Genomic DNA, 456,851 nt, shown 5'->3' on the forward strand with positions numbered 1-456,851 from the left:
GAGGAACTCGCGGGTGCGCTCCTGGCGCGGGTTCTCCAGCACCTGCGCGGGCGTGCCGCGCTCGTGCACCCGGCCCTCGTACAGGAAGCAGACCTCGTCAGCGACCTCGCGCGCGAAGGACATCTCGTCGGTGGCCACGAGCATGGTCAGCCCGGTCCGCTTGAGGTCGTCGAGGAGCGAGAGGACCTCGAGGTCCGGGTCCACCTCGTCGAGCAGCATGATGGCGGGCCGGGCGACCAGCGCGCGGGCGATCGCGACGCGCTGCCGCTGGCCGCCGGACAGCTCGTCGGGGAGCGCCTGCGCCGTGGCGGACAGGCCGACTCGTTCGAGCACGGCCAGCGCGTCGGCCCGCGCCTGCTCGGGCGTGGTCGTGGGCACCAGCCGCCGCGCGAGCGTCACGTTGTCGATCACGCGCAGGTGCGGGACCAGGTCGTCCGCGGAGACCACCGTGCCGATCCGGGCCCGGACCGCGTCGGCGTCCAGCCCCGGGTCGGTGATGTCCTGCCCCTCCAGCTTGATCACGCCGTCGTCGATGTCCTCGAGCCGGTCGATGCACCGCAGGAGGGTCGACCGGCCCGAGCCGGGGGCGCCGATGAGCACGACGACCTTGTGGGCGTAGACGTCGAGGGAGAGGTTGTCGAGCACGACGTGATCGCCGAACGCCTTGCGGACCCCGCGCACCGACAGCAGCGGGGCCTCGAGCGTCGGCGGGCGCTGCAGGCTCGGGTCCTTCAGACGTCCAGGGCTCATCGCGCGGCGTGCTCCGGGGTCTCGGGGTGGCGTGGGGGTCAGGATACGAGGGAACCGGCGCCCGACCGCGAGCGTTCCACCGGTGCACAGAAGCCACGAGAGAGAGCAACCATGGGTCACCGGCACCACAACGGCTTGAAGACGGCAGCACTGTTCGGCGTGATGTGGGCCGTCCTTCTCGGCATCGGCTGGTTGCTCGGCCGCGGCACGCCCAAGTACCTCCTGCTGTTCACGGTCCTCGGGCTCGTCATGACCGCGTTCAGCTACTGGAACTCGGACAAGATCGCGATCCGCGCGATGCGCGCCCGACCCGTGAGCGAGATCGAGCAGCCGGCGATGTACCGGATCGTGCGCGAGCTCTCCACCGCCGCCCGTCAGCCGATGCCGCGTCTCTACATCTCGCCGACGGCCGCACCCAACGCCTTCGCCACCGGCCGCAACCCGAAGAACGCCGCGGTCTGCTGCACCGAGGGCATCCTGCAGATCCTCGACGAGCGCGAGCTGCGCGGTGTCCTCGGCCACGAGCTCATGCACGTCTACAACCGCGACATCCTCACGTCGTCGGTGGCCGCCGCCGTGGCCGGCGTGATCACCTCGCTCGCGCAGTTCGCGCTCTTCTTCGGCGGTGGCAGCGATCGCGACCGTGGCGGGAACCCGATCGCCGGCCTGCTCCTCGCGCTCCTCGCGCCGATCGCCGCGATGATGGTCCAGCTCGCCATCACGCGCACCCGCGAGTTCGACGCCGACGAGGACGGCGCCCGGCTCACCGGTGACCCGCTCGCGCTCGCGTCCGCGCTGCGCAAGCTCGAGCAGGGCACCAAGGCGCGCCCCTTGCCGCAGGACCGCGAGCTGGTCGACGTGTCGCACCTGATGATCGCGAACCCGTTCCGCGGCGCCGGGATGGCGAAGCTGTTCTCGACGCACCCTCCCATGGCGGACCGCATCGCCCGCCTCGAGGCGCAGGTCGGCCCCCAGGACGGCATCTCCCGCTACTGAGCAGCCGTCGCGACGGCGGCGTCAGGCCACCACCGTGGCGGAGCGCTCGCTAGCGGAGGTGGAAGACGTGGACCACGTGTGGTGCGTCGGCGAGCGTGTGCGGCGCGAAGGCGTGGTAGGCCCAGACGTGCACCCACGCGTTGCCGGTCCGTAGCGTCAGGACGGTCTTGAACACTCCTGGCGCGAAGTAGGTCAGCAGCAGGAAGGCCAGCGACAGGAAGGCGTTGCCGGCGGTGTCGAAGACCGTCCACGCGTCCCAGACGTGCAGGGCCGTGTAGATCAGACCACCGAGGATCGCGGTCGTCACGGCCGAACCGGTCAGCCGCAGCAGGCGCGGCACCAGGATCGCGTAGATGAAGATCATGGCGGGCAGGACGGCCCCGGCGAGGTACAGCACGAAGGTCAGTGGCAGGCCGAGGAGGAGCTGGCCGGCGCTGAGCTCGACGATGCCCAGGTCGAGAGTGGCGACCTGGACCAGTGTCTCCACGGCCAGGACCACCGCGATGAGCCGGACGTCCGCGCGGCGGTCCCCGGAGCGGAGGTTGAGCGCCTCAGCCGAGTAGCGCCGGCGGAAGAACCACAGGGGAACGACCGCGTAGACGACCAGGTTGTAGGTCGCCCAGGCCACGGACTCGGCGGGACTGACGTGGTCGTGGGTGCCGTAGAGCGAGCCGGCCAGGTGCAGCCCGAACGGGTGCCATCCGGCGAGGCGAGCCAGCACGAAGCCGAGCCCGAGCCCGGCAGCGCCGTACAGCAGCAGCAGGACCGTCTCGCGGGCGCAGTCCGAGCGTCGCGGGGCCCGTCCGGCGACGTCGACCGCCCGCCCTCGGGTGAGCCAGCAGACCAGCGCGGTGAGCATGAGCACCTCGGCCAGTGCCAGGTTGGCGTCCACCAGGCGGCCGACGGCGGTGCGGGACGCGGCGGCCGGCCAGTCGAACGGGAGCACGTCGCGCGCGACGGCCAGCACCAGCGCGTTGACGGCGAGCCAGCACACGGCGGTGATGCGCACGCTGCGTCGACGCAGCAGTGAGGCGAGGACGCCGACGGGGCGCGCGTGATCGAGAAGAGTCATGGCCCTGCCTTCGGTTTTTGTGACACGACTGTGCTACTAAGGAACGTAGCACGGCCGTGCTATAAAACGTCAATGCCGAGAGTTGTCGACCCAGCGCAGCGCCGCCAGGATCTGGCCGCCGCGGTCCTGCGGGTGATCCGCCGGGACGGGCTCGAGCACGCCTCCGTCCGGAACGTCGCGCAGGAGGCCGGCCTGTCGATGGGGTCGCTGCGGCACTACTTCACGTCCCAGTCGGAGCTGATGGCGTTCGCGTTCGAGACCGTCATCGAGCGCATCCAGGCGCGGCTCGGCGACCTCACCGGCGAGCGGGATCCCCGGCGCCGGGCGGAGACGATCCTGGTGGAGCTCCTGCCGCTCGATGCCGACCGCCGGGCCGAGAACGAGGTCTGGCTCGCCTTCACCGCCCGCGCCGCGGTGGATCCGACCCTGCGAGCCCTGCGCGACGAGGGCTACGACGCGCTCCGGGACGGCTGCCGGGCGATCGTGGCCGAGCTGTCCGAGGCGGGTCTGGCGCCGACCGACGTGCCGGCCGAGACCGAGCGGCTGCACGCCCTGCTCGACGGACTCGCCGTCCACGCCGCCATGCGCCCGGACCTGCACACCGCCGAGTCCCTGGCCGCCGCCATCTCCCGGCACCTCGACGCCCTCGCCGTGGAGCGGTCCAGAGGGGATTGACGAGGATCGGGGCGGTGACCGTCGGGATGCGCCGCGGGATCCGGGCGTCGGCCGGCGGCGGTCGGATGCCCGCGGTGTGCGCGTCGGGGGTGTGCGCCACCGGGCCCGGACGCGCAGTCGTCGCGGTCCGGCCCCGGCGGGCCGCCAGGGTCAGCGGTAGTTGGTGAACTGCAGGTCGGCGTCGACGTCGGCGCCCTTGAGCAGCGCGATCACGGCCTGCAGGTCGTCGCGGCTCTTGCCGGTCACGCGCAGCTCGTCGCCCTGGATCTGGGTCTTGATGCCCTTGGGGCCCTCGTCGCGGATGATCTTGGCCACCTTCTTGGCGGTCTCGCTGCTGAGGCCCTCCTTGATGAGCGCCTCGAGGCGGTACTCCTTGCCGGACGGCTTGGGCTCGGGGCCGTCGTCGCCACCGGTGTCCAGGGACTTCAGCGAGATGCCGCGCCGGATCAGCTTGGTCTGGAACACGTCGAGGACGGCGAGCACCCGCTCGGACGAGTTGGCGATCATCAGGATCTTCTCGCCGCTCCACGCGATCGACGCGCCCACGCCCTTGAAGTCGTACCGCTGGGCGATCTCCTTCGAGGCCTGGTTGAGGGCGTTGTCCACCTCCTGGCGGTCGACCTTGCTGACGACGTCGAACGAGGCTTCGCTCGCCATGGTTTCTCCTCCTGCTGCCCGCGATGACTCAGGCTGGTCGCTCGGGGGTCGGCGCCTGTTTCGCTAGCACCGCCCGGGTGTTGCTATCCTTCCACCCGCACGCTGCACGCGCGTTCGCCCCTGGGGCGTCCTCTCGTTCGGCAGGCATCCCCGGCGGGTTACCCGAGTGGCCAAAGGGGGCTGACTGTAAATCAGCTGGCAACGCCTACGGGGGTTCGAATCCCTCACCCGCCACGTTGTGACCACGACCCCGGACCCTGCGGTCCGGGGTCGTGTCATGTCCGGGCAGCGCGGGCGCGCACGTCGCCGGGTCGGACGCCGAGCGCGGCGAGGAGCGCCGCTGCCGGGTCCGGCTCGTCGCGCGTGAGGAGTGCGAGGAGCAGGTGCCGCGGGGTGACGCGGCGGGACTTCTCCGTGGCGGCCAGCGTGTAGGCCAGCGGCAGGACCGCACGGAACCCCGAGGTGGGCTGCCTGGCGCTGCGGCGGCTGATCGGGACCGCTGCTCCGAGGTCGGGGCTCGTCAGGCCGATCGCGGCGAGAGCTGCTCGGTCCAGTGAACGGAGCTCGGACCGCGCGGTCTGCAGGTCGATGCCCACCAGCTCGGCGGTCGCCGGGTCGTGCAGCAGGCCGAGCAGCAGGTGGTCGGTGCCGACGCGCCGGTCTCCGCGGAGGGCGGCCTCGTCGTCCCCGGCGGCGACGGCGGCACGGGCGGCGGGTGAGAGACGATCGAGCACGAGAACCTACTTTCCGTACTTGGCGTGCACCGACTGCCGGGCCACCCCGAGGGCGTCGCCGATCTGCTCCCAGGACCAGCCCTGCTCCCGCGCGAGCGCGACCTGCTGGGCCTCCACCTGCTCGGCGAGACGCCGCAGGGCACCGACCGCCCGCAGCCCGACGGCGGGGTCGGTGGTGCGGAGCTGCGCGGAGAGGTCGTCGGCCATGGCGTCAGTCTGGATTGACAAACCCTCACGTGTCAATCCAGACTGACACAAGATGTCAGGCCAGACTGACGACGGGAGCGGGTCGATGGTGGTGCAGGTCGAGGGTCTTCGTATGCGCTACGGGTCCGTGGACGTGCTCGACGACGTGTCCTTCCACGTCGGCCACGGCCAGGTGGTGGCGCTGCTCGGTCCGAACGGAGCAGGCAAGACCACGACCATCGAGATCCTCGAAGGCTTCCGGAGGTGCTCGGCCGGCCGCGTGGCGGTGCTCGGCGTCGATCCCGCGCACGGGACCGAGCAGTGGCGTGCCCGTGTCGGCGTCGTCCTGCAGTCGTGGCGCGACCACGGCAGGTGGCGGGTGCGGGAGCTCCTGGCACACCTGGGGTCGTACTACGCCGCGTACTCGACGCCGGACGTCCCACGGCCCTGGGACGCGGACGCGCTGGTCGCGGCCGTCGGGCTCACCGACCAGGCGAACCAGGAGGTCCGACGCCTGTCCGGTGGCCAGCGTCGTCGGCTCGACGTCGCGGTCGGCGCCGTCGGGCGGCCCGAGCTGCTCTTCCTCGACGAGCCCACGGCCGGTCTCGATCCGGAGGCCCGACGGGAGTTCCACGACCTGGTGCGCGGGCTCGTGCAGGACCACGGGACGACCGTCCTGCTCACCACCCACGACCTCGCGGAGGCCGAGACCCTGGCGGACCGCATCCTCGTGCTGGACGGCGGCCGCATCGTGGCCGACGGTACCGCGGCGGACCTGGCGCACCGCTTCGCCGGCGACGACGAGGTGCGCTGGACGATCGGCGGCGAACGGTTCGTGCGGTCGACGCCGCGCTCCACCGCCTTCGCGCGCGCCCTCTTCGCCGTGCACGGCGAGGACGTCGCCGACCTGGAGATCCGGCGCGCGTCGCTCGAGGACTCGTACCTGGCGCTGGTGCGGCGGGCCGAGTCGGGGCAGCGGGTGGCGTCGTGAGGTCGGGCCTGCGGCCCGGGCTGCAGCAGGGGCTCATCGAGCTGCGGCAGTCGGTCACCGGCACGGACCTCGTCGGTCACCTGCTGTGGCCCGTCGTGACGCTGGTCGCCCTCGTGCTGCTCCAGCACCGGGACCGCCCTGCCGGTCTGACGCTGGGCGCGTTCGCCCTGCCCGGCGTCGTGGGGATGTTCGTCGCCCTCGGCATGCTGCTGGACGTGCAGTACCTCAGCGCCGACCGCGAGGACGGCACGGTGCTCCGCGCCAGGGCGATCCCCGGCGGGATCACCGGCTACCTCGTCGGGAAGCTGGTCACCGTCTCCGGGACCGTCGGGCTGTACGTCGCCGTCGTCGTGGCCGGGGGAGCGCTGCTGATCGACGGCGTCGACCTCCGGACCGTCGACTGGGTGACGTTCACGTGGGTGCTCCTGCTCGGTCTCGTCGCGACGCAGTCGATCGGCCTCGTGCTCGGCGCGCTCGTGCGGAGCCCGCGCGGCGCCGGTTACGTGTCGCTGCCGGTCGTGGGGCTCATCGCGATCTCGGGGGTGTTCGTCCCCGTCACCGCACTCGCGGCCGGGTGGCAGGCGGTGGCCCAGGTGTTCCCTGTGTACTGGCTCGGTCTCGGGATGCGCGCGGCCTTCCTCCCGGACGCGGCGGCCGTCGCGGAGATCGGCGGGTCGTGGCGCCCCCTGGAGACGGCAGCGGTGCTCGGGGCGTGGGCGGTCGTCGGTGTCGTCGTGGCACCGGCCGTGCTGCGCCGGATGGCCCGCAAGGAGTCGGGGTCGAGCGTCGCCGCCCGGCGGGACCGGGCACTGCAGCGCGTCGCCTAGGGCTGTGGGCGAGGGCTGGCAGGGTGGGCGCGTGCCCCAGACCACCCACGACACCACCCGTGACTCAGCACTCGCCGTGCTGCGCCGACTGGTCGGCAACCCGGCCGCCGAGTTCCACGACGGCCAGTTCGAGGCCATCGAGACGCTCGTCGACGACCACCGCCGCGCCCTCGTCGTGCAGCGCACCGGCTGGGGGAAGTCGGCGGTCTACTTCGTCGCGACGATGCTGCTGCGCGAGCGCGGCGCCGGACCGACCGTGCTGGTCTCGCCGTTGCTGGCCCTCATGCGCGACCAGGTCGCCGCCGCCGAGCGCGCCGGGGTGCGCGCCGTGGCGATCAACTCGACCAACGCCCACGAGTGGGACGAGCTGCTGCAGCGGCTGGCGGCCGACGACGTCGACGTGCTGCTCGTCTCGCCGGAGCGGCTGAACAACCCCGCGTTCCGGGAGAACCAGCTGCCCACCCTCGTGCGGCGCCTCGGCATGCTGGTGGTCGACGAGGCGCACTGCATCAGCGACTGGGGCCACGACTTCCGCCCGGACTACCGGCGCCTGCGCGATCTCATCGCGACCATGCCCGCGGGTGTGCCGGTGCTGGCGACGACGGCCACGGCGAACAGCCGTGTGGTGGCGGACGTCGCGGACCAGCTGGGCACGGGTGACGCGGAGGGTGCCCTGACGATCCGCGGGCCTCTCGCGCGGGCCTCGCTGCGCCTCGGGGTGCTGCGGCTGCCGAGCGCCCGGGCCCGGTTGGGCTGGTTGCTCAGCCACCTCGGCGACCTCCCGGGCTCCGGAATCATCTACACGCTCACCGTGGCAGCCGCCCAGGACACCGCACGGCTGCTGCGGGAGGCAGGGCACGACGTGCGCGCGTACACGGGCCAGACCGACCCGTCGGAGCGCGAGGAGTCCGAGGCCGCGCTGAAGGGCAACACCGTCAAAGCACTCGTCGCGACGAGCGCGCTCGGCATGGGGTTCGACAAGCCGGACCTCGGCTTCGTGCTGCACCTGGGCGCGCCCTCGTCGCCCGTGTCCTACTACCAGCAGGTGGGTCGTGCCGGCCGCGCGACGGCGAGCGCCGACGTGCTGCTGCTGCCGGGCCCGGAGGACCGGGACATCTGGCAGTACTTCGCCACGGCCTCCATGCCCGACGAGGACCGCGCGCAGCGGGTGATCGCGGAGCTGTCGGAGCGGCCGCTGTCGACGCCGGCGCTCGAGGCCCGCGTCGACGTCCGCCGCACCCCGCTGGAGCTCCTGCTGAAGGTGCTCGACGTCGACGGTGCCGTCCGGCGGGTGCAGGGCGGCTGGGTGGCCACCGGGCAGTCGTGGACCTACGACGCGGAGCGGTACGCGCGGATCGCCGCCGCCCGCCAGGCCGAGCAGGAGCACATGCTCGAGTACGAGCGGACCGACGGGTGCCGGATGGAGTTCCTGCAGCGCAGCCTCGACGACGAGACGGCGACCCCGTGCGGGCGCTGCGACTCGTGCGCGGGCGCCTGGTACCCGACCGACATCGTCGAGGACGCGGCCGCCTCCGCCGAGCGCTCCCTGGACCGCGTCGGGGTCCCCGTGGAGCCGAGGGCGCAGTGGCCGGTCGGCGCGGACCGCCTCGGTCTGCCGGTGCGCGGCAAGATCGGCGAGGGGGAGCGGGCAGCCGAGGGTCGCGCGCTCGCCCGGCTGACGGACCTCGGCTGGGGGACCGCGCTGCGAGAGGTCTTCGCGGCCGGTGCTGCCGATGCGCCGATCACGCCGGCGATGCTTGCAGGCTGCGTGCGGGTGCTTGCCCAGTGGGGCTGGGACGAGCGGCCGACGGCGGTCGTCGCGCTGCCGTCGCGGCACCGCCCGCTGCTCGTCGACTCCCTCGCCCGGGGGCTCGCCGAGATCGGTCGGCTGCCGTACGCGGGGGCCCTGGCGCTTCGTGACGGCGGTCCGACCGGGGGACCGGGCGGCAACAGCGCGTTCCGTCTCGCGGGCGTCTGGGGGCGTCTCGACGCGTCCGGGCTGGCGATCCCGGGCGGGCCGGTGCTGCTCGTCGACGACCTCGTCGACAGCCGCTGGACGATGACCGTCGCCGCCCGCGAGGTGCGGCTGGCTGGAGCCTCGGCCGTGCTGCCGTTCGCCCTGGCGCTGCGGGGCTGAGTCAGCCGGTTGGCACGCTCGTCGTGAGGCCGACCCCCGCATCCGCGAGCCGAGCCACCGCGCGCAGCGTGGTGGGGGCCGCCACAGCGGCGGTCAGGTCGAGCAGCACGGTGGCCCCGAAGCCCGCCGCCCGCGCGTCCGACGCGGTCGCGGCGACACAGTGGTCGGTGGCCAGACCGACGACGTCGACGTCGGTGACGCCCGCCGCGGTCAGCACGTCGGCGAGCGGCGCGCCGTCCGCCCCGACCACCTGACCCTCGAAACCGGAGTAGTCCTGGCGTCCCTGCCCCTTGCGGACGTGCACGGTGCTCGCGGGCAGCAGCAGGTCGGGGTGGTACTCGGCCCCGGGCGTCCCGGCGACGCAGTGCACCGGCCAGGTGGACACGTAGTCGGGCTCGGCACCGACGGCGAAGTGGCCGTCGTTGGTGTCCGGGAGCGGCGCGTGCCAGTCCCGGGTCGCCACGACGACGGCGTACCGGTCGGACTGCTGCTCGAGGTACCCCGTCACTGCGCGCGCGACTGCGTTCCCGCCGGTGACGGCGAGCGCGCCGCCCTCGCAGAAGTCGTTCTGCACGTCGACGACGATCAGTGCCCGGGTGCCCGCTGTGCTCACGCACCCATCATGCGCCCGTGGTCAGGAAGTCGTGCCGCAGGTGTAGGTGCCCTGGGTCAGGGAGATCGTGTTGCCGTCGTACAGCGTGTCGAACGTGCCGGCGTCCTGCGCCGTCTCGAACGCGACCCCGACGCCCAGGGGATCGGCGAAGCCGGTCAGGCCCGCCAGCAGCTCCTCGGCGCCGGTCTGGCAGGAGGGGTCCCACGGGAGGGTCTGGTACCCCAGGGCGGCGAGCGAGTCGATCGTGGGCTGCAGCGAGGTGGTGTCCCCCTCGCCGGTCTCCACGACCTCCGTCCAGACGACGAAGAACGGCTCGGTCGTCGTCGCGGCGTCGATCGCCGTGGGCCACGCCGGGGCGGCCGCGGCGACCTCCGTCTGCGGGGCGGCTTCGTCGTCGCTCCCCCCTGTGCAGGCGGCGGTGCTGAGCAGGGCGGCGGAGAGCGTGAGGGCAGCGACGATGCTGCGACGGGGCTGGCGCATGGCCGGGATCGTGGCACGCGAAGAGCGGCGCCGACCATGAGATGAAACGTTTAGGCAGCCGGTCGCCGGACCGTCCGCCGGAGCCGATTTCGCGAGCACCCCGCAGCCCGTGTAACCTTGCTCGCGCTGCCCCGATAGCTCAGTCGGCAGAGCGTCTCCATGGTAAGGAGAAGGTCAAGGGTTCGATTCCCTTTCGGGGCTCTGTGGTGTGTTCGAAGGAAGTGCCGTGATTCCGCGGCACGGACCATGGGCACATCGACATGGCGGGGTAGCTCAGGTGGTTAGAGCACACGGCTCATAATCGTGGTGTCGCGGGTTCGAGTCCCGCTCCCGCTACTTCCAGTGACACAACAGCGCGTCGGCCGGCGCGCAATGACGAGATCGCATGCATCCCGTACCGGGTGCGAGAGGTGGCAAGACCATGGCCAGCAAGAGCTCGGACGTCCGTCCGAAGATCACGCTCGCGTGCACGGAGTGCAAGGAGCGGAACTACATCACCAAGAAGAACCGTCGGAACGACCCCGACCGTCTCGAGATGAAGAAGTTCTGCCCTCGCGACAACCGTCACACCCTGCACCGCGAGACCCGCTGACCTCCGACCGATGCCGGTCGACGTCGGTTACGCGGGTCGTCAGTACCCGCCGACCGCTGCCTACGAGGTAGGCCGCCAGAAGCTGCAGGAGTTCGCCGACGCGGTCGGCGCCTCGCACGAAGCCCACACGGATCCGTCGGTGGCGCGCACGCTCGGGTATCCCGACGTCATCGCGCCGCCGACGTTCGCCGTCGTGGTGGCGCAGCAGGCTGAGGCCCAGCTGTTCGAGGACCCCGCTGCGGGGATCGACTTCAGCCGCGTCGTGCACGCGGACGAGCGGTTCACGCACCACCGTCCCATCCACGCGGGCGACCGCCTGGTCACGGTGCTCCACGTCGACTCGATCACCGTGCGGGCCGGGCTGGCCATGATCACCACACGCGCCGAGATCGGGTCGGAGGACGGCGAGCCGGTGTGCACCGTCGTCTCCACGCTCGCCGTGCGCCCGGAGGAGTCATGACGAACGAGCTGGCCGTCGGCGACGAGGTCGCCCGCCGCGAGATCACCGTCGACCGGGCCCGCCTCGTCCGCTATGCCGGTGCGAGCGGGGACTTCAACCCCATCCACTGGAACGACCGAGTCGCCACGGCGGTCGGCCTGCCGGGCGTCATCGCGCACGGCATGTGGACCATGGGTGCAGCGTCGAGCGTCGTCGCCGACTGGATCGGGGACCCCGGTGCGGTGCTCGACTACCAGGTGCGGTTCACGCGTCCCGTCCCCGTGCCTGACCCGGGTGCAGCGACGATCGAGGTGACCGCCGTCGTCGGCGCCCTCGACCCCGAGGCGGGGACGGCGCGCATCGACCTCACGGTCGCCGTGGACGGCGTCCGGGTGCTCGGCAAGGCGCAGGCGCTGGTCCGCCTCAGCTGAGGTCGGGAGCCGGGCCGGTCGTCGTCCCGATCCGCAGGGTCACCGGCAGCTCCCGCGTGGAGGGCCCCGCCCCGGACAGGAAGTCCTCGACGGCGTGCCCGACGGCGGCGCCCTTCTCGGCGAGCGGCTGCACCACGGTCGTGAGCACGTCCGGCGCGAGCCAGGGCAGGTCCAGGCCGTCGAACCCGCTGACGGACACGTCCTCCGGCACCCGCAGCCCGAGCTCGCGCGCCGCGAGGACGACGCCGGAGGCGAGCAGGTCGGACTGGCACGCGACGGCGGTCGGGCGGTCCGGCGAGGACAGCAGCGCGGTGCCGGCGGTGCGGCCGTGCTCGACCAAGGACGCCGGCGTCTCCCAGATCGCCACCGGGGTCACGCCCGCGTCGGTCACGCCGGCCAGGCGCCGTCGGGTGATCTCCCAGTCGAGGTGGTCCATCTGGTCGGGCGGGACGAGGCCCTCACCGCGGCAGCGGTCGAACGGGAGCGTCACGGACGCGATCCTGGTGTGGCCGAGCGCCAGCAGGTGCTCCGTCGCCTGGCGCATCCCGCCGCGGTCGTCGATGCCGACCGACGCCACGTCGGGGGCGTGCTGGCCCTCCACGAGCACCGTCGGGGTGCCACGTCGGCGCAGCGCACCGAGCATCGGGTCGTCGGCGGTGCCGCCCCACATGATGACCGCGACGTCCATCGCAGCGGTCTCCAGGAGCGGGTCCACCGCCGGCCCGCTGGGGTCGCTCGACCCGGGGATGAGCAGGACGCCGAGGTCCAGCGGGCCGAGGGTGCTCACCAGGCCGTCGAGCACCTGGATCGAGACGGGGTCACGGAACGACCGGCGCAGCGAGTCCCCGACGACGACGCCGACGATCCCGGACCGGCCGCGGCGCAGCTGGCGACCGAGCGGGTTGGGCCCGGAGTAGTCGAGTGCGGCGGCGGCGTCGAGCACCCGCTGACGGGTCGCCGCTGCGATCGGGCCGGCGCCGGAGAAGGCGAGCGAGGCGGTCGACACGGAGACGTGCGCGGCGGCGGCGACGTCGGCCAGGGTGGGGCGTTGCGGCGACAGGGTCGGACCTCCGGTTCGGCATCGCGTGACCGAGGCGCGCGACGCGCGGACAGCGCGCGCAAGATTGACGCAACGGCCAGCGTACCCGCAGAATGGGCGCGTCCCTCAAATCGATTCGATATCAGTGACGGCGCCCGATCGAATCGATTCGAAGTGAAGCCAGAACGATGGAGCAATCCCGTGCGCCACCCCACCTCCTCCGTGAGTCGAGCCCGCTGGCTCCTCATGGGCCTCTTCGCCCTCGCCGGCATCACCTTCTCCAGCTGGCTCGCCCGCATCCCCGCGGTCCGCGACCTGCTCGACCTGTCCACGTCCGAGCTGGGCCTGATGCTGCTCGTCGGCTCCGTGGGCGCCCTGCTCACGGTCACCGTCTCGGGCGTCGTCGTGCAGCGCTTCGGCAGTCGTGTCGGGATCATCGCGTCGACGGGTGTGCTCGCGGTCGCGCTCGTGCTCATGGGTGTGGGCCCGACGGTCGGCTCGGTCGCCCTGCTCGGTGTCGGCATCTTCCTCAACGGCGTCGCGATCGCCCTCGGCAACGTGCCGCTCAACGTGGAGTCGGCCCGCATCGAGCGCGCGATGGGCCGCACCGTCATCCCGCAGTTCCACGCGGCGTTCTCGATCGGGGCCGTCCTGGGGTCGGCGATCGGCGCGACGGCCGCGCACCTCGGCATCTCCGTGGCCGCCCAGTTCACGGCGGTCGCCGTCCTGGCGGTCGTCTGGCGGCTGGCGTCCCTGCGTGGGCTGGTCCTGCCGGACGCGCCGATGCGCCGGCCCCGGACGCCCGGTCGTGCGCTCACCGGCGACGTGACCGTCGGCCGACGCCGCCGCATCGCCACCGCCCTCGACTCGTGGCGCGAGCCCCGCACGCTGCTGATCGGCGTCGTCGTCATGGCGGCCGCCCTGTCGGAGGGGTCCGCCAACGACTGGCTGTCGCTCGCCGTCGTCGACGGGTTCGACCAGTCCGAAGCCGTCGGTGGCGCCATGCTCGGGGTGTTCGTCGGCGCGATGACCCTCGTCCGGCTGCTGGGCACCCGCCTGATCGACCGGTTCGGCCGCGTGGACGTGCTGCGCGTCTCGGGCACCGTCTCGGTCGTGGGGCTGCTGCTGTTCGGGTTCGCGCCGACTTTCGCGCTGGCCGGGATCGGCGTCGTGCTCTGGGGCTTCGGCGCTGCGCTGGCCGTGCCGGTGGGCATCGCGGCGGCGTCCGACGACCCGATGCGCGCCGCCGGCCGCGTGGCGGTCGTGTCGTCGTTCGCCTCCGTGGCCTCGATCGCCGCGCCGCCGCTGCTCGGGATCGCCGCCGCCTCGACAGGCGCGCGGCACGCCCTGGCGCTCATCGCGGTGGCGATGGTGGCCAGCGTCCTGCTGGCCGGGCGGGTCGCGCCGGAGAGGCCGTCGATCGAGGAGGCGCCCGAGCGTCATGACGACGACGAGCCAGGATCTGACCTGATCTTCCCCCGGCACGCCGTCCACGTGGCTGCGCGTCCCCGTCCCATCCGACGCCGCCGCTCCGTCGCGCGTGCCCTGACCACGAGACGGACGACATCATGAGCACCGGAGGGCCGATGACGACGCCAGCGGGACACGACGACGAGCTGACCACCCCGAGCGCGCCCGCACGCGTCTCCCGCGCGGTCGAACGGGCGTCGATCGCCGTGTTCGTCGTCTTCTTCCTCAACGGGTTCAACTTCGCCACCTGGGCCGCCCGCCTGCCCGCCATCCGGGACGGTCTCGACTTCTCGCCCGCGCAGATGGGGCTCCTGCTGCTGGTCGGCTCCGTCGGGTCGCTCGTGGCGCTGCCGCTGTCCGGGATGGTGGTCGAACGGCTCGGCGCCCGCCGCACGGTCCTGGCGTTCGCGTGCCTGAACGCGAGCGGTCTGGTCATCGCGTCCGTCGGCGTCGCACTGGGAGAGGTTCTCGTCGTCGGGTTCGGTCTGGTCCTGTTCGGCGTGGGCACCGGGGTCTGGGACGCGTCGATGAACGTCGAGGGCGCGGTCGTGGAGCAGCACGTCGGCCGCACCGTGATGCCGCGCTATCACGCAGGGTTCTCGTTCGGCACGGTGGCGGCGGCCGGGATCGCTGCCGTCGCCGCCGCCCTGCACGTGCCGGTCGTCGTGCACGTCCCCGTCGCCGTGATCCTCTCCGTGGTCTGCGTCGCGTTCGCGGTCCGGGCCTTCCTGCCGATCGTCGACGAGCCCGAGGTGCAGCACGGCGCCGAGCGCTCCCCGACGGGTGCCCGGGGCGCGCTCGCGGCCTGGCTCGAGCCGCGCACGTTGCTCATCGGGCTGGTCGTCCTCGCCGCGGCGCTCACGGAGGGGTCCGCGAACGACTGGGTCAGCCTCGCGGTCGTCGACGGCTTCGACGTGCAGGACGCCGTGGGTGCGGTCGCGTTCGGGATCTTCGTCGCGGCCATGACCGCGATGCGCTGGTTCGGCACCACGCTCCTCGACCGGTACGGCAGGGTCGCGGTCCTGCGCCTGTGCGCCGCCCTGTCGCTCGTAGGTCTGCTGGTCTTCGGCCTCGCCGGACCGCTGTGGCTCGCCGTGGTCGGCATCGTGGCGTGGGGAGCGGGTGCTGCCCTCGGGTTCCCGGTGGGCATGAGCGCCGCCGCCGACGACCCGCTGCGCGCCGCCGCCCGGGTGAGCGTCGTGTCGACCATCGGCTACAGCGCGTTCCTGGCGGGTCCGCCGCTGCTCGGGCTGCTCGCCCAGCACGTCGGCTACCGGCACGCCCTGCTCGTCATCATCATCCCGATCGTGCTCGGGCTGCTCGTGGTCAACGCCGCCGCACCGCTGAAGAAGACGGCCCAGGGTTAGCCTGAGCGCGTGCAGACAGAGCTGAGCGCGGCAGACTGTTCGCCGGCGACCGTCCCCCCGGCCATCAGCTGGCCGGCCCGGTCGGGCCCCTCGTCCACTCTCGCGGACCTCACGACGCTGCGCGTCGGCGGGGCGCCGCGTCGGTACGTGGAGACGACGACCGAGGCCGAGCTCATCGACGCGGTCCGCGCAGCCGACGCCGACGCCGAGCCGCTGCTGGTGCTCGGGGGCGGCTCGAACGTCCTGGCCGCCGACGCGGGGTTCGACGGAGTCGTCGTGCGCGACGTGCGCAGCGGCATCGAGGTGCCCGACGCGTCCGCGTGCGCCGGTGCCACCCTCGTGGTCCCCGCCGGGACGCCGTGGGACGACGTGGTCCGGTACGCGGTGGAGCAGGAGCTCACCGGGATCGAGACGCTGTCCGGCATCCCGGGCTCCACGGGCGCGACGCCGGTGCAGAACGTCGGCGCGTACGGCCAGGAGGTGTCGCAGAGCATCGCGACCGTCCGCGTCTGGGACCGCGGTCGCGGCAAGGTCCGCACGCTCCCGCTGGTCACGCTCGCCTTCGGGTACCGCACGTCGCTGCTCAAGCGGTCGATGCGGGAGGCGGACCCGACCGACCTGCAGTCGCCCTGGTCGCCGACCCCGCGCTACGTGGTGCTCGACGTGACGTTCCAGCTGCGGCCGGGCAGCCTGTCCCGCCCGATCGTCTACGCGGAGCTGGCCCGCACGCTCGGCATCGAGGTCGGCCAGCGCGCCCCCCTGGCGGACGTCCGCGACACGGTGCTCGCCCTGCGTGCCCGCAAGGGCATGGTGCTCGACCCGCCCGACCACGACACCTGGAGCGCCGGCTCGTTCTTCACCAACCCGATCCTCGCAGCCGACGACGTGGCCGCCCTGCCGGAGGACGCCCCCCGCTTCCCGACGGACGACGGCCGCGTGAAGACCAGCGCGGCCTGGCTCATCGAGCGGTCCGGGTTCACCCGCGGCTTCGGGTCGCCCGGACCAGCGTCCCTCTCGACCAAGCACACGCTCGCCCTCACCAACCGCGGGGGAGCGAAGGCCGAGGACCTGCTCGCCCTCGCGCGTCAGGTGCGCGACGGCGTCCGGTCGTCCTTCGGGGTGGAGCTGGAGCCTGAGCCGGTGCTGGTGGGCGTCACGCTCTGACGCCCGAGCAGTGCACCGTGCACCAGCACGAGCGCCTCGTCGTCCGACAGCCCGGCTGCGCGCACGGCAGTCACGTACGTCTCGGCGGCGCGCCGCGCGATGTCGGTCGGGACGGACGCGCCCTCGGCGATGACCGTCCCCGCGCGGCGGCGGGTCTCGACGACCCCCTCGGCCTCGAGCTCCCGGAACGCGCGCGCGACCGTCCCCGCCGCGAGGCCGAGGTCTGTCGCCAGGGCACGGATGGTCGGCAGCCGGTCGCCCGCGACGAGACGCCCGGCCGCGACGTGGGCGACGACCTGCGCGCGGATCTGCTCGAACGCAGGCACGCCGGAGGTGAGGTCGACCTCGAGCCCGGCGGTCATGAGGCGTGCGGCTGCGCCGCGGCCCCGACGACGGGCAGCTGGGACTCGGCCGCACCGACCGGCCTGACCGCTGACGTGGCGCCGACGACGGCGGACGCCACCGCCACCGTGATCGCGACGACCACCCCCGCGGCGGCGACGGCCTCCACCGTCGGGTTGCCCAGGTCGACACCGTTGACCGAGCCACCCTGGGCGTTGCGCAGCGCAAGGCTCGCGACCCCCAGGCAGCCGGCGAGCGTCCAGCCGAGGACGAGCTGCACGCCGCCGAGGACCCGCCTCGCGGAGAGGCGGCGCAGGGCCGTGTCGTCGTCGGCGGACGTGTCGCTCACCGCGGGCCGGCGCGCCACCAGCAGCAGGACGAGGACGCAGCCGACCAGCAGGACCGCGACCGCGAGGACGAGCCAGCGTCCGTAGAACCAGCCGGGGAACGGACCCGCCGCGCTCGTCACGAGGGGGCCGTGGCGCCACGGCAGAGCGCGCCCGTCGTCGGTGGCCACCGTGGCGCAGAGTGCGAGGAGCGCGAGGAGCGCCACCGACCAGCCGAGGACCAGGGCGCCGAGCCCGGTCGGCGTGATGTCGGGCAGCCCTCGACGGGCCAGCGCTGCACGGCGGACGGTCCCCGTCGGCCGTGGCCAGGTGAGCTCACCGAGGGCGTGCACGGCCAGGAACGCCGCGCCGCCGGCTGCGGGGAGCAGACCCACGGAGAGACCGACGGTCAGTCCCGACAACCCCGGGACCACCACGACCGCGACCAGCACCGGTGCGGCCACGAGGGCGGTCCAGGCGCTCGCGGAGACGCGACCGGCATGCCGTGCGGCGGCGAGCCAGGCCTCGGACGGGCTGACCGGCCCGACCGTGCGCGTCGGTCGCAGCACCGCGCCGATCGCCACCACCACCGCCACGAACGCGAGGAGGACCAGGCCGGACATCGCGGCTCCTTTGTGTCAATCAATCAATGTATTGACACAATGCCGGACGCGCGGACGTGTCGTCAAGGGGCCAGCCATGCGTCCACGCCCGCGAGCAGCCGTGCGCGCACGTCGTCAGCCGCGCGGCTGGCCCGGATGGACGCCCGCGCCAGCTCCGCGAGCTCGGCGTCGGAGAACCCGTGCACGTCGCGCGCGATCGCGTACTGGTCCACCAGCCGGGAGTGGAACAGGAGAGGGTCGTCGGCGCCGAGCGCGACCGTCGCCCCGGACTCGACCAGGGCCCGCAGCGGCACGTCGTCCGCCGACGCGTACACCCCGAGCGAGACGTTCGACGCCGGGCACACCTCCAGCGCGACGCCCTCGTCGATCACCCGATCCAGCACCCGGGGATCCTCGGCCGACCGCACCCCGTGCCCGAGCCGGTCAGGGCGCAGGTGACCCACCACGTCCTCGACGTGCGCCGGTCCGAGCAGCTCACCGCCGTGCGGCACCGAGGCCAGGCCGGCCCTCCGGGCGATCGCGAACGCGGGTGCGAACTCCGCGGTCTCGCCCCGTCGCTCGTCGTTGGAGAGCCCGAAGCCCACCACCTGACCGGGGCCGTCACCGGCGTGGTGCGCTGCCAGCCGGGCGAGCGTGCGTGCCTCCAGCGGGTGCCGCATCCGTGACGCGGCGACGATCACGCCCACGTCCACCCCCGTGTCCTGAGACGCCAGCCGGGCCGCGTCCAGCACGATCTCCAGCGCGGGCGTCACGCCGCCGACGAACGGTGCGTACGACGTCGGATCCACCTGGATCTCCAGCCGCCCCGAACCCTCCGCGGCATCGTCCTGGGCCGCCTCCGCGACGATCCGGCGCATGTTCGCCTCGCTACGCACGCACGCCCGCGCGGCGTCGTACAGCCGCTGGAACCGGAACCACCCGCGCTCGTCGGCGGGGACGTGCAGCGGGTCGGCGTCGAGGAGCGCGGACGGGAGCCGGATGCCGTGGGTCGTCGCCAGGTCCGCCAGCGTGGAGACGCGCATGGACCCGGTGAAGTGCAGGTGCAGGTGGGCCTTGGGGAGCAGAGCCAGATCGCGGCTCACGGAGCCGTCACAGGGTTGCCGTCGTCGTGGCGGTCGCATCGATCAGCCGGTACCCGACACCGCGCACGGTGTCGAAGTGCTCGGCGCCGACTTTCCGGCGCAGGTACCGCACATAGACGTCGACGACGTTCGAGCCCGGGTCGAAGTCGAAGCCCCAGACCTCCGACAGCAGGCGCTCGCGGGTGAGGACGTCGCCCGGATGACGCAGGAACGTCTCCGCCAGGGCGAACTCCCGTGCCGACAGGTCGACCTCCTGGTTGCCGACCTTCATCCGACGCGTCCGCAGGTCCAGCTGAAGAGCGCCGTGCTTGAGCACCGACGTCTCGCCCGTCGGCGCACCCTGCGTCCGCAGCCGCAGGCGCACCCGGGCCAGCAGCTCCTCGAAGCGGAACGGCTTGGCCATGTAGTCGTCGGCGCCGGACTCCAGGCCGGTGACGGTGTCCGTGACGGACGACCGCGCGGTCAGGACGATCACGGGGACGGTCTCGCCGGCCGCGCGCAGCCGGCGCAGGACCTCGAAGCCGTCGATGTCGGCGAGCCCGAGGTCGAGGATGAGCAGGTCGACGTCGCCCGTCTGCACCCGGGTGAGGGCCTCTTCGCCGGAGGTCACGGCGCTCGTCTCGAAGCCGGAGGCACGCAGGCCCTTGGCGACGAACGCGGCGATGCGTTCCTCGTCCTCCGCGATGAGGATGTGCGTCATAGGTACTCCACCATCTCGGTGACGGGCTCGGGTTCGCCGTCCACGAGGTCGACGGCCGGCAGGTCCAGGACGAAGACCACGCCGGAGCCGACGTTAGCCGGTGGATGCTCCACGAACACACGTCCGTGGTGGGCGTGCGCGATGGCGGCGACGATGGGCAGCCCCAGGCCGGCCCCGTGCGAGATGCGGTCGGCCTGTCCGCGGTGGAACCTCTCGAAGATGCGATCGGCCTCGTCAGGGGGCACGCCGGGCCCTTCGTCGCGAACCCACAGGAGCAGCCGGTCACCCGCCACCTCGCTGCCGAGCCGCACGGTGGATCCCGGCGCTGAGTAGCGGTGGGCGTTCGCGACGAGCTGCAACCACGCCTGGGTGATCCGCTGGGCGTCCAGCAGCACGTCCACGTCCGCCCGTGCGGCGACCACCCAGTGCCGGTCCCCGAGGCCCCGCGCCTTGTCGTGCACGTCGTCCGTCAGCCGCCCGACGTCGGTGGGTGCCAGCCGCACGAAGTCCGGGCGGTCCGCGGTCGCGAGCGTCATGAGGTCGTCGACCAGCCGCTGCATCCGGTCCAGCTCGTCCAGGGCGAGCGCCTGCGTCGCGCGGACGTCGTCGGGGTCGTCCGCATCCACCAGCTCGAGGTGCCCGCGCACGATCGTCAGCGGCGTCCGCAGCTCGTGACCGACGTCGTCGAGGAGCTCGCGCTGCGACCCGAACGCGCGCTCGAGCCGGTCGAGCATCGCGTTCACCGTGCGGGCCAGGTTGGACAGGTCGTCCTTGCCGGTCACCGTGATGCGTTCCGAGAGGTCGGACTCCGTGATGCGACGGGTGGTGTCCCGCAGGAGCCGGATGGGTCGAAGAAGACGCCCGACGACGAACCACGCCACCACGGCGATGACTGCGAGGGCGGCTAGCCCGACCGCGGAGTAGGTGAGAAACGTGCTGCGCAGACTGGACATCTCAGCCGACCGGTCGAACGCGACGACGAACAACCCGGAGCCGGGGTCCCCGGCGAGCATGACGGGGACGGCGATCAGGCGGTACTGCGTGGTGGATGTCTGGACCGTCCGGGGGAGCGACGGAGCGTCAGGGGGGATCGCGGCCAGCACGGTGGCGAGCTCGGGGTCCTCCTCCAGGCGCACCGACCTCGTCTCCGCGGCTGGGCTCCACTTCAGCTCGCCGTCGAGCAGCGTGACGGCGCCCTCGTTCTTGCCGGGCACCCGGGCGCGGATGCCCTCCCAGAGCACGTCGTTCACGCTGGTGAACGGCAGGCCCGTGGTGGGATTCTCCTTGGCCTCGACGTTGCGCAGCGCGGCGACGGCTCGGGCCAGGGAGTTGTCGATGCGCTCGTCGGTCTCGGCGGCCTGCAGGGCGAACGCGGTCCCGCCCGCGATCATCACCGTGAGCCCGGAGAGCACGATCACGGCGGTCAGGAGCCGCGCGCGGACCGTCAGGTGCGCCCGCTGGTAGACGGGGACACCCTCTGACATCGGCGCGGGGGTGTCGGCGGGGGCGCCGGCCCGAGCGCTGCGTGGCATGCAGGCAAGTATGTCCGCCGCACCTGAGCGTGCGCAGGTGTCTCAGTCCAACGGCCGCATGAAGGACCACAGGTGCCCCTCGAGGTCGTGTGCGCTGTAGACGCGGTACCCGTAGCCCTGGTCCACCGGCGGCTGCCGGACCTCGACGCCGGCCTCGAGCGACCTCTGGTGGTGCGCGTCGACGTCGTCCACCATCACGGCGACCGAGGCGGTGCCCGCACCGACCGTGCTGGGCGAGGCCAGCCGGTACGAGTCCTGCTCCGGGTGCAACCAGATCACGCCGTCGCCGGCGTGGACCTCGCCGTGCACCGCCCGACCCTCGCCGTCACGCACGAGCACGCCGGGCAGGAGGCCGAAGTGCGCGACCAGCCAGGCGTGCGCGCGCCCGATGTCCGCGTAGACGAGCAGCATGATGCGCTGCTGCGCCGGGGGATCCAGCGTGGTCATCTCCTCGAGCACCGCCACGAGGTCGGTGCCGCCCGCGGCGAGCGCGCCGGCGACGCGGGACCGCAACCGAGCCGTCGCGTCGAGGCGTGCGTCGAGCGCGGCCAGATGGGCCTCCATGGCCGACGTGAGGTCCCACGCGGGGTCGTCGAGCGCGCGCTGGACCTCGGCGAGGGTCATGCCCAGCCGGCGCAGCAGGCTGACGCGGTAGAGGCGAGCCTCGTCGTCGTCGTCGTAGATGCGGTGGCCGGCGGGGCTCCGACCCGACGGGGTCAGCAACCCGATCTGCTCGTAGTAGTGCAGCGTCCGGACGGTCAGCCCGGTCGCCTCCGCCAGCTCGCCCACCCGACGTCCTGTCTCCATGCGACTGACGCTAGGACCTGACGCCGCGTCAGGGGCAAGAGCCTCGCTCAGCCGTCGTCCCGCCGCTGCCACCGGAACGTGCGGACCCCGACGACCAGCGCGGCGACCGCCCACACGAGCAGGACGACGGCGGTCGCCCCGTGCTGCCAGGATCCGCTGACCTCCCACGACTCGGCGCTCGGCGGCAGGAAGACCGAGCGCATGCCCTGCGCCATCCACTTCAGCGGGAAGACCGACGCCACCTGCTGCATCCAGGTGGGCAGGTCGTTGAACACGAAGAACACGCCGGAGATGAACTGCAGGACGAGGACGATGGGCGTCACCACGGCGCTCGCGGACTTCCCCGAGCGAGGCACCGACGAGAACGCGACGCCGCAGAGCGTCCCCGCCGCTGTCCCGAGCACGAACACCCACGCGAACGTGGTCCAGGCGGTCGCGCTCGTCGGCAGGTCGACGCCGAAGACCAGGGCCGCCGCCGCCAGCAGCAGCGCGGTCTGGACCACGGAGGTCACGAGCACCGAGCCGATCTTGCCCAGGAAGAACGCGGCCGACGGCAGCGGGGTGCCGCGCAACCGCTTGAGGCCGCCCTCGTCGCGCTCGACGGCGATCGAGATCGCCAGGTGCTGGAAGCTCGACAGCATGATGCCCGTCGCCAGCATCCCGGGCAGGAAGTACTGCGCGAACGGGATGCCCGGCGGAGGACCGACCGTGGCGCCGTCCTGCCCGAACACCGTCGCGAAGATGGCGAGCATGATGATCGGGTACGCGAAGATGAAGACGACCGCGTCGCGCTCGCGGAAGAAGGCCCGCACCTCGTAGCCGGTCCGGGCGACTCCGAGGCGCAGCACGCCGGGCAACCGGGTCCGGGTGTTCACCTCGCTCACGAGGCAGCCCCGTCGATGAGGCTCAGGTAGACGTCCTCGAGCGTGGGCCGCAGCACCTGCAGCCCGGGGACCTCGCCGCCCAGCGTGGCGGTCAGCTCGACCACCGTCTGCGTCGGGGTGTCCGTGCGGACCTCGTGCGTCCGGCCGTCCTGCGTCCAGCGCACCACGGCCTGCCGCGCGGTCCGGCCTCCGAGGTCCGCCGGCGGCCCCTCCGCGACGACGTGACCGTCCCGCACGACCACCACCCTGTCCGCGAGGCGCTCGGCCTCCTCCAGGTAGTGGGTCGTCAGCAGGATGGTCGTGCCGTCGGCCGCGAGCGACTCGACCAGGTCCCAGAACGAGCGTCGGGCCTGCGGGTCGAACCCGGTGGTCGGCTCGTCGAGGAACAGCAGCTCAGGCCGCCCGACGATGCCGAGGGCCACGTCGAGCCGTCGCCGCTGCCCACCGGACAGCTGCCGCGCGCGCGTCCTGACCTTGTCCTGCAGGCCCACGGACGCGATCACCTCGTCGGGGTCGCGGGGGTCCGGGAAGAACCGGGCGAAGTGGCGGACCAGCTCGGCGACCGTCGCTTCGGCGAGGTCGCTGTTGCTCTGCAGCACGATGCCGAGGCGCGAGCGCCAGGCCCGGTCGCCGTCCTGCGGGTCCCGTCCGAGCACCCGCACGTCGCCGCCGTCCCGCGACCGGTAGCCCTCGAGGATCTCCACGGTCGTCGTCTTCCCCGCACCGTTGGGCCCGAGGATCGCGACGACCTCGCCGTGCGCCACGTGCAGGTCCAGACCGTCGACAGCCCGCTTCTCGCCGTAGACCTTCCGGAGCCCGGTCACCTCGACGGCGTGCGGCACGACCGCTACTCGGCCTCGGCCAGCAGCGACTGGATCCGGGTGACGCCCTCGACAAGGTCGGCGTCGCTCAGCGCGTACGACAGCCGTAGGTAGCCGCTCGGCCCGAACGCCTCGCCCGGCACCACCGCGACCTCGGCCTGCTCGAGGATCAGCGTGGCCAGCTCCGCCGACGTCCGCGGGGTCACGCCGCGGATCGTGCGGCCCAGCACACCCTCGACGGAGGGGTAGACGTAGAACGCCCCCTCGGGCGCGGGGATCTGCACGCCGTCGATCTGCGACAGCATCTCGACGATCGTGCGCCGCCGACGGTCGAACGCGGTCCGCATCTCCTCGACGGCCGCGAGGTCGCCCGTGAGCGCGGTGATCGCGGCCCGCTGCGACACGTTCGCGACGTTCGACGTGAGGTGCGACTGCAGGTTCGTGGCCGCGGTGATGACGTCGGCGGGGCCGATCATCCAGCCGACCCGCCACCCCGTCATCGCGTAGGTCTTGGCGACGCCGTTGACGACGATCGTCGTGTCCGCCAGCTCCGGCACCGCGCGCACGATGGGCGTGAACACGGCGTCGTCGTAGGTGAGGTGCTCGTAGATCTCGTCGGTGATGACCCAGATGCCGTGCTCCAAGGCCCAGCGCCCGATCGCGGCCGTCTGCTCGGGGGAGTACACCGCTCCGGTCGGGTTGGACGGGGAGCAGAACAGCAGGACCTTGGTCCGCGGCGTGCGCGCGGCCTCGAGCTGCTCGACCGTCACCAGGTAGCCCTGGTCCACCCCGGCGAACACCTCGACCGGCACACCGCCGGCCAACCGGATCGCCTCGGGGTAGGTGGTCCAGTACGGCGCCGGCAGCAGCACCTCGTCTCCCGGGTCCACGATCGCCGCGAACGACTGGTAGACCGCCTGCTTGCCCCCGTTGGTGACCAGCACGCTCGACGGCTTCACCTCGTACCCGGAGTCGCGCAGGGTCTTCGCCGCGATCGCCTCCCGCAGCGCCGGCAGTCCCGCTGCGGGCGTGTAGCGGTGGTTGACGGGGTCCTTCGCCGCGGCGACCGCGGAGTCGACGATGTATCCGGGTGTCGGGAAGTCGGGCTCCCCGGCGCCGAAGCCGATCACCGGGCGGCCTGCGGCCTTCAGCGCCTTGGCCTTGGCGTCGACCGCGAGCGTCGCGGACTCGGCGATCGCGGCCAGTCGGGCGGACACACGGGGACGGGGGGAGGTCTGCTCGCTCACGTGGCCCATAGTGGCAGAGGTCACGTGGGCGGGTACCAGCCCATATCGGTGGATGACACGGGTGCCCGCCGGACACCCGGCGACCGCTCGGAGACGGTTGGGAGACGGTTCGGTGACGGTTCGACCCACGCGCCCTCGTCGCGTACAGTGGACCCCCGGCGGTTGACGTCCGCCATGATGAGCCGTGCCCCGGAGGTCTCCGGGAACCGCGCGGACCCCCTGCGGGTGGTGTCCGTCGGTGTGCGCCCGCACACGGACCGTCGTGGAGGCCCAGGCCGCCGTAGGGCAGTGGCGCAATTGGTAGCGCAGCGGTCTCCAAAACCGCAGGTTGCAGGTTCGAGTCCTGTCTGCCCTGCGCACGCGTCTGGTCCTCCGGGTTCGCCCGGTGGTCCAGGAGAAGCGAGCAGGACCGCCGGTCGGTCCGGCGCGACGCGTCGGCCCGTCCGAACGTCAGGTTCCCCTTGGAGCCTGACCACCACGAGACGTAGGGGTCAGACGTGAGCGAAACAGCACCGGCTGCGGCGTCCGACGCCGAGGGTTCGGCGGCACGCCCGTCCGCGCCCAAGGCCGCCCGCAAGGGCGACTCTCGCGGCGGGCTGTTCGCGCGCATCGCGCTCTTCGTCCGCCAGGTCGTCGCAGAGCTGAAGAAGGTCGTCCGGCCCACGCGGTCGGAGCTGATCACCTACACCAGCGTCGTGCTCGTGTTCGTCGCGGTGGTCATGGCCTTCGTCACCGTGGTCGACCTGGGCATCGGCAAGCTCACGTTCTGGGTCTTCGGAGGCTGACGGCGCCTCGGGGCCGCACGCCCCGACAGCCAGGTCGTCGCCCCACCCGGGTCGAGCACCCACCGCCCCGGCACGCCGGGGCGCACACGCAGGAGAAAGCAGGTTCGCACGTGTCGCAGGAGTCGCAGGAGCCCACCACGGGCGCCGAGGCGGAGCTCGAGGACGCCATCGCGTCGGTCGAGGCCGTCGAGTCGTCGGCTGTCGAGGACGCCTCAGCCGAGGATGTCAGCGCCGACGCCACCGAGAGCGACGAGCCGGCCGACGAGGGTGCTGAGCCTGCCGCCGACGAGGCAGAGTCTGACGAGGCCGAGGCTGACGAGGTCGATCCCGAGGACGAGGCCGAGGACGAGCCCGACGTCGAGGAGGACCCGGTCGCCGCGTTCAAGGCGCAGCTCCGGAGCCAGCTCGGTGACTGGTACGTCATCCACTCCTACGCGGGCTACGAGAACCGCGTGAAGGCGAACCTCGAGAACCGTCGCCAGAGCCTGAACATGGAGGACTTCATCTACGCGGTGGAGGTCCCCATGGAAGAGGTCGTGGAGATCAAGAACGCGCAGCGCAAGGTCGTCAAGCGCGTCCGGATCCCCGGCTACGTCCTGGTCCGCATGGACCTCACCGACGAGTCGTGGGGCGCCGTCCGGCACACGCCGGGCGTCACCGGCTTCGTCGGCCACACGCACCAGCCCGTGCCGCTGACGCTCGACGAGGTCTTCTCGATGCTCGCTCCGTCGCTGGAGCCCAAGCAGCCGACCACGGCCGCCGGCGCCGCGAAGGCCGCCTCGCAGATCAAGGTCGACTTCACGGTCGGCGAGTCGGTCACCGTCACCGACGGCCCGTTCGACACGCTGCCCGCCACGATCTCCGAGATCAACGCCGAGAACCAGAAGCTCAAGGTCCTCGTCTCCATCTTCGGCCGGGAGACCCCGGTCGAGCTGTCCTTCAGCCAGGTCGCCAAGATCTGACTGACGCTTCCCCGCGTCTGCGGGGTGAGCACTGCAACCGGGTCATCGCCCACGGCGTCGGCCCACGACACGAACGGAAGTAGCAATGCCCCCGAAGAAGAAGGTCACCGGCCTGATCAAGCTCCAGATCAAGGCCGGCGCGGCCACTCCTGCGCCGCCGATCGGTCCGGCGCTGGGTCAGCACGGCGTCAACATCATGGAGTTCTGCAAGGCGTACAACGCGGCCACCGAGGCGCAGCGCGGCAACGTCATCCCCGTCGAGATCACGGTGTACGAGGACCGCTCGTTCACCTTCATCACGAAGACGCCGCCGGCCGCTGAGCTCATCAAGAAGGCCGCCGGTGTGGCCAAGGGCTCCCCGACGCCGCACACCGTGAAGGTCGCCACGCTCACCAAGGCGCAGGTCAGCGAGATCGCGAGCACCAAGCTCGAGGACCTCAACGCGAACGACCTCGCCGCGGCCGAGAAGATCATCGCCGGCACGGCCCGCTCGATGGGCATCAAGGTCGAGGGCTGAGCGGAGCGAACGCGTAGGTAGGGCGAGCGAAGCGAGTCCTGCCGGAGTGTGAGCGCAGGTCAGCCCGAGAAGCAAGAGCAGCGGGCTGACCAGCCAGCAACATCCGGCGAGCCGATCCCGGCTCGCCGAGAACTGTGGAAGGGCCTGAACGGCCCGACTGACCACGACAGGAGAACAAGCACATGGCTAAGCACAGCAAGGCGTACCGCGCCGCGGTCGAGAAGATCGAGGAGGGGCACCTCTACACCCCCCTCGAAGCTGTCCGGCTCGCGCAGGAGACGTCCACCACCAAGTACGACGCGACCGTCGAGGTGGCCTTCCGCCTCGGTGTCGACCCGCGCAAGGCGGACCAGATGGTCCGTGGCACGGTCAACCTGCCCCACGGCACCGGCAAGACCGCCCGCGTCATCGTCTTCGCGACGGGCGAGCGTGCCGAGCAGGCCCGTGCGGCCGGCGCCGACGAGGTCGGTGGCGACGAGCTGATCGACAAGGTCGCAGCCGGGTACACCGACTTCGACTCCGCTGTCGCGACGCCCGACCTCATGGGCAAGGTCGGTCGACTGGGCAAGGTCCTGGGGCCGCGCGGTCTCATGCCGAACCCGAAGACCGGCACCGTGACGATGGACGTGGCCAAGGCCGTGTCCGACATCAAGGGCGGCAAGATCGAGTTCCGCGTGGACCGTCACGCGAACCTGCACTTCATCATCGGCAAGACCTCGTTCAGCGACACCGCGCTGGTGGAGAACTACGCCGCCGCGCTCGACGAGATCCTGCGTCTGAAGCCGTCCGCCTCGAAGGGTCGCTACATCGCGAAGGCGACGTTCTCGACGACGAACGGCCCCGGCATCCTCGTCGACCAGAACAAGACGCGGAACCTGCTCGAGGACGACGCCGCCTGACGGTAGCCCTCCTGCAGGACGAAGGCCCGGTCCCCCCTGCGGACCGGGCCTTCGTCGTTCGTTCGATCAGATCACCAGGGGAACCATTCGGTGACGCACCTGCTCCCCGCGCTCTTGCACTCCAGGCGCAGCAGGCCGCCGGCCTCGAGCTCGACGCGGAAACACCCGACCTCGTCCGTCTCCACCGTCGTCACCACGCCCTCCGGGGCGTGCACGGTGATCTGGCCGGGTCGCGGCGGGATGAGCTGACCGTCGATGGCGTCCGGCTGGACCTCCACCTCGACGCCGAGATCGTCGCCCTGGAAGACCAGGGTCCGTGCGGCGCCACCGGTCCGGTCGCGCACGCCGACCACGTCGCCCGTGATCCGGGAGTCGTGCACGAGCGAGAGCAGGATGAAGTCCAGCTGGTCGTCGTCCGCCACCATCCGACGATGCGTGCGGAAGGCGATCGCCGCGCCGGCGAGCACGCGGTCGTAGAGGGGTCCTTCGATCAGCGCGTCGGCCAGCTCTGCGGCCAGCGCATCGTCGTCGGACCAGTTGACCGCGGGGTACATGCCCCCGTCGGTTCCGTTCGCGCCGTCACTCGAGTGCCAGGACACTGTGACCCTCCTCCCCGAATGCGGCGACGTTCGCCGCGACGTAGTTGCGTATCGCGGCTGTCTGCCGCAGCCGCGCCAGGATTCGGCCCCGGGTGGGACCGATCGAACCGACCGGGATGTCCAGCCGTCGTGCGATGTCCGCGTAGGGCAGCGGAGGGTCGTCCACCAGCAGCATGAGGAGCTCGCGCTGGTGGTCGCTGAGCTCCTCCAGGCTCTCTCGCAGGACACGCTGCCGCTCGATGCGGTCGATGTCCTCGTCGAGATCGACGACCAGCTGGCCGTCGAGCTTGCCCGCCTGCGGGTCCACGGGGATCGATCGACGGTTGCGCGTGGTGACACGGATGCACTCGTGGTGCGCCGTGGTGGCGATCCAGCCGGGCAGCGCCTTGGGCTCGCGGAGCTTGTCGAGGTTCTCGAGCAGGTTGAGCCAGACGGTCTGCGCGACGTCCTCGGCCAGGTCGGGGGTGAGGCGGAACTGCCGGACGCGGGCGAGGACGGCAGGTGCGTAGCGACGGACGATCTCGTTCCAGGCCTGCTCGTCGCCCCCGAGGGCTCCGGTGACGAGCGCGGTCGTCCCCCACGTCCGGTACGAGTCGAGGTCAGGTTCTGTCTCCATGACGCAATCCCTCCCAAATCCGCGCATTCTTCCCTCCCTCATCATGTCGCTCCACGGGGTCTTTGTCCGGAGGATTACCCGCTTCGTCTGGAGGCTCACACGCCGGGGAGGATGTTCAGCGCCTGGCCGAAGTCGGGCACCGCGCGACCCCGCACCATGAGCCAGCTGAGCGCCTCGCGGGGGCCGAGCCCGTGCTCGTGCATCACTCGGGCGATGGCACCGGCGACCTGAGGGGCGGCGAACGAGGTACCGCTCCAGTGGGCGAAGGAGTTCGGGCCGAAGGTGTCGGGCTCGCCCGTGAACTCGTACGACTCGGTGCCCTCGACGAAGGTGGACAGGATGCCCTCGCCGATGGTCGAGCAGTCGACCCAGAAGCCGCGACTCGACCAGGGCGTGGGGCGCAGGTCGCTCGACACGGCGGCGACCGAGACGACACGACGGAACGCCGCGGGCCACACCGGTGCGGTGTCGCCGTAGTTGCCGGCGGCCGCGACCACGACGACCTCGGCACCGTGGACCCGTTCGAACTCGCTGATCCAGTCGAGGGCGGCGGCGATCGCCAGGGACGGCTGGTCATGACGCGTCTGGCACCCGAGGGAGAGGTTGAGCACCTGGGCGCCGGCCTTCACCGCCCGGACCATGGCGCAGGCGACGTCGAGCTCGCTGCCCGCGCCCCCACCCTTCAGCGCGCGGTACACGGCGATGTCGGCCGACGGCGCCACCTGCGCGACGATGCCGCTGACGAACGTCCCGTGGCCGTCCGAGAAGTCGAGGAACCCGTCGTGCGGGTCGACGTCGAGCAGGTCGACGTTGGCGTCGTTGCCGTGGGTGGTGGGGTCGTCCCGGTGGTGCCGCTCGACGGACTCTAGCCAGCCGTCGGTCCGCGGGGCACCGGCGATGCCGGTATCGATGACAGCGACCCGTGCCACGGCGCCCGTGCCGGCGTCCACGACGGGATACTCCGCCCAGGGCGCGAGGCTCTCGGCGGGCGCTGGTCCACCCAGGCTGCGGGACTTGATGACCGGGGAGCAGGGCGTGATGTGGGTGAGCGAGGCGGCGAACCCGCGGCTCCGCAGCTCGGTGGCGACGTCGTCGAGCTCTTGCGCGGTCCGTTCCTCGGACGTGACGAGCCGGACGAGACGGCTCTCGAGGTCGGGACACCCGAGCTCGGCCTCGCTCAGCCCCTGACGCTCCAGGTAGCCACGAGCACCCGGGTCGGCCCAGGTCTGCTCCGTCACGAGGATCTCGTCGGCGACGAGCAGCACGTCGAGCCCGCGAGCGTCGGCGACCGTGTCGAGCCGCCGGCCCCGTCGTTCCTGGTAGCGGCTGCTGACAGCGCGGACGAGCTGACGTTGCGACACGGGGTTGGTGCGGTTGGTCGAGAGCTCCTCGATCTGCCGCTGGACGCGTCGCCGCACCCGGGCACCGGGTTGGGGCGCCGCCTCGTCGGGCGCGTAGTCGCTGCCGAAGGGCAGGCCAGGCTGTCCGTCGTCGCCGGGGTTCGTCACGTTTCAGTCCCTTTCGTCCGCCTAGAATCCGCAGGTGTGTACCCGCGGCCCTCGAGCGCCCAGTCCTCGAGCGTCGACCGGTCTCCAGTGTTAGAGCAGCCGGCCGCGCTCGTGATACATGCACGGGCACTTTTCGATGTGGTGAGCACGGACCCCCGCCGAGGCGAGCCGGATGCTCTCGCCGCAGTTGCCCTGGCTCGGAGGATGGCAGATCCCGAGGCGCTCGCGTGGAGTCTTCGTGCTCTGGCGTGGGCGCGCCGGTCGGCGTGGGACCACGCGACGGCCGAGCGGCTCCTCGGCGAGGCGCTGCGCGTGAGCAGGCGGCACGGCCTGGGCATGCTCGAGGCACACCTCCTGATGACCCGCCAGGCGGTCCGGCAGGAGATGGGGCGGGTCACATCCGCCCGCCGCGACCTCGATGCGGCGCTCGTCGCCGTCGAGGGAGCGTCCGACGGCACGGGCGGCGACCGACGCGGGGTCCTCCTGCACATCCGGGCGCAGCGGGCGACCTTCGACCACAACGCCGGCCTCCTCGACCGTGCGGAGTCGCAGTACCGCGGCCTGGTCGACCTTCCCGGCCTCACCGACACCGACCGCTACAAGCTGCTCAACAACCTCGCCCTCATCGTCGCCGAGCGCGGCGGTCACACGGAGGCGATCCGTCGGTCGGACCAGGCGGTCGCGGTGGCGGGCAAGCTCGGACCCGCCGCGGCCGCGCCGGCCATCCAGAGCCGCGCCTGGATCGCCGTCCAGTCAGGTCAGCTGGCACGCGGCCTGCGCGACTTCGAGGCCGCCGCACAGATCTACGCGGACGCCGGCCTCCCCCTGGGGGAGTACTACGCGGAGTACGCCGACACCATGGCGGACCTCCGTCTGCTGCCCGAGGCGCGCGCTGCGGCAGTGCGTGCCGTCGACGAGTTCGGCGCCGCGAACGTCCCGTTCATGGGGGCCGAGGCCCAGCTCCGCCTCGCGCAGATCTGCCTGCTGGAGGGCGACCTCGACACCGCTCGGGAGACCGCTGACGAGGCGGCGACCGTCCTCGAGCGGCAGCGCCGCACGGGGTGGCGCGACCGCGCGCGCCTCATCGGTGTCGAGGCGCAGCTGTCTGCCGGACCTGTCGGCGCAGCGGAGCTGGATGTCGTCCGTCGCGCCGCCGCACGTCTGGAGCGTGCGGGCAGCCGGACGGGGGCGGTCCACGCGCACCTCGTCGCGGGTCGGGTGGCCGCGGAGTCCGGCCGGGACTCCGTGGCCGTGCGCGAGTTCGCCCGCGCCAGCAGCCTCGCGCCGAGCGGACCCGTCCTCGTGCGGATCCGGGGCCGGGTGGCCGAGGCCTTGGGTGCTCGGATCAGAGGCGACTCGAGGGCGACGATGTCGGCGTGCCGGTCCGGGCTGCGGGATCTCGCGGTCCACCGGTCGAGCCTGCCCACGATGGAGCTGCGAGCCCTGGCGTCGGGCCACGGCGCCGAGCTGGGGGAGATCGGTCTGGGCGTGGCGTTGCAGGGCGGCTCGCCCGCGCGCGTCCTCGCCTGGATGGAGCGGACGAGGGCCGCCGCGCTCCTGACCCGCCTGCCGGTGCTCGACGACGACCTCGGCCGGCTCCGACCTCGGGACGAGCCGGGCGGCACGGCCCCGGCAGGCGAGCCGCGCGCACCGACGAGGGCGGGATCCCTCGCGACGGGAGGCACGGCGCCGCTCGACCGCTCGTCGGCGTGGATGGTGGCCGTCACGGTCCGGCGGCCCGGCGCGAGATCGGTGCCCACCCTGGGGCGGATCCGTGAGGCCCTCGCCGGGCGCGTTCTCGTCGAGTACGGACGTCTCGACGGCCGGCTGGTGGCCGTCGTCGTCGAACCGCACGGCGCACGTGTCGTCGAGCTCGCGCACGAGCTGGACGTGAGCGCCGAGCTGCGCTCGCTCTTCTTCGCCCTGCGGCGACTCGCCAACCCCCACAGCCCGGCGACGGCGGCCGCCGCGCGCGCGAGCGCGGACATCCGGGTCGCGCGCCTGCGCCGGATGGTCGTGGAGCCGCTCGCGCTGAACCCGACCGACGAGCTCGTCGTCGTCCCGGTCGGCCGCCTGCACGGGATCCCGTGGTCGGCTCTGCACGACGGTCCGTTGGCGCTCGCCCCGTCGGCGACGTTCTGGATGCGCACGCTCGAGACCGGGCCGACCGGCGGCGGACGGACGGTCCTGGTCGCAGGCCCCGGCCTGGCGGGCGCCCAGGAGGAGGTCGACGCGCTGCGCGCCGTGCACCCCGACGCGCAGGTCGTGGCGTCGCAGCAGAGCTTTGCCGCGCCGGTCGCGGCACTCCTGGCCGACGCGGACCTCGGACACCTCGCGTGCCATGGCTCGTTGCGCGCCGACAACCCCATGTTCTCCTCGCTCGAGCTGGCGGACGGCCCCGTGACGGTCCAGGAGCTGCACACGGCCGGCGTCGCGCCACGCCGCCTGGTCCTGGCGTCGTGCCACGCCGGTGCGGACGTCGCCTACGCCGGGGGAGAGGTGCTCGGGTTCGTCAGCGCGATGCTCGCCCAGGGCACGGCGGGTGTCGTCGCCAGCGTCGCGGCGATCCCCGACGTGGAGGCGGTCGACCTCATGGTCGCCCTGCACCGGGGGCTGGCGGCCGGTGACACCATGGCGCGCGCGCTGCACACCGCTCGTGGGCTGATCGATCGGGAGACGCCGGGCGGGTACGTCAACTGGTGCACGTTCAGCGCGCACGGTGCCGCCTGAGGCCGGATTTGGTCGCCCTCCGAGCGTGCCGTACTCTGGGAGGACCCAAAGACCGCCGGTCGTCGACCGTGTCGTGCGCACGCAGTGCTCACGCCCGATCGCCCGAAGTCCCGCAGCAGCGGAGGCCAGCGCAGGTGAGTGTTCCCGGATGGTTCGGCTTGCGCCGACCTGCCTGACGAGCCCCGCGCCTGCGCGGGGCTCTTTCGTTTGTGGGGCGTGACGACCGGTGGCACCACCATCGGAAGGATTGCCATGGCGAGGCCGGACAAGGCAGCCGCTGTCGCAGAGCTCACGGACCTGTTCCGTGACTCCAACGCGGCCGTGCTGACCGAGTACCGCGGGCTCACCGTTGCTCAGCTCAAGAAGCTGCGCAAGGCGCTCAGCGGCAACGCAACGTACTCCGTGGTGAAGAACACGCTGACCGCGATCGCGGCCAAGGATGCCGGCCTCGAGGGCCTCGACGACGCGCTCACGGGCCCGTCGGCGATCGCCTTCGTCTCCGGTGACCCGGTCGAGGCGGCCAAGGGACTGCGTGACTTCGCCAAGGCGAACCCCGCACTGGTCATCAAGGGTGGTGTCCTCGACGGACGCGCCCTGACCGCTGCGGATGTCACCAAGCTCGCGGACCTCGAGTCCCGCGAGGTTCTGCTGGCCAAGGCTGCCGGCGTGTTCAAGGCCTCGCTGTTCCAGGCGGCCTACTTGTTCACCGCCCCCGCTGCTCAGGCTGCACGCACCGTCGACGCTCTCCGGCTCAAGCTGGAGGAGTCGACCGAGGTCGCTGCCTGAGCCACCCGGCTCCAGGCAATCAGTACCCCCGTCAGAAGTCAGCCCAGTCGGCCGCACCGGCCGCCGGGCATCGATCGGAAGGAACCGCCATCATGGCGAAGCTCACCACCACCGAGCTCATCGACGCGTTCAAGGAGCTCTCCCTCATCGAGCTCTCCGAGTTCGTGAAGGCGTTCGAGGAGACCTTCGAGGTCACCGCTGCTGCTCCGGTCGCCGTCGCGGCCGCCCCCGGCGCCGGCGGCGGCGCTGCCGAGGTCGAGGCCGAGGAGGAGAAGGACTCGTTCGACGTCGTTCTCGAGGCTGCCGGCGACAAGAAGATCCAGGTCATCAAGGAGGTGCGCGTCCTGACGTCCCTCGGTCTGAAGGAGGCCAAGGACGTCGTCGACGCCGCCCCCAAGGCCGTCCTGGAGGGCGTCACCAAGGAGGCCGCCGAGAAGGCCAAGGCGACCCTCGAGGCCGCTGGCGCCACCGTCACCCTCAAGTGATCACCGCCTCCGTGCGGACCGGTCAGCCGGTCGTACGGAGGTAGATCGCAGCTCGCGCACGAGGCCCGCCCCCCGACAGGGAGGCGGGCCTCGTCGCGTCGTCGCCCCGGTCCGGATGGGGGATGGACTTTTCGCGGTGCCGCCGCGTGTGCCACCATGTGCGCGGCGCCAACGTCGTCGCCGTGCGGGCGGAGCCGCCCGTTCGTACCGGACGCCTCATGGTCCGTCGCCCGACTTGTCGGGTAGCGCCAGGAGGTGTCGATGCCGGGTGGACTTTGACCCTGCGGCCGAGTATGCTAGCGCTTTGCGCTGGCCTGTGCCCGCGATCCCGTATAACCCGAGCCCACCTTCGTCGTCAATACACGACGTCGTGGGGCTCGCCGGCCGGGGGATCGCGCCTAGCCAGGACCAGTGCAGCGTGCACTCGATCCGCTGGGAAGGACCCCTCTTTTGGCTGCCTCGCGCACCCCTTCTGCTCCGACCGCCGACGCCATCGCGAACCGCACCGCCTCTCGCCGTATCTCCTTCGCCAAGATCCACGAGCCCCTCGAGGTCCCGGACCTGCTCGGTCTGCAGACGGAGAGCTTCGACTGGCTGCTCGGCAACGAGAAGTGGCAGGCCCGTGTGGCCACGGCCCTCGAGGCCGGTCGGCAGGACGTTCCCGAGACCGCTGGTCTCGAGGAGATCTTCGAGGAGATCTCGCCTATCGAGGACTTCGGCGGATCCATGTCGCTGTCGTTCCGCGAGCACCGCTTCGAGCCGCCGAAGTACACGGCCGAGGAGTGCAAGGAGAAGGACTTCACCTTCGCCGCGCCGCTGTTCGTCACGGCGGAGTTCGTCAACTACACCACCGGTGAGATCAAGAGCCAGACGGTCTTCATGGGTGACTTCCCGCTCATGACCGAGCGCGGCACGTTCATCATCAACGGCACGGAGCGCGTCGTCGTGTCGCAGCTCGTCCGTTCGCCCGGCGTGTACTTCGAGCGCACCGCCGACAAGACGTCCGACAAGGACGTCCTGACGGCCAAGGTGATCCCGAGCCGCGGTGCCTGGCTCGAGTTCGAGATCGACAAGCGCGACAACGTCGGCGTCCGCGTCGACCGCAAGCGCAAGCAGAACGCCACGGTGCTGCTCAAGGCGCTCGGCATGACGGACGCGGAGATCCGCGAGGAGTTCGCCAACTACCCCGCCGTCATCGACACCCTGGACAAGGACCACGTCCAGACGCAGGACGAGGCGCTGCTCGACCTCTACCGCAAGATCCGCCCGGGCGAGCCGCCCACGGTCGAGGCCGGCCGTGCGCTCATCGAGAACTTCTACTTCAACCCGAAGCGCTACGACCTCGCGAAGGTCGGCCGCTACAAGCTGAACAAGAAGCTCGGCCTGGACGTCCCGCTCGCGGACTCGGTGCTCTCGCGTGACGACGTCGTCGCCACGATCAAGTACCTCGCGTCGCTGCACATCGACCTGCCGACCCTGCCGGGCACGCGTGCCGGCGAGGCCGTCGACATCCGCGTCGAGCCCGACGACATCGACCACTTCGGCAACCGTCGCATCCGCGCGGTCGGCGAGCTCATCCAGAACCAGGTCCGCACGGGCCTGTCGCGGATGGAGCGCGTCGTGCGCGAGCGCATGACGACGCAGGACGTCGAGGCGATCACGCCGCAGACCCTGATCAACATCCGCCCCGTGGTGGCGTCGATCAAGGAGTTCTTCGGCACGTCGCAGCTGTCGCAGTTCATGGATCAGAACAACCCGCTCGCGGGGCTGACGCACAAGCGTCGCCTGTCCGCGCTCGGCCCGGGTGGTCTGTCCCGCGACCGCGCCGGCATGGAGGTCCGTGACGTCCACCCGTCGCACTACGGCCGCATGTGCCCGATCGAGACCCCGGAAGGCCCGAACATCGGCCTCATCGGCTCGCTCGCCACGTACGGGCGGATCAACCCGTTCGGCTTCGTCGAGACCCCGTACCGCAAGGTCATCAAGGGCAAGGTCTCCGACGAGGTCCACTACCTGACCGCCGACGACGAGGACCGCCACGTCATCGCGCAGGCCAACGCGCCGCTCAAGGCGAACGGTGCCTTCGAGGAGGACCGCGTCCTGGTCCGCGTCAAGGGTGGCGAGATCGAGTACGTCGCCGGCGAGGCCGTCGACTACATGGACGTCTCCCCGCGCCAGATGGTGTCGGTGGCCACGGCCCTGATCCCGTTCCTCGAGCACGACGACGCCAATCGTGCCCTCATGGGCGCCAACATGCAGCGCCAGGCCGTCCCGCTGGTCCGTTCCGAGGCCCCGCTCGTGGGTACCGGCATGGAGCGTCGCGCGGCCATCGACGCGGGCGACGTCATCGTCGCGACGAAGCCGGGTGTCGTCACCGAGGTGTCGGCGGACCTGATCGTCGTCGCCAACGACGACGCCACCACGACGACGTACCGCGTCGCCAAGTTCCGTCGCTCGAACCAGGGCACCTCGTACAACCAGCGCGTGCTGGTCGACACCGGCGCGCGCGTCGAGGTCAACTCGGTGCTCGCCGACGGCCCGGCCACGGACGAGGGCGAGCTCGCGCTCGGCCGCAACCTGCTGGTCGCGTTCATGTCGTGGGAGGGCCACAACTACGAGGACGCGATCATCCTGTCGCAGCGCCTCGTGCAGGACGACGTGCTGTCCTCGATCCACATCGAGGAGCACGAGGTCGACGCGCGTGACACCAAGCTCGGCCCGGAGGAGATCACCCGGGACATCCCGAACGTCTCCGAGGAGGTCCTCGCGGACCTGGACGAGCGCGGCATCATCCGCATCGGTGCCGAGGTCGGCGCCGGCGACATCCTCGTCGGCAAGGTCACGCCCAAGGGCGAGACCGAGCTGACCCCGGAGGAGCGGCTGCTCCGCGCGATCTTCGGTGAGAAGGCGCGCGAGGTCCGCGACACGTCGCTCAAGGTCCCGCACGGCGAGTCCGGCACGGTCATCGAGGTCCGCACGTTCAGCCGTGAGGACGGCGACGAGCTGCCCGCCGGCGTGAACGAGCTGGTCCGCGTGTACATCGCGCAGCGCCGCAAGATCACGGACGGCGACAAGCTCGCCGGCCGCCACGGCAACAAGGGCGTCATCTCCAAGATCCTCCCGGTCGAGGACATGCCGTTCCTCGCCGACGGGACCGCGGTCGACGTCGTCCTCAACCCGCTCGGTGTGCCCGGCCGCATGAACGTCGGCCAGGTCCTCGAGACGCACCTCGGCTGGGTGGCCAAGCAGGGCTGGGACATCCAGCTCGCCGAGGGTGACGTGTCCTGGCGGGACGACGTCCCGGCCATCGCCGCGTCGTCGCCGGCCGGCAACCCGGTCGCGACGCCCGTGTTCGACGGTGTCCCGGAGACGACCCTCACCGGTCTGCTCTCGGCCACGCTGCCGAACCGTGACGGCGAGCGCACCGTGGGTGGCGACGGCAAGGCGCGCCTGTTCGACGGGCGTTCCGGCGAGCCGTTCCCGGACCCGGTCGCGGTCGGCTACATGTACATCCTCAAGCTGCACCACCTCGTCGACGACAAGATCCACGCACGCTCCACGGGTCCGTACTCGATGATCACGCAGCAGCCGCTGGGTGGTAAGGCGCAGTTCGGTGGCCAGCGGTTCGGCGAGATGGAGGTCTGGGCCCTCGAGGCGTACGGCGCTGCCTACACGCTGCAGGAGCTCCTCACCATCAAGTCGGACGACGTCCCCGGACGCGTCAAGGTGTACGAGGCGATCGTCAAGGGGGAGAACATCCCCGACTCGGGCATCCCGGAGTCCTTCAAGGTCCTCCTCAAGGAGATGCAGTCGCTCTGCCTGAACGTGGAGGTGCTCTCCTCGGACGGCGTCTCCATCGACATGAAGGAGAACGACGACGAGGTCTACCGCGCAGCGGAGGAGCTCGGCATCGACCTGTCCCGGCGTCCGAACGCCAGCAGCATCGAAGAGATCTGACGTCGAGCCTGCCGCCCTTCCGTGAAGGGTGGGCGGCGGGCCCGCACCTTTAGCAACATTTCCGTTCAGCCGGGTCGCCCCGGCAAGCGAAGGAAGTAGGACCCCCCTTGCTCGACGTCAACGTCTTCGACGAGCTGCGTATCGGCCTTGCCTCGGCCGACGACATCCGTGCCTGGTCGCACGGTGAGGTGAAGAAGCCCGAGACCATCAACTACCGGACCCTGAAGCCGGAGAAGGATGGCCTGTTCTGCGAGAAGATCTTCGGTCCCACCCGGGACTGGGAGTGCTACTGCGGCAAGTACAAGCGCGTGCGCTTCAAGGGCATCATCTGCGAGCGCTGCGGCGTCGAGGTGACCCGCTCCAAGGTCCGTCGTGAGCGCATGGGCCACATCGAGCTGGCCGCGCCCGTCACGCACATCTGGTTCTTCAAGGGTGTGCCCTCGCGGCTCGGCTACCTGCTCGACCTCGCCCCGAAGGACCTCGAGAAGGTCATCTACTTCGCGGCCTACATGATCACGTGGGTCGACGTCGACGGCCGGCACGAGGACCTCCCCAACCTCCAGAACGGGATCGACCTGGAGAAGAAGGAGATCTCGGACCGCCGCGACAACGACATCAACACCCGCGCCACCAAGCTCGAGGCCGACCTGGCCGAGCTCGAGGCCGAGGGTGCCAAGGCCGACGCCCGCCGCAAGGTGCGCGACTCGGCCGAGCGCGAGATGGCTCAGCTGCGCAAGCGTGCCGACCTCGAGCTCGACCGCCTCGACGCGGTCTGGGACCGGTTCAAGAACCTCAAGGTCGCGGACCTCGAGGGCGACGAGATGCTGTACCGCCAGCTCCAGGACCGGTACGGCAACTACTTCGAGGGCTCGATGGGCGCCGCGGCGATCCAGAAGCGTCTCGAGGCGTTCGACCTCGAGGCCGAGTCCGACTCGCTGCGCGAGATCATCAAGACCGGCAAGGGCCAGCGCAAGACGCGTGCCCTGAAGCGGCTCAAGGTCGTCAACGCGTTCCTCACGACAACCAACTCGCCCACCGGCATGGTGCTGGACGCCGTCCCGGTCATCCCGCCGGACCTGCGCCCGATGGTCCAGCTCGACGGTGGCCGGTTCGCCACCTCGGACCTGAACGACCTGTACCGCCGCGTGATCAACCGGAACAACCGCCTCAAGCGGCTGCTCGACCTGGGCGCGCCCGAGATCATCGTCAACAACGAGAAGCGGATGCTCCAGGAGGCCGTCGACTCGCTGTTCGACAACGGCCGCCGCGGCCGTCCGGTGACCGGTCCGGGCAACCGCCCGCTCAAGTCGATCTCGGACATGCTCAAGGGCAAGCAGGGTCGTTTCCGTCAGAACCTGCTCGGCAAGCGCGTCGACTACTCGGGCCGTTCGGTCATCGTCGTCGGCCCGCAGCTCAAGCTCCACCAGTGCGGCCTGCCCAAGCAGATGGCGCTCGAGCTGTTCAAGCCGTTCGTGATGAAGCGCCTCGTGGACCTCAACCACGCGCAGAACATCAAGTCGGCCAAGCGCATGGTCGAGCGCGCCCGTCCCGTCGTCTGGGACGTGCTCGAGGAGGTCATCACGGAGCACCCGGTGCTGCTCAACCGCGCACCCACGCTGCACCGTCTGGGCATCCAGGCGTTCGAGCCCCAGCTGGTCGAGGGCAAGGCGATCCACCTGCACCCGCTCGTCTGCGCCGCGTTCAACGCGGACTTCGACGGTGACCAGATGGCCGTCCACCTGCCCCTGAGCGCCGAGGCGCAGGCCGAGGCCCGCATCCTCATGCTCTCGAGCAACAACATCCTCAAGCCGTCGGACGGTCGTCCGGTGACCATGCCCTCGCAGGACATGATCATCGGTCTGTACCACCTGACGAACGACAAGGACGAGGCGCTCGGTGCCGGCCGGTCCTTCAGCACGGTCTCCGAGGCTGTCATGGCGTTCGACCAGGGTTCCCTGGACCTGAACGCCGTGGTGAACATCCGCTTCGACGACCTCGTGCTGACCGAGGAGGACGCGCCCGAGGGCTGGACCGAGGGTGACACGCTCATCTTCGAGACGACCCTGGGCCGTGCGCTGTTCAACGAGCTGCTGCCCGTGGACTACCCGTACGAGAACGGCGTCGTCGACAAGAAGCGCCTCTCGGTCATCGTCAACGACCTGGCCGAGCGGTACCCCAAGGTCGAGGTCGCTGCCTCGCTGGACGCGCTCAAGGAGGCCGGCTTCCGCTGGGCCACCCGCTCGGGCGTCACGATCTCCATCTCGGACGTCGCGACCCCGGCGGCCAAGGCGGCCATCCTCGAGGAGCACGAGGGACGCGCGGCGAAGGTGCAGGGCCAGTACGAGAAGGGCCTGATCACCGACGACGAGCGTCGCCAGGAGCTCATCGAGATCTGGACGCAGGCCACCGACAAGGTCGCCAAGGCGATGCAGGAGAACTTCCCGCGTCAGAACACCGTCTACAAGATGGTCGGCTCCGGTGCCCGTGGTAACTGGATGCAGGTCCGTCAGATCGCCGGTATGCGTGGCCTCGTGGCCAACCCGAAGGGCGAGATCATCCCTCGCCCGATCAAGTCGAACTACCGCGAGGGGCTGTCGGTCCTCGAGTACTTCATCGCGACGCACGGTGCCCGCAAGGGTCTGGCGGACACCGCACTGCGGACCGCCGACTCGGGCTACCTGACCCGTCGTCTGGTGGACGTCTCGCAGGACGTCATCGTCCGTGAGGACGACTGCGGCACCGAGCGTGGTCTGACGATGCCCATCGGCGTTCCCGGCTCTGACGGTGCCCTGCGTCGTCACGACAAGGTCGAGACGAGCGTCTACTCGCGCACGCTGGCGACGGACGTCGCGATCGACGGCGAGGTCATCGGTCACGCCGGTGACGACGTCGGCGACGTGCTGCTCGACCGTCTCCTCGAGGCGGGCGTCACCGAGATGAAGATCCGCTCGGTGCTCACCTGCGAGTCCCGCGTCGGCACCTGCGCGCGCTGCTACGGCCGTTCGCTGGCCACCGGCAAGCTCGTCGACATCGGCGAGGCCGTCGGCATCATCGCGGCCCAGTCGATCGGTGAGCCCGGCACGCAGCTGACGATGCGTACCTTCCACACCGGTGGTGTGGCGTCGGCTGACGACATCACGCAGGGCCTGCCGCGTGTCCAGGAGCTCTTCGAGGCCCGCACCCCCAAGGGTGAGGCGCCCATCGCAGAGTTCTCGGGCCGCATCGCGGTCGAGGAGGGTGACCGTTCGCGTCGCCTCGTCCTCACGCCGGACGACGGCTCGGAGGAGATCGCCTACCCGATCACCAAGCGTTCGCGCCTGCTGATCTCGGACGGCGACCACGTCTCCGTCGGCACCCAGCTGGTCCAGGGTGCGGTCGACCCGAAGAAGGTCCTGCGCATCCTCGGGCCGCGTGCGACGCAGAAGCACCTGGTCGACGAGGTGCAGGTCGTCTACTCGTCGCAGGGTGTGGACATCCACGACAAGCACATCGAGGTCATCGTGCGGCAGATGCTGCGCCGCGTGACGGTCCTCGACTCCGGCACCACCGACCTGCTGCCCGGCGAGCTCGCCGAGCGTGGGCGCTTCGAGGACGCGAACCGCGCTGCGGTGTCCGAGGGCGGTCAGCCGGCGTCGGGTCGTCCGGAGCTCATGGGCATCACGAAGGCGTCGCTCGCGACGGACTCGTGGCTGTCGGCGGCCTCCTTCCAGGAGACCACCCGGGTGCTCACCGAGGCCGCGATGTCGGGTCGTTCCGACCCGCTGCTCGGCCTCAAGGAGAACGTCATCCTCGGCAAGCTCATCCCGGCCGGGACGGGCCTGCCCCGCTACGGCAACATCGCGGTCGAGCCCACCGAGGAGGCGAAGGCCGAGCTGTACCCGACCTTCGGCTACGACGAGATCGACTTCCCCGCCCTGGGCCTCGGCTCCGGCGAGGCGATCCCGCTCGAGGACATCGACTTCGGCGACTACCGCTAGTCGAGACGCACGACCGAAGGGCTCACCGGTTCACCGGTGGGCCCTTCGGCACGTCCGGGGATGGGTCCGCCGTGGGCCCTGGGGCTCTGCCCAGGGCTGTTGTCGTACGTGACGCTCGGGGTATGCCGCAGCCGACGTGGGACGTGAGGTCCGAGCGGGGGGCCGCCACCCTCGAGCACCTGGGCGTGGTGGTGGTCGCCGTGCTCCTGGTCGGTGCGCTGCTGGCGACCGGTTTCACGACACGGGTCGGTGTGCAGCTGGCGTGCGAGCTGCGCTCGATCGTGACCCAGGCGGGCACCTGCGGCGGCGACGAGGTGCCGACCACCTACGACGCCGACGGCGACGGGGTCGGCACCCAGCCGACGCGCATCGACGACGGTGGCACGTCGGAGTCGGGCGGCGACGCCACGACGTACGACGACGCGCTGCCCAGCACCGAGACGGTCGACCAGGACGCGGTCGACGACGCGCTCGACGACATCCGCGACGCGCTCGACGGCGGCTTCTTCGGGGTGCGCGGCGGGGACCTCGACGACGCGATGGACGCGCTCGACGGACTGAACGGCGCGGAGATCGACACCCTGATCCGTTCGATGTCCGACGACGAGCTGCGGCACTGGATCAACGAGCTCGAGGACGGCTGGATCGGTGGCGGCTGGGACCGCGAGCAGCGGCGCGAGCTGTGGGAGCTGATCGTCGGCAAGGCGAGCAAGGCGACGCTGGACAGGCTCTCCGGCCTCACGGACGAGATCCAGCCGTCGTTCGACGACGTGGGCGGCGACGGCGCGCGCGACGACCCCGAGAGCGTCGCCAACACCGCGGAGTACGACGAGGTGAACCACCAGCTGGTCGTCGGCGGGATCCGGCCGATGGACATCGCGCAGGGCGCGATCGGCGACTGCTGGTACATGGCCTCGCTCATGGCCGTCGTCCAGGCGGACCCTAGCGTGATCGAGGACGCGATCACCCGCAACGCCAACGGCACGTACACCGTGCGGCTCTACGACGACGGSGAGCCGGTCGACATCACCGTCACGCCGGACATGGTGGTCCGGGAGGACAACCCGGCCTTCTCGTACCAGTCGCCGCAGAAGCTTGCCGACGGTTCGCAGGGGTACGAGCTGTGGCCGCTCGTGATGGAGAAGGCGCTCGCGCTGCTCTGGGGCGACTACGCGGCGATCGAGGGCGACTCCCCGGGACTCGGCCTCGAGGTGGTGACGGGGGAGTCCAGCACGTCGTCGTCGCTCGACGACGCACCCAGCGTGTCGGAGCTCGACTCCCTGCTGGACGGTGGGGGAGCGGTGACGCTCGCCTCGCTCGGGGAGGGCGACGACCTGCCTGACACCTACGGGAACGCGTCCGGCGGGGGTCTGGTGACGGGGCACGCGTACTACGTGAAGTCCGTCAACGCGACGAAGGGCACCGTGACGGTGGTCAACCCGTGGGGCTCGGACTATGCGCCGATCACCCTGTCGTACGCTGAGTTCCAGGACAGCTTCAGCACGATCTACACGAACGGGGTGCGACCGTGACCGGCGCTGCCAGGCATACAGGGTTCGTGGCCGTCCTGGTTGCGGCAGTGCTCACGCTCGCCGGGTGCGGGGGCTCCGACAACGCGGGGGATGCGGTGGAGCACCCCGAGGGCTCGAGGGCGCTGGTGCTGAACCAGCCGACAGCGGTCGGCGACTACCGGGTGGTCGCGTCGAACGTGACCGCGGACGAGGCCGGCATCGACGTGGTCAGCGACGGTCCGGCCGAGGGCGGCACGGTGGCGCTGGGCGACGAGGCCACCATCGGAGGCTTCACGTTCACGCTGGTGGACATCGAGCTGGACGAGAAGGACTCGGCGCCGGGCGGCAGCCGGACGACGGTCTGGATCCTCCCGGCCGACTGAGGCCATGGCGGGACCGGTCGTGCTCCCTCCGCCTTGTCGCGTGCGACCTCAGCCGCGTCGCGTGCGACCGTCGCCGCTTTGACGCCCCTCCGGGTGGCGGGTAACGTAGGACACCGTGCCCGCGCCGTCGGGCTCTCGCGCATGCACTCGGTGGACGCCTGTGTTCCGGACCTCAGTTCGGGATGGCGGGTCCGGGCGCATCGGGTGGTTTCCCCCACCGCGCCGTCTCTCCGTCAAGGCAACCTTGCGGACTGCGGTGCGGAGGACCGGGGCGACACGCCCGGGTGCGGGGGTCGGTGCGGGACGTACGACCTGCGGGGTAGTCGCGCGACGGGCGACGAACCTCGACCATGCCGGCCGTCCAGGGTGACGGGTGCCGGTCGACCAGAGATTCATCCAACAGACGGAGACGTAGTGCCTACGATCCAGCAGCTGGTCCGCAAGGGCCGGCAGGCGAAGACGAACAAGTCGAAGACGCCTGCCCTCAAGGGCTCCCCCCAGCGACGCGGTGTGTGCACCCGCGTCTACACCACGACCCCGAAGAAGCCGAACTCCGCGCTCCGCAAGGTCGCCCGCGTTCGCCTCTCGAGCCAGGTCGAGGTCACCGCGTACATCCCCGGTGTCGGTCACAACCTGCAGGAGCACTCGATCGTGCTCGTGCGTGGTGGCCGTGTGAAGGACCTCCCGGGTGTCCGGTACAAGATCGTCCGAGGTGCCCTCGACACGCAGGGCGTCAAGAACCGTAAGCAGGCGCGCAGCCGCTACGGCGCGAAGAAGGTGGGCTGATGCCTCGCAAGGGTCCGGCCCCGAAGCGGCCGCTCGTCATCGACCCCGTCTACGGGTCCCCGGTCGTCACGCAGCTGATCAACAAGGTCCTGCTCGACGGCAAGAAGTCCGTCGCGGAGCACATCGTCTACGGCGCCCTCGAGGGTGTCCGTGAGAAGACGCAGGGCGACCCGGTCGTCGTGCTCAAGCGCGCGCTGGACAACGTCCGCCCGTCGCTCGAGGTGCGTTCGCGCCGCGTCGGTGGCGCCACGTACCAGGTGCCCGTCGAGGTGCGCCCGGTCCGTCAGACGACCCTCGCGCTGCGCTGGCTCACCGATTACTCGCGCGCACGCCGCGAGAAGACGATGACCGAGCGCCTCATGAACGAGATCCTCGACGCGTCCAACGGCCTCGGTGCCGCGGTGAAGCGTCGCGAGGACATGCACAAGATGGCCGAGTCCAACAAGGCCTTCGCGCACTACCGCTGGTAATCCCGGCACCCACGGGCGCTGCGCCGCCGGTCCGATCCTCGGGCCGGACCGGTGGCGCCACCCAAGCCAACCGACAAGGGGCAACTCACGTGGCACTGGATGTGCTGACGGACCTCACGAAGGTCCGCAACATCGGCATCATGGCTCACATCGATGCCGGCAAGACGACGACCACCGAGCGGATCCTGTTCTACACCGGGGTCAACTACAAGATCGGTGAGACGCACGACGGCGCGTCGACGATGGACTGGATGGAGCAGGAGCAGGAGCGCGGCATCACGATCACGTCCGCCGCGACGACCTGCTACTGGCACGACAACCAGATCAACATCATCGACACCCCCGGCCACGTGGACTTCACGGTCGAGGTCGAGCGCTCGCTGCGCGTCCTCGACGGTGCCGTCGCCGTCTTCGACGGCAAGGAGGGCGTGGAGCCCCAGTCGGAGACCGTCTGGCGTCAGGCCGACAAGTACGACGTCCCGCGCATCTGCTTCGTCAACAAGATGGACAAGCTCGGCGCGGACTTCTACTTCACGGTCGACACGATCGTGAACCGCCTCAAGGCCAAGCCGCTGGTCATCCAGCTGCCCATCGGCTCCGAGAACGACTTCATCGGCGTCGTGGACCTGGTCACCATGCGTGCCCTCGTGTGGCGCGGCGAGACCGCGCTGGGCGAGAAGTACGAGGTCGAGGACATCCCGGCCGACCTGGTGGAGAAGGCGGACCAGTACCGCGCCGAGCTCCTCGAGGCCGTCGCCGAGACCGACGACGAGCTGCTGGAGAAGTTCCTCGGTGGCGAGGAGCTGACGGTCGCCGAGATCAAGGCCGGCATCCGCAAGCTCACCGTCAAGTCCGAGGCCTACCCGGTCCTCTGCGGCTCGGCGTTCAAGAACAAGGGCGTCCAGCCCATGCTCGACGCCGTCATCGACTACCTGCCGACGCCCCTGGACGTCCCGGCGGTCGAGGGCCACGACATGAAGGACCCCGAGCTCGTCGTCGAGCGTCACCCCGACTCGACGGAGCCGTTCTCGGCCCTCGCGTTCAAGGTCGCCTCGCACCCGTTCTTCGGCAAGCTCACCTACGTCCGGGTGTACTCGGGCAAGGTGGCGCAGGGCGCCCAGGTGCTCAACTCGACCAAGAACAAGAAGGAGCGCATCGGGAAGCTCTTCCAGATGCACTCCAACAAGGAGAACCCGGTCGAGGACGCCACGGCCGGTCACATCTACGCGTTCATCGGCCTCAAGGACGTCACCACGGGCGACACCCTGTGCGACCCGGCCTCGCCGGTCGTGCTCGAGTCCATGACGTTCCCCGAGCCGGTCATCGACGTCGCCATCGAGCCGAAGACGAAGGGTGACCAGGAGAAGCTCTCCGTGGCCATCCAGAAGCTGGCCGAGGAGGACCCGACCTTCCGCGTCAAGCACGACGAGGAGACCGGCCAGACCGTCATCGGCGGCATGGGCGAGCTCCACCTCGACATCCTCGTGGACCGCATGCGTCGCGAGTTCAAGGTCGAGGCCAACGTCGGCAAGCCGCAGGTCGCGTACCGCGAGACGATCCGTCGCTCGGTCGAGAAGATCGACTACGTGCACAAGAAGCAGACCGGTGGCTCGGGCCAGTACGCGAAGGTCCAGATGACCTTCGAGCCGCTGGACCCCGCCGAGGGCGAGCTGTACGAGTTCTCGAACAAGGTCACCGGTGGCCGCATCCCGCGCGAGTACATCCCGTCGGTCGACGCCGGCATCCAGAGCGCGATGCAGCTCGGCGTCCTCGCGGGCTTCCCGCTGGTGGGCGTCAAGGCGATCCTGCTCGACGGTGCCGCGCACGACGTCGACTCCTCGGAGATGGCGTTCAAGATCGCGGGCTCGATGATCCTCAAGGAAGCGGTCCGCAAGGCCGACCCGGTTCTGCTGGAGCCGGTCATGGCCGTCGAGGTCCGTACTCCTGAGGAGTACATGGGTGACGTCATCGGCGACATCAACTCGCGCCGCGGCATGATCCAGTCCATGGAGGACGCGACGGGCGTGAAGGTCATCCGCGCCCAGGTTCCTCTCTCCGAGATGTTCGGGTACGTCGGTGACCTGCGGTCGAAGACCCAGGGTCGCGCGGTGTACTCGATGCAGTTCGACAGCTACGCCGAGGTTCCTCGGAACGTTGCCGAGGAAATCATCAAGAAGACCCGGGGCGAGTAGTCCCACAGGTCGAACCCTGTAGTTCCATCACACAAACCGACCCGTAGGACGCCGCGTCGAACGGCTACCGTCCGGTAGCCGCAGAACGTCGGCCAATCTCTACCAAGTCCTGAGGAGGACACCCAGTGGGCAAGGCGAAGTTCGAGCGGACGAAGCCGCACGTCAACATCGGCACCATCGGCCACGTCGACCACGGTAAGACGACGCTGACCGCGGCCATCTCGAAGGTGCTGCACGACAAGTACCCCGACCTGAACCCCTTCACGCCTTTCGACGAGATCGACAAGGCCCCTGAGGAGAAGCAGCGCGGTATCACCATCAACATCGCGCACGTGGAGTACCAGACGGAGAAGCGTCACTACGCTCACGTCGACGCTCCGGGTCACGCGGACTACATCAAGAACATGATCACGGGTGCGGCGCAGATGGACGGCGCCATCCTCGTGGTCGCGGCGACCGACGGCCCGATGGCCCAGACGCGTGAGCACGTCCTGCTCGCCCGTCAGGTCGGCGTGCCCTACCTGCTCGTCGCGCTGAACAAGACCGACATGGTCGACGACGAGGAGATCCTGGAGCTCGTCGAGGTCGAGGTGCGCGAGCTCCTCTCGGCCCAGGGCTTCGACGGCGACGACGTCCCCGTCGTGCGCGTCTCCGGCCTGAAGGCGCTCGAGGGCGACCCGATCTGGGTCAAGTCCGTCGAGGACCTGCTCGAGGCCGTCGACGAGTCCGTCCCGGACCCGGTGCGCGACATCGACAAGCCCTTCCTCATGCCGATCGAGGACGTCTTCACGATCACCGGTCGTGGCACCGTCGTCACCGGTCGCGTGGAGCGCGGCAAGCTCAAGGTGAACGAGGAGGTGGAGATCGTCGGCATCAAGGAGAAGGCGATCAAGACCACCGTCACCGGCGTCGAGATGTTCCGCAAGCTGCTCGACTACGCCGAGGCCGGCGAGAACGTCGGTCTGCTCCTGCGTGGCACGAAGCGCGAGGAGGTCGAGCGCGGCCAGGTCGTCGTCAAGCCCGGCTCGATCACGCCGCACACCGAGTTCGAGGGCCAGGTCTACATCCTGGCCAAGGACGAGGGCGGCCGTCACAACCCGTTCTACGGGAACTACCGCCCCCAGTTCTACTTCCGCACCACCGACGTCACCGGCGTCATCACGCTGCCTGAGGGCACCGAGATGGTCATGCCCGGCGACAACACCGAGATCCACGTGAACCTCATCCAGCCCATCGCGATGGAAGAGGGCCTCGGCTTCGCCATCCGCGAGGGTGGCCGCACCGTCGGCTCGGGCAAGGTCATCAAGATCATCAAGTGATGCTCGCCCCTCGGGGCAGCTGATCTGAACGGAAGGGCCCGGCGGCTTCGGCTGCCGGGCCCTTCCGTCGTCTGCTCGCTCGTCGACCGCGTCGGATCAGCCGGAGTCCGGGTAGCCCGCGCGACCGTCCCCGTCCAGGTCCGTGCACAGGCCGTACTCCTCGCCGGGCAGCTGGGTGACGCAGTCCGCGTAGCCCTCGAGGTAGCGGAGCTCGCCGTCGGCCGTCGCATCCGTGCAGTCGGGGGAGCCGTCCGCCGGGTCGCACGGCTCGCCGGGCACGGGGAGCCGAGACGCGGTGGGATTCGGAGCCGTCGACTCGAGGACCGTCGCGCTCGGTTCCGGTGCTGTCGATGTCGACGGTGGCGAGCTCGGCGTGGGTGTCGCGGTGGGGTCGGGCGCCGGAGTGGAGGGGCACCCGGCCAGCAGGAGGGTGGCCGCGACGACGCCGATCACGCGGGCGGGTCTCAGGTGCATGGCGCCACCGTAGCGGTGCGCGACGGTGGCCTCGCCAGGCGACTGTGCGGGAGATCACGCGCTTCTCCCGCTCAGGTGTGACGGAGGCGATTGGAGTTCCACCGCGCACTCTGGCACACTGTTCAGGTTGCCTAGTTGAGGGCGGCGCGTTCGCGCGCGCAGCACACGACAGGGCTCACACACGTGGACGGCGTCTGGACCCCGGGATCACCCGGTGGTTGACGCCCGACAACAACCACCGATCTCGTGCCTGAGAGGGTACGCAGCGCAACGGTGTGTCGCGCCAAGCGACACGCCCGAGTGCGGGGGTCGGACGGGCCGGTTCCAAACAGAGGGAAGTAGAAGCGCCATGGCGGGACAGAAGATCCGCATCAGGCTCAAGTCCTACGACCACGAAGTCATCGACAGCTCGGCGCGCAAGATCGTCGACACGGTGACTCGCGCTGGTGCGTCGGTCGTGGGTCCGGTGCCGCTGCCGACGGAGAAGAACGTGTTCTGCGTCATCCGGTCGCCCCACAAGTACAAGGACAGCCGCGAGCACTTCGAGATGCGTACTCACAAGCGGCTCATCGACATCATCGATCCCACGCCGAAGGCCGTCGACTCGCTCATGCGTCTCGACCTGCCTGCGGACGTGAACATCGAGATCAAGCTCTGACGCTGGGAAGGAACTGATTTCTATGGTTACCCAGCAGAACGAGCGCGCAGTCACGGCCCTGCTCGGCACGAAGCTCGGCATGACCCAGGTGTGGGACGACAACGGTCGTCTCGTCCCGGTCACCGTCGTCGCTGTCGGCACGAACGTCGTGACCCAGGTGCGCTCCGCCGATGCTGACGGCTACGCCGCGGTCCAGCTGGCCCACGGCCAGATCGACCCGCGCAAGGTCACCAAGCCGCTGAAGGGCCACTTCGAGAAGGCCGGGGTCACCCCCCGCCGGCACGTGGCCGAGATCCGTACGCCGAACGCCTCCGAGTTCACGCTCGGCCAGGAGCTCACGGCCGCCCTCTTCGAGGCCGGCTCGCTCGTGGACGTCATCGGCACCACCAAGGGCAAGGGCACCGCCGGTGTCATGAAGCGTCACGGCTTCCACGGCGTCGGCGCCTCGCACGGTGCGCACCGCAACCACCGCAAGCCCGGCTCGATCGGTGGCGCTTCGACGCCGTCGCGCGTGTTCAAGGGCATCAAGATGGCCGGTCGCATGGGCGTGGACCGCCAGACCACCCAGAACCTGACCGTGCACGCGGTCGACGTCGAGAGGGGCCTGCTCCTCGTCAAGGGTGCCGTTCCCGGCCCCAAGGGTGGCGTCGTGGTCGTGCGTTCCGCTGTGAAGGGGGCGTGACCATGAGTGACACGCTGACTGTCGACGTGGTCGACTCCCAGGGCAAGAAGACCGGCTCTGCCGATCTGCCCGCGGACGTCTTCGACGTGCAGACCAACATCCCGCTGATCCACCAGGTCGTCGTCGCGCAGCTCGCGGCGGCTCGCCAGGGCACCCACGACACGAAGAGCCGTGGCGAGGTCCGTGGTGGTGGGCGCAAGCCGTACAAGCAGAAGGGCACCGGCCGCGCCCGTCAGGGTTCGACGCGTGCTCCGCAGTTCGCCGGTGGTGGCGTCGTCCACGGCCCCACCCCGCGCGACTACTCGCAGCGCACCCCCAAGAAGATGAAGGCCGCGGCGCTCCGCGGTGCTCTCTCGGACCGCGCTCGTGCCGGCCGCGTGCACGTCGTCTCGGGCTTCGCCCCGGGCACGGCGCCGTCGACCAGGTCCGCGCTCGCCGTGCTCGACAACCTCTCCGGACGCAAGCACGTCCTGGTGGTCGTCGAGCGTCAGGACGAGATCACGTGGAAGTCGCTGCGGAACGTCGAGCGGGTGCACCTGCTGGTCGCTGACCAGCTCAACACCTACGACGTCCTGATCTCGGACGACGTCGTGTTCACGCAGGGCGCGCTCGACGCGTTCCTGGCCGGCCCCGTCAAGGGTGCCGCAGCCGTGGCAGATGTCGTCGAGTCTTCCGCGTCCGAGGAGGAGACCAAGTGACCGACATCGGCAAGAACCCGCGCGACATCCTGCTCGCGCCGGTCGTCTCCGAGAAGAGCTACGGCCTGCTCGACGAGGGGAAGTACACCTTCCTCGTCGACCCGCGGGCGAACAAGACCGAGATCAAGATTGCCGTCGAGCAGGTCTTCGGCGTCAAGGTCGACTCGGTCAACACCGCGAACCGTCAGGGCAAGGCCCGTCGGACCCGTTTCGGCATCGGCCGCCGCAAGGACACGAAGCGTGCGATCGTCACCCTCCGCGAGGGAACGATCGACATCTTCGGTGGTCCGGTCGGCTGAGCGAAGGACTGAGAACTCATGGGAATCCGCAAGTACAAGCCGACCACGCCGGGCCGTCGTGGCTCCAGCGTCGCCGACTTCGTCGAGATCACGCGCTCCACTCCGGAGAAGTCGCTCGTCCGTCCCCTCCACAAGACGGGCGGCCGTAACTCCACGGGTCGCATCACCACGCGCCACCAGGGTGGCGGTCACAAGCGTGCGTACCGCGTCATCGACTTCCGTCGCCATGACAAGGACGGCGTGCCGGCCAAGGTCGCTCACATCGAGTACGACCCCAACCGCACCGCCCGCATCGCGCTCCTGCACTACGCGGACGGCGAGAAGCGCTACATCATCGCGCCGAACAAGCTGTCGCAGGGTGACCGCATCGAGAACGGCCCCGGCGCCGACATCAAGCCCGGCAACAACCTGCCGCTACGCAACATCCCGACCGGTACGGTCATCCACGCCATCGAGCTGCGGCCCGGTGGCGGTGCGAAGATCGCCCGCTCGGCTGGCGCGTCCGTGCAGCTCGTCGCCAAGGACGGCCCCTACGCCCAGCTGCGCATGCCGTCCGGTGAGATCCGCAACGTCGACCTGCGCTGCCGCGCGACGGTCGGCGAGGTGGGCAACGCCGAGCAGTCGAACATCAACTGGGGCAAGGCCGGCCGCATGCGCTGGAAGGGCAAGCGCCCGACCGTCCGTGGTGTCGCCATGAACCCGATCGACCACCCGCACGGTGGTGGCGAGGGCAAGACGTCCGGTGGACGTCACCCCGTCAGCCCGTGGGGCCAGGCCGAGGGCCGTACCCGCCGTCCGAACAAGCCGAGCGACAAGCTCATCGTGCGCCGTCGGCGCACCGGCAAGAACAAGCGCTGATAGGAGCCTGAGATGCCACGTAGCCTGAAGAAGGGCCCGTTCGTCGACGGTCACCTGCAGAAGAAGGTCGACGTCCAGAACACCGCCGGCACGAAGAACGTCATCAAGACGTGGTCGCGCCGTTCGGTCATCACGCCGGACTTCCTCGGCCACACGTTCGCTGTGCACGACGGACGCAAGCACACCCCGGTGTTCGTGACGGAGTCGATGGTCGGGCACAAGCTCGGCGAGTTCGCTCCGACGCGGACGTTCCGCGGCCACGAGAAGGACGACCGGAAGGGTCGTCGCCGCTGACCCCCGGGTCAGCCAGGCGACGCCCTCACCGGCAGAGACAAGAAGGCAGGACAGCAATGGAAGCCAAGGCGAAGGCGCGGTTCGTCCGCGTCACGCCCCAGAAGGCCCGGCGCGTCGTGGACCTCATCCGTGGCAAGCAGGCCGGCGAGGCTGTGGCGGTGCTGAAGTTCGCACCGCAGGCCGCGGGGGAGACGGTGCTCAAGGTTGTGGAGAGCGCGATCGCCAACGCTCGGGAGACCGCCAAGCGGTCGAACGAGCGTCTGGACGAGGCGGACCTCTACATCTCCGAGGTGTTCGTCGACGAGGGTCCGACGCTCAAGCGGTTCCGTCCGCGGGCACAGGGTCGGGCCAGCCAGATCCTCAAGCGGACGAGCCACATCACCGTGGTCGTCGCTGAGCGTGAGACGAAGGGACGGGCCCGATAGTGGGACAGAAAGTCAACCCGCTCGGGTACCGCCTGGGCATCACCACCGACCACCGCTCGCGCTGGTTCGCCGACTCGACGAAGCCGGGTCAGCGCTACCGCGACTACGTGGGCGAGGACGTCAAGATCCGCAAGCTCATGGCTACGGGCCTCGAGCGTGCCGGCATCGCCAAGGTCGAGATCGAGCGCACGCGTGACCGCGTCCGCGTCGACATCCACACCGCCCGCCCGGGCATCGTCATCGGGCGTCGTGGCGCGGAGGCCGACCGCATCCGCGGCGAGCTCGAGAAGCTCACGGGCAAGCAGGTCCAGCTGAACATCCTCGAGGTCAAGAACGCCGAGATCGAGGCTCAGCTGGTCGCCCAGGGCATCGCCGAGCAACTGGCGAGCCGCGTCTCGTTCCGCCGCGCCATGCGCAAGGGCATCCAGTCGGCCCAGCGTGCCGGTGCCAAGGGCATCCGCGTGCAGGTCTCCGGCCGCCTCGGTGGCGCGGAGATGAGCCGCACGGAGTTCTACCGCGAGGGCCGCGTGCCCCTGCACACGCTCCGCGCGAACATCGACTATGGCTTCTTCGAGGCTCGCACCACCTTCGGGCGCATCGGCGTCAAGGTGTGGGTCTACAAGGGCGACATGACCGAGAAGGAGTTTGCTCGCGAGCAGGCGACCCAGGCCCCGCGCCCGGCTCGTGGCCCGCGGACGGACCGTGGCGGCGAGCGCAACGACCGTGGCCCCCGGGCCGGCGCTCCTCGTCGCGAGCGCACCGACGCTCCTGAGGCAGCAACCGAGGCCGCCTCCGCTCCGGCGGAGACCCCGGCCCCTGACAGCGGAACGGAGGCCTGAGCCGTGCTTATCCCGCGCAGGCTGAAGCACCGCAAGCAGCACCACCCGGGGCGCTCCGGCGCCGCGACCGGTGGTACCGCGATCTCCTTCGGTGAGTACGGCATCCAGGCTCTCGAGCCCGCCTACGTCACCAACCGGCAGATCGAGGCTGCTCGTATCGCCATGACCCGCCACATCAAGCGTGGAGGGAAGGTCTGGATCAACATCTACCCGGACCGCCCCCTCACGAAGAAGCCTGCCGAGACCCGCATGGGTTCCGGCAAGGGTTCGCCCGAGTGGTGGATCGCCAACGTCAAGCCCGGTCGAGTTCTCTTCGAGCTCGCCGGCGTCCCGGAGCCCCTGGCTCGCGAGGCCATGCGCCGCGCGCAGCACAAGCTCCCGATGAAGACACGTTTTGTGGTTCGCGAGGGTGGTAACTGATGACTATCGGCACCAAGGACCTGGCTCCCAGCGAGCTGGACACCTTCGACGACGAGAAGCTTGTCGCCGAGCTGAAGAAGTCCAAGGAGGAGCTGTTCAACCTCCGCTTCCAGTCGGCGACCGGTCAGCTCGAGAGCCACGGGCGTCTCAAGGCCGTTCGCCGCGACATCGCGCGGATCTACACGATCCTGCGTGAGCGCGAGCTCGGCATCCGTACCGCCCCGAGCGCGAGCGAGTGAGACTGATGGCAGACGAGAAGAACGAGAAGACGACCGCTGTCGCCGAGAAGCGTGGCGACCGCAAGACGCGCCGCGGCTACGTGGTCAGCGACAAGATGGAGAAGACCGTCGTGGTCGAGGTCGAGGACCGGGTCAAGCACCCGCTCTACGGCAAGGTCATCCGGCGGACGAGCAAGGTCAAGGCGCACGACGAGCTGGGCTCGGCGGGCGTGGGCGACCTCGTGGTCATCATGGAGACCCGGCCGCTGAGCGCCACCAAGCGGTGGCGCCTGGTCGAGGTCGTCGAGAAGGCTAAGTAAGCCTCAGCAAGCCAGCAGCACCAGCACGACCCCCAGTTGCCCACGGGCGCCGGGTGGAGTTCGACAGGACGACACCCGGCGCGACGTGTGCATCACGGCAACTATCCGTTCGGCCAGGCTCGAGCCGTTCAGGCCCGAGAACCCGCCAGACGACAGGAGTAGGTAATGATCCAGCAGGAGTCGCGACTTCGTGTCGCCGACAACACTGGTGCCAAGGAGATCCTTTGCATCCGTGTGCTCGGCGGCTCCGGCCGTCGCTATGCAGGCATCGGTGACGTCATCGTCGCCACCGTCAAGGACGCCATCCCCGGCGGCAACGTCAAGAAGGGCGACGTCGTCAAGGCTGTCATCGTGCGCACCCGCAAGGAGCGCCGCCGTCCGGACGGTTCGTACATCAAGTTCGACGAGAACGCCGCCGTGATCCTCAAGAACGACGGGGAACCCCGTGGCACGCGCATCTTCGGCCCGGTGGGCCGCGAGCTGCGCGACAAGAAGTTCATGAAGATCATCTCGCTGGCTCCGGAGGTGCTCTGACCATGGCGAAGATCAAGAAGGGCGACCTCGTGGTCGTCATCTCCGGCCGCGACAAGGGACAGCAGGGCCGTGTGCTCGAGGTCCTCGTCGAGTCGCAGCGCCTCGTCGTGGAGGGTGTCCAGCGCGTCACCAAGCACGTCAAGGCCGGCCAGACGCAGCGCGGCACGCGCACCGGCGGCATCGAGACCATCGAGGCGCCCATCCACATCAGCAACGTGATGCTCGTGGACCCGGAGACCAAGAAGGGCACCCGGGTCGGCTACCGCACCGAGCAGGTCGAGCGCGACGGCCGTACCCGCACCGTCCGGGTCCGCGTCGCCAAGCGCTCCGGTAAGGACATCTGATGACCGAGACGACTCTCACGGCTCCGGCGCTCCCGCGTCTGAAGTCCAAGTACAACGACGAGATCCGCAACGCTCTCTTCGAGCAGTTCTCGCACGAGAACATCAACCAGGTCGCGCGCCTGGTGAAGGTCGTCGTGAACATGGGCGTCGGCGAGGCCGCCAAGGACTCCAAGCTCATCGAGGGCGCGATCCGCGACCTGACCCAGATCACGGGTCAGAAGCCGCAGGTCACCAAGGCTCGCAAGTCGATCGCGCAGTTCAAGCTGCGTGAGGGAATGCCCATCGGCGCCCACGTCACCCTCCGTGGTGACCGTGCCTGGGAGTTCCTGGACCGCCTGCTCTCCACCGCGCTGCCGCGCATCCGTGACTTCCGTGGCCTCTCGCCGCAGCAGTTCGACGGTCACGGCAACTACACGTTCGGCCTCGTGGAGCAGTCCGTGTTCCACGAGATCGACCAGGACAAGATCGACCGCGTCCGCGGGATGGACATCACGGTCGTCACCACGGCTGACACCGACGACGAGGGTCGCGCTTTCCTCAAGCTCCTCGGCTTCCCGTTCAAGGAGATCTGACCATGGCGAAGACCGCCCTCAAGAACAAGGCTGCTGCCAAGCCGAAGTTCGCGGTGCGTGGCTACACGCGCTGCCAGCGTTGCGGCCGGCCCCACTCGGTGTACCGCAAGTTCGGCCTGTGCCGGATCTGCGTGCGCGAGATGGCCCACCGCGGCGAGCTTCCCGGCGTCACCAAGAGCAGCTGGTAATCCCAGAACAACCCAGCAACACGAACGTCGGTAGGTCCCGCTCTTTCGAGGGCGGGATACCCCGGCGAGGAAGGGCACAAGCCCCATGACCATGACCGACCCCATCGCAGACCTGCTCACGCGGCTGCGTAACGCGAACTCGGCTCACCACGACACCGTGCTGATCCCGTTCTCGAAGCTGAAGTCGCACATCGCGGAGATCCTCCAGGCGGAGGGCTACATCACGGGCTGGAAGGTTGAGGACGCCGTCGTCGGCAAGAACCTCATCATCGAGCTCAAGTACGGCCCCAACCGCGAGCGTGCGCTCGCCGGCGTCAAGCGCGTGTCCAAGCCGGGCCTGCGCGTGTACGCCAAGTCGACCAACCTGCCCAAGGTGCTCGGCGGCCTCGGCGTGGCGATCCTGTCCACGTCCTCCGGTCTCCTCACCGACAAGCAGGCCGCCAAGAAGGGCGTGGGTGGGGAAGTCCTCGCCTACGTCTGGTAAGTCCGAGACGGAAAGGAGCTAGCCATGTCCCGAATCGGCAGAGTCCCCGTCCCGGTCCCCACCGGCGTGGATGTCGACATCAACGGTGCGGTCGTGACGGTCAAGGGCCCCAAGGGCACCCTGACGCACACGATCCCCGCACCCATCGAGGTGGCGCGCGACGAGGCAGGTGCCCTCGTGGTGACCCGCCCCGACGACGAGCGCGCCTCGCGCTCGCTGCACGGCCTCACCCGCACGCTGCTGGCGAACCTCGTCATCGGCGTGACGGAGGGCTACGTCAAGAAGCTCGAGATCGTCGGTACTGGTTACCGCGTGGCGGCGAAGGGTGCGGACCTCGAGTTCGCGCTCGGGTTCAGCCACTCGGTCACGGTCAACCCGCCGGAGGGCATCACCTTCGTCGTCGAAGCCCCCACGCGTTTCTCGGTGCAAGGCATCGACAAGCAGCAGGTGGGCGAGGTCGCCGCAAACATCCGCAAGATCCGCAAGCCTGAGCCGTACAAGGGCAAGGGCGTGCGGTACGCGGGCGAGAACGTGCGCCGCAAGGTCGGAAAGGCCGGTAAGTAGCCATGGCTCTCAAGATCCTCGGCAAGGGCAAGCGTGTTGCCCGCCAGCGTCGTCACCTCCGCCTTCGCAAGAAGGTTTCCGGCTCGGCTGCGCGTCCCCGTCTCGTCGTGACCCGGTCCGCCCGGCACATCACGGCGCAGGTCGTGGACGACGGCATCGGCCAGACTCTCGTGTCCGCGTCGACCCTCGAGGCCGACCTGCGTGGCTCGAACGACGACAAGACTGCCAAGGCCCGCAAGGTCGGCGAGCTCATCGCCGAGCGTGCGAAGGCTGCCGGCCTTGACGCTGTGGTCTTCGACCGCGGCGGCAACAAGTACCACGGCCGTGTCGCCGCGGTGGCTGACGGCGCCCGTGAGGGTGGGCTGAAGCTGTGACGACCACGACCTTCCGAACGAAGAAGAGGACTCACTGATGGCTGCTCCTCAGCGCAGCAACACCGGGGCGCCCGCGGGCGGCACCGGCGGAGGCGGCGACCGTCGTGACGGCGGTCGTGGCCGTGACGGTGGCGGCGGCCGTGGCCGCGACGCCGCAGAGAAGAGCGCGTTCCTCGAGCGCGTCGTGACGATCAACCGCGTGGCCAAGGTCGTCAAGGGCGGCCGGCGCTTCAGCTTCACCGCGCTCGTCGTGGTCGGCGACGGCGATGGCACCGTGGGTGTCGGCTACGGGAAGGCCAAGGAGGTGCCCGCGGCGATCGCCAAGGGTGTCGAGGAGGCCAAGAAGAACTTCTTCAAGGTCCCCCGCATCCAGGGCACCATCCCGCACCCCATCCAGGGTGAGGCCGCTGCCGGCGTCGTCTTCCTGCGTCCGGCCTCGCCGGGTACCGGTGTGATCGCCGGTGGTCCGGTGCGCGCCGTGCTCGAGTGCGCCGGTATCCACGACGTCCTGAGCAAGTCGCTCGGCTCGTCCAACGCGATCAACATCGTGCACGCCACGGTCGCGGCCCTGCGTGGCCTCGAGCGTCCCGAGGCCGTGGCCGCGCGCCGTGGTCTCCCGGTCGAGCACGTCGTCCCGGCTGCCCTCCTCCGTGCCCAGGCTGCCGGCCTGGCCGCAGCGGCGGGCTCGAAGGCAGGTGCCTGATGGCTCGACTCAAGGTGACCCAGACGCGTTCTGGCATCGGCGGTAAGCAGAACCAGCGCGACACCCTGCGCACCCTCGGCCTCAAGCGGATCGGCGACGTCGTCGTCAAGGAGGACCGCCCTGAGATCCGCGGCATGGTCAAGACGGTGACGCACCTTGTCGCGGTCGAAGAGGTGGAGTGACCATGGCTGACGAGAACGAGAAGGGCACCGACGAGGTGACGGCCCCGAAGAAGGCCGCCGCCAAGAAGGTTCCCGCGAAGAAGGCTGCCGACGCGGAGTCCGCTCCGAAGGCGACCAAGGCGAAGTCGGAGAAGGCTGCCGACAAGGCCGAGGCGAAGACCGAGGCTGCACCGAAGGCGAAGGCCGCCAAGGCCGAGTCCAAGGCGGCGCCGAAGAAGTCGGTCTCCGCCGCGGCGGCGAAGGCGGCCGAGGCCGCTGCGCAGCCCGGCAACGGCGGCACGCTCAAGGTGCACCACCTCCGTCCGGCCCCGGGCGCCAAGACCGCCAAGACCCGCGTGGGTCGTGGCGAGGCGTCCAAGGGCAAGACGGCCGGTCGTGGCACCAAGGGCACCAAGGCCCGCTACCAGGTGCCGACGCGCTTCGAGGGTGGGCAGATGCCTCTGCACATGCGCCTCCCGAAGCTGCGCGGCTTCAAGAACCCGTTCCGCGTCGAGTACCAGGTGGTCAACCTGGACAAGCTCTCGGCGCTGTACCCGAACGGTGGCGACGTGACTGTCGCCGACCTCGTGGCGAAGGGCGCTGTCCGCAAGGGCGAGCCCGTCAAGGTGCTCGGTACCGGTGAGCTCACGGTCAAGGTCTCTGTCGCGGTCGACGCCTACTCGGCGTCCGCGAAGGACGCGATCGTGGCTGCCGGCGGAAGCGTCGCGCAGGACTGATCGAAGGACGGGACCGGTGGGGACGTAGTTACCCACCGGTCCCGTTCCGTATGTCAGCGGGCATCAGTTAGGGTGCCCCGGTGCTCGCGACTCGTCGCGGGCTGCACGGCCGGAATGGCCCGGTCGTACGAGATGCCGCTCCGGCGGCCCAGGAGGACCAGGTGCTAGGCGCATTCGTGCGGGCGTTCCGAACGCCCGACCTGCGGCGCAAGCTGCTCTTCACCATCGGGATCATGGTGCTCTTCCGTGTCGGCTCGTTCCTGCCGACCCCTGGGGTCTCCTACCCGAACGTGCAGACGTGTATCGAGCAGTCGCAGGGCAACGACCTGCTCGGGCTGGTGAACCTGTTCAGCGGCGGAGCGCTGCTGCAGCTCTCGGTGTTCGCGCTCGGGATCATGCCGTACATCACGGCGAGCATCATCGTGCAGCTGCTCCGGGTGGTCATCCCTCGCTTCGAGGAGCTGCACAGGGAGGGCCAGTCCGGCACCGCGAAGCTCACGCAGTACACGCGGTACCTGACGATCGGCCTCGCGGTCCTGCAGTCGACGACGATCATCACGGTCGCGCGCAGCGGTCAGCTGTTCAGCGGGTGCACGGTCGACGTCATCCCGAACGACTCGTGGCAGACGCTGCTGCTCATGGTGATCACCATGACGGCCGGTACCGGCCTGATCATGTGGCTCGGCGAGCTGATCACCGAGCGCGGCGTCGGCAACGGCATGTCGTTGCTCATCTTCACGTCGATCGCGGCCAGCTTCCCGGGCGCCATGTGGTCGATCGCCGGTGGCGACAACGGCGTCTCGAAGTTCATCGTGGTCATGGCGATCGTCGTCCTGGTCATCGCCCTGGTGGTGTTCGTCGAGCAGTCGCAGCGGCGCGTGCCTGTCCAGTACGCGAAGCGCATGGTCGGCCGTCGCATGTACGGCGGATCGAGCACCTACATCCCGATCAAGATCAACATGGCCGGCGTCATCCCGGTGATCTTCGCGTCATCGCTGCTCGCCGTGCCCGGCCTGCTCGCCCAGTTCGGCGACCCGGCCGCGGGCTGGGTCCAGTGGGTCACGCGCTACCTGGCATCGCCGAGCGCGCCGCTGCACCTGGCCATCTACGTCGTCCTGATCATCTTCTTCTGCTACTTCTACACGGCGATCACGTTCAACCCGGACGAGGTCGCGGACAACATGAAGAAGTACGGCGGGTTCATCCCCGGCATCCGTGCCGGGCGGCCGACCGCCGAGTACCTCGACTACGTCATCTCGCGGATCACCGCGCCCGGTTCGGTGTACCTGGCGATCGTCGCGCTCATCCCGACGATCGCGTTCATCGTGCTCGGCGTCGGGGCGAACATCCCGTTCGGTGGGGCATCGATCCTCATCGTCGTCGGGGTCGGGCTCGAGACCGTGAAGCAGATCGAGTCCCAGCTGCAGCAGCGGCACTACGAAGGGTTCTTGCGTTGAGCACCCGCCTCGTCCTGCTAGGCCCGCCGGGGGCGGGCAAGGGCACCCAGGCCGCGCGGCTCGCCGAGCGGTTCGGCGTGCCGACCATCTCCACCGGTGACCTGTTCCGCGCCAACATCAAGGGCGGCACGCCGCTCGGGCGCACGGTGCAGGAGTACACCTCTCGCGGGGCCCTGGTGCCGGACTCCGTCACCAACGACATGGTGCGCGACCGGCTCGCGCAGGACGACGTCGCGGAGGGGTTCCTGCTCGACGGGTACCCGCGCAACGTCGCACAGGTGGGGGAGCTCGACGCGATCCTTGCCGACGCCGGCCTGACGCTCGACCTCGCGGTGGAGATCACGGCGGACTCGGACATCGTGGCCGAGCGGCTGCTGAAGCGTGCCGAGATCGAGGGCCGCGAGGACGACACCGAGGCCGTCGTCCGGCACCGGCTCGACGTCTATGCCGAGGAGACGGCACCGATCGCGCGGGTGTACTCCGAGCGTGGCCTGCTCGTCCAGGTGGACGGGATCGGGGACGTCGACGCGGTCACCGAGCGTCTGGTGGCGGCGATCGGCGCGACGACCGGGCGCTGACGGTGTTCGGGCGCGAACGGATCGAGTACAAGAGCCCGGACCAGGTGCTGCTCATGCGGCGCGCAGGTCTGGTGGTCGCCGAGGCGCTCGCCGCGGTCCGTGAGCGTGCGACGCCCGGCGTCACCACTGCACAGCTCGACGCGGTCGCGGCGGAGGTCATCGCAGACAACAACGCGACGGCGTCCTTCCTGGGCTACCTCGGGTACCCGGCCACGCTCTGCGTGTCGGTCAACGACGAGGTCGTGCACGGGATCCCGGGTGCCCGGGTGCTCGAGCCCGGTGACGTGGTGTCGATCGACTGCGGCGCGATCGTCGACGGATGGCACGGTGACTCCGCGATCACGGTCGTCCTCGACGGCGCCACGTCGGATGACATCGACCTGGCGGCCACCACCGAGCGGGCCATGTGGGCCGGCATCGCGGCGCTGGCGGGGGCCGAGCGCCTCGGGGCGGTGGGGGAGGCGGTGGAGGACGTCGTCGATGCCGCCGCGTCTGCCGGCCTGAACGGCGGCGCCCGGTACGGGCTCGTCGAGGAGTACGTCGGCCACGGGATCGGCACCTCGATGCACCAGCCGCCGGACGTCCCGAACTTCCGCAGCCGAGATCGCGGTCCGCGGGTCCGACCGGGCCTGTGCGTCGCGGTCGAGCCCATGGTGGTCCGTGGGCAGCGGTTCACGCAGATCCTGGACGACGACTGGACGGTCGTCACGTCCGACGGCTCCCGTGCGTCGCACTGGGAGCACACGGTCGCCGTCCTGGAGGACGGCATCTGGGTGCTCACGGCCGCGGACGGTGGCGCGCAGGAGCTCGGCGCGCGTGGCGTGACGGTCGCCCCGCTCGGCTGAAGGTCCCAGGCGTCCGCACGTGCGGCGCGAGATCCGCCGTGTGCTCGGTTGTCCACAATTCGCCCCTGAGCGGCCGAAACGCACGCGCGACGACCGGTTTGTCGGATACGGTCCTGCCGTGGCGGTGAACTCTCCGCCACGGGTGCTCCCGGGGCCCGCTCGGTCGTCTGATCGGTGCGGTGAGGGGTGTGAGCGCCCGACTCCCGGCAGGCGCGTGGTCAGCGCGCGCCTGCACTCGACGTGATGGGTGACCCATGCAGCGCAGCGTTCTCTCCTCCCTGACCTCCTCCCGTCCTCGTCGGAGCGGCCGCGTGCTCGGCGTCGTCGCCGTGTCCTCGGCCCTCCTCCTCTCGCTCGGTGCGGGCGCGGCCCACGCCACCGGCGGCGGCGACGGCGAGCAGACGCCGCAGCCGTCCCTGTCGGCGAAGCAGGAGACCACCGCCGCGTACGTGTACCGCAAGAAGGACCTCGGCAAGGATGCGGCGTGGAGGAACTCGACCCAGCAGTACCTCGCCGCTACATGGCCGGGCGGGTCCTGGCGCGACGACCTCACCCTCGCGGAGATCCAGGCGGCTCTGCCTGCTGGCGTGACGCTCTGCGGCGAGGGGTGGGGAATCCAGCAGGACAAGGCCTATGGCGACGAGACGGTCTTCACCGAGAGCGCTGCACCGCTCTACCCGGACAACTTCATCGGCTGGTGGGACGAGGAGACCCAGGCAGGCGCGATCTTCGATGCCGAGCACTGGGAGCTGTCGGAGGTGGTAACGCAGACCGTCCCGGAGTGCGGCTCGACGTCGACCCCGACGCCGTCGCAGTCCGTGCCTGCGTCCACGCCGAGCGAGACGTCCACGGCGACACCAACCCCGGTCGCCCAGGTCGCTGACGACCCGGCCCCGGCCTCGACTCCGACGCCGACTGCGGTGGTTCTCGCCCTCACGCCGACCCCCAGTGCGACGGTCTACTCGCAGGTCCTGGCAACCGGCGACACGGGGGGAGCGGCGCTGGCCGCCACCGGCTCGTCGCCGCTGCCGGACATCCTCGCGGGCGGGATCCTCGTGCTCTCGGGTGCCGCCCTGCTCCTGGCGCGGCGCCTCCGCAGCAGCTGATCGAACGTCGGAGGGCCGCCGTCGCACGTGACGGCGGCCCACCGCGCGTCCCCGTGCACCCAGGTCGCAGACGGGCGAGTGAGGTGTGGCGGACCGCACGCGGCACGGGACGGCGGCGGTTTCGTCCCTCGGGCCGGATGGCGTAAGGTTGTCCGTTGGGTGTGCGCCCGGTTCTCGTGGCGCGCTGTGCCCACCGAGATTCCCAGCAGGATCCCACCACGCTGACCCGTCCACTCCTGGGCGGGCCGGCCGATGTGGGCTGATCCATCAGAACCGACAGTTAGCGGAGGATATGGCGAAGAAGGACGGTGTCATCGAGATCGAGGGCAGCGTCGTGGAGGCTCTGCCGAACGCGATGTTTCGCGTGGAGCTCACCAACGGCCACAAGGTACTCGCCCACATCTCGGGCAAGATGCGACAGCACTACATCCGGATCCTCCCCGAGGACCGGGTGGTGGTCGAGCTGAGCCCGTACGACCTGTCCCGTGGCCGGATCGTCTACCGCTACAAGTAACAGCCACTCGATCACGCCGTCAGCCTTTTCAGGGGCGCAACGGCGGCGGAGGAACACGCGATGAAGGTCAAGCCCAGCGTCAAGAAGATCTGCGACAAGTGCAAGGTGATCCGCCGGCACGGTCGCGTCCAGGTGATCTGCGAGAACCTGCGCCACAAGCAGCGCCAGGGCTGATGCCCTGACGCCGGTCCGTCGGACCAGCAGCTCGACCAGCACCACCGGTCCTCCGCGGAGGACCAGCAAGCGCACAGCCACTCCGGCGTTCACCCGCCGGTGCACCCTCGGTCGGAGGCCGGGGCCCGCAGCACGCGGGAGGGCAGTGCGGCAGACCTCCGAAGCAGTTCAGGAGCCACCAGGCACATGGCACGTCTTATCGGCGTCGACCTCCCCCGCGAGAAGCGGCTCGAGATCGCGCTCACCTACATCTACGGGGTCGGCCGTACCCGCGCCCAGGCAACTCTGGCCGCGACCGGCATCAGCCCGGACCTGCGCGTGAAGGACCTCGGCGACGCCGAGCTCGTCGCGCTGCGTGACTTCCTCGAGACGAGCTACAAGCTCGAGGGTGACCTTCGTCGTGAGGTCGCTGCGGACATCCGCCGCAAGGTCGAGATCGGCTGCTACGAGGGCCTGCGCCACCGCCGTGGCCTTCCGGTGCGCGGCCAGCGCACCAAGACCAACGCGCGTACCCGCAAGGGTCCGAAGCGCACCGTCGCCGGCAAGAAGAAGGCCGGGCGCAAGTAGCCCTCCGCCCCGGGCGCCTCGCGCCAGGGCAAGCCGATCAGACCTCGAGAGAAGAAGAGAATGCCTCCCAAGACCCGTTCCGCCGTGCGCAAGCCGCGCCGCAAGGAGAAGAAGAACGTCTCCCACGGCCAGGCGCACATCAAGAGCACCTTCAACAACACGATCATCTCCATCACCGACACGACCGGCGCCGTCATCGCGTCGGCCTCGTCGGGCCAGGTGGGCTTCAAGGGCTCGCGCAAGTCGACCCCCTTCGCGGCGCAGCTCGCCGCCGAGGCGGCCGCTCGTCGCGCCCAGGAGCACGGCATGAAGAAGGTCGACGTCTTCGTCAAGGGCCCCGGCTCCGGCCGTGAGACCGCGATCCGGTCGCTGCAGGCGACCGGCCTCGAGGTCGGCTCGATCCAGGACGTGACGCCCCAGGCGCACAACGGCTGCCGTCCGCCGAAGCGCCGGCGCGTCTGACCGTCGGTTCTCCACCGGGTCGGTGCGCGACCGCACGTCGCGCACCGACCCGGACATCCTTACGTCGACCAGGTGGACCGAGACCAGGCCGGCCCGTAGTACTGCGCAGCGTCATATGGCGGACGCCCGCTGAGAGGAAACACACCGTGCTGATTGCACAGCGCCCCACCCTGACCGAAGAGGTCATCTCGGAGAACCGGTCGCGGTTCTCCATCGAGCCCCTGGAGCCGGGTTTCGGCTACACGCTCGGCAACTCGCTCCGCCGGACGCTGCTGTCCTCCATCCCCGGTGCCGCCGTCACGTCCATCCGGATCGACGGCGTGCTGCACGAGTTCTCCACCGTGCCGGGCGTCAAGGAGGACGTCACCGAGATCATCCTCAACATCAAGCAGCTTGTCGTCTCCTCGGAGAACGACGAGCCCGTCGTGATGTACCTGCGCAAGCAGGGTGCCGGTGAGGTCAGCGCTGCAGACATCGTGCCGCCGGCCGGTGTCGAGGTGCACAACCCTGACCTGCACCTCGCCACGCTCAACGACAAGGGGAAGCTCGAGATCGAGCTGACCGTCGAGCGTGGTCGTGGGTACGTGTCGGCGAACCAGAACAAGTCGTTCGACACCGAGATCGGCCGTATCCCGGTCGACTCGATCTACTCGCCGGTCCTCAAGGTGACCTACAAGGTCGAGGCGACGCGTGTCGAGCAGCGCACGGACTTCGACAAGCTGGTCGTCGACGTCGAGACCAAGTCGGCGATCGGCCCGCGTGACGCGCTGGCGTCTGCCGGCAAGACCCTCGTCGAGCTCTTCGGCCTGGCGCGCGAGCTGAACATCGAGGCCGAGGGCATCGAGATCGGCCCGTCGCCGACCGACGCTGCGCTCGCCGCGGACCTCGCTCTGCCGATCGAGGACCTGCAGCTCACGATCCGCTCCTACAACTGCCTCAAGCGCGAGGGCATCCACTCCGTGGGTGAGCTCGTCGCTCGCTCCGAGGCGGACCTCCTGGACATCCGCAACTTCGGTGCGAAGTCCATCACCGAGGTCAAGGAGAAGCTCGCCGAGCTCGGTCTGACGCTCAAGGACAGCCCGCTCGACTTCGACCCGTCCGCCACCGCCTACTACGGCGACGACGAGGGCGACTTCGTCGAGGACGAGCAGTACTGACGCCGGGGACGTAGACGGTCGGCCTGACAGCCGGCCGTCCACAGCCCATCACTGGAACTCAAGGAGTAAAGACCATGCCTACGCCCACCAAGGGTCCCCGGCTCGGTGGCGGACCGGCGCACGAGCGGCTGATCCTCGCGAACCTCGCGACGTCGCTGTTCGAGCACAAGCGCATCACGACGACCGAGACGAAGGCCAAGCGCCTGCGTCCGCTCGCCGAGCGCCTCATCACGTTCGCCAAGCGTGGTGACCTGCACGCCCGCCGCCGCGTGATGACCGTCGTCAAGGACAAGTCCGTCGTCCACGTGCTGTTCACCGAGATCGCCCCGGCTGTCGCCGAGCGTCAGGGTGGCTACACGCGCATCACCAAGATCGGTCCGCGCAAGGGCGACAACGCCCCGATGGCCGTCATCGAGCTCGTGCTCGAGCCGCTCTCCCCGAAGCAGGCCGTCGTGAAGGAGGCCACCAAGGCCGCCTCGAAGGCCGCGCCGAAGGCGAAGAAGGCCGAGGACAAGCCCGTCGAGGACGCCGTCGTCGAGGACGCCCCGGTCGAGGACGCGGCTGTCGAGGACGCCCCCGTCGAGAGCAAGGATGACGCCGACAAGGCGTGATCTGACAGGTACGTCGAGAAGGCCCGGGACCGACTGGTCCCGGGCCTTCCGTCGTCCCCGGGACAGAGGGACGACCAGAGCGGCAGTCGAGCCTAGAGTCGGACGCATGAGCCTTCCGGTGGTGCTGGTGCACGGGTTGCGGACCTCCCGCACCATGTGGCGGGCGCAGCTGGAGGCGCTGGAACGAGTGGGTCGACGCGCCGTCGCGGTGGACCTGCCGGGCCACGGGACCCGGATCGGCGAGCCGTTCACCCTGGACTCGGCGGTCGACACCGTCGCGGAGGCCGTCGACGGCGTGGGCGGACCGGCGTTCGTCGTCGGGCTCTCGCTCGGTGGCTACGTAGCGATCCGGCACGCGGCGCGCCATCCCGACCAGGTCTCCGGGGTGCTGGCGGCGGCCTGCTCGACGCGGCCGCACCGGGTGCTGGTCGCAGGGTGGTCGTTCGGTGCGCAGGGGATCGCGCGGCTGCCGGACCGCGGTGCGCGCCTGAACCAGTTCTTCGTCGACCTGGCCCTGCCCGCGCCCGCTGCGGCGGACGTCGGTGCCGGGGGGTTCGCGCTCGATGCCACGAACGAGGTCCTGCGGGAGATGGCGGTGGCGACGCCCCTGACCGACCTGGCGCGGATCGAGGCTCCGGTGTGGTTGGTGAACGGCGCGTTCGACCACTTCCGTGGTGAGGAGCGCCGGTTCCTGGCCGCGTGCCGGGACGGGCGGCTGGTGGTGGTGCCGCGCGCGACGCACCTGGTGAGCCTGGTGCAGCCGGCACGGTTCACGCGCGTGCTGCTCGAGGCGCTGGACGAGGTCGAGTCGCGCGCGGCGGTCGCCACCGGGACGTGAGGTACGGCGTGGCCGGGGTGACCCGTCACCTGTCCAGGGACCACGCCCTGACGCCGCCGACGATGCCGGCCTGGTTCGGGACGACGACGACGTCGTCGCCGAGCCGTGCGAGCGTGGTCGCGGTGACCTGACGGGCGTTCCCGCCACCGAGGTACAGCCGGTCCCAGACGAACACCGGCCGGAAGCCGTCCACGACACGGCGGACCCGTCGGGACCAGAGCGCGTCACCGAGCCGTGCGCGCTCAACCTGCCCGATGTACGCGTCGTAGGTGGTGCCCCAGCGCACGGGGGCGTGCGAGAGCTCGAGGTGGGGCGCGAGGACGCCACCGTCGAACAGCGCCGTGCCGAGCCCTGTCCCGAGGGTGAGCACCAGCTCGACGCCGGTCCCCGAGATCACGCCGGCGCCGTGCACCTCGGCGTCGTTCAGGACGAGGGTGGGCAGCCCGAGGCGGGCCTCGACGGCTGCGCGGATGTCGCAGCCCGCCCAGGCGGCAACGAGCGCGGGGTCGATCGCGGTCCGGGGCCCGGAGCGAGTCACGTAGTGGGGGGTCGCGACGACGACGCCGTGCCGGATCATCCCGGGCATCCCCACGGTCACGCGGTCGGCGGGAGGGAGGTCGGCGGCGATCTCCGCGATCGTGGTGACGAGGCGTTCGGGCGGCAGCGGGTAGGGCGTCGGAACCCGGACCGCGGGGGCGTGGAGGGTGCCGGCTGCGTCGAGGACCGACGCCTTGATGCCGCCGCCGCCGCAGTCGACGGCGAGCGTGAACGGGTCGGAGCCGGTAGCGGGCACAGGCCCACGGTAGGCGGTGCCCGACGTGCGGACCGGGATGTGGCGGGTGCGGCCGCGCGGAGACGTGGCGTCGGCCGACTACCGTGTGGACCCGTGAGCGAGAGCATGGACGGCGGGCCCACGGGTGTGCCGACGCAGGAGCCCGCCGTGCGGCTGCGGCTGGATCTGGCCTACGACGGCACCGGTTTCGCCGGCTGGGCGATCCAGCCCGGCCTCAGGACCGTCCAGGGGGTGCTGGAGGCGGCCCTGGGCACCGTCCTGCGCACCGACGGGCCACCGCGCGTGACGGTGGCCGGGCGCACGGACTCCGGCGTCCACGCGCGCGGGCAGGTGGCGCACGTCGACATCTCCACCGGTCTCATCGAGAAGAGCAGCGGCCGTTCGTCGCGCCCGGTGGACGAGGTGCTGCTCACCCGGCTCGGGGGCATCCTGCCGGCGGACCTCGTCGTGCACTCCCTCACGCGGGCGGCCGAGGGCTTCGACGCCCGGTTCTCCGCCCTGCGCCGCCGCTACACGTACCGGATCTGTGACGACGCCGCCCGTCGCGACCCGCTCTCCCGCACGCACGTCCTGTGGCACCGTCGAGGGCTCGACGTCGATGCGATGGCGTCCGCGGCGCGGCCTCTGGTGGGGCGCCACGACTTCGCGTCCTACTGCAAGCCACGCCCGGGTGCGACGACGATCCGCACGCTGGAGGCGTTCGCGTGGTCCCGCCCGGTCGACGGTCCCGACGCCGGCCTGGTGGTCGCGACCGTGCAAGCGGACGCGTTCTGCCACTCGATGGTGCGCTCGCTCGTCGGTGCGAGCCTGGCCGTGGGGGAGGGCCGGCGAGGCTCGGGCTGGCCGGCGGAGCTCCTCGCCGCCCGTCGCCGTGGTGAGGGCGTGCACGTCGTCGCCGCCCACGGGCTCACGCTCGAGGAGGTGGGCTACCCGCCCGACGAGGAGCTGGCTGCGCGAGCGGTGCAGACGCGCGCGCGACGCGCGGCCGAGGACCTCCAGCACGCGGCCGGCTGCTGCGGCTGACGACGCCCAGTCAGACCTCGTCGACGTCGTCGCGGTAGCGGCGGTCGTCGACGTACTCCTCCTCGATGAGGTGCACGGCTGCCTCCTCGGCGCTCGCGGCACCCCCGGAGAAGCCCGCGTCGATGGCGAACCCGTCGGTGCCGCCGGCCTCGACGGCGCCGTCGTCCTCCACCAGGCGACCGGCACGGGACTCGTCGCGCTCGGGGCGTGGCCGCGCCTCCCAGACCTCGGGCTCCTCCTGGCCGATCCGTTGGTCGATCGTCTCGCGGTGAGCCTCTTCCCAGGCCGTCTCGCCGTAGTGGTTAGGGCGCGGCCGGTCCGGGACGGTGTAGCCCTCGTCGAGGAGGTCGTCGACGCCGCGGTCGATCAGGGTGTCCTCGCTGGGCAGCTGGTCGGTGTCGCCCTCGCCGCCGAGCTCGGGGTCGGCGCTGGTGCCAGGAGTCTCGCTCATGCCTCCGACCCTCGCACCGTGCGGGTCCCGGCGCCAGGGGAGTGGGTGACGCCACGGGAATCCGGTGTCCCGGGAGGTCGGCGGCCAGAGACACTGGGCGCATGGGCCACCTCGACATCGGCGGCATCGGGTACTTCCTGCCCGACGGACGTCCCCTCCTCGACGACGTGTCGTTCCGCGTCGGTGACGGTGCGCGCGTCGCGCTCGTCGGGCCCAACGGCGCCGGCAAGACGACGCTGCTGAGGATCGTCGCCGGGGACGAGGCACCGCACGCCGGGTCCGTCGGGCGCAGCGGTGGGCTGGGGATCATGCGGCAGGACATCGGTCGCATCGACGACGACCGGTCGATCCGGGACCTGCTGGCGTCGCTGGCGTCACCGGCCGTCCGGGACGCCGCTGTCGAGCTCGCCGGCGCAGAGCTGGCGATCATGGAGGTCGACGACGAGCCGGCGCAGATGCGGTACGCGCAGGCGCTCGTCGACTGGGCGGACGTCGGTGGGTACGAGGCGGAGGCGGGCTGGGACCGCGTCACGGACGCCGTGCTGTCCGTCCCGTTCGACGCCGCCCAGCACCGCGAGGTGCGCACGTTGTCCGGCGGCGAGCAGAAGCGGCTCGTCCTGGAGGCGCTGCTGCGCGGACCCGACGAGGTGCTGCTGCTCGACGAGCCCGACAACGCCCTGGACGTCCCGACCAAGCGATGGCTCGAGGACAAGCTGCGGGCGTCGAACAAGACGGTGCTCTTCGTGAGCCACGACCGCGAGATGCTCGCCCGGGTGGCGACGCAGGTGGCGACCCTCGAGCCCGGTATCAACGGCGCGGCGGTCTGGGTGCACGGCGGCGGGTTCGCGACGTACCACCAGGCGCGCGAGGACCGGCGCTCGCGGCTGGAGGAGCTGCTGCGGCGCTGGGAGGAGGAGCACGCGAAGCTCAAGGAGCTGGTGCTGACCCTCAAGACGAAGGCGGCGTTCAACGACGGGCTCGCGTCGCGGTACTCCGCCGCGCAGACCCGGCTGCGCAAGTTCGAGGAGGCGGGTCCGCCGACGCTGCTCGCGCGTGAGCAGAACGTCAAAGTGCGGCTGCGCGGCGGTCGGACCGCCAAGCGTGCGGTCGTCGCCACCGGCCTGGAGCTCACCGGCCTCATGAAGCCGTTCGACCTCGAGGTCTGGTTCGGCGAGCGCGTCGCGGTGCTGGGATCCAACGGGTCCGGCAAGTCGCACTTCCTGCGGCTCCTGGCGGCCGGAGGCAGCGATCCGGGGCCCGAGCACGAGCCCGCCGACGACATCCCGGTGGCGCCCGTGCAGCACACCGGCAGGGTCGTCCTCGGTCCTCGGGTGCGGCCGGGCTGGTTCGCCCAGAACCACGGACACCCCGAGCTCGTCGGCCGGACGCTGCTGGAGATCCTGCACCGTGGCGAGGGGCACCGCGCAGGGCTCGGCCGGGAGCAGGCCAGCAAGGCGCTCGACCGGTACGAGCTGGTCGCCGCGGCAGAGCAGCGGTACGAGACGCTCTCCGGGGGTCAGCAGGCGCGTCTGCAGATCCTCCTGCTCGAGCTCGGGGGCGCGACGCTGCTGCTGCTCGACGAGCCGACCGACAACCTCGACCTGCACTCGGCGGAAGCGCTCGAGACTGGGTTGGCCGCGTTCGAGGGCACGGTGCTGGCGGTCACGCACGACCGCTGGTTCACCCGCACCTTCGACCGGTACCTGGTGTTCGGAGCGGACGGGGAGGTCGTCGAGACCCCGGAGCCGGTCTGGGACGCCGGGCGCGTCGACCGCGTGCGCTGATCCTCAGACCAGCAGCAGGACGGCGAGCGTCGCCATCACCACCGCGATGACGACGTCGAGCACCTGCCAGGCGCGCGGACGGGCGAACACCGGGCGGAGGCGGGCGGCGCCGAACCCGAGCGCGCTGAACCACGCGATGCTCGCGGCGACCGCCCCGGCGCCGAACGCCCACGCTCCCGGGTCGTGCTGATGGGCCAGCGAGCCCAGCAGCACCACCGTGTCCAGGTAGACGTGCGGGTTGAGGAACGTCAGGGCCAGGCAGGTGGTGACCACCGCGCCCAACGCCGCCGGCCCGTCGGCAGCCGGGTCGAGGCGTTCCGGGCGCCGGGCGCGCAGCGCGGCACCCACGGCCAGCGCCAGCAGGAACGCGGCGCCCGCGTACTTCGTCACGGTGAGCACGACGGGGTGCTCCGTGACGAGCGCGCCGAGCCCGGCGATCCCGGCGGCGACGAGGAGAGCGTCGGCGGCCGCGCAGATCGCCACCACCGGCAGCACGTGCTCGCCTCGGATCCCCTGACGCAGCACGAAGGCGTTCTGGGCCCCGATCGCGATGATGAGGCCCAGGGCGCTGAGGAAGCCCGTGAGGGCGATGGCTGGCACAGGCACGACGCTAGGCCGCGCGTACGCCGAAGACCAGTTCATGATTCTCTAGAACCATTAGGATCATTCATGTGGCCTTCGATGTGGATCAGCTGAGCGCCCTCGCGGCCGTCGTGCACGAGGGCAGCTTCGACGCAGCCGCGCAGCGTCTGCACGTCACCCCGTCGGCGGTCAGCCAGCGCATCAAGGCGCTCGAGCAGCAGGTGGGACGCGTGCTCGTGCTCCGGACGCGCCCCTGCCGCCCGACCGACGACGGCGAGGTGCTGGTCCGGCTGGCGGGCCAGATGGAGCTGCTCGGCCGGGACGCGATGGCGCAGCTGGTGCCCGCTCCGGGCGGGTCGCGGGCCGCACCGTCCACGCGCCGGCTGCCCGTCGCCGTGAACGACGACTCGATGTCGACGTGGTTCCCCGCGGCGGTCGCGGACCTCCCGCCGGACGTCCTGCTGGACCTGCGGCGCGAGGACCAGGAGCTGTCCGCCGACCTGCTGCGGGACGGCACGGTGATGGCGGCGGTGACCGCCGACCCCCGTGCCGTGCAGGGCTGCCGGGTCCGACGCCTGGGCGCGATGCGCTACCTGGCCGTCGCGGCACCTGCCCGTCGGGATCGCTGGTTCGCCGACGGGCTGGGTGCCGAGGTCTTCGCCGCGGCACCGCTGCTGGCCTTCAACAGGGAGGACGGCCTGCAGGAACGCTTCGTGGCGTCCGTCGTGGGGCGCCGCACGGTGACTCCGCACGTCCACTACGTGCCGTCGCAGTCCGCGTTCGTCGGGCTCGTCGAGGCGGGGCTCGGGTGGGGGATGGTGCCGGAGGTCGCGGCGGCCGAGCGGATCGCGGCGGGAGCGCTGGTCGAGATCCGGGCCGGGCGCCACCTCGACGTGCCGCTGTACTGGCAGCACTGGGCGCTGCGCACCCCGACCCTCGACGACCTCACGGAGCGCGTGGTGCGAGCCGCGTCGGCAGCTCTGCGGCCCGTCCGTCGGCACGGGCCGCCCTCCGCGGGGTGAGCGCGACTTCCGCGTTTTGACCCCTCGGTCCAGCGCCAGGTAATCTAGTGACTCGTTGTGCGTCCCCGTTCCGGCGGCTGCAAGTGCCCTCTCAGCACTCAGCACCGAGCCAGAACGGCAGGGCCGGTGCGTTCCCGCTCGCCGCCTGGATGCCGACGAGAGCATTCATCGGCGGACCCGCACCCTGTGGAGTCCCGCCGCGACAAGATTCGCAACGAAACGAAGGCTGACGACCGTGCGCACGTACACCCCGAAGCCCGGCGACGTCGAGCGGACCTGGCACATCATCGACGCGAACGATGTCGTCCTGGGTCGCCTGGCCACACATGTGGCCACGTTGCTGCGCGGCAAGCACAAGGCAACCTTTGCTCCCCACGTCGACGGCGGTGACTTCGTCATCGTCATCAACGCGAGCAAGGTGGCACTGACCGGCAACAAGCGCGAGAACAAGCTCGCGTACCGCCACTCCGGATACCCGGGTGGCCTGCGCGCCGTGGCCTACTCCGACCTCCTGGAGAAGCACCCCGAGCGCGCGATCGAGAAGGCTGTCCGCGGCATGCTCCCCAAGAGCTCGCTCGCGCGTCAGCAGCTCACCAAGCTCAAGGTCTACGCCGGTGCGGAGCACCCGCACGCGGCGCAGCAGCCGAAGCCCTTCGAGATCACCCAGGTCTCTCAGCAGGCGTGAGCCGGCTGAGTACAGAGAACAAGGACGCGAGGACACCAGTGGCAGAGACCACGGTCGACATCGACCTCGAGGGCGATGACACCCCCACCAGCTACACCTCCGAGACGGTGGCCCCGACGGGCCGCGGTCAGAGCATCACGGCACCCGCGAACGCCCTGGGCCGTCGCAAGGAGGCCATCGCGCGCGTGCGCCTGGTCCCCGGCACCGGTCAGTGGAAGGTCAACGGGCGGACGCTCGAGGACTACTTCCCGAACAAGGTGCACCAGCAGCTCGTGAACTCCCCGTTCAAGCTGGTCGACGTCGAGGGTCGTTTCGACGTCGTCGCCCGCATCACCGGCGGTGGCGTGAGCGGCCAGGCGGGCGCGCTGCGCCTGGGCATCGCCCGTGCGCTGAACTCGATCGACGAGGAGCACAACCGCCCGGCCCTGAAGAAGGCCGGCTTCCTGACCCGCGACGCCCGCGTCGTGGAGCGCAAGAAGGCCGGTCTCAAGAAGGCCCGCAAGGCTCCGCAGTACTCGAAGCGCTGATCGACGCCCTTCGGCCCGATGGCCCTGCCGGTCTCACGACCAGCGGGGCCATCGGCATCTCTGCAACCATCGACAACGCGCGAGACGTGGACGGCGCCGATCGTGGCGCCCCCCGCGACGACGAAGGAGTCTGACCATGGGCCGACTGTTCGGTACCGACGGCGTGCGCGGGCTCGCCAACCGCGACGTGACCGCCGAGCTGGCGCTCGACCTCTCGGTCGCCGCGGCGCACGTCCTCGGCTCGCTCGGCCAGTTCGAGGGGCACCGGCCGCGCGCGATCGTCGGGCGTGACAGCCGCGCGTCAGGGGAGTTCCTCGCCGCGGCCGTAGCCGCAGGCCTGGCCTCGGCAGGCGTCGACGTCAACAACGTGGGCGTGCTGCCGACGCCCGCGGTGGCCTACCTGACCGCCGAGCTCGGCGTCGACATCGGGGTGGTGCTCTCCGCGTCGCACAACCCGATGCCCGACAACGGCATCAAGTTCCTGGCGCGCGGCGGGCACAAGCTCGACGACGAGCTGGAGGCCGCCATCGAGGCGCGCATGGGCGAGGACTGGGAACGTCCGCTCGGCGGAGACGTCGGTCGCATCCGCGTCGACACAGGACGGGCGGGCGAGCAGTACGTCGAGCACCTCGTCGGCACCATCGACGTGCCGCTGTCGGGGCTGCGCATCGCGGTCGACTGCGCGAACGGTGCCGCGAGCGACGTCGGTCCCGCGACGCTGCGGGCGGCCGGCGCCGACGTCGTCGTCATCAACGCCTCGCCCGACGGGCGCAACATCAACGAGAAGTGCGGCTCGACCCACCCCGAGCAGCTGCAGGCCGCCGTCGTGGCCTCGGAGGCGGACCTCGGGGTCGCCTTCGACGGGGACGCCGACCGGTGCCTCGCCGTCGACGCCTCGGGTGTCCTCGTGGACGGCGACCAGATCATGGGGATCCTCGCGATCGCGATGCGCGACCGCGGCGACCTCGTCGCCGACACCCTGGTCACCACCGTCATGAGCAACCTCGGCCTGAAGATCGCGATGACCGAGGCCGGGATCGAGACGATCGAGACCGCGGTCGGTGACCGATACGTGCTCGAGGCGATGCGTTCCGGGGGGTACTCCCTCGGAGGCGAGCAGTCCGGGCACATCATCATGGCGGCGCACGCGACCACCGGCGACGGGGTCCTCACCGCGCTGCAGCTGGCCGCGCGCCTGGCCGCGACCGGGTCGACGATGGCCGACCTCGCAGGCGTTGTCCGTCGGCTGCCGCAGACCCTCGTCAACGTGCCGGGCGTCGACAAGCGCCGTGCGGCGTCGGACGAGTCGCTGCAGGACGCGGTGCGGTCGGCGGAGTCCGGCCTGGGCCGCACCGGACGGGTGCTCCTGCGGTCGTCGGGCACCGAGGACCTGGTCCGGGTCATGGTGGAGGCGGGGACGCAGGCGGAGGCGGACCGGGTGGCTCACGAGCTGGCCGACGTCGTCCTGCACCGGCTGGCGCTGTAGTGCCGTCCGGGCCCCAGTGGGACCAGGCGCTGCGTGACGTGGCGCTCTGGATCATCGAGGCCGGCACGCGCTCTGCTGACGGTGTCGCGCCCATCGTCCAGGCGGGGCACCCGGCACTTCGAGCCGTGGCGACTCCGTACGAGGGCCAGCTGTCGGACGAGGAGCTGGCGGCGCTCCTCGACGTGATGCACCGGACGATGCTGGCCGCTCCGGGCGTCGGGCTGGCCGCGCCGCAGCTGGGGCTCCCGGTGGCGCTCGCGGTGCTCGAGGACCCGGGTACCGCCTCCGACGAGCACGCGCAGGTCCGGGAGCGTGAGCCGCTGCCGTACCGGGTGCTCGTGAACCCCCGGTACACCCCGGTCGGCGACGAGCGGGTCGGCTTCTACGAGGGGTGCCTCAGCGTCGTCGGCTACCAGGCCGTCGTCCCGCGCGCGCGTCACGTGCACCTGACGGCCACGGACGAACGGGGGGACGTCGTCGACGAGATCGTGGGCGGCTGGTCCGCGCGGATCGTCCAGCACGAGACCGACCACCTCGCCGGGACCCTGTACCTGGACCGCGCCGAGCTGCGCTCGCTCGCGGCGACCGACGAGCTGGGCGGGCGGTGGGCGGCGGAGCCGAAGCCGGCTGCTGCAGCCCGCGCGCTCGGCTTCTCGCTGGACTGAGGGAGCCCCCGTCGGGGGAGCCGGGGTCCGACCCTGGGATGATTCGGGGCGGCACCAGGGATGAACCGGGGGTCACCCCTATGTCATCCGGGCGGTACCGCGACTTACCGTGGAGCCATGACACCGGCCGGATCGCCGTCGGTGCACGACGCAGGAGCTGATGTCACGTGCTGGAGGGGTGGGCCCTGGCCCTCGTAGGTTCCCCGTGGATCTTCGTCGTGCTCTACACGTTCGCCACCATCGACGGTTTCTTCCCGCCGATCCCCAGCGAGTCGATCGTCATCGCGGTGTCCGCTGTCGCCATGGCCGAGGGCTCGCCCAACCTCGCGCTGATCATGCTCGTCGCCGCCGCAGGCGCGTGGACCGGGGACCAGATCGCGTACCAGATCGGCACCAAGGTGAAGGTGCGCGAGCTGCGCGTCCTGCGGTCGCCGAGGGGGCAGGCGGCCGTCGACTGGGCGGAGACCGCGCTGGCGAACCGTGGGGCGGCGTTCATCATCGCCGCCCGCTACATCCCGATCGGGCGCGTCGCGGTGAACATGACCGCGGGCGCGGTGGGCTACAGCCGGCGCCGCTTCATGGGGCTCACCGCGATCGCAGCCGTCACCTGGGCCTGCTACTCGGCGCTCATCGGGATCGGTGCCGGTGCCTGGCTCCACGACCACACGCTCGTCGCGGTCGCGGTCGGCGTCGTCGGTGGGCTGGCGATCGGGCTGGTCATCGACTGGGTGCTGCGCAAGCTCACTCACCACCGCCCGGCCCGTGCGGACAGCGCACCGGCGCTGCTGGCCGACGAGCCGGACAGCCCCCCGGCACTGCCGACTGCTCCGGTCACAGGACGCTCACGATCCGACCCCGCTGCCTAACGATCCGGTATCACTGCGTCATTTCGCCCATGACTGTGCTTACTCTCTGACCGTGTCGACGTCGGCGTCGGCGCTCCCGTGCCTGATCACACCCCCGGGGGTGTCCGCGGGCATGGGCGGAGGCAGACAGGGGGCGAGATGGACGCGCGCGCGAGGTGGGCCGTCTGCCTCGCGCTGCCTGCGGCACTCCTGCTGGGCCTCGCCGCGTGCAGCGCCCCCGGTGAGCGGGCGCAGGACACCCCCACCGCAGTCGTCGTCGGCGCCGCCGACTGCCTCTCGTCGCAGGTCCTCGCAGATCTGGGCCTCGTGGCGGCCGGTGCGCCCAGTGGAGCTGGCTCCCCACACGCGGACGCCCCCGAGGCGGGCCGCGTGCCGGACGGCTTCCTGCCCGTCAGCGTGGTCGTGTGCGCCCCGGGGGGCACCCTGCAGGACTCGTCCGGGACGTGGGTGGCGCTGACGGCGAGCCGACGGGAGGGCGACCTGGACCCGCTCGTCGCGGCGCTGCGCCGGCCGTCCGCACCGCGCGGCGGGACGTGCAGCACCGCTGCCGTCGAGGCGCCGTCCCTCTGGCTCGTCGACGCCCTCGGTCGTGCGGTCCGTCCGGTGTGGCCGACGGACCGCTGCGGCTCCCCGCAGCAGGCGGTGTCGACCGCTCTGGACGCCCTCGAGGAGACGGACAGCGAGCAGTACCCGGTCCGGCTCGTGGTCCCGGCCGAGCCGACGGCGCAGCGCTGAGCGCCCTGAGCACTACAGCTTGCGCAGCCGGACCCTTTCCACCGCGTGGTCGCTGTCCTTGGTCAGCACGAGGGTGGCCCGGCTGCGGGTGGGCAGGATGTTCTGCACCAGGTTGGGCTCGTTGATCGAGTCCCAGATCCGTTCGGCTCGCTCCACCGCCTCGTCGTCGGTGAGCGCGGCGTACCGGTGGAAGTACGACTCGGGCCGTGCGAACGCGGTCTGCCGCAGCGCGAGGAAGCGGTCGACGTACCAGCGGCGGACGTCGCTCGTGCGAGCGTCGACGTAGATCGAGAAGTCGAAGAAGTCGCTCACCGCCAGGTTCGACGTGCCCTCGGCGGTCGGCCGGGCGGGCTGGAGCACGTTGAGGCCCTCGACGATGAGCACGTCGGGGCGATTCACCACGATCTCGCGGCCCGGGAGGATGTCGTAGGTCAGGTGGTCGTACACGGGGACCCTGACCTCCGGGCGCCCTGCTTTCACCTTGGACACGAAGCGGAGCAGGGACCGGCGGTCGTACGACTCGGGGAAGCCCTTGCGGTCCATCAGCCCGCGGCGCTCGAGCTCGGCGTTGGGGTAGAGGAAGCCGTCGGTGGTGATCAGCTGGACCCGGGGCGTCGCGGGCCACCGCGCCAGCAGCTCGCGCAGGAGCCGCGCGGTGGTCGACTTGCCGACGGCGACGGAGCCTGCGACGCCGATCACGAACGGGGTACCGCCGACGTCCTCGCGCAGGAACGTGCTCGACGCGGCGTGCAGCCCGCGGGTCGCCTCGATGTGCAGGTCGAGCAGCCGGGAGATCGGGCGGTAGATGGCGTCGACCTCGGCCAGGTCGATCGGGTCCCCGAGGCCCGCGAGGCGCTCGACGTCGGCGTCGGTGAGCGGGAGCGGGGTCGACGCGGAGAGGCGGGTCCAGGCGGCGCGGTCGAGGTCGACGTAGGGCGACGCCGGCGTGATCGCGCTGGGCCGAGGCGCCTGCACGTCCGACGTCGGCGCGGGGTCGGCGGTGGTGGGAGCGCCGAACCCGACGAGGACCGCGCGCACCCCGGCGTCGAACTCCCGGCGGGCGGCAGGTCCGGCGGAGCCGCTCAGGTCGGGCTGCAGGATCTCGGTCATGACCCACCCGTGGACCTGCGACCAGATGCTGCGGGCGATCGTCTCGGTGTCCCCGGTCAGCTCGCCTCGGTCGACGGCGTCCTGCGTCCGCGCGATGTGGTCGTCGAGAGAGAGCCCCCCTCGCTGCGCCGCGGCGTCGGTGGCATCGCCGGCCGTGATGCTGGGCGCGAACATCACCGTGTACTCCAGCGGGTGGGCGAGGGCCCAGTCCCGGTACGCGTGGGCGCCGCGGAGCAGCCTGTCGATGCCGTGCAGCGTGTCGGTCGGTGCCAACGCCTCGTCGAGCCCGGCGAACGCCTCCATGATCGCCGCGTCGACGAGGGCGGACTTGCTGCCGAAGTGGGTGTACACCCCGATGGTCGAGCAGCCCGCCAGCGCGGCGACCCGGCGCACGGTGAGCGCCGCCGGCCCCTCGGTGCCGAGGATCTTGACGGTCTCGGCCAGGATCCGGTCGCGCAGGTGCGGCGTTGACGTCGCTGTGGTCACATCACTACGTTATGGCCATAACAACGTTATTCTGCGTCGGGGATCTGCCGGCGCGGGCGATGCACGGGGAGGCGACATGGCGCGCAGGGTCCGGGACGAGCGACGACGCGGTGGCCGAGGTGCGCCGGCGGGGATCGCGGCCGTGGCCGTGACCGTGGCCGTCGTGCTGGCGGGATGCTCGACCGGCAGCGCCGCGTCGGACCCGCCGGAGTCGGCGCACCCCGGCCTGGTCCTGACCAGCCCCGACCTCGACGACACGGGTGCGCTCCCCGCCTGGGCGTCGGGGGTGTACGGGACCACCTGCGCCGGGGAGAACCGGTCGCCGGCACTCGCCTGGGACGGGGTACCCGACGGGACGCGGTCGTTCGTCGTGACGTTCACCGATCCCGCGCACCCGAGCTATGTGCACTGGGTCGTCACCGGCATCGACCCGTCCGCGACGGGGCTGGAGCCTGCTGACGCCGGGATGGTCGACGGCGGGATCGTCGGGGACAGCTTCCGTGGCAGCGGGACCTACTCCGGACCGTGCGTCGAGGGAAACTCCTACGTCTACACGGTGTTCGCGCTCGACGACGAGGTCACCGGCACGGCGCGGACCACGCTGGGCGATGCGCACGCGCTCATGGAGGGGCACATCCTGGACCAGGCGGAGCTCGTGGTGAAGCCGGCGGCGCCGTGAGGGGGGTCCGTGGGCGCCGTCTACACTCGCCGTCATGTGTGGAATCGTCGGCTACGTCGGTAGCCAGGTAGCCAGCGACCGCCCCCTGGACGTGGTGATGGAGGGACTGCGACGCCTCGAGTACCGGGGATACGACTCGGCGGGCGTCGCGCTCGTCAGTCCCACCGGGACCCTGGCGACCGCGAAGAAGGCCGGCAAGCTGGCGAACCTCGTCGAGGAGCTGGACCTGCATCCGCTGCCGGAGTCGACGGCGGCCATCGGGCACACGCGGTGGGCCACCCACGGCGGGCCGACGGACGTGAACGCGCACCCGCACGTCGCCGGCAAGCTCGCCGTGATCCACAACGGCATCGTCGAGAACTTCGCCATCCTCAAGGCGGGCCTCGAGGCCGACGGCGTCCGATTCACGTCCCAGACCGACACCGAGGTCGCTGCGCAGCTCATCGCGCGCGCCTACGAGACGACCGGAGACCTGACGGCCGCGATGGCGGCGGTCGCGCGAACGCTGCACGGCACGTTCACGCTGCTGGCCGTCCACGAGGACGCCCCCGACGTCGTCGTCGGCGCGCGGCACGACTCGCCGCTCGTCGTCGGCATCGGCGACGGCGAGAACTTCCTGGGGTCGGACGTCGCGGCGTTCATCTCGCACACACGCGAGGCGCTCGAGCTGGGCCAGGACCAGGTGGTGACCATCACCCCCGACTCCGTCACCGTCACGGACTTCGACGGCCGTCCCGCGCAGGCGCGTCGCTACTCGGTCGACTGGGACGCCGCGGCGGCCGAGAAGGGCGGCTACGCGTCCTTCATGGACAAGGAGATCCACGACCAGCCGCACGCCGTCGCCGACACGTTGCTCGGCCGGACCGACGCCCACGGTCGGCTCGTGCTCGACGAGATCCGGATCGACGAGTCCGTGCTGCGGTCGGTCGACAAGATCATCGTCGTCGCCTGCGGCACCGCCGCGTACGCCGGCCACGTCGCCAAGTACGCGATCGAGCACTGGTGCCGGATCCCCGTCGAAGTCGAGCTGGCCCACGAGTTCCGCTACCGCGACCCGGTGGTCAACGAGCGCACGCTCGTCGTGGCGGTGTCCCAGTCGGGCGAGACGATGGACACGCTCATGGCCGTCCGGCACGCGCGGGAGCAGGGTGCCAAGGTGCTCGCCCTGGTGAACACCCACGGCTCGACCATCCCGCGCGAGGCCGACGCTGTGCTCTACACGCACGCCGGGCCCGAGATCGCCGTGGCGTCCACCAAGGCGTTCCTCGCCCAGATCACCGCCGCGTACCTGCTCGGCCTGTACCTCGCGCAGCTGCGCGGCAACAAGTACGCCGACGAGGTCTCCGCGATCCTCTCCGAGCTGCGCGCCATGCCGGACAAGATCCAGCAGGTGCTCGACCGTGCCGACCGGGTCCGCGAGACGGCGCGGTCCATGGTGGACACGAAGTCCGTGCTGTTCCTCGGCCGGCACGTCGGGTTTCCCGTGGCCATGGAGGGCGCGCTCAAGCTCAAGGAGCTCGCCTACATCCACGCCGAGGGGTTCGCCGCGGGGGAGCTGAAGCACGGCCCGATCGCGCTCATCGAAGAGGGGCAGGCGGTGTTCGTCATCGTGCCGTCGCCGCGTGGACGCGACTCGCTGCACTCGAAGGTCGTCTCCAACATCCAGGAGATCCGCGCCCGTGGTGCGCGCACCATGGTGATCGCGGAGGACGGCGACGTGGACGTGCTGCCGTACGCCGACGAGGTGTTCTACGTGCCGCAGTCGCCCACGCTGCTGGCCCCGCTGCTGGCCGTGGTCCCGCTCCAGATCTTCGCGTGCGAGCTGGCGACCGCCAAGGGTCTGGACGTCGACCAGCCGCGCAACCTGGCGAAGTCGGTCACGGTCGAGTGATCGTCGGCGTCGGGATCGACGTCGTCGACGTCGCGCGCTTCGTCGACACCCTGCACCGGGTGCCGGCGCTGCGGACGCGGCTGTTCACGCCCGAGGAACGGGAGATGCCCGAGACCTCCTTGGCCGCGCGGTTCGCGGCCAAGGAGGCCATCGCCAAGGCGCTCGGTGCGCCTGCGGGGATGAGCTGGCAGGACGCGACCGTGCGCCGCGTCGCCGGTGCGCAGCCGGTGGTCGAAGTCGTCGGCACCGTCGCCGCCGCAGCAGCCGCGGCCGGCGTCGACCGCTTCCACCTGTCCATCTCCCACGACGCCGGCATCGCGTCCGCCGTCGTGATCGCCGAACGCGACTGAGCGTCAGCGCAGTGCTGGGATGACCTGGCTCTCGAACAGCTCGATGCCGGAGCGGTCGTAGGCCGCCTCCGCGAAGTACGTGATCGCGTAGGTCATGCCGAGCTTCTGCAGCTCCTGCAGTCGCTCGACGATCTGCTCGGGCGTGCCCACCAGGGTGCCGTTGCGGAAGTCCTCCGCGACCTGCGGTGCCTTGTCGGGGATGGTGGTGCTCAGGTGCTCCTCGACCCACGCGATGCGGTCGTCGACCTCAGCTTCCGTGGACCCGATGACGACGTTGTAGTTGGACGACCGCGTGATCTCCTCGAACGGGCGCCCGATGTCCTCGCAGTGCCCGCGCAAGATCGCCGACTTGTGCGTGAACGCGTCGGGGGCGCCCGCGAAGTTGGTGTAAGCGGCGTGCTCGGCCGCGATCCGCAGGGTCTTCTTCTCGCCTCCGCCGGCGATCCACAGCGGCGGTCCGTCCACCTGCAGGGGCAGCGGGGACAGCTGCGCGCCGTCGACCTGGTAGTGCTCGCCGGCCAGGGTCGCGGAGCCGTTGGTCCACATCTGCTTGAAGATCTGCACACCCTCGTCCAGCATCGCGATCCGCTGGCCCGCGGACGGGAAGCCGTAGCCGTACGCACGCCACTCGTGCTCGTACCAGCCGGCGCCGATGCCCATCTCGACGCGGCCGCCCGAGATGATGTCCGCCGTCGTCGCGACCTTGGCCAGGTACGCCGGGTTCCGGTAGGCCATGCAGGTGCACATCTGGCCGAGGCGGACGCGGCTGGTGCTCGCGGCGAACGCGTTGATGAGGCTCCAGGCCTCGTGCGTCGCCTCGCCGTTGGGCTCGGGCGTGGCGTGGAAGTGGTCGTAGACCCAGATCGAGTCGTAGGCGTCGCCCTGGTCGGCGTGGGTGGCGAGGCTGCTCATGGTCTGCCAGTGGTCACGCGGCTCGATGCCGGTGAGGTCCTGCCGCCAGCCCTGGGGGATGAAGAGTCCGAAGCGCATGCGGGGCACGTTACCTGCGCGGGCGCCGGCTCGCGTCCGGTGGTCGAATCGATGCAATCCGACATTCGCGCTCGCGCCCGCGTGCGAATGCGCTCTCACCCGTCAGGATGAGGAACGTGCTGCAGACCTGGACCTCCGCGCAGGTGCGGGCGGCGGAAGAGCCGCTGCTGGCTCTCGGCGTCCCGCTGATGGAACGGGCCGCGTTCGCGCTGCACGTGCGCACGGCCGCGGTGCTGCGCGAGCGGCGCGGCGCGGTCGCCGGTGCGCGGGTGGTCGTCCTCGCGGGACCGGGCAACAACGGCGGCGACGCCCTGTTCGCCGGTGCGCTGCTGGCCCGCCGCGGGGTGGATGTCCACGCCGTGCTGACCGCGTCACGCGTCCACGAGGGTGGGCTGGGCGCGCTGGTGCAGGCCGGGGGTCGGGTGGTGCGGGTCGACGGGCCCGTCGACGACGCTGCCGCGCTCGCGGCCGGCGCGGACCTGGTGCTGGACGGGCTGCTCGGCATCGGCGCGGACGGGTCGGGCGTGCGCGGTGCGGCGGGCGCGCTCGTCGAGGCGCTCCTGGCCCTCCCGGAGGATGGTCGTCCGTACGTCGTCGCGGTCGACGTGCCGTCCGGTCTGGGGGTCGACGACGGACGGCGGGACGGGACCGTGCTCGACGCCGACCTGACGGTGACGTTCGGAGCCCGCAAGCCCGGGCTCCTGCTCCCGCCTGGATCACGCGCGGCCGGTCGCGTCGAGCTCGTCGACCTCGGCCTGGACCTGACCGGCCCACCTGCCGTGGCGCGGCTCGAGCCGGCGGACGTCGCCGACCTGTGGCCGGTGCCCGCCTCCGACGCGCACAAGTACACGCGGGGCGTCGTCGGCGTCGTGGCGGGCTCCCGGGCGTACCAGGGGGCCGCGCTGCTCACGACGAGCGCGGCCGTGCTGACCGGCGTCGGGATGGTCCGGTACCTCGGTGACGTCGCAGACATGGTGGTGGCGGCCCACCCTGAGGTCGTGGTGGGCCACGGGCGTGTCCAGGCCTGGGTGTTCGGACCGGGGGTCTCCCCGGACGACGCCGGGCAGCGGCGGCGCATCGAGTACGCGTTCGAGCACGTGCTGGAGCGTGGCGAGGCAGCCGTCGTCGACGCCGGTGCGCTCGAGCTGCTGCCCGCGCACGTCGGCCCGCACGCGGTGCTCACGCCCCACGCGGGCGAGCTGGCCCGGGTCCTGGTGCAGCGCGGCGAGGACGTCGACCGGGCCGCGGTCGAGGCGCAGCCGCTGCTTTGGGCCCGCCGTGCGCACGAGCTGACCGGCGCGACCGTGCTGCTCAAGGGCCCTGTGACGGTCGTCGCGGGTGCTCAGGGCGCGGCCTACGCGCAGGCCGACGCACCGGCGTGGCTCTCGACCGCCGGGGCGGGTGACGTGCTGGCCGGCCTCTTGGGCGCGCTGCTGGCCGGCCGCATCGACGCGGTCAACGAGGACCCGTCCTTCGCCGCTGCGCTCGCGGCCGCGGCGGCGCTGGTGCACGGGCGCGCGGCTCACCGGGCCAACCCGGGTGGCCCGATCGCGGCGCGCGCGGTCGCGGAGGCGCTGCCGGGCACGATCGCGGAGCTGCTCCGCGCGTGACGCTGACCCCTGACCTCGTCGCACGGGTCGACGCGCTGCTCGCGAGCGGGCCGAGGCGCATCCTGGGCATCGTCGGCGCGCCAGGGGCCGGGAAGTCGACGGTCGCCGCGCAGGTGGTCGCGGCCGTCGGGCCGACCGCGGTCGTCGTGCCGATGGACGGGTTCCACCTCGCGCAGACCGAGCTGGAGCGGATCGGGCGGGCCGACCGCAAGGGCGCGCCCGACACGTTCGACGCCGACGGGTTCGTCGCGCTGCTGACCCGCCTGCGCAGTCCGGCGCGGACGGTCTACGCGCCCGAGTACCGCCGCGACCTGCGCAATCCCGTCGCGGGCGCCATCGCGGTGCCGTCCGAGGTCCGCCTGGTCGTCGTCGAGGGGAACTACCTGCTGCTCGACCAGGACGGCTTCGGTCCGGTGGCCGGCCTGCTGGACGAGTCGTGGTTCCTCGCGCCCGACGACGAGCTGCGGCTGGCCCGGCTGGTCGCCCGGCACGAGGCGTTCGGCAAGTCGAGCGAGGCGGCGCGCGCGTGGTCCCACGGTCCCGACGAACGCAACGCCCGGCGGGTCGCGGCGACGGCCGCCCGCGCGGACGTCGTCGTCCCGGTCGCGTGACGACCGGTGCGAGACTGGGCGCCGTGAGCTCGTACCCCGCACGTGCCGTCGTCGACCTCGCGGCCGTCCGTTCCAACATCCGGTCGCTGGCCGCCCACGCACCGACCGCCCAGGTGATGGCCGTCGTGAAAGCCGACGGCTACGGCCACGGCCTCCTGCCCACCGCAGCCGCCGCCGTCGCCGGGGGTGCGACGTGGCTCGGTGCCGCGCAGGTCGACGAGGCGCTCGCCCTGCGGCGTGGCGGGATCACCGGCGCCCGCGTGCTCACCTGGCTGTTCGCACCCGGCGCGCCGCTGCGCGAGGCCGTCGAGGCCGACGTGGATGTCTCCGTCTCCGCGCGGTGGGCGCTCGACGAGCTCGCCGCAGCCGCCCGCGCGGCCGGTCGTCCCGCTCGCGCGCATCTCAAGGTCGACACCGGGCTCGGCCGCAACGGGCTGACCCCGGCCGACCTCGCCGGGATCCTGCCGGAGGTCCTGCGGCTGCGGGCGGAGGGGGCCGTCGAGGTGGTCGGGCTGTGGAGCCACCTGGCGTTCGCCGACGAGCCCGAGCACCCGACCGTCAAGCACCAGGGCGAGGTGTTCGCGGACGCGCTGCGCACGGTCGAGGGTGCCGGGGTCGGGCTGGAGGTGCGGCACCTGGCCAACTCCGCCGCGACGCTGACCACCCCGGCAGTGCACTACGACCTCGTGCGGCCCGGGATCGCGGTCTACGGCTTGTCGCCCGTCCCGCAGCTGGGCGGGCACGACGACTACGGGCTCGTGCCCGCGATGACGCTGGAGGCCGAGCTGGCGAACGTCAAGGCGGTGCCCGGCGGGCACGGTGTCTCCTACGCGCACCAGTACGTCACCACGCACGACACCGTGCTCGGGTTGGTGCCCTTGGGCTACGCCGACGGGATCCCGCGACACGCGTCGGGCACGCAGGAGCAGCCCGGCGGACCCGTGCGCGTGGGCGGCCGCACGCTCGGCGTGGCCGGTCGCGTCTGCATGGACCAGGTCGTCATCGATCTGGGGCCGGACGCCACCGAGCGGGCGGGAGACCGCGTCGAGCTGTTCGGCACCGGCCGCGACGGCGGACCGACCGCGCAGGACTGGGCGGTCGCCGCCGGCACGATCTCCTACGAGATCGTCACGCGGATCGGTGCCCGGGTGCCTCGCGTGCACGTCGACAGCGAGGAGGTGTCGTGAGCATCACCGCGAGCGTCACGGTGACGCTTCCCGACGCCGACGCCACACGGTCGTACGGCCGCGCGCTCGCAGAGGTCCTGCGGGCGGGCGACCTCGTCGTGCTCACCGGAGACCTGGGCGCGGGCAAGACCACGCTGACGCAGGGCATCGGCGCCGGTCTGCAGGTACGCGGGCAGGTGGCGTCGCCGACGTTCATCATCGCGCGCGAGCACCCGCCCGTCGCGCGCGCCGACGGCACCCGCGGGCCGACGCTCGTGCACGTCGACGCCTACCGGCTGGGCTCGCTCGACGAGGTGGACGCGCTCGACCTCGACGCGAGCCTGGACGAGGCCGTGACCGTGGTCGAGTGGGGCGAGGGGTGGGTCGAGTCGCTCGCGCAGGACCGTCTCGAGGTCACGCTGCAGCGACCTCGCGGGGGAGAGCTGGCCGATGACGACTTGGACGACGCTGCCGCGGGGGAGCGCGTGGTGACCGTGCGGGCCGTCGGTGCACGCTGGGCGGACGTCGCGCTGCCCGACGCCGACCCGGTGGCAGGCTGAGCACGTGCCCGTCCTCGCGCTCGACACGTCCGCCGCCGTCGCGGTGGCCCTCACCGACGACGCCGGGGCCCTGCTGGCCGAGCGCTCGGACCCGCAGCAACGGCACCACGCGGAGCTGCTGACCCCGATGATCGCGGCGGTCCTGGCCGACGCCGGCGTGGACCGGCGTGAGCTGACGTCCGTCGTGGTCGGGACGGGTCCGGCCCCGTTCACCGGGCTGCGGGTCGGGCTCGTCACCGCCCGCACTCTCGCGCTGGCGCTCGGCATCCGGGCACTCGGCGTCCCGAGCCTCGACGCCGTGGCGATGCGGGCGTCCCGCGCCCTGCCGTTCGGCACCGACGTCCTCGTCGCCACGGACGCCCGGCGGCGCGAGGTCTACTGGGCGCTCTACCGACTGGCGGAAGCGGGGCGGATCGAGGTGCTCGCAGGTCCGGAGGTCGGGGCGGCAGCGGACGTGGCCGCCGATCCGCGGACCGCCGGCGCCGTGGCGATCGGACGAGGAGCGCTCTTGTACACCGACGTCCTTGCCCCGCGTAAGGGACCCGGCGTCGATTTCCTGGACCTGGAAGCGACCGGTCTCCTGGACCCGGACCCCGCCGAGCTGGCGCGGCTTGCCCTGGACCGCATCGCGGCCGGTCAGGCGCTCGGCACGGAGCCGCTGTACCTGCGTCGGCCCGACGCGGTGCCGCAGGCAGCGCGCAAGCGCGTGCTCGGATGACCGGTTCCGACGTCGTCGTCCGCGCCCTATGCCCGGCGGACCTGCCCGCTCTGGAACGCATGGAGATCGAGCTCTTCGGTGCGGCCGCCTGGTCACCCGAGAGCCTCGCCGCGGAGATCGGCGGACCAGGGCGCTGGTACGTGGGTGCGGCCGTCGGCGGTGACCTGGTCGGGTACGCGGGCCTGTGGTTCGACGGGTTCGACGCGCAGATCATGACCATCGGCACGGACGAGCGGTTCCAGGGGCGGGGACTCGGCCGGCGGATGCTGGAGAACCTGCTGGACCGCGCCCGCACGCTCGGTGCCGCCGTCGTGCTCCTCGAGGTCCGGGTGGACAACGACCCCGCGATCCATCTCTACGAGAGCGTCGGATTCGAACGGCTCGGCATGCGCCGGGCGTACTACCAACCGGGCAACATCGATGCGTGGACCATGCGGCTGGACCTGCGTGGTGCGGGGGAGCCGGCATGACGAGGGACGCGGTCATCGTGGACGTCGAGCAGCTGCGCGCCGCACTGGAGAGCTCTGAGCCGCCCCTCCTCCTCGACGTGCGCTGGGCGCTCGGGCAGACGGACGGTCACGCCCGCTACCTCGACGCTCACCTGCCCGGCGCCGTGTTCGTGGACCTCGACACCGAGCTCGCCGGGCCGGCCTCCCCGCAGGAGGGCCGCCACCCGCTGCCCGACCTCGCCGCGTTCGAGGCCGCCGCGCGCCGGTGGGGCGTCTCGGGCGAGCGGCCGGTCGTGGCCTACGACGCGGTCGGCGGGACGTCCGCCGCTCGCGTGTGGTGGCTGCTGCGCTGGGCCGGCGTGCGCGAGGTGCGGCTGCTCGACGGCGGGCTCGCGGCGTGGACGGACGCCGGGTTGCCGCTCGAGGCAGGATCCGTGACGCCGGAGCCGGGGGACGTGGTGCTGGTGCCGGGGGCGCTGCCGACGATCGACGCGGACCAGGCGGCAGCCTGGGACGGCTCGCTGCTCGACGCCCGTGCCGCCGAGCGGTACGCCGGTGACGTCGAGCCGGTCGACCCCCGCGCCGGCCACATCCCCGGAGCGCGCTCCGCGCCGACGACGGGGAACAACGATGCGGCCGGCACCTTCTTGTCCGACGCGGCCCTGCGCGAGCGGTTCGCGTCCGTCGAGGGACCGGTCGCGGTGTACTGCGGCTCGGGGGTGACGGCCGCGCACGAGGTCGCCGCGCTGGCGTCGATCGGCATCGACGCGGCGCTGTACCCGGGCTCCTGGTCGCAGTGGTCGAACGATCCCGCGCGCCCGGTGGAGACCGGGAAGGCCGCGACCCCGGTCTAGGGGATCGCGGCCTCCGGAGCCTCGGTCAGATGGTCAGCGACGCCTGCGGGTAGGCGAGGCGCTCGGCGCGAGGACGGTGCGTGCCGGCACCCTCGACGTGGCCGACGTTGACGACGAGGATCGACTTCCAGCCGTTGTCGGCGAAGAACTCCTCGTCGATGCCCTGGGCGTCCATGCCGCCCATCGGCCCGGCGGCCAGGCCCGCGGCACGCAGGCCGACGATCAGGTAGCCGGCCTGGATGAGGGCGTTGGTGCGGGCCATCGACTCGCGCTGCTCGGGCTGGCCCGCGAGTGCGTCGGCGAGCGCCGTCATGTGCGGCGCGAGCGTCGGGATGTGCGTGTGGAAGCCGGTGTCGGCGGCCAGGACCAGCGAGACCGGGGCGGCCAGGACGCGGTCGCGGTTGCCCTCGCTCATGTGGGCGGCGAGGCGCGCACGAGCCTCGGCCGTGCGGACGACGAGGAGGCGCAGCGGGATCGTGTTGAGGGCGGTCGGGCCCCACTTGACCAGGTCGTAGACCGCAGCGATCTGCTCGTCGCTGACCTCGTCGGGGGTGAACGCGGCGGCGGTGCGCGCCTCGCGGAACAGGAGGTCGGCGACGTCGTCGCCGACGGCCAGGCCCGAGGTCGGGAAGTCGAGGCCGTCCAGGACTGTGGTGTCGGTGGTCATGAAATGATTGAAGCATCAATTACCCGCGACTGTTCCGTATGGCGGGGTGGCGGTGGTCACAGCGGCGCCCCACTTATCCTGTGGGCATGGCAGACCCCCTCGTCCTCGGGATCGAGACCTCGTGCGACGAGACCGGTGTCGCCCTCGTGCGCGGCTTCGACCTGTTGGTCGACGCCGTCGCCAGCTCGGTCGACGAGCACGCGCGCTTCGGCGGGATCATCCCGGAGATCGCGTCGCGTGCGCACCTCGAAGCCATGGTGCCGACCATCGAGCGCGCTCTGGCCACCGCCGACGTCTCGCTCGGGGCGGTCGACGCCATCGCGGTCACGGCCGGCCCCGGCCTCGTCGGCCCTCTGACCGTCGGCGCCTCCGCCGCCAAGGCGCTCGCGCTCGCCCTCGACAAGCCGCTGTACGGCGTCAACCACGTCATCGGCCACGCGGTCGTCGACGAGCTGGTCGACGGCGCGTTCCCCGAGCGGGTCATGGCCCTCGTCGTCTCCGGCGGCCACTCGTCCCTGCTGCTGCTCGACGACACCGTGCGCGTGACCGAGCTCGGGTCGACGCTCGACGACGCCGCCGGGGAGGCGTTCGACAAGGTCGGCCGGCTGCTGGGGCTGCCGTACCCGGGCGGGCCGCACATCGACCGGCTGGCGCGCGAGGGCAACCCGGGCGCGATCCGCTTCCCGCGCGGGCTGACCGCCGCGAAGGACCAGGCCGCGCACGCCGCCGACTTCTCGTTCTCCGGGCTCAAGACCGCCGTCGCCCGCTGGGTCGAGGCGCGGCAGGACTCCGGTCAGGAGATGCCGCTGCCCGACGTCGCCGCCTCGTTCGCCGAGGCTGTCGCCGACGTCCTGACGGCCAAGACGATCGCCGCCTGCCGCGCGCACGGCGTCGACACCCTGGTGGTGGGCGGCGGGTTCTCCGCGAACTCCCAGCTGCGGGACATGGCTGCCAAGCGGTGCGCGGAAGCCGGCATCACGCTGCGCATCCCGCCGATCCGCTACTGCACGGACAACGGCGCCATGATCGCGGCGCTCGGATCGGCCGTCGTGCGCCGTGGGCTGCCGCCGTCGTCCCTGGACCTGCCGGTCGACTCGTCGATGCCGCTGACGCACGTGCTGGTCTGACTCGTCAGGCGTGCACGGGTTCGGGCGTGCGTGCCCACACCCGCCAGACGCGGGCGCCGAGCAGGAACGGCACGGTGAACACGCACGCGTAGAACACCAGCACCTGCCAGGTGATCGTCGAGCTGACGGAGATCGCGTCGTCGTCGTTGGTGAACGTGGTGGTCGCACCGAGGAACTCCCGTTCCACCGTCCCGCCGCCGAGCTGTCCGAGCGTGTCGAGCGTGCCGATGGCGTACGCCGCGCCGAGGTACACGACGGCCCCGACCATGAGCGCGCCCCAGACCGCACCAGTGGTCCAGCGCGGGACCGGGCGGCCGAGACCGCTGAGGTAGCCGTGGGCGAGCGCGTGCGGGTGCCCGAGGTCGGCGACGGCCTGTCGCATGCCGACCTCGCCCGCCGTGGCCGTCAGCTCAGTCCGCAGCTCGCGCACGATCGACTTGTACTTCGGGAAGTCCTGCATGGCCCAGCTGAACCGCAGCAGGTACCGCTCGCGGACCAGGGTGTCGCGCAACGAGGTGCTCATGAGGACTCCTTCGTGGTGGCGCGGGCGAGCATGCTCTCGACGGTCGCAGCCAGCTGCTCCCACGCGCGCGCGGTGCTCCAGAGCTGCTGCGCGCCGGTCTCGGTGGGGAGGTAGTACTTGCGGGCGGGTCCCGCGGAGGAGGCGACGAGGCGCGACGAGATCTGCCCGTCACGCTCGAGTCGGTTCAGGACCGGGTAGAGGGTCCCTGCGCTCAGGTCGTCGAGCCCGCCCTCGTGCAGGCGGGTGACCAGCTCGTACCCGTAGGACTCGCGCTCGGTCAGCAGGGCGAGCACGAGCATCGGGAGCACTCCTTTGAGGAGCTGCGGGTCGCGAGGCTCGTCCATGCGTCGAGGTTATGCCCGCTAGTTGGTATTGACAAGTAGCGGGCCACGCAGAAATCGTCGCGGTGCGCGAAGACCTAGAGCGGGCGGCCGGCCTTGAGCTCGGCGACGAGCGACCGGACCACCGCGTCCAGCTCACCCGCATGGCGCCGGGCGACCGCGCGCTGCCGCTGGTACGACGCACCGCGGCGCAGGATCTGCCGCACCTGGTCGAGCTCCGTGGCGCAGCCCAGCCGTTCCGCGACGGGCGCCAGCTCCACCAGCCACCGGCCGACGGAGTCGGTCACCAGCTCCTCGTCACCGGCCGCGTTCGTGATGAGGATCGCGTCCATGCCGTACCGCGCGGAGCGCCACTTGTTCTCCTGCGCGAACCACGTCGGCAGCGTCGGCAGCGTCTCGCCGCGGTCGAGCATCGAGGAGAAGTGCTCGACGAAGCAGTGGGTCAGGGCGGAGATCGCCCCGACCTCGAGCAGGTTCGAGGCGCCGTCGGCGATCCGCATCTCCAGGGTCCCGAACCGCGGCGACGGGCGGACGTCCCAGCGGATCTCGTCGAACTGGTCGATGACGCCCGTGTGCATCATGTCGCCGACGTACTGCTCGAGCTGGGACCAGTCCTCGAAAGCGAAGGGCAGGCCGGCCGTCGGGAGCTGCTGGAAGAGCAGCGCCCGGTTCGAGGCGTAGCCGGTGTCCTTGCCGCCCCAGAACGGGGACGACGCCGACAGGGACAAGATGTGCCCGAAGACCGTGAGCATCGCCCGGGCCAGGGGGAGCACCTTGGCGCGGTCCTCGATGCCGACGTGCACGTGCACCCCGTAGATCAGCATCTGCCGGCCCCACCACTGGGTCCGGTCGATGAGCGTGGCGTACCGCTGCTTGTCGGTGACCTTCTGCTGCGCCCAGTTGGCGAAGGGGTGGGTCGCGCCACCCATGAGCTGGATGCGCAGCGGCGTTGCCACCGACTCGACCTCGTCGAGCGCCCGCTGCAGGTCGGCCGTCGCCTCGGCGATCGTGTGGCACTTGCCCGACCGGATCTCGACGGTGTTGAGCAGCAGCTCCTGGGTGATCAGGGGGTGGTCCCCGCCCGCGGCGGGCCGGACGGCAGCGAGGATCGCCTCGGCAGCCTGCCGCAGGTCCCCGGAGTCGGAGTCGACGAGCGCGACCTCCCACTCGATGCCGACGGAGGACCGCTCCGAGTGCCCGAAGGGGACCGTGACCGGCGCGGCCATCAGACCGGCTCCACCACGAGAACCTGCTGGCTGCCTGCCACGCGGGTGAGGATGATCGTGGCCTTCGTGCTGCCCCGCAGGTCGAGCTGGCGTCGGAGCTGCTCCGGGACGACCGCGGTGCCTCGCTTCTTGATCGTCAGCGTGCCTACGTCACGTCCTCGCAGGTACGTGCGGAGCCTTTTCAGGCCGAACGGCATCGAGTCGAGCACCCGGTAGGCCGTCGCGGTGGGGACCGGCGTGAGGGCGTCGGACGTCACGTACGCGATCGTGGCGTCCAGCAGGCGGCCGTGCACCTGCGCGGCGGTCTCGCCCACCAGGCCGGCCCGGATCACGGCCCCGTCCGGCTCGTACAGGTAGCCACCGAGGGCGCCTGTCGCCGGCCGTTCCTCCGACGTCTGCTGCACGACGTGCGCCTCGCCGTCGCGCAGCACGAGCGCCGAGCGTCCGGGCCCCTCCGGCGCGAGCGGGCCGAACCAAAGGCCGACCTCGACGACATCGCCGCCGACCGAGACCCACTGGGCGTGCGCGTCGCCGGGCAGGGCCGTGTGCGGGATCCCAGGCCCCAGCTTCAGGCCGAGGGCGGGCACCCGGTCGCGCACAGCGAGCACGGCGTCGAGCGACGGCTCGTAGGCGGCGGGGTCGAAGACGCGGCTCCCCGACGACGTCCGGCGGGCCGGGTCCGCGTAGACGCCGTCGATGCCCTCGGCCTCGAGGTCGAGCGCGAGCCCGTCGCCGTGGCGCACCTCGGCGTCGGGGAAGTGCCGCAGGTTCACGGTCGCGATCGCAGCCGTGGCCTCGTCGACGTCGGTCGCGAGCACCCGGAGGCCGATTCCGGCGAAGGCCATCGCGTCCGCCCCGATCCCGCTGGTGAGGTCGGCGACCCGGGTGCTGCCCGCGTCGCGGAAACGGCGGGCGTGGTGCGCCGCGACGCTGAGCCGGGTGGCCTGCTCGAGTCCCGCTGCCGTGAAGAGCATGCCGTCCGCGAACGTCCCGAACTTCCCGGCAGCCTTCGCGCGCAGCCGCGACTGCGTCAGGGCGGCGGCCACCAGGGCCGGGTCGATCCCCTCGTCGCGCATCCGCTCCGACAGGGCGAGGGTGCGGCTCTCGTCGTACGGCGGCAGCGCCGACAGCAGGGCCCAGCCCGCAGGGCTGAGCAGCTGGGCGATGCCGTCACGGTCCATGCCGCGATCCTCGCACGCAGCGACTCGTCCCGACCGCTCGTTGGCACTCGCCTTGACCGAGTGCTAACCGGTTCCTAGAGTGATGGCTGGCACTCTCCCGGTGAGTGTGCCAGCTGCGCTCCAGGCCACGGCACCCGCGACGACGTGGTCTGACAGCGCGCACGAACCTCAGAGAACTACTCACATGCGAAGGGGAGGTCCGCTGTGTCGGTCTCCATCAAGCCCCTCGAGGACCGGATCGTCGTCAAGACGATCGAGGCAGAGGCGACGACCTCGTTCGGTCTCGTCATCCCGGACAGCGCCAAGGAGAAGCCCCAGGAGGGCGAGGTCCAGGCGGTCGGACCCGGCCGTGTCGACGACAACGGCAACCGGATCCCGCTCGACGTCGCCGTCGGCGACAAGGTGATCTACTCCAAGTACGGCGGCACCGAGGTCAAGTACGACGGCGAGGAGTACCTCATCCTCTCGGCGCGCGACATCCTCGCGATCGTCGTCAAGTGAGCTGAGGGGCGCTAGCGCCCCGCTCGACCGGAAGGCCCCCACGGCAGCTGCCGTGGGGGCCTTCCGGGGTCTCGGGCCCGGACAGACCACGGCCCCCTCCCCGATCGTGCCGACGGTGAGGGGGCCGAGAGTGCGGGTCAGCCCGTGCGGACGGCGCGGCCACGCTGCGCGAGGACGGCGGCCCGCTCGTCCTCGGAGAGTCCGCCCCAGACGCCGTACGGCTCGCGGACGGCCAGCGACTGCTGGAGGCACTCCTTGATCACCGGGCAGGTCGCGCAGATGGCCTTGGCGGCCTCGGCGCGGCGGCGGCGAGCGGATCCGCGCTCGCCCTCGGGGTGGAAGAACAGGTCCTGGTCCGCGTCGCGGCAGGCACCGTCGAACTGCCATTCCCACAGGTCCATCACCGGTCCGGGAAGGCGCGAGATCTCGGCCATCAGTTCCTCCTCAGTCGATCCGCCACGGGCCGCGGGAGGCGGCTGTGCCGGGAAGTCGTGAACACGGACGTCCGGTGAGGTCCACCGGTGGATGACGCGTTGGAGAGGACGTTACAACCGCGCCAGAAGTTGTTCAAGACCGTGTCACACGTTCGTGTGATGGCGCGATTGCCAATGTCGCCGCAGGTCGGCGTGTCGGCAGCGACACGCGTACATCGGGCCGAATCGCGCCGGCCTGGCAGAATCGCGCCATGGTGACGCGCGACGACGACGAACCGGCGGCGACGCCGACGCCCGCGCTCGCCGTCGCCGCCGTCGCCCGTCGCCTCGGTGTCGCTCCCGCGACGCTGCGCACCTGGGACCGCAGGTACGGCCTCGGACCGTCCGAGCACTCCGCGGGCGCGCACCGCCGCTACTCGGCCACCGACGTGGAACGGCTGCTGATCATGCGCCGGCTCACGCTCGACGGCGTGGCGCCGTCGGAGTCCGCGCGGATCGCGCTCGCGTCCGACGTCGTCGCCGGACCCGCCGTGAGCACCATGGACGCGGCGCCCACGACGCCGACCGCGGTGGTCGACGCGGCTCTCGCAGGGGACGTGGCGCGGTGCGCCCGTCTGCTCACGCTCGACGAGAGCCCGGACGTCGTGCTCTGGTGGACGAGTCTCGTCGAGCCTGTCCTCGCCGCCCTCGCCCGGCGCACGGTCGTCGATCCGCCCGGGGTCGACGCGACACACGCGGTCCACGCCGGCGTGCTCGCCGCCCTGCGGAGCCGGCCCGTGACCCTCGGTGTCGGACGTCGACCGGTCGTCCTGGTGCTGGTCGCCGCGCGCGAGGCCCGGCCGCTCGTCGCGCACGTCCTCGCCGGCGCGCTGGCGGCGCAGGGCGTCGACGCACGCATCGTCGGAGGGCCCGTGGGCCCGCACCATGCGGTCGAGCTCACCGCCATGACCCGGGCGCGGGCCGTGGTCACGCTCGGGGAGCGCATCGACGCCGACCTGGAGGTGGTGGACCGGCTGGCGAGCGAGCAGCCGGACCTCCCGCAGTTCGTCATGGTGCCCGACCGGGCCGCGGGAGCGGTCCCGCTCGGCCGCTCCGTCCACCGGGCACGGACGTTCACGGGGCTGCTGCACGAGGTGCTCGCCGTGGCGACTGCGAGCGCGGACGGGTGATCTTGCCGGCGAGCGGGGGAGACATACCACTCACGGGGGGCACAGGTGGACGAAGCCCCGCTCGTGGCGAGCAAGGTTCACCGTTCCGGCTAACTTCGGCGTGATCCTCGGCCGATAGGACTCAGGTGTGGCCCGCTCGGGCCCGAGAGGGGAAACAACATGGCGGGAGTCGTGGTCTGTCACGGCTCGGCGGTCGTTCGAGAGCGACTCGTCGTGACCTCCATCGGGGTGCCCGCGCTCGGTCCGGTGCGGGCGGCGTCGTCGGTGGACGAGCTGTTGAGCCTCGCGCGGCGGACGCCGCCGACGGTGGTGCTGCTGGATGCGCACCTGCCCGCGCCCGGTGCGATCGAGGCGATCCGTCGCCTGCGCGCGGTCGCGCCGTCGGCAGCGATCGTGCTGCTCGCGCTGCCCGACGACACGGTGGCGCTCGACCGGGCACTCGCCCTCGGGGCGCGCGGCTTCCTCGCGCCCGACGTCGGCCGCGCCGAGCTATCCGCGGTGGCCGCCCACGTGATGGCCAGCCCCGTGCTCCCGGCACACCCCCCGTTGCGTCCGTCGATGGACGTGCCCAGCCAGGGCAGCTTCCGGTCCGGGGACCTCCGGGCGCCGTCGAACGGCAACCCCGCGGTCCCCGCTCCGGACGCGAACGGTGCCCCGGTCGGGGTGCCGACCACGGGCGCCATCCCGGGCGTCCCGCTGACCAAGCGCGAGATCGAGGTCCTCACCGGCATGAGCCACGGGCGGTCGAACGCCCAGATCGGTGCCGAGCTCTACCTGTCCGAGGACACGGTCAAGACCCATGCGCGCCGGCTCTTCCGCAAGCTCGGTGCCAACGACCGCGCTCAGGCGGTCGCCATCGGGCTGCGCCGGGGCCTGATCCAGTAGGGACTTCACCACGCGTGCGCCCGCGTATCCTTGCCGGATGACGGAGCACTCGCCTGCCGACCCGTTCGCCCGCATCGGGCTCACCTACGACGACGTGCTCCTCCTGCCGGGGGAGACAGACGTCATCCCGAGCGAGGTGGACACCTCCTCGCGCCTGACGCGCGAGATCACCGTGCGCGTCCCGCTGCTGTCCGCGGCGATGGACACCGTGACCGAGTCCCGCATGGCCATCGCCATGGCACGTCAGGGCGGTGTCGGGATCCTGCACCGCAACCTCTCCATCGAGGACCAGGCCCACCAGGTCGACCTGGTCAAGCGCTCCGAGTCCGGGATGATCACCGACCCGGTCACGGTGTCGCCGGACGCGACGCTCGCGGAGCTGGACCACCTGTGCGGCATCTACCGCGTGTCCGGCCTGCCGGTCATCGCGGAGAACGGGCTGCTGCTCGGCATCATCACCAACCGCGACCTGCGCTTCGTGCCTCCCGGCGACTTCGAGACGCGCCGCGTCCGCGACATCATGACGCCGATGCCGCTGGTCACCGCGCCTGTCGGCATCGCGCGCGACGACGCCGCGGCGCTGCTGGCCAAGCACAAGATCGAGAAGCTGCCGCTCGTCGACGAGGCGGGGATCCTGCGCGGCCTCATCACGGTCAAGGACTTCGTGAAGTCCGAGCAGTACCCGGACGCGACGAAGGACGGCGAGGGGCGGCTCGTCGTCGGCGCCGCCATCGGCTTCTTCGGGGACGCCTGGGAGCGGGCTTCCGCGCTGGTGGAGGCCGGTGTCGACGCACTCGTCGTCGACACGGCCAACGGCCACGCGCGACTGATGCTCGACATGGTCCGCAAGCTCAAGTCCGACCCGTCGACCCGCCATGTCCAGGTCATCGGCGGCAACGTCGCGACGACCCCTGGCGCGCAGGCGCTCGTCGACGCGGGGGTCGACGCCGTCAAGGTGGGTGTCGGACCGGGCTCCATCTGCACCACCCGCGTCGTCGCCGGGGTCGGCGTCCCGCAGGTCACCGCCATCTACGACGCCGCCCGCGCGTGCAAGCCGGCCGGGGTCCCGGTCATCGGTGACGGTGGTCTGCAGTACTCCGGGGACATCGCCAAGGCCCTGGTCGCCGGCGCCGACACCGTGATGCTCGGCTCGCTGCTGGCCGGCTGCGACGAGTCACCCGGCGAGCTCGTGTTCGTCAACGGCAAGCAGTTCAAGCACTACCGCGGGATGGGATCGCTCGGCGCGATGGCGTCCCGCGGCCGGATCTCGTACTCGAAGGACCGGTACTTCCAGGCCGACGTCTCCTCCGACGAGAAGATCGTCCCCGAGGGCATCGAGGGTCAGGTGCCGTACCGCGGGCCGCTGTCCGCCGTCGCGCACCAGCTGATCGGTGGGCTGCACCAGTCGATGTTCTACGTCGGGGCGCACACCATCCCGCAGCTGCAGGACCGCGGGAAGTTCATCCGGATCACGGCGGCAGGGCTCAAGGAGTCCCACCCGCACGACATCCAGATGACCGTCGAGGCGCCCAACTACACCGGCCGCTGAGCCGTCGGTGACGGAGCCGGCGGACTTCTACACCGGGCTCGTCGCCGACCTGTACTCGCCGCTGCGGTCGTTCACCGCCGACCCGGCGCGGTACGCGTCGTTCATAGCCTCGTCCGGAGAGCCCGCGCTCGAGCTCGGCTGCGGGGACGGCGACCCGCTGCTCGACCTGCGCGCACTCGGGCTCGACGTCGACGGCGTGGACTCCTCGGCGGACATGCTCGACCGGCTCCGCGCATCCGCTGCGGCCCGCGGGCTGTCCGCCACCGTCTACCAGCAGCGCATCGAGGACCTCGACCTGCCCCGGCGGTACCGCTCGATCTTCCTGGCCGGGGCCACGTTCAACCTGCTCGCCACCGATGAGATCGCCGTGCGCGCGCTGCGGGCGATCCACGCGCACCTCACCGGCGACGGGACCGCGCTGGTCCCGCTGTTCGTCCCCGCCCCCACGTCCGCCGACCAGCTCGGCGAGTTCCGGTCGGTGGTGACCGACGACGCGACGATCCGCGTGGGCGTGATCGACGAGGACTGGGACGCCGCGACCCGGACGCGCCGGACCCTGCTGCGATACGAGCGCGAGACGGCGGCCGGAGTCGAGCTCGTGGACCGCGTCTGGCTGCTGCACTGGCACACGCCGGCGGGCTTCCGGGCGCTCGCCCGCGAGGCGGGTCTGGCCGTGCTGGCTGTCACCGACGACGACGGTGCTCCGGTCGGCGACGACGCGCAGGAGTTCACGTTCCGGCTCGGCCGTGACCTCTCAGGGCAGTAGCGGCAGCGTTCCGACCATCCTGTCCACGCGGTTCCGCGGTCCGGCGCCGTCGCCATCTCGGCCAGGTGCCCGTCAATACTGTGCTGGCACGATGGCCGGGCTCGCCGCGCACCTGGCGGACGAGGACTCCTAGTCGCGGAACGTCTCGATCTGGGCCCCGAGCTCGACCAGGCGGTCCTGGAGCTGCTCGTAGCCACGGGCGATGATGTCGACGTCGCGCAGCACCGAGGTGCCCTTGGCGGCGAGCATCGCGAGCAGGATGACGACCGCGGGACGCAGGGCGGGCGGGCACGAGACCTCGGCGCCCGACCAGTGCGTCGGGCCGCTGACCTGGAGGCGGTGGGCGTCGAGGAGCCGGACGTCTGCGCCGAGCCGCGTGAGGTCGGTGAGGTGGATGGCGCGGCCCTCGTAGACCCAGTCGTGGATCAGCGTGGAGCCCTCGGCGCACGCGGTGATCGCCACGAAGAACGGCAGGTTGTCGATGTTCAGCCCGGGGAACGGCATCGGGTGGATCTTGTCGATCGGTGCGCGCAGGTCGCTCGGGTGGACGGTCACATCGACCAGGCGGGTGCGACCGTTGGCGGCGGAGTACTCGCCGGAGAGCGTGTAGCGCAGGCCCATCTCCGCGAGGGTCGCCAGCTCGATCTCCATGAACTCGATCGGCACGCGGCCGACGGTGATCTCGGAGCCGGTGACGATCCCGGCGGTGAGCAGGCTCATCGCCTCCACCGGGTCCTCGGACACGGCGTACTCGACGTCCGCGTCGATGGTCGCCAGGCCGTGCACGCGCAGGGTCGTGGTGCCGATGCCGTCGATCCGCACCCCGAGCAGCTCGAGGTAGAAGCACAGGTCCTGGACCATGTAGTTCGGGCTCGCGTTGCGGATGGTCGTGATGCCCTCACGGCCGGCGGCGGCCATGATGACGTTCTCCGTCACCGTGTCGCCCCGCTCGGTGAGGACGATCGAGAGGTCCTGTGCGCCGCCCCGGGTGACGAGGCCGTGGTAGTCGCCGGCGGTCGCGGTGACGTCCAGGCCGAAGGGTCGCAGGCCGATCAGGTGCGGCTCGACCGTCCGCGTGCCGAGGTCGCACCCGCCCGCGTACGGGAGCCGGAACTCGTCCTCGAGCCCGAGCAGCGGCCCCAGGAACATGATGATCGACCGGGTGCGGCGGGCGGCGTCGACGTCGATGGCGGCCAGGTCGAGGTGCAGCGGGGCGACGATCTCGAGGTCCCGGCCGTCCGTCGACCAGGTGGCGCGGACGCCGACGGACCGCAGCACCTCGACGATCCGGTCCACCTCGACGATGCGGGCGACGTTCCTCAGCCGGGTGGTGCCACGGTTGAGGAGCGACGCGCACAGCAGGGCGACGGCGCCGTTCTTGCTGGTGTTGACGTCGATCCGGCCGCTCAGCGTCTGGCCGCCCTGCACGCGCAGGTGGGTGCGCTGGGGGCCGCCGAGCGTGACGATGGGGGAGTCGAGCGCGGCACCGATGCGGGTGAGCATCTCGAGGCTGACGTTCTGGGCGCCCTGCTCGATGCGGTGGATCGCCGACTGGCTGGTGGCGAGGCGCTCCGCCAGCTGGGCCTGCGTGAGGCCCCGGTGCTGGCGCGCCGAGCGGACGAGGGAGCCGACGTGCGCGAGCGGGTCCTGGATGACCGGGAACGATCCGGTGCTCGTCGGGACCGGGGTGATGGTCGTCGTCATGGCGACGACGTTAACTCATCGATGAGATATTGCCACTCCGGAGCGTGTCGTCGAATCGATCAGATCCTCGCTCTGGCCGTCCGTCGAACTCAGAGGCGATATGACGAGCGTCTCACCACAGCGTGCCGACGGGCTCGCGCGTGGGCCAGACGTCCGACGCCCCGGGTCCGTCGAAGCCCTGCTCGGCGCGCCACGCGTTGAAGCTCTCGGCCCACGCCTGGTGCGCTGTCGACTGGTACTCGTGCAGCGTGTCCAGGTCGAGCGTGGCGAGGTGCGGGAACCGTCCGACGATCCGCTCGAGCACATCGAGCGTCGCGACGACGTCGACGTCGGCCGTGTGCAGGTTCCCGGACTCGACCACCTGGTAGTACCCGCACAGGTCGACGAGCTTGCGCTTGCCCTGACGCAGCCGGTCCTCCGCGCGGTCGAGCACGAGCGGGTCGATGACAGGGCGGGCGTCGCTGCACAGGCGGTCGGGCAGGGTCTTGAGGCGGTGCCGTCGCAGCTCCGCGTCGAGCAGGCACAGGTCGAACGACGCGTTGTAGGCGACGACCGGCACGCCGTCGCGCAGGGCCTCGGCCAGGTCGGTGGCGATCTCCTCCAGCGCCTCGCGCGGCGGGCGGCCGTGCTCGCGGGCGTGCTCGGTGCTCACGCCGTGGATGGCGGCCGCCGCTTCCGGGATGGGGACGCCGGGGTTGATCAGCCAGCTACGGACGTGGGTGCCGGACGCGTCGCGGCGGACGAGGGCTGCGGTGACGATGCGGTCGTGGTCGACGTCGACACCCGTGGTCTCGGTGTCGAAGCCGAGCAGCGGCCCGTCCGTCCAGCTCATCTCGTGGTGCTCCTTCTGTGCTCGTGCTGCCACCAGGCTCGCACCGGGTTCTGACATTGCCGCGGAGGATGCTCCGCGTGCCGCGGGATCGGGGACCGGGGCCGCACCCCGGTAGCCTTGCCCGGTGAGCAACGAGATCGAGATCGGCCGCGGCAAGCGCGGACGCCGGGCCTACTCCTTCGACGACGTCGCGGTCGTCCCGTCACGGCGGACCCGTGACCCCGAGGAGGTCTCGGTCGGCTGGCAGATCGACGCCTACCACTTCGACCTGCCGATCATCGCGGCCCCCATGGACTCGGTGATGAGCCCCGCCACGGCGGTCGCTCTCGGCAAGGCCGGCGGGCTCGGTGTCCTCGACCTCGAGGGGCTGTGGACGCGGTACGAGGACCCGACGCCCCTGCTCGCGGAGATCGCGACGTTCGACAGCGCGCGTGCCACCGCGCGGATGCAGGAGATCTACGCGGCACCGATCCAGCCCGAGCTGATCACCGCGCGTCTCAAGGAGGTCCGCGCCGCCGGCGTGACCGTGGCGGGCGCCCTGTCGCCGCAGCGCACCAACGAGTTCTGGCGCACCGTGGTCGACGCCGGGGTCGACCTCTTCGTGATCCGCGGCACCACGGTCTCGGCGGAGCACGTGTCCGGCCGCGTGGAGCCGTTGAACCTCAAGCGGTTCATCTACGAGCTCGACGTCCCGGTCATCGTCGGCGGCGCGTCGACGTACACGGCAGCGCTGCACCTCATGCGCACCGGGGCTGCGGGCGTCCTCGTCGGCTTCGGCGGTGGTGCGGCGCACACGACGCGGCTGTCGCTGGGCATCCACGCGCCGATGGCGTCGGCCGTGGCCGACGTGGCCGCCGCGCGCAGGGACTACCTCGACGAGTCCGGCGGCCGGTACGTGCACGTCATCGCCGACGGTGGCGTGGGCCGCTCGGGCGACCTGGTCAAGGCGGTCGCGTGCGGTGCGGACGCGGTCATGCTCGGTGCGGCGCTGGCCCGCGCGACCGAGGCGCCCGGCCGCGGCTGGCACTGGGGGCCCGAGGCGCACCACCCGCAGCTGCCGCGCGGGGAGCGGGTCGAGGTCGGCACCGCCGGGTCGCTGGAGCAGATCCTGTTCGGCCCGGGACACACCGCCGACGGCACGCTCAACCTCATCGGCGCGCTCCGTCGCGCGATGGCGACGACTGGCTACTCGGACCTCAAGGAGTTCCAGCGGGTCGAGGTCGTGGTGAGTCCGTACCAGCCGTACTGACCAGATCGCGACGACGCCCAGGGGCGCCCAAGACGGGCGCACCCGGGCGTCTTTGCATGTCCGGACCAGATCGCCGGGTGCGTGTGACCAGCGAATGTGCCCGTATCAACATTTGAATGTCTCCGAATGTGTCCGTATGTCTTGACATAGGCATGAGATCGGGCGCACCCTGGACGAAGTGGACGCCGGAGTCAGACCGGCGCGCAGGGACGACGGAGTCGATGTGTACGCACCCGAGCGGCACCAGCAGATCCTCGCCACGGCACGCGCCGATGGCCGGGTCGACGTGAACCGGCTGGCCGAGGACCTCGACGTCACCCCCGAGACCATCCGCCGCGACCTCACGGTGCTCGAGCGCCACGGGCTGGTCCGCCGGGTGCACGGTGGCGCGATCCCCGTCGAGCGGCTCGGGTTCGAGCCCGGCGTCGCGGACCGGGAGACCAGGTTCGCGGGTGAGAAGGAGCGGGTGGCCAAGGCCGCGCTCGAGGAGCTCCCCGACGGCGGCGCCGTGATCCTCGATGCCGGCACCACCACCGTCCGCCTCGCCGAGCTCCTCCCGTCGGACCGCGAGCTCACGGTCGTCACCCACGCCCTGCCCGTCGCGATGGTGCTGGCGATGCGGCCGAACATCACGCTGCACCTCGTCGGCGGCACGGTGCGTGGCCGGACGCTCGCCGCCGTCGGCTCGTGGGCAGAGCGCGAGCTGGCCGACATCCACGCCGACGTCGCGTTCCTCGGCACCAACGGGCTGAGCGTCGAGCACGGGCTGACCACCCCGGACCTCGCGGAGGCTGCGGTCAAGCGGGCGCTCGTCGCCAACGCCCGGCGCACCGTCGTCCTCACGGACCACTCGAAGATCGGCCGCGTCGAGTTCGCGCACGTCGTGCCGCTGTCGCTGGTGGACACGATCATCACGGACAGCGGAGTGGAGCCGGAGCTCGTCGAGGAGCTCGAGGCCGCCGGCCCGCGGGTGGTGACCGCATGATCATCACGCTGACCCCGAACCCGAGCCTGGACAGGGCGCTGGAGGTGGACCGGCTGCGAGTGGGCGAGGTCAACCGCGCCCACGGCGGCCACCTGCACCCCGGCGGCAAGGGCATCAACGTCTCCCGCGTGCTGGTCCGCCACGGCGTCCCGACCCTCGCGGTGCTGCCGACCGGTGGTGCCGACGGCGCTCGCCTGGTCGAGATGCTGGCCGACATCGACGTGCCGACCCTCGGGGTCCCGCTCATCGACCACACCCGCAGCAACCTCACCCTCGTGGAGGGCTCGGGAGTCACCACCAAGATCAACGCCCCGGGGCCGAGGCTGACTCCCGACGAGGTCGAGGCGCTGCTCGCCGCGCTCGAGTCGCAGCTGGCGACGCAGCCCGGTGCGCTGGTGTGCGCAGGCAGCCTGCCGCTCGGTGCACCGGAGACGTTCTTCGTCCAGGTGGCCGGCCTGGCGGCCCGCTTCCGGGTGCCCTTCGTCCTCGACACCTCCGGCGTCCCGCTGACCCGGGCCGTGCGGCAGGGGGGACTCACTCTGGTGAAGCCCAACGACGAGGAGCTCGCCGAGCTCGTCGGCCGCGAGCTGACGACCGTGGGCGACGTCGTCGACGCGGCCCGTGAGGTCATCGCGGCCTGCACCCGGGCCGTGCTGGTGAGCCTCGGCGCGCACGGCGCACTGCTCGTCCTGGCCGACGGCGTCTGGTGGGCCGGCGGTCCCGCGCTCGTGCCGCTGTCCACCGTCGGCGCGGGCGACTCGACGCTCGCCGGCTTCCTGATCGCCCACGGGTCACCTGCCGACCGCCTGCGCACGGCGGTCGCCTTCGGCCGGGCGGCCGTCCTGCTACCCGGCACCGCCGTCCCCGGCCCCCCCGACATCGACCTGGACGCCGTCCGGGTCGTGGAGAACCCCGATCCCCGACTCGCCCTCAAGGAGCTGTGACGTGAGCACCCCCCTGATCACCCCGGACCTGGTCGCCGTCGACCTGGTCGCCACGGACCGCGACGACGCGACCCGCCAGCTGATCGACCTGCTGTACGCGGCAGGCCGCGTCACCGACGCCGACGGCTTCCACGCCGACGTGCGTGCCCGCGAGGCCCAGATGGCCACCGGCATGCCGGGCGGGATCGGGCTCCCGCACGCCCGGTCCAGCCACGTCACCGTCCCGAGCCTCGCGGTCGGCAAGGTGCCGGCGGGCGTCGACTTCGGCGCTCCCGACGGTCCCGCGACCCTGGTCTTCCTCATCGCCGCACCCGACGCGGGTGACGGCGACCACCTCAAGATCCTCGCGGCGCTCGCCCGCCGCCTCGTCCACGAGTCCTTCCGCACGTCCCTGAAGGAGGCCCCCGACGCGGCCACCGTCGCGGAGATCGTCACCCGAGAGGTGGTCCCCTCATGAAGCTCGTCGCCGTCTCGTCCTGCCCCACAGGCATCGCGCACACCTACATGGCCGCCGAGGCCCTCGAGCAGGCCGGCAAGGCCGCCGGGCACGAGGTCCACGTCGAGACGCAGGGCGCCGCCGGCTCCACGCCGCTGGATCCCGCGATCATCGCCGCGGCGGACGGCGTCATCTACGCCGCGGACCTCGAGGTCAAGGACAAGGAGCGCTTCGCCGGCAAGCCGTTCATCGACGTCGGCGTGAAGAAGGCCGTGCACGACGCCCCGGGCGTCATCGCCGCGGCAGTCGCCGCGGTCGAGGCGGGAGTCCCCGCCGGTGGTCCGGCTGCGCCCGCGGCAGCCCCGGTGACGAAGGTCGACCGGAACGCCGGCGTCGGCACCAAGATCCGGCAGTGGCTCATGACGGGTGTCTCGTACATGATCCCGTTCGTCGCCGCGGGCGGGATCCTCATCGCCCTGGGGTTCATGGTCGCCCAGTTCGCCGGTGGCAGCGAGGGTGTCGTCGCCGTCACGAGCATCCCGGTCTCGCACCTGCTGAACGACTTCGTGGTGACCAGCGGCATGGACTGGGCGGCGCTGCTCTTCCAGACCGGCGTGGTCGCCTTCGGGTTCCTGGTCCCGGTGCTGTCCGGGTTCATCGCCTACGCGATCGCCGACCGGCCCGGCCTGGTGCCCGGCTTCGTCGGTGGCGCGATCTCGGTCGCCGTCGGCGCCGGCTTCCTCGGTGGCCTGGTCACCGGCTTCATGGCCGGGTTCCTGGCCCTGTGGATCAGCCGCTGGAAGGTGCCCAAGGGCGTCCGTGGCGTGATGCCGGTGGTCGTCATCCCGCTGCTGTCCACGTTCGCCGTCGGGCTCGTGATGTTCCTCATCATCGGGCAGCCGATCGCGAGCCTCATGACGGGCCTGAGCGACTGGCTGAACAGCCTGTCCGGCGCCAACCTCGTGCTCCTCGGCGCCCTGCTCGGCGCGATGATGGGCTTCGACCTCGGTGGGCCGATCAACAAGGTGGCCTACACGTTCGCGGTCACCGGTCTGGCGACCGAGGGGCTCGCCACCGACGCCGTCCAGTACCAGATCATGGCCGCGGTCATGGCCGCCGGCATGGTCGCCCCGCTGGCCATGGCGCTGGCGTCGACCGTCCGCAAGAAGCTGTTCACGCACGCCGAGCAGGAGAACGGCAAGGCCGCCTGGCTGCTGGGCCTCTCGTTCATCTCCGAGGGCGCGATCCCGTTCGCGGCCGCCGACCCGTGGCGCGTCATCGTGTCCTCGCTGGTGGGTTCGAGCGTCACCGGTGCCCTCGTCATGGCCGTCGGCTCCGGCCAGCGCGCGCCGCACGGTGGCATCTGGGTGCTGCCGCTCATCTCGAACCCGCTCGGGTTCCTCATGGCCGTCGCGGTCGGCTTGGTGATCACCGCCGGACTCGTGGTCGTCCTCAAGGGCGCCAAGCCCAACGAGATCGTCAAGGCCGAGCAGGCCGCCGACGCCCAGGCGCTCGTCGCCACCGCTGCCTGATCCCGCACCCGTCCGGCGTCGATGCCGGACCCTTGAACGGAGAACCGTCATGCCCCAGCGCACCGTCGCCGTCGCGTCCCGCGTCGGCCTGCACGCCCGCCCCGCGATGCTGTTCACGCAGGCTGTCGCCGAGACCGGGCTGCCCGTCACCATCGCCCGCCCCGGCGGGGAGCCGGTGGACGCCGGCAGCATCCTGTTCGTCATGTCGCTGGGCGTCCCCAGCGGCGAGGAGGTCACCCTGACCGCCGAGGGCGAGGGGGCCGACGCCGCGCTCGACGGGCTGGTCGACCTCCTGGCGACAGACCTGGACGCGGAGGAAGCGTCATGAGCTCGGCAACGCTGCACCAGGTGCTGCAGGGCGTCGGGGTCGGTCGACGAGCCGTCGTCGGACCGGTCGCGCAGGTCCGGCCGGCGCCGCACGTCGCCGCGGACGCCCCGCTGCTGGTCGACGGGGTCGCCGCGGACATCCCGACCGCGCACGCCGCCGTCGAGCAGGCGTTCGCCGACGTGGCCGCCGGGCTGCGCGAGCAGTCGAGCCGGTCCACGGGCACAGTGAAGGACGTCCTGGCGGCCACCGCGCAGATGGCCGACGACCGCGCGCTGCGCAGCCAGGTGCTGACCCGCATCGACGCGGGCGAGCCGGTGGTCAGCGCGATCGACGGCATCGTGGAGATGTTCGCGACGATGTTCGAGCAGGCCGGCGGTTACCTCGCGGAACGCGTCACCGACCTGCGGTCCGTGCGCGACCGCGTGGTGGCAGCCGCGATGGGGCTGCCTGCGCCGGGCGTGCCGTCGCTGGACCGACCGTCCGTGATCGTCGCCAAGGACCTCGCGCCCGCGGACACGGCCGCGCTCGACCTGGCCAACGTCCTCGCGATCGTCACGGAGCTCGGCGGCCCCACGGGCCACACCGCGATCATCGCCGGCCAGCTGGGACTGCCCTGCATCGTGCGGGTCGCCGGTGCCACGTCGCTCGCGGACGGCGCGGACGTCGCCGTCGATGCTGCCGACGGCACCGTCACGGTCGACCCGGACGCCGCCCAGCGCGCCGAGCTGGAGCGGCGCGCGGTACTTGAGAAGACATTGGCGTCGGACACGGCCGCCGGGGCCACCGCAGACGGCCGCGCGGTCGCGCTGCTGGCCAACATCGGTACCGCCGAGGACGCCGCACGCGTCGCCGGCGGCGGGGTCGAGGGCGTCGGTCTGTTCCGGACCGAGGTGCTGTTCCTGGAGAGCACGACGGCGCCGACGCAGGAGGCGCAGACCGCCGCCTACGCGCGGGTGCTGCGCTCGTTCGGTGACCGCAAGGTCGTCGTCCGCACGCTCGACGCCGGCGCGGACAAGCCGCTGGCGTTCGCGACGCAGCCCGACGAGGAGAACCCGGCCCTGGGTGTGCGCGGCTACCGCTTGGTGCGCACCCATCCCGAGCTCCTGGACACCCAGCTCAGGGCCCTCGCGCACGCGCAGGCCGAGACGGGGACCACGCCCTGGGTCATGGCGCCCATGATCGCCACCGCGGCCGAGGCACGCGCGTTCGCCACCCGGGCGCGTGCGGCGGGAGTCGCGACCGTCGGCGTGATGATCGAGGTGCCCGCGGCCGCCCTGCGCGCGCAGGAGATCCTCGCCGAGGTGGACTTCGTCTCCCTGGGCACCAACGACCTCGCGCAGTACACGATGGCCACCGACCGCCTGCGCGGTGAGCTGGCCGACCTGCTCGACCCGTGGCAGCCGGCCGTCCTCGACCTGGTGGACGCGACCGCCCGTGCGGGCGAGCGGGCGCGCAAGCCCGTCGGCGTCTGCGGGGAGTCCGCGTCCGACCCGGTGCTCGCGCTGGTGCTGGTCGGGCTCGGCGTGACCAGCCTGTCCATGTCCGCCGGGGCCGTCCCCGCCGTCCGGTACGCGCTGCGGAACCACACCAGCGCCGAGTGCGCCACGATGGCGGCCGCCGCGCTCGCGGCACCGTCGGCAGCCGAGGGGCGCGCGGCCGTGGTGGGACTGCTCCATGCGGAGGTGCGGGAGACGTTGGGCGTGTAGCGGCCGGGTTCTCGCGGGGCCGCGCGTACTCTCGCCGGTATGGCGCACGACCCGGGACACATCGAGCTTCACGACCCTGAGACCGACCCGCTCGCGACGTACGTGCTCGAGCCGGACGACATCCGGCCGCTGCTGCGGCGGGTGGTCTCCTCGCCCGGCGCAGGAGCGTTCACGTCGCACGCCCCGTTCACCGGCAGCCCCATCGCCGCCATCCCGCTGTCCACGCCGGACGACGTCGTCCGTGCCGCGAAGAACGCCCGGGCCGCGCAGCGGCTCTGGGCGGCCCGACCGTTGCGCGTCCGGACCGCGGTGCTGTCCCGCGTGCACGACCTGGTGCTCGAGCGCCAGAGCGAGGTGCTCGACCTCATCCAGCTGGAGTCCGGCAAGGCGCGGGTCTCGGCGTTCGAGGAGGTCAGTGACATCGCCCTGGTCGCCCGGCACTACGCCGCGCGCGCCGGCCGGTACCTCGCGCCCCGCCGGGTACCGGGACTGCTCCCCGGGCTGACCAGCGTGCGCGTGCTGCGGCACCCGGTGGGCGTCGTCGGGATCGTCGCACCCTGGAACTTCCCGTTGACGCTGACGCTCGGCGACGTGCTGCCCGCGCTCGTCGCGGGCAACGCCGTCGTCCTGCGGCCCGACCCGCAGACGGCGCTCACCTCGCTGTGGGCCGCGGAGCTGCTGGAGGAGGCCGGGCTTCCCGACGGGCTCCTGCAGGTGGTCGTCGGCGACGGGCCGACCGTCGGGGCGGCCGTCGTCGAGAACGTCGACCACGTGAGCTTCACCGGGTCGACCCGCACGGGCCGGGTCGTCGCCGCGCACGCGGGGGAGCGGCTGGTGCCGGCGACCCTGGAGCTCGGCGGCAAGAACCCGATGTACGTCGCGGAGGACGTGGACGTCGAGGTCGCCGCCGAAGGGGCCGTGCGCGCGTGCTTCGTCGGCGCCGGGCAGGTCTGCGTGAGCATCGAGCGGATCTACGTGCACGAGGACGTGGCCGACGAGTTCACGGCGGCCTTCGTCCGACGGACCCGCGAGGTGCGGCTCGGGTCGGGGCTCGACTACCGCTCGGACATGGGCTCGCTGACGTCGGCGGCGCAGCTGGCCACCGTCGTCGAGCACGTCGAGGATGCCGTCGGGCACGGCGCGACGGTGCTCACCGGAGCCGTCCACCGCGCCGACCTCGGGCCGTGGTTCTACGAGCCGACCATCCTGACGGACGTACCGGACGAGGCCCGGCTGGCGCGCGAGGAGACGTTCGGGCCGGTCGTGAGCATCTATCGGGTCGCCTCTGACGACGAGGCGGTCGCGGCGATGAACGACAGCGACCTCGGCCTGAACGCGAGCATCTGGACCGCGGACACCCGTCGTGGCGCCGCGATCGCCGCGCGGGTCCGGGTCGGGACCGTCAACGTCAACGAGGGCTACGTCGCCACCTGGGGGTCGGTCGGTGCACCGCAGGGTGGCGTCGGTGCGTCGGGCATCGGCAGCAGGCACGGCCGTGAAGGCCTCTGGGCGACCACCCGCGTGCAGACTGTCGGGGTCCAGCACGGCGCGCACGGCGTCCTCGGCGGCCCGGGGGTGGGCCTCCATCGCATGTTCGACCTGGGCACGGACACCTGGCCCCGCGTCTTCACGGAGGTCCTGCGCACGATGAAGAAGCTCCACCTGTCGTAGCGCCCGCCGCTGACGCTGGCGGGTTCAGCCGTCAGGCGTGGCCCGTGGCCGCCGGGGCCGGGTCCGACTCGTCGCTCGTGCCCTCGAAGCCGGCGGCCTCGATCGTCGAGAGCGCCTGCCGGGCGATCGCCAGCTCCTCGTTCGTCGGGACGACCATCACGAGGGTGCTGGTCCAGTCCGGGGAGATGACCGTCGGCTCCTTCTTGCGGCCCGCGTTGCGTGCGGGGTCGACGGCGATGCCCAGCGGCTCCAGCCCCTCGAGCGCGCGGGCACGGACGATGTCGTCGTTCTCCCCGACCCCCGCCGTGAACGTGATGACGTCCACCCGGCCGAGAACCGCGGCGTAGGCGCCGACGTACTTGCGCAACCGGTGGAGGTACACGTCGAGCGCGAGCACCGCTCCCTCGTCGCCCGCGTCGACCAGCTTGTGCAGCTCGCGAAAGTCGTTCTCGCCCGCCAGGCCCTTGAGCCCGGAGCGGCGGTTGAGCAGGTCGTCCACCTCGTCGACCGAGAGCCCCGCGTTGCGCTGCAGGTGGATGAGCACGGCGGGATCGAGGTCGCCGGACCGGGTGCCCATGACCAGGCCCTCGAGCGGGGTCATGCCCATCGACGTCTCGACGGCGACGCCGCCGCGGACCGCCGACGCGGACGCCCCGTTCCCCAGGTGCAGCACGATCTGGTTGAGGTCCTCGGGCCGACGGCCGAGCACGCGCGCGACCTTGCCGGACACGTACTGGTGCGACGTCCCGTGGAACCCGTACCGGCGCACCCCGTGCTCGCGCGCGACCTCACGGTCGATCGCGTACGTGGCGGCCGCCTCGGGCAGCGTGCGGAAGAAGGCGGTGTCGAACACGACGACGTGGGGCACGTCCGGCAGCAGCTCGCGGGCCACCTGGATGCCGGTGAGGTTGGGCGGGTTGTGCAACGGCGCCAACGGGGAGAGGGCGTCGATCTGGGCGACGACCTCGTCGTCGACGACGACCGGGGAGTCGAAGACCGCCCCGCCGTGCACGACGCGGTGGCCGACCGCGACCACGTGAGCGCGAGCGAGGTCCGGACCGACCTCGTCGAACAGCGCGAGCACCGCCCGCAGGCCGGCGCCGTGGTCGGGTACCGGGTCCGTGCGCTCGGTCGTGCTGCCGGCATAGGTGTGCCGGACGGAGCCCTGGTCCTCGCCGATCCGCTCGACGATGCCGGAGGCGATCGCGTCGCCGCCCACGGGGTCGACCAGCTGGTACTTGATCGACGACGAGCCCGAGTTCACGACCAGCACGGAACCGGGGTGGGACGGTGCGGTCACGGTCATGAGTGGTCCTCTGCTTGCGCCTGGATGGCCGTGATCGCCACGGTGTTGACGATGTCCTGCACCAGGGCGCCGCGCGACAGGTCGTTGACCGGCTTGCGCAGACCCTGCAGGACGGGGCCGATGGCGACGGCGCCCGCCGAGCGCTGCACCGCCTTGTACGTGTTGTTGCCGGTGTTCAGGTCGGGGAACACGAAGACCGTCGCCCGCCCGGCCACCGCCGAGTCCGGCATCTTCGTCTTGGCCACGGAGGCGTCGACGGCGGCGTCGTACTGGATCGGCCCCTCGACCGACAGGTCCGGCCGGCGCTCGCGGACCAGCGCGGTCGCCGTGCGGACCTTCTCCACGTCCGCGCCCGAGCCCGACTCGCCCGTGGAGTAGGACAGCATCGCGATCCGCGGCTCGATGCCGAACTGCGCCGCGGTGCCCGCCGACGAGATCGCGATGTCCGCCAGCTGTTCCGCGGTCGGGTCCGGGATGACGGCGCAGTCGGCGTAGACGAGCACCCGGTCCTCCAGGCACATGAGGAACGCGCTCGACACGCTGGAGACGCCCGGGCTGGTCTTGATGATCTCGAACGACGGCTTGATGGTGTGGGCCGTGGTGTGCGCAGCCCCGGAGACCATGCCGTCGGCCAGCCCCAGCTGGACCATCATCGTGCCGAAGTACGACACCGAGGAGACGATCTCTCGCGCCCGGTCCACGGTCATGCCCTTGTGCTTGCGCATCTCGGTGTACTCGACCGCGAACCGCTCGAGCAGCTCGCCGTCCCGCGGGTCGATGATCGCCGCGGCGTCGAGGTCGAGGCCCAGCTCCGTGGCCCGAGCGCGGATCGCGGACTCGTCGCCGAGGATCGTGATGTCCGCGACGCCGCGCTGCAGCAGGGTCGACGCGGCGCGCAGGATCCGGTCGTCGCCACCTTCGGGGAGCACCACGTGCTGGCGGTCGGCGCGGGCCCGGTCCAGCAGCGCGAACTCGAACATCAGCGGGGTGACCACCTCGGGGCGCTCCACGTCCAGCGCGGCCAGGAGGGCCGCACCGTCCACGTGCTGCTCGAACAGCGACAGGGCCGTGTCGACCTTGCGCTGCGAGTCGGCCGTCAGGCGCCCGTGCGTGTCCCCGACCGCGCTGGCCGACCGGAAGGTCCCCAGCTCCGTGGACAGGATCGGCAGCCGGCTCCCGAGCCCGTTCACCATGCGCGCGATCTGCGGCGCCGGGCGGAAGCCGCCGTTGAGGATGATCCCCGCGAGCGACGGGAACCCGTCGGCCTGGTGCGCCATCAGGAGGCCGAGCAGCACGTCCGACCGGTCGCCCGGCGTGATGACGACCGACCCGTCCGTGAGCTTGCCCAGCAGGTGCTCGATGGACATGGCGCCGACGATGACGTCGAGCACCTCGCGCGACAGCAGCGACTCGTCGCCCGCGATCAGGGTCCCGCGCACCGCCTCGGACAGCTGCCGGACGGTCGGGGCGGTGAGCAGCGGGTTCTCCGGCACTGCCCACGACGGCAGCCCGGTGCCGCCGCGCAGGGCGTCGCGGACGCTGCTGACAGACCCGGGGGCGCAGCGGTTGGCGACGACGGAGACCACCTGGGCGTGGTTGGCATGCATCTCGGTGACCACCACGTCGGCGACCTGGGCGATGACGGCCGGCTTGCGGTGGCTGCCGTTGATCACGAGCACCACGGGCGCGCCGAGGTTCGCGGCGATGCGGGCGTTGTAGGCGAGCTCCGTCGGGCCGGCGACGTCCGTGTAGTCGGTGCCGACCACGACGACGGCGTCGCACCGTCGCTCGACGTCGTGGTACCGGGACACGATCTGCGCGAGCGCCGCCTCGGGGTCGTGCAGCACCTGCTCGTACGTCACCCCGACGCACTCGTCGTAGGTGAGGTCGACACCGTCGTGGTGGAGCAGGAGCTCGAGCACGTAGTCGCGGACCTCCGTGGACCGGGCCACCGGGCGGAACACCCCGACCCGTTGGACGGTGCGGGCCAGCAGGTCGACCAGGCCGAGCGCGACCATGGACTTGCCGGAGTCCCCCTCAGGGGAGGTGACGTAGATGCTGCGGGCCACGATGGGCGTCTCCGATGCGGTGGTTCGGGTGTGGAGCAGACCGTGGGGCGGGCAGCGGCGCCCGCCCCACGGACGTGGGGGTGTTGCTACTCGTTGTCACCGCCGGTCGACAGCGTCGCGGCGACCTGGCCCTCGTCGGCGGCGTCGGCCGCGTCGGGCCAGACCCACTCCTTGACCTCGGGCGGGTCGTCGCCGAACGCACGGGTGTACTCGCGGGCACGCAGGCGCTCGTCCACCATCTTCTGCCGCAGGTTGGCCTGCGAGCTGCCGAGGGACGGCACGTTGTCGATGACGTCGATGACCAGGTGGAACCGGTCGAGGTGGTTGAGCATGACCATGTCGAACGGCGTCGTGGTCGTGCCCTCCTCCTTGTAGCCGCGCACGTGGATGTTGTTGTGGCCGTGGCGGCGGTAGGTGAGCCGGTGGATGAGCCACGGGTACCCGTGGTACGCGAAGATCACCGGTCGGTCGGCGGTGAACAGACCGTCGAACTGCGCGTCCGACAGCCCGTGCGGGTGCTCTCGCGCGTCCTGGAGGCGCATGAGGTCGACCACGTTGATGACGCGGACCTTCAGCTCGGGCAGCTCGCGGCGCAGGATGTCCGCCGCCGCCAGCACCTCGAGCGTCGGCACGTCACCGGCGCAGCCGAGGACGACGTCCGGCTTCTCGCCGGGCACCTCTGAGCCCGCCCAGTCCCAGATGCCCAGACCGCGCGTGCAGTGCGCGATCGCCTGGTCCATGGTCAGGAAGTTGGGCGCCGGCTGCTTGCCCGCGACGACCACGTTGACGTACTGCCGGCTGCGCAGGCAGTGGTCGTACGTCGAGAGCAGGGTGTTGGCGTCCGGCGGCAGGTAGACGCGGACGACCTCGGCCTTCTTGTTGACCACGTGGTCGATGAACCCCGGGTCCTGGTGGCTGAAGCCGTTGTGGTCCTGACGCCAGACGTGGCTGGACAGCAGGTAGTTGAGGCTCGCGATCGGGCGGCGCCACGGGATGTCGTTCGTGACCTTCAGCCACTTGGCGTGCTGGTTGAACATCGAGTCGATGATGTGGATGAACGCCTCGTAGCAGTTGAACAGGCCGTGCCGGCCGGTCAGCAGGTAGCCCTCGAGCCAGCCCTGGCACTGGTGCTCGCTGAGCATCTCGAGCACGCGCCCGGCACGCGCCAGGTGCTCGTCGACGTCGGCTCCGAAGAACTCGGCGTTCCACTGCTTGTCGGTGGTCTGGAACACCGACTGCAGCCGGTTCGACGCCGTCTCGTCCGGCCCGAAGATCCGGAAGTTGTGGGGGTTGAGGCGGATGACGTCCGTGAGCCAGTCGCCCAGCACGCGCGGCGCCTCACTCATGGAGCCGCCGGGCACCGGCACGTCGACCGCGTACTCGCGGAAGTCCGGCAGGCGCAGGTCCTTGAGCAGCAGCCCGCCGTTGGCGTGCGGGTTGTCGCTCATCCGCAGGTGGCCGGTCGGCGCGAGCGAGCGGATGTCGTCGTGCAGCCGGCCCTCGTCGTCGAACAGCTCGTTCACCTTGTAGGACTCGAGCCACTGTCGCAGCACGTCCAGGTGCTCGGGCGTGTCCCGGGCGTTGGCCAGCGGCACCTGGTGGGCCCGCCAGGACCCGGTGGTCTTCTTGCCGTCGATGTAGTCGGGCCCGGTCCAGCCCTTGGGCGTGCGGAAGACGATCATGGGCCACTGCGGGCGCTGCTCGTTGCCGGCGTGCGCACTGCGCTTGATCTCCGCGATCTCGTCGAGCACCTCGTCCAGCAGCGTCGCAAACCTGCGGTGGATGTCCTCGTGCGACTCGTCGTCGAAGCCCGCGACGAACATGTGCGGCTTGTGCCCGTAGCCCACCATGAGCGACTCGAGCTCGTGGTCGGGGATGCGCGCCAGCACGGTCGGGTTCGCGATCTTGTACCCGTTGAGGTGCAGGATCGGCAGCACGACACCGTCGTTCTCGACGTTGACGAACTTGTTCGAGTGCCAGCTGGTGGCCAGCGGACCGGTCTCCGCCTCGCCGTCGCCGATGACGGTCGCGACGAGCAGGTCGGGGTTGTCGAACGCGGCTCCGTAGGCGTGGCTCAGCGCATAGCCCAGCTCGCCGCCCTCGTGGATCGAGCCCGGCGTCTCGGGTGCGACGTGGCTGGGGATGCCACCCGGGAACGAGAACTGCCGGAACAGGCGGTGGATGCCCTCGGTGTCCTCGGTGATGTCCGAGTAGTACTCCGAGTACGTGCCGTCGAGATAGGCGCTCGCGACGAGACCCGGGCCGCCGTGTCCCGGACCCGTGACATAGATGGTCGACTGCTCGCGCTCCGCGATCGCGCGGTTCAGGTGCGCGTACAGGAAGTTCAGGCCCGGGGTGGTGCCCCAGTGGCCGAGGAGTCGCGGCTTGACGTGGTCACGCGTGAGCGGCTCTCGCAGGAGCGGGTTGTCCAGGAGGTAGATCTGCCCCACCGAGAGGTAGTTCGCGGCTCGCCACCACTGGTCGATGCGCGTCACCGTCTCGGCGTCGACCACCGCCCCGCTCCCGGTCTGCCACGTGTTGCGTGCCGACGTCGTCGTGCTCATGCGCGCGCTCCCCAGTCGTGATTCCGGCTTGCCACCGGCGCGGTGTCAGCCTTCCTTCAGGCACGCGGAACTGACGAGGGCCCTTGGTCCTGTGTCGGGTGTGCGCGTGCCCACTTGTCATACAACCGCACTCCGCGCATCGGCGCAGTAGGTGTGGGCGAACGCACGCCGAACGTCCGGTGGCGGTCGGGCCAGGTCGCCGCGCAGGTCAGCGGGGTTCTGCCCCGGATCGGAGGGCTCGGCCGGTTCCTGCCGCGCTCGTGCTGCGAGGTACCGTGAGGCGTGACCGAGCAGAACCCCGCAGCCGCCGTGCGCGGTCGTGGGCGCGACGGTGGCTCCCGTGTCGACGAGCGCGCGGACGCTCCGGTTGCCGCGGTCCCGGGCACGGGTGCCGACGGTGGTGCCGGCGCGGACAGCCCGGCCGCGGTGGCCCCCGCGTGGGAGCAGGCGGAACGGCGCCCGCCGACGACGATGCTCCGCGCGGCGGTGCGACCTCGCATGATCGTCCTCCTCGTCCTGCTGCTCGCCGCCGCCGCACTGTGCGCCAGGCTCGGCGCGTGGCAGCTGGACCGCGCGCAGGTGCACGGCGCCGCCGCGGCGGAACGTCTCACGGCCGAGCTCGTCGCGGCACCGGCCGTCCCGCTGGACGACGCGCTGGTCCCGCAGACCACGTTCACCGGCGACCTCGTCGGGCGCAAGGTGGCCGTGACCGGGACGTACGACGCCGACGGCCAGCTGCTGGTCAGCGGCCGCGCGCACGACGGGACCACCGGGCTGCTCGTCCTGACGCCGCTGACCACGACCGACGGTTCCGTGCTTCCCGTCGTCCGCGGCTGGGTCGCGACGCCCGCCGACGCCGACGCACCCCCGGCCGGGGCCGTGGACGTGACGGGCTACCTGCAGGCGTCCGAGCAGGCGGGCACCGGGGTGGCCGACGGGCAGACCGACGCGATCAGCTCCGCCGAGCTGCTCAACTCCTGGGGCGGACCCATCTACACCGGCTACCTCGTGGTCGCGTCGTCGGACCCGGCGCAGAGCGACTCCGTAGTGTTGCTCGGCCCGCCGACCAAGCCCGGCGCGGGGCTCAACATCCAGAACCTGGCCTACGCCGCCCAGTGGTGGATCTTTGGCGCCTTCGCGGTGCTGCTCTGGCTCCGCCTGGTCCGCGACGAGGCGAGGGGTTCCGGACCGGAGGCCGCCGACCTCAGCCCAGCGGAGGGCGACGCCGCAGCTCCTTGACCGCCCGGCGCTTCTGCTCGCCCTGCACCCGGCGCACCTGGGACCCCCGGCTCGGCCGGGTGGCGCGGCGCGTCGGACCCGGGGGAGCGAGGGCGTCGTCGAGCAGCGCGTGCGCACGGGTGAGCGCGGCCTCGCGGTTGCGCAGCTGAGACCGGTACTCCTGGGCGCTCAGGGTGAGCAGCGAACCACGCAGTCGCCCCGCCAACCGCGCCATGACCCGGTCCTGCTGGGTCGGGCTGGTCCAGGGGACCCGCGCGAGGTCGACCGTGAGCTCGACCCGGGAGTCGGTCGTGTTGACCGACTGACCACCCGGACCGCTGGAGCGCGAGAAGCGCCACGCGAGGGCGTCGTCGGGAACGACGACACCCCCGCGCAGGACGAGCGGTCCGGTCACTCGCGGATCGTACGCGCGCGCCGCGCGGCGAATGTCAGCGTCGCGCCGAGCAGCAGCGCGAGCGCGGAAGCCAGAGCGGTGGCGCCCACATCATCAAGACCGGTCACCGCGAGCTGGGCGCCGCCGCCCGGGAGGACCACGTTCGTGACCTGCACCGCACTGACGGCGCTGCCGCGGCCCACGGTGAACGCGAAGCCGCCGTGCTGGGGGGTCGCGGCGGTGCCACCGGTGACCGCCCACGTCGGCGCCGTCCAGGTGCCGCCGACCGGGTTCGTGGGCCGGACCTCGACCAGCTCGACGACGCTGTCGGGGGCGACGTCGATCGGGCCCAGGACGGTGCCGTCGGAGGCGACGACGAGGTCCGGCGACTGCCGCACGTCGTCCACCCACCACTGGAAGGTGAACGTGGCCGGTGCGCCGAGACCGGCGTCGTCCACGGACTTGGCGATGCTGAATCGGCCCTGCCCGACGAGCGTGTCTGAGAGGGTGATCTCCACGTCCGCGTCCTCCTCGACGACGAACGCGACCTGCGCGCCCGGCTGCGTCGGGGGGATCGTCGTCGTCCCCGTGACGGTCCAGACCGGTGTCTGCCAGACACCGCCCGGCACCGTTGCCGGTGTGGCTTCCCCGAGCTCGACCACCGTGCCGGACGGGACGGCGGCCGGGCCGAGCACGGTGCCGTCCGTCTCGACCGACAGGTCAGGCAGCTGCCGGACCCCGTCGACCCAGTACTGCACGAAGACGTTGACGGGCAGGGCGTCGAACGCGCCGTCCACGACCAGGGTTTTGCTCAGCTGGACCGAGCCGACCGTCGTCGCGTCGTCCGGGATGCATCCCGCGAACGCGTAGTGGTGAATCTCGCCGGAGCCGCCCGCCTTGGTCAGCGTCGATGCGATCACCTGGCCCTCGACCGGGCTCGCGTTCTGCAAAGTGAGGTCGGCCCGTGGTGCCAGGATCGTCCCGGTGATCCGGTCCTGGCTCGTCAGCGTGAGGGGGCCGGTCTCGTCGTAGCTCCAGAGAACCCACGGGGCGAACAGGTTGTTCGTGCCGGAGTCGTTCGCGCCGTTGAACCGCGGGATGCTGAACTCGGTGCCCCCCGACAACCGGATCACCAGCCCGGTGGTGGAGGACGGCAGGGCGCCCGTGAAGTTCAGCGCGGTCACGCCGTCGAACTGCTCGGGCTCCACCGAGAGCACGTTGAGGTCGCCGGCGACGAGCTCGAGCTTCTTCTCCGGCGCGTCCCCGGTGAGCGTCACCGCCGAGACCCCCTCGTTCGCTCCCGGCAGGTCGGAGACGGCGTCCGCGATGGCGTCGAGCGTCGGGAAACCGCTGGTGAGCGGTGCGACGACGAGCGGTCCGATGTGCTGGGGCACCCACTGGGGGAGCTCGTCGGCGGTCGTCGGAGGGCTGGGCGGCACGACACGCGCCTGGCCCGCGCCGTCGACCTCGAGGTCGGCAGGAATGAACACCTCCTGGCCCTTCAATTGGCTCGTCGTCCATGTCTGGGTCCCGGCCAGCATCTCGCCCTGCGGCGAGCCCGTTTGGTCAGCCCCCGAGCCCACCTGGAGGATGCCCTGCGACCCGGCCAAGTTGTACGCGCCAGCCGAGACCCGCACCGGCAGCGTGGTGCCATCGAGGATCGGGAGCGTGTAGCCCGGTGGCGTCTGTCCAGTTGAGTGCCGCACGTCGAACGTGTTCTTCCAGGACAGCGAGCCGCCGACCGCCATGGTGCCCTCGATCTCGGAGCCGGCCACCGAGGCGTCGCCCTCGACGAGGACCGTGAAGCCGCGGGTCGGGTCGTTGGTGGCACCGCAGACGCTGATCGCTGCTGCCGGCGCCGCTGCGCCGACGGTGAGGGCTGCGGCGACGGCGGGCACCAGGAGTGCCCCGACGCCGACGGCGGCGACGAGCGTGCGGGAGTGGCTTCGGGCAGTAGGCACGCGAGATCCCTTCCAGTGGTGAGAGATCTCTCATGAGCAACCTAACCGATTCGGGCGAATCGGCCGTGGCGGGTCATTCGAACGCGAGTGTGACCCGCCAGGGCGCCGTCCTCAGACCGCGTCGTGCTGCCACGAGTGCCACAGCGCGGCGTAGTCGCCGCCGGCCGCGACCAGCTCGTCGTGCGCGCCGATCTCCACGATGCGGCCGCCGTCGACCACGGCCACCCGGTCCGCGTCGTGCGCGGTGTGCAGGCGGTGGGCGATGGCCACCACGGTCCGACCCGAGAGCACGGCCGACAGCGAGCGCTCGAGGTGCCGGGCCGCCCGTGGGTCGAGCAGGGACGTGGCCTCGTCGAGCACCAGCGTGTGCGGGTCGAGCAGGACCAGCCGGGCCAGCGCGATCTGCTGGGCCTGCGCCGGCGTGAGCGCGGCACCGCCCGAGCCGACCTCGGTCTCCAGCCCGTCGGGCAGCGCCTGCACCCACTCCCAGGCGTCGACGGCCCGCAGCGCGCGCTCGAGCGCGGCCGCGTCGGCGTCCACCTGGGCAAGGCGCAGGTTGTCGGCCACCGAGCCGACGAACACGTGGTGCTCCTGGGTGACCAGGGCGACGTGCCCGCGCAGGTCCTCCAGCGGCAGGTCGATCAGGGGCACGCCACCGACCGTGACCGTGCCGTCGGTGGGCGGGTGGATGCCGGCGAGCATGCGCCCGAGCGTCGACTTGCCCGCACCGGACGGTCCGACCACGGCCAGGCGCTCGCCCGCCGCCAGGTCGAGGTCGATCCCGTGCAGGACGTTGTGGCCCTCGCGGTACGCGTAGGTCAGGCCACGGGAGGCGATGTCCTCGTCGACCGGCGTACCCGCGCGCGCCTCGCGGTCGGGTTCGACCAGCTGGACCCCCACGATGCGCGCGAGCGAGGTCGCCGCCACCTGGATCTCGTCGACCCAGAAGATCAGCTCCCACACGGGACCGGTGATCTGGTACGTGTACAGCACGATCGTGGTGACCGCTCCGACCGTGACGTAGCCCTCCGACGCGAGGTAGCCGCCCCACAGCAGGACGGCCGCGGGTGCCAGCACGAACGCCGCGTCGATGCCCGGGAACAGGATCGTGCGCAGGCGCAGCGTCACCTTCTCGGCCTCGAACGCCTCGCGCAGGTCGGCATCCACACGGCCCATACGGCGCCGCCCGAGCCGCAGGGCGTCGACCGTGCGGGCGCCCTCGACGGACTCGGTGATGGTGCCGTTCAGCACCGCGTACGCGGCCGACTCGCGCTGGTAGGCCGGCGTGGCGCGCTTGAGGTACCAGCGCACGACCAGCAGCAGAGTGGGCACGCCGACGAACATCGCGATCGAGACCACCGGCGAGAGCACGAGGCACGCGACGATCGTCAGCGTGATGGTGACGGCGGCGACGATCACCCGCGGGACACCGAAGCGCACCGCGTGCTGGAGCTTGTTGACGTCGTTCGTCGTGCGCGCCACGAGGTCACCGGTGCCGGCCCGCTCGACGACGGACAGTGGTAGGGCCGTGACCTTCTCGATGAACTCCTCGCGCAGCTGGGCGAACACCTCCTCGCCGAACACCATCGACGCCCGCTGCGCGAACCGGATGAGCACGGTCTGCGCGAGCACGGCGACCACGCCCACGGCGATCAGCGTGTTGATGTACGTCGCCGTGGTGCCGCCCGTGACGGCGTCGACGAGCATGCCCAGCAGCCACGGCCCCGCCAGGCCCGCGGTCGCGGCCAGCGTGTGCAGGGCCGCGATGAGGACCAGCGGGCGGCGGTGCTTGCGGAAGAGCACGCCCGTGTAGGCCCGGACCGTCGCGCTGTCGGCGATGGGGAGCTTCATGACTGTCCTCCTCTGCTCTCTCCGGCCGACTGTCCGGCCATCAGCTCCTGGTGGAGCCGCTCGTCCTCCGCCAGCTCCTCGACCGAGCGGAGCTCCAGCGACTCCTCGTCCATCTGCCGTCCGACCACCGCCCGGTACGCGCGCGCGATCTCAAGGTCGTCGGCGCCGTGCGTCAGCAGGTCGTCGTGGCTGCCCCGGGCGCGGACGGCACCGTCCTGCACGAACGCGACCTCGTCCACGTGGTCCAGCACGAGCGGGCTGGCGGTGACCACGAGCGTGGTGCGGCCCCGCCGGACATCCACCAGACGCGCGGCGATCCGGGCCTCGGTGTGGGCGTCGACCGCGCTGGTCGGCTCCACCAGCACGAGGATCTCCGGGTCGATGAGCAGCGCACGGGCGAGGGCGACGCGCTGGCGCTGACCACCGGACAGCGAGCGGCCCTTCTCGGGCAGCTCGCCGGCGAGGCCGTCGGCCACCGAGTCGAGGACGTCCTGCGCGTCGGCCGTGTCCATCACCCGCAGCAGGTCGTCCTGCGTGGCCGAGCCGCGCACGTCGAGCTCGTCGGCCAGCAGGCCGGAGAAGAGGTGCGGGGTGGCCTCCGCGACGACGATGCGCTCCCGCACGAGCTCCTTGTCGAGCTCGGACAGCAGCACGCCACCGAGGCGCACGGGGGTGTCCTGCTCCGCCGCGTCGTCGAACCGGCCGAGCCGTGTGGCGATGCGCGCGGACTCGTCGGGGTTGGCGCTGACCAGCGCGACCACCCGGCCGGGCTCCAGGTGCAGCCCGCTGACCTCGTCGACCAGCGGCACGTGCGGCTCCGGCGCGGTGGCCGTGCCGGGCGTCGCGCCGGTCGCCGGGACGACCTGCAGGACCTTGACCACCTTGGTCGCACCGATGTGGGCGCGCGTCGCCGCCTGGAGCATCTGCGTCGCGTTCTGGACCGGCCAGGACAGGAACGCCGCGAAGCCGTACGTCGACACCAGCTGGCCGGGCGTGATGGTGCCCGCCAGCGCCATGTGGGCGCCGAACCAGATGAGCGTGACGACGAACGCGCCGGGCAGCAGGACCTGGAGAGCGTCCAGGACCGACTGCGTCCTGGCCACCTCCACGCCGCGGCGCCGCGTCTCCTGCGACTGCGCGCGGTACCGGTCGGTGAAGACCTCCTCGCCGCCGATGCCGCGCAGGATGCGCAGGCCGGAGACCGTGTCCGAACCCAGCGTGGTGAGTCGCCCGGACGCCTCGCGCTGCGCCACCTGGCGGCGCGAGAGTGGCTTGACCAGCAGGCCGAGGATGGCGGCGACCGTCGGCAGGCCCAGGACAACGACGAGCCCGAGCGGGACGGACACCCGGAGCATCAGCACCGCGACGATGGCGTAGGCCACGAGGCTGCCGAGGAAGTGGCTGGCGAGCGCGAAGACCTCACCGATGCGCAGCGCGTCGTTGGCCACGGCCGAGACGACCTCACCCGTCGGCAGCTCCTTGGTGATGGTGTGGCCCGACCGGGCGACGGTCCGGCCGACCAGCTGCGAGGACGTGAACGCCGCCCGCAACCAGTTGTTCACGTCGTACCGGTGGCCGATGGCCGAGGCCGTGATGATCACCGCGCCGAGCGCGAGCAGCGTCGCGCACGCACGCCAGAGGTCCGGACCGAAGCCGCTGGCCAGGCCGTCGTCGATCGCGCGGCCCACGACGAACGGGGTGAACGCCTGGGCCGCGAACTGCAGGACGCCGAGCCCGACGGCAGTCAGGAGGATGCCCCACTGCCGGCCGGCCAGCCACCAGAGCAGCGCCGTGGGCCCGCTCAGGGGCGGGGTGCCGGGGTCGTCGAGGGGGAGAGAACGCACGAGGAGCAACGTTACGGGGCGGTACCGACACAGCCCGAACCCTTTATGTCGTCACCCGGTGGGGTCGGCCGCCCACCCCGTGGTGCGGGTGAACCTGGGTCGGGCGCCTGGGCCCCTGAGCTCAGTCCCGGTGGGCCCGTGTACCCGCACGCCCGGTGCCACGGACCCGCCGTCCTGGCCCCGGCGGCGACGACGATGGACGGGTGCCTCACGACCCGCCGGCGACACCACCCGGACCACCGCGCGAGACCACGCCCCCGGGGCGCAGGTCCCAGCGCTCGAAGCTGCCCTGTGGCGCCTCCACCACGGCAACTACCCCGCGACGCGGCGCGGTGACCGCCCAGGGGCGGAGCACGAGGGTGTCGACGACGCCCCCCGCGGAGTCGAGCAGGGCGACGTCGAGGCTCACCCGCATGCCGATGCCGTGCACCGAGGACTCGGGCTCGAGCCAGAGTGCCTCAGGCAGCTCGCGGCGGCCCAGAAGACCCCGGAAACGGGCACGCCAGGTGTCCGCGACCTCGACGGTCGCCACCGGTGATCCGTTCACCAGCAAGAGTGATCTGGACCGAAGTGCACTCATCGTCCGCCTATCATGTGCGTGGTCTGCCGCCCCCGGCGCCTCGTCCGGTGCGGGGCGGGGACCATCGTCGCAGGGACGCGCAGGCCACGAAGTCCTGCCTCGCGGGTCGAAAGTCTCGCCAGGTCCGCGATGTTCTTCGGGTTGGTCAGAGTCAGCAGGTTCGGCAGGTACGGCACGTCTGCCATGGACCGCGCACAGGGGGAGCTCACGCCGGATGCCAGCGATCGCCATCACAGCGCTCCTCGACGTCGGGGCGGACGCTCCCGACACCGGAGCATCGCGCATCACGGTCGTCGCACCGACCGACCTGGCCGGTGTGAACAGCACGACCCTGGGCGACGCGACGCACGTGCTCGTGATCGGCGAGCGCCGCCACGAGACACTGGTGCGACGGTACGCCGCCGCGCTCGCGGACCGCGGACCGACGGTCGCGTGGCGGACGTTGCCGCACGGTCCCGGCGCGATCCTGGTGCTCGCCAACCAGGCGGCGTCCATCGGCCTCGACGCCGGCCAGTCCGTGGCGTTCCTGGACGCCCTGGCGGGCCTGACGTGGAGCGGCGCCTGGACGCCGTCCGTCGCCAACCTCACGGACCCCGCACCGTCGCTCGGTGAGCACCTGCGGTCGTTGACGCCCGGCGGGAAGGGCTTCGTCGTCACCCTGTCGGGCCCGAACCCCTCGGTGGACGCGGTCGGCAAGGCGACAGTCCCCGAGCCGGGACCGGACCGCGGCACCCTGTACTGCGCGAACCCCGACCTGCTCCCGCCGGCTGCGCGCGAGCAGCTGCTCGCCGCGAGCCGCTGCTCGACCGTCGTCGAGGTGCCCCTCATGCGGGTCGACGTCGTCGGTCGTCTCGGCACCGACCGTGCCGTGGAGGCCGTCGCCCTGCCTGGCGGCGGTGGGGTGCAGCTGCCCGCCGCCCGTGGCACCTGCCCCACCTGTGCCACCACCGTCTTCACCGACTTCTGCCCGTTCTGCCATGTGCGGCGGACGGATCCGTCCGACTTCCGAGGAGCCCTTGCGTGAACCCCCGCCAGCGACGCGGAGTGCTGTTCATCCTCCTGTCCGTCCTCATCGCCGTCGTGGTCTTCTTCCTCGTGGCCTCGTACGTGGGCAACGTCTCGAGCAAGGTGGGCTCCGTGGTGACGGTCTACCGGGCCGCCGACGACCTCCCCGCGTTCACCACGCTCGACGAGTCGTCGATCGTCGCCGACGAGGTGCCCGAACGGTGGCTCTCGACCTCGGCCCGCGTGACGCAGGGCGATCTTCTGGGCCGCAAGGTGGGTGTCAACCTCGAGGAGGGCACGATGATCACCACGGACGTCCTCGTCCCGCCGTCGGACCTCAGCCCGACGGAGCGGGAGATCGCGATCAACGTCGACGAGGTCACCGGGATCGCGGACCGCATCGTGCCCGGGGACCACGTCGACATCTACGCGGTGTTCGCGGACGTGCCGGGACTGCCCAAGCAGGTACGCGTGCTGGTGGAGGACGTCCGGGTGGTGTCCGTCCGCGGGAGCCAGGTGCTGGTGGACGAGGACAGCGCCACGGGTCAGGCGTCCGTCGTCCCCGTGACGCTCGCGCTCGAGCCCAACGACGCGCTCGCGGTCACGTACGCCTCCGCGTTCGCGGACGAGGTCCGGCTCGTGGGCCTGCCGGCCGGTTCGGGTGAGGACCGCACGGGCGAGGAGGACGAGTTCGACGCCACGCAGCTGGGCGGGGTCGCCGTCCCGGAAGGGGAGCAGGGCTGATGGCAGGCACCGTCGTCATCGGGTGCGCGGACCAGTCGCTCGCCTACGAGCTGCGGTCCCAGCTGGCCGAGGCCGCCGACATCGAGGTCGTGGGAGTCGCCGAGACGACGACCGAGATGGCGAACCTCGTGCTGGACCGCGAGCCGAACCTGGTTCTCGTCCACGACCTGCTCGGGCCCGAACCCGTGCACCAGGTCATCCGGGACCTCGGGTTGCGCCGGCCCGCGAGCGTGGCGATCGTCGTGACGAGCGACGGCGACCCCGAGTCGCTGGCCTCCGCGATGGATGCCGGCGCCCGTGGCGTTCTCGCGTACCCGCTGTCGTTCGCCGACGTGCAGCAGCGCGTCAACACCGCGCTCGACTGGTCGCGGCACATGGAGAGCCTGCTGATCAGCGCCTCCAGCGACGGCGGGAGCGCCCGCGGTCGCGCGACCGTCGTGGCGGTGACCGGGACCAAGGGCGGCGTGGGCACCACGACCCTGGTCACGCACCTCGCGTGGGACGTCCGCCGCGAGCTGCCCGACCACAAGGTGCTCGTCGTCGACCTCGACCTGGAGAAGGGCGACGTCTCCAGCCTCATCGAGGCGCGCGCACGGACCTCGGTCGCCGACCTGGCGAAGGTGGCGCAGGACCTGTCGGTCCGCACCGTCGCCGACGCGGTCTTCGAGCACGAGTCCGGGATCCACCTGCTCCTGCCGCCCGACGACGTGCGCGACGTCGAGTGGGTCACCCCGGCCGCGATCCGCCAGATCGTCGGGCTCCTTCGCCAGCAGTACGACCTGGTGCTGATCGACGTCGGTGCCCACGTCACGCCGGTGCAGGCGGCCGTCGTGGAGATCTCCGACGAGGTGGTCTCGGTCGTCACGCCGGACCTGGTGAGCATCCGGGCACTGCGCCGCACCCTGGGCTGGTGGGAGTCGCTGCAGGTGCGCAAGCCCGACGGCGTGCACGTCCTGATCAACAAGGCGTCCCGGACCGACGAGGTGCAGCCGGAGACGGTCAAGCGACTGTCGCCCGGCCCCGTGCTCGCCACCGTCCTGCCGGACATGGGCCACAAGCTCGAGACCGCCATGAACTCCCGCGCCCCCGAGATGGTCACCGACCCCGCCTGGTGGCGTGCACTGCGCGCGTTCGGTCGCGAGGTCGGCGTCGTGCGCCGACCCACCACAACGTCCGATCCCGCGTCGACCGATGCCGCAGCGCGGCCACGCCGGTCGGGCGGGCGTCGCCAGAAGGCGGCGGCGTCCGACGAGACCGGATCGGTGGCCGTGGAGCTGGTTGCCCTGCTGCCGGCGATCCTGATCGTCTGCGCGGTGCTCTGGCAGCTGGGGCTGACCGGCCTCACCTACGTCTGGACCGGCTACGGTGCCGCGGCCGCGGCACGGTCCGTCGCCCTCAAGGAGTCGCCGGCGCAGGTGCGCGCTGCCGCGCTCGACGCGTTCCCGGGCAGCATGCGGGCCAACGTCGACGTGGACGTCGCGTCACCGCGGCAGTCGTCCGTCGACGTCAGCGTGCGCATCCCCGTGGTGATGCCGGGTGTGCTGAACACCCCGTGGACCGCGACGATCAGCAGAGACGTGGTGATGGAGCCATGATCCGACGAGCACGAGCACGCGTCCTTCGGGACGACGACCGCGGGTCGTCGGCGATCGAGGTGCTCGGCATCATGCCGGTCGTCGTCGTCGTGATCCTCGCGCTCCTGCAGGTGGGTGCCGCGGCCGTCACCACGCTCGCCACCAACCAGGCGGTGCGCGACGGTGCCCGGGCCATGAGCCTGGGCCGCTCGGTCCCGGCGGCCGTCGACGCCTCGCTCCCCGGCAACATGCGCGCGAGCCAGATCACGTACCCCGCGGACGGTGTGCGGATCGAGGTGCCGGTGCTCCGGATCGGCATCTTCCCCAGCTTCACGGTGGTCCGCGAGGCCGCCATGCCACGGACGGCGCCCTGATGCGCGCGGGCTTCGGTGAGTGGGCGCACCGCACGGATCCGCTCCCGGCAACCCCGGAACCCGCCCTGGGCGCGCTCGCGCCGACGCGCAGCGACCTGGACGAAGGGCTCGTCTCCACCTTCAAGCGCAAGCTGCTCGACGAGGTCGACCTGCACGAGCTGGGCCGGCTGGACCCGGGCCAGCGGCGCATCCGGCTCGAGCGCGTGGTGGCGCACCTGGTGTCCACCGAGGGCGTCATCCTCACGACGCGGGAGCGCAACGCGCTCATCCGCCGGGTCGTCGACGAGTCGATCGGCCTCGGTGTCCTCGAGCCCTTGCTGGCCGACGAGACCGTCTCCGAGATCATGATCAACGGCCCGGACACCATCTACGTCGAGCGGTTCGGCCAGGTCGAGCGGGTGTCGGCGTCGTTCGCGTCCGAGGAACAGCTCCGCCAGACGATCGACCGGATCGTGTCCACCGTGAACCGCCGGGTCGACGAGTCCAGCCCCATGGTCGACGCGCGGCTCCCGGCCGACGAGCGGATGCCGCGCGGTGCCCGTGTGCACGTTGTCCTGCCACCGCTGGTGCTCAACGGGCCCACGGTGACCATCCGACTGTTCCCGAAGTCCTACGGGCTCGACGAGCTGCTCAACCGTGGGAGCCTCGACGAGCCGACCGCGGAGCTCCTCGCCGCATGCGTCCGGGCACGGCTGAACATCATCGTGTCCGGCGGCACGTCCTCGGGCAAGACGACGATGCTCAACGCGCTCTCCGCGTTCATCCAGGGCCGGCAGCGCATCATCACCATCGAGGACGCCGCCGAGCTGTCCCTGGTCCAGGACCACGTGGTCCGGCTCGAGACCCGCCCGGCGAACGTGGAGGGCCACGGCCAGGTCACCATCCGCGACCTGGTCCGCAACGCCCTGCGCATGCGCCCGGACCGGATCATCGTCGGTGAGGTGCGCGGCGGTGAGGCGCTCGACATGCTCCAGGCCATGAACACCGGCCACGAGGGCTCGCTGGCCACGGTGCACGCGAACACCACCGTCGACGCGCTGATCCGGCTGGAGACGCTCGCGTCGATGAGCGACGTCGAGGTGCCGTTCCACGCCCTGCGCGACCAGGTGAACAACGCCGTCGACCTCGTCATCCAGCTGCTCCGCGGCTCGGACGGCACCCGCCGCGTGGTCGAGGTGGGGTGGGTGTCCTCCCGGCACCGCGAGGACTTCGCGGTGCAGCCGCTCATGCGGTGGGACCCCGAGATCCCCAACGCGTCCGGTCCGCCCGGTCGGTTCGTGCGCTATCCCATCCCGCAGCCGATCCTCGACAAGCTGCGCATCGCTGGAGAGCCGATCGGGCTGTCCGCCGTGCCGCTGACAGTCGCGCCCGGCCCCGGCACCGCGCCCGCGGCGTCCGCTGAGCCCGCTGGGCCCGCCGCCTCGGGCCGACGGGCGGCGCCATGATCATCCTCGTCATCCTGCTCGGCGTCCTGGCCGCGGCGATCTTCTTCGTGATCGGTGCGGGCCACCTCGGTGGCGCGATGGCACGGCGCCGGTCCCTCGTGGCCGGTGTCATCTCCGACGAGCTCGGCGAGCAGACGCGCTTCCTGCAGTGGGACCGGGCGTTCCGGCGCACCGGACCCGGCCGGTGGGTCGAGAGCCAGCTGCTGCTGGCAGGCGAGGAGCGGCGCGCCCCGCTGCTCGTCGCACTGATCGCGGTCGGCGGTGGCCTGGCCATCGGCTGGGTGCTCGCGGTGGGCCTCGCGCCCATCTTCGGGCTGCTGGGCATCGCCGCGGTCGTCGTCGGTGTCAAGGCCTACCTCGCCCGGGCCAAGGACAGGCGCAACGAGCAGTTCATCGCCCAGATGCCCGAGCTCGCGCGGGTCCTGTCCAACGCGACGAGTGCGGGGCTCTCGATCGCGTCGGCCGTCAGCATCGCCGCGAGCGAGCTGTCCGAGCCCGCCGGCCCGGAGCTGGCGCGGGTGGCGTCCCGCATGCGCTTCGGCGACAGCCTGGACACGGCCATGAAGGGTCTCGAGAACCGTCTCCCGTCGCGCGAGGTCACCGTGCTCATCTCGACGCTCCTGGTCAGCGCCCGCAGCGGTGGTTCGCTGGTCAGCGCGCTGCGCGACATCGCGGACACGCTCGAGGCGCGCCGTGAGACCCGCCGTGAGGTACGCACCACGCTCGCGCAGTCGACGTCCACCGGCTACCTCGTGATCGGGATGGGGTTCGCGCTGCTGTTCGTGCTCAACCTCATCCAGCCGGGGACGGTGCAGGCGATGACCGACTCGTGGATCGGTCGCGCCGCCCTGGTCGTCGGCTCGTCGCTGTTCGTCGGCGGCTTCCTGCTGATCCGCCGCATGACGAGGTACGACGGATGAGCGCGTGGCTCGGTCTGGCCGTGGGCATCGCCGCGGCTGCTGCCGCCGTGCTGTTCATGGTCGGCTACCGCCAGATGCGGTCGGACGCCATGGACACCCTGGCGGTCGACGACCTGAACCTCCTGCGGGGGCAGCAGCGGCGGCGTGCGGAGGGCGAGCTCCCGCTGAGCAAGCTCGCGCGCACCCAGGTGCCCCGGTTGCGCCGGCTCCTCGGGCCGGCACGCCTGGCGCGGTTGCAGCGGATGATCGACGAAGCCGGGCGACCCGACGGGCTCACCGTCGACGGGTACCTGACCCGCACGGCGTGGTGGGCGATGCTCACCCTGCCGGTGGCGTTCGTCATGCTCCTCGCCGGCAACCTGCTGCTCGCGGTGCTGGCGCTCGTCGTCCCGGTGCTCCTGCCGCTGTCCGCCGTCGCGGGTGCGCAACGACGGCGACGGGAGCAGATCGACAAGGACCTGCCCGACTTCCTCGACGTCCTCGCGGTCACGGTCATGGCCGGCGTGAACTTCCGTGCCGCCCTCGCCCGGGTCGCGGAGCGGTTCGCGGGCCCGCTGGGGGAGGAGATCACGCTGACCCTGCACCAGATCGCCAACGGCGCGTCGGTGCGTCAGGCGTTCCAGGACCTGCGCAGACGCAGCTCGTCGGAGGCGGTGGCGCAGTTCGTCTCCGCGCTCCTGCAGTCCCAGGAGCTGGGTGCCCCGCTGGCGGAGTCGCTCAAGCAGATCGCCGAGGACATGCGCCGGGAGAGCGGTCAGCGGCAGCGCCGGGCCGCCGCACGGACGGCGCCGCGGGTGACCCTCGTGACCTCGCTGGTCCTGGTGCCCGGTGCGCTGATCTTCATCGTCGTCGGGCTGTTCCTGGGTGCCGACGTCGACTTCACCTCCCTGTTCGGATGAGCGAGCCGGTGCAGCGCGACTTCACGCAGCGCGTCGTGGCCGTCGCGCTCCTCGTGCGTCTGCTGGCCATCACGGTGGCGCTCTTCGGCATGATCGGCCAGCCGATCACCGGCACGATGCTGGCCAGCGTGCTGGTGCTGTCGGCGACGAGCTTCTCGTTCCTGATGTACCCGAGCGCCGCGCGCTTCGTCATGCATCACCCGCTCGCGGTGGTGGCCGACCTGCTGCTCACGCTCGTGGTGCTCGCCGTGCTCGGGGTGGAGAGCCCGCTGGTCCTGGCGACGTTCTCGACGGCGCTCATCATGGGCATCCTGTTCGAGCGCCGGGTCGCCGTCCTCGGAGCGACGGCCCTGGTCGCCGGGTACCTGCTCGTGCACCAGCTCCAGCCCACGCCCACGAGCGGGTTCATGATCAACTTGGGCATCCCCGCTCTCTACGTCGGGCTGGTGGCCATCGGCTCGGTGGTGCGACACGCGCACGAGCGTGAGGTGGCGGCCGCCCGCGAGCTGGTCGACGCGCACCGGGCCGTCGCGTCCGCCGACGAGCGGGCTCGGCTGGCGCGTGAGATGCACGACTCGCTGGGCAAGACGCTGCACGGCATCGCCCTGGCGGCGGAGGCGCTCCCCGTCTGGGTCGAGCGTGACCCCGCGACGGCGGTCCGGTACGCGAACGGGCTGGCTGCAGCCGCCAACCAGGCTGCGGCAGAGGCCCGCTCGCTCCTGGTGCGGCTGCGGGCGGACGAGCCCGACCGGCCGTTGGCGCAGGTGCTTGCCGAGCAGTGCCGGACGTGGGGCGACGCGACGGGGATCGAGTGCGTCTTCGAGACGCACGGCGCGGTCGACCTGTCGACGGACGCCCGCTACGAGGCGCTCGCGATCGTGTCGGAGGCCCTGGAGAACGTGATGCGCCACGCGGAGGCCGACCGCGTGAGCGTGTCGCTGGCGGGCGCAGCCGGGGGCACGGTCCGGATCGAGGTCGTCGACGACGGCCGCGGGTTCGTCGTGCCCGACGGCGGTGTCAGCCCGCCGAACCACTTCGGCCTGACCGGGATGCACGAGCGCGCGGTGCAGGCGGGCGCCGACCTCTCGGTGACCTCCCGACCCGGTCGGGGTACCCGTGTGGTCCTCGACCTCGACCCGACGAAGGAGTCCTCAGGTGTCCGGTGAAGGCTCGACGGTCGCAGGGGTGGCGGCCGACCATCCCGCCCTGACCCAGGTCACGGTGGTCATCGTGGACGACAACGCGGTGATCCGGATGGGGTTGCGGAGCCTCGTCGAGGCGTCGGACCGCATCCGGGTGGTCGGGGAGGCCGGCGACGGCGAAGAGGCCGTGCGCGTGGTGCGTGCCATGCAGCCGGACGTGGTGCTCCTCGACGTGCGGATGCCGCGGCGTGACGGCGTCCAGGTGGCCGCCGAGGTGCGGCAGTGGTGCAAGATCCTCATGCTCACCTACTCCGACGCGCCCGAGATCGTGCGCGCCGCGGTGGACGCGGGCGCGAGCGGGTACCTGGTGCACGGCCAGTTCGCGTCGCACGAGCTCGAGCGCTCGATCCTCGCCGTGGCCGAGGGGTCGTTCCTGCTCTCGCCGACGGCGGCGCAGGCGCTGCGCGAGACCTGGATCGTCCCGGCGGCGCCCGCGGCTCCGTCGCGCCCGGACGTGGGCCTCTCCGAGCGCCAGCGCGAGGTGATGGAGCTCATCGCGGCGGGCCGGACCAACCCGGAGATCGCGGCCGCGTGCTACCTGTCGGAGAAGACGGTGAAGAACCACGTCAACCACATCTTCGCGCGACTCGGTGTCCGGACGCGTGCGGAGGCGGTCTCGGTGTGGCTCGGTGGGGCCTGATGCCTGGGTCCGGCCGGTGACAGATGGGCCCGAGGTTGGGCCCACGGACCCGCCGGTGACGTCCGGAGCGTCCGTAATGTTTCAGGTGTCAGCAAGGGGCTCGGGAGACCGGGACCGCAGAGAAAGCATCCGACCGGTGTCCCCGGGCGGCACACGTGGAGGAGCACACTCATGACCCGCATGTTCGTCAACACCAAGATCCGCCTCGCCAAGGCCGTCGAGGCTCGTGAGGCCGGTCAGGGCACGCTGGAGTACCTCGGCATCGTCGTCGTGGTCGTCCTCCTCGTCGGCGCCCTCATCACCGCCTTCACGGCCTTCGACCTGGGCGGCAAGATCACGGAGCAGCTCGACAAGATCGTCCCCTGACAACCCCGTACGCAGGCAGGAGCGACGGCCCTTCGCGGGCCGTCGCTTCTCCACGTGCACGGCGGTGTCGGTTCCGTCGTGCGTCTGAAGGCCTCGGTCGGCACGTCTACGCTGACCCGATGACCACGAGGGAGACACACACGTGAGACGCGCACTCGCTACGGCCGTCGCGGCCGTCGTGCTCGTTCTGTCGGCGGTGACCGCGGACGCCGCAGGGCGCGAGCCGGTGCCCACGGGCACGGTCGAGGTGGACGGTCAGGAGGTCCCGGTCGAGGGCAGCTTCACCTACCACTACCGGAACGACGACTCCGAGCCGGAGGTCCGCGGACTGATCCACGGCGTGCGGCGCGTCGACGGTGGCACCGTCCTGTACTACTCGATCGGCTGGAACGGCAGCGGCAAGTTCACCGGCTCGCTCGCCGCGAAGGTGCCGGAGAGCCCGTACGCACGTCTGCACGTGACCGACCTCTTCCTCGTCGACACCGCGGGCCTGAACTCGTACGCACCCCTCGCCAGCGAGGAGGACACCTTCACGACCTACGCGACCGACCTCGACTCCGCCTCGGGCGAGCTGCGCGTCGGCTGGGCCGTCTTCCCGGAGCTCCCGGAGGACGTCACCGAGGTCCAGGTGCAGATGCCGTACGGCACCTCGGCCGGCGCCGTGCCCGTGCAGGACGGTGCGCTCGAGCCTGTCGGCAAGGAGAAGGCTCCGTACGTGGGCGAGGGCTGGCCGCAGCTCCCGGCCGCCGCGGACCTCGCCTCGGCCGACCCTGCTGCGTTCACGTTCCCGCTCCTGCGCCGTTCCGGTGACGTGGAGGGAACCGCGAAGGTCGAGGAGTCCGTGGAGGCCGTGGCTGTGACGCTGGACGCCAACGTGCTGTTCGCGTCGGGCTCGGCAGAGCTGACACCCGAGGCCAGCAGCGCCCTGGCGACGGTGGCGGCGGACATCGCCGCGCGCGGCACCGGCGAGGTCGTCGTGACCGGCCACACGGACGCCGACGGCTCCGACGCGTTCAACCAGACACTCTCCGAGCAGCGCGCCGCAGCGGTGCTGGCGGCCCTGCAACCCGCGGCGGGATCGAGCGTGACCTTCGTGTCGGTCGGCAGGGGCGAGGCCGAGCCGGTGGGGGACAACTCGACGGACGAGGGCAAGCAGGCCAACCGCCGCGTGACCGTGGTCTACGGCGTCAAGGGGGACTCATGAAGGGGCTCGTGCGCACCGGCGTGGCCGGCGCCGTGGCGTTGCTGACCGCCGTCGTCCTGACGGGCTGCACCGGGGACGACGACCCGTCGCCCACCGGCAGCGGCTCGGCGACCGGCGGGGGGAGCGAGTCGTCCGCGCCGTCCATGACGCGTGCGGAGCTGGAGTCGGCCGTCTTCGACGGTGAGTCCGGTGGCGGCGAGGTCCTCGGCTCGGTGGAGGGTGCCGTGCCGGACCAGGCCTCCCCGCGGCCGGCGCGGATCGACGTGACCGCCGTCCTGGCCGACGAGACCAGCACGACGGTGTGGTTCACGCTGGTCAACACCGAGGACACGGACCCGCTGCTCCAGCTCTCGGCGTTCAACGCGCAGCGTCCGCTCGCCAACGACATCCGGGACATCGCCCTGGTCGACCCGGGCGCCAAGGTGCGCTACCAGCCGTGGGTCGGCCAGCTGGTGGGTGAGGACTCCAGCATCTGCACGTGCTCCAACGCACCGCTGGGGATGTCGGACGTCGGACAGCTCCTCTCGGGCGCCTTCCCGCCGATCGACCCCTCGACCTCGACCGTCACGTTCGAGGTTCCCGGGTTCGCACCGATCGAGGACCTCCCGGTGACGCGATCGTGAGGTCATGGCACCGGCGGGTCGCTGCGCGCGTGCGCGCGGTGGCTCGCGGGGACGACGGGCTCGCCGCGACGGCGATCATCCTCACCGTCGTGGTGGGCGTCCTCGCCCTCCTGTTCGTCTACGTCATCCCGCTCCTGGCCGCCACGGACAAGGTCGGCCAGACGCAGACCGCGGCCGACGCGGCTGCGTTAGCAGGCGCAGTCGGGGCGCGCGACCGCGCGGTCGACGAGATCGACGACGCGGTCTGGGACCTGCGGATCGCCGCGCTGTTCGGAACCCGCGAGACGTGGCGGTTCTCCGGTGCAGCTGCCGGTGGCAGTGGCCGCCTCGGGGCGGAGCAGTACGCGGCGCGCAACGACGCGTCGGTGGAGTCGTACCACCACGACGCGGCGCGGGACCGGGTGGCGGTCGACGTCCGCCTGGACGCGCGCGGCCCCGAGAACCGCATCGTGCGGTCGAGCGGAACCGCCCAGGTCGGCGTCGAGCTGGCCAGCTGCGAGATCGTCGCCGAGCGGACGATCATCGGCTACACCCAGCCCCCGCCACCGACCCCCACCCCGACGCCGACCCCGACGCCCAGCACGACGCCCAGCCCGACCCCCACGCCGCCGCCGTTCGTCCCGCAGCCGATCTACAGCGCATGGGAGTACCGCATCTCGTGTGCCGGCGAGCACGGGTTCTCCGACTCGGACTCGCGCATCGACCAGCTGGTCGATCGCGCCGCGGCACGGTTGGGCGACCTGGAGCCCATCCTCGTGCGGTGACCTGGGGCTCGACTGGGCCCGTGGGCCCACACGCAGGACGTGAACGGAGCCGTGGGACCCGGCAGACCATGCGGCGAACCGACCTACGGTGGAAGAGCTCGGCTGAGCATCACCATGCAGCGAAGGGTTGATCGAGTGATCTTGACACGCGCGCTCCGGCGCCGCGGCCTCCGGCTCGACGACCGCGGTGCGGGGTCGCTCGAGTACCTCGGCGTGGTCGCTGTGGTCGCCGTCCTCGTCGGCGCGCTCGTGCTGGGCTTCGTCAACAGCCACTACGGCGAGAACCTGTCCGCGCAGCTGTGCAAGCTCACCTCCGCTGTCGGCGGCGGTTCGTGCCCGGCGCCCCCGATGGAGCGCTCGCCGGAGGACTACATCCCGCCGGACGAGTGCGTGGTGTCGTCGACCGGTGAGGAGTCGAACACCGGCGTGACGGTGGTCGTCGACGTCCAGAGTGGTGAGACGTGGGTCATCGAGAAGCTGGGTGACGGCACCTATCGGCTGACCCGGGCCCGGTCGGGCGGTGTGGGCATCGGCGTCGGCGTCGGGTTCGACTTCTCGGCGACCGTCGACGACCAGACCTACGGGGTGGGTGCGACCGCGAAGGCCAACGTGGCGCTCGTCGCCGGGGGCGGCGAGTCGTACATCGCGACGTCCGAAGAGCAGGCCCGCAACATCCTGGACCACAAGCGCAACGACGAGACCAAGGACTCCCTCGTCGGCGACGACAACATCGTGCGGGACGGCGTCGACTGGTTCAACGACAAGCTCGGCGGCAGCAACAAGTACGAGCAGCTCGAGGCCGACGAGTGGTTCGTCGAGGCCGGTGTCGAGGGCAACGCCTCTGCCGGGGCGTCGACGCCGCTCGGCACGGCTGGTGCCGAGGCGGCGATCGAGGCGTACCTCGGCCGGACCCACCGGGCGGACGGCACGACGACGGATTACCTGCGCGCGGAGATGTCGATCGGCGGAGGCCTGCAGGGCCGGGGCCCGAACGCCCAGGGCTACGACACGTTCATGCAGCTCACGGCGGAGGGTTCCGCCGGCGCGGTGGTCGAGGTCGACCGCGACGAGAACGGGAACCCGACGACCTTCCGGATCAAGAGCGTGCTGATGGGCAACGCGACCGGCGACAGCTCGTACACCGGCCCTGTCGAGGACGACCCCGAGTACACCGAGCGGACGATCGACATCCCGCTCGACACCGAGGCAGCTCGCCAGACGGCTGCGCGGGTGCTCCAGGCGGCCGGCATCCCGTACTACCCGGGCATCACCGACTCGGTCGATATCCCGCAGATCGTCGGGGACAAGCTCGACCCGTCGTCGCTCGGACGCGAGCTCGGTGAGCTCGCCGCGGCGCGGGGGCACATCTCAGAGCAGACGTACACGCTGGGTACCAGCGAGGCGGGGTTCAACGCCGAGGGTGAGCTGGGAGTCCAGCTGGGCCTGTCGCACAGCTCCGTGACCAGCAGCCGGTCCACGTCGGACTACAAGTACTGGGACGGGACCGCGATGGTGGACCGTGCCGGCTGCGTGGTGTGACAACCTTCTCGCGGCACACCAGCTCGCGTTCCCACCCTTCTCGGAGGTCTTCCTTGCGTCCCCACCAGCTCATCGCCGTCCGGGTGGCTGTGCTCGTCGGGGCGTTCGCCCTGCTCGCGGGCTGCACGTCGTCGTCGGGCGACGAGACTGACAGCGTGCTGACCCCGAGCGCTGCCCCGTCCGGCTGGACCGCCCAGGAGCTCGCCGGCGTGCAGCTGGCGACACCCACGGACTGGGAGCCCTACGAGACGGACCCGCCCGAGGGCGGCGGTGACGACGTCACGGCGGCGGGGATGAAGATGCCGCTCGGACCCGACGGCGCCGGAGGCTCGGTGTACGTGGTCACCTCGGGCACCCCCACCCGGGACGCCAAGGCGTCGAGCGCGAACAGCCGGACGGTCGGCGAGGCCACCCTCGGAGCACAGGACGTCGTCGAGGAAGAGCTGACCTGGCCGGGGGCGGACGCGGCGGCCTACCTGAAGTACGAGGCGGACCTGCCGATGCCCTCGGGGGACGACGTGCGGTTCCGGTACGAGACCCTCACCCTGGACCTGCCCGACGGCAGCCAGGCCATCGTGACCGTGGTGGGTCCTGTGTCGCGGTACGAGGAGACCGGCCAGCACGACGTGCTGGCGAGCGTCACGGTCGGTGAGTGACCCCGTGGGCATCTTCTCGGGGACGAACATCCGGCGCACCGCCCGGATGTTCGGGACGGCCGCGTTGTTCGCGGCACCGCTCTTCGCCCTGCTCGGGATCGCCGGCCTCCTCGGTCTCGGCTCCTTCGGCGGGACCGCGCCGGTCGAGATCCTCCACTCGGCACCTGCCGGATCGCCGGTCGAGCTGTCGAACAGCGTCCACGGGGACACCGTCTGGGGCCAGCCGGACGTCGACCTCGCGGCGGTGACCTGCGAGGCGTCGAGCACGGACGGATCGAGGACCGTCGACCTGCAGATCGGTCCGGTGGAGGGGAGCCCGTCGGAGGTAGTCGACGCGCAGGGTGCGACGTGGACCTGGCTGTCGGCCACCGACTCCCTCGACGCGGTCTCGCGTGTCACCTGCTCCGGCGGCGGGCTGGAGACGGTCGGCACCTCGGTCGACCCCGGGGACGGGAAGCGAGGCACCCCGGGCGCGCCGTTCCTCGTGTTCGCGGCGTTCCTGCTCGTCCTCGGTCTTGTCCTGCGACGCGTGACGGCGCCGCAGAGTCGCTGAGGTTCCGAGCCGGCGATCAGGCAGACGACTGGTAACCCAGCGGATCACGGTGCGTCGCGGACCTCGTGGCGACGAGCACGGCGCCCATGCCGACGCCCGTCCAGAGCACGAGGTCGACCGCCGCGGAGGCCACACCGACGGGCACGAACGTCTGCGCGACGAACGCGCGTCCCAGCCACGATAGTGGGTTGAGCAGGTAGCCCAGCACCAGGCCCACCACCGCCGAGCGGCGCAGGACGGTGCGGTCGACGTCGAGCAGGCGCCGACGCACGGCGATGGCGGGCGCCAGCAGCAGGACGAGGACGACGAGCACGACCCGCACGGTCACGCCCGCCCCGACGGAGAGCGTGGTGCTGCCGACCCACAGCGCGAGCAGCCCGGCGACGAAGCCGCCGATCGCGGTCGCGAGCGCGATCTGCGCGGTGAGCGCCAGGCGCATGCTCGGGTGTCCCTTCCTCGATCATCCGCCGGCGCGGCGGCTCGCCCAGGAGGGTATCCCGACCGCGGGGCCCACCCGGCCTGGGCCTCGAGACCCAGCCGTGGGTCCACGGAGGAACCGTGGGGCCCGGAGGTGGAGGTCCGCCGCGCTCCTAGCGTCGCAGCATGGACCAGATCGATCTCCGGGCAGCGACCGTCGGCTTCGTCGTGGGCGTGCTGGGCTGCCGTGCGGTGGCGGTGCTGGTCGGGCTGAGCGGGCCGCGCCCGGCGCTCGTCCTCGCGGTCACGCAGCTGGGGCTGCTGATCCTCGTCGGCGTCCTGGTGGCAGCGCTGCAGCGGCGTCGCTTCGGCCTGTGGAACCGCACGGCTGCACTGCGCACGACGCTCACCGCCGGAGGGGCGGGACTGGTGGTCACGCTGGTCCTGCAGGCCGCGACGGTGGCCGCGCAGGGCGGACGAGGGGTGATGCCGGCGACGATCCTGGTCGAGGCCGTGGTGTGGCTCGGGGGACCGGCTCTGGGTGGTGTGCTGGTGCGGCCGGCGGACGCGCGGGCGCGTGTGGCCGGCGTCGCGTCGTGAGCGCCGTGTGCCGCACCCGTATGCCCCGCGGCGACCGTGGCGGGAGCAGCGCCGAGCTGCTCGGGGTCGTGGTGGTGGCGGCGCTGCTCGTCGTCGGGGTGGTCGCGGGCGTCTCGAGCTACCCGGACCGGCTGGCGGCCGAGCTGTGCAGGCTCGTCGCCGCGACGAGCGGGGGCGACGCGGCGTCGTGCGGTGCGGTGACGGCCGAGCAGCCCACCGACGACGACTACGTGCCACCCGCGTGCATGTTCCACGAGGAGAGCGAGCAGTACTCCGCCGCGGTCAAGGTCTGGTTCTTCGAGCTCGGCCAGGACTCCGGGTTCGTCGTGCAGGAGTTCGCCGACGGGACCGTCCGGGCCACCGTCACCGACGGCGTCGGCATCGGGGCAGGCGGCTCCGTGACCTCCAGCACGTTCGACCTGGGCAAGCTCGGGGGCGGCGACAACGCGGGGCTCGACGTCGACCTCGGCGGGGGCGTCACCTTCTCCTACGGCGACACGTGGGCGTTCGACTCGCCCGAGCAGTGGGGCGAGATGAAGGAGCAGCTCGACGACTACCTGCTGCAGCAGGAGGTGCTCGAGCACGAGGGTGGCGTCTGGGCGGCCAAGTCCATGGGGTGGAAGGACCCGCCCAAGTCCCCCGAGGTGTCGTTCGCCAAGACCGAGCTCGAGCTGTCGCTGGACGCGGCCTTCGGGCTGAGGGACCCGACCGGCGCGACGGACGCGGCCGGTGATGCGGAGTTCTTCGACCCGAACCTCGGCGTGACCCTGTCGGCGAGCGCGGGCGCTGCGGTCGTCGTCGAGACCAACCATGCGACCGGCGAGCAGAGCTGGACGTACGAGGTCTCCGGTGCGGGGGCGGTCGGTGCGGACGTCGTCGTCGGCCACGGGGAGGCGGCAGGCACGATCGAGGGAGCGTTCACCGTGACGCGCAACGAGGACGGCAAGGTCACGGAGGTCGTGTTCCAGTCGGCGCGGGAGGGCGGCGTCTCGGGCGGTCTCGGCAACGACTCGTTCGAGCAGGGGTCCGGCAGCGTCGACCACAGCGAGTCGGACGAGCTCGTGACGACCACCCGGCTCGCGGTCGACGACGCGAACCGCGACCTCGTCGACACGTGGCTCGCGAACCGCAACGACGCGGGTGTCGCGGTGTCGCTGCCGTTCGCCGCGATGGTCCCCGCGAGCCCGTCGGACGACCCGTTCCTCGACCTGCTGTACCGCAGCGCCACCACGAGCCAGATCGTCTACCACAACGTCAAGGACTCCTGGGAGTTCGAGGCGGCGATCAAGAAGGGCTGGCAGTTCGGGTTCGGCATCTCGGGGGAGAGCGCCACCGCCGACGCGGTGGACGCCGACTACCTCGGCGCCCCGCGAGGAGACGGCGTGCGTCCGTTCCTGACCGACGAGACGTGCCGATGAGCCCGCGACAGCGCCGTCACGGGCTCCGCGTCGTGGACCTGCTGTGGGCCTGGGCGGCTGCGCTGGCCGGGTTCCTCGTCGGGGAGTACGGGTCGGGCGTGCTGCTGGTCCTGCGGGCCGACGCCGCCGGGCCGGACGCGGTGCTGGGGCTGCTCTGGCTCCCGTGGCTCGCCGCGCCGGTGCTGGCCGGGCTGCTGGGCGCGGCGGTGCTGCCCGTCGCGCGCGTGACCGCGTGGTGGCAGTGGCTCGTCGCGACCGTCCCCGTGCCGATCGGCGCCGCGGTCGTGACGACGACCGTGGTGGCCGTGACCGGATCGACCGCCGCCGGCCTCCTGCTCTCGGCCGTGGTGCAGGTGCTGCTGTGCGCGGCCGTCGCGGCGGGGGTGGGAGCATGGCGGTCCGCGCGGTACGGCGGCTTCCCCGCGCACCCCATGACCTATCTGACCCCCGACTCGGAGGACCAACGAGCATGACCTCGTCTCACCGCAGCCGCGTGACCGCCCTCGCGCTGGCACTGTGCGTCGCCCTGGCGGGGTGCTCCGGCGGGTCCGGAACGGCCGAGGGCTGGACCCGCGTGCAGGACGGGTGGTTGCAGGTGGACGTGCCCGACGGGTGGTCCGACGGGGGTGAGCTGGACGAGCCGTGGACGCTCAGCCGCCACGACGGCGACGAAGCGACCCTGGAGCTCGCCGGCGCCCCCACGCTGGGCTACTACCGCGCGGCCGAGGGTCGCGGGATCCTCCTCGCGTCGATGCAGGTGGGTGGCTACCCCGACTTCGCGGTGGTCGACCAGTCCGACCCGGTCGACTCCACGGACCTGGAGCTGACGCGCACCGACTTCACGTACGCGGCGCAGGACGGCGGTGACCCTCTCGAGGGTGTCCTGTGGGTCGGTTCCGACCCCCGCACGGAGAAGGCCGTGGCCGTCCAGCTCACCGGCCCGGACCTGCCGGCGGACGTCGTGGAACAGGTGCAGGAGAGCATCGCGGTGCTCGACACCGACGCCACCGCCGGTCCGTGACACCGACGCGCGTCCGGGGCGGTGCACGGCGACCTCCGAGCGCCGACTACCCTTGCGGCGTGACGCAGACCCCTGACCCGGCCGCCACCGTCCACCGTCCCGTGCTGGTCGTGGACTTCGGCGCGCAGTACGCGCAGCTGATCGCCCGACGGGTCCGCGAGGCCAACGTGTACTCCGAGATCGTGCCGCACACGGCGTCCGTCGCGGACCTGCTGGCCAAGGACCCGGCCGCGATCATCCTCTCCGGAGGACCGTCGTCGGTCTACGCCACGGGTGCCCCCTTCGTCGACCCGGCGCTGTTCGAGGCCGGCGTCCCCGTGCTCGGCATCTGCTACGGGTTCCAGGCCATGGCCGCGGCGCTCGGCGGGACGGTCGCGCAGACTGGCCAGCGTGAGTACGGCGGCACGGCGGTCGAGGTCACGTCCGCCGGGACCGTCCTGTCGGGCAGCCCGGCCTCCCAGACCGTGTGGATGAGCCACGGGGACGCGGTGCACGCGGCGCCCGAGGGTTTCGAGGTGCTCGCGACGTCGTCCGGCAGCCCGGTCGCGGCGTTCGAGGACCGCGACCGTCGCCTGTTCGGCGTGCAGTGGCACCCCGAGGTCAAGCACTCGCCGCTGGGGCAGAAGGCACTGGAGAACTTCCTCTACGAGGGCGCCGGACTGACCCCCGACTGGAACGCGGGCAACGTCGTCGCGGAGCAGGTCGAGAAGATCCGCGCGCAGGTGGGCTCGGCGCGGGTGATCTGCGGACTGTCCGGCGGGGTGGACTCCTCGGTGGCCGCCGCCCTGGTCCAGAAGGCCGTCGGGAGCCAGCTGACCTGCGTGTTCGTCGATCACGGACTGCTGCGGTCGGGCGAGGCCGAGCAGGTCGAGAAGGACTTCGTCGCCGCGACGGGCGTGCAGCTCAAGGTGGTCGACGCGCGCGAGCGGTTCCTGCGGGCGCTCGCCGGGCACACCGACCCCGAGACCAAGCGCAAGATCATCGGCCGCGAGTTCATCCGGGTGTTCGAGGACGCGGCGCGCGAGGTGATCGAGGAGGCCGGCGAGGGCGAGGACGTCAGGTTCCTCGTGCAGGGCACCCTGTACCCGGACGTCGTGGAGTCCGGTGGCGGCGAGGGCGCGGCCAACATCAAGTCGCACCACAACGTGGGCGGGCTGCCGGACGACCTGCAGTTCGAGCTGGTCGAGCCGCTGCGCACCCTGTTCAAGGACGAGGTGCGCGCGGTCGGTCTGGAGCTGGGTGTCCCCGAGGGCATCGTGTGGCGCCAGCCGTTCCCCGGCCCGGGCCTCGGCATCCGGATCATCGGCGAGGTCACGGCGGAGCGGCTCGACATCCTGCGTGCCGCCGACGTGATCGCCCGCGAGGAGCTGACGCGCGCCGGCCTGGACCGCGACATCTGGCAGTGCCCGGTGGTGCTGCTCGCCGACGTCCGGTCGGTGGGCGTGCAGGGCGACGGGCGGACGTACGGCCACCCGGTCGTGCTGCGGCCGGTGTCGTCCGAGGACGCGATGACCGCGGACTGGACGCGGCTGCCGTACGACGTGCTGGCCGTCATCTCGACTCGGATCACCAACGAGGTGCCCGACGTCAACCGGGTGGTCCTCGACGTCACCAGCAAGCCGCCGGGCACGATCGAGTGGGAGTGAGATGACGGGGAACAACACCGTGAGCGAGTCCGCGACCTCCGTCGACCCGTGGGTGCGCAAGGCCCGGGGCGCGACGCTGCGCTACCGCGTGATGGCGTGGATCACCGGGACGCTGCTCCTGCTGCTGTGCGTCGAGCTGGTGCTCAAGTACGTGTTCCACGCGGGCGGTGTCGACGCGGCGGGCACGCCGAACCCCGTCATCGGCGCCTGGATCGCGTACGCGCACGGCTGGATCTACGTGGTCTACCTGGTCACCGTGTTCGACCTCTGGTCGAAGATGCGCTGGCGGCTCGGACGGCTGGCGACCATGGCCGCGGCCGGCGTGGTGCCCGTCATGTCGTTCGTCCTGGAGCGCACGGTGCACACCCAAGCGCTCGCGCGCATCGAGGCTGCCGGTGGCGCACGCGCGTGACCTGCACCGGATCATGAAGGAGCGTCCGGCTCGCGTCGATACGGTGGGCCCGTGCTGATCGTCCACGTCTCCGACTGCTACGCGCCGCGTACCGGCGGGATCGAGTCGCAGGTGGGCGACCTCGCCGCGCGGCAGGCCGCCGCCGGGCACGAGGTGCACGTGCTGACCGCGACCCTCGGCGTCGGGGGCGAGCGCGGGGGAGTCGTCGACCTGGAGCACGGGGTCCATGTCCACCGGCTCGGGGCGCGGATCCCGTTCGACCTGCCGGTGAACCCCGTCGGTCCGCGACTGGTGCGGTCGGCGTTCGCCGACCTGCGGCCCGACGTCGTCCACGTGCACGCCGGGGTGCTCTCACCGTTCGCGTACGACGGCGCCAGGATCGCCCTCGACGTCGGCCTGCCGACCGCGATCACCTGGCACTGCATGCTCGACGGCGTCGTCGGCACCCTGCGCACGCTCGTGAGCCGCACCCACTGGCGGCGCACTCCGGCGGCGCTCAGCGCCGTGAGCCACGCCGCGGCCGCGCGCGTGCGCGAGGTGTTCGGCGCCGACGTGTCGGTGATGCCCAACGGGATCGACGTCGATCTGTGGGCGCCGACGGCGCGCTCCGCGGGGCGGGGCCGTCCCGGTGAGCGTGGCCCGCTGCGGCTGGTCTCGACGATGCGGCTGGCGCCCCGCAAGCGTGCCGTGCCCCTGGTCGAGCTCGTCGGTCAGGCCGCCCGGCGCCTGCCCCCGGACCGGCTGCGGCTGTCGATCATCGGCTCCGGACCCGCCGAGGGCAGGGTCAGGTCCGCCGTGGCCGGTCAGGGTCTGCAGCACGTGGTGGAGCTCCGCGGCCGGCTGACCCGACCGCAGGTGCGGGCCGCCTACACGGAGTCCGACGTGTTCCTCGCCCCCGCCGAGCTGGAGGCGTTCGGCATCGCCGCCCTCGAGGCCCGCACGGCGGGGCTCGCCATCGTCGCCCGGCGCGGCACCGGCATCGCCGAGTTCGTCGAGGACGGCGTCGACGGACTGCTGGTGTCCGACGACGCGGAGATGACGGAGGCGGTCGTGCACCTGGCGCGCGACGGCCGGCTGCTCGACGGGATGCTCGCGCACAACCGGGTGGTGCGTCCTGCGTTCGGCTGGGACGACGTGCTGAGTGCCGCCGAGGCGGAGTACAGCCGTGCTCGGGACCTCGCACACGTCTGAGGAATGCCCGGCGATTCGCGGTATTCGTCCAGGTGAAATGTCACTACAGTCGAACCGTTGGACAATTATTTGTCATGGGTCGCACGCGACCTACCGGGTCCATGGGGTTCGGACCCGTCCGTTGGGGTTCGGAAGGGGAGACATGACGACGACCACGACCACCGGGAGCTCGAAGACGGTCCGCACACTGGGGCTGTTGACGATCATCGCCGGGATCATCTTCATCATTGCTGGTGGTGTGACCTGGGGAGCCGTGGCCAGCAACCTCGCCGCGGAGAAGATCACCGTCTCCGAGGACGCCCAGGCGTTCGGCGGGCAGCTCGTCGACACGCCGTGGGAAGCCTGGTTCCAGGCCGACATCATCAATACCCACGCTCTGGAGTCCTCCGGAGGAAAGACCTATGCCGAGCTCGACCGGGAAGACCCGGTTCGGGCGACGATGATGGATGCGTCATTCCTGCGGGCATCGCTGTTCACCTCGGTCGTCGCCTTCGGGGTGGCCGCGCTGGTGGTGGGGCTCGGGATCATCTTCATCCTGGTCGGCTGGGCCCTGCGCAAGATCGGCACCGCGTTGGCGTACGACACCGCGACGGGCACGAGGGGGACGTCCGCCTACCCGGACCCGATCCCGACCACGCGGCCGACTGCGACGCCTGCCGCCACGCCGCCGACGACTCCGCCGCCGGCTCCGACGGGTCCCAAGGCCTGACCACCACGACGTCCGAGCACGAGCCGGCCGGAAGGCCCCTCGTGCTCGGACGTTCGTGCGTCGTCGCTCAGCGACGTGCGGCGCGCGCTCCGCTGACGATCGATCCGACCAGCAGCGCCGTGCCGGCGACCGCGAGGAGGACGATCATCGCGAGCTGCAGGTCGATCGCGAAACCGGCGGCCCAGGCGAGCAGACCGACGCCGATCGCGGCGATGACCAGACCCCAGACGACGGTGCCCACGCGCAGCCGGCGGCGAGGCGGGTCGACCGGTGCCGGCTCCACCGGTGCCGGCTCCACCGGTGCCGGCTCCACGACGGTGGTCTGGGCGACCCCGTCCGCGGGCACCTGGTCCGGCCGGTCGGTCGGTGCATAGAGCGCACCGATGGGGGAGGTGTAGACCGCGGGTTCGTCCTGCGACGACCAGGCTGTCGTTCTCGGGTACGGGCGGGTCTCGTCGGTGAGGGGTAGCGCTCGCGTCTCGTCCGGCGCGCTCCCCTCCGTCATGTCGACGGCTGGTGTGGTCGTGCCGGCGGGCGGGAGGGCCACGGTGTCGTCGTCGGCGATCACGGTGTCGTCGTCGTCGGCGCCCGTGGTGGGTTCCTGGTCGGTGACCGGCAGGGCGAGCGTCTCGTCGGCGTCGCGCGGGGTCTTGTCGGTGGGCATCAGTTCTCCTCGATGATCGAGACGTCGCCGGCGCCGATCTGGACCTGCAGCGCGAGCTGGGGTCCGTCGTCGTCGATCGCGCCGGCCGTGAAGGTGCGCGGGTTCAGGCCGACGCCGTCCACGCTCTTGCTCTCTCCGTCGACGTCCCAGCGCACGGTGCCGGCGCCGGCGTCGACGTCGGCGGAGATGCTGGCCTCGCTGGGGACGACGACGGTGAGGTCGCCGGCCGCGAGCGAGAGGGGGACCACGAGGGTCTCGGTGGTCATCGGCACCTCGCTGAGGTCGATCGTGACGTCACCGAACCCGATCGAGTAGCCGTTGGCCGCCTCGGAACGGTCGGTCACGTAGACGACACCGTCAGCCGAGAAGTCGTGCTGCGAGTCGCCGTTCCAGACCCAGCTGGCGTTCTGCACGGCGCCGAGCGGCACCGCGACGAGGATGCCGACGACGGCGAGACCGCCGAGGCCGCCGCTGGTCCGGCCGCGCAGGCCGGAGACGATGATGCCTAGGCCGCAGAGCACGATGCCGACGCCGAGCGCGGTCAGGCCGACGGGTCCGGTGAAGTCACCCTGCCGCTCCGCGACGAGCAGGACCGCGAGGCTGAGGAGGCTCAGCGCGACGACGACGCCGACGGTGGCGACCCCGGGGCCTGGCGTGCGCGGCCGCGGCGGGGTGACCGGCCGCGGTGGCTGCACGGGGCGCGGTGCGGGAGCCGGCGGGGTGGGTGTGTACGAGGCGGACCACGCGGGTGCGGCGGGCGGAACGGGCTCGGCGGGTGAGGCGTCGTCGACGGGTGACGCGTCGTCGACAGGCGGTGCCGAGGAGCTGACGGGCGCCGGCGGGTACGTCGCCGCGGGGTAGCTCGCCGGGGGGACGTACGGCCCGTACGCGCCGGTCGGCGGTCGCTGCCTCGAGGGCTGCTGGTTGGAGACGACGACGATGAGCGTCACGAGGCCGGCGATGAACGCCACCCAGAGGAGACCCTGGACCCAGCCGGGAGGGCCCCAGAAGAAGAACCAGCTGTCACCACGGCCGAAGCCGACGATGACGAAGGCCAGCGCCCCGAGCAGGGCGATGTCGAACCGGCCGAGGATCATCTCCTCGAGGTGGATGCGGCCGTCCCGTCGCTCGGGCAGGAGCGCCCAGGCGACGCCGTAGGCGACGAGCCCGAGCCCGCCGAGCAGGAGCGTCGCGAACAGGATGCCGCGGACCAGGAGCGGATCGATGCCGAACCGGTCACCGAGCCCGCCGCTGACCCCACCGATCCAGCGGTCGTCGGACCGCGTGATGCCGAGGCGGCGGACACCGGCGAAGAAGCTGTTCGGCGCGTTCCCCGGTGCTGGGGTCGGGTCCGGCGGAAGGCCGCCCGGCGCCGGGTCGGGTCCGGCAGCGCCGGTGGGAGTCGTCGTGTCCATGTCTCGATCCTGACGGTCGCGACGAGCGCGCGGCATCGGGTGGACCCCTGAGCGCACCCTGAACCTGGCGGGCAGCGCCCCTGAACGGACCCCGGACCCGACCCCGGAACGGCTCGGGGCGTGTGACGATCGGACCGTGCACCCTGCCCCGACCGTCGTCGCGCCCCGCCGGCTGCCGCTGCGCCGCCCGGCGCGCGGGAGGCTCTTCGGTGGTGTCGCCGTGGGGCTCGCCGCGCACCTCGACGTGCCGGTCGGGTTGGTGCGGCTGGGGTTCGTCGTGCTCACCCCCGTCGCGGGCATCGGCGTCCTGCTGTACGTGTTCTGGTGGCTGGCGATCCCGGCCGGTGACCCCGCTGACGCGGCGCAGCAGGTGCGACCGAGCGCGCTGACGCGGCTCGCGCGGCGGCAGGCGATCATCGAGCCGGGCCGACGCATCCCCGTGACGGACATCGCCATCGGCGGGGTCCTCGTCGTGGCGGCCGCCCTGCTGATCGCGGTGCGGTCGGGCGCGGACGTGCAGGCGGACTGGCTGCTGCCCGCGGTGATCGTGCTGGCGGGCCTCTGGCTCGCGTGGAGCCAGCTGGACGCGGTGCAGCGCGGTCGCCTCAAGGACCGGGCGGGCGGGCGGACGCCGGTCAGCCTGCTGCGCGTCGCCGGGGGGATCCTGCTGGCCGGCGTCGGGGTCCTGCTGTTCGTCGGGATGGCTTCCGGGGAGGGTGTCGAGGCCGGGACCCTCGCGCAGTCGATCATCGCGGCGGTCATCATGCTCGGCGGTGTGGCCCTCGTGCTGACCCCGTGGTGGCTGCGGCTCGTGCGGGAGCTCGGCGACGAGCGTGCCGCTCGTGCGCGGGAGTCGGAGCGTGCGGACATCGCTGCCCACCTGCACGACTCCGTGCTGCAGACCCTCGCCCTCATCCGGTCGAGGGCCGACGACTCCGCGGAGGTCGCCCGCATGGCGCGCGCCCAGGAGCGTGAGCTGCGCGAGTGGCTCTACGACGACCGTCCCGCGCCGGGCACCTCGGTCGCCGCGGCGCTGCGGGGGATCGTCGCCGAGGTCGAGGACTCGCGGTCCGGCCCCACGGGCGACCCGGTGGCCATCGAGTCGGTCGTGGTCGGTGACTGCGCGCCGGACGCCGACACGGAGGCGCTGCTGCAAGCCACGCGCGAGGCGCTGGTCAATGCCGTGGTGCACGGCCGCCCGCCCGTGTCGCTGTACCTGGAGGTCGGGTCGTCGGAGGCCGAGGTCTTCGTGCGGGACCATGGCGACGGGTTCGACCTCGACGAGGTGGGCACCGACCGGTTCGGGGTGCGCGAGTCGATCATCGGACGCGTCCGGCGCCGTGGTGGCACGGCGAAGGTGACCAGCAGCGCCGAGCGCGGGACCGAGGTCCACCTGGTGGTGCCGATCCGAGCGACGGACGAACAAGGAGTGCAGGCATGAGCGAATCTGGGGCTGGACACGTTGACGTGGTGCTCGTCGATGACCACCACATGTTCCGGACCGGCGTGAAGGCGTCCCTCGACGCGGGTGTCCGCGTGGTCGGTGAGGCCGACACGGTCGACGACGCGATCCGCCTGGTGCGCGAGCTGAAGCCGCCGGTGGTGCTGCTCGACGTGCACCTGCCCGGTGGCGACGGCGGCGGCGGTGCGGAGGTCATCAAGGCCTGCACGGACCTGCTGGGGGAGACCCGGTTCCTCGCGCTGTCGGTCTCGGACGCGTCCGAGGACGTGGTCGCCGTCATCCGCGCGGGCGCCCGCGGGTACGTCACGAAGGCGATCGACGGCACCGACCTGTCCGACGCCGTGCGACGCGTGGCCGGCGGCGACGCGGTCTTCTCGCCTCGGCTGGCGGGGTTCGTGCTCGACGCGTTCGGCGCGGCCGCGGGGGACGTCGCCATCGGCGATGACGAGCTGGACCGCCTCTCCGCGCGGGAGCGGGAGGTCATGCGGCTGATCGCGCGCGGATACTCCTACCGCGAGGTGGCCTCCGAGCTGTTCATCTCGATCAAGACGGTCGAGACCCACGTCTCGGCGGTGCTCCGCAAGCTCCAGCTGTCCAGCCGGCACGAGCTGACCCGCTGGGCCGCGGCGCGCCGACTTCTCTAGCCCTAGGCTCCAGCGGGTGAAGCAACGCGTCGCCGCCTACGCCGTGATCGTCGAGTCCGGGCGGGTGCTGCTCCCGCACTGGGTCGAGGGTGGGCGGTCGGGGTGGACGCTGCCGGGCGGTGGCATCGACCTGGGCGAGGACCCTGCGGACGCCGCCGTGCGAGAGGTCCTCGAGGAGACCGGCTACCACGTGGAGCTCGACGACCTGCTCGGCGTCGACTCGATCGTCGTGCCGGCCGCCATGCGCCTCGACCCGGACGACGGCGCGCTGCACGGGCTGCGGATCGTCTACCGCGCGCACGTCGTCGGCGGCGAGCTGCGCGACGAGGTCGACGGCAGCACCGACACGGCGGCGTGGTTCGACATCGCCGACGTTGCCGGACTGGACCGCGTCGAGCTGGTGGACATCGCCCTGCGGATGGCGGGGTACTAGACAGACCCGTTCTGGGCCTGCGGGTACGGCCCGAGCGTGGCGAGCCGACGACCCCTGGTGACATCCCGCTCGTCAGCGAGCGCCTCCCCTCAATCGACGATCGTGTGTCCTGTGGCCAGCAACACACCGCGCGGTCGGTGTGCCGCTCGGCGACGGTGTGGACGACCTGGCCGCAGGCGACCGCGTGGTCATGACGTTCCTGCCCCGCTGCGGCGGCTGCCCGGAGTGCGCGACCGACGGACTCCTGCCGTGTCGGGTGGGCAGCGCGGCGACCGGCCTCGGTCTGCTCGTCGGTGACCACCGACGACTCTCCCGGGACGGCGAGCCCGTCCACCACCACCTCGGCGTCTCCGAGTTCGCCAGCCACGCGGTGGTCAACCGGACCTCCGTCGTCCGCGTGGACGCCGACGTCCCGCCCGAGGTCGCGGCGCTGCTCGGCTGCGCGGTGCTCACGGGAGGGGTCGCGGTGGTCAACGCCGGCCGTCCGCGGGAGGGTGACACGGTGATGGTCGTCGGGCTCGGGGGTGGGGGCATGGCCGCCCTGCTCGTGGCCGGCGGCACGACGGTGACCGTGGGCCTTCCGGCGCCGGACGCCCGCGCGTCCGTGAGCCCGCTGATGCTCACGGCCGAGGCACGGACCGTCGTCGGCAGCTACCTCGGGTCCGCCGTCCCGGCCCGCGACATCCCGCTCCACGTCGACCTGCGGCGCTCCGGGCGGCTGCCGCTCGAACGCCTGGTCTCCTCGCGCATCGCCCTGCACGACCTCGACGTCGCCATGGACCGCCTCGCGGCCGGTGGCGAGCTCCGCCAGCTGATCGTTCTCGACGAAAGGAATGCCCCCCGATGACAGAGACCAGAACTGCCCTCGTGACCGGAGCCGCTCGTGGCATCGGCGCCGCGACCGCCGTCCGGCTGGCCGCCGACGGCTACCGCGTCGCCGTCCTCGACCTGCGTGAGCAGGACTGCGCGGACACGGTCGATGCCATCCGTGCGGCCGGCGGTGACGCGCTCGCGCTCGGTGCCGACGTGGGCGACACCGACGCCGCCGCCGCGGCCGTCGCGCGTGTCGTCGACGAGCTCGGCGCGCCCACGGTGCTGGTCAACAACGCCGGGATCCTGCGCGACAACCTGCTGTTCAAGATGACCGAGGACGACTGGGACTCGATCATGTCGGTGCACCTGCGCGGGGCGTTCCTCATGAGCCGCGCGGTGCAGAAGCACCAGGTCGCGGCCGGGTGGGGCCGGATCGTGAACCTGTCGAGCACGTCGGCGCTGGGCAACCGCGGCCAGGCGAACTATGCGACTGCCAAGGCCGGGATCCAGGGATTCACCAAGACGCTGGCGCTCGAGCTCGGCCGGTACGGCATCACGACCAACGCGGTGGCGCCCGGGTTCATCGGGACCGACATGATCCGGCAGACGGCCGAGCGCATGCACCTCACGTACGAGCAGTTCGTCGAGGCCGCGGCCAAGGAGATCCCCGTGGGACGCATCGGTGTGCCCGAGGACATCGCGAACGCGGTGTCGTTCTTCTGCTCGGAGGCGGCGAGCTTCGTCAACGGGCAGGTCCTCTACGTGGCGGGCGGCCCGAAGGCATGATCGCGGTCTCGACGCCCGGCGGCCTGGTGGACGTGATCGGGCAGTCGGACACGGCCGACGAGTGGCTCGCCGTCGACCAGGCTCGCATCGACGCGTTCGCCGACGCGACCGACGACCACCAGTGGATCCACGTCGATCCGGTGCGGGCGGCACAGGGACCGTTCGGCGCGACCGTCGCGCACGGGTATCTCACGCTCGCCCTGGTCCCGGCACTGACCGACGGCCTCGTCGAGGTCGGCGGGACCGGCCTGGTGGTCAACTACGGGCTCGACAAGGTCCGGTTCCTGCAGCCGGTGACGGCGGGATCGCGCATCTGGGCCACGTCGACGGTGACCTCCGCCGAGCTGACGGCACAGGGCGTCCGCGCGACCTTCACGATCACGGTGGAGATCGAGGGCGCGAGCAAGCCGGCCCTGGTCGCGGAGACGGTCGTCCTGTACTTCGCGGCGTGACACCGCGACGCCCGAGGGAGCACCTGCTCCCTCGGGCGTCGCGTCGCGGTGTCAGGAGACGCGCTCCACCATCGCCATGCCCTGGCCGCCGCCGACGCACATGGTCTCCAGACCGAAGGTCGCGTCACGCACCGCCAGGCCGTGCAGCAGCGTGGTGGTCAGCCGGGCGCCCGTGCTCCCGAACGGGTGGCCGACCGCGATCGCGCCGCCGAGCACGTTCAGCTTCTCGAGATCGATCCCCAGCGCGCGCGCCGACGGCAGGACCTGCGCCGCGAACGCCTCGTTGAGCTCGACCAGGTCGATCTCGTCGATGGTCAGCCCCGCACGCGCCAGGGCCATCCGCGAGGCGTCGACCGGTCTGAGGCCCATGATCTCAGGCGACAGACCGCTGACCCGGTGGAGACGATCCGCGGACGAGCACCTGCCCGGGACCGGGCGCCGGCTCCGCCACGTCGGCGAGCGTCAGCACGTCGTCCGGCTCGCCGTACCGCACCACCTGCCACGCGCGCACCGGCTCAGGCCGTGATCGCGACGAGGAAGAGGTCGGTCAGCTGCTTCGCGAGGAGCACCTTGTCCTCGGGGCCCTCGGGGGAGTACCAGTTCGACAGGTAGTGGACGTCGGAGAAGAAGTGCGCGACGAGCACCGCGCGGGGGATGTCCGTCCGGTACAGACCCTCCTGCTGTCCGCGCTCGATGAGGCCGGCGAACACGTCGTGATACTGCCGACGGCGGCGCGTGACCTCCTTCTGGCGCGGCTCGGAGAGCATGTGCACGCTGCGGAAGAAGACGGTCCCCTCGGGCAGGAAGTCGATCGAGGTCTCGATGACGTCGACGCACACGTCGTGCAGCGTCTGGGCGGTCGGGGCGCCGCGGCCGACGATGTCCTCGAGGTGGTTCGTCTGGAGCGTGAGCATCCGCTCGTAGACCGAGAAGAGGAGATCGTCCTTCGACTCGAAGTAGTGGTACATCGCGCCCTTGGTGACGCCGGCCGCCTCGACGATCTGCTGCACCGAGGTGTTGGCGTACCCCTGGGTGGAGAAGAGGTCGACGGCGGCCCGCGTGATGTCGTCGACGACGCTGGAGGTTGCCATGGGGTGCCTCTCTCGTGCTGTTCCTGCTTCTGACGTCTTCTAGCCGACGGCGACGGCACTGGCGCCGCCGTCGATGGTGAGCGTATGACCGGTGATCCATGCGGCGTCGTCGGACAGCAGGAACGCGACCGGTCCGGCGACGTCCTCGGGCTCGCCGATGCGTCCGAGCGGGTAGACCGATGCGAGGGCGGCCTCGCGGTCGCCCTCGTAGAGCGCCTGCGCGAGCCGGGTGCGGACCACCGCGGACGCGACCGCGTTGACGCGGATGCCCGGGCCAGCTCGAGCCGCTAGACGACATAGTTTTCTGACTCAGCGTCAGATACCGATAGGCTCGCGCGCATGGATCTCGTTTACAACCTGCTCGTCGTCCTCCACCTGCTCGGCTGGGCCATCGTGCTCGGCGGCACCCTGGTCAACCTGCGCACCCCCAAGATCGCCACGGGGGTGCTGCACGGCATCCTCACCGCGCTGATCACCGGCATCCTGATCGTCGGCATCGCGTCCGCGGGCCTGGCGGGCCACGACCCGAACACCACCAAGATCGCGGTCAAGCTCGTCGTCGCACTCGTGGTGGCCACGCTCGTGATCCTGGGGGTGCGCAAGCCGTCGCGCGTGACCACCGGCTACCTCGGCGCCATCGCGGGCCTCACCGCGCTGAACGTCGCGATCGCGGTCCTCTGGCGCTGAGGTTACTGTCCACCCCGTGAACTCCGTCGGTGACCTCCTGGTCGGGCTCGTCGTGCTGGTCGGGCTGTTCGGCGTCGTCGTCCAGGTGCTCCCCGGCGGGCTGCTCGTCGCCGGGGCGATCATCGTCTGGGGCGTCGTCACCGGGGGCGCCGCGGGGTGGACGGTCGTCGCGATCACCGTCGTCGTCACCGTTCTCGCGACGATCGGCAAGTACCTGCTGGCCGGACGCCACCTCAAGCGCGCGGGGGTGCCGTCCTCCACCCTGATCTGGGGCGGGATCGCGGGCATCGTCGGGTTCTTCGCGATCCCCGTGGTCGGTCTGTTCGTCGGCTTCGTGCTCGGGATCTACCTCGCCGAGTGGCTGCGCTCACGCGAGCCGCGAGCCGCCTGGCGGGCCACCGTGGCGGCGTTGCAGGCCACCGGCCTGACCATCCTCGTGGAGCTCGCCGCGGCACTGGTGTCCACCGGTGCCTGGCTGACGGCGCTGGCTCTCACGTGACCGCTGACCGTAAGCGAGATCCACAGGCAGCACCTCCTGTCAGTCGCGGCGCCTATCCTTGAGGGGCCATGACGTCGCTCTTCGAGAACCTCGCCCTGCCCATCCCGGGCGCCTCCGCAGACCCCTCGGGCGAGGCGGCTGCGGCCCGTCGGCGCGCCGAGGCCGAGCGCCTCCTCGTCGGCCTCAACCCCCAGCAGCGCGAGGCTGTCCTGCACCAGGGCGGCCCTCTGCTGATCGTCGCGGGCGCCGGTTCGGGCAAGACGCGGGTGCTGACCAACCGCATCGCGTACCTGCTGGCCACCGGCCGGGCACGTGCCGGTGAGGTCATCGCGATCACGTTCACCAACAAGGCCGCCGCGGAGATGCGCGAGCGCGTCGAGGGTCTTGTCGGACCGGCCGCCGGCCGCATGTGGGTGTCCACGTTCCACTCCGCGTGCGTGCGGATCCTGCGTCGTGAGGCGGCGACCCTGGGCCTGCGGTCCAGCTTCTCCATCTACGACGCCGCGGACTCGCAGCGCCTGCTCACCCTCGTCGCGCGAGAGCTGGACCTCGACCCCAAGCGGTATCCCGCCAAGGCGCTGTCGAACAAGATCTCGTCGCTCAAGGACGAGCTGGTGGACCCCGAGACGTTCGCGGCGACCTCCGGCGGCGGCGCGGCCAACGACTTCGACACCGCGCTCGCACAGGTCTACACGCGCTACCAGGCCCGGCTGAAGCAGGCGCACGCTCTCGACTTCGACGACCTGATCATGACCACGGTCCACCTCCTGCGGGCGTTCCCGGCCGTCGCGGAGCACTACCGGCGGCGGTTCCGGCACGTGCTGGTCGACGAGTACCAGGACACCAACCACGCGCAGTACGCGCTGGTGCGCGAGCTGGTGGGCTCCTCGCGGGGCATCGTCGACGACTCGACGGACATGGAGCTGCCGCGCGGCGAGCTCACGGTCGTCGGTGACGCGGACCAGTCGATCTACGCGTTCCGGGGTGCGTCCATCCGGAACATCCTCGAGTTCGAGGTGGACTACCCGGACGCGCGGACCATCCTGCTGGAGCAGAACTACCGGTCGACGCAGACCATCCTCTCGGCCGCCAACGCGGTGATCAGCCGCAACCCGGGCCGGGAGAACAAGCGCCTCTGGACCGACTCCGGCGCGGGTGCCCAGATCGTCGCGTACGTCGCGGACTCCGAGCACGAGGAGGCCCGGTTCGTCGCGGAGGAGATCGACCGGCTGGGCGACTCCGACGGTGTCCGGCCCGGCGACGTCGCCGTGTTCTACCGCGCCAACGCGCAGTCCCGGGCGTTGGAAGAGGTGCTCATCCGCGTCGGGCTGCCCTACAAGGTGGTCGGCGGCACGCGGTTCTACGAGCGCAAGGAGATCAAGGACGCGGTCGCGTACCTGCGCGCCCTGGACAACCCCGACGACGACGTCAGCGTGCGCCGCATCCTCAACGTGCCCAAGCGCGGGCTGGGGGACCGGTCGGAGGCGATGGTCGCGTCGTTCGCCGAGCGCGAGCGCATCTCGTTCGGCGCGGCCCTCGACCTTCTCGACGAGGTGCCGGGCCTGGGAACGCGCGCGATCACGGGTCTGACCGCCTTCGCGACGATGATGAACGACCTGCGCACGCTGGCCACCTCCGCGGGGCCGGCCGAGGTGCTCGGCGCCGTGCTCGACCGGTCGGGCTACCTCGCCGAGCTGCGGGCCAGCGACGACCCGCAGGACGCGTCCCGGGTGGAGAACCTGGCCGAGCTGCACGCGGTCGCCTCCGAGTTCGAGCAGAGCGACCCCGAGGGCGTCCTTGCCGACTTCCTCGAGCGCGTGTCGCTCGTCGCGGACTCCGACCAGATCCCGGACGACGACGGTGGGGACGACGACGGTGATGCGCGCCCGGATCCCGGCGTCGTCACCCTGATGACCCTGCACACCGCCAAGGGCCTCGAGTTCCCGGTCGTGTTCCTCACGGGCATGGAGGACGGCACCTTCCCCCACCTGCGGTCCTTGTCGGACTCGCAGCAGCTGGAGGAGGAGCGACGCCTCGCCTATGTCGGCCTGACGCGAGCACGCGAGCGTCTGTACATCTCACGCGCTGCGGTCCGGACGGCCTGGGGCGTGCCCAACGAGTTCCCGCCCAGCCGGTTCCTCGACGACCTGCCGGACGAGCTCATCGACTGGCGCCGCCGGGAGTCCTCCACCTCCCAGCTGCGCGGCGGCTGGGGCTCGGGCTACGGCTCGGGCGGCGGTGGCTACCGAGCATCCTCGGCGCCGCGCACCGACCGCGAGGCGCGACCGGTGCTGCCGTCCACCGGAGCGACCTTCGGCTCCGCCAAGCCGCGGCCCGACTCCGCCATCCCGCAGCTGTCGGTGGGCGACCGCGTCACGCACGACTCGTACGGGCTCGGCACGGTCGTCGCGCTCGAAGGAGCCGGTCCCAACGCGGTAGCGAAGGTCGACTTCGGCACCGACGGCGTCAAGCGGCTGCTGCTGCGCTTCTCCCCGGTCACCAAGCTCTGACGCGTGCCGTGGGGCGCGGCTGTGTCGGGCGCTGGTCGGGCACGACCGGGCCCGGCGTCGGCGTGCACCCGGACACCCACGCGCGAGTTCGCGGGACGGTCGACAGCGTCCAGGCGGTCACCGTCAGCCCACCGGCACGTCCGCCCACACGGCGGTGACGGCGTCGCGCACGGCTGCCGGGCCGGCGCCGACCGCGGCGAGCGCCCGGTAGGCGGTGGTGTCGTCCAGGCGGACGGCTGCCAGGAGCAGGTGGCCGCTGTCGATCCGGCGGTGCTTGAAGCGGATCGCCTCGCGCAGGGAGATCTCGAGCAGCTTCTTGGCCGCGGCGTCGAACGGGAGGTGGCCCTTCGTGGGTGCCGACCCGCTCACCGCGTCGAGGGCACCCGGACCGAACGATGCCTCCACCTGCGCCCGGACCGCCTCCAGATCGACCCCGATCCCCGCCAGCGCATCGGCGTCGATCGAGTGCGCGGGCAGTGCGCGGACGGCGGCCAGCAGGGTGGCGTGGCTGACGCCCAACCGACCCAGCGCCTGCGCGGCGACCGTGTCCGGCGCACGGACGGCACCGAGCAGCACGTGCTCCGGCCCGATCCGGTCCACACCCAGCGTGCGCGCCTCGTCCTGGGCCTGGACCACGGCCTCGCGGGCGTCCTTGGCGAATCTCTCGAACATCAGCCGAACCTCTTTCCGTACTTCTTGTGGACCGCCTGCCGGGAGACCCCCAGGGCGTCGGCGACCTGTTGCCAGGACCATCCGCGCCGACGGGCGCGCTCGACGTGCAGGGCTTCGAGCCGGTCGGCCAGAACCCGCAGCGACCGGACGGCCCGCAGGCCCTCGGCAGGCTCGGCCGCACTGGCTGCCGCGGTCATGAGCTCATCGGACATGCCGTCAACCTACGTTGACGTCGACAGCCTTGTCAACCCACATTGACAACGCTACGTCCGCTCGCGCGGCCCGGAACCCCCCGGAGTGCGGAGGCAGCAGGTTGCCGGGCGCGGACGTCCGCACTCGTGCGCGTTTCGGACCCGACGGAGTGCGGACGTGCCGTTGCGGCAACGCGTTCGAGCGCCAGAACGACCGGATGTGCAGACGTCCCGTGGTGGGGGCCGTGCAGGTCGCGCCTCGGTCGGCGGACGCGGGCGTCAGAGGTGGGGGATGACCTGGGGGTGGGCGAGGTCGCGGTTGTCGATGACGACCGTGGCGCGGGACGCCGGGCGGCAGGTCGACAGGTAGAGGCGCTGGCCCTCGACGTAGCGGGCGTTCGCCGGGTGGGTCGGGTCCGGTGAGCAGCCGTCGCGGACGGCCATGCGGGCGAACGTCTCCGCGAAGTCGACGTCGAGGTACACCGAGAAGTCCCACCAGCCGGCCAGCTCGTCGCGGTGAAGGAAGATGCCGTCGACGACGACCACCGTGCTGTCCGTGCCGTGCTCGCGCGGCAGGTCGAGCGCCGCGTCGGTGGCGACGTCGCGGACGGCGCGGCGGAACCGGCGGGACCCTCCGGGCGCAAAGGGCTCCAGGACGTGGGTGCGCAGCGCGTCGTAGTCGTAGGAGTCGGCCCAGAAGCCCTCGGGGGAGTGCCGCCCACGGCGGTAGCGCTCGTCACGCGGGCGGTGGAACCCGTCGACGCTGATCCGCACGACGGCACGCCCATCGCGCAGCAGCTCGGCGGCGAGCTCGTCGGCGAACGTGGTCTTGCCCGCGCCGTCCATGCCGTCGACCGCGACGAGGACCGGGCGCCCGAGTGCTCGGGGGTCCGCGATCCGGCTCGCCACCTCGCGCAGCATTGCGAGGCGCGCGACCGACGCCGTGGGCGCCGTGTCCGGGGGCGCGCTCACCGGCCGGGACCGTCGACGCCGGAGCGTTGCAGTGCAGTCACGACCGCATCCGGATCCATGCCGGGAACGTAGCGGATCGGGGCGTTTCGGGGGAGGGGTTGCGAAGAGTGTGTGGACGAGCCGGCGTCATGGACGCCACATCTCTCGATGTGAAGATATCTGTGCGCGGCCGCTACCATCGACCGGGGCGTTTCGGCCGCACAGAGGCCGTCGAATGCCGGTGATGAGAGGACCCAATCCAGGTGGACCTGTTCGAGTACCAGGCACGTGACATCTTCGAGAAGCACGGCGTTCCCGTGCTCGGCGGCGTCGTCGCCACCACCCCGGAGGAGGCCCGCGCCGGCGCGGAACAGCTCCTCGGCGGTCAGCCGGGCGTCGTTGTCGTCAAGGCGCAGGTCAAGGTCGGGGGCCGCGGCAAGGCCGGCGGCGTCAAGCTGGCCCGGTCCGCGGACGACGCGGCCGAGAAGGCCACCGAGATCCTCGGCATGGACATCAAGGGCCACACGGTCCACCGCGTGATGATCGCCGCGGGCGCCAAGATCGCGACCGAGTTCTACTTCTCCCTCCTGCTGGACCGCGCGGAGCGCCGCTACCTGGCCATGTGCTCGGTCGAGGGCGGCATGGACATCGAGCAGCTCGCGGTGGAGCGTCCCGACGCCCTCGCCAAGGTCGCGGTCGACCCGCGCACCGGCATCGACCAGGCGAAGGCCGACGAGATCGTCGCCGCCGCCGGCTTCACGCCGGACATCGCCCCCAAGGTGGCCGCGGTCCTGCAGACCCTGTGGACCGTCTACCGCAGCGAGGACGCCACGCTCGTCGAGGTGAACCCGCTGGTCCTCACCGAGGACGGCGAGATCGTCGCGCTCGACGGCAAGGTCACGCTCGACGAGAACGCGGGCTTCCGCCACCCGGAGCACGCCGAGCTCGAGGACACCGCCGCGGCGGACCCGCTCGAGGCCAAGGCCAAGGAGGCGGACCTCAACTACGTCAAGCTCGACGGCGAGGTCGGCATCATCGGCAACGGCGCCGGGCTCGTGATGAGCACCCTCGACGTCGTCGCGTACGCCGGTGAGGCGCACGGCGGGGTCAAGCCTGCCAACTTCCTCGACATCGGCGGCGGTGCGAGCGCCGAGATCATGGCGGCCGGCCTGCACATCATCCTGACGGACCCGCAGGTCAAGTCGGTCTTCGTCAACGTCTTCGGCGGCATCACGGCGTGCGACGCCGTCGCCAACGGCATCGTCGCGGCGCTCGAGATCCTCGGCGACGAGGAGAACAAGCCGCTCGTCGTGCGCCTGGACGGCAACAACGTGCTCGAGGGCCGTCGCATCCTCGCCGAGGCCGGTCACCCGCTGGTCACCATCGCGGACACGATGGACGGCGGCGCCGACAAGGCGGCCGAGCTCGCCCACGCCGCCGCCTGAGACCGCTGACCGCAACAGTCGTAGAGAGAAGCAGATACCACCATGGCGATCTTCCTGACCGAGGCATCCAAGGTCATCGTCCAGGGCATGACGGGTTCCGAGGGCCAGAAGCACACGACCCGCATGCTCGCGTCCGGCACGTCCGTCGTCGGCGGGGTGAACCCGCGCAAGGCAGGGACCTCGGTGGCGTTCGGTGATACGGACGTCCCCGTCTTCGGCTCCGTCTCCGAGGCGATGGACGCCACGGGCGCGGACGTCTCCGTCGTGTTCGTTCCGCCGGCCCACACCAAGGCCGCGGTCGTCGAGGCGATCGAGGCAGGCATCCCGCTCGTCGTCATCATCACCGAGGGCGTCCCCGTGGCCGACACCGCCGAGTTCTTCGCGCTCGCGCTGGAGAAGAACGTGCGGCTCATCGGCCCCAACTGCCCCGGCCTGATCAGCCCCGGGAAGTCCAACGTGGGCATCATCCCGGCGGACATCACCGGCCCCGGCCGCGTCGGCCTGGTCTCGAAGTCGGGCACGCTGACCTACCAGATGATGTACGAGCTGCGGGACTTCGGGTTCTCCACGGCCATCGGCATCGGCGGCGACCCGATCATCGGCACCACGCACATCGACGCCCTCGCGGCGTTCGAGGCGGACCCCGAGACCGAGGTCATCGTGATGATCGGTGAGATCGGTGGCGACGCCGAGGAGCGTGCCGCCGCCTACATCGCCGAGCACGTCACCAAGCCCGTCGTCGGCTACGTCGCCGGGTTCACGGCGCCGGAGGGCAAGACGATGGGCCACGCCGGCGCCATCGTCTCGGGCTCGTCGGGCACCGCGCAGGCCAAGAAGGAGGCTCTCGAGGCTGCGGGTGTCAAGGTCGGCAAGACGCCGTCCGAGACGGCCGAGCTCGCGCGCCAGCTGTTGAGCTGATCTCCTCGTCCGTCGGCCCCGGTGAGCCGAGCTTACCGGGGTCGACGTGTCTGACCGGTCGGCCGACGCGCCGCGGCGGGTTCGTCGCTCCGGCGAGCGCGGCAGCGACCATGGCACCGTGAGCGCCACCGGCCCCCGTACGGGAGGCACCCCCGTCGTCGACCGTCGCCGTCGCCGCACGCTCGTCGACGAGTACACCTCCAACTTCTTCACGAGCGCGATCGACGGTGCGCCACGCTGGGTGGCGGGGGTCCTGTCCGCACTGCAGGCAGCGCTGCTCTCGTTCCTCGTCCTGGCGCTCCCGGCCGTCGCGGCCTACGTCGCGACGTCGGCGGACCCGTCGAACAGCGGTGTCGGCTGGTTCCGCTCGGTCGGGGTGGGATCGTCCCTCTGGCTGCTCGGGCACGGGGTCCCGGCGCACGTCGGTCCGGTCGTGGTGACGCTGGTACCGCTCGGGGTGACGCTGCTCGCGCTCTTCGTCTGCTACGCCTCGGCGCGGAGGTCAGGTGTGGCGACGTGGCAGGCCTACGCGGCGGGTGTCGGCGCGTACACGCTGGTCACCGTCCTGCTCGCGCTGGTCACCGGCACCGTGGGCGTGGACCTGGCGCGCGCGTTCGCCGGCGGTGCGGCGGTCTCCGCGATCGGTCTCGGCGCCGGATTGCTCGCGCGCCTCGAGGCCCCGTCGTTGCGCGCGCTCACCCGACCCGTGTGGTCCCGCTGCCCGGTGTCCGTCCGGACCGGCGCCGCCGGCGGGCTGCTCGGGTCGGCCTCGCTGGTGCTCGTCGCCGCGTTGGTGACCGCGCTGTGGGTCCTGGCGGGCCGGGCCACCATCGGGGACGTCATCCGCGGGCTCGGGCTCGACGCCGTCGGTGGGGTGGTGCTGGCGGTCGCGGAGCTGGCCTACCTGCCAAACCTGGTCGTGTGGGCGCTCGCGTGGCTGACGGGCGCAGGCTTCGCCGTGGGCGAGGGGACGCACTTCGCGCCCGACGACGTGGTCGGTGGTGCGCTGCCCGCCGTGCCGATGCTCGGGGCACTCCCGTCCTCCGACGTCGTGGGACCGGCGACGAACCTGGTCCCGCTCGTGCTCGTGGGGGTCGGCGCCTTCGTCGGGCTGTACGTCCACCGGCGACTGGTGCCGCAGCGGTGGTGGGACACGGCGCTCGCGTGCGGCACAGCCGCTGCCGGCGTCGTCGTCGTCGTCACGCTCCTGGTCACGCTCGCGAGCGGCGGGATCGGCCCGGACCGGCTGGCGGAGGTCGGCGCGCAGGGCGGTGTCGTCGGGCTGCTGGCAGGTGCAGGAACGCTCGTCGGGGCGCTGATCGTGGCACTGCCCGCCGACGCGTTGCTGCGCGCGGAGATCGCCCGAGCCGTCCGAGCGATGGTGCGGCGCGAGCCGTCCTGACGTGCCTCAGGATCCGGTGCTGCGCTCCTCGAGCGAGGTGCGCAGGTCGTCGAGGTCCTTCTCGAACTGCGTCTCGCAGGCGCTCTTCGCCCCGACCGTCAGCGCACCCTCGAGGCACTCCTGCTTGTCCTGCTGCGCCGGCCACAGCGCCAGCTGCACGCTGAGGAGCAGTGTCCAGGAGAGGGCGATGACCAGTCCGACGGAGAGCAGGGGCACGAGCCCTCGCGACCGGGCGCGGACGGCGACCACCACCGCGCGGACACAGACGACGACCGCGCTGAGCGCGAACAGGAGCGCGGCAGCCTGCCAGGGCAGCGGCAGGGTGGCCACGAGCACCGACGCGAGCACGAGCACGGCGAACAACCGCGTGAGCCCTGTGGCGCGTGCCGTGCCCTCAGGGTCGGCCGGCGGCTGGTCTGCGACGACGGGAGCCCGCGACGGCTCGCCGGCAGGCGGCCAGACGGGGGCATCCTGAGGCTGCGGGGCGTCCGTCCGGGCGTCGTCCGGCGTGCCGGGACGGTGCTCGGGGGGCGCGTACGGGTTGCTCACCCGAGCATTCTCGCCCACGGACGGTGGATGCCGGACGGGCCGTCCGCACCGGCCGGCCCGCCGGTAGGGTCGGCGCGTGACGCACGAGACGCCCCGCCCCGCCCCGGCCACTCGCGACTCGGGACGGCTGGTGGTCCTCGTCTCGGGCACCGGCTCGAACCTGGCGGCGCTGCTGGCTGCGCACGACGATCCCGCCTACGGGGCGCGCGTCGTGGCGGTGGTCGCCGATCGCGACAACATCCGGGCGCTCGACATCGCGCGGGAGGCGGGCATCCCGACGGCCGTCGTCTCGATCAAGGACTTCGACGACCGTGCCGCGTGGGACGCCGCCATCGCGGAGACCGTGGCGGTGTTCTCGCCCGACCTGATCGTGCTCGCCGGGTTCATGAAGCTGTTCGGCGCCACGTTCCTCGGACGCTTCGGCGGCCGGATCGTGAACACCCACCCGGCCTTGCTGCCGTCGTTCCCCGGTGCGCACGGGGTACGGGACGCCCTCGCCTATGGCGTGAAGGTCACGGGGTGCACGGTGATGGTGGTCGACGAGGGCATCGACACCGGGCCGATCCTGGCGCAGGCCGCGGTCGCCGTGGAGCCGGACGACGACGAGTCCACGCTGCACGAGCGGATCAAGGCTGTCGAGCGCACGCTGCTCGTCGAGTGGGTCGGACGCATCGCACGCGGCGGGCTTCGCGTCGAGGGCAGGCACGCGATCGTCGGCTGACACGCCGGTCGCCTCGGCTAGACTCGGCACCGGTCGTGACTGGCGCAGGTGGGTGCAACCACCGGGGAGCGGCCGCAGTGCCCCGCCACGCACCGCCCGCCTGGGTGCATGGGTCCGCCTCAGCCGACCCTGCATCAGGAGCCGCCGCGCATGTCCTCCACCGAGAACCAGCGACCCATCCGTCGCGCCCTCGTCAGCGTCTACGACAAGACCGGCCTGACCGACCTGGCCGCCGCCCTGCACGCCGCCGGCGTCGAGATCGTCTCCACGGGCTCGACCGCCTCCACCATCGCCGCCACGGGCGTCCCCGTGACCCGTGTCGAGGAGCTCACGGGCTTCCCGGAGTGCCTCGACGGGCGCGTCAAGACTCTGCACCCGCGGGTGCACGCAGGCGTGCTGGCCGACACCCGGCTCCCGGAGCACCTCGCGCAGCTGGACGAGCTGGGCATCGCCCCGTTCGAGCTGGTCGTCGTCAACCTCTACCCGTTCACCGCGACCGTCGCGTCCGGTGCCGGGCCCGACGAGTGCGTCGAGCAGATCGACATCGGCGGCCCGTCGATGGTCCGCGCCGCGGCGAAGAACCACCCGAGCGTGGCCGTCGTCGTCGACCCCGCGCGGTACGACGAGGTCGTGGCCGCCGTCGGAGCAGGCGGCTTCACGCTCGCCGCACGCCGGCTGCTCGCGGCCGACGCGTTCGCGCACACCGCCGCGTACGACGCCGCCGTGGCCAGCTGGTTCGCCGCCGACTACGCGCCCGACGAGGAGGCCGCCGACTCCGGGTTCCCGGCGTTCACGGGGACCACGTGGGTGCGCGGCGAGGTGCTGCGCTACGGCGAGAACCCGCACCAGCAGGCGGCGCTCTACCTGACGCCCGACGGCGCGGCCGGACGAGGGCTGGCCGGGGCGCAGCAGCTGCACGGCAAGGCGATGAGCTACAACAACTACGTCGACGCCGACGCCGCCTGGCGTGCCGCGCACGACCACACCGACCCGGCCGTCGCGATCATCAAGCACGCCAACCCGTGCGGCATCGCCGTGGGCGCGGACGTGGCCGACGCCCACGCGAAGGCGCACGCGTGCGACCCGGTGTCCGCCTTCGGCGGCGTCATCGCGACCAACCGCACCCTCACGGCCGCCGCCGCGGAGCAGATCGCGCCGGTGTTCACCGAGGTCGTCGTCGCCCCCGGCTTCGAGCCCGAGGCGCTCGAGATCCTCGCGCGCAAGAAGAACATCCGGCTCCTGCAGGTGACGCCCGTCGACGGCGTGCGCACCGAGCGGCGTGCCGTCACCGGCGGTCTGCTCGTGCAGGAGCTCGACCAGGTGGACGCCCCCGGCGACGACCCGGCGGCCTGGACCCTGGCGGCCGGTGCGGCGGCCGACGACGCCACGCTCGCCGACCTCACGTTCGCCTGGCGGGCCGTGCGCGCGGTGAAGTCGAACGCGATCCTGCTCGCCGACGCGGGCGCGTCCGTGGGCGTCGGCATGGGGCAGGTCAACCGGGTGGACTCGTGCCGGCTCGCGGTCGAGCGCGCCAACACCGGTGACGCCGAGCGCGCGCGGGGGGCCGTCGCCGCCTCCGACGCGTTCTTCCCGTTCGCCGACGGCGCCCAGGTGCTCATCGACGCGGGCGTGCGCGCCATCGTGCAGCCGGGCGGCTCCGTCCGCGACGAGGAGGTCATCGCCGCGGCGCAGGCCGCCGGCGTGACGCTCTACCTGACGGGCACCCGGCACTTCGCGCACTGAGCGCTAGACGAGGGAGGCCTCCCGCAGGGGCCGCCCCGGGTCGACTGCCAGCGTGCGGTCGAGCCGGGGCAGGCCCGGGGCGGTGAACAGCCTGCGCGCGGCGCCGACGTCGCGCGGGCGGTCGACGGTGAGAATCGCACCGACCTCGTCGGAGCCCCGTCGGAACCACAGGGCGGCCCAGCCTCCGCCACCGGCCGGGTCCCCGCGCAGGACGACCTCGTCGGCGGTTCGCGGACCGCCGAACAGTGCCAGCTCGTGGCCCAGCTGCGTGGAGAACACGTACGGCGCGACGTCGGTGACGGCGTCGGTCGGGGCGCCCAGCAGGTCGGCGACGAGCGCCGCCGGACCCCGCAGCGCGCCGTCCCAGTGCCCGCCGGGCACCCAGCCGTGCCGCGCGGAGCGGCGCAGCGCGACGTCGCCCACCGCTCGGACGCTGCGCGGCGCACCGACCACCCGGTGGTGCTCGTCGACCCGGAGCGAGCCGTCCGGCTCGCGGGGGAGCGCACGAGCCAGCCAGTCGGTGCTCGGGCGCGCGCCCACCGCCGCGAGCACGATGTCGGCGGCGATCAGCTTGCCGTCCGCGAGGCTCACGCCGTTGCTGCCGACCTCGACCACGTGCTCGCCGGTCAGCAGCCGGACACCCGCCGCGGCATACCACGGGCCGGTCAGCTCCCCGACGGTCGGGCCCAGCGCGGTGACGAGCGGGGCACCGTTCGCCTCTACCACGACGACGTCCACCCCGGCTGCGGAAGCCACGCCGGCCACCTCCGCGCCGATCCACCCCGCGCCGATCACGACGAGCCGCGCGCCCGGCACGAGCGCCGCCCGGAGCCGCTCGGCGTCGGCGGCGGTGTGCAGGGTCAGGGCCGCCTCCCAGCCCGGCGGCCGGACGGCGTGCGCGCCGCTGGCCACGACGAGCGAGTCGGCGCTCAGTGGGCCGTCGTCGGTGAGCACCTCCGGTCGCGCCCCCGACGGCGAGAGCCCGCGCGCCGGGGTGTGCAGGTGCACCTCGTCCGCGAGGCTGAGCAGATCGGCGCCGATCTCGTCGGCCAGCCACGTCGGCCGGGGACGGTCCAGGAGGTGTTTGGACAGCGGCGGGCGGTCGTACGGCGCGATGCCCTCGGCGCCGAGCACCACGACGCGCCCGTCGTACCCTCGCTCACGCAGCGCTGCGACCGTCTGGGTACCCGCAAGACCTGCACCGACGACGAGCACGTCACCAGGTGGTCGGGTGTCGGCGTGATCACTGTGGTCGTCGTGGGTCCGGGCGGTCACCTCGCAACGGTAGTCTCCCGTGGGGAGGCACGAGCGAGATGGTGAAGGAGCGCATGAGCGGGGCAGCCGGGGTACGCCGCGCCGCTGGCGCTCACCCGCACACCCCCGAACCCCGCCCGCCGGCCCCCCTGCCGGACGGGCCGGCCCCCGACCTGCCGCCCTCGACGGACCCGATCCCGGTCGAGCAGGCCCCCTTGGACCCTCGCGCCATCGCGCGTGCGTCGCTCGACGCCGCACGGAACGTGTCGCTGTGGTGGACCAGCTCCGGCATCGTCGTCGCCACCGTCGTGGCGCTCGCCGTCGGCACCCGGGCGGGCGCGTTCGTGCTCGCGGGTGTCGCGCTCGTGGGCGCCGTGGTGCGCGCCGTGCTGCCGTCGCCGGGTCCGGTGGCGGTCACGGTGCGGGCCAAGGCCCTCGACGTCGCCGTCCTCGTCCTGCTCGGCGCGGGCGTGGCGACGCTCGCCTTCATCCTGCCGCGCTGATCGCACGCACGGACGCCCGGGACCGCGAGGGTCCCGGGCGTCCGGTCGTGCGGGGTCAGGTGGGCGTCAGCGCTCCGTCACCACGAGGACGTCGTCCGTCGTGACGTACGCGTCGTCCTCCTCGAGCAGGTTGTCCTCGACGGGCTCCGCGGCGAACGCGCGGTAGATCAGGCCGGCCAGGGCGGCACCGACCAGCGGGGCGACCCAGAACAGCCAGAGCTGGCTGAGGGCCCAGCTGTCGGAGAAGATCGCCGAGGCCGTCGAGCGCGCCGGGTTCAGTGAGGCGTTCGTCACGGGGATCGCGACGAGGATGAGGACCGAGAGCGCCAGGCCGATGGCGAACGGCGCCTGGACGTTCGCGGACCGGCGGTCCGTCGCGCCGAGGATGATGCCGACGAACACGGCGGTCACGACGATCTCGACCAGCAGCGCGATGACCAGCGAGAACTCGACCTGGCCCTGCGATGCCACTGCCAGCGGCGAGTGCTCGGCGTAGCCGTTGGACACGCTGCTGAAGAAGCTCTTCGAGGAGGCATCGCCACCCTGGGCGAGCAGGCCCGGCAGGGTCGACGGGATCGTGATGAACAGGATCGCGGCGGCGAGGATGCCGCCGACGAGCTGCGCGAGCCAGTAGGGCAGGACGTCCTTCCAGGCCGTCCGGCCACCGATGGCGGCACCCAGCGTGACGGCCGGGTTGAAGTGACCGCCCGAGACGTGGCCGACGGCGATGATGCCCGCAAGGACCGCGATACCGAAGCCGAGTGCGACACCGAGGGTGCCACCGAGGCCGCTGACCGTGGAGTACAGCGCGATGCCGAGGCCGACGAGCACCAGGGCGAACGTGCCGAAGGCCTCGGCGCCGAGGCGGGCGACCAGGCTCGGCCCTGTCACGACGACGGTGCCGGCGGGGACGACGTACGAGTCGAGCTCCTCGACGACGACATCCTCGTCGGGGGCGGCGATCGGCTCGGAGGGGGTCGCCGTGGCGTCGGCTGCGGCAGCCGCCGTCGCCTCCTCGGGGACGGGGGAGCCGCCAGCGGTGGTCTCGTCGGGCTCCGTGGAGCCTGCGGCCTTGTCGGGGTTGTCCTGTGACATGTCGATCCTGTCGTGAGTAACCGTCGATGGAAGGGCGGTGCGCGCGGAGCCTGCCACGTCCGACTGTGTGGCGACGCGATGAGCAGCGTCCCGCCCCTGGTGGGTGCCAGCATGCCAGTCCTGCTGGCATGGGTCACGGTGCGCGCCGAGGGGCGGACGGGCAGCAGGGCGGTAGTCCCCACACCACGATCTCTCGACGTCGAGTAATCTTGTCCGCGGACCCGCGCCGGCAGACGCTCTCTCGTGCCGTGCCCCCATCCGTCCCCAGCACAGGAGATTCCCGCATGGCGAAGATCAAGGTTGTCGGCCCGGTCGTCGAGCTCGACGGCGACGAGATGACGCGCATCATCTGGCAGTTCATCAAGGACCGCCTGATCCACCCGTACCTCGACATCGACCTGCGGTACTACGACCTGTCGATCCAGCACCGCGACGCCACCGACGACCAGGTGACGATCGACGCCGCGAACGCCATCAAGGAGCACGGCGTCGGCGTCAAGTGCGCGACGATCACGCCCGACGAGGCGCGCGTCGAGGAGTTCGGCCTGAAGAAGATGTGGGTCTCGCCCAACGGCACCATCCGCAACATCCTCGGCGGCGTCGTGTTCCGTGAGCCGATCATCATCAGCAACATCCCGCGTCTGGTGCCGGGCTGGAACAAGCCGATCATCATCGGCCGTCACGCCCACGGCGACCAGTACAAGGCGACCAACTTCAAGGTCCCCGGCGCCGGCACGCTCACGCTGACGTACACCCCCGCGGACGGCTCCGAGCCGATCAACCAGACGGTCGTCACGTACCCCGACGGCGGCGGCGTGGCCATGGGCATGTACAACTTCAACGACTCGATCCGGGACTTCGCGCGCGCCTCGTTCGCCTACGGCCTGCAGCGCGGCTACCCGGTGTACCTGTCGACCAAGAACACGATCCTCAAGGCCTACGACGGCGCGTTCAAGGACATCTTCCAGGAGGTCTTCGACGCCGAGTACGCCGCGGACTTCGCTGCTGCCGGCCTCACCTACGAGCACCGCCTCATCGACGACATGGTCGCCGCGGCCATGAAGTGGGAGGGCGGCTACGTCTGGGCCTGCAAGAACTACGACGGTGACGTGCAGTCCGACACCGTGGCCCAGGGCTTCGGCTCGCTCGGTCTCATGACGTCCGTGCTCATGACGCCCGACGGCAAGACGGTCGAGGCCGAGGCGGCCCACGGCACCGTCACGCGCCACTACCGCCAGCACCAGGCCGGCAAGCCGACGTCGACCAACCCGATCGCGTCGATCTATGCGTGGACCGGTGGCCTGAAGCACCGCGGCAAGCTGGACAACACCCCCGAGGTCACGCAGTTCGCGGAGACGCTCGAGCAGGTCGTCATCGAGACGGTCGAGTCGGGCGCCATGACCAAGGACCTCGCGGCCCTCGTCGGCCCCGACCAGGCGTGGCAGACCACCGAGGAGTTCCTCGCGACCCTCGACGCCAACCTGGCGGCCAAGCTCGCCTGATCAGGTCGAACAGACGGCGTCCACCCCACCAGGGTGGGCGCCGTCAGTCGTCTGCGGGGTAGCGTGAGTGACGCCGTCGTCGCCGATCGAAGGAGCCCGTTCGTGGCCAGCTCGCCCGTCACCGTGACCGTCACCGGAGCTGCCGGGCAGATCGGCTACGCGCTGCTCTTCCGCATCGCGTCCGGCCAGCTGCTCGGCGCCGACACCCCCGTCCGCCTCCGCCTGCTGGAGATCCCCCAGGCCGTCAAGGCCGCGGAGGGCACCGCGATGGAGCTCGACGACTGTGCGTTCACCACGCTGGACAGCGTCGAGATCTACGACGACGCGACCGCTGCGTTCGACGGTGTCAACGTCGCGCTGCTGGTCGGCGCGCGCCCGCGTACGGCGGGGATGGAGCGCGGCGACCTGCTCTCGGCCAACGGCGGCATCTTCAAGCCGCAGGGCGCGGCGATCAACGCGGGCGCGGCCGACGACGTCCGGGTGCTCGTCGTCGGCAACCCCGCCAACACCAACGCGTTCATCGCCGCGTCGCACGCACCTGACGTCCCGCGCGAGCGATTCACGGCGATGACCCGCCTGGACCACAACCGCGCGGTCTCGCAGCTGGCGGCCAAGACCGGTTCGAAGGTCGCGGACATCGCGCGCCTGACGATCTGGGGCAACCACTCCGCGACGCAGTACCCCGACCTGTCGCACGCCACGGTCGGTGGGCGTCCCGCGCTCGAGGTCGTGGGCGACGACGCGTGGGTGCGCGACACGTTCATCCCGACCGTCGCCAAGCGGGGCGCGGCGATCATCGAGGCTCGCGGGGCGTCCTCGGCGGCGTCCGCGGCGAACGCGGCCATCGACCACGTCTACTCGTGGGTGCACGGAACGCCGGCGGGCGACTGGACCTCGGCCGGCATCGTCTCGGACGGGTCGTACGGGGTGCCCGAGGGGCTCATCTCCTCGTTCCCGGTGACCTCCGACGGCGGCAGCTGGCAGATCGTGCAGGGGCTCGACGTCGACGAGTTCTCGCGCGGCCGGATCGACGCGTCCGTCGCGGAGCTGGTCGAGGAGCGCGACGCCGTGCAGGCGCTGGGCCTGCTCTGAGCCGCCTGGTCTGAGGTGTGGGCCGAGGAGGTTCGCGTCCCGCGTCCGGGCACGGGGGTCGGGGCGTTCCTCGGCTGGGTGCTGCTCGGAGCCGGCATCGGGGCGGGCTTCGGGCTCGGGATCCTGGCCGGGCTGTTCGTCGCGCTGGCGCTGGTGCTCGTCGGCGGTGTGCTGGTCGTCCGGCAGGGCCTACGACCGGCTCAGCTCGGCGTCGTCACAGGCCTGGGCGCCCTGCCGCTGGCGCTCGCGTGGCTCAACCGGCGCGGTCCGGGCCAGTACTGTCCCGGCGGTGTGACCGGTGCGTCCGAGTGCGTCGCGCAGGCCAACCCCTGGCCGTTCGTGCTGGTCGGCGCGGCGCTGATGGTCGTCGGCATCGTGGCGTTCCGGCGGCTGCGCCGGCCCCCCGGCCCGCTGATCGAGCCTCGGACATGAGGGTCGCGATCCGCGTGCGGCCGGGGAGCTCGCGCACGGTGGTGGGCGGCACCCACGCCGACCGGCTCGTCGTCGCGGTGAGCGCGCGGGCGGTCGACGGGGCTGCGACCCAGGCGGCGCTCGACGCGCTCGCGCGCGCGCTGGGACTGCGGCCACGGCAGGTCCGGCTCGTGTCCGGCGCGACGAGCCGGGACAAGCTGGTGGAGGTCGATGCCGACGAGGCGGAGGTCGCTGCACGACTCGCCGCTCTCCGAAGCGCGTAGGGGCCGTCGCACACGGCGGCGGCTCTCAGCACGGTAGCCCGCCGCGCAGCGTCCGAACTCTCCGGGACGGACCCATTCGTCCGGAACAGTTGCTGCAAGTTGCTGCAAGCGGATACGGTCGGCCATACCTGTCCCGCACATCGACGTGCGGGGAGACGAAGGAGTCGCCATGTCGCCCGCCGACGCCCCCGTCCGTCCCCTCTCTCGCGGCCTCGCTGCGCTGACCGCCGTCGCGGTCGCCGGCGTCGGGCTCGTCGCCGCCGTCGGAACCCCCGCCGCTGCCGCCGACCGCACGGTCGCGCTGGTCGGATCTCTGCAGGGCGAGCTCGGCTGCCCTGACGACTGGCAGCCCGGGTGCGCCGAGACCGAGCTCGCCCCGACCGGCACCGCGGGGGTGTATGCCGCCGACTTCACGGTCCCCGCGGGCAGCTACGAGTACAAGGTCGCCATCAACGACAGCTGGGACGAGGCCTATGGCAAGAACGGCGGCGACGCGAACATCCCGCTCGTCGTCGCCGGCCCGTCGAGCCTGCGGTTCACCTACGACGACACCACGCACCGCATCGCGCTGACCCCGCTGGACCTGGGCGCGGGGTACACGCCGGCCGACGACGCCCTCGTCGCGACCCCCGTGCGCGACCCCGGTGCGGACGAGCAGTTCTACTTCGTCATGACCGACCGGTTCGCCGACGGCGACGACGCCAACGACGCCGGTGGGCTCACGGGAGACCGGCTGGTCACGGGCTTCGACCCCACGGACAAGGGCTTCTACGAGGGCGGTGACCTGGCCGGCCTGCACGACAAGCTCGACTACATCGAGGGCCTCGGGACGACGGCGATCTGGCTGACCCCGTCGTTCAAGAACCGACCTGTGCAGGGCACTGGCGCCGACGCGTCGGCCGGGTACCACGGCTACTGGATCACCGACTTCACGCAGATCGACCCGCACCTGGGCACCAACGCCGAGCTCGAGGCGCTCATCGCCGACGCGCACTCGCGCGGGATCGACGTCTACTTCGACATCATCACCAACCACACGGCCGACGTCATCGACTACGCCGAGGGCCAGTACGGCTACGTCGACAAGGCAACGGATCCGTACACGGACGCCGCCGGCACGGTGTTCGACCCGGACACCTACGCGGGCACGGACACCTTCCCGACGATGGACGCCGCGACGAGCTTCCCGTACACGCCGGTCATCGACGCGCAGGACGCGGACGTCAAGGTCCCGGGCTGGCTGAACGACCCGACGCTCTACCACAACCGCGGGAACTCGACCTACAGCGGAGAGTCGACGACCTACGGCGACTTCTCCGGTCTGGACGACCTCATGACCGAGAACCCGGCGGTCGTGGACGGGTTCGTGGACGTCTACAACCAGTGGGTCGACCTGGGCGTCGACGGCTTCCGCATCGACACCGCCAAGCACGTGAACTTCGAGTTCTGGCAGAAGTTCACGACGGCAGTGCGCGACCACGCCGCCTCGGTCGGCAACGACGACTTCTTCATGTTCGGCGAGGTCTACGACGCCGACCCGGTCAAGCTGGCGCCGTACCTGCGCGACAGCGACATGAACGCGGTCCTCGACTTCACGTTCCAGTCGGCGGCCAGCAACTACGCCAAGGGCTTCTCGGCTGGCGGGCTCAAGGCGCTCTACTCCGGTGACGACCGGTACACGACGCCGACGACGAACGCGCAGGCCCTGCCCACGTTCCTCGGCAACCACGACATGGGTCGTATCGGGTACTTCGTCAAGGACGGGACCGACCCGGAGCAGCGCTCCGAGCTGGCGCACTCGCTCATGTACCTGACGCGCGGCCAGCCGGTCGTGTACTACGGCGACGAGCAGGGGTTCGCCGGCGTCGGCGCCGGGAACGACAAGGACGCCCGCCAGTCGCTGTTCGCCACCCAGGTGTCCGAGTACGCGAACCAGACCTTGCTCGACGGCACGGTCGCGGGTTCGGTCGACCGGTACGACACCGACTCCGCGCTGTACGACCACATCGCCGAGCTCGCCGCGCTCCGCAGCGCGCACCCGGCGCTCCGGACCGGCGCACAGATCGAGCGGTACGCCGACGGCGCGGTCTACGCGTTCAGCCGGGTCGACGAGCAGGAGAAGGTCGAGCACCTCGTCGCGACGAACAACGGCACCGCCCCGACGACCGTCACCATCGACACCCTGACGCCGGGCGCGACGTTCGCGCCGCTGTACGGGACGTCGACGAGCGTGACGGCCGCCGCCGACGGGACCGTCTCCGTGACGATCCCCGCCCTGAGCGCCGTCGTGCTCAAGGCTGGGAGCACGGTCGGCGCACCTGCCGCGCCGGGGGACATCACGCTCACCGCCCCGACGCCGGGTGCAGGCCTGACCGGCGACGTCGCGATCAGCGCGGACGTCGCCGACGACGTGTGGAGCCAGACGTCGTTCAGCTACCGCGTCGTCGGCGACGACGAGTGGACCTCGCTGGGCACCGCGGAGACGACGTCACCCCGCGTGTTCCACACGGTCTCCGGGCTGCCCGATGGTGCGGTCGTCGAGTATCGCGCGGTCACCGTCGACGCAGCGGGCCAGAAGTCCGCCGCCTCGACGTACGCCGGAGTCGGCGGAGCCGTCGACGGGGTCGTGGACCCGGGTCCGGATCCCGGCGAGGACCTGGTCGTCACCGTGCCCGGAAGCCACAACGCGGAGATGGGCTGCCCGGGCGACTGGCAGCCGGACTGCGAGCAGGCTCGCCTCACCAAGCGCGCCGACGGCGTCTACTCGGGCACGTTCACGCTGCCCGTCGGCAGCTACGAGTACAAGGTCGCGATCGGCGGCTCGTGGGACGAGAACTACGGCGCCGGCGGCGTCGCGGGTGGGGCGAACGTGGCGTACAGCGTGGCCACGGCCGGTCCGGTGACGTTCTACTACGACGCCGCGACCCACTACTTCACGTCCACCGCGCAAGGCCCGATCCTCACGGTCCCCGGGTCGCACAACAGCGAGCTCGGCTGCGCCGGCGACTGGATGCCGGACTGCCTCGCGAGCTGGCTCCAGGACCTCGACGGTGACGGTACGTACACGTTCACCGCGCCGGACCTGCCGGAGGGTGCCTACGAGGTCAAGGTGGCGCACAACCTCGGCTGGGCCGAGAACTACGGCGCCGGCGGTGTGGCGAACGGGTCGAACATCCCGTTCTCCGCGCCCGGCGGCAAGCCCGTGACGTTCTCCTACGTCCTGGCCACGCACGTCCTGACCATCGAGGTCACGGACCCGCCGCTGCCCGGCACGGGCGAACAGAGCGCGCACTGGATCGACGCGGGCACGATCGCCTGGCCGGCTGCGTGGGCTCCGGACCCGGCAGCCTCCACCTTCGCGCTGTACGGCTCGCCGACCGGTGGGCTGTCCACGGCGGACCTCGGCGACGGTGAGCCCATCACGCTCACGTACGACCCCGCCGGTCTCACCGCGGCTCAGCTCGAGCGCTTCCCGGCGCTCGAGGGCTACCTCGCTCTGAGTGTGCCCGACGGGACGCCGACCGCCGAACTGCTGCGCGGTGCGCTCCTGGTCACCCAGGCGGCGGCCGACGGCACCTTCCAGGCGGCGACCGGGGTCCAGGTTCCGGGTGTCCTCGACGATCTGTACGCGGCGAGGGCCGGCACGCGGACCCTCGGCGCCACGTGGAAGAAGGGTGCCCCGTCGCTGGCGCTCTGGGCTCCGACCGCACAGGACGTCGATCTGCTGGTGTGGACCGGGAGCTCGACCACCGAGCAGCGTGTGGCGGCCACGCGCCAGTCCGACGGCTCCTGGACGGTAGACGGCACCAAGTCCTGGGCCGGCGCCAGGTACCTCTGGGAGGTCACGGTGTACGCGCCGACGACCGACAAGATCGAGGTCAACCGGGTCACGGACCCGTACTCGGTGGCGCTCACCCTGAACTCGACGCACTCCGTGCTGGTGGACCTGGCCGACAAGGCATTCCGCCCGCGCGAGTGGGAGAAGGCGAAGCAGCCGGTGGTGCGGCCCGTGGACCAGACGATCTACGAGCTGCACGTGCGGGACTTCTCCATCAGCGACATGTCGGTGCCGGCCGCCGAGCGCGGCACGTACCTCGCGTTCGCCCGCAACGGCAACGGCCGCGCTCACCTGCGTGAGCTCGAGCAGGCGGGGCTGACCACGGTCCACCTGCTGCCCACGTTCGACATCGCGTCCATCCAGGAGGACAAGGCCCTTCAGGAGACGCCGGACTGCGACCTCGCGTCGTACGCGCCGGACTCCGACCAGCAGCAGGCCTGCGTGATGGCCGTGGCCGACGCGGACGGCTTCAACTGGGGCTACGACCCGCTGCACTGGTCGACGCCCGAGGGGTCGTACGCGGTGGACGCCGACGGCGGAGCGCGCGTCGCCGAGTTCCGCACGATGGTCGGCGCGCTGCACGCGGACGGCCTGCAGGTGGTCCTCGACCAGGTGTTCAACCACACCACGGCCAGCGGCCAGTCCCCGCAGTCCGTGCTGGACCGCGTGGTGCCCGGCTACTACCAGCGGCTCAACGCGATCGGCAACGTCGAGACCTCGACCTGCTGCCAGAACATCGCCACGGAGCACGCGATGGCGGAGAAGGCGATGGTCGACTCGGTGGTGACGTGGGCCCGCGACTACAAGGTCGACGGCTTCCGGTTCGACCTCATGGGACACCACTCGGTCCAGAACATGGAGGCGGTGCGGTCCGCCCTCGACGCGCTGACGCCGAAGAAGGACGGCGTCGACGGAAAGAAGGTCTACCTGTACGGCGAGGGCTGGAACTTCGGCGAGGTGGCCGACAACCGGCTCTTCACCCAGGCGACCCAGGGACAGCTGGGCGGGACGGGGATCGGGACGTTCTCCGACCGGCTGCGCGACGCGGTCCGTGGCGGGGGACCGTTCGACGAGAACCCGCGCATCCAGGGCTTCGGTTCGGGTGGCGGCACCGACTCCAATGGTGACCCGATCAACGGTTCGGACGCGGACCAGCTGGCCCGCGCGGCGCACGACGCCGACCTGGTGCGCCTCGGGATGGCCGGCAACCTGCGCGACTTCTCGTTCCTCACCAGCGCGGGCACGGTCCAGACGGGGGAGGAGCTCGACTACAACGGCCAGCCGGCCGGGTACGCCGACTCCCCGGAGGAGGTCATCACCTACGTCGACGCCCACGACAACGAGACGCTGTGGGACGCGCTCACGTACAAGCTGCCCACGGACACCCCGATGGCGGACCGCGTGCGCATGAACACGGTCTCGCTGGCGACGACGGCCCTGGCCCAGACCCCGTCGTTCTGGCACGCGGGCGCCGACCTGCTGCGCAGCAAGTCGCTCGACCGCAACAGCTACAACTCGGGCGACTGGTTCAACCTGCTCGACCTGTCCGGCCAGGACAACGGCTTCGGCCGCGGTCTGCCCCCGGCGCCCGACAACGAGGTCAAGTGGCCGTTCCAGCAGCCGCTGCTGGCCGACCCGGCGCTCAAGCCGACCCCGGCGGACATCGCCACCGCGTCGGCGGCCGCGGACGACCTGCTGAGGCTGCGGTTCTCGACGCCGCTGTTCCGGCTCGGCTCGGCCGACCTGATCGAGCAGAAGGTCACGTTCCCGGGCTCCGGCCCGGACGCGGACCCGGGCGTCGTCGTCATGGCGATCGACGACGAGCCCGGGTGGAGCACGACGACACGGTCGTGGTCCACGGACGTGGACAAGAAGCTGGACGGTCTCTTGGTCGTGGTCAACGCCTCCGACGAGGCGACCACGCAGACCGTCACCTCGCTGGCCGGCCACGCGCTGTCCCTGTCGTCGGTCCAGGCGAAGGGGAGCGATCCGGTGGTCAAGGGCACGACCTGGGACAAGGCCACCGGCACGGTGACGGTCCCGCCGCGGACCGTGGCGGTGCTGGTCGAGAACCACGGTGGTGGAGGCCACGCGCACAGCTGGTGGGACTCGGTCCGCAGCTGGTGGGGCGCTGACCGCGGCTGACGCTCTGCGACGGGCCCGCGACCTCGGTCGCGGGCCCGTCGTTCTCCCCGGAACTGGACGGCGATAGATTCGCGCTGCGAAGCCAAACTGCCCGAAAACCTGTGATTGCTGCAGAGCGCGCTCTCACATCGTGATGAATCTGTGACCACCGCGCCGTTCGCAGACGTTTGACTTCGAGACTCGAAGAGAAGAAAGTGAGCACCGCAGCGAACTCCGACACCGGAGGTCGCAGCCGGGACACCGGCCGGTGCAGCGCAGTCGCTGCCCGCGGCCGACGAACCCGAGCTCGACAGGTCCGATCACCGGACCTCTCAACGATGAGAAGGAGCACAGCAATGCGACGGATCACCATCGCGGCCATGGGTGCGGTCCTCGCACTCGGCCTGGCCGCGTGCTCGGGCAGCGGCGCCGGCGGCGACGACTCCACGGAAGCCGCTGCGGCGGACCCGGCAGACCTCACCGTCGGCGTCGCGATGCCGACGCAGACCTCCGAGCGCTGGATCGCCGACGGCGACGCGGTCGAGAAGGGTCTCACGGAGGCCGGCTACAAGGTCGACCTGCAGTTCGCCGGCGACGACATCCCGACCCAGCAGCAGCAGATCGACCAGATGATCACCAAGGGCGCCGACCTGCTGATCATCGCCTCGATCGACGGCACCGCGCTGGCCACCCAGCTCCAGGCCGCCGCCGACGCGAACATCCCGGTCATCGCCTACGACCGCCTGATCCGCGACAGCGAGAACGTCGACTTCTACGTCACGTTCGACAACTACAACGTCGGCGTCCAGCAGGCGACGGCGCTGCTCGTCGGGCTCGGCCTGCTCAACGCCGACGGCTCGGCGGGCGACGCCACCGGCCCGTTCAACATCGAGCTGTTCGCCGGCTCGCTGGACGACAACAACGCGCACTTCTTCTACAAGGGCGCCATGGACACCCTGCAGGAGTACATCGACGCCGGCACGCTCGTCGTGAAGTCGGGCCAGACCGACATCGAGCAGGTCGCCACGCTGCGCTGGCTGCAGGAGACCGCGCAGAAGCGCATGGAGGACCTGCTCACGTCGGCCTACTCCGACGGCAGCAAGGTGCAGGGCGTCCTGTCCCCGTACGACGGTCTGTCCCGCGGCATCATCACGGCGCTGCAGAACGCCGGCTACGGCCCCACGATCGCCGACGGCATGCCGATCGTCACCGGCCAGGACGCGGAGATCGCGTCGGTCAAGCTCATCAACGACGACGTGCAGTCCTCGACGATCTTCAAGGACACCCGCAAGCTCGCCGAGCAGGCCGTCGTCTCGGCCCAGTCGTTCCTCGCCGGTGAGGAGCCGGAGGCCAACGACACCGAGACGTACGACAACGGCGTCAAGGTCGTCCCGTCCTACCTCCTCGAGTCGGACATCGTCTACAAGGACAACATCCAGTCGCTCCTGATCGACTCGGGCTACTGGACCGAGGACCAGGTCGCCAGCGGCCAGGCCTGACCCGTACCGTCCTGACCCACGGCCGGCCGGCACCCACGCGGTGCCGGTCGGCCCGGGTCGCCTCCCAGCGAGCGGTGCCGACGGCGGCACCCAGCACGACGAAGGACGGTGGAAGCCCATGGCCAACTCCCTTCTCGAGATGCAAGCCATCACGAAGACCTTCCCGGGCGTCAAGGCGCTGCAGGACGTGTCGATGTCGGTCGAGCGTGGCGAGATCCACGCGATCTGCGGTGAGAACGGCGCCGGCAAGTCGACGCTGATGAAGGTGCTGTCGGGTGTGTACCCGCACGGCAGCTACGACGGCTCGATCCTCTTCGAAGGTGAAGAGGTCCAGTTCGGGTCGATCAACGACTCCGAGGCCAAGGGCATCGTGATCATCCACCAGGAGCTCGCGCTGGTGCCCTTCCTCTCCATCGCGGAGAACATCTTCCTCGGCAACGAGCGTTCGCACCGCGGCCTCATCGACTGGAACGTCGCCAACTCCGAGGCAGCAGCACTCCTCGCGCGCGTCGGGCTGAACGAGCTGCCGGTCACCCCGGTCGGTCAGCTGGGCGTCGGCAAGCAGCAGCTCGTCGAGATCGCCAAGGCGCTGTCCAAAGAGGTCAAGCTGCTGATCCTCGACGAGCCGACGGCAGCGCTCAACGACAACGACTCCGAGCACCTGCTGGGCCTCCTTCGCCAGCTCCAGGCGCAGGGCATCACGTGCATCATGATCTCCCACAAGCTCAACGAGATCGCCGAGATCGCCGACACCACGACGATCATCCGCGACGGCCGCACGGTCGAGACGCTCGACATGGTGGCCGACGAGGTCACGCAGGAGCGCATCATCCGCGGGATGGTCGGCCGTGACCTGGGGCACCGGTTCCCGCCGCACGAGTCGCACATCGGCGAGGAGGTGCTGCGGATCGAGGACTGGACCGTGCACCACCCCACCGACCCGGACCGGATCGTCGTCGACGGCGCGAACCTCACGGTGCGCGCGGGCGAGATCGTCGGACTGGCCGGACTCATGGGCGCCGGGCGCACCGAGCTCGCGATGTCGGTGTTCGGCCGCTCCTACGGCAGCCGCATCGTCGGCAAGGTCTTCCTGCACGGCAAGGAGATCCGGGTCGCGACGGTGTCCGAGGCCATCTCCCACGGCATCGCGTACGCCACGGAGGACCGCAAGACCTACGGTCTCAACCTCATCGAGGACATCCGCACCAACATCTCCGCCGCGAACCTGTCGAAGGTGTCGCGGGGTGGCTGGGTGAACAGCAACGAGGAGATCAAGGTCGCCGAGGGCTTCCGCCAGAGCATGAACATCAAGGCACCCACGGTGCTGGCGCTGACGGGGAAGCTCTCCGGCGGGAACCAGCAGAAGGTCGTGCTGAGCAAGTGGCTCTACACCGACCCCCAGGTGCTGATCCTCGACGAGCCCACACGTGGCATCGACGTCGGCGCCAAGTACGAGATCTACACCCTGATCAACCGTCTCGCCGAGGAGGGCAAGGCCGTCCTGGTCATCTCTTCGGAGCTGCCCGAGCTGCTCGGCATCTGCAACCGGATCTACACGCTCTCGGCCGGCCGGATCACCGGATCGCTGCCGCGGGAGCAGGCGACCCAGGAGAACTTGATGGAGCTCATGACCAAGGAAAAGGACCAGGTTCGATGACCGCCATGGCAGGCCTGAAGGACCTCTTCACGAGCAACCTGCGCCAGAGCGGGATCTACATCGCGTTCGTCGCGATCGTGGGTCTGTTCACCATCCTCACGGACGGTGTGCTGCTCAGCCCGGGCAACGTCACCAACATCGTCCTGCAGTACTCCTACATCCTGATCCTCGCGATCGGCATGGTCATCGTGATCATCGGTGGTCACATCGACCTGTCCGTCGGGTCGGTGGTCGCGCTCACGGGTGCTGTCTCGGCGGTCGTCGTCATCCAGCGGGGCTTGCCCTGGTGGGTCGGGGTGCTCGCGGGACTCGCCGTCGGGTTGCTGGTCGGCATGTGGCAGGGCTTCTGGGTCGCGTACGTCGGCATCCCGGCGTTCATCGTGACCCTGGCCGGCATGCTGCTCTTCCGCGGCATGACCCTGCAGGTGCTCGGCAACATCTCCCTGTCGCCGTTCCCGGCGGAGTACCAGAAGATCGCCGGCGGCTTCCTGAACGGCTTCCTGGGTGGTGAGGGCATCGACGTGTTCACCCTGGTCATCGGGGCGATCGCGGTCCTCGGCTACGCGTTCAGCCAGTACCGGGCGCGGCTCGGCCGGATCAAGTACCAGCAGGTCGTCGAGTCGATGCCGATCTTCATCACCAAGCTCGTGCTGGTCGGTCTCGTCGGCATGGCCTTCACCTACCAGCTGGCCCGCAGCCGTGGTCTGCCGATCGTCCTGATCATCCTCGGCGTCCTGGTCATCGTGTACCAGATCGTCACCACGAAGACGGTCTTCGGCCGCCACGTCTACGCGATCGGTGGCAACCTGTCCGCCGCGCAGCTGTCCGGCGTGAAGGTCAAGCGCGTCAACTTCTGGATCTTCGTCAACATGGGCATGCTCGCCGCCGTGGCCGGTGTCGTCTACTCGTCGCGGTCCAACGGAGCCCAGCCCAGCGCCGGTGAGATGTTCGAGCTCGACGCCATCGCTGCCTGCTTCATCGGTGGTGCGTCGACCACCGGCGGCGTCGGTCGGGTGACCGGCGCGATGGTCGGTGGCCTGATCATGGCTGTCATGAGCAACGGCATGCAGCTCATGGGCATCGACCAGTCCGTGCAGCAGATGGTCAAGGGACTCGTCCTGCTGCTGGCCGTCGCGTTCGACATCTACAACAAGCGTCGCGCAGGCTCGGCGCGCTGATAATCGCTCATCTGACCTGCACGGACGAGGCCCGCAGCTATGCTCACGGGCGTGAGAGGGCGGGTCGCGATGTCAGGCTCGCAGTCCTCGCTCCGTGAGGCCAACCGGGCACTGATCGTCGAGACGGTCCACCGGCACGGCGGGCTCACGCAGGTCGAGCTCGCCGGGTCGACGGGCCTCTCGGCGGCGACGGTCTCCACGATCGTCAAGGAGCTGCTCGCCGCCGGGGTGGTCGACACCCGGAACACCACCCGGAGCGGGCGTCGTGCCCAGATGGTCACGATCGCCCACCGGGTGGGGCTCGCCGTCGGGATCCACATCGGCCCCCGGCACCTGCGGATCGCGCTCGGCGACGTCACGAACGAGGTCGTCGCCGAGCAGACCCTCCCGCTGCCGCACGAGCACCGCCTCGACACGAGCCTGGACCGTGCGGCGCTGCTCGTGGCGGACCTGCTCGAGCGCGTGGGATCGACTCTCGACGAGGTCGTCGGGATCGGCATCGGCCTGCCGGCGCCCGTCGACAGCGCCACCGGCATGGTCTCCGTCCGGGGCATCATGCGCGGCTGGGACGAGGTCCACGTCGGTCACGTCCTGTCGAAGAGGCTGGGCTGCGCGGTGTTCGTCGACAACGACGCGAACCTCGGAGCGCTCGCCGAGGGCACGCACGGGGCGTCCCGCGCGTTCCGCGACTCCGTCTACGTGCGCGCGTCCCACGGGACCGGTGCCGGCATCGTGATCGGCGGTCAGGTGCACCGGGGGTTCGCCGGGACCGCCGGAGAGATCGGGCACGTGCAGGTGGACCCGCAGGGCGACATCTGCCGGTGCGGCAGCCGGGGGTGCCTCGACACGGTCGTCGGCGGTCCGGCGCTGCTGGAACCGCTGCGGTCCAGCCACGGCACCCTGGCGCTGCGCGACGTGATCCAGCAGGCGATCGACGGCGACCCGGGGTGTGCGCGGGTCATCGCGGACGCCGGCTCGACCATCGGCGAGGTGGTCTCCGGCCTGGCGATCGCGGTCAACCCGCAGTGCATCGTGGTCGGCGGAGAGCTCGCCGAGACGGGCGAGCTCCTGCTGGGCCCCCTGCGTGAGGCGATCAGGCAGCGTGTGCTGCTCAACCAGATCGCGCCGCTCGAGGTGGTCCCGGCCGAGCTCGGTCAGCGCGCGGAGGTCATCGGCGCCCTGGAGCTCGTCCTGCGGTCCACGGACTTCGTGGTCCGGTCCGACGAGCTGGCGCGCTCGACGGGCGAAGAGCTGCGCGGGTGAAGAGAAGGTGGCGCATTGACGCAAGCACTGGGCGGGGTTTCACTGCACGTACATGCCCAACGAGGAGCAGGTGAGGTCATGAGCGAGAGCCCTCGCGTCCCGCTGCTGTCCCTGCGGCAGATCAGCCTGCGGTTCGGCGCGGTCGAAGCCCTCGTCGGCGTCGACCTGGACGTGTACGCCCACCAGGTGGTGGCGCTCGTCGGCGACAACGGGGCCGGCAAGTCGACGCTCGCCAAGGTGATCTCCGGGGTGCTCGCACCCGACTCCGGCCTGATCGAGATCGACGGCGTCGAGCAGACGATCCCGTCGCCGTCCGCGGCGCACGCCCTCGGCATCGCGACGGTGTTCCAGGACCTCGCCCTGTGCGGCAACCTCGACGTGACGTCGAACATCTTCCTCGGCCGCGAGCTCACCGGCGGTGCGCTGCTCGACGACGGTCGCATGGAGCAGATGGCCCGAGGGATCCTGCGCGACCTGACCTTGCGGATCCCGTCCGTGCGCACCCCGCTGTCCGAGCTGTCCGCGGGGCAGCGGCAGGCCGTCGCGATCGCCCGCACCCTGATCGGCTCCCCGCGCCTCGTCGTCCTGGACGAGCCCACGGCCGCGCTGTCCGTCGCCCAGACCGCCGAGGTGCTCACCTACATCGAGCGGCTGCGCGACCTGGGCCACGGAGTGATCCTCATCAGCCACAACATGAACGACGTCCGCGCGGTCTCGGACCGCATCGTGGTCCTGCGTCACGGTCGCAACAACGGCTCCTTCGACGCCGACACGGCCAGCTACGAGTCCATCCTCGCGGCGATCACCGGCGCGACCACCCAGGACAACGAGATGCTCCGCCGGATGGCCGCGCTGCGCTGAGCGTCGTATCAACCGCGCGAGCAGGGCACCCCGTTGAGCACGAAGTCCGTCGGAGCCGTGTTGGTGCCCGTGTGCGAGCCGTTGAGGCCGAACTGGAACGAGCCGGCGGCCGGGATCGAGCTGTTCCACTCCACATTCTTCGCCGAGACCAGCGACCCGGTCTGGGTGGTGGCCGAGCTCCACGCCTGCGTCACTGTCTGACCCGACGGGAACGTCCACGTCAGCGTCCAGCCGGTCAGCGCGACCTTGGACGTGACGGTGATGCTCGCCGTGAAGCCGGTGTTCCACTGGTTCGCGGAGTACGCGACGGTGCAGCCCGCCCCGGGGGCCGGAGTCGTGGGCGGGGGGGTGCTCGGTGCCGGCGTCGTGGGTGCCGGTGTGGTCGGCGCCGGAGTGGTGGGCGGCGGCGTCGTCGTCGAGTCCAGGCCGAAGAAGTGGATCGCGGCGGCCGCGTCGACGGGCAGGTTGTGGCCGACCCCCTGGAAGGTGATCGCCTCGACGGGTGGCCGGTCGCCCGTCGCGCCGTAGCGCGTCCGGGTCTGGTTGGCAGCCGGGGAGTCGGTCGACGCCGGCGTCTCGCTGACACCGAGCACGTTGGTCCACTGCTTGATCGCCTCGCCGTGGTTCACGTAGCTGAGCGTCGTGTCCTGCGACCCGTGCCACAGCTGCACCCGCGGCCGCGCGCCGGTGTAGCCCGGGTAGGCGGCTCGCGCGAGGTCACCCCACTGCTGACCGGTGCGCACCAGGCGACCCCCCGAGCAGTCGCTGTTCCAGGGCGCCTGCGTGCCGGTGCCCGGCGGGGGAGAGGTGGTCGAGAAGCACGTGGCCGGGACGCCCGCGAACGCCGAGCCCGCGGCGAACACGTCGGGGTACGTGGCCAGCAGGACCTCGGTCATCATCGCGCCCGACGACACCCCCGTGACGAACACCCGGCTGGTGTCGGTCGTGTACTGCTGCTGCACGTGCCGGACCATCGACACGATGCTGGTGGGGTCGCTGGCGCCGCCGTGGACCAGCGACTCCGACGAGCTCACGTCGAAGCAGCTCCCGCTCCGGTTGGCCTGCGGGTAGATGACGATGTAGCCGTGCCGCGTGGCCAGCTCGTCGAACTGACTACCGTCGTAGATGGCCTGCGCCGACCCGGTGCACCAGTGCACGACGACGAGGACAGCGGGCTTCGCCGGCAGCGAGTCCGGCACGAACAGGCTCATGCCGAGCTGGCCGGGGTTGCTGCCGAAGCTGGGGACGCTGACCAGGGAGGCGGCCTGCGCGGCGGGCGCGGTGGCCAGAGCAGCGGCGGCGAGACCGACGACGCCGAGGGCGAGGGTGGTGGCGGCCGCGACGACGCGACGCAGGGACGGCTTCATCCCCGGAGCGTGCCCGACCGACGTCCCCGCAGGTCAGCCGACGAACCGTTTCAGCGGAAGACGATCGTCCGGTGCCCGTCGAGCAGGACCCGGTGCTCCGCGTGCCAGCGCACGGCCCGCGCGAGCGCCCGGCGCTCGACGTCCTGGCCGAGCGCGACCAAGTCCTCCACGTGGCGGGAGTGGTCGACGCGCTCGACGTCCTGCTCGATGATCGGGCCCTCGTCGAGGTCGCCCGTCACGTAGTGCGCGGTGGCGCCGATGAGCTTGACCCCGCGGTCGTGCGCCTGCGCGTAGGGGCGGGCCCCCTTGAACGACGGCAGGAACGAGTGGTGGATGTTGATGACCCGGCCCGCCAGGGCGCGGCACAGGTCGTCGGACAGGATCTGCATGTACCGGGCCAGCACGACGAGCTCGACGTCCAGCTCCTCGACCAGCTCCAGCAGTCGCGCCTCGGCCTGCGCCTTGGTGGCCGACGTCACCGGCACGTGGTGGAACGGGATGCCGTAGAACTCGGCGAGCGGAGCCAGCGCGGTGTGGTTGGACACCACGGCGACGAGCTCGATCGGCAGGTTCTCGGACCGCTGCCGGAACGCGAGGTCGTTCAGGCAGTGCGCGGCGGTCGAGCCCATGACCAGCGTCCGGACCGGCCGGCCGACCACGTCGAGCGACCAGTCCATCGCGAACGTCCGCGCCACCGGGGCGAACGCCGTCTCCAGCTCGTCCCGCGGCGTCGACGCCGTGACCTGCACCCGCATGAAGAACAACCCCGACAACGGGTCCCCGAACTGCTGCGACTCGGTGATGTTCCCGCCGTGCTCGGCCAGCAGCCCCGCGACCGCGTGGACGATTCCCGGGCGGTCGGGGCAGGACAGCGTCAGGACCAGGTGGGTGGGATCGAGCGAGACGGAGGACACGAGGTCCGAGAGTAGTGGTCGCGCTCATCGGCTGACACGATGGGCCGCATGACGCAGCCTGACCTCGACATCCGTTCGGTGACCATCGACGACGCAGGCGAGCTGCTGACGTTGCGCCGCGCCGCGTTCGTCACCGAGGCCCAGCAGTACGGGGACCCGCACATCCCGCCGCTCACGCAGACCCTGGAGGAGCTCCAGGAAGACCTGCAGGCGGACGGCGTCATCACGCTCGGCGGCTGGTACGGGCACCGCCTCGTCGGCTCGATCCGGATGCTCATCGAGGGCCCGAAGGCCACGCTCGGACGCTTCGCCGTGGCCCCCGACCTGCAGGGCCAGGGCTTCGGGACGCAGCTGCTCATGGCGATCCTGCCGCACCTGCCCGAGGGCATCGAGGAGGTCTGGGTGTTCACCGGACGCGACTCGGTCCACAACCTCGCGCTCTACGCCAAGCACGGCTACGAGCACCAGCACGACCAGACCGCCGGTGACCTCACGTACGCGTACCTGCGCAAGATCCTGGGGGACGGCGAGCCGACCGCCTGACGTCGCCGTCGCCGTGCGACCAGCCGCCGTCGAACCGCCCACCGGCTGACGGCTCCCCGTGCGGCGTTCGGCTTGCTACCCTGTCCCGGTCGCGACTGGCGCAGCAGGTGGGTCACCACCGGGGAGCGACGCAGCAGCAGACCAACGGGTCGGACGCCTGGGCCCCCGGTCACCACACACGAGTGTGCGGGTGCCGGACGCGCGCGTACACGCTGACTGCCGACAGGAGTGCTTCATGAGCGCCGACCAGATCCCTCTGATGGATCAGAACATCTCCCAGCTGGACCCGGAGATCGCCGCCGTCCTCGACGGTGAGCTCGCCCGCCAGCAGGGCACGCTCGAGATGATCGCGAGCGAGAACTTCGTACCCCGCGCGGTCCTGCAGGCGCAGGGCTCCGTGCTGACCAACAAGTACGCCGAGGGCTACCCGGGCCGCCGCTACTACGGCGGCTGCGAGCAGGTGGACATCGCGGAGACCATCGCGATCACCCGCGCCAAGGAGCTGTTCGGGGCCGAGCACGCCAACGTCCAGCCGCACTCGGGCGCCACGGCCAACGCCGCCGTGCTGCACGCCCTGATCAGCGCGGGCGACAAGATCCTCGGCCTCGAGCTGGCCCACGGTGGCCACCTGACGCACGGCATGAAGATCAACTTCTCGGGCAAGCTCTACCAGGTCGGCGCCTACGGCGTGGACCCCCAGACGTTCCTGGTGGACATGGACGTCGTGCGCGAGAAGGCGCTCGAGCAGCGTCCCGACGTCATCATCGGCGGCTGGTCCGCCTACCCGCGCCAGCTCGACTTCGCGGCCTTCCGGTCCATCGCCGACGAGGTCGGAGCCAAGCTCTGGGTCGACATGGCGCACTTCGCCGGCCTGGTGGCCGCGGGTCTGCACCCGAGCCCCGTGCCGCACTCGGACGTCGTGTCCTCCACGGTGCACAAGACGATCGGCGGCCCGCGCTCCGGCTTCATCCTGAGCCGCGAGGAGTACGCCAAGAAGATCGACTCGGCCGTCTTCCCGGGCCAGCAGGGTGGCCCGCTCATGCACGTGATCGCCGCCAAGGCCGTCGCGTTCAAGGTGGCCGCCACGCAGGAGTTCAAGGACCGTCAGCAGCGCACCCTCGACGGTGCGCGCCTCATCGCCGAGCGCCTGTCCGCTCCGGACGTCGCCGCGGCCGGTGTCTCCGTCCTCACGGGCGGCACCGACGTGCACCTGGTCCTGGTGGACCTGCGGCACTCCGACCTCGACGGACAGCAGGCCGAGGACCTCCTGCACTCGGCGGGCATCACGGTGAACCGCAACGCGGTGCCGTTCGACCCGCGCCCCCCGCGCGTCACCTCCGGTCTGCGCATCGGCACACCGGCGCTGGCCACGCGTGGCTTCGGCGACGTCGAGTTCACCGAGGTGGCGGACATCATCGCGACCGCGCTGATCAACGGTGCGGCCACGGACGTCGCGGCGCTGCGGGCCAGGGTGCTCAAGCTCACCGACGGCTTCCCGCTGTACTCCGACCTGCAGCAGTACTGATGACGGCTCAGCTCCTCGACGGGACCGCCACTGCGGCCCGGATCAAGGCCGAGCTGACCGAGCGGGTCGCGGCGCTCGCGGTCCGGGGCATCCGCCCCGGGCTGGGCACGCTGCTCGTCGGCGACGACCCCGGCTCGCGCTGGTACGTGGCCGGCAAGCACAAGGACTGCGCCGAGGTGGGCATCGCCTCGATCCGTGAGGACCTGCCGGCCACGGCCACGCAGGACGAGATCGAGGCGGCCGTCCAGAGGCTCAACGAGGACCCGGAGTGCACCGGGTTCATCGTGCAGCTGCCGTTGCCCAAGGGCATCGACACGAACCGGGTCCTGGAGCTGGTCGACCCGGACAAGGACGCCGACGGGCTGCACCCGACCAACCTCGGGCGCCTGGTCCTGCGGGTCAACGAGCCGGTCACCTCGCCGCTGCCGTGCACCCCGCGGGGCATCATCGACCTGCTGCTGCGGCACGACATCGACCTGCGCGGTGCGGACGTCGTGATCGTCGGTCGCGGGGTCACCGTCGGCCGCTCCATCGGGCTGCTGCTCACCCGCCGGGAGATCAACGCGACCGTGACGCTCACGCACACGGGGACGGAGGACCTCGCGGAGCACACCCGCAACGCCGACGTCGTCATCGCGGCTGCGGGCGTGCCGGGGATCATCACGGCGGACATCATCAAGCCGGGCGCGGTCGTCATCGACGTCGGCGTCTCGCGGTCCACCGATCCGGAGACCGGCAAGAGCCGCGTCGTCGGCGACGTGGACCCCGGTGTGCACGAGGTCGCCTCGTGGGTGTCGCCCAACCCCGGCGGCGTCGGGCCGATGACCCGCGCGATGCTGCTCAGCAACGTGGTGGACACCGCGGAGCGCCTGCTCGGCTGACAACCTCCTGCGGTCGGGGCCAGGCTGTCTCCAGGGACGGCCGCCCCGGCCGTCGGGAGTGAGGAGCAGTCATGGGCATCGTCCGTCCGCACCTCTGGTTCGACGACCAGGCCGCGTCGGCCGCGCGGTTCTACGCCGACGTCATCCCGAACACCGTGATCCACTCCGTCACGACAGCACCACCGGGCACGCCGGGCGTCCCCGAGGGCTCCGAGTTCATCGTCGAGCTGACGATCGACGGCCTCCGGGCCACGTTCCTCAACGGCGGCCCGGCCCTCACGCTTGACGAGGCCTTCTCGTTCGTCCTGGACTGCCAGGACCAGGCGGAGGTCGACCACTACTGGGAGACGCTCACCGCCGACGGCGGACGACCGAGCCAGTGCGGCTGGCTCATCGACAAGTTCGGCGTCTCCTGGCAGGTGGTCCCCGTCCAGCTGGAGGACGTGATGTCCCGCCCCGACGCCGACGGGGTCGCGCGCGCCATGGCGGCGATGCTGACGATGGGCAAGCTCGACGTCGCTGCCCTCGAGGCGGCGTACCGCGGCGACTGATCGGGAACAGGTCGAAGCTGGTCGGACCTGTCGGTGGCATCGGGTTGGATGGTCCGGTGCTGACCATCGCGAGCGTGAACGTCAACGGGATCCGGGCTGCCTACAAGCGGGGCATGGGTACCTGGTTGGAGGCCCGGAAGCCGGACGTCGTGCTGCTGCAGGAGGTGCGCGCGTCGGACGAGATCCTGGCCGACCACCTGCCGGCAGGGGAGTGGCACCTCGCGCACGAGGCCAGCGAGTCCAAGGGTCGCGCGGGCGTCGCGATCGCGAGCAGGTTGCCGATGACGGCCGTCCGAATCGGGCTGAAGACGGGCGTGACCGGTGACTCCGGTCGCTGGGTCGAGGCCGACCTGGAGCTCCCGGCGCACGAGGGCGCTCCCGCGCGGAGCATCACCGTCGTGTCCACCTACCTGCACTCCGCCACGGCCGGTACGCCGTCGATGGACGAGAAGTACGCCTTCCTCGACCATGTCACGGGCCGGTTGGCGGACATCGGGGAACAGGGCGGGTACGCGGTCGTCGCCGGGGACGTGAACATCGCGCACCGCGAGGTGGACATCAAGAACTGGAAGGGCAACGTGAAGTCCGCCGGCTTCCTCCCGCGCGAGCGCGCCTACCTGGACCGCTGGTTCGACGACCTGGGCTGGCACGACCTCGGCCGCGAGCTGGGCGGCGACGGGCCGGGACCGTTCACGTGGTGGTCGTGGCGCGGGAAGGCGTTCGACAACGACGCCGGCTGGCGCATCGACTACCAGCTGGCCACGCCGGACCTCGGCGACGCCGCCGTCCGCGCGACGGTGGACCGTGCGGCGACCTATGCCGAGCGGTTCTCGGACCACGCCCCCGTGGTGGTCGAGTACGACCTCTGACGCTCGCAGCTGCGCTCGGTCCGGCGCGTCAGGCGGCAGGTGCCGGCTCCTCGGCCACGGGGGCGCCCGGCAGGTCGCGCATCCGGAGCAGGGGCGAGACGACGACAGGGACCGCGGCGAGCGCCATGACGCCGACGGACACCCAGAGAGTCGGCAGCACGCCGAGGTGGGTCCCGAGCCAGCCGCCGAGCAGCCCGCCGATCGGCATCGAGCCCCACACGATGAACCGCACCGACGCGTTCATGCGCCCGAGCAGCGGGGGAGGGCACACCCTCTGCCGGAAGCTCACCTGCGCCACGTTGTAGACGATGACGGCGAAGCCGAAGGCTGCGCCGCCCACGATGAGCACGGCGGGTGCAGGCAGGTCGCTGAGGGACGCGAGCGGCGTCAGTGCGGCTGCCGGCGCCATCACCAGCGCGGACAGCGGGATGACGCGGCCCTCGCCGATCCGCTGGGCGAGCCGGCCCGCGACGACCGCCCCCAGCAGCCCGCCGACGGCGGAGGCGGAGAGGATGGCGCCGTAGGCGGCGGTGTCCAGGTCGAGCGTCCGCAGCACGTAGATGACGAGCACGGCGCCGCTGATCGCACCCGCGAAGTTGCCCAGCGAGGTGCACGCGACGATCCGGCGCAGGTAGGGCTCGTGCACGACGAACCGCAGACCCTCGGCGATCTCGACGCGCAGAGGGCGGCGCGTGTCGCGGTGCGGTGGTGTCTCCACCTGCCGGATCCGGCTGACTGCGAACGCCGAGACGAGGTACGTGACCACCGTGACGGCGATCAGCGCGGGCGCGGCGATGACCCGCAGCAGCAGACCGCCGAGCGCGGGAGCCGCGACCTGGGCCACGGACGCCGTCGCCTGCAGCTTCGAGTTGCCCTCGACGAGGTGGTCGAGCCCGACGAGGCCGGGGATGTAGCTCTGGTGCGAGACGTCGAAGAAGACGGTGGCGGCGCTGATGACCAGCGCGGCGACCACGAGCAGCGGGATGGACGCGTGGCCGGTGGCAGCGGTCACCACCACGGTGGCCAAGACGGCTGCGCGGACCAGGTCCGCGACGATGAGCACGCGACGCTTGCGCATCCGGTCCACCCAGGCGCCTGCGGGAAGCCCGATGAGCAGGAACGCCGCGAACTCGGCGGCGGTGAGGACCCCCATCTCCCACTCGGTGGCGGCGAGCTGCTGGACCGCGAAGATCGGCAGCGCGAGGACTGTGAGCTGGGCGCCCAGCTGACCGAGGGCGTCGCCCGTCCAGAGCCGACGGAAGTCCGGGTGGTGGATCAGCGACCGGCCGGCGGTGGTGGTGTCGGAGGTGCTCACGGGGCCAGCATCAGACAACTGATTGGGAAATGTCAATCACTGTGCGAGGATCGGGCCATGACCGAGCCCGCCGCCCGCGACACGGCCGACATCGACGCCGACGCACGCGCCCTTGCGAGCACCATCCGCCTCCGCATCCTGCGACTGTGCCTGGACGAGGCCCTCACCAACCGCGAGATCGCCGAGCGGCTCGACCGCAACCCCGCCACCGTCCTGCACCACGTGCGCACCCTCGTCGACCGCGGTTTCCTCGCGGCGCTGCCTACCCGGCGGGGGACGCGCGGGTCACGCGAGGTGCCGTACCGCGCCACCGGCAAGTCGTGGCGGACCCCCGGTGGTCCCGGCATGAGCCGCATCCTGATCGACACGTTCCTCGAGGAGGTCGCCCTCGTCGACCCGCAGGACGTGCTCACCACGCGCCTGGGGTTGCGGCTCGACGCCGCCGGGCTCGAGGAGCTCGCGCGGCGGATCGGCGCCGTTCTCGACGACTTCGCCCAGCGGCCGCCCACCGCGGACGGCACGCCGTACTCCGTCTTCTGGGCGCTGCACGAGGACGTGACGCGTCAGACGCCTCCGCGCGGCGCCGTGAGCGACGGGTAGGGCCCGCCGAGCAGGCTGATCAGCCCGCCTCGCCCGGTCGACGCCGGGCGCCCGGCCCTCCGCGGGCGCCCGGCGGCGTCGTCACGCGCTCGCTCGTGCAGGTACGAGGGTAGGCAGGGGGCTCCCCGTCACACATCCACCGCTGGGTGCACAACCTTTTCGGCATGTCATACGTCAGTACCGGATAGCGTCGATCACCTTGACGCGGACGGCGAACGTGGCCGGGATCAGCCCTGCCAGAGCGCCGACCGCCACGGCGGCTGCCATCCCGACCAGGGCGGCGCTGAACGGGAACGGTGGCATGTCCTGGATCCCTCCACCGAACACGCGCTCGACGGGGATGTTCTTGATGATCGCGACGGCCAGCACCACGCCGACGAGTCCGGCCACCACCGTCGCCACCACCGACTCGAGGAGCACCCCGAAGAACACGCGTCCCGAGGTCGCGCCGAACGACCGGCGGATCCCGATCTCGCGGATCCGGTAGCGCACGGTGACGAGGGCGATGTTGACCAGACCCAGCCCGCCCAGGAGCAGCGCGAACCCCCCGACCCCGATGCCGACCCACGTCGTCGCCTTGTCGAGCCCGCCGTCGTCGAACGCGTTGTCCATGACCTCGACCTGCCAGCCGGGGGCGTCGGCCTGCAGGTCGCGCGCGATGCTCTCGCCGATCGCGGCCGATCGGTCGGCGGGCACCCACAGGAACATCGTGGGCACCTGCACGGGCATCATCGGGTCGGCCGTCGTCGGCCCCGAGCCGCCGGACTGCGCCCCGGAACCGTCCGGGCCGATCCAGCGGTGGAACTGCTCGTACAGGACGTATGCCGACGGCTCGGCGCCGGGCCAGTCGTCGTGCAGGACGCCGATGACCGACGCGGTGACCGGCGACCGGTCGCCCAGCGCCACGATCGGGCGCGACGACAGGTCGGTGAGCCCGTACGCGTGCAGGAACGCCTCGTTGACGACGAGGGTCGGTGCCAGCGCCGACTCGTCGGCGTCGGTGAACCAGCGGCCCTGCTCGGGCACGATGCGGTTGATGGTGCCCAGGTCGGCGTCCACCGCCTGCACCTGTGTCGCGCGGGTGCCGTCCGGGAACCGCACGAGCGCCTGAGTCCATTCGTTGCGGCTGGCGTAGGTGATGTCGTAGCGCTCGAGCGTCCGCTCGAACGCCTCGTCCCACCCGGCCGGCGCCGCGGCACCGGCGTCTCTCGGCCACGCGTTGACGTTCAGCGTGACGCTGCGGCCCGACTGGCGCTCGGTCTGCTCCGTGAACGCCTGGTTGAGCATGGACACGAGCGCGGTGACCCCGGTGATGGCGGTGACGGCGCAGGCCACGCCGATCAACGCGAGCAGGACGCGGAGCTTGTGGATCCGCAGCTCACCCCAGGCCTCGACGATGGCGCCGACGACGCCGGTCATGCGTGGAGCTCCGAGTCGTCGACGGAGACCAGGGCGTCGGGCAGGCGCCGCTCGGTGTGGGACGAGCGGTCCGCGACGAGGGGCACGTCGCCCACCCACTCGGACGACGTGTCCAGGCTGATCGGCACCAGGACCCCCTCGGCGAGCCGGAATTGGCGCTCGGCGCGGGACGCGACCGCGAGGTCGTGCGTGATCGTCACCAGGGCGGCACCGGTCTGCGACGCGATCTCGTCGAGCAGGTCCATGACCTCCCCGCCGGTGTCGACGTCCAGGGCACCGGTCGGCTCGTCGGCGAGGATCACGCGGGGTCCGCGCACCAGCGCGCGGGCGATCGCGACGCGCTGCTGCTCCCCGCCGGACAGCTTGTCGGGCATGGTGTCCACGCGGTCGCCCAGCCCGACCCGCTCGAGCATCTCCGCAGCCAGCCGTGTGCGGGACCAGAACTGCCGGCCGCGCGCGTAGAGCAGGGGAGCGCAGACGTTCTCGAGGGCGGTGCGGCCGGGGAGCAGGTTGAACTGCTGGAACACGAACCCGAAGTCCCGGCCTCGGCGTCGCGTGCGGTCGCCGTTGGACAGCTTCCCGATGGGCACGCCCTCCAGCAGGTACTGCCCGGACGTCGGCGCATCGAGCAGCCCGAGGATGTTGAGCAGCGTCGACTTGCCGGTGCCGGACCGGCCGACGATCGCGACGTGCTCGCCGGCGTCGACCGCGACGGTCACGCCCTGCAGGATGTGCAGCAGCCGGTCGTCGGGCAGCCGGACCGACCGGGTGACGTCGGTGAGCTCGAGGAGGCTCATCCGCCGCAGACCGCCGGGTCGTAGGTGACGCTGCAGTCCACCGGCTGGCCGGTGCCGCCCGGCACGGGGATGAACTCGAGGATGGTGTCGCCGACCGCGAGGCCCTCGGTCACCTGCACGTTCTTCCCGTCGGTCAGCCCGAGGATGATCGCGCGCTTCTCGCTGCTGCCGTCGCCAGCGACCACCCAGACGTTGCCGGCTTGGACCGTGCCCTGCACCGCGGTGATCGGCACGACCACGGCGTCGGCCGCGGTGCCGTTGGTGATCTCGATCGTCGCGCCGAGACCCGGGAACGCCGTGATGCCTGCGGGGATCGCGCAGGTGACGGTGCCCGACGAGCTCGGGGTGACCTCGGTCGCCTCGTCGCTGCCCGTGGTCGGCGCCGCGCCGACCCGCAGGCCCGTGCACTCGAACGGCGCCGGACCGCCCGTGAGCGTGACGCTCGCCTGCGTCGGTGCGCCCACGAGCCGGTACTGCTGGTCGGGCGTGAGGGTCCCGGCGACCGACAACGTGCCGGGGGCGACCTTGCCCACCTCGTCGCCGACGGAGACCACCTGGTCCTTCAGCGTGGGCAGCGTCAGCGTGCCGGCGACCGGGGCGGTGACCGTCTCGAGCGTGACCTTGGGCCTGCGCTCCGTGGTGGTCTGCTCGCCGGTCTCCGGGTCGGTCCGGACGACGGGGTCCTGCGGCGTCTCCTGCCGGATCTCGAGGACCGGCGTGCCGGCGGCGACCGCTGCCCCGTCGGCGGCCAGCAGCTTGGAGACGGTGCCGGCCAGCGTGGCTCGCACGACGACCGCCGGGTCCGGGGTCACCGACGCCTGCACCGTGACCGCGTTGGTCACGGTCGCGGTGGCCACCTCGACGGTGGGCTCGACGATGGCACCGGTCGGCTGTAGCGAGGTGTCGACGGTGCTGACGTCGGCCCCCGCGAAGGCGATCTTCACCAGGGCGGCCGCGATGACCGCCCACAGGATCAGACGGATGGTCGGGAAGATGATCCTGCGGGTGACCCCCACGGTCGCGCTCCTCTGGGGTGGTTGGGACGGCTGCGACGGAACGTACCGAGGGCACCGTGACCAGGGGATCCGTCGTGGGGATGACATGGTCGGCCGTGCGTTTCGTTACCGTGCGGCAGACACTACTGCGCGATACGTATTAGCGGTCAAGAACCGTGGCGTGTCGGAATGAAGGCGGGGGTCCGACGCGAGCTCGTCGCGCCGGACCCCCGCGGTCCGTGCTGTGGTGGTGCCCGTCGGGTCAGGCGGCCGGACTGGCCGCCGTCGCCACCAGGAACGCCGGAGCCCGCAGGCCCTGGTTCGCGAACGCGTCGGCGACCGCCTGCGCCACCCGGTCCACCTCGTCCGCTGCGACCAGTGCGATCGCCGACCCGCCGAACCCGCCGCCGGTCATCCGCGCCCCCACCGCGCCGGCCGCGCTGGCGGTGTCCACCACGAGGTCCAGCTCGAGGCACGACACCTCGTAGTCGTCGCGCAGCGAGGCGTGCGACGAGTTCATCAGCGTCCCGACGAGGGCAGGCTCCCCGGCATCGAGCAGCGCGACGAACCAGGTCACGCGGTCGATCTCGTTGACCACGTGCCGGACGCGTCGCACCTGGACCTCGTCGTCGAGCTTGCCCAGGGCCCACTCCAGCCCGCGGGGGTCGTCGGAGACCTCACGCAGCGTCCCCACTCCGAGCCGCGCGGCCGCCGCCTCGCAGGTGGCCCGGCGCGCGGCGTACTGCCCGTCGACCAGTGCGTGCTCGGCGCGGGTGTCGACCACCAGCAGCGCCAGCTCGTGCGCCGCGAGGTCGAACGGGACGTGCCGGACGGAGCCGTCGAGGCAGTCGAGCAGGAGCGCGTGACCGTCCTGCGACCGCAGCGACGCCGCCTGGTCCATGCCGCCGGTGGGTGCCCCGGCGATCTCGTTCTCGGCGCGCACGCACAACGAGGCCAGGGTGGCGCGGCCGTCGTCGGAGGCTGCCAGACCCAGCCCGAACACCGCGTCGAGCGCGACGGCCGTCGCCGCCTCCAACGCCGCGGACGACGACAGCCCGGCGCCGTACGGCACGCACGAGTCGATCGCGACGTCGAACCCGGACACGGCGTGACCGGCCTGCCGCAGCGCCCACGCGACGCCGACGACATACGCGACCCAGCCGTTGACCGTCCCCGCCGCCACCTCGGCGAGATCGACGGTCCGCAGACCGTTCGGCTCCTGCGCGCTGACGAGCCGCACGAGGTCATCGTCGCGACGGCGCAGCGCCGCCCAGGTGCGGTGGGGGAGCGCGATGGGCAGGCACAGACCGCCGTTGTAGTCGGTGTGCTCACCGATGAGGTTCACGCGGCCGGGTGCCGACCAGGTGCCGTCGGGCTCGGCCTCGAACCGGCCCGCGAAGAGAGCGCGGATGCGGTCCTCGCCCTCCTGCGGGGTCCAGAGGTCCAGCCAGGTCACGTCGGCGGTCATGCCAGCTCCTGCAGTCGGGTCGCGATGCGCTCGGGGGTGGTGTCGCTGATCCAGGCCCCCATGCCGGACTCCACGCCGGCGAGGTACTTGAGCTTGCCCGGTGCACGCAGCACCGAGAACAGCTGGAGGTGCAGGCGGGAGACGTCCCTGCCCTGGCGGGTCGGGGCCTGGTGCCAGCCGGAGATGTACGGCAGGGGGATCGTCTCGCCGTCGGGGCCGACGAAGAACCGGTCCAGCCGCTGCAGCAGCGCCAGGTAGACGGTCGACAGGTCGTCGCGCTCCGCGTCGGTGAGAGCCGGCAGGTCGGGGACGTCGCGTCGGGGGGCCAGGTGCACCTCGACGGGCCAGCGCGCCGCGAACGGCACGTACGCCACCCAGTGCTCGGACTCCAGGACGATCCGTTCCCCGTGCGCCAGCTCGGCGTCCAGGACGTCCCGGCCCAGCAGGCGACCGGTCCGCTCGTGGTGCGCGCGGGCCTCGGTGAGCATCGCGGTCGTCCTCGGGGTGACGTACGGGAACGCGTAGATCTGTCCGTGCGGGTGGTGCAGTGTGACGCCGATCTCCTTGCCGCGGTTCTCGAACACGAACACCTGCTCGATGCCGGGCAGCGCGCTGAGCGCCTCCGTCCGCTGCGTCCAGGCCTCCACGATCGTCCGCATCCGGCGCGGTGTCACCGTGCTCAGCGACGCGGTCGAGTCGGCCGAGAAGCAGATGACCTCGCAGCGCCCGGCGGCGGGCCGGACGGTCCAGAGGGGTTCGCCATCGCGCTGCACCGGCGCGTCCGGGATCCCCGGGACAGCGAGCAGAGACGGGAAGCGGTTCTCGAAGACGACGACGTCGTAGTCCTCGGCGGGGATCTCGCCGTCCTGGTACACCGCGCCGGGCTTGGCGGGGGCCAGCGGGTTGGCGTCGGCCGGCGGCAGGAACGTGCGGTTCATCCGGTGGGCGGCCATCGGGATCCACTCGCCGGTGAGCGGGTCGCGGCGCAGCTCCGGACCGGTGACGGGCTGCGGGACCCCGTCCGCGTCGGGCACCGGTGCGAACCTGTCCACGAGAGGGCGCGCGTCGGTCAGGGTGCGGGTCGCGCCGCCTGAGACGTACGGCTCGGAGTCGTCGAAGTAGATCAGCTCCCGACCGTCAGCCAAGGTGGTCGGAGTGATTCTGACGGGTGCTGTCACGGAGTGGCTCCTGAGGTGGTGACCAGGCGGAGGGCCGCTCCGGTCAGGTGTCGTCGTGCGTCGGCGGGCAGGGCGTCGTCGGTGAGAAGGGTGTCGACGTCGTCGAGGGGGGCGATCCGGGCCAGGCCGACGACCCCCCACTTGGTGTGGTCGGCGAGCACCGTGGTCGCAGCGGCGCAGGCCATGAGGGCGCGGTCGGTGGCAGCCTCGGCGAGGTTGGGCGTGGTCAGGCCGCTCGCGTCGAGGCCGTGCACGCCGAGAAAGGTGCGGTCGACGCGCAGGCTCGCCAGCGTGGCGTCTGCGACGGGGCCGACGAGCGCGTCGGACGGTGTGCGGACCCCACCGGTGAGGATGACCTCGACGTCGGCCGCGCCGTGCAGGGCGTCGGCGATGCGCAGGCCGTTGGTCACCACCGTGAGGTTCGCGATGTCAGCACCGGCGAGCAGCTCCGCCAGCAGGTACGTGGTCGTTCCTGCGGACAGGGCGATCGCCTGGCCGGGCTCGATGGTGGCGAGCGCGGACCGGGCGATCGCCGCCTTCTCGGGGCCCGCCCAGGAACGCTTCGCCTCGAAGCCCGGCTCGTCGGTGGGCCGGCCGAGGGCGTCGGGAGCGACCGCGCCGCCGTGCACGCGGCGGACCAGCCCGGCCCGGGCGAGCTCGGCGATGTCGCGCCGGACGGTCATGTCCGAGACGTCGAGGCTCTCGACGAGGTCGGCGACGCGTGCGGCCCCGTCGGCACGCACGGCAGCCAGGATCCGGTCCTGACGCTGGGAGGCGAGCACCCGAACACTCTCGCACGCAATCCAACAAACTTCAACATGCAGGTGCCGACGAGGTCCACGTACGCACAGGTTCCACCCCCCCGGGAGTGCGGACGTCCGCAGATTCGGTCGCCGGGACGCTCGATCGTGCGGACGTTGCGGAAGGTGATGGGCTGCGTCCGCGGGTTCGGTTTCTGAGGCGCTCGATCGTGCGGACGTTGCGGGTGCCGGGCGGCAGCTGCGTCAGCGGCCCGCCGGGGTCAGGCCCAGGGAGCGACCCGCGAGACCGCGGCGACGGGCCGTCAGGGAGCGCGCCACGCCCACGAGTGCCTGCGCGGCGGGGGAGTCCGGGGCGCTCAGCACGACGGGGGTGCCCGCGTCGCCCGCCTCGCGCAGGCGTACGTCCAGCGGCACCTGCCCGAGCAGCGGGACGTCACCGCCGGTGATCCGTGTGAGGTTGTCGGCGACCCTCTGCCCGCCGCCGGTGCCGAAGACGTCGAGCCGCGACCCGTCGGGCTGCTCGAGCCACGACATGTTCTCCACGACGCCCACCACGTGCTGCCGGGTCTGCACGGCGACGGACCCCGCCCGCTCGGCCACCTCGGCCGCCGCGACCTGCGGGGTCGTGACGACGACGATCTCGGAGCTCGGCAGCAGCTGCGCCACCGAGATGGCGATGTCTCCGGTGCCGGGCGGAAGGTCGAGCAGGAGCACGTCGAGGTCGCCCCAGAACACGTCCGCGAGGAACTGCTGCAGCGCGCGGTGCAGCATCGGTCCCCGCCAGACGACCGGCTGCCCGGGCGGGACGAACATGCCGATCGAGACGACCAGGACGCCGAACGCCTCGGGCGGCAGCAGCATGTCGTCGACCCGCGTCGGCTGCCGCGTGACCCCGAGCATCCGCGGGATCGAGAAGCCGTAGATGTCAGCGTCGACGATGCCCACCTTCAGCCCGTCGGCGGCCATCGCGACCGCCAGGTTGGCCGTGACGGACGACTTGCCGACGCCGCCCTTGCCGGACGCGATCGCGAACACCTTGGTGAGCGAGCCCGGCTGCGCGAACGGGATGACCGGCTCGGAGGCCGTGCCCCGCAGCAGCGTCCGCAGCGCCGCACGCTGCTCGGCCGACATCACGCCGAACACGACGGAGACGTCGTCGATCCCCTCGACGGTCGCCGCGGCCGCGCTGACGTCGCGGGTGAGGGTGTCCTTGAGGGGGCAACCGGGAGTGGTCAGGTCGATGCCGACCGTCGCCCGGGATCCGACGACCTCGACGGAGCGGACCATGCCGAGGTCGGTGATCGGACGCTTGATCTCGGGGTCGAGGACGTGCGTCAGCGCGTCGCGGATGGCATCGAGGAGCGGGTCGGTGGGGTCCGGCATGGAGCCCATCGTAGGTCGGTCGGAGTGAGTCCCGCGGTCAGCCCCGCGCCTGCCGGTCCGCGCCGCCGCGGGTGCGGTCGCTCTTCCTCTCGGAGCGCTCGCCCTCGTGCTCCTTGTCCCCGTCGCGGTCCGCGGTGAGGTCCTCGAGCATGTTGCGCAGCTCGGAGCGGACGAAGTCGCGGGTGGCCACCTCGGACAGCGCGATGCGCAGCGCCGCCATCTCGCGGGCCAGGAACTCGGTGTCCGCGAGGTTGCGCTCGGAGCGCTGCCGGTCCTGCTCGGCCTGCACGCGGTCGCGGTCGGTCTGCCGGTTCTGCGCGAGCAGGATCAAGGGCGCGGCGTACGAGGCCTGGAGCGAGAGCATGAGCGTGAGCGCCGTGAACCCGTTCGCGGCCTGGTCGAACCGCATGCCCTCGGGGGCCCAGATGTTCCAGGCGATCCAGACCAGGCAGAACAACGTCAGGTAGATGATGAAGCGCGGGGTCCCCAGGAACCGCGCGATGCTCTCGGAGATCTTCCCGGACGCGTCCTCGTCGAGCTGCGGCCGACGGATGAACCGGCGCCGCGTCTCCAGCGGCGTGTCCAGGCGGTCAGCCACGGCTCACCCCCGGGCGCGTGATGCCGAGGACGCTCGTGTCCGGGAAGTTGCCCTCGTCGTCGGTCTCCCGCCAGTCCTCGGGCAGGAGGTGGTCCAGGACGTCGTCGACGGAGACCACGCCGAGCAGGCGCTTCTCGGCGTCGACCACCGGCAGGGCCAGCAGGTTGTAGGTGGCCAGGTTCCGGGTCACCGACAGCAGCGGGGCGTCGACGGGGATGGACTCGATGTCTGTGTCGACGATCGAACCGATGGCCTCGTGCGGGGGCTCGCGCAGCAACCGCTGCAGGTGCACGACGCCGATGAACCGACCGGTCGGCGTCTCCAGCGGCGGGCGCGCGACGAACACCATCGACGCCAGCGCGGGCGTGAGGTCCTGACGGCGCACGTGCGCCAGCGCGGCCGCGATGGGGGTCTCCGGACCGAGGATCACCGGCTCGGTGGTCATCAGACCGCCCGCGGTGTTGTCCTCATAGGCGAGCAGCCGGCGGACGTCCTTCGCCTCGTCGGGCTCCATGAGCTCGAGCAGCTCGGCGGCCTGGTCGTCGGGCAGCTCGCCCAGCAGGTCGGCGGCGTCGTCGGGCTGCATGGCCTCGAGCACGTCGGCCGCGCGGGTCATGGCCAGGCCCTGCAGGATGCCCACCTGGTCGTCCTCGGGCAGCTCCTCGAGCACGTCGGCCAGCCGCTCGTTGTCGAGTGCGCTGGCCACCTCCAGCCGTCGGGTGAGGCCGAGGTCGTGCAGCACGTCGGCGAGGTCGGCCGGCTTGAGGTCCTCGTACTGCGCGAGGAGCAGCTCCGCACCCTGGGCGGCGCTCGCCTGCCCGAGCCCGGTCACCTCGTCGACGGCCACCAGCAGCGTCTCGCCCCGACGACGCAGGAGACCCGAGCGCCCACCCGGCATGCGGCGGACGAAGACCTTGGAGATCACCCAGTCACCGTTGCGCTGCAGCTCGATGGCGACGTCCTCGATGGACGCCTGCCCGGAGCCGTCGACGAACTCGACGGTGCGGTCCAGCAGCTCGCCCACCGCGAGCGTCTCGAAGGCGCGCTGCTCGAACCGGCGCATGTTCACCAGGCCGGTCGAGATGACCTGCCCGGAGTCGATCGCGGTGACGCGGGTGAGCGGGAGGAACACGCGCCGACGCGCGGCCACCTCGACGACGAGGCCGACGGCCCGGGGCAGCCCTTTGGGGCGCACCAGCACGACGACGTCACGCACCCGTCCCACCTGGTCTCCGAGGGGGTCGAACACGTTGGTCCCGGCAAGGCGCGCGACGAACACCCTGGTCCCGACGCTGCTCACGTCGGTCAGCCTAGACCGGGCACGGGCAGTCGGCCGTCGCGCCACCGCGTACGACGCGCGTTGTTCCACCGCTAGTCACCGGGCTGTCGGGTCTGGCGATCCCCTCAGGGCTGGGGGAGGATCGCGGCATGTCGTTCTCCGGTAACGCCCGACCCCCGCGCACCCCGACCCCGCCGCAGGGCGAGACGGTCGCCTCCTACTCCACCTACCTCGAGGCGCAGAAGGCCGTCGACCACCTCGCGGACAACGCGTTCGCGGTGCAGCTGGTGACGATCGTCGGCACCGACCTGAAGATGGTCGAACGCGTCACCGGACGCCTCTCCTACCCGCGCGTCGCGCTCGGCGGGTTCCTGTCCGGAGCGTGGTTCGGCCTCTTCGTCGGGCTCCTGCTCAGCCTCTTCAGCGCGCCGGGCGCGCAGAGCCCGCTGGTGCCGGCGATCTTCATCGGTGGCGCCTTCGGACTGCTGTTCGCGATCCTCACGTACTCGTTCTCCCGCGGGAAGCGGGACTTCACGTCGACGAGCCAGATCGTCGCGTCGTCCTACGCGGTGCTGTGCCGGCAGGAGCAGGCGCACAAGGCGCGCGAGCTCCTGCGCGAGATCGGTGGCGTCCAGTCCGGCTGGCCCGCGCGTCCGCCGGCGCCGATCACCACCACCAGCCCGTCGGATCCGTCGGGTGCGTACCCGCCGGCTGGGGGGTCCCAGCCGTGGGGGTCTCCGACCGTGCCGCCGGTCGCGCCGCCCGGACCACCCGCTCCGCCGACCGGACCGCCCTCCGACCGACCCGGTCAGCCCGGGCCGACGTCCGCGCCTCCGACCGGGCCACCGACCGCGCCCTGAGCCGCTCGCCGACCGTGGGCGCCGGCTCGACCTGCGGGGCGTCGGGGCCCGCGCTGCGCACCTCGCGCAGCGTGGCGGCCTTCCAGAACAGCAGTGCGAGGTTCGGTTCCATGTCTGCCTCCTGTGTCGGGATGTCCCTTCACACGAGGTGACGCCGACCGGCGGCCCCGATCGACACCTCAGCCGCGGAGAAGTCCCGCCATCCACGCCTCGACGGCGTCGGGGTGCCGGGGCAGCGCGGCCGAGAGGTTCTCGTTGCCGTCGGCGGTGACCAGCACGTCGTCCTCGATGCGCACCCCGATGCCGCGATACTCCGCCGGGACCAGCAGGTCGTCCGACTTGAAGTACAGGCCCGGCTCGATGGTGAAGACCATGCCGGGCTCGAGGACCCCGTCGAGGTAGAGCTCCGCGCGTGCCTGCGCGCAGTCGTGCACGTCGAGTCCGAGGTGGTGGCTGGTGCCGTGCACCATCCACCGCCGGTGGTGCTGGTTCTCCTGCAGCAGTGCCTCCTCGGCGGTGACCGGCAGCAGCCCCCACTCCTCGAGCCGCGCCGCGATGACCTTCATGGCGGCCTCGTGGACGTCCCGGAACCGGGCGCCGGGCACGGCGGCCGCGAACCCGGCGTCCGCGGCGTCGAGCACCGCCTGGTAGATGCGGCGCTGGACCTCGGTGAACGTCCCGTCGATCGGCAGCGTCCGGGTGATGTCGGCCGTGTACAGCGAGTCGACCTCGACGCCGGCGTCCACGAGCACCAGCTCGCCCGGGGTCACCCGGCCGTCGTTGTCGATCCAGTGCAGCGTCGTGGCGTGCTCGCCGGACGCGGCGATCGTCTCGTACCCGACGGCGTTGCCCTCCTGGCGGGCGTGGCCGATGAACGTGCCCTCGATGACCCGCTCGCCGCGGCGGTGCGCGACGGCCTGGGGGAGTGCGCGGACGATCTTCTCGAAGCCGTCGATGGTGGTGTCCACGGCGAGGCGCATCTGCTCGATCTCGTGGGTGTCCTTGACCAGCCGGAGCTCCGAGAGAGCCTCGGCCAGCTTCTCGTCCCTCTTCCCGGCCTCCTCGGTGGCGCGGATCTCCTCGACCAGGTCCTCGATCGCCTCGTCCACGTCGGGGACGACCCGCACCTGCACGCCGTCCACGCCGACGTCCTTGGCCACCCCGTCGCGCAGGTCGTCGAGGTGCGCGGTGCTGATGCCCGTGAGCGCCTCGAGATCCTCCAGCGTCGGACGCGCGCCCACCCAGAACTCGCCGTAACGGGCGTCCGAGAAGAACTCGACCGTGTCCCGGCCCGCGAGCGGCCGGATGTAGAGCACCGCGTGATGACCGCTGCCGTCGTCGCCGGTGCCGTCCTCGACGGGGTGCAGGACCAGCACCGCGTCCGGCTCCTGCTCGGACCCCAGGCCGGTGAGGTGCGCGAACGCGGAGTGCGGGCGGAAGCGGTAGTCGGTGTCGTTGGACCGCGGCTTGAACGTGCCGGCGGGGATGACGAGCCGTTCGCCCGGGAACTGCGCCGACAGCGCCGAACGTCGCGCGGCGGTGTGGTCGGCGGCCGGGCTGCGCTCGAGGGGCGTCGACGCACGCGCGCCCCACCCGGACGTGATGAACCGCACGAACTCCGCCGAGCCGGGCCGCTGGGAACGGTTGCTGCCGCGGTCGGCGAGCGGCTGCTCGGTGGCGGTCTCCGGCGTCAGGTCCTCACTCATGGCGCCATCCTCGCACCAGCCTGGGCCGAGGTCGGTGACGGGTGCAGCTAGCGTGAGCGCGTGCGCATCGACCTCCACACCCACTCGACGGCGTCGGACGGGACCGATGCGCCCGCGCAGGTGGTGGCGGACGCGGCGGCCGCCGGGCTTGACGTCGTCGCCCTCACCGACCACGACACGACGTCGGGTTGGCCCGAAGCAGCAGCGGCAGCGCGGGACCATGGCATCGCCCTGGTGCGGGGGACCGAGGTCTCGGCCCGGGCCCACGGGATCAGCATCCACCTGCTGTCCTACCTCCAGGACCCGACGCACCCGGCGCTGACGGTCGAGCTGGACCGGACGCGCGACGCGCGCCTCCACCGGGCCCGGGCGATCGTCGAGCTGCTCGCCGTCGACGTGCCGATCACCTGGGACGACGTGCTGGAGCACTCCCGCGACGCGATCGTCGTCGGTCGCCCGCACATCGCCGACGCCCTGGTCGCCCGCGGCGTCGTGCCCGACCGGGACGCCGCGTTCACGCACCTGCTCTCCGCCGCCGGGCCGTACCACGTGCCCCACTACGCCCCCGACGGCCCGGACGCCGTGCGCGCGATCCGTGCGGCCGGTGGTGTCCCCGTCTTCGCCCACCCCGGCGCCGACGCCCGCGGCCGGATCGTGCCCGACCGAGTCTTCGACCGCCTCGCCGAGGCCGGCCTGGGCGGGATCGAGGTGGACCACCGCGACCACTCGCCCGCGCAGCGCGAGCGGCTGACCGCGATCGCCGACCGGCTCGGGCTGCTCGTGACCGGTTCGAGCGACTACCACGGTGCCGGCAAGGCCAACCGGCTCGGGGAGAACCTGACCGCGCCCGAGGTGCTCGCGGCGATCGAGGACCAGGGGACCTCGCCGGTGGTCAGGCCGTGAGCGAGGTCTTCGACGCGTACCTGTTCGCGTCCGTCTTCATCACGCTGTTCGTGATCATGGACCCGCCCGGGGTCGTGCCGATCTTCCTCGGGCTGACGGGTGCGATGACCCGCCAGCAGCGCAACCGGGCCGCGCGCCAGGCGGTGATCGTCGCACTCGGCGTCATCGTGGCCTTCGCGCTGTTCGGGCAGTCGCTGCTGGACTACATGCACATCACGCTGCCCGCGCTGCAGGCGTCCGGCGGGCTGCTCCTGCTGCTCATCGCCATGGAGCTGCTGACCGGCAAGATGGAGGAGCCGCAGCCATCGGGGAACGGGAAGGTCAACGTCGCCCTCGTGCCGCTGGGCACGCCCCTGCTGGCCGGCCCCGGCGCCATCGTCGCCACCATGGTGTTCGTCCAGCAGTCCGACAAGACCGCCGCCGACTGGGTCGCCATCGCGCTCGGCGTCGTCGCCGTGCACGTGGCGCTCTACCTGGCGATGCGGTTCGCCAACGTCATCCACCGCGTCCTGGGCGACTCCGGCACCATCCTGGTCACCCGGATCGCGGGGCTCCTGCTCGCCGCCATCGCGGTCCAGCTCGTGGCCGACGCGGTGGAGGCGTTCATCAAGGCGGCATAGCGAGAGGGTGCGTGCTCCTGCTCGGGAGCACGCACCCTCTCGGCTGTCTGTCTGTCAGGACTCGGTGGCCGACGCCTGCGGGGCGCCTCCGCCCTCGGCGGCCTGACCGCTGCGCGTGCGACGACGGCTGCGGCTCCGGCGGGTGGCGCTGGTGGACGCGCCGTCGGTGCTCTGCTCGGTGGCCGGACCGTTCGCCGGCGACTCCGCGGACGGCGTCGTGTTCTCGGCACCGGCCTCGCCGCGACCCCGGCCGCGGCCGCCACGGCGGCGGCGGGTGCCACCCTCGCGGGGCTCGCCGGACTCGTCGGCGGGACGCTCGGACTGCGGTGCGGAGGCCTGCGGCGCGGTGGTGTGCGGCGCTGACGCGGTACGAGTGTCGGTGGAGCGGGAGTCGCTGCGACGCGAGTCGCTGCCGCGACGCGAGTCGCCACCGCGCCCGCCCCGGATCTGGTCGGAGTGCGAGCCGCCGGCCGGACGCCCGCCACTGCCGCCGCCACGCTTGCCGGTCTCGCCCAGGTCCTCGAGCTTCTCCGCGCCCAGGCCCTCGCGCGTCTGCTGCGACTTCGGCAGGCGGCCCTTGGTGCCCTCGGGGATGTCGAGGTCCTCGTACACGTGCGCCGAGCTGGAGTACGACTCGATCGGCTCCGGGATGCCCAGTCCGAGCGCCTTGTCGATCAGGCCCCAGCGGGGGATGTCGTCCCAGTCGACGAACGTGACCGCGGTGCCCTTGGCGCCCGCGCGGCCCGTGCGGCCGGTGCGGTGCAGGTAGGTCTTCTCGTCCTCGGGGCACTGGTAGTTGATGACGTGTGTGACGGCCTCGACGTCGATGCCGCGGGCGGCGACGTCGGTGGCGACCAGGACGTCGACCTTGCCGTGCCGGAACGCGCGGAGCGCCTGCTCGCGGGCGCCCTGGCCGAGGTCGCCGTGCAGCGCGCCGGCCGCGAAGCCGCGCTCGACCAGGTCGTCGGCCACCTTGGCGGCGGTGCGCTTGGTGCGCGCGAAGACGATGGTCAGGCCGCGACCGCGGGCCTGCAGGATGCGGGCCAGCATCTCGACCTTGTCGAGGGCGTGCGCGCGGTAGACGACCTGCTTGATGTTCTTGACGGTCTGGCCGTCGTCGTCCGGGTCCGCGGCGCGGATGTGCGTCGGCTGGGTCATGTAGCGGCGGGCCATCGCGACGACGGCGCCCGGCATGGTGGCTGAGAACAGCATCGTGTGGCGGCTCGCGGGGGTCGCTGCCAGCAGGGTCTCGACGTCCGGCAGGAAGCCGAGGTCGAGCATCTCGTCGGCCTCGTCGAGCACGACCGCCTTCACGTGCGAGAGGTCGAGGTGCTTCTGCTTGAGCAGGTCGATCATACGGCCGGGGGTGCCGACGACCACGTCGACGCCGCTGTTCAGCGCGGCGATCTGCGGCTCGTACGCGCGGCCGCCGTAGACCTGGAGCACGCGGACCTTGCGGCGGGAGCTGGCGGTCGCCAGGTCGCCGGCCACCTGGACGGCGAGCTCGCGCGTGGGCACGACGACGAGGGCCTGCGGCTTGCCGGCGTGGGGCAGCTGCTCATAGCCCTCCTCGCCGGGGGCGACCACGCGGTGCAGCAGCGGGACGCCGAAGCCGAGGGTCTTGCCGGTACCCGTCTTGGCCTGACCGATGATGTCGTGGCCGGACAGGGCGACCGGCAGGGTCATCGCCTGGATGGGGAACGGGTGCGTGATGCCGGCGTCGGCCAGCGCCTGGACGATCTCCGGGCGGACGTCGAAGTCCGCGAAGGAGGCCTCGACGGCCTGCACGGAGGACCAGGTGTTCTTCAGGGGGTGCGTCATGGGCTCGGCCAGAGCAGAGACCTGCTCCGGCGTCTCGTCGGTGGTGGTCACGAGGACTCTTCACTGCGAAGGGTGGTGGGCCGCGCGCTGCCGGGGCCGACGGGTGTCGGAGCGTCCCGGGCGACAGCGGAGTTCACCACGCGGGTTGGCCGGCAGCCGATCGTGCAAGTCGACTCGCGCGCGTCGTCCGGACGGGTCCGGGGCTGCGCGAGAATGGGTCTGATCGTCGAACGAGCTGGGATTTCGAGACGACCGGGCAACCGAATTACCTGCACAGTCTATCTGACGCCTCCGGCAGGCCGGTCGCCGCCGTGCCGGGGCTACGATCCTCGGATGACGACGACGCCCGCACGCACCGGTCCGGCGACCTCTCCGGAGACCGTCCCGGCGGCGGATTCGCCAGAGCTCGCGGACACGATCGAGCTCCTCGGCCTCGTCGCGCAGCTCGAGCACGTGGCGTTCGCCCGCCTGGCCGCCGACTCCGCGCTGGCTCCCACCATCGAGCAGCGCCTCGAGCTGAGCCGGTTCGCGTCGGCCGCGGTCGAGCGTCGGGACCGGGTGCTGGCCCGCATCATCGAGATCGGCGGCGACCCCGTCGCGGCCGTGCGCCAGTACGACGACGTGCTCGACGACTTCGACGCCCGCACGCAGCCCAGCTCGTGGTGGGAGCGCCTGCTCAAGGCCTACGTCGGGTACGGCGTCGCCGACGACTTCTGCCGCCTCGCCGCCGAGGGCCTCGACGCGGACTCGCGCGCGGTGGTGCTCGAGGTCCTCGACGACGCCTCCCACGCGGAGCTGGCCGTCGCGGAGCTGGATGCCGCGGGGTCCGCGGACGGCGTGCTCACCGCCCGCCTCGCGCTCTGGGGTCGGCGGCTGGTGGGTGAGGCGCTCGGCGTGGTGCAGCGGCTGCTGGTGCAGCGTCCCGCCCTGGTGCGGCTCGTTGCGATCGGTTCCGCGAACCAGGGCACGAGCAAGGACACCGCACCGGCGAACGCTCCCACCAAGCTCTTCGGCGAGCTGACCGCCCAGCACACGCGCCGCATGAGCCGCCTCGGCCTCACGGCCTGACCGCACCCGCAGACACCAGAGAGCCCCGCACGAGTACTGCGTGCGGGGCTCTCTGTACGACCGGTCAGATGTTGCCGAAGCCGACGCGGCCCTTCGACTCGGAGCCGATCTCGACGTAGCCGAGGCTCGCGGTCGGCACGATGATCCGACGCCCACGCACGTCGACCAGCTCCAGAGCCGGCCGTCCGCTCAGGGCGGCGGCCACGGCGGCAGCGACCTCGTCCGGCGTCTGGTCGGACTCGAGGCTGATCTCCCGAGGCAGGTTCTGCACGCCGATGGTGATCTCCACCGTCATCTCCTTCACGTCCTCACTCCCCGCTGTGGTTCTCGGGGGTCGTCCCGGGCCTGCCGCGGCCGGTGGGCCGTGGCACGTCGTCCGATCCTAGGCGTCCTCGTACTCGAAGTCGGGCCGGATCAACGCGGACACCCCGCCCCACGCCAGCTGGGTCACCAGCTCGACGGTGCGCTCGGGCCCGGCGTCGGACGGCTGACGCAGGCGGTGCGTCGCTGCGCCCTGCGCCATGGCGATCAGCGAGACCGCGAGCATCGCCGCATCGTCGAGCGGCAGCGCTGTGACCTGCGACAGGACGACGGAGATGCGCCGGGCGGCCTCGGAGGAGGCGTGCTCGACCCGCGCGCGCACGTCGGCGTCGTGCGTGACATCGGACTCGAACAGCAGCGCGGAGGATTCTCCTGCGCCCTCGACGAACATGATGTACGCCTCGACGATCGCAGCGATGACGTCGCGACCGTCACCCCGGCGCACCGGCCCTTGCTCGATCCCCGACACCGCCGTATCGACGGCGACCAGCAGGTCGGCGCCGTTCTGGTCGACCACGGCGAGGTAGAGGTCGAGCTTCGAGGGGAAGTGGCGGTAGAGGACGGGCTTGCTGACCTCGGCCCGCTCGGCGATGTCGTCCATGGAGACGTGGTGGAAGCCCTCGGAGGAGAAGAGCTCCTGAGCGATGCGCAGCACCTGGGCACGGCGCTCGTCGCGAGCCATCCGCGGGCTGCGTGCCCGCGGGGTCGAGGCGTCTGTCCCGTCCGTCATCCCGCGATGGTAGCGACGGGATGTGTCGGGGATGCGACGATGACCAGGTGACGACCTGGGAACCGCTCCGGACGGACCAGGGACCGACGCGTGCGTCCCTGCGGCCGTCGGTCCCTCGTCGTCGACGCCGAGCGCGTGCTCTCCCGGTGGTCGTGGCTACCCTCGGGCTCACCCTGGGCGCCGGCAGTGCGCTCTGGGCCGCGGATGCGCCACAGACCGCGGCGCTGGTGGATGCGGCGCTCGGACCCGTGTCCCCGGCTCCGGCGCCCGCCGAGATCGTCGACCGGGCCGGCTCGCAGAGCCGGGCGTCCGCCGGGCGGGACACGCCCGCGCCGGAGCCGGTGGAGGTGCCGGTCGGGATGCTGCCCACGGAGCCGCCCCCCGGGATCGTCGCCCTGCCCCCAGGTCTGACCGCCCAGGACGTGGCCGCGGGGTTGCTCTCGCCCGACGTGCTCGAGGCCGGTGCGGGCACGTTCAGCGTCGTCCCCGGTGCCGACCCGGGGCCCGGCACGGGCGCGGTCCGCACCGTGCGGGTGGAGGTGGAGGACGGGCTCCTCGTGGACGGGCCGGCCTTCGCAGCGACCGTGATGGCGACCCTCAACGACCCGCGCGGCTGGGGCGCCGACGGGTCGCTGTCGTTCGCGCGGACCGACGGCGACGCGGAGCTGCGCGTGATCCTGGCCTCCCCGACGACGGTCGACGTCCTGTGCGCACCCCTGGACACCGAGGGCGAGGTGTCGTGCGGGACGAACGGTCGCGCCGTCCTGAACCTGCGCCGGTGGGTGCTGGCGACCGACGAGTACGCCGCGGACAAGGTGGCGTACCGGCAGTACCTGGTCAACCACGAGGTCGGGCACCTGCTCGGGCACCGGCACGAGGGATGCCCTGGGGCAGGTCAACGGGCGCCGCTGATGCAGCAGCAGAGCTACAGAGCGGCGCCCTGCACGCCGAACCCCTGGCCGTTCCCGTAACGGTCTTTCCGGTGCGCGCGGGTCGTGCGCTCGGGTGTCGGTGGCTCGTGATGGGATCGGCGCGTGACCGGCTCCCCGCATGCCCTGCGCCTCGTGCGCCCGGCGTTCGCGGACGTCCCCGAGCACGGTGCCGGCGCCCTGGTGGAGCTCGACCCCGAGCAGGCTGCGGCCGTCACCGCGACGGACCCCGCGGTGCTCGTGCTGGGTGCCCCGGGGACCGGCAAGACCACCGTCGCGCTCGAGACGGTCGTCGCCGCGGTGGAGGGGGGACTGTCCCCGGAGGACGTGCTGGTCCTCTCGTCGGGTCGTCGTGCCGCGGCGGACCTGCGGGACCGGGTGTCCGCGCGGCTGCGGCGGACGTCGGGTCGGCCCCTCGTGCAGACAGCCGCGGCGGCGGCGTTCTCGGTGCTCCGGACGCGCGCGTCCCTGCTGGGCGACCCGGTCCCCACTCTGGTCTCCGGCGCCGAGCAGGACCTGCTCCTCGGTGACCTGCTCGCCGGGCACGCCGCCGGTGAGGGGGTGCCGCTCGCGTGGCCGCCGGAGGTCCGGCCCGACGTGCTCGGCCTGCGCCCCTTCCGCGACGAGCTGCGCGACCTGCTGATGCGCGCGGCCGAGCGCGGTCTGTCCCCGGTGGACCTCGCCACGCTCGCCGGCTCGCACCGCCGGCCGGTCTGGGCCAGCGCGGCGAGGCTGTACGAGGAGTACCTCGACGTCGTGCAGCTGCGTGCCGGCACGCCGGACCTGGGTGCCCGGCTGGACCCGGCGGTCGTCGTCGACGAGGCCGCCCAGGCGCTGCTGACGTGGGAGGACGAGGTCCCCGGTGCGGTGCGCCCGCGCTGGCGGCTCGTCGTCGTCGACGACCACCAGGAGAGCACCTCGGCCACCGCCCGGCTGCTGCGGGTGCTCGCCGACGACGGGGCCCGGGTGCTCCTGCTGGCGGACCCGGACGCGGCCGTGCAGACGTTCCGGGGGGCCACGCCGTCGCTGGTCGGTCGGGCAGGCCTGCGGGGGCCGGGGCCCGGCGAGCTCGGTGCGCGCACGATCGTGCTGCGGACGGCGTGGCGGCACGACGCCGGGCTTCGGGCGGTGGTCGGGCGGATCGCGGAGCGCGTCGGAGCGGTCGGCGCCGTGCAGCACCGGCGCGCCGGGGCGGCACGGCGGGGAGACGGGGACGTGCGGGTCGCCGTGCTGCCGAGCACCGCGCAGGAGGCGGCGTTCGTGGCGCACGCGCTGCGCAGCGCGCACGTCGAGCGCGGGGTGCCGTGGTCGCAGATGGCCGTCGTCGCGCGGTCCGGCGCCCAGGTGACCGCGCTGCGTCGCGCCCTGACGGGCGCCTCGGTCCCGGTGAGCGTGCTCGGCAGCGACGTGCCGCTGCGTGAGGAGCCGGCGGCGCGGCCGCTGCTGGACGCCATGCGTGTGTGCGTCGGCGCCGCGGCCCTCGATGCCTCGACCGCGGCACGGTTGGCGTGCTCGCCGCTCGGCGGCCTCGACACGGTCGGCCTGCGCCGGGTCCGCCGCGCGCTGCGCGCCCAGGAGCTGGCCGAGGGCGGGGGCCGCACCAGCGACGCCCTGCTGGTCGAGGCGCTGGGTTCCGACGAGCCGTCGCTCCTGCCGGGCGCCGCACGACCCGTCGCGCGGCTGGCCCGGGTCCTGGCGGCGGGTCGCTGGGCGGCGGCGGTCGTGGGTGCCGACGCGCAGACTGTCCTGTGGGCGCTGTGGAGCGCAGCGGAGCAGGCCGAGCCGTGGCGTCGGTCCGCGCTCGCCGGGGGTGCAGCGGGGGAGCGGGCCGACCGTGACCTCGACGCGGTCCTCGCGCTGTTCCGCGCCGCCGAGACGTTCGTGGACCGCATGCCGCGCTCGACGCCAGGCGCGTTCGTCGACTGGCTCCAGGCGCAGGACCTCCCGTCGGACTCCCTGGCGGCACGCGCCCGCCGCGCGTCCGTGCAGGTGCTGACGCCGGCCGGTGCCGCGGGTCGGGAGTGGGACCTGGTCGTCGTCGCCGGGGTGCAGGAGGGCGCGTGGCCGGACCTGCGGCTGCGCGACTCGCTCCTGGGTGCGCAGGCCCTGGTCGACCTCGTCGCCGAGCGCGCGGTGCCCGGAACCGCCGACGACGCAGAGACAGCGGCGGCTGCGCGGGACGCGGTCCTGGCGGACGAGCTCCGGTCGTTCGTCGTGGCGTGCTCGCGTGCCCGCCGCACCCTGCTGGTGACGGCGGTGGACGACGCCGACCAGCAACCGTCCCCGTTCCTCGAGCTCGTGGACCCGTCCGACGACGAGGGCGAGTCGCGGCGCACCAGCGTGCCCGCGCCCCTGGACCTGCGGGGGCTCGTCGCGCTGCTGCGGGCGCACCTCGAGCAGGCAGCGGTCGACGGGGTCGAACCGGACCCGGCGGCAGCGCGCACGCTCGCGCGCCTGGCGGCGGCTGACGTCACCGGCGCGGACCCGACGCAGTGGTACGGGCTGGCCGAACCGTCCAGCGAGGCACCTCTGTGGGATGCGGACACCCGCGTGCCGGTCTCGCCGTCGAAGGTCGAGACGGCGCAGCGGTGCGCGTTGCGGTGGGCGCTGGAGGCGGCCGGCGGCACGTCGTCGGCCAGCGGCGGGCAGAGCCTCGGCACGCTGCTGCACGCGATCGCGCAGGAGCACCCGCAGGGCACGGAGGCCGAGCTGTCCGCGGCGCTCGACCGGCGATGGGGCGAGCTGGGGCTGGGGGGCGGGTGGCCCGCGCTCGCCACCCGACGCAAGGCGGACGCGATGGTGCACCGCCTCGCCGTGTACCTGCGGTCAGCCGGCGAGCCGCTCCTCGTCGAGGGGGCGTTCGCCGTCGATACCGAACGCGCGTCGCTGCGCGGGTCGGTCGACCGCATCGAGCTGGTCGAGGATGCGGTCACCGGCCCGGTCGTGCGTGTGGTCGACCTCAAGACGGGCGCCAGCCCGCCCAGCGTGAGCAAGGCCGCCGAGAACCCGCAGCTGGGCGCCTACCAGCTCSCCGTCGACGCCGGCGCGTTCGACGGGCTCCCCGACGGGACGACGAGCGGCGGCGCACAGCTCGTGTTCCTGGGCACGGGCGCGACCGCGGTGACGCGCTCCCAGGAGCCGCTCGGACCGGAGGTCGACGGCCCCAGCTGGGCGCGGACCATGGTCGACCAGGTGGCCGACAAGATGGCTGCGTCCACGTTCCAGGCGACCGCCAACGACCTGTGCGACCGCTGCCCGGTGCGGCGCTCGTGCCCGGTCCGCGGCGAGGGCGGACAGGTGGTCGCGTGACGGGCGACCGGACCTTGTCCGCGGCACAGATCGCTGCCCTCGTCGGGCAGCCGCCGCCGACCCCAGAGCAGCGCCTCGTGATCGAGGCGCCGCTCGGGCCGTCGCTCGTGGTGGCCGGTGCCGGGTCGGGCAAGACGGAGACCATGGCCGCGCGGGTGGTCTGGCTGCTGGCCAACGGCATCGTCGAACCGGACCAGGTGCTCGGTCTGACGTTCACGCGCAAGGCGGCCGGCGAGCTGGCGGAGCGGGTGCGCAAGCGCCTGCGCACCCTCGCGCGGGCGGCCGCAGCCGACGGCATCGAGCTCGGTGGGACCGTCGACGCCGGACGCACGGACGGCCTGGCCGGCCTCGCGCGCCCGACCATCTCGACCTACAACTCCTACGCGGCGTCCCTGGTGTCCGACCACGCACTACGGCTCGGCCTCGACCCGTCCGCGCGACTGCTCGGCGAGGCCGCGCAGTGGCAGCTGGCCTCCGAGGTCGTCGAGGCGTGGAGCGACGACCTCGACACCGACGCCGCGACCTCCACGGTGATCGAGGCGGTGCTCGCCCTGTCGGGTGCGCTGGACGAGCACCTGCTCGACGCGGCCCAGGCCCGGTCCGGGATCGAGGCGATCCTCGACGGGCTCGCCGCGACGCCACCGGGCACGCCGCCGCGCGAGCCGTACGCCGAGGTCAGGAAGCTGATGCGGTCCCTGGGGGAGCGGGTCCGCGTCCTCGAGCTCGTCGCCGAGTACCGCACCCGCAAGCGCGCCGCCGACGCGATCGACTTCGGCGACCAGGTCGCCCTCGCGGCCCGCCTCGCGCTCGACGTCCCCGAGGTCGGTGCCGGTGAGCGGCACCGGTTCCGGGTGGTGCTGCTCGACGAGTACCAGGACACCTCCTACGCCCAGCTCACGCTGCTCGGCGCGCTGTTCGGTGGCGGGCACCCGGTGACCGCCGTGGGAGACCCCCACCAGTCGATCTACGGGTGGCGGGGGGCGAGCGCGGGCGGTCTGGAGGGGTTCCCCACGTCCTTCCCGCAGGTCCACGACGACGGCAGCCGCTCGCCGGCCGACGTGCACCAGCTGTCGACCTCGTGGCGCAACGACCGCTTGATCCTCGCGGCGGCCAACCACGTCGCGGCACCGCTGCGTGCGTCCGCGACCCGGGTGGCGGTGCCGGTCCTCGCTGCCCGGCCCGGTGCCGACGAGGGTCGTGTGCACGCCCACGTCGCGGAGACCGTCGAGGACGAGGCTCGCGCGGTCGCGCAGTTCGTCCGCGACCGGTGGCAGCCCGCCGGCCCGGGCCGCGACCGTGTCACCGCCGCGGTCCTGTGCCGGAAGCGGTCGCAGTTCGAGCCCCTGCGCCGAGCCCTGCGGGACGCGGGGCTGCCGGTCGAGGTGGTCGGACTCGGCGGGTTGCTCTCCGCGCCCGAGGTGGTCGACCTCGTGGCCCTGCTGCAGACCGCGCACGACCCGTCACGTGGAGACGCGCTCATGCGTCTGCTCACCGGCGCCCGCACGCGGCTCGGGGCGTCGGACCTGCACGCGCTCGCGGCCTGGTCCGGCGAGCTGGCAGCACGTCACGGCGGTGGCACACGGACGCGGGGTCATGCCGTGCCGCTCGAGTCGGGTGCCGACGTGGTCGTGGAGGCCGACGCGGTCGACGAGCGCAGCATCGTGGACGCCCTCGATGCGATCACGGAGCTCCCGGCTGACGGGTGGACGAGCCACGGCGGGCGGACCCTCAGTGCGGTCGGCCGTGCGCGGCTGGCGGACCTCGCGATGACGCTGCGGGCGCTGCGCGCGCACAGCTACCTCTCCGTGCCCGAGCTCGTCGGCGAGGCGGAGCGGTTGCTCGGGCTCGACATCGAGGTCGCAGCGCGCGCGCGGACGTCGCCGGGCCGAGCGCGCGCGCAGCTGGACGCGTTCCGGGACGTGGCCGTCGAGTTCGCCCGCTCCTCCGACCACCCGAACCTCGGCGGCTTCCTCGCCTGGCTCGAGGCGGCCGACACCCGCGAGAACGGCCTGGACATGCCCGTCTCCGAGCCTGATCCCGACGCGGTGCAGCTCATCACGGTGCACGCGGCCAAGGGCCTCGAGTGGGACGTCGTCGCGGTCGCCGGCCTGGTCGACGGCGGTCTGCCCGCCACGGCGACGCAGGGCAAGGACGGACCGAAGGACTCGGCGTGGCTGACCGGGCTCGGTTCGCTGCCGTACCCGCTGCGAGGCGACCGCCACGACCTGCCCGTGTTCCCGTACTCCGGCGCGGAGGACCCCAAGGAGCTGGAGGAGCGGCGCAAGCAGTTCGTGCTCGAGGCGGGTGACCACCAGGTCGCCGAGGAACGCCGGCTCGCCTATGTCGCGCTGACTCGTGCCCGCTCCGACCTTCTCCTCACCGCGGCGTGGTGGGGTGATGGCACCCGCGTGCGGAAGGTCTCCGTGTTCCTCACCGAGCTCGCCGAGGCAGGGCTCGTCGAGACGGGTGGCTGGGACGAGGTGCCCGACGGGAGCGGCTCCAACCCTCGGGCCTCGCTGGTGCTCACGGCGACCTGGCCCGCGGACCCGTTCGGCGCCGAGGTCGGGCCGAGCCGCCGCACGCACGTCGAGGACGCGGCCGCCCGCGTGCGCGAGGCGATGGCGGCACACGACGAGCAACGGGCGACGGTCGCCTCCATCGACCACGTCGACCCCTCGGACACCGAGGACTCCCGCTCGGAGCGGGCGGCCGCGCACCCGTGGGAGGTGCTCGCCGACCGGCTGCTGGCCGAGCGCGAGCGGGTGCGGACACCGTCCGGCGAGGTGGAGCTCCCCGCACACCTGTCGGCATCCGCGCTGGTCAGGCTGGAAGGCGACCCCGAGGAGTTCGCGCAGCACCTGCGCCGACCGGTACCGGCCGAACCGTCCCCGCAGGCCCGCCGGGGCACGCGATTCCATGCGTGGGTGGAGGGCTGGTACGGCAGCGCCTCCCTGGTCGACGTCGATGCACTGCCGGGTGCCGACGACGACTCGGCGACCCTCGACCTGGACGAGCAGGCGCTCCGCGACGCATTCCTGGCGACGGAGTGGGCGAACAGGTCGCCCGTCGCGGTCGAGGTGGACATCGAGATCTCCGTCGACGGCTACGTTCTGCGCTCCCGCATCGACGCGGTGTTCCCCGACCCGTCGCGCGGACCCGCGGCCGTGGGCGAGCAGCCGGCCGTGATCGTCGTCGACTGGAAGACGGGTGCACCGCCGAAGGACGAGGCCACGCGGGCGTCGCGTGAGCTCCAGCTTGCCGTCTACCGGCTCGCGTGGTCGCGCTGGACAGGCACTCCGCTGGACCGGGTCCGCGCGGCGTTCTGCTACGTCGGTGTCGGCGCGACCGTGTTCCCGGACCGGCTGCTCGACGAGGTCGAGATCACCGAGCTGCTCCGCTCGGCGACGCGAGAGCAGGGTCCGCAGGGCGCTGGTGCCGTCGAACCGCGGCCCAACCGGCGCGGCTCGAGGACGAACACGCCCACCCGCCAGCGACGGGGGTGGGAAGGGACGAACCAGGTGCCGCCGCGACGGTCGACGCAGCCCGCTGCACCCACGCTCTTCGACGGCGACTGAGCCGACGCGGCGACGGGCAGGTGTGTGCGGAGACCCGTCCCGGGTCGGAGCCCGCCGTCAGTCCAGGAGCCGACTCCGCAGGCGAGCGAGCTCGTCGGCGGACATGCCGTGCGCGCTCAGGTAACCGGCGACGTCGAGCTCGGCCAGGAGCGCGCGCAGGTGGCCGGTCACCTCGGCCAACCGTGCATCGAGCTCGTCGTCGGTGCGTCCGGTCTCGTCGCCGAGACCGGCCCGCGCGTAGTCGTTCATCGCGATGACCGCGGACGCGTAGTCCTCGACGATCGCGTCGTGCGGCACGCCGACGAGCGACAGGAGGAGTGCCGTGACGAGGCCGGTCCGGTCCCGACCGGCCGAGCAGTGGATGACGACCGCACCGTCCGGCGCGTGCGCGACGGCGCGGAGGGCGTCGACGATCAGCTCCGGCCAGGCCTCGAGGTTCGCCTGGTAGTACTCCGGCGAGTCGAGCACGTCGCCCCACCGGGCCATGAAGTCGCGGTCCTCCCAGACCTCGACGGGGCGGTGGTGCCGCGTGACGCCCGTCGGCAGCGGCAGCGGCTCGATCTCGTGCGGGTTGCGCAGGTCGACGATCGTCCGCACCCCCGCGTCGACCAGCTCCGTCCAGCCCTGCTCGTCGAGGCCGTCCAGCCGCGGGGTCCGGAAGATGCGCCCGGGCCGGGTGGCAGCCGTGCCTGTGGGCAGGCCACCGAGGTCGCGCGCGTTGTGCAGACCGCCCCAGCGGACGGAGCGGTCCGTCACGCCATCAGTGATTCGACCTCGTCACGCGTGTGGGCGTCGAGGTCCTCGAGCATGGCGACGGCGTCGTCGATGATCTCGGCATCCTGGGTGCGCACGCCGTAGAGCAGCCACCGGGCGAGCGCGAGCTCGCCGGCGAGGAGCGCGCGGTCGGCCAGGTGCGGGTCCGTGAGCTCGGTCCGGCGCAGCTGGTACGCCTCCATGATCGAGTCGGTGCTGTCCGGGTGGGCCACGACCAGGAGCCAGGCCAGGTCGTCGGCGGGGTCGGCGACGCACGCATCCCCCCAGTGCAGGATGCCGGTGACCTTGTCGCCGCGAACCAGGACCCGCTCGCTGGTGAGGTCGCCGTGGATGACGGTCGGCCGGAAGCGCCAGAGGGCGACGTCCTCGAGCCGGTCCTCCCAGCGTCGCAGCAGCGTGGGCGGGACCTTCCCGGTGCGCGCCGCCTCGTCGACCTCGGCCTGGCGGCGCTTGCGGTACTCCCCGGCGTCGTACGCGGGCAGGCCGGCGTTCTCGACGAGGCTGGTCGGGAGCTCGTGCACCGCGGCGAGCGCCCGACCCAGGTCGGCGGCGAGGCCAGGTCCGGGGGCGAGGCGGTCCAGCCGAAGCGGCTCGCCGGGGATCTCGCTGTGCACCGCCGCGCGCCCACCCTCGGGCAGGTGCGCGAACCCGACGGGCGCGGGGACGGCGAACGGGAGCGTGCCGCGCTCGACCTCGGCCGCGAGCATGCCCAGGAGCACGATCTCGGCTTCGAGCGCCGCGCCCGCCGCGGCGTGCTGCGGTGCGCGAACGACCCAGCGGTTGCGGTGGGCGTCGATCACGACCGCCGTGTCGAAGTCGGACCCGTGCTGAGCGGGCCGCCGGACGTCGAAGGCGTCGAGACCCGGCACGGCGACGGTCGCCAGCGCGGCCAGGGCGAGAGGGGATCGAACCACCCGCCCAGGATAGGCAGGCTGTGGACCTGTCCCGGTCGAGCCGCTCGGCGTGTCTTCGTCCGGTTGCTCCCGACCCGCTCGACCGTGCGCACCTCTGCGCACGGCTGCGCACGGCCGAGCGACACCGGGCGGCGCCGCGTACGGTGACCGGCGTGATCGTTCCGGATGACCTGCCGCTGTCCCGCTCCGGCGTCGACCGCGCCGCGCTGTTGCGTCTCGAGGACGGGTTCGTCGCTTCGGCGCTGGCCGACGACTCCACCCGCGTGCTGCTCGTGTGCGACGGCGCGGTGGTGACGACCGGACGGTCGCGTGTCGCGCTGCTCAGGCCGTCGCAGGTGCCGGCGCTCGCGACGGACGACGACGGCTGGCTCCTGCTCGGTCGCGGCGAGGCGGGCGAGACGTACCTGGCACGCCGGGTACCGGACCGCCGGCCGGCGCCCCGGGTCGGGGAGGCGTCCGACATCCTGGTGCACGCGGCGCCGGCCAGTGCCGGACCCGCGCCCGTGCCCGCGCTTCCCGACGGGCTGGGGTGGACACCCCTGCGCGACATCGGCGCCGACCTGACCGCGCACGAGGCGGGTCTGGCCACGACGGCCGTCGCGCTCGACGCCTGGCACGCCCGGCACCCGCGCTGCCCCCGCTGCGGCGGGAGGACGCGGGTCGCGCAGGCCGGCTGGACCCGGGTGTGCGTCGACGACGGCTCGGAGCACTACCCGCGCACCGACCCCGCGGTGATCATGGCCGTGGTCGACGACGACGACCGGATCCTGCTCGGGCACGCCGCGCACTGGGCGGCCGGCCGATGGTCGACGCTCGCGGGCTTCGTGGAGGCGGGTGAGTCGCTCGAGAACGCCGTCCGCCGCGAGGTGGCCGAGGAGAGCGGGGTGGTCGTCGGCGACGTCTCCTACCGCGGGAGCCAGCCGTGGCCGTTCCCGGCGTCCTTGATGATCGGCTTCCGGGCGCGCGCGCGGTCCACGGACGTCACCCTCGACGGCGTCGAGCTGGCCGAGGCGCGATGGTTCTCCCGCGACGAGCTGGCCGACGCGATGCGGACGGGCAACGTCATCCCGCCGGGGCGGGCGTCGATCGCGCGGGCGCTCGTGGAGGAGTGGTTCGGCGGTCCGCTCAGCTGAGCCGGTCGCGGACCTGCGCGAGCGACGGGTTCGTCGCCGCAGAGCCGTCGGGGAACACGACCGTGGGCACGGTCTGGTTGCCGCCGTTGAGGGACTCGACCAGCGACGCCGCGTCGGCGTGCTCCTCGATGTTGACCTCGGTGTAGCCGATCCCTGCCGAGTCGAGCTGTGTCTTCAGCCGGCGGCAGTAGCCGCACCACGTCGTGGAGTACATCGTGATGGTGCCGGCGTCGGGCAGGGTCTGCGTGGTCATCGGTTCCTCGTGGTCGGGTCGGTGTCGGGCGAGGTCGTCGCCCGGGGACACTAACGCCGGTGCGCCCCGGGATCATCCCCTGTCGCACGGACGGGTGACGGTCCCCGGTGTGCACAAAGGCGGCGACCGGGTGTCGGCAGGTGCTGAGAGACTGTGCCCGATGTCCGCCGAAGCCCTCCTGGACGCCCTCGACCCCGAGCAGCGTGCCGTTGCCACCACCCTCCGGGGACCCGTGCGCGTGCTCGCCGGTGCGGGGACGGGCAAGACGCGCGCGATCACCCACCGCATCGCGTACGGCATCCAGGTGGGGGCCTACCGCCCGGCCAACGTGCTGGCCGTGACGTTCACCGCCCGAGCAGCGGGGGAGATGCGCACACGCCTACGGCTGCTCGGCGCGTCCGGCGTCCAGGCGCGCACGTTCCACGCGGCCGCGCTGCGCCAGCTCGGGTTCTTCTGGCCCAAGGTCGTGGGCGGTCCGCCGCCGCGGATCCTCGAGCAGAAGGTCAAGCTCGTCGCGCACGCGGCTGCGCTGGTCGGTCTCGAGACGGATCGGGAGAGCGTGCGGGACCTGGCGTCCGAGATCGAGTGGGCCAAGGTCAGCCTGGTCACCGCGGACGACTACGCGAAGGCCGCCGCCGCGACGGACCGACCCGGCCCGGCTGGCATCGACCCGCAGTCCGTGGCACGCCTGATGGCGGCCTACGAGTCGGCCAAGGACCAGCAGGGCGTCATCGACTTCGAGGACGTGCTGCTCCTGCTCGCGGCCATGCTCGCCGAGCGGCGGGACGTCGCCGAGTCGATCCGGGAGCAGTACCAGCACTTCGTCGTCGACGAGTACCAGGACGTCAGTCCGCTCCAGCAGTACCTGCTCGACCAGTGGCTGGGCGGCCGGCAGGAGCTGTGCGTCGTCGGCGACCCGAGCCAGACCATCTACTCGTTCGCCGGCGCGTCCTCCCACCACCTCACGTCGTTCACCAGGACGTACCCGCGCGCGACCACGGTGGAGCTGGTCCGGGACTACCGCTCGACCCCGCAGGTGGTGTCCCTGGCCAACCACGTGATGCACGCGTCGCGCAAGGCCGGCGGACCGGCCCCGCTGGAGCTGCGCGCGCAACGGCCGGACGGACCGGACGTCTCCTACGTGACCTTTCCCGACGACGACGCCGAGGCCGCCGGCGTCACCGACGCGATCGCGACCCTGGTCCGCGGGGGCGTGGCGGCAGCCGACATCGCGGTGCTCTTCCGCACCAACGTGCAGTCCGAGGCGTTCGAGGCGGCACTGGCCGACCGGGGGATCGCGTACCAGGTGCGCGGGAACGCGCGCTTCTTCGCCCGCGCGGACGTGCGCAAGGCGATGGTCCTGCTGCGCGGCGGGGCTCGCGCGGCGGACCCGGGGACACCGATGCCGGAGTCCGTCCGGGACATTCTGCGCAGCGCGGGCTGGACCGACGCGCCGCCGGAGGGCAGGGGAGCGAGCCGCGAGCGCTGGGATGCGCTGCAAGCCCTCGTCTCGCTCGCCGACGCCCTCGCCGCAGCACCCGCGACGGGCGACGGGCCGCCCACCGTCTCCGACCTCGTCGCGGAGCTCGACGAGCGCGCCGCGGCGCAGCATGCGCCGACCGTCGAGGGCGTGACCCTCGCGTCGCTGCACGCCGCCAAGGGCCTCGAGTGGGACGCGGTGTTCCTCGTCGGTCTGTCCGACGGCCTCCTGCCGACCGTCCAGGCCCAGACGGATGCGGCCGTGGCTGAGGAACGGCGCCTGCTCTACGTCGGGATCACACGTGCCCGCGAGCACCTGCAGCTGTCGTACTCCCGAGCGCGCCACCCCCGGGCGCGCGCGAGCCGCGGGGTGTCCCGGTTCCTCACGGACCTGTGGCCCGACGAGCGCCGCCGGCCGGGTGTCCCGCGACGCGATCTCGACGCCCGTCAGCAGGCGGTGGTCGACGGCCTGACCGCGTGGCGGGACGCGCACGCGCGCGAGCTGCGTCGCCAACCCGCGTCCATCCTGACCAGCGCGACGATCCGCGCCATCGCGGAGCGGTGCCCGAGCACCCTCGAGGAGCTGGGCCGGATCCGCGGCGTGGGTCCGATGACGCTCGCGGACGTCGGCGAGGACGTGCTGGCAATGGTCCGAGCCACGGTTCGCGAGCCTGCTCATTGAGCCCCACGGGCCTTGGCAGAAATTCGTCGAGGATTCTTCGTTAATTCGGTTGTCCGCCTCGCGAGCCCGGTCCTAGTCTGTTCGACGTCCTTGTTGAGGGATCGCGCCGGAAGGCGAAGGTCCGACCGGAGGGGGGTGGGTGCATTGACGAAGAACACGATGATCGAGACGCCGAGCGCGTACGCGTTCCTGCCGCGATCTGTCGCGCCCATCACGTTCCGGTTCCAGGGGATCGCTCTGCCCATCGGCGGCGGTGCCTGGAAGGCCACCGGCGGGTCGAAGCGTCGCATCGCGACAGATCCCCGCACGCACCTGACCCGGACTCCCATGATCTGACCTCACATCGAGGCACAGGCCGCGGAGTCCGAACTCGGACCCGCGGCCTTTCTGTTCTCCCGATGAGTCGGGTGAACGGGTTGGCAGTCGGTCCGGCACCGACGCAACACGCTCACCGCAAGGACATCAGGAGGCCATCGTGCGGCTCACGACGCTGCTCGACACGGTGAACCAGGGCGGATCCGGCCAGTGGCCCGTCACCGACAGCACTTCGACGACCCACGACCACCAGACGTTCGACCAGCTTGTCGCCGACTTCATCCCGTGCCGGTCCAACGACCCCGAGCTCTGGTTCGCCGAGCGGACCGCCGAGGTCGAGCAGGCCAAGGCCCTGTGCCGTGAGTGCCCGCTGATGGAGGGGTGCCTGGCCGGCGCCATCGAACGCGCCGAGCCGTGGGGCGTGTGGGGTGGCGAGGTGTTCGTCGGCGGTGTGGTGGTCGCGACCAAGCGTGGTCGTGGTCGCCCCCGGAAGAACGCAGCTCCGGCCTGACAGGCGTGACCCGACGGCCGGGACTCATCCCTGCGCGCTGACCAGCGACGCCGGGAGGGCGGTGCACCCGCACTCGGGGTGCACCGCCCACGTGCGTCTGCGGGGCACGGCATCCGGCAGGGCCACCTCGAACGTGGCTCCCGGTGCGAGACCGGTGGCGCGGTCCAGGTGCGAGAGCACCGCCGCGGTGCCGAGGCCGGCGCAGACCGCGGCGACCGGACCGGCCTCGTCCGCAACCCCGCCGGCGTGCAGCTGCGCGACGATCGTGGGCCACGACGCATCCACGTCCGCGCGGTGCAGATCGAGGCAGCGCAGGCACGGCCCTGCGCCGGGCACGACGAACGGTCCGACGACCGTGTCCGCCTCGCGGACGACGACGCCGAGGTGGGCGATGCCACCGGCGACGAGGCCCGGTCCTCGTCCCGGGTCCGCCACATCGTCCTCGACGAGAACCACGACGTCCGGTGTCCGGTCCGTCGCGGTGGACACGTGCGGTGCGACATCCCTCAGCAGCCGAGCCGCCACGTGCTCGCGCACCGACCCCACGTCGGCCCACCGGTACCCGCACACGCCGACGTCCGTCGAGCGGACAGCCCGTCCGTCGTCCACGAGCAGGGTGCCGACCCCCGCTGCCGCGAGCCCGACGGCGATGCCGAGCCCCGTCGGTCCGAGCCCGAGGACCGCGACCACCCGGTCCGCGCGCGCACGGACGACTCCGGCGCCGTCCCCGTCGGCACCCAGGAGGGACCACACTGCGGCATCGACGGCCGCGGGCCCGCGCAGGACCGCGCGGGCCGGCCCGTCGGACGTGAGGCGCGCCCCGACCAGCGCATCGACGAGCGCGCGGACCCTGTCCGGGTCGACGTCCCGGCCCGCAGCCAGCTGTGCGACCTCGGTCAGGTCGGTGCGCGGGTCTAGGGACTGGAGCAGGTCCGCCTCGGCGGGGGTGAGGTCGGGGAGGCGGACGGCCCAGCGCGGGTCGGTGCCCACCTGGACCTCCGTGGCGGTGCGGCGCAGCACCCGCAGCCCGGCACGCAGTCGCATGGAGCTCCCTTCAGGACGAGGGCGTCACTGTGGCAGCGCGGGCTGGTGCCTCGTGGCCGTCATCCACAGCCCCGGGCATGCCGAAGGGCACCGTCCGGACGGACGATGCCCTCGGGCGACGCGGTAGAGCTCAGGCCTTGCCGAGGATGCGGTTGAGCTTCGTGCCGCAGACCGGACAGACGGCCTTGGCCATTCTCCGACCAGATTCGGAGACGACGACGTCACCCTCTGCCTGACGCTTCTCCTTGCACTTCACGCAGTAGAACTCGCCTGCATATGTCTCAGCCATGGTGCCTCCCTCGGTGTCCTGCACCGGACCGGGAAACCGCCGGCCGGCGGCCGGGCGTGGTGGTGCTGCCACGCCCGCGCGACTGTCACAGTAGTAGCCGAGGCTCCCACAGCCCGCGGAATCGTGCAGGACTCGCCGTGCGCCGACCCGTGAACAGGGGCTCAATGGCGTTGCGCGCTAGCGTTCTTCCGTGCAGCCCACGCAGGACCTGTCGCAGGTCGAGATCCGCCGCTCACGCAAGCGCGTGCGCACGGTGACGGCCTGGCGCGAGGGCGAACGCACGATCGTGGCCATCCCCGCGCGGTTCACCCGGGCGCAGGAGCACGAGTGGGTGCGCCGCATGCTGGTCCGTCTCGCGGCGCAGGAGCGGCGTCGGCGACCGTCGGACGACGAGCTGATGTCCCGGGCCACGGAGCTGTCCGCCAAGTACCTCGGCGGGCGGGCGCGGCCGGCGACGGTGCGGTGGTCCACCAACCAGGGGCGGCGGTGGGGGTCGTGCACGCCGTCCGACAGCACCATCCGGATCTCCGACCGCGTGCGCGGCATGCCGCGCTGGGTGCTCGACTACGTGCTGCTGCACGAGCTGGCGCACCTGCTCCATGCCGGGCACGGACCGGAGTTCTGGGCGGAGCTCGACGCCTATCCGCGTACCCTGCGGGCGCGGGGGTTCCTCGAGGGGTATGCCTACGCCGCCGAGCGGGGCGCTCCGAAGCCGTCCGACGGGACGGACGACGACGAACAGACGGACGACGAGCGGACGGACGAGGTCGACGACGGGACGCCGGAACCGGACGACATCCTGGCTGACGAGGTGGACGTCGACGAGTTCGGGTCGGACGTCGGCGACGGAGAGCTCGGTCCGCTCGGTCAGCTCGAGCTGGAGCTCGACGGGCTGGGCTCCGAGCGCCAGAGCTGACGAGCGTCAGCTCACCGCGCGGGCGAGGCGCCGATCAGGCCTTCGGGTCGGTGTTCGGGTCCTCGCCCAGGATCTCCGCCAGGGCCCGGTCCACCTCGGCGGCGTCGTCGACCGCGGTCGCCCGACGTGACGCGTAGCCGGCCGGGTCGTCGAGGTCCTCGGTGCTGGGCAGCAGGTCGGGGTGGTCCCACACGGCATCGCGTGCCGTCGCCCCGTTGTCGCGGGTGATCTGCGCCCACAGCGCCGCCGCGTCGCGCAGGCGGCGCGGCCGCAGCTCGAGACCGACGAGGTTGGCGAACGTCTGCTCGGCGGGCCCCCCGGCGGCCCGGCGGCGGCGGATCATCTCGCGCAGCGCCATCGTGTGCGGCAGGTGGGGGAGCGCGGCCGTGGCCGTGACCTCGTCGACCCAGCCCTCGACGAGGGCCAGCGCCGTCTCCAGCCGCTCGAGCGCCGCCTTCTGCGCCGCCGTGGTGTGCGGTGCGAAGACGCCGCCCGACAATGCCTGCTGGAGTGCCGCGGTGTCGGTGACGTCGATCGAGCGCACGGCCTCCTCGAGCTGGTCGGCGTCGATGGTGATGCCGCGTGCGTAGGCCTCCACCGTGGCGAGCAGGTGGGCGCGCAGCCACGGCACGTGCGTGAACAGGCGGGTGGCCGCGGCCTCGCGCAGGGCGAGGAAGAGCCGGACCTCGTCCGCCGGCGCGTCGAGCCCGTCGGCGAACGCGTCGACGTTGGCGGCCACGAGCGCCGGGGTGGGTCGATCGAGGAGCGGGAGACCGATGTCGGTGGTGCCGAAGACCTCGTGCGCGAGTGTTCCGGCCGCCTGGCCCACCTGCATGCCGAAGACGGCGGACCCGAGCTGGCGCAGGAGCTGGCCGGGCTCGATCCCGCCGGGCAGCGCCAAGCCCTCCGGCGAGCCCTCGGGCAGGGCGCCGCCCAGCGCCCCGACGAGCGCGACCGAGAGCGAGGACGCCACCGGCTCGGTGAGCGTGCGCCACGTCGGCAGGGTCGCCTCGACCCACTCCGCTCGGCTCCAGGCCCGCGGGCTGCCCGTCGACGGCGGCAGGTCCGTAGCTGCGTCCAGCCAGAGCTCGGCGACGGCGAGGGCGTCGAGCACCTGGCGCGTCTGTGCCGTCGACAGGGACGGGTCTCCTCCGGCGGCTGCCTGCTGCCGGGCGAGGTCGTGCGCCATCTGCCAGTTGACCGGGTCGTCCCCGGACGCGGCCAGCAGGGCCTGGATCTGCGCGAACACCTGCTGCAGTGCCGCAGGGTCGTCGGGGAGCCCGGATGCGGCCGCCATCGCGCCGGGATCGAAGCCGCGCTCCTGCAGCTCACGGATCGCCTCGTCGGCGCCGTCGCCCAGCATCGCGCGCATCACCTGTTCCCAGGCGGGCACGCCACCATCGGCTCCCGGGACAGCGGAGTTGTCGGGGCTCACGTGGACCTCCTGCGACGATAGGGCCGGCTGCGAACCACGGTAACCGCGCAGCACAGGAACGAGGGATGGTGGGCGAGCAGATTCGCTCAGGGCGCAGCACCCGACGTGATGACGACCTGTCGACGGGGCCGGCCGACGCGGCGCGACCCGACGAGCCGGCCGACGAGGTGATCATCGTCGGCCGCGGACCCATCGCGTCCGCCGTCGCCGCCGCATGGGGCGAGAACGTGCGGACGGTCGACGAGCTCCCGGTCGACAGCCCGCAGGACGCGCTGGTCGGTGCCACGGTCGTGGTGCTCGTCGCGCACGCGGGCGATCTGGTCGGCTCGCCGGCCAAGAGCCGTCGAGAACGAGAGGCGGCCGTCGTCGCGCACACGCAACGAGTCGTGGGCGCCGCGCGAGCGGTCGGTGCCCGGCACGTGGTGGCGATCGGGTCCGCTGTCGTGCACGGCGCGTGGGCCGACCGTCCCGTCATCCACGACGTCGACCCGCTCCCGCGCGCGGACGAGGCGGCCCGCGACGGGCTGGTCGGTGACCTCCTGGCCGCCGAGGCCGTGCTCGAGCGCGCTCGGCGACGCAAGGCCCCGCTCGTCACGGTGCTGCGTCCGGCGGCGGTGGTCGGGGTCGGGATCGACACCTTCGTCACGCGGCACTTCGAGGCGCCACGCCTGCTGACGGTGCGCGGCGCGGTCCGGCAGTGGCAGTTCCTGCACGTCGAGGACCTCGCCGCCGCAGCGCAGTTCGCCGTGGCGCACCGGTTGGCCGGAGTCCTCACCGTCGGGGCGGACGACGTGCTCGAGCCGGCCGACGTCGAGGCGGCGGCCGGGATGAGGCGGGTCGAGCTGGCCGCGGCGACCGCGTTCGGCACCGCCGAGCGGCTGCACCGCGTGGGGGTGCTGCCGGCTCCTGCGTCCGAGCTCGCGTTCGTCGTCTATCCGTGGACCGTCGCGACCGACCGGCTGCGCGAGGCGGGCTGGGCCCCGCGCTGGTCGAGTGCGGCGTGCCTGGACGTGCTGCTCGAGGGCGTCCAGGGCCGCGTCGCCGTGGCCGGGCGACGCGTCGGCACCCGGGACGCGGCGGCGCTCGGCGCGGCAGGGGCGGCGGTGGCTCTCATCGGCACCGCGGCCGTGTGGCGCCAGGCGCGGGCCCGGCGGCGGCCGTGAACGGCGAGTGCCCCGAGACGGGTGCCTGGACGGCTGCCGGGACGGGGGATGATGTGGGCGTGCTCGACCAGCCCACCTCACCGTCCGACGTCGACGACGACCAGGGTGAGCCCGACCGCATCAGCCCTCGGTCGCTCACCCTCTCCGTGGGGATGATGGTCACCGCACTGCTTCTCGCGGTCCTCGTGGTGATGCCCGTGCCGTACGCCATCAGCAGCCCGGGGCCCACCCGTGACGTGCTGGGCGAGCACGACGGCACCCCGCTCATCCAGATCTCCGGCGCGGAGACGTTCGACTCGACCGGCGAGCTGCGACTGACCACCGTGTCGGGCACCGGCGGTCCCGGGTACCCGTCGAGCGTCGTGGGAGTCCTGCAGGGCTGGTTGTCGCAGTGGTCGGTGGTCCAGCCGGTCGAGCTGCTCTACCCGCCGGACCGGACGCAGGACGAGATCGACGAGTCGAACACCGCCGAGATGGTCTCCTCGCAGGAGAACGCGACTGTCGCAGCGCTCACCGAGCTGGGCTACGACGTCCCGGCGTCGCTCGTCGTCGCCGGCACGGTCGAGGGCTCCGACGCGGAGGGCAAGGTCGAGGAGGGAGACGTCATCGTCGCTCTCGACGGCACCGCGGTGCCCGACTACCAAGGCCTCATCGGGATGCTGGGCGAGGTCGAGGCCGGGGACACCGTGACGCTCACGGTGCGTCGGCACGGTGAGCCGGTCGACATCCCGATCGTGACGACAGCGAAGGACGACGGTGGCGCGCAGATCGGGGTGTTCATCGACCCGGCGTTCGACATGCCGGTGGACGTGACCGTCAGCATCGACGACATCGGAGGTCCCAGCGCGGGGACCATGTTCGCGCTCGGCATCGTCGACAAGATGACGCCGGAGGACGAGGCGAACGGCAAGGACATCGCCGGGACCGGCACGATGGACGTCACCGGCGAGGTCGGCCCCATCGGCGGCATCCGCCAGAAGCTCGCCGGCGCGACGCGCGACGGGGCGACGTGGTTCCTGGCCCCGGCCGCGAACTGCGACGAGGTCGTCGACCACGTGCCGGACGGTCTGCGCGTGGTCCGCATCGAGACCCTGCACGAGGCCCGCGAGGCGATCACGGCGATCGGTGCCGGCACGGCCGACGACCTGCCGACCTGCACGAGCTAGCGGCGAGCTACTCGAGGGTCGACCGCACCGCGGCGACGAGCCCGGGCACCAGGTCCGGTCCCTGGCCGACCTGCTCGGCGGTGTCGTTCGCGCGGCTGCGCACCGTGCACCAGGACGGGCCGTCGCGCAGCGCACCGACGACGAGCCTCACGTCCTGACGCTCGGGGTGGCCGAGCAGGTACTCCAGCGCGGCGTCGGTGTCCTGCGGCATCGACTCCTCAGCGGCGGGCGGGAGCACCACCCGTTCGACGGTGACCGCCATCCCGTCCACCGTCGACGGCCACGACAGCCCGGCGAGCAGCGTCTCGAGGTCCGGAGCGCCGGGCAGCTCCTCCTGCTCGACCGACGTGAGGTGCCACGGCTGCGACCGGGCGGACGTCAGGACGGACGGGTCGAGCTGGGCGGCGAGCCCGGGCTCGGTGCGCAGCATGTCCTGTGTCCGGACCAGCGCGAACACCCGCACCGGACCGTCCCACCCGGCCTGGGCGACGTGATGCTCGATCTCGCGGACGGAGTCGGCCAGCGCAGCGAGCGCTGCTGGTTCCAGGTTTGGTTCACTCACAGGCTCATCGTCCCATTCCTGTGGGAACCTGTGCCTCGACCGGCACGTTCTCCCGTGCGAGTGGCGTGCGCCCTGCGCTCGTCGCCGGCACGGTCGCGACGCGCCGACCTGTGCTCACCTGTTGCCGACGACGAGGACTGCCACGCCGTGACTTTCGGAAGCCCGCCGCCCCGCCCGAGCCCGGCGCGTCCGCGCCGACGCGGAGCGCTCGCCCCCACGCTCGTCGTCCTCGGGGTGCTCGTCGTCGTCGTGCTGATCCTGGCCCAGGTGTGGACCGAGGTCCTCTGGTTCCAGCAGCTCGGGTTCGGCAACGTGATCCGCACCGAGTGGGGCACCCGCGCGATCTTGTTCGTGCTCGGCTTCCTCGTGATGGGCGGCGCCGTCTACTGGAGCCTCAACTTCGGGTACCGCTCGCGTCCCGTGTACGCGCCGTCCACGCAGGAGCAGGCGAACCTCGACCAGTACCGCGAGGCCATCGAGCCCCTGCGCCGGCTGGTCATGATCGTCGGACCGGCCGTCCTCGGACTCTTCGCCGGTGCGGCGGCCTCCCAGCAGTGGCAGACGATCCAGCTGTGGATGCACGGGGGATCGGTCGGGAAGACCGACCCCCAGTACGGCATCGACCTGGGCTTCTACCTGTTCACGCTGCCCGGCCTGCGGTTCGTGGTCTCGTTCCTCATGGCGGTTGTCGTGCTGTCCGGGATCGGCGCCCTGGCCACCCAGTACCTCTACGGGGGTCTGCGGGTGGGCGGTCAGCGTGGCGGAGCCCCTCGGACCACGAAGGCCGCGCGCGTCCAGCTGTCGGTGATCGCGGCCGTGCTCATGCTGCTCATCGCCGCGAGCTACTGGCTGGACCGGTTCTCCATCCTCACCAAGACGGGCCGCAAGTTCGCCGGCGCCTCGTTCACCGACGTCCACGCCGTCATCCCGTCGAAGGCGATCCTGGCGGGCATCGCGATCTTCGTCGCGGTCATGTTCATCGTCACCGCGATCCGTGGCAACTGGCGGCTTCCCGCCATCGGCGTCGGTCTGATGGTGGTGGCGGCCGTGGCCGTGGGCGGCGTCTACCCGGCCGTGGTCCAGCGCTTCCAGGTGCAGCCCAACCAGCAGGACGCCGAGGCGGACTACATCCAGCGCAACATCGGCGCCACCCTCGACGCGTACGACCTCGAGGACGTCGAGAAGACCGACTACAACGCCGAGGTCACGGCGGAGGCGGGAGCTCTGCGCTCCGACGCCGACACCACCGCCTCCATCCGTCTCCTCGATCCGCAGATCGTCAGCCCGTCGTTCAAGCAGCTCGAGCAGATCCGCGCGTTCTACGACTTCCCCGACTCGCTGTCCGTCGACCGGTACGAGGTCGACGGCGTGAGCCGCGACACCGTGATCGCGGTGCGCGAGCTCTCGCTCGAGGGCCTGGACGCGCAGCAGCGCAACTGGACCAACGACGCCACCGTCTACACCCACGGGTTCGGCGTCGTCGCGGCGTACGGAAACACGACCGCCGGCCGCGGAGCACCCAACTTCTGGGAGGGCGGCATCCCGTCGACGGGGGAGATGGGCGAGTACGAGCCGCGCATCTACTTCAGCCCGAAGGCCCCGCTCTACTCGATCGTCGGAGCCCCCGAAGGCACCCGGGCGTGGGAGCTGGACTACCCGGCCGACGACTCGGAGGGCGCGGTCAACAGCACGTTCCCGACGCAGGACGTCTCCGCGGGCCCGTCGATCGGCAACCCGCTGACCAAGCTCCTCTACGCGCTGAAGTTCGGCTCCGAGCAGATCCTCTTCTCGGATCGCGTGACCAGCGACTCGCAGATCCTCTACGAGCGTGACCCCCGCGACCGCGTCCAGAAGGTCGCCCCGTACCTCACGCTCGACGGCCGTGCGTACCCCGCGGTGGTCGACGGTCGCGTCAAGTGGATCGTCGACGGCTACACGACGTCGGACCAGTACCCCTACTCCGAGCCGAAGTCGCTCGACGACGCCACGACGGACTCGTTGACCGAGTCCTCCGAGACCATCCAGGCGCTCCAGCCGAAGACCGCGAACTACATCCGCAACTCGGTGAAGGCCACGGTCGACGCCTACGACGGCTCGGTCACGCTGTACGCCTGGGACGCCGAGGACCCGATCCTCAAGGCGTGGGACTCGGTGTTCCCGTCGACGATCGAGCCGCTGTCCTCCATCAAGGGCAGCCTCATGAGCCACCTGCGCTACCCCGAGGACCTGTTCAAGGTGCAGCGCAGCCTGCTCGCCCGGTACCACGTGACCGATGCCGGCCAGTTCTTCTCCGGCAACGACTTCTGGGCCAACCCGAACGACCCGACCAGCAGCGTCGCCGTCCCGCAGCCGCCGTACTACCTGACGCTGCGGATGCCCGACCAGGACGAGGCCAGCTTCTCGCTGATGTCGTCGTTCATCCCGACGGGTACCAACGCCCGCAACGTGCTGACCGGGTACCTGGCGGTCGACGCAGAGGCCGGCAACGAGGACGGGAAGCCGTCCGAGGACTACGGCAAGATGCGCCTGCTCGAGCTGCCACGCGACTCGACCGTGCCCGGACCCGGTCAGGTGAACAACAACTTCGTCGCCGACCCGGACGTGTCCAACGAGCTCAACATCCTCGGCCGCGGCGACTCGCAGGTGGTCCGCGGCAACCTGCTGACCCTGCCCATGGGCGGCGGTCTGCTGTACGTGCAGCCGGTGTACGTGCAGGCCCGCTCCGGGACCACGTTCCCGCTGCTGCAACGCGTGCTCGTGGCGTTCGGTGACGACATCGGGTTCGCGGACACCCTCGACGGTGCCCTGGACCAGGTGTTCGGCGGGGACTCGGGCGCAGACGCCGGCGACGCCGGGACCGATCCCGACGCGGGCACACCTCCGACGGACGAGCCGACCGACGGGGCGACGGACGCACCGACCGCGGAACCGACCGAGGCACCCACCGAGCCCGGGACCGACACCGGCACGGACGCGACCGCCCGCGCCGACCTCGACCGCGCGCTGCAGCAGGCCAAGGAAGCCATCGCCGACAGCCAGTCCGCCCTGGCACGCAACGACTTCGCCGCCTACGGCGAGGCGCAGCAGCGGCTCGACCAGGCCGTCCAGGCTGCACTCGAGGCAGAGGCCCGGCTCGGCGAATGACCTGGTCCCGGCCGGTGGTGGTGACGTACACCACCACCGGCCGGGGTCCGGGGATTTGGTCCCCCCTGAGGGGTGAGGTAGGTTGTAACCACCGACGCGGGGTGGAGCAGCTCGGTAGCTCGCTGGGCTCATAACCCAGAGGTCGCAGGTTCAAATCCTGCCCCCGCTACACAGAAGACGAAGGCCCGGACCGGATGGTCCGGGCCTTCGTCGTGTGAGCGATCGACCGACGGCGGGGACCCATCCGCGTCCGATCACGCGTTCCCCGGTCGGCTCACCCGTCGTCGTCCGGGGGTGCCGGGGCGCCCTCGCGTTCATCGCGCTCGGCCCAGGCCAGCAGCGGCGCCAGGTCGAACACCGCGTCGTCGATGCCGGCATGCAGGTCGCCGAGCTCGGCAAAGCGGGCGGGGACCGTGTGCAGGGTGCAGTCGCGGGGGTCGACGTCGTCGATCTCGTCCCAGCGCAGCGGCGTCGACACGGTGGCTTCGGGGGTCCCGCGCACCGAGTAGGCCGAGGCGATCGTGTGGTCGCGGGCGTTCTGGTTGTAGTCGACGAACACGAGCGAGGGGTCGCGGTCGCGCCGCCACCACGCGGTGGTGACATCGTCGGGCGCCCGACGCTCCACCTCGCGCGCGAACGCGAGCGCCGCGCGTCGCACGTCGGCGAAGCCGTGGTCGGGACGGATGCGGACGTACACGTGCAGGCCGGAGCCGCCGGAGGTCTTGGGCCAGCCGACGGCGCCCAGCTCGTCCAGGACCTCGTGCGCGACGTGCGCCACGCGCCGCACCCGGTCGAAGGGGCAGTCCGGCATCGGGTCCAGGTCGATGCGCCACTCGTCGGGTCGTTCGGTGTCGGCCCGGCGACTGTTCCACGGATGGAACTCGACGGTCGACATCTGCACCGCCCAGATCACGTGGGCCAGCTCGGTGACGCACAGCTCATCGGCGGTGCGGCCGTAGCGCGGGAAGTAGAGCTCCACCGTCTCCATCCACGGCGGAGCCCCACGCGGCAACCGCTTCTGGTGCACCTTCTCTCCGGCGACGCCCGTCGGGTAGCGGTGCAGCATGCAGGGGCGCTCCCGCAGCGCACGCACGATCCCGTCACCCACGGCGAGGTAGTAGCTCGCTAGGTCGAGCTTGGTCGCCCCGCTGGCGGGGAAGTAGATGCGGTCGGGGTTGGAGAGCCGCACGGTGCGGGACCCGACCTCGAGCTCGACGGCGGGTGAGTGGTCCGGGGCCATACCTCATTCAAGCGCGCTGGGTGCCTCCGGGCCGAAGGGCGGCGTGCTGCGCCACGCGTGAGGCCGATCAAGCGTCGGCGGGACGGACCGCTCGCGCGATCCGCCCCGCCGTTCGGGGAACTCCTACGTCACGACCACTGGTCGATCAACGCGTGCGCCGTGTACCGCAGTCGTCGATCGGCCTCGTCGGAGATCCGGCTCCCGGGCGGCGGCGACTCCAGCCGGTCGACGAACCGCTCGAGCTGCTGGACGACCGCGTCGGTCAGGCCCAGGTCCGCGAGCTGCTGAGCCGTGCGCAGGTGCACGTCGAGCACCGAGAGTCCTGGTCCGGACACGTCGCCGGACGCCAGGAAGGAGTCCAGCTCCGCGCGCAGGTCGGCGAGGGTCGCCTTGGCGGCCTCGACCCGCACATCGTGCAGCATCACGGTGTTGTTGGTGGTGGTGCCGCTGCCGGCATAGTCGTAGGACGAGCTCCCGGTGTTGTTGATGCGGAACCCGAAGCCACCGGCGGCGTTGTAACGCAGGTCCCCGGTGTCATCGGTCCACGAGATGTCGACCTCGTTGGTGAGGCCCTGCGCGATCTGCAGAGGGGTCCTCGCCGACTCCGTCGAGGCCTTCACCCGGAGGGTGGCGCCGGTGACCGACACGTTGATCGTGCTCTTCGGCATGGCCGCGGCCGTCCGCACCGGTTCGGTCAGCGGGGTCTGGGTGTCGCCGTCGTACTCGTAGAGCGTCCACATCGTCGCGTTGGAGCCGCCGGCGGCGGTGCGCTCCACCCGCAGCCCGTACCCCGTGCGGGCCGCCGCGTCGTACTTGACGTAGATGTCCATGAACTGACCGTTGCCACCGAACCCCTGCCCCTCGACCTTGCTCGTCGAGTAGTCCAGGTCGAGCGACATGTCGCGGTAGCCGCTGTCCTGGCCGAAGACCATCCTGGTACCCGACGTGCGGGAGTTGTTCTGCAGGCCCCAGATCCTGTCCGTGCCGTTGGTGCCGATGCCCCATCCCCACGGCACGGCCGTCCCGGTGACGCGGTCGAAGAACCACCGACCCGTGGTGGTGGCATGGTCCTCGTCGGTGATGTGCACGTTCTTGAAGTCGGTGGACAAGGACGTCGTCGTGACGTCGGCCGCGGTGACCGCACGTGTGGTGCGCACGGTCACGGGCGAGCCGGCGGCGCTGAACTCGTACTTCGGGGTGATCACGGCGCGCAGGTAGTGCCCGACGTCGTACTTGTCGAGCGGGTAGGCCGTGAAGGGGTCGTCGACGAAGTAGCCGTCAGCGTCGTTGCGCATCGTGCCGATGTGCACGCCGTCGGTGGTGTCGGGGCCGGTCTCGCGGTACCAGTCGATGACGGAGGTGTCCTGGTACCCGAGCTGGTCCAGCGTGTAGGCGAGCGACGCCAGGTTCTCGCTGACGGTGATGGAGGTTGCGGACACGACGGGCGCGTCGACCGGGACCGGGCGGATGCGCAGCGTCGCACCGGCCGAGATCCCGCTCGGGAGGGTCGCTGTCGCGATGGTCTCGATGATCGCGCCGGTGTTGTTCGGCTTCGCGGTGAGCGTGAGGCCGCCCGTCGTGGCATCGACGGTGCCGTCCAGGAGGCCTGCGTCGTAGTCCCAGACGACGTCTCCTAGGTCGACGGAGTCGATCGGAGCCGGAGCAGGGGTCAGGACGGCCCTGTTCGTGTCGCCCGTCTGGGCGGAGTACATCGTCTTCCCCGTGGCACCGACGACGAACCGGTACGGCAGGTTCGCGTAGGGCTCCCACTGGGCGTCGTACTGCCCCTTGGGGTCCCACCCGTCGTCACCCTTGAGCAGGTTGTACACGTTGTACTCGTCGCCGACCTTGAAGGCGTCCAGGGCGCCGCCGGCCAAGGAGACCGAGGTCTGCGGCTCGGACGGGCTGATGACGAGCGGTGCACCGGCGTCACCGATCGTGTTGTTCGACACGAAGTGCCGAGCATCCTCACGCACCACGTTCTCCCACTCGACGGACTCGACCCGGCCGGTGAACCGGGTGTCGACGACGGCGAAGAGGGCGTTCGCCTGCGGTCCGATCGCGTTGGACTGCTTGGCCAGGTAGAGGTCCGTACTGGTCATCTGCGGCATGCCGACCATCGTGCTGCCGAGCAGGACGGTGATGCCGCCGTTGTTGGCACCGCTGAACGACGGGTGGTTGCCGAAGAGGTGGAAGGTGCAGTTCTCGTAGACGATGGTGTCGCCGGAGAAGATCGAGTCGTCGGTCAGCTGGAAGAAGCTGTCCAGGAAGTACGCGCGGACGGGTTGCAGGGTGTACATCATGTTGAGGTACCCGACGAACCGCATGTTCTCGAAGTACAGCCGGTCCGGCGCCCCGGTGCCGTGGGCACGCGTCAGCACCTCGGCATGGTTCTTGGAGTCGAGACGCTTCACGATGCTCTGCGACGGGTCGCGCGGGTAGACCAGATCCTCCTGCGCGTAGTTCGCGATGGTGATGTTCTCGCTGTGGAACCCGGAGGAGATGCCGAGGGTGTACCAGCTCCCGTTCGCGCCCAGGCCGGTCTCGCCGCCTTCTCCGCGGTTGCCGGCGATGATCGTGTCCGTCGCGTCCTGCGTCAGTCCGAGGAACGAGGCGTCCTCGCCCAGGATGCTGAGGCCGATGTTCGGACCCGCGATGACGCCTCCTTCCCGGTACGTGCGGTCGGTCCAGTACACGCCGGGCGCCACGTACACCGTCGTGCCCGCGGGCAGGGTGAGCACGCGCTCGTCGTCGGAGAGTGTTCCCAGGGTCTGGAGCGTGGACGCGACGTAGGGGCTCTCCAGCTCTTCTGGGGAGGCGTAGGCGTTCAGGAGGCGATGCGTCTCGTCGACCTGGACCCACTTGGCGTGCAGCGTCATGGAGTCCTGTGCGGTGCCGTTGAGGAAGTCCCACATGTGGCCGGTGGCGGCTGCGTCGGTGTACCAGCCCACGAACACCGACCCGTCTCTGGTGGGCCGCTCCGGGACCTGGAGCGTGGCGCCGGGCTGCACGTGCTGAGGGTCGACCGGTGTGCCGCCGTCGGACTCGAAGGTCACCACCACCTCACTGTCGGCGGCGGCACTGGTTTCTGTGACGGCGGAGGTGGCCGCCGGCGTGGCGGCTGCCGCCGGGGCCGCGACGCCGAACAGGGACAGGCCGACGGCCAGCGCGAGCGTGACGTGCAGGGTCGATCCGTGCCGCATCTGCGCACTCCTTTTTCGCTGTGGAACTGGTGGTGGACATGTGGCAGCACGTCGGCGCAGCGCCGACTCACAAGGGCCGACGCCGGCTGGCGCCGGCCCTTGTGCCGCGAACCTTCAGCCGTTGACGGTGGAGGTCTGCGACCAGTCACCCGCGCCGGCAGAGTTGAGGGCTCTCACCCTGAATGCGTACGACGCGTCCTCGTCGCCGGTGACCTGGGCAAGGATGCTGCGCAGGTTGGCGAACTGATCCAGATCCTGCGTGACGAACGTCTGTGGTCTGGCGCTCGCGGACACCGTGGCGATGGTCTGCCACTGCCCGTTCCCACCGTCCCACTGGATCTCGTACGACTCCGCCAGGGGGTCGTCGGCAACCCAGTCGACGGTGAACGTGCCCTCGTAGACGACGACCTTCGGCTCGGGGATGAACGAGCCGCCTACGGACAGCACCTGGCCATTGACGACCACGCTGGCGATCGAGGGCGCCATCGGGACCGCATGCGGTGCAGGAGCATGCATCGCGCCGGCGTAGGACTCGATCTCCGCCCGCAGCTCTGCCACCAGCGCCGCGTTCGTGGTGCGCCAGACACCGCCGGAGCTCGGTCGGAAGGACCAGTCCAGCTGGGCGGGCGGATTGGTCGTCATGTTCGGGTTCGTCGTCGTCGATCCCTCGGCCACCGTCACCCCGATGTCGAGCTTCGGGTCGAAGTTGCGCTCCGACGCCTCGTCCAGGACGTTCGGCTCGAGGCCGAGCGCCGCCTGCCTCAGTGACTGCAGATCCCTGGTGGTGAGGCCCGGCATGTAGTCCGACGGACTCCTCATCTGGTCGATGTTCGCGGGGAAGTCACCGTGCGTGGCGACCTCCCGCGTCACGATGAATCCAGGTGCGTCACCGAAGAAGTGGTTGAACCCCGCGTTGGCTGTGGGCGACTCGTCGGGGCCCGCAACGTAGTCGATCGCCTGGTGACCTCGGGCGTGACCCTGCCGGCTCCGGAGGAACGGGAAGTTCACGTTGTCGAAGATGTTGCCTTCCGCCCAGATCGTGGCGTTGTGTGCGGCTCCGATGCCGTACCCGGTGTGGCGGTCGAGGAGAACGTCGTGGTACGGATGCCCCTGAATGTTGTCGTAAAGGTTGTTGAACGCGTGGACCCTCCCGTTGCGAACACGAGGAGTCCTTTCATCGGTGCCCTGGAACCAGTTGTGGTGCAAGGTGCCGTAGTGGGCACTGATGGAGCCGGTGCCACCGCCGACCAGCATCACTTTGCTGCTCCCGGCGTAGTGGTTGTAGGCCACCGTGTAGTTTCGCGCGTTGTTGACGATATCCGTAGCCCCGTCGCCCTTTGCCTGGTCGGGGTCGGTGTTCGGGATGTTGAGGAACTTGTTCTGTCCGTAGCCGAACGTGTTGTTGTGCACCCACACGTTGGACGCCCTAACACCGGTGCCACCGCCATGGACCTCGACCGCGTCGTCGAAGAACTGGTCGAACGTCAGATTCTTGAGCTCCACGTTGTGCGCGCCGCCCGTCGAGATTCCCCAGCCGTAGATCACCGCATCGGGACCGACGCCCTCGAGGGTCACGTTGCCGTTCCCCGCACCGATAGTGAGCTTGCGGTTGTTGTTGAACGCCCCTGGGGGTACCTGGGCACCCGCCACGTCGGGGGTGGCGGCGACACGGTCGAACGCGCCGACCGTGCCGAGGAACCGGACGATCAGTGGAGTCCGCTGGTTTGCAGAACCCTCCCTGCCTGTGGCGAACAGATCGGCCGGCATGGTGGAGCTCATGTCCTCGTGCGTCACGTACACGATCTTGGCGGCGGGATCCACGCGGCCGTCGGGCAGGTAGCCGCCGACTGCACCGTCGAGCGCGAACTCGTGAGTGCCTTCAAAGCTGTTGACGTTCGACGGGACGAAAGCAGCGCCTTCTCGAGGGAATGCGCGAGTCTCCAGGTCCTTGAAGGTATGGACGACGGTCGACCCGTCGGCGCTGCGGATCTGGATCTCATACCGGCCCCGGGGCAGACCCGGTACGTCCGCCCGCCATGTGCCACGGTGATCGTCGACCTCGCGAACCAGTGGACTGTCGACTTCCTCCCAGTCGGCGAGCCAGCCCGCGAGGGGCGTGCCGTCCCGCCAGTCGTAGGCGCCCGTCGTCCTGACGTAAGCCCGGTACCCGTCGTCACCTGGATTCTCCGTCCAGGTGGCGAACGCGGACTCGAACCAGGTGCCGCTCTGCTTGGCGCCGTCGGCCGGCAATGCATTCGCCCCCGACGCGAGCGACACCACAACGGTGATCGCCAGCAAGAATGCGGCCAGGGCGTTGGTCCTCTTTGTCGTCGTCACTATCAGCCCTTCGTGCTGGGGGCAGGCTCCGCTTCATTGCGGTGACCTCATCGTCACGCAATGGACCCATGTGCCAAAGCAGCGTCGCGGTGGCACACGGTGGGACACGCCTTCACAATGGTCGGAAAGCGCTTTCGCAGAAACTAGCGCGACGCCCAGCCAGAGTCAAGGTCTACTTTGACCCCACCTACAGATCGCCCGGCGAGCCGCGCAATGAGCTCAGGAGTAGCCGCCCCGTTTGCCTCGACGTCGGACGGCGGGTTCCAGGTGCACGGCTGCAACGAGCTGTCGACACCAGGGACCTGCGGGCAGAAGAAGGATCGTCCCGATCCGGGCCAGACCATGGCCGTGCAGGTGGACGACGAGCCGCTCGTCGAGGAGCAGTGCCGCGCGAGCGAACTCGGTGTCGTCGCCCCGGACGGAGCAGCCGGTCGTGCCGAGTCGCGCTCCGTCGGTCCGCCGAGGTCCCGCGGCCCAGGCGCTACGCGGCCGTCGCGTCGTCGACGAGCGGGTATCCGGCGCGGCGCACGTGGTCACGGGCGTGCGCGACGGCGGCGGGGAGGTCGTCGAACAGGTGCTCGTGGTGGCGCAGCGCGTCGAGCACGCCGACGGTGCGGAACAGCTCGACGTGCCCGTCGCGCACGCCCTTGATGAGCACGGTGACGTGGCGGGCCTCGAGCTGTTGCACGATCTCGCTGAGCACGTGCGCGCCGGTGGCGTCGACGAGCTCGAGCTGTGACATGCGCAGGATGACGACGGTCACCCCGTCGAGCCCCGTGACCTCGTCGAGCACCCGGTCGGCGGCGGCGAAGAAGAGGGGACCGTCGATGCGGATGATGGCGATCTGCTCGTCGCCGCGCTCGGGAACGCCCGGCACCGGCTCGCGTGCGACGCCCGCCGCGCGTGCGAGGCCGCGCAGGGCGAACGCGCCCGCGACGACGACGCCGATGCCGACGGCGACGATGAGGTCGACCGAGACGGTGACGACGGCCGTGACGACGAACGCGGCGGCGTCGGCGCGGGTCGAGCGCAGGATCGACCGGGCCGTCGCGACGTGCACCATGCGCACGGCCGTCACCATCAGCACGCCGGAGAGCGCGGCCAGGGGGATGTGGGCGACCGGGCCGGCGACGACGAGGACCACGGCGAGCAGGACGAGGGCGTGCGCCACCGCCGAGACCCGGGTCCGCGCGCCGGAGCGGACGTTGACCGCCGTGCGGGCGATCGCCCCGGTGGCCGGCATGCCGCCGAACAGTCCCGCGGCGAGCGATGCCAGACCTTGGCCGAGCAGCTCGCGGTCGGGGTCGTACGCGCCGGTGTCGGTCAGGGATGCGGCGACCCGTGCGGACAGCAGCGACTCGATGGCCGCCAGCGCTGCGATGGTGAGCGCCGCGGGCAGGAGCACCTGCATGGTCGCCGGGTCCAGCTGCGGGATCGACGGGGCGGGCAACGTGTGCGGCAGGGCGCCGATCGTCGCGAGCGGGGCGTGCAGGGCCTGCGCCGCGAGGGTCGCGAGGACGATGCCGACGAGCGATCCGGGGATCCCCGGGCGCCACCGGGGGAGCAGCAGCATGCAGGTGGCCACGATCCCCACGGTGGCGAGCGACCACACGAGCGTGGCGGGATCGGCGTGCACCAACGAGGAGAGCGTGGACGCGACGATGGAGGTGTGCGGTCCCGACTGCCCTCCGGCGCCGGTCAGGGCGGGGACCTGCTGCAGGAAGATGATGACGGCGATCCCGAGCGTGAAGCCCTCGATGACGGGCCACGGGATGAACGACACGGCCCGGCCCAGCCGGGCGATCCCCGCGACGACGACCATCACCCCGGCGAGGAGCGTCACGAGCGCGATGGCCCCGACCCCGTGCGTCGCGACGATCGGCGCCAGGACGACGACCATCGCGCCGGTCGGTCCGGAGACCTGGACGTGCGAGCCGCCGAACACGGCGGCGACCACTCCGGCGACGATCGCGGTGATGAGCCCGGCTTCGGCGCCGGCGCCGGACGCGATGCCGAAACCGAGCGCCAACGGGAGCGCGACGATGCCGACGGTGAGGCCCGCGAGCAGGTCGGTGCGCCACGAGCGCGGCAGCTCGGCGTAGTCGGAGCGGCCCGGGAGCAGGCGCCGGACGTCCGCCCACAGACCCGTCATCGAGACAGTGCGGGCAGGCCCGCGACGTCGTCGAGCCTGGCGCCGTCGGTGGTCACGATGTCCACGAGCAGTCGACGGGCGACCGCGAGCAGCTCGGCGACCTCGGGGTGCGCGAGTCGGTAGTGGACGTGGCTCGCGCGCCGGTCGGACTCGACGAGGCGGTGGCGGCGCAGGACGGCCAGGTGCTGGGACAGGTGGGACGGCTCGAGGCCGGTCTGCGCCTGGAGCTCGGCGACGGTGTGCTCCGCGCCGTCGGCGAGCAGCTCGAGAAGGCGGATCCGCAGCGGGTGCGACAGACCCTTGAACAGGCCCGCCTTGACCTCGTAGAGGGGGCGCTGACTGCGGGAGTACGGCTGACTGTGCGGCATGATGAAATCATCATATCGCGTCGCTGCACGCTTGCCGACGACCATGGGCTCACCGCCGCGCTGAGCCCGCCACCGGTCCGAGTGCGTCTGGCGTGCCCAGGACCTGGCGCTCGGCCCGGGCGACGAAGGGTGACGTCATGGCCCGGACGAGCGCACCGTAGCCGAGGCGGAAGCGGAGCTCGTCGCCGACCGTGATCGGGTGGTCGCCGACGTCGAGGACCAGGTGGTCGCTGCTCATCCCGAGCACGACCATCCCCGGCGGCGGGAGGAGGCCGTCGAGATCGACGTCCTGGCGGCCGAGGGCCACGATCGCCTGGCGACGGGATCCCCCGCCGACGCGGGCCGGCGGTTCGCCGTAGGCGGCCTGCGCCTGGTCTCCCCAGGGACGGGCGGGCTTGTCGGCGATCTCGATGACCTCGCCGACCAGCGCGAAGGCTTTCGTGCTCAGGCCGTCGATCGGCGCGCGACGGAGGGGCTCGGTGCCGAGCAGGATCGCCTCGCCGAGGCGCAGCTCGTTGGTGCGATCGAGCCGGGTCGTCGTCAGTGCCCAGTCCAGGTTGGCGGAGTTGCCGCTGGAGACGACGTCGAGAGCGAGGCGGTGGTGCGCCTCGGTCCGGTCGACGAGCCGGTGCAGCACGCCCATGTTCGCGTCATCGGGCACGACCCCGTTCTGGCACGCCAGGTTGGCGCCCAGGCCGCGCAGCCGGAGCGACGGCGACTCCAGCACGACCTGGACCGCTGCCGCCACGTCGTCGACGGCGATGCCTTCGCGCAGGTCGCCGAGCTCGACCATCAGGATCACGTCGTGGCGGAGCCCTGCGTGCGTCGCGGCTGCGTCGAGGGCGGCGATGACGGCGGGTTCGGTGTTGAGGCTGGCGGTCGCGGTGCGGACCACGTGTGCCGCCTGGCTGAGCATGGGTGAGCGGATCAGGGTGCGCGGCACCGCTCCGTCTACGTCGGTCAGGCGAGCAAGGTTCTCGACCCGGGAGTCACCCAGGCCGACGGCTCCGCCGCGGAGCATCGCGGCAGCGACCCCGGGCGAGCCGAGGGTCGCTTTGGTGACCCCGAGGACCCGGACGTCGCGCGCGGCCAACCGGTCCACCAGGACGCGGGTGTTGTGCTCGACCAGATCGAGGTCGATCTCGATCCGTGGGGCGCTCACCCACGGATCGACGTGTGGGGTGCTGCCTTCGGTGCGAGATCGGGGAACGCGCGCAGGACCATGTCGACCAGGTCCTGGCCGGGCCGGGTCAGCGGGTCGGTGACGGGGAGGCCGAGGTCCTCCCGGTGGTCGTCGATGGACTGGTCGAGCTCGGCAGCGGTCATCGACTCGTGGTTGATGGTCACACCGATCACCCGGGTGTCGGCGAACGCCTCGATCAGCGCGATCTCGCTGGCCACGGTCGGCATCGGCATCATCGGGAAGTCCCCGAGCACCTGGCGCTTCGGGGCGTGCTGCACGATCACGCCCTGGGGGCGGCTGCCGCGGAGGATGTGTCCCGACGTCAGGTAGGCCGGGTGGCTGAGCGAGCCCTGCCCCTCGACGACGATCACGTCGGGGTCCTCGCCCTCGAACGCGGCGACGACCTGGTGCTCGACCTCGCCGGAGCAGAACTGCGGGACGAGGGCGTCCAGGGCGACGCCGTACTTGCCGCCCTGGATCAGGGTCGTCTGGCCGGTTCCGACCATGACGGCCTTGATCCCCTGAGCGTTCAGGGCCTGGACCAGCAGCGTCGCCGTGGTCCGCTTGCCGATGGCGCCGTCGGTACCCAGCACCGCGATCCGGGGGCAGGTCACGTCGAAGATCCGACCGGAGAACAGGTGCAGGTCCCGCGTGTCCTTCGGGCGGCGCACGTCGGTGATGGTCACCCCGGCGAGCAGGGCGGCGGCGACGAACTCGGCGTCGTCGTTGAGGAACTCGTGCAGGCCGTTGATGACGTGCATGCCGCGGGCGATGCCGTCGAGCAGCACGATCCGCTGCGCTTCGGACAACAGTCCGTCGGCCGGTGCGAGGCCGCAGATCAGGTAGTCAGGGACCGGGCCGGCGTGGGCGACGGCCTCGCTCAGCGTGGCGACGATGGGGATGCCGTTCGGGGTCCCGTCGAGGAACGTCCCGGCGTCTGCGCCCGCGCACCTGCTGTCGATGACGCTGAGGATCTCGTACTTCTCCGAGTGCCGGACCAGACCGTTGCCGGTCTTGCCGTCCTGCTCCCCGAACTGGCCTTCGCAGTAGACGACCGCGGTCGTGCCGACCGGGAGGGCGAAGGGCTCGGCCGGAACGGCCTCGGCGAGCTCCTGCCAGGCGTGCAGCGGCGACGAGCTGTTGGTGAGCGCAGACATGTGGTCCCTCTGAGAAGGCTCAGAGGAGGCGACGGGATCGTGGCCGGGCGATGAGCCCAACGGTCAACGAGTGGTCTGCACTGAGTGCCGGCAAGGTTGCCGACAGCCCGAGGGTAGCCGCTCGTCACCGACACACGTGCATCGCGGCCGGCGAACGCCGCCTGTGCTTCGATCGACGCACGCCCGAGGACGCCGCCCGCCCTCACCTCAGACGAAGGATGCATCGCGATGACAGAGACGCTCGTCCTCCCGTTCGGGGCTGCCCCCGTGCCGTCGAGCGACGCTGATGTCGAACGTCGGGTCACGCCTCTGCTGGCGTCGCGCAGCCAAGCGTCCGAGGTCTCGGCGGTGTCCGTGCCGCGGCTGAGATCGACGGTGCCGACATCGCGTCCCTCCGGCGTCGACGCCACCGGTGTCACGGTTCACGACCTCGGGCCGGGGAGCTTCTCCAGCCGCACGACGATGGCCTTCGACACCGGGGTGTTGCTGCCGAGGGCGGTGCTGGCCAGCGGGATCAGCACGTTCGCCTCGGGGAAGTACGCGGCGGCGCAGCCTCGTGAGGTCGGGTAGAGCACGACGCGGTAGTCGCGGAGCGACCGGTCGGGTTCGCCGGGCCACTCGCTGTGGATGTCGACGCGGTCGTTGTCCGCGAGGCCCAGCTCGAGGAGGTCGTCCGGGTTCACGAAGACGACGTCACGCCCCCCGCGGATGCCCCGGTAGCGGTCGTTGAGGCTGTACATCGTGGTGTTGAACTGGTCGTGGGAGCGGATGGTCTGCAGGATGAGCCGGCCGGGCGGGCACTCGACGGGGACGAGCTGGTTGACCGTGAGCATGGCCTTGCCGGTCGCCGTCGGGAAGGTCCGGGAGTCCCGCGGGCCGTTGGGCAGGACGAAACCTCCGGAGCGACGGACCTGTCGGTTGAAGTCGCCGAACCCGGGCACGACGCGGGAGATCGCGTCGCGGATGGTGTCGTAGTCGCGCTCGAAGCCGGCCCAGTCGATGGGACCGTCGTCGCCGAAGACCGCGCGCGCGAGCCGCGTGACGATGGAGACCTCCGACAGGAGCATGTCCGAGACGGGTGGCAGGGGTCCGTGGGTCGCGTGGACCGCGCAGACGGAGTCCTCCACGGAGACGAACTGCGGACCGGTCTCCTGGAGGTCGACGTCGGTGCGCCCGAGCGTCGGCAGGATGAGCGCTTCGGCACCGGTGACCACGTGCGAGCGGTTGAGCTTGGTGGACACCTGCACGGTCAGGTCGGTCCCGCGCATCGCGGCCTCGGCCGCCGCGGTGTCGGATATGGCCGCGACGAGGTTGCCGCCGAGCGCGAACCAGACCTTGATCTCGCCCCGCTGCATCGCCTGGATCGACTGCACGGAGTCGAGACCGTGCCTGCGCGGCGGTTCGAACGAGAACTCGGCGCCCAGGGCGTCGAGGAAGCTGTCGGGCATCCGCTCCCAGATGCCCATGGTGCGGTCGCCCTGCACGTTGCTGTGCCCGCGGATCGGGGAGGCGCCGGCGCCGGGCTTGCCGATGTTCCCGCGGAGCAGGAGGAGGTTGATGATCTCCTTGATGGTGTCGACGCCTTTGCGGTGCTGCGTCAGGCCCATGGCCCACGTGATGATCACGCGGTCGGCGGCGAGGTAGCGGTCGGCCAGCTGGTCCATCTCCTCGACGCTCAGGCCGGTGGCCGTGAGCACCTCGTGCTCGTCGAGCGTGGCGAGGTGGGACCGGAGCTCGTCGAGACCTAGCGTGTGCTCCGCGAGGAACTCGTGGTCGAGCACGGTCCCCGGGTGACGGTCCTCCGCCTCCAGGACGCGCCGCGAGATCCACTGCAGCAGGGCCATGTCGCCGCCGCTGCGGATCTGCAGGAACTGGTCGGCCAGGTCGCTCCCGCGGCCGAGGATCCCGCGGACGGTCTGCGGGTTCTTGTAGCGGCGCAGCGCTGCCTCCGGCAGCGGGTTGACAGAGACGATCGTGGCGCCGTGCCGCTTGGCGTCCTCGAGCGCGGTCAGCATGCGGGGGTGGTTCGTGCCCGGGTTCTGCCCCATGACGATGATCAGGTCGGACGCCGCGAAGTCGTCGTAGGCGATGGTCGACTTCCCGATGCCGACGGTGGCGAGCATCGCGGTGCCCGTCGACTCGTGGCACATGTTGGAGCAGTCGGGCAGGTTGTTGGTGCCGAAGGCGCGCACGAACAGCTGGTAGACGAACGCCGTCTCGTTGGCCGTGCGGCCGCTGGTGTAGAACGCGGCCTGGTCCGGCGACTCGAGCCCGCGCAGCGTGTCCGCGATCAGCTGGAACGCGTCGACCCAGCTGATGGGGACGTAGTGGTCGCTGCCGGCGGCCTTGTGGACCGGCTCGACGAGCCTGCCCTGCTGGCCCAGCCAGTACTCGGACCTCTGCAGCAGGTCCGTGAGGGAGTGCTCCGCCCAGAACGTCGTCGGGACCGTCGCCGTGGTGGCCTCCCACGCGACCGCGCGGGCGCCGTTCTCGCAGAACTCGACCCGCCCGCGGTGGGCCGGGTCCGGCCACGCGCAGCTCATGCAGTCGAAGCCGTCCTTCTGGTTCACCTTGGTGAGCAGCTTCAGCGCACGGCTCGGGCCGAGTCCGTCGAGCACGTAGCCCATGGCACTGACGACGGAGGGAAGCCCGACGGCCCACGCCTCGGGTGGACGGACGGTCAGGCGAGGGTCGCGAGCCATCAGGCGTGCACCCGCGCCTGCACGCTGACGCGCTCCGGCTTGGAGTACACGACCATCGACGACCCCCGCAGGAAGCCGACGAGCGTGATCCCGGACTCGTCCGCGAGGTCGACGGCCAGGGACGACGGCGCGGAGACGGCGGCGAGGACGGGGATGCCCGCCATGAGCGCCTTCTGGGTGAGCTCGAACGACGCGCGACCGGAGACCATGAGCACGGTGCCGCGCAGCGGCAGGCGGCCGTTGGTCAGCGCCCACCCGACGACCTTGTCGACGGCGTTGTGGCGACCGACGTCCTCGCGCAGCACGAGGAGCTCACCCGTCGCGCCGTCGAACAGTCCGGCGGCGTGCAGCCCGCCTGTCCGGTCGAACACCTCCTGGCGCTCACGGAGCAGGTCGGGGAAGGTCGCCAGGAGGTCGGCGGGCAGGACGAGACCGTCGTCGTCGACCGTCCAGTGCGAGTGCGTACGAACGGCGTCGATGCTGGACTTGCCACAGAGTCCGCACGACGACGTCGTGTAGAAGGAGCGCTCGAGGGACGGGTCCGGTGCGGGGACGTCCTGGGCGAGCGTGACGTCGAGGACGTTGTAGGTGTTCACGCCCTCGTCGGTCGCGCCGGCGCAGTACCGCGCCGCGACGACGTGCCCGGTGGCCGTGACGACGCCTTCCGACACGAGGAATCCCCCAGCCAGCTCCACGTCGTGGCCCGGAGTCCTCATGGTGACGGCGAGCGAGCGTCCGTCGACGCGGATCTCGAGGGGCTCCTCGGCGGCGAGGACGTCCTCGGCCCGGCGAGCGCCGCCGTCGAGGTCGATCCGCGTCACCCGTCGACGGACCGCGATTCTCTGCATGCCCCACTATCGCGCGTCGCCAGGCTCGCCGGGGGAGGGTCGCCGCGTCGCCGGCACAGCCGGAGGGCGGTGTCAGGAGTCCAGCGCGACGTCTCTGCTGGCGAACTCCACCACGGCGGCGGCGGTCCCCTCGGCGGCGGTGTGCTGGACGAGGTGGCGATGACCCGGGATCTCGACGAGCGACCCGTCCGCGGCGACGGCGGTCAGCTCGTCGCACCACCCCCGTCGGGCGATGGGGTCGTCGGTGCCGCGGATCACGAGGGTCGGCGCGACGACGTCCCGCAGGCGCTCGTCGGTCCGGTACGCCAGCAGCGGCGTCAGCTCGGTGAAGTACCAGCGCGGACCGCACCGCACGTAGTCCCTGAACGTCAGCGCGTTGCCCGACGGCGGCTCCTTGAGCGCGTCGCGTGCCAGGTCGAGGACCTGGAGGTGGGGTCGTGCGCGGCGGGGGTCGATGGCGGGGCCGATGAGCACCAGGCGCGCGACGAGCGCGGGTCGTCGTGCGGCGAGCTCCGTCACGAACTGGGCGCCCATGGAGTGGCCGACGAGCACCGCGGCGGACACGCCGAGAGCGTCGAGCGCGCCGCCGAGCGCCGCTGCGCCGTCGGCGATGGACATGCGCTCCGAGGGTCGCCTCGTGCCGCCGAACCCGGGCAGGTCGACGGAGTGCACCGTGCCCGACTGCGCCAGCGCGCCGTGCAGCCGCGCGAGGTATCGGTGGGACATCCCGATGCCGTGCACGAGGACGAACACGGGCTCACCGGGCGCGCGGTACGAGCTCTGAACCGTGAGCTCGTACCCTCCGACGTCGACGGTCCGGGTGACGCTCGTGGGCTGGGCGTTCGTCGCGGGGTGGGTCATCGGTCTCCGGTCGCCGAGGGCAGCCCGGTCGAGGGGCCGCCTCAGTATGCGGGCGAGAGGGCGCCGCAGCCTGCCGTCACCTCCTCCAGCCGTTGCTCGACCAGGGCGAGGGCGACGCGTGAGGATGGTCCACATGACCGCCTACTGGATCAACACGTTCCGCTCGATCAGTGACCACGAGCGAGTCGAGCGGTATGCCGAGCTGGCTGCTCCGGTGATGCGGGCGGCAGGTGGCCGGTTCCTCGCCCGTGGCCTTCCAGCCACCGCGTTCGAGTCGGGACTTGTCGAGAGAACCACGCTCATCGAGTTCGACAGCGTGTCGGATGCGGAGGCGGCGTACCTCAGTCCCGCTTATCAGCAGGCGCTCGAGGTGCTCGGCGACGCGGCGGTCCGCGACATCCGCATCATCGAGGGCACCACGTGACGCGTCCCGCCGAATGACCCCGTGCGCAGCGACACCAGAGTCACTCCGGTGCGCGGCCACCGCGGGTGGACGTCTGGGGTCGACGCGTCCCGGGTTCCGGCGGAGGCTGGGTCGGTGCCCAACCGCCTCGCGTCCGCGACGAGTCCGTACCTGCTCCAGCACGCCGACAACCCGGTCGACTGGGTCGAGTGGGGTGACGCGGCCTTCGCGGCAGCGGCCGGACGGAGCGTGCCGGTGCTGGTCTCGGTCGGGTACGCGGCGTGCCACTGGTGCCACGTCATGGCGCACGAGTCGTTCGAGGACCCGGCGACCGCGGCGTTCATGAACGAGCACTTCGTGTGCGTGAAGGTGGACCGCGAGGAGCGGCCCGACGTCGACGCCGTCTACATGGCGGCGACGCAGGCGATGACGGGGTCCGGCGGCTGGCCGATGACCGTGTTCACGACACCGACGGGGGAGCCGTTCTTCTGCGGCACGTATTTCCCGCCGCGCCGGGTGCGGGGGATGCCGTCGTTCATGGAGGTCCTGGCGAGCGTCGCGGCGGCGTGGACCACGCGCCGGGACGAGGTGGAGGCGAGCGCCGGGATCATCGCGGAGGCGCTCGCCGAGCGACCAGGCGGTCCGGCGGAGCCGGTCGTCGGGTACGAGGAGGTCGTGGACCGCGCCCTCGCGGGACTGGTGACCACCTTCGACCCCCGTGGTGGCTTCGGGGGCGCCCCGAAGTTCCCGCCGTCGATGGTGCTGGAGTGGCTGCTGCGCCACCATGCGCGCACGGGGGACGTGCGGGCGCTCGGGATGGCGGAGGCGACGCTCGACGCGATGGCTCGCGGCGGGATGTACGACCAGCTGGCCGGCGGGTTCGCCCGTTACTCGGTCGACGCGGCGTGGGTGGTGCCGCACTTCGAGAAGATGCTCTACGACAACGCGCTCCTGCTGCGGGTGTACGTGCACTGGTGGCGGGCGACGGGGTCGTCGCTCGCGCACCGCGTCGCGACCGAGACCGCGCAGTGGATGCTCGACGAGCTGCGCACGGTCGAGGGCGGGTTCGCGTCGTCGCTCGATGCGGACAGCGAGGGGCGTGAGGGTGCGTTCTACGCCTGGAGCCCCGCGCAGCTGCGGGCGGTGCTGGGCGACGACGACGGGGACTGGGCTGCGGACGTCCTCGGCGTGAGCGACGAGGGCACGTTCGAGCACGGGACGTCCGTGCTCCAGCGCCGCGCCGATCCGGAGGACACCGGTCGGCTCGACGACGTGCGCCGGCGGCTCCGGACGGACCGGGAACGGCGACCGCGCCCCGCGCGCGACGACAAGGTCGTCTCCGGGTGGAACGGCCTGGCGGTCGCGGCGTTGGCCGAGGCCGGTGCGCTGCTGGGCCGACCCGAGCAGCTCGACGCGGCGGCGACGGCAGCTCGCTTGGTGCTCGAGACGCACGTGCGCCGTGCGCAGGACGGGTCGGCGCGGTTGGTGCGGGCCTCGCGCGACGGCGTGGCCGGAACGGCGCCCGGCGTGCTGGAGGACTACGCGCACGTCGCCGAGGGCCTTCTCACCCTCAGCGCGGTCACGGGCGACCCGGCGTGGTTCGAGGCTGCCGGGGAGCTGCTGGAGACGGTGCTGGTGCACTTCGCCGCCGCGGACGGTGGCCTGCGGGACACGGCCGACGACGAGACCGACGCCGTCGTCGGGCGGATCCGCGTCCTGCAGGACCCTGCCGACGGCCCTACGCCGTCCGGTCCGGCGGCGGCATCGGGGGCGCTCCTGACGTTCGCCGCGCTGACCGGGTCGCTACGGCACCGGGAGGCCGCCGACCGGGCCCTGCAGGGTCCCCTCCGGCTCGCGGCGCGCTACGCCAGGGCGGCCGCCGGGGCGCTCGCGGTGGTCGAGGCTCTCCTCGACGGACCGCGGGAGGTCGCCGTCGTCGGGAACCGGGACGATCCGGCGACCCGCGCCCTGCACGCCGCGGCGCTGCGATCGACGGCCCCGGGGCTGGTGGTCGCGACGGGCGAGCCCGGCGGCGACGGTCCGGCGCTGCTCCACGACCGCCCGCTCGTCGGCGGCGTCCCCGCCGCCTACGTGTGCCGCGGATTCGTGTGCGACCTGCCGACCACGCGCCCGGACGCGCTCGCCCGTCAGCTCGGGCGGTGAGCCGAAGCCGTCCGACATCTGAGATTGCTTGACAGCATGTGGACGAGTCCGCACACTCGTGACATGTCCACCACCAGCATCGTGCGATCCGTCGACGTCATGTCGACGCGCCGGTGTCTGTGTCGAATGTGTCTCTGAGGACTTCGTCCTCCCGGTCCGTGCAGCTCTGAGGAGCTCCCCGCAGGCGTGCAGCCGTGGGTAGGACCTGACCCGCCGCCCTGCGGCGCAGCCCGACACCGTCCCCTGAGGCGGTGCGGACCGACAGTGACATCGCACGACACAGATGGAGCATGACGTGCCGAACCGCACCCGTATCGACCTTCTCCCGATCCAGGAGGCCGTCGCGACCGCCTCCCCGAGCGCCTGGCGCGACGGGCTCGTGGTCTCCCGCGAACCCGACGCGATCACGGTCGCCCTGCTGGACGGGGGCGCGACCGTCCTGGCGACCAGGGCGGCGCCCGCGATCGGGGAGCCCGTCGCGGTGCACCTGGTCGCCGAGGTGGTGGCCCTGGGGGGCGCCTGGTACTCGGCGCGCCCCGTCGTCAGCTAGGCGTTCTGCATCTAGGCGCTCTGCATCGAGGACATCGCCGCCCGGCAGGCGTCGACCATCGCCGTGCACGCCGAGGCGCAGATCCGGCAGTGCTCGGACATGTCGGCGTGCATCGAGCACTCCGCTGCGCAGGCCTCGCCCATCGCCATGCACGCCGTCATCATCGAGGTCATCACGCCCATGTCGTAGCCGGCCGGGCGCATCATCATCCGCATCATCGTCATGGCGACGTCTGCGGTGCTCATACACATGGAGGCACATCGCCCCATACCCTCGCCGGCGTCCGCGTCGGCGCACATCGTGGCTGCCATCGAGGCCGCCGAGCACGCCTCGATGCAGTCCTGCATCATCGGCATCTGCATGCCGGTCGTCCCCGCCATCGGCATGGACTTCATCATGTCGGCCATCATGCTCATCGGTGATCGCCCTTCGTTGTCGTCTGCTGGACCCTGGCCCGATCGACGTTACGCCGGGCCTCACCCGCCACGCCATGGTCGACGCCCTGCCGACCAGAGCCGGGGCGTTCCGTGCGAGCCGGTGTGGTCGTAGGGTCCGACTCGGACGGGTCGCGACCGGGACGGGGGTCGGCATGCTCGGGGACCGGAACCCGACGGCTCGCGCGCTGACCGTTCTCGAGCTCATCCAGGGCAGCCCCGGCATCACCGCCGACCGCCTCGCGGAGGGGCTCGGTGTCTCGGAGCGGGCCGCCCGGCGCTACGTGGCAACTCTGCGCGAGGCCGACATCCCCATCGTGTCGGTGCGTGGGCCGTACGGCGGCTACCGCGTCGGCCGCGGCCTGCGACCGCCGCCGCTGGTCTTCACGGCCGCCGAGGCGCTGGCGCTCGTCATGGCGGCGCTCGACGGCCATCACGACGCCGACGACCCGAGCGCCCCGGTGGGCAGTGCCCTGGGCAAGATCGTCCGGTCGCTCCCTGCCTCGGTGGCGGAGCCCGTGCGAGCGGTGCGGGAAGGCGCGGACCCGGTGCCCGACGGGAACGCTCCGCGGCCGGACCCGGCGACGACGGCCGCGCTCGTCCAGGCCTGCGCGTCGCACCGGAGCGTGCGGCTGGCGTACCGGTCGGAGAACGGGAACGCCTGGGACACCGTGGCCGACCCGTGGGCCGTCGTCGTGCGGCACGGCCGCTGGTACCTGCTCTGCTACTCGCACACTGCCGTCGCGCGCCGCGACTACCGCGTGGATCGGGTGGGCGCCGTCGAGGAGCTGGCCGAGACCTTCACGCCCCCCGCGGACCTCGACCCGGTCGCGGAGATCGAGGCGCACCTGGCACAGGGATGGGAGTTCGACGTCGTCGTCGACGTCCACGCCCCGGCGCACCGCGCTTGTGCGTGGCTGCCCCGAGACCTGGGGCGGCTCGAGCCGCTGGACGGCTCGTCGTGCAGGCTCGTCGGGACGACGAGCAACCCCTACCGGATCGCCGAGCGACTCGCCGCGGTGCCGGTGCCGATCCGGATTCTCGGAGGCCCGGAGCTGCGCGCGACCGTGCGCTCGCTCGGACGCCGCATGCTGGCGGCGACCGAGGACCATGAGCCCTGAGCCTCAGGCGTCGCGGATCCAGGTGAGTTGCGCACCGATCGCGGGCCGCCAGCCGGGGGGCGGGTCCTCACCGACGCGGCCGTCGACGTCCTCACGGATCAGGTCGGCGTGACCGGCGTGGCGGCCGTACTCCTGGATGAGGTCGAGCAGCAGGCGACGCAGGCTCACGTGGTTCCCGGCGTCGTCCCCGTCCTCGACGAGCTGGTCCAGCCCGCCGTCGGCGAGCGCTGACTCCAGACGGTCGCGTGAGCGGGCGACGGCGTCGTCCCACGTGGCGTACAGCTGCACCGGCGGATCGTCCCCGGCGGACAGCAGCTTGCTGTGGTTCTCGCCCCAGGTCTCGGGCTTCCACATGGGTCCGGGGTGCCGGCCGGCGAGCTTCCAGGTGAAGGTGGTGTCCTCCACCGCGGCGAGGTGCTTGAGGAGGCCGCCCAGCGTGAGGGTCGAGGAGCCGACGCGGTGGGCCAGGCCGGCGCTGTCGAGGCCGTCCGCCTTCCAGCGGAAGGTGGTGCGCAGCAGGTCGAGGGAGCCGACGAGGTGCTCGAGCTCGGATGCTGCCAGCGGGGTGTACCAGGGTTCGGTCGTCGTCACGGGAACGACCGTAGAGACGGTTCCGGACGGAACGCGTCCGGTTCAGCCGATCGCGGCGAGGTGGCCCACGGGTGCCCGACGGCTGTGGCCGGGGGAGACGCCGACCTCCCGCTTGTACGCCCGGCTGAACGATGCCTCCGAGTCGTACCCGAGCTCGGCGGCTACCTCGCGCACCGTCGCACGTCCGTAGCCGAGCCGGTCGGCCGCGACGTGCATCCGGACGCGCGTGACGTACTGCATCGCCGGCTCGCCGACGATGTCCGTGAACCGTGCGGAGAACGCGGACCGGGACATCGCCGCCTCGTGCGCCATGGTCGCGACGGTCCACGGTCGGCCAGGCTCGCGGTGCACGGCGGTGATCGCGGCACCGAGCTGCGGGTCGCGCATCGCGCCGAGCCAGCCGGTGGTGACCTGCTGGGCATCCAGCCAGGTGCGGATCGACTGGATCACGAGGATGTCGGCCAGCCGGGTGGTGATGGCCGCGCCCCCGGGTCGGGCGTGGGTCAGCTCCTCGGTCGTGAGGGCGAGCATGGCCGCCATCCACGTCCCGCCCTGCCGACTGTCGACGTGCACGACCGAGGGCAGCAGCTCCAGCAGGAGCCGGGACGCGGACCCGTCGACGGAGAGCACGCCGCAGATCAGCTCCACCCGGGCGCCGATGCCCCGGTGGCGCAGGACGGTGTAGTTCGGGCTGAGGAACTCCTGCGGCAGCTCGTCGACCCGGCCCAGCGACGGCACCCCCGGGGCGCTGCGCAGCAGGTGGCCTCGTCCGTGCGGGACGAGCGCGAGGTCTCCCGGGACCAGCCGCACGGGCGGCGAGCCCTCGACCTCGACCCAGGCCTCACCGACCGTCACCACGTGGAAGCTGACGCAGTCGCCGAACGCGGGCATCTCGACCGCCCACGGGCCGTCCGCCTCGGTGCGGCTGTAGAAGACGCCGGTGACGCGCAGGTGGTGCAAGGCCTCGCCGACGGGGTCGATCGGGGTCCAGGGCAGGTCGACGACACTCTGCGACATGAGTCCTCCCTGGATGATCTGCCATGAAATGTCGACGACTCATCATAGACCGTCCAGATCGCGACTGGTGGGGTGGAACCACAAGCTCCACATCGCATCGAAGGAGACAGATCATGAAGGTTCTCGTCGTCGGAGCGACGGGCGGCTCCGGCCGTGCCGCCGTCACCGAGCTGGTCAGCCGTGGGCACGACGTCACCGCGCTCTCGCGGCACGCGTCGTCGCTGCCCGGGGTCCGAGGGATCGACGGAGACGCCACCGACGCGGCCACGGTCGACCGGCTCGTCCAGGGCCAGGACGCCGTCGTCGTGACGCTCGGCATCAGCGAGAGCGCGGTCCGGGTGCGCCTGCGCGGGCCGTCGGGCACGCCGCTCGACATCCGGTCGCGCGGCACCCGGACGGTGCTGGCGGCCATGCGCCGGCACGGGGTGCGCAAGGTGGTGGTGCAGACGTCCTACGGCGTCGGGCCCACGAGCGAGACCCTCCCGCTGGCCAATCGCCTGATCTTCGCGCTGCTGCTGCGCCCGCAGATCGCGGACACCGAGCGCCAGGGCACCGAGCTGCGTGCGAGCGGGCTCGACTGGGTCGAGGTCCAGCCGGTCACCCTCACCGACGAGCCGTGGGCGGGTCTGCCGACGACGTCGACCGACGGCTCGATCGACGGCACGCGCGTCTCCCGCGCGCAGGTCGGCTGGTTCCTCGCGCAGGCGGTCGAGGACCCGTCGCTGACGCGGCAGACCGTCTCTGTGTCCGCCGGGGCGGCGGTCCCGGTCACAGTCTGAGCGAGTGGGCCTCGCCGGCGCGCAGGTCGACCGGCTGGGTGGTGCCGTCGTGGCGGAGCAGGACGGTCGTGTCCCGGTCCGCCACGAGGTGCGCCGCGGTGAGCGTGTGCGCGTCCCACGCGACGTCGACCGTGACCCCGCCGCGCGCCCGCAGCCCCCGCACGGACCCGGACGGCCAGGACGCCGGGAGGGTGGGCAGCAGGTGGATCTCGCGCAGCGGGCCGACCGTGCGGTGCGACTGGAGCAGGAGCTCGGCCACGCCCGCGGTGAAGCCCAGGTTGCCGTCCACCTGGAACGGGGGATGGGCACAGAACAGGTTGGGGTAGACGCCGGCGCCCTGGGGTCCGGCCGGGCGCAGGAACGCGTCGATCATGGCGGTCGCGCCCTCGGGGTCGCGCAGGCGCGCGCGCAGGTTCAGGCGCCAGGCGAGGGACCAGCCGGTGGAGTCGGGGCCGCGCGCGTCGAGCGTGGCCAGGGCGGCACGAGCGAGGTCCGGTGCCTGGTCGGGGTCGATCGACGTGCCCGGGTGGACGCGGAACAGGTGGCTCTGGTGGCGGTGCTCCGGCTCGGCCTCGATGACGTCCTCGCGCCACTCCGCGAGCCGGCCGTCCGGCGCCACGCGTTCCGCGGGCAGACGCTCGAGCGCCCGCGCCGCCTCGACGAGCAGGTCCGACGGTCCGCCGAGCCGCACGACGTTCTCCAGCAGGTCACGGGCCAGGGCCAGGTCCGCGGTGGTCGACGTCGTCACCGACGCGGGTAGTCCGTCCGGTGCGACGAACGTGTTCTCCGGCGACGTCGCCGGGCGGGTGCCGAGCGTGCCGTCGGGGAGCTCGACAAACCAGTCGAGGACGAACCGCGCGGCGCCGAGCAGGACGGACCTGTCGGGCTCGTCGCCGGTGAAGTCGTGGTGGTCCACCAGGTGCCGGGCGAGCCAGGCACCGCCGAACGGCCAGAACGCCCAGGACGGGTCGCTGGTGCCGTCGCCCACCGGTTCCGCGAATGCCCACGCGTCCGAGTTGTGGTGCGCGGTCCAGCCACGCAGCCTGTACACCTCGGTCGCGGTGCGGGCGCCCGACGCGGCGAGCTCACCGATCCAGCGCAGCAGCGGCTCGTGACACTCCGCGAGGTTGGTGCTCAGGGCGGGCCAGTAGTTCATCTCGGTGTTGATGTTGAGCGTGTAGTCGCACGACCACGGCGGCTGCACGGCGTCGTTCCAGATCCCCTGGAGGGTCATCGGCAGGGTTCCCGGGCGTGAGCCGGCGACCATCAGGTACCGCCCGTACTGGAACGCGAGCGCGGCCAGGCCGGGGTCGGGCTCGCCCGAGGCGTTCCGGCGCAACCGCTCGTCCGTGGGCAGCCCGGTTGCCGCCGTCGGCCCGAGATCGAGAGCGACCCGGCCGACCAGGTCGGCATGGTCGGCGACGTGCTCGTCGCGCAGGATCTCCGCTCCGCGCGCCGCGGCGGTCGCTGCCGTGGCCGCCGCCTGGGCGCGCAGCGCGGCCGCGTCGCCGTGCATAGGAGCGGTGGCACCGGCGTAGTCGGTCGCGGTCGCGAGGACGAGGGTCGCCCAGGTCGCGTCGCGCAGCCGGAGGCCGTCCGGGCCGGCGTCCACGACACCGTCCGTGACCACCTCGAGCGCCACGGCCGCCGTGATGCTGGTCCCGGGACGGCGGTCCCGGACCACCTGCGCACCGGCGACGTAGTCGGGCGGAGCGTCCGACGGCAGGCGCAGCGTGGCCGACCAGCGGGAGCCCTCCCCGGTCGGCTCGTCGAGCGGGTGCTCCGACGTGACCCGGACACCCCACGGTCCACCGGTCCACGTGCGGTGCACGACGAGCACGGACGCGGGCCGGCTGACGAACGCCTCCTGCGCGCCGGACGCCCAGGACTGCCCCGCGACGCCCTCGTCGAGCCGGAGCCAGCGGGTGTACTCGTCCACCGAGCGGACGTCCCGCTGCTCCAGCCAGAGGTCGACCAGCGGCTGGTACGCCTGCACGAAGCCGCCCTGCAGCCGCTGCACCTGCCGCTCCGCGTCGCGCACGTCCGCCCGCTCGAGCGCGTCACGGGCCGCGGCCAGCGCGGCGGGTCCGTCGGGCGCGGAGGAGGAGCGTGGTGCTCCCGACCAGCACGTGTCGTCGTTGAGCTGCAGCCGTTCGAGGCCGACACCGCCGAAGACCATCGCGCCCAGCCGGCCGTTGCCGAGCGGGAGGGCGTCCGTCCAGAGGTCCGCCGGGGCGTCGTAGCGCAGGGTGGTCTCGGTCGTCACGGGTCTCCAGAGCCGCCGGAAGGACCGCCGCCGAGGTGGCGACGGTCCTTCCAGGAGCGTAGATCAGGGCGTCGTGATGACCGGCTGAGCAGGCATCGTGAACGGCGTGCCCAGGAAGAACCCGGTGTGCGGCGGCTGGTTGTAGGCCGTGTTCTGCCACGCGATCGCGACCCGGTACGTCTTGTCGTGCAGCAGGGTCCACACCCGCGTCGTCGTGACGGTCGGTGTCGCGTAGATGCGCAGCGCAGACTCGTCGGTCTTCGCCCAGATGACCTCTTCGCGCCAGTCGCCGAACAGGTCGCCGGAGAGCACCGGGGTGGACTTGGTGCCGTTGTTCGACCGCACGTCGGCGCCGGTCAGCAGACGGGTGTCGCCGCCGGTCCCGTACTTGTCGATGCGCGTCCCGTCGAGCAGCTCGCGCGACGTGTCCCCGTCCCAGTACGCCAGGAAGTTGGTGCTGCTGGGCTTGCGGCCGATGGTCTGACCGGACGTGTTGCGCATCTGGGAGTCCGACGACGACCACGACTCGGCACCGGGGCTGCCCGACCAGATGTCGGCGGACACCCCTCGACCGTTGTCGCCGGCGGCCGGGGTGCTCCACAGGATCTGGCCCGTGCGCGCGTCGGCCATCCAGGAGTCCGGCTGCGTCGAGCTCTCCGTGACCTTGTAGTACTCGAGGCCGGGACGGCTCGGGATCAGGTCGCCCACGTGCCCGGCGTCACCGTGACCGGTGCGGTTGTTCCACAGTCCTCGGCCGTCGTCGTCGATGGCGGCGGCGCCGTAGAGGATCTCCTGCTTGCCGTCCCCGTCGACGTCCGCGACCGACAGCGAGTGGTTGCCCTGCCCGGCGTACGTGCTGTTGCCGGTGGTGGAGCTGTTCGAGTCGAACGTCCACCGCCGGGTCAGCTGGCCGTTGCGGTAGTCCCAGGCCACGACGACGGCGCGGGTGTAGTAGCCGCGGGCCATGATGATCGACGGCCGCTGCCCGTCCAGGTACGCGGTCCCGGCCAGGAACCGGTCGACGCGGTTGCCGTAGCTGTCACCCCAGCTGGAGACCGTGCCGCGCGCCGGGACGTAGTTCGTGGTCGCCCCGATCGCGCCGGTCTGACCCGTGAACACCGTGAAGTACTCGGGCCCGGCCAGGATGTAGCCGGAGGAGTTGCGGTAGTCGGCGTTGGCGTCGCCGATGACCTGCCCGGTGCCGGAGCGTGTGCCGTCCGCGGTCTTCATCGCGACCTCGGCCTTGCCGTCCCCGTCGTAGTCGTAGACCTGGAACTGTGTGTAGTGCGCACCGGCCCGGATGTTGCGGCCCAGGTCGATCCGCCACAGGCGGGTGCCGTTCAGCTTGTACGCGTCGATGTACACGTTGCCCGTCACACCGGACTGCGAGTTGTCCTTCGCGTTGGTCGGGTCCCACTTCAGGACGACCTCGAGCTGGCCGTCACCGTCCAGGTCGCCGACGCTGCCGTCGTTGGCCACGTAGTCGCCGCTGGGCTTCTGGATGGGGACGTCGAGGTAGCCGTTGCCGAACGTCAGCGAGGTGCCTGACGCCGCCTGCTCGGAGCCGTTGACGACGGCACGGACCGTGTAGGTTGCGCTCGCGGACGCGCCGGGGTCGAGGTAGTTGGTCGAGTCGGTGATCGGGCCGGCGATCTTGGTGCCGCCGCGGTAGACGTTGAACCCAGTGCCGGCTGCCTCCGTCCCGAGCAGCCGCCACTGGACCAGGTTGTTGCTGCCCGAGCGCACGCTGATCAGGCCGCGGTCGAGCTCCTCCGCCTGCCACGCCCCGGCAGCCGGGGTGGTGCTGGTCGGCGGCGGGGTCGCTGTCGGGGTGGCCGTCGCCGTGGCCGTGGGGGTGGCGGTCGGCGTGCTCGTGGCGGAGCTGGTCGGGGTCGCCGTGGGGCTGGTCGTCGGCGTCGTCGTGCCACCGGTGCACGCGGTGCCGTTGAGCGCGAAGCTCGTCGGCACCGGGTTGCTGCTCGACCACGTGCCGTTGAACCCGAAGGACGTGCTCGCGCCCGATGTGATCCCGCCGTTGTAGGAGACGTTCGTGGCGGTCACCTGGGAGCCGCTCTGCGACGTCGTCGCGTTCCACGACTGGATGACGGTCTGCCCGCCACCGAACGACCACGTGAGCGTCCAGCCGGTGACGGCGTCCCCGAGGTTGGTGATCTTCACGTCCGCCCCGAAACCGGCGCCCCACTGGTTGGTGACCGTGTAGTCGACGCGGCACCCTGCCGCGGCGGTCGCGGGCTGGGCGACGGCGACGCCGATGCCGGTGGCCAGGGTGGCTGCCATCAGCCACGGGATCGTTCGGCGGGGATGGGACATGGCGTGCCTCCAGCAATGTGGCGGCCGACGTCGGCGTCGGTCGGGCTCGGAACGAGCCCGGAGCGACGCTAGAGGCGCAGCCGGTGCGCGCACCACGAGTGAAACATTTCAGATGGACAACGCTTACCGCGGTGATTCGCCCGCCACCAGCTGCGCTGCGTGACCTTCGACGACGAGCCCCTCGGAGAAGACGAGGACCTCGTCGACCAGCCCACCAGCCTGGTTGCGGTACGTGAGGACGAGCACGCCCACCCCGGCGTACACGCGCTCCACGGTGAAGTGCAGGTCGGGCATCAGCCGCAGCCCTTCCGTCCAGTACGCACGCAGGGCGTCCTTGCCGCGGACCACCCCGCCGCTCGCCGGCACCACCCGGGCCGCCGTGGGGGACGTGAACACCACGTCGTCGTGGAAGTGCGCCAGGACGGCGTCGACGTCGTGGGCGTTCCACGCCGCGACCCAGGCGGCGCTGAAGGCGAGGGGTTCGGGCAGGCTCATCCCGGCAGTGTGGCACCGGGATTCGCCCGGTCCCCGGATGCGGGTGCCACCACGTGCGCCTACCGTCGGATCCCATGCTGGAACATGTCCGCGAGGCGCTTCCGCACTCGTCCGAGCCGGACGAGCGCCCCCTCCTGGGCGGCCGCTACCGGCTCGACGAGGTCCTGGGGCGCGGCGGCATGGCCACCGTGCACCGGGCGCACGACCTGCTGCTCGAGCGCGACGTCGCCGTCAAGGTGTTCCCCGCGGTCCTCGACGGGACCGACGAGATCTTGCGCAACCGCGCCGAGATCCGGGTGCTGGCCACGCTCAGCCACCCGGGCCTGGTCACGTTGCACGACGCCGGGACCGTGCACGGCGACGACGGGTCCGAGCAGGTGTACCTCGTGATGGAGCTGGTCGAGGGACCGACGCTCGCGGAGCGGCTCCGGGACGGGCCGCTCGACGTGGAGCAGACCGCGCGAGTCGGTCGGGACGTCGCCGAGGCGCTCGCGACCGTGCACGAGCAGGACATCGTCCACCGCGACATCAAGCCCGCGAACATGCTGCTGACCAGCGCAGGGGCGCTCGACGCCACGCGCGGCGGAGCTGACCCCGCGGTCAAGCTCGCCGACTTCGGCATCGCACGGCTGGCGGGGGCCACCCGGCTGACGATGACCGGCATGACGCTCGGCACGATGAGCTACCTCAGCCCCGAGCAGGCCACCGGTAGCGAGCTGGGCCCGGCGAGCGACGTGTACGGGCTCGGCCTGGTGCTGCTGGAGTGCGTGACAGGGCGGCCCGCCTTCACCGGCACCATGGCGGAGGTGGCGACCGCGCGCCTGATCGCGGCGCCCGACGTGCCCGTCGACCTCGACCCCCGGCTCGGTGACCTGCTGTCGCGGATGACGCGGATGGCGCCGCACGAGCGGCCCGACGCAAGGGAGGTGGCGCGGGAGCTGTCGGCGATCCTGGCGGTCGCGTCGGGGGAGACCCTCGTGCTGCCCGCCGCGGAGAGCCCCACGGTGGCGAGCCCTTCCCTCGAGAGCCCCGACACACCGTCGCGTCCGCGTCGGTGGGCCCGGCCCGCGCTCGTCGGCGGTGCGGTCGTCCTGCTGCTCGGTGGCACGTTGCTGGTCGGACAGCTCGCGGCCGACGGTCAGACCCCGGCCGCCCCGCCGTCGTACCCGACCGTCGACGGTCCGCTGGGCGAGTCCCTCACGCAGCTGCAAGAGAGCGTCGAACCATGAGCCGCCCGGTCAGGTGGACCGCCGTCGTGCTCGGCGTCGCGCTGGTGTGCGCGGGTTGCGGCAGCGCGCCCGAGCTGGCAGTCGACCGTGCGCAGTCGCTCCAGACGTCGGTGCTCGGCGTCACCCAGGCCGCCAGCGAGGCGCAGTGGGCGGACGCCCAGTCCCTCCTGGTAGCGACGCGGGTGGCGCTCGACGACGGTGTGGACGCGCGCGAGGTCTCGGCGGAGCGGTACCGCGAGATCGACGCCGCTCTCGACCGGGTGGCGGCCGAGCTGGCGGCGTCGCAGGCCGCCGCTGACCAGGCCGCGGCCGAGCAGGCGGCAGCGGAGCAGGCGGCGGCGCAGGCAGCGGCGGCGCAGGCTGCGGCGGAACGGGCTGCGGCGGAACAGGCGGCGGCGGAGCAGGTCGCACCCGCCGGACCCGCGAAGGCTCCACCGGCCAAGGGCGAGGGCAAGGGCGAGGGCAAGGGCAAGGGGGACAAGTAGGCCGCCCGCTCAGGGTCAGGTCCGGGCGATCACCGATGCGGGCGGGAGGTCCGCAGGAGCATCCTGGGGGAGTCCGGCCGCTCGGGTCGGGGCGAGAGGAGCACGACCATGGGCAGGATCCACGACGGCATGGCTCGACAGGGGCTGGTCCGGCCGGTCGACGGCCGTCTGCTGGGCGGCGTGTGCGCCGGACTCGGTCGGCGGTTCGGCATCGCGCCCGTCACCGCACGGGTCCTGTTCGTCCTCGTCCTGTTCGTCCTGCCCGGCAGCCAGCTGCTGATCTATCCACTGCTGTGGCTGCTCATGCCGACCGAGCACCGGGCGTCGACCCCGACGGGCGCGGTCCCCGGTCGGTACTGAGTCCCGGCATCCGCACGAGTGCCACGACGGACGGCTCGGTGGCAGGCTGGGCGGCATGACGGCACGGTGGCCGACGTTCGCGCCGGCGCTCGACCGCGCGACGCACCACGCGCGCGAGTGGCTGATGTCCCTGGCCGAGCGGCCGGTGCATCCGAGCGCCCGTCCCGACGAGCTGGCGGCGGTCCTGGGCGGACCGCTCCTCGACGGACCGACCGCGCCCGAGACGGTCGTCGACGAGCTCGCCACCGGGATCGAGCCCGGGCTGGTGGGGATGCCGTCCGGCCGGTTCTTCGGCTGGGTCATCGGAGGCACGCACCCTGCCGCGCTCGCGGCGGACTGGCTGACGGGAGCATGGGACCAGAACGCGGCGATGCGCCACTCGATGCCGGGCGTCGTGGCGGTGGAGGACGCGGCGGCCGCGTGGGCGCTCGACCTGCTCGGTCTCCCTCCCGGCGCTGACGTCGGGTTCGTCACCGGCGCCACCATGGCCAACTTCACCGGGCTCGCGGCGGCCCGGCAGCACGTCCTCACCGAAGCGGGCTGGGACGTCACCCGCGACGGGCTCGCGGGCGGCCCGCGCGTGCGGGTGCTCGTCGGGGCGGAGCGACACGAGACCCTCGACCTCGCACTGCGCTACCTCGGGCTCGGGACGCCGACGGCGGTCGCTGCCGACGACCAGGGCCGGCTCGTCGTCGACGACCTCCAGCGCGCGCTGGCCGAGGGAAAAGCACCGACGATCGTCTGCCTCCAGGCGGGCAACCTGCACTCGGGCGCGTTCGATCCGCTGGCGGACGCCATCGAGCTCGCGCACCGCCACGGCGCATGGGTCCACATCGACGGTGCCTTCGGTCTGTGGGCGGCGGCGTCGCCACGGTTGCGGCACCTGGTCGCCGGACTTGAGCGCGCCGACTCGTGGGCCACCGACGCCCACAAGACCCTGAACGTGCCGTACGACTGCGGACTGGCGATCGTCTCGCGTCCCGAGCCGCTGCGCCGTGCGTTCGGCATGCGTGCTGAGTACTTCGCGACCTTCAGCGGGCCGGGTGACCCGTTGGAGAAGGTGCCCGAGCTGTCCCGACGCGCTCGCGGCGTCCCGGTGTGGGCGGTCCTGCGGTCACTGGGTCGCAGCGGGGTCGAGGACCTCGTGGACGGCCTGGTCGCGAACGCCCGGGCGATCGCCGACGGGATCGCCACGATCGACGGCGCCGAGATCGTCAACGACGTCGTGTTCACCCAGGTGTGCGTCGCGTTCGGCTCCGACGAGCGCACCCGTGCGGTCACCGCCCGCGTGCTTGCCGACGGGGTGACCTGGATGTCGGGGTCCCGGTGGCAGGGCCGTGACGTGCTGCGGGTGTCGGTCAGCAACTGGTCGACGGACGCCGAGGACGTCGCACGCTCGGTCGACGCCGTCCGGCGGGCGGCGTCGACCGACTGACGACGTGTGAGGCCAGGTCAGCGCGGCTGGTGCTGGTCCGGGTCGACGGGCGGCGCGACCGGCCCCGTCGGCGGGTCGAACGGGAAGCCGGGACCGGCCACCAGCGGCTGCACCGTCGCCGGTCCGCGCCACCGCCGGGTCCAGCGCACCGCGGCCACGACGAGCGCCGCGATGGCGCCGCCGAAGGCGAGCCAGGGGAGGAGCACCCCGAGGACGATGGCGATCCCCGAGGCGACCGCGACGACGGAGCTCCAGCCCGTCGCGAGTCCCTCGACGAACGACTGGGGGCCGGTCGGCGGCTCGACGGGCGCCGGCGGGGCGACGTAGGGCGGCAGGTCCGGGCCGACGATCGCGACGTGGATCGTGGACAGCGACACCTGCTCGGCGATCGCGGCGCGCTGCGACCGCAGCTGCTCCAGGCCGGCCTCGCGCTCGGTGAGGGCGTTCTCCGCGACGACGATCTCGTCGTGCGTCGTCGCGGTGGCCAGCAGGTTGGTCATGCGGTCGACGGAGAGCTCCATCGCGTGGATGCGGGCGTCCAGGTCCTGCGCGGCCCCGGTCACGTCCTTCTTGGTCAGGTTCACCGACTCCACCTCACCGAGCTCGCGCAGGGCGACCAGCGTCGGGGACACCGCGGCTGCGGGGAGCCGGATGGTCAGGGTGGCGGTGCCGATCTCTGTGTCGGTGGCGGCCTTCTCGGCCCGGTCGTCGACGCGGCCGGCGGCGTCCTCGGTGAGCCGCACGATGGCGTCGGCGGCGACCCGCGGGTTCTCCACCGCCATCGCGACGTCCCCGGTCTGGATGACCTGACGGTTCGCGTCGACGGTGCTGGCCGCGGGTGCGACGGAGCCGTCCGCGTCCTGCGCGACGCCTGTGCCTGCGTCGGTGCCGCCCTCGTCGGCGCCGACGGCACCCTGGTCGGTGCCGCTCTCGTACTGGTCGGTGGCTGCGTCGCCACCGTCGGCGCCGGCACTGCAGCCGCCGAGGCCGGCGGCGAGGGCGATGACGCCGGCGACCACCAGGCGGGTGGTCCGGGCGCGGACGGTCGGGGCGGGGTGGCGCGTCGTCGGCTTCATGGCCGTGACCGTAGGGCTGCGGGGGATGCTGCGGGTTGCCTGTGACTCAACTGTGACGGCATCGGCGTGGGCGGGACCGAATCGTGACCGTGCCGTCACCGGACCGCGTTCGCGCTGCTCAGAGGGCGTACGCCGTCGAGGTCCAGAGGTGGACGGACGCGTAGGCGCGCAGCGGGCGCCACCGTTCGGCCAGCCGGGTGACGTCCGCCGCGGACCCCGCACCGAGGGCCCGGCGCAGCACGAGGTCCCCGACGGGCATCGCGTCGCGGTCGCCGAGCACGCGCAGCGCGAGGTAGTCGGCGGTCCACGGACCGATCCCGGGGAGGGCGAGGAGATCCCTGCGGACGTCCGGTGAACCGGGGGCGCCGAGGACCAGACCGTCGGCACAGGCGCGCGCGAGGGCGTGCAGGGTCCGGGCGCGGGAGTGGGTGATCCGAACGACGCTCTGCAGCTCCACCGGGTCGACCGCCGCGAGCCGGTCCGGTGTCGGGTACATGGTCAGGCCGCCCGGTCCGGGGCTGCCGTAGGCGGCGGCCAGCCGACCCCCGAACGTCCGGGCCGCGGCGAGCGACACCTGCTGGCCGAGCACGGTCGTCACGGCGGCCTCGAAGCCGTCGGGGTGACCCAAGATCCGCAGCCGAGGGCGGGCCCGGACGAGCGGCCCGAGGACGGCGTCTTCTCCGAAGGCGCCGAGCACCGTGTCGAGATCGTCGGCGAGGCCGAACCACGAGGAGGCCAGCGCCTCGAGCTCTGCCTCCGACCCGGCCGTGGAGCGCACCGAGATCCGGTCCGGACCGAGCGTCGCCTCCACGAGCGCCGGTCCGGCGCCGAGCCGCACGATCCGACGCACGACGCCGGCGTCCACGGTCTCGACCCCGGGAACCGCGTGGGCGGCCAGCGAGGCGAGCGCCGGGACAGCATCGAACGGCCGGTGCAGGACGAGGGCGGTGGCGCGCACAGGTCCGACGGTAGCGGCGTCACCTGCTGGACGCTTTACCAAGTCAATGTATTCACATGGAAAGGATGCGCCCAGCGCGTGGCAGTGCTAGAAAGGTTCCAGCTGATCGTTCCGGGAGCCCGGGCCGACCAGCCGGTCGCAAGATGGGCCATGCTGCCGAGGGTCACGGCGAGAGCCGGACCGCCCGTGAGGGTTCAGGGAGCGCGCCAAGCCTCGTGCCGGCGAGACGCCTCTCCGTGGCGCCCCGTCCCCGAGAACAGGGGACGGGGCGCACCTGCGTCCGGGCACTGCCTACGCTGAGGACGTGCCCCCTCACCAGCTGCCCGGCGCCGTCGACGAGACCGCGGCGGGCGGAGTCCAGGGCTTCGTCGTCCCGACGGTCTCTCTCCTGGCCGCCATCGTCGTCGCCTACCTCACCGCGACGCTCCTCGCCGTCCTGGTCCGGCGGCTCGCGCGCCGCTCGGCGGTCGCGGCGGACCTCACGCGGCGCTCGCGCAAGCCCATGCGGGCTGTCCTGCTCGTCGTCGCGGTCTGGATCGCGCTGCGCCTGAGCACCGACCCGGCGGACTGGACGCGGACCGCCGAGCACGTCCTGCTGATCGCCCTCATCGTCACCGTGGCCTGGCTGATCGGCAGCCTCGCGTTCGTGCTCGAGGACGCCGCCGTGCAGCGGTACCGGATCGACGTCGCCGACAACCGGCACGCCCGCCGCGTCCGCACGCAGGTCCAGGTGCTGCGGCGCATCACGGTCGCGGTCCTCGTGCTCTGCGCGATCGCGGCGATCCTGCTGACGTTCCCGTCGGCCCGGGCGCTCGGCGCGAGCCTGCTGGCGTCCGCAGGCCTCATCTCGATCGTCGCCGGGCTGGCGGCGCAGAGCTCTCTGGCGAACGTGTTCGCCGGGGTCCAGCTGGCCTTCACCGACGCGATCCGGGTGGACGACGTGGTCGTCGTGGACGACCAGTGGGGACGCATCGAGGAGATCACGCTCACGTACGTCGTCGTGCACATCTGGGACGACCGCCGACTGATCCTGCCGTCCACCTACTTCACGACGACGCCGTTCGAGAACTGGACCCGCCGCGCGGCCGACCTGCTGGGCACCGTCGAGCTCGACGTCGACTGGGAGGTCCCGGTCGAGGCGATGCGCACGGAGCTGACACGGCTGCTCCAGAACACCGACCTGTGGGACCGCCGCGTCGGCATCCTCCAGGTCACGGACGCGGTCGGCGGCATGGTCCGCATCCGCGCGCTGGCCAGCGCCGTCGACGCTCCCACCCTGTTCGACCTGCGCTGCTACGTGCGCGAGGAGCTGGTGGGCTGGCTCCAGCGGGAGGCGCCGCAGAGCCTGCCCAAGACCCGGTGGGAGGGCAGCATGCCCACGCTCACGCCGCCGTCGGGGCGCCGTGCCGCCCCTCCGGACTCCCCGACGTCAGTCCTGCCGGTGCCGCGTGCGTGGTCCCCGGACGACACGCACGTCCTGCCCGCCAGCGGGCAGGACGCCCGCCTCTTCACCGGGAGCATCGACGCCCTGGAACGGTCCCGGCACTTCTCCGGGCCCGGGCAGGACGTCATCGACGAGCGTGAGCAGGCCGCGGACGAGCACGGCGAGGGGCAGCGGCCCTGATCCAGCCGGTCACGCCGGAGCTGCTTCGTGGACCGGCTCGTGCAGCTCGTCGCCACCCGTGACGGGAGGGTGCGCGTCATCGTCGACGGCGCACCGTCGACGCGGCCCGACGCCCTCGCCGACGCTCTCGTCGACCCGTTGCGGGCGCTCGGTCGGCCTGTGGTCAGGGTGCACGCCCACGACTTCCTGCGCCCTGCCTCCGTGCGGTTCGAGCACGGGCGGCACGATCCCGACGCCTACCTGGAGGACCGGCTGGACGCGGGTGCGCTCGCGCGTGAGGTGCTCGACCCGTTCGCCGCGCAGGGCCGCTTCCTGCCGACGTTGTGGGACGCCGCCGCCGACCGGTCGACCCGGGCAGGGTTCGTGGACGCACCGCAGCGAGCCGTCCTGGTGCTCGACGGGAGCCTCCTGCTCGGACGGTGGCTGGACGCCGAGCTCACCGTGCACCTGACGGTCCGGCCGGCGACCCTCACGCGCCGGACACCGGCGGAGGACCGCTGGACGCTCCCGGCGTTCTCGCGCTACGACGAGGAGACGGAGCCGACGCAGCTGGCTGACGCCGTCGTCCACGTGGACGACCCCCGCCACCCCGCCCTGGACGTCCGCGGGTGAGCCGGTGATGACACCCATGGCGGGTTCGATTGTGATCGTCTGGTCGGCGCCGTCACGTCGTGACGGCCGCCGTGACCCGGTCCGCCAGGCGGTGCATGGCGTCGGCCAGCTCGGGTGGTCCGACCACACGGAGGGGCACGCCGAACATCGCGAACCTCGAGGCGACGCCGTCCCAGGACCAGGCGCTCAGGACGGCGCGGCAGCGGTCGTCGCCGAGAGGCTCGACGAGGGCGTCCCGGCCGGCCCACCGAGCGACCTCGGACGCAGCCATGTCCACATCGGCCTCGCCGCGGCAGGGCCACGGGTCGACGCTGCTGAACTGCGCGGCGACGTAGGCGGCGACGTCGGTCGCGGGCAGCGGGCGCGGTGCGAACCGCGGACCTGACCCGGTCTTCGGGGTCATCCGGTCGACGCGGTAGGTGCGCCAGTCTTCGCGGTCGAGGTCGTAGCCGACCAGGTACCAGCGGCCACCCCAGGTGACCAGGTGGTGGGCCTCGGCACGCCGGGGGAGCCGGGTGTCGCTGCCGCCCTCGTAGTCGAACCGGAGCACCTCGCGTGCACGCACAGCCGTGCCCACCGTCAGCAGCACCTGCTGGTCGACCTGCGGGCGGTTGCCGCCGCGCGTGACGGCGGTGACCTGGAGCGCGTCGGCTGCGGCGCGCAGCCGGGCGGGCATGACCTGGCGGAGCGTCGCGAGCGCCCGCACGGCGGCCTCGTCGACCCCGGCCACGCCGGTGGACGCGGTCTGCAGGGCGACGACGAGGGCGACCGCCTGCTCGTCGTCGAGCAGGAGCGGCGGCATCTGGGTGCCGGCGTCGAGCCGGTACCCGCCGTCGGGTCCCTTGCTCGCGTGCACGGGGTAGCCGAGCTCGCGCAGGCGGTCGACGTCGCGGCGGACGGTCCGCGGGCTCACGCCGAGCCGGTCCGCGAGCGCCTCGCCCGGCCAGTCGCGGCGAGCCTGCAGCAGCGACAGGAGTGCCAGGAGGCGCGACGACGGCGTGGACATGTGCTCAGCATGCCACGAAGTAGCGGACAGGAACTGACCGCTATACCCGAGAGGCTTGCGCTGTACCCACTCGACGAGGGAGAGCCATGATCCAGACCCGAGGACTCACCAAGGACTTCGTGGTGAGCAGTACCGAGACCGTGCACGCCGTGCGGGGGATCGACCTCGACATCGCCCCCGGCGAGCTCGTCGCGGTGCTCGGCCCGAACGGCGCCGGCAAGTCGACCACGATGCGCATGCTGACCACCCTGATCCGACCGACGTCCGGCACCGCGACGGTCGCCGGCGTCGACGTCGTCGCGGAACCGGCCACCGTGCGTCGGCACATCGGCTACGTCGGGCAGGGCAACGGAGCCGGGCACCAGCAGCGCGCGGCCGACGAGCTGACGATGCAGGGCCAGGTCTACGGGCTGGACAGGACGGCGGCACGGCTGCGCACGGCCGAGCTGCTGGACGCGCTCGACCTGGCCGCGCTGGCCAAGCGCAAGGTGTCGGACCTGTCCGGCGGCCAACGGCGGCGGCTCGACGTCGCGCTGGGCCTCGTGCACGCGCCACGCCTGCTGTTCCTGGACGAGCCGACCACCGGGCTCGACCCGCACAACCGGGCCAACCTCTGGGAGCACATCTCCCGGCTGCGCGCCGAGCACGAGATGACGATCGTGCTCACCACGCACTACCTCGACGAGGCCGACACGATGGCCGAGCGTGTCGTGGTGGTCGACCACGGGCAGGTCATCGCCGACGACACCGCGGACGGGCTCAAGCGCACGCTCGCCGGCGACAGGGTGGTGCTCACGGTCGCGGTGGGCGGGACGGCGGCGCGGGTGGCGTCGATCGTCGAGGCTCTGCCCGGTGCCCGGGACGTGACCGTCGCAGGCGACCGGGTGGAGGCGCGGGTGCCCGACGCCGGAGCGGCCGTGCCCGCGCTGGTCCTCGCCGCGTCCGGCGCCGGAGCGCCCTTGCTCGAGGCGCTCGCCGTGCGACCCACGCTCGACGACGTCTTCCTGGCCCTCACCGGCCGCAGCCTGCGCGACGAGGGATCGCGCGCCACCGATTCAGCCACCGAGGAGGCCGCAGCATGAGCACCGCCACCGTCGACGCCCCGACCCGCACGCTGACCCCCGTCCGCCGGTCCTGGATCTCGGACGTCCGCCTCGTCATGACCCGCGAGCTGCGGCCCGTGGCCCGGGAGCCGTTCTCCGTCGTGTTCGGACTGATCCAGCCGCTCGTGTTCCTCGGCCTGTTCGGACCGTTGCTGGTCGGCTCGGTCGGGGAGTCCGGGGGCCTGAGCTCCGCGGACGTGTGGCAGTGGTTCGTCCCGTCGATCCTGGTGATGACGACCCTCTTCGGCACGTCCACCACCGGGTCCAACCTCCAGTTCGAGATGCAGACCGGGGCGCACGAGCGCCTGCTGGTGACGCCTCTGTCGCGGTCGTCGCAGCTGGTCGGGCGCTCGCTGAAGGAGATGGTGCCGCTGGTCGCGCAGGCGATCATCCTCGTCCTGGTGATGCTGCCGTTCGGCTTCCGGGTCGACCCCGTCGGGGCACCGATCGGCCTGGCGATGCTCGCGGTGCTGGGTGTCGGGCTGGGGTCGCTGAGCTACGCGCTGGCGATCGCGGTCCGCAAGCAGGAGTGGATGTTCTGGGTCGTGCAGCAGACCGTGCTGTTCCCCCTGCTGATCCTGTCCGGGATGCTCCTGCCGCTGGAGACCGGGCCGCAGTGGATGAAGGTCGCCTCGGCGTTCGACCCGCTGCGGTGGGTGGTCGAGGCCGAGCGAGCGCTGTTCGCCGGCGACCTGACCAGCAGCGCCGTGGCGGCGGGCTGGCTCGCGGCGATCCTCACCGCCGTCGTCGGGCTGACCGTCGGGGTGCGGACCCTGCTGCGCAGCACCGACTGAGCTCGCACCTCACATCGCCCGTCCGGGGCGCGTCTTCTCCTCGAGGGCGCGCGACGGGCGGGCGATGTCAGTGGGTGGGGGAATGATGACGACCATGACCGTCCAGGATCTCGGGCTTCTCGAGGACGTGCGTGTGGTGCACACGGTGGTTCCGTCGCCGCTCGGCCCCATCACGCTGGTCGCCCACGACGGAGCGCTGTCCGCGCTGCTCCTCCCGAGCTCGAAGTACGAGGCCGTGCAGGGACCGTTCGGGGAGCGTGCCGACGACGAGTTCGACGAGGTGCAGACGCAGCTCGACGAGTACTTCGCCGGGACACGCACCGAGTTCGACCTCCCGCTGCACCTCGTCGGGACCGCGTTCCAGGTCCGCGTGTGGGAGGGGCTGCAGCGCATCCCGTTCGGGCAGACGCGGTCCTACGGCGATCTCGCCGCGGAGATCGGGCTCGATCCGCGGACGTCGTCACGGGCCGTCGGGGCAGCCAACGGGCGCAACCGGATCGCGATCGTCGTGCCGTGCCACCGGGTGATCGGGGCGGACGGGTCGCTGACCGGGTTCGCCGCCGGGCTCGACCGCAAGCGTTTCCTGCTCGGGCACGAGGCGAAGGGCCGGCCGCGCGAGCACCTGCTGTTCTGACCCCGGGCGGTGACGCGGTGCTCTGTGCGCAGGCGTCACGTGGCCCGGTGCAGGTCCGGGCGCTGCGAGGGTCGACCGGGCAGCTCAGGGGAGAGCCGCCGGAAGCCCTCGCGCAGCCGGACCGCGCCGGGCTCGACCGCGATCACGTCCTGCCAGCGCACCAGGAACGTCCCACGGTGGCGCCACCGGAGCCACCGCGCCAGCAGGGCAGGGGAGCGCACCTCGGTCCGCTCGTAGCCCAGGAAGGACGTGCCGGTCCGTGGGCTGACCAGCAGCTCGTGCAAGCGCGGTGCGGCCAGCGTCCCGTCCGGCGGACCGTCGAGCACGAACCGGACGTCCACCACGAAGCCCAGCGGCTCGTCGGCGGGTCCGCGCACCGGGGCGTCGAGCAGGTCACCCAGGATCATGGCGACCTCCCGGCAGCCGTCCGATCACGTGGTCCCGGACCCAGCGCTCGGTCCAGGTCACGTGACCGCCGCGCTGGTCCCGTCGTCGCCCAGGAGCTCCGTGGCCAGCGTGGCGGTGCCGACCGCCGACGAGGCCTGCTCGAGCGGGGCGGTGAGCGCCCGCGCCTCGTCGACGGTCGTGGCGGGCGAGCCGACGGCGCACCCGGCCGCAACCGCGACCGCGGCCACACCGGCGACACGCCCCAGCAGCACGCGTATGACCCGCATGGACGCATCGTGGCTCGCCGCACGCGCGGGCGCGCGTCGACAGGGATGCGGGGAGCGCCAACTGGTGCGAGCGTGGGCGTCGTGGACGGGGAGCGCGCATGAGGGTCGTCGTGGTCGGTGCCAGCGGCAACGTGGGCACGGCCCTGCTGCGGCGGTTCGTCGACGACGGCACCGTGACCTCGGTGGTGGGCGTGGCGCGCCGGGCGCCGCGCAGCACCCCACCGGCTCCGTACGGCGTGGCGACGTGGGTGGCGTGCGACATCGCCGACGCGGGCGCGGGAGAGACGCTGGCGGCCGCGTTCGCCGGTGCCGACGCGGTCGTCCAGCTGGCGTGGGCGATCCAGCCCAGCCACGACCGCCGCCGGCTGCACGACGTGAACGTCGCGGGGACCCGCCGGGTGCTCGACGCGGCCCGGCGGGCGGGAGTGCCGCACGTGGTCGTCGCCTCCAGCGTCGGTGCGTACTCGCCCGCGCCCGACGACGTGCCGCGAGGTGAGGGCTGGGCGACGGACGGCGTGCGGTCGTCGTCGTACAGCGTCGACAAGGCTTCCGTGGAGCGGGTGCTCGACGAGGTCGAGGCCGCGTACCCCGACCTCGCGATCGCCCGGCTGCGGCCGTCGTTGGTGTTCCAGCGCGCCGCGGGGCACGAGATCTCGCGCTACTTCCTCGGCCCGTGGGTGCCGAAGCGGGCGCTCGGCGGGCACCTCTCGGCACTGCCGTGGCCGCAGGGTCTGCGCCTGCAGGTGGTGCATGCCGACGATGTCGCCTCGGCGTTCCGCGAGGCTGTGGTGCGTCGGGTGCGTGGTCCGTTCAACATCGCCGCCCCCGACGTGCTGCGGGGGCAGGATCTTGCCGACGTCGTGTCCCACGGGCGGCTGGTCGAGGTGCCGGTGGCGCAGGCCCGGGCAGCCGTCGCGGTCGGGTGGCACGCGCGCGCGGTGCCCGTGGGCCCGGGCTGGCTGGACATGGCACTGGCCGCGCCGCTCCTCGACACCTCGCGCGCGCGGCGCGAGCTCGACTGGCGGCCCACCCGGTCCGGTATCGACACCGTCCGAGAGCTTCTCGCGGGGATCGCGTCCGGCGCCGGGACGGCGAGCCCGCCGCTGCGGCCGCGCCGCCGCTGAGCCTGGCATCCTCGACGCATGACCGATCCCCTCGCCGAGCGGCACGTCTACGGCCGCCGCGACGCCCCGATCACCGTGCTCGAGTTCGGTGACCTCGAGTGCCCGTACTGCCGCGCGGCGGCCCCCGCGCTGCGGCAACTCGTCGACACCTCCGAGGGACGGGTCCGGCTGGTGTGGCGGCACTTCCCCCTCTTCGAGGTGCACCCGTACGCACTGTCCGCGGCGCTCGCAGCGGAGGCGGCCGGCGTCGAGGGCAGGTTCTGGGAGATGCACGACGAGCTGATGAGCCATCAGGACCGGCTGGCCGAGCCGGACCTGCGTCGGGCGGCCGAGGCGCTCGGTCTCGATCCGGCCGCGGTCGCGGGCGACGACGCCCAGGTCCATGCCCCTGCCGTCTCTGCCGACTACGCGGCGGGCATCGAGGCGGGTGTGCGGGGCACCCCCACCGTCTTCGTCGACGGGACGAGGTTCCACGGGAAAGTGACGCTGGAGCGGCTGCGCGAGGCCGTCGGGGCGATCGCGTGAGGACGGCGCTGGTCACCGGTGCCGGGCGGGGGATCGGGCGCGGCATCGCCCTCGGCCTGGCGCGCGCGGGGTACGCGGTCGGCCTCGTGGGTCGGACGCGCGCACACCTGGACGCCGTGGCCGAGGAGATCAGCGGTGACGTGTGCGTCGCTGCCGCCGACCTGGTCGATGCCACCGCGGTGCTCGACGCCGTGGCGCGCGTCGAGGAGGAGCTCGGCGGGATCGGGCTCCTGGTGAACAACGCCGGGGTCATCGAGCGTGCGGAGCTGCCGTTCGTCGAGGACGACGTCGAGGACTCGTGGCGGGTGATCGAGGCGAACGTGCGCGGGCCGCTGCTGGTCACGCACGCGGTGCTGCCGGGGATGCTCGCGCGCGGCGACGGCCGGGTGCTGAACATGAACTCCGGCGCCGGTCACCGGGCGATGACCGCCTACACCGGCTACGCGATCAGCAAGGGCGCGCTCGGCCGCTTCACCACGCAGCTGCACGCGCAGTACCACGACCAGGGAGTCCGGGTGCTCGACCTGGCCCCCGGGCACGTCGAGACGGCGATGACCACCTCGATGGCGATGCATGAGGGCCGGACCGAGTGGACGCCGGTCGAGGCCGTCGCCGAGCTGGTCCGGGCGTTCGGCGACGGGGAGCTGGACGCGCTCTCGGGCAGGTTCGTGCGCGCGGGGACGGACACGGTCTCGTCGCTGCTCGAAGCCCTGCCGCAGATCCTCGCCACCGACGCACGCACCCTGCGCCTCGGCGCGTACGGCGACGCGGACCCGGTCGCGTGATGGAGCAGGGTCGTGGCGTCATGACGGTCGGTGCGGTGCCGACCCCGGGAAGCACCGAGGCCGCCGCGGCCCCGACCGACACCGCCCCGCCGCCCCCGGAGCCGACGGCCGCGACCACCGACCAGCCCACCACGCCCTCGCCCACACCGACCCCGGAGCCGACGGCGACCCCGACGTCCCCCGCGGAGCCGGTGGTGACCCCGACCGAGGAGCCCTCGGCCACACCCTCGCCGGCCCCCGTACCGACCGAGACGGTCGTGGTGGAGGTGCCGTGGACCCAGGAACCCGCGGTCACCGGCTCGACGATCCCGCTCGGCGCGATCATCACGGCCCTGCTCGTCCTCGTGGTCGCGACCACCGCCCTGGTCGTGCTGTTCCGGCGCAACCGCGGGCCCCGGACGGGGGTGGTCGCGCCCGCCCTCCTCGACGACCCCGCGCCGCCGACGGCACCGGTCGCCATGGTCCGCCCGGCCGGCTCGGTCGGCTCGGTCGGCGACAGCGCCGTCGCGATCCCCGAGGCGCCCGACGAGACCGTCGCCACCATCCGGTTCCTCATGGTGCTCGGCCAGGCGATGATCGACTCGAGCGCTCCGGTGGTCCAGGTGACGCGCACCCTCGAGCGGGTCGCGGCCATCAACGGCGCCTCGGACGTCGAGGTGATCGCGCTGCCCACGGCGCTGCTCGTCTCCGTGCCCGGGGGCACGACGACCCAGACGGCCGCCTCGTCGGCGGGCTTCCGACAGCTGCGGCTGCACCAGGTGCAGGACGTGCTCGACGTCGCCGACGCCGCCGAGTCCGGGAGGGTCGGCCCGCTCGAGGGCGCCGAGCAGATCGAGACCGCCGTCAGTGCACCACCGCTGTACGACGCGCGGGTGCGCATCCTCGGGTACGTCGGCGTCTCCACGGGCCTGGCGATGATCCTTGGCGGCAGCCTCGTCGACGTCCTGGTCGCAGCCCTGCTCGGCGTGGGGATCGCGTGCCTGCAGGTGGCCACCGTCCGCCTGCCGGCCGCGTACCAGGCACTCGTGGTGCTGAGCTGCGCGTTCGCCGTGTCGGTCGCGGTGTTCCTCCTGTCCCGCACCGGGATCGGGATCGGGACGCTCGCGCCACTGGTCGCGCCGCTGGTGACCTTCCTGCCCGGCGCCCTGCTCACGACGGCCGCGATCGACCTGGCCACCCGGCAGATGATCGCGGGATCCGCGCGGCTCGCCGCCGGGGTCATGCAGCTCGTGCTCCTGGCGCTCGGGATCACGGGAGCCGCGGCGCTCGTGGGCGTCCCCGCGACCGAGATCGGCTCCACCGCCTCCCAGCTGCTCGGCTGGGCGGGTCCGTGGATCGGTGTCCTCGTGTTCGGCACGGGTGTGGTGTTCCACCACTGTGCTCGCCGGCCCGCGCTGCCGTGGATCCTGCTCGTGCTGGTCGTCGCCTACGCCGGTCAGGTGGTGGGCGGGCTGTTCTTCGGCGGGGTGTTCTCGGCGTTCATCGGCGCGCTCCTCATGACCCCCGTGGCGATGCTCGCGGCGACCCGACCGACCGGTCCGCCCGCGCTCGTCGGGTTCCTGCCCGGGTTCTGGCTGCTGGTGCCCGGGGCGCTCGGGCTGGTCGGGGTCACGTCGATGCTGGGGGACAAGGCGGCGGCGCTCACCACCGTCGTCAACGCCGGGACGACCATGGTCGCGATCTCGCTCGGGGTGCTCGCGGGCATCGCGCTCGGCTCCGCGATCGCGCGGCGGGCGGGGGTTGCGATCGGCCGGGTCTGAGCCCTGCCCGCCGATCCCCCGGGCGAGGCCGGTCAGGGCCTCGCCCGAGGACGCGCGCTCAGGCGTGCACGACGGAACCGTCCGCGGTGATCTCGTCCGCGTCGGCGTCGTCGAACCAGCGGCCCTGCTCGCCGAGGTAGCGGAACCTGACGGTCTCGCCCACGGGCACGGTCACGGACGTGCTCGCCGTCCCGTTGGAGCGGTGGCGCAGCGGGTGCAGCCCGGGGGTCCAGCCGTTGAACGTGCCGACCACGCTGACCGGCCCGTCGAGCGCGGTCGTCGGCAGGAAGAACGTCAGCGTGCAGGTGGCGGAGGCGGCGGAGCGGGACTTCTTGAGCACGGGCAGGGCCACGCTTTCACTCGGTGACGGAGACGAGGCGTATTGTCGCGCACTCATGTTCCGGCCGGACTACGGCAGGGTGATCACGACGTCTCGAGCCGGTGCTCAGGTCCCCGAACCCCGGCTCGAGACGGCAGCGTCCGTCAGCGTCGGGGTGGCGGACGTCGGCAGGGTGTGGGTGATCGCGGCTGCAGACGCGGCGGCGTCGCCCAGCGTGCGCCCGCCGGCGCGGGCCCGCCGGCCCATGACGACGGCCATGGCGACGCCGAGCACGCTGAACGCCGCCATGAACCACGCGGCGGTGGCGAGGCCGGCGGAGAGAGCGTCCGGCGCGGGCACCCCCTCGGCGGTCCGGTCGGCGATGACGCCGCCGTAGATCGTCGCGGCGAGCGCCGTCGCGACCGCGGCGCCGACGTACCGGGCCATGTTGGACACCCCGGACGCCGCGCCGACCTGGCTCGCGGAGACCGACGCGGTCGCCGCGGCCGACGCCGGGCCGTTGGACAGGCCCATCCCGATGGCGACGGCGAGCAGCGGCAGGACGAACGCCGCGTACGTCCACGACGAGCTGACGAACCCGAGGACGGCGAAGCCGATGGCGGTGACGAGGAACCCGATGCCCACGACCTGGCGACCGCCCAGCCGTCCCGCGAGCCGGGGCACCAGAGGCGCCACGAGCACCAGACCGACCGTCGCGGGCAGGGTGGCGATCCCGGCCTCCAACGGGCTGAACCCGAGCGTCGCGGGGTCCTGGAAGTAGAGGCTGACCAGGTACATCAGGCCGTTGATGGTGCCGGCTCCGATGAGGATCGCCAGCGTGGACCCGACGAGGATCCGGTTGCGCAGGATGGTCAGGTCCAGCATCGGGACCGCGACCCGGCGCTCGACGGCGACGAAGCCGACGCCCGCGGCGACCGCGACCGCCAGGCAGCCGAGCGTGGCGGGGGACACCCAGCCCCACTCGCTGCCCTTGCTCACGGCGAGGATGAACGGCATGAGCGTGAGGGCGACGAGCACGCTCCCGCCGAGGTCGATCGAGCGCGACCGCGTCGGGTCGCGCGACTCCTGCACGGTGGCTGCCGTCAGTGCCATGACGCCGACCGCCACCACCCCGTCGACCCAGAAGAGCGCGTGCCAGCTGGCCACCTCGACCAGGACTCCGCCGAGGAGGGGACCGAGCGCGGCCCCGACGGCGGCGGCCGCGCCCCACAGCGAGACGGCCCGCAGCTGCGCGGCCCCGGTGTTGGCCACCGACAGCAGGCTGAGCCCGCACGCCAGGACGGTCGCGCCCGCGGCTCCCTGGATGGCACGTCCGGCGATCACCATCCCGCCGGAGTCGGACAGCGCGATCAGCACGCACGACCCGATGAAGAGGAGCAGGCCGAGCTGGAAGACGCGCTTGCGTCCGTAGACGTCACCGAGCGAGCCGGACGTGACGATCGTCGCCGCGCCGACCAAGGAGTAGCCGGTCACCGCCCACTGCAGCGTCGTCACCGACATGCCCGTGTCGTCGCTGATAGCCGGGAGCAGGATGCTGACCGCCGACGTGTTGGCGTTGACGATCAGCGTGGACAGGCAGGCGGCGAGCAGGACCCCCCGGGCGGACGCGGCGGACGTCACGGCCGCTCCGCCAGCTTCTGGAGCAGCAGCGACTGCGCCACGACGAGCTTCTCGATCTCGCTGGGGTCGACGCTCTCGTCCGACGCGTGGATGCGGGAGGCGGCGAGGTCCTCCGGACCCCAGAGGATGAACTCCGCGCGCGGCGCCACCGACCCGAGCGTGCGCAGGAGCGGGATCGAGCCGCCGCTGCCCGCACCGCTCACGGGCCGGCCGAACGCCTCAGCCAGCGCGGCGCTCGCGGCGGCGTACGCGGGGCCGTCCGTCGCGCAGGTGAACGGCGGCGCCGCCTTGGTGCGCTGCACCTCGACCGTGGCCCCCCACGGCGCGTGGCCCTCCAGGTGGGCGACGAGGGCGTCGAGCTCGTGCTCCGGGTCCGAGCCGGGCACGATCCGCATCGAGATCTTCGCGCTGGCCTGCGGGATCAGGACGTTCGACGAGCCGGCGATGCTCGTCATGTCGAGGCCGATCGCGTTGATCGACGGATGCGACCACAGCCGCGAGCCGATGGTCCCCGTCCCCGTCAGGTCGACCCCGTCCAGCATGTCGGCGTTGGAGCGGAAGTCGTCGGGGCTGAGCCCGTCGCCGTCCCACGTGCTCGACGTGACCCCGGCGACCGCCACGTCCCCCGCGTCGTCGTGCAACGTCGCGAGCAGGCGGGCGAGCGCCATCATCGCGTCGGGCGCCGGCCCGCCGAACACACCGGAGTGCAGGGGGTGCTCGAGAGTGCTGACCGTCACGACGCACGCGACGTCGCCGCGCAGCGCCGTGGTCAGGGCGGGCTCACCGACACGCAGGTTCCCCATGTCGCAGATGACGAACACGTCGCAGTCGAACAGGTCCGGATGGGCTTCGACGAAGGTCTCGAGGTTGCTCTCCGTCTCCTCCATCCCCTCGAGGATCAGCTTCACCGTGCAGGGAGGCTGCCCGTCGAAGACCCGCAGGGTGCCCAGGTGGGCCACCAGCCCACCCTTGTCGTCGGCGGCCCCGCGTCCGTAGATGCGCCCGTCGTCCTTGCGGGTCGCCGTCCAGGGGTCGCTGGTCCAGCCCTGCTCGGGCGGGGCGGGCTGGACGTCGTAGTGGGCGTACAGCACGACGACGGGCGACCCCTCCGGGCCCGCGATCTCCCCGTAGACCGGTGGGTACCCGGACGGGACGTCCATGAGTCGCGCGTCGGTGAAGCCCGCCTCCTGGAAGAGGCGGAGCGCCTCCTGGCCCATCCGCACGACGGGTTCGGCGGGGTACCCCGGGAACGCGATCGACGGGATGGCGACGAGCGCGCCCAGGTCGTCGAGCAGCCCGGGCATGAGGGCGGCCGCCCGGCTCGTGATCTCCTGCGGATCCATCGTGTGCTCCGTTCGGTCCCGGTCGAGAGTCAGAAGAAGACGGCGCCGATGACCGAGCCGACGACGATGGTGGTGACGGACAGGACGAGCATCGGGATGAAGAAGCTGTGGTCGAGCAGCTTGGTGCCCAGCTTCGTGGTGCCCGTGAGGTCGAAGTTCGCCGCGGCGATCTGGGTGCCGTTGGCGGGGAGCGTGTAGACGCCGCCCAGGGCACCGGCCCACATGCCGGTGACCACCCCGGGTGGGAGGCCGACGGCGAGGCCGATCGGCACCATCGTCCTGGTCGCGGTGGACTGGCTGGTGGTCAGCGCGGCGACCATGAAGACCGCGAGGGCGAAGAGGAACCGCCAGTCCGTCACCCAGGCGCCGACGGTCTCCACGATGTACGCCTCGTGGGCGGCGATGAAGGTCGCGGTGAGCCACGCGATGCCGAAGAGGGCGATCGCGGAGATCATGCCCGCCTTGAACACGGACATCTCCGGGACGTCCCGCACGTCGGGCTTGCCGATGAACAGGATGAGCACGCCGACCACGAACATCACGAGAACGATGGTGTTCGTCATGTCGAGGGCCACGGTCTCGTCGCCGACGGTGAACGACGGGCGCAGGTCGGGGAACAGGCCGAGGAGCACGATCGCCACGACGCCGCCGAAGAACGCCAGCGCGGAGTTGCGTCCGGCACGCGTGTACGTCAGCGCGCTGGACGCGGGCGCAGGCGGCGGCGGTGGTGTCCCGCCCGTCGCGACCGGTGCCGGGCCCGCGTCGGAGGCGGCACCGCCGGCGGACGCGACCGCCGTCCCGCCGACCAGCACCGCCTCCGGTGCCAGCAGCTCACCCGAGGCGATCTTGGCCTGCACCTCGGGGTCGTCGTCGAGCTCCTTCCACATCCGGTTCACCACGAGCGACGTCACGATGATCCCGACCACGCACGCCGGGAAGGTGATGGCGAGGATCTGGGTGAGGCCGAGGTCGTACGGCGCGACGTCGGTGAGCGTGAGCATCGCCGCCATCGCCGCCGAGACCGGCGAGGCAGCCAGCGCGATGCCGGACTGCACCACCGTCACGGTGAGCGGTCGTGATGGTCGTATGTGGTTGCGGTAGGCGACGTCGTAGATCACCGGCATCAGGGGATAGATGATGTTTCCCGTCCCCGCGCCCACGCAGAACGCGAACGCGGTCAGCGGCGCGATCAGGGTGATCTGCTTCGGACGGCTCTCGATCACCCGCGCGGCGACGAACACCATCCAGTCGATGCCTCCCGCGGCCTGCATCAGCGCCGCCGTGGTGACGACGGCCAGGATGATCGCCACCGCCGCAGCGGGGGGTGCGCCCGGCGCCTCGCCGAACACGAAGACCAGGACGAAGGTGCCGAGGCCACCCCAGAGCCCCACGCCGACGCCGCCGGCACGGGTGCCCATGACGATCGCGCCCAGCACCACCAGCGCCTCGAGTACGAAGCTGACGCTCATGCCGACTCCTCGCTCGTTACCTGTCCGGGCGGTGGCTCGCTCGGCGGCGCGCGGCGCGGTCGGTCACGAGCTGCGTCGGTGCCTCTCGGCAGCATCGCACCGGGCCGGGTAGGTGGTCCCCATCCTCGGCGGGGTGGTGGACACGCGTGGCGGTGCTGGTATCAGGCCCGGTCGACCGCGATGATCCTGGTCAGGGAGCCGTGCTCCGGTCGATCCAGGAGAGGTCGCGTGTCGCAGAACGGACCAGGTGCCAGGTCGTCGCACGGCGGGTCGTCGTCGTTCTTCGCCTCACGGCTGCGCGCCCCGGCCAACCCGGCGCACTACCTGCGACGGCCGCGGCTCATCTCGCTCCTCGCCCAGACCACCTCGGTACCGATCACGGTGGTCGTGGCGCCGGCCGGGTCGGGCAAGACGTCCTTGCTCGTCGACTGGCGCTCCCTCGCCTCGGTGCCGACGGCGTGGCTGTCGGTGGACGAGTCCGACCGGGACGGTGGCCAGTTCTGGTCGGCCGTGACCGCGGCGCTCGGTGAGCTGGTCGACCTCGGGACGGTCCCGTCGCCCGCGCGGCGGCCGGCCACGCGCCCCGACGTCGTGCCGGGGATCATCGCGCGGCTCGAGCGCAGCGACCACCCGGCGTCGGCGGTGCTCGTCCTCGACGACATCCACCTCGTCGACGACGACGACGCGCTGGTCGACGCGCTCGCGCACTTCCTCACCGCCCTGCCGGACTGGCTGCACGTCGTGCTGCTCACGCGCCGCACGCCGAGGCTCCCGGTCGACCGGCTGCGCGCCCGGGGGCAGCTGGTCGAGGTGCAGTTCGCCGAGCTCCGGTTCTCCCCGGAGGAGTCCGAGGACATGCTGGCCTGCCTCCAGGCGTCGCTCGAGCACGACGAGGTCAGCGCGGCCGTGGACCGGGCCGGGGGCTGGGCCGCGGGACTGCAGCTCACCGCCCTCGCGTCGCGCTCGGACAGCGCGCAGCCCGTCTCCCTCCCCCGGGTCGACGCCCGAGGCCTCCTGTTCGCCGACTACGTCTGGCGCGAGGTGCTCACCGCGGAGCGGCCGGAGGTCGTCGACGTCCTCCTGGACACCTCCGTCGTCGTGCGGACCAACGGTGCGCTCGCCGCGGCCCTGTCCGGCCGCCCCGACGCGGGCGACCTGCTCGCGGACGCCGAGGCCCGCGGGCTGTTCATCACCAGGCTCGGGCCGTCCGGCTGGTTCGAGGTGCACGCCGTGGTGCGGCAGGAGCTGCTCGGTGAGGTCGCACGACGATCGCCGGAACGCGTCGCCACCCTGCACGCGCGTGCTGCGCGATGGTTCGAGGACGTCGGCGAGGTGACCAGCGCGCTCGAGCAGTGGATCCTCGCCGGCCGGCCACGCGAGGCGTTGCGGCTGCTGGCCCGGACGGTCGGGGACCTGTACGACTCCGGCCTGACAGCGACGATCGAACGGACCATCGCGCAGATCCCCCTCAACGTGGCCTCAGGCGACCTCGACGCGATGATCGAGTTCGCGTGGTGCCACCTCCTGGTGGACAAGCGCCGGTTCCTCGAGGCGGTCGACGCCGCGACGGCGAGCCGTGCGCGGCACGACGCCGGGGGGCGTCCGCAGGACGGGCGCCTCCTGATGCTGCAGTCGATCGCGGCGACGCTCACCGGGGACTGGCGCTCGAGCAGCACGCTCGCCACGCAGGCCATCGCGCTGCTGGCCGACGACGGCCAGCTGGACCTGGTGGGCCGGCAGGGCTGGAACGTGATCGCCCGCGAGGTGGCGCTGTCCGAGCGGTGGGACGACGGGTCCCCGCAGCTGCAGGACGTGCGCCGGGAGCTGGGGTGGGACCCGGAGCGGCGGCTGGCCTTCGAGGGGTCGCGTGCCGTCGGCGAGGCGCTCGCGGGCCGTCCGGTCGACGCGCTGCGGGTCGCTGCCGGCATCCGCGGCGTCGACGTCGTGGCCTCCATGGCGATCCTGTGCGCGGAGCTGAGCCTGGCCGAGGCCGTCGCCCACCGCGAGCTCGGCGACCGGGCGCGAGCGGTCACCGAGCTCGTCTCCGTGGCCCCGCGCTGGCTCGAGCCCGTCGCCCACGCGGAGGCGATGGCGATGCTCCAGCTGACCGAGCTGAGGCTGGACGAGGGCGACCGGGAGGCGGCGGACACCTGCTTCGAGCGCGCCCACGCGTTCGTGCGCTCCGAGTTCGCCGGACCGGGGGGGCTCATGTGGTTGGCGCGCACCGGCACGCTGGTCGCGCTCGCAGCCGACCGTCCCGCCGAGGCCCGGAGGTGGGCGGAGCAGGTCGACGACCCGTTCTGGGGCGGTGTGTGCATGGCCCGTGTGGACCTCCACGAGGGTCGGCGCGCCCACGCCGCGGTGCGCCTCCACCAGGTCCGGCCGCGCTGCCCGCGCCACGAGGTGGTCCGCGACCTGCTCCGCGCGCGGGCGGCGGCGACCCACCAGGACGCGCTCGACCACGTGGCGCGCGCGGTCGCCCGGGCGGCCGGCGTCGGGCTGGTCCAGACGGTCGCCTCGGAGGGAGCGGAGGTGCTCGAGCTGGTGGAGGTGCACGCCTTCCTGGCTCCCGCCGCGTGGCTCGACCGCGTCCGCCGCGCCGCGTCACCGCTCGCCACCGCGAGGAGCACGGACCCGAGCGTCCCCGGCGAGCACCTGACCGAGCGCGAGCTCGCGGTGCTGCGGATGCTGCCCAGCCGGCTCACCCTGCGGGAGATCGCCGACGAGCTCTCCATCTCGGTGAACACGCTGAAGTTCCACCTCAAGGTCGTCTACCGCAAGCTGGCGGTCGGCTCGCGCGGCGAGGCGGCCGACCTCGCCCGCCAGGTGGCCGACCGGTCCCGGTCAGGGCTGGACGCCTCGCGGAGCTGAACCGAGACCCGGCTCACCCCGCGCAGGGTGGTGCGCGACCACCCGGTGCGTCGCGACGATTCCCCCATGCCCCCCGCGAGCCAGGGCCCTCCCGACGACCCCGGGAGCGACCCGCTGATCGACTCGGCCGCTCAGCTGGCCGAGCTGGCCGACCTGGTTGCGCGCGGGTTCCTGTCGCCGGAGGAGTTCGAGCTCCAGCGCAGGAAGGTCTTCGGCGACGCCGAGACCTCACCACCGCTTCGGAAGGAATCCCCACATGACTGAACAACGCAGTGGTCTTGCCGTCGGCATGACCGTCTTCGCGGCGTCGATGCTGATCGTCATCGGCGTCCTGCACGCCCTCCAGGGATTCGTGGCCGTGTTCAACGACACGTTCTACGTGGTCGGCGCCGAGTGGCTGTTCCAGTTCGACGTGACCACCTGGGGCTGGATCCACGTGGTGATCGGCCTCGGCGTCGCCGTCGCCGGTTTCTACGTCCTCAGCGGCGCGGTGTGGGCACGGACGATCGGTGTGATCGTGGCCTGCCTCAGCCTCGTGCTGAACTTCGTCTGGCTGCCGTACTACCCGTGGTGGGCCGTCATCATCATCGCCCTCGACGTCTTCGTGGTCTGGGCGCTGACGCTGCACGGGCGGGACATCGTCGAGGACTGAGCCGACGCCGACGCGCCCTCACCCCTCGCCGCCCGGTGCCCGCCACGGCAGCGGCGGCAGGGGTGGGGGCGCGTCGCTCAGCGGGGAGCAGAGGGGCAGCTTCTCGCCCAGCCACCGCAGCAGGACCGACCCGACGACGGCGGCGGTGAGCGACCCGGCGAGGATGCCGATCTTCGCGTCGTCCAGGTGCTGGGGGTCGTCGAACGCGAGCTCGGCGATGAACAGCGAGATCGTGAACCCGATCCCGGCGAGCACCGCGCCGCCGAGCAGGTGCCCCCAGCGGACGCGACCGGGCAGCTCGCCGAGGCCGAGTCTGATCGCGAGGGTGGCGGCGCCGGTGATGCCGATGGCGTTGCCGAGCACCAGCGCGACGGCGACCCCGATGGCCAGGCGGGAGTGCGCGGCGGCCTGCAGGGACTCCAGGTCGAGCCGGATCCCCGCGTTGGCCAGGCCGAACAGCGGGACCACGACGAACGCGCTCCACGGGTGCAGGATCCGCTGCAGCCGGTCGTTCGTGGGTACCGCGGCGCGCGCGGCCAGCTCGGCGAGGTGCTCGCGCTCCGCGGTCGCGTCGTCGATGAGCTTGCGCCCGTACCCGGCGACCTCGTCGATGGTCTGCTGGTCCGCGGGCCGGGCAGGGACGAGCAGGCCGATGATCACGCCGGCGAGCGTCGCGTGCACGCCGGAGGCCTGCACGGCGAACCAGAGGGCGATCCCTGCCACCACGTACGGCGCCAACTGCCACACGTTCAGCCACCGCAGCATGAGGATCCCGACGACGATCACCGCCGCGAGGCCGAGCGCGGCCATGTCGACCTCGTCGGTGTAGAAGATCGACATCACCGTGATCGCGCCGATGTCGTCGACGATGGCGAGCGTGAGCAGGAACAGCCGGAGCCGGTCCGGGCACTTGGGGCCGAACAGGGCGAGGATGCCGACGAGGAACGCGGTGTCCGTCGACATGACGACACCCCACCCGTGCGCGGCGTCGGTCCCGCCGTTGAACGCCAGGAAGATCAGTACCGGGACCAGCAGGCCGCCCAGCGCGCCGAGCGCGGGGACCGCGACGGTTCGCTTGTCCCGCAGGTCTCCGGTGGTGGCCTCGCGGCTGATCTCCAGGCCGACCACCGCGAAGAAGATGGCCATCGCGGCGTCGTTGACCCAGTGGTGCAGGTCGAGCTCGATGCCCCACGTCCCGACGTGGAAGCCGGCGCTGGTGTGCCAGAGCGCCTCGTAGGAGTCGGCGAAGGGGGAGTTGACCCAGACCAGTGCGACGACCGTGGCCGCCAGCAGGTAGATGGCGCTGCCGGCCTCGTTGGTGAGGAACTCTTTCACCGAGGGCTGCAGCCCCGGGAGCGACACGCGCAGGTTAGGACCCGGGCTGGTGGAGGTCGCCGACATGCCGCTCAAGGTCGCAGGTGATCGACCACGATGCAACGGCGGCTCACCCACGTCACGACCGGCGTCAGAGGTGCTTCTCCGGGTCGCCCATCAGGGCGGCGACGTGGTCGGGGACGTAGGTCGACAGCTCGCGCGGCGGACGCTCGTACCCGTTCGAGGCGGCGGGACGGTCGGGCAGGACCACCTTCTCGTGCGGCACGTCCGTGTACGGGATCGTCGAGAGCAGGTGGCTGATCATGTTCAGCCGGGCGTGCTTCTTGATGTCCGACTCCACGATGAACCAGGGGCTCACGGGGACGTCGGTGTGCACGAGCATCTCGTCCTTGGCCTTCGAGTACTCCTCCCAGCGGCTCAGGGACGCGGTGTCCATCGGGCTCAGCTTCCACTGCCGCACCGGGTCGTTGAGCCGCGAGCGGAAGCGCTTGAGCTGCTCTCGGTCGGAGACCGAGAACCAGTACTTGCGCAGGAGGATGCCGTCCTCGATGAGCATCTGCTCGAAGATCGGCGTCTGCCGCATGAACCGGCTGTACTCCTGCGGCGTGCAGAAGCCCATGACGTGCTCGACCCCGGCGCGGTTATACCAGGAACGGTCGAACAGGACGACCTCACCGGCCGAGGGCAGGTGCGCGACGTAGCGCTGGTAGTACCACTCGCTCTTCTCGCGCTCGGTAGGCGTCGGCAGTGCGGCGATACGCACGACGCGAGGGCTGAGGTACTCCGAGATCCGCTTGATGGTGCCGCCCTTGCCGGCCGCATCGCGCCCCTCGAAGAGCACGACCACCCGCGCGCCCGTCTCCTTGGCCCACTGCTGGACCTTGACCAGCTCGGCCTGGAGGCGGAACAGCTCCGCCTCGTAGACGGCGTTCGGGATCTTGTCCTTGTTCTTCTTCTTCTTTGCGGACTTCTTCGCCATCGTCGGAACGTACCGCTCCGCACGACGGAGCGCTCACCAGCGAAGCCCTTACCGACTTTGCGGGCCCATGGGGCGGGAAGAGCCGCATCTGCGGCATTACGATCGTGCTCGTGACCACCTACCGGATCAGCGAGGCCGCCGAGCTGCTGGGCGTGAGCGACGACACCGTGCGCCGCTGGGTCGACTCGGGCGCCCTGACCGCGTCGGACGACGACGCGGGACGGAGCGTGATCGCGGGAACCGACCTGGCGACCCTGGCGGTCGACCGTGCGAGGACCCCCGACGACCCGGCGGCGGGCTCCAGCTCGGCACGCAACCGGCTGCCCGGGCTGGTCACCCGGATCCTGTCGGACACCGTGATGTCGCAGGTCGAGCTCCAGGCGGGACCGTTCCGGCTGGTGTCGCTCATGTCGACCGAGGCCGTGCGTGAGCTCGGGCTCGAGGTCGGCTCCCGAGCGGTCGCCGTCGTCAAGGCCACGACCGTCCTCGTCGAGACCCCGCGGGCGCCGCGATGAGAGCTCGCGCGCTCGTCGCCGTCCTTCTGACGCTCACCGGGTGCTCGGCCGCGCAACCGGCTGCGGAACCGTCGACCACGGGCCTCACCGGCGAGCTCACCGTCTTCGCCGCCGCCTCGTTGCAGGATGCGTTCGACGACCTCGGCGCCGAGTTCGCCGAGCAGAACCCCGGTGTCACCGTGCAACCGACGACGTACGACGGCTCCGCCACGCTGGCCACGCAGCTGACGGGCGGGGCGTCGGCGGACGTGTTCGCCTCGGCCGACACGCAGACCATGTCCACGGTGACGGACGCGGGGCTCGCGGTGGGCCCGGCGACGGTGTTCACCACCAACACGCTCGAGATCGTCGTCGCTGCGGGCAACCCGCTCGGGATCGACTCGCTGGCGGACCTCGCGGCGCTGTCGACGTCCGGCGGCAAGGTGGTGCTCTGCGGCGTGCAGGTGCCCTGCGGGTCCGCCGCGCACGAGGTCCTCGACGGACTCGCGCTGACCCCGGTCAGCGAGGAGCAGAACGTCAAGGCCGTGCTGACCAAGGTGCAGACCGGCGACGCCGACGCGGGGCTGGTGTACCGGACAGACGTGCTCTCCGCCGGCGGCGCGGTCGACGGCGTCCCGTTCCCCGAGGCGGCCACGGCCGTCAACGAGTACCCGATCGTCGCGCTCGAGGACGGTGCGGTCGCGCAGGCGTTCGTCGACCTCGTGCTGTCGGACGCGGGTCAGCGGGTCCTGGCCGCCGCGGGGTTCAGCGCACCGTGACGCGCGAGCACCCGGTCGGTGTCCCCGGCCTGCTCTGGCTGCCCGCGGCGCTCGCCGCCGGGCTGCTGGTGATGCCGGTGGTCGCTCTCCTGGTGCGCGCGGACTGGGCGTCGCTGCCCGCCGACATCACGACACCCGCCGCGCTGGACGCGCTGTGGCTCTCCCTGTCGACGTCGGCCGTGGCGACAGGCGTGTGCCTGGTGCTCGGGGTACCGCTCGCGGTCGTGCTCGCGCGGGCCCACGGCTGGCCCGCCGACGTGCTGCGCGCCCTGGTCACGCTGCCCCTCGTGCTGCCCCCGACCGTCGGCGGCATCGCGCTGCTGTACCTGCTGGGCCGTCGCGGTCTTCTCGGCCAGTCCCTCGACGCCTGGTTCGGCATCACCATCCCCTTCACCACGGCGGCCGTCGTCATCGCGCAGGCGTTCGTCGCGATGCCGTTCCTGGTCCTGAGCGTCGAGGGGTCGCTGCGCACGGCGGGCACCCGGTTCGACGTCGTGGCCGCGAGCCTCGGCGCCGGGCGGTGGACGGTCCTGCGGCGGATCACCCTGCCGCTCGTGCGGCCGGGGCTGGTCAGCGGGACGGTCCTGTGCTTCGCGCGGGCCCTCGGCGAGTTCGGTGCGACCGCGCTGTTCGCGGGGAACTCCCCGGGCGTCACCCAGACGATGCCGTTGGCCATCTACTCGGCCTTCAACGGCGCGGGCGTGACCCAGGAGACCGCGGTCGCCCTGTCGCTCCTGCTCGTGTTCGCCGCGGTCGCGGTGCTGCTCGCCGCACGGGCCTGGCGACCGGGACGTCCGGCATGACGTCGCTGCACGCGGAGGTCGTCGTCCGCCGGGACGCGTTCACGCTGGACGTCACGTTTGCCTCCCACCCGGGAGAGATCGTCGCGATCCTCGGCCCGAACGGTGCGGGCAAGTCCACGCTGCTCGCGGTGCTCGCCGGTCACCTCGTGCCGTCCTACGGGGTCGTGCGGGTGGGGGACCGGACGCTGACAGCCGTCCGGGACGACCGGGTCGAGACGGCGGTCCGCCCCGAGCGGCGCTCGATCGGCCTGCTCGGGCAGGACTCGCTGGTGTTCCCGCACCTGAGCGCCCGGGAGAACGTGGCGTTCGGCCCGCGCGCGGCGGGGGTGCCCGCCGCGCAGGCACGGCGGGTCGCGGACGAGTGGCTGACGGCCGTCGGCCTCGGCGAGCTGACCGACCGTCACCCCGGCGCGCTGTCCGGGGGGCAGCGCCAGCGCGTCGCGCTCGCCCGGGCGCTCGCCGCCGAGCCCGCGGTCCTGCTGCTGGACGAGCCGTTCGCGCAGCTGGACGTGCGCACCGCCGCCGAGCTGCGTGACGTGGTCCGGACGCAGGTCCGCCGCACGCGCACCGCCACCGTCCTGGTCACCCACGACGTGCTCGACGCCGTGACCCTCGCCGACCGGGTGGTCGTGCTGCACGACGGGCAGGTGGTGGAGCAGGGTCGGCCGCTCGATGTGCTGTCCGACCCCGTCCACCCGTTCACCGCGGCGCTGGCGGGCGTGAACCTCGTGGTTGGACGCCTCGCGACCCAGCCTGACGGCAGCACGGCGCTGCAGGGACCGGACGGTGTGCTGGTCCCGTGCGGTGCCCGCGAACCGGGCGGGCGGGCGCAGGTGACGTTCCCGCCGGGTGCGGTCGTGGTCGGCGACGGCTGGCCCGCACGGGTCATCGACCTCGAGCCCGGGACCACGGGTGTGCGTGTCCGGACCAGCGGGGACGTGCTCGTCGACCTGCCGCCCGCGCAGGCCGCGGCCCTCGATCTGCACGTCGGAGCCGAGCTGCTCCTGAGCGTCCCCACCGAGCACGTCCGGGTCCGTCCGCTCGCCTGATCTCACAAGGTCGCCACGGGGCCGGTGCGCGAAATGAACCGTGCGCGCAACGGTTCGGACAGGTCGGACGAAACATCCGCTGCCTAGCGTCGGCGTCGACCGAGCCCCCCACCCGTCCTCCCGGAGGTCCCCATGGCGCCACAGCTCGCGACCGACGCCAGCACTGCCCCCGTACTCGACGCCGCGCCGCTCACCCGCCGCCCCGGACGCTGGATCGACGGCTGGAACCCGGAGGACGAGGGCCAGTGGGCCTCCGTCGGCCGGGTCATCGCACGCCGGAACCTGGGTCTGTCGATCTTCGCCGAGTTCCTCGGTTTCGCCGTCTGGGCGCTGTGGAGCATCGTCGTCCCGCGTCTGCCCGACGCCGGCTTCGTCCTGACCGTCGACCAGATGTTCTGGCTGATCGCCCTGCCCACGCTCGTCGGCGCCACCCTGCGCATCCCCTACACGTTCGCGGTGCCGATCTTCGGCGGCCGCAACTGGACCATCGTGTCCGCGCTTCTGCTCCTCCTCCCGACCGTCGCGCTGGGCGTGGCCGTGCAGAACCCGGAGCTGGGCTTCCCCGCCCTGCTCGCGGTCGCTGCGCTGGCGGGCTTCGGCGGTGGCAACTTCGCCTCGTCGATGGCGAACATCTCGTTCTTCTACCCGGAGAAGGAGAAGGGCCGCGCGCTCGGCCTCAACGCGGCGGGCGGCAACATCGGCACGGCCGCGGTGCAGTGGGCGGTGCCGATCGTCGTCGTCATCGGCGCCGGTATGCAGCTCCAGTGGGCCGGCTTCATGTTCGTGCCACTCATCGTGATCGCGGCGTTCCTCGCGTTTCGCTACATGGACAACCTGTCGAACGCCAAGGCTGACCCGCGGGCCTACGGCGTCGCCGCCCGGTCTCGGCACACCTGGATCATCTCGTTCATCTACATCGGCACCTTCGGGTCGTTCATCGGCTTCTCCGGGGCGTTCCCGCTGCTGCTGGCGAACACGTTCCCTGAGGTCACCCTCACGATCGCGTTCGCCGGTGCGCTCGTCGGTTCCATCGCCCGACCGCTCGGCGGCATCCTCGCCGACAAGCTGGGCGGCGCACGGGTCACCATCGGGGCGTTCGTCGTCATGGCGAGCGGTGTGGTCTGCGCGATCTTCGCGCTGCGGGCGCACGCGTTCTGGCCGTTCCTCGCCTCGTTCCTCGTCCTCTTCATCGCCACCGGCGCCGGTAACGGCTCGGTCTACCGGATGATCCCCGCGGTGTTCCGGTTCGGCGCCACGGACTACGAGGACCGCGCCCGTCGCGCCAAGGCCGCCGCCGGCTGCCTCGGCATCGCCGGTGCCATCGGAGCGTTCGGCGGCTTCCTCATCCCGCGCGGGTTCGCCATCTCCACCACGGAGACGGGCAACATCCAGGCAGCACTCTGGGTGATCGTCGGCCTGTACCTGATCATGAGCCTGACCACGTGGGCCGTGTACCAGCGCCGCAACGGCACCTTCGGCTCGACGGTCATCTGATGACCCAGCTCGCGGCGGTGACGAAGACGGGTGCAGACACGCACTGCCCCTACTGCGCGCTGCAGTGCGCGCAGACCCTGCACACGTCTGATGCAGGTCTCGTCACCGCCGCGGGTAGGGACTTCCCGACCAACAAGGGCGGCATGTGCCAGAAGGGCTGGACGTCCCCGACCCTGCTGCGCGCGCCGGACCGCCTGACCACGCCGCTCCTGCACGGGCAGCCGGTGTCCTGGGACACGGCGATGACGTTCGTCGCCGAGCGCCTGGCGTCCCTGCGGGCCGAGCACGGGCCGGCGTCCGTGGCCGTGTTCGGCGGCGGCGGGCTGACCAACGAGAAGGCGTACGCGCTCGGCAAGTTCGCACGGACCGTGCTGGCGACGCCGAACATCGACTACAACGGCCGGTTCTGCATGGCGAGCGCCGCCGCCGGTGCCAACCGGACGCTCGGGCTCGACCGTGGCCTGCCGTTCCCGCTCGCCGACCTCGGCGGGGCGCAGGCGGTCCTGCTGCTCGGCTCGAACCTCGCCGAGACGATGCCGCCGTCCGTCCAGCACCTCGCGGGGGTGCGGGCGACCGGTGGCCTGGTCGTCGTGGACCCCCGCCGGTCGGCGACCGCGGACCTCACCGCCGACGACGGCGGGCTGCACATCCAGCCGGTGCCGGGCACCGACCTCGCGCTGCTGCTGGGTCTCGCGCACATCGTCCTGGCGGAGGGCTTCGCCGACGACGAGTACCTGGCCGAGCGGACCACGGGTCTCGACGACGTCCGCCGCTCGCTGGCGCTCTGGTGGCCGGAGCGGACCGAGCAGGTCACCGGCGTCCCCGTCGCGACCCTGCGCCGCGCCGCGTTCCTGCTGGCCAACGCCTCACCGTCGCGCGGCGGGTCCGGCGCCTACATCCTCACGGGCCGCGGCGTCGAGCAGAGCACGCAGGGCACCGACACCGTCACCGCGGCGATCACGCTCGCGCTCCTGCTCGGCCTCCCCGGCCGGGTCGGCTCCGGCTACGGCGCGATCACCGGCCAGGGCAACGGTCAGGGCGGTCGCGAGCACGGGCAGAAGGCCGACCAGCTGCCGGGGTACCGGTCCATCGAGGATCAGGCAGCGCGCGCGCACGTCGCGGGCGTGTGGGGCGTCGAGGCCGCCGACCTGCCGCGGACCGGGATGCCCGCCATCGAGCTGCTGCGGTCGCTGGGCACGCCGGGCGGTCCGAAGGCGCTGCTCGTGCACGGCTCCAACGTGCTGGTCAGCGCCCCGGACGCCGACCGCGTCCGCGAGCGGCTGGCGTCCCTCGACCTGCTGGTGGTGTGCGACTTCCTGCCGTCGGAGACGGCCCTGCTGGCCGACGTCGTCCTGCCCGTCACGCAGTGGGCGGAGGAGGAGGGCACGATGACGTCGCTCGAAGGCCGCGTCATCCGTCGCCGCCGCGCCCTGCCGCCGCCGCCCGGGGTGCGCAGCGAGCTCGAGATCCTCGCCGACCTCGCCCAGCGGCTCGGGTCGCCGGTCCGGTTCGACACGTCGCCGGCCGCCGTCTTCGACGAGCTCGCGCGGGCGTCGGCGGGCGGCCGGGCCGACTACAGCGGCCTCAGCCACGCGCGCCTGGACGCCGAGCCGGACCTGTTCTGGCCGGTCCCCGCCGGCCCGACGCCGCACCCCGGCACCCCGCGGATGTTCCTGGACCGCTTCCCGACGCCCGACGGTCGCGCCCGCCTGATCCCGGTGGACCACCGCGGACCGTCCGACGACCTGCGCACCGACGCGCCCCTGTTCCTGATCACCGGCCGCGTCCTCGCGCACTACCAGTCCGGTGCGCAGACCCGCCGCGTGCCCGAGCTCGTGCGCAGCGCACCGACGCCGTTCGTCGAGCTCCACCCGCTGCTCGCGGACCGGCTCGGCATCGACGAGGGCGACCTGGTGCAGCTCGACACCGAGCGCGGTCGCGGGGTGGTCCGGGCCCGGCTCACCGACGCGCTGCGGCCCGACACGGTCTTCATGCCGTTCCACTGGGCGGGCACCGGCAGCGCCAACCGGCTCACCACCGACGCCACCGACCCGATCTCCGGCATGCCCGAGTTCAAGGTCTGCGCCGTCGCGGTGCAGCGCTGGGACGGCCCGGTCGAGGTGCTGGACGACGAGACGTTGCTGTTCGTGGAAGAGGTTCTTCGATGAGTCCTGCTGGCAACCAGGTTCGCGTGGTCGTGGTCGGCCACGGCATGGTCGGCGCACGGTTCGTCGACGACCTGCACCAGCGCGACCCGAGCGGCCGGTTCCTCACGACGGTCCTGGGCGCCGAGGAGTACGAGCCGTACAACCGCGTCCTGCTGTCCGAGGTGGTCGCGGGCAAGCTCGACGTCGCCTCGATCACGCTGCCGAACAGCAGCCACCGCACGTCCAGCACCGTGCTGCCCGGCACGCAGGCGGTCACCATCGACCGCCGTGCCGGCGTCGTGCACGACCACGCCGGTGAGCGGCACCGGTACGACGTCCTCGTCCTGGCCACCGGCGCCCGGGCGCGCATCCCGGAGCTGTTCGGCCGGCGCGACGACGACGACCTGCCCGCCGGTGTGCACGCGCTGCGCACGCTCGACGACGCGCGCGAGATCGTCGCGGCCACCGTGAACGCCCGCCGCGCGGTCGTCGTCGGCGGGGGCGTGCTCGGGCTCGAGGTCGCGTGCGGGCTCGCGCACCGCGGTCTGACCGTCACGGTGGTGCACGGGGGTGCGAACCTCATGGACCGCCAGCTCGACGGACCCGCCGCCGCGGCGGCCACCGCCCGGCTCACGTCGCTCGGCATCTCGGTCCGGGTCGGTGCCCGCACCGAGGAGGCCGTCATCAGCGACGGACGCGTCACCGGTGTGCGGCTCGAGGGCGGCGAGGTGCTGGGCGCGGACCTGCTGGTGCTCACCGCGGGGACGGTCCCGGAGGTCGGGCTCGCCCAGCGGGCCGGCCTCGACGTGGCCCGCGGCATCGTCGTCGGCACCGATCTCGCGTCGCCCGCCGACGCGCGCGTGTTCGCCATCGGAGACTGCGCCGAACCTCCCGAGGGTGGCTCGGGGCTCATCGCCCAAGGCTGGGACCAGGCCCGCCGCCTCGCGACCCTGCTCACGGAGCCGTCCGCCGCCCGCGACGACGTCCCGCTGCCGACCGTCGGCACCGACGTCGTCAAGGTCAAGGGCGTCGGGCTCGACGTCGTCGCGATGGGGGTCTGCGGGCCGCTGACCGGCGGTCGGCGGGTCCGGCTCAGCGACCCCGAGGGTGGCCGGCACATCGAGGTGGTCGTCGCCGACGGTCGCGTCATCGGTGCCACCTGCGTGGGCGCCGGGCCTGTCGCGGCCGACCTCGTCGCGGCCTACACGCGCGGCACCCCCGCACCCACCGACCCCGCCCAGCTGCTGGTCCGGCCCGTCGCCGGGACGGCCGTCCCCGCCGCCAGCCCGACGATGATGCCCGACCGCGCCGTCGTGTGCCGGTGCAACGGGGTCACCAAGGGCGACATCGTCGGCTGCTGGCGGCACGGCGGCCGGACGGTCGACGACGTGGCCGCGTCGACCCGCGCGACCACCGGGTGCGGCGGCTGCAAGGACGCCGTCTGCGGCATCGTCGACTGGCTCCGCCGCTCCGACCCGGACCAGCCGGCCCCGTCGAAAGCATCGGAGGACTTCGGTCGAGACCCGGCGCCCGTCACCGCACGCTGACGTCCAACCCGACCTCGGTGACGCGACCGAGGCGGTCGTCGGCTAGCGGTCAGGTGACGATGACGCGGACCGTGTCGTAGCCCGTCGCGCCGTCCGGGATGACGTCGGCGACCGCGCCGGTCTGCGGGCCCTGCGGGTCGGACGCGCGGACGAACAGCTCGTGCGAGCCGGGCTCCGCGTCCCACGTCCACGACCACTGCCGCCACGAGTCGATGCCGCCGTCGTCGGCCAGCGTCGCGTCGTTCCAGTCGCCGTCGTCGACCCGGACCTGCACGCCGGTGATGCCGCGGTGCTGCGCCCAGGCGGTACCGGCCACGACCACCGACCCGGCGGGGACGGAGTTCCCCTGCGTCGGCACCTCGATGCGCGATTGCGTCTTGACCGGCCCCTCCGCTGACCAGCCACGATCCGTCCAGTACGCCGTCGCGTCCGCGAACCGGGTGACTCGCAGCTCGGTGACCCACTTCGTCGCGGATACGTACCCGTACAGCCCCGGCACGACCATGCGCACCGGGAACCCGTGCTCGACGGGCAGCGGCTCGCCGTCCATGGCGATGGCCAGCAGCGCGTCGCGACCGTCGGTCAGGGCGGCGAGGGGAGTCGACGCCGTGAACCCGTCGATGCTCCGGGACAGCACCATGTCGGCGTCGGCGGTGGGCCGCGCCCGCGCGAGCAGGTCCGCGATGGGCATGCCCAGCCAGAGCTGGTTGCCGATGAGGTCGCCGCCGACCGGGTTGGACACGCACGCGAGCGTCACCCACGCCTCCACCAGGTCGCTGTCCAGCAGCTCGTCCCAGGTGAGCGTGACCTCCTCCTCGACCATGCCGTGCACCCGCAGGCTCCAGGTCTGGGGGTCGACCTGCGGCACCACGAGGGCGGTGTCGATCCGGTAGAACTCGTCCGCGGGCGTCTGCCAGGGCTCGACACCGTCCACCCCGATGTCGACCCCGGCGGGGACGGGTGCGGCGGTGGTCGCCGGGCGGGGGATCTGGATCGCCGATCGTGCCGACTGTGCTCCGCGCGCCCCGGCGCCGATGACCCGGCCGATCACCACGCCGACCACACCGAGCGCACCGGCCGCGGCGGTGGCCTGCAGGAACGTGCGCCGCTCGACCCCTTCAGGCCGGGGCCGCTGTGGCGCTCCGGGAAGGCGACGGACCAGCTCGCGGAGAGTCAGGAGGCCCGCGATCGCGCCGACCACGGCCGGCGCCGCGGCGAGCGTGCCTGCGTCCGGTCGACCCATCGCCGCCAGCCCCGCGACGGCACCGAGCACGACGACGAGGGTGGCGCCCCACGCCCAGCGCCGTGCGGCGAGCACCCCGGCCAGCGCGGCGAGCGCGAGCACGACAACCACCTCGCCGATCGCGAGGACCACCTTGTCCGCCGTGCCGAACGTCGAGGCGGCGAAGTCCTTGAGCCACGCGGGGGTCGCGTCGACGAACGCGGCCCCGACGGCGACGAGCGGGTCGGTGCTCGGCCCGGTGAGCAGCGCGACGAGCGACCCGACGCCGAGCGTCACCGCACCCGCAGCGAGTCCGGCGAGGGCGGCGAGCCCGGTGTCCCGACGTCCAGCCATCTGCTGCGTGCCTCCTTGGTGAACGGTCACCGCTGACTCTGCCCGGCCGGGCCCAGGATGTCGTCACCCACCCCAACGTCCGACCCTCCGACGCCCATACCGCGCACGTCACGATCACCAGCGTCCGCACATCCGGTCGCCCGGACAACCGAACCTGCGGACGTTGCTGTCCTGCGGGCGACCGAACGTGCGGAGGTGACGGGGTGATGGTCAGAGGGCGGGGCTGGTCAGCGTCGCCGGGACGTGGGCGGCGTGGCCCTGGTCGCGCAGGGCGGCGCGGATCCGCTCGGCTGCGTCGTCCAGCTCCGCCGCGGGGACGTCCGTGCGGGCGTTGCGGAACGACAGGCTCGCCTCGCCCCAGGCGGGCAGGACGTGCAGGTGCAGGTGGTCGACCTCGAAGCCGGCGACGAGCAGTGCGGCGCGCGGCGCGGACCAGGCCTGCTGCTGCGCCTGCCCGATCGTCTTCGCCACCAGCATCAGGTGCGCCAGCACGTCGTTGGGCGCCTCGGTGAGCTGCACGATCTCGTCGCGGGGGACCACGAGCATGTGGCCCTCGGTGATCGGGGCGATGGTGCCGATGACGACGGCGATGTCGTCGGCCCACACGAAACGGGCGGGGATGTCCCCGGCGATGATCTGGGTGAACAGGGTGCTCATGACGCCACGCTAGTCAGGCGCGCTCGCGGGCGAGCCGCTGGAGGGCGAGCACCGTGTTCCAGTTGCGGGCCGTCCCGGACCGGCCGGTCGCCTTCTCAAGCACGGGGAGGGTGATCTTGGAGCGACCGATGCCGTCCGGGAAGTACGCGTAGGTCTCGTGGCCGGCGAACGCGACGGACTCGCGGCCGAAGGGCGTCGGGTCGAAGTCGGTGGATCCGGGCGCTCCGTCCCAGCAGTACAGGACCAGGTGCGACGGGTCCGAGGACGCCTCGTCGGGAAACGGCAGCCGCTTCACGATGGCGTCCCACTGCGCCAGGGAACGGGTGATCACGGGCACGTCGAAGCCGAGCTCCGCGACGAGCGCCTCGGTCAGTCCCGGTCCCACGGCGCAGGCGGCCCCGGACGGGACCAGCACGATGTTCCCGCTGTTCACGTAGGTGGTGACCTGGGTGTGTCCGAGGCTCTCGGCGACCTGGCGGAGCTGTGCCGACTTCACGGTGCGACCGCCGACGTTGACGGCGCGCAGGAGGGCGATGACCGGGCTCATGGCCCCACTCTCACACCAGGCACCGACGCCGTGTGCGGGAAAGGTTCCCCCCAGGTAACCGAGCGGCGCCCTCGGTGGAAACAACCGGTTCCTACCGTGGGACGTGCCCCACCCCCCAGCCCGACGGAGCACCCCATGAACCAGCACCTCGTCGTCGTCGGCGGCGGCATGGTCGCCCAGCGGCTGGTCGAGGCATTGCGCGACCGCGACACCGCCGGCACCTGGCGCATCACCGTCCTGGCGGAGGAGCCGCGCCGCCCGTACGACCGCGTCGCCCTCACCAGCTACTTCTCCGGTCGCGACGCCGACGACCTGGCCCTCGGCGACCCGGAGCTGTGGTCCGACCCGCTGGTCACCCTGGTCCGCGACGACGCCGTGACCCACATCGACCGCGACGCCAAGACGGTGACCACCGCGCACGGCCGCACCGAGGCCTACGACCACCTCGTCCTGGCGACGGGCTCGTCGGCCTGGGTCCCGCCCATCGAGGGCAAGGACCTGCCGGGCGTGTTCGTCTACCGGACGGTCGACGACGTCGCGGAGCTGCGCGGCTACGTCGAGAAGCTCTCCGAGGACCGCGTGGTCAAGGGCGCCGTGCTCGGTGGCGGTCTGCTCGGGCTGGAGGCGGCCGGTGCGCTGCAGGCGCTCGGTGCCCGCACGACCGTCCTGCAGGTGGGCACGCACCTGATGTCGACGCAGGTGGACCTCGGCGGGGGCGAGGCGCTGCGGCGGCTCATCAACAACCTCGGCGTCGGTGTGCGGCTCAACGCGATGACCACGCGGATCCGCCCGCACCGGCGCGGTGGTGTGGGTCGTCTGGACCTGGCGGACGGAGGTCGGGTCGACGCGGACGTCGTCGTGATCGCTGCGGGGGTCCGGCCGCGCGACGAGCTGGGCCGCGCGTCGGGCCTCGAGATCGGCGAGCGCGGCGGGATCGTCGTCGACGACACCTGCCTGACCAGCGACCTCGACATCTCGGCCGTCGGCGAGGTGGCCTGCATCCAGGGCGCCACGATCGGGCTCGTCGCCCCCGGGTACGCGATGGCGGAGATCACCGCCGACCGGCTGCTGGGCGGCACGTCGGAGTTCCCGGGTGCGGACACGGCGACCAAGCTCAAGCTCTCGGGCGTCGACGTCGCCAGCTTCGGCGACGCGTTCGGCGAGACGCCGGGCTCCCTCGAGATCGTCTGGGCCGACCCGGTCGGCGGCGTCTACAAGAAGCTCGTCATGTCCGACGACGCGCGCACCCTGCTCGGTGGCGTCCTCGTCGGCGACGCCAGCGCGTACGCCAGCCTGCGCCCCATGCTCGGCCGCGAGCTGCCGGGCGACCCGGCCGCGTTCCTGCTGCCCGAGGGTGGCGGAGGAGCCCCGGAGCTGGAGCTTCCCGACGACGCCGCCGTCTGCTCGTGCAACAACGTCTCGGCCGGCACGATCCGCGGTGCGGTCACCGAGCACGGGTGCACCGACCTGGGTGCGGTCAAGGCGTGCACCAAGGCGGGTACCAGTTGCGGCTCGTGCCTCCCGCTGGTCAAGAAGCTGGTCACCACCGAGCTGGCGGCGCAGGGCATCGAGGTCAGCACCGCGCTGTGCGAGCACTTCGCCCTGTCCCGCGCGCAGCTCTACGACGCCGTCCGCGTCAGCGGGGTCTCGTCGTTCACGCAGGTCATCGAGCGGTTCGGCACCCGCGCCGAGGGGCGTGGCTGCGACATCTGCCGTCCGACGGTCGCGTCGATCCTGGCGACGACGTCCCCGGCGCACGTCCTCGAGGGCGAGCGGGCCACGCTGCAGGACACCAACGACCACGTGATGGCCAACCTGCAGAAGGACGGCTCGTACTCGGTGGTCCCGCGCATCGCCGGCGGCGAGGTGACGCCCGAGGGGCTCATCGCGATCGGTGAGGTGGCCAAGGACTTCGGGCTGTACACCAAGATCACCGGCGGCCAGCGGATCGACATGTTCGGCGCCCGCATCGACCAGCTGCCGCTCATCTGGCAGCGCCTGGTCGACGCCGGGTTCGAGTCCGGCCACGCGTACGGCAAGTCGCTGCGGACCGTGAAGTCCTGCGTGGGCTCCACCTGGTGCCGGTTCGGGGTGCAGGACTCGGTGGCGCTCGCGGTGATGCTCGAGCTGCGGTACCGCGGTCTGCGGTCGCCGCACAAGATCAAGCTGGGTGTCTCGGGCTGCGCGCGGGAGTGCGCGGAGGCCCGCGGCAAGGACGTCGGCGTCATCGCGACCGACAAGGGCTGGAACGTGTACGTCGGCGGCAACGGCGGCTTCACGCCGCGGCACGCGCAGCTGCTGGCGGAGGACCTCGACACCGAGACCCTCATCCGCACGATCGACCGGTTCCTCCTGTACTACGTGCGCACGGCGGACCGTCTGCAGCGCACGGCACCGTGGATCGAGGACGTCGAGGGCGGTCTCGACGGTGTCCGTGCGGTCGTCATGGAGGACTCGCTGGGCATCGCGGCCGACCTCGACGAGCAGATGGCGCAGCACGTCGTCGAGTACGAGGACGAGTGGCGCGCCACGCTGGAGGACCCGGAGAAGCTCCGCCGGTTCGCGTCGTTCGTCAACGCGCCCGACACTCCGGACCCGTCGCTCGCGTACGTGCCGGAGCGTGGTCAGTCGCGTCCGGCCACGGCCGACGAGCGCGACGACGCCCGCCCGACGCCCCACCACGAACCCGTTCTCGTTGCCGGAGCCCGACTGGAGGTGCGCTCATGACCGCGCTGGAGACTCTCGTATGGACCACGGTCTGCCGGCTCGACGACCTCGCGGTCGAGCGTGGCGCTGCCGCCCTGCTCGGGGCGGATCAGGTCGCACTCTTCCGGCTCGTCGACGGGCGCGTGCTGGCGGTCCAGCAGCACGACCCGTTTAGCGACGCGTACGTGATCTCGCGGGGGATCGTCGGCTCCCGGTCCGTCGACGGCGTCGAGGTACCGACGGTCGCCTCCCCGATGTACAAGCAGGTGTTCGACCTGACCACCGGCCGCTGTCTCGACGTCGCCGGCAAGACGCCGGCCCAGGATCTGGCCTCTGACCTGCGCACCTGGCCGGTCCGGGTCGTGGACGGGCTCGTGGAGGTGGGCTCGTGACCACGATGCTCGGGCTCCAGCTGACCGGCCGCCGCGTGCTCGTCGTCGGTGGCGGACCGGTGGCCGCGCGCCGGGTGCAGTCGTTGCTCGCCGACGCCGCCCAGGTGGTCGTCGTCGCACCGCAGCTGTGCGAGGTGCTCCTCGACCTGCACCGCTGGGGCCTGATCGAGTGGCGTGTCCGCGAGGTGGAGGAGTCCGACCTCGACGGCGCCTGGCTGGTGCACACCGCCACGGGCGACCGCTCGACCGACGCTGCTGTGCTCGCCTGGGCCACCGAGCGGCAGACGTTCTGCGTCGACGCCGGCTCCGGCGCGGACGGCTCCGCCCGCACGCCCGCGACCACCCAGCAGGGCGACGTCCTGGTGGGCGTGGTCTCGACGGGCACGGCGGATCCGCGCCGGACGATCGCCGTCCGCGACGCGTTCGCGTCCCAGCTGCGCGAGGGGCGCGTCGACCTGCGGCACCGCCGCGCCCACCCGGGCCGCGTCGTGCTCGTCGGCGGGGGACCGGGCGACGTCGGGCTGCTCACGCTGGCCGGCCGACGCGCGCTCGCCGAGGCGGACGTCGTGGTCACCGACCGCCTCGGACCGGTCGCCGTGCTCGACGAGCTGGCGCCGGGCGTCGAGATCATCGACGTCGGCAAGACCCCCGGCCACCACCCGGTGCCGCAGCACGAGATCGGCCGGATCCTCGTGGAGCAGGCTCAGCGGGGCCGCGTCGTCGTCCGGCTCAAGGGTGGGGACCCGTTCGTGTACGGCCGAGGCGGCGAGGAGGTCCTCGCCTGCCGGGAGGCCGACGTGCCCGTCGAGGTCATCCCCGGGGTGAGCAGCGCGTTCGCCGCGCCCGCCGCCGCCGGCATCCCGCTGACGCACCGCGGCACGGTCGGTGCCGTGCACGTGATGAACGGGCACGACGGCTGGTCGTCGGCGGCCCTCACGGGTCTACGCGACGGGTCCTGCACGGTCGTCGTCCTCATGGGCGTGAGCGCGCTGGCGACGCTGGCCACGCAGGCGCTCGACGCCGGCGCGGATCCTGCCACGCCGGTCGCCCTGGTCGAAGAGGGCACCCTGCCCGGTCAGCGCGTGACGCGGGCGCGCCTGGACGACGTGGTCGACGTCGCTGCGGCCGCCGGTGTGCGGGCCCCCGCCGTCATCGTCCTGGGTGCCGTGGCCGCGGCCGGTCTGCTCGAGCCCGAGGGTGACGCCGCTCACACGGCGGCCTCATCGGACGAATCGGTCCCCGGGGCCGTCACAATGGCCACGTGAGCGAACCTATCGACCAGACCCTCGCGGGCCTCGTTGTGCTCATCACCGCCGACCGTCGGTCGGCGGAGCTCGCTGCAGCCCTGGGTCGACGCGGTGCCACCGTGCGGCACGCCCCGGCGCTGAGCATGGTGCCCCACATCGACGACGCGCGGCTGCTCGAGGGCACGCGGTCCCTGCTGGCCCACCCGCCGGACACCGTGGTGGTGACCACGGGCATCGGGTTCCGCGGCTGGATCGAGGCGGCGGACGCGGCGGGGCTCGACGAGCCGCTCGTGCAGATGCTCAAGGGAACCCGGATCGTCGCGCGCGGACCCAAGGCGCGCGGTGCGATCCAGGCCGCTGGGCTCACGGCCGACTGGGTGGCGGAGTCCGAGACCAGCGCCGAGATCGCCGAGGTCCTCCTGGACGAAGGGGTCGCCGGCCGCGACATCGCCGTCCAGCACCACGGCGCCGGCGCGGACGGCCTCGACGAGGCGTTCGCCGCCGCCGGTGCGCGGGTCCGCAGCCTGGTCGTGTACCGCTGGGGTCCGCCGCCGGACGCGTCCGTCGTGACCGCCTCGGTCCGTGGCGTCGCCGCCGGCGAGATCGACGCGGTCGTCTTCACGTCCGCACCCGGGGCCCACGCCTGGCTCGAGGCGGCCGACGAGGCGGGCGTCGTCGACGACATCGTGACCCTCGCGCAGCGCGGCAGCGTCGTGATGGCGGCCGTCGGACCGATCACCGCCAAGCCCCTGCAGGACCGTGGCATCGAGCCGCTGGTGCCCGAACGCGGTCGGCTGGGCGCACTGGTCCGCACGCTGGTCGGCCACTACGGCGGGCTCCAGGCGCTGCAGACCGTCGCAGGCCCGCTCCAGGTGCACCGCGGGACCGCGGTGCTCGACGGTCACGTGCTCGCACTCACCCCGACGGGGCTGGAGGTCCTCCGGCTGCTGGCCGCCGCGGGCGGGTCCGTGGTGCCGCGGGACCAGGTGCTGGCCGCGCTGCCGGGTGACTCGCGTGACCCGCACGCCGCCGAGGTGGCCATCGCCCGGCTCCGCGAGGCGACCGGAAGTCGCCAGCTCATCCGCACCGTGGTCAAGCGGGGATACCGTCTGCAGCTGGAGGAGGTCTGATGACGAACGCCCTGCACGCCCGTGGCCCGGTTCCCGACGGCCCGCGCCACGACCTCGACGCCCCGGTGCTCGTCGGGTGCTCCCACGGCACCGACGACCCCGGCGGGCGCGCGGCCGTCCGCTCGATCCTCACCGGCGTCGCGGCGTACCGGCGCGAGCTCGACGTGCGCGAGGCGTTCGTGGACGTCCAGGAGCCCGAGGTCGCCGCTGTCGTCTCGGGAGCGCTCGACGATGGCGCGTCGGGCGCGGTGGTCGTGCCGCTGCTGCTGTCCGTCGGCTTCCACGTGAAGGTCGACATCGCCGCGGCGGTCGACCAGCCCGGTGCCACGGCCGCCGCACCCCTCGGCCCGGACCCGCGGCTGGTCGACATCCTCGTGGACCGTCTCGAGGCCGCGGGCCTCGCCCCCGACGACTCCGTGGTGCTCGCCGCGGCCGGGTCCACCGACCCCGCGGCCGCGCTCGCGGTGGAGTCGGTCGCGGCAGGCCTGGCGGACAGGATCGCGCAGCCGGTGACCATCGGCTACGGCGCCGGAGCCGAACCGCGCGTGCCGGCCGCGATCGCCACCGCACGCGCCGACGCGCCGCCCGGGGGCCGCGTCGTCGTGGCGTCGTACCTGCTCGCACCGGGGTACTTCTACGACCGCGTGCTGGAGGCGGGGGCCGACGTCGTCGCCGCTCCGCTCGCACCGGACGAGCGCTTGGTGCACATCGTGCTCGACCGGTACGACGCCGTCACGTGACCTGAAGCGCGGGTTGCCCCGAAGGGTGTCGTTCACCGGGTTTCGACGGACGACCCGTTCGCGTCGGCTCGTCGGAGACCGTCGCTCCTCGAGCTCAGCGGAAGTGCGCACGGGGTGGCCCTCCTGGCGTCCACCGGGCGCTCGTCCAGAACGCGATCGACCAGGCCCTCGCGGCAGGCTTCGCCTCCTGACCGGCCGACGGCGTGCGACCCGGGCGGGTCGCACGCCGTCGGCGTCCGCGCCTACACGAACCTGCGCCCCGCGAACGTCGCCAGGCCGATCCCGCCGGCGAACAGGACGATCGCCAGGATGAGGCGCCCGACCGAGCTGGCACCGGTGCCGTCGACGCCCGCGATCTCGATCGAGTACGCCGTGGACCCCGCCGCACCGTCCGGTGCGCCGTAGGCCATGCCCTCGGTCTGCGCACGCTCGGCGCCCGCGCTGAGCACCGCGTACTTCACCCCGAAGTCCTCCGCGGTGCTCCGCCCGCTGACGACCACCTGCGAGGTGCCCTCGTCGGACAGGCGCTGGGTGCCGTCCACGATCTGCGGTGCACCCTCGGCCGCGGAGGTGAGCCCGTCCGAGAGCTGCGTGGACCCGCCCGCCGCCGTGGAGAGTCCGTCGGAGAGCTGCCGCGAACCGGCAGCCGCCGCGGCGATCCCTGCGGACAGGTCACCCGCTCCGTCGTTCAGCTGGCTGGCGCCGTCGCCGAGCCGGGCCAGTCCCGACGCGAGCGTGTCGCCACCGGCACTGAGCTGGTCGGTGCCCGCCTGCAACGAGTGGATCCCACCGCGCAGCGTGCCGTCGGCCTTGGTGTCGTCGTCATCGCCGACCGCGGCGCGCACCTTGGTCGTCACCCCCGTGAGCAGCTCGGCGACACCGGCGTCCACCATCGCCAGACCCTGCACCATGCCGAGCGCGGACGTGTCGCACGTGGCCAGCGAGGCCGAGTCGAGACCGCACTCGACCTTCCCCAGGAGGCCGGCTGCTCCGGCGAGGCCCGTCGAGAGAGCCTTGGCGCCGCCCGCGATCGTCTCCGGGCTGTCGGTGTTGGTGAGCATGGGCATCGCACCCGACAGCTGGGCCAGGAGCGCGTCGTACTGCTGCAGGTACGCGTCGCCCATCGGGACCGGGCGAAGCTCCTTCTGGAGAACACCGAGGCCACCGGCGAGCTGCGTGCCGAGGGTGACGGACCCGTTCTGGATCTTCGTCGCCGACCCCGAGGCCCCGGCGATGCCCAGGCGGATCTGGTCGACGCCCGCGGTCAGGGTCGCCGCCGCTGTCCTCAAGGTCGTGATGCCCTCCTGGAGCCTCACGACCTTGGGGTCGGCCCCGATGGTGCCGATCTCGCCGTACAGCCGTGCCAGACCTCCGTCGACGAGGGCCAGGCCGGAGTCGACCTGGACGAGTCCGTCGAGGAGCTGGGGAGCCTTGGCGCGAGCCTCCGCCAGGCCGGCGTCGAGCTGCCGTGCACCGGCGGCGAGCCGGGCGGCTCCGGGTGCCGCCTCGCCGGTCAGTCCGTCCGCGAGCTCGTCGGCTCCGGGCGCAGCGGACTCGTTGAGGCCGGTCGACAGCGTCGCGGCACCGTCGCGGAGCTGGAGCAGACCGGCGAGCAGCTGGGCCGAGCCGTCGTGCAGCCGCAGCACGCTGTCGTCGAGCAGGAGCCCGGCTCCGGTCAGGTCCACGCCCTTCTGCGCGCCGGCCTGGTAGCTGGCGGCACCGCCCTTGAACGAGGGGTACTCGAGCGGCGAGACGGGCATGGACGTGAGGGTGGCCTTGGGGATGACCGCACGGCTGACCGTCGCGGTGTAGCCGAACTCGGCGGTCGCGGAGCCGATGGGCGGGAACAGGGTCATCTGGAACTGCATGCGGGTGCCGCCCCGTCCGTCGCCGGCGATGCCCGCCTCGTCGGACTGCACGTCGGTGAACGTGGACGGCAGGACGGTGACCAGCTGGCCGATCATCGGGATGACGGTCTCGGCGGAGGCGGTGGCCATCGTGCCCGAACCGTCGTCGTAGGTGACGTCCTGGGTCCTGCCGGTCACGTTGGTGACCTTGTAGTGCACCCCGAGGGTGCCGGTCTTGCCGACGACCGCGCCGGGCTGCACAGGCTCGCCATCGAACGTGTAGGTGACCTCGACGGTGAGCGGGAGGTCCTTGTCGTAGGTGCTCAGGGTGCGTTCGCGGCGCTCGCCGTCGACGGCCAGCGTGCTGACCAGCAGGCCGTCGACCACCCGGTAGCCGCCGAAGCCGTCGAGGTTGCGCAGCCCCTCGGTGGAGACGGGGTTCTCGATGGTGGCGGTGCCGTGGCCGGTCAGGGCGAGCTGCTCGTACACGCGGGCACCCTGGAACGCGCCGGTGGCGGACAGGCGCGCCTGCACGGTCTCGGTGTTGGTGACGGCCACGTCGCCCGAGTCGGCGGCGAGCGCGGGGGACGCCGCGGTGCCGACCAGCAGGGGGAGGAGGAGGGCGGCGGCGGTCGCGGTGGTGGTCGTGCGGCGCACGTCAGGCCTCCTGCGGGTCGACGGGACGGGTGGCGGACATGCCCCGGCGTGGGGCGCTGGGGGCCTCCACGGCGAGCGCGGTGTACGGGCGTGCGGAGGCGTGGTTGCCTGCGCCCTCGTACTCGCCGACGGGCGGGTCGACTGGTGCGAACAAGGGCGACTCGGCGCCGGTCTCAGCGGCGCGCTCCTGCTCGCGCTCCTGCACGACGACGACGCCGAGCAACGACGTCGCGAAGAACCCGGCGCCGGCGGCGAGCAGGATGGAGGTCGCGGTGGTGGCCGACGAGGTGACGAACGACGCCGGGTCGGCGGCGTAGGTCGCCTCGTACGCGCCGGCCATCGCGGCGGCACCGAGCAGCGCGGACCACAGCGGGAGCCTGCCCCGGGTGAGGCCCGCGACCGCGAGGCAGGCCAGCACGACGACGAGCACGGCGAGGGCGCGGCCCGCGGCTGCGTCCGGCAGGACCGCAGCGCGCAGGGCATACCCGAGCCAGGCGGCGAGGAAGCCGACCGCGAAGCCTGCGGCGCGTTGCGCGGGGGAGCGGTCGGGCACGAGGCCCAGCGCACCGCCGAGCGCGGCACCGAGCAGGGCGACCCCTTGCAGCTCGGGTCCGGAGAACAGGACGATCGCCGTCGTCAGGAGCGCGAGGACGACCCCCGCCAAGATGTGACGCTTCATGACCACCTCGTCGTGGTGACTGGTCCGGACGGAGTGACCGCCCAGGCAGTGCTGCTGGTGAATGGCACGCCCGAGGGGCCGCTGACCTGCAGCGTCGCCATTGACGACGCAGGTCAGCAGACCTCTCGGGCGGGACCAGCGCACTGTCTACCAGCGCACAAAGCATCTGAGCCACGGGGTACTAGGTAAATCGCCACCGGTAGCAGATACATCGTTATGCCGTCGTGACCTGCGTCACGCGCATGGCCGTCAGAGGTAGCGGAGCGGGTCGAACTCCTCGAGCGGGATGATCCGCAGGCGAGGCAGCTGCACGTTGAACGCGGCGACGTCGCTCTCGAGGTCGAACGTCTCCAGACCCTTCGCGACGAGGGCCGACAGCTGGGTGCTCGTGAACTCACGGAACGCCAGGAGGCCGACGCGGCGCTCCTCGTCGTCGACGAGCGTCTCCAGCTCGGGCGCGAAGTCACCGTCGTGGCTGGCCAGGAGCACGTCGCCCCCACGGCCGGCGATGGCGTCGAGCGTCCGCTTGATGCCGATGTCGACGACCTTCTCGTACGACTCGCCCGACAGCGGGATCGGCTGGAAGCCGATGGCCAGGAGCGCCTGCACGAAGGACATCGGCAGCGAGCCGCTGGAGGCGTTCAGGAAGAAGAGCGCCTTGACCGGCTGGTTCCACGTCTGCTGCGCGAAGGTCAGCACGCGTTCCCAGCGGGGTCGCTGCTCGGGGGTGGGACGGCCGCCGAGGATCGACGAGCCGAGGGTCGCGTCGATGTTCTCGCCGTCGACCAGGAGGTACGTGGTGCGCGGTGCCGCCTCGCTCGTCATCGCGCCAGCGTATCCGCAGGTGGCGCCCCCCGGCCCGGGACCCGCGAGGGTCCCGGGCCGCGTCCGTCAGGCGACCGAGCAGGGCGTGCCGTTGAGGCTGAACGAGCTCGGGGCGGTGTTCGTCCCGGTGTGCGAGCCGTTGAAGCCGAACTGCTGACTGCCGCCCGCAGGGATCGAGCCGTTCCAGGCGGCGTTCTTCACCGTGACCGCCGAGCCGGACTGCGTGGCTTCCGAGCTCCACGCCTGGGTGATGCTCTGGCCCGACGGGAAGCTGAACGTCAGCGTCCAGCCGTTGACCGCGCTCGACGACGAGTTCTTCACCGTGACGTTCGCGGTGAACCCGGTGTTCCACTGGTTGACGACGTAGGACACCTGGCAACCGGCCGACGACGGAGGAGTGGTGACCGGCGGTGTGGTGACCGGGGGCGTGGTGACCGGGGGCGTGGTGACCGGAGGAGTCGTGACCGGGGGCGTGGTGACCGGCGGGGTCGTCGGCGTGATGCCACCGAAGGCCGACGCGATGGCGTCGTACGCCGGCTTCTTGGCGTAGTTCTCGTCCCATACGAGCGCGGCGCCCTGGCCCGGGAAGACGTTGGGCACCCACGAGTACTTGTCGGTGATCCCCCAGATGGTCACGCCCTGGCAGCGGCTGACCGCGAGGCAGACCTGGAAGACCTTCTTGTAGTCCGCCGCCTGGGTGGCCAGCCTGGTGGCGTCCGCCGGCAGCGGCATGCGGATGTCCAGCTCGGTGATCCGCACGTCGACGCCGAGGTCGGCGAACCGCTGGAGGTTCTGCTGCATGCTCGAGGGGACCTGCCCGATGATCAGGTGGGACTGGAACCCGACGCAGTCGATCGGCACGCCGCGGGACTTGAAGTCCTTGACCAGGTTGTAGATCGCGGTGCTCTTGGAATTGACCGCGTCGGTGTTGTAGTCGTTGATGCAGAGCTTGGCGTCCGGGTCCGCGGCACGGGCGGCGCGGAACGCCGTCTCGATGTAGCCGTCACCCAGCTTCTGCTGGAACGGGGAGTCCGTCCGGCGGGCGCCGCTGTCGGCGAACGCCTCGTTGACCACGTCCCACGACGAGACCTTGCCCTTGAAGTGCGTCGCGACGTTGGTGACGTGGTTCGTCATCGCCGACTCGAGGGCCGTCCCGGAGAGGGTGGTCACCCAGCCCGGCAGCTGCGAGTGCCACACGAGCGTGTGCCCGTAGAGCTCCTTGCCCGTGCTCGCCGCGTAGCTGGCCACCTGGTCGCCCGAGCCGTAGCTGAACGAGTTCTGCGTCCGCTCGGTGGCGTCCCACTTCATCGCGTTCTCCGCGACGACGAGGGTGAACTCGCTGTCGGCGACGGACGTGTAGGCCGACTCCGAGAGCCGGTTGGGGTCGAGCGCGAAACCGACGTCCTTGCCGGCCGCGGTCGCCAGGTCCTTCAGGGTCGACGCCGCCTGGGCCGGGATCGCGACGGCGGCGGCGCCGACGACGAACGTCGCGGCGAGCGCGACCGCGGTGGTGCGCAGTGCCGAGCGGCGGCGCGATGGTGCTGGGGGGCGTGTGACGGCCATGGTGGTTCCTCCTCGTTGAGCCAGGTGCCGGATCGCAGAGTGGTCGTCGGAGGCCGTCGGCCGCGAGGTGCCGAAACATTTCAGTCTCTGGCGCTCGACAGTTTCGATAGGCGGAACACCGTCGGTGGTCCGGCGGTTGAGTCGAGGGTCGATACGTATGCATGAAGAGGGGTGGGGTCGATGACCGACGGCGCGCGCGAGCTGCCCGGCACCCGGGAGGCCGCGGAGGCGTGGGAGTCGCTCTTCCGCGCACAGGTGGCGCTCATGCGCCGCTTCCAGCGCGACGACGTCTGGGGCGACCTGAGCATCCGCGAGTACGACGTCCTGTTCACCCTGTCCGGCTGCGCCGACGGAACCGCGCGGATCAGGGACCTGGGAGAGAACAGCCTCCTGACACAGCCGAGCCTGTCCCGCCTGGTCGAGCGTCTCGAGCTCGCCGGCCTGGTGCGGCGCGGACCGGTGGAGGGCGACGCGCGCGGCGTGGCGGTCGGTCTGACCGCGGAGGGCTGGCGGGTCCAGCGCGAGATCGGTCGGCGGCACGTGCGCACCATCCGGCGGCTCGTCGGAGGGGCCCTGGACACCGAGGAGCTGGCGACCCTGCGGGCTCTGACCGACAAGCTGCGCGCGGCGCAGGCACGGATTCCCGACGTCCCGTCAGACGCGTAGCGCCCGCAGCTCCGCGGCGACCACCGCCGGCGCCGGCCGGGCTGCGGGGTCCTCCGCGGTCATCGCGAGCAGCAGCCGGCTCCAGTCCCGACCGAACCGCGCGGGGACCTCGACAGGCTCGAGCAGTCGCGCGAGCGAGCTGGCCAGCGGGTCCCCCGGGTAGGCCCGCAGCCCCGTGAGGCACTCGAGCAGCACCAGGCCGAGGGAGTAGACGTCGCTGGGCGGGCCAGCGGGGTGGCCGAGTGCTTGCTCAGGACTCTGGTAGCCGGCCGTGCCCGACGTCCCGCGCGGCGCTTCGGGGGCGCTCGCGGTCGTCACCGCGATGCCGAAGTCGGCGAGCACCACGGGCATCCATGGCGCGTCGAGGCGTCCGCTCTCCCACCGGTCGGCGGCCACCAGGACGTTGGACGGCTTGACGTCGCGGTGCACCACGCCGGCACCGTGCGCGTGCCCGAGAGCGAGCGCGAGCTGCCGGCCGACGTCCGCCGTGACCGACGGCGTGAGGGGGCCGTCGGCGATCGTGTCCCGCAGGGTGCGCCCGTCGACCAGCTCCATGACCAGGAACGCCACGGGACCGCCGTCCGGGAGCACGTCGGCGCCGACGTCGAGCAGCGCGACCAGGCTCGGGTGAGCGAGCGAGGACAGCACGCGCGCTTCCTGCGCGTAGCGCCGGATCTCCCGCGGGGTGGCGGCGCCGATCGAGAACAGCTTGAGGGCGACCGCTCGCTGCAGGCGGACGTCCGTGGCGCGGAAGACCTCGCCCGACCCGCCGCGCCCGAGCTGCTGCTCGAGACGGTACCGACGGCCCAGCGCCGACGGGGTACGGGACTCGATCGAGGGCACGGGAGTCCTGTCTGTGTGGCGGCAACGTGGCTGTCTGACGGTAGAAGCCCGCAGGCCCGACCGCACCTCGGCCGTGGCGAACGGGTGACACGACGCGAGGGGAAGTCCTTGCAGCGCATTGCAAGCCGCTTGCAAGACTGCGCAGTACTGTGGCCCCATGTCCCGACGACTCGCAGAGGTAGCACGCAAGGTCGGCGTCTCGGAGGCCACCGTGAGCCGCGTGCTGAACGGCAAGCCCGGCGTCGCGGAGTCGACGCGGGAGGCGGTGCTGACGGCGCTCGACGTGCTCGGCTACGAGCGACCGACCAAGCTGCGCGGCGAGCGCGCCCGGCTCGTGGGCCTCGTGCTGCCGGAGCTTCAGAACCCGATCTTCCCCGCGTTCGCGGAGGTGGTCGGTGGGGCCCTCGCCCAGCAGGGCTTCACCCCGGTGCTGTGCACGCAGACCGCCGGTGGCGTCTCGGAGGCGGACTACGTCGAGCTCCTGCTCGGGCAGCAGGTGTCGGGCATCGTCTTCGCCGGAGGGCACTACGCGCAGCGCGACGCGACGCACGGGCACTACGAGCGGCTCGCGGGGCGCAACCTGCCGGTCGTGCTCATCAACGCCTCGATCGAGGAGCTGCCCTTCCCCCGGGTGTCCTGCGACGACGAGGTGGCCATCGAGCAGGCGGTCGGGCACCTGGCCTCGCTCGGCCACACGAGGATCGGCCTGGTCCTGGGCCCGGTCGATCACGTGCCGTCCGAGCGCAAGCTGCGGGCTGCCCACGCGATCATGCAGCGCCTCGGCCTGGAGCTGGGGGAGCGTCAGGTGGTCCGCAGCGCCTACTCGCTGGAAAGCGGGCAGGCCGCGGGGAACCGGCTCCTGAAAGAGGGGGTCACGGGCATCGTGTGTGCGAGCGACCCGCTGGCGCTCGGCGTGATCCGGGCGGCCCGCCGGGCCGGGCTGCGCGTCCCGGACGACATCTCGGTCGTCGGGTACGACGACTCCGCGTTCATGAGCTGCACCGAGCCCCCCCTGACCACGGTCCGCCAGCCGATCGAGCCGATGGGCCGCGCCGCGATCGATCTCCTCGTCAGCCAGATCCACGGCGGCGTCGTGCCTCAGGACGAGCTGCTCTTCGAGCCGGAGCTCGTCGTGCGTGGCTCGACCGGGCCGGCGCCGACGCAGCCGGCAGCGCTCACCGACTGATCCCAGCCCCGTCTCGGGCCCCGCACCGCCGTGTCCGGCGGTGCGGGCCTTCGTCGTTCGTGGGCACTTATCGAGATTCGGCGCCATGACGGTCACGCTTCGATAACTACTTTGTCAGGTTCTTGCGTCGATCCGGTCGTGTCCTTTAGCGTCGCGAGTGCGACAACGGCGTTCCGCAGGCCGCACGTCGTTGCTGACAGCACAGGACGACCCGGCTCCGCGACGTCGACGGCGGCCCACGAGAGATGAGACGCGAGTGGCGCAGGCGCAGCCGGAGACCGATCCGCAGTGGTGGCGCGGCGCCGTGATCTACCAGGTCTACCCACGCAGCTTCGCGGACGGGAACGGCGACGGGACCGGGGACCTGGCGGGCCTGCGCTCCCGGCTCCCGTACCTGCGTGACCTCGGCGTCGATGCGATCTGGGTGACCCCCTGGTACGTCTCCCCGCTCGCGGACGGCGGCTACGACGTCGCCGACTACCGATCGATCGACCCGGCGTTCGGCACGCTCGAGGAGGCGGAGCTGCTCATCGCCGAGGCGCTCCACCTCGGCATCCGGACGATCATCGACGTGGTGCCGAACCACGTCTCGGACCAGCACGAGTGGTTCCGGGCGGCGCTCGCGGCGGGCCCCGGTTCGCCGGAGCGGGGGCGGTTCTGGTTCCACCCCGGCAAGGGCGAGCACGGCGAGCAGATCCCGACCGGCTGGGTCTCCGACTTCCAGGGCAGCACCTGGACGCGTACCACCAACCCGGACGGCACCCCGGGGGAGTGGTACCTGCACCTGTTCGCGCCGCAGCAGCCCGACCTCAACTGGTCGCACCCCGAGGTCGTCGCCGAGTTCGAGGCCGTGCTCCGGTTCTGGTTCGACCGTGGCGTCGCGGGCATCCGGATCGACTCGGCCGCGCTGCTGGTCAAGGACGCGACGCTGCCGGAGGTACCCGTCCACCACGGACCGGGCGAGCACCCGCACGTCGACCGCGACGAGCTGCACGACGTCTATCGCGGGTGGCGCGCCGTCGCCGACTCCTACCAGGGCACGCGGGTCCTCGTCGGTGAGGTCTGGCTCCAGGACGCGTCGCGCTTCGCGCAGTACCTGCGTCCCGACGAGATGCACACCGCGTTCAACTTCGACTTCATGGCACGGCCGTGGGACGCCAAGCAGCTGCGCGAGTCGATCGACATCACGCTCACGGCGCACGGGCCTGTCGGCGCACCGGCCACCTGGGTGCTGTCGAACCACGACGTCACGCGTCCGGTCACGCGGTACGGCCGCGAGGACACGTCGTTCGCGTTCACCGCCAAGCGCTTCGGCACCCCGACCGACCTGGGCGTCGGTCTGCGCCGGGCGCGGGCTGCAGCGCTGCTCACGGCTGCCCTGCCGGGCTCGCTGTACATCTACCAGGGCGACGAGCTGGGCCTGCCGGAGGTCGAGGACCTGCCGCTGGACGTGCTCCAGGACCCGATGCACTTCCGCTCCGAGGGTGTCGACCCCGGGCGTGACGGCTGCCGTGTGCCGCTGCCCTGGAGCGGCACCAGCGCCCCCTACGGGTTCGGGTCCGGCGGGTCGTGGCTCCCGCAGCCTGCCGCCTGGGCGGACCTGACCGTCAGCGCCCAGGAGGACGACCCGGCCTCCACCCTGCACCTGTACCGCGACCTCCTGGCGGTTCGCCGGGCCGAGCCCGCCCTGGGCGACGGGCCGATGACGTGGATCGACAGCTCCGACGACGTGCTCGCGTTCGCCCGTGGCGACCTCGTGTGCGTGGTCAACCTGGGCGACGAGCCCGCGACCCCGCCCCCCCACACCGACGTCCTGCTCTCGAGCGCCCCGCTCGAGGCAGGCCTGCTGCCGCGCGACACCGCCGCGTGGCTGCGCAGCCCCGTCTGATCCGCACCACCTCGACCGCAGCACCCGATCGCGACCTGGCACCCCGTCCGGCGCGTTCCCTCACGAAGGAGTGACGATGAGGTCCTCACGCAGCACCGCGCTCGCCATGGCCGGTGTGCTCTCGCTCGGCCTGCTGGCCGCGTGCAGCACCGACGACGACCCGTCGGGCGACGAGTCCGACGGCAAGGTCACCATCACGGTCGCCGGCCTCCAGCCGGGCGCCGAGCCCGAGGCCGTCGAGGCGCTCGACGCGCGCGTCGCGGAGTTCGAGGAGGCGAACCCGGACATCGACGTGCAGCCCGAGGAGTACAACTGGCTGGCCTCGACGTTCTCCGCGCAGCTGGCCGGCGGCACGCTGCCGAACGTGTTCGAGATCCCGCTGACCGATGCCAAGACGCTCATCGAGAACGGCCAGCTGGCCGACATCTCGGCGCAGTTCGACTCCCTGTCGTTCGCGGACGACTTCAACGAGAACCTGCTCGAGGCGGGTACCGGCTCGGACGGCAAGGTGTACGCGATCCCCGCCAAGTCCATCTACGGCGTCGCGCTGCACTACAACCGCACCCTGTTCGAGCAGGCCGGCCTCGACCCCGACCAGCCGCCGACGACGTGGGACGAGGTCCGCGAGTACGCCAAGACCATCCACGACGCGACCGGTGTCGCGGGCTACGCGACGATGGCGCTAGACAACGCCGGCGGGTGGCAGCTGGCCGCCGCGGCGAACTCGCGCGGTGGTGTCATCCAGGAGCTGGACGGCGAGGAGTACACCGCGACGCTGGACGACCCGGCGGTCAAGGAGCACCTGCAGTGGCTGCACGACCTGCGCTTCGAGGACGGCTCGATCCTGCCCCGCACCGACCTCGGCTGGGGCGAGATCAACGAGGCGTTCGCAGGTGGCCAGCTGGCCATGTACACGTCCGGCTCGGACGTCTACAACGCGCTCGTCGAGAACAACGGGCTCACGCAGGACTGGGGCTACGGCCTCACCGCGATCCCGACGTCGAACGGTGGTGGCGCCCTCACCGGTGGCACGCTTGCCGCGGTGACCATGGAGTCCACCGACGCCCAGAAGGACGCCGCCGTGAAGTGGATCGACTTCTGGTACCTCTCCAAGATGCTCGACCAGGACCAGGCTGTCGCCGACGCCAAGCTCCGCAACGAGAACGGCCAGGCCGTGGGTACCCCGGTGCTCCCGATCTTCAGCGAGGAGCAGTACGCGACGTCCCTCGAGTGGGTCAAGGACTACGTCAACGTCCCGCTCGAGAACATGTCCGGCTACACGGACGTCATGTTCACGCAGCCCAGCATCGGTGAGATCAGCGCGTCCACCCAGGACACGTACGCGCTGCTCTTCCCGATCGTGCAGGCGGTCCTGACGGACGAGAACGCCGACATCGACGCCCTGCTCGAGACGGCGAACACTCAGGGTCAGGCGCTGCTCGACAAGTAGGCCCCCGAGGTGCCCGGCCGGGGAGCGTCCCGGCCGGGCAGCCCTGCTCGACCGTCCGTACCCCCGGAGGAAGGCTCTCGATGACCACGGACGACGTCGTCCTGCGCAGACGCCGCGGCACCCCGCTCACCTGGGTGCGCGGCGGCGGGCTGAGCGCACTGGTGTTCGCCCTGCCCCTGCTCGTGATCTTCGGCGTGTTCTCGTGGCTGCCGATCGTCCGCGCGGTGGTGATGAGCTTCCAGAAGACGAACCTCATCACGACGTCGTGGGTGGGTCTGCAGAACTTCCAGAACGTGTTCGCGGACCCGCTGCTGCCCGTCGCGACGCGCAACACGCTGTGGTTCGCGCTGCTGGCACTCGTGTTCGGCTACCCGATCCCGCTGGTCGCCGCGGTGCTCATGCGAGAGGTCCGGCGGGCGAAGGGGCTCTACTCCGCCCTGGCCTACCTGCCCGTCGTCGTCCCGCCCGTGGTGGCGGTCCTGCTCTGGAAGTTCTTCTACGACCCGCGGCCCGAGGGCGTGTTCAACACGATCCTCGGGTGGGTCGGCATCCCGCCCCAACCCTGGTTGCAGAGCATGACGATGGCGATGCCGTCGCTCGTGCTGGAGGCGACGTGGGCGGCCGCCGGCGGCACCGTGATCATCTACCTGGCGGCGCTGACGGCCGTCCCGCCCGAGCTGTACGACGCGGCCGAGGTCGACGGCGCCGGTGTGTGGCGCAAGGTCTGGCACGTGCTGCTGCCACAGCTGCGCGGGGTCCTGTTCATCACGCTGATCCTGCAGATCATCGGGACCGCGCAGGTGTTCCTGGAGCCCTACCTGTTCACCGGCGGCGGTCCGGCCAACGCCACGGTGACGATCCTGCTGCTCATCTACCGCTACGCGTTCGGCAACAGCCTCGGCGGCAACTACGGCGAGGCCACGGCGCTCAGCCTGCTCCTCGCGCTGTTCCTCGCCGTGATGTCTCTCGTGTACTTCCGCCTGACCCGCCGTTGGAGCACCTCGTGACGACGACCTCGCCCCTCGGGCCCACCAGCCCGCCGCCCGTGCTCGGCACCGATGAGGGCGACGTACCCGTCATCCCCGGCGCCGAGCTGGTCAGCGCGACGAGGGCCCGACGCAGGACTGCGACCGCCGAGGAGGGCGAGGAGCGCAGCGCAGTCTCGGCCTCCGACTGGCGCCGCCCGTCCGTGAGGTGGTCCCTCGGCGCCACCCACTGGCTCCTGCTCGTGCTGCTCGTGGTCTGGTGCGTCGGTCCGCTCCTGCTCCTCGCCAAGTTCGCCGTCACACCCACGCAGGACATCCTGCGCACCCCGATGGCGATCTTCCCGAACGGCATCGCCTGGTCGAACCTCAGCGAGGCGTGGAACGACGTCCAGGTCAGCAAGTACTTCGCCAACACGATCGTGCTCGCCGCGGGCGCCTGGTTCAGCCAGATCCTCGTCGCGACGACCGGCGGCTACCTGCTGTCGGTGCTGCGTCCCCGCTACGCCCGCGTGCTGCAGGCGGCGGTGCTGGCCACCCTGTTCGTCCCCGCGGTCGTGCTGCTGGTGCCGCTGTACCTGACCGTCCTGGACACCCCGGTGTTCCACACGTCCCTGGTCAACTCGTTCTGGGGAGTCTGGCTGCCGGCCGGTGCGAGCGCGTTCAACGTGGTGCTCGTCCAGCGGTTCTTCGACAACCTCCCGCGGGAGATCTTCGAGGCCGCCCGAGTCGACGGCGCCGGGCCGTACCGCCTGTTCTGGTCGATCGTGCTGCCCATGAGCAAGCCGATCCTCGGCGTCGTGTCGATCTTCGCCGTCATCGGGTCGTGGAAGGACTTCCTCTGGCCGTTGCTAGTCCTGCGCAACCCCGACCTGCAACCCCTGTCCGTGCGCCTGCCGTCCATCGAGGCGACCACCGACAAGGGCGTCCTGATGGCCGCCCTGGCCATCTCCACCCTGATCCCGATCGTGCTGTTCCTCGTGTTCCAGCGCATGTTCCTGCGTGGTGCCGGCCTGGGGGGAGCGGTCAAGGGCTGAGCGGAGGCTTTCTGACACCGCGTCCGGACAATCTCACGGGCCTGTCGGGCCCCTCGCCGCGAGAGCTCGGGGTGCCCGGTGCGATGATCGTGCGGTGGCCCCCGACACCGCCGTGAGCACCTCGTTGTCCTCGACCGACCTGAGCCCCGTCGCACCGTACGACGCGCTCCTGCTCTTCTCGTTCGGTGGGCCGGACGGTCCCGACGACGTGCTGCCGTTCCTGCGCAACGTGACCGCCGGGAAGAACATCCCCGACGAGCGGCTCGCGGTCGTGGCGGAGCACTACCACCACTTCGGCGGGGCCAGCCCGATCAACGGCCAGAACCTGGCGCTGCAGAAGGCGCTGAGCGAGGAGATCGCCCGGCGTGGCCTGGACCTTCCGGTCGTGTGGGGCAACCGCAACTGGGAGCCGTACACGCGGGACGCCCTGTCGGCTGCGTACTTCGACGGCGCTCGCCGGATGGTCGCCCTGGTCACCAGCGCGTACTCGTCGTACTCGGGCTGCCGCCAGTACCGGGAGAACCTCTGGGCCTCGCTCGACGAGCTCGGCGTCGACGTGGGCCTCGGCGAGGGCGAGCACCCGCTGGTCGTCGACAAGGTCCGGTCCTACTTCAACCACCCGGGCTTCGTGCAGGCGAACGTCGACGCGGTGACCGAGGCGTTCGAGTCGATCGGCCGCGACGCGCGCCTGGTCTTCGTCACGCACTCGATCCCCGACACGATGGAGGAGGCCTCGGCGGTCTCCGGCGCGTCGTACCGCGCGCAGCACCTCGACGCCGCCGCCACGGTCGCGGCCGCCGTCGAGCAGCGCCTCGGGCGGCCCGTGACCTGGGACCTCGCCTACTGCTCGCGCTCCGGCCCGCCCAGCCAGCCGTGGCTCGAGCCGGACGTCAACGACCACCTGACGGCGCTGGCAGCCGACGGGGTGCAGGCCGTGGTCCTGTCGCCGATCGGGTTCATCTCCGACCACATGGAGGTCGCCTTCGACCTCGACACGGAGGCGCTGGAGACCGCGGCCGGCCTCGGTCTCGTGGCCGTGCGCGCCGACACCGTCGGGACCCGCGAGCCGTTCGTGCGCGGGCTGGTCGACCTGGTGCTGGAGCGGGCGGCCCTGGCCCGTGACGCCGACGCGAACGGCGCGCACCCCGTCACGGCCGACGTCGCCGCCGACGCCGCCGCCCGACCGGTGGCCGAGGCGACCGCCGGGGAGCTGCCGCCGTTCCGCTCGGTCTGCCGGCCGGGCTGTTGCCAGATGCGCGCCGAGAGCCCCACCGGCATCCCCGCCGCCTGCTCGACGGACCCCTGGTCCTGATCACTCCCGAACGTCTTCCCCACACTTCTCCTGGAGCATCCGCGATGACGCACGACGCCGAGACCCTCAACGCCACCGTCCGGTACACGATGTGGACCGTCTTCGCGCTCGAGGAGGTCCTTCCCGAGGACGACGACGAGCGCGCCGAGCTCATCGCCGCGGCCCAGTCGGCCGTCGCCGCCGAGGGACTGGTCATCCGCGGCTGGTACGACGTCGCGGGGCTGCGCGCCGACGCGGACCTCATGGTCTGGTGGCACGCGGAGACGATCGAGGAGGTGCAGGGCGCCTACCAGCGGCTGCGCGCCAGCGACCTCGGCCGGCACCTGCTGCCCGTGTGGTCCGTCGTCGGTCTGCACCGGCCGGCGGAGTTCAACCGGTCGCACGTCCCCGCCTTCCTGGCGGGSGAGCCGGCCGGCGACTACATGACGGTGTACCCGTTCGTGCGGTCCTACGACTGGTACGTGCTGCCCGAGGACGACCGCCGACGGATGCTCGTCGAGCACGGTCAGGCGGCTCGCGGGTACGCCGACGTCCGCGCCAACACGGTCTCGGCCTTCGCCCTCGGCGACTACGAGTGGATCCTCGCGTTCGAGGCCCCCGAGCTGCACCGGATCGTCGACCTGATGCGGGACCTGCGCGCCACCGACGCCCGCCTCCACGTGCGCGAGGAGGTGCCGTTCTACACCGGCCCGCGCGTGACGCTGGAGACCTGGGCGGACCGCCAGCCGCGTGGCTGACGGCTGGATGACATCATCGACAGATGGTCGATCTGGCGGGGACATGGCGGTTCACGGCGCTCGAGGGCGCTGAGCTCGAGGGGGCGCAGCGCGCGACCCCGTGGCTGACGTTCGACGGTGACGGTGTGGTGTTCGGCCTGGCCGGGGTCAACCGGGTGCGCGGCACGTGGCGCCTGGACGGGGAGACGCTGACCTTCGGCCCCGTCGTCTCCACGCTCATGGCCGGCCCCCCGGACGCGATGACCCGCGAGCAGCAGGTCCTCCGCCTGCTGGGGGAGCCCTCGAGGGTGTCCGCGCCCGACGGGGACACCCTCCAGCTCAGCGGCGTGCTCGAGGCGCAGCTGGTCCGGGACCCGCGCGCAGGCGACGAGCCGACCTAGACGTCACGTGGTACCTAGAGCCGTGGAGGTCATCCGGAGTGCGGAGCCGAGTGACGTCAGGGCGGTCTGCGTGTTCGGTGAGACGCACATCCGCCCCCACTACGCACCGCTGATCGGCGAGCCCGCCGCGGACGCCCAGGTGGCCAGATGGTGGAACGCGGATCAGATCGGTGCCGCCGTGTCCGCGGGGCTGATCGTCGTCGCGGAGGCGGCCGACGGGGTCGTGGGCGTCGCGCAGCTCGGGCGAGCCGGCGTCGACCACGTCATCTACAAGCTGTACGTCGACCCCCGGCACCGCAGCCACGGGCTGGGCCCACGACTGATCGAGGCGCTCGTCCGCCGGCTGCCGCCGGACGCGACCCGGTTGTGCGTCGAGCACTTCGCCGGCAACGAGCGAGCATCGGCGTTCTACGAGCGCGAGGGCTTCACCGTGGAACGAGTCGACCCGAGCCCGGTCGACGATCCAGCGCTCGACGTGGTGTGGCGCGTCCGGGTCCTACCCGGAGCGAGTGGCCGGCCGGGTCCCTAGTCACGCGGCGACGACGACCGACGGCCAGCGCGCCGCCACCTGCTCCAGCGTGTGCACGCGCGTCGCCACGTCGAACGCCGTCCCGGTGATCATCAGCTCGTCGGCGCCCGTGCGCTCCACCAGCGCGGCGAGCTCCTCGGCCGCTCGGTCCGCGGTGGTCGCGACCTGCGTCCCGGGGACGCGGGCGAAGAAGTCGGCGGCCGCCACCGGGTCGAGGGCGGCGAGCTCGCGGGCGGCATCCGCGGGCGACACGATCGGCCCCAGCGGACGGCCGGTCCGCAGTGACAGCGCCATGACCCGGCTGGGACCGGCCAGGTAGGCCGCCTCGTCCTCGGAGTCCGCCACGAGCACCGAGGCCGACACCATCAGCCGCGGCGCGTCCAGCACGGGTGACGGACGGAACGCGCGGCGGTAGGCGTCGGCGGCCTGGAGGGTGTGGCCGGTGTTGAAGTGGTGGGCGTAGCTGAACGGGAGACCCAGCGAGCCGGCCAGCTCCGCGCTGAACGTGCTGGAGCCCAGCAGCCAGACCTGCGGCGACGACGTCGCGACCGGCGTCGCCGACAGGCGTGAGGCCCGCAGCGACGGTGCCCGGCCGGGAAGGTACTGCCCGAGCAGGGCGAGGACATCGATGACCTCCGCCGGGAAGTCGTCGGCACCCAGGCCCTCCACGGTGCGCCGCAGCGCCGCCGCGGTCATGGGGTCCGCCCCGGGGGCGCGGCCGATGCCGAGGTCGATCCGGCCGGGGTGCAATGCCTCGAGCATCGCGAACTGCTCCGCGACCACCAGGGTCGGGTGGTTCGGCAGCATGACCCCGCCCGAGCCGACTCGGATGCGGTCGGTCGACGCGGCCAGGTGCGCGAGCAGCACGCCCGGGGACGTCGAGGCGACGGCCGGCATCGCGTGGTGCTCGGCGACCCAGTAGCGCTCGTACCCGGCGGCGTCGGCGACGCGGGCGAGCGCCGTGGTGGCGGCGAGCGCGTCGCCGGAGGACTGGCCGACGGCCACGGGGGAGGTGTCGAGCACGGACAGGGGCACGGGGTTACGACGGGTCACCTCGTCAGCAACACCCGGGCCCCCGTCCGTACTCCCGACGGTCAGAGGTGCAGGCGTACTCGGCCTTGTTCAGGGATACAGGCCGCGGATCTGATGCGCCTCGGCGACGCGTCGCACCCCGATGGTCAGAGCCGCGTCGCGCAGCGAGATGCCCTCGCTGCTCGCCAGGGCGGCCACCGCCCGGTGAGCCGTGATCATGCGGTGCTCCAGGCGGTCCTCGATCTCGCGCTCGGTCCACCAGTACGCCTGGTTGGCCTGCACCCACTCGAAGTACGACACGACGACGCCGCCGGCGTTGGCCAGGATGTCGGGCACGACGACCACGCCGCGCTCCGCGAGCACGCGGTCGCCCTCGTGGGTCGTCGGACCGTTGGCGGCCTCCACCACCCACCGCGCCTTGACCCGGCCCGCAGCCTCGGCGTCCAGCACGCCTTCGACGGCGGCCGGGATGAGGAGGTCGACGTCGAGCGCGAGCAGCTCGGTGTTGTCGATGGCCTCGCCGCCGTCGAAGCCCGCGACCGAGCCCGTCGCCAGGACATGCCGCTCGAGGGAGGCGATGTCGAGGCCGTCGCTGCGCATCACGCCGCCCTGCTCGTCGCTGACGGCGACCACGCGTGTCCCCGCGTCGTGCAGGAACCGTGAGGCGTGCGACCCGACCTTGCCGAAGCCCTGCACCGCGGCGCTGACCTCGCTCAGCTGGACGCCCGCGTCGCCGAGGGCTGCGGCAGCCGCGTGGACGACGCCGCGTGAGGTGGCGGTGGCGCGACCCAGGGAGCCGCCGACGGCCAGCGGCTTGCCCGTGGTCACGGCGGGGATGGTGTAGCCGAGGTTCACGGAGTACGTGTCCATGACCCACGCCATGGTCTGCTCGTTGGTGCCGACGTCCGGCGCCATGATGTCCCGCTCAGGCCCGATGATCGGCATGATCTCGCTGGTGTAGCGCCGGGTGACCCGCTCGAGCTCGGCCTGGCTGTAGCGCCGGGGGTCGATCGTGACGCCACCCTTGGCGCCGCCGTACGGCACGTCGACGACCGCACACTTCCAGGTCATCCACATGGCGAGCGCGCGGACCTCGTCGACGTCGACGCCGGCCGAGTAGCGCAGCCCGCCCTTGGCCGGTCCGCGGGAGATGTTGTGCTGCACCCGGTACCCGGTGAAGAGCTCGATCTCGCCGTCGTCCCGACGCAGGGGGACAGCGACGTTCATCTCCCGCCGGGGTGTGGCGAGCATGCGGTGGAGCCCTTCGCTGTAGCCGAGGAGCTCGATTGCACCGGCAAGCTGTGCCTTGGCGGTGGCGAGGGGCGTGGTCTGCTGCGGGGTCTCCGCTGTGAGGTCCGTCACGTGCCCCACTCTGACACCACCCGTGGCGGGCGCACGACAGGACCGACAGGCGAGCCGGGTGTGTCCGAGGTGCGGGCAGCGTCATGAGATCTACGCGTTGTCGACGGGCCCGACCACCGAGCCGCCGAGGTGCCGTGCGTACCGCTCCGGGACGAGGACGCACATGCCGAACGTTGCGTACGGACGGGTTCACCCGGGCGACAGCCGAACGGTGGTCGACCGGCAGCGCCGCACCTCGCACGCAGGGCCCGTGACGGCAAGACTGAGCCGTGGCCGGACCCGGCCGGCGAGGACAGCGAGGATCGGCCGCGACCCGGCCGGCCCGCGGACGAAGGAGCAGCATGTCGACGACTGACGTCACCGAGGACGCGATCCGGTTGGCGCGCTCCTGGCTCTCGGCGACGGCGGAGGGCCAGACGGCCAAGGAACGACGCACCACCGGGAGGTTGGCCGCGCTCGTCGCGGATCCCGCGGGGCTGGAGCTCGCGGTGCGGTTCGTGGACCGGGTGGCCCGTCCGCAGGACGTCCGCGTCGCGGCCCGGGAGCTCGCCCGTCTCACGTCGGGTGCCGCGGCGGGCTTCCTCGGCCCTCTCGACCGGGCGATGCTGGGGATCGGCGCGGTCGTCGCACCGGTGCTCCCCGACGTCGTGGTGCCCGCCGCCCGACAGCGTCTGCGCAGCCTCGTCGGCCATCTCGTCGCCGACGACGGTCCGGGACTGGCCACGCACCTGGCTGCCACGCGTGCCGAGGGTTTCCGCCTCAACCTCAACCTGCTCGGCGAAGCAGTGCTGGGGGAGCGCGAGGCGGTCGCCCGGCTCGCACGCGTGACGGCACTGGTGGAACGACCCGACGTGGACTACGTGTCCGTGAAGGTGTCGGCGGTGGCAAGCCAGCTGTCCACGTGGGACACCGACGGCAGCGTGGACCGCGTGGTCGACCGGCTGCGTCCCCTGTACCTGACCGCAGCCCGCCACGGCACCTTCCTCAACCTCGACATGGAGGAGTACCGCGACCTCGCCCTCACGATGCGGGTGTTCGAGCGGCTCGCCTCCGACCCGGAGCTCCGCACGGCTCCGGCCGGGATCGTGCTGCAGGCGTACCTGCCGGACGCCGCGGACGCCCTCGACGAGCTGACGGCCATCGCGACGGCCCGCCGGGCGGCCGGCGGCGCCCGCCTCAAGGTCCGCCTGGTCAAGGGCGCCAACCTGGCGATGGAGCAGGTGGAGGCCGAGCTGCACGGGTGGTCACAGGCTCCGTACGGCACCAAGGCAGAGGTCGACGCGGCCTACCTGCGGCTGGTGGACCGGGCCCTCGACCCCGCCCGGACGGCCGCGCTGCGGGTCGGGATCGCCAGCCACAACCTCTTCCACGTCGCCGCGGCCCACCTGCTCGCGCAGCGGCGGCGCGTCAGCGAGGCGCTCGACGTCGAGATGCTCCAGGGAATGGCGCCCGCCCAGGCTCGCGCGGTGCGCGACGACGTGGGCGCGGTGCTGCTGTACACGCCGGTCGTCGCCCGGCACGACTTCGACGTCGCGATCTCCTACCTGGTGCGGCGCCTGGAGGAGAACTCCGCGAGCCAGAACTTCCTGCACGCACTGTTCGCCCAGGGTGCCGCGATGGACGCCCAGGAGGAGGCGTTCCGCGTCGCCTTCCGTGACCGGGACGAGCCGTCGACCGCGGCCCGACGCACCGCGCGACCCTACGCCGACGCGCCCGGCACGGGTCCGTTCGCGAACACCCCGGACACCGACCCGGCCGTCGCGATGGCGCGCGTCTGGGCCCGGGGTCTGGTCGACAGGGACGTGCCGGTACCACCCGGCGCGGTCACGGTGTCCACGACCGACGAGGTCGACGCGGTCGTCGCCCGCGCCACGTCGGCGTTGCCCGCCTGGGCCGCGACAACGCCCGCGGACCGTGCTCGTGCGCTCCACGCGGTCGCCGCAGCGCTGGAGGACGCACGTGCCGCCCTCGTGGCGACGATGGTCCACGAGACCGGCAAGACGGTCGCCGAGGCCGACCCGGAGGTCAGCGAGGCCGTCGACTTCGCCCGCTACTACGCCGACCGCGCGGCCGAGCTCGCCGACGGCGTCGTGCCGGGCGCGGTGCACCGCCCGGCCGGCCTGACCGTCGTGGCACCCCCGTGGAACTTCCCGGTGGCGATCCCGGTCGGCTCGGTCCTCGCCTCGCTCGCCGCAGGGAGCCCGGTCCTGGTCAAGCCCGCACCCCAGGCACCGCGGTGCGGGCAGGTCGCGATGGCGGCGATCCAGCGCGGGCTCGACGAGGCCGGCGCACCCGCCGGCATCCTCACGGTCGTGCTGAGTCCCGAGGGTGACGTCGGACGTCGGCTCGTCACCCATCCGGACGTCGCCCGGGTCATCCTCACCGGCTCCATCGAGACCGCGCAGCTGTTCGCCGGGTGGCGTCCCGACCTCGACGTCCTCGCCGAGACCTCGGGAAAGAACGCGCTGGTCATCACCCCGTCCGCGGACGTGGACCTGGCGGTGGCCGATCTGGTGCGCTCCGCGTTCGGCCATGCCGGACAGAAGTGCTCCGCCGCGTCGCTGGCGATCCTCGTCGGCTCCGCGGGCCGCTCCGACCGGCTGCGCCGCCAGCTCGCCGATGCTGTCGCGTCCCTGCGCGTCGGCCCCGCGACCGACCTGGGCACAGCCGTCGGGCCGCTGACCGAGCCGGCGTACGGCAAGCTGCTGCGCGCACTGACGACGCTCGATCCCGGGGAGTCGTGGCTGGTCACCCCGCGCAAGCTGGACGACGAAGGTCGGCTGTGGACACCTGGCGTGAAGTACGGCGTCGCCCCCGGGTCGTGGTTCCACACCACGGAGTGCTTCGGGCCCGTGCTCGGGATCATGCGCGTCGAGACGCTCGACGAGGCGATCGACCTGCAGAACGCCGTCGCCTTCGGACTCACGGGCGGGCTGCACTCCCTCGACGAGGCCGAGATCGACCAGTGGCTGGACCGCGTCGAGGTGGGCAACGCCTACGTCAACCGACACATCACCGGGGCGATCGTGCAGCGCCAGCCGTTCGGTGGCTGGAAGGCGTCCACGGTCGGCCCCGGCGCCAAGGCGGGCGGACCGCACTACGTCGCGCAGATCGGAGACTGGCAGGACTCGGCCGACGTCCCGCAGAACGACGACGCCTGGCTCGCGTGGGCGCAGGCCGACGACGCCCGCGTGTGGGCCGACGAGCTCTCGCGCGAGCACGACCCGTCGGGGCTGCGGGTCGAGGCGAACCTCCTGCGCTACCGACCGGTGCCGCAGCTCACCGTCCGGACGGGTTCCGACGCGCCGGCCCGTGAGGTCGACCGGGTCTGTCACGCGGCACGGATCGCCGGGGTGCGGGTGGTCGTGAGCGACGTGGCGGGCGAGTCCCACGAGGCGTTCGCCGCGCGCGTCCGGTCCGGTGCGGTGACCGGCCGGGTGCGGGTGGTCGGCTCGGCGCCCGGGCTGCGCGACGCCGTCGCGACCCGCGTCGGCGAGGTCACGGTGCTCGATGGACCCGTGCTGGCCAGCGGTGCGCGGGAGCTGCTCACCGTCGTGCGCGAGCAGGCAGTCAGCCGCACGCTGCACCGGTTCGGGCACGTCCCGCCGACGGCCGGCTGAGTGCAGAAGGGCCCGGTGGAGTGTTCCACCGGGCCCCTCTGCACACGCGTCACGCCGAGGCGCGGATCACCAGCTCGGGTGCGAAGATCATCGGCGGCGACGGCGGTGCGCCGTTCAGCTGGTCCAGGAGGCGGGCACCGGCGGCTCGGGCCATCGCGACGACCGGCTGGATCACGCTGGTCAGCGGGGGAGTGGTCGACGCCGCGACACCGAGGTTGTCGTACCCGACCACGGCGATGTCGTTCGGGACGTCCTTGCCGTGCTCGGCCAGCACGCTGAGCGCGCCGGCCGCCATCAGGTCGGAGGCGATGAAGATCGCGTCGACGTCGGGGAACCGCGAGAGCAGCTCGCGTGCGGCGATGGTGCCGGACGCCATCGTGAAGTCCCCGCGCACCACCGCGTCCTCCGACATCCCGGCAGCGCGGACCGCGTTGCGCCAGCCGGTGAGCCGGTCGATGCCGGCAGACATGTCCGCCGGACCGGCGATCGTCGCGATGCGGCGGCAGCCCCGGTCGATGAGGTGCTGGGTGGCCAGCCGGCCACCCTCGACGTTGTCGGTGTCGACGTACTGGACGTCCCGCTCGTCCGCGGACAGCGGACGGCCGACGAAGACGTTCGGCACGTGGGAGAGCTGCAACGCCCGGTCGAGCTCGTCGTTCGCGTGGTGCGAGACGACGATCGCGCCGTCGACGTGACCGTTGCGCAGGTAGCGGACAGTGCGCTCGCTCTCGCCCGGACGGGCGATGACGAGCACGACCTGCATGTCGGAGTCCGCGAGCGAGGAGCTCAGGCCGTTCAGGGTGCCGGCGAAGAACGGGTCGGACAGGACGCGCTCGTCGGGCTCGGGCACCACGAGAGCGATCGAGTCCGTGCGCTTGGTGACCAGAGAGCGTGCGGCGCGGTTCGGGGTGTACCCGAGGTCGGTCACCGCGGCCTCGACCGAGGCCAGGGCCTCGGGAGACACGCGCAGACCGCCGTTGATGGCGCGGGAGGCCGTCGAGCGCGAGACACCGGCGCGCTCGGCGACCTGCTCGAGCGTCGGCGCGGCAGGCCGCGCGGTGTCCACGTGGACCGGGATGTTGTCGACCACCGTTGGTCTTCCCTCCTGTGGCTGCCGAGGCAGCGATGACGAGCTGGTGATGGGCGAGGCGGGGTGCTGGGGTAGCACCCCGCCCATCCCATCGACCGGGCCTTTGTCACGGTCAGGACGACCATGAACGCCCGAGGCGTGCCACGAGACAGTGTGCGCGGATCAGCCCTTGACGGCACCCTGCATGATGCCGGCGACCAGCTGACGGCCGGCGATGAAGAACAGGATGATGAGCGGGATCGTCGAGACGGTGACGCCCGCCATGATCAGCGACATGTCCTTGAAGTACGACGCCTGGAGCAGCTGGATGGCCACCGGGAGCGTCGGGTTCTGCGATCCGAGGACGATGAACGGCCAGAAGAAGTTCGTCCAGGACGCGACGAACGTGAACAGGCCGAGCATGACCGCCGCCGGGCGCGCCGCCGGGAGGGCGATGTGCCAGAAGGTCCGGATCATCGACGCACCGTCGACGCGGGCGGCCTCGACGAGCTCGTACGGCAGCGCCGACTCGAGGTACTGCGTCATCCAGAAGACACCGAACGCCGTGACCAGACCGGGGACGATGACGGCGATGAGCTTGCCGGTCCACCCGAGCTGGGACATGAGGATGAACAGCGGGACGATGCCGAGCTGCGTCGGGACCGCCGTGGTGGCGATGACGAACACGAGCAGGGCGTTGCGGCCCTTGAACCGCAGCTTCGCGAACGAGAAGCCGGCCAGCGTGGAGAACAGCACCACGGAGAGCGCGGTGATCGTCGAGACGATGACCGAGTTGCTGAGCGCCTTCCAGAACTGGATGTCCGAGTTCAGGACCCTGCTCACGTTCTCGAAGAAGTGACCCTGGGGGATCAACGACGGAATCGGGTTCCGCGAGATCTCCGGAGCAGTCGACGTCGCGAGCAGGAAGGCGTAGTACAGCGGCAGCACCGACGCGATCACAGCGATGGTCAGCAGCGTGTACGTGACCCATCCGGGCCGACGGTCGGAGCCGGCGGCCGTGGAGCGGCGGCGCGCAGCCGCGCGGGCGGCGCCGCGGCCGGCGGTCTGCCGGATGACCGGCAGCGAGGGGGCGCTCATCGGGAAACCTTCTTCCGCTTCGTCGTCGCGTTGTCCGACGCGATCCGGCGCGTGATCGAGAAGTTGATCAGGCCGATCGTGATGATGATGAGGAACAGGATCCAGGCGACGGCGGACGCGCGGCCGAAGCTCTTCTGGTTGCCCCAGCCGAGCTCATAGATGTACATCGTGGCCGTCATCCACTGGCGGCTCGGGCCGCCCTGACCGGTCTGGTCGAACATGCGCGGCTCGTCGAAGATCTGCAGGCCGCCGATGGTCGACGTGATGACCACGAAGATCAGGGTGGGGCGCAGCATCGGGATCGTGACGGAGAAGAACTGCCGTGCCCGCGACGCGCCGTCGAGCACGGCGGCCTCGTAGAGGTCGCGCGGGATGGCCTGCATCGCCGCGAGGAGGATCAGCGTGTTGTACCCGGTCCACCGGAAGTCGACCATGGTCGAGATCGCGACGTGGCTGGCGAGGACCTGCGAGTGCCAGCCGATCGGGTCGATCCCGATGTTGCCGAGCACCGTGTTGATGAGGCCGGACTTGTCGGCGAAGAGCTTGCCGAAGATGAGGCTGACGGCGACCGGGGCGACGACGTAGGGAAGCAGGACGCCCATGCGCCAGAAGGTTCGCGCTCGCAGATTCGCATCGAGGACGGCCGCGAGCACGATCGCGATCACCAGCTGCGGCACGGTCGAGATGAAAAAGATGCTGAAGGTGTTGCGCAGGGACTTCCAGAAGTTGGGCTCCTGGACGACGAACACGTAGTTCTCCAGGCCGACGAAGGCACCCTTGCCGCCGATCAGGTTCCAGTCGTGCACGGACACGTAGGCCGTGTACACCAGCGGGAACAGGCCCGTGAGCGCGAAGAGGAGGAAGAACGGCGAGATGTAGAGGTAGGGCGAGACCTTGACGTCCCAGCGACCGAGGGTCTGGCTGAAGCCGACCCGGCGCGGTACGCGCTCGGGGTCGTGCTGCGGACCGCTGTCCAGCTGGGGCGAGGAGGTGGAGGTGGCCATCAGGTGTCCTTCGTGGCGGTGGTGAGGAGCCTGCGCTGCGGGCCGGGCCGATGGATGACCACCGGCCCGGCCCCTGACTAGCGTCAGCCGAGAGCGCTGACCGCGCTCACGAAGGAGTCCCACTGAGCAGCGGCGTCACCACCGTTGACGTCGACCTCCGTCAGAGCCGTCTGCATCGCGTCGTTCACTGCGAAGTAGTTCGGGCCCTTGAAGGGGGCGACGATGCCCTTGGCACGGTTGGCGAGGATCTCGCCGGCCGGGGCGTTGTTGAAGAACTCGTTCGTCGAGCCGAGCAGCTCCTCCGAGGCGAGCGCCTCGACCTGGCTCGGGAACGTGCCCTTGCTCTTGTACGCCGAGATCTGCTGCTCCGGAGCGGTCAGCCAGGCAGCGAGCTTCTTGGCCTCGTCCGGGTGCGCGCTCTGCGCGGGGACCGTGAGGAACGAGCCGCCCCAGTTGCCGGCGCCGCCGGGGAAGACGTCGGCGATGTCCCAGCCGGTCACGCCGGCCGAGTTGCCCTCGATGACACCGAGCATCCAGCCCGGGGCCAGCATGGTCGCGAAGCCGTCCGTCTGGAACGCGGCCGTCCAGTCGTCGCTCCACTGGCCGAGGTGAGCCGACAGGTTGTCGGTCACGGAGGCCGTGGTGACGGCGTCGTAGATGGCCTTCACCTCGGGGTTGTCGGCGGCGATGACCGTGCCGTCCTCCTCCTCGTAGGCGTTCTCGACCTGGTTGATCATGCCCTGGTAGGTGGCACCGGCAGAGTCGAAGAAGGGCTTGCCCGTCTTCTCGGTGTACTGCTTGCCGAAGGCGAAGTAGTCCTCCCACGTGGCGTCGGCGCCACCGAGTGCCTCGGCGACCTCTTCACGCGTGGAGGGCAGGCCGGCCGCGGCGAGCAGGTCGCCGCGGAACGCGATGGCCTCCGGACCGATGTCGGTGCCGTAGCCGAGCAGGACGCCGTCGGGCGTCGTGGCCTGCGCGACCTTCCAGTCGAGCCAGCGGCCGTCGAGCGCGGGGTCGGTCAGGTCGACGAACTTGTCCGGGTACTGCATGAGCTCGGGGAGCCAGTCGATCTCGATCATCTCGATGTCCGCGGCGCCGGCACCCGACGCGAGGTGCGTGTTCAGGCTTTCACGGGCATCGCCCGACTCGGCGGCCTTGACGTTCTCGATCGTGATGCCCGGGTTCTCGGCCTCGTACGCCTGGAACATCTCGTCCGTGTAGCCGGGCTCGTTGAACGTCGCGAGCGTCAGGGTGATGTTCTCCGAGCCGCCCTCGGAACCCTCGTCGCTGGGCGTGTCCGAGTCGCCGGAGCAGGCCGTGGCGAGCAGGGCGATGCCCGTGACCCCCGCCGCGGCTGCCCACATCTTGCTGGTGGTCTTGCGCACTGTGACTCCCTTGTCAGTCGGACGGCGTCCTCGCCGTACCCCTAGGGCACCCGTCGTCCGCCCGCCAGAAGGGGGCGTGCGAATCCTCGGGTTGGGCCGTGTGGACCCGGCGTGGTCACGTTCCCACCCGCAGTGTTGCGGGAGCGTTCCCACGCGCTGCGGAGTACTGTCGTCCGCGCCCCCGCGGGTGTCAAGGACGTCGGGTGGAGTAATTGCTGTGGTAGCGATCCCACACCGGTGTTTGTGCAGGTCAGAGCGATACGGACGTCGGTCCGTGTTACCGAATCGTTACGGCTGCGGCGCCTGTCCGTGACCATCGGCGTGGCTGTCGATCCAACGGCGCGCGACGCCCTGCTCCACCTCCAGCGCAGACCGGATCGCGCCGGCGGTCGCCTGCTCGATCGCGGACGCGAAGAGGGGCACGGTTGCTCGCAGGTCGCCGTCGTACGTGACCGTCGTGGTGCCTGCGCCGGTGGGCGTCAGGGCCGTGCGTCCGCTGAGCCGCACAGGGGCACCGGCGATCTCGACGACGACGGTCCCGACGCGCGACCCGTCGGGCGCGGGCGCCTCCCATGCCTCGACCTGCCGCACGTCGATCCGGCTCCCGACGAAGCCCTGCAGGTGTGCCGGGATCTGGTCTGTGGGCAGTGCGCGGCGGGTCGTCACGGTGAATGCGTCGTCCGGGTCCCCCGTCACGTCCACGTGCTGCTCGAGTGCGCCGCTGGCGCGGACCTTCTGGTGCACGTACTCCGGGTCCGCCAGGAGCTGCGCCGCGGCGCGTGCGTCCGTCGGTAGGTCGAGCGTCACGCTCAGTCGCACGGTGGGTCCTTCGATGATCGGGTTCGGTGGGTCCGAGGCTATCCGCCCACGTCCTGGCCGTCCTGCTCATGACCGCTCCGCAGCCACCTACCCTGGTGCCCGTGTCCACGCTGAGCACCCTCGCCGCTCGATATGCCGCGCTCGATGCTCACGATCTCGAGTGGCTGCACCTGCTGGTCGGAGACTGGCAGGTGCTGTCCGACCTCGCGTTCGCCGACCTGGTGCTATGGCTGCCGACGACGGACGGCGACTTCGTCGCGATCGCCCAGGCGCGCCCCTCCACCGGCGCAACCGTCCACTACGACGACGTGGTCGGGTCGAGCGCACCGGAGGGCCAGCGCCCGCAGCTGCAGCGGTCGCTGGACGAGCGCGCGGCGCAGCGCTCGCGCGAGCCGCGCTGGTTCGGGTCGTACGCGGTGCGCGAGGAGGCCGTCCCGGTCGTCCGCCGCGGCAAGGCGATCGCGGTGCTCGCGCGTCAGACCAACCTCGGTGGCGCCCGGACGCCGAGCCGGCTCGAGCTCAACTACGTCGAGGCGGCCGACGACGTCTTCGCCATGGTCGGCCGCGGTGAGTTCCCGGCGCCCGACGCCCCGACCGGCCCACGTCGAGGAGCCCCGCGTGTCGGCGACGGGCTGGTGCGACTCAACTCCGAGGGCGAGGTGCTCTACGCGAGCCCCAACGCCCTGTCGTGCTTCCACCGGCTCGGAGTGGTGGGCGACCTCGTCGGGCGTTCGCTGGTCGAGGTGACGGCCGAGCTGATCGAGCAGCACGACACCGTCGACGAGTCGATGCCGCTGGTGCTCATGGGTCGCGCTCCGTGGCGGGTCGACGTCGAGGCCCGCGGGGTCGCGCTGTCGCTCCGGGCCGTGCCGCTGACCGAGCACGGCCAGCGGGTCGGTGCGGTGCTGCTGTGCCGCGACGTCTCAGAGCTGCGGCGCCGGGAGCGCGAGCTCATCACCAAGGACGCCACGATCCGCGAGATCCACCACCGCGTGAAGAACAACCTCCAGACGGTCGCGGCCCTGCTGCGGCTCCAGTCCCGGCGCGTGGCCTCGCCGGAGGCCAAGGAGGCGCTCGGCGAGGCGATGCGCCGGGTGGCCACGATCGCGCTCGTGCACGAGACGTTGTCGCAGACCCTCGACGAGAGCGTGCCCTTCGACGACCTGGTCGGTCGCAGCCTGCGGCTCGCTGCCGACGTGGCGACAGAGGGTGCGCACGTGCGCACGCTGGTGCGGGGGTCGTTCGGGTCCATCCCCGCGGAGGATGCCACGGCCCTCGCGCTCATCCTGACCGAGCTGGTGACGAACGCCGTCGAGCACGGGTTCGAGGGGCGGGAGTCGGGGACGGTCGAGGTCATCGTCGAGCGGCAGGACGACGCTCTGCGGGTCGAGGTGGCCGACGACGGCTCAGGGCTGCCGACCGAGCGCGGCGCCGGTACCGGGCTGGGCACGCAGATCGTCTCGACCCTGGTGACGAACGAGATGCGCGGCACCATCGAGTGGGCGAGCCGGGAGGGTGGCGGGACGTCCGTGATCATCGAGGCCCGGCTGCGGGGACCGCGGGACGCCGCAGCACTCATCTGACGAGAGCGCTGGTGAGCGCCTCTGACGAACGCATCGACGATCGCTCTGACGAACGCATCGACGATCGCTCTGACGATCACGTCGACTATCGCTCCGGGTGAGCGCCGTGTGATGCCGGCGGTGGGCGTCGACGAGCGAGCGCCGTGCGTCCCGGTGCCGGACACGACCCGGCCCCACCGCGCGGTGCGCAGCGGGGCCGGGTTCGACGTCGGACGAGGTAGCCGCAGGTCAGCCGGCGCGGCGCTGGCGCGCAGTCCGACGCTTGAGCGCGCGGCGCTCGTCCTCGGAGAGCCCGCCCCAGACGCCGGCGTCCTGACCGGTCTCGATCGCCCACTTCAGGCACGTGTCGACGACGGGGCAGCGGCGGCAGACAGCCTTCGCCTCGTCGATCTGGAGCAGCGCGGGGCCGGTGTTCCCGATGGGGAAGAACAGCTCCGGGTCCTCGTCGAGACACGCTGCGCGGTGGCGCCAATCCATGAGTTCTCTCCTAGGCACACGTCGAGGGGCGCCCGGGGGTCAGGGCGCGCGAGTCTGGACGCGATATCGGGGGTGGGGGGCGTGCTGCATCAAGGCTCGCACCGGTCCGGGATCTCCACAAGGGTTACGAGGAGGTTTCATATCGATAACGACTGAGGTCTTCGTCACACCTGTGTGCCTGCTGTGTCTCGACGCGTCCCGCATGTTAATGCAGGTGAGGGTAAGAGTCGGACAAACGTCCAGAACTTGACACGCGTTGCGACGCGGTGATCGGCGTCACGAGGTGGCGTGAGTCACCTCGGAACCGTGGTATCGGAGAAGGGGCCTCGCTGCAGGTCAGCGGGGATGGCGACGGCTCGCGCCGCGCGTGCTTAGGCTCTTTCCCGTGACAGACCGCCGTCCTGCCGTGCTGCTCGTCGTCTGCCTGCTCGTGACGCTCGAGGCCGCCGCCTTCCTCGGCCTGGCGGTCGCGTGGGCCGCCGACGTCGTGCGAGGGGCCGCGACGATGCCGGCCGCGAGCCTCTTCCTCGCCGCCTTCGGCGCCGGTGTGGCGCTGCTGCTGCTCCTCGCCGCACGCGGGCTGTGGCGCGGGCGCCGGTGGGCGCGCTCGCCGGTGATCATGTGGCAGATCCTGCTCGTGGTCCTCGCGCTCGGCTGGCTCGGTGCCGAGCCGACAGCGTGGGCCGTCGTGGTCCTCGTCGTCGCGGTGCTGACGGGCGTCGGGCTCCTGCTGCCGTCGGCCGTGGCGGCGACCGCGCGTCATCCGGACCCACCGGCATAGACCTGCACGACGACGGTGTCCCGCCCTGCCACGAGGACCCCGCGTCCCGGGGGCCGGCGGGACGGGTCGACACACCACGCCGCGCGCGGTCCCACCAGCTCCGCGGACGCGTGGTCGTGCGCGTCCAGCACGAGCATGCGGCGGCGGCGGACGAGCGTGGCGACCGGTCCTCGGAACGCCTGGGCCGCCGACGACGACGTCACGCTGGCGACGAGGCTGAGTGTCAAGGGGAGCAGCTCGTCGAGGCCGGGGTGGGCCCGTTGGAGATCGTCCAGGTCGTCGACGAGCAGCACCGTCTCGCCTCGTCCGGCACGGCACGCTTCCGCGACGTCCGCCGGTCCCACGTCCTGAACCCCGGTCAGTGCGGGCACCGGGAGCCCGGTGGTGTCGACCAGCCGGACCACGCGCACGCCCGCCCGGACGAGCGTGCAGGCCACGACGTCCAGCACGGTGCTGCGGCCCGCGCCCGGAGGTCCGGCGACCAGCAGCCCGTGGGACACGTCCACCCCCACGATGTCGGCGTCGTCGCCGCCCAGCCCGAGCGGAACCTCGAGGCGGCCCGGCCCGGCGGCGAGACCCGGAGGTAGCTCCGCGCGGTCGGGGAGGGGTCGTACGAGCACCGCGCCACTGGGCGGAGCACCCACGACGGCGCCCGCGTCGGGTGGCCCGGGCAGGACCACCTGGCACAGGTCCGCACCGGTCGCGTGCAGGTGCACGGCCCTGCCCGGCGTGGTGCGGCTACCGGCCAGGGCGGGTGGCACCCCGGCCAGAGTGTCGAGCGCCGAGTCGGCGAGCGGGAGCACCAGGCGGTGGGCGAACGCACCCGCGTGCTGCATCGCGGCCGCGCCGGCGTCCGCCCCGGCCGCGAGCGCCGTGCCGCTCGTGCTTCCCCGCCAGAGGGCCGTCAGCCGGTCGACACCCGCGCCGCGTGCGAGCCGGCCCAGCGAGTCGAGCAGCAGGTCCAGGCGGTCGACCACGAGAAGGACGCCCGGCTGAGCCGGGCGACCCCCGGCGGCGAGGAGCTCGAGGAGGCGGGCGACCGCGCGTGCGTCGTCGGTCGCCAGCTCGCTCGCTACCCGGCCGGGTCGGTCGCCCGCCGTCAGCCGGGCGACCGCGGCGGGCGGCAGCCCGACGGCGTGCACGGACCACCCGTGATCGAGGGCCTCCAGCGCTGCGGTGACGAGCGTCGTCGTGCGGCCCGAGCGCGGCCCGCCCAGGACCAGGAGCGGCCCCTCGGCCGGGTCCCACCGCACCGCACCCCGGCGCTGCTCCTCGGGCAGGTCCGAGACAGCGAGGGCCAGACCGGGCCCGTCGGGAACGTCCACCGCCCTGACCACCCCCGGCAGACCCGGCAGCCATGGGCAGCCGTCGCTCGTGGGTCGGCGGCCCGCCGCATGTGCGACAGCGAGCAGCCACGCCTCTCGCGCGTCGTCGGCCTGCGGAGCGGCCGACGCCGGAGGTGACCAGGCGGCGCCGACGTCCGACCACGCACGGGCGAGCCGCACGACCGGCGCTGCGGCGGCCGCGACAGCGCGCGCGACCTGGACCGGCTCGAGAGGCCGCGTCCCGCGTCGCACCCACGCGCGGCCGGGCGTCGCCGGGTCCAGACGGGCGGCGTCCGGCGCGTCCAGCACGTCGGTCGAGTCGGCCTGGTCGGTCACCCGCAGGGCGATCCGCAGCGCGACGTTCGCACGCAGGTCGGCCCCGACCGCGCCCGCCGGCCGCTGGGTGGCCAGGACGAGGTGCACGCCGAGCGCGCGTCCCTGGGCGGCGATCCGGGTGAGCGCCGCCGACGCGTCGGGGACGTCCTCGGTCAGCGCTCGCAGCTCGTCGACGACGACGAGCAGGCGTGGCGGCGTCGTGCTGTCTGCGGGGTCGAGCTCGAGCAGGTCGCGGGCGCCGGCGTCGGCGAGCACCGCCTCGCGCCGGCGCAGCTCCGCACGCAACGACGCGAGGACGCGTCGGGCGTGCGCGGCATCGAGGTCGGTGACGTGCTCCAGCACGTGCGGGAGCCCGGCCACGGGGCCGAGCCCCGTCCCGCCCTTGAAGTCCACCAGCAGGATGGCCAGGCGGTCCGGGGGGTGCGTCAGCGCGAGCGCGAGCACGAGGGTGGTGAGCAGCTCCGACTTTCCGGCGCCGGTGGTCCCCGCCACCAGGGCGTGCGGCCCGTCGGCGACGAGGTCGACCGAGACGGTCCGGCCCCCGGCCCCGACCCCGAGCGCGACGACGAGGCCGGTGCGGGGCGTCGCCCAGGCCGTGGCCACCCGGTCCGGGGCGGGGATGCCGTCGAGCGAGGCCAGCGACGCCCTGAGAGGCAGCGCTGCGTCCCCGGCGGCTCCGGACACGGCCATGGCTCGTGCTGCTGCCGCCGCGCGGACCTGCTCCAGGGCACGCTCCGTGCCGACGGCCTGCCGGGGGACGTCGCGCACCCTTCCGTCCGCCCCGTGCAGCCGCACGGACCGGGGTCTCACCTCGAGCCTCGCCCGGCACCACGCGGGGACCGCCGCGGGGGAGTCCGCGAGAAGGAGCAGGCGCTGCGACGCGGGGGTCGACGACCGCCACCGGGCGAGCGCTGCCGGGTCGGGCGGGTCGTCCGCGACGACGAGAGCCTCGCCCGGACCGAGGGGCAGGGGTGCGTCGGGCTCGGTCGCCCACACGCACCACGACCAGTCGTCCGGCCGGCGGGTGCGCACAGCAAGCGCGGCGGTCAGATGGGTGCCGAGGGTGCCGAGGACAGCGGCCCGCGCGACCGGCAGGGCCAGGACACGCGGACCGACGACCGCCAGGCAGCCCCCGGGATCCCAGGGCTGGTCGAGCACGACAGGCTCGATCGTGGTGACGGCGGCGCGGGCGGTCGCGGCGACCAGGGCGGCGAGGTCGCGCACGGACGAGTCGTCGCGAAGGCGGAGGCGCCGCCGCCGCCGTGCGACTCCGGCGGTGCCGAGGGCGACGAGCGGGACGGCGAGGCCCGCGAGGAGCAGGAGGGGCTGACGAAGCGCCACCGCGAGGGCCACCGATCCGAGGAGCGGGGCCAGCCACGTCGCAGGACGGGACGCGAGGCCGGGATCAGAGGGCTGCACCTCTTGTGCGGCGTCGTCGGCGGCGCCACGCAGCGCGAGCGTCGTGGTGCCGAGGCGGAGCGGGCGGTGGGGTCGCCAGCGCCGCCAGCGCACGCCGTGGCCGACGCGCACGCGCACACGGTCGCCGTCGCGCGTGATCTGGACGCGCGGCAGGCCGGTGTCGCGGACGGCGAGCGCAAGGCCGCGCGGGTGCCCACGCGCTGGTGGGCCGACCGTCAGGTGTCCGTCGCTGGGCACCGCGGCGAGCCCGCCACTGTCCGGACCGGCGACGACGGCGACGTGCCAGTCGGCTCGGACGGCGAGGTCCGCGTCCGGGCGGCTCCCAGGCCTGGCGCGCAGGACACAACCGTCGACGAGGGGTGGCTGGCCGACGACGTGGTGCTCGTCGAGCACCGCGTCGCCGACGGCCGCGCGGACACCGGCGCTCGCCCATCCCGCATACCCGCTCACGCGGGCGAGTCCGGGGCGCAGGACGGACAGCGCGACACCGACGTCAGCCTCGACGTCGGTCGGGACGAGTCCGTCGCCGCGGGACGGGTCGGGGTGGACCAGGGTGAAGCGCACGGGCCGAGCCTGTCGCGACCGAGACGACGGACCGGCTCGCCCCCGGTGTTCGGGGACGAGCCGGTCCGCCCACAGGTCCGCCGGTCGGCTCGGCGGGTCCACGGGGTGCCCGTCAGTCGACGGCGAGCGCGGCGACGGGTGAGGTGCGGGCGGCGGCCCGACCCGGTAGCACCGAGGCGAGCAGGCCGGCGGCCAGCGCGACGACGAGCAGGAGTGCGAGGTCCGTCCACGGGATGACGAGGATGACGTCGCCGATCTCTCCGAAGGTGATCACCGCTCCCGCCCAGCCGTACACGAGCCCGAGCCCGGCGCCGAGGACGGCACCGACCCCGGCGATGAGCATCCCCTCGACCGCGAGCATGACGCGCAGCTGGCGGCGGGAGAGCCCGATCGCCCGCAGGGTCGCGGACTCCCGACGCCGTTCGAGGACCGAGAGCGACAGCGTGTTGGCGACCCCGATCAGCGCGATCACCACGGCGACCCCCAGCAGGCCGACGACGATCGCGAGGAGCGTGTTGATCACCCGCTCGTTGCTGGCGCGCGCCGCCCCGGCGCTGCTCACCTCCGCCGGGGTGTCGGGCAGCGCTGCCTGGACGTCCTGGAGCACGAGCGCCGCGTCGGCACCCGGGTCCAGACGGACCCAGAGCATCGAGACGGGGGCCTGCGGTGCGAGCCGCTCGAAGGTGGCAGGGGTGACGAGGCCGTAGGTCCCGCCGAGGTCGCTGGGCACCGCCTGGAGCGTGACCGGCGAACCCCCGGCCGCCGTCTCGGAGTCGTCCCACGGGGTGGCGTAGGCGGTCATCTGGGTCGCCCCGTCGGTCGCCTCCGTGGACGTGAGCTTCGGGAGCAGCAGGGTGGCGTCGCTCAGCCCGTCCGCCGTGCGCGGGTCGCGCAGCACCTCGGTCGTGGAGCCCTCTGCGGGCGTGACGACCGTGATCCAGGTGTCGCCGACCATCACCGGAGCGGCCCGCATCTCGAGCACCGTGCCGACACCGGTGACCGCGGCGACTGCCTCGGACACGTCGGCCGGCAGGCTCGCGCCGTCGCCCATGACCGAGCCGTCCACCATGAGGTCCACCGGATAGTGCTCGTCCAGCTCCTGCGCCAAGGACACGCGGGCGCTCGCGGCTCCGGTGCTCATCATGGCCACCAGCGTCGCGCCGATGAGCAGAGCCGCACTCGTCGCGGCCGTCCGGCGGGGGTTGCGCACGGTGTTCGCCGCGGCGAGCCGCGCGCTGGTCCCGGTGCGTGCCAGCGCGCGTCCCACGAGGGACACGACCTTCGGCAACCAGAACACCGCACCGAGCAGCACGCCGACGAACGACAACCCACCCGCGAGCGCCCCGACACCCAGCAGCAGCCTGGGGTCGGCGCGCCCGCTGCTGGACAGCCCGGTGGCGAGCAGCATGACCCCGACCCCGCCGAGGGTGAGCAGGAGGGACACTCCGAGCCGGACGCGTCCGCCGCGCGCGCCGACCGCCGGGGCGTCGGCCGGGCGCAGCGCCGCGATGGGCGACACCCGCGTGGCCTCGCGTGCGGGCACCAGGGAGGCGAGAACGGTGACGACGGTGCCGACCAGGAGCGGGAGCAGCACGACGGGCAGGGTCACCTGGATCGTGGACGGCAGGGGCACGCCGAGGTCCAGGCGACCCAGGACCAGGAGTGCCGACTGCCCGAGCACGAGGCCGAGGACCAGCCCGGCGACGGAGGCGACGGCCCCGAGGATCGCCGCCTCCAGCAGGACAGAGCGACGCAGCTGTCCCTTGCCCGCGCCGACGCAGCGCAGGAGTGCGAGGGTGCGGGTGCGCTGCGCGACGAGCACCTGGAACGTGTTGGCGATCACGAGGGCGGCGACCAGCAGCGCCACGGCGGCAAACCCGAGGACGAGCGTGATCAGCACGTTCCCACCGTTCGAGAACTCCGAGACCGACTGCGCCGCGGCCTCGTCGCGGGTGAGCACCTCGGCGCCGGGGACGAGCGGGTCGAGGGCGTCCTGGAGGACCTCCACGCTGACGCCGGGCTCTGTGGCCACGAGCGTTACCGAGGCGAGGTCGGCGAACGACTGCGCGCCGCTCCAGCGCAGGGCGTCGTCAGCGGTCACCAGCCCTGCACCACCGCTCTGCGACCAGGCGGACGCCGGGTCGGACGCGATGCCGGTCACCACGACCTCGTCGTCGACCGTCCGCCAGACCTCCTCGGTCGTGTCGGTGGACGCCGTGGGTTCGGCAGTCGCGGTGTCGTCGGGCTCGGACGTGCTCCAGCGGACCTGTACGTGGTCGCCGACCTCGACCCCGAGGGCTGCCGCCGTCGTGGCCGGCAGGGCGATCTCGCCGCTCGCCGCGGGCGCCGTGCCGTCCTCGACCACCAGCGAGCTCAGGCGTGGGTCGTCGATCGTCGGCAGCATGAGCTGCCAACGGCTCGTGCCGCCCTTGCGGATCTCGACACCGGTGGGGGCCAGGAGCTCGGCGGCCTGCACGTCCGGACGGGCGCGCACCGCGTCCAGCTGGGACTCGGAGACGTCTCCGAACAGGACGACGTCGGCGTCGGCGTAGGTCGCGGTGACCGCGTCGTAGCCGGTGCGGGTCATGACGTTCCCGGCGATCAAGGTGGTGGCGACGAACGCCGTGCCGATCGCGATGGCGACCGCGGCGGCGGTCAGCCGGCCGAGACTGCGGCGCATCTGCGCCCAGGTGAGCCGCAGCATCAGAGGGCCGCCTGGTCGAGCGCGCGCAGGGCCTCGAGGCCGGTGAGGACGGACTCGGGCGTCGGGTCGGCGATGTCGCCCGCGATCCGCCCGTCGGCCAGCAGGACCACGCGGTCGGCGTACGCGGCGGCCGTCGCGTCGTGCGTGACCATGATGATCGTGCGACCGAGCTCACGCACCGACCGACGCAGAAAGCTCAGCACCTCGGCGCCGGAACGGGAGTCCAGGTTGCCGGTGGGTTCGTCGGCGAAGACGACCTCGGGCTTGGCGACGAGCGCGCGCGCGATCGCCACCCGCTGCTGCTGTCCACCGGAGAGCTCCGACGGCCGGTGCGTGAGCCGCTGACCGAGCCCCAGGGTCGAGACGAGGGTGTCGAACCACTCACGGTCGACGGTCGTGCCGGCCAGCTCGAGCGGCAGCAGGATGTTCTGCTCGGCGGTGAGCATCGGCAGCAGGTTGAAGCTCTGGAAGACGAACCCGACACGGTCGCGGCGCAGCCGGGTGAGCGCGCCGTCGTCGAGTGCGGTGATCTCCGTGGCGCCGAGCCGAGCCGTTCCCGACGTGGCTCCGTCCAGGCCCGCGAGGACGTGCATCAGCGTCGACTTGCCGGAGCCGGACGGCCCCATGATCGCCGTGAACGCCCCGGCCGCGAAGTCGACGTCGACCCCGTCGAGCGCACGGACCTCGGCAGCGCCCTCGCCGTAGATCTTGGTGAGCGACCGCGCGCTCACGGCGACCGGTGACCCGCCCGGCACGCGCGGCTGGTCCTCGTCGATCGGGCGGTAGACGGTGGTGTCCACGAGTGGGCTCCTTCGGGTGCGGTGATGACGTCCTCGACGCTACGGACGCACGCCGCAACCCCACATCAGGCCCCGGGCTGGTCACCCGTCATCCCGTGGTCCTACTACGAGCCCGGTCGCACCAGGCCGGTCTCGTACGCGAGGACGACGGCCTGCACGCGGTCGCGGACGCGGAGCTTGGCCAGGATGCGGCCGACGTGGGTCTTCACGGTCGCCTCGGCGACGAACAGGTCGGCACCGATCTCCGTGTTCGACCGGCCGCGCGCCATCAGGACGAGCACCTCGCGCTCGCGGTCGGTCAGGTCCGCGACGGCCAGGCGTGCGGGGTCGGTCGGGCCGCCCGGCTCGTCGGGGGGGAGCGCGGTGACGAGGTGCTCCAGGAGCCGCTTGGTGCTCGAGGGCGCGATAACCGCGTCGCCGCGGTGGACGGTGCGGATGGCGGCGAGCATCTCCTCGGGCGGGGCGTCCTTGAGCAGGAAGCCGCTCGCGCCCGCCCGGATGGCGGAGAGCACGTACTCGTCGAGGTCGAACGTGGTCAGGACGATCACGCGGGGCGCGGGGGCGTGGTCCGTGGCCCGCGCGGTGATCTGCGCGGTCGCGGTGAGCCCGTCCATGGTGGGCATGCGGACGTCCATGAGCACGACGTCGACCGGTCCTGTGGCCGTGCGCGCCGCGGGATCGAGGGCGCGTACCGCCTGCGCGCCGTCGCCAGCCTCGAGCACGACCTCGAGGTCGGCCTGCGAGTCGATGACCATCCGGAACCCCGCCCGGACGAGCTGTTGGTCGTCGACGAGCGCGACGTGGATCGTGTCGTCGCTCATCGGGTGCGCTCGTCCTGGGTGCTCGGCACGGGTGTGGTCCTCTCGTCGGAGACTGCATCGGGGTCGGTGCTCGTGGGTGCGTTGTCGGTGGGGGTGGGCAGCTGGGCGCGGACCCGGAAGCCGCCACCGGGGCGGGGGCCGGCGCTGACCGTTCCCCCGAACATGGTGGCCCGTTCGCGCATGCCGAGCAGGCCCTGCCCGAGTCCGTCGGAGTCCGCCGACGCGCCCCGGCCGTCGTCGCTGACCTCGAGCACGATGGCGTCGGGGAGCCATTGGACGAGGACGGTGACCTTGGGATCCGGGCCGGCGTGCTTGAGCACGTTGGTCAGCGACTCCTGCGCGATCCGGTAGACGGTGAGACCCGCGCCGGGTGGCAGGTTGCGGGGCTCGCCCATGCGGACGAGCGAGGCGCGCAGCCCGCTGGCCCGGACCTGCTCGACCAGCGCGCCGACGTCGGACTCGGCCGGCTGCGGGGCGAAGCCCTGGCCCGTGCCGTGGCTCAGTCCGCCGGGGCCTGGGAGCGCCGCGACGGCCCCGGTCGAGGCAGGCGGCTCGGAGCTCCCCCTCAGCACTCCCAGCAGACGCCGCATGTCGGTGAGCGCCGCTCGCCCCGTCTCGGCGATGGTGCCGAGCGCGCGGGTCGCTGCCGCGGGGTCGGCGTCCGCCGCGTACCGGCCGCCGTCGGCCTGGGCGATCATCACGGTGAGCGAGTGGGCGACGATGTCGTGAAGCTCCCGGGCGATGCGGGTGCGCTCGGCCGCCGTCGCGATCTGGGACTGCTGGTCACGCTCGACCTCGAGCCGCTCCGCGCGGTCGACCAGCGCCGCGATGGTCTCCCGGCGCGAGCGTCGGGCCAGTCCGAACGCCCAGACGGTCAGCGCGATGGCCCCGGTGAAGATCGCGGTCGACGCCGCTCCCGGCCCGCCGAACCACCCGTTCATCGCCACGCCGAGCAGGACCGAGCCGACGAGCGTGGCGACGATCGCCACGCGGTGCGCCCACCGAGGGCCGTGCACGGTGACGGAGTACAACGAGATCAGGACGGCGAGGTCGGTGGGGACGACCAGAGGGGCGAAGAAGGCCAGCTGGAGCAGCGCGGCCGAGTAGACGGCGACCGCGGAGGCGGTCGGTCGCACCCGGCGCCACGCCAGGGGAGCGACCACCGCCACGGAGATCAGCGGAGTGGCGAGCGTGCGGGTCGCGTCGGCGGTCGCGGTCATGATGTCGGTCGACATCGTGACCATGAGCAGCAGCAGGAACCCGGTGCCGGTCGCGTCGACCGCGAACCGGTGCGCCTCCTCCCAGCGCAGCAGGCGTTCCCATCTCGTCACCCCCCGAGGGTAGGCGCGGGGCACCCCGCCGTCGTGCCCCCGCAGGACGACCCGGCTCCTGCGGCCGTCCGCCCGGGGACGCAGGTGGTTCACGTGCACCTGTGGGCGCGCCCCACTGGCGGTCAAGACCGTGCCATGACCTAGCATGGGCGAATGACCCAGGTGCTGCTGGCCGAGGACGATCCCGCGATTGCCGAACCTTTGGCCCGCGCCCTCGGGCGTGAAGGTTACGACGTGCGCGTGCAAGGAACTGGTCAAGGTGCGATCGACGGCGCTGCGGCGGCTGACCTGGTCGTCCTCGACCTGGGTCTTCCGGACATGGACGGCCTCGACGTCGCGCGCGCCATCCGTAACCTCGGCCTGACCACCCCGCTGCTGGTGCTCACCGCGCGCGCCGACGAGGTGGATCTCGTGGTCGGACTCGACGCCGGTGCCGACGACTACGTGACCAAGCCCTTCCGGCTGGCCGAGCTGCTCGCGCGCGTCCGGGCGCTGCTGCGTCGCAGCGTGGGCGACCCAGGCGACGAGGACGAGCTGCACGCCCAGAACGTCCGCGTCGACGTCGCCGCCCATCGCGCGTTCCAGGGCGAGCGTGAGCTGCATCTCACGGCCAAGGAGTTCGACCTGCTGCGCGTGCTCGTCGGGGCGGCCGGCACCGTCGTCGCACGGGAGATGCTCATGCGGGAGGTCTGGGGCTCCGACCCGACCGGCTCGACCAAGACTCTCGACATGCACGTCTCCTGGCTGCGCCGCAAGCTCGGCGACGATGCCAACGCGCCGCGCTACGTCACCACCGTGCGCGGGATGGGCTTCCGGTTCGAGACCGGTGGCGCGAGCACCGAGCGGGTCTGAGCCTTGCGTCGTCGCGTCCTGCAGGCGACGATCGCCGCGGTCACCGTCGCGGTCGTCCTGCTCGGGTTCCCCCTCGCCTTCCTCGGGGCCCAGCTGGTCCGCGAGAACGAGATGCAGGCGCTGTCCGCGCGAGCCGAGTCCGCCGCACGTGCCGTCGACTTCCGCGTCGAGCAGGACATCGCCCTGTCGGACCGGATGCTCGAGAACTACACCGGCGACGCGGGGGAGGTCCCGGCCTCTGTGATCGTCCGGTCTCCCGACGGCGAGCTCTACCAGGCGGGCGAGCGGATCCAGGGCCGCAGCCTCTCGGTGAAGGTCGACTCGGACACCGGCGCGGAGGTCCTGCTGTACGTGTCGTGGTGGGACGTCTTCTGGCTCAGTGCCCGGGTCATCGCGCTCGTCGTCGTCGCGGCCGTCGTCGCGTTCGCGGCGGGCATCGCGATGGCAATCTGGCAGGCCAACCGACTGACCGCTCCGCTCGTCTACCTGGCCGCGTCCGCGGAGCAGCTGGGCGCGGGCCAGGTGCGGCCACGCCTCGAGCCGTCGGGGGTCGAGGAGATCGACCTCGTCGCCGCCGAGCTCGCGCGCAGCGCGGACCGGATGGCTGCCCGGTTGGCAGCCGAGCGGCAGTTCGCCTCGGACGCCTCCCACCAGCTGCGCACGCCGCTCACGGCGCTGTCGATGCGGCTCGAGGAGATCATGGTCGCCACCGACGACCCGGACGTGAGCGAGGAGGCAAGGATCTCGCTCGAGCAGGTCGAACGGCTGGTGCGCGTCGTCGACGACCTGCTGGCCAGCTCCCGCCGGCTCCAGGGCGGCACCACCGAGGCCGTCCGGCTGTTGGAGGTCGTGCACCAGCAGGAGGAGGAGTGGCAGCCCACGTTCCTCGCGACGGGCCGGCGCCTCGTCGTCGAGGTCGACCGTGCGACGCAGGTGCTCGCGACGCCGGGTGCGCTCGCCCAGGTGATCGCCACGCTCATCGAGAACTCCTTAAAGCATGGCGCCGGCACCACCACCATTCGCTCGCGGCCGAGCGGACCCTCCGGCGCGGTCGTCGTCGAGGTGGCCGACGAAGGGGCCGGTGTGCCCGACGAGCTCGCCCCCCGGATCTTCGAGCGCGAGGTGACGTCCGGGAAGGGCACCGGCCTCGGGCTCGCCCTCGCACGCGACCTGGCGTCCGCCGACGGCGGGCGCCTCGAGCTGGCGCAGCGTCGGCCCGCGGTGTTCGCGCTGTTCCTCTCGGGCGTCCCGGCCTCGATGCGGCCCGACGTGGTGCTGCCGCTCGGTGCGGTGGTCTCGGCACGGATGGACCGGCGCCGCCGGTGACCGATATGCCCGTTATCACCCGCCGATCTGCTTGGGCGGCGTCGAGCGCCCAGTAACCTCGGAAGCCAACCTGGCCGAGCAGCCACACCTCAGGAGCGCACTGCCGTGTACCGGATCACGCCCGCGACCCAGCACTACGCCTGGGGTTCGACGACAGCGATCCCCGAGGTGCTCGCGCTGGTCCCGGACGGTCGTCCTGTGGCGGAGGCGTGGTTCGGCGCCCACGCGAGTGCTCCGGCGGTCGCGGAGACCGCCGACGGCACGCGTGGGCTCGACGAGCTGATCGCCGCCGACCCGGACCGTCACCTCGGTGCGGACGTCACCTCGCGGTTCGGTGCACACCTGCCCTACCTGCTCAAGATCATCGCGGCGAACGCGCCGCTCTCCCTGCAGGTCCACCCCACGCTCGAGCGCGCACGCGCCGGATACGCGGCGGAGAACGCCGCGGGGATCCCGGTGTCCGCACCCGAACGCAGCTACCGGGACGACAACCACAAGCCGGAGCTCGTGTATGCCCTGAGCCGGCTGGACGCCATGGTCGGCTTCCGTGCCCCGCGACGGGCGGCGGAGCTGCTGGTGGACCTCGACACCCCGCTCGCGGCCGACCTGCACGCGCTGCTCGCCGCCGATCCGACGTCGGCAGGCGTGCGCACCGCGTTCGAGTGGCTCCTGCAGCCGGAGACCCGGCCGGGTGCCGCGGACGTAGCCAAGTTCGCCGAGGCCTGCTCCCGCCGGCTGGCCGACGGGTCGCCGTCCCCGCGCACCGACCGCACGGTCATGCGCCTGGCAGCGGCGTACCCCGGAGACCCCGGCGCGGTGACGTCCGTGCTGCTGAACCCGGTGACGCTGCACAGTGGAGAGGCGCTGTTCGTGCCCGCCGGGACGGTGCACGCCTACCTGCAGGGCGTCGCCGTCGAAATCATGGCGAACTCGGACAACGTGCTCCGTGCCGGCCTGACCCGTAAGCACGTCGACGTGGCGGAGCTGTTGTCCAACGTCGACTGTGTCGCTGCACCTCCGATCCGGATCGCTCCCGAGAAGGTGTTCACGTCGACCCGGATCTTCTACGCCCCGGTGGACGACTTCGAGCTCTCGGTCTCGCGCTTCACGGATGACGGTCCCACCCGGCTGCCGGGCCGAGGGCCGCGGATCGTGCTGTGCCTGCAGGGCGAGGTCGAGATCGCGACGCAGGACGGGAGCGTGGTCCTGCTGACCCGGGGTCAGTCCGTCTTTGTCCCAGCGTCCGACGGGGCCCTGACCGGGGCCGGTGACGGGACGGTCGTCCAGGCGGACGTGCCTTGACGCGGTGCGGCCGTCAGGTTGTCGCGGGCGTGTGCGAGCCGGTGAACACCCAGCGCTTGTAGCCGAGGTAGCGCAGGACCGTCCCGATCCCGATCCCGATGACGGTGGCGACGTTGTCCGCGAGCGCGGTGGTCAGACCGAGGGTGTAGTGCGAGAACGCGAGGGTGAGCACCGGGATCAGGGCGCAGACGACATTGATGCCTGCGAAGACAGCGAGCTCGTGCGCCCTCCTGTCGGTGCGCCGTCGCGAGAACGTCCAGTGCCGGTTGCCCAGCCAGGCGACGAGAGTCGCGGCGACGACGGAGATGACCTTCGCGGTGATCGGCTTGTGCCCGAGCACCTCGCCCGGACCGAACCGGAGCAGGTTGAACAGGCCGAGGTCGACGACGAACGCGATGCCGCCCACCGAGAGGAACCGGGCGATCTCGTAGGCGCGGGCCCGCAGCGCGGCGGCGCGTACGGCCGGGGCGACGGGTGGCGCGCCGTCCGTCCGGCTGTCGGTCAGCTCGTCGCTGGCGCTCACGGAGCTCCTCAGGTGTCGGACACAGCGGTCTGGAGAGGATAGCCCGGGGATCTGGGAGCCGGCCGACCGGGAGATGTGCGAAGCGTTTCGGCGCCGACGTGCGCTCGACTAGTGTCGTCGCCCGTGACGGCACCCGTGGTGGCAGTGGTCGGTGGTGGGCAGCTGGCCCGCATGATGGCACCCGCGGCGACCGCGCTCGGGCTCCACCTGCGGGTCCTCGTCGAGAGCCCGACGTCGTCGGCGGCCCAGGTCGTCGTCGATGCGCCCGTCGGCGCGGCATCCGACGAGGCGGCGATCGTTCGCCTGGCCGACGGCGCCAACGCGCTCACGTTCGAGCACGAGCACGTGCCGAACGCGCTGCTCGACCGCCTGGAGAACGCGGGTGTCGCGGTCCACCCGGACGCGGCAGCGCTGGTGCACGCGCAGGACAAGATCGTCATGCGGACCCGACTGACCGCGCTGGGGATCCCGGTCCCGTCGTGGGCGGCCCTCCGCACGGCCGCGGAGCTGGAGACCTTCCTCGCCGATCACGGCGGGGTGGCCGTGGTGAAGACGGCCCGCGGCGGGTACGACGGCAAGGGCGTGCGGGTGGTGCGCGCGGCCGACGACGTCGCTGACTGGTTCGCCGCCGTCGCGGACGGCACCGGCGTCCCGCTTCTGGCGGAGGAGAAGGTTCCGTTCACGCGGGAGCTCGCGGTGCTGGTCGCGCGCCGACCCAGCGGCGAGGTCCGCACCTGGCCCGTGGTGGAGTCGGTGCAGCGGGACGGCGTCTGCTCGGAGGTCGTCGCGCCCGCCCCGGACCTCGACCCAGCGACGCGCGCGGAGGCGGTCGACGTGGCCACCCGCATCGCCGCCGGGCTCGGTGTCACCGGCGTGCTCGCCGTCGAGCTCTTCGAGGTCGCGGACACCGCCGGCGGTCCGCCGCGGGTGCTGGTAAACGAGCTCGCGATGCGCCCGCACAACTCCGGCCACTGGACCATCGACGGCGCCGTGACCAGCCAGTTCGAGCAGCACCTGCGCGCTGTGCTCGACCTGCCGCTCGGCGACACCGCGCCTCGCTCCCGGTGGACGGTCATGGCCAACGTGCTCGGCAGCGCGCTGCCGGAACCGACCGCCGCGCTGGCGGACGTCGCCCGTCTCGACCCGGCGGCGAAGGTGCACCTGTACGGCAAGGAGGTCCGCGCGGGGCGCAAGCTCGGGCACGTGAACGTCAGCGGCGACGACCTCGACGACGTCCGGCGCCGTGCGATCGCCGCTGCGGCGCTGCTGCGCGGCGACCCGTCCGCCTGACGCGAACACCGCTCCGCACCGCAGACCCCGTGGGACATGATGGGGCGCGCGGCGTCACCGGGACGGCGTCAGGAACGGAGACGGTGATGGCAGCGCAGGCCCTGGTGGGGATCGTCATGGGCTCGGACTCGGACTGGCCCGTGATGAAGGCCGCGGCCGAGGCGCTGGCCGAGTTCGACGTCCCCGTCGAGATCGACGTGGTGTCCGCGCACCGCCAGCCCGAGAAGATGATCGCGTACGGCCGCAGCGCCGCGGAGCGCGGGCTGCGCGTGGTGATCGCCGGCGCCGGCGGTGCCGCGCACCTGCCCGGCATGCTGGCCGCAGTCACCACTCTCCCGGTGGTCGGTGTCCCGGTCCCGCTGGCCTACCTCGACGGCATGGACTCGCTGCTCTCGATCGTCCAGATGCCGGCCGGTGTGCCCGTCGCCACCGTGTCCATCGGGGGGGCACGCAACGCCGGGCTGCTTGCGGTGCGCATCCTTGCATCCGGCGAGGGCGAGCAGGCAAGCCGCCTCCGGACCGCGATGGCCGCGTTCCAGGAGGACCTGCAGGGTCAGGCCGACGGCAAGGGTGAGCGCCTGCGCGCCCAGACGGCCTCCCGACCAAGCGTGGGCTTCAGCATCTGACGCCGATCCGTCAGGCGCCCGGCACGCCTCCGACAGGTCCAGCCGGGAGCGAGCCGTCACGGATCGCCACCCAGAACGCCGGTGCGGTGTCGGGGTCCAGCAAGACCGTGGAGCCGACGTTTCCGCCGGGACGGTAATCCATGCTGGCGATCGGGGGCGTGCCCGTGATGCCCTCCGGGCTGTTGGCGGCGCGGAACGCGAGCGCGAGCCTGGCCATGTCGAGGATGTTCGACTCGTCGCTCACCGTCAGCGCCTGCGTGCCCGCACCGATCAGGGCGACCTGCTGGCCCGGCCGCACAGCGAGCTCGCTGGGCTTCACCTTGGACATGACGGCGCCGATCAGCTGCCGCTGCCGCTCCGCTCGGCCCACGTCGCCCTTGGGGTCGGCCTTGCGCATGCGTGCGAATGCGAGCGCCTGCGTGCCGTCGACGTCGTGGCAGCCCGCCACCCACACCATGCCTGAGTCGGCGTCGTTGACGTCGGCGTCGTGGCAGAGGTTCACACCGCCGACCGCGTCGACGATCTGCTCGACCCCGGCCATCCCGATCTCGGCGTAGTGGTCCACGGTCAGCCCGGTGAGTCCCTCCACCGTCTGCACGAGCAGAGGTGCCTGGCCCCAGGAGAAGGCCGCATTGAGCTTCGCCTGACCGTTCCCGGGGATCTCCACATAGGCGTCCCGGGGGAGCGAGATCAGTGCCGTCGGTCCGCTGTCCGGCACGTGCAGCAGCAGGATCGTGTCAGTCCGAGATCCCTCGGTACCGTCCTGCTCGATGCCACCGTCGGCCCGCGAGTCCGAGCCGGTGAGCAGGTACGTCGTGCCCGGGGTGTTCGCTGCGCCGCTGAGTGCCGCGGTGTGCTGGACCTTGCCGTTGGCCCAGACGGCGAGGCCGATCGGCCAGGCGAGCAGGGCGACGACCACGAGGGCCGCCACCCCGCCGATGATGGCCTTCCGGTTGCGTCGAGCTACGGGCGGCGCGGTCGGTGCCGGTGGCCGGGGTCCGCTCGGCCCAGCGGGCGGACGACCACCGGGTGGGCGGGACGGCTGTGCCGGGCGGCCGGTCGCGGGTCGCGAGGACGTCGATCGGGGTGCGGGTGCCGGCGCCGCGACACGAGTCGCCTGCTGACCGGCGCGGCCGGGGACCTGGACGGGCTCGGACGCACGGACAGGACGTCCGCCCTGCCCGGCGGGGGCGATCGTCGGCGGACGGCCGGCCGACGACCGAGCCTCTGCGGAGGAAGCGGCAGGTCGGTTCGGCCGCGGTTCACCTGCGGTCGGCGGACGAGGCGTCCGTTGCGGTGCGGTGGGCCGCGGCGGCCGTCCGACGACGATCGGCTCGGCGTCGGCAGGGTGTGCCGGCCGTGCCGACGCGCCCGGCGCGAAGCTCGGCGGAGGTGTGCGAGAGGTCCGCTCGTCGGATGCCATGCCTCAGCAGACGTCCGTCGTGTCGGCGGCGCTGAACGCCTCCTCGCCGGCCTTCTTGGTCTCGACCGGTGTCGGCTCCGCGGGGCTCACCGGCACCTCCGGGGCGGTCGTGGCGGCAGGAGGGGGCGTCGTGACCGGCGCCGTGGGGGTCTCGCCGAGAGCTGGGACGTCGTTGGCCATGTTCGCCCACACGGCGTCGGCCGCGGACGTCCACTCCACCCGGTTGGGGTCCGACTTCGCGGCGGCGAACGGGATGGTCATGAAGGTGATGTTGCCACTGTTGATGTTGCGAAGGTTGTAGGCGAGGCCCGTCATGTTGCCGATGGACATCCCGTTGTCCGTCGTCAGCGAACCCGTCGCGGCGCTCAGGAACGAGATCAGCTTCTGCGGGTTGGTGAGCACGTCGCGGGAGAGCACCTCACGCACCATCGCAGCGATGAGCTTCTGTTGGTTGCCGATGCGGTTGGTGTCGGAGCCGTCGCCGATCCCTTGGCCCTTGCGCGCCCGGGCATAGGCGAGCGCCGTCGGGCCGTCGAGGGTCTGGATCCCGGGCTCAAGGTGGAGCCCCGCCAGCTCGGACTCCATCTTGGTGGGGATGCACATGGGCACCCCGCCGATCGAGTTCACCATGTCCTGGAAGCCCGCGAAGTCGACGACGACGAAGTGGTCGATCGTGACTCCGGTGTTCAGCTGCACCGTGTTGATCGTGCAGGCCGCCGCCGACGTCATGTCCCCGCCGTTGTCCCACCCCGTCGCGAAGGCCGAGTTGAACATCCCGTGGGTCGCGCGGGTGGTCTTCCCGTTCGTCATCGTGCACGACGGGATGTCCACGAGGGAGTCGCGTGGGATGGAGACGAGCTCGACGCGCGACCTGTCGGCGGAGATGTGCAGCACCATCGTGGTGTCCGAGCGCATGCCCGCGGCCTCGCCCCCGATCTCGGCATTGATTCCGTCGCGCTGGTCGGAGCCCAGGATCAGGATGTTGACGGCCTGCCCGGCGTTCGGATCGTCGGGGTCGGGCTCCTTCGTCGGGGTCGGCATCGGGTTCACAAGTGCCGAGACGTCCACCTTGTCCATGTTGCCGTTCAGCTTCGTCGCCACTGCGGCCACCCCGCTCGCGCCGAACACGACCACGGCCGCGACGCTGAACGCGATCCCGCGCAGCACACCGTGGGTGTGCAGGCGTCGGGAGTGCCGGGCGGCACGAGGGCGCTGAACAGCAGCGTGGCGGGAGGTCACCGGACGATCGTAGGAGCGCTACCCGCCCGTCCGGGGGAGCGCGCGCAGGGGCGGCGTGGAGGATCTGTGCAGATCAGCGACCCAGCTGGGCGTACTTTGATTCCGTGGCGTCCTTCTGGGGGCGCCACCACGCCTCATTGGCCTGGTACCAGGCCACTGTCGCCTCAAGCCCGGTGCGGAAGTTCGGGTACTGCGGCTCCCAGCCGAGCTCGTCGCGGAGCTTCGTGGAGTCGATCGCGTAGCGCAGGTCGTGACCAGGGCGGTCGCTCACGAGGTCGTAGGCGTCGGCCGACTGCCCCATGATCTCCAGGATGTCCTCGACGACGGACTTGTTGTTCTCCTCGCCGTCCGCCCCGATGAGGTACGTCTCGCCGAGGCGCCCGCGCTCGATGATCGCCCACACAGCGCTGTTGTGGTCCTCGACGTGGATCCAGTCGCGCACGTTCTCGCCCGAGCCGTAGAGCTTCGGACGCACCCCGTCGATGACGTTGGTGATCTGCCGCGGGATGAACTTCTCCACGTGCTGGTACGGCCCGTAGTTGTTCGAGCAGTTGGAGATCGTCGCGCGGACACCGAAGCTGCGGGCCCAGGCGCGCACCAGGAGGTCCGACGCGGCCTTCGTCGACGAGTACGGGCTCGACGGGTTGTACGGGGTGTCGGGCGTGAACTTCGCCGGGTCGTCCAGCTCGAGGTCGCCGTAGACCTCGTCGGTCGAGATGTGATGGAACCGCACGTCGTGACGGCGCACCGCCTCGAGCAGCCGGTACGTGCCGATGATGTTCGTGCGCAGGAACGGCCACGGGTCGTGCAGCGAGTTGTCGTTGTGCGACTCGGCGGCGAAGTGGACCACCAGGTCGACGTCCTTGACCAGGTTGTCGACGATGTCGGGGTCAGCGATGTCGCCCTTGGCGAAGACGATCTTGCCGTCCACCGGGTCCAGGCTGCGCTCGTCGCCCGCGTACGTCAGGGCGTCGAGCACGGTGACCCGTACGTCGGGGCGCTCGCGCACGGTCTGGTGGACGAAGTTGGAGCCGATGAAGCCGGCTCCGCCGGTGACGAGCAGGTGCACGGGAAGAACCTCCGGGACGCGGGAAAGGCCACCACAGCCTAGCCCGAGCCGTCCTGGGCACCCGCACGCGGTGTGGTCACGGGCAGGAGACCGGTCGCTGGTAGCGTTTCGCGTTGCACGTTCGACCGCCGCGTCGTCCGGCGCCGGTGACGTGCACACACGAGACCGTCGACCGACGGACGGCCGCGCGACCTCGCCAAGGTGGAACTCGTACCCCGGCGTCGTCACCCAGAGGAGTGAGTGATGCTCGACCGAACCACCATCGCCCGGATCTTGTACTCGGTCTCGAGAGACGACCCCGCGCACGCTCTCCAGATCCTGGGCGAGACGGACGCGGTCCCCGAGTCGCAGCGCGCGCGGCTGACCGACGTGCTCGAGTCGGGCGACACGGCGGTCGAGACGGCGAGGCGCCTCGGCGACGCGCTTGCCGACGAGGGTGTCGAGAAGGACATCGTCAACGAGTGCTACCGGGCTGCCTTCTACCTGGGTGACCGATGGGCCGATCTGGCCGAGAACCCGCTGTACGCGTATTTCCTGGCGAACCGGGCGGGCGGTGTGCTCCACAAGTGGCCGCACTACTTCCCGATCTACCACCGCCACCTGGAGCGCTACCGCGGCCGGCCCGTGCGCGTCCTCGAGATCGGCGTATACCGTGGCGGCGGCCTCACGATGTGGCAGAGGTACTTCGGCAAGGACGCCGTCATCATCGGCGCCGACATCGACGAGGCGGCCGTGCGGGCTACCGAGGGCCGCTTCGTCGTCGAGCTCGGTGACCAGGCGGATCCGTCCTTCCTGCGTGGGCTGCACGAGAAGTACGGTCCGTTCGACGTGGTCATCGACGACGGTGGCCACACGATGGAGCAGCAGATCGTCACTGCGGAGACGCTCTTCCCGCTCCTTGCCGACGACGGGCTGCTCATCGTGGAGGACACGCACACCTCCTACTGGCCGGCCTTCGGCGGTGGGCTGCACGAGCCCACCTCGTTCCTTGCGTGGGCGCGTGCGCGGGTCGACGACCTGAACTCTCAGCACCACCAGGACCTCGACCGATCCTCCGTGTGGTCGCGGCAGCTCGGCGGCGTGCACTTCTACGACTCGGTTGTCGTGTTCGACCGCGAGCCCCGCTTCCGCGCCTTCGACGAGGTGGCGGGTGGCTCGTCGTACATCCTGGCTGACCAGGTTTCCGAGCGGATCGCGGTCGAGTCGGCCGCGGAGCGCGAGCGGGTGCGTGAGGAGCTCGCGTCGGTGCGCGAGCAGTCGGCGCGTCTCACCGCACAACTCGCCCGGGTCGACGCCGACGGGAGCGCTGAGGCGTTGGTCGCCGAGCGGCACGAGCTCGAGGAGTCGCTCCGGCGAGCCCGAGGTGAGCGCGCCGACATGCAGAGCCGACTCACTTCGGCCGATCGGCGCGACCAGGAGCACGCTGCCGCGCTCGACGCCTTGCACGCGAGGCTGGCTGCCAGCGAGGAGCGACTTCGTCTGCTCGAGGGTTCCGTCTCGTGGAAGGTCACCGGGCCGTTGCGCGCAGTCCGCCGGACGGTGAGGCACGGATGACCGCGCGAGGCGGCGCCGGGTTGCGGGTGGCGTGGTGAGCGTTCCTTCGATTGAGGTCGACCGCGTCTCGAAGCGGTTCCGCATCTACCACGAACGCAACCAGACGCTGAAGTCTGCGGTGATGCGACGGCGCCGCGCGGTATTCGAGGAGTTCTGGGCCCTCGACGACGTCTCGTTCGAGATCCCCGCCGGGGGGACGTTCGGCCTGATCGGCGACAACGGCTCCGGCAAGTCGACCCTCCTCAAGACGATCGCCAAGATCCTGTCGCCCGACCGTGGCTCGATCCGAGTCAACGGGCGGGTCGCTGCGCTCCTCGAGGTCGGTTCGGGGTTCCACCCGGAGCTGTCGGGTCGGGAGAACGTCCGGCTCAACGGCGCGATCCTCGGGATGTCTCGCGGAGAGATCGACCGGAAGTTCGACGAGATCGTCGACTTCGCCGGGGTCGAGCAGTTCATCGACCAGCCGGTCAAGAACTACTCGTCAGGCATGTACGTGCGGCTCGGGTTCGCCATCGCCATCAACGTCGATCCGGAGATCCTCTTGGTCGACGAGGTCCTGGCCGTCGGCGACGCCGCCTTCCAGGAGAAGTGCGCGGAGAAGTTTCTGGAGTTCAAGCGCCAGGGGCGCACCGTCGTCGTGGTCAGCCACTCGCTCCCGTCGTTGCAGAACATGTGCGACGACGTGGCATGGCTGTCCCACGGCAAGCTCGTGGAGACGGGTGCCGCACCAGCCATCCTCGACCGGTACCAAGAGTCGACGCGCGCAGACGCGCACGTTGCCACCGACGGTTCGAGCCACTGGGGCAGCGGAGAGGCGCAGATCGACTCGGTCGAGCTGTTGACCAGGCAGGAGCCCGTCTCACATGCGCTGAACACGGGCGACCAGCTGACTGTTCGGGTCCACTACACCGCACGCGAGCGGATCGAGCGCCCCGTCTTCGGGCTGGCGATCGAGACCCACGACGGGGTGCACGTCTGGGCCAACAACACTCGAGACACCAACCGGCCGTTGGACCACATCGAAGGTCCGGGAACGATGGACTGTGTCGTTCCTTCTCTCGCGCTCCAAGCCGGTTCATTCCGCGTGGATGCGGCCATCACGGACTCGTCGACGACTCATGTGTTCGACTACATGCGTGCCGCGGCCGAGTTCAGCGTGGCCCGGCGGCCGCACGAGGAGATGGGCGGCCTCGTCGCCCTGCGAGGCACCTGGGGCGAGCCTGTGGCCGCAGGATACGATGCGGTCCCCATCACCGGCCCGGCGGCGACAGAAGGCGAACTCGGGCCGAGTTGAAGCCCGAACTTGTCGGAGCGCTACGGCGTTGCAGGCTTGACCTGCTCACCGCGGCCTGCTTGCCTCGGCGGGTACCCGGAGGGGGGCGCAGTGACGCGTACATCGGCCAGGAGGGCGACCGGGGTCGCCTTGTTCGTCGCACTTGCGGGGGGCGGGATGGTCGCCCCGGCCTCCGCGGCCGGGGTCCCTGCGGGGGTCCGACCCGCGACCATCACGGCGCCGGCGTCGACGGTTGCAGTGTCCGGCACCCCCGAGCTCACGCTCGACGAGCTCCCGGTCGCGGTCTCGCCAGACGTCCCGGCTGATCCGGCGACCGACGAGACTGTCGCGACGACGAGCGAACCCGCCAGTGGGAGGATCGTCACGGAGCCCGTCGTCAGTGACGGTTACCAGAGCGTCGGCGTCACCTGGGACACCGACCCGTCGGCTCCCGCTGTCGAGGTCGCAGTGCGGACGCTCACCGACGGATCCTGGACGGAGTGGGTGACGCTCGAGGATGAGTCCTCGGCCCCGGACCCCGGGACGCTCGAGGCTTCCCGAGACATCCGAGCCGGCACCGGATCGGTCTGGATCGAGGGCGCTAGCCAGGTCCAGGTGTCGCTCGACGGCGCGGCCCAGAGCGTGGACGACGTCCGGATCGCCTTGGTCGGAGAGGCCGCCGAGGTGGACGGCGTCGCAGCGACGACCACGGACATTTCGGACGGCGTCACCCGTCGAACGACCACCGATGCACCCGCGGCGTCGCGTTCGGGTGCAGCGCGCGTCGACACGGGCCACGCGGCCGTGCTGCTGGCGGCTGTCGCAGCGCCAGGCATCATTTCACGCGCCGGCTGGGGTGCGGCCCCGCAGCGCTGCGCGTTCGACGTGGCCTCGACCCTGCTCGCGTCGGTCGTCCACCACACCGCGGGCCCGAACAGCTACAGCTCGGCCGCCGAGGCCATGGCCCAACTCCGGGCGGACCAGCGTTACCACCAGGACGCCCGTGGATGGTGCGACCTCGGCTACAACTACGTCGTCGACAAGTGGGGCAACATCTACGAGGGTCGAGCCGGCTCAGGGGAGCAGCCAGTCATCGGGGTTCATGCGGGAGGTTTCAACACGGCAACGGTCGGCGTCTCGATGCTCGGTGACTACAGCAGCGTGGTGCCGCCGGTGGCCCAGCGGGAGAGCGTCGCGCGTGTCATTGCCTGGCGCATGGCCGCCTTTCACCGCGATCCCGGGAGCACGGTGGGCTACACGACGCTCGGCGGTGACAATTCGCGCTACCCGGCCGGTACCTGGCTCGCTCTGCCGGTCGTGATCGGACACCGGGACGTGGCATTCAGTGCATGCCCTGGGCAGGCAGGGTACTCGCTGCTCGGCTTCATCAGGCAGCGCGCACGGGAGCTCATCGGAGCCGAGTTCGTGAATCCCACCCTCTCGACATCCACCGTCCAGTACGGCGGCGGCCTCACCGTGGTCGGTGGCGTGAACTCGGTGATCAACTGGACGATGACCATCACGGACCTCAGGACCGGAATCCGGCTGGTCCGCACCGTGGGCACCGCCGGCTCGAGCGGTGGGGCCACGATCGTCGCCTGGGACGGCCGCTCCGACGCGGGAGTCCGCCTGGGCGCCGGGATCTACCGGCTCGACCTCACGGGGACGGAGGCTGGTACGGGTGCCGGCGTGGTCCCCTGGTCGAATCAGTTCACGATCCAGGGGAGCCAGAACCCGCCCGCCGTGCCTACCCGGGAACTCGGGACCGATCTCCGCTTCGTGCCGATCGCGCCCACCCGGCTCGTCGACACTCGGCTGACCGGGGCCTCCCTCGGTCCGGCGTCGCGCATGGACGTCGTGGTTGCCGGGGTCGCAGGCGTTCCGGCCAACGCGGCCGGGGTGGCGCTGAACGTCACCGCGGTGGGGACGTCGACCATGACGTTCCTGCGCGTGTGGCCTGCGGGCGGCTCGATGCCCGAGACATCCAGCCTGAACACCGACCAGTTCAGGACTACCGCGTCCGGGGCATTCGTCGGGGTCGGTGGTGAGGGCAAGGTGAGCGTCTACAACAATTCCGGTTCGACTCATGCCATCGTCGATGTCACGGGGTACTTCACGAAGGACGCGGGCGCCTACGGCTACTCGCCGCTGACCACCGGAGCGCGCGTCCTCGACTCCCGGTCCGACGGTGGCCGGCTGACGTCCGGGTCGACCCGGCGCGTCCAGGTGGCGGGACGCCACAATATTCCCGCCGACGCCAAGGCCGTGATGATGAACATCACATCCGTCTTTCCCGATGACGTCGGCAACATCGTCGCGTACCCGAGCGGAGGGACGCGACCCGTCGTCTCCAGCGTGAACCACCTGCTCGGCAACAACGTGAGCAACCGGCAGGTCATCGTGCTCGGAGCGGATGGTGCGGTGGAGCTCGCGCTCCAAGGCGGTGCATCCCACGTCGTCCTCGACGTCGTCGGATGGTTCGGGCCCACCGGGAGCCAGGGCTACAACCCCGTGATCCCGGTCCGCGCGGTCGACACGCGGTGGAACGGCGGTGGTCCCCTCGGGCCACAGTCGGTCCGAGGCGTGCCGCTGCGCCCAGTAGGACTGCCGGCCGACGCGTCTGCCGCGATCGTCGTGCTCACGGCGACCAGACAGTCGGCGCCGATGACGTTCATGACGGCGTGGCGCACGGGTGCGACTCGCCCTCTCGCCTCCGACCTCAACACCGGCAGCGGCCGGGACCAGGCGAACATCGCCGTCGTCGCCACGGCGGCTGACGGCGTGATGCAGGTGTACAACGATGCCGGGAACGCGGACGTGGTCGTCGACCTGCAAGGTTGGTTCAGCCCGTGACATCGGCTCGGTGACGGTGAGCCGCACGCATCGATGTATCGTGTGCGGCTGTCGATGCGTGACGTGCGGTCGATCGTCATCCGTGTCGTCGCCAATCCATCCTGCACGGAGGCGTAGTGAGTCTGGTCGCTGACATCCGGACGTCCCGCGAGCTCCTCGTGAACCTCACTCGACGCGAGGTCAAGGGGAAGTACAAGCGGACGCTGCTCGGTCAGCTCTGGTCCCTGGCCAATCCGCTCGCGCAGATGCTCGTGTACACCTTGGTCTTCTCGGTGATCATCCGCATCGACCCCGGACCTGGTGTTCCGAGTGGGCTAGACATCTTCGCGCTCTGGCTCATGTGCGCCCTGCTGCCGTGGTCGTTCTTTACGGCGGTCGTGACGGGCGGGATGTCGTCGCTCGTCGGTAGCGAGAACCTGATCAAGAAGGTGTACTTCCCGCGGTCGGCACTAGTCGTGGCCAACACTCTCGCGTCGAGCTATACGTGGTCGATCGAGATGGTGGTCCTCGTCATCGCGATCCTCCTGGCGGGTGCGAACGTGCTCCCCTTCGTGCCGCTGGTCATCGTGGCGATGGCCGTGCTGCTGGTGTTCTCGCTCGGCGTCGCGCTGATGATGTCGATCGCGAATGCCTACTTCCGCGACACCCAGCACCTGATGACCATCCTGTTCATGGTCTGGTTCTACCTGACGCCGATCCTGTACCCGATCTCGGAGGTCGCGAGGCAGTCCGCCAAGGTCGGCCCCGTGGTGGGTGACATCACGGTGCTCGACATCTACCGGCTCAACCCGATGGAAGGGTTCACGGAGGTCTTCCGCAACCTGCTCTACGACAACCGCATACCTGCCGTGGGCACAGTGCTGGAGTGCGTGCTGTGGGCGGCGGTCGCCCTCGTGGCCGGAAGCTTGGTGTTTGACCGGCACCAGCGTCGACTTGCCGAGGTGCTGTGAGAAGCCGCGTCCTGGTCGCGACCCTGGACAGGGTCGCCGACCAGATGGCCGGCCCTGCCATTCGCGCCTGGGAGATCGCCAGCCACCTGACTGCCGAGCACGACGTTCGACTGGTGACGTTTGGCGAGTGCTCGCGGACTTCCGTCGAGTTCGACGTCGCACACATCCGTGTCGAGGACTTCCGCGACGCGGTCGAGTGGGCAGATGTCCTCGTCCTGCAGGGCTACGTCGCGGCGACCTTCCCGTGGCTGCGTCAGGCGGACGTCGTGCTCGTCGTCGATCTGTACGACCCGTTCCACATCGAGAGCCTCGAGGTGGGCCGCCATCAGCCGCTGGCCCAGCGTGACGCCTCCTTGGCCTCCTCGCTCCGGGAGCTCGACGCGCAGATCGCCCGCGGCGACGTCTTCCTGTGCGCCTCGGATCGTCAGCGGGACCTGTGGGTCGGGCACCTCGCGGCGGCAGGGCGCCTGAACCCACTCACGTACGACGCAGACCGCGGTCTGCGTGACCTCATCCGCATCGTGCCGTTCGGCATCTCGTCGGTCGCGCCGGTTCGCTCGGGGCGTGCGATCAAGGGCGTCGTGCCTGGGATCGGAGACGACGACTTGGTCCTGCTGTGGGGCGGCGGCGTGTACAACTGGTTTGATCCGCTGACCCTGGTACGCGCGGTGGACCGCGTCCGGCGCACGGTGCCTCAGGTCAGGTTGTACTTCCTCGGCATGAGACACCCAAACCCGGACGTGCCGGAGATGAGGATGGCTCGCTCCGTTCGTGAGTTGGCCGCCGAGCTCGGTCTCACACAGAGCCATGTGTTCTTCAACGAGGAGTGGGTGCCGTACGAGCGTCGTGCCGACTTCCTGCTCGACGCGGACCTCGGCGTGTCGACACACCTCCCGGGCATCGAGACGGAGTTCTCGTTCCGGACGCGGATCCTCGACTACCTGTGGGCGGGTCTGCCGATCGTGAGCACTGGCGGTGACGCGTTCGCCGGCCTCGTCGAGCGCGAAGGATTGGGCCGTGTCGTCCCGCCCGAGGACGTCGGCTTGCTCGCGGAGGCTCTGGAGGCCTTGTTGGTGGACCCTGTGGCCCGCGCATCCGCGGCCGCGAACGTGCGTCGGGTCGCGCAGGACTTTACCTGGCCCCGAGTGCTGGAGCCCGTCTCCGCTGTGTGCGCGACGCCCCGCCGAGCTGCCGACGCCGGACGCATCGCTGCTTCCGAAGCAGCAGAGCACGGCCGACCGAGACGCTCGATACGAGACGACGTGTCAGCCCTCGCTCGGCATCTGCGCAGCGGTGGTCTGCGGCATGCGGTGCGTAAGGTGAGGGCCCGTCTCGGGACCCTTCGCCAGGGCTGACGGGCCAGCGCCGTCGCAGACGGCATCATCGCGTCCCGCGCGGATCCGGGGGCATGGCTCGAGCTGCTCAGGCCGTGCGCTGTGCGTCGAGCAACCGTCACGGTGACCGACGCGCGGCGTCAGGTCACGCTACGGGTGCTGGTCCAGGGGTCGCGCCACGCCATCCAACGCCATCTGCGGGCGAGGAGGCGAACCTCGTCCTCGAGGATCGTCGGTACCCGGGTGGAGGACTCGTAGTGGTGCAGGTGCGCGACGGGCGTGACCACGACGCGCTTGCCGGCGCGCACGACCTTGTGGCACAGCTCGACGTCGTTGTAGTTGAGGGGGAGGTCCTCGGGCAGCCCGCCGACCTCGCGGTAGAGGTCGCGCGAGATGAGCAGGCAGGCGCCCGTCACGGCGACAAAGTCGCTGTCGAGGAGCCCGACGCCGAAGTGCGTGAACTCGTCGGGGTTGCCCTGGAGAATGTGCCACGGGATCCACTCGTCCGAGTAGACGACGCCGACGTGCTGCAGCCGGCCCTGCTCGTCGACCAGCCGAGCCCCCACGACGCCGATCGACGGGTCCTGCGCGACCGACACCATGCGCCCGAGCCACGCGGGGTCGATCGCCTCGACGTCGTCGTTAAGGAGCAGCACAAGACTCCCGGACGCCGCTGCGACGCCGGTGTTGACGGACGTCGAGAAGTTGAAGGCGCCGTCGGCCGGAGCCACGACGAGGCGGTCGCCGACGATGGCACGGACCCGGTCGGCGACCTCCGGGGGCGTGCCGTCGGACGGCACCAGCACCAGTTCCCAGCGGTCGTACGTCGTGTTCTCGATGAGAGAACGAGCGCACATCGCGACCAGGAGCTCGTCCTGTCCTCGGATGGTGCGATGTCCCCCGCCCGTGGGCACGACGACGGAGACGAGCGGCGGATCGACCACCTGGCGCCATGCGACCGCTCCGCCGCGGTACGACGACCGGGTCACCGTGGTCGGCTGGCCGATCCGCGAGAAGTGTCGGGAGACGGCCCGCAGACCAGCGTCCCAGCTGTCGTCGTCGAGCGCGGGGGCGGCAGGTCGCATCACACCGACGACGGGCACGTGCTGGATCTTGTCGGTCCGTTCGACGCAGCGCAGGTGGGCGTCCCACTCGTCCGCGCCAGCTCCGTCCGCGCTGAACCCGCCGACCGTCGTCAGCAACGAACGGCGCAGGAGGGACAGCCGTCCGAGGTAGTCGATGCCGCGCTCGTACTCGGGGACCCAGCTTGGCTTGGTAAAGATGCCGCTCGACCCTTCGCCGGGCCACTGCTCGTCGGTGTACAGGACATCCACGTCTGGGGCCGAGGCGAGCCGCTCACGCAGGGCGTCGAAGGCGCCCGGCTCCAGGTGGTCGCCCGGACCGATCACACCCACCCACGTCCCGCGCGCCGCACGCAGACCCCGCTCCAGCAGCAGGTGGCGGGGCGCTGCCTCGACGACGTGCTCCCGCAGCCACGGCCGGACCACGCCGGTGTCGGACGTGGTGACGAGGACGATCTCCCAGATGTCGTGCGGGGCCCGTGCGCGCTCGGCGGCCTCCAAGGTGGAGAGCACGGCGTGCTCGTCGCCGTCGACCGCCGCGAGCAGGAGGGAGACGAGGGGTGTGGCGGTCATCGCCCGCCGACCAGCGCGCCCGCGGACCGGACGAGCCGCCGAGGCAGGCGGGCCACGCGACGGACGACGCCCACGGCGCGCGCACGGAGCAGGCTCTTCAGCGTCGGTACGGGCGGGGGCGTGCCCAGCGCGTCGATCCGGGCGTCACGCTCGGCGATAGCGACGCGGTGGTCGTCGAGGAGGGAGTCCCGCACCCGCACCGAACCACGCAGCGAGGCCACCTGGGCCTGCAGAGCCGCGATCCGCTCGTGCAGCGCGGAGATCTCGCGGGCGGCCACCTCACCGTCGAGCGCCTGGTGCACAGCCCTGTCTGCGGTGCGCAGGCCGGCTAGCCACGCTGCCCGCTCGTCGTCGATCGGCATGGGAGCACAGTAGGCCATGACGACTCCTGGATAGGCGTCCAACTGGGTGGTCCGTGGGGACGCCTACGATGGGCCAGGTGCGAATAGTGGTTGTCTCCGCTCACTACCCCCCCAACCTGACGAGCGGGGGCACGCTCGTGCCCCAGCGCATCGCTCGTGGGTTGGCTTCGCGCGGCCATGACGTGCGTGTCTTCGCAGGACATCTCGACGACTCCCGTGCGCCGTTGAGCTCGTGGGACGAGACGGGGGAGGACGGCATCCCGGTCCGCTGGCTCTCGATCACGCCCTTCACCTCGTGGTCCGACCCGCTGAACAGCCTCAACCCGGGTGCCGAGCAGGCCTTCGAGAGCTGGCTCGACGAGAACTCTGCCGACGTCGTGCACCTGCACTCGCTGCAGACGATGGGTGCGGGGCTGGTGTCGGTCGCGAAACGGTCGGGCGCCCAGGTCGTGGTGACCATGCACGACTTCTGGTGGACCTGCGCCCGGCAGTTCCTCGTGGCGCCCGACATGACCCCGTGCTCCCTCGTCGTCTCCTGCGGCGCATGCCCCTGCGCGGTGAACCACGAGTGGCTCGCCGCCCGGAACCGTGCGCTGCACGCCCGGCTCGCGGACGCCGACCTCGTCCTGGCCCCGTCGCGGAGCGCTGCCGAGGTGATGATCGCCAACGGGGTCGACGAACGGCGTGTGCGGGTGGACGAGAACGGGTTGCCCGAGAAGCGCCGGACGACCGCCGAACGGCGTGAGGACCAGGACGTCCGATTCATGTTCGCCGGCGGCGCCGACCCCATGAAAGGACTCCCCGTCCTGCTCGAGGCTCTGCGCGCGGTGCCGGCTGGGGGATGGTTGATCGACCTGTACGGGGTCGACGCGGCACACACCGACGGACTCGGCACGCACGTGCGGGCCCAGCCGGCCTACCGCCCGGTCGAGCTGGACGACGTGCTGGGCGCCCACGACGTCCTGATCCTGCCGTCGGTCATGCGGGAGTCGCACTCGATCCTGACCCGTGAAGCGCTCGGGGCAGGTCTTGCCGTCGTGTGCACCGACACGCTCGGCCCGGAGGAAGCGGTCCGCGACGGGGTGAACGGGCTGGTCGTGCCCGCCGCGGACGCTCGCGGGCTGACAGTCGCGCTCACCGGGCTGGTGCAGGACCGGGACCAGGTGCGGCGGATGCAAGAGGTCGCGGTCGACGTTCAGGTCCGGGCCCTGGAGGACCAGGTCGTCGGGCTGGAGGCCACGTACGGCGCCCTGCTGGCCGCGTCCACCGACGTGGTCGAACCCGAGCCGATCATGCACCGGGTCCTGTTCGTCGTCGGCATCCAGGGTGCGCCGCTGCGCTACCGCGCGCACCTCCCGGCCGAGTCGCTGCGCGAGCTGGGGATCGCGACGGACGTGCGGCACTACCGCGACCCCGAGCTGCCGGTGCTCGCCGCCACCGCGGACGCGGTCGTCATCTACCGCGTGCCGGCCACGGTGCAGGTGCTCGACCTCGTCCGCCAGGTCCGTGCGCGACAGCGGCGCGTCCCCGTGCTCTTCGACGTCGACGACCTCATCGTCGACCCCGGGCTGCGTGGGTCGGTGCACGGGCTCGAGGGCTTGAGCGGGGCCGAGCGCGACCTGTGGTGGAACGGTGTGGCGCGGTACCGGACCACGCTCGAGGCCGCCGACGCGTACATCGGCAGCACGGAGGCGCTGTGCGACGAGGTCGGCAGGCTCACCGGCATGCCCGTGCACCGGTTCGCGAACGGCGTCGGCGCCGCGCTGGGACGCCTGAGCGAGGAGGCCCTGACGCGTCAGCGGCGCCAGGGTCCGCTCCGGATCGGGTACTTCTCGGGCACGACCACGCACGACGCGGACTGGGCGGTCGTCGAGCCTGCGGTGGTCGAGGTCATGCGCCGGCACAGCGACGTCGAGCTGTGGCTCGGTGGGCACCTGGGCACCGGTGCGGCACTCGACGAGGTGGCCGACCGCGTCCACCGCCTCCCGATGCTGCCGTGGACGCAGCTCCCGGCGCGGTTGCGGGACGTGGACGTCAACCTTGCGCCGCTGGTGGCAGACAGCCAGTTCAACGAGGCGAAGTCGGCGATCAAGTGGCTCGAGGCCGCGCTGGTCGCGACACCGACCGTGGCCTCGCCGCGAGAGCCGTTCCGCGAGAGCATCGACGACGGTGTCACCGGACACCTCGCCAGCACACACGAGGAGTGGGTCGAGGCGCTTGAGCTCCTCCTCACCGACGAGCACCACCGCACGCTGGTCGGCAGCCGCGCACGGCGCGCGGCGCTGCTGCGATGGTCGCCGGCACACCAGGGCCACCGGTACCGCGAGATCCTGCTCGCTGCAGCGCGCGACGTGCGGGGCCAGGAGAACCGGCGGCAGAGCTCTTGGGTCGCCGTCGCGGGCGACGAGCCGCTCAGCGCGGCGGACGCCTGGGTCGACGAGTACCCTCCCCGCACAGGTTCGCCCGCGGGGCCGTGGCGCATGCGCAGCGCAGCGATACGGCGCGTCTACCGCTCCGGCGGCATCACCGCCGTTGCGGCCCGAGCGCGGCGCCGCCTCTCGCAGCGTGGCTGACATGGAACACGCCGTCGACCCTCGAGGAGGTCTGTGTGCCTCTCGGCGAGCCGCTCCAGTCGCGCGTGGCGGCAATCGCCCTCGTTCAGGGTGTCTGAGGCACTAGCGGGCCGGTCCGACCGAGCAGACCGTGTCTGATGCCGCGCAGCATGAGCGGGATCCTCACGCGGCGCGGCTCGACCGCGACGACGTAGTAGAGGACGTACTTGCCAAGCCACCACAGGTAACCGAGGCGCCAGCCTGCTGTCAGCGCGGACGAGCGCACCAGCAGGACCGTGTTGCGCGTCATGTAGTAGTTGCGGACCACCGACTGCACGTGCACGGTGCGGCTCCGGCCGGGGACGACCCGAGGGGTCTCGCCCAGCTCGTGACGCAGCTCGGCGCCGACCGCGGCGAGCAGCACGAACCCTGCGGCTCTCGCGCGGACGCCCCACTCCAGGTCGACGTGGTCGATGAAGAAGTCCTCGCGCATCGGTCCGACGACGTCGAGCGCATCGACGTCGACCAGGCAGCCGGACGCGATGAGGAACGCCGCCTCAAGGGTCGAGGCGTCGTCGTCGATCGAGACCCGCCGCGGCCCCCAGCGCTGCACCGCGTACACGAACGGGGGTTCACCGTCGCGGTCGTCGCGGGCGACCGCCCCCACCGCAGCCACCCGGCGCCCGTCAGGCAGCGGGTGCGTCGCCACCTCGACGAGGCGGTCGACCATGCCCGGCAGGGGCACGGAGTCCTGGTCGAGGAGCAGGATGTGGGTCGCGCCCAGCGTCCTGGCCACGTCGCACCCGCGGTTCTGCGCGGCGGCGATCCCGAGGTTGGCGCCGAGCTCGACGAGCTGGGCGCCGGCCGCCGCGCAGGCGGCCCGCAGCGGCTCGACGAGCGGTTGTGCGGAGCCGTTGTCGACGACGACCACGGCCGCGGCCTGGGCGCTCGTCTCCTCGAGCAGGGTGCGGAGAGCCTCGAGGTCGGGCTGGTAGCTGACGACGACGGCGACGACCGTGGTGGTCGGTTCAGGCATCGAGCGTGGCGAGGAACGCGAGGACTGCGTCGTGGGTGGGCAGGAGGCCGAGCTCGGCGGCCTGCGCGAGGGAGGGCGCCTCCTCGTCCTTGGGCGACAGGAGCGGCGTGAGCGGCTGCCCGTCCCGGCCCGTCGTCGGCCACTCGATGCCGATCTCGGGGTCGAGCGGGTTGACGCCTTGCTCGCGGCCGGGCGCGTACGGGGCGGAGCACAGGTACGCCACCGTCGAGCCGTCCTCGAGCGACATGAACGCGTGCCCCAGACCCTCCGGCACGTAGATGGCTCGCCGGGCCTCGTCGTCGAGCAGGACCGTGTCCCACTGACCAAACGTCGGGGAGCCCACCCGGATGTCGACGACGACGTCGAGGACGGCACCCTTGAAGCAGGTGACGTACTTGGCCTGCGACGGCGGTACCTCGGCGAAGTGGATGCCACGGATCACGCCCGCGGCGGAGACGGAGCAGTTCGCCTGGGCGAGCGTGAACGGATGACCGACCGCTTCGGCGTACGTGGCCGCGGAGAACCACTCGAGGAACGTGCCCCGGTCGTCGCCGAACTGGCGGGGAGTCAGCTCCAGGGCACCTGGCACTCGCAGCTCGCGGACCTGCATCACAACTCCTTGCTCGGGCGGGGGCACCAGGTTACGGGAGGTGGTCGGATCGCCCGAACCGACATCAGGGAGTGGTCACGGTCCGGCACCCGAGCGACGTGCTGGGCCCGGTCGGGAGGTTCACGACCTCCAGGCAGACGGTGTGTGGTCCGGCTGCAACGGTGACCGACCCCGCGAACCCGTGTGCCGTGCCGACACCGAACGACCCGAGGTCGGGCCGTGAGCGATCCGCGACGACCGGTGTCACCCGACCGTCCACGCTCACGTTGACGGTGACCGGGTCGACCGAGTCCTGGTCGAGGGCCCAGCCGGCGACCGACAGGGAGCCGGCCGAGGTGGTCACGGCGTCGACGAACCCGATCGGTGGCCGGTTGTCCGCGAGCACCGTCACCGTGCGGCATCCCAGAGGCGGGTTGTTGCCCGGGCTCGCGTTGATGGCGTAGACGCAGACCTGCTGCTGCCCCGGGGCAACGGGCACGGTGCCGGAGAACCCGTGGGCGGCGCCGAGCTTGAACACCGCATCGAGGTCCGGCCGGTTGATGTTGGCAGTCACGGCCGTGCTCGCGGGGCCGGCGTGGACGTGCACGGCGATGGACGCCGTGGTGTCGGGGTCGAGTGCCCAGCCCTTGACCGTGACCGAGCCGGGACCGGGAGTGATGAAGTCGAGGAAGCCGATCGGGTCGCGGTTGACCACCGTCACCGTCCGGCACCCCAGCGCGGTGTTGGCGCCGGGTGTGGCGTTGATGGCGAACAGGCAGACGTTGTGGCTGCCGGCCGCTGCGGGGATCGTGGCGGCGTAGCCGTGGTTCGGTCCCTTGCCCAGCGACGTGAGGTCGGGCCGGGGGTCGGCGGCCTGGATCGCCTGGCTCGCGGAGTCGACGTACACGTGCACCGCGATGGGGTCGGACGTGTCAGGGTCCAGGGCCCAGCCGCGGACCGTGATGTCCGCCGCGCCCGCCGTGACGGAGTCGATGTAGCCCCACGGGGCGCTGTTGACGACCGTCGCCGTCTTGCAACCCAGCTCCGAGTTCTGGCCGGGAGGGGCCTTGAGGGCGGTGACGCACACGGTGTGCTGACCGGAGGCCGCCGGAATGCGCACGACGAAGCCGTGGTTGGGCCCCACCTTGAGCGCGGCGTCCAGGTCGGGGCGGGGTTGGTCCGCGACCGCCGAGCGTGCCACGCCGTCGACCTTGACGCTCAGCTCGACGGACGAGCCCAGCGCGTCGGGGTCGTAGACCCAGCCACTGACCGTCAGCCCGGCGGCGTCGGCCACCGCGGAGTCGTAGACCCCTTGCAACGGATGGGGTACGACGACCGTGCGGCAGCCGAGCAGCGTGTTGCCCGAGACCGCGTCGGTGTTCATGGCCCACACGCACACGTTCGTGGTCCCAGGGGACGCTGGCATGGTCGTCGAGTAGCCGTGCAGGTCACCCTTGCCGAACGCCGCACCGACGTCCGGGCGGGACCCGTTGGCCAGGAACGCCTGCGACGCGCTCCCGACGTACATGTGCACGGTGATCGGGTCGTTCGTCTCGGGGTCGATCGCCCAGCCCGAGGCCGTGACCGACAGGCCGCTGACGGTGACGGAGTCCAGGAAGCCGAACGGCGGGTTGCCCGTCGGCGAGCCGAACCAGTCGGAGAAGTAGTTGAAGAAGTTCCGGTTGCCGTAGGACGAGCAGCTGTCACCCGTGCCGTACCCGGCGGCGAGGGCGGCCCCGTTCGGCTGGTAGGGCGTGTAGTTGTAGAGGCTGGCCGTCGCCTGGTTGCGGATCAGCACGGGCGACGTGCCGCACGCGGCGTTCGGGTGGAACCGGACGTTGTTCACCAGGCCTGCGCGGTGCGAGTAGCTGCCGGGGTTCAGCGCGTAGTTCCGGAACTGCGACGCCGCCGAGTAGACCTGGTTGAAGAAGCCGTAGTACAGCGCGTTGCATGCCGCGGTGTCGGGGCAGCCGTAGCCCATCGCCTTCTGGTACGTGCTGGCCGGCTTGCCCGTCAGCGCCGTGACGAGTCCCTGCTCCTTCTGCAGGGTGACCAGCAGGACCTGCGGGTTCACCCCGCACGCGGCGGCGACCTTCGCGATGATCGTCGAGGCGCGTTCGGTGGCTGCACCGACGTACTCGGTGCAGCGGTTCGTCGCAGCCCGCGTCGTCGTGCTCTCGACGTAGCTCTTGAGGCACGTGTTGCCGTCCGCCGGCACGCACGCGGAGCCCTTCTGGTCCAAGAACGGCTGGACGGTGCCCGCGTTCATCGCGGTGGAGTTGAAGAACACCGCGTCGCTGATGATGAACCCGGGATCGAACCTGGACAGGTCGGCCGCCTGTGCGGGCGGCCCGCTCGCGGTCACGACCGCCGCCAGCGCGACGAGCGCCGAGAACAGCGCCGTCAGGACGAGCCGGGTCGTTCGGGCGACGGTCACGCCGGGACCTCCACGTCGGTCGCGGGGCTCGTCACCGAGCCGCCCGCAGTCTGGTACGTCAGCGTCGCCGACCAGGTCCCGGCGGTGAGCGCGGAGCGGGGGATGCTCAGTGCGCAGGACGTGGTGGTCGCATCCGGTGCGGCCGGAGCGGACACGGTGACCGGAGCCGACCCGGCGCGCGCGAGGGACGCCACGCACGTTCCGCCGTCGCCGACGACGTCCGCGTAGCCCGTGACGACGACCTCGCGGGTGTCGGGCAGGTAGCCCGCGACGGTGAGGGCGACCGTGACGCCGTCGAGCGAGGCTCCCGGTGCGGGCGGCGCCGTCGCGGAGGCGGCGGGGTCGGGCACGACGGGGTCCTCCGTCGGCGTCGGCGTCGTCGCCGGGGTCGGCGTGGGCGTGCCGGTGGCGCCGGGCGACACCGCTGGGCTCGTGCCGCCGGGCTCCGGGGTCCGGGTCGGCGTGCACCCAGCCACGACGATGCCGACGGCAGTCACGCAGGCCGCTGCGAAGGCAGCGGTCCGCCGGGTCGAGCCACGCACGAAGGACCTCCAGGACGGTGTGGACAACCACGGTAACCGACCGGATCTCGGCCGCCGCGGAGCGCGACCGTGTGTCCGCGGGTGAGGTCCTGGCGGGTCGGGCTAGCTGTAGAAGCGGTCCCCGATGGTCGCGACGGAGAGCACGTGCAGCGTCCACATGCCCAGGAACATCGCGGCCGGGAGGACCCACAGCGCCGCTCGCCGCCACCACTCAGCTCGCCTCGGGAGGATGCCCTCGACCAGCAGCGCAGGCAGCGCCAGCAGGGCGGGGACGACCATGAGGGCGTACCGCCCCTGGAGGAGTTCGTCCCGCCCGGAGTTCCTGAAGTAGAGGTACCCGGCGAGGTAGAGCACGGCGATGACCCCCACGACGCACACCGCCGACATCCACGTGCGGACCGCGTTGCTGAGGACGGCTCCACCGGCCGGCGTCCGATCGAGCTCGTCGACAGTCGACCCCGGGGCCGCGCTGGTGCTCGTGGCCGACATCGCTGCCACGGGCCGTGCGGCCTCGTCGGCCGACGCGCCGGAGAGAGCCTGCCGGGTCGCCAGCCCGCGACGCACGAGGCGGACGGCCCCGACGACGAGCCAGACGGCGGCGAGGATGACGACGACCTTCAGCCCGAGCCAGACCCAGTTGTAGGCGGTCATCGGGAGGCGGACGTCGAGCCACGAGAACAACCCGAACATCTGGTCGCCCCACTTGGCCCGGAACGAGTCGAGCCCGTCGAGGAACTGCAGGTGCAGGTAGTGACGGGGGGACCGGTTCTGGTCGCCGTCAGGGTAGAAGGGCAGGTCCGACGGCGGGATGGCAGCGAGCACCTGGAAGACGACCCAGACCCCGTAGGTGGCGACGACGCCGAGCACGCCCGCGGCGGCCTGGACGCCGGACCGCTTCCAGGACCAGCCGTCGCGGCACAGACCCACGATCCAGCCGAGCGCCACCACGGGCGCGATGCCGACCCCGTAGGGCTTCGCGAGCAGGGCCGCACCCACGAGGGCGCCCGCAGCGAGCACGTGTGTGGCGCGGAACCGGCCCTGCGCCAGTCGGAGCGCCATGGCGAACGCCGCGATGCCGGCCGCCATGACGAGCCCGTCGTTGTTCACGATCGCGAACTGGTGCGCCATCATCGGCTGGAGCACGACCGCGAGGCCGAGCAGCGTGGCCGGCACGGCCTTGCGCGGCAGCAGGCGGCGAGTCACGTGCATCGTCGCCCAGGCGGCGAGACCGCCGAGGAGGACGGTCCACAGCCGCATGCCGTAGATCTTGTCGAGGAACGTTCCCGGGGTGATCGTGTAGAGCACCGCGGCAGGCGCGTAGTACGCCGGCGGGTATCCCGCGGCGGACGCGCTGCCGTTGGCGCGGGGCGACGCCTCGCGCAGCTCCTGCTCGAGCTCGACCGTGGCCTGCGGGTCGCGGTTCGCACGGTCGCTGGGCGGCGAGCCCTCGCGGGCGACGAAGTCGTTGAGGATGGCGAGCTGGTCGCTCAGGGTGGGCCGCAGGTTGTCGTAGGCGACGTCCCGGACCGGCAGGCGGCCTTCCTCTGCCAGGAACTGCGCGTACCCGGCGTGCGCACCCTCGTCCATGCCGTCGAGCGGGGGGATCAGTGCGCTCCACAGCAGGCCGCGCAGCAGGGCGACCGCGATCACGAGGACAGTGGCGAGCTTGAGCGACGTCCACGACACGTTCACCGCGGCGACGATGCCGGCGAGCATGAGCAGGGTCCAGACGACCAGCGCGCCGGGCTGCACCCACCACGGTCCGCCCTCGCCCGCGCGGTCGAGCGCCGTGAAGATCTGCGAGGCGATCGTCCCGCCCTCGTACTCCGCGACCACGAGCGCGGTCGTGTCCGCCTCCTCGCCGTTCTCGGAGTAGGACGGCTCGTCGTCGAAAGGCTCGCCCACCCAGAGGGCGACGGCCCGGTCCCAGTCGCCCGGGGCCGCGGCGAACGTCACGGTGTACGTCTGCCCGGCGCTGTCGGTGAGCGGGTCGAACTCCGCGACGACCGTCGTGGTCTCGCTGTCGATGATGTCGCCGCAAGGGATGAGGGTCTCGTCGACCTGCGCGCCGTCCGGCGCGGTGACGGTCACGACGATCGCGCAGTCCTGGTCGGTCGCCGGACCGTAGGTGCCGAACTTGGCGCTGAAGGCGGTCAGCCCGTCCTGCGTTGCCGTGACGTCCTGGGAGATGACGGTCTCGTCGTCGAGCGCCGAGGAGACCTCACCGACGATGGCGGACTGCGTGGCCACGCCCTGGACGTGGCCGGCCGGACGCGTGAGCCAGACGGCGGCCGAGATGAGGATCAGCAGGACGACCGCCACCGTGCTGACGGTCCGCCCGGACCGCACCGCCCGGGCGAACCCCCGTCGGGCGTGCGGCGTCGCCGGCTCCACGTCGGTCGTCTCGGGCTCGGTCGTGCTGGTGCGCGGCATGGGTCCTCGTGGGCTCGGGTGTCGTCCGCGCCGTCCGGGCGCGCACACTCGCGCAGAAAGTGTAGTCGGGCGCACCACCCCGATTGCGCACGCCAAGGGGTGGGCGTGTGTGAGTTCAGTCGCCCAAGGGCGCGGGGACCGTCAGGCCGGGTCGTCGTCCGGCGTCCGGGCGGACGGCTCACCCTCGCGCAGGGTGCGCACCTCGAGCCGGAGCAGCGCCAGCTCCTCCGCCAGCGTCCGGGTCTCCTCCTCAAGCGAGGAGATCTCGGTGCTCAGCTGGATCAGGACGGAGAGCAGGACCGCGAAGCCCACCACGAACAGCAGGTTGACCGGCGTCTGCACGCCGACGACGTTCGCGAGCCAGAACGCGACCTGCGGGAAGATCGCGACGACCAGGACGGCGATCCCGAGCACGATCCAGATGGCCGCGTACTTCTCCCGCAGCCGCCTGGTGCGCAGCAGCACGAAGATCAGCGCGATCAGCGCGGCGCACAGCGCGACGGCGAACCAGTAGCCGCTCAGCATCAGAGCACCTCCGCCACGACGGGCTCGCTGGGCCGGGACAGGGCGATGACCAGGGCAAGGACGGCCCGCCCGAGGAAGATCGCAGCACGCACCGGGCTGTGCGACGGCGTCCCGCCCGCCCGCTCGCGCATCGACACCCCGGTCTGCCGGATGCGCAGACCGGCGCGCGCGCCGATGACGAGCGACTCGACGGTGTCCCCGAGGTACTCGGCCGGGTAGTTGGCGGCGAACAACCGGATCGCGCGACGGTTGCTCGCCTTGAACCCGGACGTCGTGTCGGTCAGCTTCGTGCCGCACACGCGGGACAGGACGACCGAGAGCATCTTCATCGACCAGGCCCGCGGACCGCGCACCGTGTACGTGCCGACGCCCGCGAACCGTGCCCCGATGACGATGTCCGCCTGCTGCTCGTCCATCACGTCGAGGAGGGTCTGGATCGCCGCCGGGTCGTGCTGCCCGTCCGCGTCGTGCTGGACCGCGCGCTCGAACCCGTTGCGGAAGGCGTACTTGTAGCCCGCGCGCATCGCGCCGCCGACGCCCAGGTTCACCGGCAGCTCGAGCACCAGCGCGCCCGCTGCGCGGGCCACCTCGGTGGTGCGGTCCGTCGAGCCGTCGTTGACGACGAGGACCGTCGCCTCCGGCACGGTGGCGTGCAGCTCCTGGATGACGGTGCCGACGGTCAGCTCCTCGTTCCAGGCAGGAACGATGACGAGGAGCGACTGCACGGGCATGGGGTGGACTCTACCCATCGTCCGACGGTGCGCCGGCAATCGTCCGCACATGGATGACGACCCCGACGAGCGGGCCCAGCACCAGGCTGAGGATGCTCCGCTGCTCCAGCGGCAGGGGGGTCAGGAGTATCGCGAGCGTGACCAGGCTGGCCAGGACCCACCCGGTGGCGAACGCCCGGTGCGAGCCGAGAGCGAGCGTCGCGGCACCCGTCAGGACCAGCAGGGCGAGCGCCGCCGCCGCGACGGTGAGCCCCGCGAGGACCCCGGAGCTGACGTCGTACTCCGCCCCGAACATCACCTGCATCGCCCACGGACCGACGAGCGCCGCGAGGGCGGCGCCGACCGCGCCGCACAGGAGGATGAGGCGCACACCGGGCCAGAGGGCACGGAGGCCCTCGGCCCGTCGCCCGAGAAAGTGCCTGATGGCGACACCCTGGTAGGCGATCAGCGGGAAGATCAGCGGAGCGCGCGTCACGGAGATCGCGACCACGAACGGCGCCGCGGCCTCGTACTCGACGTCGGTCGAGGTCGCCCGGAGCAGCACCGGGAAGCCGACGAGGATGGCGGAGCTCGCGATGCTGGCGATCAGGGTCGCGCGCACGTGGCGCAGGAAGGTGGGGGCGTCCACGTCCGCACGCTCCGTGGTCCCGGACCGGACGCGGCGGCTGACCGCCGCCAGCAGGAGCCATGCGGCGGCGGCCGCGGCCGCGGCCGCCTCGAGCCCGACCACGCCCGCACCGACGACTGCCGCCACGGCGACCACACCGATCCGTGCCGCGGCCTCCCCGCTCACCGTCGCGGTGTACGCCGTCCAGTCGCCGCGCCCGGCGAGCGCCCCGCACAGGGCGCTGTGCCCCGCGAACGCCACGCCGGCCAGGGCGACCATCACCACGAGCAGCCGCCAGCCGTCGCCGAGGACGTGCGCGCCCCACAGGGGAGAGGAGACGGCGAGCACGGCGCACAGGACCCCTCCCACCGCGAGCGACGTGGGGACGGCGCGTGCGCCGCGTGTCACGTCGCCGACCGACGCCGCCCGGGCGGCCACGGCGCGCGTCGACTCGTTCTGCAGCCCGTTCAGGGCTCCCATGACCCAGAACAGCAGCGACCAGAAGGCGAGGAACTCGGCCGTCGCGGCCTTCGTGAGCGTGTGCGTCGCGACCAGCAGGACCACGTACCCCGAGAGGCCACCGAACAGCGCCGCGGCACCCACGGCGCCGGCGGATGCACGGGAGATGGCGGGGGCACGCCCGGGTTCGTCGGTCACGAGCCCGTAGTCTTGCCTATCGACGAACGCGCGCACGACTCGACCGCGCGCACGACGCGACCGCGCCTCGATCGCGCCGCAACGGAAGGACACCATGCCGCTCGACATCCTCGTCCCGTTCTGGGGCGACCCCCAGCTCCTGCAGGACGCGATCCGCTCCGTCCAGGCGCAGACCAGCACCGACTGGGTGGTCACGGTCGTCGACGACGCCTACCCGGACGCCTCGGTCGCGGAGTTCTTCGCGTCGCTCGGGGACGCGCGGGTGCGCTACGTCCGCAACGAGACGAACCTCGGCATCACCGACAACTACCGGCGCTGCCTCGAGCTGGCCGAGCACGACCTGCTCGTGTTCCTCGGCTGCGACGACCTGCTGCTGCCGGACTTCGTCGAGGTCGTCCTGGCCGCGCACGCCGCACACCCCGACGCCGCCGTCATCCAGCCCGGCGTGCAGGTGATCGACGAGAACGGGCACGTCGTGCGCACGCTGGTGGACGTCGTCAAGCAGCGCGTGACCATGCCGCGCGGCCAGGGACGCCGGCGCGTGGGTGGCGAGGCGCTCGCGGCCAGCCTGCTGCGCGCCGACTGGATGTACTGGCCGTCGCTCGTGTTCCGCCGTGAGGTCGTCGCGCGGATCGGCTTCCGCGACGGTCTGCCGCTGATCCAGGACCTGGCCATCGTGGTCGACATCATCACGGAGGGCGGGTCCATGGTGATCGAGCCCACGGTCTGCTTCTCCTACCGACGGCACTCGGCCAGCGCCTCGTCGGCGACCCTGCTCGACGGCAAGCGTTTCCGCGGCGAGCGCGAGTACTTCCGCCGCGCCGCCGCCCAGATGGACGCCCGGGGGTGGTCGAAGGCGGCGCGCGCGGCGCGGCTCCACCTCACGTCCCGCCTGCACGCGGTGACGCTCGTGCCCCAGGCGGTCCTGTCCCGGGACGCGGACGGCGCGCGGCAACTGCTCGGTCACGCGTTCGCCCGCGCCGCGTAGGCCGGCGCACCCGCAGGGGACGCACCCGACGCCGCACGGGTAGTGTCGCCGGTCGTCGACGTGAGGGAGAAGGACATGCGCTGGTTGGTCACGGGAGCCCGGGGAATGCTCGGGACGGACCTGGTGGGTCTGCTGACCGCCCGGGGGGACGCGGTGGCGGCACTCGGGCGGGAGTCGCTCGACATCACCTCGCCGGAGTCGATCGCGACCGCAGTCGAGGGGTACGACGTCGTCGTGAACTGCGCCGCCTGGACTGCGGTCGACGACGCCGAGACCCAGGAGGCCGCGGCCTTCGCCGTCAACGCGGGGGGACCGGCCCTCCTGGCACGTGCCGCGCGCGCGGCGGGCGCCCGGGTCGTGCAGGTGTCGACCGACTACGTGTTCGACGGGTCCGCCTCGACGCCGTACCCCGAGGACGCGCCCATCGCGCCCCGGTCGGCGTACGGCCGGACCAAGGCGGCGGGCGAGTGGGCCGTGCGTGCCGAGGCGCCGGACCACCTGATCCTGCGGACGGCGTGGCTCTACGGTGCGGCGGGGGGCTGCTTCCCCCGCACGATCGCCCGCGTCGCCCGGGAGCGCGGGGGACTGGACGTGGTCGACGACCAGGTCGGACAGCCCACCTGGACGGTCGACGTCGCGGACCTGATCCTGCGGCTCGTGGACGCGCAGGCGGCACCGGGGACGTACCACGCCACCTCGTCGGGGCAGACCTCCTGGCACGGGTTCGCCCGTGAGGTCGTGGCCAGCGCGGGGCTCGACCGCGAGATCGTCCGGCCCACGTCGAGCGACGCGTTCGTGCGCCCGGCACCGCGCCCGGCGTTCTCGGTGCTCGGTCACGCGACACTCGACGCGGCGGGCGTCTCCGCGATCGGCCCCTGGGCCGAGCGGTGGGCCGCGGCTGCCGGGTCTGTGCTGGCCTGATGGTCGACGGAGCACCGCCCGCGGGGGCCAGCGGCGACGTCCGCGTGAGCGTCTGCATGGCCACCTACAACGGCGAGGCGTGGGTGGGCGAGCAGGTCGGGTCCGTCCTCGCCCAGCTGGGCGAGCGCGACGAGCTGGTCGTCGTCGACGACGCCTCCACGGACGGGACGGTCGACGTCCTGCGGTCGTTCGACGACCTGCGCATCCGTCTCACGGTGGCCGAGCGCAACCGTGGGTACGTCGCGACGTTCGCGGACGCGCTGGCGCGCTCGCGCGGGACGTACCTGCTGCTCGCCGACCAGGACGACGTGTGGACGCCCGGCCGGCTGGACGTGATGACCGCCGCCCTGGCGGACCACGACGTCGTTGCGGGGAACCTGCGGATCATGGACGGGACCGACCTGACCGGTCCGTTCGGGCAGCAGCCCTGGCGGCTCGACCCCGCGGACTCCCAGCATCATGCCCGCAACGTCCTCGGCATCCTCGCGGGGACGCGGCCGTACTTCGGCTGCGCCATGGGTCTGCGGCGCGCGGTCCTGGAGCGCGCGACGCCCTTCCCGCCCTACCTCACGGAGAGTCACGACCTCTGGTTCGCGCTCTACGGCAACGTCACCGGATCGGTGCAGCACCTCAGCGACGTGCTCGTGCGGCGGCGGCTGCACGAGGGCAACGCCAGCACCCCGCGTCCGCGCGGACCGGGCCAGGTCGTCCGGTCGCGGCTGCTCCTGCTGCGGTGCCTGGTCGAGATCGTGCGGCGGACGCGCCGCTGACGTGGTTCTGACGCGTGTGCAGGTCGGCGGTCGATTCGGGGCCGGAGCGACCGTCGTGAGAGACTCGCTCGGGCTCGCGCGGGCGGGTTCGTGGACCGACGAAACGAGTGAGAGTGACTTCTGCGACGGCGCCCCGGCGCACCTGCCTCGTGACCGGTGGAGCCGGGTTCATCGGCACGGCGGTCTCGACGGCGCTGGCGGACTCGTTCGAGCGTGTCGTGGCGGTGGACAACCTGCACCCGCAGATCCACCCGGACGCGCGCCGGCCCGCTGACCTCGACCCGCGGGTCGAGCTGGTCGTCGGCGACGTGGTGGAGCCCACCGTGTGGGACGGCCTGCTGAGCGACGTCCACCCCGACGTCGTCATCCACCTGGCCGCCGAGACGGGGACCGGGCAGTCGTTGTCCGAGTCCACCCGGCACGCCAGCGTCAACGTCGTCGGGACGACGCAGATGCTCGACGCGTTCACCCGGCACGACGCGCGTCCGCAGCGGATCGTCCTGTCCAGCAGCCGCGCGGTCTACGGCGAAGGTGCGTGGCGGGGTGCCGACGGCGCCGTCTTCTACCCCGAGCAGCGCACCCGCCAGACCCTCGAGGACGGCGCGTGGGACGTCCCGGACGCGTCGCCCGTGGCGATGGAGTCCCGCGTCGTGCAGCCTGCGCCGGTGAGCGTCTACGGCGCCACGAAGCTCGCGCAGGAGCAGATCCTCGGGGTCTGGGCGCGCTCGTTCGGTGTCGAGGCCGTCGTCCTAAGGCTGCAGAACGTCTACGGTCCCGGGCAGTCGCTGTTCAACCCCTACACGGGGATCATGTCGCTCTTCTGCCGCATGGCCGCGGCCGGGCGCTCCATCCCGCTCTACGAGGACGGGGAGGTCCGCCGCGACTTCGTGCTCATCGACGACGTGGCACGCGCCATCCACCTCGGGGCGACCACGGCCACGGCACCGACCTCCCCGATCGACATCGGCTCCGGCGAGTTCCAGACCATCGCCACCGCCGCGGACCTCATCGCGAAGCGCTACGGAGCGCCCGCGCCGCACGTCACCAGCCAGTTCCGTGAGGGCGACGTGCGGCACGCATGGGCGGACGTCACCGCTGCGCAGGACGTGCTCGGGTGGACGCCGCAGTACGACCTGCGCGCCGGCGTCGAGCGGCTCGCCGACTGGATCAACGCGCAGGCGCTCCCGCCGCTCGACTGAGCGCCGGCGGGTCAGCCGACCTGCAGGCCCTCGCGCAGCAGCGGCGCGAGGTAGGTCGCGTAGTTCGCGGTCACGTGGTTGGTGTCGGCCCGGATCACTATGCCGTCCGAGAAGCCCGGGCAGGTTCCCTCGGCGGTGCAGAACCAGCCGTGCGAGTCGACGTACTGCACGTCCAGGCCGTCGGCCCGCGCCGCGTCGACGGCGGCGACCTCGGCGGCGGACGTCCGCTGCCACTGGGCGCTCACCTCCGACAGGCACGCGCTCGGGGGGCTCGAGCGCGTGGCGCACTGGGTGAGGTCCTTGCCGTAGGGCGGCGACGCCAGGACGACCACCCGCGTGCCCGGTCCGGCGACGGCCCGGATCGAGCGCTCGATGCCGGCCGTCCACTCCGCCGACGCCTGGTCAGCCGTGGCACCGCTCGGCAGGTTGTCGACGTACCCCTCCGCGCTGCCGAGCACGACGAGCTCCGGCTGCTGGGCGGCCACCCGCGCGAGCACCCAGTCGAGGTGGGTCTCGCACGCGGGGTACGGGTCGGCGCCGAGCGCGTGCACGGGCGTGGAGGCGGCGGGGCAGCCCCACTTGCCGTAGGAGTCGATGTTCCAGCCGGCCGGCTCCAGGGCAGCGCGCAGCCCCGGGAGCCAGGCGAGCGCCGTCGAGTCGCCGACGAGCGCGGCGGTGCGGGGAGCAGCGGGATCGCCGTAGACGCAGTGCTGCTCGATCGTGTCCCAGTCGTTCGCGCAGGCGAGGTCCTCGAGCTCGGGCGCCTTCGACTGGGGGAGTGCGTCGATCGCCGGGGTGAGCGCCGGCCAGGCGGTTGCCGCCACGGCGAGCTGGAGCTGCTCGGTCACGTGGGCGGCGGCGTCCGAGTCGGTGCTCAGCGTGGTAGCGGGCGTCTGCGCCACCGCGGGCGGTGTCGCCTGGGCGTCGCGGATCGTCGACTGGACTGCCAGCGTGCCCGCGACGGCGACGGCGACCGCGAGGGCACCGACGCCGACGAGCCGCCACTGGGTGCGAGGACGCTGCTGGGCGGGGCGCTCGTCGGGACGGGCGGAGCGCCGCTCGAGCCAGCGCGAGTGCCGGATCGGTTCCTCGACGAGGTGGAACGTGAGGACGGACAGGCCCAGCGCGAGGAGCACCGCGATCGCGCGGTACAGCTTGCGGTCCACCGAGAGGAACGTGACGAGCAGGATGATCGCGGGCCAGTGCCACAGGTAGAGCGAGTACGAGATCCGGCCCAGGTAGCGCGAGAGGGGGTTGGTGAGCGGCGTGAGCGTGGAGCGCTCGAGGGTGCCGGTGCCGGCCGCGATCACCGCGACGGTGCCGAGGATCGGCAGGAGGCCCATCGGGGCGGGGAAGCCGGTCCCGGCGTGCACGAAGAGCGCCGACACGACGATGGTCAGCAGCCCACCCCAGCCGAGGACGAGCCGCGCGATCCGCGGCAGGCCGGTCAGCCTGGTGGCGACGAGGGCGAGCGCGGCTCCCGCGAGCAGCTCCCACGCGCGCGTGAACGTCGAGAAGTACGCCGCGGTCGTCGCGACGGTGGACTGGTGCACGGACCACGCGAACGTCGCCACGAGCAGGACGGCGACCACGACGGAGCCGATCAGCGCCGAGCGCGAACGGCGTACGCGCGCGAGCAGGAGCAGCGCGACGAGCAGCAGCCACGGCCACACGAAGTAGAACTGCTCCTCCACGGCCAGGGACCAGTAGTGCTGCAGAGGGCTCGGGGCGCTGGACTGCCCGAAGTAGTCGGTCCCGACGATCAGGAAGCGCCAGTTCGCCGAGAACAGCAGGGCCCAGACGCCGTCGACCGCGATCTCGTGCGCCCGGGCGCTGAAGTAGAGCACGCTGCTCACGGCGACCGTCACGGCCAGCACGACGGTGGACACCGGCAGGATGCGCCGGATCCGCCGCCGGTAGAACCCGACGAAGGAGATGTGGCCCGTCCGCCGGAACTCCTTGTACAGCAGGCCCGTGATGAGGAACCCGGAGATCACGAAGAAGACGTCGACCCCGATGAATCCGCCCACCGGCCAGCCGAGCGCGTGGTCGAGGATGACGAGCCCGACGGCGAGCGCCCGCAGGCCTTCGATGTCGCTGCGGAAGCCGGGGTTGGCCGCGGTACGACGTGCGCGGCGCGGCGCCACGGGCGCCGTGGCTGCGGCAGGCTCGTCGCGTGCGCCCGGGACGGGCGCGAGGGGCGCCTCCGGGCCGGCTGTCACGTGTCGGACTCCACGAGGCTGAGCAGGTAGGCGCCGTAGCCCGACTTGGTGAGCGCCTGCGCCCGCTCGCGCAGCTCGTCGTCGCTCAGGAAACCGCGGCGCCAGGCGACCTCCTCGGGGCTGCCGACCTTGAGACCCTGTCGGTGCTCGATCGTGCGGACGTAGTCGGACGCCTCGAGCAGGGAGTCGAACGTGCCGGTGTCCAGCCAGGCCGTGCCGCGGGGGAGCACCTCTACCTGGAGGCGACCCTTCTCCAGGTACACCCGGTTGACGTCGGTGATCTCGTACTCGCCGCGGGCCGAGGGCTTCAGGTCCCGGGCGATCGCCACCACGTCGTTGTCGTAGAAGTACAGACCCGGCACCGCGAAGTTGCTGCGGGGGTGGGCGGGCTTCTCCTCGAGCGACAGCGCGCGACCGTTCGCGTCGAACTCGACGACGCCGTACGACGTGGGGTCCGACACGCGGTAGGCGAAGACGGCTCCACCGTCGATCGACTCGAAGCGCTGGAGCTTCGAACCGAGACCGGGGCCGTAGAAGATGTTGTCGCCGAGCACGAGTGCGGCGCGCTCGCTGCCGATGAACCCCGCGCCGAGGACGAACGCCTGCGCGAGCCCGTTGGGCTCAGCCTGGACCGCGTACGAGATCGAGATGCCGAACTGCGACCCGTCGCCGAGGAGCCGCGTGAACTGGTCGGCGTCGTGGGGCGTGGTGATCACCAGCACGTCGCGGATGCCCGCGAGGATCAGCGTCGAGAGCGGGTAGTAGATCATCGGCTTGTCGTACACCGGGACGAGCTGCTTGCTCACGCCGAGGGTGATGGGGTGCAGTCGGGTACCGGAGCCGCCGGCCAAGATGATTCCACGCATGGTGCACTAGTGTGCCGCATGCCGACCGCGGGCCGTGCATCGCGCGTGCGGTCAGAGCCGAGTCACGATGAGGCCTGCCTCACGTGCGCACGCGAGGAAGTCCTCGAGATGCTCGGGCGGGACGAAGGCGTGGTTCCACGCGAGCTCATGGAACCGCAGGTCATCACCGACGACCGCCTCGTACTGACTGAGCCGGACGTCCACGAGCGAGGCGTCGTCGAGGATCGACCGCAGTGCCGCGAAGTCGGCGTCGGGCAGGATCTCCACGAACGTCACCGGCCGGGTCGCCCGGACGAGGTCGAGCGCTCCGGCCAGCACGTGGTGCTCGGCGCCCTCGACGTCCACCTTGATCACCGTGACGTGCGGGCTTCCCGCTCTCTGCCAGTAGTCGTCCAGCGTGACGGCCGGGACGGCGACGGGCGTGCTCCCCGCCCGGAACGACGCGTCGGTGGAGCAGCTGGTCTCAACCGCACCGGACGGTGGCGGCACGAACAGGTCGATCGTCCCGGCGACGTCGGTCACGGCCGCTTCCACGACGCGGACGTGCCGGCCTCTCCGGTTGAGCCGGAGGTTCTCGCGCAAGAGTGCCGCGATGGGTGGGTAGGCCTCGAAGGCGTGCACTTGTGTCCCGGGGACGCTGGCGGCGACGAGCGCGTACACACCGGTGTTGGCGCCCACGTCGAAGACGGTCCCGTGCCGATGACGCAGCGCACCGAGGAACAGGTCGGGGAGAGGTCGCTCGTAGCCCCACCAGCCAGCCTGGCGGAACGCCTCGACGCACTGGTCGGAGCCCTGGCGTCGCATCGCCTTGATGCGCGTTGTGCGCCAGGCGCGAGGTGCGGGCGGGACCCGGACCGCGACGATCTCGCCGTGACCTACGATCCGGTCGGCGCGGTCTGCGAGGGTGTGGGCCCCGAGAATCTCAAGCGCCTGGACAGGAGCACGTGTGCGGCCGAGCACGTCGGCGGCGGCGCTGCGCAGCGAGGTTCGGACGGCCGTCACAGAGCGAACATAGACCGTGCCCTGCCTCACCGGAAGGACGGCGGTCCGCCCACGACGTCGAGGGTGTCCGCGGTGATCCGCTCGCTGGAGACCATTCGTTCGCGGCGGGGCTGGTCCGTGCGCAGGAGCCGCGACGACTCGCCCGACACCACCACGGCAGAGCCGTCGTGGACCAGGACGGTCAGGACGTCGCCCAGGAGGTCGGCCAGGCCTCGCGCGTCGACGCCGAGCAGCACACGATCGCGCTCCGGGCAGCCGCTGCGCGCGAGCGTGGCGAGGAGCGCGGCGTGGGCGACGAGCTGCCCGTCGTCGTCCAGGGCGATGGCCAGGGGGTCGAGGGGGGGGGCCCACCCGAACCCGTCGCCGTAGGTCATGACCGCCGTCGCCGCGTCGAGCGTGCCCGCCGGGAGCTCACCGGCGTACGTCCGGGCGAGAGCCGGCAGGGACACCGCCACGGTGTCGCGCGCGCCGACGTGCTGTGCGGGCCGGTCGGTCACGACGACGTCGACAGGGGAGGCCTCGCCGAGCACGACGCACGCGCCGACGCGCCAGGTCGCGACCGCCCAGACAACGGTTCGCCAGTGCCCGGGGAGGTCTAGGTGGACGCGTGTGGCTGGCCCGGCGTCGAACTCCTCGACGAGGAGGTTGGCCGTCTTGTTTACCCAGTTCTCCAACACGGCACCAGACAACTCGACGCGCTCGCCACCATCGCCGTACCAGGTGATCCGAGGCCGCCCGGGCTCGCGGGTCAGAAGGCGGAGCAGGTCGGCGATCGTCGTAACGGGCACGGCCCCACCCTAGATCGACACGCCCGGATCACCCGTCTGGGGCAAGTTCACCCCACCAAAATCGGACAGTTACCACGTCTCGGCTTGACCAACGCGAACGACACGCGTGTAATTCCTTAGAACGGATTCATCAGCGAGCACCACCCGCGGCCCTTGCTAGAGCGTCGCACGTCGAGCCTTGGAACGAGCAGTTGAACCAGGACGAAAACCGCACGGAGGCACGCATGTGGAACCTGCTCGACAACGACGAGATTTTCCCGTCCGACGCACGGAAGAGTGCGCAGGCGCACGCTTCCAACGTCCTGCCGATCTTCGGTGCCCTCGAGGACGAGGGCCCGATGGGGTGGCAGGAGCGCGCGCTGTGCGCGCAGACCGACCCTGAGGCGTTCTTCCCGGAGAAGGGCGGCTCGACGCGAGAGGCCAAGAAGGTGTGCACAGGTTGCGACGTGCGCTCCGAGTGCCTCGACTACGCCCTGCAGAATGATGAGCGTTTCGGCATCTGGGGCGGCCTCTCCGAGCGGGAGCGGCGCAAGCTGAAGCGGCGTGTCGTCTGACGGCCTGCGCCGGGTGGGAGTGTCGAGCGCGGGCCTCGTCCCGCGCGACGGCATGATGTTCCGAGCATGACTGACACCCTCCTGCCGGTGGACCTGCTCACCGCGACCTCTCCGACACCGGTGACGACGCCGGTGTGCGCGGTCGTCGTCACGCGCGGCAGGACCCCGTACCTCGCTGCCACCGTCGCGGCCCTCGCGGCCCAGACACGTCGGCCGGTGCGGGTGCTGCTCGTCGATGTCTCCGACACGGGCGACGAGGTCGTCGAGCACGTCCTGCACAGTGCGTTCACCGCTGCCGGCGGCACCTCGATGCCCGCGTTGCGGGTGGTGCGCACGCCCGGCGCGCGGACCTTCGGGCATGCCGTCCGCCGCGCCCTCGAAGCCGACGACGGGCTTGCGACCACCTGGCTCTGGCTGCTGCACGACGACAGTGCGCCCGCCCCGTCCGCCCTCGCCGAGCTGGTGCGCGCGGTGAGTCATGCCCCGTCGGTCGCGGTGGCCGGTGTCAAGCAGCGCACGTGGACCGATCCGGAGCGGTTGCTCGAGGTCGGAGTGCGCTCGTCCCGGTCCGGCCGACGGATGACGGACGTGGAGCCGGGTGAGCTCGACCAGGGCCAGCACGACGGTCGTGAGGACGTCCTCGGCGTCGGGATCGCCGGCGCGCTCGTCCGGCGGGACGTCTGGACCGACCTCGACGGCACGGACCCGCTCCTTGGTCCCTTCGGTGACGGGTTCGACCTGTCCCGGCGGGCGCGGCTGGCCGGGCACCGGGTGATCGTCGTCCCGTCGGCGGTGGTCCGGCACGCGCAGGCCGGGTACCTCGGCCTGCGCTCGGACGCGATCGAACCCGGCAGCCGACCCGTCGACCGGGACGGGGACGGGGAGGACGACCGGGCCGACCCTCGTCGGTCGTTCGCCGCCCGCCGTCGGGCGCTGGTGCACAGCCGGCTGGTCTCGGCGCCGCTGCCGCTGGTGCCTCTCGTCGCGCTCGCTGCGTTGCTCGGCGCCGTCCTGCGCTTCTTCGGCCAGCTCGCGGCCAAGCAGCCGGGCCTGGCGGTCGACGAGGTTCGGGCCGCGCTCGTCGCGCTGTGCCGACCGGACGGTGTCGTCCGCTCCCGACTCCATGCCACCCGCAGCCGTCGCCTGCCGCGCCGCGCGCTGCGACCGCTGCAGGCCGGCTGGCGCGACGTCTGGTCCCAAGCGCGGGACCGCCGACTCGCGCGGGCCGAGGCCCGCCGGGTCACGCAGGCGCCGAGCGAGCTCGAGCTACGCGAGCTGGCCGCGATCGCGACCCGGCGCCGCGTCGCGCTGGCCGTGGTCGTGACCCTCCTCGTCGCTGTGGCCGGGGTCGGGCTGGGACCGCTCGTCGCCTCGGTGTCCGGGGGTGCGAGTCTCGTGGGTGCTGCGCTGCTGCCCAGCGCGGCAGGGGTCGGCGAGCTGTGGTCCGCGGCGACGTCCGGCTGGGTCGTCGCCGACGGGTTGGGAGGCCCGGGGCCGGCCGATGCGCTGCTCTCTGCGCTGACTGTCCCGACCGTGCTGGCCGGCGGCTCGTCGTCAACGGCCGTGGCGCTGCTCTTGCTCGGGTCGGTCGTGCTGGCAGGCCTGGGTGCCTGGGCCGCTGCTGGTGCCGCGACGCGGTCGGTCGGCGTGCGCGTGTGGGCGGCGATCGTCTGGGCGGGTGCGCCCGCGCTGCTCCTGGCGCTCAGCGACGGTCGGCTCGGCGCAGTCGTCGCTCATGTCGCACTGCCGTGGGTCGCCCTCGGCCTCGTCCGGGCGGTCGGCGCTCAGCGGGTTGACCAGGTCCTGTCGGGCGTGGCGACCGCGCGGCGTGCCGAGGACGACATCGACCAAGCCGACACCGAGACGCCGGTCCGCGGTACGCCGACGGTTCCGACCCCCCGGGTCTCCGGCGACGCCCCAGCAACGACCAGCACGGACCCGGTCGTGCCGGAGCGCGTCGGTGCAGCAGACCCCACCGGGTCCATCGCCGCGGCGGCCGCCGCGTCGATCGCCTTCGCGTTCACGGTCGCCGGTGCGCCTGGCCTGCTGGTCCCCGGCCTGCTCGCGCTGTGCATCGTGGCGCTGTGCGCCCCGCGGCGTCGCGGGCGTCTGCTCCTCGTGGCCGTGCCGGCGCTCGTCCTGCTCGGTCCCACGCTCGTCGAGGCGGTCGGGCGTGGTCTGGCGGGCTGGCGGCTGCTCGTCACCGACCCCGGTCTGCCGAGCGCGTCGCCCGCTGCCGACCCGCTGAGCCGGCTGCTGGGCGTGCCGACGGACCCGTCGTCGCTCGTTCCCGAGTCCGTGCCGGCCACGATCGCCGCGGCCTGGCCGCTCGCGCTCGGTGCGCTCGTCCTGGTCCTGGCAGTGCTGGCGCTCCTCCGCGGCGCGCCGGTCGCCCCGGCGGTGCGCGGTGCCTGGCTCGTCGCGGTTCTCGGCGTGGCGACCGCGACGGTCGTCGTCGCGATCCCGGTCGCGGTCTCGGACGGGACGGTCGCGTACGGATGGGCCGGTCCGCCGCTCTCGCTGGCCGGCGTCGGGCTGCTCGCTGCGGCGGTCCTCGGTGCTGACCGCCTGCGCGAGCGCCTCGCGGCCTACACGTTCGGGTGGCGGCAGCCGGTCGTCGTGCTCCTGACCGTCGTGGCGGTCGTGGTGCCCGCGGTCTGGATCGGCTCGTGGACGTGGCAGGCGCGCAGCGGTGACGCCGTCGCCCTGCGCGCGGTCGAGCGTGCGATCGTGCCGGCGGTCGGCCAGCAGGCGCAGGCCTCAGCGCTCTCGTCCCGCGTGCTCGCGGTGAGCATCGAGCCGACCGACAACCCGGGTGCCGGCGGGTCGACGGTGACATGGCAGTTGATGCGCGCCGACGGCCCGCAGCTGGTGGACCAGGCGGCAGCGGAGACGACTCGGACCTTGGAGGGTGACCTTCTCGAGCCGGACGTGACGGCCGACGACGCCGCGACGCGCGAGGTCGACGAGCTCGTGGCACGTCTGGCGTCCGCGGCCACGGGTGACGTCGCGGGTGAGCTGGCCGCGCTCGCCGTGGCGGACGTCGTCGTGCCGCCGCTGCCTGACGACCTCGCGGGTGTCCCGCCGCAGGTGGCCGAAGCACAGCGCGAGGAGCTCGTGAGCAGGCTCGACTCGACGGCCGGGCTCGAGCGCGTGACGCAGAACGCGACCGGGACCTTGTGGCGGGTGCAGGCGACGACGTCCCTCGACGCGACTGCGGGGAGCGTCGCACCGACGGTCGTCCCCGCCTGGGCCCGGACCCTGCCGGCGACCTCCGAGGTCACCGACCCGGCCGCCGCGGCGGTGGCTGTGCCGTCGGCGGACCGGACGGTCGACACTGTGGTACCCGCCGGCGACGCGGACCGGCTGCTCGTGCTGGCGGAGCGTGGGGATGCGCACTGGCACGCCTCGCTCGACGGCCGGTCGCTGCGGTCGGTGGACGGCGGGTGGCGGCAGACGTTCGCTCTCGGTGCCGGCTCCGGAGAGCTCGTCGTCCGGTACGACGACCCGGACCGCGGTCTCTGGCTCTGGCTGCAGGGGCTCGTCGCGCTGGTCACGATCCTCCTGGCGGTGCCGGTGCGCCGTCGTCGGGGGGTGCGCACATGAGCGCCGCAAGCACGACCGGGGCGCGTCCGGTCCCGACGCGCGCGCAGGTGTGGCTCGGACGTGCCGCCCGTGCCGTGTCCGGGCTGGCCGTCCTCGGGCTGACCGTCGTCGTGGTCGTCGCCGGTGCCCGTGCCCCCGCAGAGGGCCCGAGCAGCGTCGCGACGACGGTGGTGCCCGTCCCGCCGACCGCGTCGACGCTCGTCTGCGCCGGCCCGCTGATCCAGCCTGACGACACCGGCCGGGGCGACTCCGCGTTCGACCCGACCCCGGTGGAGCCCGTCACGACCCTCACCGTGGTGACATCGGTTCCGGACCGGGACGGCAGCTCCGCCGGGACCGTGGCCCCGCTCGACCGGTCGGCGGTGACCGCGACACTGGCCCCCGGGGGCACCGCGACGGTCGTCCCAGACGTGACGGGGCCGCAGGTGGTCCGTGCGGAGCCGGGGACCGCGCCGGCTCGGGTTGCTGCGGCGAGCGCCGGGCTCGTCACCGCCGGTGACCTGCGGGGCCTGGCGGCCGCGTCGTGCCAGCAGCCCACCGCCGATGCCTGGCTGCTCGGCGGCGCCACCGACCTGTCGAGCACCGCGCAGCTGGTGCTGAGCAACGCCGGCTCGACACCGGCCGAGGTCACCCTGGCCGTCTGGGGCCCGTCCGGTCCGGCAGACCTCACCGGTGAACGGTTCCTGGTGGCGCCTGGCGCGCAGCACGTCGTCGTCCTCGGTGGCATCGCCCCCGAGCAGCGGCGGCTGGCCCTGCACGTCTCCGCTACGGGTGGGCGGGTCGGCGTGCACGTGCAGGACTCCGCGATCGACGGCTTCACCCCGGCGGGCACCGAGCTGGTGGTCCCCGGGGCGGCACCTGCCCGGCGCCAGGTGGTCCCCGGGCTCGCGGTGGTCGACTCCACGGTGGGTGACCTGTCCGCCCCGGCGCTTCGGCTCCTCGCGCCGGGGGACACCGGGACGACCGCGCAGGTCACGTTGCTCGGACCCACGGGCGTCACCGAGCTGCCGGGGGCCGCATCGGTCGCGCTGGTGCCGGGGGAGGTGACGGACGTGCCGCTGGGTGGTCTCCCGGCCGGTGCCTACACGGCGGTCGTCGACGCCGACCAGCCCGTGCTGGCTTCCGCAGTACTGACTCGCCCCGGCTCCGTCGGTGAGCTGGACGACGTGCCGAGCGTCGAGCGAGCGTGGGCGGCATCGACCGCGGTGGGCCGCAGCGGCGTCGTCGCGGTTCCCGCAGGCACCCGCGGGACGCTCGTCGCGGGAGCCGTCGCGGCACGCACGGACGTGATGCCGGGCCGGGCTGCGGCAGCGACCCTGAGGTTTCTCGGCGCCGACGGCTCCGTGCTGGCCGAGCGCCGGCTGCGGCTGGACGCCGGCACGACCGGGTCGTGGTCCGTCGACGAGCTCGCCACCGGGACCGGTGACGTCGTGGTCGCCGAACCCGGCTCCTCGACCGCAAGCCCGTCAGCCCCGGCGGGCGTCGTCGGTGTGGACCTGGTGACCGACGAGGACTCCGAGGTGGCGCTCGCCTGGGCGCTGGTCGCCGAGGTCGACCGGCCGGACGGCGTCCTGGTCTCGGTGCTCGACCCGGTGCCGGTGCCACGCACCACCCCGGACGTCGCCGTCCGGGAGGACCCGCGGCTCGGCACCCGCTGACTCACTCCGCGGCGCGCAGCTCCGCGCGTTCGCGCAGGCGCAGCCCGAGGACCGCCGCCTGGCGGACCGGCCACTGGTACCAGTGCGGGTACCGTCGCCCGACGTAGCGGGCGGCGCTCGCGTGATGCGCGGAGATCATGGGGGCCGGCCTGGCCCGCCACGACGTGCCGCCGACGTGCGTGACCTGCACCTGCGGGACGTAGAGGTTGGTCCAGCCGGCGCGACCGAGCCGCTCGCCGAGATCGACGTCCTCGAAGAACATGAAGTAGTCGTCGTCAAAGCCGCCGACGGCCTCGAACGCCTCCCGCCGCAGCAGGAGGCACGCGCCCGAGAGCCAGCCGGCGGCTCGGCGGGTCCCGGTGTCCTGCTCGTGCGCCCGGTATCGGCGGGTCCACGGGTTGCCCGGCCAGAAGCGCACGAAAAGCGCGTGCCCCGCACCCTGGGTCAGCGACGGCAGCGCGCGCGCCGACGGGTAGACGGTGCCGTCGGTATTGAGCAGCGCGGGCCCGACGGACCCGGCGCGCGGCTCGGCCCGGCCCGCCTCGACGAGCGCGTCGAGCGACCCGGGCTGCCACTCGATGTCGGAGTTGGCGACCACGATCCACGGTGCCCTTGCGCCCCTCGCACCCAGGTTGGCGCCGCCGCCGTAGCCGAGGTTCGCACCGGGCGAGACGAGGCGTGCCCCGACCTCGTCGGCCACCTCGCGCGCGATGGTGGGGTCGGTCCCGTTGTCGACGATCACGAGCTCGACGATCGCCTCCGAGGCGGTCGCCAGGGTGCGGGCGAACGTCGCCAGCTCGTCGCCGGGGTGGTAGACGACGCACACCACGCGGACATCGGGTCGGGGGGCGGGCGGGTCGGGGAGGGAGTCACTCATCGTGCGGACAGGCTAGTGGGCGTCACCACCTTCACCAGCACAGGTCATCCAGCGTCGCCGTACCGCGGGTCGACATCCTCCGGCGAGCGGCCCAGGAGGTGGGCGACCTGCTCGACGACGACGTCCCGCACGAGGTCGGCCATGTCGAGCGGATCCGTCGCACGGGACTCGACGGGCCGCCGGTAGATCACGACCCGGGCCGGGAGCCCGGCGTCCGGCGGGAAGTACCGGCCGAGCGGGACGCCTCCGTGCTCCCAGGGCGCGGGGTTGGACGGCGGGACGTCCTCGACGGCGAACTCCGTGCCCTGCAGCTGACGCGCCCAGGTCCGTTCGATCCGCTCGACGGCGTCAAGGACGAGGTCGTCGAACCGCTCGGCGCGAGTGCGGTACGCGGGCATGGTGCTCGGCATGAGCGGACCTCGAGGACCGCGTCCGCGTCGGTCACGGCGACGCACCGGCACCACGGCCGTCGTGGGGACCGCAACCGCGCGACGGCCGATGCCGGCGGGCCGTCGGGCGGGCGGGGGCGGTGCGGAGCTCACCTCTGCACTGTAGATCGCGGACGGGCGGCGGCGTGGGGGACACGGCCTGTCGTCCGTCAGGGGTACGGTCAGCGCGTGAGATCCGTGAGGCAGTGCTCGCGCACGGCCTGTGGCCGTGCGGCCGTGGCCACGCTGACCTATGTGTACGCCGACTCGACCGCGGTGCTCGGCCCGTTGGCGCAGCATGCCGAGCCGCACTCGTACGACCTGTGCGTCGAGCACGCGGAGCGCCTCACAGCCCCGCGCGGGTGGGAGGTCGTCCGGCTCACCCCCGAGTTCTCGCCCGCACCGCCCAGCCGGGACGACCTGCTCGCGCTGGCGGACGCCGTGCGCGAGGCGGGCAGACGCACCGAGCCGGAGTTGGCTCCGCTCCCGGAAGCCGTCGGCGCCGCGCTGAACGAGGCACCTCGTCGTGGGCACCTGCGCGTGCTGCGCGGCGAGGGCTGACGTGGCTCGCCGCAAAGGAGAGGCCGCACGCGCCCGTGCCGAGCGTGCGGGGGAGCCATTGGGCTCGATCAGCCAACCGTCCGGACCGGGTGTGCCCGGGACGGCGGCGTGCCTGCGATGTGGCGAGACCGATCTGACTCGCATCCGCATGGCGCTGACGGACGGTCGCCAGGTGGTCTTCGTCTCGTGCCCCGCCTGCGAGCAGCGCAACTGGTTCCCGCTCGACGGGAGCGGCGTACCGCTGGACCGCGAGGACGTCGTCGGCGACTCCTGACCTTGGTGGACGCCCGACCTCGGTGCCCGGCGGCACCGGTAGCATGGCCGCGTGACCTCGCCTGCAGCCGACCGTGTCGATCTGACTGCTCTCATCAAGGCCTACGACGTCCGGGGTCTCGTCCCCGGTGAGCTCAACCTGGCGGTCGCTCGCGCGATCGGTGCCGCCTTCGCCGACGTGGTCGTGCTCCCCGAAGCGACGGACCGCCCGCGAGTGGTCATCGCGAACGACATGCGCCCCTCCGGACCTGAGCTCGTGGCCGCGTTCGCCGACGGGCTGGCCGCGCGTGGCGTCGACGTCCTCCGGATCGGCCTGGCGTCGACCGACGGCCTGTACTTCGCCTCCGGCTCGCTGGGCATCCCCGGTGCGATGTTCACGGCGAGCCACAACCCGGCGCAGTACAACGGGATCAAGCTCTGCCGCGCCGGCGCTCGACCGGTGGGCCAGGACAGCGGACTGACCACGGTGCGTGAGCTGGCCGGCGACTACCTCGCCACCTCGGTGCCCGAGGTCGACGCCGCGCAGCGGGGGAGCGTCGAGGATGGCGACCTGCTCGCCGAGTACGCCTCGTTCCTGCGCTCCCTGGTGGACCTGTCGGGCATCCGCCCGCTGAAGGTCGTCGTCGACGCGGGCAACGGCATGGGCGGTTTCACCGCGCCGGCCGTCCTGGGCACGGGCGCCGGGCTGGCCGAGCTGCCGCTCGACATCGTGCCGCTGTACTTCGAGCTGGACGGCACGTTCCCGAACCACGAGGCCAACCCGCTCGAGCCGGAGAACCTGCGAGACCTGCAGGCAGCGGTCGTCGAGCACGACGCGGACCTCGGTCTCGCGTTCGACGGGGACGCGGACCGCTGCTTCGTCATCGACGAGCACGGCGACCCGGTCAGCCCGTCGGCCATCACGGCACTGGTCGGTCTGCGGGAGGTCGAGCGGGAGCGTGCCGCCGGTCGCACCCCGACGGTGATCCACAACCTCATCACCTCCCAGGTGGTGCCCGACCTGCTGAAGGCGGCCGGAGCAACGACGGTCCGCACCCGGGTGGGCCACTCGTTCATCAAGGCCGAGATGGCGCAGAACGACGCCGTCTTCGGTGGTGAGCACAGCGCGCACTACTACTTCCGTGACTTCTTCTTCGCCGACACCGGGATGCTCGCCGCCATGCACGTCCTCGCGGCCCTCGGCGGTCAGCCGCACCCGCTGTCCGCCCTGTCGGAGCAGTTCCAGCCGTACTCGGCGAGCGGGGAGATCAACTCCCGCGTCACCGACGTGGCCGCTGCCCGCGCGCGGGTCGTGGAGGCGTACGTGACGCAGCAGGGCGCCGGGCCGGTGCAGGTCGACGAGCTGGACGGCCTCACGGTCTCGCACTGGGACGCGCACCCGCAGTGGTGGTTCAACCTGCGCGCCTCCAACACGGAGCCGTTGCTGCGCCTGAACGTCGAGGCGGCCGACGAGGACATCATGGAGAAGGTCCGCGAGGACGTGCTCGCGCTGGTGCGACAGGACGGAGAGAGCGCATGACCGAGCAGACGTCGGGGCGGTCCCTGGAGCCGTGGGCCCGTGACCTCCTGCGCTGCCCCGCGACGGGTGCCACGCTCGTCGACGGAGTGGGTCCAGACGGCGAGCCGACCCTTGTCTCGACCGACCCGGACAACCCGGTGGCCTACCCTGTGCGCGACGGGATCCCCGTCCTGCTCATCGACGAAGGCGTACCTGTACCCCGGGGCTGACCTCGGTGTGGTGACGCTCACACCGGGCTAGCATGGCCCGGACGGCGTGGGTGATGCCCGCAGACCGAGAGGGGTCGCGCCGGCGCGAACGACCAGGGCGCACGCCCTGATGCGGTCGCGCCCGTTTCCGAACGCGCACCCGTTGGAGTGAGATGTCTGTGTCCTCTTCGTTCGATGAGCTCCCCGGCCAGTACAAGGTCCGCGACCTGACCCTCGCCGAGGCCGGTCGCCACCAGATCCGCCTCGCCGAGCACGAGATGCCGGGCCTCATGGCCCTGCGCACCGAGTTCGGTCCGACGCAGCCGCTCGCGGGCGCCCGCGTCGCCGGCTCGCTGCACATGACGGTGCAGACGGCGGTGCTCATCGAGACGCTCGTCGCGCTCGGCGCCGAGGTCCGCTGGGCGTCGTGCAACATCTTCTCGACGCAGGACGAGGCGGCCGCGGGGGTCGTCGTCGGCCCGCGCGGCACGGTCGACGAGCCCGCCGGCGTGCCGGTGTTCGCGTGGAAGGGCGAGTCTCTCGACGAGTACTGGGAGTGCACCGAGCAGATCCTCGTGTGGCCCGGCGGTACGGGTCCGAACATGATCCTCGACGACGGCGGCGACGCGACGCTGCTGGTGCACAAGGGGGTCGAGTACGAGGCGGCCGGTGCGGTGCCGTCGGACCCGCAGCCGGGCGAGGACGGTTACTCCGAGGAGTACCTGGTCATCCTCGGCACGCTGCGCCGCTCGCTCGCCGCAGACCCGCAACGGTGGACGTCGATCGCCGCACAGATCAAGGGCGTCACCGAGGAGACCACCACGGGCGTCCACCGGCTCTACCAGCTGGCGGAGGCGGGCGGTCTGCTGTTCCCGGCCATCAATGTGAACGACTCGGTGACCAAGTCGAAGTTCGACAACAAGTACGGCATCCGGCACTCGCTGCCCGACGGCATCAACCGCGCCACGGACGTCCTGATGGGCGGCAAGGTCGCGTTCGTCGCGGGTTACGGGGATGTCGGCAAGGGGGCGGCAGAGGCGTTCCGTGGCCAGGGCGCACGCGTGATCGTCTCCGAGGTCGACCCGATCTGCGCGCTCCAGGCGGCGATGGACGGCTACCAGGTGACCCGGCTCGACGACGTCATCGACCAGGCCGACTTCGTGATCACCACCACCGGCAACAAGAACGTCGTGTCTGCGGCGCAGATGGCGCGGATGAAGAACAAGGCGGTCGTCGGCAACATCGGGCACTTCGACAACGAGATCGACATGGCAGGTCTCGCGGCGGTCCCGGGGATCTCGCGGACCGAGATCAAGCCCCAGGTGCACGAGTGGACCTTTCCTGCCGATGACGAACGGCCGGAGCGGTCGATCATCGTGCTCTCCGAAGGGCGGCTGCTGAACCTGGGCAACGCGACCGGGCACCCGTCGTTCGTCATGAGCAACTCGTTCTCCAACCAGGTCATCGGTCAGATCGAGCTGTTCACCAAGCCGGACGCCTACGCCCGCGAGGTGTACCGGCTGCCCAAGGTGCTGGACGAGAAGGTGGCGCGCCTGCACCTCGACGCGCTCGGGGTCCGGCTGACCGAGTTGACGAAGTCGCAGGCGGAGTACCTCGGCATCGACGTCGCGGGCCCGTACAAGCCCGAGCACTACCGGTACTGAGCACTCGGCACCATCTCAGAGACTCAGTTCGCCGGGTCGGGGACGCCGTGGGGGAGTCGGTGCAGCTGCGACGACTCCGCGGCGTCCCGCTCCCCGGTGCGCAGCCGTGCGGTGAGCTCACGGTCCCGCCGCTCGGCCAGCACGGCGGCCAGGAACGCCTCGGGATGGGTGCCCAGGGGAGGCAGCGGGCTGACGTAGCGCTGCACCTCGGTGGTCAGCTGGGAGCCCAGCTGCACGCGTGACGCCGGGTGCAGCTTGCCGGCACGGCCGAGGAACTGCCGCACGGACAGCGCGAGGCCGTCGGGCAGGCGCGCGAGGTCCGCGGAGTGCGCCCAGCCGGCGAGCTGCGGCGGCATCATGACGGGGGTGCGGACCTTGGCTGCGCCGCGCACGCGCACCGCGTAGGTGCCCGCGAGGATGTCACCCACGCGCTTGCCCTGCGGGTGCACGATCGAGCAGATCAGGGCCACGGTGCCGAGCGTGAGCCACAGCTCGACGATGCCGACGAGCGCGCGCACGAGCGACTGCCGGAAGACCAGCGGACCGCCGTCGTCGCGCACGATCCGGATGCCCATGGCCAGCTTGCCGAGCGAGCGGCCACGGGTCAGGGTGTCGACGGTCGTGGGCAGCACGATCGTGACGGTCGCGACGAGCACGACGCCGATGATCCGGGAGGCCTCCTCCGAGGCGTCGGGGGCGAGCACGCCCAGCGCGATCACCAGGACGAACAAGCCCACCGCGAGCACCAGCAGGTCGAGCAGCGCCGCGAGCAGACGCGTCGCCGCCGAGGTGGGACGTGCGTCGAGCAGGACGCCTTCGCCTGTGAGGATGCCGTCCATGCTGGGCAGGTTAGCCGGTACCGGGTCGTGGGGATGGCAGGCTGTGCGGCATGGACCTGGACGCCTTCGAACGGGCACGCGCCACCGACTGGGCGCGGCTCGACGAGCTCGTGCGGCTGCGCCGCCGCACCGGCGCGGAGGCCGACGAGCTGGTGCGCCTGTACCAGTCCGTCGCGACGGACCTCTCCAGCGTGCGCTCTGCCGCCCCGGACCCCGAGATGGTGACCCGCCTGTCGATGCTCGTCGGTCGGGCGCGCGCGGCCATCGCGGGCACGCACGAACCGAGCTGGCGTGACGTCACCGCCTTCGTCGCGGTGGCCCTGCCCGCCGCCCTCTACCGGATCCGGTGGTGGACGGTCGGCGTCATGGTGGCCTTCCTCGTGCTCGGCGTCACCGCCGGCGCGTGGGTGGCGACGCAACCCGACGCGCTCGCGTCGATGGGGACACCGAGCCAGCAGCAGGAGTACGTCGAGAGCTCGTTCGCGGAGTACTACGCGCCCGGCGCGGGCTTCGCCACGATGGTGTGGACCAACAACGCGTTGCTGACGGCCGTCTGCATCGCCACCGGGATCACGGGCATCGGACCCGTGTACTTCCTGGCCACCAATGCGATCAGCGTCGGTGCCGCGGGCGGCATGATGGCCGCGCACGGGCACCTCGACGTCTTCCTCCAGCTCATCGCCCCTCACGGCCTGCTCGAGCTCACCGCAGTGTTCGTCGCCGGTGCGGTGGGCCTGCGGATCTTCTGGACCTGGATCGACCCCGGTCCACGCACGCGCGGCACCGCGCTGGCGCAGGAGGCGCGCGCGTTGTTCACGGTGGCGATCGGGCTGGTGGGCGTGCTCGCGGTCTCGGGCCTGATCGAGGGGTTCGTCACGGGGTCGAACCTGCCGTGGGCCGTCAAGGTCGGCATCGGGGTGCTCGCCCTCGCGGCGTTCTGGACGTACACGCTGGTGCTCGGCCGCCGGGCCGTCCGCGCGGGGCACACCGGTGACCTCGAGGCGGACCGCGCGGGCTACGCGCTCGCGACAGCGGGCTGATCAGGGCTGATCAGGTGTGATCAGGCCGGGTCGGCCACGACCACGCGCCGCTCGTCGGCACCCGGGGCCATGAGCTCGACCAGTGCTTCCGCCTCCGCCCGGAGCTCGTCGCGCTGGCCGGCGGTCGGGAGTGCGAACGGCCGCACCGTGAGCGTGACCGGTCCGCGCTGCTTCGGGCCCCGGGGCACGTCCCAGGTGCCCGCGAGGCGCCCGTCCAGCAGGAACGTGGCATCGATGACGCCGTTCGGGCTGGCCAGGTACGGACGGTGCTCGGGCGAGATGATCCGGGTGCGGTCGGCGTGCCCGAGCAGCACGTTGTCGTAGTCGGGCAGGAAGCGGACCGGTGCCGGGACGTCCGGGTCGGGCAGCGCCATCCCCCGCAGGTCCAGGACCTCGCGCTCGCGGACGGCGCCGGGGGACGGCTCGGCGCGGTACCTGACCAGGTCGAGGCGGTCCACCACCGACCGCATCCCGGTGAGACCCGACCAGTTCTGCAGGTCCGCGACGGACGCCGGACCGAACGCAGCGAGGTAGCGGCGGACGAGCCGTTCCTGCTCGGCGGCGAGCACGTCCGGGTCGGCCAGGTCGGGAGCCGCGGCGGTCTGTTCCGGGCCGAACCACGTCCACGCCGTGGTCCACGTCGTCGCACCGGAACGCCCCCACACGCCCCTGGGCGGTACCTGGACCAGCGGCAGCGTTGCCCGGGCGGCGTAGGCGAGCGTGCTCGGGGCGACGGCCGGCCACCGCTGGGCGAGGAGTCGCCCGAGCTCCGTGGTCACGCGCGGCTGCGCCTCGACGAGCGTGCGGGCCATGGCGGTGAGCTCGGCGACGTCGAGCGTGCGCAGCGCGGCGCTGTGCTGGGCGTTGACCAGGAGGTCCTTGGCGTGGATCGGGGCGATCAGGCCGGGCAGGAGAAGCGCGTCGGCCGCCGTGACGAGGTGGATCGTGCTGCGCATCACCGCGATCCGGGTGACGGAACGGTCCCAGAAGGCCTCGCCGATCTCCTCGGGGCGGAACCCGGCTACGCGACTCCACAGCCCGACGTACGGCGACCACGCGTTCTGCGCCTGGAGGCCTGCCAGGTGGTCGACGACCTCGATGGCCGGACCGGGCCGGCGTTCGAGCAGGTGCTGCCGGGCGAGCAGCGCGCGGTTCAGGTGGGCGCGGGTCAGCAGGTCGGGCACACGGGAAACCTACTCGGACCGGCGGACACGGCGTCCCCGAGGTCAGAGCCGCCCGGCCGCCTTCAGTGCGATGTAGGTGTCGGCGAGCCGGGGTGCCAGGTCGTCCGGCAGTGCGTCGACGACCTCGGCGCCACGCTGGCGCAGTCGGACTGAGACGGCCGCGCGCTCGAGGCCCACGCGCTCGGCGGCAGCCGCGTCGAACACCGCCGCGGCACCGGTGCGGGCCGTGCGCAGCGCATCGACCTCGGGGTCGGACACCGACGCGAGCACCACCTGGTGCCGCTCGGTGAGCTGCCCGGCGACGCCGAGCAGACCCTGCTCGACCGCGGAGGGGTCGAGCGCGGTGAGCAGCACGACGAGGGCACGCTGGCTGAGCCGCTGACGGATCTGCGCCACGATCCCCGGCCAGTCGGTCTCCACGAGCTCGGGCTCGGCCAGGGCGAGCGTGTCCGCGAACGGCGCCATCACCCCGGCGCCTGTCGCGCCGGCCACCCGGCCGCGCACCCGGCGGTCGAAGACCAGCAGCTCGACCCGGTCGCCGGCCTTCGTGGCGAGCGCGGCGAGCAGCAGCGCAGCCTCGATCGACGCGTCGATCCGGGGTGCGTCCAGCACGCGCACGGCGGACGTGCGGCCGGTGTCGAGCACGATCAGGACCCGGCGGTCGCGCTCCGGCCGCCACGTGCGCACGACGACGTCGGAGCGCCGGGCTGTGGCGCGCCAGTCGATCGCCCGGACGTCGTCGCCGATCACGTACTCCCGCAGCGAGTCGAACTCGGTCCCCGGGCCGCGCACCTGCACGGACGCCCGCCCGTCCAGCTCTCGAAGCCGGGCCAGCCGGCTCGGCAGGTGCCGCCGCGAGGCGAACTCAGGCAGCACCCGCAGCCGTCCGGGGACGGTCAGCGATGCCTGGCGGCCCGCGAGCTGCAGCGGCCCGAGCGTACGGATCGTCACGCGGTCCGCCTGGGCGTCGCCACGCCGTGCGGGCACGAGGACCGTCCGGACCCGGATGCCGTCCCCAGGGCGCACGTCCACGCGGTGCCGGTCCGTCTGAGCGCCCGTCGACGGGGGCCACGCGTCCCGGACGAGCGCCCGGAGCCGGCGTCCGCCCTGGTTCGTCAGGGTGAGCGTGGACGTCGCGGGATCCGTGAGCCGGACGGATGCGGGCACCTCGCGCCGGATCGCGACCTGCCGGGGAGACGCGGCGAGCGCGACGTCCGCGACGCACGCGACCACGACGAGCAGCGTCCACAGAAGCACTGTCCCGGCGGCGGGCACGACGAGCACCACCGGCAGACCGAGCGCGGCGAGGACGACCGCGCGCCAGGTGAGGGCCACGTCAGCGGGGGACGGCGACGGACGCGAGCACCGTGTCGAGGACGCTCTCCGTGCTGACACCCTCGAGCTCGGCCTCGGGGCGCAGCTGGACGCGGTGGCGCAGCGTCGGGTGCGCCAGCGCCTTGATGTCGTCCGGCGTCACGTAGCCGCGACCGGACAGCCAGGCCCAAGCGCGGGACGTCGCCAGCAGAGCGGTGGCGCCACGCGGGGAGACACCGAGAGAGAGGGACGGCGACTGGCGCGTGGCACGGCACACGTCGACGGCGTAGCCGAGGACCTCGGGTGCGACCTGGACGCGACCGACCTCGGCCCGGGCGCGCGCGAGCATCTCCGGGGTCGCCACGGGACGCAGACCGGCCCCGGCGAGGTCACGGGGGTCGAAGCCGGCGGCGTGCCGGGTCAGCACCTCGATCTCCTCGTGGCGCTCGGGCATCGGCAGCACCAGCTTGAGCAGGAACCGGTCCAGCTGCGCCTCCGGGAGCGTGTAGGTGCCCTCGTACTCGACGGGGTTCTGCGTCGCGATGACCAGGAACGGGTCCGGCAGCGGGCGCGGGGTGCCGTCGATCGACACCTGGCGCTCCTCCATCGCCTCGAGCAGCGACGCCTGCGTCTTGGGAGGCGTCCGGTTGATCTCGTCGGCCAGCAGCAGGTTGGTGAACACCGGGCCCGCGCGGAACGAGAACTCGGCCGTGCGGGCGTCGTACACCAGGGAGCCCGTCACGTCGCCGGGCATGAGGTCGGGGGTGAACTGGACCCGCTTCGTGTCCAGGTCGAGCGCGGCGGACAGCGCCCGCACGAGGAGCGTCTTGGCGACGCCGGGGACACCTTCGAGCAGCACGTGGCCACGGCACAGCAGCGCGATGACCAGGCCGCTGACGGCTGCGTCCTGCCCGACGACCGCCTTGGCGACCTCGGTCCGCACGGCACCCAGAGCAGCACGCAGCTCCTCGGACGGCTGGTGCGGCGTGATGGTGGGTGCTGTCGCGCCCCACGGGGGGGTCTGCTCGCTCACGTTCGGTGAACCTCGCTCTCGAGATGGTCCAGGTCACGGGCCAGCTGGGCCAGCCCGCGGTCATCGGTCGGTGGGGGTCCGTACAGCAGCGCCTCGACGTCAGCGGGGCGGCGCCCGGCCGCACGGGCGATCGCGTCGATGACGAGGGGTGCGGCCGCGGAGCGGGGCAGGCCGAGCCGCCCCGCGCTCCGTGCGGCCGTCCCGGCGCGCAGAGAGGCAGCGGCGTGCCCGTAGGACCGGCCGCGGCGGTAGAGGCGCCCGCGGCCGCGGGTTGTCTCGCCCGCGCGGACCACCACCGGCAGCTTCTCGGTGACGAGGCGGCCGAGGCGGCGTCCGCGCCAGAGCGCGGCGACCACGACGACGAGCAGGAGCTGCAGCGCGAGGATCGGGACGACCGGCGGCAGGAGCTGGCCGGGTGCGGGCTCGGACTCACCGCCCGCCCCCACGTCGTCGAGCGACGGGATGTACCAGACGAGCCGCTCGTGGCGACCCAGCGCCCGCAGGACGAGCGCGGCGTTGCCCTGCTCGTCGAGGTGCTCGTTGGTCAGTGGCGCCGTGTCGGCCAGCGCGACGATCCGGCGCCCGTCGGACTCGGCCACCGCGTAGGCGCCGCCCCGGTCCGTCGTGGTGCCCGGGGCGGGGAAGCAGACGATCGCGCCCGGACCCGTGGCCAGCATGCTGCCGCTCGCCGTGATGGCGCCGGCGACGACCGCGTCCGGGTCCTCGCACTCCGCGGAGCGGACCTCGAGCTCGGCGGAGGAGTCGCCGCTCGACGCGAGCGACGGGCTGAGCATGCCCAGCGCCCACCCCGCGTCGACGAGCACCAGGTCGGCACCCGTGTCGTCGAGGGCGTCGACCTGCTCGTCCACGAGCAGGTAGTCGCCGACGACAAGAACCGTCGCGCCGGGACCGGCCAGGGCCTCGACGTCGGCGATGTGGCGCACGTAGCGGACGTCCACGCCCTCGCGCTCGAGGATCTGCGCTGCGGCGCGGGCCCCGAGGTCGCCGGGGTTGTCGGGCGCGAGGGTCAGCGTGGAGGTCTGCGGCTCGGGGAGCGCGGAGAGGAGGGCGGCGACGACGACGAGTGCCAGGAGGCCGAGCCACCACCGGGCTCGTCGCCACCGCCGTGCCGACCTGCTGCGGGTCGAGGTGCCGTCGCCGACGACCGCCTCGTGCACCGTGACGACCGGCGTGCTCATCGGGGTGCCGCCACCGTGGGGTCGCTGACCTCGACGCCGGACGCCGGCCGCGCGTCCTGGACGCGGGCATCGAGGCCGCGCAGGCGGATCTCGTCCTGGGCGGTCGCCGGCACGTCGCCATAGGCGACGTCGTCGAACGTGCGCCCGGCCGCGACGAGCTCGGAGCCGAGTGCCGGGAGCCGGGCGGCGGCAGCCAGCGCCGCCTCGTGCGCGGTCCGGGCCGCCCGCTCGTCGAGCACCGTCCGCTCTTCGAGCCCGCGCACGATCGCGCGGAACCGCTCGAGCACGGCCACCCCCCAGTCGCCGGCCGCGGCGGCTGCGTCGGCAGCGGCGCGGATCTCGTCCGAGGTGCGTCCGTCGTCGTCTGCAAGGACGCTCCGGTCGGCGCGCCCGCGGCGGGAGAGCCGGACCGGGCCCGCGACCAGGAACGCGACCGTGACGACCGCCGCGAGCACACCGACGACCACGAGGACCGCGAGCGGGTCGAACACCGCGGGCGTCCGAAGACCGTCGAGCAGCTCGGCCAGCCATTCCACCGCCCGGGTGAGCAGCGAACGCTGCTCGTGGTAGATCGGGTCGAGCAGCTCCTCGGTGGCCCAGCGCCTGGCCGTCGTGGCGTCGGGGTCGACGGGCACGCTGCCGACCACGCGGGCGAGCACGCTCACGCGGTGGTCTCTGCAGCGCGGGCCAGCTCGACGTCCAACCCTTCGCGGCGCATCCTCACGTCGATGTAGAGGAGGGCCACCACGGCGGACACGAACGTCGTGGACAAGGTGGAGGCGATGATGTTGGCGATACCGATCACGACGAACGAGCCGAACGACGTCGCCGTGGGGTCGCGCAGGACGAGCTGCGCGATGAGGGTCGCGGGGAACACGATGATCTGCGCGATGATCGCGGCCAGGATCGTGGTCACCAGGTAGATGCCGAACAGGCGCCAGAAGGTCCGGCGGGTGAGGCGCCACGCCCGGGCGATCGTCGGCCAGAACTTCTTGCCCTCGAGCATCAGCGCGGGTGGCACGAGCAGCGTCCGGGTGGTGAACCAGACAGCGGCGACGACGAACGCCAGCGAACCACCGATGCCGACCAGGACGGCGAGCGCGACCTGGTCGGCGACCGCCAGCAGCGTGACGCCCGTGACCAGGAGCGCGATCGCCGTCAGGATCACGGCACCGCTGAGGAAGGTGAAGCCGACGACGAGCCAGACGCGCCAGGAACGCAGCACCTCACCGACCGTCGCCACCTGGCCCAGGACGGAACGGCTCACGGACACGATGAGCAGGCCCGTGAGGATGGTGGTCGCGAACACCGTCACCGGTGTGGCTACGAGAAGCCCGATCGAGGAGCCGACCTGCTCGGCGAAGCCCATCTGCCCGGACGGGTCCAGGTCGACCGAGAGCTCCGTCAGCTGCGGCGTGAGGATGCCCTTGATGTACCACTGGATGACCGACTCGATGATGACCGCCACCGTCACGACCAGGGCGGCGAGGCCGAACATCACGCGCGGGTTGGCGCGCACGGCCCGGAAGGCGCCGTCGTAGATCTCGCCCATGCCCAGCGGTCGTAGCGGGATGATCCCCGGCTGGAGCGCCTGCGGACGCCAGGCGAGCCCGGGCGGCGGCGGCGCGGCCGGGCCCCAGGACCCGTATCCGCCGGAGGGCTGCTGTCCCCAGCCCGACGGCGGCGTGGGCGGTGGGGTGGGCGGGCCGGGCTGCGGCACGGTCTCCGGGGGCGGCGCTCCTTGGCCGGCGGGCGCCGCCCAGGAAGGCGGTCGCGGCGCGTCGTCGTGCGGGCTCGTCATGCGAGCGCGGCTCCTCGGCTGTCGTGGTGCAGGCGGTCCGGGGCGCCGTCGTCGGGCCCCCCACGGAGGAATCATCGTGCCACGGCGACCAGGTCCAGGATGCGCGACCGGGTGATCTGTTCTTGCCCGGACACGTCGAAGTGCCAGGTGGGCCGGGTCCGAGCGCTTGCGGTGCGACAATGCCGCCATGAAGGGACGCGTGCTCGTGGTCGACGACGACACCGCGCTGGCCGAGATGATCGGCATCGTGCTGCGGTCGGAGGGTTTCGACCCGGTGTTCTGCGAGGACGGTGACGAGGCGATCGGTGTGTTCCGAGCCACGCAGCCGGACCTCGTCCTGCTCGACCTCATGCTGCCCGGCAAGGACGGCAACGAGGTCTGCCGGCAGATCCGCGCCGAGTCAGGCGTGCCCATCGTCATGCTCACGGCCAAGAGCGACACGGTCGACGTGGTGCTCGGGCTGGAGTCGGGGGCGGACGACTACATCTCGAAGCCCTTCAAGCCCAAGGAGCTCGTCGCGCGGGTGCGCGCCCGCCTGCGCCGCAGCGACGAGCCGGCGCCCGAGCACCTGACGATCGGCGACGTGACGATCGACGTGCCCGGCCACCGGGTCGCGCGGGCCGGTCGGCCCGTCTCCCTCACGCCGCTGGAGTTCGACCTGCTGGTGGCCCTCGCGCGCAAGCCGTGGCAGGTGTTCACGCGCGAGGTCCTGCTCGAGAAGGTCTGGGGCTACCGGCACGCCGCCGACACCCGCCTGGTGAACGTGCACGTGCAGCGTCTGCGCTCGAAGATCGAGAACGACCCCGAGCAGCCCGAGATCGTCGTCACCGTCCGCGGTGTCGGCTACAAGGCGGGCGTGGCGTCGACGTGACGTCGGCAGGGGCAGCGCCATGGTGCGTGTGAGCGGCGCCTGGCGGCTCCTGCGGGCCCGGTCACGGCGGCGGGTCCGCTCCTGGTCACGGGTGTGGCGGTCCTCGCTGCAGGTCAGGGTCATCACGTCCACCCTGGCGATCGGTCTGGTCGCACTGACGGTGGTCGGCGCGTACGTCAGCGCCCGCATGGCCGACGGCCTGTTCAACGCCCGGCTCGAGCAGGTGCTCCAGGAGAGTGCGCGCTCCACGCAGCAGGCGCAGGCCACGTTCGACTCCTCCACGGCGACGGCGGGCACCGACGTGCAGCGCCTGCTGCGCGACGTCGCGCTCGCGCAGCGCACGGGTGGGTCGGACCGTCGGGAGGTGTTCCTCCTGCGCGCGCCGGGTCAGCAGGGCGGGAGCGTCACGGTGTCGGGGGCGACGACGAACCAGGACCTCCTGAGCCTGGTCAGCCCGGAGCTCCGGCTCGAGACGGCGGGTGGGGGCCAGCAGTGGCAGTCGGTCGCGATCCCGCGCGACACGGGTGGCGTGTCGCCGGGAGTCATGGTCGGCCAGGACGTCACGGTGCCCGTCGACGGCACGTACCAGCTGTTCTTCCTGTACAGCCTGCAGTCCGAGCAGGACAGGCTCGACTTCCTCCAGCGCACGCTCGGGCTCGCCACCGTCGCCCTGGTCGCCCTCCTGGGGAGCATGACATGGCTCGTCACCCGGCAGACGGTCCGGCCGGTGCGCCGCGCGGCGGAGGTCGCCGAGCGGCTGGCGGACGGGCACCTGTCTGAGCGGATGCCCGAGAAGGGCGAGGACGAGATGGCGACGCTCGCCCGCTCGTTCAACGAGATGGCCGACAGCCTCCAGGACCAGATCCGCCGGATGGAGGAGCTGTCGACGCTGCAGCGGCGGTTCGTCTCCGACGTGTCGCACGAGCTGCGGACCCCGCTGACGACCATCCGGATGGCCGGTGAGGTCATCCACGCGTCACGCGAGGACTTCGACCCCGCCGCGAAGCGCTCGGCGGAGCTGCTGCAGACCCAGCTCGACCGGTTCGAGGACCTCCTGGCGGACCTCCTCGAGATCAGCCGGTTCGACGCCGGAGCGGCGGTGCTCGACGCCGAGGGTCGCGACGTGTGCGACGTGGTGATCCAGGCCGTGGACCACGCCGCTCCGCTCGCCGAGCGGCGCGGTACCTGGCTGCACGTCGTCGTACCCGAGGATCGCTGCGTCGCGGACATCGACCCGCGCCGCGTGGAGCGGATCCTGCGCAACCTGCTGGTCAACGCCGTCGAGCACGCGGAGGGCAGCACGGTGGAGGTCACGGTCGGCGCGGACGCGCACGCGGTCGCGGTCACGGTCCGGGACCGGGGGGTCGGGATGACGCCCGACGAGGCCGCGCACGTGTTCGACCGCTTCTGGCGTGCCGACCCTGCTCGTGCCCGCACCACGGGCGGCACCGGGCTCGGGCTGGCCATCTCGTTGGAGGACGCCCACCTGCACGGCGGCTGGCTGGAGGCGTGGGGGAGGCCAGGCCGCGGTGCGAGCTTCCGGCTCACGCTCCCGCGGCGCGCCGGCATCCGGCTCACCGCCTCCCCCCTGCCGCTGCAGCCCGCCGAGTCGCCGATCACCGGATCCCTGCGCATCGTCGCGCGTCCGCACAACGACCCCGCCGCACTCCCCGACATGGGATCTGACCATCTCGACACCGCGCCCTCCGACGACGAGCGGCAGGAGGTCCGATGATCGCGCGCCGGCTCGGACGCTCCGCTCTCCTGCTCGGGACCGTCGTCGTGCTCGCGGCCTGCGCCGCGATCCCCACGGCCGGCCCGGTCGAGCAGGGGAACGCAGAGGTGACCGAGCCGTCGGAGATCGACGTGCTGGCCGAGGGGCCGCAGCCCGGGGACACGCCGACCGAGATCGTGGACGGCTTCCTGGCTGCGGGGGCCGCGGGCTACACCGACGACTTCCGGACGGCCCGCCAGTACCTCGCGGGTGAGGCCAAGGCCACCTGGAACCCGTCGGCTGGCGTCGTCGTGTCCGGACCTGTCGAGCCTGCGCCCACCACGACACAGACCGAGGTCACGATCGACGTTCCCGTGCTCGCGCGGGTGGGTGCGGACGGCGTGTACGCCGAGGCGCCGCCCGACGGCCGTGAGTCCGTGACGTTCGGGATGGTCCAGAACGACGCCGACGAGTGGCGGATCGCCGCGACGCCGGACGGCCTGATCCTCCAGCAGGAGGACTTCGCCCGCAGCTTCCGGCCGGCCTCCCTGTACTTCCTGTCGCCGGACCAGAAGTTCCTGGTCCCCGAGGAGCGCTGGTTCCCGACGAAGAACCTGCGCACGTCGATCGTCCGAGAGCTGCTCGACGGGCCGTCCGCCTGGTTGCAGGATGCTGTCGTCACGGCCGTGCCCGACGGCGTCGAGCTCAACCCCGAGGCCGTCCTCGTCGACGAGGAGGGTGTCGCGGTGGTCAGGCTGGAGCCCGCGCTCGCGGTGACCCGCGCGGACCGTGACCTGCTGATCGCCCAGATCGACGCCAGCCTGCGGCCGGTGCCCGGCATCAGCTCGGTGCAGGTGTTCGCCCGCGACGTGCCGCTCGAGGGCTCGGCGACGCTCGAGAGCGGGTCCGGCCCGCCGGGCACCGTCGAGTTCGTCCAGGAGGACCGTCTCGTTGCGATCGTCGACGGCGAGGTCGAGCCCGTGCCCGGCCTCGACCCGCTCGCCGGGCTCGACCCGCGCAGCCCGGCACGGAACGAGGACGGCTCGGTGCGGGTCATGCTCTCCGGGCCCAGCACGCTGACCACGGTTCCGACGACGGAGGCCGGACCGCAGGAGCTCCTGAGCGGCTCGAACCTGGTCGCACCGTCCGTCGACCGGTTCGACTGGGCATGGACGGCACAGCCGTCCCGAGGACTCGTCGCCGCACGCGTGGGTGCACCGACCGTCCAGGTCAGCGCCGACTGGCTGGAGGGCCGAGCGGTGCGTGCGGTCCGGGTGGCGCGCGACGGGGTCCGGATCGCCGTCGTCTCCGCCGGGGCCGACGGCGTCCAGGTCGACGTCGCGGCGATCACGCGTGACGAGTCGGGCGCGCCCCAGCGGCTGGGTCCTCCCATCCGTGCGGGCGCGTCGCTGGTCGACGCGTCGGCGGTGGTGTGGTCGGAGGAGTCGACGCTGGCGGTCGTCGGCCGGTCCGTCGGCAACGCGGCCGTCCACCTGGTCCCCGTCGCCGGGCCGACCAGGGCGCTGCCCGAGGTCGCGAACCTCGCCGACCTGGCCGGGAACTCCGTCATCTACGTCTCGACGACCGACGGCGAGCTGCGCAGGTTCGTGGGGTCCACCTGGGCGCAGGTGCTCGGGATCGCGGGCGCGTCGTACCCGTCGTTCCCCGGCTGACCAGCCGACCACAGCCCACGCCCGTCCACAGCGAGCGGGCCCGCCACCGCGGGCGGCGTCGTCCGGTGCGCAGTCTTGGCCCATGACGTTCGCACGTGAGCTGCTCGGTCTGCTCGTCCCGGTCGAGTGCGCGGGCTGCGGGCTCGACGACGTCGCGTGGTGCGCGTCGTGCGCCCGACGCCTCGCGGGCCGGCTGTGGCGGTGCGAGGACCGGGCTACGCGGCTCGACCGGATGGACGGTCGCGGGCCGCTGCCGGTGTGGACCCTCGCTGACTGCACCGGCCACGTCCGACGCGCGGTCGTCGCGTGGAAGGACCGCGGGCGCCTCGACCTCACTCGCCCGTTCGCGGCGGCCCTCGGGAGCGCCGCCGAGGGGTTGAGCGTCGACGTCGGTGCCGGACCTCTGCTGGTCGTGCCCTGTCCGTCGACGGCCGCGGCGCGTCGGCGCCGGGGCGGCAACCTCGTCGACGCGCTCGCGGTCGGTGTCGGGAATGGTCTCGTCGGTGCGGGAGTGCCCGCCTGGCCCGCGCCGGTACTCGTCCGCTCGCGGGGCCACGACCAGGTCGGTCTGGGCGCACGAGAGCGCGCACGCAACCTCGCCGGACACGTCCGGGTGCCGACGCGGCACCGTGCGCGGCTGGCTGATCGCGACGTCCTCGTGGTGGACGACGTCCTCACCACGGGTGCGACCGTCGCCGCATGCCGTTCCACGCTCGAGCGGGCCGGCGCTCGGGTCATCGGTGCCGTCACGCTCGCGTCGACCCCAGGCCCGCAGAGCGTGCCGAGGCTACCGCCCGCCCGGGAGTGTCCACTGGGTGATCCGTCGCCGGGGCGAGTGGTTCGGGGGCTGGCGCGGGGTTAGCGTGGGGTCCTGAGCCGACGGCGTGCACGGACCCGACCCCACCGGGTCGACCGGGCCGGCCGCGGGAGGAGGTGACGCCGCCCGACTGCCCTCAGGGCAGCCCATCGCACTGTCACCCTCGGGCGGGCACGACCCGCCCCTGACCCTCTCAGGAGGCTCACATGGAGATCGTGGTTGCCGGCCGGCACACCGAGGTGCTTCCGAAGTATCGGGCGCACGTCGAGCAGAAGCTCGCGAAAGTCGAGCAGCTGGCCCCCCGCGCCCAACGGATCGACGTCGTCGTGTCGCACGAGACGAATCCCCGACAGGCTGGCAGCAGTGAGCGCGTCGAGCTCACCGTCGTCGACCGTGGCCCCGTGATCCGCGCCGAGGCGTGCGCGGACGACAGGTACGCGGCCCTCGACCTGGCCCTGGGGAAGCTCCTCGAGCGGCTGCGGCGGACGCGCGACCGGCGCAAGGACCACCGCAACCACACTCCGATCGCCCCCGTCGACGTGCGCCCGCCCGAGCCGGAACCGGCCGTGGCCACGCCCGTCGACCCGGACGCCGCGGTCGAGACGACACTCGGTGACTCGCCGGTCGTCATCCGCGAGAAGGTCCACCAGGCGCAGCCGATGACGGTCGACGACGCGCTGTACGAGATGGAGCTCGTCGGCCACGACTTCTTCCTGTTCATCGACGCGGAGACGGCCCAGCCGTCCGTCGCGTACCGCAGGCGAGGGTGGAGCTACGGGGTGATCAAGCTCGACGCAGCGGTGACCGCAGCACCACTGGCGACAGTAGGCGGCTGACCGGTACCGACACCACGACGACGCCCGGCACGGTCGACAGGACCGCCGGGCGTCGTCGTGTCGGTGGGCCACGGCAGGATGTGCGTGTGACCGTCCCGGGAGTCGAACGCCTCACTCTGTCGCAGGCCCGTCGCATCACGCTGCGCGCGCAAGGGCTCGACCGTCCTCGCCCGGTGCGGGCCGCCGAGCCCACGATGCGACAGTTCCAGCAGGTGGTGGACCGCCTCGGCGTGCTGCAGATCGACTCCGTCAACGTGCTGGCCCGCGCGCACCTGCTCCCGGTGTTCTCCCGGGTGGGCGCCTACGACCCGGCGCTCCTCGACCGTGCCTCCGGCGCGGCACCGCGCCGGCTCGTCGAGACGTGGGCGCACATGGCGTCGTACGTGCCCCCGGAGACGTTCCGGCTGCTGGGCTGGCGGCAGCGGGCCTACCTGACGCAGGCGTGGGGCGCGATCGCGGAGGTGCCCCTGAAGCACTCGCCGCTCGTCGAGGAGATCCGCGCCATCATCGCCGCGCGCGGCCCGGTCACCGCGCGGCAGGTGCAGGAGGACTTCGAGGCCGACCACCCGACCACCCGCGGGGAGTGGGGGTGGAACTGGTCGGTGGCCAAGCGCGTGCTCGAGTTCCTGTTCTTCACGGGCGAGATCACGTCGGCCGGGCGCAACGGTGCGTTCGAGCGCCGCTACGACCTGACCAGCCGCGTGCTCCCACCGGACGTGCTGGCCCGCCCGGAGCCGTCGGACGAGGACGCGGTCCGGGCGCTGACGGAGATCGGCGCGCGCGCGCACGGCATCGGCACGCTGCGTTGCTTCGCGGACTACTTCCGCATCAAGGAGGACCGGGTCGCCCCCGCGATCGCCGACCTGGTCGAGGAGGGCGTGCTGCACGAGGTGGAGGTCGACGGGTGGAACCGGGGCCGCGTGTGGCGGCACCGGGACGCCGACCTGCCACGGCGCGCCACCGGACGCGCGCTGCTCAACCCGTTCGACCCGCTGGTGTTCGAGCGCCGGCGACTGGAGGCTCTGTTCGGTCTGCGCTACCGCATCGAGATCTACGTCCCCGAGCCCAAGCGCGTGTGGGGCTACTACGTCCTGCCGTTCCTGCTGGGGGAGTCGCTGCCGGCGCTGGTCGACCTCAAGGCCGACCGTCAGGCCGGGGTCCTGCGCGTGCACGCCGCGCACCGGGTGACGGGGTCGACGGTGCCGGACGCCGACGTGGTGGAGCCGCTGGCTGCCGAGCTGCGCGAGCTGGCCGGCTGGCTCGGCCTGGACGACATCGTGGTCGGCGACCGGGACGGGCTGCTGCGCGGCGACCTCGCGCCCGACCTGGCGCGCGCTGTCCGCTCGGCATGACGCACGACACGCGGCCTCGCGACTTCGCCCTCGTCGCGCTCGGCGGTGTCCTGTGGGGCACGGGCGGTCTGGCGGGTGCCGCGCTGGCGGACGCCGCGGGCCTCCCACCGTTGACGGTCGCCGCCTACCGGCTGCTCGGCGGCGGCGGAGTGCTGCTGCTGGCGCTCGCGGCGGCCGGCGCGCTGCGTGGGCTTGCCCGCACGCGACCCGTTCTGCTCCTGGTGGTGCAGACGGCTGTGCTCGCCGCCGTGTACCAGGCCGCGTACTTCGCGGCGGTCCAGCGGGCCGGCGTCGCGGTCGCCACGCTGGTCGCCCTCGGGGCAGCCCCGCTGCTCGTGGCCATGGGCACCGCCGTGTCCGCCCGGCGGATGCCGTCGTCGCGCACCGTCGTGGCGCTCGGGCTGGCGCTGGCAGGGCTGGTCCTCCTCGTCGGCCCCTCGGACGCGGCCGGTCCGGGGACCGCGGCCGGCGCGCTGCTCGCCCTCGTGGCCGCTGCGGCGTTCGCGACGATGACGGGCCTGAACCGCCGCAGCGTGCCTGGCCTGGGTCCGTTGCCGCTGACGGCGACGTCGTTCACGCTCGGCGGAATCCTCCTGCTTCCGGTCGCCGCGGTGGCCGGTCCGGGCCTCGCCGTCCCGTCCGACGCCGAGGGCTGGGTGCTCCTCGCCTACCTGGCCGTGGTGCCCACCGCGGCGGCGTACAGCGCCTACTTCACGGGCCTGCGGCACGTCCCCGCGACGACCGCAGCCCTGCTCGCCCTGCTCGAGCCGCTGACGGCCACCGTCGGTGCGGTCGTGCTGCGCGACGAGCGGCTCGGCCCCGCCGGCGTGCTCGGCGCCGTCCTGCTGGCGGCCGCGGTGGTCGTTCTTCGCCCACGTCGCGCAGGCTCGCCTACGATGGACGCGCCCGGCCGTGCGGCCGGTCACCTCAGCCGCTCCGACGCCGCGCGCGCCCGGAGTGCGAACACGTCGGGAGTAGTGCGTGCCAGCGATCCTCGAGAAGGTCCTGCGCCTCGGTGAAGGCCGGATCGTCAAGAAGCTGTCGGGCATCGCCCAGCAGGTCAACGCCCTGGAGGACAGCTTCGTCGCGCTGTCTGACGCCGAGCTGCGCGAGGAGACGGACCGCTTCCGCGCCCGGCTCGCGGAGGGCGAGACGATGGACGACCTGCTCGCCGAGGCGTTCGCCACGGTCCGCGAGGCGGCTCGGCGCACGCTGGGGCAGCGCCACTTCGACGTGCAGCTCATGGGCGGTGCCGCCCTGCACCTGGGCAACATCGCCGAGATGAAGACCGGCGAGGGCAAGACGCTCGTCGCGACGGCCCCCGCGTACCTGAACGCCCTGTCCGGCGACGGCGTGCACGTGGTCACCGTCAACGACTACCTGGCCAGCTACCAGGCCGAGCTCATGGGTCGCGTGTACCGGTTCCTCGGGCTGACCAGCGGTGTGATCCTGTCCAGCCAGGATCCGACCGAGCGCCGCAAGCAGTACGCGTGCGACATCACGTACGGCACCAACAACGAGTTCGGCTTCGACTACCTGCGCGACAACATGGCGTGGAGCACCGACGAGCTGGTCCAGCGCGGCCACAACTTCGCCATCGTGGACGAGGTCGACTCGATCCTCATCGACGAGGCGCGGACCCCGCTGATCATCTCCGGCCCCGCGTCCGGTGACGCCAACCGCTGGTACGCCGAGTTCGCCAAGGTGGCCCGCCGCCTGCAGGCGGAGCGCGACTACGAGGTCGACGAGAAGAAGCGCACGGTCGGCGTGCTCGAGCCCGGCATCGAGCGCGTCGAGGACTACCTCGGCATCGACAACCTCTACGAGTCCCTCAACACTCCGCTGATCGGCTTCCTCAACAACGCCATCAAGGCGCAGGAGCTCTTCAAGCGCGACAAGGACTACGTCGTGATGAACGGCGAGGTGCTGATCGTCGACGAGCACACGGGCCGCATCCTGCCGGGTCGTCGCTACAACGAGGGCATGCACCAGGCGATCGAGGCGAAGGAGGGCGTGGCCATCAAGGCCGAGAACCAGACGCTCGCCACGATCACGCTGCAGAACTACTTCCGCCTGTACGGCAAGCTGGCGGGGATGACCGGTACGGCCGAGACCGAGGCTGCCGAGTTCCAGGGCACCTACAAGCTGGGTGTCGTCCCCATCCCGACCAACCGGGACATGCAGCGCATCGACCAGCGCGACTTCGTCTACAAGAGCGAAGAGGGCAAGTTCGACGCCGTCGTCGCGGACATCGTCGAGCGCCACGCGCACGGTCAGCCGGTCCTCGTGGGCACCACCAGCGTCGAGAAGAGCGAGCTGCTCTCGTCCAAGCTGAAGAAGCAAGGAGTGCCGCACGAGGTCCTCAACGCCAAGCAGCACGCGCGTGAGGCGTCGATCATCGCGCAGGCGGGCCGCAAGGGCGCCGTCACCGTCGCGACGAACATGGCTGGCCGTGGCACCGACATCATGCTCGGCGGCAACGCCGAGTTCATGGCTGTCGCGGACCTGGCCGCCCGGGGCCTCGAGCCCGCCGAGCAGCCGGAGGAGTACGAGGCCGCGTGGCCGGCCGCACTCGAGGCGGCCAAGGAAGCGGTCGCCGCGGAGCACGACGAGGTCGTCGAGCTGGGCGGGCTCTACGTGCTCGGCACCGAGCGCCACGAGTCCCGGCGCATCGACAACCAGCTGCGCGGCCGTTCCGGACGTCAGGGAGACCCGGGCGAGTCCCGCTTCTACCTATCGATGCAGGACGACCTGATGCGTCTGTTCAACTCGTCGCTCGCGGAGTCGATGATGACGCGTGCCGGCTTCCCCGAGGACATGCCGCTCGAGTCGAAGATCGTCACGCGCGGCATCCAGTCGGCGCAGTCGCAGGTCGAGTCGCGCAACTTCGAGATCCGCAAGAACGTCCTGAAGTACGACGACGTCATGTCCCGGCAGCGCGTCGTCATCTACGAGCAGCGCCGCCGCGTGCTGGAGGGCGAGGACCTGCACGAGCAGGTCCGGCACTTCCGCTCCGACGTGCTCTCGGCGTACATCACCGGCGCCACCACCGAGGGTCGGCCGGAGGACTGGGACCTGGACGCCCTGTGGACCGCTCTGAAGGGCGTGTACCCCGTCTCGATCACCCCGGACGAGGTCGTCGACCAGGCCGGTGGCCCCACGCGACTGTCCGCCGAGCTCATCGAGCGCGAGATCCTCTCCGATGCCGAGCACGCCTACGCGGAGCGCGAGGAGCAGATCGGCTCGGAGAACATGCGCCAGCTCGAGCGCCGGGTGACCCTGTCGGTCCTCGACCGCAAGTGGCGCGAGCACCTCTACGAGATGGACTACCTCAAGGAGGGCATCGGCCTGCGCGCGATGGCCCAGCGCGACCCGCTCGTGGAGTACCAGCGGGAGGGCTTCCAGCTCTTCAACGCGATGACCGATGCCATCAAGGAGGAGACGGTCGGGTACCTGTACAACCTGGAGGTCCAGGTCGCAGCGCCTGAGGCCCCCGCGGTGACTGCCGACTCCGCGGTCGCTGCTGCGGCCAGTGCGGGTGCGCAGGCGACGCTGCCGCGGTCGGTCTCCGACGGCCCCACGCCGGGCACGCTCGTGGCCAAGGGGATTGACGGCCCGGAGCGGCGTGCTCCGCTGCAGTACAGCGCCCCGTCGGTGGACGGCGACGGTGGCGTCGTCACGCGCGGCGACGCCGGCGGCAAGAGTGCCGGAACCCGTCCGGTTGCGAGCGACGGCGACACCAACCGCGAAGCACGTCGCAAGGCCGCCAAGCAGCAGCGCAAGCGCTGACACGTCGGAAGCCCGCCCTCCGGCCGGGGGGCGAGCTTCCGCGCGTCGAGGCTCAGCCGATCTCGAGGGCGGTGACGCGCCAGCCGCCTCGATGGCCCTCCAACCGGAGCGCGACAGCTCGCACGCGCGCCCCGTCGTCGGCCACCAGGCTCGCCTCCAGGACGTGCGAGTCGACGCGGCAGGCACGGGCCCGGCGGATCACGGGCGGTCGGGTCCCACCGCTCGTGCCGAGCACACGCTGGGTCAGGCCGGCCCGGACCTGGAGGGACTCGTACACACCTGGGCTCAGCCAGCGGGCGAGCTGCGCGACGGAGCGTCGGCCGGCCAGCACCTCCAGCGAGGCCAGCGCGACCGCCCGGGCGACCGTCGCGGGGTCGCCGTCGGGCAGCTGGCGGGGAGCGTCGTCGTCGGCCTCCATCACGAGCGACCGGTCGCTGACGCGCAGGACCGCGATGCGACTGGCGGCAGTCTCGGGTGCTGCGTGGGCAGGCCCGGTCGCCTCCTCGACGAGCGCGGGCGCCACGGCGGGGACCAGCCGGACCTGGGGACGCCGCGCGCCGACATCCCCGGGGCGGGTGGGGCCGGACGGGCGTCTCGGCGCGGTCCCGTGCGCCGGACCGGCCGTGCGCACCCGGGCGAAGGCATCCTCGGCGGGGGTGCGGCCACGGGCGAGCACGAGAGCGCCGACGTCGGCGCTCACAGCGCCGGCTCCTCGGCCGTCACGGGCACCGTGAGCACCTCACCCGACTGGATCACGTCGGGATCGGCACCGATCACCCCGGAGTTCACGTCGTACCAGCGCGGCCATGCGGCGGCGATCTGTGCGTCGCCGGCGCCGGGCGCGAGGTGGCGTGCTGCGATCGACCAGAGGCTGTCCCCTACTGCCACGACGACGGTCGTGGCAACGGCGCCGTGGGGAGCCGGGGCGGTCGTGGGGTACCCGGTGGTGGTGACCTCGCTGGGCGTCCCCTCGGTGAGGGGCACCTCGGTGGGGGCCCCCGGAGGAGCGGGCGCGTCCACGCCCTGGTCGGGTGCCGGCTCGACGGCGGTCGTCGCGACGGTCGACGGGGTGGTCGCCGAGGGTGCTGGGCTGGTCGACGAGGCTTGCGGCGTGGGTGTCGCTGCCGCCGCGGTGCTCGGCGGAGTGGTCGTCTGGGTGGTCGATCGGGTGGTCACCGCCCACCCGAGGTCGTCGCGCACGGCAGCGTCGGTCGCCGCGACGGTGGCTGACGCCGTCGCTGCGGGCTCCGGCGCGGCAGCCGAGGCGCCTGTCGCCACCCCGAGCCCGATCCCGGCCCCGACGGCGAGGACGAGAGCCTTGCGCACGACCTGCGGGGCGCAGCGGTGGACCAGCCGCTCGCCGGCCCGCCAGCTCGCGCCCGCCGCGCGGACGACCACGCACACGGCTGCCAGCAGCGCCCCTGCCGCCAGCCAGGCGGCGACGAGAGAACCGACGGCGGCCACGGCGAGCTCGATCACGGCGTCGACCCGCCACGGCCCCAGGTGGTCCACCAGCACGGCTCGCACGTGCAGCGCGAGCACCCCCGCCAGCGTCGCGGACGCCAGCGTCCCCGCGAGCAGCCCGCCGATCGACGTCCCTGCTCTCCGCACTCCGGTGCCCACCATGTGTACCCCTGACCATGTTGTTTGATGCAGTTTGATAATGCTTGCGTGGCATAGATGTACCTGAGCGGGTCTGGGTATGTCCAGCGATGTCCGACATGCGGCTGCAGAGGTGGTGCGCCGAGGCGTCGAAGCTGGCCCGCGCCGCCCGGTGTCGCGGCTATCGTCGGGCGTGCCCGCCGCGGCACCTGCGGCAGCATCCGAGGGGGCACCCCATGTCCGAGCCGGCACCTGCGGCAACTGCCCGGCTGACCGTGCGCGGCGCCGTCGTGCTCGGGATCGGCGCGATGGTCGGTGCGGGGATCTTCGCGCTGCTCGGACAGGCCGGCGCGGTCGCCGGCTCCGCGGTGTGGATCTCGTTCCTGCTGGCCGGGGCGATGTCCGCGACGCTCGGGTACACGCTCGTGAAGTTCGCGATGCGCTGGCCGTCGTCCGGTGGGCTGATCGTGTACCTGGAGCACGGCTTCGCCAGCCGCCGGCTCGTCGGTGTGGCCGCGTGGCTCGGGTACCTGACGGCGATCGTGGTGGTGGGCGCGATGGTCGCCGCCTCGTTCGGGGACTACGCCGCCGTGCTGCTCGCCGACGCACCTCCGGGGGGCTGGTTGTCGAAGCTGTGCGCCGCGGCGCTGGTCGTGCTCGGGACCTGGGTCACTGTCGCCGGGCCGCGTCTCATCGACCGGGTGCAGACGGCGATCGTGGGCCTCCTTCTCGTCGTGTTCGCGGTGTTCGTCGTCGGCACGCTGCCGCACGTGGATGCCGCGCTCCTCGCGCCGAGCACCTACCCGGGCGTGGACGACATCGTGGCCAGCATCGCCCTGACGTTCTTCGCGTTCCTCGGCTTCGCGGTGATCTCGTTCTCGGGCGGCGACCTGGCCGAGCCCCGCCGCGAGCTCCCGGTCGCGATGTACGCCTCGCTCGCGATCACCACCGCCCTGTACGTGGCCGTCGCGATCGCCGTCTTCGGCACCCTGCCCGTCGACGAGGTGGTGGCCGCAGGCCCGACGGCCCTGGCCGTCGCGGCGGAACCGGCGCTCGGACAGGCCGGGTTCGTGATGATGGCCTGCGCGGCGCTGCTGGCGACGGCCTCCACGGTGACCGCGATGCTGTACGGCTCCGTCGGGCTGTGCGCGGCACTGGCGAGCTCCGGGACCTTCCCACGGGCGTTCGGCCCGGGCACACGGCTGGGTCGGCACGGCGGGCTGCTCATCACCGCGGCGCTGACGGTCGCGCTCGTCACCGTGCTCAGCGTCGGGGCGCTCGCCTCCGTCGGCAGCGCCGTCTCGCTCGCGGTCTTCCTGCTCGTCGCCGTGGCGGCGTTCCGGCTGAGGTCCGAGCTCAACGCGTCTCCGGTGCTGACCGCGGTCGCGGTCGCGGTCTCCGGCTTCGTGCTGGTGTGGTTCGTCGTGGACCTGTACACGTCGGACCGGCGCTCGTTCTGGGCCATGATCGTCCTGATCGGGCTCGCCGTCGTCGTCGACGAGGCGTGGACGCGGCGACGCCGGGCGGCCGACTCCCGTCGGTGATCGCACGGGGGAGCAGCGCCTACCGCGGTGACACCCCGGTACCGTGCACGGATGCGGTGGGAGTCGCTCTTCGCGGACATGGAGGCCCAGCTCGCGGCCGGTCGGCTCGCTGACGTCCGGGCGGACGTGGCCGAGCTCGCGCGCGCCGAGCGGGCGTCGATCACCCTCGCCGCTCGAGCCCGGGCGTCGGTCGGTCGCTCGGTCCGGGTGCTGGTGGGGGGTGTCGACGTCGTCGAAGGTGAGCTGATCGACGCCGCGCCGGAGTGGATCCTGCTGGCCACGTCACCCGTCCGGCGTGCACTCGTCCCGGTCGCTGCGGCAGCGGCGGTCGACGGGCTCGCGCCGCACGCTGCGCCGGCGGCCGGCGCGGTGGAGTCGCGGCTGGGGCTCGGTCACGCTCTGCGCGCGCTCGCACGGGACCGGGTCGTGGTTCGGGTGCAGGCTGGCAGCGCCGACCTGACCGGTCGCATCGAGCGGGTCGGGGCGGACCATCTGGACCTCGCCGACGTCGACGGACCGCGCCGTGGCGTGTGGGCAGTCGCGTTCAGGACGCTGCAGGTCGTCCAGACAGGCTGAGAGCCGGTCAGTCCCCGGGGCCGTCGTCGATCGTGCTGCCGTCGCTCGAGATCCGGGCGCGCGTCTGCTCGTACATCCGCTGGATGTACTTCTCCAGCTCGGTGGACTCGACGCGCCACTGCAGCCGGCCGCCGATCTGGATGGCGGGCAGCTCGCCGGAGCGCACGAGAGCGTAGGCCTGCGGCGCCGAGATGTTCAGCACCTCGGTGACGTCCGCGAGGGTCAGGAACCGCGAAGACATGACCGCAGTGTGGCACGCGGTGGCGCCCGGACCCGGTTGTCCACAATGCTCCGTTCGCGTCGGTCCGCAGACGGCAGGATGGCCGTCGGCAGCGATGCACCATGAACCAGGGGAGCCGATGGACACGAGCGTGATGGACCTGCCCGCACCGGTGGCGGCGCGGCTGCGGCGCCCCGGCTGGCGTGACCCCCGGCTCCTGGCGGGCGTCGCGATGGTCGCCGCGTCCGTGCTGCTCGGCTCGTGGGCGGTGCGCACGGCGCAGGCCACTGTCCCCGTGTACATGACGCGTGCTGCGCTGGTGCCGGGAGACCGGGTCGCGGCCGACGAGCTCGCGGTCGTCGACGTCCGGCTGGGTACGGTCAACCTCGACCACTACCTGCGCGCCGACCGACCGGTGGCGACGGACGGTGTGGTCGTCCGTGCTGTCGGTCGCGGCGAGCTGGTGCCCGCGTCGGCGGTGGGTTCGGCCGCCGACCTCGACCTGCGACCCGTCTCCGTGACACTGACGCGTGCACCCTCCAGCGACGTGGTGCCCGGCGCACTCGTGGACCTGTGGTTCACCCCGCCCGCGCCGAAGGAGGGTGCCGAGCCGGCGGACCCGCGCGAGCTGGCGGGAAGTCTGACGATCGCCGAGGTGAGCACGCCGTCGAGCGCCTTCGGTGCGTCAGGCGGGAGAGCTGTCCAGGTACTGGTTCCCAGCTCGCTGCTCCCCGTGGTCCTCACGGCGCTCGCCGCGGAGGGGACGGTCGACGTCGTCCCGGTCCTGGGCACGGGAGGCTGACGTGGCCGTCGGGGTGCTCTGTGCCGTCCAGGGGTCGGCGGAGGCGATCATCGTCCAGGCCGTCGAGCGGACGGGCGGTCGGCTCAGCGTGACGAGGCGCTGCGCCGACCTCACGGAGCTGCTCGCGGCCGCCGAGGCCGGGCTCGGGCGGCTCGCCGTCGTGTCGGGTGACCTCGACCTGCTCGACCGTGAGGCGATCGAGCTGCTGCACCGGGCCGGGGTCCGGGTGGTGGGCATCGCCGACGCCACGCGCCCGTGGCTCGGTGAGCGGCTGGCGGCGCTCGGTACCGACCTGGTGGCGGTCGCTCCGCACGACGAGGCATCCGCAGGGGACGTGGTCCGGGAGGCGCTCGCCATTCTCGGCGGCGCGCCTGACGAGGCGACGGCGCCGGGGCGGCCCGACGAGCACGTCGTCCGCCGCCCTGCGCGCGGGCTCGTCGTGGCCGTCTGGGGTCCGACGGGCGCTCCGGGCCGTACGACGGTGGCGGTGAACGTGGCCGCGGAGCTCGCCGCTGCCGGGCGCAGGACGCTGCTCGTGGACGCCGACACCTACGGCGGGAGCGTCGCGCAGGTGGTCGGCATGCTGGACGAGGCACCAGGGCTCGCGGCAGCGGCCCGCGCCGCAGGGCAGGGCACTCTCGACCTGATGACGCTGGCCCGGCTCACCCCGACGATCGCGCCGGATCTGCGGGTCCTGTCAGGCATCTCGCGGGCCGACCGGTGGCCGGAGCTCCCGTCGTCGTCGCTCGATGCGGTGTGGACCGTCGCGCGGGGTCTCGCCGAGTGGACGGTGATCGACTGCGGCTTCTGCCTGGAGCAGGACGAGGCGCTCAGCTACGACACGAGGGCGCCCCGCAGGAACGCCGCCACGCTGAGCGCCCTCGAGGCGGCCGACGTCGTGCTCGTGGTCGGTGCGGGGGACCCGGTCGGCATCCAGCGCCTGGTCCGCGGTCTGGGCGAGCTCACCGACCTCGGGCTGGGCAGCACCCGGTTCGTGCTGGTCAACCGGGTCCGTGCGTCCGTGGCTGGCCCGCACCCCGGGGATGCGGTCGGTCAGGCGCTGGCGCGCTACGCGGGGGTCACCGACGCGCACCTGGTGCCCGACGACCGTCCGGCCCTGGACACGGCCCTGCTCGAGGCACAGACGTTGCGGGAGGCGGCGCCGGGGTCGCCCGTGCGACGCGCCTTGGCAGGGATGGCGTCGCGGATCGATGCGCTGCTGGTGGCCGCCCCCGTCGAGGAGCCCGTCGGGGAGACCGTGAGCGCCTGAGCCCCGGCGGTGGCGCGCGGACGAGGCACACTGGCCCCGTGCGCATCTACCTACCTGCCTCCCTCGACGAGCTCGATCCCGAGTCCGGACCGCTGACGGCGCGTCGCGCCCACGCCGTGACGCCGGCCCTGCGGGAGATGTTCTCCGACGAGGACGACGAGGGCCTGGAGTACGCCGCGCAGCTGGCAGCCGCTGACGACTCGCTCGCGCTCCTGGGCGAGCGACCGGACGCACCGCAGCTGCGGTGCGTCGTGTCGGTGGATGTCGCCGACGCAGCGGTCGTCATGGTGCTCGACGCCGACGACGTGCCCAGCGCGGTGGAGCTGACACGGGCCGTGCCGCAGGCTGACGTCATCTGCGCGCACGTCGACGAGCCTGCGGCAGCGACCGACGTCGCTCTGGCCGCCGGAGGGGACGAGGACGCGGCGGGACGCCTCGACGAGCGAGACCTGCTCTGGTACGACGCCTCGGAGCTCGGGGACGTTCCGCGCTGAGGCGGCCGGTCGCTGTCGCTGAGGGGGGAGTGTGCTTCGTCACGTGACGGGGTGCCAGTTGGACCCGGCCTTGGCGCTCGGGTAGTGTTCACCGCCGGTACGACGTCCGGATGCGCGTTGGTCCGCCCCGCCAGGCGACCTTCGAGCTCCGGGCGTCATACCCCCATGGGGTATGGTGTAATTGGCAGCACGACTGATTCTGGTTCAGTTAGTCTAGGTTCGAGTCCTGGTACCCCAGCGTTCCACCAGCGCGAGCACCGCTGGCCTGATCTCCTCGGAGCATCGGGTAGAGTGTTCACTCGCAAGCGAGGCCCGCGGGCCGAGCAGCGTATAGGCCCCCGTTGTGTAGCGGCCTAGCACGCCGCCCTCTCACGGCGGTAGCGCCGGTTCGAATCCGGTCGGGGGTACGTCGAGAAGGCCCGGTCACCACGGTGACCGGGCCTTTCGCGTTACCACACATGCTCCCGGCGTGCTCGGAGCATGTGTGGGTCTCGGCGCGGGCGGTGTGATGACGTCCGCAGGCCTCAGTGCTGGCCGGGCGGGCCGTGCGACGACGTCGGCAGGAGTGCGACGACGCCCCAGCCGATCAGAGCCGCGATCGCGCCGACGAGGATGCCGGTGACCACGGCATCGCCGGCGTCACCGCCGCCCAGGAGTGCGAGAACGACGCCCAGGACCAGCCCCGCACCGCCTGCGACGAGCGCGACGCGTCGGCGCAGACGCCGTCGCGACGCGGCGGCGCCACGCACGGCCACGTCAGTCCGCCGTCCGTCGCAGGACCTCGGTCAGCCGGTTGGCCGCCGAGACGACCGCGGCAGCGTGCAGCCGGCCGGGCTGACGGGACAGACGCTCGAGCGGTCCGGAGACCGAGACGGCGGCGACGATGCGCCCCGACGGGCCGCGCACGGGTGCGGACACCGATGCGACGCCCACCTCGCGCTCGGAGACCGACTGCGCCCAGCCGCGGCGGCGGACGCCGGACAGGATGGTCGCGGTGAACTTGGCGCCCTGCAGTCCGCGGTGCAGGCGGTCCGGCTCCTCCCAGGCGAGCAGGATCTGGGCGGCAGATCCGGCGTGCATGGTGAGGGTGGCGCCGACCGGGATCGAGTCGCGCAGGCCGATCGGGCGCTCGGCGGCCGCGACACAGATGCGCTGGTCACCCTGGCGGCGGTAGAGCTGGGCGCTCTCGCCCGTGTGGTCGCGCAGCGCGGCGAGCACGGGGCCGGCGGCGGCGAGCAGGCGGTCCTCGCCGGCCGCCGTGGCCAGCTCCGAGAGTCGCGGGCCGAGCACGAACCGACCCTGCATGTCGCGCGCCACGAGACGGTGGTGCTCGAGCGCAACGGCGAGCCGGTGGGCCGTGGGTCGAGCAAGATGGGTGGCGGTGACGAGCTGCGCGAGCGTGGCCGGGCCTGCCTCGAGGGCGCTGAGAACGGACGCGGCCTTGTCCAGCACGCCGACTCCGCTAGAGTTGTCCATAGGTCGATATTGGCGTCTCGCAGGCTGAGATGCAAGTACGACGGCACATGAGCCGGGAAAACCACACTCCTGGCCGACAGATCGAACGAGAGAACGGACCGAGAAGATGGCCGGCACGTTGGCGGAGAAGGTCTGGGACGCGCACGTCGTGCGACGGGGCACCGACGGGGCACCCGACCTCCTGTACATCGACCTCCACCTCGTGCACGAGGTGACGAGCCCGCAGGCGTTCGAGGGCCTCCGTCTCGCGGGTCGCCCGGTGCGCCGCCCGGACCTCACCCTGGCGACCGAGGACCACAACACCCCCACGCTGGACATCGACCGGCCGATCGCCGACGAGACCAGCCGCACGCAGATCCAGACCCTGCGCAACAACGCCGCCGAGTTCGGTGTGCGCATCCACTCGCTCGGCGACGCCGACCAGGGGATCGTCCACCAGGTGGGACCGCAGCTGGGTCTCACGCAGCCCGGCCTGACCGTCGTCTGCGGCGACTCGCACACGTCCACCCACGGAGCGTTCGGCGCCCTGGCGTTCGGCATCGGCACCAGCGAGGTCGAGCACGTGCTGGCCACGCAGACGCTGCCCCTCGCGCCGTTCAAGACGATGGCGATCACGGTCGACGGCGAGCTGCCGCCGGGTGCGACGAGCAAGGACATCATCCTGGCGATCATCGCCAAGATCGGCACCGGCGGCGGCCAGGGCTACGTGCTCGAGTACCGCGGCGAGGCCATCCGCGCGCTGTCGATGGAAGCTCGCATGACGGTCTGCAACATGTCGATCGAGGCAGGCGCCCGCGCGGGCATGATCGCGCCCGACCAGACCACGTTCGACTACCTCAAGGGCCGCCCTCACGCGCCCGAGGGCGCCGACTGGGACGCCGCCGTGGCGTACTGGAGCACGCTGAAGACGGACGACGACGCCGAGTTCGACGTCGAGGTGATCCTCAAGGCGGAGGACCTCGAGCCGTTCGTCACGTGGGGCACCAACCCGGGCCAGGGTCTGCCGCTGTCCGGCTCCGTGCCGGTGCCGGAGGAGATCGCCGACGCCAACGAGCGCGTCGCCGCCGAGCGCGCCATCGAGTACATGGGCCTGACCCCGGGGCAGCCGCTGCGCGAGATCAAGGTCGACACGGTCTTCATCGGCTCATGCACCAACGGCCGGATCGAGGACCTGCGCTCGGTGGCCAAGGTCATCCGCGGCAAGCACAAGTCCGACGACGTGCGCGTGCTCGTCGTGCCTGCGTCGGCTCGCGTGCGGCTCCAGGCGGAGGCCGAGGGGCTCGACAAGATCTTCCTCGACTTCGGCGCTGAGTGGCGCAACGCCGGCTGCTCGATGTGTCTGGGCATGAACCCCGACCAGCTCGCGCCGGGGGAGCGCTCGGCCTCGACGTCGAACCGCAACTTCGAGGGCCGCCAGGGCAAGGGTGGCCGGACGCACCTGGTCTCGCCGCTCGTCGCCGCCGCGACCGCCATCCGCGGCACGCTGTCGTCCTACGCCGACCTCGACACGGGTGCTCCGACGCCCGACGGCAGCCCCCTCACGGACCTCCAGACGGTCTGATCAAGGAAGCGAGAAGACTGATGGAGAAGTTCAGCCAGCACACCGGCGTCGGGGTCCCGCTGCGCCGCAGCAACGTCGACACGGACCAGATCATCCCGGCCGTCTACCTCAAGCGCGTGACGCGCACCGGGTTCGAGGACGCGCTGTTCGCCGCCTGGCGCGGTGACCCGTCGTTCGTCCTCAACCAGGAGGCGTACGCGAGCGGCTCCGTGCTCGTCGCCGGGCCCGACTTCGGCACCGGCTCGTCGCGTGAGCACGCCGTGTGGGCGCTCAAGGACTACGGGTTCAAGGTCGTCATCTCGAACCGGTTCGCGGACATCTTCCGCGGCAACTCCGGCAAGCAGGGTCTGCTCGCGGCGCAGGCGGCCCAGGAGGACATCGAGCTCATCTGGAAGATCCTCGAGACGCGCCCCGGCACCGAGGTGACGGTGGACCTCGCGTCGAAGACGATCACCTGCGACGACGTCGTCGTGCCGTTCCAGGTGGACGACTACACGCGCTGGCGGCTCATGGAGGGCCTCGACGACATCGGGCTGACGCTCGAGCACGCCGACGAGATCTCCGCGTTCGAGGCGCGTCGTGAGCCGTGGCGCCCCGCCACCCTGCCGGCCAAGCACCTGCCGCCGGTCGAGATCGTGGCTGCACGGCCGGCCGGCGTGCCGGTCGAGATCGGCCGCCGGCCCTGACTCGGTCCGGCGGGTCGCCGACGAAGCGACCCGCCGGGCGGGGACAGTGACTAGCGTGTGGGCTGGGCCACGGTGCAGTGCGCGCCGGCCGAGGGAGGATCACCATGCCGGGCAAGTCGCAGATCGCTGACCGGATCGCCGCGCGAGGCGCCTCCAAGGCTGCCGCCGCCGCGGCGGTGGAGGCCGTGCTCGATGAGATCACCACCGCGCTCGCCGCTGGCGAGCGCGTGACGCTCACCGGGTTCGGGACGTTCGAGGCCACCGCTCGCGCCGCTCGTACGGGACGCAACCCGCGGACAGGCGAGGCGCTCGAGGTGGCCGCGACGACGGTGGCGCGGTTCCACCCCGGGGCCACGCTGCGGTCGCGGGTCGCGGCAGGCGCCGGTGAGCCCCTCGGAGCCGTCGCGGACCTGGGCTCCCTGCAAGGGCTGGCTGCGCCGGAGCCGGCAGCGGTGGTCGCACCGGCCGCGCCGGCACCGACGCCGAAGCCGTCGGGCACGTCGTCGGCCGGCGTCGGGGCGAGCGCGAAGGCGAAGGCCAAGGCCGAGGCGAAGAAGGCCGACGTCAAGAAGCGGGCGGACGCCGCGAAGAAGGCCGACGCCAAGAAGCGGGTCGACGCGAAGAAGGCTGACGCGAAGCAGAAGAAGGCCGACGCGAAGAAGAAGGCCGACACCAAGTCCAAGAAGAAGTCCGGCAAGGGTCACGCCAAGAAGAAGTGACGTCCGGCGCAGTCCCGTGAAGGTTTCGCACCCGTCCGGCGTGCCGGTGCGGGTGCGGCCAGGAGCACGCGCGCGCGTGGGAGACGATGGTCCGATGACCGATCTGCTGTACGTCAACGGTGGCAACCCGCTCTCGGGCGAGATCACTGTCCGCGGGGCCAAGAACTTCGTCTCCAAGGCGATGGTCGCGGCGTTGCTCGGAGAGACGCCGAGCGTGCTGCGCAACGTCCCGCAGATCCGCGACGTCGCCGTGGTCACCGGGCTGCTGGAGCTGCACGGCGTGACGGTCGACGCGGACGCCGAGGCCGGCGTGCTGCACCTCGACCCCACGGACGTCGAGTCGGCACACGTCGCGGACATCGACACCCACGCGGGGTCGAGCCGTATCCCGATCCTGTTCTGCGGTCCCTTGCTGCACCGGCTCGGCGAGGCCTTCATCCCGGACCTGGGCGGCTGCCGGATCGGCGACCGGCCGATCAACTACCACCTCGACATCCTGCGGCAGTTCGGCGCGGTCGTGGAGAAGACCGACAACGGCATCCACATCCGTGCCCCGCGGCGACTCCAGGGCACCAAGATCGCGCTGCCCTACCCGAGCGTCGGTGCCACCGAGCAGCTGCTGCTCACCGCCGTCCGGGCGGAGGGCGTCACCGAGCTCGCCAACGCGGCGATCGAGCCCGAGATCCTGGACCTGATCAACGTGCTCCAGAAGATGGGCGCGATCATCTCCGTCGACACGGACCGGGTGATCCGGATCGAAGGCGTCGACCGGCTGGTCGGCTTCCAGCACACGGCGCTCTCCGACCGGATCGAGGCGGCGTCGTGGGCGTCGGCAGCGCTCGCGACCGGCGGCGACATCTACGTCCGCGGCGCGACGCAGCCCGAGATGACCACGTTCCTCAACACGTTCCGCAAGGTCGGCGGCGAGTTCGCCATCGACGACACAGGCATCCGGTTCTTCCACCCCGGCGGCGACCTGCGCTCGATCACGCTCGAGACGGACGTGCACCCCGGGTTCATGACGGACTGGCAGCAGCCGCTCGTCATCGCTCTGACCCAGGCCAAGGGCCTGTCGATCGTCCACGAGACCGTCTACGAGAACCGGTTCGGCTTCACCGAGGCCCTCGTCGGCATGGGGGCGACCATCCAGGTGTACAAGGAGTGCCTGGGCGGGCGGCCCTGCCGGTTCGGGCAGCGCAACTTCTACCACTCCGCGGTGATCTCCGGCCCGACGCCGCTGGCCGCCGCGGACATCGAGGTGCCGGACCTGCGCGGTGGCTTCAGTCACCTCATCGCGGCGCTGGCGGCCAAGGGCACCTCGTCGGTGCGGGGCATCAGCCTCATCGACCGCGGGTACGAGCGGTTCACCGCGAAGCTCGAGGCGCTCGGCGCCGAGTTCAGCCGCGACTGACAGGTAGCATCGGCTCCCGTGCAACCGCCGGCCAGATCGAATCGCGCCTACCGCAACGTCGCTCACATCTTGCGGCCTGTCCTGCGCGCGATGACGCGCCACGACTGGAGCGGGACCGAGAACTTCCCGCGCGAGGGCGGGTTCATCGTCGCCTCGAACCACATGACGAACATCGATCCGCTGACGTTCGCGCACTTCCTGTGGGACAACGGCGTCGCTCCGAAGATTCTCGCCAAGGCCTCCCTGTTCAAGGTCCCGGTGCTCGCGGGCGTGCTGCGCGCGACGGGTCAGATCCCGGTCTACCGGAACACCACGTCGGCGGGGGAGTCGCTGACCGCAGCGGTCACCGCGATCCGCGACGGTGACGTCGTCGCCGTGTTCCCCGAGGGCACGCTCACGCGGGATCCCGAGCTGTGGCCGATGGTCGGCAAGACCGGCATCGCGCGCCTCGCGCTCACCACACAGGCCCCGGTCATCCCCGTCGCCCAGTGGGGCCCGCAGCTCCTGCTGGCCCGCTACGGCAAGCTGCTCAAGCCGATCCCTCGCAAGCTGATCACCGTCGTGGCCGGTCCGCCGGTGGCGCTGGACGACCTGTACGGCCGGCCGCAGGACGCCGCCACCCTGCGCGAGGCCACCGAGCGCGTGATGAATGCCATCACAGCCCTGCTGGCCGACGTGCGCGATGAGGAGCCGCCGGCGATCCGCTACGACATGCGCAAGCCGCTCGCGCAGGGCGAGAAGAGGGTCGGCGGCGACCACGCGACCCACCCCGAGCTGCCGTGACGGCGGACCAGGTGGCGCAGGACCGGCCGGCCGTCCCGGGCGCCCCGCGGCTGAAGGCTGCCGTGCTGGGCGCTGGTGCCTGGGGCACCACGTTCGCAGCCGTGATGGCCGACGCCGGGTGCGATGTGACGGTGTGGGGGCGCGACGAGAAGGTCTGCCGGCAGATCGCCGACGAGCACCGCAACGAGGCGTACCTGCCGGGTGTCCGGCTACCTGCCCGCGTCACCGCGTCGAACGACGCCCGCGCGGTGCTCGCCGGCGCCGACGTCGTCGCGATCGCCATCCCGTCGCAGAGCGCGCGCGTCACCCTGGTGCCCCTGGCCGACGCCGTCGCGGGCCACGCCGTCGCCGTCTCGCTGATGAAAGGCGTCGAGCTGTCGACGGACCGACGCATGAGCGAGGTCGTCGCGGAGTCGCTGGGTATCCCGATGGACCGCATCGCCGTGGTCTCGGGGCCCAACCTGGCGCTCGAGATCGCCCACCGGCAGCCGACGGCGACCGTCGTGGCCTCCACCAGCGAGGCGACGGCCCAGCTGGTGGCGCGGGCGTGCGCGTCCGGGTACTTCCGGCCGTACACGAACGACGACGTCGTCGGCGTCGAGCTGTGCGGTGCCGTGAAGAACGTCATCGCGCTCGCGGTCGGCATCTCGCAGGGCCGTGGACTCGGCTACAACACGATGGCGACCGTCATCACGCGCGGGCTCGTGGAGATCACACGGCTCGGGCTGGCCCTCGGCGCGGACGCGGACACGTTCCCCGGTCTGGCGGGCCTCGGGGACCTCATGGCCACGTGCGCCTCACCCGACTCGCGCAACCACACCCTCGGTGGCCACATCGGCCGCGGGATGACCCTTGACGAGGCGATCTCCGCCACCGGAGGCACCGCGGAAGGCGTGAAGTCGAGCCGGTCCGTCCTGGAGCTCGCGACGACGCTCGGCGTCGAGATGCCGATCACGTCGGCGGTCGTGAAGGTGCTCCACGAGGGCCTGCCGGTCGACCAGCTGGCCGCGCTGCTGCTCGCGCGGCCGCACAAGGCCGAAGGCGCCTAGAGGGGCCTCTCGATCGACCGCAGCGCCTGCTCCAGGTCCCGCCAGAGGTCCTCGACGTCCTCGATGCCGACCGACATCCGCAGCAGGTCCTCGGGCACGGTGAGCGACTCGGTGGCGAAGCGGCGGCGGCGTTCCAGCGTCGACTCCACGCCGCCGAGGCTCGTGGCGGGCACCCACAGCCGTAGTGCGGCGACGACGGCGTCGGCCGCCTCGGGACCGCCGTGCGGGCGCACGCCGATGATCGCGCCGAAGCCGTCCATGAGCCGTGCGGCACGCTCGTGACCGGGGTCCGAGGGCAGGCTCGGGTGCCGGACCTCCGCGACGGCAGGGTGCTCGCTGAGCCGCCGGGCCAGCTCGGCGGCGTTGCTCTGTGCGCGTTCGACGCGCAACGCCAGCGTGCGCAGACCTCGCAGGGCGAGCCACACCTCGAACGGACCGGCGATCGACCCGTGCAGCGTGCGGTACGCGTGCAGCCGCGCGTGCAGGTCGTCGTCGTCGGCCAGCGCGGCACCGAGCACCACGTCCGTGTGCCCGGCGAGGTACTTGGTCACGGAGTGCACGACGACGTCCGCGCCGTGCTCGAACGGGCGCTGGACCAAGGGCGTCGCGAAGGTGTTGTCGACGCCGACGAGGGCACCCACCGCGTGCGCCGCCTCGACGAGCACAGGGAGGTCGGCGACCTCGAGCATCGGGTTGGTCGGCGTCTCGACCCAGAGCAGCGACACGGGCCGCGGCTGACTCAGGGCTGCGACCACGGCCGGGGTGTCGTCGATGTCGACCACGGTCACGTCGACACCGAGGCGCTCCTGCAGGTCACGCGCGTATTCGAGGGTCACCTGGTAGGCGTGCCGGGGCAGGACCAGCCGGCCGCCCGGCGGCACTAGGGAGAGCGCCGCCGCGATGGCCGCCATGCCCGAGCCGAACACGAGCGCCGGGTGTGTCGAGCCCTCGAGCGTGCCGAGCGCCTCCTCGAACGGGTGCCACGTGGCGGCGTCGATGCGGCCGTAGAGCGGCTCGCCGGGCCCTGGCACCCCCTGCGAGACGAAGGTCGAGGAGAGCACGAGGGGCGGGTTCACCGGTGCACCCTGGGAACGCCCGGGCCGGCCGGCGGCGACGACGAGCGTCGCGGGGGAGAGGTCGTCGATGCGGTCGGAGGTCACGCGCCGCAGGTTACCCGGCAGGTGCACCCGGAGGCTGACCCGCGGACGCGGCGTGGGCTGTCCCGCGGATGCCTCGGCCGGTGCCGCCGGTGCCCTGACGACGCGTCACCGCCAGGTAGGGTCGGGCGCGATGGACGCCACCTCCGAGCCCTCGGGCCACGACCAGCCCTTCGACCAGCCCTCAGGCCCGACGCCCGGGAACGGCCGCCGCCCCCGCGTGATGGTCCTGTTCGGCGGGCGCTCGGGAGAGCACGCGATCAGCTGTGCGACGGCAGGCGGCGTGCTGCACGCCATCGACCGAGACCGCTACGACGTCGTCGCCGTGGGCATCACGCCATCCGGCCGCTGGGTGCTCGCCGACGACGACCCCGAGCGCTGGGCGATCGTCGACGGGCACCTGCCGCAGGTGGAGGACACCGCCGCGCACGTGCTGCTCCCGCAGGCGGTGGACGACCGTGACGTCCAGGTGCTCGAGGCGGGGCAGCTGCCGCGCGTCCTCGGCGAGGTCGACGTCGTCTTCCCGCTGCTGCACGGCCCGTTCGGCGAGGACGGCACGCTGCAGGGTCTGCTCGAGCTGGCCGACGTGCGCTACGTCGGCGCCGGGGTGCTTGCCTCCGCGGTCGGCATGGACAAGCACATGATGAAGCTCGTGCTCGCCGGCCACGGCCTGCCCGTCGGGCCGTTCCGCGTGGTGCTCCCGGGTGAGCTGGACCGAGACCCCGACGGCGTGACGGCGCGGATCGCCGAGCTCGGGCTGCCGCTCTTCGTCAAGCCTGCGCGTGCCGGTTCCAGCCTCGGCATCACCCGCGTGACCGACCTGGCAGACCTGCCGGGCGCGATCGCCGCAGCGCAGGTGCACGACCCGAAGGTCATCGTCGAGGCCGCGATCGTCGGACGGGAGATCGAGTGCGGAGTGCTCGGCGGCCACGACGGCGAGCGGGCGCGCGCGTCGCTGCCCGGCGAGATCGTGGTCACCGACCCCCGGCGCACGTTCTACGACTTCGAGGCGAAGTACCTCGACGAGGCCGGCGTGACGCTGGCGTGCCCGGCCGACCTGCCCGACGGGATCGTCGCGGCCGTGCGAGACGCGGCCGTGCAGACGTTCGAGGCCGTCGGGTGCGAGGGGCTCGCTCGGGTCGACGTCTTCGTGACCCCGGAGGGCGACGTGGTCGTCAACGAGATCAACACCATGCCGGGATTCACGCCGTACTCGATGTACCCCCGCCTGTGGGAGGCATCCGGTGTCGGATATGCCGAGCTGGTCGACGAGCTGCTGCGCCTGGCGCTCGCGCGTCCTACTGGACTGCGCTGAGCCTGTGGGCGTTATCGGCCGCGCAGGTTACGCTTCCGTAGGTCGTGACGGATCGGGCGACGAGACCACAACCGTGGCCGTGCCCGCCGCCATCACGATCGGGACGTCCCCCGGGCGGCCCACCGCACCCCGGCTAGGGTGTGCGCCGCCTTGCCGACACGCAGTGACGGCTCTCCGCAGATCGGTAGTGACCGTCATGGACGCCACCCACGCAGCCTCCTCGCGTCGCCTGCACGGCGACGCCGTCCCCGGCCACGCCGCATGAGCGCGGCTGTCTCGCCGCAGCCCGCCGCTCCGGCCCGCGCAGCGAAGAACGCCCAGGACTACACCGCGCTCGCGGCCTACGTGCGCGAGTCGGGCCTGATGAAGCGCCGCTACGGCTACTACTGGACGCGCCTGATCGCCGCGGTCGCCGCGTTCGCGGGGATCTGGGTCGCCGTCGTGCTCGTCGGCAACTCGTGGTGGCAGCTGGCGATCGCCGCCGGGCTCGCGCTCGTGCTCACGCAGATCGCGTTCCTCGGTCACGACAGCGCCCACCGCCAGATCTTCAAGTCGGGTGCGTGGAACGACTGGACGTCCCGCATCCTCGCCGGAGCCTTCGCCGGGCTCAGCCACTCGTGGTGGCGCAACAAGCACAACCGGCACCACGCCTCACCCAACCAGCAGGGCACGGACCCGGACATCGCGCCCGGGGTCGTCGTCTGGACGGCGGACGCGCTCGAGACCCGCAAGGGCTTCTCGGGCTGGTTCGGTCGGAACCAGGGGTGGTTCTTCTTCCCGCTCCTCATGCTCGAGGGACTGAGCCTGCACATCTCGAGCGTCCGCCTGCTGCTCGCCAAGGAGCCGGTGCCGCACCGCTGGGTCGAGGCGCCGATCGTGATCACCCGGCTCGCCGTGTACGTCGGCGCCCTGTTCTACCTGCTCCCGCCCGGCAAGGCGTTCGCGTTCATCGGGGTGCAGATGGCCCTGTTCGGCATCATGCTGGGCGGCTCGTTCGCGCCGAACCACAAGGGCATGCCGATCATCCCCGCCGGACTGAAGGTGGACTTCCTGCGTCGTCAGGTCCTCACGTCCCGGAACATCAAGGGCGGCGCGGCCGTCGACTTCGTGATGGGTGGCCTGAACTACCAGGTCGAGCACCACCTGTTCCCGAGCATGCCCCGCCCAAACCTCAAGCACGTGCAGCCCGTGGTGAGGGACTACTGCGAGCAGCTCGGCGTGAAGTACACCGAGGTCGGCTTCTTCCGGTCGTACAAGATCGTGGTCGAGTACCTCAACCGTGTCGGTCTGGCCGACCGTGCCGCCTTCGACTGCCCTGTCGCCGCCCAGTACGGTCGCTGACGGACTACACGCAGGAGCGGATCTGTTCGGTCAGCGCGACCGCCGGACCCAGCTGGTTGACGAACGCCGTCGAGCGCTCCGCCGCGACCTCAGCCGGAACGTGCAGCTCGACCGCCGGCTCGCGCCCGTAGGTGGTGAACGTCCAGCCGTCCTCGCCCTCGACGACGACCCAGTCGACGCTGGCGCCGCCCGGGGTCTCGACGGTCTGGCAGTGCTCGGTCGTCGGCCCGAGCGGCTCGACGCCGCACCGCAGGACGATCGGTGCCGCCGCGTCGCCCCACGCGGTCGTCGCCTGGGCGGTGGTGTCCCGCTGCGGCAGCCCGTCCCCGAGCGAGTCAGGCATCGCCAGGACGACGCTCGCGCACACCGGCTCGGTCGCGTTCGGGGCCACCTCGACCGGCACGACGACCGCGCAGCCACCGAGGGCCACGACTCCGGCGACCGAGGGGATCAGGAGCAGTCGTGGGCGGATCCTTGGCACCGGGTCACCGTAACCCGTCGGCTCCGCCGAACCTCTACCGTGTCCGGGTGACCGCCGACACCCCCGCACCGTCCGACGGCCCCCTCGTCGCCGAGCTGTCCGAGGACGCACTCCTCGCCCGCATCTTCCCGCTGCTCCCGCGGGGCACCGACACGCACGTCGCGCCCGGCGACGACGCAGCCGTCCTTGCCGCACCCGACGGCAGGTTCGTGGTCACCACGGACGTGCTGGTCGAGGACCGGCACTTCCGCCGCGCATGGTCCTCGGGCGAGGACGTCGGTCGGCGTGCCGCGGTGCAGAACCTCGCCGACGTCGCGGCGATGGGTGCGCGGCCCACGAGCCTCGTCGTCGCCCTGGTCGTCCCGGGCGACCTGCCCGCGTCGTGGGTCGAGGGCCTTGCTCGCGGGCTGGCCGCCGAGTGCGGCCCGCTCGGGGTCGGCGTCGTCGGGGGGGACCTGTCCGGTGGGCCGGCCGTCGTCGTCGCCGTCACCGCGCACGGGGACCTCGCCGGACGCGCGCCGGTCCTGCGCTCGGGCGCCCGCGCCGGGGACGTCGTCGCCCACGCCGGGGTCGCCGGCTGGTCTGCGGCGGGTCTCGCGCTGCTGGAGGCGGGCCGCGGGCAGCTGGACCGCGCGCTCGTGGGCGCCCACCTGCGTCCGGTCGCACCGCTGGCCGCCGGGCCGGTCGCCGCGAGCGCGGGAGCCACCGCGATGCTCGACGTGTCCGACGGGCTGCTGCGCGACGCCGGCCGGATCGCGCGCGCGAGCGGGGTGCGGATCGACCTGGACGCGGGCGCGTTCGCCGCGGACCGGGACCGGCTGCGCACTGTCGCTGCCGAGCTCGGTGGCGTGGCCGAGCGGTGGGTCCTGGACGGTGGCGAGGATCACGGGCTGCTGGCGACGTTCCCGGCGGGTTCCGTGCTGCCTGCGCCGTTCCGCGCCGTCGGTCGCGTGGGGGAGGGCACCGGGGTGTGCGTCGACGGGGTCCCTGCGCCCGCGCGGTCCGGGTGGGACCACTTCGCGGGGTGAGGCTCAGCCGCGGCGGTACCTGACCTCGAGCAGGCTCGCGCCGCCGATGTCGTCGTACCGTTCCACGCCGTCCGCCTGGAACCCGTGCCGCCGGTAGAAGTGCCGGGCACGCTCGTTGTCCGCGAGCACCCACAGTGTCACCGTGGTCTTGTCGCCGATCTCGGCGATGACGGTCCGCATGAGGTCACGGGCGACGCCGTGGCCCCAGGTCCCCGGGTCGAGGTAGATGGAGAAGATCTCGCGATCGCCGCGCCGCGCGTCCTCGTCGCGGCTGGGCCCCACGGTGACGAAGCCGACCACGCGGTCCGCCGAGAGGGCGGCCCAGGTATGGATCTCCTCCGCCGGGCCCTCGCGCAGGTACCGGCCCCACTGCGCGGTGCGTTCGTCCGCGTCCAGGGAGGCGAGGTACGCGTCGGGCACGATGCCCGCGTACGCCTCCTGCCAGGACCGCACGTGCACCCGGGCGATGCCTGAAGCGTCCTTCTCGGTGGCGACACGGATCGTCACCTCGTCCAGCTGCTCGACCATGGACGTCACCCTGCCACACGGATCGGGCATGACGAAGGCCCACGAGGTGACAACCTCGCGGGCCTTCGAATGCGTCGGGTCGACGTCAGACGGCGCGCTGCACCTTGCCGGCCTTGAGGCACGACGTGCACACGTTGAGACGCTTGGGCGTCCCCGCGACGACGGCACGCACGCGCTGGATGTTCGGGTTCCAGCGCCGCTTCGTGCGCACGTGCGAGTGCGAGATGCTGTGCCCGAAGCTCGGGCCCTTGGCGCAGACGTCGCAGTTGGCAGCCACGGTCTTCTCCTGTTGCTCTTGTGGAACATGAGCCGCGTGTGCGGCGAAGTCATGGGTCGGGGCGCACGTGCGACACCGTCTCCGTACCGTTTCCGGAAGTGGATTCGGGGGCCGCCGTCGGGCACCACCTGCGCCCAGCGAGGCCGGGCAACCGGTCAAGACTAGCCCATCGGGGACGTCGGCCCAAATGTGGGTGGGATGAGGCAGGGTGGTGCCTCGTCGCCGCCGTTGCACGGTCTGTGCCGCGATGTCGGTGGCGACGGTTCTGGCGATGATGGTGCTGCTGCGGAACGAGACGGCGGAGGTGCGGTGGATCTGCTGGAGGCAGCGGCGGTGCGCGCCTGGGCGGTCGCGGCACGCGTGGCGCTCGAGGTGGCGGCGGACCGGATTGACGCCGTCAACGTGTTCCCGGTCGCCGACTCGGACACGGGCACCAACGTCCTGCTCACCGTCGTGGGCGGTGCCGACGCGGTCGCTGTTCTCCCGGCGGACGCCGTGGCCCGCGACGTCGCGCGCGCGTTCGGACGCGGCGCCCTGCTCGCGGCGCGCGGCAACGCCGGCGTCATCGTGAGCCAGTACCTGACGGGCTTCGCTCGTGCGCTGCCCGCGCGGGCCGGCGCTCCCGAGGTCGCTCACGCGCTGACCGTGGCCGCCCGGGCCGCCCGTGAGGCGACCGTGGAGCCGCAGGAGGGCACGGTGCTCACGCTGGCCGACGTCCTCGCGGTCGCGGCGACGACCGCGGCCGACGCCGGTGCGGACCTCCCGACGGTGCTCACGGAGGCGGTCGCGGAAGCCCTGCGCGCCCTCGGGCGGATCAGCGCCCTGCACCCCGTGCTGCGCGCGGCCCGGGTGCTTGACGCCGGCGCCTGCGCGCTGCTGGTCGTCCTGGACGCGCTGGCCCGCGCGGTCGGCGACGAGCGGCCGGTGCACGTCCCGCTCGACTGGCTGCCCTCGGCCGCCGCGCACCACCGGTCGGTGGAGTCCGCCGGCGGTGCGTACGAGGTCATGCTGCTGGTCAGCGACGACCGCGCGGGCGACGGCGCCGTCATCGACACCGGCGCGGAGCTCCGGGCGCGCATGGGTGGGCTGGGCGACTCGGTGGCCGTGGTCGGCGGGGACGGGTGGTGGCACGTGCACGTCCACACCGACCAGCCGGCCGCTGCGATCGCCGCCGCAGCGCTGGGTCGACGCGAGCAGGTCCTCGTCCGGCTCCTGGCCGGGGCGCACGCCGGCGGGTCGGCTCTGCACGGCCGTGCCGACGGCCGGGAGCGGTGGGGCGTGGTGGTGTGCACCGCCGCGGCCTCCCTGGCCACCTGGTACGCCGCCTCGGGCGCGGTCGTCCTGGTCCGCTGCCCCGAGGCTCCGATCCGGGCCGGTCACCTCGAACGGGCAGTCACGGACACCGGCGCGACGCACGTGGTGCTGCTGCCGGGTACCGGTGCGGGTGCGCAGGAGGCGACGGCGGTGTCGATCCCCGGGGTCGTCGTCGAGGTGCTCGACGCGGCAGACGAGGTCCGTGCCGCCGTCGGGTCGCTGGCCCTGGCCGGTGAGGGGCCGACGTCCGAGGGCTGCGCGGCGGCGCAGGCGGCGCTGGCCCGGCTCGACGTGCACGCCGTCGATATCGCCTCCGCGCGAGCCGTGACCGACGCGGTCGACGCGCTCGTGCGGACGCCACGGCCGACCGCGGCCGAGAGCCTCACGGTGCTCGGCCGGGACACGTCGGACGGGGAGCTCCTCGACGCCCTCGTCGCGCACCTGGCGGCGCACCACCCCAGCCTCGAGGCGACGGTGGTCGGACCGACAGGGCACGGTCCCGCGCTCGTGCTCGGGCTGGACTGACCGTGGCGACGAGCAAGGGGATCCGGTACCACGACAGCGTGCACACGCACGTCGAGGCGCTCGAGGAGCGGGTGCCCGGGAAGCCCGCCGAGCTGAAGAAGCTCGCGACCCTCGGCATCGAGACGGTCGGAGACCTGCTGGCCCACTACCCGTGGCGCTACGCCGACTCGCGGGAGGTCACGGACATCGCCGGCCTGGCGGTGGGTCGCAACGTCTCGCTCGTCGCGCAGGTGCGCAGCGCGGAGGTCCGGCTGGCGCAGAAGACGGGCAAGCCGCGGGTCGAGGCCAAGGTCACGGACGGCGCTCGCACCCTCGACCTCGTGATCTTCATGCCGCACCGCGGTGCGGCCGACTTCCACGTCAAGCGCCTGGTGCCAGGGTCGCTCGGGCTCTTCTCGGGGCAGATCAACGTGTTCAGCGGGCGGCTCCAGCTGGCCAACCCCACGTACGCGATCTTCAGGCACGAGGTCGACGAGGCTGTGGCGCTCGAGGAGGCCGAGTGGCCGATCCCGATCTACCCGGCGACCGCCGGGCTGGAGTCGGACAAGATCCGAGCAAAGGTGCGGGAGGTCCTGGCGCCCCTGACCGAGGCAGACGTACCGGACCCCGTGCCGGACGTCGTGCGCGCCGAGCGTCACCTCGCGTCGCGCTGGAGCGCCCTGCGGGGCGTCCACGTCCCGCAGACCGAGGACGACTGGCGCAAGGGCCAGGCGCGGCTGCGGTACGAGGAGGCCTTCGTCCTGCAGGTCGAGCTGGCCCGTCGTCGAGCCCACGCGCAGCGCGAGGAGTCGACAGCCCGCCCGGCCCGGTCTGGGGGGTTGCTGGAGGCCTTCGACGCGCGGTTGCCGTTCGTCCTCACCGACGGGCAGGTCGCCGCAGGGGAGCAGATCGCCGCCGACCTCGCGCGGTCGCACCCCATGCAGAGGCTGCTCCAGGGGGAGGTCGGCTCGGGCAAGACCGTGGTGGCGCTGCGCGCGATGCTGCAGGTGGTCGACGCAGGCGGACAGGCGGCGCTGCTGGCGCCCACGTCGGTGCTCGCTGCGCAGCACGTCCGCACGCTGCGTGCGCTGCTGGGGGACCTGGCCGAGGGTGGTCTGCTGGGCGGCTCGGAGATCGGCACCCGGGTGGCTCTGCTCACCGGCGCGCAGAGCACGGCGGAGCGGCGCAGCAACCTGCTGGAGGCGGCGAGCGGTCAGGCGGGGATCGTAGTCGGCACGCACGCGCTGCTGTCGGACCCGGTGCAGTTCGCGGACCTCGGGCTCGTGGTCATCGACGAGCAGCACAAGTTCGGCGTCGAGCAGCGGGGTCGGTTGCAGGCCAAGGCCGCGAACGCGCCACACCTGCTGGTGACCACCGCCACGCCGATCCCGCGCACGGTGGCGATGACGGTGTTCGGCGAGCTGGAGATCTCGGAGCTGCGGCACGTCCCGGCCGGTCGCAGCGGCATCACCACCCACGTGGTCCCGGCCGACAACCGGCCCTGGATGGACCGGACGTGGAACCGGGTGCGCGAGGAGGTCGAGCGCGGCGGGCGGGCGTTCGTGGTGTGCGCGCGCATCGACGCCGACGATGAGGCCGACGGTGCTGACGCTGCTGACGGTGCCGAGATGGTCCCCGACGAGCCGGCCACCGTCGGGGAGGCGCAGGCCGCCGCGCAGCGCGCACCCAGGAAGCCGTTGCGCGCCGTCCTCGAGGTCGCCGAGACGCTGCGGGACGATCCGCGTCTGGGCGGCGCGGCGGTCGGCCTCCTGCACGGGCGCATGACGAGCGAGGAGAAGGACCGGGCCATCGCGGACTTCACCTCCGGACGCACCCCGGTGCTCGTGTCGACGACGGTCATCGAGGTCGGCGTCGACGTGCCCGCGGCCACGATCATGGTGATCCTCGACGCTCACGTCTTCGGCCTCTCGCAGCTGCACCAGCTGCGTGGCCGGGTGGGCCGGGGGAGCGCCCCGGGCCTGTGCCTCCTCGTCGCGGACGCTCCCGAGGGCACCGTCGCCGCCCAGCGGCTGGGTGCGCTGGCAGCGACGACCGACGGGTTCGAGCTGGCGCGCGTCGACCTCGAGCTGCGCAGGGAGGGCGACGTCCTGGGCTCGGCGCAGTCCGGGAAGCGCGGCACGCTGCGGTTCCTGCGCATCGTCAGCGACGGTGCGGTCATCGACCGGGCGCGCGACGACGCGCAGGCACTGGTCGAGACGGACCCGGAGCTGGCCGCGTGGCCGGCGCTGCGTGCCGCGATCGACCTGCAGCTGGCGGACGGGCGCGAGGAGTTCCTCGGCCAGAGCTGAGCCGGAACGGAGTCGGAGCGTTGCGTCAGAAAGCTGCGTCGGAGTCACGGCGACCTCGCATACCCTGACGCACGTGCCCAAGAAGCCCGTCATCCGCGCGCAGGACCTGATCGTCGGCTACGGCGGGGCGCCCGTGTGCGCACCCGTGACATTCACGCTGGCACCCGGAAAGGTCGTCGCCCTCGTCGGCGCCAACGGCTCCGGGAAGTCGACGGTGCTCCGGGCCGTGATCGGGTTGCTCGAGCCGTCGGGCGGCACGCTCCGCGTGTTCGACGGCCCCGTCGACGAGCGCGACGTCGCGTTCCGCACGAAGGTGGCCAGCGTCCTCGACGACGACGCGTACTTCCCGGGGCTCACCGTCTCCGAGCACCTGTACCTGACTGCCCGCGGGCACGGCGTGCACGGCGCGCAGGAGGTCGTCGCCGAGCTCCTCGCCGACTTCGGTCTGGCCGACCACGCGCGGTCGCTGCCGGTCGCGCTCTCGTCCGGTCAGCGTCGCCGGCTCCTGCTCGCCGCGGGCTTCGTCCGACCGCGCTCCCTGCTCGTCCTCGACGAGCCGGAGCAGCGCCTCGACCGCGCGATGCGGGACCGGCTGGCCGCGCGGATCGTCGCGGAGAAGACCGCGGGTGGTTCCGTGCTCCTGGCGACGCACGACCCCGATCTGCTGCGGGCGGTCGCCGACCGGGCCGTGCACGTCGCGGACGACGTCACGCGGGTGCTGCCCACCGACCAGGCCGCCGACCTGATCTCGCGGGAGAACCCGTGACCGCGATCGACCACGACGACGAGCCCGTGGTCCAGCCCTTCGAGGTCGGCGCGGTGCCGTCCGCGAAGAGCATCCGTCGCTTCACGTCCCAGGCGGCGAACGCCCGCGGGGGCGCCAGCCTCGGTTCGTTGCTGGGCGGCGTCTACTACGCGGTCATCAGCATCGCGATCAGCGTCGGCATCGCGCTGGGCTTCGCCCAGGCGATGCGTACGTCCCTGCCGCCCGCGCCCGAGGTGGAGGCGCCGCTCTCGCTGAGCCTCGCGACGCTCGTCGTCGTCATCATCGTGGCGCTCGCGGGGGCGCTCCTGTCGCTCGCCGGGCGTCTCGGGCCCGTCGGTGCCGGGGGAGCGGAGGCGGCCTGGTGGCTCGGGCTGCCGGTCGACCGACGCGGGCTGCTGCGCCCCGCCGCGCGCCGGTTGCCGCTGCTCGCCGGTTTCGTCGGTGCGATCCTCGTCGCGCTCCTGGACGCCGGGCTGCTCGCCGACCCGGGTCTGCGCGTCGTCCGAGTCGCGTCCACCGCGGCCCTGGTCGCGGCGGGGATCGTCCTGCTCGCGGCCGTGGGACAGTCGGCGAGCGTGTCGCGGCGCTCCATCGCGCTCGCCGGCGACGTCCTGCTCTTCCTCGCCCCGGTCGCAGCCGTGGTCCTCGCGCGGGTCGGCTGGTCCGTCGACGAGGTGCCCACTGCGCCGTGGTGGTTCGTGGTCGGACTCGTGCCCGTGGTCGTCGTGCTCGCGGTCGTCGTCGACCGTCGGCTCGGCCGCATCCCGTCGCGGACCCTGGTGGAGAGCGGGTCGGTGGCCTCGCAGGCTGTGGGCGCGGTGGTCTCGATGGACTCGCGCGAGCTCGGTCGGGCGCTGACCGACGGGGCCGCTGCACCGGTGCGCCGGTGGATCTCGCCGCTGAGCACGGCTCGCGGTCCGGTGTCCGCGCTGATCACGGCCGACCTGGTGGTGCTGAGACGCTCGGCGCGGCACATGGTGCAGCTCGTCGTCGCGGCGCTGGTGCCCGTCCTGGTCAGCACCGTGCCGCAGCTCGCCAGCCCGGTCGGTGTGCTGCTCGCCCTGCTGATCGCCGGCTCCGTCGCGACGAGCGCAACCGCTGAGGGCGCCCGGCGCGCCGAGATGGCGCCGATCCTGGACCGTCTGCTGCCGATCGACGCCAAGACCGTCCGCCGCCTGCGCATGGTCGTACCGGCCGCGGCGATGCTGCTGTGGTCGGTCGTCGCGTTCGCGGCGGTCGGCCGGTGGGCGTCCGACGTGCCCGGCTGGGTCGCGCTCGGGATCGCCTCGACGCCCGTGTGGGCGGCGGCGGCCGTGCGCGGCAGCTACCGGCCCGCCCCGAACTGGGGCGGTCCGCTCGTATCGACGCCGATGGGCGCGCTGCCCACCGGGGTGGCCACCGTGCTCGCCCGCGGGCCGGACCTCGTCATCCTCGGCCTGCTGCCGGTGTGGATCGCGGTGCTGCTCCGGACCGTGAACGCACCCCTGCTCTACTCGCAGATCGTCCTGTCGGTCATCGCCGTGGCGATCGCCTCGTCCATCCGGACGCGGTCGCTCATGGAGACCCTGATGGACGCGCAGGAGCAGGAGCGGGCCGGAGCGCGCCGGTGACGCGGATCGTCGCAGGGACGGTCGGCGGTCGCGTCCTGCAGGTCCCGCGCGCGGGCACCCGCCCGACGAGCGAGCGCGTCCGGGAGGCGCTGTTCTCCCGCCTGGAGCACCTCGACGTGGTCGACGGCGCCCGAGTGCTCGACCTGTACGCCGGCTCGGGGGCGCTCGGCATCGAGGCCGCGAGCCGTGGGGCCGCGCACGTCACGCTGGTCGAGTCCGCGCGCGACGCCGCCGACGTCTGCCGCCGCAACGTGACCACGCTCGGACTGGCGGCCACGGTGCAGGTGGTCGCGGAGAAGGCGGAACGGTTCACCCAGCGTGCGACTGTCGCGCCCTGGGACCTGGTGCTGATCGACCCGCCGTACGACCTTGCGGAGGACGACCTGGCCGGGGTGCTGGCCGGGGTCACGCCCGCGCTCACGGCACACGCGGTGGTCGTGGTGGAGCGGGCGTCACGCACCCGGGAGCCGACGTGGCCACCGGCTATGGTCCGGTTCGACCGACGGGCCTACGGGGACACCATCATGTGGTTCGCGGAGCTCCCCGAGTCGTGACCGCGGTGCAGGCCCGTGACCACGGGGCCGTCCGGTCCGGGGGGTGCCGTGCCCGCGACGGCGAAGCCCATCCGGCGGTAGAACGGCAGGTTCCGTGGATCGGTCGTCCCGAGGTACGTCCCGACGCCGCCCACGCCATCAACGGGTTCGTGCGGTAGGCGCGGGCCAGGACCGTGCGGACCGCGGGGGAGTCGGCGGCCGACGCGTGGTCGACGACGACGTCGAGAGCCATGCCCCGAGGGTAGGGCTGCCGCGCGTTCCGGATGGGCGGGACGGGCCGCTGGCCTACCCTGACCAGGTGACCACTGCCGTCTGCCCCGGGTCCTTCGACCCGCTCACGCTCGGGCACCTGGATGTCGTCCGGCGCGCGAGCACGATGTTCGACCAGGTGGTGGTCGGTGTCGCACGGAACTCGTCGAAGGCGTCGCTGCTCCCGGTCGAGGAGCGGGTCGCCCTGGCGCGTGCGGCGCTCTCGGACCTGGACGGCGTGCGCGTCGAGGCCGTCGACGGGCTGCTCGCCGACTTCGTCCGTACGGTGGGTGCCGTCGCGGTGGTCAAAGGGCTGCGCGGTGGCGCCGACTTCGACGCCGAGCTGCCGATGGCGCTGATGAACCGGCACCTGTCGGGGGTGGAGACGGTGTTCGTCGTGGGCGACCAGGCGCTGGCGCACATCGCGTCGTCGCTGGTCAAGGACATCGCGCGCTACGGCGGTCCGATCGACGACCTGGTACCGGAGGGTGTCGCGGAGGCGGTGCGGGCAGCACTACGAGGAGGGGACGCAGGATGACGGAAGAGGACCCGACCACGAGGCCCGAGGGCCTCACCGGCGTGCTGGACGCGATCGCGTCGGCGGTGGCGAACGCCCGGGCGATGCCGATGTCGTCGTCGGTGCTGGTGAACCGCGCCGAGCTGCTGGACCTGGTGGACCAGGCACGGGACGTGCTGCCCAGCCAGCTCTCGCGGGCCGACGAGGTGCTGGCCGACGCGGACACCGCCCGGTCGGTCGCCCAGGCGGACGCTGACGCGCTGCTGGCGCAGGCGCGCGCGCAGGCGGCGGCCCTCGTCGACCGGGAGGCCGTGGTCGTCGCTGCGCAGGAGCGCGCCGCGGAGCTGGTCGCGCAGGCCGAGCAGGTGGCCGAGGGCCTCCAGCGGGACGCCGACGACTACTGCGACCGTCGGCTGGCGGACTTCGAGATCGACCTGGGCAAGGTGCTGAGCCAGGTGCAGGCGGGTCGCGCGAAGCTCGCGGGCCGGCTGGGCGTCGACGACGCGTGAGGTGCAGCGTCGACGAGAGCTGACCGCCGGGGTGAGACCTGCGCCACTCCTGATGGATTTGGGTGGCTCCTGACCTGTGCCGTAGAGTTATCCGTTGGTTCTGCCGCTCATGGCTGGACCGAGATCAACGAGGGGACCCTGGCCGTGCCGCGCCCTGTTCACCTCGATCCCCGTTCGCCGTTCGTGCTCGATTCGCACGAGCTCGGTCGACGTCCGGGATCGACGAGGACCGTGCAGCGCACCGTGGGTGCCCCGGAAGATCTCGGTACGGATGTGATCGGCGTCCCCACCGGGACCGACATCGAGCTGGATCTGCGGCTCGAGGCGGTCATGGAGGGGGTCCTGGTCACCGGATCCGTCCGTGGTCGGGCGATCGGGGAGTGCGTGCGCTGCCTGGGTGAGGTCGTCGAGGATGTCGACGTCTCGCTCACGGAGCTGTACGTGTATCCCGAGCGCGCGGCCGTCGCGGTCGAGGACGGCGACGACGAGGAGGACGTGCGCGAGCTCGAGGGCGACCTGGTCGACCTGGAACCTGCGCTGCGGGACACGGTCGTGCCGGCTCTGCCGTTCCAGCCGCTGTGCCGTCCCGACTGCCCCGGTCTGTGCTCCGAGTGTGGCGCGCGGCTGGCGGACGACCCTGACCACTCGCATGAGACGCTTGACCCCCGCTGGTCCGCCCTGAGCGGCCTGCTGGGTTCGAACGACGAGACGAAAGAGAGCTAGCCGTGGCTGTTCCGAAGCGCAAGATGTCGCGCAGCAACACCCGTGCGCGTCGGTCGCAGTGGAAGACCACTGCCACGACGCTCCACACGTGCCCGCAGTGCAAGGCCAACAAGATGCCGCACACGGCGTGCCCGTCGTGCGGTGCCTACAAGGGCCGTGCCTACGCCGAGGCCGTGCGTACCGAGTTCGAGGTTCGCTGACCTGAGGCTCGTGGGCGACGCGCCCCCGCTGTGGAGCATTCGATGACCGGAGGACCGGCGTGAGTGCCGCGGCAGAGCTCCTGCACGAGAAGCTCGGGGTCCACCTGGACCCCGAGCTTCTTGTGCTTGCCCTGACGCACCGCTCGTTCGCGCACGAGGCCGGGGGGATCCCCACCAACGAGCGGCTCGAGTTCCTCGGGGACGCGGTGCTCGGGCTGGTGGTCACAGAGTCGCTATATCGCGCGCACCCGGAGCTGCCCGAGGGTGCGCTCGCGAAGATGCGGGCCGCCACGGTGTCCCAGCGTGCACTGGCGCTCGTCGCGCGTGACCTCGACCTCGGCAGCTACGTGCTGCTGGGCAAGGGGGAGCTGTCGACGGGCGGGCGGGACAAGGACTCGATCCTGTCCGACACGCTCGAGGCCGTGTTCGGGGCTGTCTACCTCAACCACGGCGTCGAGACCGCCCGCGCGGTGGTCGAGCGTCTGGTCGGGCCGTCGCTCGTCGCCGCGGCGGACCTCGGTGCGGGCCTGGACTGGAAGACGTCGTTGCAGGAGCTGTCCGCCGCCCTCGGTCTCGGTGCGCCGAGCTACGACGTCACAGGCGAGGGACCGGACCACTCCCGGACGTTCACGGCGCACGCGATCGTCGCCGGGGAGCCGAGAGGCGTCGGCGTCGGGCCCGCCAAGAAGCTGGCGGAGCAGGACGCCGCCGCGGACGCCTACCGGGTGCTCGCCGCGGAGCTGCAGCCCTGACGTGCCCGAGCTGCCCGAGGTCGAGACGGTCCGCGACGGGCTGGCGCGGCACGTGCTCGGTCGCACCGTCACGGGCGTCGAGGTGCGGCGCGACTTCAGCGTCCGCCGCCACGTCGACGGGCCGCTGGACTTCGCGGGACGCCTGCGGGGTCGACGTCTGGATGCCGCGGTCCGGCGCGGCAAGTTCCTCTGGCTGCTGCTGGACCAGGACGACGACGCCCTGATGGCGCACCTGGGCATGAGCGGACAGCTGCTGGTCCGGGGTCCGGGTGAGGACCGCCCCGAGCACCCCCACCTGCGCGTCCGGCTCGACCTCGACGACGGCTCCGCCCTGGACTTCGTGGACCAGCGCACGTTCGGGCACCTGAGCGTCGCGGACCTCGTCCCGACGCCGGACGGCGCACCTGGCGGGCTCGGCTCCCCGTTGCCGGTCGTCCCGGAGCCCGTCGCGCACATCGCCCGTGACCTGCTCGACCGCGCCCTCGACCGTGCAGCGCTGGTGGCGACGGTGCGCCGTCGCAAGACCGGCATCAAGCGGGCGTTGCTCGACCAGACGGTCGTGTCCGGGGTCGGCAACATCTACGCCGACGAGGGCCTGTGGCGGGCGCGGCTGCACTACGCCCGGCCGACCGAGACGCTGCGCAGGTCCGAGGTGGAGCGCGCGCTCGACGGAGCCGCCGAGGTGATGACCGAGGCGCTTGCGCAGGGTGGCACCAGCTTCGACGCGCTCTACGTCAACGTGAACGGCGCCTCCGGGTACTTCGACCGGTCGCTCGCCGTGTACGGGCAGCAGGGCCGCCCGTGTCCCCGCTGCGGCACAGCGGTGCGCCGCGACGAGTTCATGAACCGCTCCTCCTACACCTGCCCGCGGTGCCAGCCGAGGCCCCGTCGGGGCCGGTTCTAGCGCGCGACGACATTGCGGAGCCGGCCGCCGGCGAGGAACGCCGCGAGGTTCTCGGACACCAGCTCGCCGGCACCCATCGGACGCCCGCCCGCGGCGTGCGGGCTGATGAGCACCCGCGGCTCGTCCCACAGGGGGGAGTCGGCCGGGAGGGGCTCGGTCTCGAACACGTCGAGGGCCGCGCCCGCCAGCCGGTCGGACCGGACTGCGTCGAGCAGCGCGGCCTCGTCGAGCGTCGCGCCGCGGCCCACGTTGACCACCCACGCGCGCGGGGGCAGCAGGTCCAGGACGTCCGCGCCGACCGCGTGCCGGGTCTGCTCGGTGGCGGGCAGCAACGAGATCAGCACGTCGGTGCGCGGCAGGTGGTCGGGCAGGTCGAACGCGGAGATCACCGGGAAGCCGTGCCGGTCGCCGGCGACGGTCGCGACGCCCGTGACGTGGGCGCCCAGTGCGCTGAGCAGGGGTGCGAGCCGCGCGGCGATCGACCCGAAGCCCCAGATCAGCACCTCCGCGCCGTCGAGCGTCCGGAACGCCTGACCTGGCCGCGCCTCCTGCATGCCACCGAGCTCGTCGGCCCACCGGTGCTCCGACTGCGCACGTACCAGGTCCGGGAGCCGTCGCGCCGCGGCGAGCACCAGGGCGAGGGTGTGCTCCGCGACCGGGCCGTCGTGCAGCCCGCGTCCGGAGGTGAGGACGACGTCGTCGGCGAACCCGGCCGCGAGCGCCGCGTCCGGACCCGCCGCGAGCGTCTGCACCCACCGCAGGGCGGTGAGGCGGCGGGCCGAGTCGGCCGTCTGCTCCGGGTCGTTCCCCCAGAGCACGAGCACCTCGGCATCGAGGGCGTCGGCGGGCACCGGCTCGTTCACGTCGTAGCGCACCACCCGCACGTCGGCGGGCAGCGTCGGGTCGTCGGACATCGTCGAGGGCAGCAGGATCGTGGTCACCGTCGCTACGATGCCACCGTGTCCACACCCAGCGCCTCCGGGCCCATCACCGTGATGATCGTGGACGACCACGAGGTGGTCCGTCGCGGCATCGCGGAGCTCGTGGACCAGGCCGACGGCATGACCGTGGTCGCCGAGGCCGGCTCGGTGGCGGACGGAGTGCGGCGTGCCGGCCTGGTGAACCCGCAGATCGTCCTCGTCGACCTGCAGCTGCCGGACGGCACGGGGATCGACGTGCTGCGCGCGCTGCGCGAGCAGCTGCCCTCGACCCGCGCGATCGTCCTGACGTCGTTCGACGACGACGACGCCCTGGCGGCCGCGCTCGACGAAGGGGCCGCCGCGTACCTGCTGAAGTCCGTGCGGGGCGCGGAGATCACCGACGTGATCCGCGCCGTCGCGGCCGGGCGTGTCCTGCTCGACCAGCGGACCCTCAGGCGGTACAGGGCCCGTCACGACGACCCGACGGACGGTCTGACGCCGAGCGAGCTGCGCGTCATCGAGCTGATCGGCGAGGGGATGTCCAACCGGGAGATCGCCGAACGGCTCGGGATCGTCGAGAAGACCGTGAAGAACCACATCACCTCCGTGCTCGCGAAGATGGGCCTGCAGCGCCGCACGCAGGTCGCGGCGTGGGTGGCGTCACGTGCGCACGCGGGGTGGCGGGCCGAGCCGAGCGGCTGAGCCCCCGCCCCGGGTCATCCCAGGGGCGTCTCCCACGTCAGCAGCGTGCCCGGCCCGCCGGGTACGGCACCGATCTCGAAGGTGCCGCCGTGCAGACGGGCGCGTTGCGCGAGGTTGCGGGTACCCGAGCTGCGACGCAGGTCCGGCGCGAGTCCCGTGCCGTCGTCCTCGACCTCCACCCGGACGGATCCCTTCGGTCCTGCGCCCAGGACGCGAACCCGCACCGCGACGGAGGAGGCCTGCGCGTGCCGGGCCGCGTTGGCCAGCCCTTCGCGCACCACGGCGACCACGTCGGAGGTCAGGTCCGGGCTGACGCGCCCGTTCAGCTGGCCCTCGTCGAGGCTGCCCTCGACCACAGTCGCGCCGTCGAGGTTGACGACAAAGGAGGGGGCGAAGCCGAGGCCCGACCGCGCGAGAGACGCCTCGCGCCGCAGCCGCTCGACCAGGCCGGTGGTGGCGTCCGGGTCCCGCAGGTCGTGCACGATCCGACGGATCTGCCGCACCGAGCCGTCCACGTTGTCGAGCGCCTCATCGATGATCGCGGTCAGCTCGGTGGCGTCCACGCCGCGGGCCGCGCGTCGTCGGGCGGTCTCCAGCTGCAGGCCCGTCGCGAACAGCTGCTGGATGGCGAGGTCGTGCAGGTCCCGGGCGATGCGCTCGCGCTCGTCGAGCAGCGCCGCGACGTCCTGGGCGTGACGCCCGGCTGCCAGCTGGGTGGCGAGCGCAGCCTGCGCGGCGAACGACTCCGCGGTGGTGAGGTCTGCCTGCTCGAACGGGGGTGCACCGACCTTCCGCAGCAGGATGAGCACTCCGACGGCGCCGCCGGGCGCCGGCACGGGGGCGAACAGGGCCGGACCGAAGGACCGCATGGCGGGCGTGGCGACGGTGCGGGCGCGGGCGAGGGACGACGTGATCAACCCTTGGCCCTCCGTGACCACCGTCCACGCGCGAGAACCCGGAGGCATGGGCGCGCCCAGCAGCTTGTGACGCTCGCGGCCGACCGCGACCTCGATGAGCAGCTCGCCGCCGACCCCGGGCAGCGCGAGCGCGGCGGCGTCGGCATGGTCGGCGTCCCGGGCGGTCGAGACGATGCGTTCGAGCGCGTCGTCCTCGTCGATGCCCGCGAGCAGCGTCGTGGTGAGGTCCTGACCGGCGCGGAGCCAGTGCTCGCGTCGTCGCGCGTCGGCGTAGAGGATCGCGTTGGCGACGGCCGCCCCGGCTGCGGAGGCGAGCGAGACCACCACGTCCTCGTCGTCCTGCGTGAAGCCGCCGGGCTTCTCGGAGAGGTACAGATGCCCGAAGACGCGCGAGCCGACGTGCACGGACGTGCCGAGGAACGGGACCGACGACGGGTGGTCGGGCGGGATGCCGCGGAACGCCGGGTGCTGGCGCGCGTCGCCGAGACGGAGCGTGCCTGTCACGGGGACCTCGCCGAGCGCACCGAGCGCGAGCGGCGTCGCGCGCAGAGCGTCGGCGACCGTCCCCGACGCCTCGGTGGACACGAAGGACGTCGAGACCCCGAGCTCGTTGACCACCGCGACGGCTCCGTGCGGGGCTCCCGTGAGGCGAGCAGCCACCTCGACGAACCTGTCGAGCACGGCAGGCAGCTCGATCTCGCTCGCGACCGCCACGACCGCCCCGACCAGGTCGCTGCGCGGGACGCCCGTGCTCGGCGGTGGACCGGGAAGCGTCTCGTCGGCCACGGTCCGGTCTCCTGTCAGTCGCTCCCGCGCTCTCGCGCCCACGCGTCACGGTAGTCCGGGACGGTCCTGAGCAGCTCGGCGTGGGTGCCGCGCGCGCGGACGCGTCCGGCGCCGAGCAGGAGCACCTCGTCGGCCGCCGCCAGCGGGCTGAGCCGATGGGTGACGACGACGACGACCCCGCGCGGGTCGTTCAGCAGGTCCGTGACCAGGGCGTCGGCGCGTTCCGGGTCGAGGTGCTCGGCCGGCTCGTCCACCAGCAGGAGCGGAGCCGGCGACACCAGGGCGCGTGCGACGAGCAACCGCCGCCGTTCGCCTCCGGACACCGTGCGGGCGTCAGGGCCGACGACGGTGTCGAGCCCGTCGGGGAGCCCGACGAGCCAGTCCGCCAGCCCGACCCGGGCCAGGACGTCGGTCGCCTCCGTCGCGGTGAGCTCACCGCGAGCGACGCGCAGGTTCTCCAGCACCGTGGTCCCGAACACGTGGGCGTCCTCGGTGCCGACGACGACCGCCGCGGCGACGGCGTGCCGGTCGAGGTGGTCCACGTCGTGCCCGTCGAGCGTGAGGGTGCCGGTCTGCCGGGGGAGCAGTCCTGCGAGCGTGAGCAAGGTGGTCGTCTTGCCCGTGCCGGACGGTCCGACGATGGCGACCGAACGGCCGCGCCGCAGGTCGAGGGAGAGGTCCGTGAGAACCGGCGGCGTGCCGGGCCAGCCGCACGCGAGGTCCGTCGCGACGAGCGGGGGCTGTCCGGGGGCGTCGTCGGTGGCGGGTGGGTCGGTAGGGGCGTCGAGAAGCGCCAGGACGCGGCCCGCCGCGGCGCGCGAGCGCTGCACCTGGATCGCGGCGGCGGGCAGGAGGGACGTCGCCTCGAACGCTGCGAGCGGGGTGAGCACGACGACGGCGAGCTCGACGGGGGAGAGCAGCCCGGCACCGACCGCCGGGACGCCCGTGAGCAGGGCCGCCAGCATCGCCACGCCGACCGACAGCTGACCGAGCCCCGCAGCGATCGCCGCCGAGCCTGCCCCGGCGTCGGTGGCGGCTGCAAGGCGGCGGTCGGAATCGCGCAGGGCATCCAGCTCGGCGCTCGCCCGGCCGCCCACGAGGAGCGGACCGGCGTCGTCGAGCAGGCCGAGCGCTGTCGCGGTCATGTCCGCCCGGCTCTGCAGCGCGCGCTGCTCCGTGGTGCGGGCGGCACGGGCGGCGATCGCCGGGGCGACGACGCCCGCCAGCACGAGACACCCACCGAGCGCGAGACCGGCCGGGGGCCAGAACGCGCACATGGCGAGCACTGTGCCGGCGCCGAGCGCGACGGCGACCCCCGCCGGGAGCAGGCCCCGCACCACCACGTCGCCGACCGTGTCGACGTCCGCACCGACCCGCGCCAGCAGGTCCCCGCGCCGCAACCGCAGGAGCGTCTCGGGTCGTGCGGCGGCGAGCCGCTCGTACAGGGTGGTGCGCAGCTCGGTCATGCCGCGCAGGGCGACGTCGTGAGACACCAGCCGCTCGAGGTAGCGCAACACCCCGCGACCGATGCCGAACGCGCGCACCGCCACGGTCGCGACCGACAGCTGGAGCACGGGTGGCATCTGCGAGGCGCGCGCGATCAGCCAGGCCGAGACCGCTGCCAGGGCGACCGCGCACCCGAGCGCGAGCGTGCCGAGCAGGAGGGCGAGCGCGAACCGGCGCGGGTCGAGGTCGAGGAGCCGGACCGCGCGCCGCAGCGTCCCGCGGGTCATGCGAGCACC

The 456,851-nt window shown here is 72.1% G+C and carries 429 protein-coding genes, 7 tRNA genes, 4 pseudogenes and 2 riboswitches (2 of these 442 cut by a window edge); of the genes and pseudogenes, 273 read left to right on the forward strand and 167 right to left on the reverse strand.

All coding sequences use genetic code 11. The features are described 5' to 3' along the window. Positions 1-750, reverse strand: the 5' portion of a protein-coding gene (locus ASG23_RS08840) for an amino acid ABC transporter ATP-binding protein (protein WP_056023301.1). Its footprint begins 18 nt before the window's first position; 750 of the gene's 768 nt are visible here — the first part of the coding sequence; it begins with the start codon at positions 748-750; its stop codon lies off the left edge, out of view. Positions 751-861: 111 nt separating this feature from the next. Here ASG23_RS08840 and htpX point away from each other — a divergent pair, with 111 nt between their 5' ends. Beyond that, positions 862-1,746 carry a zinc metalloprotease HtpX gene (gene htpX, locus ASG23_RS08845; RefSeq protein ID WP_056023304.1) on the forward strand — a complete coding sequence of 295 codons (885 nt, stop codon included), beginning with the start codon at positions 862-864 and terminating at the stop codon, positions 1,744-1,746. Positions 1,747-1,795: 49 nt separating this feature from the next. Here the strand turns inward: htpX and ASG23_RS08850 are convergent, their stop codons facing one another. Next, positions 1,796-2,818, reverse strand: a complete 1,023-nt coding sequence (locus ASG23_RS08850) for a hypothetical protein (protein ID WP_056023307.1) — start codon at positions 2,816-2,818, stop codon at positions 1,796-1,798. Positions 2,819-2,890: 72 nt separating this feature from the next. Between ASG23_RS08850 and ASG23_RS08855 the strand changes: the two genes are divergently transcribed. Continuing rightward, on the forward strand, positions 2,891-3,493 hold the full coding sequence (locus tag ASG23_RS08855; protein WP_056023310.1) for a TetR/AcrR family transcriptional regulator: 603 nt from the start codon (positions 2,891-2,893) through the stop codon (positions 3,491-3,493). A 150-nt stretch (positions 3,494-3,643) separates the two neighbouring features. Here ASG23_RS08855 and ASG23_RS08860 read toward each other — a convergent pair whose 3' ends face one another. Beyond that, a complete protein-coding gene (locus ASG23_RS08860) occupies positions 3,644-4,150 on the reverse strand; it encodes a YajQ family cyclic di-GMP-binding protein (protein ID WP_056023313.1) in 507 nt (168 codons plus the stop codon). Between the two features lie 152 nt (positions 4,151-4,302). On the opposite strand from ASG23_RS08860, the gene ASG23_RS08865 reads away from it, so the two are divergent. Continuing rightward, positions 4,303-4,384: transfer RNA gene (locus tag ASG23_RS08865), tRNA-Tyr, on the forward strand. A gap of 41 nt (positions 4,385-4,425) precedes the next feature. Here ASG23_RS08865 and ASG23_RS08870 read toward each other — a convergent pair. Together ASG23_RS08870 and ASG23_RS08875 are read right to left on the reverse strand one after the other, a co-directional pair. Continuing rightward, complete coding sequence (locus ASG23_RS08870) at positions 4,426-4,884, reverse strand: Clp protease N-terminal domain-containing protein (RefSeq protein ID WP_056023316.1); 459 nt, start codon at positions 4,882-4,884, stop codon at positions 4,426-4,428. Between the two features lie 6 nt (positions 4,885-4,890). After that, the gene (locus ASG23_RS08875; protein ID WP_055912090.1) at positions 4,891-5,091 is read right to left on the reverse strand and encodes a helix-turn-helix domain-containing protein; all 201 of its coding nucleotides are present in this window, start codon (positions 5,089-5,091) and stop codon (positions 4,891-4,893) included. Between the two features lie 52 nt (positions 5,092-5,143). Between ASG23_RS08875 and ASG23_RS08880 the strand changes: the two genes are divergently transcribed. From ASG23_RS08880 to ASG23_RS08890, 3 genes are read left to right on the forward strand one after another with little or no spacing between them, the layout of a single operon-like run. Beyond that, the gene (locus ASG23_RS08880) at positions 5,144-6,061 is read left to right on the forward strand and encodes an ABC transporter ATP-binding protein (protein ID WP_235520980.1); all 918 of its coding nucleotides are present in this window, start codon (positions 5,144-5,146) and stop codon (positions 6,059-6,061) included. Continuing rightward, positions 6,058-6,888: an ABC transporter permease gene (locus tag ASG23_RS08885; protein WP_056023322.1), complete on the forward strand. Its 831-nt coding sequence runs from the start codon at positions 6,058-6,060 to the stop codon at positions 6,886-6,888. The genes ASG23_RS08880 and ASG23_RS08885 overlap by 4 nt, the downstream gene beginning before the upstream one ends. Positions 6,889-6,919: 31 nt before the next feature. After that, positions 6,920-9,025, forward strand: a complete 2,106-nt coding sequence (locus tag ASG23_RS08890) for a RecQ family ATP-dependent DNA helicase (protein ID WP_056024483.1) — start codon at positions 6,920-6,922, stop codon at positions 9,023-9,025. Between the two features lies 1 nt (position 9,026). Here ASG23_RS08890 and ASG23_RS08895 read toward each other — a convergent pair whose 3' ends face one another. Further along, positions 9,027-9,638 carry an isochorismatase family protein gene (locus tag ASG23_RS08895; protein WP_056023325.1) on the reverse strand — a complete coding sequence of 204 codons (612 nt, stop codon included), beginning with the start codon at positions 9,636-9,638 and terminating at the stop codon, positions 9,027-9,029. Positions 9,639-9,659: 21 nt separating this feature from the next. Further along, positions 9,660-10,118, reverse strand: coding sequence for a hypothetical protein (locus ASG23_RS08900; protein ID WP_056023328.1), 459 nt, complete (start codon positions 10,116-10,118; stop codon positions 9,660-9,662). A gap of 128 nt (positions 10,119-10,246) precedes the next feature. On the opposite strand from ASG23_RS08900, the gene ASG23_RS08905 reads away from it, so the two are divergent. The 5 genes from ASG23_RS08905 (at position 10,247) to ASG23_RS08925 (ending at position 11,580) form a co-directional block, all read left to right on the forward strand. After that, a tRNA-Thr gene (locus ASG23_RS08905) sits at positions 10,247-10,319 on the forward strand. A 61-nt stretch (positions 10,320-10,380) separates the two neighbouring features. Beyond that, positions 10,381-10,454, forward strand: a tRNA-Met gene (locus tag ASG23_RS08910). 85 nt (positions 10,455-10,539) lie between these two features. Beyond that, complete coding sequence (gene rpmG, locus ASG23_RS08915) at positions 10,540-10,710, forward strand: 50S ribosomal protein L33 (protein WP_029290226.1); 171 nt, start codon at positions 10,540-10,542, stop codon at positions 10,708-10,710. Between the two features lie 10 nt (positions 10,711-10,720). Further along, complete coding sequence (locus ASG23_RS08920) at positions 10,721-11,170, forward strand: FAS1-like dehydratase domain-containing protein (protein WP_056023331.1); 450 nt, start codon at positions 10,721-10,723, stop codon at positions 11,168-11,170. Beyond that, the gene (locus ASG23_RS08925) at positions 11,167-11,580 is read left to right on the forward strand and encodes a MaoC family dehydratase (RefSeq protein WP_056023334.1); all 414 of its coding nucleotides are present in this window, start codon (positions 11,167-11,169) and stop codon (positions 11,578-11,580) included. The genes ASG23_RS08920 and ASG23_RS08925 overlap by 4 nt, the downstream gene beginning before the upstream one ends. Here the strand turns inward: ASG23_RS08925 and ASG23_RS08930 are convergent. After that, positions 11,573-12,640: a LacI family DNA-binding transcriptional regulator gene (locus ASG23_RS08930; RefSeq protein ID WP_056023336.1), complete on the reverse strand. Its 1,068-nt coding sequence runs from the start codon at positions 12,638-12,640 to the stop codon at positions 11,573-11,575. The genes ASG23_RS08925 and ASG23_RS08930 overlap by 8 nt on opposite strands. Before the next feature lie 180 nt (positions 12,641-12,820). Between ASG23_RS08930 and ASG23_RS08935 the strand changes: the two genes are divergently transcribed. From ASG23_RS08935 to ASG23_RS08945, 3 genes are all read left to right on the forward strand, one after another. Beyond that, positions 12,821-14,191, forward strand: a complete 1,371-nt coding sequence (locus ASG23_RS08935; RefSeq protein ID WP_235520981.1) for an MFS transporter — start codon at positions 12,821-12,823, stop codon at positions 14,189-14,191. Between the two features lie 14 nt (positions 14,192-14,205). Continuing rightward, positions 14,206-15,456, forward strand: a complete 1,251-nt coding sequence (locus ASG23_RS08940) for an MFS transporter (RefSeq protein ID WP_082516019.1) — start codon at positions 14,206-14,208, stop codon at positions 15,454-15,456. 63 nt (positions 15,457-15,519) lie between these two features. Beyond that, positions 15,520-16,620, forward strand: coding sequence for a UDP-N-acetylmuramate dehydrogenase (locus ASG23_RS08945; RefSeq protein ID WP_056024490.1), 1,101 nt, complete (start codon positions 15,520-15,522; stop codon positions 16,618-16,620). Here ASG23_RS08945 and ASG23_RS08950 read toward each other — a convergent pair. From ASG23_RS08950 to ASG23_RS08990, 9 genes are all read right to left on the reverse strand, one after another. Continuing rightward, entirely contained in the window at positions 16,542-16,982 is a 441-nt protein-coding gene (locus tag ASG23_RS08950) for a GntR family transcriptional regulator (RefSeq protein ID WP_056023339.1), read from the reverse strand. The two genes, ASG23_RS08945 and ASG23_RS08950, sit on opposite strands and share 79 nt — an antisense overlap. Next, on the reverse strand, positions 16,979-17,911 hold the full coding sequence (locus ASG23_RS08955; RefSeq protein ID WP_056023342.1) for a hypothetical protein: 933 nt from the start codon (positions 17,909-17,911) through the stop codon (positions 16,979-16,981). The genes ASG23_RS08950 and ASG23_RS08955 overlap by 4 nt, the downstream gene beginning before the upstream one ends. 62 nt (positions 17,912-17,973) lie before the next feature. Continuing rightward, a complete protein-coding gene (locus ASG23_RS08960; protein WP_082516020.1) occupies positions 17,974-19,032 on the reverse strand; it encodes an adenosine deaminase in 1,059 nt (352 codons plus the stop codon). Further along, on the reverse strand, positions 19,001-19,693 hold the full coding sequence (locus ASG23_RS08965) for a response regulator transcription factor (protein ID WP_056023346.1): 693 nt from the start codon (positions 19,691-19,693) through the stop codon (positions 19,001-19,003). The genes ASG23_RS08960 and ASG23_RS08965 overlap by 32 nt, the downstream gene beginning before the upstream one ends. Then, complete coding sequence (locus tag ASG23_RS08970) at positions 19,690-21,225, reverse strand: sensor histidine kinase (protein ID WP_082516022.1); 1,536 nt, start codon at positions 21,223-21,225, stop codon at positions 19,690-19,692. The genes ASG23_RS08965 and ASG23_RS08970 overlap by 4 nt, the downstream gene beginning before the upstream one ends. Positions 21,226-21,267: 42 nt before the next feature. Further along, the gene (locus tag ASG23_RS08975; RefSeq protein ID WP_056023352.1) at positions 21,268-22,032 is read right to left on the reverse strand and encodes a MerR family transcriptional regulator; all 765 of its coding nucleotides are present in this window, start codon (positions 22,030-22,032) and stop codon (positions 21,268-21,270) included. 47 nt (positions 22,033-22,079) lie between these two features. Then, positions 22,080-22,916, reverse strand: a complete 837-nt coding sequence (locus ASG23_RS08980) for an ABC transporter permease (RefSeq protein WP_056023355.1) — start codon at positions 22,914-22,916, stop codon at positions 22,080-22,082. Beyond that, positions 22,913-23,758, reverse strand: a complete 846-nt coding sequence (locus ASG23_RS08985; RefSeq protein WP_056023357.1) for an ABC transporter ATP-binding protein — start codon at positions 23,756-23,758, stop codon at positions 22,913-22,915. The genes ASG23_RS08980 and ASG23_RS08985 overlap by 4 nt, the downstream gene beginning before the upstream one ends. A 5-nt stretch (positions 23,759-23,763) precedes the next feature. After that, a complete protein-coding gene (locus tag ASG23_RS08990) occupies positions 23,764-24,984 on the reverse strand; it encodes a pyridoxal phosphate-dependent aminotransferase (protein ID WP_162242680.1) in 1,221 nt (406 codons plus the stop codon). A gap of 282 nt (positions 24,985-25,266) precedes the next feature. Between ASG23_RS08990 and ASG23_RS08995 the strand changes: the two genes are divergently transcribed. The 5 genes from ASG23_RS08995 to rplA all read left to right on the forward strand — a co-directional run bounded on the left by ASG23_RS08995 (position 25,267) and on the right by rplA (position 28,147). Next, positions 25,267-25,339, forward strand: a tRNA-Trp gene (locus ASG23_RS08995). A 142-nt stretch (positions 25,340-25,481) separates the two neighbouring features. Then, positions 25,482-25,769 carry a preprotein translocase subunit SecE gene (secE, locus tag ASG23_RS09000; RefSeq protein ID WP_055912119.1) on the forward strand — a complete coding sequence of 96 codons (288 nt, stop codon included), beginning with the start codon at positions 25,482-25,484 and terminating at the stop codon, positions 25,767-25,769. 110 nt (positions 25,770-25,879) lie between these two features. Then, positions 25,880-26,731: a transcription termination/antitermination protein NusG gene (gene nusG / locus ASG23_RS09005; protein ID WP_056023362.1), complete on the forward strand. Its 852-nt coding sequence runs from the start codon at positions 25,880-25,882 to the stop codon at positions 26,729-26,731. A gap of 85 nt (positions 26,732-26,816) precedes the next feature. After that, entirely contained in the window at positions 26,817-27,248 is a 432-nt protein-coding gene (rplK, locus tag ASG23_RS09010) for a 50S ribosomal protein L11 (RefSeq protein ID WP_056023364.1), read from the forward strand. A gap of 182 nt (positions 27,249-27,430) precedes the next feature. Next, a complete protein-coding gene (rplA, locus tag ASG23_RS09015) occupies positions 27,431-28,147 on the forward strand; it encodes a 50S ribosomal protein L1 (protein ID WP_056023368.1) in 717 nt (238 codons plus the stop codon). 71 nt (positions 28,148-28,218) lie between these two features. Here rplA and ASG23_RS09020 read toward each other — a convergent pair whose 3' ends face one another. The 3 genes from ASG23_RS09020 to ASG23_RS09030 all read right to left on the reverse strand — a co-directional run bounded on the left by ASG23_RS09020 (position 28,219) and on the right by ASG23_RS09030 (position 30,870). Then, on the reverse strand, positions 28,219-28,746 hold the full coding sequence (locus ASG23_RS09020; RefSeq protein WP_157465595.1) for a hypothetical protein: 528 nt from the start codon (positions 28,744-28,746) through the stop codon (positions 28,219-28,221). After that, on the reverse strand, positions 28,727-29,362 hold the full coding sequence (locus ASG23_RS09025; RefSeq protein ID WP_056023375.1) for an RNA polymerase sigma factor: 636 nt from the start codon (positions 29,360-29,362) through the stop codon (positions 28,727-28,729). The genes ASG23_RS09020 and ASG23_RS09025 overlap by 20 nt, the downstream gene beginning before the upstream one ends. A 95-nt stretch (positions 29,363-29,457) precedes the next feature. Next, positions 29,458-30,870: a S8 family peptidase gene (locus ASG23_RS09030; RefSeq protein WP_056023378.1), complete on the reverse strand. Its 1,413-nt coding sequence runs from the start codon at positions 30,868-30,870 to the stop codon at positions 29,458-29,460. Between the two features lie 204 nt (positions 30,871-31,074). Between ASG23_RS09030 and ASG23_RS09035 the strand changes: the two genes are divergently transcribed. The 11 genes from ASG23_RS09035 (at position 31,075) to tuf (ending at position 49,466) form a co-directional block, all read left to right on the forward strand. Continuing rightward, entirely contained in the window at positions 31,075-33,600 is a 2,526-nt protein-coding gene (locus tag ASG23_RS09035) for a CHAT domain-containing protein (protein WP_056023381.1), read from the forward strand. A 252-nt stretch (positions 33,601-33,852) separates the two neighbouring features. Then, positions 33,853-34,386 carry a 50S ribosomal protein L10 gene (rplJ, locus tag ASG23_RS09040; RefSeq protein ID WP_056023384.1) on the forward strand — a complete coding sequence of 178 codons (534 nt, stop codon included), beginning with the start codon at positions 33,853-33,855 and terminating at the stop codon, positions 34,384-34,386. A gap of 92 nt (positions 34,387-34,478) precedes the next feature. Next, on the forward strand, positions 34,479-34,871 hold the full coding sequence (rplL, locus tag ASG23_RS09045; RefSeq protein ID WP_056023387.1) for a 50S ribosomal protein L7/L12: 393 nt from the start codon (positions 34,479-34,481) through the stop codon (positions 34,869-34,871). Positions 34,872-35,321: 450 nt separating this feature from the next. Beyond that, complete coding sequence (rpoB, locus tag ASG23_RS09050) at positions 35,322-38,828, forward strand: DNA-directed RNA polymerase subunit beta (protein ID WP_056023390.1); 3,507 nt, start codon at positions 35,322-35,324, stop codon at positions 38,826-38,828. Between the two features lie 107 nt (positions 38,829-38,935). After that, positions 38,936-42,805, forward strand: a complete 3,870-nt coding sequence (locus ASG23_RS09055) for a DNA-directed RNA polymerase subunit beta' (protein WP_056023393.1) — start codon at positions 38,936-38,938, stop codon at positions 42,803-42,805. Between the two features lie 122 nt (positions 42,806-42,927). Continuing rightward, positions 42,928-44,337: a C2 family cysteine protease gene (locus ASG23_RS09060; protein ID WP_056023396.1), complete on the forward strand. Its 1,410-nt coding sequence runs from the start codon at positions 42,928-42,930 to the stop codon at positions 44,335-44,337. A 26-nt stretch (positions 44,338-44,363) separates the two neighbouring features. Next, on the forward strand, positions 44,364-44,699 hold the full coding sequence (locus ASG23_RS09065) for a hypothetical protein (RefSeq protein WP_157465596.1): 336 nt from the start codon (positions 44,364-44,366) through the stop codon (positions 44,697-44,699). A gap of 414 nt (positions 44,700-45,113) precedes the next feature. Next, on the forward strand, positions 45,114-45,485 hold the full coding sequence (gene rpsL, locus ASG23_RS09070; protein WP_013770160.1) for a 30S ribosomal protein S12: 372 nt from the start codon (positions 45,114-45,116) through the stop codon (positions 45,483-45,485). Next, on the forward strand, positions 45,485-45,955 hold the full coding sequence (gene rpsG / locus ASG23_RS09075; protein WP_028045072.1) for a 30S ribosomal protein S7: 471 nt from the start codon (positions 45,485-45,487) through the stop codon (positions 45,953-45,955). The genes rpsL and rpsG overlap by 1 nt, the downstream gene beginning before the upstream one ends. 89 nt (positions 45,956-46,044) lie before the next feature. Further along, positions 46,045-48,147, forward strand: a complete 2,103-nt coding sequence (gene fusA, locus ASG23_RS09080; RefSeq protein ID WP_056023402.1) for an elongation factor G — start codon at positions 46,045-46,047, stop codon at positions 48,145-48,147. A 125-nt stretch (positions 48,148-48,272) separates the two neighbouring features. After that, on the forward strand, positions 48,273-49,466 hold the full coding sequence (gene tuf, locus ASG23_RS09085) for an elongation factor Tu (protein WP_056023405.1): 1,194 nt from the start codon (positions 48,273-48,275) through the stop codon (positions 49,464-49,466). Between the two features lie 96 nt (positions 49,467-49,562). Here tuf and ASG23_RS09090 read toward each other — a convergent pair whose 3' ends face one another. Next, complete coding sequence (locus tag ASG23_RS09090; RefSeq protein WP_056023409.1) at positions 49,563-49,940, reverse strand: hypothetical protein; 378 nt, start codon at positions 49,938-49,940, stop codon at positions 49,563-49,565. 349 nt (positions 49,941-50,289) lie between these two features. Between ASG23_RS09090 and rpsJ the strand changes: the two genes are divergently transcribed. The 32 genes from rpsJ (at position 50,290) to ASG23_RS09250 (ending at position 68,621) form a co-directional block, all read left to right on the forward strand. Then, on the forward strand, positions 50,290-50,598 hold the full coding sequence (gene rpsJ, locus ASG23_RS09095; protein ID WP_013117879.1) for a 30S ribosomal protein S10: 309 nt from the start codon (positions 50,290-50,292) through the stop codon (positions 50,596-50,598). 22 nt (positions 50,599-50,620) lie between these two features. Continuing rightward, entirely contained in the window at positions 50,621-51,280 is a 660-nt protein-coding gene (gene rplC, locus ASG23_RS09100; RefSeq protein WP_055912147.1) for a 50S ribosomal protein L3, read from the forward strand. Positions 51,281-51,282: 2 nt separating this feature from the next. Next, positions 51,283-51,978, forward strand: coding sequence for a 50S ribosomal protein L4 (gene rplD, locus ASG23_RS09105; RefSeq protein WP_056023411.1), 696 nt, complete (start codon positions 51,283-51,285; stop codon positions 51,976-51,978). Continuing rightward, entirely contained in the window at positions 51,975-52,277 is a 303-nt protein-coding gene (rplW, locus tag ASG23_RS09110) for a 50S ribosomal protein L23 (protein WP_055912151.1), read from the forward strand. Before rplD ends, rplW begins: the two co-directional genes overlap by 4 nt. Before the next feature lie 18 nt (positions 52,278-52,295). After that, on the forward strand, positions 52,296-53,135 hold the full coding sequence (gene rplB, locus ASG23_RS09115; RefSeq protein ID WP_055912153.1) for a 50S ribosomal protein L2: 840 nt from the start codon (positions 52,296-52,298) through the stop codon (positions 53,133-53,135). Between the two features lie 12 nt (positions 53,136-53,147). Then, complete coding sequence (rpsS, locus tag ASG23_RS09120) at positions 53,148-53,429, forward strand: 30S ribosomal protein S19 (RefSeq protein ID WP_028045064.1); 282 nt, start codon at positions 53,148-53,150, stop codon at positions 53,427-53,429. Positions 53,430-53,485: 56 nt separating this feature from the next. Beyond that, positions 53,486-53,854, forward strand: a complete 369-nt coding sequence (gene rplV, locus ASG23_RS09125; RefSeq protein WP_055912156.1) for a 50S ribosomal protein L22 — start codon at positions 53,486-53,488, stop codon at positions 53,852-53,854. Next, complete coding sequence (rpsC, locus tag ASG23_RS09130; RefSeq protein ID WP_056023413.1) at positions 53,854-54,693, forward strand: 30S ribosomal protein S3; 840 nt, start codon at positions 53,854-53,856, stop codon at positions 54,691-54,693. Before rplV ends, rpsC begins: the two co-directional genes overlap by 1 nt. Before the next feature lie 3 nt (positions 54,694-54,696). Beyond that, entirely contained in the window at positions 54,697-55,113 is a 417-nt protein-coding gene (rplP, locus tag ASG23_RS09135; protein ID WP_055912160.1) for a 50S ribosomal protein L16, read from the forward strand. After that, positions 55,113-55,352 carry a 50S ribosomal protein L29 gene (gene rpmC / locus ASG23_RS09140; protein WP_056023416.1) on the forward strand — a complete coding sequence of 80 codons (240 nt, stop codon included), beginning with the start codon at positions 55,113-55,115 and terminating at the stop codon, positions 55,350-55,352. The genes rplP and rpmC overlap by 1 nt, the downstream gene beginning before the upstream one ends. 5 nt (positions 55,353-55,357) lie before the next feature. Then, the gene (gene rpsQ, locus ASG23_RS09145) at positions 55,358-55,651 is read left to right on the forward strand and encodes a 30S ribosomal protein S17 (RefSeq protein ID WP_056023419.1); all 294 of its coding nucleotides are present in this window, start codon (positions 55,358-55,360) and stop codon (positions 55,649-55,651) included. 165 nt (positions 55,652-55,816) lie between these two features. Next, on the forward strand, positions 55,817-56,185 hold the full coding sequence (gene rplN / locus ASG23_RS09150) for a 50S ribosomal protein L14 (protein ID WP_034625870.1): 369 nt from the start codon (positions 55,817-55,819) through the stop codon (positions 56,183-56,185). Positions 56,186-56,187: 2 nt separating this feature from the next. Then, positions 56,188-56,529, forward strand: coding sequence for a 50S ribosomal protein L24 (gene rplX / locus ASG23_RS09155; protein WP_055912166.1), 342 nt, complete (start codon positions 56,188-56,190; stop codon positions 56,527-56,529). After that, positions 56,529-57,101, forward strand: a complete 573-nt coding sequence (rplE, locus tag ASG23_RS09160; RefSeq protein WP_056023423.1) for a 50S ribosomal protein L5 — start codon at positions 56,529-56,531, stop codon at positions 57,099-57,101. Before rplX ends, rplE begins: the two co-directional genes overlap by 1 nt. A gap of 2 nt (positions 57,102-57,103) precedes the next feature. Then, positions 57,104-57,289 (forward strand): type Z 30S ribosomal protein S14, encoded by a 186-nt coding sequence (locus ASG23_RS09165; RefSeq protein WP_028045055.1) that lies wholly within the window; start codon positions 57,104-57,106, stop codon positions 57,287-57,289. An 85-nt stretch (positions 57,290-57,374) separates the two neighbouring features. After that, positions 57,375-57,773, forward strand: coding sequence for a 30S ribosomal protein S8 (gene rpsH, locus ASG23_RS09170; RefSeq protein ID WP_055912171.1), 399 nt, complete (start codon positions 57,375-57,377; stop codon positions 57,771-57,773). A 24-nt stretch (positions 57,774-57,797) separates the two neighbouring features. Next, on the forward strand, positions 57,798-58,337 hold the full coding sequence (rplF, locus tag ASG23_RS09175; RefSeq protein WP_056023428.1) for a 50S ribosomal protein L6: 540 nt from the start codon (positions 57,798-57,800) through the stop codon (positions 58,335-58,337). Between the two features lie 2 nt (positions 58,338-58,339). Beyond that, complete coding sequence (gene rplR, locus ASG23_RS09180; protein ID WP_055912174.1) at positions 58,340-58,711, forward strand: 50S ribosomal protein L18; 372 nt, start codon at positions 58,340-58,342, stop codon at positions 58,709-58,711. Positions 58,712-58,748: 37 nt separating this feature from the next. Continuing rightward, positions 58,749-59,414, forward strand: coding sequence for a 30S ribosomal protein S5 (gene rpsE, locus ASG23_RS09185; RefSeq protein ID WP_055912175.1), 666 nt, complete (start codon positions 58,749-58,751; stop codon positions 59,412-59,414). Further along, positions 59,414-59,596: a 50S ribosomal protein L30 gene (gene rpmD / locus ASG23_RS09190; protein ID WP_028045050.1), complete on the forward strand. Its 183-nt coding sequence runs from the start codon at positions 59,414-59,416 to the stop codon at positions 59,594-59,596. Before rpsE ends, rpmD begins: the two co-directional genes overlap by 1 nt. Before the next feature lie 2 nt (positions 59,597-59,598). After that, positions 59,599-60,312 (forward strand): 50S ribosomal protein L15, encoded by a 714-nt coding sequence (rplO, locus tag ASG23_RS20280; RefSeq protein ID WP_200941554.1) that lies wholly within the window; start codon positions 59,599-59,601, stop codon positions 60,310-60,312. Between the two features lie 161 nt (positions 60,313-60,473). Further along, positions 60,474-61,769, forward strand: a complete 1,296-nt coding sequence (gene secY, locus ASG23_RS09200; protein WP_056023430.1) for a preprotein translocase subunit SecY — start codon at positions 60,474-60,476, stop codon at positions 61,767-61,769. Next, positions 61,766-62,347 carry an adenylate kinase gene (locus ASG23_RS09205; RefSeq protein WP_056023433.1) on the forward strand — a complete coding sequence of 194 codons (582 nt, stop codon included), beginning with the start codon at positions 61,766-61,768 and terminating at the stop codon, positions 62,345-62,347. Before secY ends, ASG23_RS09205 begins: the two co-directional genes overlap by 4 nt. Positions 62,348-62,349: 2 nt before the next feature. Further along, entirely contained in the window at positions 62,350-63,192 is an 843-nt protein-coding gene (map, locus tag ASG23_RS09210) for a type I methionyl aminopeptidase (protein ID WP_056023435.1), read from the forward strand. 311 nt (positions 63,193-63,503) lie between these two features. After that, complete coding sequence (locus tag ASG23_RS09215) at positions 63,504-64,298, forward strand: hypothetical protein (RefSeq protein ID WP_056023444.1); 795 nt, start codon at positions 63,504-63,506, stop codon at positions 64,296-64,298. A 292-nt stretch (positions 64,299-64,590) separates the two neighbouring features. Further along, on the forward strand, positions 64,591-64,812 hold the full coding sequence (infA, locus tag ASG23_RS09220; protein ID WP_013770189.1) for a translation initiation factor IF-1: 222 nt from the start codon (positions 64,591-64,593) through the stop codon (positions 64,810-64,812). 60 nt (positions 64,813-64,872) lie between these two features. Beyond that, complete coding sequence (gene rpmJ, locus ASG23_RS09225) at positions 64,873-64,986, forward strand: 50S ribosomal protein L36 (RefSeq protein WP_013117849.1); 114 nt, start codon at positions 64,873-64,875, stop codon at positions 64,984-64,986. A 186-nt stretch (positions 64,987-65,172) separates the two neighbouring features. Beyond that, positions 65,173-65,553 (forward strand): 30S ribosomal protein S13, encoded by a 381-nt coding sequence (gene rpsM / locus ASG23_RS09230; RefSeq protein WP_056023447.1) that lies wholly within the window; start codon positions 65,173-65,175, stop codon positions 65,551-65,553. A gap of 60 nt (positions 65,554-65,613) precedes the next feature. Then, positions 65,614-66,015, forward strand: a complete 402-nt coding sequence (gene rpsK, locus ASG23_RS09235) for a 30S ribosomal protein S11 (protein ID WP_056023450.1) — start codon at positions 65,614-65,616, stop codon at positions 66,013-66,015. A gap of 146 nt (positions 66,016-66,161) precedes the next feature. Then, complete coding sequence (locus tag ASG23_RS09240; RefSeq protein WP_056023453.1) at positions 66,162-67,172, forward strand: DNA-directed RNA polymerase subunit alpha; 1,011 nt, start codon at positions 66,162-66,164, stop codon at positions 67,170-67,172. Between the two features lie 74 nt (positions 67,173-67,246). Then, the gene (rplQ, locus tag ASG23_RS09245) at positions 67,247-67,783 is read left to right on the forward strand and encodes a 50S ribosomal protein L17 (RefSeq protein ID WP_056023456.1); all 537 of its coding nucleotides are present in this window, start codon (positions 67,247-67,249) and stop codon (positions 67,781-67,783) included. Positions 67,784-67,889: 106 nt separating this feature from the next. Then, on the forward strand, positions 67,890-68,621 hold the full coding sequence (locus tag ASG23_RS09250) for an alpha/beta fold hydrolase (RefSeq protein ID WP_056023459.1): 732 nt from the start codon (positions 67,890-67,892) through the stop codon (positions 68,619-68,621). A 25-nt stretch (positions 68,622-68,646) separates the two neighbouring features. Here ASG23_RS09250 and ASG23_RS09255 read toward each other — a convergent pair whose 3' ends face one another. Continuing rightward, the gene (locus ASG23_RS09255; RefSeq protein WP_056023462.1) at positions 68,647-69,414 is read right to left on the reverse strand and encodes an ROK family protein; all 768 of its coding nucleotides are present in this window, start codon (positions 69,412-69,414) and stop codon (positions 68,647-68,649) included. Positions 69,415-69,519: 105 nt separating this feature from the next. Here ASG23_RS09255 and truA point away from each other — a divergent pair, with 105 nt between their 5' ends. Next, positions 69,520-70,437: a tRNA pseudouridine(38-40) synthase TruA gene (truA, locus tag ASG23_RS09260; protein ID WP_056024497.1), complete on the forward strand. Its 918-nt coding sequence runs from the start codon at positions 69,520-69,522 to the stop codon at positions 70,435-70,437. 10 nt (positions 70,438-70,447) lie between these two features. On the opposite strand, the gene ASG23_RS09265 is transcribed toward truA, so the two are convergent. Next, positions 70,448-70,888: a DUF5709 domain-containing protein gene (locus ASG23_RS09265; protein ID WP_056023465.1), complete on the reverse strand. Its 441-nt coding sequence runs from the start codon at positions 70,886-70,888 to the stop codon at positions 70,448-70,450. A 101-nt stretch (positions 70,889-70,989) separates the two neighbouring features. Here ASG23_RS09265 and ASG23_RS09270 point away from each other — a divergent pair, with 101 nt between their 5' ends. After that, positions 70,990-72,672 (forward strand): ABC-F family ATP-binding cassette domain-containing protein, encoded by a 1,683-nt coding sequence (locus ASG23_RS09270; RefSeq protein WP_056023468.1) that lies wholly within the window; start codon positions 70,990-70,992, stop codon positions 72,670-72,672. 3 nt (positions 72,673-72,675) lie between these two features. Here ASG23_RS09270 and ASG23_RS09275 read toward each other — a convergent pair whose 3' ends face one another. Next, positions 72,676-73,272, reverse strand: a complete 597-nt coding sequence (locus ASG23_RS09275; RefSeq protein WP_442856814.1) for a LysE/ArgO family amino acid transporter — start codon at positions 73,270-73,272, stop codon at positions 72,676-72,678. 71 nt (positions 73,273-73,343) lie between these two features. Here ASG23_RS09275 and ASG23_RS09280 point away from each other — a divergent pair, with 71 nt between their 5' ends. The 7 genes from ASG23_RS09280 to ASG23_RS09310 all read left to right on the forward strand — a co-directional run bounded on the left by ASG23_RS09280 (position 73,344) and on the right by ASG23_RS09310 (position 79,240). Continuing rightward, positions 73,344-74,276 carry a LysR family transcriptional regulator ArgP gene (locus tag ASG23_RS09280; RefSeq protein ID WP_056023473.1) on the forward strand — a complete coding sequence of 311 codons (933 nt, stop codon included), beginning with the start codon at positions 73,344-73,346 and terminating at the stop codon, positions 74,274-74,276. 235 nt (positions 74,277-74,511) lie between these two features. Beyond that, positions 74,512-74,961: a 50S ribosomal protein L13 gene (gene rplM / locus ASG23_RS09285; RefSeq protein WP_055912203.1), complete on the forward strand. Its 450-nt coding sequence runs from the start codon at positions 74,512-74,514 to the stop codon at positions 74,959-74,961. Positions 74,962-74,999: 38 nt separating this feature from the next. Next, positions 75,000-75,488, forward strand: coding sequence for a 30S ribosomal protein S9 (gene rpsI / locus ASG23_RS09290; protein ID WP_056023476.1), 489 nt, complete (start codon positions 75,000-75,002; stop codon positions 75,486-75,488). 136 nt (positions 75,489-75,624) lie between these two features. Further along, positions 75,625-76,974 carry a phosphoglucosamine mutase gene (gene glmM / locus ASG23_RS09295; protein WP_056023479.1) on the forward strand — a complete coding sequence of 450 codons (1,350 nt, stop codon included), beginning with the start codon at positions 75,625-75,627 and terminating at the stop codon, positions 76,972-76,974. Further along, a complete protein-coding gene (locus ASG23_RS09300; RefSeq protein WP_200941555.1) occupies positions 76,974-77,639 on the forward strand; it encodes a peptide deformylase in 666 nt (221 codons plus the stop codon). The genes glmM and ASG23_RS09300 overlap by 1 nt, the downstream gene beginning before the upstream one ends. Before the next feature lie 167 nt (positions 77,640-77,806). Further along, entirely contained in the window at positions 77,807-78,505 is a 699-nt protein-coding gene (locus tag ASG23_RS09305; RefSeq protein WP_235520984.1) for a DedA family protein, read from the forward strand. 138 nt (positions 78,506-78,643) lie between these two features. Continuing rightward, positions 78,644-79,240, forward strand: a complete 597-nt coding sequence (locus ASG23_RS09310) for a hypothetical protein (RefSeq protein WP_056023482.1) — start codon at positions 78,644-78,646, stop codon at positions 79,238-79,240. A gap of 12 nt (positions 79,241-79,252) precedes the next feature. On the opposite strand, the gene coaA is transcribed toward ASG23_RS09310, so the two are convergent. Continuing rightward, positions 79,253-80,215: a type I pantothenate kinase gene (gene coaA, locus ASG23_RS20525; protein ID WP_056024505.1), complete on the reverse strand. Its 963-nt coding sequence runs from the start codon at positions 80,213-80,215 to the stop codon at positions 79,253-79,255. A gap of 129 nt (positions 80,216-80,344) precedes the next feature. Continuing rightward, positions 80,345-80,836 (reverse strand): annotated as a pseudogene (locus tag ASG23_RS20530) (TetR/AcrR family transcriptional regulator); the annotation flags it as partial. 76 nt (positions 80,837-80,912) lie between these two features. Here ASG23_RS20530 and ASG23_RS19515 point away from each other — a divergent pair. From ASG23_RS19515 to ASG23_RS09330, 3 genes are read left to right on the forward strand one after another with little or no spacing between them, the layout of a single operon-like run. Then, the gene (locus tag ASG23_RS19515) at positions 80,913-81,515 is read left to right on the forward strand and encodes a YbhB/YbcL family Raf kinase inhibitor-like protein (protein WP_162242681.1); all 603 of its coding nucleotides are present in this window, start codon (positions 80,913-80,915) and stop codon (positions 81,513-81,515) included. Between the two features lie 34 nt (positions 81,516-81,549). Further along, complete coding sequence (gene glmS / locus ASG23_RS09325) at positions 81,550-83,406, forward strand: glutamine--fructose-6-phosphate transaminase (isomerizing) (RefSeq protein WP_056023488.1); 1,857 nt, start codon at positions 81,550-81,552, stop codon at positions 83,404-83,406. Further along, a complete protein-coding gene (locus ASG23_RS09330; RefSeq protein ID WP_056023491.1) occupies positions 83,403-83,756 on the forward strand; it encodes a holo-ACP synthase in 354 nt (117 codons plus the stop codon). The genes glmS and ASG23_RS09330 overlap by 4 nt, the downstream gene beginning before the upstream one ends. A 3-nt stretch (positions 83,757-83,759) precedes the next feature. Here the strand turns inward: ASG23_RS09330 and ASG23_RS09335 are convergent, their stop codons facing one another. After that, positions 83,760-84,746 (reverse strand): LLM class F420-dependent oxidoreductase, encoded by a 987-nt coding sequence (locus tag ASG23_RS09335; protein ID WP_056023494.1) that lies wholly within the window; start codon positions 84,744-84,746, stop codon positions 83,760-83,762. 107 nt (positions 84,747-84,853) lie between these two features. Between ASG23_RS09335 and ASG23_RS09340 the strand changes: the two genes are divergently transcribed. The 7 genes from ASG23_RS09340 to ASG23_RS09370 are packed head-to-tail and all read left to right on the forward strand — an operon-like array spanning position 84,854 to position 90,714. Further along, on the forward strand, positions 84,854-86,356 hold the full coding sequence (locus tag ASG23_RS09340; RefSeq protein WP_082516026.1) for a bifunctional ADP-dependent NAD(P)H-hydrate dehydratase/NAD(P)H-hydrate epimerase: 1,503 nt from the start codon (positions 84,854-84,856) through the stop codon (positions 86,354-86,356). Beyond that, positions 86,353-86,967, forward strand: a complete 615-nt coding sequence (locus ASG23_RS09345; protein ID WP_056023500.1) for a nucleoside/nucleotide kinase family protein — start codon at positions 86,353-86,355, stop codon at positions 86,965-86,967. The genes ASG23_RS09340 and ASG23_RS09345 overlap by 4 nt, the downstream gene beginning before the upstream one ends. Positions 86,968-86,990: 23 nt before the next feature. Further along, on the forward strand, positions 86,991-88,154 hold the full coding sequence (gene alr, locus ASG23_RS09350; RefSeq protein ID WP_056024508.1) for an alanine racemase: 1,164 nt from the start codon (positions 86,991-86,993) through the stop codon (positions 88,152-88,154). Beyond that, positions 88,151-88,693, forward strand: coding sequence for a tRNA (adenosine(37)-N6)-threonylcarbamoyltransferase complex ATPase subunit type 1 TsaE (gene tsaE, locus ASG23_RS09355; RefSeq protein WP_056023503.1), 543 nt, complete (start codon positions 88,151-88,153; stop codon positions 88,691-88,693). The genes alr and tsaE overlap by 4 nt, the downstream gene beginning before the upstream one ends. Before the next feature lie 4 nt (positions 88,694-88,697). Beyond that, positions 88,698-89,411: a tRNA (adenosine(37)-N6)-threonylcarbamoyltransferase complex dimerization subunit type 1 TsaB gene (tsaB, locus tag ASG23_RS09360; protein WP_056024511.1), complete on the forward strand. Its 714-nt coding sequence runs from the start codon at positions 88,698-88,700 to the stop codon at positions 89,409-89,411. Beyond that, positions 89,408-89,881 (forward strand): ribosomal protein S18-alanine N-acetyltransferase, encoded by a 474-nt coding sequence (rimI, locus tag ASG23_RS09365; protein ID WP_056023505.1) that lies wholly within the window; start codon positions 89,408-89,410, stop codon positions 89,879-89,881. The genes tsaB and rimI overlap by 4 nt, the downstream gene beginning before the upstream one ends. Beyond that, positions 89,878-90,714 (forward strand): sulfurtransferase, encoded by an 837-nt coding sequence (locus ASG23_RS09370; RefSeq protein ID WP_157465598.1) that lies wholly within the window; start codon positions 89,878-89,880, stop codon positions 90,712-90,714. Before rimI ends, ASG23_RS09370 begins: the two co-directional genes overlap by 4 nt. A 25-nt stretch (positions 90,715-90,739) precedes the next feature. Here the strand turns inward: ASG23_RS09370 and ASG23_RS09375 are convergent, their stop codons facing one another. Beyond that, on the reverse strand, positions 90,740-91,381 hold the full coding sequence (locus ASG23_RS09375; RefSeq protein WP_056023508.1) for a malonic semialdehyde reductase: 642 nt from the start codon (positions 91,379-91,381) through the stop codon (positions 90,740-90,742). 86 nt (positions 91,382-91,467) lie between these two features. On the opposite strand from ASG23_RS09375, the gene tsaD reads away from it, so the two are divergent. Further along, positions 91,468-92,508 carry a tRNA (adenosine(37)-N6)-threonylcarbamoyltransferase complex transferase subunit TsaD gene (tsaD, locus tag ASG23_RS09380; RefSeq protein ID WP_056023511.1) on the forward strand — a complete coding sequence of 347 codons (1,041 nt, stop codon included), beginning with the start codon at positions 91,468-91,470 and terminating at the stop codon, positions 92,506-92,508. A gap of 4 nt (positions 92,509-92,512) precedes the next feature. On the opposite strand, the gene ASG23_RS09385 is transcribed toward tsaD, so the two are convergent. From ASG23_RS09385 to ASG23_RS09400, 4 genes are all read right to left on the reverse strand, one after another. Next, entirely contained in the window at positions 92,513-93,031 is a 519-nt protein-coding gene (locus tag ASG23_RS09385; RefSeq protein WP_056023514.1) for a hypothetical protein, read from the reverse strand. Next, positions 93,028-93,375 carry a PadR family transcriptional regulator gene (locus tag ASG23_RS09390; RefSeq protein ID WP_056023517.1) on the reverse strand — a complete coding sequence of 116 codons (348 nt, stop codon included), beginning with the start codon at positions 93,373-93,375 and terminating at the stop codon, positions 93,028-93,030. The genes ASG23_RS09385 and ASG23_RS09390 overlap by 4 nt, the downstream gene beginning before the upstream one ends. Before the next feature lie 74 nt (positions 93,376-93,449). After that, entirely contained in the window at positions 93,450-94,598 is a 1,149-nt protein-coding gene (locus ASG23_RS09395; RefSeq protein WP_056023522.1) for a glutamate--cysteine ligase, read from the reverse strand. Beyond that, positions 94,598-95,779 carry a class I SAM-dependent methyltransferase gene (locus ASG23_RS09400; RefSeq protein WP_056023524.1) on the reverse strand — a complete coding sequence of 394 codons (1,182 nt, stop codon included), beginning with the start codon at positions 95,777-95,779 and terminating at the stop codon, positions 94,598-94,600. The genes ASG23_RS09395 and ASG23_RS09400 overlap by 1 nt, the downstream gene beginning before the upstream one ends. A 204-nt stretch (positions 95,780-95,983) precedes the next feature. Between ASG23_RS09400 and groES the strand changes: the two genes are divergently transcribed. Further along, positions 95,984-96,280 (forward strand): co-chaperone GroES, encoded by a 297-nt coding sequence (groES, locus tag ASG23_RS09405; RefSeq protein ID WP_056023526.1) that lies wholly within the window; start codon positions 95,984-95,986, stop codon positions 96,278-96,280. A 137-nt stretch (positions 96,281-96,417) separates the two neighbouring features. Here groES and ASG23_RS09410 read toward each other — a convergent pair whose 3' ends face one another. Further along, positions 96,418-96,714: a WhiB family transcriptional regulator gene (locus tag ASG23_RS09410; RefSeq protein WP_056023530.1), complete on the reverse strand. Its 297-nt coding sequence runs from the start codon at positions 96,712-96,714 to the stop codon at positions 96,418-96,420. A gap of 251 nt (positions 96,715-96,965) precedes the next feature. Between ASG23_RS09410 and ASG23_RS09415 the strand changes: the two genes are divergently transcribed. The 4 genes from ASG23_RS09415 (at position 96,966) to ASG23_RS09430 (ending at position 101,083) form a co-directional block, all read left to right on the forward strand. Beyond that, complete coding sequence (locus ASG23_RS09415; RefSeq protein WP_056023533.1) at positions 96,966-97,883, forward strand: MerR family transcriptional regulator; 918 nt, start codon at positions 96,966-96,968, stop codon at positions 97,881-97,883. Between the two features lie 213 nt (positions 97,884-98,096). Beyond that, entirely contained in the window at positions 98,097-98,768 is a 672-nt protein-coding gene (locus ASG23_RS09420; protein ID WP_442856815.1) for a response regulator transcription factor, read from the forward strand. 37 nt (positions 98,769-98,805) lie between these two features. Then, positions 98,806-100,317, forward strand: a complete 1,512-nt coding sequence (guaB, locus tag ASG23_RS09425; RefSeq protein ID WP_056023539.1) for an IMP dehydrogenase — start codon at positions 98,806-98,808, stop codon at positions 100,315-100,317. 7 nt (positions 100,318-100,324) lie between these two features. Continuing rightward, entirely contained in the window at positions 100,325-101,083 is a 759-nt protein-coding gene (locus ASG23_RS09430) for a class I SAM-dependent methyltransferase (RefSeq protein WP_056023542.1), read from the forward strand. Positions 101,084-101,212: 129 nt separating this feature from the next. Here the strand turns inward: ASG23_RS09430 and ASG23_RS09435 are convergent, their stop codons facing one another. Beyond that, positions 101,213-102,787 (reverse strand): helix-turn-helix domain-containing protein, encoded by a 1,575-nt coding sequence (locus ASG23_RS09435; protein WP_056023545.1) that lies wholly within the window; start codon positions 102,785-102,787, stop codon positions 101,213-101,215. A 112-nt stretch (positions 102,788-102,899) separates the two neighbouring features. Further along, the gene (locus ASG23_RS09440; RefSeq protein ID WP_056023548.1) at positions 102,900-103,619 is read right to left on the reverse strand and encodes an exonuclease domain-containing protein; all 720 of its coding nucleotides are present in this window, start codon (positions 103,617-103,619) and stop codon (positions 102,900-102,902) included. Positions 103,620-103,743: 124 nt separating this feature from the next. On the opposite strand from ASG23_RS09440, the gene ASG23_RS09445 reads away from it, so the two are divergent. The 8 genes from ASG23_RS09445 (at position 103,744) to ASG23_RS09480 (ending at position 112,470) form a co-directional block, all read left to right on the forward strand. Further along, positions 103,744-104,868, forward strand: coding sequence for a GuaB3 family IMP dehydrogenase-related protein (locus tag ASG23_RS09445; protein ID WP_056023551.1), 1,125 nt, complete (start codon positions 103,744-103,746; stop codon positions 104,866-104,868). Positions 104,869-105,091: 223 nt separating this feature from the next. After that, a complete protein-coding gene (locus ASG23_RS09450; RefSeq protein WP_056023554.1) occupies positions 105,092-105,853 on the forward strand; it encodes a DeoR/GlpR family DNA-binding transcription regulator in 762 nt (253 codons plus the stop codon). Then, positions 105,850-106,797, forward strand: coding sequence for a 1-phosphofructokinase (gene pfkB / locus ASG23_RS09455; protein ID WP_056023557.1), 948 nt, complete (start codon positions 105,850-105,852; stop codon positions 106,795-106,797). Before ASG23_RS09450 ends, pfkB begins: the two co-directional genes overlap by 4 nt. A gap of 1 nt (position 106,798) precedes the next feature. Beyond that, entirely contained in the window at positions 106,799-107,254 is a 456-nt protein-coding gene (locus ASG23_RS09460) for a PTS sugar transporter subunit IIA (RefSeq protein ID WP_056023560.1), read from the forward strand. After that, complete coding sequence (locus ASG23_RS09465; protein ID WP_056023562.1) at positions 107,251-108,765, forward strand: PTS fructose transporter subunit IIC; 1,515 nt, start codon at positions 107,251-107,253, stop codon at positions 108,763-108,765. Before ASG23_RS09460 ends, ASG23_RS09465 begins: the two co-directional genes overlap by 4 nt. A gap of 49 nt (positions 108,766-108,814) precedes the next feature. After that, positions 108,815-109,093 (forward strand): HPr family phosphocarrier protein, encoded by a 279-nt coding sequence (locus ASG23_RS09470; protein WP_056023565.1) that lies wholly within the window; start codon positions 108,815-108,817, stop codon positions 109,091-109,093. After that, positions 109,090-110,799: a phosphoenolpyruvate--protein phosphotransferase gene (gene ptsP / locus ASG23_RS09475; RefSeq protein ID WP_056023568.1), complete on the forward strand. Its 1,710-nt coding sequence runs from the start codon at positions 109,090-109,092 to the stop codon at positions 110,797-110,799. The genes ASG23_RS09470 and ptsP overlap by 4 nt, the downstream gene beginning before the upstream one ends. A gap of 39 nt (positions 110,800-110,838) precedes the next feature. Beyond that, positions 110,839-112,470 carry a succinic semialdehyde dehydrogenase gene (locus tag ASG23_RS09480; protein ID WP_056023571.1) on the forward strand — a complete coding sequence of 544 codons (1,632 nt, stop codon included), beginning with the start codon at positions 110,839-110,841 and terminating at the stop codon, positions 112,468-112,470. 31 nt (positions 112,471-112,501) lie between these two features. Here the strand turns inward: ASG23_RS09480 and ASG23_RS09485 are convergent, their stop codons facing one another. The 3 genes from ASG23_RS09485 to ASG23_RS09495 form a co-directional block, all read right to left on the reverse strand. After that, positions 112,502-113,776: an acetate/propionate family kinase gene (locus ASG23_RS09485; protein ID WP_082516028.1), complete on the reverse strand. Its 1,275-nt coding sequence runs from the start codon at positions 113,774-113,776 to the stop codon at positions 112,502-112,504. Further along, a complete protein-coding gene (pta, locus tag ASG23_RS09490; protein ID WP_056023574.1) occupies positions 113,773-115,845 on the reverse strand; it encodes a phosphate acetyltransferase in 2,073 nt (690 codons plus the stop codon). Before pta ends, ASG23_RS09485 begins: the two co-directional genes overlap by 4 nt. Positions 115,846-115,931: 86 nt before the next feature. After that, positions 115,932-118,409 (reverse strand): phosphoketolase family protein, encoded by a 2,478-nt coding sequence (locus ASG23_RS09495; protein WP_056023577.1) that lies wholly within the window; start codon positions 118,407-118,409, stop codon positions 115,932-115,934. Between the two features lie 282 nt (positions 118,410-118,691). Here ASG23_RS09495 and ASG23_RS09500 point away from each other — a divergent pair, with 282 nt between their 5' ends. After that, a complete protein-coding gene (locus tag ASG23_RS09500; RefSeq protein ID WP_235520986.1) occupies positions 118,692-119,648 on the forward strand; it encodes an SURF1 family protein in 957 nt (318 codons plus the stop codon). Here ASG23_RS09500 and arfB read toward each other — a convergent pair. The 5 genes from arfB to ASG23_RS20125 all read right to left on the reverse strand — a co-directional run bounded on the left by arfB (position 119,614) and on the right by ASG23_RS20125 (position 126,209). Beyond that, the gene (arfB, locus tag ASG23_RS09505) at positions 119,614-120,042 is read right to left on the reverse strand and encodes an alternative ribosome rescue aminoacyl-tRNA hydrolase ArfB (protein ID WP_056023580.1); all 429 of its coding nucleotides are present in this window, start codon (positions 120,040-120,042) and stop codon (positions 119,614-119,616) included. The two genes, ASG23_RS09500 and arfB, sit on opposite strands and share 35 nt — an antisense overlap. Continuing rightward, on the reverse strand, positions 120,039-121,982 hold the full coding sequence (locus tag ASG23_RS09510) for a collagen-binding domain-containing protein (RefSeq protein ID WP_056023583.1): 1,944 nt from the start codon (positions 121,980-121,982) through the stop codon (positions 120,039-120,041). The genes arfB and ASG23_RS09510 overlap by 4 nt, the downstream gene beginning before the upstream one ends. A 111-nt stretch (positions 121,983-122,093) precedes the next feature. Further along, the gene (locus tag ASG23_RS09515; protein ID WP_056023586.1) at positions 122,094-123,833 is read right to left on the reverse strand and encodes an ABC transporter ATP-binding protein; all 1,740 of its coding nucleotides are present in this window, start codon (positions 123,831-123,833) and stop codon (positions 122,094-122,096) included. Next, positions 123,830-125,677, reverse strand: coding sequence for an ABC transporter ATP-binding protein (locus ASG23_RS09520; protein WP_056023589.1), 1,848 nt, complete (start codon positions 125,675-125,677; stop codon positions 123,830-123,832). Before ASG23_RS09520 ends, ASG23_RS09515 begins: the two co-directional genes overlap by 4 nt. Positions 125,678-125,885: 208 nt before the next feature. After that, on the reverse strand, positions 125,886-126,209 hold the full coding sequence (locus ASG23_RS20125; protein WP_162242682.1) for a DUF192 domain-containing protein: 324 nt from the start codon (positions 126,207-126,209) through the stop codon (positions 125,886-125,888). A gap of 262 nt (positions 126,210-126,471) precedes the next feature. On the opposite strand from ASG23_RS20125, the gene ASG23_RS20130 reads away from it, so the two are divergent. From ASG23_RS20130 to ASG23_RS09605, 16 genes are all read left to right on the forward strand, one after another. Then, on the forward strand, positions 126,472-127,281 hold the full coding sequence (locus ASG23_RS20130; RefSeq protein WP_056023595.1) for a hypothetical protein: 810 nt from the start codon (positions 126,472-126,474) through the stop codon (positions 127,279-127,281). Beyond that, entirely contained in the window at positions 127,278-128,006 is a 729-nt protein-coding gene (gene cpaB / locus ASG23_RS09535; RefSeq protein WP_056023598.1) for a Flp pilus assembly protein CpaB, read from the forward strand. The genes ASG23_RS20130 and cpaB overlap by 4 nt, the downstream gene beginning before the upstream one ends. After that, positions 128,006-129,601, forward strand: a complete 1,596-nt coding sequence (locus ASG23_RS09540; protein WP_056023601.1) for an AAA family ATPase — start codon at positions 128,006-128,008, stop codon at positions 129,599-129,601. The genes cpaB and ASG23_RS09540 overlap by 1 nt, the downstream gene beginning before the upstream one ends. Continuing rightward, positions 129,598-129,954 (forward strand): TadE/TadG family type IV pilus assembly protein, encoded by a 357-nt coding sequence (locus ASG23_RS09545; protein ID WP_056023604.1) that lies wholly within the window; start codon positions 129,598-129,600, stop codon positions 129,952-129,954. The genes ASG23_RS09540 and ASG23_RS09545 overlap by 4 nt, the downstream gene beginning before the upstream one ends. Continuing rightward, positions 129,954-131,399 (forward strand): CpaF family protein, encoded by a 1,446-nt coding sequence (locus tag ASG23_RS09550; protein WP_082516031.1) that lies wholly within the window; start codon positions 129,954-129,956, stop codon positions 131,397-131,399. Before ASG23_RS09545 ends, ASG23_RS09550 begins: the two co-directional genes overlap by 1 nt. Then, complete coding sequence (locus ASG23_RS09555) at positions 131,396-132,319, forward strand: type II secretion system F family protein (RefSeq protein ID WP_056023607.1); 924 nt, start codon at positions 131,396-131,398, stop codon at positions 132,317-132,319. Before ASG23_RS09550 ends, ASG23_RS09555 begins: the two co-directional genes overlap by 4 nt. After that, positions 132,316-133,218 (forward strand): type II secretion system F family protein, encoded by a 903-nt coding sequence (locus tag ASG23_RS09560; RefSeq protein ID WP_056023610.1) that lies wholly within the window; start codon positions 132,316-132,318, stop codon positions 133,216-133,218. Before ASG23_RS09555 ends, ASG23_RS09560 begins: the two co-directional genes overlap by 4 nt. Then, on the forward strand, positions 133,215-134,384 hold the full coding sequence (locus tag ASG23_RS09565; protein WP_056023612.1) for a sensor histidine kinase: 1,170 nt from the start codon (positions 133,215-133,217) through the stop codon (positions 134,382-134,384). The genes ASG23_RS09560 and ASG23_RS09565 overlap by 4 nt, the downstream gene beginning before the upstream one ends. Then, on the forward strand, positions 134,374-135,060 hold the full coding sequence (locus ASG23_RS09570) for a response regulator (RefSeq protein ID WP_200941556.1): 687 nt from the start codon (positions 134,374-134,376) through the stop codon (positions 135,058-135,060). Before ASG23_RS09565 ends, ASG23_RS09570 begins: the two co-directional genes overlap by 11 nt. A 171-nt stretch (positions 135,061-135,231) precedes the next feature. Next, a complete protein-coding gene (locus ASG23_RS09575) occupies positions 135,232-135,426 on the forward strand; it encodes a hypothetical protein (protein WP_056023615.1) in 195 nt (64 codons plus the stop codon). A gap of 142 nt (positions 135,427-135,568) precedes the next feature. Beyond that, positions 135,569-136,630: an OmpA family protein gene (locus tag ASG23_RS20535; RefSeq protein ID WP_056023618.1), complete on the forward strand. Its 1,062-nt coding sequence runs from the start codon at positions 135,569-135,571 to the stop codon at positions 136,628-136,630. Then, positions 136,627-137,253: a hypothetical protein gene (locus ASG23_RS09585; RefSeq protein ID WP_056023621.1), complete on the forward strand. Its 627-nt coding sequence runs from the start codon at positions 136,627-136,629 to the stop codon at positions 137,251-137,253. Before ASG23_RS20535 ends, ASG23_RS09585 begins: the two co-directional genes overlap by 4 nt. After that, positions 137,250-138,017 carry a hypothetical protein gene (locus ASG23_RS09590; RefSeq protein ID WP_157465600.1) on the forward strand — a complete coding sequence of 256 codons (768 nt, stop codon included), beginning with the start codon at positions 137,250-137,252 and terminating at the stop codon, positions 138,015-138,017. The genes ASG23_RS09585 and ASG23_RS09590 overlap by 4 nt, the downstream gene beginning before the upstream one ends. Positions 138,018-138,152: 135 nt before the next feature. Then, positions 138,153-139,556: a hypothetical protein gene (locus ASG23_RS09595; protein ID WP_056023627.1), complete on the forward strand. Its 1,404-nt coding sequence runs from the start codon at positions 138,153-138,155 to the stop codon at positions 139,554-139,556. A gap of 53 nt (positions 139,557-139,609) precedes the next feature. Continuing rightward, positions 139,610-140,212, forward strand: a complete 603-nt coding sequence (locus ASG23_RS09600) for a hypothetical protein (RefSeq protein WP_056023630.1) — start codon at positions 139,610-139,612, stop codon at positions 140,210-140,212. After that, the gene (locus tag ASG23_RS09605) at positions 140,205-140,765 is read left to right on the forward strand and encodes a hypothetical protein (RefSeq protein WP_157465601.1); all 561 of its coding nucleotides are present in this window, start codon (positions 140,205-140,207) and stop codon (positions 140,763-140,765) included. The genes ASG23_RS09600 and ASG23_RS09605 overlap by 8 nt, the downstream gene beginning before the upstream one ends. Positions 140,766-140,781: 16 nt before the next feature. Here ASG23_RS09605 and ASG23_RS09610 read toward each other — a convergent pair whose 3' ends face one another. Next, a complete protein-coding gene (locus tag ASG23_RS09610) occupies positions 140,782-141,204 on the reverse strand; it encodes a hypothetical protein (protein ID WP_056023636.1) in 423 nt (140 codons plus the stop codon). A gap of 164 nt (positions 141,205-141,368) precedes the next feature. On the opposite strand from ASG23_RS09610, the gene ASG23_RS19865 reads away from it, so the two are divergent. From ASG23_RS19865 to ASG23_RS09650, 8 genes are all read left to right on the forward strand, one after another. Next, positions 141,369-141,782, forward strand: a complete 414-nt coding sequence (locus tag ASG23_RS19865) for a hypothetical protein (RefSeq protein WP_056023640.1) — start codon at positions 141,369-141,371, stop codon at positions 141,780-141,782. Continuing rightward, a complete protein-coding gene (locus ASG23_RS09620) occupies positions 141,779-143,200 on the forward strand; it encodes a hypothetical protein (RefSeq protein ID WP_157465602.1) in 1,422 nt (473 codons plus the stop codon). The genes ASG23_RS19865 and ASG23_RS09620 overlap by 4 nt, the downstream gene beginning before the upstream one ends. Then, positions 143,197-143,673 carry a hypothetical protein gene (locus ASG23_RS09625; RefSeq protein ID WP_157465603.1) on the forward strand — a complete coding sequence of 159 codons (477 nt, stop codon included), beginning with the start codon at positions 143,197-143,199 and terminating at the stop codon, positions 143,671-143,673. The genes ASG23_RS09620 and ASG23_RS09625 overlap by 4 nt, the downstream gene beginning before the upstream one ends. Then, positions 143,670-144,221, forward strand: coding sequence for a hypothetical protein (locus ASG23_RS09630; protein ID WP_157465604.1), 552 nt, complete (start codon positions 143,670-143,672; stop codon positions 144,219-144,221). Before ASG23_RS09625 ends, ASG23_RS09630 begins: the two co-directional genes overlap by 4 nt. Positions 144,222-144,280: 59 nt before the next feature. Next, positions 144,281-145,867 carry a glutamine-hydrolyzing GMP synthase gene (gene guaA, locus ASG23_RS09635; protein WP_056023650.1) on the forward strand — a complete coding sequence of 529 codons (1,587 nt, stop codon included), beginning with the start codon at positions 144,281-144,283 and terminating at the stop codon, positions 145,865-145,867. Position 145,868: 1 nt separating this feature from the next. Then, entirely contained in the window at positions 145,869-146,279 is a 411-nt protein-coding gene (locus ASG23_RS09640; protein ID WP_056023654.1) for a DUF3817 domain-containing protein, read from the forward strand. A gap of 51 nt (positions 146,280-146,330) precedes the next feature. Beyond that, positions 146,331-147,470, forward strand: a complete 1,140-nt coding sequence (locus tag ASG23_RS09645) for a glycosyltransferase family 4 protein (RefSeq protein WP_056023657.1) — start codon at positions 146,331-146,333, stop codon at positions 147,468-147,470. Positions 147,471-147,612: 142 nt separating this feature from the next. Next, complete coding sequence (locus tag ASG23_RS09650) at positions 147,613-148,179, forward strand: aromatic ring-opening dioxygenase LigA (RefSeq protein ID WP_327019466.1); 567 nt, start codon at positions 147,613-147,615, stop codon at positions 148,177-148,179. Positions 148,180-148,246: 67 nt separating this feature from the next. Here ASG23_RS09650 and ASG23_RS09655 read toward each other — a convergent pair whose 3' ends face one another. Together ASG23_RS09655 and ASG23_RS09660 are read right to left on the reverse strand one after the other, a co-directional pair. Next, positions 148,247-148,843: a hypothetical protein gene (locus ASG23_RS09655; RefSeq protein WP_056023660.1), complete on the reverse strand. Its 597-nt coding sequence runs from the start codon at positions 148,841-148,843 to the stop codon at positions 148,247-148,249. After that, entirely contained in the window at positions 148,843-150,258 is a 1,416-nt protein-coding gene (locus ASG23_RS09660; protein WP_056023663.1) for a PspC domain-containing protein, read from the reverse strand. Before ASG23_RS09660 ends, ASG23_RS09655 begins: the two co-directional genes overlap by 1 nt. A 136-nt stretch (positions 150,259-150,394) precedes the next feature. On the opposite strand from ASG23_RS09660, the gene ASG23_RS09665 reads away from it, so the two are divergent. The 6 genes and pseudogenes from ASG23_RS09665 (at position 150,395) to ASG23_RS09690 (ending at position 154,848) form a co-directional block, all read left to right on the forward strand. Further along, complete coding sequence (locus tag ASG23_RS09665; protein ID WP_056023666.1) at positions 150,395-151,699, forward strand: ATP-binding protein; 1,305 nt, start codon at positions 150,395-150,397, stop codon at positions 151,697-151,699. Beyond that, entirely contained in the window at positions 151,696-152,364 is a 669-nt protein-coding gene (locus ASG23_RS09670; RefSeq protein WP_056023669.1) for a LuxR C-terminal-related transcriptional regulator, read from the forward strand. Before ASG23_RS09665 ends, ASG23_RS09670 begins: the two co-directional genes overlap by 4 nt. Before the next feature lie 16 nt (positions 152,365-152,380). Beyond that, positions 152,381-152,797 carry an NUDIX hydrolase gene (locus ASG23_RS09675; protein WP_056023673.1) on the forward strand — a complete coding sequence of 139 codons (417 nt, stop codon included), beginning with the start codon at positions 152,381-152,383 and terminating at the stop codon, positions 152,795-152,797. Positions 152,798-152,921: 124 nt separating this feature from the next. Then, a pseudogene (locus ASG23_RS09680) lies at positions 152,922-153,644 on the forward strand (alcohol dehydrogenase); the annotation flags it as partial. After that, positions 153,641-154,396: a 3-oxoacyl-ACP reductase FabG gene (fabG, locus tag ASG23_RS09685; protein WP_056023678.1), complete on the forward strand. Its 756-nt coding sequence runs from the start codon at positions 153,641-153,643 to the stop codon at positions 154,394-154,396. The pseudogene ASG23_RS09680 and the gene fabG, both read left to right, overlap by 4 nt. Continuing rightward, positions 154,393-154,848, forward strand: coding sequence for a MaoC family dehydratase (locus tag ASG23_RS09690; RefSeq protein ID WP_056023679.1), 456 nt, complete (start codon positions 154,393-154,395; stop codon positions 154,846-154,848). Before fabG ends, ASG23_RS09690 begins: the two co-directional genes overlap by 4 nt. A gap of 51 nt (positions 154,849-154,899) precedes the next feature. Here ASG23_RS09690 and ASG23_RS09695 read toward each other — a convergent pair whose 3' ends face one another. The 4 genes and pseudogenes from ASG23_RS09695 to ASG23_RS09705 form a co-directional block, all read right to left on the reverse strand. After that, entirely contained in the window at positions 154,900-155,217 is a 318-nt protein-coding gene (locus tag ASG23_RS09695) for a hypothetical protein (protein ID WP_056023682.1), read from the reverse strand. Between the two features lie 4 nt (positions 155,218-155,221). Further along, positions 155,222-155,359 carry a hypothetical protein gene (locus ASG23_RS20885; protein ID WP_200941557.1) on the reverse strand — a complete coding sequence of 46 codons (138 nt, stop codon included), beginning with the start codon at positions 155,357-155,359 and terminating at the stop codon, positions 155,222-155,224. Positions 155,360-155,363: 4 nt separating this feature from the next. Beyond that, entirely contained in the window at positions 155,364-155,939 is a 576-nt protein-coding gene (locus tag ASG23_RS09700; RefSeq protein WP_056023685.1) for a TetR/AcrR family transcriptional regulator, read from the reverse strand. Between the two features lie 39 nt (positions 155,940-155,978). Continuing rightward, positions 155,979-156,230, reverse strand: a pseudogene (locus tag ASG23_RS09705) (SDR family oxidoreductase); the annotation flags it as partial. Between the two features lie 48 nt (positions 156,231-156,278). Here ASG23_RS09705 and ASG23_RS09710 point away from each other — a divergent pair. The 3 genes from ASG23_RS09710 (at position 156,279) to pcrA (ending at position 159,635) form a co-directional block, all read left to right on the forward strand. Beyond that, the gene (locus ASG23_RS09710; protein ID WP_056023690.1) at positions 156,279-156,626 is read left to right on the forward strand and encodes a hypothetical protein; all 348 of its coding nucleotides are present in this window, start codon (positions 156,279-156,281) and stop codon (positions 156,624-156,626) included. Positions 156,627-156,642: 16 nt separating this feature from the next. Then, positions 156,643-157,125 (forward strand): DUF456 domain-containing protein, encoded by a 483-nt coding sequence (locus ASG23_RS09715; RefSeq protein WP_056023693.1) that lies wholly within the window; start codon positions 156,643-156,645, stop codon positions 157,123-157,125. Between the two features lie 68 nt (positions 157,126-157,193). Then, entirely contained in the window at positions 157,194-159,635 is a 2,442-nt protein-coding gene (gene pcrA, locus ASG23_RS09720) for a DNA helicase PcrA (RefSeq protein WP_056023696.1), read from the forward strand. Between the two features lie 123 nt (positions 159,636-159,758). Here the strand turns inward: pcrA and ASG23_RS09725 are convergent, their stop codons facing one another. The 3 genes from ASG23_RS09725 to ASG23_RS09735 form a co-directional block, all read right to left on the reverse strand. Continuing rightward, the gene (locus ASG23_RS09725; protein ID WP_056023699.1) at positions 159,759-160,307 is read right to left on the reverse strand and encodes a Clp protease N-terminal domain-containing protein; all 549 of its coding nucleotides are present in this window, start codon (positions 160,305-160,307) and stop codon (positions 159,759-159,761) included. Beyond that, positions 160,307-160,519 carry a helix-turn-helix transcriptional regulator gene (locus ASG23_RS09730; RefSeq protein WP_056023702.1) on the reverse strand — a complete coding sequence of 71 codons (213 nt, stop codon included), beginning with the start codon at positions 160,517-160,519 and terminating at the stop codon, positions 160,307-160,309. The genes ASG23_RS09725 and ASG23_RS09730 overlap by 1 nt, the downstream gene beginning before the upstream one ends. A 258-nt stretch (positions 160,520-160,777) precedes the next feature. Further along, positions 160,778-161,470, reverse strand: a complete 693-nt coding sequence (locus ASG23_RS09735) for an AAA family ATPase (RefSeq protein ID WP_235520988.1) — start codon at positions 161,468-161,470, stop codon at positions 160,778-160,780. 242 nt (positions 161,471-161,712) lie between these two features. On the opposite strand from ASG23_RS09735, the gene sucC reads away from it, so the two are divergent. From sucC to ASG23_RS09750, 3 genes are all read left to right on the forward strand, one after another. Further along, complete coding sequence (sucC, locus tag ASG23_RS09740) at positions 161,713-162,894, forward strand: ADP-forming succinate--CoA ligase subunit beta (protein WP_056023705.1); 1,182 nt, start codon at positions 161,713-161,715, stop codon at positions 162,892-162,894. Between the two features lie 42 nt (positions 162,895-162,936). Further along, a complete protein-coding gene (sucD, locus tag ASG23_RS09745; RefSeq protein WP_056023708.1) occupies positions 162,937-163,812 on the forward strand; it encodes a succinate--CoA ligase subunit alpha in 876 nt (291 codons plus the stop codon). A gap of 118 nt (positions 163,813-163,930) precedes the next feature. Then, on the forward strand, positions 163,931-165,214 hold the full coding sequence (locus ASG23_RS09750; RefSeq protein WP_056024528.1) for a cell division protein PerM: 1,284 nt from the start codon (positions 163,931-163,933) through the stop codon (positions 165,212-165,214). A gap of 6 nt (positions 165,215-165,220) precedes the next feature. Here ASG23_RS09750 and ASG23_RS09755 read toward each other — a convergent pair whose 3' ends face one another. Next, positions 165,221-165,763 (reverse strand): hypothetical protein, encoded by a 543-nt coding sequence (locus ASG23_RS09755; protein ID WP_056023712.1) that lies wholly within the window; start codon positions 165,761-165,763, stop codon positions 165,221-165,223. Between the two features lie 76 nt (positions 165,764-165,839). Between ASG23_RS09755 and purN the strand changes: the two genes are divergently transcribed. Beyond that, positions 165,840-166,484 (forward strand): phosphoribosylglycinamide formyltransferase, encoded by a 645-nt coding sequence (gene purN, locus ASG23_RS09760; RefSeq protein ID WP_056023715.1) that lies wholly within the window; start codon positions 165,840-165,842, stop codon positions 166,482-166,484. Positions 166,485-166,509: 25 nt separating this feature from the next. Further along, positions 166,510-166,597, forward strand: a riboswitch (ZMP/ZTP riboswitch). 37 nt (positions 166,598-166,634) lie between these two features. Continuing rightward, a complete protein-coding gene (gene purH / locus ASG23_RS09765; protein ID WP_157465606.1) occupies positions 166,635-168,227 on the forward strand; it encodes a bifunctional phosphoribosylaminoimidazolecarboxamide formyltransferase/IMP cyclohydrolase in 1,593 nt (530 codons plus the stop codon). Between the two features lie 3 nt (positions 168,228-168,230). Here the strand turns inward: purH and ASG23_RS09770 are convergent, their stop codons facing one another. Then, complete coding sequence (locus ASG23_RS09770) at positions 168,231-169,502, reverse strand: NAD(P)/FAD-dependent oxidoreductase (protein ID WP_235520990.1); 1,272 nt, start codon at positions 169,500-169,502, stop codon at positions 168,231-168,233. Positions 169,503-169,555: 53 nt separating this feature from the next. On the opposite strand from ASG23_RS09770, the gene ASG23_RS09775 reads away from it, so the two are divergent. Further along, the gene (locus ASG23_RS09775) at positions 169,556-169,984 is read left to right on the forward strand and encodes a DUF3017 domain-containing protein (RefSeq protein WP_082516102.1); all 429 of its coding nucleotides are present in this window, start codon (positions 169,556-169,558) and stop codon (positions 169,982-169,984) included. 66 nt (positions 169,985-170,050) lie between these two features. On the opposite strand, the gene ASG23_RS09780 is transcribed toward ASG23_RS09775, so the two are convergent. Next, on the reverse strand, positions 170,051-171,079 hold the full coding sequence (locus tag ASG23_RS09780) for an aquaporin (protein WP_056023721.1): 1,029 nt from the start codon (positions 171,077-171,079) through the stop codon (positions 170,051-170,053). Between the two features lie 284 nt (positions 171,080-171,363). Here ASG23_RS09780 and ASG23_RS09785 point away from each other — a divergent pair, with 284 nt between their 5' ends. From ASG23_RS09785 to ASG23_RS09830, 10 genes are all read left to right on the forward strand, one after another. After that, the gene (locus tag ASG23_RS09785; protein ID WP_056023724.1) at positions 171,364-172,581 is read left to right on the forward strand and encodes an NADP-dependent isocitrate dehydrogenase; all 1,218 of its coding nucleotides are present in this window, start codon (positions 171,364-171,366) and stop codon (positions 172,579-172,581) included. Between the two features lie 102 nt (positions 172,582-172,683). Then, positions 172,684-173,673, forward strand: coding sequence for a malate dehydrogenase (locus ASG23_RS09790; RefSeq protein ID WP_056023727.1), 990 nt, complete (start codon positions 172,684-172,686; stop codon positions 173,671-173,673). A gap of 15 nt (positions 173,674-173,688) precedes the next feature. Continuing rightward, positions 173,689-174,105, forward strand: coding sequence for a hypothetical protein (locus ASG23_RS09795; RefSeq protein ID WP_056023730.1), 417 nt, complete (start codon positions 173,689-173,691; stop codon positions 174,103-174,105). Then, positions 174,102-174,368: a DUF167 domain-containing protein gene (locus ASG23_RS09800; protein WP_056023733.1), complete on the forward strand. Its 267-nt coding sequence runs from the start codon at positions 174,102-174,104 to the stop codon at positions 174,366-174,368. The genes ASG23_RS09795 and ASG23_RS09800 overlap by 4 nt, the downstream gene beginning before the upstream one ends. Positions 174,369-174,537: 169 nt before the next feature. After that, positions 174,538-180,351 carry a pullulanase-type alpha-1,6-glucosidase gene (gene pulA, locus ASG23_RS09805; RefSeq protein ID WP_056023736.1) on the forward strand — a complete coding sequence of 1,938 codons (5,814 nt, stop codon included), beginning with the start codon at positions 174,538-174,540 and terminating at the stop codon, positions 180,349-180,351. 335 nt (positions 180,352-180,686) lie between these two features. Then, positions 180,687-181,829 carry a multiple monosaccharide ABC transporter substrate-binding protein gene (gene chvE, locus ASG23_RS09810; RefSeq protein WP_056023739.1) on the forward strand — a complete coding sequence of 381 codons (1,143 nt, stop codon included), beginning with the start codon at positions 180,687-180,689 and terminating at the stop codon, positions 181,827-181,829. A gap of 118 nt (positions 181,830-181,947) precedes the next feature. Further along, positions 181,948-183,486, forward strand: coding sequence for a multiple monosaccharide ABC transporter ATP-binding protein (gene mmsA / locus ASG23_RS09815; protein ID WP_056023742.1), 1,539 nt, complete (start codon positions 181,948-181,950; stop codon positions 183,484-183,486). Further along, on the forward strand, positions 183,483-184,664 hold the full coding sequence (gene mmsB / locus ASG23_RS09820) for a multiple monosaccharide ABC transporter permease (protein ID WP_056023745.1): 1,182 nt from the start codon (positions 183,483-183,485) through the stop codon (positions 184,662-184,664). Before mmsA ends, mmsB begins: the two co-directional genes overlap by 4 nt. Positions 184,665-184,733: 69 nt before the next feature. Then, entirely contained in the window at positions 184,734-185,927 is a 1,194-nt protein-coding gene (locus ASG23_RS09825; RefSeq protein WP_056024537.1) for an ROK family transcriptional regulator, read from the forward strand. Between the two features lie 78 nt (positions 185,928-186,005). Then, the gene (locus ASG23_RS09830) at positions 186,006-186,788 is read left to right on the forward strand and encodes an ATP-binding cassette domain-containing protein (RefSeq protein ID WP_056023748.1); all 783 of its coding nucleotides are present in this window, start codon (positions 186,006-186,008) and stop codon (positions 186,786-186,788) included. Positions 186,789-186,796: 8 nt separating this feature from the next. Here the strand turns inward: ASG23_RS09830 and ASG23_RS09835 are convergent, their stop codons facing one another. Both ASG23_RS09835 and purU read right to left on the reverse strand, forming a co-directional pair. Further along, positions 186,797-188,155, reverse strand: a complete 1,359-nt coding sequence (locus ASG23_RS09835; protein WP_056023751.1) for an extracellular catalytic domain type 1 short-chain-length polyhydroxyalkanoate depolymerase — start codon at positions 188,153-188,155, stop codon at positions 186,797-186,799. A gap of 50 nt (positions 188,156-188,205) precedes the next feature. Continuing rightward, positions 188,206-189,069 (reverse strand): formyltetrahydrofolate deformylase, encoded by an 864-nt coding sequence (gene purU / locus ASG23_RS09840; RefSeq protein ID WP_056023753.1) that lies wholly within the window; start codon positions 189,067-189,069, stop codon positions 188,206-188,208. Positions 189,070-189,117: 48 nt separating this feature from the next. Between purU and ASG23_RS09845 the strand changes: the two genes are divergently transcribed. The 5 genes from ASG23_RS09845 to ASG23_RS09865 all read left to right on the forward strand — a co-directional run bounded on the left by ASG23_RS09845 (position 189,118) and on the right by ASG23_RS09865 (position 193,438). After that, a complete protein-coding gene (locus tag ASG23_RS09845; protein WP_056023757.1) occupies positions 189,118-189,612 on the forward strand; it encodes a GNAT family N-acetyltransferase in 495 nt (164 codons plus the stop codon). 81 nt (positions 189,613-189,693) lie between these two features. Then, a riboswitch (ZMP/ZTP riboswitch) is annotated at positions 189,694-189,782 on the forward strand. Positions 189,783-189,847: 65 nt separating this feature from the next. Next, positions 189,848-191,137 carry a serine hydroxymethyltransferase gene (glyA, locus tag ASG23_RS09850; protein ID WP_056023760.1) on the forward strand — a complete coding sequence of 430 codons (1,290 nt, stop codon included), beginning with the start codon at positions 189,848-189,850 and terminating at the stop codon, positions 191,135-191,137. Next, positions 191,137-192,018, forward strand: a complete 882-nt coding sequence (locus tag ASG23_RS09855) for a bifunctional methylenetetrahydrofolate dehydrogenase/methenyltetrahydrofolate cyclohydrolase (RefSeq protein ID WP_056023763.1) — start codon at positions 191,137-191,139, stop codon at positions 192,016-192,018. Before glyA ends, ASG23_RS09855 begins: the two co-directional genes overlap by 1 nt. 71 nt (positions 192,019-192,089) lie before the next feature. Further along, positions 192,090-192,569, forward strand: coding sequence for a VOC family protein (locus tag ASG23_RS09860; RefSeq protein ID WP_056023766.1), 480 nt, complete (start codon positions 192,090-192,092; stop codon positions 192,567-192,569). A 56-nt stretch (positions 192,570-192,625) separates the two neighbouring features. Then, complete coding sequence (locus ASG23_RS09865; RefSeq protein ID WP_056023769.1) at positions 192,626-193,438, forward strand: exodeoxyribonuclease III; 813 nt, start codon at positions 192,626-192,628, stop codon at positions 193,436-193,438. A gap of 28 nt (positions 193,439-193,466) precedes the next feature. On the opposite strand, the gene ASG23_RS09870 is transcribed toward ASG23_RS09865, so the two are convergent. Then, positions 193,467-194,753, reverse strand: a complete 1,287-nt coding sequence (locus tag ASG23_RS09870) for an MFS transporter (protein ID WP_082516038.1) — start codon at positions 194,751-194,753, stop codon at positions 193,467-193,469. Positions 194,754-194,810: 57 nt separating this feature from the next. Here ASG23_RS09870 and ASG23_RS09875 point away from each other — a divergent pair, with 57 nt between their 5' ends. Next, positions 194,811-195,353: an ArsR/SmtB family transcription factor gene (locus ASG23_RS09875; protein ID WP_056023775.1), complete on the forward strand. Its 543-nt coding sequence runs from the start codon at positions 194,811-194,813 to the stop codon at positions 195,351-195,353. A gap of 174 nt (positions 195,354-195,527) precedes the next feature. On the opposite strand, the gene ASG23_RS09880 is transcribed toward ASG23_RS09875, so the two are convergent. The 9 genes from ASG23_RS09880 to ASG23_RS09920 form a co-directional block, all read right to left on the reverse strand. Then, positions 195,528-196,772 carry an ABC transporter permease gene (locus ASG23_RS09880; protein ID WP_056023778.1) on the reverse strand — a complete coding sequence of 415 codons (1,245 nt, stop codon included), beginning with the start codon at positions 196,770-196,772 and terminating at the stop codon, positions 195,528-195,530. Then, positions 196,769-197,569: an ABC transporter ATP-binding protein gene (locus ASG23_RS09885; protein WP_056023782.1), complete on the reverse strand. Its 801-nt coding sequence runs from the start codon at positions 197,567-197,569 to the stop codon at positions 196,769-196,771. The genes ASG23_RS09880 and ASG23_RS09885 overlap by 4 nt, the downstream gene beginning before the upstream one ends. After that, entirely contained in the window at positions 197,566-198,585 is a 1,020-nt protein-coding gene (locus tag ASG23_RS09890) for a hypothetical protein (RefSeq protein ID WP_056023784.1), read from the reverse strand. The genes ASG23_RS09885 and ASG23_RS09890 overlap by 4 nt, the downstream gene beginning before the upstream one ends. Before the next feature lie 241 nt (positions 198,586-198,826). After that, positions 198,827-200,032: a galactokinase gene (galK, locus tag ASG23_RS09895; RefSeq protein ID WP_056023787.1), complete on the reverse strand. Its 1,206-nt coding sequence runs from the start codon at positions 200,030-200,032 to the stop codon at positions 198,827-198,829. After that, positions 200,029-201,210 carry a galactose-1-phosphate uridylyltransferase gene (galT, locus tag ASG23_RS09900; protein WP_056023790.1) on the reverse strand — a complete coding sequence of 394 codons (1,182 nt, stop codon included), beginning with the start codon at positions 201,208-201,210 and terminating at the stop codon, positions 200,029-200,031. Before galT ends, galK begins: the two co-directional genes overlap by 4 nt. After that, on the reverse strand, positions 201,207-201,992 hold the full coding sequence (locus ASG23_RS09905) for a DeoR/GlpR family DNA-binding transcription regulator (RefSeq protein WP_056023793.1): 786 nt from the start codon (positions 201,990-201,992) through the stop codon (positions 201,207-201,209). Before ASG23_RS09905 ends, galT begins: the two co-directional genes overlap by 4 nt. 222 nt (positions 201,993-202,214) lie before the next feature. Then, the gene (locus ASG23_RS09910) at positions 202,215-203,354 is read right to left on the reverse strand and encodes an Mrp/NBP35 family ATP-binding protein (RefSeq protein ID WP_056024540.1); all 1,140 of its coding nucleotides are present in this window, start codon (positions 203,352-203,354) and stop codon (positions 202,215-202,217) included. Positions 203,355-203,391: 37 nt separating this feature from the next. Further along, the gene (locus tag ASG23_RS09915; RefSeq protein WP_056023796.1) at positions 203,392-203,952 is read right to left on the reverse strand and encodes a DUF1003 domain-containing protein; all 561 of its coding nucleotides are present in this window, start codon (positions 203,950-203,952) and stop codon (positions 203,392-203,394) included. Beyond that, entirely contained in the window at positions 203,945-205,252 is a 1,308-nt protein-coding gene (locus ASG23_RS09920; protein WP_056023799.1) for a magnesium transporter MgtE N-terminal domain-containing protein, read from the reverse strand. The genes ASG23_RS09915 and ASG23_RS09920 overlap by 8 nt, the downstream gene beginning before the upstream one ends. A 128-nt stretch (positions 205,253-205,380) precedes the next feature. On the opposite strand from ASG23_RS09920, the gene ASG23_RS09925 reads away from it, so the two are divergent. Continuing rightward, complete coding sequence (locus ASG23_RS09925; protein ID WP_056023802.1) at positions 205,381-206,091, forward strand: general stress protein; 711 nt, start codon at positions 205,381-205,383, stop codon at positions 206,089-206,091. Between the two features lie 179 nt (positions 206,092-206,270). Here ASG23_RS09925 and ASG23_RS09930 read toward each other — a convergent pair whose 3' ends face one another. Beyond that, on the reverse strand, positions 206,271-207,797 hold the full coding sequence (locus tag ASG23_RS09930; protein WP_056024543.1) for an aminopeptidase P family protein: 1,527 nt from the start codon (positions 207,795-207,797) through the stop codon (positions 206,271-206,273). Positions 207,798-207,857: 60 nt separating this feature from the next. Here ASG23_RS09930 and ASG23_RS09935 point away from each other — a divergent pair, with 60 nt between their 5' ends. After that, positions 207,858-208,700, forward strand: coding sequence for a PHP domain-containing protein (locus ASG23_RS09935; protein ID WP_056023805.1), 843 nt, complete (start codon positions 207,858-207,860; stop codon positions 208,698-208,700). Next, entirely contained in the window at positions 208,697-209,320 is a 624-nt protein-coding gene (locus ASG23_RS09940) for a MarC family protein (protein ID WP_056023808.1), read from the forward strand. Before ASG23_RS09935 ends, ASG23_RS09940 begins: the two co-directional genes overlap by 4 nt. A 54-nt stretch (positions 209,321-209,374) precedes the next feature. Here ASG23_RS09940 and ASG23_RS09945 read toward each other — a convergent pair whose 3' ends face one another. Then, complete coding sequence (locus ASG23_RS09945; RefSeq protein WP_082516103.1) at positions 209,375-211,141, reverse strand: DEAD/DEAH box helicase; 1,767 nt, start codon at positions 211,139-211,141, stop codon at positions 209,375-209,377. Positions 211,142-211,474: 333 nt separating this feature from the next. On the opposite strand from ASG23_RS09945, the gene ASG23_RS09950 reads away from it, so the two are divergent. After that, on the forward strand, positions 211,475-212,209 hold the full coding sequence (locus tag ASG23_RS09950; protein ID WP_056023813.1) for a ferritin-like fold-containing protein: 735 nt from the start codon (positions 211,475-211,477) through the stop codon (positions 212,207-212,209). Between the two features lie 64 nt (positions 212,210-212,273). On the opposite strand, the gene ASG23_RS09955 is transcribed toward ASG23_RS09950, so the two are convergent. Continuing rightward, on the reverse strand, positions 212,274-212,498 hold the full coding sequence (locus ASG23_RS09955) for a DUF3107 domain-containing protein (protein ID WP_056024546.1): 225 nt from the start codon (positions 212,496-212,498) through the stop codon (positions 212,274-212,276). Positions 212,499-212,591: 93 nt separating this feature from the next. After that, positions 212,592-213,260 (reverse strand): TetR/AcrR family transcriptional regulator, encoded by a 669-nt coding sequence (locus ASG23_RS09960; protein WP_056023816.1) that lies wholly within the window; start codon positions 213,258-213,260, stop codon positions 212,592-212,594. Between the two features lie 152 nt (positions 213,261-213,412). On the opposite strand from ASG23_RS09960, the gene ASG23_RS19875 reads away from it, so the two are divergent. From ASG23_RS19875 to ASG23_RS09975, 3 genes are all read left to right on the forward strand, one after another. Then, the gene (locus ASG23_RS19875) at positions 213,413-214,231 is read left to right on the forward strand and encodes a DUF3152 domain-containing protein (protein WP_235520992.1); all 819 of its coding nucleotides are present in this window, start codon (positions 213,413-213,415) and stop codon (positions 214,229-214,231) included. Between the two features lie 63 nt (positions 214,232-214,294). Next, entirely contained in the window at positions 214,295-217,498 is a 3,204-nt protein-coding gene (locus ASG23_RS09970) for an ATP-dependent helicase (protein WP_082516041.1), read from the forward strand. Next, positions 217,495-221,073 (forward strand): ATP-dependent DNA helicase, encoded by a 3,579-nt coding sequence (locus ASG23_RS09975; RefSeq protein ID WP_157465607.1) that lies wholly within the window; start codon positions 217,495-217,497, stop codon positions 221,071-221,073. Before ASG23_RS09970 ends, ASG23_RS09975 begins: the two co-directional genes overlap by 4 nt. 57 nt (positions 221,074-221,130) lie before the next feature. Here ASG23_RS09975 and ASG23_RS09980 read toward each other — a convergent pair whose 3' ends face one another. Both ASG23_RS09980 and ASG23_RS09985 read right to left on the reverse strand, forming a co-directional pair. After that, a complete protein-coding gene (locus tag ASG23_RS09980) occupies positions 221,131-221,829 on the reverse strand; it encodes a tyrosine-protein phosphatase (protein ID WP_056023818.1) in 699 nt (232 codons plus the stop codon). Then, positions 221,826-222,761, reverse strand: coding sequence for a phosphotransferase (locus ASG23_RS09985; RefSeq protein WP_056023821.1), 936 nt, complete (start codon positions 222,759-222,761; stop codon positions 221,826-221,828). The genes ASG23_RS09980 and ASG23_RS09985 overlap by 4 nt, the downstream gene beginning before the upstream one ends. Before the next feature lie 152 nt (positions 222,762-222,913). On the opposite strand from ASG23_RS09985, the gene nudC reads away from it, so the two are divergent. Next, complete coding sequence (nudC, locus tag ASG23_RS09990; RefSeq protein WP_327019467.1) at positions 222,914-223,894, forward strand: NAD(+) diphosphatase; 981 nt, start codon at positions 222,914-222,916, stop codon at positions 223,892-223,894. Here the strand turns inward: nudC and ASG23_RS09995 are convergent. Then, on the reverse strand, positions 223,887-224,147 hold the full coding sequence (locus ASG23_RS09995; protein ID WP_056024557.1) for a mycoredoxin: 261 nt from the start codon (positions 224,145-224,147) through the stop codon (positions 223,887-223,889). The two genes, nudC and ASG23_RS09995, sit on opposite strands and share 8 nt — an antisense overlap. A gap of 160 nt (positions 224,148-224,307) precedes the next feature. Here ASG23_RS09995 and ASG23_RS10000 point away from each other — a divergent pair, with 160 nt between their 5' ends. The 3 genes from ASG23_RS10000 (at position 224,308) to ASG23_RS10010 (ending at position 227,134) form a co-directional block, all read left to right on the forward strand. Continuing rightward, positions 224,308-226,308: an ATP-dependent helicase gene (locus ASG23_RS10000; RefSeq protein ID WP_056023824.1), complete on the forward strand. Its 2,001-nt coding sequence runs from the start codon at positions 224,308-224,310 to the stop codon at positions 226,306-226,308. A 159-nt stretch (positions 226,309-226,467) separates the two neighbouring features. Further along, positions 226,468-226,644, forward strand: coding sequence for a hypothetical protein (locus tag ASG23_RS10005; protein WP_157465608.1), 177 nt, complete (start codon positions 226,468-226,470; stop codon positions 226,642-226,644). Between the two features lie 139 nt (positions 226,645-226,783). Beyond that, positions 226,784-227,134: a WhiB family transcriptional regulator gene (locus tag ASG23_RS10010; protein ID WP_056023830.1), complete on the forward strand. Its 351-nt coding sequence runs from the start codon at positions 226,784-226,786 to the stop codon at positions 227,132-227,134. A 24-nt stretch (positions 227,135-227,158) separates the two neighbouring features. Here ASG23_RS10010 and ASG23_RS10015 read toward each other — a convergent pair whose 3' ends face one another. Together ASG23_RS10015 and ASG23_RS20290 are read right to left on the reverse strand one after the other, a co-directional pair. Continuing rightward, complete coding sequence (locus ASG23_RS10015; RefSeq protein ID WP_056023833.1) at positions 227,159-228,178, reverse strand: hypothetical protein; 1,020 nt, start codon at positions 228,176-228,178, stop codon at positions 227,159-227,161. 130 nt (positions 228,179-228,308) lie between these two features. Continuing rightward, entirely contained in the window at positions 228,309-228,467 is a 159-nt protein-coding gene (locus ASG23_RS20290) for a DUF5679 domain-containing protein (RefSeq protein ID WP_146844118.1), read from the reverse strand. Positions 228,468-228,657: 190 nt separating this feature from the next. Here ASG23_RS20290 and ASG23_RS10020 point away from each other — a divergent pair. Further along, positions 228,658-229,233, forward strand: a pseudogene (locus ASG23_RS10020) (SprT-like domain-containing protein); the annotation flags it as partial. A 184-nt stretch (positions 229,234-229,417) separates the two neighbouring features. Here ASG23_RS10020 and ASG23_RS10025 read toward each other — a convergent pair. Continuing rightward, positions 229,418-230,818, reverse strand: a complete 1,401-nt coding sequence (locus tag ASG23_RS10025; RefSeq protein WP_056023836.1) for a zinc-dependent metalloprotease — start codon at positions 230,816-230,818, stop codon at positions 229,418-229,420. A 65-nt stretch (positions 230,819-230,883) separates the two neighbouring features. Between ASG23_RS10025 and ASG23_RS10030 the strand changes: the two genes are divergently transcribed. Together ASG23_RS10030 and ASG23_RS10035 are read left to right on the forward strand one after the other, a co-directional pair. Beyond that, on the forward strand, positions 230,884-231,981 hold the full coding sequence (locus ASG23_RS10030) for an NAD-dependent epimerase/dehydratase family protein (protein ID WP_200941558.1): 1,098 nt from the start codon (positions 230,884-230,886) through the stop codon (positions 231,979-231,981). 59 nt (positions 231,982-232,040) lie between these two features. Continuing rightward, on the forward strand, positions 232,041-233,147 hold the full coding sequence (locus tag ASG23_RS10035) for a YlbL family protein (protein WP_056024563.1): 1,107 nt from the start codon (positions 232,041-232,043) through the stop codon (positions 233,145-233,147). A 7-nt stretch (positions 233,148-233,154) separates the two neighbouring features. Here ASG23_RS10035 and ASG23_RS10040 read toward each other — a convergent pair whose 3' ends face one another. Further along, entirely contained in the window at positions 233,155-233,709 is a 555-nt protein-coding gene (locus ASG23_RS10040; protein WP_056023839.1) for a PPA1309 family protein, read from the reverse strand. A gap of 147 nt (positions 233,710-233,856) precedes the next feature. On the opposite strand from ASG23_RS10040, the gene ASG23_RS10045 reads away from it, so the two are divergent. Both ASG23_RS10045 and ASG23_RS10050 read left to right on the forward strand, forming a co-directional pair. Next, a complete protein-coding gene (locus tag ASG23_RS10045; RefSeq protein ID WP_056024566.1) occupies positions 233,857-236,853 on the forward strand; it encodes a UPF0182 family membrane protein in 2,997 nt (998 codons plus the stop codon). Positions 236,854-236,948: 95 nt separating this feature from the next. Further along, a tRNA-Met gene (locus tag ASG23_RS10050) sits at positions 236,949-237,022 on the forward strand. A gap of 105 nt (positions 237,023-237,127) precedes the next feature. Here the strand turns inward: ASG23_RS10050 and ligD are convergent. The 10 genes from ligD to ASG23_RS10100 form a co-directional block, all read right to left on the reverse strand. Beyond that, a complete protein-coding gene (gene ligD, locus ASG23_RS10055; RefSeq protein WP_056023842.1) occupies positions 237,128-238,093 on the reverse strand; it encodes a non-homologous end-joining DNA ligase in 966 nt (321 codons plus the stop codon). 128 nt (positions 238,094-238,221) lie between these two features. Next, positions 238,222-241,296 (reverse strand): FIMAH domain-containing protein, encoded by a 3,075-nt coding sequence (locus tag ASG23_RS10060; RefSeq protein ID WP_056023844.1) that lies wholly within the window; start codon positions 241,294-241,296, stop codon positions 238,222-238,224. A gap of 114 nt (positions 241,297-241,410) precedes the next feature. Next, complete coding sequence (locus ASG23_RS10065) at positions 241,411-243,633, reverse strand: pectate lyase family protein (protein WP_157465609.1); 2,223 nt, start codon at positions 243,631-243,633, stop codon at positions 241,411-241,413. Positions 243,634-244,114: 481 nt separating this feature from the next. Continuing rightward, positions 244,115-245,785 carry a SulP family inorganic anion transporter gene (locus ASG23_RS10070; RefSeq protein WP_056023850.1) on the reverse strand — a complete coding sequence of 557 codons (1,671 nt, stop codon included), beginning with the start codon at positions 245,783-245,785 and terminating at the stop codon, positions 244,115-244,117. Beyond that, positions 245,782-246,153, reverse strand: a complete 372-nt coding sequence (locus ASG23_RS10075; protein ID WP_056023853.1) for an ArsR/SmtB family transcription factor — start codon at positions 246,151-246,153, stop codon at positions 245,782-245,784. The genes ASG23_RS10070 and ASG23_RS10075 overlap by 4 nt, the downstream gene beginning before the upstream one ends. A gap of 49 nt (positions 246,154-246,202) precedes the next feature. Then, a complete protein-coding gene (locus tag ASG23_RS10080; protein ID WP_056023856.1) occupies positions 246,203-247,315 on the reverse strand; it encodes an alanine/ornithine racemase family PLP-dependent enzyme in 1,113 nt (370 codons plus the stop codon). After that, positions 247,312-248,493: a DUF1611 domain-containing protein gene (locus tag ASG23_RS10085; RefSeq protein ID WP_082516046.1), complete on the reverse strand. Its 1,182-nt coding sequence runs from the start codon at positions 248,491-248,493 to the stop codon at positions 247,312-247,314. Before ASG23_RS10085 ends, ASG23_RS10080 begins: the two co-directional genes overlap by 4 nt. Positions 248,494-248,915: 422 nt before the next feature. Continuing rightward, entirely contained in the window at positions 248,916-251,195 is a 2,280-nt protein-coding gene (locus ASG23_RS10090) for an FdhF/YdeP family oxidoreductase (protein ID WP_056023859.1), read from the reverse strand. Then, positions 251,195-252,043: a formate dehydrogenase accessory sulfurtransferase FdhD gene (fdhD, locus tag ASG23_RS10095; protein WP_056023862.1), complete on the reverse strand. Its 849-nt coding sequence runs from the start codon at positions 252,041-252,043 to the stop codon at positions 251,195-251,197. Before fdhD ends, ASG23_RS10090 begins: the two co-directional genes overlap by 1 nt. A 72-nt stretch (positions 252,044-252,115) precedes the next feature. Continuing rightward, positions 252,116-252,904, reverse strand: coding sequence for an alpha/beta fold hydrolase (locus ASG23_RS10100; protein ID WP_056023864.1), 789 nt, complete (start codon positions 252,902-252,904; stop codon positions 252,116-252,118). Between the two features lie 133 nt (positions 252,905-253,037). Between ASG23_RS10100 and ASG23_RS10105 the strand changes: the two genes are divergently transcribed. The 3 genes from ASG23_RS10105 (at position 253,038) to ASG23_RS10115 (ending at position 256,020) form a co-directional block, all read left to right on the forward strand. After that, complete coding sequence (locus tag ASG23_RS10105; protein ID WP_056023867.1) at positions 253,038-253,328, forward strand: DUF1330 domain-containing protein; 291 nt, start codon at positions 253,038-253,040, stop codon at positions 253,326-253,328. 114 nt (positions 253,329-253,442) lie between these two features. Beyond that, complete coding sequence (locus ASG23_RS10110) at positions 253,443-255,470, forward strand: thioredoxin domain-containing protein (protein WP_056024572.1); 2,028 nt, start codon at positions 253,443-253,445, stop codon at positions 255,468-255,470. Between the two features lie 295 nt (positions 255,471-255,765). Next, positions 255,766-256,020: a nuclease gene (locus tag ASG23_RS10115; protein ID WP_235520994.1), complete on the forward strand. Its 255-nt coding sequence runs from the start codon at positions 255,766-255,768 to the stop codon at positions 256,018-256,020. An 11-nt stretch (positions 256,021-256,031) separates the two neighbouring features. Here the strand turns inward: ASG23_RS10115 and ASG23_RS10120 are convergent, their stop codons facing one another. After that, on the reverse strand, positions 256,032-256,427 hold the full coding sequence (locus ASG23_RS10120) for an aldehyde dehydrogenase (RefSeq protein ID WP_235520996.1): 396 nt from the start codon (positions 256,425-256,427) through the stop codon (positions 256,032-256,034). A 182-nt stretch (positions 256,428-256,609) separates the two neighbouring features. Here ASG23_RS10120 and ASG23_RS10125 point away from each other — a divergent pair, with 182 nt between their 5' ends. After that, positions 256,610-257,575 (forward strand): helix-turn-helix transcriptional regulator, encoded by a 966-nt coding sequence (locus ASG23_RS10125; RefSeq protein ID WP_056024575.1) that lies wholly within the window; start codon positions 256,610-256,612, stop codon positions 257,573-257,575. A gap of 3 nt (positions 257,576-257,578) precedes the next feature. Here ASG23_RS10125 and ASG23_RS10130 read toward each other — a convergent pair whose 3' ends face one another. Beyond that, positions 257,579-258,166, reverse strand: coding sequence for a mycothiol transferase (locus ASG23_RS10130; RefSeq protein WP_056023876.1), 588 nt, complete (start codon positions 258,164-258,166; stop codon positions 257,579-257,581). Between the two features lie 42 nt (positions 258,167-258,208). Further along, positions 258,209-259,183, reverse strand: coding sequence for an AraC family transcriptional regulator (locus ASG23_RS10135; RefSeq protein WP_056023878.1), 975 nt, complete (start codon positions 259,181-259,183; stop codon positions 258,209-258,211). A 113-nt stretch (positions 259,184-259,296) separates the two neighbouring features. On the opposite strand from ASG23_RS10135, the gene ASG23_RS10140 reads away from it, so the two are divergent. Next, positions 259,297-259,962 (forward strand): NAD(P)-dependent oxidoreductase, encoded by a 666-nt coding sequence (locus tag ASG23_RS10140; protein WP_056023881.1) that lies wholly within the window; start codon positions 259,297-259,299, stop codon positions 259,960-259,962. Here ASG23_RS10140 and ASG23_RS10145 read toward each other — a convergent pair. From ASG23_RS10145 to ASG23_RS10155, 3 genes are all read right to left on the reverse strand, one after another. Next, positions 259,952-262,228 (reverse strand): glycoside hydrolase family 95 protein, encoded by a 2,277-nt coding sequence (locus ASG23_RS10145; protein WP_056023884.1) that lies wholly within the window; start codon positions 262,226-262,228, stop codon positions 259,952-259,954. The two genes, ASG23_RS10140 and ASG23_RS10145, sit on opposite strands and share 11 nt — an antisense overlap. 63 nt (positions 262,229-262,291) lie before the next feature. Next, the gene (locus tag ASG23_RS10150; protein WP_235520998.1) at positions 262,292-264,526 is read right to left on the reverse strand and encodes a rhamnogalacturonan lyase family protein; all 2,235 of its coding nucleotides are present in this window, start codon (positions 264,524-264,526) and stop codon (positions 262,292-262,294) included. 156 nt (positions 264,527-264,682) lie between these two features. Next, a complete protein-coding gene (locus ASG23_RS10155; RefSeq protein WP_056023890.1) occupies positions 264,683-265,054 on the reverse strand; it encodes a nuclear transport factor 2 family protein in 372 nt (123 codons plus the stop codon). Between the two features lie 74 nt (positions 265,055-265,128). On the opposite strand from ASG23_RS10155, the gene ASG23_RS10160 reads away from it, so the two are divergent. The 4 genes from ASG23_RS10160 (at position 265,129) to ASG23_RS10175 (ending at position 268,563) form a co-directional block, all read left to right on the forward strand. Next, complete coding sequence (locus ASG23_RS10160) at positions 265,129-266,283, forward strand: serine/threonine-protein kinase (RefSeq protein ID WP_056023893.1); 1,155 nt, start codon at positions 265,129-265,131, stop codon at positions 266,281-266,283. Beyond that, positions 266,280-266,768 (forward strand): hypothetical protein, encoded by a 489-nt coding sequence (locus ASG23_RS10165; RefSeq protein ID WP_056023896.1) that lies wholly within the window; start codon positions 266,280-266,282, stop codon positions 266,766-266,768. Before ASG23_RS10160 ends, ASG23_RS10165 begins: the two co-directional genes overlap by 4 nt. Before the next feature lie 108 nt (positions 266,769-266,876). Beyond that, complete coding sequence (locus ASG23_RS10170; protein WP_056023899.1) at positions 266,877-267,128, forward strand: PspC domain-containing protein; 252 nt, start codon at positions 266,877-266,879, stop codon at positions 267,126-267,128. Positions 267,129-267,183: 55 nt separating this feature from the next. Next, positions 267,184-268,563, forward strand: a complete 1,380-nt coding sequence (locus ASG23_RS10175) for a pyridoxal phosphate-dependent decarboxylase family protein (RefSeq protein WP_056023902.1) — start codon at positions 267,184-267,186, stop codon at positions 268,561-268,563. A 17-nt stretch (positions 268,564-268,580) separates the two neighbouring features. Here the strand turns inward: ASG23_RS10175 and ASG23_RS10180 are convergent, their stop codons facing one another. Further along, positions 268,581-269,639: a DUF4349 domain-containing protein gene (locus tag ASG23_RS10180; protein WP_056023905.1), complete on the reverse strand. Its 1,059-nt coding sequence runs from the start codon at positions 269,637-269,639 to the stop codon at positions 268,581-268,583. Positions 269,640-269,757: 118 nt separating this feature from the next. Beyond that, positions 269,758-270,597 carry a DNA-3-methyladenine glycosylase family protein gene (locus ASG23_RS10185; RefSeq protein ID WP_056023908.1) on the reverse strand — a complete coding sequence of 280 codons (840 nt, stop codon included), beginning with the start codon at positions 270,595-270,597 and terminating at the stop codon, positions 269,758-269,760. 304 nt (positions 270,598-270,901) lie between these two features. On the opposite strand from ASG23_RS10185, the gene ASG23_RS10190 reads away from it, so the two are divergent. Both ASG23_RS10190 and ASG23_RS10195 read left to right on the forward strand, forming a co-directional pair. Next, the gene (locus ASG23_RS10190; RefSeq protein ID WP_157465610.1) at positions 270,902-272,221 is read left to right on the forward strand and encodes a mechanosensitive ion channel family protein; all 1,320 of its coding nucleotides are present in this window, start codon (positions 270,902-270,904) and stop codon (positions 272,219-272,221) included. 27 nt (positions 272,222-272,248) lie between these two features. Beyond that, positions 272,249-272,833, forward strand: a complete 585-nt coding sequence (locus tag ASG23_RS10195) for a hypothetical protein (RefSeq protein ID WP_056023912.1) — start codon at positions 272,249-272,251, stop codon at positions 272,831-272,833. Between the two features lie 52 nt (positions 272,834-272,885). Here ASG23_RS10195 and ASG23_RS10200 read toward each other — a convergent pair whose 3' ends face one another. Further along, entirely contained in the window at positions 272,886-273,839 is a 954-nt protein-coding gene (locus tag ASG23_RS10200; RefSeq protein WP_056023914.1) for a helix-turn-helix transcriptional regulator, read from the reverse strand. Between the two features lie 86 nt (positions 273,840-273,925). On the opposite strand from ASG23_RS10200, the gene ASG23_RS10205 reads away from it, so the two are divergent. The 3 genes from ASG23_RS10205 (at position 273,926) to ASG23_RS10215 (ending at position 276,370) form a co-directional block, all read left to right on the forward strand. Beyond that, the gene (locus tag ASG23_RS10205; protein WP_056023919.1) at positions 273,926-274,921 is read left to right on the forward strand and encodes an ABC transporter ATP-binding protein; all 996 of its coding nucleotides are present in this window, start codon (positions 273,926-273,928) and stop codon (positions 274,919-274,921) included. Beyond that, the gene (locus ASG23_RS10210) at positions 274,918-275,736 is read left to right on the forward strand and encodes an ABC transporter permease (protein WP_056023922.1); all 819 of its coding nucleotides are present in this window, start codon (positions 274,918-274,920) and stop codon (positions 275,734-275,736) included. The genes ASG23_RS10205 and ASG23_RS10210 overlap by 4 nt, the downstream gene beginning before the upstream one ends. 94 nt (positions 275,737-275,830) lie before the next feature. Next, a complete protein-coding gene (locus ASG23_RS10215) occupies positions 275,831-276,370 on the forward strand; it encodes a methylated-DNA--[protein]-cysteine S-methyltransferase (RefSeq protein ID WP_056024581.1) in 540 nt (179 codons plus the stop codon). Positions 276,371-276,405: 35 nt separating this feature from the next. Here the strand turns inward: ASG23_RS10215 and ASG23_RS10220 are convergent, their stop codons facing one another. Together ASG23_RS10220 and ASG23_RS10225 are read right to left on the reverse strand one after the other, a co-directional pair. Further along, positions 276,406-276,777 carry a hypothetical protein gene (locus ASG23_RS10220; RefSeq protein ID WP_056023926.1) on the reverse strand — a complete coding sequence of 124 codons (372 nt, stop codon included), beginning with the start codon at positions 276,775-276,777 and terminating at the stop codon, positions 276,406-276,408. A 57-nt stretch (positions 276,778-276,834) separates the two neighbouring features. Continuing rightward, positions 276,835-277,044: a hypothetical protein gene (locus ASG23_RS10225; protein WP_056023929.1), complete on the reverse strand. Its 210-nt coding sequence runs from the start codon at positions 277,042-277,044 to the stop codon at positions 276,835-276,837. Between the two features lie 98 nt (positions 277,045-277,142). Here ASG23_RS10225 and ASG23_RS10230 point away from each other — a divergent pair, with 98 nt between their 5' ends. The 4 genes from ASG23_RS10230 to ASG23_RS10245 are packed head-to-tail and all read left to right on the forward strand — an operon-like array spanning position 277,143 to position 281,238. After that, positions 277,143-278,168, forward strand: coding sequence for an NAD-dependent epimerase/dehydratase family protein (locus ASG23_RS10230; RefSeq protein ID WP_056023932.1), 1,026 nt, complete (start codon positions 277,143-277,145; stop codon positions 278,166-278,168). Positions 278,169-278,186: 18 nt separating this feature from the next. After that, a complete protein-coding gene (locus ASG23_RS10235) occupies positions 278,187-278,693 on the forward strand; it encodes a DsbA family protein (protein WP_056023935.1) in 507 nt (168 codons plus the stop codon). Beyond that, positions 278,690-279,478 carry an SDR family NAD(P)-dependent oxidoreductase gene (locus ASG23_RS10240; protein WP_056023938.1) on the forward strand — a complete coding sequence of 263 codons (789 nt, stop codon included), beginning with the start codon at positions 278,690-278,692 and terminating at the stop codon, positions 279,476-279,478. The genes ASG23_RS10235 and ASG23_RS10240 overlap by 4 nt, the downstream gene beginning before the upstream one ends. Continuing rightward, complete coding sequence (locus ASG23_RS10245; protein WP_056023941.1) at positions 279,478-281,238, forward strand: threonine/serine ThrE exporter family protein; 1,761 nt, start codon at positions 279,478-279,480, stop codon at positions 281,236-281,238. Before ASG23_RS10240 ends, ASG23_RS10245 begins: the two co-directional genes overlap by 1 nt. Positions 281,239-281,296: 58 nt before the next feature. On the opposite strand, the gene ASG23_RS10250 is transcribed toward ASG23_RS10245, so the two are convergent. The 4 genes from ASG23_RS10250 to ASG23_RS10265 form a co-directional block, all read right to left on the reverse strand. After that, complete coding sequence (locus ASG23_RS10250) at positions 281,297-281,590, reverse strand: isoamylase early set domain-containing protein (RefSeq protein WP_235521000.1); 294 nt, start codon at positions 281,588-281,590, stop codon at positions 281,297-281,299. Between the two features lie 93 nt (positions 281,591-281,683). Continuing rightward, entirely contained in the window at positions 281,684-283,198 is a 1,515-nt protein-coding gene (locus ASG23_RS10255) for an MFS transporter (RefSeq protein ID WP_056023944.1), read from the reverse strand. Beyond that, positions 283,195-284,541: a M20/M25/M40 family metallo-hydrolase gene (locus ASG23_RS10260; protein WP_056023947.1), complete on the reverse strand. Its 1,347-nt coding sequence runs from the start codon at positions 284,539-284,541 to the stop codon at positions 283,195-283,197. Before ASG23_RS10260 ends, ASG23_RS10255 begins: the two co-directional genes overlap by 4 nt. Positions 284,542-284,570: 29 nt before the next feature. Beyond that, entirely contained in the window at positions 284,571-286,010 is a 1,440-nt protein-coding gene (locus ASG23_RS10265) for an anaerobic C4-dicarboxylate transporter family protein (RefSeq protein ID WP_056023950.1), read from the reverse strand. A 228-nt stretch (positions 286,011-286,238) separates the two neighbouring features. On the opposite strand from ASG23_RS10265, the gene ASG23_RS10270 reads away from it, so the two are divergent. From ASG23_RS10270 to ASG23_RS10280, 3 genes are all read left to right on the forward strand, one after another. Then, a complete protein-coding gene (locus ASG23_RS10270; RefSeq protein WP_056023953.1) occupies positions 286,239-288,881 on the forward strand; it encodes a helix-turn-helix transcriptional regulator in 2,643 nt (880 codons plus the stop codon). Positions 288,882-288,947: 66 nt separating this feature from the next. Continuing rightward, a complete protein-coding gene (locus tag ASG23_RS10275; protein ID WP_056023954.1) occupies positions 288,948-289,145 on the forward strand; it encodes an SHOCT domain-containing protein in 198 nt (65 codons plus the stop codon). Next, positions 289,138-289,533, forward strand: a complete 396-nt coding sequence (locus ASG23_RS10280) for a DUF7144 family membrane protein (protein WP_056023956.1) — start codon at positions 289,138-289,140, stop codon at positions 289,531-289,533. The genes ASG23_RS10275 and ASG23_RS10280 overlap by 8 nt, the downstream gene beginning before the upstream one ends. An 18-nt stretch (positions 289,534-289,551) precedes the next feature. On the opposite strand, the gene nhaA is transcribed toward ASG23_RS10280, so the two are convergent. Then, positions 289,552-290,934 (reverse strand): Na+/H+ antiporter NhaA, encoded by a 1,383-nt coding sequence (gene nhaA, locus ASG23_RS10285; protein ID WP_056023959.1) that lies wholly within the window; start codon positions 290,932-290,934, stop codon positions 289,552-289,554. 64 nt (positions 290,935-290,998) lie between these two features. Continuing rightward, positions 290,999-291,847: a polyphosphate kinase 2 gene (gene ppk2 / locus ASG23_RS10290; protein ID WP_056023962.1), complete on the reverse strand. Its 849-nt coding sequence runs from the start codon at positions 291,845-291,847 to the stop codon at positions 290,999-291,001. A 110-nt stretch (positions 291,848-291,957) separates the two neighbouring features. Between ppk2 and ASG23_RS10295 the strand changes: the two genes are divergently transcribed. From ASG23_RS10295 to ASG23_RS10325, 7 genes are all read left to right on the forward strand, one after another. After that, positions 291,958-292,362 (forward strand): TOBE domain-containing protein, encoded by a 405-nt coding sequence (locus tag ASG23_RS10295; RefSeq protein ID WP_056023965.1) that lies wholly within the window; start codon positions 291,958-291,960, stop codon positions 292,360-292,362. Then, complete coding sequence (gene modA, locus ASG23_RS10300; protein WP_056023968.1) at positions 292,359-293,120, forward strand: molybdate ABC transporter substrate-binding protein; 762 nt, start codon at positions 292,359-292,361, stop codon at positions 293,118-293,120. Before ASG23_RS10295 ends, modA begins: the two co-directional genes overlap by 4 nt. Next, the gene (locus ASG23_RS10305) at positions 293,117-293,923 is read left to right on the forward strand and encodes an ABC transporter permease (protein WP_056023971.1); all 807 of its coding nucleotides are present in this window, start codon (positions 293,117-293,119) and stop codon (positions 293,921-293,923) included. The genes modA and ASG23_RS10305 overlap by 4 nt, the downstream gene beginning before the upstream one ends. Continuing rightward, positions 293,920-294,972 carry an ABC transporter ATP-binding protein gene (locus ASG23_RS10310; RefSeq protein WP_056023974.1) on the forward strand — a complete coding sequence of 351 codons (1,053 nt, stop codon included), beginning with the start codon at positions 293,920-293,922 and terminating at the stop codon, positions 294,970-294,972. Before ASG23_RS10305 ends, ASG23_RS10310 begins: the two co-directional genes overlap by 4 nt. Before the next feature lie 132 nt (positions 294,973-295,104). Then, positions 295,105-296,466 carry an MFS transporter gene (locus ASG23_RS10315; RefSeq protein WP_056023977.1) on the forward strand — a complete coding sequence of 454 codons (1,362 nt, stop codon included), beginning with the start codon at positions 295,105-295,107 and terminating at the stop codon, positions 296,464-296,466. Then, positions 296,466-298,634, forward strand: a complete 2,169-nt coding sequence (locus ASG23_RS10320) for a molybdopterin oxidoreductase family protein (protein ID WP_056023980.1) — start codon at positions 296,466-296,468, stop codon at positions 298,632-298,634. The genes ASG23_RS10315 and ASG23_RS10320 overlap by 1 nt, the downstream gene beginning before the upstream one ends. Continuing rightward, positions 298,631-300,160 (forward strand): FAD-dependent oxidoreductase, encoded by a 1,530-nt coding sequence (locus tag ASG23_RS10325; RefSeq protein ID WP_082516050.1) that lies wholly within the window; start codon positions 298,631-298,633, stop codon positions 300,158-300,160. The genes ASG23_RS10320 and ASG23_RS10325 overlap by 4 nt, the downstream gene beginning before the upstream one ends. A 49-nt stretch (positions 300,161-300,209) precedes the next feature. Here the strand turns inward: ASG23_RS10325 and ASG23_RS10330 are convergent, their stop codons facing one another. The 3 genes from ASG23_RS10330 to ASG23_RS10340 form a co-directional block, all read right to left on the reverse strand. Further along, on the reverse strand, positions 300,210-301,736 hold the full coding sequence (locus ASG23_RS10330; protein ID WP_056023983.1) for a molybdopterin-dependent oxidoreductase: 1,527 nt from the start codon (positions 301,734-301,736) through the stop codon (positions 300,210-300,212). Between the two features lie 210 nt (positions 301,737-301,946). Then, positions 301,947-302,393: an HIT family protein gene (locus ASG23_RS10335; RefSeq protein WP_056023986.1), complete on the reverse strand. Its 447-nt coding sequence runs from the start codon at positions 302,391-302,393 to the stop codon at positions 301,947-301,949. A 13-nt stretch (positions 302,394-302,406) separates the two neighbouring features. Further along, a complete protein-coding gene (locus tag ASG23_RS10340; protein ID WP_056023989.1) occupies positions 302,407-302,940 on the reverse strand; it encodes a DUF1697 domain-containing protein in 534 nt (177 codons plus the stop codon). Positions 302,941-303,075: 135 nt separating this feature from the next. Here ASG23_RS10340 and nirB point away from each other — a divergent pair, with 135 nt between their 5' ends. Genes nirB through ASG23_RS10365 form a run of 5 tightly spaced genes read left to right on the forward strand, consistent with a single transcriptional unit; the run spans position 303,076 to position 309,155 of the window. Further along, positions 303,076-305,667: a nitrite reductase large subunit NirB gene (gene nirB / locus ASG23_RS10345; protein ID WP_056023992.1), complete on the forward strand. Its 2,592-nt coding sequence runs from the start codon at positions 303,076-303,078 to the stop codon at positions 305,665-305,667. Further along, a complete protein-coding gene (gene nirD, locus ASG23_RS10350; RefSeq protein ID WP_056023995.1) occupies positions 305,664-306,038 on the forward strand; it encodes a nitrite reductase small subunit NirD in 375 nt (124 codons plus the stop codon). The genes nirB and nirD overlap by 4 nt, the downstream gene beginning before the upstream one ends. Further along, on the forward strand, positions 306,035-307,303 hold the full coding sequence (gene cobA / locus ASG23_RS10355) for a uroporphyrinogen-III C-methyltransferase (RefSeq protein WP_056023998.1): 1,269 nt from the start codon (positions 306,035-306,037) through the stop codon (positions 307,301-307,303). Before nirD ends, cobA begins: the two co-directional genes overlap by 4 nt. Further along, positions 307,300-308,415, forward strand: a complete 1,116-nt coding sequence (locus ASG23_RS10360; RefSeq protein ID WP_056024002.1) for a uroporphyrinogen-III synthase — start codon at positions 307,300-307,302, stop codon at positions 308,413-308,415. The genes cobA and ASG23_RS10360 overlap by 4 nt, the downstream gene beginning before the upstream one ends. Further along, positions 308,415-309,155 carry a sirohydrochlorin chelatase gene (locus ASG23_RS10365; protein ID WP_082516051.1) on the forward strand — a complete coding sequence of 247 codons (741 nt, stop codon included), beginning with the start codon at positions 308,415-308,417 and terminating at the stop codon, positions 309,153-309,155. Before ASG23_RS10360 ends, ASG23_RS10365 begins: the two co-directional genes overlap by 1 nt. Before the next feature lie 242 nt (positions 309,156-309,397). Here the strand turns inward: ASG23_RS10365 and ASG23_RS10370 are convergent, their stop codons facing one another. The 4 genes from ASG23_RS10370 to ASG23_RS10385 all read right to left on the reverse strand — a co-directional run bounded on the left by ASG23_RS10370 (position 309,398) and on the right by ASG23_RS10385 (position 314,726). After that, positions 309,398-311,659: a hypothetical protein gene (locus ASG23_RS10370; protein ID WP_056024005.1), complete on the reverse strand. Its 2,262-nt coding sequence runs from the start codon at positions 311,657-311,659 to the stop codon at positions 309,398-309,400. A gap of 1 nt (position 311,660) precedes the next feature. After that, positions 311,661-312,338, reverse strand: coding sequence for a hypothetical protein (locus ASG23_RS10375; protein ID WP_056024008.1), 678 nt, complete (start codon positions 312,336-312,338; stop codon positions 311,661-311,663). Positions 312,339-312,587: 249 nt separating this feature from the next. Next, a complete protein-coding gene (locus tag ASG23_RS10380; RefSeq protein ID WP_056024011.1) occupies positions 312,588-313,163 on the reverse strand; it encodes an NYN domain-containing protein in 576 nt (191 codons plus the stop codon). A gap of 66 nt (positions 313,164-313,229) precedes the next feature. Continuing rightward, positions 313,230-314,726, reverse strand: coding sequence for an endo-1,4-beta-xylanase (locus ASG23_RS10385; RefSeq protein ID WP_056024014.1), 1,497 nt, complete (start codon positions 314,724-314,726; stop codon positions 313,230-313,232). A gap of 180 nt (positions 314,727-314,906) precedes the next feature. Between ASG23_RS10385 and ASG23_RS10390 the strand changes: the two genes are divergently transcribed. Continuing rightward, positions 314,907-315,392, forward strand: a complete 486-nt coding sequence (locus ASG23_RS10390) for a MarR family winged helix-turn-helix transcriptional regulator (RefSeq protein ID WP_056024591.1) — start codon at positions 314,907-314,909, stop codon at positions 315,390-315,392. Here ASG23_RS10390 and ASG23_RS10395 read toward each other — a convergent pair. Continuing rightward, on the reverse strand, positions 315,381-316,235 hold the full coding sequence (locus ASG23_RS10395) for a serine/threonine-protein kinase (RefSeq protein ID WP_056024017.1): 855 nt from the start codon (positions 316,233-316,235) through the stop codon (positions 315,381-315,383). The genes ASG23_RS10390 and ASG23_RS10395 overlap by 12 nt on opposite strands. Positions 316,236-316,392: 157 nt before the next feature. Between ASG23_RS10395 and ASG23_RS10400 the strand changes: the two genes are divergently transcribed. The 9 genes from ASG23_RS10400 to ASG23_RS10440 all read left to right on the forward strand — a co-directional run bounded on the left by ASG23_RS10400 (position 316,393) and on the right by ASG23_RS10440 (position 325,737). Then, complete coding sequence (locus tag ASG23_RS10400) at positions 316,393-317,421, forward strand: LacI family DNA-binding transcriptional regulator (protein ID WP_056024020.1); 1,029 nt, start codon at positions 316,393-316,395, stop codon at positions 317,419-317,421. Between the two features lie 256 nt (positions 317,422-317,677). Further along, entirely contained in the window at positions 317,678-319,309 is a 1,632-nt protein-coding gene (locus tag ASG23_RS10405; protein ID WP_200941559.1) for a glycoside hydrolase family 13 protein, read from the forward strand. Positions 319,310-319,385: 76 nt separating this feature from the next. Then, positions 319,386-320,759 (forward strand): ABC transporter substrate-binding protein, encoded by a 1,374-nt coding sequence (locus tag ASG23_RS10410; protein ID WP_056024023.1) that lies wholly within the window; start codon positions 319,386-319,388, stop codon positions 320,757-320,759. An 80-nt stretch (positions 320,760-320,839) separates the two neighbouring features. Next, the gene (locus ASG23_RS10415; RefSeq protein WP_200941560.1) at positions 320,840-321,766 is read left to right on the forward strand and encodes a carbohydrate ABC transporter permease; all 927 of its coding nucleotides are present in this window, start codon (positions 320,840-320,842) and stop codon (positions 321,764-321,766) included. 86 nt (positions 321,767-321,852) lie between these two features. Beyond that, complete coding sequence (locus tag ASG23_RS10420; RefSeq protein ID WP_056024600.1) at positions 321,853-322,779, forward strand: carbohydrate ABC transporter permease; 927 nt, start codon at positions 321,853-321,855, stop codon at positions 322,777-322,779. Positions 322,780-322,873: 94 nt separating this feature from the next. Further along, the gene (locus tag ASG23_RS10425) at positions 322,874-324,091 is read left to right on the forward strand and encodes a ferrochelatase (protein ID WP_235521002.1); all 1,218 of its coding nucleotides are present in this window, start codon (positions 322,874-322,876) and stop codon (positions 324,089-324,091) included. Positions 324,092-324,135: 44 nt separating this feature from the next. Then, positions 324,136-324,828, forward strand: a complete 693-nt coding sequence (gene hemQ / locus ASG23_RS10430; RefSeq protein WP_056024026.1) for a hydrogen peroxide-dependent heme synthase — start codon at positions 324,136-324,138, stop codon at positions 324,826-324,828. A gap of 23 nt (positions 324,829-324,851) precedes the next feature. Beyond that, complete coding sequence (locus ASG23_RS10435; protein WP_056024029.1) at positions 324,852-325,208, forward strand: META domain-containing protein; 357 nt, start codon at positions 324,852-324,854, stop codon at positions 325,206-325,208. A gap of 22 nt (positions 325,209-325,230) precedes the next feature. Next, positions 325,231-325,737 carry a GNAT family N-acetyltransferase gene (locus tag ASG23_RS10440; protein WP_056024032.1) on the forward strand — a complete coding sequence of 169 codons (507 nt, stop codon included), beginning with the start codon at positions 325,231-325,233 and terminating at the stop codon, positions 325,735-325,737. Here ASG23_RS10440 and ASG23_RS10445 read toward each other — a convergent pair whose 3' ends face one another. Both ASG23_RS10445 and ASG23_RS10450 read right to left on the reverse strand, forming a co-directional pair. Further along, positions 325,738-326,790: an LLM class flavin-dependent oxidoreductase gene (locus ASG23_RS10445; protein WP_056024036.1), complete on the reverse strand. Its 1,053-nt coding sequence runs from the start codon at positions 326,788-326,790 to the stop codon at positions 325,738-325,740. A gap of 69 nt (positions 326,791-326,859) precedes the next feature. Next, the gene (locus ASG23_RS10450; protein ID WP_056024605.1) at positions 326,860-328,131 is read right to left on the reverse strand and encodes a Glu/Leu/Phe/Val family dehydrogenase; all 1,272 of its coding nucleotides are present in this window, start codon (positions 328,129-328,131) and stop codon (positions 326,860-326,862) included. Positions 328,132-328,472: 341 nt separating this feature from the next. Between ASG23_RS10450 and ASG23_RS10455 the strand changes: the two genes are divergently transcribed. Continuing rightward, positions 328,473-331,751: a bifunctional proline dehydrogenase/L-glutamate gamma-semialdehyde dehydrogenase gene (locus ASG23_RS10455; RefSeq protein ID WP_056024039.1), complete on the forward strand. Its 3,279-nt coding sequence runs from the start codon at positions 328,473-328,475 to the stop codon at positions 331,749-331,751. A 49-nt stretch (positions 331,752-331,800) separates the two neighbouring features. Here ASG23_RS10455 and ASG23_RS10460 read toward each other — a convergent pair whose 3' ends face one another. The 5 genes from ASG23_RS10460 to ASG23_RS10480 form a co-directional block, all read right to left on the reverse strand. Beyond that, entirely contained in the window at positions 331,801-332,841 is a 1,041-nt protein-coding gene (locus ASG23_RS10460) for a LacI family DNA-binding transcriptional regulator (protein ID WP_056024042.1), read from the reverse strand. A gap of 162 nt (positions 332,842-333,003) precedes the next feature. Beyond that, positions 333,004-333,918 (reverse strand): carbohydrate ABC transporter permease, encoded by a 915-nt coding sequence (locus ASG23_RS10465; protein WP_056024045.1) that lies wholly within the window; start codon positions 333,916-333,918, stop codon positions 333,004-333,006. Next, a complete protein-coding gene (locus ASG23_RS10470) occupies positions 333,915-334,922 on the reverse strand; it encodes a carbohydrate ABC transporter permease (RefSeq protein ID WP_056024048.1) in 1,008 nt (335 codons plus the stop codon). The genes ASG23_RS10465 and ASG23_RS10470 overlap by 4 nt, the downstream gene beginning before the upstream one ends. A gap of 83 nt (positions 334,923-335,005) precedes the next feature. Beyond that, positions 335,006-336,307, reverse strand: a complete 1,302-nt coding sequence (locus tag ASG23_RS10475) for an ABC transporter substrate-binding protein (protein WP_235521008.1) — start codon at positions 336,305-336,307, stop codon at positions 335,006-335,008. A gap of 288 nt (positions 336,308-336,595) precedes the next feature. Next, complete coding sequence (locus ASG23_RS10480) at positions 336,596-337,126, reverse strand: DUF2505 domain-containing protein (RefSeq protein WP_056024051.1); 531 nt, start codon at positions 337,124-337,126, stop codon at positions 336,596-336,598. 101 nt (positions 337,127-337,227) lie between these two features. On the opposite strand from ASG23_RS10480, the gene ASG23_RS10485 reads away from it, so the two are divergent. Further along, positions 337,228-338,709, forward strand: a complete 1,482-nt coding sequence (locus tag ASG23_RS10485) for a sensor histidine kinase (RefSeq protein ID WP_056024611.1) — start codon at positions 337,228-337,230, stop codon at positions 338,707-338,709. A 228-nt stretch (positions 338,710-338,937) separates the two neighbouring features. Here the strand turns inward: ASG23_RS10485 and ASG23_RS10490 are convergent, their stop codons facing one another. Beyond that, the gene (locus ASG23_RS10490) at positions 338,938-339,186 is read right to left on the reverse strand and encodes a WhiB family transcriptional regulator (protein WP_055912771.1); all 249 of its coding nucleotides are present in this window, start codon (positions 339,184-339,186) and stop codon (positions 338,938-338,940) included. Between the two features lie 385 nt (positions 339,187-339,571). Here ASG23_RS10490 and ASG23_RS10495 point away from each other — a divergent pair, with 385 nt between their 5' ends. Next, the gene (locus ASG23_RS10495) at positions 339,572-339,967 is read left to right on the forward strand and encodes a hypothetical protein (protein ID WP_056024054.1); all 396 of its coding nucleotides are present in this window, start codon (positions 339,572-339,574) and stop codon (positions 339,965-339,967) included. Here ASG23_RS10495 and ASG23_RS10500 read toward each other — a convergent pair. From ASG23_RS10500 to ASG23_RS10520, 5 genes are all read right to left on the reverse strand, one after another. Next, complete coding sequence (locus ASG23_RS10500; protein WP_056024057.1) at positions 339,946-343,611, reverse strand: FtsK/SpoIIIE domain-containing protein; 3,666 nt, start codon at positions 343,609-343,611, stop codon at positions 339,946-339,948. The two genes, ASG23_RS10495 and ASG23_RS10500, sit on opposite strands and share 22 nt — an antisense overlap. Before the next feature lie 112 nt (positions 343,612-343,723). Continuing rightward, a complete protein-coding gene (locus ASG23_RS10505) occupies positions 343,724-346,315 on the reverse strand; it encodes an ABC transporter permease (RefSeq protein ID WP_056024061.1) in 2,592 nt (863 codons plus the stop codon). Further along, entirely contained in the window at positions 346,315-347,115 is an 801-nt protein-coding gene (locus ASG23_RS10510; RefSeq protein WP_082516059.1) for an ABC transporter ATP-binding protein, read from the reverse strand. The genes ASG23_RS10505 and ASG23_RS10510 overlap by 1 nt, the downstream gene beginning before the upstream one ends. A 104-nt stretch (positions 347,116-347,219) precedes the next feature. Further along, entirely contained in the window at positions 347,220-347,936 is a 717-nt protein-coding gene (locus tag ASG23_RS10515; protein ID WP_056024064.1) for a response regulator, read from the reverse strand. Further along, positions 347,933-349,267: a sensor histidine kinase gene (locus ASG23_RS10520; protein ID WP_056024067.1), complete on the reverse strand. Its 1,335-nt coding sequence runs from the start codon at positions 349,265-349,267 to the stop codon at positions 347,933-347,935. The genes ASG23_RS10515 and ASG23_RS10520 overlap by 4 nt, the downstream gene beginning before the upstream one ends. Before the next feature lie 153 nt (positions 349,268-349,420). Here ASG23_RS10520 and ASG23_RS10525 point away from each other — a divergent pair, with 153 nt between their 5' ends. From ASG23_RS10525 to manA, 3 genes are all read left to right on the forward strand, one after another. Further along, a complete protein-coding gene (locus ASG23_RS10525; protein ID WP_056024070.1) occupies positions 349,421-350,119 on the forward strand; it encodes a response regulator transcription factor in 699 nt (232 codons plus the stop codon). A 3-nt stretch (positions 350,120-350,122) separates the two neighbouring features. Beyond that, positions 350,123-351,445: an ATP-binding protein gene (locus tag ASG23_RS10530; protein WP_056024072.1), complete on the forward strand. Its 1,323-nt coding sequence runs from the start codon at positions 350,123-350,125 to the stop codon at positions 351,443-351,445. Between the two features lie 105 nt (positions 351,446-351,550). Continuing rightward, a complete protein-coding gene (gene manA, locus ASG23_RS10535) occupies positions 351,551-352,747 on the forward strand; it encodes a mannose-6-phosphate isomerase, class I (RefSeq protein ID WP_056024075.1) in 1,197 nt (398 codons plus the stop codon). A gap of 13 nt (positions 352,748-352,760) precedes the next feature. On the opposite strand, the gene ASG23_RS10540 is transcribed toward manA, so the two are convergent. Continuing rightward, entirely contained in the window at positions 352,761-353,270 is a 510-nt protein-coding gene (locus tag ASG23_RS10540) for a GtrA family protein (RefSeq protein WP_056024078.1), read from the reverse strand. 123 nt (positions 353,271-353,393) lie between these two features. Between ASG23_RS10540 and ASG23_RS10545 the strand changes: the two genes are divergently transcribed. After that, on the forward strand, positions 353,394-354,560 hold the full coding sequence (locus tag ASG23_RS10545; protein ID WP_056024618.1) for a 5-(carboxyamino)imidazole ribonucleotide synthase: 1,167 nt from the start codon (positions 353,394-353,396) through the stop codon (positions 354,558-354,560). 86 nt (positions 354,561-354,646) lie between these two features. Next, complete coding sequence (gene purE / locus ASG23_RS10550; RefSeq protein WP_056024081.1) at positions 354,647-355,186, forward strand: 5-(carboxyamino)imidazole ribonucleotide mutase; 540 nt, start codon at positions 354,647-354,649, stop codon at positions 355,184-355,186. Positions 355,187-355,196: 10 nt separating this feature from the next. On the opposite strand, the gene ASG23_RS10555 is transcribed toward purE, so the two are convergent. From ASG23_RS10555 to rfbB, 3 genes are all read right to left on the reverse strand, one after another. Then, on the reverse strand, positions 355,197-356,117 hold the full coding sequence (locus ASG23_RS10555) for an LCP family protein (protein WP_056024084.1): 921 nt from the start codon (positions 356,115-356,117) through the stop codon (positions 355,197-355,199). 495 nt (positions 356,118-356,612) lie between these two features. After that, entirely contained in the window at positions 356,613-357,848 is a 1,236-nt protein-coding gene (locus ASG23_RS10560; RefSeq protein WP_235521010.1) for an LCP family protein, read from the reverse strand. Positions 357,849-357,921: 73 nt separating this feature from the next. Then, positions 357,922-358,917 carry a dTDP-glucose 4,6-dehydratase gene (gene rfbB / locus ASG23_RS10565; RefSeq protein WP_056024090.1) on the reverse strand — a complete coding sequence of 332 codons (996 nt, stop codon included), beginning with the start codon at positions 358,915-358,917 and terminating at the stop codon, positions 357,922-357,924. A gap of 243 nt (positions 358,918-359,160) precedes the next feature. Between rfbB and ASG23_RS10570 the strand changes: the two genes are divergently transcribed. The 5 genes from ASG23_RS10570 (at position 359,161) to ASG23_RS10590 (ending at position 366,902) form a co-directional block, all read left to right on the forward strand. After that, the gene (locus ASG23_RS10570; RefSeq protein ID WP_056024093.1) at positions 359,161-360,471 is read left to right on the forward strand and encodes a class I SAM-dependent methyltransferase; all 1,311 of its coding nucleotides are present in this window, start codon (positions 359,161-359,163) and stop codon (positions 360,469-360,471) included. Between the two features lie 34 nt (positions 360,472-360,505). Then, on the forward strand, positions 360,506-361,765 hold the full coding sequence (locus tag ASG23_RS10575) for an ABC transporter ATP-binding protein (protein WP_082516119.1): 1,260 nt from the start codon (positions 360,506-360,508) through the stop codon (positions 361,763-361,765). A 237-nt stretch (positions 361,766-362,002) separates the two neighbouring features. Beyond that, entirely contained in the window at positions 362,003-364,597 is a 2,595-nt protein-coding gene (locus ASG23_RS10580) for an N-acetylmuramoyl-L-alanine amidase (RefSeq protein ID WP_162242683.1), read from the forward strand. 116 nt (positions 364,598-364,713) lie between these two features. Then, positions 364,714-365,547 carry an ABC transporter permease gene (locus ASG23_RS10585; protein ID WP_056024099.1) on the forward strand — a complete coding sequence of 278 codons (834 nt, stop codon included), beginning with the start codon at positions 364,714-364,716 and terminating at the stop codon, positions 365,545-365,547. Beyond that, the gene (locus ASG23_RS10590; RefSeq protein ID WP_235521012.1) at positions 365,544-366,902 is read left to right on the forward strand and encodes a glycosyltransferase family 4 protein; all 1,359 of its coding nucleotides are present in this window, start codon (positions 365,544-365,546) and stop codon (positions 366,900-366,902) included. The genes ASG23_RS10585 and ASG23_RS10590 overlap by 4 nt, the downstream gene beginning before the upstream one ends. 119 nt (positions 366,903-367,021) lie before the next feature. On the opposite strand, the gene ASG23_RS10595 is transcribed toward ASG23_RS10590, so the two are convergent. Together ASG23_RS10595 and ASG23_RS10600 are read right to left on the reverse strand one after the other, a co-directional pair. After that, positions 367,022-368,536, reverse strand: a complete 1,515-nt coding sequence (locus ASG23_RS10595) for a glycosyltransferase family 2 protein (RefSeq protein ID WP_056024102.1) — start codon at positions 368,534-368,536, stop codon at positions 367,022-367,024. Then, positions 368,533-368,898: a hypothetical protein gene (locus tag ASG23_RS10600; RefSeq protein WP_056024105.1), complete on the reverse strand. Its 366-nt coding sequence runs from the start codon at positions 368,896-368,898 to the stop codon at positions 368,533-368,535. The genes ASG23_RS10595 and ASG23_RS10600 overlap by 4 nt, the downstream gene beginning before the upstream one ends. Before the next feature lie 68 nt (positions 368,899-368,966). Between ASG23_RS10600 and ASG23_RS10605 the strand changes: the two genes are divergently transcribed. After that, positions 368,967-371,471, forward strand: a complete 2,505-nt coding sequence (locus ASG23_RS10605) for a glycosyltransferase (protein ID WP_056024108.1) — start codon at positions 368,967-368,969, stop codon at positions 371,469-371,471. Positions 371,472-371,556: 85 nt separating this feature from the next. Here ASG23_RS10605 and ASG23_RS10610 read toward each other — a convergent pair whose 3' ends face one another. From ASG23_RS10610 to ASG23_RS10645, 8 genes are all read right to left on the reverse strand, one after another. Further along, entirely contained in the window at positions 371,557-372,486 is a 930-nt protein-coding gene (locus tag ASG23_RS10610) for a glycosyltransferase family 2 protein (protein WP_056024111.1), read from the reverse strand. Next, entirely contained in the window at positions 372,479-373,096 is a 618-nt protein-coding gene (rfbC, locus tag ASG23_RS10615; protein WP_056024114.1) for a dTDP-4-dehydrorhamnose 3,5-epimerase, read from the reverse strand. The genes ASG23_RS10610 and rfbC overlap by 8 nt, the downstream gene beginning before the upstream one ends. Before the next feature lie 64 nt (positions 373,097-373,160). After that, positions 373,161-375,512 (reverse strand): hypothetical protein, encoded by a 2,352-nt coding sequence (locus ASG23_RS20295; RefSeq protein WP_056024117.1) that lies wholly within the window; start codon positions 375,510-375,512, stop codon positions 373,161-373,163. After that, positions 375,509-376,009, reverse strand: coding sequence for a hypothetical protein (locus ASG23_RS20135; protein WP_056024120.1), 501 nt, complete (start codon positions 376,007-376,009; stop codon positions 375,509-375,511). The genes ASG23_RS20295 and ASG23_RS20135 overlap by 4 nt, the downstream gene beginning before the upstream one ends. A gap of 147 nt (positions 376,010-376,156) precedes the next feature. After that, positions 376,157-378,487, reverse strand: a complete 2,331-nt coding sequence (locus tag ASG23_RS10630; RefSeq protein ID WP_056024123.1) for a DUF2142 domain-containing protein — start codon at positions 378,485-378,487, stop codon at positions 376,157-376,159. 141 nt (positions 378,488-378,628) lie between these two features. Next, positions 378,629-379,012, reverse strand: a complete 384-nt coding sequence (locus tag ASG23_RS10635) for a DUF2304 domain-containing protein (RefSeq protein WP_235521014.1) — start codon at positions 379,010-379,012, stop codon at positions 378,629-378,631. Then, positions 379,012-379,743, reverse strand: a complete 732-nt coding sequence (locus ASG23_RS10640) for a glycosyltransferase family 2 protein (RefSeq protein ID WP_056024125.1) — start codon at positions 379,741-379,743, stop codon at positions 379,012-379,014. Before ASG23_RS10640 ends, ASG23_RS10635 begins: the two co-directional genes overlap by 1 nt. Positions 379,744-379,753: 10 nt before the next feature. Beyond that, positions 379,754-381,007, reverse strand: coding sequence for a hypothetical protein (locus ASG23_RS10645; protein WP_056024627.1), 1,254 nt, complete (start codon positions 381,005-381,007; stop codon positions 379,754-379,756). Between the two features lie 94 nt (positions 381,008-381,101). Here ASG23_RS10645 and ASG23_RS10650 point away from each other — a divergent pair, with 94 nt between their 5' ends. The 4 genes from ASG23_RS10650 (at position 381,102) to ASG23_RS10665 (ending at position 384,885) form a co-directional block, all read left to right on the forward strand. Next, positions 381,102-381,995, forward strand: a complete 894-nt coding sequence (locus tag ASG23_RS10650) for a glycosyltransferase family 2 protein (RefSeq protein ID WP_056024128.1) — start codon at positions 381,102-381,104, stop codon at positions 381,993-381,995. Between the two features lie 75 nt (positions 381,996-382,070). Beyond that, positions 382,071-382,916 carry a dTDP-4-dehydrorhamnose reductase gene (rfbD, locus tag ASG23_RS10655; protein WP_056024632.1) on the forward strand — a complete coding sequence of 282 codons (846 nt, stop codon included), beginning with the start codon at positions 382,071-382,073 and terminating at the stop codon, positions 382,914-382,916. Beyond that, complete coding sequence (locus tag ASG23_RS10660) at positions 382,916-383,686, forward strand: glycosyltransferase (RefSeq protein WP_056024130.1); 771 nt, start codon at positions 382,916-382,918, stop codon at positions 383,684-383,686. Before rfbD ends, ASG23_RS10660 begins: the two co-directional genes overlap by 1 nt. Before the next feature lie 113 nt (positions 383,687-383,799). Beyond that, complete coding sequence (locus ASG23_RS10665) at positions 383,800-384,885, forward strand: NAD-dependent epimerase/dehydratase family protein (protein ID WP_056024133.1); 1,086 nt, start codon at positions 383,800-383,802, stop codon at positions 384,883-384,885. Positions 384,886-384,896: 11 nt separating this feature from the next. Here ASG23_RS10665 and ASG23_RS10670 read toward each other — a convergent pair whose 3' ends face one another. The 4 genes from ASG23_RS10670 to ASG23_RS10685 are packed head-to-tail and all read right to left on the reverse strand — an operon-like array spanning position 384,897 to position 389,763. Next, complete coding sequence (locus tag ASG23_RS10670) at positions 384,897-387,107, reverse strand: acyltransferase family protein (protein WP_056024137.1); 2,211 nt, start codon at positions 387,105-387,107, stop codon at positions 384,897-384,899. Next, positions 387,104-387,973 carry a glucose-1-phosphate thymidylyltransferase RfbA gene (rfbA, locus tag ASG23_RS10675; protein ID WP_056024140.1) on the reverse strand — a complete coding sequence of 290 codons (870 nt, stop codon included), beginning with the start codon at positions 387,971-387,973 and terminating at the stop codon, positions 387,104-387,106. The genes ASG23_RS10670 and rfbA overlap by 4 nt, the downstream gene beginning before the upstream one ends. 51 nt (positions 387,974-388,024) lie before the next feature. Beyond that, entirely contained in the window at positions 388,025-388,975 is a 951-nt protein-coding gene (locus ASG23_RS10680; protein ID WP_056024143.1) for an FkbM family methyltransferase, read from the reverse strand. A 26-nt stretch (positions 388,976-389,001) separates the two neighbouring features. After that, on the reverse strand, positions 389,002-389,763 hold the full coding sequence (locus ASG23_RS10685; RefSeq protein ID WP_056024146.1) for a TIGR03089 family protein: 762 nt from the start codon (positions 389,761-389,763) through the stop codon (positions 389,002-389,004). A 224-nt stretch (positions 389,764-389,987) separates the two neighbouring features. Here ASG23_RS10685 and ASG23_RS10690 point away from each other — a divergent pair, with 224 nt between their 5' ends. The 3 genes from ASG23_RS10690 to ASG23_RS10700 all read left to right on the forward strand — a co-directional run bounded on the left by ASG23_RS10690 (position 389,988) and on the right by ASG23_RS10700 (position 395,581). Further along, positions 389,988-390,317 carry a WhiB family transcriptional regulator gene (locus ASG23_RS10690; RefSeq protein ID WP_056024149.1) on the forward strand — a complete coding sequence of 110 codons (330 nt, stop codon included), beginning with the start codon at positions 389,988-389,990 and terminating at the stop codon, positions 390,315-390,317. Between the two features lie 66 nt (positions 390,318-390,383). Continuing rightward, entirely contained in the window at positions 390,384-393,923 is a 3,540-nt protein-coding gene (locus tag ASG23_RS10695; RefSeq protein WP_056024152.1) for a glycosyltransferase, read from the forward strand. Beyond that, positions 393,920-395,581 carry a DUF5719 family protein gene (locus ASG23_RS10700; RefSeq protein WP_056024156.1) on the forward strand — a complete coding sequence of 554 codons (1,662 nt, stop codon included), beginning with the start codon at positions 393,920-393,922 and terminating at the stop codon, positions 395,579-395,581. Before ASG23_RS10695 ends, ASG23_RS10700 begins: the two co-directional genes overlap by 4 nt. A gap of 1 nt (position 395,582) precedes the next feature. Here the strand turns inward: ASG23_RS10700 and ASG23_RS10705 are convergent, their stop codons facing one another. Both ASG23_RS10705 and ASG23_RS10710 read right to left on the reverse strand, forming a co-directional pair. After that, on the reverse strand, positions 395,583-396,458 hold the full coding sequence (locus tag ASG23_RS10705; RefSeq protein WP_056024159.1) for a glycosyltransferase family 2 protein: 876 nt from the start codon (positions 396,456-396,458) through the stop codon (positions 395,583-395,585). Positions 396,459-396,502: 44 nt separating this feature from the next. Next, a complete protein-coding gene (locus ASG23_RS10710; protein ID WP_056024162.1) occupies positions 396,503-396,868 on the reverse strand; it encodes a metallopeptidase family protein in 366 nt (121 codons plus the stop codon). Between the two features lie 207 nt (positions 396,869-397,075). On the opposite strand from ASG23_RS10710, the gene ASG23_RS10715 reads away from it, so the two are divergent. From ASG23_RS10715 to ahcY, 5 genes are all read left to right on the forward strand, one after another. Further along, the gene (locus tag ASG23_RS10715; protein WP_056024165.1) at positions 397,076-397,447 is read left to right on the forward strand and encodes a DUF3499 domain-containing protein; all 372 of its coding nucleotides are present in this window, start codon (positions 397,076-397,078) and stop codon (positions 397,445-397,447) included. 148 nt (positions 397,448-397,595) lie between these two features. Further along, positions 397,596-397,721 carry a hypothetical protein gene (locus ASG23_RS20690; RefSeq protein ID WP_268760890.1) on the forward strand — a complete coding sequence of 42 codons (126 nt, stop codon included), beginning with the start codon at positions 397,596-397,598 and terminating at the stop codon, positions 397,719-397,721. Between the two features lie 51 nt (positions 397,722-397,772). Then, a complete protein-coding gene (locus ASG23_RS10725) occupies positions 397,773-399,239 on the forward strand; it encodes a phosphomannomutase/phosphoglucomutase (RefSeq protein WP_056024171.1) in 1,467 nt (488 codons plus the stop codon). Continuing rightward, positions 399,236-399,448 carry a Trm112 family protein gene (locus tag ASG23_RS10730; RefSeq protein WP_056024174.1) on the forward strand — a complete coding sequence of 71 codons (213 nt, stop codon included), beginning with the start codon at positions 399,236-399,238 and terminating at the stop codon, positions 399,446-399,448. The genes ASG23_RS10725 and ASG23_RS10730 overlap by 4 nt, the downstream gene beginning before the upstream one ends. Positions 399,449-399,606: 158 nt before the next feature. Further along, positions 399,607-401,091, forward strand: a complete 1,485-nt coding sequence (gene ahcY / locus ASG23_RS10735) for an adenosylhomocysteinase (RefSeq protein WP_442856816.1) — start codon at positions 399,607-399,609, stop codon at positions 401,089-401,091. 23 nt (positions 401,092-401,114) lie between these two features. Here ahcY and ASG23_RS10740 read toward each other — a convergent pair whose 3' ends face one another. After that, the gene (locus ASG23_RS10740; RefSeq protein ID WP_056024180.1) at positions 401,115-401,930 is read right to left on the reverse strand and encodes an RDD family protein; all 816 of its coding nucleotides are present in this window, start codon (positions 401,928-401,930) and stop codon (positions 401,115-401,117) included. A gap of 50 nt (positions 401,931-401,980) precedes the next feature. Here ASG23_RS10740 and ASG23_RS10745 point away from each other — a divergent pair, with 50 nt between their 5' ends. Next, positions 401,981-402,970, forward strand: a complete 990-nt coding sequence (locus ASG23_RS10745) for a stage II sporulation protein M (protein ID WP_056024183.1) — start codon at positions 401,981-401,983, stop codon at positions 402,968-402,970. Between the two features lie 20 nt (positions 402,971-402,990). On the opposite strand, the gene ASG23_RS10750 is transcribed toward ASG23_RS10745, so the two are convergent. Genes ASG23_RS10750 through ASG23_RS10775 form a run of 6 tightly spaced genes read right to left on the reverse strand, consistent with a single transcriptional unit; the run spans position 402,991 to position 409,501 of the window. Beyond that, positions 402,991-404,154: a winged helix DNA-binding domain-containing protein gene (locus ASG23_RS10750; protein ID WP_056024185.1), complete on the reverse strand. Its 1,164-nt coding sequence runs from the start codon at positions 404,152-404,154 to the stop codon at positions 402,991-402,993. Between the two features lie 42 nt (positions 404,155-404,196). Next, positions 404,197-405,489, reverse strand: a complete 1,293-nt coding sequence (locus ASG23_RS10755) for a DUF58 domain-containing protein (RefSeq protein ID WP_056024188.1) — start codon at positions 405,487-405,489, stop codon at positions 404,197-404,199. 1 nt (position 405,490) lies between these two features. Further along, the gene (locus ASG23_RS10760) at positions 405,491-406,501 is read right to left on the reverse strand and encodes an AAA family ATPase (protein WP_056024191.1); all 1,011 of its coding nucleotides are present in this window, start codon (positions 406,499-406,501) and stop codon (positions 405,491-405,493) included. Beyond that, positions 406,498-407,700 (reverse strand): DUF4350 domain-containing protein, encoded by a 1,203-nt coding sequence (locus ASG23_RS10765; protein WP_056024194.1) that lies wholly within the window; start codon positions 407,698-407,700, stop codon positions 406,498-406,500. The genes ASG23_RS10760 and ASG23_RS10765 overlap by 4 nt, the downstream gene beginning before the upstream one ends. After that, positions 407,697-408,365: a DUF4129 domain-containing protein gene (locus ASG23_RS10770; RefSeq protein ID WP_056024196.1), complete on the reverse strand. Its 669-nt coding sequence runs from the start codon at positions 408,363-408,365 to the stop codon at positions 407,697-407,699. The genes ASG23_RS10765 and ASG23_RS10770 overlap by 4 nt, the downstream gene beginning before the upstream one ends. Beyond that, the gene (locus ASG23_RS10775) at positions 408,362-409,501 is read right to left on the reverse strand and encodes a glycerophosphoryl diester phosphodiesterase membrane domain-containing protein (protein WP_056024199.1); all 1,140 of its coding nucleotides are present in this window, start codon (positions 409,499-409,501) and stop codon (positions 408,362-408,364) included. Before ASG23_RS10775 ends, ASG23_RS10770 begins: the two co-directional genes overlap by 4 nt. 187 nt (positions 409,502-409,688) lie before the next feature. On the opposite strand from ASG23_RS10775, the gene mtrA reads away from it, so the two are divergent. The 8 genes from mtrA to secA all read left to right on the forward strand — a co-directional run bounded on the left by mtrA (position 409,689) and on the right by secA (position 420,553). Continuing rightward, complete coding sequence (gene mtrA / locus ASG23_RS10780; RefSeq protein WP_055912929.1) at positions 409,689-410,372, forward strand: MtrAB system response regulator MtrA; 684 nt, start codon at positions 409,689-409,691, stop codon at positions 410,370-410,372. A 19-nt stretch (positions 410,373-410,391) separates the two neighbouring features. Continuing rightward, positions 410,392-412,107 carry an MtrAB system histidine kinase MtrB gene (gene mtrB / locus ASG23_RS10785; protein ID WP_056024202.1) on the forward strand — a complete coding sequence of 572 codons (1,716 nt, stop codon included), beginning with the start codon at positions 410,392-410,394 and terminating at the stop codon, positions 412,105-412,107. Next, the gene (locus ASG23_RS10790) at positions 412,104-413,759 is read left to right on the forward strand and encodes an LpqB family beta-propeller domain-containing protein (protein WP_056024205.1); all 1,656 of its coding nucleotides are present in this window, start codon (positions 412,104-412,106) and stop codon (positions 413,757-413,759) included. Before mtrB ends, ASG23_RS10790 begins: the two co-directional genes overlap by 4 nt. A gap of 82 nt (positions 413,760-413,841) precedes the next feature. Beyond that, complete coding sequence (locus tag ASG23_RS10795; protein ID WP_056024208.1) at positions 413,842-414,621, forward strand: ComF family protein; 780 nt, start codon at positions 413,842-413,844, stop codon at positions 414,619-414,621. Positions 414,622-414,782: 161 nt separating this feature from the next. Continuing rightward, the gene (hpf, locus tag ASG23_RS10800; protein ID WP_056024211.1) at positions 414,783-415,412 is read left to right on the forward strand and encodes a ribosome hibernation-promoting factor, HPF/YfiA family; all 630 of its coding nucleotides are present in this window, start codon (positions 414,783-414,785) and stop codon (positions 415,410-415,412) included. 86 nt (positions 415,413-415,498) lie between these two features. After that, positions 415,499-416,764, forward strand: coding sequence for a winged helix-turn-helix domain-containing protein (locus ASG23_RS10805; protein ID WP_235521016.1), 1,266 nt, complete (start codon positions 415,499-415,501; stop codon positions 416,762-416,764). Beyond that, positions 416,761-417,783 (forward strand): DMT family transporter, encoded by a 1,023-nt coding sequence (locus tag ASG23_RS10810; RefSeq protein ID WP_056024217.1) that lies wholly within the window; start codon positions 416,761-416,763, stop codon positions 417,781-417,783. Before ASG23_RS10805 ends, ASG23_RS10810 begins: the two co-directional genes overlap by 4 nt. Next, entirely contained in the window at positions 417,746-420,553 is a 2,808-nt protein-coding gene (gene secA, locus ASG23_RS10815; protein WP_056024220.1) for a preprotein translocase subunit SecA, read from the forward strand. The genes ASG23_RS10810 and secA overlap by 38 nt, the downstream gene beginning before the upstream one ends. A 52-nt stretch (positions 420,554-420,605) precedes the next feature. Here secA and ASG23_RS10820 read toward each other — a convergent pair whose 3' ends face one another. Beyond that, positions 420,606-421,253, reverse strand: a complete 648-nt coding sequence (locus tag ASG23_RS10820) for an Rv3235 family protein (RefSeq protein ID WP_056024223.1) — start codon at positions 421,251-421,253, stop codon at positions 420,606-420,608. Then, positions 421,250-422,179, reverse strand: coding sequence for a LysM peptidoglycan-binding domain-containing protein (locus ASG23_RS19880; RefSeq protein WP_056024227.1), 930 nt, complete (start codon positions 422,177-422,179; stop codon positions 421,250-421,252). The genes ASG23_RS10820 and ASG23_RS19880 overlap by 4 nt, the downstream gene beginning before the upstream one ends. Before the next feature lie 212 nt (positions 422,180-422,391). Here ASG23_RS19880 and ASG23_RS10830 point away from each other — a divergent pair, with 212 nt between their 5' ends. Both ASG23_RS10830 and ASG23_RS10835 read left to right on the forward strand, forming a co-directional pair. Further along, positions 422,392-423,699: an APC family permease gene (locus tag ASG23_RS10830; protein WP_162242685.1), complete on the forward strand. Its 1,308-nt coding sequence runs from the start codon at positions 422,392-422,394 to the stop codon at positions 423,697-423,699. A gap of 51 nt (positions 423,700-423,750) precedes the next feature. Then, positions 423,751-424,275 (forward strand): hypothetical protein, encoded by a 525-nt coding sequence (locus tag ASG23_RS10835; RefSeq protein ID WP_056024231.1) that lies wholly within the window; start codon positions 423,751-423,753, stop codon positions 424,273-424,275. A gap of 7 nt (positions 424,276-424,282) precedes the next feature. On the opposite strand, the gene ASG23_RS10840 is transcribed toward ASG23_RS10835, so the two are convergent. Further along, positions 424,283-424,516, reverse strand: a complete 234-nt coding sequence (locus ASG23_RS10840; protein WP_056024234.1) for a helix-turn-helix domain-containing protein — start codon at positions 424,514-424,516, stop codon at positions 424,283-424,285. 118 nt (positions 424,517-424,634) lie between these two features. On the opposite strand from ASG23_RS10840, the gene ASG23_RS10845 reads away from it, so the two are divergent. The 5 genes from ASG23_RS10845 to ASG23_RS10865 all read left to right on the forward strand — a co-directional run bounded on the left by ASG23_RS10845 (position 424,635) and on the right by ASG23_RS10865 (position 427,468). After that, positions 424,635-425,297, forward strand: coding sequence for a hypothetical protein (locus tag ASG23_RS10845; protein ID WP_056024237.1), 663 nt, complete (start codon positions 424,635-424,637; stop codon positions 425,295-425,297). 1 nt (position 425,298) lies between these two features. Further along, on the forward strand, positions 425,299-426,567 hold the full coding sequence (locus tag ASG23_RS10850; protein ID WP_056024240.1) for an AAA family ATPase: 1,269 nt from the start codon (positions 425,299-425,301) through the stop codon (positions 426,565-426,567). A 38-nt stretch (positions 426,568-426,605) separates the two neighbouring features. Beyond that, on the forward strand, positions 426,606-427,061 hold the full coding sequence (locus tag ASG23_RS10855) for a DUF6912 family protein (protein WP_056024245.1): 456 nt from the start codon (positions 426,606-426,608) through the stop codon (positions 427,059-427,061). Between the two features lie 166 nt (positions 427,062-427,227). Then, positions 427,228-427,299 (forward strand) — tRNA-Gln (locus tag ASG23_RS10860). A gap of 96 nt (positions 427,300-427,395) precedes the next feature. Next, a tRNA-Glu gene (locus ASG23_RS10865) sits at positions 427,396-427,468 on the forward strand. 117 nt (positions 427,469-427,585) lie between these two features. Here ASG23_RS10865 and ASG23_RS10870 read toward each other — a convergent pair. Together ASG23_RS10870 and ASG23_RS10875 are read right to left on the reverse strand one after the other, a co-directional pair. After that, on the reverse strand, positions 427,586-427,816 hold the full coding sequence (locus ASG23_RS10870) for a hypothetical protein (protein WP_056024248.1): 231 nt from the start codon (positions 427,814-427,816) through the stop codon (positions 427,586-427,588). Between the two features lies 1 nt (position 427,817). Further along, positions 427,818-428,537, reverse strand: coding sequence for an IclR family transcriptional regulator (locus ASG23_RS10875; RefSeq protein ID WP_028046824.1), 720 nt, complete (start codon positions 428,535-428,537; stop codon positions 427,818-427,820). 106 nt (positions 428,538-428,643) lie between these two features. Between ASG23_RS10875 and leuC the strand changes: the two genes are divergently transcribed. The 6 genes from leuC (at position 428,644) to ASG23_RS10905 (ending at position 434,746) form a co-directional block, all read left to right on the forward strand. After that, entirely contained in the window at positions 428,644-430,098 is a 1,455-nt protein-coding gene (gene leuC, locus ASG23_RS10880) for a 3-isopropylmalate dehydratase large subunit (RefSeq protein WP_056024251.1), read from the forward strand. Between the two features lie 20 nt (positions 430,099-430,118). Then, positions 430,119-430,784, forward strand: a complete 666-nt coding sequence (gene leuD, locus ASG23_RS10885; RefSeq protein ID WP_056024255.1) for a 3-isopropylmalate dehydratase small subunit — start codon at positions 430,119-430,121, stop codon at positions 430,782-430,784. A 104-nt stretch (positions 430,785-430,888) separates the two neighbouring features. Further along, the gene (locus tag ASG23_RS10890) at positions 430,889-431,503 is read left to right on the forward strand and encodes an HU family DNA-binding protein (RefSeq protein WP_056024258.1); all 615 of its coding nucleotides are present in this window, start codon (positions 430,889-430,891) and stop codon (positions 431,501-431,503) included. A 94-nt stretch (positions 431,504-431,597) separates the two neighbouring features. After that, positions 431,598-432,914: a UDP-N-acetylglucosamine 1-carboxyvinyltransferase gene (murA, locus tag ASG23_RS10895; RefSeq protein WP_056024262.1), complete on the forward strand. Its 1,317-nt coding sequence runs from the start codon at positions 431,598-431,600 to the stop codon at positions 432,912-432,914. A gap of 18 nt (positions 432,915-432,932) precedes the next feature. After that, complete coding sequence (locus tag ASG23_RS10900) at positions 432,933-433,697, forward strand: lysophospholipid acyltransferase family protein (RefSeq protein WP_056024265.1); 765 nt, start codon at positions 432,933-432,935, stop codon at positions 433,695-433,697. After that, positions 433,694-434,746, forward strand: a complete 1,053-nt coding sequence (locus ASG23_RS10905) for an NAD(P)H-dependent glycerol-3-phosphate dehydrogenase (RefSeq protein WP_082516069.1) — start codon at positions 433,694-433,696, stop codon at positions 434,744-434,746. The genes ASG23_RS10900 and ASG23_RS10905 overlap by 4 nt, the downstream gene beginning before the upstream one ends. On the opposite strand, the gene ASG23_RS10910 is transcribed toward ASG23_RS10905, so the two are convergent. Beyond that, the gene (locus tag ASG23_RS10910) at positions 434,743-435,906 is read right to left on the reverse strand and encodes a trans-sulfuration enzyme family protein (protein WP_056024639.1); all 1,164 of its coding nucleotides are present in this window, start codon (positions 435,904-435,906) and stop codon (positions 434,743-434,745) included. The genes ASG23_RS10905 and ASG23_RS10910 overlap by 4 nt on opposite strands. Positions 435,907-436,036: 130 nt before the next feature. On the opposite strand from ASG23_RS10910, the gene ASG23_RS10915 reads away from it, so the two are divergent. Both ASG23_RS10915 and ASG23_RS10920 read left to right on the forward strand, forming a co-directional pair. After that, positions 436,037-437,218, forward strand: a complete 1,182-nt coding sequence (locus tag ASG23_RS10915) for a D-alanine--D-alanine ligase family protein (protein ID WP_056024267.1) — start codon at positions 436,037-436,039, stop codon at positions 437,216-437,218. Positions 437,219-437,479: 261 nt separating this feature from the next. Further along, the gene (locus ASG23_RS10920) at positions 437,480-438,559 is read left to right on the forward strand and encodes a fatty acid desaturase family protein (protein WP_056024269.1); all 1,080 of its coding nucleotides are present in this window, start codon (positions 437,480-437,482) and stop codon (positions 438,557-438,559) included. A gap of 4 nt (positions 438,560-438,563) precedes the next feature. On the opposite strand, the gene ASG23_RS10925 is transcribed toward ASG23_RS10920, so the two are convergent. Next, positions 438,564-439,040 carry a DUF3515 family protein gene (locus tag ASG23_RS10925; protein ID WP_056024272.1) on the reverse strand — a complete coding sequence of 159 codons (477 nt, stop codon included), beginning with the start codon at positions 439,038-439,040 and terminating at the stop codon, positions 438,564-438,566. Positions 439,041-439,087: 47 nt separating this feature from the next. Here ASG23_RS10925 and ASG23_RS10930 point away from each other — a divergent pair, with 47 nt between their 5' ends. Then, a complete protein-coding gene (locus ASG23_RS10930) occupies positions 439,088-440,068 on the forward strand; it encodes a thiamine-phosphate kinase (protein ID WP_056024275.1) in 981 nt (326 codons plus the stop codon). Between the two features lie 3 nt (positions 440,069-440,071). On the opposite strand, the gene ASG23_RS10935 is transcribed toward ASG23_RS10930, so the two are convergent. Together ASG23_RS10935 and rpmB are read right to left on the reverse strand one after the other, a co-directional pair. After that, entirely contained in the window at positions 440,072-440,596 is a 525-nt protein-coding gene (locus tag ASG23_RS10935; RefSeq protein WP_056024278.1) for a GNAT family N-acetyltransferase, read from the reverse strand. Positions 440,597-440,681: 85 nt separating this feature from the next. Further along, positions 440,682-440,873, reverse strand: coding sequence for a 50S ribosomal protein L28 (rpmB, locus tag ASG23_RS10940; protein WP_029289091.1), 192 nt, complete (start codon positions 440,871-440,873; stop codon positions 440,682-440,684). Between the two features lie 309 nt (positions 440,874-441,182). Between rpmB and ASG23_RS10945 the strand changes: the two genes are divergently transcribed. The 11 genes from ASG23_RS10945 to mutM all read left to right on the forward strand — a co-directional run bounded on the left by ASG23_RS10945 (position 441,183) and on the right by mutM (position 451,784). Further along, on the forward strand, positions 441,183-442,712 hold the full coding sequence (locus tag ASG23_RS10945; RefSeq protein ID WP_056024281.1) for a DAK2 domain-containing protein: 1,530 nt from the start codon (positions 441,183-441,185) through the stop codon (positions 442,710-442,712). A 2-nt stretch (positions 442,713-442,714) separates the two neighbouring features. Beyond that, positions 442,715-445,000: an ATP-dependent DNA helicase RecG gene (locus ASG23_RS10950; protein ID WP_327019468.1), complete on the forward strand. Its 2,286-nt coding sequence runs from the start codon at positions 442,715-442,717 to the stop codon at positions 444,998-445,000. Positions 445,001-445,073: 73 nt separating this feature from the next. Next, complete coding sequence (locus ASG23_RS10955; RefSeq protein ID WP_056024284.1) at positions 445,074-445,766, forward strand: ABC transporter ATP-binding protein; 693 nt, start codon at positions 445,074-445,076, stop codon at positions 445,764-445,766. Continuing rightward, a complete protein-coding gene (locus ASG23_RS10960) occupies positions 445,763-447,376 on the forward strand; it encodes a DUF6297 family protein (protein WP_082516072.1) in 1,614 nt (537 codons plus the stop codon). The genes ASG23_RS10955 and ASG23_RS10960 overlap by 4 nt, the downstream gene beginning before the upstream one ends. Further along, positions 447,373-447,930, forward strand: a complete 558-nt coding sequence (rsmD, locus tag ASG23_RS10965) for a 16S rRNA (guanine(966)-N(2))-methyltransferase RsmD (protein ID WP_056024287.1) — start codon at positions 447,373-447,375, stop codon at positions 447,928-447,930. Before ASG23_RS10960 ends, rsmD begins: the two co-directional genes overlap by 4 nt. Positions 447,931-448,228: 298 nt before the next feature. Continuing rightward, the gene (coaD, locus tag ASG23_RS10970) at positions 448,229-448,717 is read left to right on the forward strand and encodes a pantetheine-phosphate adenylyltransferase (protein WP_056024648.1); all 489 of its coding nucleotides are present in this window, start codon (positions 448,229-448,231) and stop codon (positions 448,715-448,717) included. After that, positions 448,714-449,205: a hypothetical protein gene (locus tag ASG23_RS10975; RefSeq protein ID WP_056024294.1), complete on the forward strand. Its 492-nt coding sequence runs from the start codon at positions 448,714-448,716 to the stop codon at positions 449,203-449,205. The genes coaD and ASG23_RS10975 overlap by 4 nt, the downstream gene beginning before the upstream one ends. Before the next feature lie 144 nt (positions 449,206-449,349). After that, positions 449,350-449,928, forward strand: a complete 579-nt coding sequence (locus tag ASG23_RS10980) for a YceD family protein (protein WP_056024297.1) — start codon at positions 449,350-449,352, stop codon at positions 449,926-449,928. A gap of 2 nt (positions 449,929-449,930) precedes the next feature. Continuing rightward, positions 449,931-450,128, forward strand: coding sequence for a 50S ribosomal protein L32 (gene rpmF / locus ASG23_RS10985; protein WP_056024300.1), 198 nt, complete (start codon positions 449,931-449,933; stop codon positions 450,126-450,128). Between the two features lie 59 nt (positions 450,129-450,187). Beyond that, entirely contained in the window at positions 450,188-450,880 is a 693-nt protein-coding gene (rnc, locus tag ASG23_RS10990; RefSeq protein WP_056024302.1) for a ribonuclease III, read from the forward strand. 1 nt (position 450,881) lies between these two features. Further along, on the forward strand, positions 450,882-451,784 hold the full coding sequence (gene mutM, locus ASG23_RS10995) for a bifunctional DNA-formamidopyrimidine glycosylase/DNA-(apurinic or apyrimidinic site) lyase (protein WP_056024304.1): 903 nt from the start codon (positions 450,882-450,884) through the stop codon (positions 451,782-451,784). On the opposite strand, the gene ASG23_RS11000 is transcribed toward mutM, so the two are convergent. Further along, the gene (locus tag ASG23_RS11000; RefSeq protein ID WP_056024651.1) at positions 451,781-452,698 is read right to left on the reverse strand and encodes an NAD(P)-dependent oxidoreductase; all 918 of its coding nucleotides are present in this window, start codon (positions 452,696-452,698) and stop codon (positions 451,781-451,783) included. The two genes, mutM and ASG23_RS11000, sit on opposite strands and share 4 nt — an antisense overlap. 81 nt (positions 452,699-452,779) lie before the next feature. On the opposite strand from ASG23_RS11000, the gene ASG23_RS11005 reads away from it, so the two are divergent. Further along, the gene (locus ASG23_RS11005; RefSeq protein WP_056024654.1) at positions 452,780-453,406 is read left to right on the forward strand and encodes a response regulator; all 627 of its coding nucleotides are present in this window, start codon (positions 452,780-452,782) and stop codon (positions 453,404-453,406) included. Between the two features lie 14 nt (positions 453,407-453,420). On the opposite strand, the gene ASG23_RS11010 is transcribed toward ASG23_RS11005, so the two are convergent. The 3 genes in view from ASG23_RS11010 to cydD are tightly spaced (at most 14 nt apart) and all read right to left on the reverse strand, a layout consistent with a single transcriptional unit that may run on beyond the window. Further along, positions 453,421-455,109, reverse strand: a complete 1,689-nt coding sequence (locus ASG23_RS11010) for a GAF domain-containing sensor histidine kinase (RefSeq protein WP_056024307.1) — start codon at positions 455,107-455,109, stop codon at positions 453,421-453,423. Positions 455,110-455,123: 14 nt separating this feature from the next. Then, entirely contained in the window at positions 455,124-456,842 is a 1,719-nt protein-coding gene (gene cydC / locus ASG23_RS11015; protein ID WP_056024310.1) for a thiol reductant ABC exporter subunit CydC, read from the reverse strand. Then, a protein-coding gene (gene cydD, locus ASG23_RS11020; protein ID WP_056024313.1) for a thiol reductant ABC exporter subunit CydD crosses the window boundary here: on the reverse strand, positions 456,839-456,851 show its 3' portion. The gene runs 1,625 nt beyond the window's last position; the window shows 13 of its 1,638 coding nt (coding positions 1,626-1,638); its start codon lies off the right edge, out of view; the stop codon is at positions 456,839-456,841. The genes cydC and cydD overlap by 4 nt, the downstream gene beginning before the upstream one ends.

This window comes from Cellulomonas sp. Leaf395, assembly GCF_001424125.1.
Classification (GTDB): domain Bacteria; phylum Actinomycetota; class Actinomycetes; order Actinomycetales; family Cellulomonadaceae; genus Cellulomonas.

Coding starts and splice junctions, on each gene's coding strand:
- rplE (WP_056023423.1), top strand. CDS start 56,529: ATGACCGAGACGACTCTCACGGCTCCGGCGCTCCCGCGTCTGAAGTCC.
- ASG23_RS10315 (WP_056023977.1), top strand. CDS start 295,105: ATGGCGCCACAGCTCGCGACCGACGCCAGCACTGCCCCCGTACTCGAC.
- ASG23_RS08875 (WP_055912090.1), bottom strand. CDS start 5,091: ATGGCCGACGACCTCTCCGCGCAGCTCCGCACCACCGACCCCGCCGTC.
- ASG23_RS10640 (WP_056024125.1), bottom strand. CDS start 379,743: ATGCCCGTGCAGTCGCTCCTCGTCATCGTTCCTGCCTGGAACGAGGAG.
- ASG23_RS10215 (WP_056024581.1), top strand. CDS start 275,831: ATGACCGTCCAGGATCTCGGGCTTCTCGAGGACGTGCGTGTGGTGCAC.
- mmsA (WP_056023742.1), top strand. CDS start 181,948: ATGGCCAACTCCCTTCTCGAGATGCAAGCCATCACGAAGACCTTCCCG.
- ASG23_RS09650 (WP_327019466.1), top strand. CDS start 147,613: ATGACGACGACCACGACCACCGGGAGCTCGAAGACGGTCCGCACACTG.
- ASG23_RS09710 (WP_056023690.1), top strand. CDS start 156,279: ATGGATCTCGTTTACAACCTGCTCGTCGTCCTCCACCTGCTCGGCTGG.
- ASG23_RS10635 (WP_235521014.1), bottom strand. CDS start 379,012: ATGCTGAGCGGCTACTGGTTCGCCGTCGCGCTGTGCGCCGCGCTGATC.
- ASG23_RS09695 (WP_056023682.1), bottom strand. CDS start 155,217: ATGGGCCTCAGACCGGTCGACGCCTCGCGGATGGCCCTGGCGCGTGCG.
- rpsS (WP_028045064.1), top strand. CDS start 53,148: ATGCCACGTAGCCTGAAGAAGGGCCCGTTCGTCGACGGTCACCTGCAG.
- infA (WP_013770189.1), top strand. CDS start 64,591: ATGGCGAAGAAGGACGGTGTCATCGAGATCGAGGGCAGCGTCGTGGAG.
- ASG23_RS10265 (WP_056023950.1), bottom strand. CDS start 286,010: ATGAGCGTCAGCTTCGTACTCGAGGCGCTGGTGGTGCTGGGCGCGATC.
- ASG23_RS09630 (WP_157465604.1), top strand. CDS start 143,670: ATGACCTCGTCTCACCGCAGCCGCGTGACCGCCCTCGCGCTGGCACTG.
- ASG23_RS10890 (WP_056024258.1), top strand. CDS start 430,889: ATGCCGGGCAAGTCGCAGATCGCTGACCGGATCGCCGCGCGAGGCGCC.
- ASG23_RS10225 (WP_056023929.1), bottom strand. CDS start 277,044: ATGCGGGTCATACGCGTGCTGCTGGGGCGTGTCGCCGGTGTGGCCGCG.
- ASG23_RS10920 (WP_056024269.1), top strand. CDS start 437,480: ATGAGCGCGGCTGTCTCGCCGCAGCCCGCCGCTCCGGCCCGCGCAGCG.
- ASG23_RS10100 (WP_056023864.1), bottom strand. CDS start 252,904: ATGACCCACCCCGCGACGAACGCCCAGCCCACGAGCGTCACCCGGACC.
- ASG23_RS08955 (WP_056023342.1), bottom strand. CDS start 17,911: ATGTCCGGCCTGGTCCTCCTCGCGTTCGTGGCGGTGGTGGTGGCGATC.
- ASG23_RS08970 (WP_082516022.1), bottom strand. CDS start 21,225: ATGCCACGCAGCGCTCGGGCCGGCGCCCCCGCCGACACCCCCGCGCCG.
- ASG23_RS09250 (WP_056023459.1), top strand. CDS start 67,890: ATGAGCCTTCCGGTGGTGCTGGTGCACGGGTTGCGGACCTCCCGCACC.
- ASG23_RS09470 (WP_056023565.1), top strand. CDS start 108,815: ATGCCCCAGCGCACCGTCGCCGTCGCGTCCCGCGTCGGCCTGCACGCC.
- ASG23_RS11000 (WP_056024651.1), bottom strand. CDS start 452,698: ATGTCCGACGACCCGACGCTGCCCGCCGACGTGCGGGTGGTGCGCTAC.
- ASG23_RS09435 (WP_056023545.1), bottom strand. CDS start 102,787: ATGACGACGACCATCACCCCGGTCCCGACGAGCACCGGATCGTTCCCG.
- ASG23_RS10695 (WP_056024152.1), top strand. CDS start 390,384: ATGACTGACACCCTCCTGCCGGTGGACCTGCTCACCGCGACCTCTCCG.
- ASG23_RS10455 (WP_056024039.1), top strand. CDS start 328,473: ATGTCGACGACTGACGTCACCGAGGACGCGATCCGGTTGGCGCGCTCC.
- ASG23_RS10385 (WP_056024014.1), bottom strand. CDS start 314,726: ATGGCCGTCACACGCCCCCCAGCACCATCGCGCCGCCGCTCGGCACTG.
- mtrB (WP_056024202.1), top strand. CDS start 410,392: ATGGTGCGTGTGAGCGGCGCCTGGCGGCTCCTGCGGGCCCGGTCACGG.
- rplO (WP_200941554.1), top strand. CDS start 59,599: ATGGCTGACGAGAACGAGAAGGGCACCGACGAGGTGACGGCCCCGAAG.
- ASG23_RS10700 (WP_056024156.1), top strand. CDS start 393,920: ATGAGCGCCGCAAGCACGACCGGGGCGCGTCCGGTCCCGACGCGCGCG.
- ASG23_RS10105 (WP_056023867.1), top strand. CDS start 253,038: ATGACCGCCTACTGGATCAACACGTTCCGCTCGATCAGTGACCACGAG.
- ASG23_RS09310 (WP_056023482.1), top strand. CDS start 78,644: ATGGACGCGCGCGCGAGGTGGGCCGTCTGCCTCGCGCTGCCTGCGGCA.
- galK (WP_056023787.1), bottom strand. CDS start 200,032: ATGACCGCCGACGTGACCTGGCTGGACCTCTGGACCCCGCAGGAGGGC.
- ASG23_RS09930 (WP_056024543.1), bottom strand. CDS start 207,797: ATGAGTGAGGACCTGACGCCGGAGACCGCCACCGAGCAGCCGCTCGCC.
- rpmD (WP_028045050.1), top strand. CDS start 59,414: ATGGCTCGACTCAAGGTGACCCAGACGCGTTCTGGCATCGGCGGTAAG.
- rpsE (WP_055912175.1), top strand. CDS start 58,749: ATGGCTGCTCCTCAGCGCAGCAACACCGGGGCGCCCGCGGGCGGCACC.
- ASG23_RS09370 (WP_157465598.1), top strand. CDS start 89,878: ATGACGAGGGACGCGGTCATCGTGGACGTCGAGCAGCTGCGCGCCGCA.
- ASG23_RS09335 (WP_056023494.1), bottom strand. CDS start 84,746: ATGCGCTTCGGACTCTTCATCCCCCAGGGCTGGCGGCAGGACCTCACC.
- rpsH (WP_055912171.1), top strand. CDS start 57,375: ATGACCATGACCGACCCCATCGCAGACCTGCTCACGCGGCTGCGTAAC.
- mmsB (WP_056023745.1), top strand. CDS start 183,483: ATGACCGCCATGGCAGGCCTGAAGGACCTCTTCACGAGCAACCTGCGC.
- ASG23_RS10165 (WP_056023896.1), top strand. CDS start 266,280: ATGAGCCGCCCGGTCAGGTGGACCGCCGTCGTGCTCGGCGTCGCGCTG.
- ASG23_RS09165 (WP_028045055.1), top strand. CDS start 57,104: ATGGCGAAGACCGCCCTCAAGAACAAGGCTGCTGCCAAGCCGAAGTTC.
- ASG23_RS10070 (WP_056023850.1), bottom strand. CDS start 245,785: ATGACGGGTCTGTGGGCGGACGTCCGGCGCCTGCTCCCGGGCCGCTCC.
- ASG23_RS09485 (WP_082516028.1), bottom strand. CDS start 113,776: ATGACCGTGACCGCACCGTCCCACCCCGGTTCCGTGCTGGTCGTGAAC.
- ASG23_RS10090 (WP_056023859.1), bottom strand. CDS start 251,195: ATGGCTCGCGACCCTCGCCTGACCGTCCGTCCACCCGAGGCGTGGGCC.
- tsaD (WP_056023511.1), top strand. CDS start 91,468: ATGGCAGACCCCCTCGTCCTCGGGATCGAGACCTCGTGCGACGAGACC.
- ASG23_RS09830 (WP_056023748.1), top strand. CDS start 186,006: ATGAGCGAGAGCCCTCGCGTCCCGCTGCTGTCCCTGCGGCAGATCAGC.
- ASG23_RS09465 (WP_056023562.1), top strand. CDS start 107,251: ATGAAGCTCGTCGCCGTCTCGTCCTGCCCCACAGGCATCGCGCACACC.
- ASG23_RS09400 (WP_056023524.1), bottom strand. CDS start 95,779: ATGGACCGTGACGGCATCGCCCAGCTGCTCAGCCCTGCGGGCTGGGCC.
- ASG23_RS09395 (WP_056023522.1), bottom strand. CDS start 94,598: ATGGCCGCGCCGGTCACGGTCCCCTTCGGGCACTCGGAGCGGTCCTCC.
- rpsJ (WP_013117879.1), top strand. CDS start 50,290: ATGGCGGGACAGAAGATCCGCATCAGGCTCAAGTCCTACGACCACGAA.
- ASG23_RS09555 (WP_056023607.1), top strand. CDS start 131,396: ATGATCATCCTCGTCATCCTGCTCGGCGTCCTGGCCGCGGCGATCTTC.
- ASG23_RS10005 (WP_157465608.1), top strand. CDS start 226,468: ATGATCGAGACGCCGAGCGCGTACGCGTTCCTGCCGCGATCTGTCGCG.
- ASG23_RS10690 (WP_056024149.1), top strand. CDS start 389,988: ATGTGGAACCTGCTCGACAACGACGAGATTTTCCCGTCCGACGCACGG.
- ligD (WP_056023842.1), bottom strand. CDS start 238,093: ATGGCCCCGGACCACTCACCCGCCGTCGAGCTCGAGGTCGGGTCCCGC.
- ASG23_RS09415 (WP_056023533.1), top strand. CDS start 96,966: ATGGTGACGCGCGACGACGACGAACCGGCGGCGACGCCGACGCCCGCG.
- ASG23_RS09825 (WP_056024537.1), top strand. CDS start 184,734: ATGTCAGGCTCGCAGTCCTCGCTCCGTGAGGCCAACCGGGCACTGATC.
- ASG23_RS19880 (WP_056024227.1), bottom strand. CDS start 422,179: ATGGTGGGCACCGGAGTGCGGAGAGCAGGGACGTCGATCGGCGGGCTG.
- ASG23_RS09950 (WP_056023813.1), top strand. CDS start 211,475: ATGACGACGACGCCCGCACGCACCGGTCCGGCGACCTCTCCGGAGACC.
- ASG23_RS10525 (WP_056024070.1), top strand. CDS start 349,421: ATGACCCAGGTGCTGCTGGCCGAGGACGATCCCGCGATTGCCGAACCT.
- purE (WP_056024081.1), top strand. CDS start 354,647: ATGGCAGCGCAGGCCCTGGTGGGGATCGTCATGGGCTCGGACTCGGAC.
- ASG23_RS09565 (WP_056023612.1), top strand. CDS start 133,215: ATGAGCGAGCCGGTGCAGCGCGACTTCACGCAGCGCGTCGTGGCCGTC.
- ASG23_RS10915 (WP_056024267.1), top strand. CDS start 436,037: ATGGACGCCACCTCCGAGCCCTCGGGCCACGACCAGCCCTTCGACCAG.
- ASG23_RS10170 (WP_056023899.1), top strand. CDS start 266,877: ATGGGCAGGATCCACGACGGCATGGCTCGACAGGGGCTGGTCCGGCCG.
- ASG23_RS10205 (WP_056023919.1), top strand. CDS start 273,926: ATGATCCAGACCCGAGGACTCACCAAGGACTTCGTGGTGAGCAGTACC.
- guaB (WP_056023539.1), top strand. CDS start 98,806: ATGACGGAGCACTCGCCTGCCGACCCGTTCGCCCGCATCGGGCTCACC.
- ASG23_RS10260 (WP_056023947.1), bottom strand. CDS start 284,541: ATGGATCCGCAGGAGATCACGAGCCGGGCGGCCGCCCTCATGCCCGGG.
- ASG23_RS09800 (WP_056023733.1), top strand. CDS start 174,102: ATGAGGGTCGCGATCCGCGTGCGGCCGGGGAGCTCGCGCACGGTGGTG.
- ASG23_RS10340 (WP_056023989.1), bottom strand. CDS start 302,940: ATGAGCCCGGTCATCGCCCTCCTGCGCGCCGTCAACGTCGGCGGTCGC.
- ASG23_RS09035 (WP_056023381.1), top strand. CDS start 31,075: ATGGCAGATCCCGAGGCGCTCGCGTGGAGTCTTCGTGCTCTGGCGTGG.
- ASG23_RS08860 (WP_056023313.1), bottom strand. CDS start 4,150: ATGGCGAGCGAAGCCTCGTTCGACGTCGTCAGCAAGGTCGACCGCCAG.
- rplR (WP_055912174.1), top strand. CDS start 58,340: ATGGCTCTCAAGATCCTCGGCAAGGGCAAGCGTGTTGCCCGCCAGCGT.
- ASG23_RS09690 (WP_056023679.1), top strand. CDS start 154,393: ATGATCGCGGTCTCGACGCCCGGCGGCCTGGTGGACGTGATCGGGCAG.
- ASG23_RS09385 (WP_056023514.1), bottom strand. CDS start 93,031: ATGAGCACCTCGTTGCGCGACACCCTGGTCCGCGAGCGGTACCTGCTG.
- leuC (WP_056024251.1), top strand. CDS start 428,644: ATGGCCGGCACGTTGGCGGAGAAGGTCTGGGACGCGCACGTCGTGCGA.
- ASG23_RS09925 (WP_056023802.1), top strand. CDS start 205,381: ATGTCGTTCTCCGGTAACGCCCGACCCCCGCGCACCCCGACCCCGCCG.
- ASG23_RS10765 (WP_056024194.1), bottom strand. CDS start 407,700: ATGAGCACGCCGGTCGTCACGGTGCACGAGGCGGTCGTCGGCGACGGC.
- ASG23_RS10650 (WP_056024128.1), top strand. CDS start 381,102: ATGCCGCTCGACATCCTCGTCCCGTTCTGGGGCGACCCCCAGCTCCTG.
- ASG23_RS10325 (WP_082516050.1), top strand. CDS start 298,631: ATGAGTCCTGCTGGCAACCAGGTTCGCGTGGTCGTGGTCGGCCACGGC.
- ASG23_RS09655 (WP_056023660.1), bottom strand. CDS start 148,843: ATGCCCACCGACAAGACCCCGCGCGACGCCGACGAGACGCTCGCCCTG.
- ASG23_RS10200 (WP_056023914.1), bottom strand. CDS start 273,839: ATGTCCACGCCGTCGTCGCGCCTCCTGGCACTCCTGTCGCTGCTGCAG.
- ASG23_RS10975 (WP_056024294.1), top strand. CDS start 448,714: ATGACGGAAGAGGACCCGACCACGAGGCCCGAGGGCCTCACCGGCGTG.
- ASG23_RS10310 (WP_056023974.1), top strand. CDS start 293,920: ATGACGTCGCTGCACGCGGAGGTCGTCGTCCGCCGGGACGCGTTCACG.
- rimI (WP_056023505.1), top strand. CDS start 89,408: ATGACCGGTTCCGACGTCGTCGTCCGCGCCCTATGCCCGGCGGACCTG.
- fdhD (WP_056023862.1), bottom strand. CDS start 252,043: ATGCAGAGAATCGCGGTCCGTCGACGGGTGACGCGGATCGACCTCGAC.
- ASG23_RS09835 (WP_056023751.1), bottom strand. CDS start 188,155: ATGAAGCCGTCCCTGCGTCGCGTCGTCGCGGCCGCCACCACCCTCGCC.
- fabG (WP_056023678.1), top strand. CDS start 153,641: ATGACAGAGACCAGAACTGCCCTCGTGACCGGAGCCGCTCGTGGCATC.
- ASG23_RS09875 (WP_056023775.1), top strand. CDS start 194,811: ATGACCGAGCCCGCCGCCCGCGACACGGCCGACATCGACGCCGACGCA.
- ASG23_RS10660 (WP_056024130.1), top strand. CDS start 382,916: ATGGTCGACGGAGCACCGCCCGCGGGGGCCAGCGGCGACGTCCGCGTG.
- ASG23_RS10375 (WP_056024008.1), bottom strand. CDS start 312,338: ATGAAGCGTCACATCTTGGCGGGGGTCGTCCTCGCGCTCCTGACGACG.
- rpmG (WP_029290226.1), top strand. CDS start 10,540: ATGGCCAGCAAGAGCTCGGACGTCCGTCCGAAGATCACGCTCGCGTGC.
- ASG23_RS09780 (WP_056023721.1), bottom strand. CDS start 171,079: ATGTCACAGGACAACCCCGACAAGGCCGCAGGCTCCACGGAGCCCGAC.
- ASG23_RS10030 (WP_200941558.1), top strand. CDS start 230,884: ATGGTGGGCGAGCAGATTCGCTCAGGGCGCAGCACCCGACGTGATGAC.
- ASG23_RS08925 (WP_056023334.1), top strand. CDS start 11,167: ATGACGAACGAGCTGGCCGTCGGCGACGAGGTCGCCCGCCGCGAGATC.
- ASG23_RS10630 (WP_056024123.1), bottom strand. CDS start 378,487: ATGCCGCGCACCAGCACGACCGAGCCCGAGACGACCGACGTGGAGCCG.
- purH (WP_157465606.1), top strand. CDS start 166,635: ATGTCCTCCACCGAGAACCAGCGACCCATCCGTCGCGCCCTCGTCAGC.
- ASG23_RS10465 (WP_056024045.1), bottom strand. CDS start 333,918: ATGAGCGCCCCCTCGCTGCCGGTCATCCGGCAGACCGCCGGCCGCGGC.
- ASG23_RS09270 (WP_056023468.1), top strand. CDS start 70,990: ATGGGCCACCTCGACATCGGCGGCATCGGGTACTTCCTGCCCGACGGA.
- ASG23_RS08920 (WP_056023331.1), top strand. CDS start 10,721: ATGCCGGTCGACGTCGGTTACGCGGGTCGTCAGTACCCGCCGACCGCT.
- pfkB (WP_056023557.1), top strand. CDS start 105,850: ATGATCATCACGCTGACCCCGAACCCGAGCCTGGACAGGGCGCTGGAG.
- ASG23_RS10320 (WP_056023980.1), top strand. CDS start 296,466: ATGACCCAGCTCGCGGCGGTGACGAAGACGGGTGCAGACACGCACTGC.
- ASG23_RS10830 (WP_162242685.1), top strand. CDS start 422,392: ATGTCCGAGCCGGCACCTGCGGCAACTGCCCGGCTGACCGTGCGCGGC.
- ASG23_RS09880 (WP_056023778.1), bottom strand. CDS start 196,772: ATGACCGGCGTCGTCGGCGCCATCGTCGAGGCCTGGGGTGAGCTGCGG.
- ASG23_RS09550 (WP_082516031.1), top strand. CDS start 129,954: ATGCGCGCGGGCTTCGGTGAGTGGGCGCACCGCACGGATCCGCTCCCG.
- ASG23_RS10380 (WP_056024011.1), bottom strand. CDS start 313,163: ATGACGAGCGAGGCGGCACCGCGCACCACGTACCTCCTGGTCGACGGC.
- ASG23_RS10075 (WP_056023853.1), bottom strand. CDS start 246,153: ATGCCGCACAGTCAGCCGTACTCCCGCAGTCAGCGCCCCCTCTACGAG.
- ASG23_RS10210 (WP_056023922.1), top strand. CDS start 274,918: ATGAGCACCGCCACCGTCGACGCCCCGACCCGCACGCTGACCCCCGTC.
- ASG23_RS10390 (WP_056024591.1), top strand. CDS start 314,907: ATGACCGACGGCGCGCGCGAGCTGCCCGGCACCCGGGAGGCCGCGGAG.
- ASG23_RS08960 (WP_082516020.1), bottom strand. CDS start 19,032: ATGCGACCGCCACGACGACGGCAACCCTGTGACGGCTCCGTGAGCCGC.
- ASG23_RS08855 (WP_056023310.1), top strand. CDS start 2,891: ATGCCGAGAGTTGTCGACCCAGCGCAGCGCCGCCAGGATCTGGCCGCC.
- ASG23_RS10220 (WP_056023926.1), bottom strand. CDS start 276,777: ATGATCCTGGGTGACCTGCTCGACGCCCCGGTGCGCGGACCCGCCGAC.
- ASG23_RS10400 (WP_056024020.1), top strand. CDS start 316,393: ATGTCCCGACGACTCGCAGAGGTAGCACGCAAGGTCGGCGTCTCGGAG.
- rpsK (WP_056023450.1), top strand. CDS start 65,614: ATGCCTCCCAAGACCCGTTCCGCCGTGCGCAAGCCGCGCCGCAAGGAG.
- pulA (WP_056023736.1), top strand. CDS start 174,538: ATGTCGCCCGCCGACGCCCCCGTCCGTCCCCTCTCTCGCGGCCTCGCT.
- ASG23_RS10160 (WP_056023893.1), top strand. CDS start 265,129: ATGCTGGAACATGTCCGCGAGGCGCTTCCGCACTCGTCCGAGCCGGAC.
- ASG23_RS10840 (WP_056024234.1), bottom strand. CDS start 424,516: ATGTCTTCGCGGTTCCTGACCCTCGCGGACGTCACCGAGGTGCTGAAC.
- ASG23_RS10505 (WP_056024061.1), bottom strand. CDS start 346,315: ATGCTGCGGCTCACCTGGGCGCAGATGCGCCGCAGTCTCGGCCGGCTG.
- ASG23_RS10060 (WP_056023844.1), bottom strand. CDS start 241,296: ATGCGGCACGGATCGACCCTGCACGTCACGCTCGCGCTGGCCGTCGGC.
- ASG23_RS09495 (WP_056023577.1), bottom strand. CDS start 118,409: ATGAGCACGACGACGTCGGCACGCAACACGTGGCAGACCGGGAGCGGG.
- ASG23_RS10245 (WP_056023941.1), top strand. CDS start 279,478: ATGGAGCAGGGTCGTGGCGTCATGACGGTCGGTGCGGTGCCGACCCCG.
- rplA (WP_056023368.1), top strand. CDS start 27,431: ATGGCTAAGCACAGCAAGGCGTACCGCGCCGCGGTCGAGAAGATCGAG.
- ASG23_RS08850 (WP_056023307.1), bottom strand. CDS start 2,818: ATGACTCTTCTCGATCACGCGCGCCCCGTCGGCGTCCTCGCCTCACTG.
- ASG23_RS10935 (WP_056024278.1), bottom strand. CDS start 440,596: ATGGTCGAGCAGCTGGACGAGGTGACGATCCGTGTCGCCACCGAGAAG.
- ASG23_RS10335 (WP_056023986.1), bottom strand. CDS start 302,393: ATGAGCACCCTGTTCACCCAGATCATCGCCGGGGACATCCCCGCCCGT.
- ASG23_RS10875 (WP_028046824.1), bottom strand. CDS start 428,537: ATGGACAACTCTAGCGGAGTCGGCGTGCTGGACAAGGCCGCGTCCGTT.
- ASG23_RS10730 (WP_056024174.1), top strand. CDS start 399,236: ATGACCGAGCAGACGTCGGGGCGGTCCCTGGAGCCGTGGGCCCGTGAC.
- ptsP (WP_056023568.1), top strand. CDS start 109,090: ATGAGCTCGGCAACGCTGCACCAGGTGCTGCAGGGCGTCGGGGTCGGT.
- ASG23_RS08975 (WP_056023352.1), bottom strand. CDS start 22,032: ATGGAGACAGGACGTCGGGTGGGCGAGCTGGCGGAGGCGACCGGGCTG.
- ASG23_RS09575 (WP_056023615.1), top strand. CDS start 135,232: ATGACCCGCATGTTCGTCAACACCAAGATCCGCCTCGCCAAGGCCGTC.
- ASG23_RS10745 (WP_056024183.1), top strand. CDS start 401,981: ATGGACCTGGACGCCTTCGAACGGGCACGCGCCACCGACTGGGCGCGG.
- ASG23_RS10470 (WP_056024048.1), bottom strand. CDS start 334,922: ATGGCCACCTCCACCTCCTCGCCCCAGCTGGACAGCGGTCCGCAGCAC.
- ASG23_RS09885 (WP_056023782.1), bottom strand. CDS start 197,569: ATGAGCCTCCTCGAGCTCACCGACGTCACCCGGTCGGTCCGGCTGCCC.
- ASG23_RS09025 (WP_056023375.1), bottom strand. CDS start 29,362: ATGGAGACAGAACCTGACCTCGACTCGTACCGGACGTGGGGGACGACC.
- modA (WP_056023968.1), top strand. CDS start 292,359: ATGAGAGCTCGCGCGCTCGTCGCCGTCCTTCTGACGCTCACCGGGTGC.
- rpsM (WP_056023447.1), top strand. CDS start 65,173: ATGGCACGTCTTATCGGCGTCGACCTCCCCCGCGAGAAGCGGCTCGAG.
- ASG23_RS10365 (WP_082516051.1), top strand. CDS start 308,415: ATGACGAACGCCCTGCACGCCCGTGGCCCGGTTCCCGACGGCCCGCGC.
- ASG23_RS08940 (WP_082516019.1), top strand. CDS start 14,206: ATGACGACGCCAGCGGGACACGACGACGAGCTGACCACCCCGAGCGCG.
- ASG23_RS10775 (WP_056024199.1), bottom strand. CDS start 409,501: ATGACGAGCCCGCACGACGACGCGCCGCGACCGCCTTCCTGGGCGGCG.
- ASG23_RS09625 (WP_157465603.1), top strand. CDS start 143,197: ATGAGCCCGCGACAGCGCCGTCACGGGCTCCGCGTCGTGGACCTGCTG.
- pcrA (WP_056023696.1), top strand. CDS start 157,194: ATGACGTCGCTCTTCGAGAACCTCGCCCTGCCCATCCCGGGCGCCTCC.
- rplF (WP_056023428.1), top strand. CDS start 57,798: ATGTCCCGAATCGGCAGAGTCCCCGTCCCGGTCCCCACCGGCGTGGAT.
- nirB (WP_056023992.1), top strand. CDS start 303,076: ATGAACCAGCACCTCGTCGTCGTCGGCGGCGGCATGGTCGCCCAGCGG.
- ASG23_RS08900 (WP_056023328.1), bottom strand. CDS start 10,118: ATGCGCCAGCCCCGTCGCAGCATCGTCGCTGCCCTCACGCTCTCCGCC.
- ASG23_RS09265 (WP_056023465.1), bottom strand. CDS start 70,888: ATGAGCGAGACTCCTGGCACCAGCGCCGACCCCGAGCTCGGCGGCGAG.
- ASG23_RS10810 (WP_056024217.1), top strand. CDS start 416,761: ATGACGCACGACACGCGGCCTCGCGACTTCGCCCTCGTCGCGCTCGGC.
- sucD (WP_056023708.1), top strand. CDS start 162,937: ATGGCGATCTTCCTGACCGAGGCATCCAAGGTCATCGTCCAGGGCATG.
- rpmJ (WP_013117849.1), top strand. CDS start 64,873: ATGAAGGTCAAGCCCAGCGTCAAGAAGATCTGCGACAAGTGCAAGGTG.
- ASG23_RS09660 (WP_056023663.1), bottom strand. CDS start 150,258: ATGGACACGACGACTCCCACCGGCGCTGCCGGACCCGACCCGGCGCCG.
- rplC (WP_055912147.1), top strand. CDS start 50,621: ATGGTTACCCAGCAGAACGAGCGCGCAGTCACGGCCCTGCTCGGCACG.
- ASG23_RS10180 (WP_056023905.1), bottom strand. CDS start 269,639: ATGAAGCCGACGACGCGCCACCCCGCCCCGACCGTCCGCGCCCGGACC.
- rfbD (WP_056024632.1), top strand. CDS start 382,071: ATGCGCTGGTTGGTCACGGGAGCCCGGGGAATGCTCGGGACGGACCTG.
- ASG23_RS10230 (WP_056023932.1), top strand. CDS start 277,143: ATGAGGGTCGTCGTGGTCGGTGCCAGCGGCAACGTGGGCACGGCCCTG.
- ASG23_RS10610 (WP_056024111.1), bottom strand. CDS start 372,486: ATGCCTGAACCGACCACCACGGTCGTCGCCGTCGTCGTCAGCTACCAG.
- ASG23_RS10000 (WP_056023824.1), top strand. CDS start 224,308: ATGTCCGCCGAAGCCCTCCTGGACGCCCTCGACCCCGAGCAGCGTGCC.
- ASG23_RS20130 (WP_056023595.1), top strand. CDS start 126,472: ATGCCAGCGATCGCCATCACAGCGCTCCTCGACGTCGGGGCGGACGCT.
- hpf (WP_056024211.1), top strand. CDS start 414,783: ATGGAGATCGTGGTTGCCGGCCGGCACACCGAGGTGCTTCCGAAGTAT.
- ASG23_RS09540 (WP_056023601.1), top strand. CDS start 128,006: ATGGCAGGCACCGTCGTCATCGGGTGCGCGGACCAGTCGCTCGCCTAC.
- ASG23_RS09775 (WP_082516102.1), top strand. CDS start 169,556: ATGAGCGGGGCAGCCGGGGTACGCCGCGCCGCTGGCGCTCACCCGCAC.
- rplL (WP_056023387.1), top strand. CDS start 34,479: ATGGCGAAGCTCACCACCACCGAGCTCATCGACGCGTTCAAGGAGCTC.
- ASG23_RS10330 (WP_056023983.1), bottom strand. CDS start 301,736: ATGGCTGGACGTCGGGACACCGGGCTCGCCGCCCTCGCCGGACTCGCT.
- ASG23_RS09480 (WP_056023571.1), top strand. CDS start 110,839: ATGGCGCACGACCCGGGACACATCGAGCTTCACGACCCTGAGACCGAC.
- mtrA (WP_055912929.1), top strand. CDS start 409,689: ATGAAGGGACGCGTGCTCGTGGTCGACGACGACACCGCGCTGGCCGAG.
- ASG23_RS09995 (WP_056024557.1), bottom strand. CDS start 224,147: ATGACCACGCAGACCCTGCCCGACGCCGGCACCATCACGATGTACTCC.
- ASG23_RS08880 (WP_235520980.1), top strand. CDS start 5,144: ATGTCAGGCCAGACTGACGACGGGAGCGGGTCGATGGTGGTGCAGGTC.
- ASG23_RS20290 (WP_146844118.1), bottom strand. CDS start 228,467: ATGGCTGAGACATATGCAGGCGAGTTCTACTGCGTGAAGTGCAAGGAG.
- ASG23_RS10570 (WP_056024093.1), top strand. CDS start 359,161: ATGCTCGACCGAACCACCATCGCCCGGATCTTGTACTCGGTCTCGAGA.
- ASG23_RS10140 (WP_056023881.1), top strand. CDS start 259,297: ATGAAGGTTCTCGTCGTCGGAGCGACGGGCGGCTCCGGCCGTGCCGCC.
- rplK (WP_056023364.1), top strand. CDS start 26,817: ATGCCCCCGAAGAAGAAGGTCACCGGCCTGATCAAGCTCCAGATCAAG.
- glyA (WP_056023760.1), top strand. CDS start 189,848: ATGAGCGCCGACCAGATCCCTCTGATGGATCAGAACATCTCCCAGCTG.
- ASG23_RS10410 (WP_056024023.1), top strand. CDS start 319,386: ATGAGGTCCTCACGCAGCACCGCGCTCGCCATGGCCGGTGTGCTCTCG.
- ASG23_RS10235 (WP_056023935.1), top strand. CDS start 278,187: ATGACCGATCCCCTCGCCGAGCGGCACGTCTACGGCCGCCGCGACGCC.
- ASG23_RS10135 (WP_056023878.1), bottom strand. CDS start 259,183: ATGTCGCAGAGTGTCGTCGACCTGCCCTGGACCCCGATCGACCCCGTC.
- ASG23_RS09560 (WP_056023610.1), top strand. CDS start 132,316: ATGAGCGCGTGGCTCGGTCTGGCCGTGGGCATCGCCGCGGCTGCTGCC.
- chvE (WP_056023739.1), top strand. CDS start 180,687: ATGCGACGGATCACCATCGCGGCCATGGGTGCGGTCCTCGCACTCGGC.
- ASG23_RS10435 (WP_056024029.1), top strand. CDS start 324,852: ATGGTCGATCTGGCGGGGACATGGCGGTTCACGGCGCTCGAGGGCGCT.
- ASG23_RS10280 (WP_056023956.1), top strand. CDS start 289,138: ATGACTGAACAACGCAGTGGTCTTGCCGTCGGCATGACCGTCTTCGCG.
- ASG23_RS10795 (WP_056024208.1), top strand. CDS start 413,842: ATGACGTTCGCACGTGAGCTGCTCGGTCTGCTCGTCCCGGTCGAGTGC.
- murA (WP_056024262.1), top strand. CDS start 431,598: ATGACCGATCTGCTGTACGTCAACGGTGGCAACCCGCTCTCGGGCGAG.
- ASG23_RS10125 (WP_056024575.1), top strand. CDS start 256,610: ATGCTCGGGGACCGGAACCCGACGGCTCGCGCGCTGACCGTTCTCGAG.
- glmS (WP_056023488.1), top strand. CDS start 81,550: ATGTGTGGAATCGTCGGCTACGTCGGTAGCCAGGTAGCCAGCGACCGC.
- ASG23_RS10415 (WP_200941560.1), top strand. CDS start 320,840: ATGACCACGGACGACGTCGTCCTGCGCAGACGCCGCGGCACCCCGCTC.
- ASG23_RS11005 (WP_056024654.1), top strand. CDS start 452,780: ATGATCGTGGACGACCACGAGGTGGTCCGTCGCGGCATCGCGGAGCTC.
- ASG23_RS10600 (WP_056024105.1), bottom strand. CDS start 368,898: ATGCCGATCGACGACGAGCGGGCAGCGTGGCTAGCCGGCCTGCGCACC.
- ASG23_RS10175 (WP_056023902.1), top strand. CDS start 267,184: ATGACGGCACGGTGGCCGACGTTCGCGCCGGCGCTCGACCGCGCGACG.
- rplJ (WP_056023384.1), top strand. CDS start 33,853: ATGGCGAGGCCGGACAAGGCAGCCGCTGTCGCAGAGCTCACGGACCTG.
- ASG23_RS10275 (WP_056023954.1), top strand. CDS start 288,948: ATGCCCCCCGCGAGCCAGGGCCCTCCCGACGACCCCGGGAGCGACCCG.
- ASG23_RS09725 (WP_056023699.1), bottom strand. CDS start 160,307: ATGTTCGAGAGATTCGCCAAGGACGCCCGCGAGGCCGTGGTCCAGGCC.
- ASG23_RS09730 (WP_056023702.1), bottom strand. CDS start 160,519: ATGTCCGATGAGCTCATGACCGCGGCAGCCAGTGCGGCCGAGCCTGCC.
- ASG23_RS10155 (WP_056023890.1), bottom strand. CDS start 265,054: ATGAGCCTGCCCGAACCCCTCGCCTTCAGCGCCGCCTGGGTCGCGGCG.
- ASG23_RS10515 (WP_056024064.1), bottom strand. CDS start 347,936: ATGAGCGACGACACGATCCACGTCGCGCTCGTCGACGACCAACAGCTC.
- ASG23_RS09960 (WP_056023816.1), bottom strand. CDS start 213,260: ATGACGGACGGGACAGACGCCTCGACCCCGCGGGCACGCAGCCCGCGG.
- ASG23_RS10085 (WP_082516046.1), bottom strand. CDS start 248,493: ATGTCTGCGCTCACCAACAGCTCGTCGCCGCTGCACGCCTGGCAGGAG.
- ASG23_RS09855 (WP_056023763.1), top strand. CDS start 191,137: ATGACGGCTCAGCTCCTCGACGGGACCGCCACTGCGGCCCGGATCAAG.
- ASG23_RS09585 (WP_056023621.1), top strand. CDS start 136,627: ATGAAGGGGCTCGTGCGCACCGGCGTGGCCGGCGCCGTGGCGTTGCTG.
- ASG23_RS10710 (WP_056024162.1), bottom strand. CDS start 396,868: ATGCCGAGCACCATGCCCGCGTACCGCACTCGCGCCGAGCGGTTCGAC.
- ASG23_RS10835 (WP_056024231.1), top strand. CDS start 423,751: ATGCGGTGGGAGTCGCTCTTCGCGGACATGGAGGCCCAGCTCGCGGCC.
- ASG23_RS09545 (WP_056023604.1), top strand. CDS start 129,598: ATGATCCGACGAGCACGAGCACGCGTCCTTCGGGACGACGACCGCGGG.
- rpsG (WP_028045072.1), top strand. CDS start 45,485: ATGCCTCGCAAGGGTCCGGCCCCGAAGCGGCCGCTCGTCATCGACCCC.
- ASG23_RS10605 (WP_056024108.1), top strand. CDS start 368,967: ATGGGCCAGGTGCGAATAGTGGTTGTCTCCGCTCACTACCCCCCCAAC.
- ASG23_RS09390 (WP_056023517.1), bottom strand. CDS start 93,375: ATGGACGAGCCTCGCGACCCGCAGCTCCTCAAAGGAGTGCTCCCGATG.
- ASG23_RS08950 (WP_056023339.1), bottom strand. CDS start 16,982: ATGACCGCCGGGCTCGAGGTCGACCTCACCTCCGGCGTGCCTGCGTTC.
- ASG23_RS09440 (WP_056023548.1), bottom strand. CDS start 103,619: ATGAGCTGGACGGACGGGCCGCTGCTCGGCTTCGACACCGAGACCACG.
- leuD (WP_056024255.1), top strand. CDS start 430,119: ATGGAGAAGTTCAGCCAGCACACCGGCGTCGGGGTCCCGCTGCGCCGC.
- ASG23_RS09515 (WP_056023586.1), bottom strand. CDS start 123,833: ATGAAGCTCCCCATCGCCGACAGCGCGACGGTCCGGGCCTACACGGGC.
- rfbA (WP_056024140.1), bottom strand. CDS start 387,973: ATGCGTGGAATCATCTTGGCCGGCGGCTCCGGTACCCGACTGCACCCC.
- rplN (WP_034625870.1), top strand. CDS start 55,817: ATGATCCAGCAGGAGTCGCGACTTCGTGTCGCCGACAACACTGGTGCC.
- ASG23_RS10490 (WP_055912771.1), bottom strand. CDS start 339,186: ATGGATTGGCGCCACCGCGCAGCGTGTCTCGACGAGGACCCGGAGCTG.
- ASG23_RS19865 (WP_056023640.1), top strand. CDS start 141,369: ATGGACCAGATCGATCTCCGGGCAGCGACCGTCGGCTTCGTCGTGGGC.
- ASG23_RS09910 (WP_056024540.1), bottom strand. CDS start 203,354: ATGCCGGACCCCACCGACCCGCTCCTCGATGCCATCCGCGACGCGCTG.
- truA (WP_056024497.1), top strand. CDS start 69,520: ATGGACGGCGGGCCCACGGGTGTGCCGACGCAGGAGCCCGCCGTGCGG.
- ASG23_RS10595 (WP_056024102.1), bottom strand. CDS start 368,536: ATGACCGCCACACCCCTCGTCTCCCTCCTGCTCGCGGCGGTCGACGGC.
- ASG23_RS20690 (WP_268760890.1), top strand. CDS start 397,596: ATGGCGCTGACGGACGGTCGCCAGGTGGTCTTCGTCTCGTGCCCCGCC.
- htpX (WP_056023304.1), top strand. CDS start 862: ATGGGTCACCGGCACCACAACGGCTTGAAGACGGCAGCACTGTTCGGC.
- rplB (WP_055912153.1), top strand. CDS start 52,296: ATGGGAATCCGCAAGTACAAGCCGACCACGCCGGGCCGTCGTGGCTCC.
- rplQ (WP_056023456.1), top strand. CDS start 67,247: ATGCCTACGCCCACCAAGGGTCCCCGGCTCGGTGGCGGACCGGCGCAC.
- ASG23_RS09945 (WP_082516103.1), bottom strand. CDS start 211,141: ATGACGCACCCCCTGAAGAACACCTGGTCCTCCGTGCAGGCCGTCGAG.
- ASG23_RS10790 (WP_056024205.1), top strand. CDS start 412,104: ATGATCGCGCGCCGGCTCGGACGCTCCGCTCTCCTGCTCGGGACCGTC.
- ASG23_RS09845 (WP_056023757.1), top strand. CDS start 189,118: ATGACGCAGCCTGACCTCGACATCCGTTCGGTGACCATCGACGACGCA.
- ppk2 (WP_056023962.1), bottom strand. CDS start 291,847: ATGGCGAAGAAGTCCGCAAAGAAGAAGAAGAACAAGGACAAGATCCCG.
- cydC (WP_056024310.1), bottom strand. CDS start 456,842: ATGACCCGCGGGACGCTGCGGCGCGCGGTCCGGCTCCTCGACCTCGAC.
- rpsQ (WP_056023419.1), top strand. CDS start 55,358: ATGGCAGACGAGAAGAACGAGAAGACGACCGCTGTCGCCGAGAAGCGT.
- ASG23_RS09375 (WP_056023508.1), bottom strand. CDS start 91,381: ATGACCACCGACACCACAGTCCTGGACGGCCTCGACTTCCCGACCTCG.
- ASG23_RS09090 (WP_056023409.1), bottom strand. CDS start 49,940: ATGCACCTGAGACCCGCCCGCGTGATCGGCGTCGTCGCGGCCACCCTC.
- ASG23_RS10740 (WP_056024180.1), bottom strand. CDS start 401,930: ATGGACGGCATCCTCACAGGCGAAGGCGTCCTGCTCGACGCACGTCCC.
- ASG23_RS09640 (WP_056023654.1), top strand. CDS start 145,869: ATGACGGGGAACAACACCGTGAGCGAGTCCGCGACCTCCGTCGACCCG.
- ASG23_RS19515 (WP_162242681.1), top strand. CDS start 80,913: ATGGCGCGCAGGGTCCGGGACGAGCGACGACGCGGTGGCCGAGGTGCG.
- ASG23_RS10845 (WP_056024237.1), top strand. CDS start 424,635: ATGGACACGAGCGTGATGGACCTGCCCGCACCGGTGGCGGCGCGGCTG.
- rplV (WP_055912156.1), top strand. CDS start 53,486: ATGGAAGCCAAGGCGAAGGCGCGGTTCGTCCGCGTCACGCCCCAGAAG.
- ASG23_RS10120 (WP_235520996.1), bottom strand. CDS start 256,427: ATGGCCGACATGATGAAGTCCATGCCGATGGCGGGGACGACCGGCATG.
- rfbC (WP_056024114.1), bottom strand. CDS start 373,096: ATGCAGGTCCGCGAGCTGCGAGTGCCAGGTGCCCTGGAGCTGACTCCC.
- ASG23_RS09610 (WP_056023636.1), bottom strand. CDS start 141,204: ATGCGCCTGGCGCTCACCGCGCAGATCGCGCTCGCGACCGCGATCGGC.
- glmM (WP_056023479.1), top strand. CDS start 75,625: ATGGGCCGACTGTTCGGTACCGACGGCGTGCGCGGGCTCGCCAACCGC.
- rpmC (WP_056023416.1), top strand. CDS start 55,113: ATGACTATCGGCACCAAGGACCTGGCTCCCAGCGAGCTGGACACCTTC.
- ASG23_RS09785 (WP_056023724.1), top strand. CDS start 171,364: ATGGCGAAGATCAAGGTTGTCGGCCCGGTCGTCGAGCTCGACGGCGAC.
- rplX (WP_055912166.1), top strand. CDS start 56,188: ATGGCGAAGATCAAGAAGGGCGACCTCGTGGTCGTCATCTCCGGCCGC.
- ASG23_RS09340 (WP_082516026.1), top strand. CDS start 84,854: ATGAGGAACGTGCTGCAGACCTGGACCTCCGCGCAGGTGCGGGCGGCG.
- nhaA (WP_056023959.1), bottom strand. CDS start 290,934: ATGTCGGCGACCTCCACCAGCCCGGGTCCTAACCTGCGCGTGTCGCTC.
- ASG23_RS10015 (WP_056023833.1), bottom strand. CDS start 228,178: ATGCGACTGCGTGCCGGGCTGCGGGTGCTGCGCCGCACCGCCACGGAG.
- ASG23_RS09860 (WP_056023766.1), top strand. CDS start 192,090: ATGGGCATCGTCCGTCCGCACCTCTGGTTCGACGACCAGGCCGCGTCG.
- ASG23_RS09670 (WP_056023669.1), top strand. CDS start 151,696: ATGAGCGAATCTGGGGCTGGACACGTTGACGTGGTGCTCGTCGATGAC.
- ASG23_RS08965 (WP_056023346.1), bottom strand. CDS start 19,693: ATGACGCACATCCTCATCGCGGAGGACGAGGAACGCATCGCCGCGTTC.
- rplD (WP_056023411.1), top strand. CDS start 51,283: ATGAGTGACACGCTGACTGTCGACGTGGTCGACTCCCAGGGCAAGAAG.
- ASG23_RS10150 (WP_235520998.1), bottom strand. CDS start 264,526: ATGGCAGCCACCCTGGCCACCGGCATCGGCGTCGCCGTCGCCCAGCCC.
- ASG23_RS09410 (WP_056023530.1), bottom strand. CDS start 96,714: ATGGCCGAGATCTCGCGCCTTCCCGGACCGGTGATGGACCTGTGGGAA.
- nirD (WP_056023995.1), top strand. CDS start 305,664: ATGACCGCGCTGGAGACTCTCGTATGGACCACGGTCTGCCGGCTCGAC.
- ASG23_RS09700 (WP_056023685.1), bottom strand. CDS start 155,939: ATGGCAACCTCCAGCGTCGTCGACGACATCACGCGGGCCGCCGTCGAC.
- ASG23_RS10705 (WP_056024159.1), bottom strand. CDS start 396,458: ATGAGTGACTCCCTCCCCGACCCGCCCGCCCCCCGACCCGATGTCCGC.